Raw genomic sequence first — 340,996 nt, 5'->3', positions numbered from 1 at the left:
AATAGCTTGGCAGAAGGTGTAACCGCACTGACAGAAGAGAAATGGCTTGAGTCATTAAAAGGTACCAATGGTGCATCAGCTTATGACATTTATCTCAGCACATTAGCTGAAGGTGAAACACCGCTCAGTAAAGAAGATTGGTTGGCATCACTGCAAGGTGAAGCGGGTCAATCAGCCTATGAGCTTGCTGTTGAAGATGGCTTTGTAGGTGACGTGACTGCATGGTTGGCATCGCTACAAGGTAAAGACGGACTTTCAGGATTTGAGGTTGCGGTTGAAGAAGGCTTTGTCGGCACACCAGAAGAATGGCTTGCATCATTAACAGGTCAAGATGGTCAGTCTGCATACGATGTTGCTGTTGAGAATGGTTTTACAGGTTCAGTGACAGATTGGTTGGCATCACTGCAAGGTGAAGCGGGTCAATCAGCCTATGAGCTTGCTGTTGAAGATGGCTTTGTAGGTGACGTGACTGCATGGTTGGCATCGCTACAAGGTAAAGACGGACTTTCAGGATTTGAGGTTGCGGTTGAAGAAGGCTTTGTCGGCACACCAGAAGAATGGCTTGCATCATTAACAGGTCAAGATGGTCAGTCTGCATACGATGTTGCTGTTGAGAATGGTTTTACAGGTTCAGTGACAGATTGGTTGGCATCACTGCAAGGTGAAGACGGGCTTTCGGGTTCTGCTGATTTAGTTAAAGAAATCACAGTATTAAATGATACTAATGCGAATGGTGAAATCAGTTCGCGTGAACTTGGCGATCAAAATACGGTAGATCTTCGTATTCAATTGGGCACAGATGCGAAAGCAGGTGATCAGCTCATTGTGAATGGTAAAGAATACACGGTTACGGATGTAAGCCTTGGTTATATCGATGTTTTAGGTGTTGAGGTATCAACAGGTTTCAATGCAATTCAGGTAAATGCTCAAAATACTGATAAACAAACTGATTTTGCAGTGAATTTTGTTGAAGTGGTATCAGGTGAGTATTTAGGTCAATTCAAAGTTTTGGATGATGTGAATAACAACCAAAAACTTGAAAATAATGAATTGGATGCAAGTAACACGATTAGCGTTCAAATTGATTTGGGTGCAGATCTTCGAGAAGGTGATGTGATTTCGATCAATGGAATCGAAAAAACGTTGCAATCGAGCGATCTACAAAAAGGCTATATCCAATTCGATACGTTGCCTGTTGTTGCTGGTTCAAATCAGATCTTTGACATCCAAGTTAAATCTGCTGATGGTATTTTATTAGATACAGCCTCTCAACAGCTTGACGTACTGGGTCAGCCTCGTAACATTGTTGAATCAATTGAATTTACAAATGATTTAAATACAGATGGAACGTTAAATGCACAAGAAATGGCTGGAAAATATTACACATCTTTAAAAGTGACTTTGGGTGCAGATGCGAAAGCAGGTGATATTCTTTCTGTTAATGGTGATCGTTATGTATTAACGGCTGCTGAAGTACAAGCAAAGACATTAAATGTCTATATGCCTGTACGTGAAGGATTAAATCCTGTTCAAGTGACTGCAACAGATGAATGGGGCAATGTCGATTCTGTTTCTAGTTCAATTATTGTGGGTACATTAGCTCCAAGTGAGCCAACTACAGCACCAGAAGCATGGGATGATGTTGATGTCGGTGGTAAGCCATTAACAGTTCCTGAATTCATTAAGCAAGGTGGTTTGACTAACGATAGCCAACCAACCATTCAAGGTCAAAATCGCGTTGAAGGTGAGTTGATTACCCTCATTATTAATGGCAATGAAGTTGTTACAGATCAACCGATTGTTGTTGGCGCAGATGGAACATGGCGTTATACCCCTGAAACAGCGTTAGCTGATGGGCCGTATACCATTAGTTATACTGTAACCAATAGTAATGGTGAAAACCCAACACAATCTCCTGAGATTAAATTTACTATTGATACGGAATTGGATTCACACGCTGCAAAAAATGAAATTAATCAGATTGAAGGAAAATCATCTTTAGTCAATGATCAAATGACATTTGTTGTCAACCAAGCAGCACTTGCAGATGAATTTATTACCGTCAGTGGTCAGGTTTTAGGAGTGATCTCTGGTGATGTAGTGGGTCATGTCAATGTGACAATTACCCATAATGGGGTAACGCGTGTTGTGACTGTAGCTGAAGATCAGATCCAAAATGGTCAATGGACTGCGGATGTATCAACAGCAGGTTTAGGCCTTAAACACGGTGATCAAGCCACTTTTGTTGCGGATGCTCTGGTGCAGGATGCTGCGGGTAACCAGAAGAATGTCATTGATCAAAAGACATTTACAGTCGATACAGAAGTATGGTCTGCGGAGCTTAATCCACAACCAATGCAACGTATTACAGGCGTTGAAGGCGCTGACTTTAAGGTTGATGTATCAGAAGTTGAAGATGGTTATTTAACAGTAACAGGCATTATTTCTGCTTTACCAACAGATGTTGCGATTCAAGATTTGACGATCAATCTAAATGTCGGTAACTACGTTACACCACATCAGATTGTGTGGGCAGATTTAACTGTTCAAACAAATGAAAGCAATGCTAAAACTTGGGTCTATCAAGATACTCAAAATGGTTTTGATTTCACTTTAGTACAAGATGCAACTGGTGCATATTCATGGTCTTTGAATACGACAGTAAATAAACTTGGTTTAAGTGATGGTCAAGCTAAAGTGGAATCAACATTAGTCCTCAAAGACAGTGCAGATAACACGCAAAGCTTAACTGCTGAAAGCGACTTTGATATTGCTTTAGCACTCACGATACCTGATCTGCAAAAATTAGACAGCAGTGTGGGAACAGCGGCAAGTATTCAATACGTTCAAGAAAACACGGTGATTGAAATTGGTAATTTGGGTGCTACAAATATTGGTGCACAAGGTTTAATTTCAAATCAACCCGTGATGGGCATGATGGCACTTGCTGAGGGTGAAGCATCATCTGAAGTGATCAATGTGAAGAGTAATGCAATTGGTCAGATTCGAGCTGAGTTTACTAACCTGTCATTACTGACTGTGGCAAAAGCTTATGGTATTCAACTTCAAAAACAAGATCCAATCACCAAACAATGGGAATTGGTGATGTCTGCGCCATTAAATGGTAGCGGTGTGATTGCATCATTAGGCACGCAGCATGCATTGGGTGCTGTTGATAATGACAATTATGTGGTGACATTTAATGGGCTCAGTGAAGGACAATATCGCGTTGTGCCTTATAAGTCAGACAGTGAACTGACCAAAGCCATTGAAGACATTGGTTTAGGTGCTTTAGGTGATGGTGCGCTGCTAGGTAAAGACAATCAAAAGGTTGTTTTAGATTTGGTTTCAGAAGCACTTGGCGCAGATAGTCCATCGACTCAAGGTTTAATTGAGATCTTGGAAGGGGTATTGACGGGCGTTAATATTCTGACAACACCAGTATCATTGCTATTAAATACTTTGTTAAATCTACCACTGATTAAAGATGTTGTTGGTTTGGTTGATTTGATTGTAGATAAAGTGGTGGCTCAATTGGTGAGTAATACACTAAGTCTATTAAATCAAACCCAGTTAACTGCTGAATTTACATCGTATTTCTATGAAAATTCCGTAAGTGTGGGCAACGTTCTTGCCAATGATTTTGATCAAGATCTAACTAAATTAAGCTTGCTTGATGTGACCAACGCATTTGGTGATGTACAGACCTTTGCAGCGGATCAAACTGAGCAAAGCATCAGCTTGGTGGGCAAACATGGTGTCTTGATTATTTCCCAAGATGGTTCTTATGAGTACAAGTTAAATCCTTCGGTACATCAAAAAGATGCGGAAGGAAATATTATTCCGATTGGTAAAACTGATGTATTTAACTATACGGCAACCAATGGCACACTTTCACATGCAAATACATTAACCATTGAAATTAATGGTGGTGAAGTCACGCAACTCTTTGCACAAGATGATGCGATGAACTTAACCTTGGTGGTTGATCCGCATGTTGAAAGTCAAACCTTAGCAAGTAAGAGCGCATTTAACGTGGCTTATGTCGGTTTAGGCAGTGTTCTTGATTTAGGTTTAATTGATCCTCAAAACCGTTTTGAAATTAATGTGGCTGCTGAAACTGAACGTCATATTACATTTAAAGCAGAAACAGGTGGGGTGCAAATCCTGACTGACTTTGATCTTTATATCTACAAATATGATGCACTTGCGAAGCAATACAAATTGGTTGATCAAGAAGAGGCTTGGTTTGGTGCAGCATTGCTCGGAGGTGTCTCTGAAGAGCTGACGAAAGAGTTTGATGCAGGGCAATATATTGTTCTGTTGCAACCTTCTCGTGGTATCAATGCATTGTTTGGTTATACCTTAGAAACCACCCGTGATTTATTGTTGAATTATTCTAAGCCTTTAACCATTGAAGGTCAGGCACAGGGTAATGTGATTGCAGACATCAATCAGGAGAGCCAATTTGACAATGGTCCAAACATGGAAGCGACCTTTGTCATCTCAGCGAAAAGTTTGACGTTGAGCGGTGCATCATTGGTGGAGGTTCATGACGATCAAAATGTACTTGGCACACAAATTCAAGGTAAGTATGGCAACTTGACGCTCTTTGCTGATGGTTCTTATACGTATACAGCGAATAGCACGAAAAACTTTAACTATGGTGACATCGATCGTTTTGAATACACGATTTATGATGCCATCCTTGATCAAACCAGCACAGCACAGCTAGATATTCAGCTTAATCTTTATGATGTCGGATCAGATATTGAGACCGTGATCGCACACATGAATATCGTGACTGAAAATGTGAAACTGGATTTGAAAAAGCCACAAGATTTTGTCACTGTAGACAAAGTAGCTGCGACTTCATTTGGTGTAGCGGGTGTTGGTCTTGGTGCTGTACTCGATCTTAATCTGATTAAAGCTGAAAATGCGATTAGCCTTGATGTACAAGCCGGTAAAGTTGTAGAGACAACATTCTCAGCAACAGGCACATCTGCTGTGGGTATTGCGGCCATTTCAGACTTTGTGATTTATAAGTTAAATGAAAAAACCAAACAATGGGAACTTTACCATCAGCAAGATCAGTTCTTATTGGTGCCATTGTCAGTGCTTGGTATTCCACTGGGCGGTATCCACAATGATCCATTGACCTTGGCATTAACTGAAGGTGAATACAAAGCATTCTTAACAGATCGTGGTCTGAAAGTGATGGGTGGTGCAACACTGAAACTCGATACTGCTTATGGTCGTGACTACATCGAACCGAAGTCTTATGAAGCAACTGCGGAAGGTATGTTATTTGATCCAGCAGTTGATCAGCTTGAAGTGATTAAAGTGAATGGTGCTGATCTACCTGAAGACAACACAGTTGTTGGAGAGTTCGGTACGCTGACTGTGCATGCAAATGGCACATATACATATGCTGCGGACAACTCACTGAAACAGCCAAAGTATGGTGCAATTGATACGTTTACTTATGTGATGAAGGACAAAGTGACAGGTTTGACTTCTGTTTCTGTCATTAATATCAAAATTGGTAGTGTTGATGCACAAGCAGATACCACGGATATCAATGGTGATGTGTCGTTTACACAAGCAGGTATGATTCTTCGTGAAGATAAATTTGTTCAGAAGCTGGTGACATTTGAAGATGATGCAAAAGTACTGGGTGTCGCTGGTAAAGATCTCACTATTTATGAGGAATTTACCATTGCACCACACTCAGAACATTCAGAAAACGCTTTAGTATTCAGCTTTGATGCAAAAGCAAATACTGCATCAGTCGAAGCATCTTACCGCCTTGTACATTTAACTTATGATGAAAAAGGTGAGAAGGTTGAAAAAGTCATTTCCTCTGGTAGTGTTACTGCAAGTCAAAAGCAAAAACTAGCTCATTTTGAATTTGAGCTGAAAGATCTTGCAGCGGGTTACTATTTCTTAGAAATGAATATTCAGCCGATTGCTTTCGTCACTACTGATTATCAGTATTCATTAAACGGTGTGCAAAATTATCAAGACCGTTGGATGACAGATTCTGAATACGATTATGCAAGTGCAGACAACATCGTAAAAGGTAATTTACTTGACAATGATCTTTTCAGTGAAGGGTTAATGGCGCAAACCATTCTGCGTGTAGGTAATAAAGTGCTGTATCTTGATCCGAATGTTGGTGTGCAAACCATTGAAGTGGATGGTATGTACGGTCGTTTTGTGGTTGATAAGCAAGGTAACTACACCTATACGCCAAATGGTAATGGCGGTGGTCGAGAAATCATGACCTATGAATTGATGTCACCAACAGGTGAGACTGATAAATCGACCATCGAAATCAATGTTGCAAAAATTGTGAATGGTTCAGATCAGATTGAGTTTGTGAGCAGTGATGCAGCAAATGATGTCTATAACATGGGTCAAGGCAGTGACACCGTTATTTTTGATTTATTAAATCAACACGATGCTGTTGGTGGTAATGGTCATGATGTATGGAGTGATTTCACTGTTGGTCAGGTTAACACGGATGTAAATGCAGATCAGATTGATATTTCAGCATTGTTGATTGGCGATCCGATCCAAAGCCTCAATGATTTGGCGCAGTATCTATCTGTAGAAGTCAAAGATGGTAATACCGTGATCAGTATTGATCGTGATGGTACAGTCGACTTACAACCAGTCTTGGATGCAGATGGCAATGAAACACTACAAGATGTTTCACCATTCCAAAAGCAAGAGTTGTTAACACTAACCAATGTTCAAACAACATTGGAAGATTTGTTCAACAATAACCAAATCATTTACTAATCCCTATCACGAGAAAGCAGCTTCGGCTGCTTTCTGTATGGTTTTATCAGTTATTTTTGAGATTTATTTTTATGAAAAAAGCAGTATTGATGGGGGTGGGTGGAATCGTTATAAGTTTAAATGCTTATGCGAGTTCTGATTTAAACGGTCGCTACGCCCTAGATTGTAGTGAAGCAAAGGCACACAACCTATCTTATATTGTAGGTGAGAAAAGTATTATTCGCTTAATTTCTGCAAATCAAAAACAGGCGGAGCTTAAATCTGAAGGGATAGTTCCTAAGGAGTATCAGGACTATCAATATTTGAAGACTCGAAAGTATAAAGGATATACTATTGATTTTTATCAAAAAGATCTAATTAATTTTGCTCGTATAAAAAGTACGAGTTTAATCAACATGTTTGATTCAAAAGCAAAAGATTTACTTGTTCAATGTCTAGTTGAAATAAAAAGATAATTTAAAAAGACCAGCAAATGCTGGTCTTTTTATTTCTAGGTCAAAATATAGAATAAAACACTTCTGAAAACTTTATGAATAATAATGCTTAGGTTAAGATGAGCCATCTTATATTTGAAGTTTTTTGAATAGCTATGCAACCATTTGTTCTATATAACTCAGAGCAACGCAAGAAAGTAGAATTCGTACCGCGTAAAAAAGGTCATATTGATATGTATGTCTGTGGCATGACTGTTTACGACTACTGTCATATTGGGCATGCGCGTGTCATGGTTGCATTTGACTATATTATTCGCTTTCTGCGTAGTCAAGGCTGGAGCGTTAAATACGTTCGTAACATTACTGATATTGATGACAAGATCATTAAACGTGCCAATGAAAATGGCGAAAGCATCACTGAATTGACTGACCGCTTTATCGCTGCAATGAATGAAGATGCAGAAAGCTTGGGCTGTCTGGCACCAGATGAAGCACCGCGTGCTACAGACTATATTGATCAAATGCAAAACATGATTGGTACTCTGGTTGACAATGGCATAGCATATCCTGCCGACAATGGAGATGTATATTTCCAAGTGGAAAAGTTTGCCAAATATGGCCGCCTTTCTGGTCGTAAGCTCGATGAGATGCAGGCGGGTGCTTCTGAGCGTGTCGATGTTGAAGTAGAAAAGAAACATCCTTTTGACTTCGTGCTGTGGAAACACGCCAAAAAAAATGAACCTTCTTGGGCATCTCCTTGGGGCAATGGCCGTCCAGGCTGGCATATCGAATGTTCAGCGATGTCTACCTGCTGCCTAGGCAATCATTTCGATATTCATGGCGGTGGTTCGGACTTGACCTTCCCGCATCATGAAAATGAAATCGCACAATCTGAAGCATCGACAGGCGAGCAGTATGTTAATTACTGGATGCATGTGGGCTTTATCAATGTCGATGGCGAGAAAATGTCGAAGTCACTCGGCAACTTTTTTACCATCCGTGATGTGATGGATAAGTTTCATCCTGAAGTGATTCGTTACTTTATTGTGTCTTCGCATTATCGTAGCCCTGTAAACTTCTCTGATACTGCTTTAAAAGAAGCGAAAAATACGCTTTCCCGTTTCTATCATTCGTTTAAAACTTATCAGGCAGTGTATGGTGAAAAACTGGTAGATACTCTGGATGAAACCTTGGTCGAGCGTTTTAATGCAGCTATGCGCGATGACTTCAATACCTCTGAAGCCATTGCGGTTCTGTTTGAAATCAATAAAGCATTGAACAGTACTGTTAAAGAAGAACAGGCTGAGCAAGCAGCGGTTTATTATGCAACTTTACGTCATTTGACCAATATTCTTGGTTTGGTTCAATACAATGTCGACGAGTTCCTAAAGTCAGATATTGGTCAGGAAGCCTTGGACTTAACATCTGAACAAATTGAAGGTTTGATTCAACAGCGTCAAGATGCTAAAAAAGCTAAAGAATTTGCACGTGCCGATGAAATTCGCCAATCCTTGCTGGATCAAGGTGTAGTTCTGGAAGATACTCGTCAAGGTACAGTCTGGCGTCGTGCTGATTAATTAGGCAGTTGATATTATAGAGAGTTGACACTGCTGTGGAATTCTCTATAATTCACTTCATTGCGGGAATAGCTCAGTTGGTAGAGCATAACCTTGCCAAGGTTGGGGTCGGGAGTTCGAGTCTCCTTTCCCGCTCCAGAATACGAAAAACCCTTATCGAAAGATAAGGGTTTTTTTATTGTCTCTAAAAAATAAACATCGACTTACCTGATATCCTTACGATTTCAATACCGGCTGCATATAATTCAAAGCTTTGTGTTTGAGTTTTATAAAAACCTATACATTTAGAAAGCTTGCAATTGCATAGCTATGCTAAAATTGCGAAAATTGTGCCCATCAAATGAGAGTTTTTCTCTGTCCTTAACGTAGGTAAACAGGCTTTGAATTCACAAAAAACAGCGAATCAACTCGATTTTCAGAAAGTCGCACTTGAAACACTGCGCATCGAAGAAAATGCATTACAGATTTTAGCCACACAGATTGATGGCCGTTTTAGCCGGGCCTGTGAAGTTATTCTACAGTGTACTGGCCGTCTGGTAATTACCGGAATGGGCAAATCAGGTCATATTGGCCGTAAAATGGCGGCGACCTTTGCTTCGACCGGAACACCCTCATTCTTTATGCATCCGGGTGAAGCCGGTCATGGCGACTTGGGAATGCTGGTCGCGGGTGATGTGCTGATTGCGATTTCAAACTCAGGCAAGAGTGATGAGATCATGATGCTGATGCCACTCATCAAACATCTTGAAATTCCTTTAATTACCATTAGCGGCGATGAGCGTGGCCCAATGCCACAAAATGCCGATGTGGCTTTGACTCTGGGCAATATTCAGGAAGCCTGTCCGCTCGGGTTGGCACCCACCTCATCAACGACTGCCACCTTGGCCTTAGGCGATGCTTTGGCGGTGGCGTTACTGGATGCGCGTGGTTTTACTTCAGATGATTTCGCCCGCTCGCATCCCGCCGGAGCTTTGGGTAAGCGTCTGTTATTACATGTAAAACATCTGATGCGTACGGGTGATGATTTACCTAAAGTTTCACCAGATACCGCCATGAACAAAGTATTGTATGAAATTTCCAACAAACGTCTGGGATTGACCACGGTCGTAGATGCAAATGATGTCTTGCTGGGGATTTTTACCGATGGTGACTTGCGTCGTTTAATTGATAAACAGCAAGGTTTTGATGTCAATCTGGCGATTCAGGACGTGATGACCAAGAATCCGCTTACGATTTCTCAGGAAGCACGTGCAGTCGTGGCGCTGGAACGTATGAATGAACGTAAAATCAACCAGTTTGTAGTGGTTGATGAGGCCAATAAAGTGATTGGTGTGATTAGTATGCATGATCTGATTCAGGCTGGGGTAAATTAATAAATGGCATCTTATGTATTATTAGAGCAGGCACGTCATATTGCAGCATTAGTGCTTGATGTAGATGGTATTTTAAGTGATGGCTTTGTAACGCTGACCAATACTGGTGATGAAATCAAATCATTCGATATCCGCGATGGTCTGGGTATGAAACTGGTTCAGCAGGCTGGAATCAAGGTGATTATTATCACTGGCCGTAAAAGTAATATTGTCGAAAAACGGATGTCGGATCTGGGTGTGGATCTGGTCTATCAGGGCCGTGAAGATAAAGGCACAGCACTATGTGAAGCATGTGCACAGCTCAATATCGACCCTGAAGATTGCTTATATATGGGCGATGACTGGCCTGATTTATCAGCTTTTGCGATTGCTGGCATGAAAGTGACCGTACCGAATGGTCATGTCGAAGTTCGTCGCCGTGCAGACCTGGTGACTCAGGCGCTAGGTGGCCGTGGTGCAGTACGTGAAATCTGCGATATGCTGCTGATGTCCAAAGGCGTATACCAAGAGTTACTTGAAAAATATACTCGTGCGCCTTATTAATAAGTCATATCTTTTGGATTAAGTACACCGCTTATGGATACTAAAGTTTTATATATTACGGCTGTGATGATTGCCGCAATAAGTGGTGGTTATTATTATTACAGTGGCAAGGGCAATAAGCTGCAGACGGACTCCGCGCGCAGCATGACCTATTCCGCTCAAGATATTAACTTAACCCAGACAGATGAATCAGGTATGTTATCGGTTCGCGCCCAAGTGGATCGACTTGAGCAGAACCTACAGCAACAGACCTCCAAGCTGGAAAATCTGCAAGCTTCGACCTATGACAATGCTCAAGTCGATGCGACTTTCTCTGCCAAAATGGCGCATGGCTATGATGACAATACAAAAGTTGTACTCTCTCAAGAAGTGCTTGCCACCAAAATCATGCAAAATGGACAGTTAGAGTTCCGTACTGAGGAGCTGACGGCTTTTCCAAAAACACGTGAAATTGAAACTGATAAAACGGTGATCGTGGAGTCTCCACAGGCTGAATTTATCAGCCAGGGTCTTAAAGCCAATCTTAATGATGGTCAATACGAATTCTTTAATATTCGAGGAAAGTATGAACCAAATTCCTAAAGTCAAAATGATGCACACTTTCCTGAAGCGCACTGCGCTGGCGACTGTGATTGGACTTGCTTCAATCGCGGCCTTTGCCTTGCCATCTGACCGTAACCAGCCGATCACTTTACTGGCGGATCGCGCGACTTTTAATGAGCGTACTGGGGTGACGACCTATTCTGGCAATGTCATCATTGAACAGGGCACCATGAAGCTACAAGCCAATTCAATTGTGGCCAATCTGAACAATAAGCGCCAGATTAGCCTGATCACGGCTACCGGTAGCCCGACACAGTTCCAGCAAAAAGTAGATGCCTCCAAAGGTCTGACCAAAGGTCAGGCTCAGAAAATTGTCTACAATGCTGAAACCGGAATTATTACCCTGTCTGGTAATGCCTTATTGCAGCAGGATGGGGCCAGTATTCGTGGTGCGACTTTAAAATATAGTATGAATAAAGGTGATGTTGAAGCGATTGGTACACCGAATAAAACCGGTTCAGCTGAAGGTCGCGTAAAAATTGTGATTCCACCATCGGCTTCACAATCCTTTCCAGGAGCACGTGATTAATGGAACAATCGCAGCAGGTTCAAACCTTGACCATCAAACATCTGGCGAAAAATTATAATAAGCGCTGGGTGGTGAAAGATGTGTCTTTTAGTATGGAAAGTGGCCAGATTGTCGGATTGCTCGGACCTAATGGTGCAGGTAAAACCACCAGCTTCTATATGGTCGTCGGTCTGGTACGTATGGATAAAGGTGAAATCTATCTGGATGATCTGGATCTTTCTGATCTGGCCATGCATGAACGGGCACGCAAGGGAATTGGCTATTTGCCGCAAGAAGCATCGATTTTCCGCAAGCTGACAATTTCACAAAATATTATGGCGATTCTGGAAACCCGCAAGGATTTGACCAAGGCCCAACGTCAGCAACGTCTGGCGGAACTTTTGGCCGACTTTAAAATCACTCATATCAAAGATTCTTTAGGAATGAGTGTCTCCGGTGGTGAGCGACGCCGTGCCGAGATTGCACGTGCATTGGCGGCAGATCCAAAATTTATGCTACTCGATGAGCCTTTTGCTGGTGTCGACCCGATCTCGGTTGGTGATATTAAAGATATCATCACCACTTTGAAAGATCGTGGGATTGGGGTATTGATTACCGATCATAATGTGCGTGAAACGCTGGCGATTTGTGAACATGCTTATATTGTGAGTGAGGGAGCATTGCTTGCTGAAGGTACGCCAGCAGAAATTCTGGCCAATGAAACAGTAAGAAAAGTTTATTTAGGTGATGATTTTACCGTATAAACAGCTTTTATGTCTGTAAGATACCCACATCACGACACCAATTGTCGGATGAGGGTTTTTTTTCATCAAATCAACGTTAAAAAAGTATCTTTTACAACGATTTGATATATTGTTAGGCTAAAACACGAAACATTAATTATTATGCGATTTAGGGTACAGCACATAAAAAATGTTCAGGGGAAAACCGATAAAAAAAGGGGGATCTTCATGAGTCTTCTTTTGCCTTTATCTATTTCCTTGGCACATGCAGAAACTTCGCAAAACCATTTTGCAAATATTAAAAACGGTTTAAGTAAACTGATTGCACCAGAGCCAACAGGGTCAGCACATTCAGTTAATATTACGTCACTCAGTCGCTACTCATTAGATACTTCTCAGGTAGCTGAACTGCCACAGATTACCCAGCCACAACAGGGACAGTCTGCTACCGGCCCTATCGTGGCTCCTATTCCACAAAAGATGAATGTGGTGGAAGCGATCCATACCGCAGTTCAGCGACGTCCTGAAATTAGCCAGAGTATTTCTACCCTGTCTGCACAGGCGGCCAATATTGATGTGGCAAAAGCAGCCTATTATCCGCAGTTATCGGGCGGATTGGGGACCGGTGATCTGACCTCGGGTGAGCGTGGACGTCAAGTGGTTTCCTTAAATGCAACACAGATGCTGTATGACTTTGGCAAGATCAAAACCAATGTCAGTATCGAGGAAGCCAGATTGGCAGAAGAGCAGGCAAGGGTGCTGGTCAGTCTGGATCAGGTGGCTTTTGAAGTGGCAGATGCGATTGTTAATATCAAGCGTTATCAGGAAATTACCAAAATTGCCCAGCAACAGATTCAGGGCATTGGACGGATTGCAGAAATTGCCAATTTGCGTGCCCGTGCCGGTATCAGCAGTCAGGCCGATCCAATTCAGGCTCAGTCCAATCTGGAAGCGGCACAATCGAACCTGCTGGTGCAGCAGACCCAGCTCAGACAATATCAGCAACGTTTACGCACTTTGCTGGGGTTTGATGTGTCTGCGGTGGAATGGGAGATTCCAGAACGTATTGTGGCGCAGGCCGATCTGTATCAGGATCCGGAATTTACCCAGATTCCCAATATGATTCTGGCACAATCAGGTGTAGAGGTTGCACGCTTTCAAAAAGATCAGGCACGTTTAAGTCGTTATCCAAGCATTCATCTGAAAGGCAGTTTAAGTCAGGCTGTTAATGGGCGGAATCCGAATAATAATGAAGATGACGGCTTTTATAATTCAATCATGATTGAAGCCAGCAGTAATTTTTATCAGGGTGGCGCAGCACGCTCTCAGGCACGTTCTGCCAGTTATGCCGAAGAAGCTGCACGTGCACAGGTCAATACGGTTTATCTGGATGTACTGGATCAGGTTCGCTTGATTCGTGAGCAGATTGAGAATAAGCAAAAACAAATGGGAGTTTTATCCCAACGTCGTGCAACCACGGTACGAACCAAAGAGCTGTATCAAGAACAATATAAATTGGGTACCCGAACCGTGGTGGATTTGCTCAACGCAGAACAGGCTATTCATAGTGCAGCACAGGAAATTGAATCTGCGCGCTATGACATTTATTCGGCGATTGTGCAATATATTCAGGTCACCGGCCGTACACGGGATATTTACGCGCTTAACCGTATTTCTATTCAGGGGTTTGAAGTTCAGCCATGAGTACTACAATAAATTATCAACCGTGGCTTAAAGCGGTTTTGAATATTGCCAGACATTACCGGATTGAACCTTCTGAGGAGCGGATTCGTCTGCAACTGGACTGGAACCAGCATCATGACATCGACGAGATGCTCAAAATTGTTAGCCGGCAGATTGGTTTAAATGTCCGTAAAAATAAATTTGACAGCAGCTTGCTGAATCCGTGGCGTTTGCCTTTGCTGGTGGAGTTTGAGAGTGGGGATGTGGGTGTGATTGAACGCATCGACACCCAAGCTAACGTCAGTATACAGCTCAGTGGCGATGAAGGCTTGTCTCAAAGTTTCACGGTTGAACAGTTAGAGACGGGCGTAAAGCATCTGTATGTTCTGCGTCCCGAATCTTCTGTGCCGGATGCGCGGGTGGATGAATATATCAAGCCGTTCGAGAAAAACTGGTTCTGGTCAATTGTCTTGAATGACTGGAAACGTTATATCGATGTCATGTTCGCCTCTTTAATCGCGAATATTCTGGCACTGGCCACGATTGTTTTCTCGATGAACGTGTATGACCGCGTGATTCCATCACAATCGATTCCTACCTTATGGGTTTTGGCTGGCGGTGTGCTGATTGCGGCAATTTTCGAGTTTGTTTTACGCGTCTCCCGAATCTATCTGTCAGACATTATTGGTAAACGTGCTGATCTGAAAATTTCGGATCGGGTATTTGGCCATTCTTTGCGCATCAAAAATAGTGAACGTTCCAAATCGACCGGTACCTTTATCTCGCAGATTCGGGAACTGGAAGGGGTACGCGAACTGGTCACTTCAACCACAGTGACTGCGATTGCCGACCTGCCATTTTTCTTCCTGTTCTTAGGGATTTTCTGGGTGATTGGCGGCAACCTGTTCTGGGTGATGCTGCTGGTGGTGCCACTGATGATCCTGCCTGGCATTCTGGCGCAGAAAAAACTGGCAGAACTGGCTCAGCTGGGCATGCGTGAATCTGCCATCCGTAATGCCTTGCTGGTAGAAGCCGTGCAAGGGATTGAAGATATCAAGCTGCTCAGAGCTGAAACACGCTTCCAGAATCAGTGGAACCATATGAATGAAGTTTCAGCCGATGTCAGCATGCAGCAACGTAAGATTGTGGGTTTGATGACGGCCTGGACGCAAAAAATCCAAGGCTTGACCTTTGCCATTGTGGTATTGGTCGGTGCTTTTGCGGTGATGGACGGCGAGATGACCACAGGTGCATTGGTGGCCTGTTCGATTCTGTCTTCACGAATGCTGGCACCCATTTCACAAATTACTGGCGTGTTGGGTCGTCTGCAACAGGCCAAAGTGGCCAAAGCCGGTCTGGATGAGTTGATGAAAAAATCGGTCGATCAGCCGGATTATTCTCATCTGATTCATCGCCCAGCTCTGGATGGTCATTATGAACTCAGTGGTGTGGTATTCAAGTACGGCGAAGATGATCCAAAACCAAGCCTGATGATTCCAAAGCTTGAAATCAAACCGGGTGAAAAGATTGCGATTCTGGGCCGTAACGGTGCCGGGAAATCAACCTTGTTGCAGCTCTTGTCTGGTATGCAGACACCGTTACAGGGCAAGGTCAAGCTGGATGGTATTGACCTGACCCTGATTGATCCTTCAGATGTACGTCGTGATATGGGCTTGCTGAATCAGAACTCGCAGCTGTTTTATGGTTCGATTCGTGAAAATCTCAGCCTGGGTGCGCCCTTGGCCACCGATCAGCAAATTCTGGAAGCATTGCAAATCACCGGTGCATTCGCTTTTGTGCAGGAGAAAAAAGAAGGTCTGGATCATATCATTCTGGAAGGTGGTGTTGGTTTTTCTGGCGGTCAGCGTCAGGCGCTGTTGTTAACACGGTTATTGATCCGTCAACCGAAAATTCTACTGCTAGATGAACCTACTGCTGCGATTGATGATGTGTCAGAAAAGCAGTTGATTGATCATCTTAAAAGTTATTTGAGCCATCGTACCATGGTGGTTGCGACGCATCGCCGTGCGGTACTGGAGCTGGTGGATCGTATTATTGTGGTGAATGATGGGAAAATTGTCATGGATGGTCCACGAGATCAGATCCTGAATCAGTCACAGGGTAGCAATAAGCGGGTTGTTGGAGCAAGTGCATGAGTGAACTCAAAGAACTAAAACGTTCAAGCAAAGTCAGCTTTCAGGAACCACCTTTACCTAAATCGAGTGTCATTATCTGGATTGTCGGCATTGGTTTATTGGTATTGCTGATCTGGGCCTGGTTATTTAGCTTGGAAGAAGTCTCTACCGGTATGGGTAAAGTGATTCCATCTTCTAAAGAGCAGGTGGTTCAGTCTTTAGAAGGCGGTATTTTGACCACGCTCAATGTTAGAGAAGGTGAAATTGTAGAGCGCGGCCAAGTATTGGCTCAGCTCGACCCGACCCGTTTTGAATCCAATGTCGGTGAATCTGAATCCTTACTGATTTCATCACGTGCGACCTCAGCTCGCTTACGCGCGGAAGTGAGCGGTACGCCATTGGTATTTCCCGAAGAAGTCTTGAAATATCCAAAACTGGTGAAAGAAGAAACGGCACTGTATCAGTCACGTCGTGCCAATCTGGAGGAATCCGTGGCCGGTCTAGAACAGGCCTTGGTACTGGTACAGCAAGAGCTGGAAATGACAGCACCACTGGTGGCCAAAGGGGCAGCCAGTGAGGTTGAAGTACTGCGCTTAAAACGTGAAGCCAACGACCTGCGTAATCAAATGAATGATATTCGTAATCAATATTATGTGAGTGCGCGGGAAGAGCTGTCCAAAGCCAATACCGATGTGGAAACTCAGCAACAGGTGGTACGCGGCAAGTCAGATACGTTGAGCCGGACTATTTTTAAATCACCGGTACGCGGTATCGTAAAAGAAATTGATGTGATGACCTTGGGCGGCGTGATTCCACAAAATGGCAAGTTGATGACCATCGTGCCACTCGACGAAAAACTACTGGTTGAAGCGCGGATTTCACCACGTGATATTGCCTTTATTCGTCCAGATCAGGAGGCACTGGTTAAAATTACAGCCTATGATTATTCAATCTATGGTGGGTTAAATGGTAAAGTTGCGATGATTTCACCAGACACCATCCGTGATGAAGTCAAGCAGGATCAGTTCTATTACCGGGTCTATATCCGCACGGACAGTGACAAACTGAATAATAATGCGGGTCAGGAGTTTAATATCACCCCAGGTATGGTGGCCACGGTAGACATTCGCACCGGTTCAAAAACTGTCATGGATTATCTGATCAAGCCATTCAACAAGGCCAAAGAAGCGTTGCGGGAACGCTAATCCTTTCAGGCCATTGAGTCAAACAATCGAGTCAAATCAGGCCTCTCCATGGAGAGGCTTTTTATTTGTTGAAGTAAAGCAGGTATACTGCCAGGGTTCGATTTTAAAGCCCGAAGTTATGCCATATACGCTTGCCAGCCTGGTCAGTTTTGAGGAAGACATCAAAAAAAGCCGATTTCAGGCATTTGCGACCCCTGTAGAAAATGAACAGCAGGTCAAAGATTTTCTGGACGCTTATCGTGATCCAAGTACCACGCATCAATGCTGGGCCTGGAAAATTGGCCATCAGGTGCGCTTTAATGATGATGGTGAACCTTCAGGCACTGCGGGGCGCCCGATTCTCGCCACCATTGAAGGTAATGAATTGACTAATGTACTGGTGCTGGTCAATCGCTGGTATGGCGGGATTAAACTCGGCACCGGAGGTTTGGTTCGTGCCTATGGCGGCTGCGCTGGACAATGCTTGCTGCTGGCAGACAAAATTGAACTGATTGAAAAGAAAAAAGTGCAATTTTTCTGTCAGTTTAATGAATGGGCCATTTTTCAGTATGAACTGAATCAGCAGCAAATCGATTATCAGGAAGACTATAGTGCCGAAGGCGTTCAGGTTCAGGCGCAGTTGCAGAAGCATCAGATTGAAGCTTTTGCTTTAAAAATTCAGGATGTGACTCGTGGCCGTGAACAGCTCAAAATCATAGAAGAAGCAACAGATGACTGAAGCAGATCCATTACTGAAATATCGTGAGCAGCATAAACATCGCCTGAACTATATGCCTTGGCTATACTGGTCCTTAAAGGCGAAAAACCGTGGCTGGGCAGAAGCTTGGCAAAAAGAATATCAGGCTTATCTGATGGAAATGGAAACCGTCGAGATTGGTGAAAACTGTTTCATTTCGCCACTGGCACATATTTTTGCGGAACCGGGACGCAAGATCGTCATTGGCGATAATACCTTTATCGCCGCAGATTGCACCCTGCATGGCCCACTGGACATTGGCAATGAAGTGGCGATCAATCATCACTGTATTCTGGATGGTGGCCGGCTGGGGATTAAACTGCATGATCAGGTGCGTATCGCAGCGTATTGTCATCTGTATGCATTTGATCACGGTATGCAGCTAGAACAGCCAATTTATCAGCAAGCGGTACGCTCACAAGGCATCGAAATTGGCCGGGATGTCTGGCTCGGCGCACATGTCGGTATTAAAGATGGCGTTAAAATCGCAGATCAGGCCATTGTCGGAATGGACAGTATGGTCACCAAAGATGTCGAAGCACGGGCTATCGTTGCTGGGAATCCTGCAAGCTTTATTCGATACCGCAAATAAAGCTTTACACTCGGTAGATCTCTTTCATCAATCAGAAAATGATGGTTCTATTGATATTTAAATCCACGAGATATTAAAAGCCCTTTCTTCCTTTCGGATGAGAAGCAGTGCTTCGCAAGGGCATGAGCGGATTTTATAAAGACCTCTTCCTTATGCAACAGTATTGCTGACTTCCTAACAGCAAGAGGGAATTTCGCTGGTATAAATTAGAAAATGATTTTAAACGCATTTTAATGATCTGAATTTAAGTGTTTGGCCTAATGGCTGAATTATTCTTCTAATTATCGGTCAATCATATAAAAGTTAACATATTTCAATTCAAGCCTTACAGATTTTGCTGCACATTTTATAAAGCTTATGCTAAGTTAAAAATAACAAAGAAATTTTTATCATAAATAGAGAGGCTAAACATGAAACGTGTCATCGCCTGCATCGACTCTTCACCATGTATAAACGCGCTGGCAGACGCGGCTGCATGGATTGCCAAACAGACTGGACGTGAACTGGTTTTGTTACAGGTCTTGGATTATTACCCGGCCAGTTATCATCTGGGCGAAATCAGTGGGGTAATCGGGTTTGAAAGCAATGCCATGTTGCTGAAGGAATTGGCCGAGCTTGAACAAAAACAAAGCGAAATTGCCTTGGATTATAGCAATAATCTGCTGCAACATATTTCCGAGCGGATTTTAGCCGAACATGGTATTCAAACCACACATATTCAGGAAAAAGGGGATTTTCTGGAGCAAAGTTTCCAGATTCTGCAGCCTGATGATATCGCCGTCATCGGATTGCTCGGTGAGCGCTCAGCTGAAAAGAATAAACCGATCGGCACCAATGTCGAGAATTTTATTCGTGGTGCCAATTGTACGGTCATGACCGTTGGGGAGCAGTTTAAACCGCCAACACGATTTATTTTTGCCTATGAATATTCTCCAACCTGTATCAAAATGATGAGACGGATTGCGGAAAGTGATCTGCTGCGTTTATTACAATGTCACCTGTTATATATTGGCGATCATGCCGAAATTTTAACTGAGCCGCTGCAATATCTGACTCAAGCGGGTCTAGATGTAGTGCCGCAATATCGCTATGGCGATGTCGCCGAGAATATTTTGACCTATCAACAGGAGATGGGTATTCAACTGATTGTTCTGGGCGCATTTAGTCACAGCAAAATCCATCAGTTTTTCCTCGGTAGTATTGCCACCACAATTTTCCGTAATTCCAAGGTGCCTTTACTGGTTGCAAAGTGAGGATTGCCTAAAAAGCAAACAAAATGAAAATTTAAACGTAAATTGTTACAGCTTGATTTAAAAATGATCAGAGTTATCCTCATATATTGTGGATAACTCTGTGGTTAATGTTTTTAAGTTAATGTTATATATAATAAATATGGCGCTGGGTAATTTTTGTTCTTCTGATTTTATTTGACAATCGCAAGTGCAAAACCATCATGTCCTTTACTGCCTACAGTCTGTAAAGCGGTACAAGACAAGATACGTGGATGATTTTGCAGCGCTTTAAACATGGCACGGATGCCTTCAATACTTGGCTTGTGATTGTCCGGATTGATAATCTCGCCTGCACGGATTACATTGTCCAGAAAAATAAGTGTACCTGAATGTGACAGATTTAAACTGAGTTCCAGATATTCCGGATAACTCTGTTTGTCTGCATCAATGAAGATAAAATCAAAAGCCTCGGTCTCTGCGGGTAGAGCTTTGAGTACATCTGCTGCACGACCACATTTCAGTTCAACAGTTTGCTTGAGCTGGGCACGGTCAATATTTTCCTGACCCATTGCCGCGTGGGTATCACGTCCTTCAATTGTCAGGATATAGCCATCATCGGGCAAAGCACGTGCCAACCACATGGTGCTGTATGCGGCAAATGTTCCGAGTTCCAGTACACGTTTACATTGATTCATCTGGATCAGCATCTGCAACAACATGCCTTGATTTGCTGCTACAGCCAGATGGTCTGGCAGACCGTGCGCAGCAGTATTTTCCAGCGTCTGGTTCAGGATGGGATCTTCAGGAATTAAATGTGACTCAATGTAGTTGTCAATGTCTGTCCACATGTGTTGCATAGTTTTAGCACCATCAATTGCGATGGGTGCATTTTAAACTTTTCGCGGCATAGCGCAATTTATTGTGCTATAGCTGCTGTTTTTTTAGGCTACATAAAGTCCTAAATGAACTTTGTATAGCCGTTGTCATGACTTAGTAATTACACATTGAGGAGTTTCGCCCCAGACTTGGCCCCCAGGTACGGTAACCTTGGGTATCGATGTGGATCTGACCAGAAGCATACATGCCGAGTCCCATATTCAGACTTTGACCATGTTGCGCCCAGAACTGGCACAGTTTGAACTTGGTATTTTCAATATAACTATAGTCTTGCGCTTGTGGATATTCTGGGCCAATACGAAAATCGATGGCAGAATTATACAGATGGCGTGAAGAATTGGCGCCACCGGCACACTGGTTTAAAGGCAGGTCACGATAGACGGAAGTGACTTCAAAATCAGTCAGGACATTGGCGGCTACTAAATATTTAAATACACGCAAGGTTGGAACCTGATTGGCCCATAATTCACGGCTTGGAATCATGTACTGTGAACGACCACATTTGGCCCAGTCTCGCGCGGTGCGCATTAATTCAAAACTGGGAATAATATTACCTACGCCATTGCGTTCCAGAAACACTTCGTACTCACGTACACGTGATAAATTATCCAGCGCAGAGACCCAGTGGGTATACAGATAAGGTACAGTTTTGGGTTGGACTTTGCGGTCGTATTGAACACGTTCTTGGGGAATATAAATCCGCTTTCCATCGGGCACGGTCTGTCCCGGTGGTTTTGGGGTCGTGGTACAACCCACAAAAACGAGAGGGATTACACACAGACTCAATAATCCCTTTGCAAAATTCTTCATTTATAGAAATCAGATATTTATAAATAGCGCCATTTTAGACTAAATATACGGAGAAATTTGGAGAATATTGCAATAAAATGTGTGGATTGAGTATAAAAAAGATCAGCATGTGCTGATCTTTTTTAACTGAAATTAATTACTTTTCAAGATATTGTAATTTGTCAGCTTTACCATTCCATTCTTCACGATCTGCTGGCTGGTCACCAATTTGTGTGATATTTGGCCATTTTTGCGACAGGTCAGCATTCAGTTCAATGAATACTTCTTGGCCTTCTGGTAATTCATCTTCAGAGAAAATTGCATTCGCCGGACATTCAGGTTCGCATAAGGCACAATCGATGCACTCGTCCGGGTTAATCACCAGGAAGTTAGGACCTTCATAGAAACAGTCTACAGGGCAAACTTCAACACAGTCTTGATATTTACATTTAATACAATTTTCAGTGACAACGAAGGTCATGGCGACAGCTACCTAAAAAATATGGTTCTATTTACGAATACTGTATTTTAGGCAAAAACAGGGGGAACTAACAATTCCTTTTATTGATATTTGTTATATATAGGGCTGTTAAATTTGAAAAAAGCCAGAATAGGGCTAAATTCAAGTATAAATCAGTGCTAGACCCCATGCGGGATGAGGTCTATGGCTCAGAGAATTACCCCGGCTGTTTGAGTAAATCTTTTAGTGTATATAATTGTGCTAAGGCTTCGCGTGGACTCAGGTTGTCTACATCGATGTCCTCAAGTAATTCGAGAGCTGGAGATTCTTTCTCAATTTCGACAATACGTTCCACTGGCTCTACAATTTCCGGCAGGGCAAATAGATCATGTTGTAAACTCTTTGGTTTGGCCAGTTGCTGCTTTTCCAGAATCTTTAAGCGGTTTTGTGCTTCTTTAATGACTGACGCCGGAATACCGGCAAGTTTCGCCACCTGTAAGCCATGACTCTGGCTGGCAGGGCCATGTTGTACCTTATGTAACAAAATCAGACTGCCATTCAGTTCTTTAGCCGTGACATGATAGTTATCAATGCCGCTTTCTTTATCGAGTTCGGTCAGCTCAAAATAATGGGTTGCGAATAGACACAGGCATTGAATGCGTTTGCTCAGATCCAGCACACAGGCCCAGGCCAGAGACAGGCCATCATAGGTACTGGTGCCACGACCGACTTCATCCATCAGTACCAGCGACTGACTGGTGGCATGATGCAGAATTTGCGAAGTCTCGGTCATTTCCACCATAAAGGTCGATTTGCCAGTCGATAAATCATCGGCAGAACCAATACGGGTGAAAACCCGGTCAATAGGCCCTAAAGTCGCAGCTTGTGCAGGAACATAAGCCCCGCAATACGCCAGCAAGACGATCAATGCGGTCTGGCGCATAAAGGTCGATTTACCGCCCATATTGGGTCCGGTAATAATCGCCATGCGATGGGAAAAGTCCAGTCGCGTATCGTTCGGTGTAAAAGCAGTTTTGCTTAAAGCTTCCACCACCGGATGACGGCCAGCAGTGATACTTACACCGACTTCAGGGCTGAATTTTGGCCGTGACCAGTTGCGTAAACGTGCCTGATGGGCAAAGTTTGCCACCAGATCAATCTGGGCAATGGCACTGCTCATCATCTGTAAATTGCCGATATCCTGACGTAATTCATCCAGCAACATTTCAAACAGCATTTTTTCACGCGCCAGAGCACGGGATTCACTGGATAAAACCTTATCTTCAAAGGCTTTCAGTTCAGGTGTGATATAGCGTTCGGCATTTTTCAGAGTCTGACGGCGGATATAGTGCTCGGGTGCCTGTTCGGCCTGAGCACGTGAGAGTTCAATATAATAACCACTCACTCGGTTATAACCAATTTTCAGTCCCGGAATTCCGCTGGCTTCACGTTCTTTAATTTCCAGATCAATCAGGAACTGGCTGGCGTGATCACGAATCTGACGTAATTCATCCAGTTCACTATCAAAGCCTTCGGCAATCACATTCCCATCACGCAGCAATACCGGCGGATTTTCTACGATGGCAGACATCAAGCGTTGATGCAGGCCATGGAAATCTCCGAGTTCTTCATTTAGCTGGATTAATAGCTCAGACTGTTGTTGACTGACAATCGGCTGTAGGGCATGGCGTAAAAATGGAATTTGTGCACAGGCCTGACGTAGTTGTACCAGATCCCGCGGTCGGGCACTGCCCAAAGCAATTCGGCTCAGGACACGTTCAATATCACTAATTTCCTTAAGTACCAAACGTACAGGTGCTTCATGGAAACCTTGTAGCAGGGACTGGATGGCATCTAAACGTTCATCCAGCAAGGCAGTGTCACGCAAAGGCTGCATCAGGGTGCGACTCAGCAAGCGTCCACCCATAGCCGTCTGGCAATCATTAATTAACTGAAACAGTGAAGTACCATGCTCAAATAAAGGCTCAATCAGTTCCAGATTGCGACGTGTCACTGGATCTAGGGCGATAAAGTCGGAACTCTGTTCTAGCTGAATCGAACGAATATGTGGTAAAGCGGTTTTCTGGGTTTCTTTGGCATAGTGAATCAGTGCCGCAGCGGCAGCTTTTGCCAACGGCAAATGATCAATCCCGAAACCGGAAAGTGTGCTGACGGCAAACTGGTCGCACAAGGTCTTTTGCGCATTGTTCAGGTTAAAGTCCACATTGGGACGCTTCGTCACGGAAATATCAAGTTGCTGCTTGAGTTGCTCGGTCAGCATCGGATCAGCGGTATTTTCATCCAGCAAAATTTCGCTTGGCATTAGGCGCGCCAGTTCAATCATGAGCTGGTTGAGATCATAATCCTGCTGCTGTACTTTAAATAGGCCGGCGCTGAGATCGAGCAGTGCAATCCCGATCTGATTTTGCTGAATACATAAAGCCACCAGATTAGAGCTTTGATGTGCACCGAGCATGGCATCATCGGTCAGGGTGCCCGGGGTGATAATCCTTACCACGCCGCGCTCCATGGGGGCCTTACCGCGAGTGCTTGTGCTCTCGCCCTCACCAATCTGTTCACAGATCACCACTGTTTCGCCTTTTTTGACCAGACGGGCCAGATAGCCTTCGGCTGCATGGTAAGGCACACCTGCCATCGGGATCGGCTGACCATTGGCTTTACCGCGATGGGTCAGGGTAATGCCTAAAATTTTGGCTGCCTTGTGTGCATCTTCAAAGAACAGTTCATAAAAATCACCCATACGATAAAACATCAATGAGTGTGGATGCTGCACTTTCACCGACATGTATTGCTGCATCATGGGCGTTAAGGTAGAAAGATCAGCCATAATTTCCGAACTGGTCATTAAAAATAAATCCTTTCAACAAGAGAGAAATGCAAATACTGATAAGCAGCGTATGCACAAAAAATTAAAGCACATCTAAACAGATCTATAAAAATATTTTATCGAGGATCTGCTCAGGAGCATAGTGAATGAGGTCGCTTATCTTAGGGTGCTTTAAATCAAGATTGAAACAAGTCTATCAAATTTAATTTTTAGAAAGAAATGAAATTCCAGATGAATGTTTAAGTCATGCGACAGATCTGTCGGTCTGAGTTTTTATTCAGCATGATTTCCAATTTTAAAAAACAAACCACTGTATGTGAACATGCAGTGGTTGATTTAAATTAAGGGAATTGCTTATTCGGGATCATAAAGACCAAGGTCAGACAGGTGTAATCTGAGAATCCGGCGCAATTCCAGTACGGCCTCAGGGGTTTCCTGAATGGAATGACCACCCTTAATTACTTTGTTAGATACTGCACCTTGCAAATAAGCACTTTCGTAGGAAACAATGCCATCACTCATCAGCTGAGGTTCTGCAGTATCTACGGTATTACCGATGATGGAGTGAAATTTGAAGCCGGTATAGGGCTGAATGTTTTTAGTCAGCGCATTGAATTTCGAATTTTCACTCAAATCACTCGGGCCATTTTGAATCAGGTCATGTCCCAGTTCTTTGACAAATTCTTTTAATCCGATTTCGCCTTGTAAAGTATCAGCAAAGGCACCTAAAAATGCACCTGGAACCCGGATAATTTTACGCGCCAGTTTGGTATGCCAGCGATTGGCATATTCTGTGCCACGATGCGGTGTGGCCAAGAAAATCGCCCGACTAAAATTTGGAATCGGCTGCATTTGCAGGCGTGCTTGAAACAGCGGTTTATCCTTAAACTGTTCAATACGGGTATTTTGTACCAGTTTAAAAGCATCTTGGCTGATATCGGCATTGCTGACCATCAAACGGGCAATCACGCCGCCCATACTATGTCCGACCAGTACTGCATCTTTTTTAGCTGCGGCATTGTTCGCGACCTGGGCAAATCCTTGCTGAACCAGTGCATTGATTTGAAAACGGCTTTCCAGAATCGGCATGTTGGTAGAATAAAACACCTGCCAGACCTGAAAGTTTTCTCTTAGAACCGGATCCCCCATAATATCGTTGGTCATACGAATCCAGGCTTCGGGGCTGCTGGCCAGACCATGGACCAATACCAGGATCTTCTTGTTCGGATTATAAGGTTCCAGCATATACAGGTGGGGCATGCTCAGACTATCATCCCGATCAATCAGGGTCAGATAGGCCAGACGCCCCAGATTGTTCTCGGCCAGCCATAAACCATAAGGTGCTGAAAAATTGGCTGCCAGAGCATATTCCTTAGAAGCGACCTTAATTTTTTCATATTTATAGGGATCATAGAGTTTCAGATGAAATTCGGAGGTCGATAAAATCTGTTCAGTACTATTGGCTGATTTAGGTACAGCGGTGATCGTGGTGGCCAGATATCGTGCTGCATGGATATTGGGATTGATACCATTCGGATATTTGTGATTGAGTGGGTCAGTAATATATTTTTTATCCTTTTCGGATGGTTGCTGCTCCGGTAGAACCACTAAAAACTCTGAACCAAAACCGTCACGACGGGTAATTGAACGCAGTCCAGAGAAGTTCATGTTGTAGGTGGACAGTAGTTGCTCAATGGGCTGGTTTTTCAGCTGCGGAAAATTTTCCAGATCAATGCTATACACACTGTTACCCACCTGAATCCGTTGGCCGGAACGCTTGGTTTCATAACGTTCAGCATAGCGTTGAATCAGATGGGCAATCGCCAGGTTGTAAAAATCACGAATCTGAACCTGACGGTTGTCGAAAATACGGTCTTGCGGGGCACGCTCGGTTTTAAACAGGTAAGCATAACTATAGCGAATGCTTTTATCCAGCATGCTGAGCTGCTGATCCAGACATTTCTGGATATTCTGTTTTTGCAGCTGTTGCTTTTCCTGAGATTGGGTCTTGCTCAAAACACTGGTGTTGCACTCGGCTGACTTGGCATTCTGTAAAGAATTGGCGAGATACAACTCACTTGCTGTAGAAAGTAATTGTTCATCTAAAATCTGAGGGATATTTTTAAGATCCTTTACACATTCTTCGGGCTGGTCAATACAGATCTGGGCTTCACGCCCCGTCATGGACAACACATTCAGACTGGCTTCGCTCAGTTTGTCGCGCGTCAAAATACTGTCACGCTCATTGCTGAGTGTGACATTAAGCGCCTGTTCCTTAACACTGACCACCTGACAGCCGCTCAGCACACTGGTGATGACTAAAGTGCACAGTATTAATCTTTTATTTATTTTTTCGTGCATAAAACCTTTCACTGAATTTAAGTTGTAAGTTTGGATAATGGTTTGTATTTTACTAATTTTTTCTCATAAAAATAGACTGCCGTAGCAGTCTATTTGTAATCAGAGAAAGAAGATAAATTCTGATTATGGCGTTTTAGGGGTTGCAGCAACTGGAGCTTGATTTGCGGTTTGCAGAACTTGCCAAACATTCCAGCGACCTTGTTTCTCAATTTCCTGAATGAGACGGTCTGCCACTTCAGCTTCTTGCGGGTATTTCACTTTATAGTTTGCCAAGGTTTGAGCCGCATTTTTTTTCTGTTCCAGCGCAATATAATTATTGGCTGCAGCAAGATAGGCTTCCTGAACGCCAGCTTTCATGGCTTTGTCCAGATAAGGGATCGCTTCACGTTGACCGCCACCTTCGGACAGGCCAAAGCCGAACCAGAAGTTCACTTCAGGATCATCTTGGTTGATCTTAAGAATTCGTTGTGCATAGGTCAGGGATTTGGTGGTATAGACTGAACCCAGATCCAGATTACGTGCCATGACACTGGCTTTAAATGCACGTACCAGAACATCGAAAGAGGCATTTTCACGTGCAGCTAAAGTATCCAGTTGTTGAGTGACTTCACGCAGTTTGGCTTCAAAGCCACGACGTTCCTGACGATCGCTAAAACGTGGTGGATAATGACGTGCTTTACCTTCCACCATTTGCAGGAAATCATCAATCTCGGTGATGTCGATTTCATTGGTATTTGCCAGAGCCGCATAACGCATTGAACGTGTATTGCTGTCTACAATGGGAATAATCAGTTTATTGACATCCAAGGTTAATTGCTTGGATGGATCATTTGGATGAGTCACGACCATTTTGGTCACGGGTTGAGCCGCAGCTTTTTGCAAATGCACCTCAAACGGAGGTGGTTCATTATAATTGAATGGATTTAATGCATAAAATGGCGGACTTAATTCAGGTTCTACAAAAACCACTTGATCCACAGGTTTCTCAGCAGACTTCTGAGAGACGGTCGAACATGCAGTCATTGTGAATGCTAAACAAGCAAGTGCCAAGGGCTTAAAGGTCATAATATTCATCCATTCGTGTTATTTTTTAAAACAGCTAGTACAAAAATCACATGACCGTCAGTCTATGAAAACTCTAACGATCATGCAAGTAAATGCATGTTACAGAATTGAACGCTCTATTCAGGCTTTAGACTGACTGGTTTGAGCTTCACATTCACGGCGCGCTTCTTCCAGAATCTGTAATTCTTTTTTGCTTAAAGGCTGACCATCTTGTTGCTGTTTATTAAAGGTCGGATCCAGCAAAGAAAGACGGTTGCACAAGTTGTTCATGCGTTTTTCATTTTGCTGAATACGGTCCAGCAGAATGCGCATACCCTCCAGAATTGGATCAGACTGGTCTTCAGTTGCAGCATAGGGCTGGAAGCCGATACTTTCTGCATAATCACGACGACGGGTTTCTGCATCATCCTTCGGTTTATTTTTGGTAATAAAGCGTGCAGGGTTACCCACAGCCGTCGTGTTTTCAGGAACTGCTTTAGTCACGACCGCATTAGAACCGACCTTGGCATTTTTACCGACAGTAAATGGCCCTAAAATCTTGGCACCAGCGCCAACCACCACGCCATCTTCTAAAGTTGGATGGCGTTTGCCTTTATTCCAGGTCGTTCCACCCAAAGTCACCCCATGATAGAGGGTAACATCATCGCCAATTTCTGCAGTTTCCCCAATTACGACACCCATACCGTGATCAATAAAGAAACGACGGCCTATCTTGGCGCCCGGATGTATTTCAATACCAGTCGCAAAACGGCTAAATGAAGACAATGCACGTGCAGTTCCCTTACAGTCTTTGTTCCATAGCTCATGTGCCATGCGATGCATGATCAGCGCATGGATGCCAGGGTAAGTGGTTAAGACTTCTAAGGTATTGCGTGCTGCAGGATCGCGCGCAAAGACAGCTTGTATATCTTCTTTGAGCTGTTTTAGCATTAGATTTGATCCTCGTCCTGTGATGATGTATTTGAAGATTTTTTCCAGGTGCCATTATTTAAGGCCTGAACGCGGCTGAAAATACCACGAAGTAAATGATATTCCATACGATCTAATTGTATACGTCCAAAAAGACGACGCAAGCGTAAAGGCAATAATCTTGGATTTTTTGGGTCCATAAATTCAATTTCGGCCAGCATTTTTTCCAAATGCGGATAGAACTGTTCCATCTGCGCATGATTCACCAAAGGCTCATCCCATTCCATTTCAATGCCATCAATGACTTGCATGGTTGCTTTAGCATCACGTGGTTGTTCAATCTGGCTCATGGCTGCCATGCGCATTTCATAGCAGATCACCTGAATGGCTTGAGCCACATTCAGTACGCCGTAATCGGTATTGACTGGAATGGTCAGGTGATAGTTGGCCATTGCCAGTTCTTCATTGGTCAGACCGCGGTCTTCACGGCCAAATAGAATTGCAACTTCTTGCTGCTCTTGTACCACGGCGCTCATAGCTTTTGTCGCAGCAGGGCGCACATCTAACAGCGGCCAGGGAATAGTACGGCTACGTGCGCTGGTACCGAATACAATCTGACAGTCTTTAATGGCATCTTCGAGCGTTTCTACAATCTCGATCTGCTCGATCAGGTCGGTTGCGCCTGCGGCCAGCGCATCAATATCCGGATGCGGATAGGTTTTTGGCGCCACCAGAACCAGCTTGGACAAGCCCATGGTTTTCATGGCGCGTAAAGCACTGCCGATGTTGGCAGGTAAAGTGGTATTGACCATGACAATACGCACATGGGAGAGATGTGCTGAAACAGCAGCATTGTCAATTTGACTCATGAGGATTCCAATTTAAAGGTTTTTTAAAGATCAGGATTTATGAATATTGTGGCTGGGATTCAGCCTGATACAGTTCCAGCGCATCGTCCATGCTCATGCCAGCAGGTGGTGGTGGAACATTGACCGGTTTGGCCTGTTCATAAGAAACAGCTTTGGCGGCTTTGGACTTGACCTGATATTCAATATGCAATGCTTCTTTACCAAAATAATCACGCAATTTAGCCAATAGTTCGTCCAGTGGTGCCACTTTCCAGTTGAGACCCAGATGAAGTTCAGTCGTAGCATAAGGATAGTCTAAATACAGAATTACCGGAATATGCGCTGACATGTCGATATTGGTATATGGTGTCAAAATCTGCTGCAAGTCACGACTCAGACTTTTACTGAAATGCTCGGCAGTTAGGGTGATTTTAATGCTGTTGGCACGCTTCTGGCGAATTTCATTCAGGCTAAAGGCTTTAGTAAGACGTCCCATTGGGCGGTCAAAGCCTTCACGCTCATAGATTTCACCTTCAATCACCACAACTTTATCCAGCTGGATAATCTCTTTAAAGCGGTTAAAACGTTCATGATTGGCTGAAATTTCAATACGCGCCGTACCATCATCCAGAGTCATCATCATCCGGTTCGGGAAATTGGCAATATCCACCACCAGTCCTGCAAATACGGTGGTCACGCCACGGCGGGTCGGCGTCAGCTCATTGATCTGACTAGGTACAAAGGATTTCAGTTCATTACGATAGACATCAATCGGGTGGCCGGTGAGGTACAGGCCGAGGGTGTCTTTTTCACCTTTCAGGCGAACTTCATCCGCCCATGGCTTGACCGGTTTAGAGGGTTTGCGCTGAACTTCTTCCACTTCACCAAACAGATCCATGATGCCGGTTTCACGGTTGGAGCGCGCCTGTTCCGCAGCTTGCACCGCTTCAGGCAGTTGTGCCATCAGGTCGGCACGATCAATGCCTAAACAATCCAGCGCACCGGAGCGAATCAATGCTTCCAGGGTACGTTTATTGATTTTTTTCAGGTCAATACGATGACAGAAATCAAACAGGTCACGGAAAGGACCTTCTTGTGTACGCGCGTCAATCACTGATTGCATCGCAGCTTCACCGACACCTTTAATCGCACCCAGACCATAGACAATGGTTTGTTCATCCGTGGCATGGAACTGATACAGCGACATATTCACGGAAGGTGGTAAAACTTCCAGGTTATTCTTGCGACAGTCATCAATCAGGAATACCACGTTGTCGGTGTTCTGCATCTCCGAGGTCAACACCGCAGACAGGAATTCCGCCGGATAATGCGCTTTTAGCCATGCAGTCTGATAGGCAACCAAAGCATAGGCCGCAGCATGTGATTTGTTAAAGCCATAGCCGGCAAACTTTTCCATATAGTCGAAAATATGGTTGGCAGTGGCTTCATCAATGTCTTTTTTCGATGCACCTTCAATAAAGATCTGGCGCTGTTTGACCATCTCTTCCGGTTTTTTCTTACCCATGGCACGACGTAACAAGTCCGCGCCACCGAGGGTATAGCCGGCACAGTACTGTGCAGCCTGCATGACCTGTTCCTGATAGACCATAATCCCGTAGGTGGGTTCTAGTACGCCTTCAAGCAAGGGATGCAGATATTCAAAATCGCCTCCATGCATCCGGTGGATAAAGTCAGGAATCAGATCCATCGGGCCCGGACGGTACAGCGACACGAAGGCAATAATTTCTTCAAATTTGCTTGGGCGTGCCTCTTTCAGCATCTTCTTCATGCCCACGGATTCAAACTGGAATACCGCGGTGGTGTTGGCATTGGCAAAAACCAGATACGCGTCTTTATCTTCAAGCGGGATATAGGCAATGTCTAAAGGCTTGTCAGATTTGATGCGTTTATTAATATTTTTAACTGCATCTTCAATTACGGTCAGGTTACGCAGACCCAAGAAGTCAAACTTGACCAGACCAGCAGATTCAACATCGTCTTTATCGAACTGTGCCACGCGTGAAGTACCATCAGCCTCACACATAACGGCAGAGAAATCGGTAATTTTGGTTGGCGAGATGACCACACCACCGGCATGTTTACCGGTATTTCGGGTAATGCCTTCCAGTTTTAGCGCCATTTCCCAGATTTCAGCCGCATCATCATTATCTGGGTTGGATGGATTGGTGACGATATCTTTAAGCTGTGGTTCGGCTTCTAAGGATTCCAGCAGACTCAGGCCTAAAGGCTTGGTCGGGATCATTTTCGAGATACGATCGGCCAGACCATAAGATTTACCCAAGACACGCGCCACATCACGAATCGCACCTTTGGCCGCCATGGTACCGAAGGTGGCAATTTGCGAAACTGCATCACGGCCATAAGTACGCGCCACATAGTCAATCACGCGGTCACGACCTGCGATACAGAAATCGACGTCGAAATCGGGCATCGACACACGTTCCGGGTTCAAGAAACGTTCGAAGAGTAATTCATAACGTAGCGGATCAAGATCGGTGATTTTTAAGCTATAAGCCACCAGTGAGCCTGCACCTGAACCACGCCCCGGGCCTACTGGAACGCCGTTACTTTTCGACCACTGAATGAAGTCCATCACGATCAGGAAGTAGCCCGGGAATCCCATCGAGTTAATGATGTTAATCTCGTATTCGATACGCTCATCATAAGGCTTGCGGATTTCTGGCCAGTCTTCATCACGTTGTTCAGGCGGATACAGGAAATTCAGGCGTTCTTCCAGACCTTCTTTGGACAAGTGTGCAAAGAAGGTATCAATGGTATGACCTTCAGGAATCGGATAATCAGGCAGGAAGTATTTGCCCAGTTGCAGCGTCACATTACAGCGTTTGGCAATGTGATAGGTGTTCTCAATCGCAGATGGAATATCCGAGAACAGCGCCGTCATTTCTTCAGCAGATTTGAAATATTGTTCAGGTGAATAGGTTTTAGGGCGGCGGTTATCCCCCAGTACATAACCATCGGCAATACACACCCGCGCTTCATGCGCTTCGTAATCTTCAAGGGTCATGAAATGCACATCATTATGTGCGACCACACCGATATTGTATTTTTTTGCCAGCTTAACGGCTTCCAGAATGAAGTTGTCTTCATCCGGACGGTTGGTGCGGGTCAGGGCGATATAAACGCGATTGCCGAATTTTTCGACCCATTCTTCCAGCAAGGGTTCAGCTTTTTGCGGATTTGAACTCATCAGCATCTTGCCGACATCGGAATGCATGCCGAGCAGGGCAATCATGTCCTCGGACTGGTTTAAAATCCATTGTTTTTGTACGCAGGGAATGTCTAATTGCTGACCACTGATAAAGCCTTCAGACACCAGTTCAGTCAGGTTACGCCAGCCTTTATTGGTCATCGCCAATAAGGTCATACGATGTTCGGCATCATTCAGGCGAATTTCAGAACCGAGGATCGGCTTGATGCCTTTGCCTAAGCATTTGCCATAGAACTTGACTGCGGCATGCAGGTTAGACAGATCCGTCAGCGCGAGGGCAGGCATCTGTTCTTTTTCGGCAGCTTTGACCAAGTCAGGTATCCGTACGATGGATTCAGTAATCGAAAATTCTGTATGAATACCAAGATGAACAAAGTGCATAGATGAGTCCCTGCTAAAACCATTGAATAGTTTAACATGGGATTTATTGTTTCAGTTTGAAAATGAGGGGAAATGGCTAACTTTTAGATTTTAATTAAATGTTGATTTGGGGCTTTGTCCATATCTATAACGAGATGGGATTGTTAACCGAAATTGAATTTCTGACTAGCGACATGGATGTCGCCAGTTGATCTGTGGCACAAGGAAGTATCATCAAGCCAACAGAAGATTTTTGTTACCTTGCATAGCAGTGCTTTCAAAAGTAAAAGAAGAATTTTAAATATTAGTAAGTTTATTCATGACATTATTTGAAAAATAGAATTTCGTTATTTTTACTTCAATTTTAACTTTGTAATATTTGTGCCTTACTTTTGACGGGGCAAAAGTAACAAAACCCCTTTGTTGATCTGATGGTACATCCCAGTACCACAGATCAACGGGCGACTTCCTGTCGCCATGGCACGTATCAAATAGTTGCAGGACTTTACTTTGAAATAATGAGAAAGGGTTCGTAAGTATTAAAAACAATAAAAACTAGATTAACGAAGTCGGGACAACCAGTCCCCCAGACTTTGTACAATCTGTACCAAAATCAATAACACAATCACCGTCATGATCACCACAGAGGTATCGAAACGCTGATAACCGTAAGAAATGGCCAGATCACCGATACCGCCGGCACCGACAGCACCCGCCATTGCTGTTGCACCAATCAAGCTGATGGTGGCAGTGGTCAGGTTCAGAATCAGTGAACTACGTGCTTCAGGTAAGACAAACTTGAAGATAATCTGCATTGGGGTTGCACCCATCGCTTGCGCAGATTCAATAATGCCTTCATTCACTTCCAGTAATGAGGTTTCAACCAAGCGACCAATATAAGGGCCGACATAAATAGTCAGTGGTACAATTGCGGCCCAAGTACCAATTGAAGTGCCGACCAAAAACTTGGTCAGCGGAATAACGGCAATCAGTAGAATAATAAATGGTAGTGAACGTAGCGCATTGACAATCGGATTGAGACCGTGATAAATCACACGATTTTGCAAGATGCCGTTAGGACGCGTCACCACTAAAGTAATTGCCTGAATAAAACCCCAGATACAGCCAAACAGCATTGCGAAGAACACCATATGAAAGGTTTCTTGCAGCGCTGTCACAAATTGATCCATCGACAGCGAGCTTTTCCAGAACGGCGCAGTAATTGTCGTCAGCCACTGTACAATTAAATCTCTCATGCCTGTACTCCTGCTTGATCTACCTGTACGCCGTTATCTTTCAGATATTGCACTGCAGCGCTAATCTCTGCGGAATCACCCAGGAGCTGAATAAACATCTGACCAATCACCGAACCATTAATTTCGGTCATGTTGGCAAACAGGATATTTAAACTGATATCAAACTGTTTAATCACGGCCTGAATCACCGTTTCCTGTGCCGAGCTACCAAGGAATTTTAAACAATAAATACTGTGATGATTCTGGTTTTCCAGATTATTCAGAATATTGACCGGCAAATGTTGCTGAAGCACGGTTTGAATAAAATTTTTGGTGGTCGGGTGTTGCGGCTGACTGAAGATCTGTAGCGTGCTGCCGGTTTCAATCACATCACCTTTTTCCATCACAGCGACATAATCACAGACGGTTTCAATTACATCCATTTCATGAGTGACCATGACAATGGTAATACCTTGCTCTTGATTGATTTTTTTGAGTAATTGCAGAACTGATTTGGTGGTTTGTGGATCGAGTGCCGAAGTCGCTTCATCACAAAGTAAAATCTTGGGATGGTTGGCAAGGGCACGGGCAATCCCGACGCGCTGTTTTTGACCACCAGACAATTCATCCGGAAAAGCCTGCCGTTTATGTTTCAGGTCAATAAAATCTAATAATTCTTCGAGGCGTTTTTCCCGTTCAGCCTTGCTCCAGCCCAGAAGCTTCATAGGCATTTCGATATTGGCCGCCACGGTTTTGGTTTGCATTAAATTAAAATGCTGGAAAATCATGCCGATATTGGCACGTTCTTGACGCAATGTTTTGGCATCGAGTGCGGTAAAATCTGTTCCATTAATGATAATCTGACCTGAGCTTGGACGCTCAAGTAAATTAATCAGACGGATGAGGGTACTTTTACCGGCACCACTATAACCGATGATGCCAAAAATACTGCCGGTTGGAATCGATAGATTAATCTGATTCAAGGCATGCAAGGTTTGACCCTTAAGCTCATACTGTTTTGAAATATCTTTAAATTCAATCATAGTGTCAAAAACTGCATCACGGATAAAAAAACAGGCAAGAAATCGTCCTTGCCTGTTCTAAAAGACTATTATAGTACTATTTTGATTCAGTTAAATACGTCACCGGCTTGTTTACTGCAACTTTAGTGCCACCAAAATTTTCATCGACATACGCTTGAACTGCTGGCGTATGATACAAGGCACCTACTTTTTGCAGTACAGGATCCGTTTGACGATCTGCTGCAACCGCTAATACGTTTACATTCATTTTTGTGCTTTGATCAATTGGCTCATAGTAAACCGCATCTTTTAATACGTTTAAACCGCCTTCCATTGCCAGCGTATTGCCTAGCACAATTGCATCAACTTCATCTTTTACACGTACTGCAGTTGCCATTTGAATAGGCTTAATCACGATTTGTTTTGCATTTTCAGCCACATCAGCTGTTGTGCCTTTTACATTGTCAAAGCCAGCTTTTAATTTGACCAGACCTGCCGATTGTAAAAGTAATAACGCGCGTGATTCATTTGCACCGTCGTTTGGAATGGCAATGGTTGCACCTGTTTTAAACTCATTCAAAGATTTTACTTTGCTTGAGTAAATTCCCATTGGTTCTAAATAGGTGGTAGACAATGGTGCAATTTTTGCTGTATTGGCATCGTTATACGCAACCATATAGGCATATGACTGGAATGCATTGACATCGATTTCTTTATTGGCAACGGCTGTGTTCATTGACACATAGTCAGTGAAATTTTTCACATCAAGTTTAATGCCGGCTGCTTTGGTTTCAGGTAATGTGGCGATATAGCGCCATACATCTGCATCTGAACCGGTCGATGCCATGGTTACGGTTTGAAGGCCATTCGCATCTTTGGCTTGTGCTGCATCATTGGCAGGCGCTTCTTGTTTGCCACACCCAGTCAAAGTTAATACAGAGGCACTCAATAAAACGCCAAGTAATTTTTTCATGAAATTTTCCTAATTTTAATCTTGCCTAGAGTATAAGCATTTTTAAATCGTGTTAAATAAGATTTTTATACGATCTAAGTATGTGTCCTGATCGTTGTTGGTGCTGGCCTTAAACTAAAAGATCCAAGCCTACAGCAATTGTTCTGGTGAACGCGATCAAGTCAGAAATGCCACAAACCTGATTGTAAATGATCTATTTTGGAGAGAAAAATAGATAGTTTATAAGCACATGAAGTAGTTTGAGCATTCTGGGATTGTCGATATCATAGCAATAAATCTATATTCGATATACTGGATAGCAAAGCCTTGTTTAGCTCTTTAATTGAATAAAAAACCAAGTTGTTTTATAAAAATATTAATTAAAACAATATTTTATTTATATTGGGGGTATGGTTTTTAGGGGGTTGTTTAAATAGTGAGCTTTATAAGATTTTATCCAATCTAAATCATAAAAATGGATATATATGATTTATTGATGGAATCAAAGTAGCGTTGCGCTGTTCTAGACATCAGAGTGTTATCTCGATTCAGCTTCTTTGGGAAATAGCACATAACTTCATCGTCTGTGCACATTTGGATAAATGGGTCGGTGTCGGAGTCTTTCCATTGGCGGAGGATCAGGCTAGGGGGCTGAATGCTTATGGATGGCATCGTGGTATTACACTATTATTGACGAATTAATTATAACAGAGATGTATTTGTGAAGAATTATCAGGATAAGGAAACAGGTCAGATTTATGCTTTTGAAGATGATTATGATCCCTTTCTTTCTGATAATCGTAATACTCCTAAGACACTAACTAAAAATATTAAAACAAGACCAACAGAAACATCAGTTTGGTATGATGGTGGTTGGATTGAGAGAACAGATGCGCCAATTGATTATATAGAGCCTACTTCTAGCGTACCATCATACAATCCTGCTTGGATGGTACATTTAAAACCCTATTCAGCAATAGTGAGTGATAAACAACCACAGTTTCAGTTCTCATTAGATCAAATCAATAACAATTCTTATGATGGAATGCAATTATCTAAAGTAATAGGAATACTTTCTTTAGAGGATAATTTAGATGTATTGATCAGCTATGATGGTGGAATAGCAATACCTCAAAGTGAAAAATTTTCAAAGAGAGTTGATGGTATTACTAAGTTAAATGAAATTCTCTGTCGTTTTTTATTAGGTGGAATTCATACAGAAGTATTGCATCCACATGAGTTAACAGTAGGGACTTTACATGAAAAAACGCACTTATTTTGTTATGCACCATCGCTTTATAATCAATTGAGATTCAATTGGGCATCTATTGCAGATAGGTTTCAGCCATTGATGGTTCCAAGAGTTTTACATTTAAATGATTTGCAAAAAGCTTATATGGATGGGCGAGAAATTCTTGAATCTATACCTACTTTCACGCCATTTTTTCTTTTAAATGGTTATACATCGTTAATCAATCAAAATATTAATGATGCTTTAAATAATCTTTGGATTGTTGTTGAACAACTTACAGAAATTTTATGGAAGCAAATTTATATTAGGCATAAAGATAATTATCCAAGACGAGTGCAAAAGTGTCATGCAAATTACAAAGAAAGTAATTATTTAAAGCATATTGCTACAAAACATAAGCTTTTGAGGTTGGCTAAAGTTATCACAAGGCAAAATTATAAAATACTAGAATGCGCTCGAAAATCTCGTAATAATTTAGCACATAGAGGAAGACAGCCAAATCGTGAAGTAGTTATTACGTTATGGGAACAATTGCCCGAACTTCTAGAGTCTGCTACGGATTATAAAAATATAGGTATGAGAGAAATAAAAATTGGACAAGAAATCAATTGGAATAATTCACATAATAATAATTTTGATGAATGGAAAGAATTAGTATCTCTGATGAAATAAATGTATTAAAAAACCCCGCACTCAGCGGGGTTTTTACTTAATCAAAATTAAGATTAAGTATTTTCACGTGCAATGGCACGGTAACCGATATCTTTACGATATTGAACGCCGTCGAATGTCACTTTTTTGCAAAGTTCCAAAGCTTTGGCTTGTGCTTCACCAATCGTATTACCAAGCGCAGTTACGCAAAGTACACGACCACCCGCAGTCACAATCTCGCCATTTTCATTGGCTTTCGTACCGGCATGGAAAACTTTTGCATCAGTCATTTCAGTGTCTAAACCAGAAATCACATCACCATTGCTTGATGTTTCTGGGTAGCCTTTTGATGCCAGTACGATACCGACAGTCTTGCGCTCATCCCATTCAGCTTCTTTCGGTAAATTACCGTCTAAGCCTGCTTGAACCAAATCCACTAAAGATGATTTTAAACGCATCATGATGGGTTGAGTTTCAGGGTCGCCAAAACGACAGTTGAACTCGATCACTTTCGGTTGACCTTGTTCATCAATCATCAAGCCAGCGTACAAGAAACCTGTATAAACGTGACCGTCTTTTTTCATACCTTCAACGGTAGGACGCATCACTTCATTCATGGTTTTTTCAAATACATCTGCAGTCACAACAGGTGCAGGAGAATAAGCACCCATACCGCCAGTGTTTGGACCTTGGTCGCCTTCAAAGATACGTTTGTGATCTTGTGAAGTCGCCATAGGCAAAATGTTGTCGCCATCAATCATACAAATGAAAGATGCTTCTTCGCCTGCAAGGAATTCTTCAATTACAACGCGAGAACCTGCATCACCAAATTTGTTGCCTGCAAGCATGTCATCGATCGCATCAAATGCTTCTTGATTAGTCATGGCAACGATCACGCCTTTACCTGCAGCAAGCCCGTCGGCCTTGATTACGATCGGCGCACCATTTTTTTCAACAAACGCTTTCGCAGCATCTACTTCTGTAAATACATCGTAGAACGCAGTTGGAATGTTGTGGCGTTTTAAGAAATGTTTCGCGAAAGCTTTAGAGCCTTCAAGCTGCGCAGCAAATTGAGTTGGACCCCAAATTTTTACACCCGCCTCACGGCAAGCATCAACGACACCGTTTACCAATGGAGCTTCTGGGCCGACAATGACAAGCTCAACTGCATTGTTTTTTGCGAAATCGATAATCGCAGCATTGTCTAAAATGCTTAAATTTACGTTTTCACATTTATTTTCAGTGGCTGTACCTGCGTTGCCCGGAGCAACAAAGACTTTTGCAACTTTGTCATCTTGTGCGATTTTCCATGCCAATGCATGTTCACGACCGCCATTACCCAAAACTAAAATATTCATCTAAAAATCCCTCAAAAGAATAGAATCCCACCTTGCGAAGCCATGCTTCTCACCCTGTAAAAAAGAAGGGCTTCACGAATAAAAATGTCCCTTTATTTGTGAAAAGTCCCCCTTTTGACAAAGGGGGATTTAGGGGGATTAATAAATACGACTTTGAATCAATTAGTGACGGAAGTGACGCATGCCAGTGAAGACCATTGCAATACCAGCTTCATCAGCCGCCGCAATGGTTTCTTCATCACGCATAGAACCGCCCGGCTGGATAATGCACTTGATACCTGCTTTTGCAGCGTTATCAATACCATCACGGAATGGGAAGAATGCATCAGATGCCATTACTGCACCTTCAACCACTAAACCTGCATGCTCAGCTTTGATCGCAGCAATACGTGCAGAGTTAACACGGCTCATTTGACCTGCGCCGACACCAATGGTTTGACGGTTTTTCGCATAAACAATCGCATTAGATTTCACGTATTTTGCGACTTTCCAAGCAAAGATCATGTCATCGATTTCTTGTTCAGTCGGAGCGCGCTTGGTCACCACTTTAAGATCAGCTTTAGTAATCATGCCCAAGTCTTGATCTTGTACTAACAAGCCGCCATTCACGCGTTTGTAATCAAGTTGCGATTGACGTGCATCGATTGCTGGAAGTTCACCGCAAACTAAAACACGTACGTTTTTCTTCGCACCAGTCACTTCAAGTACGCCATCAGCAATACTTGGTGCAATGATCACTTCAACGAATTGACGCTCCACAATCGCTTGTGCAGTTGCAACGTCTAATTCACGGTTGAATGCAATGATGCCGCCAAATGCAGATTCGGGATCTGTTGCATACGCAAGGTCATAAGCCGCTTGAATGCCGTCTAAAGACACTGCAACGCCACATGGGTTTGCGTGCTTAACGATTACACAAGCAGGTTTCGCAAAAGATTTAACACATTCAAGTGCAGCGTCTGTGTCTGCAATGTTGTTATAAGAGAGTTCTTTACCTTGTAGCTGTTTCGCAGTTGAAACTGAGGCTTCTGTCGCTGTGTCTTCAACGTAGAACGCAGCAGACTGGTGCGGGTTTTCACCGTAACGAAGATCTTGAACTTTGTTCAATTGTGTATTGAAGGTACGTGCAAACTTGTCCGCTTCACCTTCTTGTTTGCCTACGCGAGCGCCAAGGTAAGATGCGATCATGCCGTCATATTGTGCAGTATGTTCAAATGCTTTTACTGCAAGGTCGAAACGAGTTGCATGGCTCAATGAACCTTCAGCTTTAAGCTCAGCAACAACATTAGCATAGTCAGAAGCATTGACCACGATGCCTACAGATGCATGGTTTTTTGCCGCAGCGCGAACCATGGTAGGGCCACCGATGTCGATGTTTTCAATCGCATCAGCCAGTGAACAGTTTGGTTTTGCTACAGTTGCAGCAAATGGATAAAGGTTTACAACGACTAAATCAATAGCATCAATGTTGTGTTCAGCCATCACAGCTTCGTCTAGACCACGACGAGCCAGAATACCACCATGAATTTTAGGATGTAGCGTTTTTACACGGCCGTCCATCATCTCTGGGAAACCAGTATGCTCTGAAACTTCTACTACAGCGACACTATTGTCTTTCAACAATTTGTAGGTACCACCTGTAGATAAAATTTCTACCCCTAGAGCAGCAAGTTCTTGTGCAAATTCAACAATACCAGTCTTGTCAGACACAGAGATTAAAGCGCGTTTAATAGTCATGATCTTCGTCACAGTTTTCAAGGAACAGAATAAAACAAAATCAGCAATTTACAGGTTAAAAAAAATGCCTGCGGAAGCCGCAAGCATTTTATCATTTATTCACTCATTAAACCGTGAGCTTTTAACTTTTTACGTAAAGTACCACGGTTGAGTCCGAGAATCTCGGCAGCACGTGTTTGGTTACCACGTGTATATTCTAGAACTACAGATAGAAGAGGTTTCTCCATTTCTGCTAGCACCATGTCGTATACCTGAGATGGTTGCTCGCCCTGTAGTTGCGCAAAATAATGGCGAACTGCGCGATCTACGTGGATACGTAAAGCAACATCAGATTGTGCAGTAAAAATAGGAGATTTGCTATTCATGCGAATTAATCCGAAAAACAAATATCGCTTGGGTAAAGCGATATAAAAAGTGGTCTAAAATTGAAATGAACTCCGCTTTAGATCCTAAAACTGGAGTTCTAAAACTTAATCATTGCATTGAGCCAATAGCTTGACACATCTCAACGTTTTGGTCGAAAAATAAGCGTAACAATAGTTAAAGTTTTGTTACTGACCAAAATCAAAACAAAAAAATCTGCACGATACGCAATAAATTTTATAGCGCATTAGGCAAGACTGTATTTGTTGTGAAAAAGTAGCGAGGAGTTGCAGCACATAGCTTTCGTGGCGCGTATCATACCATTGTCTAAGCAAAAGTGAGCAAGAAAACTGCATTTTTTTTAACTTTTTTTAATTTTTTAATGCTTTCTATTCAGATTAAGGGCGAATTATTTCCAAACTATAGCGATCAAAGCTTTTACGATCGACAGGAAGCTCAAATTTGAATTTGAATGGACTGTTTTTCGGGATACGTTCAATATTGACCAGACTTTCAATCAGATACTCTTTGGCAGACAGGTTATAAGTCGCAACAACTTCACCGCGCTGTTCCAGATTGATTTTTAAAATCGGTAAAGCCAGGCTGCGGTCATGGAAGTTGATCAGCTCACCGCTAAATTCAGTTTTCTTGTGACTGGTTGCCTTGATCTTGACTTTATTGACCTGAATCAGCGTGTAGTATTTTTCCAGATTGGAACAATTAAACACCTCGCATACATTGTTAAAGGCTAGGCTCATGATATGACTATTTTTGATGTATTGCGGATTAAACCAGAAAAACTGGAACAGCAATATACCAAATAGCATCAGGTTTAAGATGCTCCAGCCAATATAGTACATTGGCCCGCGGTATATCTGTTTTTCTGTCTGATCTTCCCAATTCATGCTCGGCAGTACCGAGATAGGTTCGGTACTGAAATAGTTCAGATTGTTTAAATAGGTTTCCAGATCGATATTTGAATGTTCAACTTTCTGATCGAAAATATATAAAAGACTGTGCGTATTTTGCTGTTGATCGCGACCATATACAGGTGGGTTATATCGAGAATAGGTTTGATCCTGAGACGCTGAGGTAGTGACCGAGTTTTGGGCTTCGGCCACCAGATGCGATAAGGCATTAAATGAAGTGGTACATTTGGGACAGCAAACCATACCCTGCGCAATGGTGAGTTGAGCAACTGTGACCTTGTAGGTGGTGGAACAGGTAGGGCAATGGGTTCGTTTGTCACTCATAAACTATTTGTAGACTCATTCATTCTTATGGCGTTTACCCGAGATACGGCACCAGTGCTCGTCTCGTTTTTCTACGTCTAATATATCAAAATAATTTGAGTAAATGCTAGTAACATCAGCAACTTGCTCTTCGATAACTCCGGCAAGTGCGAACTGTCCCTCAGATTTAATTAAAGTTGCGAACTCAGGAGCCAACATCATTAGTGGCGCAGCCAAAATATTGGCAACAAATACGTCAGCCTTGGTAGTGCCGAGTTCATCTCTAAATTCTTCTGGCAGGCCGACATAAAGTTTGTCCAGTACACCATTCAGTTCAGCATTTTGCTGGGTGGCCAGAACTGCTTGTGGGTCAATATCAGTGGCATATGCTTTTTTAGCACCTAAGAGCAGGGCAGCTACCGCGAGAATGCCTGAACCACAGCCATAATCGATGACGATTTTGTCTTTAACGTCAATTTTGCCGAGCCATTGTAAGCACAAGAATGTAGAGGCGTGGTTCCCTGTACCGAATGCCAGACCCGGATCAAGCTTGATATTGACTGCATCGGCTTCAGGTGCTTGCATCCATTCCGGTACAATCCAGTATTTTTCAGCAATCTGGATTGGCTCATACGCATCCATCCAGGTGCGTTCCCAAGCCTGATCTTCAATGAATTCGTACTTGATCGGCGCTTCTGGCATTTGCGCACCAATAAAGGTTTCTAGTGCAGCAACGTCAATTTCTTCGCCTTCTTCCTGTGCATAAATACCAGTCACAATCACTTTATTCCAGAGTGGTGTTTCGCCTGGAAGTGGTTCCAGCAAATCCTGGTTTTCAGCATCATCCAGGGTCACACTCACTGCGCCTAGTGAGCTGAGTAATGTCTCAGTATAATCGACCTGAGCTTGTTCAACCGTAATATGAATTTGTAACCACTTCACAGAAATAACCTTTATACATTTTTCAAAAAGCTATTGTAACGGAAGTTCAGACACAACGCTGCTATCTTCTTGATGCATACCTAAAATAAAAAGGATGCCGAAGCACCCTATATAAAGCTCTATAAAGACTTATGAAGCCTTAGAGAGAAGAGGTGTTCTGTCTAATGGTGCAAAGCGGTTAAGCAGCAGACCAAAAATGGCAGCAAAAATATACATGAAGATTGAATAAACCGCGGCAGGCATGGCCACAGCAGTGCTGGACATCACGGTCAGGGCAATAGTCATGGCTAATGTGCTGTTGTGAATACCGATTTCAAAGGCACTGGCCCGTGCCTGAGCGGTATCTATATTCATTAAGCGGGGGACAAAATAGCCGATGGTCAGGCTGAAAATGCAGAACAATGCCGTGGCGACACCAACCTGAGTCAGATATTCGGCAATATTGGTGCGTTCACTATAGATGGCCCCGACAATAATCAGAATCAAGAATATGACTGCAAAAATACGCAGCGGTCTATTCAGTTTTTCAGTCAGGCGTGGTGCATGATGTCGAATCAGCATACCAATCGCGACAGGAATAATAATGATGCCAAACACCTGAAGAATTTTACCAAGCTGGAGTGTGATCTGCTGGCTGTCCTGCATGAAATGCATAATCGAAAAATTAACGATCAACGGTAAAGTTAAGGCTGCAATCACTGAATTAATCGCAGTCAGGGTGATGTTGAGTGCCAGATCACCTTTGAAAAGATAGCTAAACAGATTGGCCGTACTGCCGCCAGGTGAGGCAGCTAACAGCATCAGACCCACGGCAAGAAGTGGAGGCAGGGCCAAAACTTTACACAGGATAAATGCAATACCGACCAATAAGACCAGTTGGCAAAATAATGCGACTAAAACAGCTTTAGGATGTTGGGTGACCCGGGCGAAATCTTTGAGGGTAAGTTCGAGACCTAAACCCACCATAATAATCGCGAGCGCAAGCGGCAGTAAAATCGTAATAATGCCAGAATCCATCTGTCATGCTCCTTGTTAAAAATTATTTTAATACTTTTGCTTTTCTTGGGAAAAGCATACAGCTTTATCGCAGACTCAGCCAAATAAATTACAAATCTGATAAACGATTTTTATGGCGATAAGCGATATATTGGCGACTCATCATCACCCCGAAAATAGTCGCAAAACTATACATGACAATGGTGTAAATGCCGGCCGGAATCGCCATGGTGACATTGCCTAAGACCGAAATCGCAATGGTGATCGCAATCGCCGTATTATGAATGCCGATTTCAAAGGTACAGGCCCGTGCCATTTTTTCTGGAATACCCATCAGTAGCGGAATGCAATAACCAATAAACAGGCTGGAAAAACATAAAATCACAGTAGCTAAACCAATACTGGAAAAATATTCAAAGAGATTAAAACGATCTCTAAAAACGGCAAATATCAAGAGTATGCTTAAAAAACTAATTGAAACGAAGCGCATCGATTTGCTGACGGTAATGGATAAATGTGGAAATTTGGCTCGAAGCAGCATCCCGATGATCACGGGGATCAGGGTAATTAAAAACACCTGTATCATTTTTTCAACTGGAAATGTCACAGTCGAGTCGTGACTCATAAAGTATTGTAATGAGAGATTGATAATAAAGGGCAGGGTGAAAATAGAAATGATGGTATTGATGGCAGTCAGGGTGATATTCAGTGCGACATCGCCTTTATACAGATAGCTAAACAGGTTGGCGGTTGGGCCTCCTGGTGAAGCGGCCAGAAGCATTAAACCTACTGCGAGTAAAGGAGCTAAGTCCAGAATCAGGCAAATAAAGAAAGCAATACTGGTCAACAGCACGAGCTGTGTAAATAGGGCAATAAAAATGACTTTAGGATAGCGGCTTAAGCGCAGGAAATCCTTGATTTTTAATTCGAGTCCCAGCCCCATCATCATGATTGCCAATGTAATAGGCAAAAAAAAGTTAAAAAACCCCGAATCCATGAAAAATCCTTTTTATTATTGATTTTTAGATAGATTTTAAGTGTAGCGGAGCTGAATAAATAAGCAATATAAAACGGGCAAAATGTATTCACTTTGCCCGTCAAAGCTTTTACTTGAAATGTAAGCTATTTAGAGCTATGACAGCTTACATGCCTGGCTGAGTTTGCATTTGCGCATCAGGCGGAGTCTGTTGGTCATTCATTGGTTGCTGCATTTGCGGCTGGCTCATTTGTGGTTGCATTGGCTGACTGTGCATTTGGGATTGTCCCTGAGGGCGTGGCGGCATAAAGCCTAAAGCACATTTACCTTTGACTTCGGTTCCATTAATGGTGGCGGTGGTCGCGCTACTATTGCCACTACAGGTACTCATGAGTTCAGCTTCATCACCTTTGATTGAAGCATTTTTTGATGAAGCGAAAAACTGTGGCTCACAGGTTCCATTCCAGATAATGCCTCGATGGGCAAAACTGACTTGTGCACCTTGGGTTTTGCCTTTACAAACCTGTTGATACTTTTGCGCATTATAAGTGGTTTCGACCTTATCATTTGCTGAGGCTGCAAATGGCGCAAAACATAAACCACACAGAACAGTTGAGAGAAAAATATTCTTATTCATCAGTTATACCTTTGTTTGTAATGTAAGCAGTATATAGCTTAAAAAATACTCAAAATTAAACAGTGTAAATCGAGTAATTTTCTGAACTTATATGTTTAATTTATATAGTCCCTCTGCAAAGTTAAATTACAGTGCTTGATTCTTGTACAGGATGATTCATTTTTTATCTCAGGATAAATTCGACTGAATCTGTCTACTTTAGAATGAAATTTGCTATAATACTCAGCTATCCTTTTTTATCTCTCAATTACCACTATGCATTATCCTAAAGTATACGATGTCATTGTTATCGGTGGCGGTCACGCCGGTACAGAAGCAGCTCTGGCTGCAGCGCGTATGGGTCGACAGACTTTACTCTTAACTCATAACATTGAGACTTTAGGGCAGATGAGCTGTAACCCGGCCATCGGTGGTATTGGTAAATCGCACTTGGTGCGTGAAATTGATGCCTTGGGCGGTGCAATGGCACTGGCTGCCGACAAAGGCGGTATTCAGTTCCGTATTTTGAACTCGCGTAAAGGTGCAGCAGTTCGTGCAACACGTGCGCAGGCAGACCGTGTCCGTTTTAAAGCGGCAATTCGTGAAACCTTAGAGAATCAGGCGAACTTGGATATTTTCCAGCAAGCGGCTGATGACCTGATTGTTGAAGGCGATACCGTCAAAGGTGTGGTTACCCAAATGGGCATTCGTTTTGATGCCAAAACTGTGGTGTTGACTGCGGGTACATTCTTGGGCGGCGTAATTCACGTTGGTCTGGAAAAATCCAGTGGTGGTCGTGCCGGTGATCCGCCGTCGATTTCATTGGCAGCACGTTTGCGCGAATTGAATTTACCTGTGGGGCGTTTAAAAACCGGTACACCACCGCGTATCGATGCACGTTCGGTCGACTTTTCTGTAATGACACCGCAGCCGGGTGATTTCCCATCTCCAACCATGTCGTTTATGGGCGATGCGTCTATGCATCCGGAACAGGTGAACTGCTATATCACCCATACCAATGAACGTACGCATGAGATTATTCGCGGTGGTCTAGATCGCTCACCGATGTATACCGGTAAAATTGAAGGTGTAGGGCCGCGTTATTGCCCATCAATTGAAGACAAGATTCACCGTTTTGCCGATAAAGACTCGCATCAAGTATTCTTGGAACCGGAAGGTCTGGATACGCACGAGCTTTATCCAAATGGTATTTCAACTTCATTGCCATTTGATGTGCAGTTTGAGTTGGTTCGCTCAATCCGTGGTATGGAAAATGCGCATATTTTGCGTCCGGGCTACGCCATTGAATACGACTATTTCAACCCGCAAGCGTTGAAATTTACCCTTGAAACCAAAGCGATTAATAACCTGTATTTCGCTGGTCAAATTAATGGAACCACTGGTTATGAAGAAGCAGGTGCACAAGGTTTGCTGGCAGGTTTAAATGCTGCACGTCGTGCCTGGGATCAAGAGCAGTGGACACCAAAACGCGATGAAGCCTATATGGGTGTATTGGTAGATGACCTGATTACGTTAGGCACCAAAGAACCGTACCGTATGTTTACCTCACGTGCTGAATATCGTTTGATGTTACGTGAAGACAATGCCGACCAGCGTTTAACTGCGATCGGTCGTGAATTGGGTCTGGTCGATGATGCACGTTGGGCGGTTTACTGCGAAAAAATGGAAGCAGTTGAAAAAGAAACCGGTCGTTTGCAGCATCTTTGGGCGGCTCCAAACAATCCGATGGGCAAGAAATTCGTTGAGATGACTGGCGCAGATTTGTCTAAAGAATGTTCAGCGATCGATCTTTTGAAACGTCCAAATATTTCATTTGCACAAATTGCCGAGTTAACCGGTTCTGATGTGTCTGCGCAGGTCGGTGATCAGATTGAAATCGCAGTGAAATATGCGGGTTATATCAACCGTCAGCATGAAGATGTGGCACAAATGAAACGTCTTGAAGAAACCCGTATTCCAGGCGACTTCGATTATGACATCGTGTCAGGTCTGTCGCGTGAAATCACGTTGAAACTGAAGGATGTACGTCCTGAAACATTGGCGCAAGCCAGCCGTATTCCGGGTGTGACGCCTGCGGCTGTTCAATTGGTGATGATTACGATTCGTAAGAATGCACAAACGAAAAAATCTGCTTAAGAATACAGTGTGAAAAAGCCCGCGCAATGCGGGCTTTTTATCGGCTGATATTTTTGTATAAGTCTCGGCTATCATTCAATTATAAATAACTACTATTTAACTAAATGCCTTATTTATAAAGATAATAAAAATTATTAAGATGTAAAAAGTCTATAAATTTTAACTTTTAGGTCTAATGGAAAGGGTGTTGAGCCAAGTTGATGAACTTAAATCCGACTATTGTCGTGGTATTTCTCTGACCAGATTAGGATAAGAATAGGGGGAATAGGATCGTCAGGCTATCAAACGATTTATAGGTTATTGATGGAGATCAATCATGATACAGCCTTATAGTGAAAAATTACGAAAAATATTGACGATTTTCTTGTGCTTTTGGGTGGCATTTTTTGAGGGTTTCGATCTTCAGGCTCCTGGAATTGCAGCAAAAGGAATTGCGGCAAGCTTTGCTTTAGATCAGGTTCAGATGGGCTATGTGTTTAGTCTGGGCGTCTTTGGAATGCTCTTTGGTGCATTCTTTGGCGGACGTATCGCGGATTATTTGGGACAAAAGAAAGTCCTGATGTTGTCTGTGGCTATTTTTGGTGTGTTCATGTCGCTGACTGCAATTGCACCGAGCATCGAGGTTTTATATGCTGCGCGTTTCTTGACCGGTTTGGGTCTGGGTGCTGCAATGCCGACCATGATTTCCGTGGTTGGAGATGAAGCAACTGAAGCCAATCGCGGTAAGCTCAATAGCTTGATGTATTGTGGCCTGCCTGTCGGTGCTATTTTTGTCGCCGGTTTGGCTATGCTGCTTCCAGATATTCAATGGCAGACTTTATTTTTAATTGGTGGTTTAACGCCTTTAGCGCTTCTCCCTTTTATGACCTTTATTCTTAAAGATCAGTCTAAAGCAGCGGTAGCGCAAAAAAGATCTGGCGAAGCTGTACCGGGCATGGTCGAGGTTTTGTTCAAGCAGCAACAGTATAAAAATACAGTGCCGCTTTGGGTAGGTTTCTTTTTTACCTTGATGATCAACTATATTCTGATTAGCTGGTTGCCTAATTTGCTGATGGAACAAGGCTTGCAAAAACAGCAGGCATTTCTGGTGATGCTGGTGTTTCAGGTGGGTGCGGTGATAGGAACCTTGGGTTTGGGTTATTTGCTAGATCGTTTAAAATTGTGGCAAATGGCAGCCCTTATTTACAGCGGCTTATTTGTTGCCTTGGTTTTGTTGTTCACCAGTACCTCGATTCCGCTATTAATTTTAGCCGGGGTGATGGGTGGGATCTTTTCTACAGGTGGTCAATCTATTCTGTATGGCATCTCACCGATTTTTTATTCAGGTGCAGGTAAAGTTACAGGCGTAGGCAGCGCCATTTCTTTAGGTCGTTTAGGTGCCATGACCGGTCCGTTATTAACCGGGAAAATTTTGGCATTAGGTTTGGGAACTACAGGTATCCTTATGGCAAGTTTACCTGCGGTGGTTGTATCAGCGGTAGCAGTCACGGCACTGTCACGTTATAAGGCAGCTCATAAATAAGCCAGTTTTCTATTTTTATTGCTATTAAAAAGGAATCTACGGATTCCTTTGTTATGGCTCATATTTTAATTGAGTAAAATCGGCAGATAAAATTTGCTAAAATAGATGGATAGCAAACAGACTGGTTTTTATATGCCTTACCAATTGATCGAACTCGATATTCAGGCCACCGATAATATTGCCTGTCCACATTGCCAGCAGAACATTATTGACTGGACTGAAGAACAATATGTACAGCCATGTGAACATACTTTATTTATTGCCATGGATATTGGCTTTGAATATATGACCGATGAATTTGAGCACAGTATGCCGCGTTCGGTAGATGATCTGCATGCCAATGACGATCAGGTGAATATGTTTGATGAAATTACCGCCAGTACTTATTCAGACTATCTGATCTTAAAGTCAGACTTGGGCGCAGCAGGTTATTCGCGTTATATCGGCTTAACTGTTTAACTCATCTCAGTATAAAAAAGCACCCGAAGGTGCTTTTATAGATTAGCTTGGACTTTCGATTTCTTCTTCTACCTCATCATCGGCCGTATCCATACCGAGTTCTTTGAGCTTGCGGGTCAGCGTGTTACGGCCCCAGCCCAAAAGTTCAGCTGCATGACGTTTGCGACCACGGGTTTGTTGTAGCGCAGCATTAATCAGGGTGCGTTCAAACATCGGCGTCGCAACATCCAGAAGTTTCATCTCGCCATTTTTGAGTTTTTGCATGGCCCATTGACCCAGCAATTCATCCCAGTGCTGTGGACCCACTTGGTTTAAGTTTGGAATTGGTGAGCCTAAATCTAAATCTTGAATTGGGATTTGTTTCAGCTCAGGTGGTAGGTCTTCTGGATAGACTTCACGACCTGTGATCATCACGGTCAGCCAGCGACAGGTATTTTCAAGTTGACGCACATTACCTTGCCACGGCAGTTTTTGCATATATTCCTGGGTTTCAGGACGCAAAATTTTGGGATTAACGCCGAGTTCTTTACCAGCACGTGCCAGGAAGTGCTGCGCCAGCATCGGAATGTCTTCACTGCGATGTGCCAGTTTTGGAATGTGAATCCGAATCACATTCAGGCGGTGATACAAGTCTTCACGGAAACGGCCGTCATGTACCAGTTTTTCTAGATCCTGATGTGTCGCTGCCACGATACGCACATCGACCTTAACTGGAATATGACCGCCAACACGGTAGAACTCGCCATCGGCCAAAACACGCAATAAACGGGTTTGGGTTTCAAAAGGCATGTCGCCAATTTCATCCAGAAACAGCGTGCCGCCGTTGGCCTGTTCAAAACGACCTTGACGCTGGGTATTGGCACCGGTAAATGCACCTTTTTCGTGACCAAAAAGTTCGGTTTCGATCAGGTCTTTGGGAATGGCTGCCATATTCAGGGCAATAAAGGGCTTTGCACTACGCGGTGAATGGCGGTGCAAGGCATGTGCCACCAATTCTTTCCCTGTACCGGACTCACCATTAATGAGTACAGTAATATGCGATTGCGCTAAACGGCCGATGGCGCGAAACACTTCCTGCATGGCGGGAGATTCACCGATAATTTCAGTCGATTGAATCGGCGGGGCAACTTTTGCTGATTCTTGTTGTTGCAGCTTGGTAATATGCAAAATCGCACGATTGACCAGTGCCAGCGCTTCATCAATATCAAAAGGCTTTGGCAGATATTCAAAAGCACCAGTTTGATAACTTGATACAGCAGACTCTAGGTCTGAATGCGCCGTCATAATAATCACAGGCAGGTCAGGATAATTGTGTTTGACCTTACCCAAGAAGGTGAGTCCATCAATCCCCGGCATACGGATATCGGTCAGAATCACATCTGGTGCATCAACACTGAGTTGATCTAGTGCGGATTGTGCTTCTTCAAAGCTGGTCACGTCCAAGCCTTCTTCTTTAAAGGTTTTTTCCAGTACCCAGCGCATGGCACGATCGTCATCAATCACCCATATTTTATTTCGCGACATGATTCGACTCCCAAGGTAAATATAAGCTAAACACGGTTTTTCCAGCCACGGACTGACATTCAATCATGCCGTTATGCTGATGAATAATATTTTGAGCAATACTGAGACCCAGTCCGGTACCTTTGGCGCGACTGGTGACCAGTGGATAAAACACAGATTCGATAATGTCTTCGGGGACCCCAGGGCCATTGTCTTCAATATCAATGCGTACCACAGAGCGATGAATTGCCCCGTTAATGGTAAATAGGCGCTGAATCCGGGTTCTTAAAACCAGTTCAGGCTGGTGATCGACAAAAAACTCTTTGTTCTCGGTCATGGCCTGTACTGCATTGGCGCAAATATTCAAGATCACCTGAATCAGTTGATCACGGTCTGCCAGCACTTCAGGTAAGGACAGGTCATAATCCCGAATAATCTTGATTTTCTTTTTGCTTTGATTGGCGATGAGTGAGCGCACCCGCTCAAGTGGCTCATGTACATTTACCAGCTCATAGCTTGGCAGTTGGCGTGAACCGAGCATGGTGTCGGCCAGATTTCGGAGTCGATCGACTTCACTAATAATAATATCGGTAAATTCTTTGTATTGTGGATCATTCAGACTGCGAGCCAGAAGTTGTGTTGCCCCCCGAATTCCGCCGAGTGGGTTCTTGATTTCGTGCGCGACACCGCGAATCAGCTGGCGAGCCACTTGATGTTGCTGAATCAGGTTTTCTTCACGCGAAATTTTAAGCATACGGTCACGAGGATTGAGCTCGATTAACAACAGTGGGTGATAGGGCTTACCCAGATTTAGTTGAGAAACCGTGTAATCGACATGAATGTCCTTAAAGTTGACAATCAGTGTGGCTTCACGGCGCGTATAAGGTTGGCCTGTAGTTAAAGTGTTGTTCAGCGCTTCTTCAGTATTAAACTCATCGGTCGGATGTTGCAGAAGACCCAGTGCCGGACTTCCACTGGCGCGAAATAAGCTCACATCAAATAAGGCTTCGCAGGCAGAGTTGAGATAATAAATATTAAGATCGCGGTCTACCAATAAGATACACGTGGTCATATTGTCCACTAAAACACGATAGTCGATCGGAATAAGCTGATCCATTCGCGGTTTTTTTCCTGTATTAAAATGGCGCAATGGCATCTTCATAAAGCAATTTAATCAATTTTAAGTTCTGATTTGATGCAAGATGCACGCCAACTTTTATGACTAAAGCTTATTTATTGCGATGAAATGCAGAAATGTGCCACAGCGACACAATTCATCTTAGGTATAGCGGATTAAATTGAGGCTGTAAATCTAAAATGTTCTATTTTGGTGCGCGCGCAAATATGTTGTATATTTTATGGCGTTATTTTAGTGCATGATGCAAAGAGTCAGGTTTTCAACTATTTTTATGATGCGAAAAGACATACAATACGCGCATTCTAGTAGAGCGAAAATTCATGAAGTCCCCCAAAGTCGGTTTTGTATCTTTAGGTTGTCCTAAGGCATTGGTAGATTCTGAACGTATTTTAACCCAGTTAAAGACTGAAGGTTATGACGTCGCTTCGGATTATGACGGTGCTGATTTAGTTGTAGTAAATACCTGTGGTTTCATTGAATCCGCAGTGCAAGAATCGCTAGACGCGATTGGTGAGGCGATGAGCGCGAATGGTCGCGTCATCGTAACAGGCTGTCTAGGTAAAGACGAAGACAAGATTCGCCAGATGCATCCGAATGTCCTGAAAGTGACAGGTGCAGCGGCATATAAAGATGTTATGGATGCGGTTCATCAATACGTGCCTGAACCGCCAAAACACAATCCATTTATTGATTTAGTTCCAGAGCAAGGTATCCGCCTAACACCTAAACATTATGCCTATTTGAAAATATCGGAAGGCTGCAACCATCGTTGTACTTTCTGTATTATTCCAAGCATGCGTGGTGATTTGGTCTCCCGTCCAGTTGGTTCTGTGCTTGAAGAAGCCGCAGCGCTGAAACGTGCCGGTGTTAAAGAAGTACTCGTTATCTCCCAGGATACTTCTGCTTACGGTCTGGACACCAAATACAAGCTGGATTTCTGGAACGGCCAGCCGGTGAAAACCAAATTCTATGACATGTGTGAAGCACTCGGTCAGTTGGGAATCTGGGTGCGTTTGCACTATGTTTATCCATATCCGCATGTCGATGCCGTGATTGACCTGATGGCTCAAGGCAAAATCCTGCCTTATCTGGATATTCCATTTCAGCATGCGAGTCCAAAAATTCTCAAGCTGATGAAACGTCCTGCGCACAGTGAAAACACACTGGAGCGATTGAATATCTGGCGTGAAAAATGTCCTGATCTGGTTATCCGTTCAACATTTGTGGTGGGCTTCCCGGGTGAAACCGAAGAAGACTTCCAGATGCTGCTCGATTGGCTGAAACAAGCTCAATTGGATCGTGTAGGTTGCTTTACCTATTCACCAGTTGAAGGTGCGACAGCAAACGATTTGCCAGACCACGTTCCTGAAGAAATTAAACAAGAGCGTTATGAGCGTTTCATGCAGGTTCAGCAAGAAATTTCGGCAGCCAAACTCCAAAAACGTATTGGTCAGACCATGACCGTGCTGGTAGATGATCTGGAAGAAGAATTCCCGGTGGCAGTTGCGCGTTCTTATGCAGATGCACCTGAAATTGATGGCAATGTTTTTGTGGAAGATATTGATAAAAGCGTCATTAAGGCAGGGGATTTGCTTGAAGTCGAGATTACCGATGCAGACGAATATGATCTGTATGCAAAACTCATTTCAGTCAAATCTGCTTAAGATTTTGAATTAAAAAAATTTAAATTGAATACTTTGGAGTTTGATGATGTTGGATTCTAAAAAGCCACGCTTTGGTCGCATCCTGTTAAAGCTTTCTGGTGAAGCACTGGCAGGCAATAAAGACATGGGAATCGATGCACAAGTGCTCGACCAGATGTCGCTTTCTATTGCGCACCTTGTGGGTTTAGGCGTACAAGTAGGTATCGTGGTTGGTGGTGGTAACCTGTACCGCGGTAGCCAGCTGCAAAAAGACGGTCTGGTTGGCCGGGTCACTGGCGACCAGATGGGTATGCTGGCAACCGTGATGAACGGTCTGGCACTACGCGACGCTTTGGTGCGCCGTAATATTAAAACCCGTTTGATGTCTGCACTGCCAATTGGTGCAGTGGTTGAGTCTTACTCGAGCCGTGATGCGATCCGTCACCTGACTCAGGGTGAAGTGTGTGTATTCGTGGCAGGTACAGGTAATCCATTCTTTACCACAGATACCGCAGCATGTTTGCGTGGTATTGAAATCGAATCAGATTTGATTTTGAAAGCCACTAAAGTCGATGGCGTATATAACAAAGATCCAAGCAAATATGACGATGCGGTTAAATATGACACTTTAACCTTTGATCAGGTGCTGGATGAAAAACTGGGTGTCATGGACTTAACTGCGATCTGTTTATGTCGTGACCATAATGTGCCGCTACAAGTATTCGATATGAATAAATCTGGCGCATTACTTTCAGTGGTGATGGGCGAAAAAGAAGGGACTCACGTTACCAATTAATGACGTGAGCACCAAAGCACTTTATACTACGCGCTAATTTAGCAATTAACTTTTTTAGAATTAAGTAAGGAAGATCATATGATTAACGATCTTAAAAAAGACAGCGAAGACCGTATGAACAAAACTCTAGAATCTCTAGAGCATGGTTTTGCAAAAGTTCGTACCGGTCGCGCGCATCCATCTATTTTAAATAATGTGATGGTTTCTTACTATGGTTCAGACGTTCCATTGAACCAGGTGGCAAACGTTGGTGTTGAAGATTCACGCACCCTGTTGGTTCAACCATTTGAACGTTCAATGGTGGCTGCAATTGATAAAGCGATTCGTGAATCTGACTTGGGTCTTAACCCGATTTCAGCAGATGCGATCCGTGTACCTATGGCAGCACTCACTGAAGAAACACGTCGTGACATGCAGAAAGTTGCCCGTACTGAAGCAGAAAATGCGAAAGTGGCAATTCGTAACATTCGCCGTGATGTATTGGGTGATATCAAAGCTTTATTGAAAGAAAAAGAAATTTCTGAAGATGAAGAACGTCGTGCTGCTGATGAAATCCAGAAAATTACCGACAAATTTGTTGCTGAAGTTGACAAACGCTTGGCTGCGAAAGAAGCTGAATTGATGAAGGTCTAATTCATCGATGACCGCTGCTGAAGAAAACCCCTGTCTTCCGAAACATGTTGCCATCATTATGGATGGCAACAATCGTTTCGCCAAAAAAAATCAGATGCAGAAAGGTGATGGACACCGTGAAGGAAAAACGGTTCTGGATCCGATTGTAGAACACTGTAGAAAAAGAAATATCCAGGCTTTAACTGTTTTTGCCTTTTCTAGTGAAAACTGGAATCGTCCACAGTTTGAAGTCGAATTGCTCATGAAACTCCTGCTTGACACGATTCATGAGCAACTCCCCCGCATGGAAAAATTCAATATTGCCTTACGTTTTATCGGTGATCGCAGCCGTTTGTCCGCTGAATTGCAGGGACTCATGTTGCAAGCCGAACAAAGGACTGCTAATTTCAATAGTATGACACTCACTATTGCAATCAGTTATGGCGGTATGTGGGATATGGCACAAGCTGCAAAGCAAATTGCCAGTGATGTTTTAACAAATAAATTAGATCTTGATGCAATTGATACTGATGTATTTGGTCAATATGTCAGCCTCGGTGACTTACCAGCAGTTGATCTGCTGATTCGTACTGGCGGAGATTTCCGTCTGTCGAATTTTCTGTTATGGCAGGCAGCCTATGCAGAGCTTTATTTCACTGAGACGCTGTGGCCAGAATTTACCGTTGAAGAACTTGATGATGCACTTGCCGTATTTGGTGGGCGTGAACGTCGTTTCGGTAAAACATCAGAGCAGGTTCATCAGGAAAAACTTGAGAATTAATACATGTTTGAGCGGATTATAACCGCATTGGTGTTGGTAGCAGTTGTACTGAGCTGTATGTTTGCTACTGAATCACATTATCCAATGTTTGTATTGATGGTTCTTGCTGCCGGGGTTGCCGGTTATGAGTGGTTTAAACTCATGCCGCGAAAATTTAAGCAGGTCATCAAGCCCGTTGCATGGGGATATGGGGTGCTGACCGCGGCTCTATCAGCATTGGCATTGTATTTTGCTGAAGTCGCTTTGTTGTTATGGGTGGCTTCTATTATTACCTGGTTACTCAGTATTTACTGGGTCAAGTCTTATCCTGAGTATGACGGCTGGTACAATACAAGCCTAAATGGCATTGGTGTAGTGCTGATTTCTGCTGCTGTCACCGCAATTTTCTCGGTTTGGCAAAGTTCACCGTGGTGGTTGATGTACCTGTTTTTACTGGTATGGGGCGCAGACAGCGGTGCGTATTTTGTTGGCCGTAAATTCGGTAGGAAAAAACTTGCACCAAATGTCAGCCCAAACAAATCTGTAGAAGGGCTGTATGGTGGTGTGGTCACCTCAATGCTGATTGTGATTGCAGTTGCTTTGCTTTATCTGGAGATGACCTGGCCAGAACTTATTTTATTCCTGATCTTATCGGTGATCACGGTCTTCAGTTCAGTACTGGGAGATCTGTTTGAATCCATGATCAAACGACGTGCCGGTATTAAAGACTCGGGCCGTATTTTACCGGGTCATGGTGGGGTGCTGGATCGTATTGATTCTTTGCTTGCTGCAGCTCCAATCTTTGCGGCAGGTATTGCTGTTCTAAAACTTATTGGTGTAGATTTATAAATGTCACAAGCGGTTTGTATACTGGGTGCTACAGGTTCTATTGGTCAAAGTACTTTAAAAATCTTGCAGCGACATCCTGAAGCGTACTCGGTTTTTGCTGTAACCGCGCAAAGTCGTATTGATGAGCTGGTCAAGATTTGCCAGCAATACCGCCCTAAAGTGGCGGTGGTGCCTGCGGCAAAAGTGAAGGAGTTTTCAAAACTCCTTCAGCAACATGGTCTGGCTGATATTGAAATTCTGCAAGATGAAGCCGGTTTAATTGCTGTGGCTGAACATGCGGATGTCGATATTGTCATGGCTGCCATTGTCGGCGCTGCTGGATTGTTGCCGACACTGGCTGCAGTAAAAGCAGGCAAGCGCGTACTGCTGGCCAATAAAGAAGCTTTGGTGATGTCCGGTGACCTCATGATGCAGGCTGCACGCGATCATGGTGCATTGTTGCTTCCGGTGGATTCCGAACACAATGCGATTTTCCAGTGTTTACCACAGCACTATTTTGAGGCAGAGCGTCATGGCAAGCCCAAGCTGGGTGTCTCGCAAATTTTGTTAACTGCATCTGGTGGGCCGTTTCTCAATCATAGTCTACAACAGCTTGAAGATGTGACGCCTGCACAGGCCTGCAAGCATCCCAACTGGTCAATGGGCCAAAAAATTTCGGTCGATTCAGCGACTTTAATGAATAAAGGTCTGGAATTGATCGAAGCCTGTCATTTGTTTGCAGTTCAAGAACAATTTGTTACAGTCGTGGTGCATCCACAGAGTATTATTCACTCCATGGTTCAATATGTAGATGGTTCAACTTTGGCACAAATGGGTAATCCGGATATGGGCACACCTATTGCACATGCATTGGCATGGCCTGAGCGAATCAGTACGCATGTACCACCCTTAGATCTGTTTATGCACTCGCAGCTTAACTTTCAGGAACCGGATGTGATTCGGTTTCCTGCATTAAAGTTGGCGCGTCAGGCGATGCAGAGCGGCGGGATTGCACCCACGATTTTAAATGCGGCCAATGAAATTGCAGTTGACGCATTTTTACATCAGCAAATTAGGTTTACCCAAATCCCTCAAGTGGTTGAGCATGTCCTGAATCAGATGGATAATCAGCCGGCAAATGATCTGGAGGCTATCTTGCAGGCAGATCAAATGGCACGAGGTTTATCACAGCAGTATGTTGTGAATAAAGGAAGTTAAGACATGAACGCCTTGTTTATTATTGCAGCCGCAATCCTGTTACTCGGTCCCTTAATTGCGATTCATGAGTTTGGTCACTATATTGTGGCGCGTAAACTGGGCGTTAAAGTGTTGGTGTATTCGATTGGTTTTGGACCAACGCTGTTAAAGTGGACCTCAAAAAAATCCGGCATTCAATATCAGCTATCCGCCTTACCTTTAGGCGGTTATGTGAAAATGCTGGATGAACGTGAAGGCAATGTTGCTGAAGAAGACTTGCCCAAAGCATTTAACCGTCAGCATCCCTGGAAACGGATTGCCATTGTGGCAGCGGGACCATTGATCAACCTCATTCTTGCGGTGCTGTTATTCTGGGTGCTGTTTTTACCGGCACAAGAGCAGCTGAATACCCGCGTTGGTAAAGTTTTACCAGATACGCCGGCTGCAACAGTACAAATGCAGCCGGGTGACAAAATTGTTGCTGTGGACGGGACTCCAGTCGAAACCTGGGAAAAACTGAGTTATGCGCTGGTGGATCGTGTGGGTGAAACCGGTGTAGTGTCTATTCAGGCAGAACGTGCCGGGGAAAACAAGCTGTTCCAGTTACCGATTCGGGACTATTTAAAAGACCAGAGTCAATCTCCGTTAGACAGTCTGGGCTTCTTGCCTTATCGACCGGAAATTCCGGCTGTGATTAGCAAGCTGACTGAAGATGGTGCAGCAATTCGCCAAGGCCTGAAGCAAGGTGACAAAATTCTGGCCATTGATGGTGTCCAGATGAAAGACTGGTTTGATGTGGTACAAATTGTACAGGCATCACCAGAAAAATTACTGAAGATGGATGTATTGCGCGAAAACCAGGTGGTGCAACTTGAAGTGATGCCACAGGGCAAGCGTGACAATATGGGCAATGTCACGGGTATGCTCGGTGTACAAAGTGATCCGGGTAAAATCTCGATTCCCACAGAATATAAGCAGACCATTCACTACAATCCAGCTGAAGCACTGGTGATGGCATTTGATAAAACGGTGCACTTATCTTCGATGATTCTGAACTCGATTGTCAAAATGGTACGTGGCATGATTGGACTGGATAACTTATCTGGACCGATCACCATTGCCAAAGTCGCAGGACAAAGCGCAGAAATGGGTTGGGAAACTTTTATTTCCTTTATGGCGCTAATGAGTGTAAGTTTAGGAATATTAAATCTACTGCCGATTCCAATGCTTGATGGCGGACATCTGGTTTACTATTTTGTTGAATTAATTCGTGGTAAACCTGTTTCCGAACAAATACAATTGGTTGGACTAAAAATTGGTATGGTACTGCTCGGCAGTATGATGCTTCTGGCATTATTTAATGATTTTATGCGTTTATAACAACGTAGATGGAATAAATTAACAGCGGAAAAGACTGGCATGCAGCACACACATTTATTTATGCCTCTGGCACTCGTTAGTGCAATGGCAGTAGCACAACAAGTATATGCAGCAGATGAATTCATTGTACAAGATATAAAATTTGATGGATTAGTGCGTTTAACTCCTGAGAATGTATATGGCCTCGTGCCAATTAACAGTGGTGATCGGGTCAATGATCCGGTCATTGCCAATGCAATTCGCAGTTTATATGCATCAGGCTTATTTGATGACATCAAAGCTGTTCAGCAAGGCAATACTCTAGTTTTTCAGGTGGTAGAGCGCCCAGTCATTTCGAAAATCGAACTGAAAGGCAATAAGCTGATTCCAAAGGAAGCACTTGAAGATGGCCTGAAAAAAATGGGTCTGGCTGAAGGTGAAGTGCTGAAAAAATCTGCTTTACAGACAGTCGAAACCGAGCTTGAACAGCAATACATGCAGCAAGGTCGCTATGATGCGGATGTTACCGTCACGACGACAGCAAGACCGAATAACCGAGTTGAATTGCTGATTGATTTTATTGAAGGTAAAGCCGCAAAAGTTTTTGATATCAATATCATTGGCAATACTGTTTTCAAAGAATCAGATATTAAACAGGCATTTGCTGTTAAAGAAAGTAGCTGGAACTCGGTGATTTCACGTAATGACCGTTATGCACGTGAAAAAATGGCTGCAAGCCTTGAAGCACTGCGTGCTATGTATCTGAACCAGGGTTATATTAACTTTAATATTACCAATTCCAGTTTGAACTTGAGTGAAGATAAAAAGAATGTCTTTATTGAAGTGTCTGTAGATGAAGGCGAGCAATTTAAATTTGGTCAAACCAAATATTTAGGTGATGCACTTTATCAGACTGAAGAATTGCAAGCCTTACAGCTGTTTAAAGAAGGTGAAACTTATTCGCAAGAAAAAGTAAATGTGGTTAAGCAGCTATTACAGCGTAAATATGGTAATGCTGGTTATTATTATGCAGAAGTGAATATTGTTCCTCAAATTAATAATGAAACCAAACAGGTTGATTTAAATTACTATATCAATCCGGGTCAGCAAGTTACAGTACGACGTATTAATTTTACCGGTAATACCAAAACTGCAGATGAAGTGTTGCGTCGTGAAATGCGCCAGATGGAAGGTGCTTTAGCCAGTAATGAAAAAATTGACTTGTCTAAAGTCCGTCTGGAACGTACCGGGTTCTTTAAAACAGTCGATATCAAGCCTGCACGTATTCCGGGTTCACCGGATCAGGTCGATCTAAATGTCGCAGTAGAAGAACAGCATTCAGGTACCAGTACCTTGGCAGTGGGTTTCTCGCAAAGTGGCGGTGTGACGTTCCAGGCAGGTTTAAGTCAGACCAACTTCCTGGGCACTGGTAATAGTGTATCGATCGACTTGTCGCGTTCTGAAACCCAAGATTATTATAATCTGAGTGTGATGGACCCGTACTTTACCATTGATGGTGTACGTCGCGGTTATAACCTTTACTACCGTAAGACCAAACTCGATGATGACTATAACGTCAACAACTATGTGACAGACAGTCTAGGTGGCGGAATCAACTTCGGTTATCCAATTGATGAAAACCAGAGTGTTAGCTTAGGTCTAACGGTTGACCAGACTGATGTAACGACCGGACCTTATGTCTCTACTTATGTTGCGGATTATCTAGAACGAAATGGCGGTAGAGAGACACGAAGTGGTGAATATTGTCCAGCTCAAATTGAGACACAAACAGGTAATTGTGTAGATGCTGAGGGTAATCCAGTTAGTACAACTACGTATGGTCAAGAGTTTAAAGGTGAGTTCTTTACCTATAACCTGAATTTAGGCTGGTCATATAACACTTTAAACCGTCCAATGTTCCCGACACGGGGTATGTCACATCGAGTGAATGGTGAAATTGCATTACCGGGCAGTGATGTGGAATACCAGAAGCTAACTTATGATGCTCAGGCCTTCTTCCCGTTAGGCAAAGACTTTGTGCTGCGCGGTTATGGTAAGTTAGGCTATGGTAATGACCTGCCATTCTATAAGAACTTCTATGCCGGTGGTTTTGGTTCGGTACGTGGTTTTGAAAATAGTACCTTAGGACCTAAATATCCGGGCGTGTATTTCTCTGATATTGGTCAAAACGATCCGTCTCCGGAAGAAGTGGGTGGTAATGCATTGGTTCAGTTTGGTACTGAACTGGTACTGCCTGTACCATTTAAAGGCGATTGGGCACGTCAGGTTCGTCCGGTCATCTTTGCCGAAGGTGCTCAAGTTTTTGATACTCAGTGTGATGTGTCAAGTGAAAACATTTTCGTAAATGGTGCTTCAGTAAATGGAAAACAATACTGTAAAGACAACTTCGGTTTCGATGCAGACAATATGCGTTATAGCGTCGGTGCGGGTTTCACCTGGATTACCATGATTGGCCCATTGTCACTGAGCTATGCTTATCCGTTGAATAAGAAAGACGGTGATGAAACTAAAAATATCCAGTTCGAAATCGGCCGTACTTTCTAAGATTATTAGCTAATCCTGAATATAGATTTTGCTCATGAGGTTGCGAGGCTTTATGAGCAAATTTTTTTGAATGAGTAAGAATATGAAAAAAATGATCATGGCGATGAGCCTGGCTTTGGCAAGTGTTGCACCTTTGACTCAAGCAGCTGGTATTGGTGTGATTGACTTGGAGCGTGTAGTCGAAGGTAGTACTTATCTGAAACAGCAAAACACGGCATTTCAGCAAAAAATTCAGCCACAAACCAGCAAGATTGAACAACTCAGTAAAGAGCTGGAAGCTTTGCAGCAGCGTGCTCAGTCTAATACCAAACTGAGCGATGCTGAAAAGCAGAAGATGTCTACGCAATATCAGGCCAAATTTCAGGAATTGAATCAGTTGCAACAATCTGTGCAGAATAATGTTCAAAGTTCGATTCAGCAGATTCGGACGGTATTTGATGCACGTGTAAAGCAAATTGCTGAACAATTGCGTAAAGAAAATAACCTGGATGTGGTTTTAAATAAAAATTCAGCACTTGCTTATGATGCTAAATATGATTTAACTGATAAAATGATTCAAAAGGTTAATGCAATTAAGTAATCAATGAATCATCAACAGCTTCAGTTAGCTGACCTTGCTCGCCTGGTTCAAGGCGAGTGCGTAGGTCAGGCAGATTTGCGTTTGAGCGCTTTGGCCAGTCTTGAACAGGCGACCTCACAAGATCTTGCATTTGTGAATGCCGATAAATATGTAGAGCAGGCCAATCAAAGTCAGGCAGGTGCTTTAATTGTCACGGCTGAACTAAAACAACAGATAACGTCACATCAAAACTTTATTGTTGTGGCGAATCCCTATCTGGCTTTTGCGATTCTGACCCATGTATTTGAGAAAAAAAATACCCAGCGTGGTATCGAAAGTACTGCTCAAATTCATCCTTCAGCGATCATCGCCGATGATGCGTATATTGGACACTATGTGGTGATTGGCGAGCATTGTGTTGTGGGTGCCAATACCGTTATTCAGCCTCATGTATATGTCGATAATGATGTGGAAATCGGTCAGGACTGTTTTATTGATGCGCATGTGACGCTGACGGGTGGCGCCAAAATTGGCAATCGCGTTCGTATTCATGCCAATACCGTGATTGGCAGCGAAGGTTTTGGTTTTGCACCTTATCAAGGTAAATGGCATCGTATTGCCCAGCTTGGTTCTGTGCGTATTGCTGATGATGTGCGTATCGGGTCAAACTGTAGTATAGACCGCGGTGCATTGGATGATACGATTTTGCAACAGGGTGTGATTATTGATAATCTTGTGCAAATCGCGCATAACGTCAAGATTGGTGCCAATACCGCACTCGCAGCAAAATGCGGAATCGCCGGAAGCACTACAATTGGCAAAAACTGTGTATTTGCAGGTGCGGTGGGGGTAGTAGGCCACATTAATATCGCAGATAATGTCACAATTACTGGCATGTCAATGGTGACAAAAAATATTTCTGAGGCGGGCAGTTATTCTTCTGGCACACCTATGTTGGAAAGTTTGCACTGGAAACGTGCTGCTGTGCGTTTTAAACAATTAGCAGATGTGCCATTGACCCAGGTGATGAAACGACTAGATCATATGCAATCTCAAATTGAGTCCATTGAATCAACATTTAAGTTGCGTAAATAATTATGATGACAGAGTCGAATTTGCCTACATTCACGAAACCTGAATTGCCAATGAATATTCAAAAGATTCGTGAATATTTGCCCCATCGTTATCCATTTTTATTGGTTGATCGCGTGGTCGAGATTACCGAAAATGGCATTGTTGGTTATAAAAACGTCTCAATTAATGAAGAGTTTTTGCAAGGCCATTTTCCGAATTATCCAATTATGCCGGGTGTGCTGATTGTTGAAGCACTGGCACAAATCTCGGGAATCTTGGGTTTTGTGATGAACAATGAAACACCAAGTGCGGGTTCATTGTTCCTTTTTGCCGGTGCGGAGAAGGTTAGGTTTAAAAAACAGGTGGTTGCAGGCGATCAATTGGTATTAAAAGCTGAATTGGTGATGCAAAAGCGCGGCATTTACAAATATAATTGTATTGCCACTGTAGATGGCGTCGTCGCAACAACCGCGGAAATTATGGTTTCGCATCAAAAAGTCGAGCAGGCATGAGCAATAATCCCCTTATTCATCCAACTGCCATTATTGACGCATCAGCAGTCATCGCTGCTGATGTAGAAATTGGCCCATACTGTATTATTGGGCCAAACGTCACTATTGGTGCGGGTAGCAAACTTCATTCACATGTAGTGGTGGGTGGCTATACGCGTATAGGTGAATATAATGAAATTTTCCAGTTCGCCAGTGTAGGCGAGGTTTGTCAGGATCTTAAGTATGCCGGTGAAGAAACCTGGCTTGAGATTGGCGATCACAACAAGATCCGTGAGCATTGTAGTTTGCATCGTGGTACCGTTCAGGATCAGGGTTTAACCAAGATTGGCAGTCATAATCTTCTAATGGTCAACACGCATATTGCCCATGACTGCATGGTCGGTGATCACAATATCTTTGCCAATAATGTCGGTGTGGCTGGACATGTTCATGTCGGGGATTATGTGGTCATTGGTGGAAACTCAGGGATTCATCAATTCTGCAAGATTGACTCTTATAGCATGATTGGCGGAGCATCACTGATTTTGAAAGATGTGCCGGCCTATGTGATGGTGTCAGGTAATCCTGCGCACGCTTTTGCTATGAATATTGAGGGAATGCGTCGTAAGGGCTGGTCTAAGGCCATAATTGACGGTTTGCGTACTGCCTTTAAACTGATTTATAAATCAGGTTTAACCACTCAGGAAGCAATCGAGCAGATTCGTAAAGATATCTTGCCGGAAGTTGCCGAAGCACAACGTTTGATTGATTCTCTTGAACAATCCAAGCGTGGTATTGTGCGCTAAAATATTTCAAGTAAAAAAAGACACCTTTAAGGTGTCTTTTTTATTGCTGAATTAAGGGTTATCTAGAAGATTATTACTTAAAAAATTTAGCTTCTTCAGATTGCGGGTAATTACTGAGTAATTTGTTCTTGTACTGGGTGGCAATGGCCGGTTTTTGCTCGACGTCCTTGCTAATGTTATGCAGTTGATAAAGCGCACGCGAAGCACGGGTCGACTTTGGATAGCGGTCTGCCACAATGGTGTAATTGCGTTTTGCTTCTTCAAAATTTGGCGGATCGATGGCCAGATTGAATTCTGCTAACCAGAAATAGGCATTGCTGATATACACACTATTCGGATTGTTTTTAATAAAGTTCTGCATGGGTGCAATGGCTTTGGCTGCACCGCCATTTTTATAGGCATCTAAGGCTACTGTATAGGCTGCTTTGTCCAGCTCGGTGGGCTGTTGTCCGCTGCTCGCTGTATTGATCTCATTCGCATTTAAACTGGGAGAACTATCCTGTGGGTTGTCCTCCGTTGGGTTTTCTTCAGCCGGTTCAATTTTTTGCTGTAACAGTTCCAGGCGCTGATCGAGATCGGCATAGCGATTGGTCAGTTCGCTTTTCAGTTGGGCAATTTCATTTTCCTGTTCTTCCATTTTGCCGCGCAAGATCCGCAGATCACTTTCCAGTTGCTGGTTTTTTTGCATAATCTGCCAGCTGGTATTGGTTTGCACAGGTGTCGATACGCCGGCAGAACTCGCAGACTGGGTATTCATTGACGCTTGATTGGCAGTCTGGCTCAAGCCACGCGATTCAATTGGAATATTGGCAAATAGCGGTGTGGTAAAGAGTGCTGTCACTGCACACAATACGGTCTTTTTAAACATCATAAAATTTCCATAATTCTTTGTGAGATACGTATCCGCTGCTCATCTTTTAAAGAAGATCATTCATATACATTGCACACATTAAAAACGGCATTTTTAGAAATTGCAACAAGGTTTTACAAAGATCATGCGAATCTGGGTGTTGATGGATTGATTGTGAAGATCGCTTGAAAATCAGCAGAAATATCAATATTGTTTTTAAAATAATCAAACGGATAGCTTGATGGATTATTTTAAGGAACAAAGCTTGCAACTTGATTAAAAATCTCTATACTCTGTTTTTGTAATGGTAGCCCTGCTGGTTACTTCGCAATTGTACTCTATGAACCCCGCCAGGACCGGAAGGTAGCAACGGTAATAGAACTATGATGTGCCGGAGCTTTGCTGGTAGGGTTGCCACCATATTTTTCAATAATAAAAACATTTTATCCCAGCCTATTAATCTCAAAGCTAACTTCTAATATCAGCTAATTTTTAACATTTTATTATCCCAATAATTCGTTCTGCTAGCGAACTGATTTTCTCATTTTAAGATCAATATGCAAACACTTTTGTAGTGGGTCTATTAATGAATCTGAATACAAATTAATCTTCCACTTTACGGCTAATCGCCTTAATAATCGTATCCATTTCAAAACCACGGTACATCAGAAAACGGATCTGTTTGGCCTTGAGCTTCGGATCTTTAGTAACTTCCGCCCCATATTTTTTGACTTTCAGCGCATAGGCTTGCTGCACCCAGTCAGTTTCTTTCAGTTCTTCTGCGATTAAAGCCGTATCAACTTTCTTGTTTTTTAATTTCATTTTAATCTGATTGGGGCCTTTGCCTTTACGCTTTTGGCTCGACAGCATGGTTTCTGCGACACGCTGATCACTCTGATAATTCTCTCGTGATAATTCTTCAACTAATTCCAGCACTTCATCGCGATCCTCTGCATATAGGCATAGCTTCTCGATCAGTTCGGCTTTGGCATATTCCTTGCGGGTCAGTACGGCAAAGGCATGCGAACGCAAACGCGAGCCAGTTAAGCCCGGTTTTTTCTTTTCATCATCAGGGGTATCAAACAGGCGCTCTTCTGAGTCGAAAGTGGGTTTTTGTTTCAATGTGTTTTGCTGGGTCGCTTGATCATCAGCATCGCCAAATTGCTGTTTTAAAGTTTCATAATCGAGCAGTTTGCTGAATTTTGCCTCTGACATCTTTCTCTCGCATTTTATCATCTACCCATAATAACAAAACGCCCCGTAGGGCGCTGTGTCGTGATGTTTAAAGACTAGGCAAATAATAGATTAGGCATCTAAAAGATCTGCTTCTTCTTTATTATCTTCTTCAGTGATCACGGCTTTGGTCAGCAGTTGCTCGCGAATCAGCTTTTCAATGGTTTGTGCCATTTCTTTATGCTCTTCCAGATAACGGATGGTATTGTTCTTACCTTGGCCAATTTTGTCGCCTTGATAAGAATACCACGCACCGGCTTTCTGCACGATTTCTTGCTGTACAGCAAGATCGATCAATTCACCTAGATGGTTCACGCCTTTGCCGTACAGAATCTGGAACAGCGCTTCTCTAAATGGAGGTGCCATTTTGTTTTTCACGACTTTGACTTTGGTTTCAGAACCAACGATCTCGTCACCTTCTTTCACCTGACCAATACGACGGATGTCTAGACGTACAGATGCATAGAACTTCAATGCGTTACCGCCAGTCGTGGTTTCCGGGCTACCGAACATGACACCAATCTTCATACGAATCTGGTTAATGAAGATCACCATACAGTTGGAACGCTTGGCATTACCGGTGATTTTACGCAGTGCCTGGCTCATCAAACGGGCTTGCAGACCCATATGCGAGTCACCCATTTCGCCTTCAATTTCCGCACGTGGCGTTAGAGCAGCTACAGAATCGACCACGATCATGTCAATTGCACCAGAGCGTACCAGCATATCTGCGATTTCAAGCGCCTGTTCACCGTGATCGGGTTGCGATACCAGCAGGTTGTCGATATCTACGCCAAGCTTACGCGCATATTGCGGATCAAGTGCATGTTCGGCATCGATAAATGCGCACGTACCACCGGCTTTTTGACATTCTGCAATTGCTTGCAGGGTCATCGTGGTTTTACCTGATGATTCAGGACCATAAATCTCGACGATACGGCCCTTCGGTAGGCCACCAATACCGAGTGCGATATCCAGGGTTAAAGAACCTGTAGATACAGCTTCAACAGCCTGAACGGTATTGTCACCAAGACGCATGACTGTATTTTTACCAAACTGTTTTTCAATCTGGCTTAAGGCAGCATTAAGCGCCTTGTTTTTATTCTCATCCATCTTACAACCTCAATACGATGTCACTCAGTTAGTACTCAAGTGGATGTCTTAAATTAGAGCTTTGTTCCACAGGCGTATAGTGACAGAATTTTCCCTAGTGTTCTATCAATGTCAGCGCATGTACGACACATTCTGACGCTTGAATTTAATCGTCATTATACGACCATGACTGATCAAAACTCTGACTATTTTCATTTTTAAATTTACTGATATCCCGGCGATCTTTCTTGCTTGGACGATGATCGGGACGAGCTAGATTATGCAACTTTCTTTGTGAGGTAATCAATTCCCGTCGAGCAATACTGACTTCGGTTTCTTCATACAGTTTTTGTGCCACAGGTGCAGGGCCGCGAACATCAGAAAGTTCTTTAACCAGGACAGTTTTCTTGTCGATGCCTTGCTGAATCGTCAGTTCCATGCCAACACGGACTTCGCGTGATACTTTGACACGTTCACCATTGTGGTGGACTTTACCACCTTCAATTGCATGTTTGGCAATGGAACGGGTCTTGAAAAACCGTGCTGCCCAAAGCCATTTGTCTATACGCATGCCTACCGCATCTTCGGGTAAAGACGATTTACGCATATTTTTTCTCTACCTCAGCCTGATTTAAATAAGTGATTAAATCTGTTAATTGGTGCAGCATCGGATAATTGCAAGTCTCGCGTGCGACTTTGGCCGAGGAGGGGTGCTGGATACTGAGCAGGTTTTCAATCCCGTAGGCTTTGGCACCATTCAGGACTTTTTCGGTATCATCAATAAAATAAGCATGTTGCGGATCGAAGGGATGCATGGCATTCAAGCCTTGCCAGAATTCAACAAATTCTTTGGCATGCCCAATCGTTTCTGAACTGACAATCACATCAAAATAATGGCTTAAATTTAAGTGATCCAATTTAAAGGCCAGGCCGGCACAATCGGCATTGGTGGCCAGCCAGATCGGGTAGCCATTCGTTTTCAGATAATCCAGTAATTCGAGACAATACGGGCGTAAGGCGACTTTGTCTTTATGTTCAATCTGCATCGCCAGAACATCAACTTCGACTTTAGCCGTCCAGAAGCGTGAGGAGTACCAGTTTAGGGTATGATTATGTTCCTGATAGAATGCGGAGAGGGTCGCCTGACTGTGTTCCATGCTACAGCCATGTGTGGCAGCATAACGCACAGGCAGCAACTCATTCCAGATGAAATCATCGTAGGCAAGATCAAGTAAAGTTCCATCCATATCGAAAATTATAGTCGGCTTTTGCATTCAAGATTCTCCAAAGTTTTTCAAAGTTCAACAAAGCATATAGAAAAGCTTTAGATTCAATAGAATTAATCAATTTTCGCGTTTATTAACGGCAATCAAATAAATTCAAAGTTCAACAAAGTCATTTACCTTTCAAGAAAAAATATGTACATATGTGTGTACATAATTTCGCTCTGCCTAAATATGTACAGAGTATAGAACATTTGGACTGGAAAATTTAAATGGCTTTAAGTGATAGTTGGCTCAAATCCAACAATGGGAAACCGCGTGAAAAAGTTGAGGTGGTGACGGATCGGGATGGCCTGTCAGTTCGAATTACACCTAAAGGCAAGATTGTCTTTCAATATCGCTATCGTTTTAGCGGCAAGGCGAAAAGACTGGACTTGGGTACTTACCCTTTACTTAGCCTAAAAGATGCCCGGGTACAGGTACATAAATATAAAGCTGAACTCGACCAGGGCAAGGATCCAATGCAGCTTAAACTGAAAGGGGAAAGCGACTATCTGAAACAGCTCACAGTCAAAGACATTTGCGATCTTTGGTTTAATACCGTTGCCATTCATAAAGTCTCATACAAGGATGATTATCGAGCCTTTGAATTGCATGTTTACCCGCGTATAGGTAGACGGATCTGTGATGATGTGTCGCTGCAGGAGTGGTCGCAATTGCTCTTTGATATTGCTGCGGATGCTAAAACCGTATCGATCAAGGTGCTGGGAAATTTAAGAATGATCATGCGCTGGGGATGCATTCACGGAAAATTACAGCATCAGCCTATTCAGCACTTAAGAGCAGTGGATCTAAACGTGAAGAAAGTGAAGCGGTCACGCTATCTTTCAGAACAGGAAATATTCTGGGTAGTGCATGCTTCACTGAGATCCAACGCCATATCACCGAAAAACAAAGCCATTATCATCATGCTGCTGTTTTTCGGATGTCGTGTATCAGAATTAAGGCTGGCCAAGAAGTCTGACTTTGATTTTCAGGAAATGATCTGGCACGTACCACCAGAGAATCACAAAATGGGGGATCGTACCCATAAGCCGATTATCCGGCCCATCATTCCGCAAATTGTGCCATTCATTAAGTATGTGTTTTCACTCTCACCTGATAGCTGTGAATACGCTTTCCCGAACTTAAAAGGCAAAGCCTATACCATGCTGGCCAAAAGCTTTCAGACGACTATACCTCTATATGTGAATGAGAATGTGCGTAAACGTTTTGGGGTGGATATCCAGCACTGGACCACACATGATTTACGCAGGACCATGAGAACGCATATATCAGAACTGGCACCACCGCATATTTGTGAAATTATGCTTGGCCATGGTTTACCTGCAGTGTGGGGAACTTATGATTTACACGAATATTTAGATGATCAGGCGCAGGCATATGAAAAGTGGTTCTTCAAGCTCTGCGCCATATTGGACAATTACGAGCGCTTTGATATCAAAGGCTGTATTTCAAGTGATTCAAGCAATCCGTTGTCTCTTTCCCAAGCATCCACGGCCTTAATACCATAACGGCTGCTTGAGCGCCCATGTGCTTTGATCACTGGTTCAGGAAAATCCTTTTTATTGCGCCAGTTGATCAAAGTGCCTTTTGTTACCCCATAACGCTTCAGTAACTCAGGCGTTGAGATATATAAAACCATTAAGACACCTCCTTTGAAACCTTCAAATATTCCGCTTTAGCAGCTGCCCAATTCGCTGCATCGTATGGGCTTAAACCTTGTGCTTTGCACCAGTTGGTGCACCAGAGGAATTGAGCATCATCAAAGTTCATTGGCTGGCTCTCCACGAATAATTTTCACAGTAGCCGATCTACCATCAACGCAATTAAGGGTGATGTTTAGATCATTTTTTCCGTCATCCTCCCAGGTGAAAGTTTTAATTTCAGCACCCGTTGGCTCTACGCCCAAGGCTTCCAGTCCGGCCTTAAATTCAGCCATGTGATCAGCCATTTCCTGCAAGCAAACATGGATGCGATCAGATGGGATTTTCAAGAAGTCGCCAATCGACTCAATTTTGTAGATGTTAGTCATTGGCTGGCTCCTGTGGCGCATCCGGTAAAGGCATCCAGTGTGTTACGCCTTTTAAAATTGTGAAATTGTCATCCAAGATAAAACAAGGCTCGTCATCTGGCTCAACTGAATAAAAGCCTATACAACTAAATGGCTTACCACGTCTTCGAGCAACTACATTTAAGAGGACGTTTGCATTTTTCTTAGGAAGACTATCCTCAACAGAAATCCATTCCGGCACCGCTTGGGCTTTTGCTGCTTGCCATTGCTCTCTAACTTCTGTACCAGCTTCAAACATGCTGTACATATGCTGAATATCAGAATCCGAATAAGAGCCTTCTTCATCTTTCTCCAAAAGGCTTTCATCAAAGTCAGGGTTTGCTAAAAGTAAATCTTCAAATTTTTCTTGAATTTCCCGAATATCCATCACGCCAATTCCTCTAAAAATTCTTTTAAGCGCCACACCCGAAGGTGTGGCCATATCTGGTTTAGTTGTTGTTGAACATATCGTTTTGATCTTCAAGAATGGCCTTGCGTGCAGCATAGGCATGCAATAATTCTTGATGATGCTCATTGGTCAGCTTTGGCTTGGCTTCTGTGATCTGCGGTGCTAATACCTCAAGACGCTCTAAGTCTCTTGAATCTTCAATCGAACGGAGCATGCCATTTTTGAATGCATTACTCTTGGTTGGATCTACAGCTGGCACTCGTGACGTTTCAAACTTGGCGCGCACTTCTTCAATGTTGCCTACTAAATACTGAGCATCACCTTGATTTAAAGCACCGTCATTTTCGATCTGCTCTTCGATATCGAGTACATCGGCCAAGGATTTAGCTGTATTCAGAGCCTTGGCATAAGCACGTCTAAGATCACTAGATCCCGGTTGTTTCTTTTGCTGTACCAATGCTTCAGCTTCTTGCTGTAGGCGCTTTAATTCATCTACGCTTAGTTCGCCTTCGGCCGCCTCATTTGATGTTTGATTTTGGACATTCTCAGCCTGTTCAACTGGTGCTTCTTCTACAGCCTTAGGCTGACGTGAGCGCTTTGGCTTTTCTTCTGCAGGTGCATCGGTAACAACTTCTTTCACAACATTCTGCTTAATGCTGTCCAAAGTTTGTGGTGCTGTATTCACTGGCTCAGGCGTTACATCAATGATTGATTCAAGTTCTTCTTCCTGTGTACGGATACCCATCAACACTTCTGGTGCATAGATCCGGCCAAAGAATGATGCAGCACGATAGCGAAGCATCTGCTCAGGCATGGTTTGCCATTTAGATCCGTTCTTCTGGTACCAGCCTTCTTTAACTGCCATTTCCATCGATATTTCTGCAGATTCAAGACGCTCACCTGTACCGGCTTCAATTGCCCAGGCTTTACATACGATGTTGCGCAGTTTAATCGTGTGAACTTTTTCCTCTGGCAAGCTCTTGCGAGCACGCTCATTCCATTTCCAGTCTTTAGTGGTATAGGTCACTTCAATTTCACCACGATCTTCCATTTCAAAGCGAAGCGGTGAATATTTGCCAGAAGTATTAATAGCACCAATAACAAACTGAGATGACCAGGCTGGACGACCTTCAACAATGTAAAGGTTTTGCATAATCATCAGCGGATCTGCACCCATGCGATTAGCCATGTTCAGTGCAATTACACAGTTGGCCAAGCCGTTTGGATTTGGTTCTGAACGATATAACCAGTTGCCGTTCTGGTCTTTACCATCTTTGATTTTCAATGTATCGCGGTAAACTTCCGGCACCATGGTTGAGGCTGCAAGCATCTTGGCAATACGCTGTGCCAGTTCAAAGCCTTCAAGTGAAGTAAGGCCCACTTCAACCGGTTTAGGTGCAGCATGAGCAGCTTGGCGAGAAGTACGAAGTTGTTCAGTTGTCATTACTTGAGAAGTCATTGTGTTATTCCTTATATTTTAAAAATTAATTACTTACGAAATTTGCAGGTAGCGTACGCAGGGCAGAACTTTTCATTGCAGAGCATTGATTTAGAGTTGCCGTAAAACGTACCGTGTTTAATAATTTTGGCCGCATGGTGCAGTAGTCCTGGATCTTCTTCAGTACCCAGCAGTACTTCTGCAGGTGATTCAATTTCACCGATACCCACGTGCTGACCTTTATCTGTTTTGCCAGTCGTCAGGCCATAAATACGGGCAGGGGCTGTTACTGGTTCCTGTAGAGCATGTGCAGCAAGTACGGTATAAATTCCCATCTGTGGAGCATGGCCAACGGTTTTCACTACGCCGTCACTGGCTACAGCAGCCTTACCGGTTTTGATATCAGAGATACCCAATTCACCATCTTCATTTTCATAAATGCGGTCGATGGTTCCAGTAAGTTCAATGCCTAGATCTGCAAGGATTAATGATTCACAACGCACTTCCACACCGATAAATTTCTGAGTAGGTGCAATGTGGGTGATGTACTTGTGCATTAATGACTGGCCAATTGATTCAGCATCGTTCTGGTTCAGATCCGACCAATCCACTTCTTCATTTGGTTGCCAGATCTGGTGATGCAAAATTTCTTCACATTCTTCCAGGCTAACTTCTTCACCGATTAAGTTTAGGTGATCCCACTGGGTTACGGCTTCATGAATTGCGGTACCCAAGCGAGTGCGTGCACCAGCTGGATTGCGTTTGTTTAAAAGATTCTTTGCTTCCCAGCGTGCAGGGCAATCAAACAGATCGCCTAGCGATGAAGCGCGGATCGGGATAATCCGGGTAGGATTAACATAGGCATTCATAAGCTTTCACCTTTAATCACGACATGAACAGGTGCTTCACGAAAGGTCTCAATGCACGTAATTGTTCCGTCCAGCTGCTGACGCTCTTTTGGAGAAAGGTTGCGCCATTTAGCAATTATCCAGTCGCCTTTAAGCAGCCCAATTGGCGCTCTAGCTTGCATAGATCCATGGCTATAACCATTCTCTTTGCACCATGCGCATGCTGCGTAGTAGGCTTGAAATTCACCTTCTTGGGTGAATGTAATCACTTGATCAGCCATTACTTCGCACCCCCAACAGCATTCGCAATCGCTTCCGCCTGGTAAGCAGACTGCTTTTCCGCTGCATGCAGAATCATGACTGACAGACCAAAGAAGATTGAAAATAGGAGCATCCAAGCAGCGACATTTGAAGCAACTTCTTTCGCTACTGATTTCGGTTCTGGGTGCTGGTACAAACGCTCAGAAGTCATGCTTGATGCATCAAACTCTGGCAGGTTGCTTTGAATAGGATTTTGTTTCATACTTATCTCGCATATTTGCAAGCCCGCTAGATTTCCAGTCCATCGCGGGCTTTTTATTGGGTACGAAATAAGGATATTACAAAAATGTATTTATTTGCAATACATAAATGTAATATTTTCTATGATTATTTTTATATTTAGGATTTAATAGACAAAAGAAAACCCATCACAGGGATGGGTTGTTTGGAGTTTGTTATGGATAAAAATCAATTGAAATTTTTAGAAGAACTAACCGATTTATCGCATAAACATGGAATTTATTTAACTAATATCTTAGATGAAGCCAGTAACACAGAAGATGATATCTATATGGCCGAGATAGAAGGTCATATGAATTCAGCTGGCTATGAGCTGCAAGAAAATGGATCTTTAGTATTTACTTGGTATTAAACTAATTTAACACTTAATCCTGAATTAACCCCGCCAGGAAGCCCTAGAAAAGTATCAATTCCAATGTTTTTTCTTAGATCGGCTAGTAGGTCGTTTGGATTAACTGTGATTCCAATTTTTTGGATTGATTCACTTCGCGCATTAGACACTTCTTTTGCGCGATATACTTCTAATTCTTTATTTTCGTTAATAGCAATACGTGCTAATGCACGAATATAAAAACGATTAAATTCACCTTCTGCAAGTGTTTCATGTGCATTACTTGGTGTTCTAGATGCTCTACCATTTTTATCTACTGAAGAGGCATTAAACATATCGTCTTTACGAATTGCATTAGCAAGAGTTTGTTCATTACCCCCCTTAATGCTCTCAATTAAAATGTTTGGATAACTATCAATCCCATGTTGATTAAATCTTTTACTGTAATACAGGGTGTTGCTGGAGATGTCTAAATTCACCTCTTCAAGCATTGCATTCCGTACATTGTCATTTAAGTCTAAAAAATTAAAACCCATGTTCTTCTCCACCCGATCCAAGAGCCGCTCGGGTATGCGGCTTATTTTTATAGTTGACTAACAGCATGCTTAAGCATGATATTTTTTACTTTTTCAACTTCTGGGGTCATTTCAAATTCGTATTTAAGTTCACCCTTTATTAATTTTTTCATTGTAATAGCATTAAAATCTGTAAGGAGCTGTAAATCATATAATTGCTTAAATACACTAGGTTTTCTTCCATAAAACCTTTGGCCCTTAATGATATCTTTTGAAATTTCTTGAGTAAGTGCGTCTGGTATAACTGCTAGATTTACACCATATTTTTTTAGTGTTCCACGTAAAGCGTGATTGGCTAATTTGTAGGGGAAAAACCAATAAGCAAATGGCAACCACAGCATGTGAAGTATTCTCATTAATTTTCCCCTAAGGCTTTAATCCAAAATTCTAAGATGCGTTTTCTTTTTGGTTGGGCTTGATCCTTCTCGCAACCATTTCATTAATAGTCCTAATAGCATTATCAAACACAATATTAATGTCATCTAAATCACTATCAGATAATAATTTATTCTCTTGCAAAGTATCTAAAGACTGGCATAGATCGATAAGCCTATCGTATCTCTTGCTTAATATACTTTGCGTCTTGGACTCACTAACAACGACATCCTTTCCATCTAAATACATAGCAGGAATATCGGTTTGCTCTTCTAGCTTTCTAGCCTTCCTCTCCCCAAGAACTCTTTTCTTTTGAATTAGGTTGGATATTTCACCCTGATTTAACCCAAATTTTTCGACAAATTCTCTCTGGTTCTTGTAGTGAGTCTTCACCCAAGAATCCAATTTATCTGCGCGAGCATCAGAAGACGCTTTATTTAAATCATGATCTTTAGACATGTTTTCGATTCTATCAATGTATTACAAAAATGTATAAACACAAAAATGTATTTATCCTTGCTAATAAAAATACAAAAATGTAATATTCTCGTATTAATAAGGAGTTTCTTTAATGAGTAGTAAATTCGTGACCTATTTTAGAGGTCTAAATTCAGATCAAAAAAAAGAGCTGGCTGAATCTTGCAAAACATCTGTCGAATATCTTTCCAAGCAGGCAGCACTTATGAATAAAGATAAAACCACCAGTCTTTTTAAGCCTGCGACTTGTGCTGCCATTGAGATTTTTTCGAATAAAGAAGTAACGAGAAAGGATCTTAGACCAGATGACTGGATGGATATCTGGATCGAACTGCGCGATAAGGCTGTGTGAGGTAGAAGGCATGTCTGAAAAATTAACTGAAAGTATCACGTTCAAATGCACGTATGACGAAAAGCGCGACTTGGAAGCAATTGCTAGATCTGAAAACAAAACTCTGTCTGAGCATATAAGAAGCTTGGGCATATCAAATATTTCTGAAGTTCGGGAACGTTTAAATAATCTCGCATCTCTTATGCGTCTGACCACAGATACCGTAGACACGCCTATTTTTGAATTAACACCTGAACCATTGATAAAACCTACCGGCACAAAAAATGCCCATCTGCGCGAACAGATGAGCATCTTTGCCATTCACTCAGAAAGTAAATGAGGCATGCAACAAATGTTGAATTTAACACGTATCGGGGAGGTTGTGAAGAAATGAATACTGCACAAGTAATTCCGTTTAAGAAGCCTTCACAACCAGCACAAGGGGCTGGAAAAAGCATGTATAGCGATAAGTTCGATCAGGGCTATGTTATGTCTAGTCGCTTGTATCGAAAAGAAGTGTGGCCATTCATTAGTGATGCTGCACGTAACGTTTATGCGGAGCTGGAAAACCGTATTAACGGACATAACAAGGAGTCTGATTTTGTTAGCTACTCGCAGTTACAGGGTGGCGACTTACTAGGTGCACGTAAATTAAGCCGTGAAACTGTCAGAAATGGCATAGATGAGCTATTAAAACTCAAGGTTGTTTCAATTGCTGGTACTGGTTCAAGGGGCGTAAAAAAATACGTTTTAAATGAGATATCCCTAAAAGATCAGTTCACTAACAAGACTAGTTCGACTACCGAACCAGTTCGGAAAGTGAACCGTACTAGTTCGACTACCGAACCAGTAACTAGTTCGGAAACCGAACACACAATAGATACACCTATAGAATCTTTAGAAAATAATAAGAATAAAGCGCCGGCTGAATTTGTTCCTCAGGATCGTGGTGCTTTGAATTTTATTGACTACCACTCTGACGATCCAAAGCTGTACACGCTGAAAGATTTATCCGGAACCTACCCAATCAAAAAAGATTTCATGGCTCAAGCAGCTGTGAGTTTTCCAAAGCTGTCACAAGACATCGTACTTGAACAACTCAAAGAGCTGGCGCAATGGTCAGTTGGTCAACCTGAACGTATTTCTCAAAAGTGGATGACCACCTGGTTGAACTGGTTACGCAATTACCAACCTGCAAAACCGAAGACTGAAAAACCAAAAGCCAGCAAGAAACCTAACGCAAATCTGAACGTGAATGATGCATGGAAAGATCAGGCAACTTATCACGCACCTGTTGAAAACTTCCAAGTGGATATCCCGGAGGACTTCGTATGAACGCAATGTCATCGTTTTCATTTGAACTCAAAAAAGTTCAAGAGATCTGCAATAAGCATCAAGTCGCTATGGTTCAAGCCGGGCCATATCACAAGTGCCCAAAATGCGCCGTAGAGTTCCATGAAGAACAACTCGCACAAGCACAGGCCGAAGTGGATCGCCAGGTACGTGAAAAGCACTTTGCAGGTGCTCAACTTCCAGAGCGTCATGCTCAGTCAGGTTTTAAAAATTACCTGGTGAAACATGCAGGACACCAGAACGCTTTAAATCAGGTTGTTTCCTTCGCCAAGAACATGATCAACGGCGACAAGAATAACTTTGTGATGGTTGGGCCGACTGGTACAGGAAAAACCCATCTGAGCTGTGCTACGGCACGAACACTACTCAACAAGGGTAAGCATGCACGCTACATCACCAGTGAAGATCTGGCACAACGAATCATGCACGCATGGGATGCACCAGACGCTACAGAGAAATCTGTAATCCATGATTTCACTCAATACGATTTATTAATTCTGGATGAATACGGATTGCATGACCGTGATAAGCGCCGGGAGCTGGTCCACAAAGTTTTATATGCACGCTATGACCGCATGAAGCCGACCATGCTGATTTCAAATTTAACCCTGGAGGAACTGCAAAAAGACTTAGGTGATCGTCTTTGGTCTCGATTCCAGCAAGGTGGTTTAAGCGTAGTCGAATGCAATTGGAATGATCAGCGTACAGGTGGTGCAGCATGATTAGTAAATCTCATAGCCATATGTTTGAGCAAACCCTTGAAATCATGCTGTTCATCACGTTCCGGACAAATAAAACCTATGTGATAGATGTTCTGGAGCAAGTGGTTTCAGGTGTAAGCGAAAGAACTGTGTGTAGGTATTTATCCTCGCTTGAGGATCTTGGCTATGTCACAGGCGATAAAAAGAGTCCGCAAGGCTTCCTGCCAACTGAAAAATCAAAACAACTGTTTGGGGCTTGTACATGACTGGAGCCCGTTGGAGCGAAAAACAGTTAGAAGTTCACTTGAATAAGCACAATTTGCGCAAGGAATGCGCGACAGTGCAATTTAAAAACAAAATTGAAGCAAAGACACATGAAGCAGAACAAAACGCCGTAGACGCGAAACTAGAGCGAAATAGCGCAGGGGGTGAAAAAGTCATTTTAGATTTTAATTTGCCGGCCATTCCTCCATCGGTAAACCACTACTGGAAGAAATCTGGACGCGGTTTCAAGTTAAGTGATGAGGCAAGAGATTTTCACGATCTGGTCAGCATGTTGGTACCGCCAACCAGAACAGCAGCACGGTTAAAACTGGAGGTGACGTTTCATTTTCCAAATCGGTTAAGACGGGATATCGATAATTACTTGAAAGCAACGATTGATAGCCTGGTGAAGTGTGAATTTTGCGTAGATGACGAACAGTTTGATGAGCTGATAGTACGCCGGGGCAATGTGGTTAAAGGCGGATTACTCAAAATAAAAGTGATGGAAATTTAAAGTGAATATAGGGGTTGCTATGGGAAGTTCTATGGGGCTGCAACTAGTCGGTGGTGAGTGTGGAGAGGGGGTATATACGAACTCTCCTCGCGCGCGCGCGCGTTTTATCAATCTGCATACCAAAAAGAAGGTCAAAGAGTTCAAGTTAAAACTTCGAAATTACAAGCGTCCGGACTTCAATCGCATGATTCTGGACTTGGGCAAATGTGGCTGGACACACGAAAAGATTGCGGACGTTCTGCCTGTATCTGGTGCTTCAACTGTGAGTGAATGGGCGCGTGGTGGCGTTCCTAATTACGACAACGGCCATGCGTTCATTATGCTTTGGCAAACGGAGACGGGCATTGTGCGCTACCCACTGGAAGGTGAATGGATGACATACAAGTACAAGATTGGCCAGATGGATATTTTTGAAGACGGCGGCCTGTGCGATCAGGTCATTGAGGAACTGGATCGGGAGTTAGGGTTGTGAGTGAATTTAAAGAGTTCTGCTTGATTGAAAATTTAAGCCCAGTGCAAATCATTGGTGCTCGTAAAGCATGGCAACACCAGGAAGCTGGCCAGCATTCAATGAAGGCGCATATTGATGAATTGCAAGAAACAAACCTAAACCTTGAGGGGGAGTGTGTGCAGTTGCAGAAACGTCTTGATGCTGTAAAAGCAATCATGAATGAATATTACACTGGGAGTTATGAAGAATCGGCAGAAATGGCAGGATTAATCAGTGCTGCGCTGGAAGGTGACCATGCCACCTGACTACACCCACATAGAGAATGACGGCACGCCGTGGAAGGAATCCAACGGCGATTGGTTTTACTGGCGTGATGTATGGAGATGGATTCAGTATGTCGGGCCGAAGAATAGTAATTTTTTTAATAAGTTTAGGTAGAATGAGGGCAATTTATAATAAGGATTTATTTTATGTGGGAATGTATTGTCAATGCATGGGCTTGGTTGGGGAGCAATTCGGGACAAGTGCAAATTATCATTGCATTGATAGCTGTCTATTATGTCTATTATCAAATTAAGCTTTTCAAGAAACAAAGATATTTTGAATTAAGACTTCAACTTATTGAGTTTATTTATCAACAGCTGAATGTCGTTAATGCAATAAAATTAAAAACACTAAAAATAAAAATATTTTCTAAGCATGCATGTGATTTAACCAAGGTAGAAAGAGAGTTAATTGATGGGTTTTTGGAAATTTCAGACTCAACAGAAGATACTCTGGTTGAGATGAAAGAGTGTTTAGAAATTATGCTGGATTCAGTGAATGATGATTGTGATGTATTTACCATAAAGGAGCTAGAAGTAGAGCTAAAAGAGGCAATGGAGCGTATTAAAGATATAAGAGATTTTCATGATAGGTATGACAAGTTGATAGTAATGCTTGATAAAGATAATCCTCTTAAATAACACACAACAAACCCCAACACCCATACCCCCACAGTAACCCTATCAACCAACGATAGGGTTTTTTTATGGCAGCTCGCAAAGTAAATACACCAGGTGCAACAGAGAAGGCACCGACCACAGCAGAACAGGCCGATGCAGCGTTAGAGCGCATCACTGGCCAAGATGCTGAATCACAAGACCAGTCTACTAATGAAACCAGTTCACTAGGTACACCAGTTGAACCAACTGCAGAAGAACAGGCAGCCAAAAAGGAATATGAAGAATTCCTTCAATGGCGCAAAAACAAAGGTGAATCAGTACAACCACCTACACAACATGCACCTACATCCAATGCATCTACCGACCCAACAGCAAAGCGCACGCGCCAAGTTGTAGGCCCTAACGGTTGGATCACCGAGGAGTACTAACCATGTGTGGTGGATTCGTAGGCAAGGCCATTAGCACTGTGACTGATGCCATTGGTCTGACTGATACCAAGGCAGCATCTAAGGGCTATGACGCTCAGGCAGCGGAAGCCAAAGCCCGAGCAGAGGCACAGACAGCGGAAAACGAACAGGTGGCACAGCGTAAAAAGCGTAAGGCATCTGAAGTTCTTTCTTCTGGATCTTCTCAGGACGAGAAGAAAAATACATTAGGAGGTTGATATGTGCGGAGGATCAATCGGCAAGTTGTTTCAAAACAGTGGGAAGCTTTTTGGACTCGACATCGTTGGTACGAAAGAGCGTGCAGCGAATAAAGCAGCTGAAAACTCACCAGAAGCCCAGCAATCTAAACAGGACAATGCACAGGCTGCGATGAAAAAGCGTCGAGCATCGGAAGTCCTGAGTGCTGGTGATAGCAATAAGAAATCAACACTAGGTGGATAAGGCATGAGTGATCGAGCAAGTCAAATCTGCAAACGGTTGGGTGAACTTCGGGCAGAACGTGCCAAATACGAAGCGCACTGGACTGAATGCTATAAGTACGGAGCACCTGAGCGCCAACAGTGTTTTAACGGTGGTTCAGGTTCCGAAGGCACCAGAGAGAAACAGCGTGCTGATTTGCTGGATTCTACTGCTGCCGAATCAATCCTGATCTTTGTATCTAACCTGATAGCAGGTACCACACCTGCAAACGCGATCTGGTTTAAGGCTGTACCGGATGGTATGGACGATCAAGCCGAACTCACACCAGGTGAACACTGGCTTGAACAGGTCGCACAGTTCTTATTTCGCAATATCCACGGCGCTAACTTTGACAGTGAAATCTACGACATGATCATTGATTTCGCCGTTGCTGGTTGGGGTGTGATCTATCAAGACATTGACCGTGAAAAAGGTGGTGGCTTCACATACCAGTGTTGGCCAATCGGTGAGTGCTTTATTGCTTCTACACGTCCAGACGGGCAAGTAGATACGATTTACCGCGAGTACACCAAAACCGCTGCACAGTTGGTCAGTGAATTTGGTGAACACAAAGTAAGTGATGCCGTGCGTAACACTTATCAGACTCGACCAGATGACCGTTTCAAGATTGTGCATGTGATTGAGCCGCGTAAGGTCAAAGCATCAATGACCAGCCGTGTATTGCTGCCAAAGAACATGCCGTTCGCTTCATATCATGTGGAAGTGGATGGCAAAAATATTCTAAAGGAGTCTGGCTATAACGAGTTTCCTTGTGCGGTACCGCGCTTTAGAAAGATCCCGGGCAGTGTGTACGGCATCGGCATTATGTCTACGGCGTTACCAGATGCTAAATCAGCCAATGCTTTGATGCGTGACACCTTGCGCAGTGCTGAGATTGATGTACTCGGTTTCTGGATTGCTGAAGATGACGGCATTTTAAACCCACGTACTGTACGTATCGGTGGCGGCAAGATCGTTACTGCAGGAAAGGTAGATTCAATGAAGCGCCTGGATAGTGGAAAAGGCTTTCAGGTCGCAGATCCGCTGTTAGATCGGATTCAGTCCAGCATCCGCCGTAAGTTGATGGCGGACAGCCTGCAGCAGCATTACAACACACCACCGACAGCAGCAGAGATTTATGCACGTGTCGATATGATCCGGCAGCAGCTTGGTCCCCTATATGGCCGTGCACAGGCTGAGTTACTGGTTCCTATCCTTGATCGTGCTTTTGGTCTGGCATACCGGGCAGAAGCATTAGGCGAAGCACCAGAGGATCTACAGGGCCGTAATCTTTCATTCAAGTTTATTTCACCACTGGCACGTGCTCAGAAGCTTGAGGAAGTGGCCAGTATTGAACGTCTAATGGCTTCACTTGGGGCAATTATCGAAGTCGCTCCGGATTCATTGGACAACATCAATCTTGATGCAGTACCGCAAGTGCTGGCAGCTGGTCTAGGTGCACCAACTTCAATCATGCGTACCACTGATGAACTTCAGGCGTACCGTGAACAGAAAGCACAGGCACAACAGCAGGCAGCAGCACAGGAACAAGAAGCAGCTATGGCACAACAGATGACAGGTGCCATTACTCAAGGCATGGGTAAAGGCTTGGAAGCACAAATGGTCAGTGAGGTAATGCAATGATTTTAGGTTTTGCAGTAATGGCCATTCTTGCGCTGATTGCCTGCGCTTTGCTTTATGCAGCTGAAAACAAGGCAAAAGCATTAGGCAATGAGTTGTTTAAGGAAAGAACCATATCCAGCACTTTACGCAATGAAAAGCACCATGAATGGGAACGTGCAGAAGTACTGCAAGGGCAAGTTTTCGCACTGAAGCAGGATATTGCCGATCTTAAGGCCCAGCCTGATCAGGAATTTAAAGAACTGATTCAGGAGCAAGAGGACGAATTAGGCTTTGGCCACCACGTTAAATGGCGTTCACATCGAAAGCCAACGGCGCTGACCTATCAGATGCATTTCGATATGGACGTTAATGGCCAACGAATTTTAGAAGAACTCACCGTGCGATTTAAGCGCAATGCTTTCACTGAAAACGAACGTGAGACATGCCGCCGTTTAGGTCGTGCCGAAGTCGTGGACTTCATTATCAACCGAATTAACACAGCAAACGACCCTCGCTATGACGAGAGCCTAGAACTAGCACACATGGAGCAAGACAATGGATGAACAACAGAACCCAAACCCAGAGAACGTACCAGCAGTTGAACCAGTTCCAACTCCAGCACCAACTCCGGGAGCAGAACCACAACCGACTCCGGGCACTCCGCCAGCAGATCCAGCACCAGGTGAACCAAACGCGGCACCAGTTGAAACAGATCCAGCAAAAGCGGTACCAGAATCTGCCGATGCCTATAGCGTTTCAATTGATGGCTTCGATTTTGATGCTTTTAAAGCGGATAACACTGAAGTGTTGGAATCATTCCATGCTGAAGGCATGACCAATAAGCAAGTTGAAGCAGTCGTTAAAGCCTATGAACAGCATCAATCCGTTCAAATGGAAGCCTTACAGGAAGAATGGGGCAATGACTTTGGCGCAAATGTGAACTTGGCCAAACAAGCCATTGAAGCATTAGGTTTTCAGGCTTCGGATCTAGACTCGCCAATCGGTGCGTTAAAGCTAGCGGCCGCTATTGGTAAGCATATTCAGGAAGATTTACCACCCTCTAACACACAGCAAAACGTTGGTGAATCAGTTCAACAATTAATGATGTCGGAAGCCTACTTGAACGACAAGCATCCAGACCATAAACGCGTCTATGCACAGGTTGAACAGGCTTATGCGAAGCAATATCAATAAGGGGGATTTAGCCAATGGCTAACCAAAACAAAATCACAGCGGCGTTTGTTCAACAGTTCCATGACACATACGACGTTGCGGCACAGCAAAACGAATCACGACTGCTTAAAACCGTTGTGAACCGTGGAAAAATTGAAGGTGAGTCATTCACCATCAATGACATGGGATCTGTAGAAATGCAGGCTTCTGGTGCTCGCTATGGTGACACTCAGTGGACTCATCCAGATGTGGGTGTACGTACTGCGTTAATGTCTGATTGGGATCTATTTATTCCAATTGAACCGCGTGACCTGCCTAAGCTAAAAGCAATGCCACAAGACAAATATATGAAGTTATTGATCAGCGCACGTGAGCGCAAGATTGACGACATTATTTATACAGCGCTTGTTGGTCCAGTGACTCGCAAAGTAGTAGACGATGCCGGTACAGCAACTGTTTCCACGGTGAACCTACCAGCAGGTCAAATCATCGCACCGGCTTTCGGTACGCTGAAGCAGCAAATCACCAAAGCAAAATCACTATTCCGTGCGAACGAATGTGATGAGCAGAACGGTGAAGAAATCTTTATCACGTACACATCGGATGTTCTTAACGCATTCCTGAATGACACCATCTTGACCAACTCGGATCATGTCAACGTTCAGATGTTGCAGAACGGTGCAGTAGGTCACAAGTGGTTAGGTGTGACTTGGGTTGCTTATGAAAAAGTAGGTCAAGGCGCTACAGCCGGAACCAAGCGTCTAGCAATGTACTGTAAGTCTGCCGTTCACTTCGGTGATGCAGATATTACTAGCTTCGATATCTCGACTCGTCCGGATAAGAAGAACGTAAAACAGGTTGGTGGTGTTCATTCATTTGGTGCTGGTCGTGCCAATGAGAAGAAAGTTGTAGCGATTGACTACACACCGGCTTAATTAAAGGGGCTTTGGCTCGACATCTTGGGCATGGGGTGTCGGGTCTTTTTTATACCCAACAAACCCACTTTTAAAAGCCTTCAAGATCATAAAAACTTGAGGGCTTTTTTATGTCTATTTCGACCAGAACATCTATCGTTAATCATGCTTTAAGCTTGATCGGTGACAGCAACATTGCTTCATTTGACGAGAACACTGCACGTGCTGAACGTTGCCGTAGTATCTATGACCAGGTGCGTAAATCCATCCTGCGTGATCATCCTTGGTCATGTGCAAAGAAACGTACCATTCTTGCACCGGTGACAACTTATCCGGCCTTTGGTTATAGCAATTCTTTCCCATTGCCGCGTGACTTCATCCGGATCATCAGCGCCAATACAGAAAAATACGAAGTCGAGAATCACTACATTCTGGCCAATACCAATCGGATCAATCTTGAATATATCTTTGACAACGATAACGAAGATTCTTGGGATTCAATGCTGGTGGAAGCCATGTCACTCAAGATGGCCGCAAAGCTATGTAAACCGAATACTGGTAGTGATGCAGCAGGGCAATCGGCAGAAGCGCAATATCGTGATCTGATCAAGCGTGCACGTTCAATCAATGCGCAAGAACGACCATCAGAAGACATCGTGTATGAGGAATCACGCTATATCGGGAGTCGCTACTAATGAAGCAATGGCTACTTAAAAACAACCTGTCCAGTGGTGAGCTATCACCATTACTGCACACCCGAACTGATGTACAGCAGTATGCCAACGGCGCTAAAAAACTGCTTAATGCAATCCCACTGGTAGAGGGGGGAGCAAAGAAACGTCCGGGTACTAAATATCGGGGCATCTTCGCTGGTGCATTGCGCCTGATTCCTTTTGTTCCGAACTCAGATAATCCATTTCTATTGATCTTGGGGATTAATACTCTGCAGGTGTATGACCCTTTAACGCAATCCGTGGTTCATACAGGAAGTACGCCGTATAACACAGTGGCCAAAGTTGCACAGATCCAAGTGGCACACTCACGCTATCGCATGTTCTTTGTTCAGGGTGATCATCCGGTGCATCGTCTGGTCTGTAGTAAGGACTTTGATAACTGGAACTTTGATCAATTCACTTTTGTCACCGCACCGGTGGATGAAATCAATACCACACCGAACGTGGCATTAACGCCGACTGGCGTGGAAGTGGGCAAAACCATTTCACTGAATGCAGCTGCTTTTCCGAACTGGAGTTCAACAGAAAACTACATCATTGGTGAGCGTGTTATTTATCTTGGCCAGACATGGCGTGCAATAGCAGATAGCACTGGTAAGGTGCCAGCAGTCGATAGTACCGATTGGGAATCTGTGACTGCAGGTGATGCGTCTGTATTCATTCCTGCGCATGTGGGGGCAATCATTTCGATTAATGGTGGCCAAGTCAAAATTACTTCTTATGTTTCTCCAACGGGTGTGCTGGGAGAAGTCATTGTTAAGCTGAATGCTCAAGTACAGGCAATTGCCAAATCATGGACCTTGAATACTGCAGCGTTTACAGCAGCGACTGGCTACCCATCCACGGTGACATTCTTCAAACAGCGCCTGGTCTTTGCCAACACAAAGAACAACCCGAACCAGTTATGGGTTAGTGCAATCGGGAATGATGGTGATTTCCTAGAAGCAACGGACGATGCCAGCGCATTTAGTATGGCTTCATCTTCTGCACAGGCTGATAACATTTTGCACCTGGCACAACGTGGCGGTGTGGTGGCGCTTACTGGTGGTTCTGAGTTTCTGATCAGTTCAACCGGTGCATTTACGCCTGCATCTGCCCAGATCGAACAGCATACAACCTACGGCGCGCAATCCAATGTTCGTCCGTGTCTGGTCGGCAATGAGCTGCTATTTGTTCAGCGTGGCGGTAACCGTTTGCGTGCTTTGTCTTATCGCTACGAGGTAGACGGTCTGGTCAGTCCTGAGCTGTCAGCCATTGCACCACACATTGCTGAAGACCATGGCGGTATCAAGGAACTAACCTATCAGCAAACGCCGTATAGCTTGGTCTGGATGGTGCTGAATGATGGCATGGTGGCCAGTATCACTTTAAACCGCGATCAGGAAATGAATGCCTGGGCACAGCATGACTTTGGTGGATCTGTACGCTCAATCTGTGCATTGCCACAAGCCGCCGGCAATGATCTGTGTTTCATGCTGATTCAGCGTAAAACCTCGGTTGTGCTTGAGCAGCTGGACGAAACATCATTCATGGATTGTGAGATTGCACATAACGGCGCATTGGCAAATAGAAACTTGCATAACACTACCCTGTATCGATTCCAGAATGCAGATGGCTATTTCTACGATGACAATCAGCCAACCTCGGGCACATGGTTTGCCGGTCAGCCGTTCAATATGGAAGTTGAGTTTTTGCCACCGGATCACAGCCAAGTTCCCAATACAGCAATGTTTCATAAGATCCAGGCGCATGAAACGGTTTTGTATGTCCGCAATTCAATTGGTGGCCAGTGCAATCAGTATGACCTTGAGCATAAGTCATTTAACCAGTCTGCATTTCAGAACCTGACCTATACAGGGCCAGTCAGTGTCAGCATGAATGGCTGGTCGACCTTGCACGAAATGGAATTAAAAATAACACACAACAAACCGCTGCCTTTCCACGTCCAAAGTGTAGCTATGTTGGTATCAATGAATGAGAGATAAAGATGCTTGTACGTGCAGCAACACTAGAAGATTTAGACACGCTTGTTGACTGGGGCAAGCGTCTGACCAATGAATCACCACGGTTTAAAAAGCAGGGCTTTGATGAGAAGCGCGCTAGAAATGTATTTACGCATTTGATTAATGAGCTTGAGTCCATCTTGATCGTGATAGACGAGTACTCGAATCCGGTAGGTACATTGATCGGTGCGATTGATATTGATTGGCGAACAGGCCAGAAACTTGCTTATGAGCAGGGGCTTTATGTCCTGCCTGAATATCGTAAATCAGGTGCAGCCAGTGATCTGATTGAAACATTTAAAGTATGGGCAGAGATGAATAAAGCAGATCGTATTCAAGTCGGTACCATCACCGGCATTTATGCTGAACGTACTGTGAAGCTGTATGAATCTCTAGGCTTTGAACTGGTCGGCTATGTTCTGGAAATGGAGGTCTAATCATGTGCAATCCAGGCGGAATCATGCAAGGCGTTCAAAACATGGCAAATGCTCAAATGGCGGATGCTGTGTCCAAAGGTAATGCTAAAACTATCAACTCAGTCGCACGTGCAGAAGCCGAAAAAATGAAGCGGCAAGGCAAAAGTAATGCTTCAACGGCGCGTGCACAGGCTGCGGAAAATGGTGTGAACGTTGACTTGGGTGCAGCAGCAATGCTTCAGGACGAGCATATTTCTGATGCAGCCTATAACGCATCACTCAATATTTCGGATGCAGGTTATCAGGCTAAACAGGTTCGCATGCAGGGCAAAATGCAACGTAACAATTATGCGATGCAAGCCGCCTCTGACTTTATGGGTGCAGCATCAACAGGAGGGTGGAAATAATGGCGTTAATTCCAAAATCTCAAGGTCGGGATGTGTCTCGACCAGTGATGCAGCAGCATACGCCGATGACCGGACTCGGAAGTATTGGTAAGACAATTGACGGCATCATTGATGAACGCAGACGAAAATCTGATGAAGCCGATGTATCTGCCAAACGTGCAGAGCTTTATCATAATGATCTGGCAGAGAAAGAAGCCAAAGTTAAGCTAGATGATGTACTGACCACCGAGCTATCAGAGCAGGTTACATTGCTTAAAAACGATGTGGCCAACGGCGCAATGAATGCAGATGTAGCCAATAAAACATTACAGCAATGGTCTGAAAAGCGTTTCAAAGATATGGAAGGTGAGCTGCCCGGACATGCTCACCAGGCATTAAGTCAGCACTGGTCCAGTAATGTTAGCCGCAATGCTACTGCATTCCTGCCTTTGCAATTAAGCGCAGATTCTAAGAAAGACACTGTACTGGCTGACCGTGTGACTGAGATCGGCACACGTATGGATCGCAAAGCTGGCCGTGAGTATCTTGAATCAAATCTGGCCACATTGAATCTGTCCGAAGCAGAAAAACAGGCACGTATTTATGGCTATGAATCCACACGTGATGTGCTGGATATCGAAGGGCGTATTACTGCAGCAATTGAGAGTAAGAATACTGCAGATCTGCAAGCACTAATCACAGATATGGATAGCGGTAAATACGGCTATATCGACGGTCCACAAGTACAGCAGAAGAAAGCACAGGCACAGAGTCGCATTGAATCAATTGAGAAATACCATGAAGTCAAAAATAAAGAGCGTGAGCAACTATCAGGTAAGCTGATGAGCGAACTTGAGGCTCAAGTAATGACTGGTCGTGCGTTAGACAGCGACTACCTCAATGAGATGGAAAACTCTTTCAAGGGAACAACACAAGAGGACAAATTTAATTTCTATAAATCGCAGTCAAATAGGTTTCAACGCTTCGCAAACTTATCAACGCCCGAGCAGCTCAAGGGGATTAATGAGCAAAAGGCATTGATGGCGAATAGCAAAACATCTAATGCTGTGCTTGAGGGAAAGATTCTTTCTGTATATGAATCCATTTATAACAAAAAGAAAGCTACCCTAACTGAAAATCCAAATCAGGCCGTCCGAGAAGCTGGCTTGGAAGCGCATAGCCTGAATGCGGTTGAGCTGAAATCCAACCCTCAATCATTTGCTGTAAAGGTCTTTGAAAATGGGGTGAGACAGTTTGCACTAGATGATGACAATCTCAAGGTCAAACCTATTTCAATGGAGGATCTGCCTGCCGCAAAGCAAGCCTTCTACGATATGGGAGTGAATCAAAAATTAGACTTCATTGGCAGTCTTATTTCTGAATCCAAAGGTGTGCCAAAGGGTAATCAAATTTGGGCTGCCACGATTAAGCAATTAGGCGGTGATGATAATTCCTATCTTATGGCTGGTGTGGCGCGTGCTAATAATTACCGCTCTGAAAACGGCGAAGATGTTGCAGCCTCAATCATATCAGGCACACAGGCGCTGAAAAATAAACAGATGATCATGCCTGGCGATGATTTGCTCCGATCTGAATTTGCCAAGTATGTTGGAAATACAGTGTCAGGGGGTACAGCAAATATGACATTTGATGCATTTAAATCGATCTACGCGCATTTAACTGAGCGTAATAATTACCAGCACAAAGACAATAAAGACATTGACACCTCCTTAGCTAACACAGCTCTAAGCATGGCTACCGGTGGTGTATATGAGCAAGACTTGAAATACGGAAGTAAGAGTGGTGGAACTCAGGTCAAATGGAAAGTATCTAAACCATACGGCATGAAAGATGAACGCTTTGAAGCCATCTTGGATACACGCTTTGCTGCGATTGCTCAGAAGTACAAGATGTCGGAAAGCGAAGTGCGTGATCTGCGCTTGCGTCGTGAAGCTGCAAGAGGGCCGAATGGTGTAATTCGCTATTCCCTAATTGATGAACGTGGTAAGCCAATGTTCTATCTCAACATGCCGGACGGAGTCACCAAGTAATGAGTAACTGGTTATCTGAATACTCACCTGAAGACCAGAAGCAGGTCGATGAACTGAATGCCGGAGGCATCCAGCATAAATCTCAGGTGAAAAAGGAAGTTGGTCTGTTTGATGGTGCACCTAGCGCTATTCCTCGCGGTATTGTAGCTGGTGGTGTAAAGCTAGCAGACACAGCCGTAAAGCCGTTTGAGCGAGTTAAAGACCATCTGGAATACAGTATTAAAGATACTTTGGATGGTGGGCTTGAAGGCTCCTTAGATGTACGTGAACCATCATTCACAGAGGTGCATGAGGCTAAAAACAAGGATCGCCGCAGTCAATTAGTCATGGAGATTGAGCAGCTAGAAGATGCAGAGAACTCCGGCGCCGTTGGTAATTTCCTGTTTAGTGCATCTGATATGTTGACTCGTGCTATTGGTGGCGGCCTTGTTGCAGGTCCACTTGGTGCGGCAGCGACTACTGGTGCATCAGAGGGTGTTTACAGTTATGAGGAGTTGGTACACAAAGGTGTTGATTCTGAAACAGCAATGAAAGTAGCTGGTGTGGATGCTGCCGTTGCTAGTGTGTCTACTGCTATCCCGGCATCATTTGGTTGGAAGGGGTATAGCGGCCTTATTCGAGATGGCATAGTATCCACAGGCTTGGCTTCAGGTATATCTATTGGTGGACAGGCAGCATCAGGTGGCATCCTTAAATCGGAAGGCTACGACAAGCAGGCAAAAAAGTACGAAATCACAGGCGAAAGTGTGGCGACTGATGTGCTAATTAATATGGCTTTCTTCGGTGCTGCACGTGGTGCTTCACGTTTTCTCAATGTGTCAGATGCCACCCCAGAACATTTAGAGACATTAAACGACTTGCGACGGGCAACCCTATTGCTTAATGAAATGGAGTTTGAGGAAACTCTCGCTCCAGTAAACCCAGCCGATCCGATCCAACACAACAACCATTTAAAAAACTTGGATTCTTCAGTTGAAGCAATCCGTATGGGTCGACCGGTAAACGTGGTGCATCCAGTAAAGGGTGAGGAAAAGCAGAAGCCTGTACGTATTGCACCAAGTGAATACAGTAAGATTCGTTATGATGATCCGCGCCTGGATTCCATGTTGCATTCAAAAGCCAAAGAAATGGATATGGATTGGGCGGTACCGCTATTGCTTTCAATTCGTCGTGCTGGTGAGAAATCGCATAACTGGCAAGTATCACCGGTGGGTGCGCAGTCGATCATGCAAATCATGCCTGACACCAAAGCAGGGCTTGAGCGTAACTATAAAAAGAAATGGGATGTTAATAATCCTGAACACGCTACTGAAATGGCGCTGTATCTTGTCCGGGAAATGTCACAGCAGTATAAAACCAAAGACCCTTTGGTATTGGCTGCTCACTACAATGGTGGCTTTGTAAATGGTAAGGCCATGCAGAAAAATGGTAAACCCAAAGCGCAAGAAACCATTAATTACGTCAATCGTGTAAAGGATTTTATCGGTACTGGTAAATATAAAAATTACACTGGTAATAATATTTCCACTGCAACCGGCATGGATGGTAGTACTTATCAGTTTGCTGATGAAATTAAATCACTGGATGAATTAATCGCATCTAATGATCTGGCCTATGGGGTAAATCCACTTTATCCATCTGAACTACAACCGCGTGACCGTACCCGGGAAGCGTCACGCCAGCAGATTGAACGTATGGCTGAGAACTTGAAGCCTGAATGGTTAGGTGAGTCAAACATGTTATCTAATGGCGCTCCCATTATCAGCATGGATAATGTGGTTGAGTCTGGCAACGGACGTACGCTGGCTATTGCAAAGGCTTATGAATCGGGCCGTGCTGAAGAATATCGGGCATTCCTCGATCAGTATGCAGCAGAGCGCGGCATTGATATAGCGGGTATCAATAATCCTGTTTTAGTCCGGACACGTTTAACTGATACTGACCGTGTGCAATTTACTCAACTTGCCAATCAAGCCGATGTGGCGCAGTACTCCGCAACCGAACGTGCTGTGAGCGACTCAGATCGTCTGCCTGATGCTTCTTTGCTGAAGATCAACAATGATGGCTCAATTAATTTAGATGGCTCTATGGACTTTGTACGCGGTTTTGTGGGGTCATTGCCAAAGTCAGAACAGGGCACAGTGATTACCGGTGACGGACGTTTAAGCCAGGAAGGGAAACGCCGTATTGAATCCGCCATCATGCAGCGTGCTTATGATGATTCGTCACTGATTGGCCGTATGGCTGAGAATCTGGATGATGACAGCAAGACTGTATTGAATGCCTTGTTACGTGCTGCACCACAATTGGCACAAATGGATAGCCTGGTGAAACAGGGTGGCCGCCATCAAAACACTTTGGCCAAGGATCTGGCACAGGCAGCGCAAAAGCTCAGTGATCTGAAAGCCAATGGCCAGACCGTACCGGATTATCTCAATCAAGGTCAGCTTATTGATGATGGGCTTTCACCTGGTGCGCGTGACTTCCTGAATGTCTTTGATCAAAACAAGCGTAGTACAAAAGCCATTGGTGAGAACATCCAAAGCAGGATTGATGAAATTGATTCCATGGGCGATCCGCGTCAGGGTTCATTGTTTGGTGATTCGCCCGATGAGCAAGAGGCACTTAAGCTGGCATTTGAAAACCCAGATCAATCTATTTCTGTAAGTCGGGAAGGTGCTAATGGAGAGCCTGAAGCAATTACGATGACTTTGAAGGATTACATTGATGAATTAAACAATGATGCAAAAGCAGCACAAGAGCAAGGCGTAGCCGCTGAAGCTGCTGCACGTTGCTTCTTGAGTCATGGGGCTTAAATCCTTACCCAACAAACCCTATTCTTATTAATGCTCAGATGATGGAAATTATCTGGGCATTTTTATTATGAAACCACAATGCATACAGGCTGTGGAAACAGCAATTGGACGTAAATTAAAAGCAAATGAATCAGCTGATATTGATGCAAATATTAAAAAAGCCATGGTTGATCTGGCTCGTCAGGATATAGATCGATGGCGTAATCTCAGCGAATATGAAAAGACCTTAGAAGCCAGTCAGCATGTAGGAAAGATGCTTGAAGCTGAAGTTAAGCGTAAAAACAAAATCGCTGCTATGGATATTATTAAGCAGAGTAAAAACCTAGAAACCATTCTAAACCATAATAAATTGTCTTCTATGGAATCGCTGGATCGGATGATTGCTTTTCATGGGGATATGTCTGGCATTCAATCAGTTAGTGCTAAATCGAAAGCCATATCAGCCTTGTATAAAGGACGGCTGCATGATTTATATTCCAAGGTGGATGGTTCACTAGGTTTAATCCAAGATAAAAAATATGTTAAAGATTTTGTCAAAGAGGCATTTGGTGAGGATTCTGGAAATCCATCGGCTAAAAAAAATGCTGCCGACTTTGCTGATGTGGCAGCAGACCTAAAGGATCGCTTTAATCGTAATGGCGGAAATATTGGAACTTTAGAAAATTGGGGTTTATGGACTTCATGGAGTCCAGGTAAAGCATTAGAGAAAGGCTTAGATAAGTGGCTGGAACTAGGTTTAAAAAACTTTGACCGCAGCAAGGCGGTTCATGAGGATGGTCGAGCATTTACTGAAGATGAGCTTGTAGAGTTATTAACCGCATCCTACAAAACCATTAAAAGCGATGGTGCAAATAAAATAGAAGTTGGCAAGGCTAACTATTCAGGCAACTCAAAAGTTACTAATCGACATGCTGAAAGCCGTGTTTTGCATTGGAAGGATGCGGATGCATGGATAGAAATGCAGAGTGAGTTTGGTGACATGCCACTGATAGATATCCTTGATAGCAATATTGAACGCATGTCTAAAGAAATTGCTCTAGTTGAAACCTTTGGCAGTAATCCACGCGAGGCATTAAAAATATTAAAAGATGCTGCAACCAGTAAGGATAAGGATGAGAGAAATATCCCAAGCGGTAAAGTTGATGAAACAGCAAGCCGTATAGATGACATGTTCGACGATTTCACGGGTAGCAATATCGGCAGTGAATTTTGGGCGAATGTTGGGCTGGCGTATAGATCAATAAATACCGCTGCAATGCTAGGGGGTACAACACTTTCATCTGTTACTGATCAGGCGATGATTGCCAAAACAGCACATGTGCATGGACTGTCTTACTGGAAAACCTTTGGAGAGATGGTGAGTCAGTTAAATCCCAAAAACAAGGAGGATCGAGAGTTTGGGTATTATCTAGGCATTGGAGTGGAGGAGCTTACAGGCTCAATTTCTCGCTGGACGGATGATGGTTTAAGTAGTGTGCATGGTCGAGCTGCAAAGATTGCAAACGGTGCAAATAATATCGCGAATCAAGTATTACGTTTATCGGGGCTGCAAGCACTGACCCGAGCCAGTAAGGTAGCCTTTGACACCATGCTCATGGCCAAATATGGGGATATGACGCGCAATAAGGCATGGAATGATTTGCATGCGAATGACAAGGAGTTGCTTGAAGGTACAGGCTTAAACGAGCGTGCTTGGCAGGTGATGCAATTGGCTGAGCCTCATGTGGATCGTAAGGGGCGAAAGCTTATGTCTGCACGTGCAATTTATGCGATTCCAGATGAGAAATTAAAAGGTTTCGGTGACCCACAACGTATCCGTGATGAAGTAGCTACCCAATTCCAAACTCATCTACTCGATGAGCAAGGTATGGCCGTCATTGAAGCAGGCTTACGAGAGAAAACAAAAGTTACAGGTGGTACTAAGCGAGGAACTTTGGGAGGGGAAGTTTTGCGTCTTACCACTCAGTTCAAGTCCTTCCCTTTATCCTTCCTAATGCGTCACGGTAGTCGCACATTGTCTAAAGGGGGGTGGAAAGGAAAGGCAGGGTATGCACTTCCATTGGTGGCTATGACAACCGTGCTGGGTGGACTGGTGGTGCAGCTCAAAGAGTTAGCCAATGGTAACGATCCATTAGAAATGTGGGATGGCGAAAAGTGGTACACGGCAGGGATTGATTCCGACTTCTTAAAGCGTTCTTTTGTGGCAGGTGGTGGCTTACCAATTTTGGGTGATATTTTAATTGCCGGTACTGATACCAGTGGGCGTGATGCAGGTGATTTTTTAAGTGGTCCATTTGGTTCAGACTTTTCTGCAATATTATCCTTAACAGTTGGCAATCCTACACAGGCATTAAATGGCGTAGAAACTAATTGGGAGAGCGAAGCTTTCCGATTTGCTAAAAATAAAATACCTGGTCAAAACCTTTGGTACACCAAAGCTGCAACCAATCGAATGATATTTGATGAGATGCAAGATATTATCTCCCCGGGGTACAGAGAAAAACTTTTACGTAAAGCTGAGCGTGATCATGATCGTACGCGCTGGCTAGGTGATGACTGGGGAGATATCCAAATGCCAGATTTTGAGAAGGTGATAGAGTGATAAAAAAACTATGGGAAAAGGTAGTAAACTTTTATATTTATTCGTTATTTGCCGGACCTATTGCCCTAGTTTTATTAATGAGTGGTGATCAGGACTATATAGTAAATAAGATTTTAACTGTTTATTTTATGGGTGCTCTGGCTTTAGCAATTGTTCTTTGGCCAATCTTAGCCTTTATAGGTAGAAAGAAACGATCATAAAAATAAGGCTGCAATTGCAGCCTTTGTCTTATTACAATAATTTACTTTCACCTATTGCATGAACGTTTTAATTATTCAATAATACCGTCAGAAACTGACGGTGCGCATATGGAACAACCCGACAATATAATAATGTTTTCAGATCTCTCTGAAGCTGCTGCCAGGTCAAAGCTTAGAGAGTTAGCAAAAGATTCAAGTAAGGTGTTTTACACTGATCATGCTCGTAAGCGCATGAAGCAGAGAAAGATTACACCTTCTCAAATACTTTGCTGTATGGAGCATGGTCAGTTTGAAGAAGGTCCTTATAGAGAAACTAATGGATCTTGGAAAATGAAATTATCTGTTATTTCAGCAGGTGATGTCATTAGTGTAGTTGTAGTGCTGGACTACGATGATATAACCAAGGATCACAGTATTGTGATCACGGTAATTAGAGGTTAATTATGTACCATTACACCGAAAGCGGTTTACGCGATGTTTGGTTGGTAAATGGTTACATCGCAAAAGACACACCCTATGGAAAGGTTGTTTCTTTTGAAGATGTAGAAGGCTTACATCGTGTGATTGGAATTAACTTAGTAACTCATAAGCCTCGTCTATCAGGTGCAGAGGTTCGTTTTTTACGCAAAGAAATGAATCTTTCCCAAAATGGTTTAGCTGAAATTTTAGGTGTTTCTGAATCAAGTGTTCGAGCTTGGGAAACTCACCGCTCTAAAATCCCTAAACCTAGTGACCGCCTTTTGCGAGTTATGTATAAGGGTAGTGTTGAGAAAGGTAGTGATATTAGAAACATGCTTGACAAGATTGCGCATCTTGATCGGCAAATGGGCGAAAAGAAAGCTAGCTTTTCCCACCAGAAACAAGGCGGATGGTCTGAACAGGCTATTGCATAATATAAAGTTTGTAAGAAAAGGGCTGCATTAGGCAGCCCTTTTCTTTGATAGAAAGAATTATTTACCACCTGGGCGACGGTCAGCAGCACGGTCGCCACAAGATGAACCATCTTTTGCAGATTGCCAGCTATGGTCACATGAACCAGCAAAAGTCATAGTTGTAGGCAGTGCTAAGATTGCAGCAAGAATTAAAGTTTTCATTTGAATTACCCCTTATTGTAGTTTGCAAATTTGCTCGGGCAGCATACCTTCTAAACCATTAAGATTCTATGACTACCAAAGTAGAACACCCAACAAAGCTGCTTTAGATCCTCTGTATATATGGCTTATATACGGGGGATTTTTTTATGCGTGATGACCAGATAGAGCGAATCAAATTACTTTCTGAGGAAATTGCAGACGACATGGTAAGCACTGCGGAAGCTGCGATTGACACCAACATTGCAACAAAAGTAGGGCGTGGCGATAAAGCCTTTTTGTATGGCATCGTAAAAAACCAAGCTGGCGTTATGGCGACCCTGCAACGTGTTTTAGATGTTAAATCCGGCAAGATCCCACCAATTAGCGCAACAGCAGCAACACAGGAGAAATACGAGCAGCAACTGATTAAAAAAGCCGAAGAAGCAGCCGCAAAACTTAAACAACGTCTTAGCTAATGACCAAACCAAAGATTTCATTCTTAGCGTTCTTTCTGCTTTGGGCTGAGCTGCAAGGCTGGAAGGTTCCGCTATTCCATGTTCAGGTCTGTATTTTCCTTGAAGAATTCTATCTTAAAGGTCGTACAGGCTTGCTTATGCTTCCGCGTGGGCATTCCAAGTCAAGTATTCTGGATGTGTTTAACGCCTGGGTGATTTATTGCTGGCCACATACACAGATTCTGCACCAGGGAACAACTGATTCAGATGCATATAAGTGTTCAAAAGGCACACGTGATGTATTAGAAAAACATCCGCTGTGTATTGATAATCATAATGTCAGCATCCGTCAGGGCGAGATTGAGCGCTGGTTTGTAAATGGCACGTTAGATGTTCGATACGGTACCATGTTGGCCAAAGGCATTCTTTCAGGTGTCACAGGCCACCGTGCGCACTTCATTCAAAATGATGACGTTGAGACACCACAGACCACAGCCAATCCGGAGCAACGTGAAAAGCTACCGAAAAAACTATCTGAGCAGACACACATTGCCATACCAGGTGCAAAAAAGCTTTGGATCGGCACACCACATACCCACGATTCACTTTATGAAAAAATCAAAAAACAAAGAAAGGTAGATAAATTAATTCTCAAAATGTTTGAGCATGAAAAACGTTTTGAGGATACCCAAAAGGGTCAGAAGGTCTTACTTGATTTTGAGCCTGTTCATGGCTTCTCGGGTATTGGTGTTGGTGCAAAGTACCTGCATAAAGGTGAGCACTATGAATACCGAAAGCTAAAAAATGTCTGGGAAATTACATTCCTTGAATCAAACTATGTGGTGGATTTCTATTCTGAAGGGCTTTGGGAGGAACGATTCACACCTGAAGAAATGGAATTCCGTCGCGAAGAATGTAAAACCCTGAATGAATGGGATTCACAGTATCAGATGCATGCTAAGCCAATTGGTGATGTGCGTCTTGATCCAGATAAGATTCTGGCCTATGACTGTGAGCCGGTGCTAAAACGTGCCAATGGCGAATATTTCATGATGCTAGGTGAACGCCGTATTGTGGGAATGTCTGCTAAGTGGGATCCATCCAGCGGTAAGCTTAAATCAGATATCTCATCTACAGCATTGGTTCTGCATGACGACCTGGGGAACAAGTATTGGCATAGATCGATTGCCTTGACTGGCCCCGATATTATTACCAATGAAAATGGTGAAATTATTGGCGGTCAGGTATGGCAATTATGTGACCTGATTGAAGAATTTCATATTCCGAAGATTGTGATTGAGACCAATGGTATTGGTGGTTTTGCTGGTTCATCACTTAAAGCAGCTTTGAAGAAGCGAAAACTTCGCTGTGGTGTGGAAGAACGACATGCATCACAGAATAAGAATAAGCGCATTCTTGAAAGTTTTGAAGGGCCGCTTATGTCCGGTCTGCTTTGGGCGCATATCTCTGTCCTTGTGGTTGCCAATCCAGATGGTAGTGAAGAAGATGCACCAGCAGCTAAACAGATGCGTGAATGGAATCCAGCCGTGGCCAATCAACCAGATGATTACATGGACTCAGCAGCAGGTGCAATCGTAGACCAGCCGGAACGCGTAGGTAAAATACACAGAAATAACGAGGTCAATGAAGGCCCTAATTGGAGAACAAACGGTGGTGTTGTTGAAGCCACCTTAGATTTTGAAAATTAGGGGGCATTATGTCTGTACCTGAACAAGTTCCATACAAGGAATACCGGGCAACTGGATCAAGCAATACATTTGAAATTACATTCTATTTGCCAGACCCAAAAGATCTGGTTGTGATGGTGAATAAAGAAATTCCACTGGTGGGTGCATATAGCATCCAAGGTAATACCGTGGTCTTTAGTACGCCACCAAACGAGGGGGATCTGGTCGAGATTACCCGTGATACTCAGATGGATCGTGAGACTAACTTTAAAAGTTACGACAATTCATTCCGACCAGAAACTATTAACTTTGACCTAGATAAAATCTGGCTGGTACTACAAGAATCTAATCTTATAGATGCAAAAATTCTTGCTCGATTAAAACAGGAAATCGAATGGCGCCGTACTCATGATTTTAATTATGATGAATTGGCGCAAGTGCGTGAAAAGCAGTTATTTGATGCCTTAAAAGGCTATACAGACACACTCTTAGCATCAACAAATCCGGGGGTGTTTCAGGGTGTGATTGCAGGCGTTGTCTTTGCGCGTGATGGTAAGAGCATTCAAACCCATCTTGAAGAAATTCTGGACAATCTGGCACTAAGCCGAAGTTACGTCGATGAGCAACTTAGTTTGAAAGCACCGCAGGCTACCACTTACAACAAGATTGAAGTAGATACAAAGATTGGCGCAGAAACCACACGCGCCAAGGCTGCTGAGCTAGTGCTGCAGAATCAAGTCAATGCTGTAGGCGTGGGCAATAAAGCGTATTTAACATACGCTGAAATGGATGCCGATAAAGCCAATAATCCAATCAACTCTAAGTTAGAAGTAACCAATGATGGCGAAAACAACGGCACATACCAGTGGAATGGAACAGCTTTAACAAAGAGTGCTTATGATCCGCTGACACAAGCAAAAGCATATAGCGATTCACTTGCACAAATTGAGCCACAAATTAATTTATATACTGGTGTAAACACCTCAGGTTTCTATGTGCGACCAGCTGACGGCTTTATTTCAGGAGCCATTGGTAACGAAATAAGTGTTTTTGCTGTTGAGGCAGGTAAAACCTACGCAATGTACGCTACAGATGTTCGCCCTGCGTATTTAATTTTGAGCTACAGCACAACAAGTACAGTATCTGGGGGTAAGCAAAACACACTTGCTACCATAAATAGCACCGCCGACCCTAATATAAAAACATTCACCGTGCCCACCGGCATGAAGTATGCATTTGTGAATACAGTGTGGCCGAATTTTAATTTTGATATTCGAAACTCCCTAGTTGTTCAAGAGGGAGTGTCTCTAATTAAAGTTGTAAAAAAGATCCGTGGCGTCGATGTTTATGACGAGTCAGCACATATAGAAATTGAATTATTATCAAAAGAAGCATTTAAAAAATCAGAAGTTATACCAGATGATGATGTTGGTACAGTATTATCGACAACTTCTCATGACAACTTGAATGTAGCGCCGAGCACAGGGGCAATTCGATCAACAGCGGGTTGTGAAATAGCACGATTCGACATTGTCGCAGGCAAGCGATATAAAATTAAAGCACCGGACTTACGTGCTGCTTATGTTACTGTATCTGTAAGCGCAACAAGTGACGTTTTTGGTGGAAAAGCTCAAACACTCGTAACACTTGCTGAGATTGATTCAATCACGAAAGTGTTCACAGCACCGTCTGGCATGATATCAGCGTGTATTAATACTGTTTGGCCGAACTTTTCTCTTGATATTTCAGCAACTTTGATTATTGAAGAATATCCAGAGCTTGTCATTGACAACCTTGCCTCTATTCCAATTCGAGATAATTTAGCTCATCAAAAAATTGAAGAATTAGAAAATGGAGGTGGTGGTTCAAGTGGCTATGTGTCTGTTTTAAAAAACAAGAAATGGGTGTTTATTGGTGACTCGATCACTGCTTCAAACAACGCGTGGGCTACAAAACGCTATCACGACTATGTAGTTGAAGCAGTTGGCGGTATGACAACTCAAAATCTCGGCATCAGTTCAACAGGTTACGGAGATCGAACTTTAACAGCGAACACAATCACGCTCGAAAATCCTGATTACATTACTATTTTTATGGGGACGAATGATTTTGGCGTGATTAATGATAATCGAAATGCTGCAAATAAACCTTACCCAATGGGCGAGTTTTTAAGTCTGACGAATTTAACTGTTAGTGGCGCAATCAATACCACATTGACTAATATTTTTAATGCGTTCCCGAATGCCAAAGTTGCAATTATTACACCTTTGCCGCGCGGGACTTTAGCTGTAAATCGCCCCAATTATGGTGAAAATCCAACTCCGAATGTAGATGATGTGAGCTTAGAAGACATTGCAAACGAGTTGATTCGTTATGCAAAGCATTACAGCTTACCAGTGCTTGATTTGTATCATCATTCTAATTTCAAAGCGTTTAGCACAGCATTTCAGAATACTTACATGACCGACGGTGTACATCCGAATGATGCTGGTCATGCAATTATTGGGCAGAAAGTACTTAAATTCATGGAATCGCTCTAACACCCAACAAACCACCACCGACCCTGATCTTTAATTAGATCAGGGTTTTTTAATGTCAAAAATTGGGGGCGGCATGTCCGATCAGAAAACAGCAGTAATGGAAATGGCAGCGACCGTTTCTTCCGCTGCATCAAAAACAACGTATGCAGGGGCCGCTTCTGGTTTTGTGGCATGGCTTGCTTCAGTCGATGTCCTGGCGTGGATGGGTATCGCACTTGCTTTGGCTGGTTTCGTTGTGAACTGGTATTACAAGCGACTTGAGAACAAACGAGCCGATGAGATCCACAAGCTAAAAGTAGAGCAATGGGAGAAATATTACGATGTCAAACAAGACTAAATACTATGTGATTGGTTCTTCTCTGGTACTTGCTGCAGGAATGTGGATTACAGGCCCAAGTGAAGAACAGGTGCAAGCCACAGCAATAAAAGAGGGCTATACATCCAAGCCAGTGATTCCGGTTAAAGGAGATGTACCGACCATTGGTCACGGCACCACGGTCTATCCAAACGGTGTGCGCGTCAAAATGACCGATCCAGCGATTGACCGTAAACAGGCGCTTGAATATCTCAAATTACACATGGATAAAGATGCACAGCGATTCAATAAAACCGTTTTGAACATTCCAATCTCTCAGCCTGAATATGATTTGTATTTAGATTTTACTTATCAGTACGGCACTGGTGCGTGGTCTGGATCGTCAATGCTTCGTCATTTAAAGGCGCGTGAATATGTCCAGGCGTGTAAATCACTTTTGAAATGGAAGTATGTCGCCAAACGTGACTGCAGTATTCGTTCTAACAATTGCTATGGCGTGTGGACTCGACAAGTTGAACGCTACAACAAATGCATGGGAGTGAACTAAATGCCACTCCTAATGCTGATCTGGAACAACAAACGCTGGTCCCTGATTGTTGTGCTTTGCATCGTAATCCTTTGCCAGCTCTTTCAGGCCAATCGTTTAGCCGGGGATTTACGCAAAGCTGAAACGACATGCCAGGACAAAATCAATAAAAAGTTAAAACCATATCTTGATGCTGAAAAAAAAGCACAGGAGCTGGCCAACAAAGCAGGTGAACAATATGAAGAATCAAAAGAAGTTGAGCGCGTCAAAACCGAAGTTATTACACGTGAAGTGCAAAAGATCGTGGAACGTCCTGTTTATATCAACACTTGTATTGACGATGACGGGGTGCGTCTCATCAACGAAGCTGGTAATACCGGCTAATTTGAAAACTGAATGTCCGGATCTGATGAAATTGGAATCTGGTCAAGGAAAAGAAATTATCCAGGTGATGATTGATGACCGACGAAAGTATGTAGATTGTAAGCAGCGCCATGCGGCTATAATTGAAATTGTAGCAAAGTCCTCCAAATGAGGGCTTTTTGCTTATAATGAATCAGGTATGTTTTTGAATGTGTACAGTAATGTGTACATAAATATTTATAAAATTAAATATTAAATAAAAAATATATCTAAATTAAAGGCTTATGTTCTTAACCATCCATATCGAAAATTATGGTAGGTTTTTCAGAGCATTTTGACATATTTAGGTTTTCTATGTTTAAAGCAATAGCAGCACCACAAGATCCGATGATTTTGCAGTTTGTGCCCATTTTGACACAAGCCTGTGAAATTTTGCGAGAAGAATATCAGCGTTATTGTTCTGGTGCGGCTTTTGATGTCATCCAAAAAAATGATAATTCTCCGGTAACTCAGGCAGACTTGAGGGTCAATACTTTTCTAACTCAGGCTTTGGCAGATATTTCAGACTTGCCTTTATTGTCAGAAGAAGGAAAAGAACATGAGCGTCGTTCATGGCCAGAATTCTGGTTATTAGATCCGCTAGACGGCACCAAGGAGTTTTTGCATCAGCGGCCTGAATTCACCATCAATTTGAGTTTGGTTCGTGGAAGTTTGACGACTTTTGCCATATTGGCAGTACCAGAACAGCAAATGATTTATTTCTGTGCAGAGCAGGGGCTACCTTATAAATATGACCTTCAGCGAGATACGTGGTTTGGCTATGAAGCAGCGCCAACAGACCAAAGAATTGCGATTGGTCTGAGTCAAAGTAGCCAGCAGAAACCGAAATATGTCGACTATTTACAGCATCTGGCCAAACTTACCGAATATACAGAGTTCAAAGCGGGCAGCGCCTACAAGTTTTGTATGATGCTGGAAGATCAGGTGGATATCTATCCACGTTTTCATCCGACTTCGGAATGGGACACCAGTGCTGGTCAATGTATGCTCGAACGGATTGGTGGTGGCTTGGTCGATTTAAAAGGGCGGCCATTTATTTATAATCATCGCGATACCTTGCTCAATGGCGGATTTATTGCTTATAAAAATAATAATATGAAAAATATTGCATTACAGGCGGTGGCTGACATGCAGGCTGAGCATTGAGCAAAATCCTGAGCATGGTATAGTGATGATTAACTCATTACCAATCCAGTTGGCTGTCACGTGTCCCTGAAACTGCTTCCACCGAGTATGTTAAGTGCAATTGATTTATTGCCTGATGTACAGACGCCTGTCACCTTATTCACACGCCATTCGGTTCGTGAAGATGTTCCGGGTCAAGGTCTGGCAGGTTATGACCTGCAATTGACTGGTCAGGGGCGGGATCTGGCACAGGAATGGGGCGCTTATCTGGCTGATCAGACAGATCGTGTAATTCATCACTGTATTTCGAGCCCGATCCAGCGCTGTATTGATACTGCTGCGCTCATGATTGAAGGTGCGGATGCGGTTACCCCTGAGCAGAATACCCATCGTATTGAAATTATCGAACAGGGATTGCTGGTCGAGCCGGGCAGTTTTGTGCTGGATATTCAAAAAGCCGGTCCTTATTTTGCCAAGCAGGGCGCTCTCGGTTTTGTGAACAGTTTTGTGAATAATGCCTTGCCGGGGATGAAACAGCCGATTCATGGTGTGGTGGATGTGCTGGAACTGATTTATAACACCCATCCGCAAAATAAGTATGGGCTGAGTCTGGCGGTCAGTCATGACACGATTCTGGCAGCGATGATTGCCGTAATGTCCGGGCGTCAGGACATCAGCCGAGAAGACTGGCCCAAAATGATGGAAGGTCTGTTTGTCTGGTTCGAGGGCGATGTTTTTCTGGAATCAAAACTGAAATGGATCTGGCGTGGTCAGGTACATGAGCTAGATATTGCTGATTTTAAGCGTTCCCAGTAATTTTAATTTAATAGGTCATTCATTTATCATATAAAAAGCCCAATCGCAGATATGATTGGGCTTTTTACATATAGGTCTGTTTTTTCTAAATGTTGGCTTTTAAGCGCTGAGGATAGGCATTGAGATTAAGCAGGTCACCTGTATCATTCAGCGGCCAAAGAGGACTATTGACTGGAACCTGTTGCTGATGAATGCGACTATATTTGTCGGCGGCGATCAGTGTTGCGATGTCATGTTCCGGAAGGCTGTAAGCTGCAACGACTTGTTGGGGATAGCGGGTGCGTATATAAAAATCTACTTCATTTTCACCCTTATATCGGGCAAAGATATATTCTACTGCGGGCAAATACACACCATAGCCTAACCAGGCATCTACGCCTTGAGATGCCTGAAGTTCAGCAGTGCCTTTCATATTGGAAATCACCCGGCCTAAAATGTCTTTTTCACCTTGGGTCTTAAAGTATTCAATATATTGCTGTTCGATTGCTAGAAACTTCTCTAAAGATGGTAAATATTTTGTAATCATGGTTTTTATTCCCTTCACAGCCAGCAAAATAGTGACAAGCTTAAAATTATAGTGATGTAAGCAATATGATTTAGAATACCATAATTTTTATATGGGATTGTATCAGAGTAAAAAATTGAAAATAAAAATGAGAAAAATACAGAATCAGTTTTTAGCAGACACAAAAAAAGCCCTAAAAAGGGCTTTTTTCATTGCAACAAATTAGTTAGCTAATGCTTTAACTTGTGCGTTCAAGCGGCTCTTGTGACGAGCTGCTTTGTTTTTATGGATGATGCCTTTGTCAGCCATGCGGTCGATTACTGGAACAAGCGTTTTGTACGCTTCAGTAGCAACAGCATAGTCATTAGTGCCGATAGCAGCTAATGTACGTTTAAGATAGGTACGAACCATAGAACGCAAGCTTGCGTTGTGTTTGCGTGCTTTAACGTTTTGACGAGCACGTTTTTTAGCTTGAGCAGAGTTTGCCACTCGTGCACTCCTTGAAATAGATTGGTCTGGGCGGGCTGAAACTCAACTGAAAACCATCATCAGAGGAATTATCACCAGCCCGTAAACAAGTGCCATATTTTGATTAAACTGAGCACCGAAGTCAAGTCTTGACATGCTTTGACAACATTTTAGATGCAGAAAAATTCTAAAGAAAACGTTAGATTAGTATTCTACCTAGGAGATCGTATAAAAAATGACTAAATCGCTGATTCATCCCATCGTCATAGGTGCCACCGGTTTGGTGGGAAAACAACTCTTAAAACGTCTGCAAGACGAGCCAACTTGCCAGCATATTACTGCAGTGGTCAGAAAATATCAAAATGATCTGGATAGTTTGGATAAAGTCCAGCAATTGGTACTTGAAGATTTTCTGATGCTGAATGATCAGGATGTCAGCGAGCACAGTCACGGTTTTAGCTGTTTGGGCAGTACCATGAAACAAGCCGGATCCAAGCAGGCCTTTTATAATATTGATTATACTATTAATGCCCATTTTGCTGAATTGCTGCAACAGACTTCAGCGCATTACTTGCTGTTGAGTGCGATGGGCGCCAACTCCCAGTCTCATTTTTATTATAATCAGGTTAAAGGCCAGCTAGAAGAATATGTACAGACCTTGAGTCTGGATAAAATCAGCCTGATTCGGCCTTCATTATTAATTGGCGAACGTCCCGAGCAGCGTTTTTTGGAGGATGCCGCACAGCAGGTTTATCATAAAATATCGCGTTTTATTCCGGATGGTTTTGCTTATAAGCCAGTGACAGCCGAGCAGGTAGCTCATACTATGGTCGAGGCCGCGCTGACTCAGACGGTAAAATTTGAAATTTATGATAATTTACGCATACAAAAAATGAAATGAGGGGAAACACCGTGTCTACAGCAGCATTTGTCACCTGTGACTTACTAGATGATCATCCGGAATTAGAGCTTCAAGTGGTGACGCCTTGTCTGGACGGTAAATTTTTTAAGAGTTATGGCGCCCGTAAAACCTTTGGCGGTCAGATTGTGACGGTGAAATGTTTTGAAGATAACTCCCGGGTGAAAGAGTTACTGGCCACAGATGGAACAGGCAAGGTACTGGTGGTCGATGGCGGTGCATCGATGCGCTGTGCCTTGATGGGTGACCTGATTGCGGAATCTGCGGTCAAAAATCACTGGAATGGTGTGATTATTTATGGTTGTGTGCGTGATGTCGATGCGATTGCTGAATTAGACCTTGGTGTACATGCATTGGCGGCTATTCCACAGAAGAGCAATCGCAAGGGCGTGGGTGAGGTGGATATCACCCTCTGTTTTGGTGGAGTCACGTTTAATGCTGGCGATTATGTCTATGCAGACAATAATGGCATTGTGGTCTCTAAAACAGCCTTAGTGGCTTAATTGGCCAAGTGCTACATTAAAGAATAACAACAAAACTGATCTATACCGCGAAAGACAGGATGCTTAGATTCTGTCTTTCAGTTGAATAAAACAAAAACAGGAAAATATTATGTTGGGTCATCAAATTAAAGTTGCACAAGCTTTGGCCTCTGCAGTCGCTCAAGGTGGACGTGGCATGGTCGGTACACCATTTCCGAATCAGCCTGAAAAAGCCTTAAAGCTCTATGAATATGAGGGTTCGCCATTTTGTCGCCGGGTGCGTGAAGTCATGACTTTGCTGAATCTGGATTATGAAGTCTATCCATGTCCACGGGGTGGTACTCATTTTCGTCCCGAAGTTCAGCAATTAGGCGGAAAACTCCAGTTTCCATTTCTGGTAGATGAAAATACGGGCGATCGACTTTATGAATCGCAAGATATTATTCATCATCTGTTCAAGCACTATGGCAAAACAGGCAAGACACCCAAAAAATATGCTCACTATCCCAAAATTCCGGTGGCTGCAATTGCTGGCACAGTCATCAACGGTTTACGCGGAGGAATGGTGAATCCCAAGATTAAGGATCGGCCAACACCTGAACAGTTACTAGAATTATGGGGTTTTGAGGCCAGTCCTTATACCCGGATCGTACGCGCCGTGTTGAGTGAGCTGGAAGTTCCCTTTATTTTTCACAATGTCGCCAAAGAACGCTGGCAGGATTATGGGCCAGCCAAGTTGCGCTTAAGACCGGGGAAATATGAACCACTACCAGGCGGGAAGCGTGAACATTTATTTGAAATGATGGGAAATAATATTCAGGTTCCTTATCTGGTCGATCCAAATACAGGCGTGAATATGTTTGAATCAGCTGAGATTGTAAAATATTTAAAACAGCAATACGGCGCCGCTTAAAATATTCAGCCTATTAAAACTCTAAAATTGTGCTTAAGAAATGCCATTCACTGCGTAGATGGCATTTTTTTATGCTGGTTTTAAGCAGACGGTATTTGGAATATCCCTATGAGGCTAGAAAGAAATAGCATAAAAATGAAATAAATCATGATTTTTAGAGTTTTTTTGGTTATATTTTACTCTTCAAGGTGACATAACAATAAATATAAGGGGCGTGCTTATGACAGCACTAGAGGCAGTCTTGCCAGTACCTGTATTAATCGTTGAAGATGAGTGTGTCATTCAACGACGTTTAAAAATTATATTAACCAATTTGGGCTATAGCGAAGATGTTCTGCTCTTTGCCAATAATCTTAAAGAAGCATATTTCATTTTAAAACAACAGCCGATTTCACTGGCATTGGTCGATTTGGGGCTGCCGGATGGAAGTGGGATTTCGATTATTGAAAAAATTCGCGAAAATGACGCACAAACTCTGATTTTGGTGGTTTCGGCCTGGAGTACGCAGAACAGTTTATTTACCGCAATTCAGGCGGGTGCCACCGGTTATGTATTAAAAGAACGCGATGATGTGGAGGTCACTTTGGCGATCCGCAGTATTTTACGGGGTGGCGCGCCAATTGATCCTTTTATTGCGCGGGAAATTCTCAAGCAGATTTCTATACCTGCCTCATCACCACCAGTCGAACGCAACCACTCGGATGCCGAGCAGGAAGTGCTGACCCATCGGGAAAAAGAAATTCTGTCACTGGTCGCACAAGGCCTGAGTAATCGAGAGATTGCCGAGCAACTTTGTGTGTCACGTTATACCGTGGAAAGTCATATCAAGCATATTTACCGGAAACTGTCCGTTAGTCGGCGTACCAAGGCAGTCAGTACCGCACGGCATTTAGGAATTCTGTGATGCATCCAGCTCGTTCTGGAAGCAGGCAGCGACAGAGATTGCAATGGATCGGTATTTTGCTCTTTTGCTGCTGGCTGTGTCTGTTAAGTGGTATGAGTCAGGCGCAAGACCATTTTCAGGTCAATGATCTCTGTGACGTGAAGATTGACTACATTCAAAAGGTTCAGGTGCAGAATCCTAGCCAGATGCCTGCATCCGGCTGGCAAAGTGTCAGTTTGCCGGATAACTGGCAGCGTAACTGGAAAGATTATCATGGTGGGGCCTGGTATAAAATTGTTTGGAACTGGTCATGCCAAGACAATATTCGTCTTGCAGAACCGATTGCCTTTTCCATTGATTATATTAATTCGGCCGGCGCCGTGTTCCTGAATGGTGATTTACTCTGGTCAGATCAACACCTGCAAGAGCCATTGTCAAAAAGTTGGAATATGCCGCGTTACTGGATTTTGCCCATCAGTGGCTTAAACAAGGGCAGTAATGAAATTCTGGTTTATGTACAGGGTTACAGTTTTCAGAACGCCGGACTGGGTAAAATTGAATTTAATAATGTGCTGGTCAATAGCCAGAAGCATTTAGGCGAAATCTGGGATCGTCGCACGCTGTTTCAGATGAATATGATTTTCTCTGCAATGATTGGGATCATCTGCTTCATTGTCTGGCAATTTCGACGTTCAGAAACCACCTTTGGCTGGCTGGCACTCAGTTCATTCCTATGGATTCTGTTTATTTCCAATGTGCTGACCACAGAAAGCTTTCCATTTCGCTCCAGCATCGCGGCCAGCAAAGCCAATATGCTTTGTTTTATTGCCTATATCCACTGTTTTAGTCTGTATTTGATCCGCTTTTTAAAACAGAGATTTAAGTATGTGGAGCGGGGATTTATCCTGATCACGCTTTTATTTGCTCTGCTGATTGTGATGAGTTCCTTGGATTATCTGGGGCAGATACTGGGTACAGCATTTATTTTCTATGTAGGATTATTTATAAGCTGTATTATTTATGTGAGCTATCAGGCACTGAAAACCCGCAATGGGGAATATCTTTTCCTGATGCTGTGTCTGTGGGGGATTTTGTTATGTGTAATCGTAGATCTGATCATTTTAAGTCAAACGGCAATTAGTGATTTTTCACCTTTATCACCCTATACCTCACCAATTATTACCCTGTTTGTGGTACTGATTATGGCCACGCGGTTGAATCGTAATGTCAGGAAAATCGAAAAATTTAATAGCCAGCTAGAACGTAAAGTCCAGCAGGTCGGCGCTGATCTGAATAAAAGCCTGAACGATAAACATCAACTGGAGCTGGATAATGTCCGCTTACAGGAGCGGATTAACTTATCGCATGAACTGCATGACGGGCTAGGAGGCTCGATTGTGCGCTCTATGATTCTGGTCGATCAGAGTACTGACAGCATTCCCAACCGACAGTTTCTTTCCATGCTGAAATTGCTCAGAGATGATCTCAGACAAATCATTGATAGTGGTTCGTCTATCGAAAATAAAGTACCGGAAACCCCACTACTCTGGATTGCCCCGGTACGTTATCGTTTTACCCAGTTGCTGGAAGAGATAAATATTGAGGTTGAATGGTTATTTCCAAAAGTCTGGCAGCGTGAACCGACCGCATTGCAATGTTTGACCCTGATTCGGGTGGTCGAAGAAAGTCTGACCAATATCATTAAGCACAGTCAGGCCAGTCAGGCGAAAGTCAGTCTGGAATATTTTCTGCCACATCAACTCACCTTAAGTATTCAGGACAATGGCGTTGGGTTTGATGCTGAAATAGTGCAAAAAAATGGTCTGAGTATTGGGATGCGCAGCATGAAAATGCGGGTCGAACGTATGGGAGGCGTGTTTCAGATTGAGTCTGAGAAAGGGCATACAGTGATTCAGGTCGTATTGGAGCTCTATCAACCCTAATCTTTGCAAATAAAAAGAGGATTATTTAATCCTCTTTTTATTTGGCTTTAGCTTAGAATTAGTCTTGTTCTGCTGGCGGAACCAGCATCAGTACCGCATCATTTAATAATGCCGCGACATCTTCCAGAATATCTTCATCAGCGAAGTTTTCATCCAGCAATATGATTTCACCGTCTGCAAGCTGCTTGAGTTTTGTGGTAAATGCCTCAGAGATCTCAATCCCTTCAGCATTGGCCCAGAACAGAACATCGCCGTCTGCTTCAGTGTAGAGCAAGCGTGAAGCCGGTTCGAGCATCAGGCTATAACCCTGATCCAGTGCTTCTTCCAGATCACCTGTGCCGATTTCTTCCGCTTCCGGAAGGTTCTCTGGATATTTGGGTTCTGACATTAAAGTCATAATGGCATCTTCTAAAACATTCGAATTATGCAGTTGCTGCATGATCTGTTCTTTTAGATATTCCAGCTCATTGCCGCTGACTTCACCAATGGCTCCGACTTGGTCACGAATAATATCAACCAGCGGATTGCGTAAACTTTCATTCTCAGAAAATTTATCACCGACACGATCCATCATATCGCTCACATTTGGCATACGGAAGCCAAAGGAAAAGGTTAGACAATCATCTTCTGCAACGCCGTAATGCGCCAAACCAGGTGGCACATACAGCAAGTCGCCAGGTGCCAGAACTTCGTCAAAATTCACCTCAATTTCAGGCAATAATTTCAGTGGCTGACCCGGAACCAATGCAGTTTCGGCATCACACATTTGTCCGAGCTGCCAGCGACGATGCCCGTAGCCTTGTACCAGAAAGACATCGTAAAAATCAAAGTGCTTTCCTACAGAGCCGCCTTGAGGTGCATAAGACACCATGATGTCATCGCGGCGCCACTGTGGAATAAACGGGAACTTTTTCCACATTTCCGACAGGTCAAATGAATAATGATCTACCGCCTGAACCAAAAGTGTCCAGAGCTTGGGCATTTTCTGAAAATCAGCTTTAAGTAAAGGCGAAGATTTCACGCTCCACTGATTCGGATCACGGTCTTTTTGCTTGATTAAACGCGCAGTGACGTGTTCTTCAAGCGCAAGTTCCATCACGTCGTCAGGTTCAAGCAGATTGGCAATTTCAGGCATCGCATTACGCACCAGTAACGGTTTTTTTTGCCAGTATTCACTCAAAAATTGTTCAGCGGTGATTCCGCCTAAAACGTCTAAAGATTGAGACATAGATTACAGCCTGAATTAAGGGGAGATTAAGGAACTAAAATTTTCAATTCACGAAGAATGTGACACAGCTTGATCATCGGCATGCCCATCAAAGTGGTCTGGTCTTGCCCGATCATTTCTTCAAACAGGCTGATGCCGAGGCTTTCACATTTGAAACTGCCGGCACAATGCAGTGGCTGTTCAATCGTGACATAGCGTTCAATTTCGGCTTTGGACAGTTTACGGAACTTGACTTTATAGTGCTCGACCAGCGTTCGTTCATAACCAGTAGCCTGCTGTTGCACACTGAGTGCAGTACTGAAATAGACAATCTTGTCCGAATTGGCCTGTAACTGGCGAATGGCTTTTTCAGGGGTTAAAGGTTTGCCAATAAAAATATCTGGTGCGCCTTCACGCCATGCCACCTGATCCGAACCAATCACAATCGCTTCAGGATTTTTCTCAGCAATATATTTGGCTTTCTCAAAAGCCAGACGCTTGGCCAAATCATCTGCGTGATTTTCACCGCGAGGAGATTCATCGATATCCGGTACTAGAGAAATATAATCAATATGCAGGCGATCCATCAACTCTTTACGGGTTTGGCTGGAGGATGCCAAAATAATCTGTACAGCATTCATTAGACAGCATATTCCTCAAGAATATTTAAAGGTACATAAGACAGCACCGCTTTATGGCAGGCTTGCAGCTTGATCGGGGGCGCTTGACCTGCTTCATAGGCTTCGACCCAGCGTGTCACGCAGAGGCACCAGAAATCACCGGGTTGCAGGCCAGGGAAGTCCAGCTCTGGCAAAGGTGTGATCAGGTCATTGCCCACTTTTTGCGAGAAATTGAGAAATTCCGACGTCATCTGCGCGCATACCGTATGCTGCCCCAGATCAGTGGTCGCAGTATGGCAAAAGCCATTGCGGAAATAACCGGTAATCGGATCGAAGCAGCAGCTTGATAAAGGCTCACCTAACACATTCAAACGGTTAAGATTTGGATCAGGATGTATCGACATAGGCACTGAATCTAAAAGAAGCTTTTTTCTATCATAACAAAACTTTGGCATTCAGAATGTTTTCTGCAAAAGATGCTAACCTTTTTCTGCATAATCATTTAAAATCGGCTGGTTTTAATATCTATAAAGTGAGCTCTACATGAACTTTCAGCGTATGACTGACCTCGATTTAGCAGGTAAACGTGTTCTGATCCGTGAAGATTTAAACGTTCCTGTTAAAAATGGTGTGATCACCAGCGATGCGCGTCTTCGTGCAGCATTGCCAACCATTCAAGCAGCAGTTGAAAAAGGCGCTGCAGTGATGGTGTATTCTCACCTTGGTCGTCCGGTTGAAGGTGAGCCTAAAGCTGAACAATCGCTTGCACCTGTAGCGGCTTACTTGACTGAAGCTTTGGGTCAAGACGTAAAATTATTTACCGACTACCTAGATGGCGTTGAGGTTCAGCCGGGTCAAGTTGTGTTACTTGAGAACTGCCGTTTTAACGTTGGTGAGAAGAAAAACAATCCTGAACTTGCTGCAAAATATGCAGCGCTGTGTGATGTATTCGTGATGGATGCATTCGGTACAGCGCACCGTGCAGAAGCATCGACTGAAGGCGTAGCGCGTCTTGCTAAAGTTGCATCAGCAGGTCCTTTATTGGCAGCTGAACTTGATGCACTAGGCCGTGCACTTAAGACACCTGAAAAGCCAATGGTGGCAATTGTTGCGGGTTCTAAAGTATCGACTAAACTTGATGTGTTGACTTCACTGTCTGACATCTGCGATCAATTGATCGTGGGTGGTGGTATTGCCAATACTTTCCTTGCTGCGGCAGGCTATAACGTTGGTAAGTCACTGTGTGAAAAAGATCTGATCGATACTGCAAAAGCCATTGCTGCAAAAGTATCAGTGCCACTTCCAACTGACGTTGTGGTTGCCGATGCTTCTGAAATCAACTTTGAAGATTTCCTGGGTTCATTGGCTGCTGCGAAAGCAACTGTGAAAAATGTTGCCGATGTTGCTGATAACGACATGATTCTGGATGTGGGTCCAGAAACTGCAAAAGCATTTGCAGAAATCCTGAAAACCTCTAAAACCATTCTCTGGAATGGCCCGGTGGGTGTGTTTGAAGTCGATCAATTCGGTGAAGGTACCAAAACTTTATCTTTAGCGATTGCTGAATCTGCCGGTTTCTCGATCGCGGGTGGTGGTGACACATTGGCTGCAATCGACAAGTACGAAGTAGCAGATAAAATTGGCTATATTTCTACGGGTGGTGGTGCATTCCTCGAATTCGTTGAAGGTAAAACCCTTCCTGCAGTTGCGGTACTCTTAGAACGTGCTTGATTGCATGTCCTAAGCTAAAAAGCTGGCCAAGTGCCAGCTTTTTTATGTCATTTTTTTGACAATGAAAACTTACCCTTCATGGCTTCGTCATGAAAATGCAATAAATCTGTCATAAGATGCAGTCATTAAATCACCAAATGATGAGATCACGTGATGAAAAAACAGTTAACTTTGGCAGCTTTATTCGCTGCATCATTGGCATTGACTGCATGTGCGAAACAGGAAAATGCACCGGTCGCTGAAACAGAAAGCTCGGCAGCAGTGGCCAATGAGACTATAACGCCAGAACAGCAAGCAGCGATTGATGCCATTGACCAGCCAGTTTTAGATGAAAAAAATACCGATATTCCAGCTGAAATTGCCAATGCGCCAGCAGATGAAGCAACTGCAGACCAGTCAGTTACAGCGACTTCTGAGCCTGTAGCACCTTAATCCAGTGCATGTGAGACAAAATCCCTGCAAAAGCAGGGATTTTTTTTAAATAGTGTTATTTGTTGCTGAATTGAAACCTTTGAACATGTAGAATATGTGGCATTCACTGGGAGGATATTATGGCTCTTATTTCATTGCGCCAGCTCTTGGATCACGCCGGCGAACATGCTTACGGCGTACCAGCATTTAACGTAAACAACTTAGAACAAATGCGTGCAATTATGCTTGCAGCAGATGCAACCAATTCACCTGTTATCGTACAAGCATCTGCGGGTGCGCGTAAATATGCAGGCGCTCCGTTCTTGCGTCACCTGATTTTGGCTGCAATTGAAGAATGGCCACATATTCCAGTGGTAATGCACCAAGACCACGGAACCAGCCCTGACATTTGCCAACGTTCAATCCAGCTCGGCTTTTCATCAGTGATGATGGACGGCTCGCTTGGTGAAGATGGCAAAACCCCAACTTCATACGAATACAACGTTGATGTGACTCGTCGTACGGTTCAAATGGCACATGCATGTGGCGTTTCTGTAGAAGGTGAGATCGGTTGTTTGGGTAGCCTTGAAACAGGTATGGCGGGTGAAGAAGATGGCGTGGGCGCAGAAGGCGTACTCGATCATTCTCAACTTCTGACTTCAGTTGAAGAAGCACGTAGTTTCGTTGCAGATACCAATGTGGATGCGCTGGCGATTGCTGTAGGTACTTCACACGGTGCGTACAAATTTACGCGTCCACCTACAGGCGATATTCTGGCGATTGACCGCATTAAAGAAATTCATGCGGCACTTCCAAATACGCATTTGGTTATGCACGGTTCAAGCTCTGTGCCACAAGAGTGGTTGGCAGTAATTAACCAGTATGGCGGCGACATCAAGGAAACTTATGGCGTTCCGGTTGAGCAGCTGGTTGAAGCGATCAAACACGGTGTACGCAAAATCAACATCGATACTGACTTGCGTTTAGCGTCTACTGGTGCAATGCGTCGTATGATGGCTGAAAAGCCAAGCGAATTCGATCCACGTAAATTCTTCAGCGCAACAGTTGATGCCATGAAGCAAATCTGTGTAGACCGTTATGAAGCATTTGGTACTGCGGGTAATGCAGACAAGATTCGCCCAATTTCTTTAGAGAAAATGGTGTCGTACTATAATAAATAATTCCCAGTGAATCATTTATAGAAAAAGCCCACAGCGAATGTGGGCTTTTTTGTAGACTGATAAAGAGCAAGAATAAGAGCAGCATATGGAACTGATTTTCGCAGCAGCGCTGTGTAGCGTTGTGGTCTCAATATTATTAAAAGTCGCCAAAAACAGAGGGCTGAGTCCGATCTACATGATTAGCTGGAATTATGCCACCGCCAGCTTGTTGTGCTTTTTCTGGTTCAAGCCGGATATCCAGCATATTTCACCAAGCCAGACACCATGGTTCCTCATTCTGGCATTAGGTATTTTACTTCCAAGTGTATTCCTGTTTCTGGCTAAAGCCTTGGAAACCGCTGGAATTTTAAAAACAGAAATCGCCCAGCGACTTTCTGTAGTCTTGTCACTGGCTGCGGCCTATTTTATTTTTCAGGAACAGTTTAATCAGCTGAAAATACTCGGGATCGCTTTAGGTATTGGCGCAGTGCTGTGCATCCTGTTTTCACATCGACAGAGTACAGGACAGGGCAGTCAGGGCATGTTGTATCTGGGCTTGGTCTGGGTCGGTTATGCATTGATTGATGTATTGTTGAAATATACGACCAGTCTAGGTTTGCAATTCGCCGTGGCGCTGAATCTGATGTTTGTTTGTGCCCTGATCATTTCGATGGGCTATCTGTTAATCAAATATAAAAGCTTGGGCTCGATGCAGAATATCGGCGCTGGTCTGTTATTGGGTTTCCTGAATTTTGCCAATATTGCTTTCTATGTCAAAGCCCATATGCTGCTTAAGGATTCACCTGCGATCGTCTTTGCTGGCATGAATATTCTGGTGGTGGTATTTGGTGTGATAGCAGGTCTGGTATTCTTTAAAGAACGGCTCAAACCTGCAAGTACTCTAGGATTACTGCTAGGCTTGACTAGTGTGATTTGCCTAGCTTATGCAATGTCTGCTTGACATAAGAGGATGCAAATTCAATCGGATGTCGGAGCAGGTCACCTGCTTCGGCCAGTCCAAGCAATAAACCGGCCTGTTGGCAGTCTGGACAGTGCGGATAACGATGCTGTTGCTCTTTATAGTGCTGGAGATAAATTTTATCGCAATGATGGCATTCAAATTTCAGGGATTTGGATGTAAGGAGCGACATAGATGACCTCTATTGTTATTCTATTAGATGTAAATTAAATAAAGCAAAAAATAGGCCCGAATTGATATGGAAAGGGGCACTTGGCCCCTTTTATAACATAATTTAATTACAGTTTGGTGAAAATATCTTCGGCAGGTAGGCGTGATTTAGGTAGCTTGGCATTGAAGTCATTTTCACTGCGATAACCCAAAGTCAGCAAGACAGAGGGAATTAAACCCTGTTCTGCGAGTTGTAATTCTTCACTAATTATCTCTTCATCAAAGCCGCCAATTGGTGTGGCATCGACACCTTCAATTCCGGCAGCCAACAGCATCTGACCGAGCGCAATAAAGGTCTGATTTTCAGCCCAGCGCTGAATATCACCTTTTTCATTACGATAATAATGAATATAGCCTGCACGGGTGTTTTTCTGGCCTTCTTTGGCCGACTCATCTTTAAAACGCCCGCTGAGATCATCGCGATTCAGTAAGTTTTCCAGATGCAGCTCATTAATATCGGCTTTGGTGCAAAATAAAATAGTATGTGAAGAATCCAGAACTTTGGGTGCATTGTAGGCATAAGTACCGATCAAAGCTTTGGCAATGCGCTGTTTGGCTGCCTCATGATCGGCAATAAAAAAATGCCAAGGCTGAATATTGATCGAAGAAGGTGCAAAACGCAAAACTTCTAATAAACGTTCAAACTGGGCTGCCGGGATTTTCTTGCTAGGATCATAGGCTTTGGTGGCATAGCGGGTCTGTGTGATCTTGAGTAAATCCATCAATGGACTCCAATTTTTTAAATAAAATGAGGGTAGATGCTCTGGATCTATAAAATTTTCAGATCTGGAGATTATTACAATAAAACAGCATCAGGCAAAGTCTGTTGTTTAATGATCTTGATATAGATTCAAGCAAAACTTAGTGTTGAATCAGATGAAAACCCGGTTTTTGTCTATTGGCATTTTTTAGCAAGAAGCGTGGAAGAGTAAGTATCGCCAGTAACATGCAAATAGGTCCGTAAATGCAATTTACCAATTATTTTAAACACAAACTTAAAACCCAGCAGCAAATCGGGTTGTGGATTGGGCTGGCAGATGCCTATGGTACCGAGATTGCAGCAAATGCCGGCTATGACTGGTTACTGATTGATGGTGAGCATGCTCCCAGCGATTTGAGAATCACATTGTCGCAACTGCAAAGTATTGCCGCTTATCCGTCGCAAGCGGTGGTACGACCTCCGGTTGGCAGTGTACAGCTGATCAAGCAGCTGCTCGATATCGGTGCGCAGACTTTATTGATTCCGATGGTCGAAACAGTGGAACAGGCGGAACTGATGGTTAAGGCAGTGCGTTATCCACCGGAAGGGATTCGTGGCGTTGGTGCTGCGCTGGCACGTGCCACGCGCTGGAACAGCATTCCGAATTATTATCAGACTGCGCATGAAGAAATCTGTTTGCTGATCCAGATTGAGTCGGTTACCGGATTGGAAAATCTGGATGCTATTCTTCAGATTGATGGAATTGACGGGGTATTTATTGGCGCCGTAGACCTGTCTGCTACCATGGGCTATCAGGGTGATCCAAATCATCCAGAGGTGCAAGCCGCGGTTGTGGATGCAATTCAGCGGATTCGTGTTGCAGGTAAAGCCGCTGGTATTCTGTCAACTCAGCATGAAGTCACACAAAAGTATCTGGAACTTGGCACTGAATTTGTTGCAGTAGGCGTTGATACCAGCGTTCTGATGAATTCATTGCGGGATTTGTTGGGAAAATATAAAACAGATATAAATGTAATTAAAACAAATACGGGATATTAATCATTTATCAGGTCTGAATGAATGGATTAGATAAGATTCTGAATGATTTTTAATCAGAACTTGTCTGCAATGATCTATTCATTCAAATCTAACAAGATGATTGTCTGTTTTTTGGCCTAACATAAGGCGTAATATGCTTCTTTCCTGAATGATGAGAAGAGCAGAACTGGACTTTTGATGTCTGCTATCTGTTTTAATGGCCTTGTAGCAGCTGTGAATCATTTATAAAAGTGATATCTATCAAAGACAATTACCTTCATAAAATTTCTGCACAATCATTGTTTTAAAAATCAGGCAGGCATTATTTGTAATGACAATGTATGTTTGCTTTCTATTAAATAAGCATGTATACTTATAGATACTTCGAGCGGGTATAGTTCCCGCTTTTATTATTTCTAGCTAATTGTGATTCACTTTTGGTTCAAGCTTGAGCTTGAATAACATCTAGTAACTACAGAATTATTATACAAATTTGGTTTTCTTAATCTCTTTGTACAGTCACAAAAAGCTCATTTTATGAGTAAATATTTTGAATATATTAAATGAATGGCATACCGCTACAGCCGTAAATGGTGGCGAAATTAATGTTAAACTGGTTCCTTTAAAGCGTAAGCAAAATACTCAGGATGGTTTTATCTGGGTAGAAGTTGGAAAAATGATCCAGCTACAAACAGGTGAAGAAATTCTGTTTAACCTTGATGGTAAAAGTTTCTATACCGGTGTGAATAAGCTTTATCGTCTGTGCTAAGCAAACACATATCTTAAAAAAAGTGGCCGATTAATATCGCCACTTTTTTAGTTTTAGGGTCTCGAAATCTTGGTTTTCCTGAATTTCCAGTATCTCGGCACTGTCTTCCTTCCAGTCACCCAGTACGATTCTTTTTTTCTGACCTAGCGGATGAATGGCTGCGCGATGCGTATGGCCATGGATCAATACGTCAACGTCTTGTAATGCCAGCTCAACGGCCTGATCATTAACATCCATCACTTCATAGCTTTTAAACTGCTGCGCCTGATGACTTTGCTGACGAAAGCCATTGGCTAATTTTTTACGGAAAGACAGCGGTGTACGCTTTAATAAGCCTAGCAGAAGTGGATGCCGGATAATCTTTTTAAAGCGCTGATAAGCGATGTCATCGGTACACAGTGCATCACCATGTTCCAGGCGAAAACGTGTTCTTGCAATGTTCAGTTGGTCTATCTCAGGAAGCAGCTTTCCGCCAAATTGAGCTAAAAACTTGCTGCCGAGAACAAAATCCCGGTTGCCTGCCTGAAAATATACCTGATTGCCAGCCTGAATAAACTGTTTTAAGGCAGTGATAATTTCGTCCAGCCATGGGGCTGTATAGTCATCACCGATCCAGGCATTGAACCAGTCACCCAAAATATACAATCGGGTATTTTGATCTTGATATTCGGTCAATAAATCTAAAAACCCCCGAACAAGTCGAGGGTGATCAGGTGACAAATGTAAATCTGAGATAAACAGATAGGTCACGAATCTTTTCCTTTTATTCCTCTCTAGATCCCTCATTTATATGAGGGATTTTCCATTACACTGTTTTAAAGCATCGCTTTAAAACTCATAAAGAACGGAGAGGACGTTTTTTATTCAGAAATGATTTTTGCAGACTCAATAACTACATTTTCTAGTGGAACATCAGCGTGGTAGCCACGGTTGCCAGTACGAACGCCTTTAATTTCGTTGACAATGTCCATGCCGTCAGTCACTTTACCAAATACTGCATAACCCCAACCTTGTGCTGTTTTACCAGAATGGTTAAGGAATGCGTTGTTGCCAACGTTAATGAAGAATTGAGCAGATGCAGAATGTGGAGCTTGCGTACGCGCCATGGCAATTGTGCCCAAATCGTTAGTTAAGCCATTGTCTGCTTCATTTTCGATTGCATCACGGGTCGCTTTTTCTTTGAAGTTTTCATCCATACCACCACCCTGGATCATGAAACCATCAATCACACGGTGGAAAATTACGCCGTCATAAAAACCGTCACGCACATATTCTAAAAAGTTAGCTACTGTTTTAGGTGCTTTTTCAGCATTGAGTTCAAGAACAATACGACCTTTATTGGTGTTTAATTCGACTTGAGGAAAACTCATTGTGTAATCTCCTAATCATGGACGAGTGCCATGGTTTTTTCTGAATGAGTGAAGCATAAGCAAACTACAATCGACTAGGCAAGTAAAAACATTATTTTCTTTGTTAAAAGCATAAAAATAGTACCTTATTTATACGTTGATTTATCAAGGCATTTCAGATATTGCCCTATCAGGCACCCTATTTTGAATTGGCGTAAATTAATGATTTTACTGCTTGTACAGGCACTGATATTTTAGTTTCAGGCAACTCGCCGTATTTTCATTTTTTAAAATGGGTGAATTGAAATCAAATACCATAGTTAGCGGTTGAGAGATTATTCACCTCTAGTTAAACTAAGGAACTTTGATAATGAATATGCGTACAACCTGTGCGATTAAATATTCGTTAATCCCTTTTTAACTTTAGAAGTGAATGATTGATCATGAAGCCAAATGATGTTGTGACATCTCTGCCCGAGAACCCGACCCAAAAGAACAATGCAGTCGATTCAGTGCAGCAGCAAGAACAACAACCGGGCTTGGACTTTGTACGTCAGGTCATTACGGATGATTTAGCCGCTGGTCGTACCCAACAGATCGTCACGCGTTTTCCGCCTGAGCCAAATGGCTACTTACATATTGGCCATGTGAAAGCAATTTGCTTGAACTTTGGGATTGCTGAAGAATTCCAGGGGGTGTGTAATCTTCGTTTTGATGATACCAATCCGGATGCTGAAGAACAGGAATATGTTGATGGTATTGCCAATGATGTGAAATGGTTGGGCTTCCAGTGGGAGGGCGAGCCGCGCTATGCATCGAGCTATTTTGATCAACTTTATACATGGGCGGTTCAGCTGATTGAACAGGGTGATGCCTATGTGGATTTACAAAGCCCCGAAGACATCCGTTTAAACCGCGGTAATTTTGTCGAGCCGGGTAAGAACTCGCCACAACGTGATGCAACTGTTGCAGAGAATCTGGAACGTTTTGAGAAGATGCGTAGCGGCGAATATGCTGAAGGTCAGGCTGTTTTACGCGCTAAAATCGATATGACCTCACCGAACGTACATATGCGTGATCCGATCTTGTATCGTATTTTGCATTCAGCGCACCATCAGACGGGCGATACATGGAAAATTTATCCAATGTACGACTATGCGCATCCATTGTCTGATGCGATTGAAGGCATTACCCACTCGCTTTGTACATTAGAGTTCCAGGATCACCGTCCGTTCTATGACTGGGTGGTGGCAAAGGTTAAATCACCATCTGTGCCACGTCAGTACGAATCTAGCCGTTTGAATGTGGATTACACTATCACCTCGAAACGTAAATTACGTAAACTGGTTGAAGGTGCTCATGTGAATGGTTGGGACGATCCACGTATGCCAACTGTAGTCGGTATGCGTCGCCGTGGTTTTACACCTGAAGGTCTGCGTGATTTCTGCCAGCGTGTCGGTGTATCGAAAGTGGATGGTAGTATTGTCGATGTCGCGATGCTGGAATATTGCATCCGCCAGTCTCTGGAAAATACCGCAGCGCGTGGTATGGCCGTGTTAAATCCACTGAAAGTGACCTTAAGCAACTTGCCAGCCGATATGGATCTGACCCATTCACGTCATCCGAACGTGGACATGGGCGAACGCGTGATTCCTTTAACCACTGAGCTGTTTATTGACCGTAAAGACTTTGAGGAAGAACCACCAAAAGGCTTTAAACGTCTGATTCCAGGTGGTGAAGTACGTTTACGTCATGCCTATGTGATCAAATGTGATGAAGTCATTAAAGATGAAAATGGTGAAGTGGTTGAGCTGAAATGTTCGATTGATCCTGAAACTTTGGGTAAGAACCCTGAAGGCCGCAAGGTGAAAGGCGTGGTTCACTGGGTATCTGCGACTAAAGGTGTGCCTGCCGAAGTCCGTATTTATGAACGTCTGTTCACTGAGTCGGATCCTGAAGTGGGTGATGACTTCCTGGCCAACCTGAACCCTGAATCATTAAAGGTGGTTCAAGCCGTGATTGAGCCGGCATTGGCGCAAGCTCAACCGGAAGATCGCTTCCAGTTTGAGCGTGAAGGTTACTTCGTTGCCGATCAATACGATCATAATAGCAAGAAACCAGTATTTAACCGTATTCTTGACTTGAAAGACAGTTTCAAGCCAGGCAAATAATCAGGTTTAAATCAGATATTAAAAGCCCAACTTCGGTTGGGCTTTTTCAATACAGCAGGGAAAATGCCATGATTGTGCGTGATAAAAACAATAGTATCGGTTTACTGTTTGCCTGGCAGGGCACAATTTTGCCTAAGGTATTGCCGGCTTTAGTCTTGGTGGTCTTTATTTCCGGCCTACTGGTCTATTTGAGTCAGGCACATTTTGTGAATCTTCCTGCCGTACCCGCAATCGGCTTTACCATTTTTGGTGTGATTCTTTCGATCTTTCTCAGCTTTAGAAATACGGCATGTTATGAGCGCTGGTGGGAAGGGCGCAAGCTCTGGGGAGCGCTAATCGCCACCACACGTCATTTATGCCGGGACAGCCATGTGCTGGATGATCAGACCCGCGAGGTCTTGTTATATCGCATGATGCTGTTTAGCCATCTGTTGCGTGACCGGCTCAGACAGCAAGTACAAAGTATTCAGCATTACCAAACAACCACGCATTTTGAAAATATGGCATTCGATCAGTTGCTCGTGCAAATCAATCCTTCACAATGGGTGCTGGAACAGATGCAAAAGGAGTTGGTTCAGCAATATAAGCAGGGCAACATCAGCGATATTATTTATAACAATTTGAATCAGCATACTGTGGCCTTGGGCAATATTCAGGCCGGTTGTGACCGGATACTGTCGACGCCATTGCCATTTTCTTATTCGGTACTGTTACATCGTGCAGTGTATTCGTTCTGTTTTATTTTGCCTTTTAGTTTGCAGGCCAATCTGGGCCTGTGGACGCCGATTCTGGTCGGGTTGATTGCTTATATGCTCTTAGGCCTAGATGAGCTCAGTGCTGAGCTAGAAGAGCCTTTTGGGCTACAGGATAATGATCTGCCACTCGATTCAATGGTACGACTGGTAGAACGGGAAACCTTAAGCTCTTTGGGTAAAGGTTTACCTGAAGCGATTCAGGCCAAAAAAGGTTATTTAACCTGATCTGTTCCTTTTAATATCAAAGTTTAAACCCGAACTCAAAATTTCTTACTAACAAAAAATCATCGGCAGGCTGAGCTTTAAATTAACGATGTTTAAGATTAGTCAGGTCTGACACTTTCGTTTTAGCCTGATCTTGCAATTCACGGTATTGTTGCAAACGCAGATTGGCTTTATCTCTAAGCTTCTTCTTGATGTACAAGGCCAAGGCAAAACTCGTCGTGGTCAGGGTCAGGAACATGCTGTTCATGAAGCTCATCATCGAGCTGATATAACCAATCGTGGTCAGGCGATTCATCATATAGATCACTTGCGGGCTGCTTTCTACGCCAGTAATCGCCCAAGTACACAGATGTTCGCAATTATTGATAATCAGATGATAATTATTTTCATGCATTCTGGAACGCATGCGACGCACAACTTTACGGCCTTTATATTTCGCCGAGTCATAATGTTGCACATGAATCGCTTTGCCATGACTGAATTTTTCAATAGAGGTTATTTCAATGGGGCGTTTCTTAAATAAATGTGCAAAGCCCGAATAATGAATAACACGACCACGTCCAGCGTATATCCCATGATGGGTATAACCGAAATGTTTAACCATAAGATGTGCTCCTATGGGAAACCGTTTAGTCTGTTGCATATCAGAATTAAGCCATTTAAAAAAGCATTGTAGTTTAATAGCAAGTGTACTGCCTTTTGCTAAATTAATCGACGCTTTGCTTGAGTTTAGGCAGACAAGCAATAGGCGTATGCAGCAAGTGACTTGATCACCTGTATGGCAGAATTCAGATGAACATCTGTTCAGCAACACCCATAAATAGCCTAAGCTAACTTTTACATTTCAATAAAATCAGAAAAAGTGAGAGGAAGAAGTGTTCAGATTTATTACCAATTACTCAATAGAAGGCAGAAGGTTGTGTAGTCGGATTTATACAATTGAACTCTCTAAGTTTGGTTCTTCTTCAATGTAATTAAAGCGACAGATATAAAAAAAAGCACCTGATTAGACAAGTGCTTTTTTTGATCAGGCTAGAGCCTTTGCCGATTACTGCAAGGGCAAGTGTTGAAGTTCATTCAGTTCCTTACGACTATAGCCGCGTGATACAAGAACCTTTTTGATTCCGATGATGATCTCTTCATCAGTTGCTTTAGACAAAGCTTCAAGAAGCTGTTCATTTGTCTTGAAAGAGCAATCATTTTCTACACAAGCAATCTGATTCTTGTGTTCATTGTGTTGTTCCACAGAAAACAACTTTTGCCAAAAACTCATAGAGCCTTCATACAACAACCTAACATAGAGTGAAATATAGCCAATTAAATAAATAAAGCAATAGGACCTATGTGATAAAAGCAGCAGTTGGTCTTTAAAATTTCCGATTGAAGCTCAAAGAGCTAACGATATTTTTAGCTGTACAAATGATAATTTGTTATTAAGTTAATGATTTAAGATATAAAAAAAGGAATTTCGAAAAACTCCTTTTTTGTAACAAGAAAATAAATTGAAACAAATTCTTTATATTCTTTCTAACAATACGCCCGTTTCTACATGGTGCGTATATGGAAATTGGTCAAACATGGCGAATTTGCTGATTTTATGGGTTTGAGACAACTGTTTCAGATTGTCATGCAATGTGTCTGGATTGCAAGAAATGTAAATAATGCGTTGGAAGCGCTGTAATAGTTTAAGCGTTTCATCATCAATACCGGCACGCGGTGGATCGACAAAGACTGTATCAAAATCATAAGTCGCAAGATCAATATTGGCTTCTTGCAGGCGGCGGAAAACACGCTCGCCGTTGTAAGCTTGGGTGAACTCTTCTGCAGAAAGACGCGCGACCTGAATATTCCCAATCTGGTTTTGCTCAATATTCCACTCAGCCGCATAGACTGAAGATTTGGCTAACTCGGTTGCCAGAACACGGCGGAACTTGGTCGAGAGTGGCAGGGTAAAGTTACCATTACCACAATATAATTCCAGCAAATCTTGATCAGATTGCTCTGCTGCATCACATGCCCATTCCAGCATGTTTTGGCAGACTTGGGCATTCGGCTGGGTAAAGCTGCTCTCGATCTGTTTGTATTGATAGGTACGATCAAAAACAGAAAGTTCTTCCACCACATATTCATCAGACAGGACAAACTTCTGTCCACGGCTGCGGCCAATTAACTTGATATTTAACTGTTCTGCCAGTGCTTTGGCTGCCGGTTCCCAGCTTTCATCCAATTTACGATGATAAATCAGAGAAACCAGAACCTGACCACTTAAGGTCGCCAGAAAATGTACTTCAAACAGACGTGTCGATAATACTGGATCTGCTTTGAGCGCTTGCAGTAATTTAGGCATCAACTGATTGATACTGAGGTCTGCAACCGGAAATTCATCAATGCGGATGACTTTTTTCTGTTGATCTTCATTGCGCTCGAACATGGCATAGAACATGTCATCCTCAGTATGCCAGATCCGAAATTCAGCACGCATGCGGAAATATTTTTCAGGAGACTGGAATACTTCGAGGGCAGGTGGTTGATATTCGGCAAACTGAGCGCTGATGCGTTCAATTTTGGCATCGAGTTGTTGCTGATAAGATGAAGTCATATGCAGTAAGAAGTCGCAAATATTTTAAAGCGCAAATGGTAGCAAATAATTGCTGATCTGCCTAAGCCTATTGTGGCTGAGCGGCTTTAAAAACTGCATAAAAAAGACCAAACCCTCTGAGGAGAAAAATTTGGCCGTAAAGAGGAAATCATGAACAGAAAAATGACAAGATGATTCGATTAATTTAGAGATGACTCATCGTCATCAAACTGGCATTGCCACCGGCTGCTGCCGTATTGATGCTAATGGCCCGTTCAAGCACCAATCGCTCCACCGGAATGTCATGATTGCCTGAGTTTAAATGCGTGATTCCTACAATGGGGCCTTTTCGAGCCGCAATACGCTTCTGTAAATCAATCAATTCCGCAGCATCACCATGATGTAATACAGCATCAAATTCCCCACTTTCAATGTCTTGAATCACTTTGAATCGGGCAGCAACTGCTTTTGGCATTGTTTGTAGATATTTCAGCACAAAAGTATTTTCAGCCAATACTGCAGGGCGACTGCCGACCGATAAAATCGCCAAAATTTGCTGAATCTGGTCTTGCTCGGTGTGCGCCAAAGATAGAACACTTTCACGTGGCAAGATCATGTACTGGTTTTCTTCGCCGGTTGGACCTTGCAAACTAAAGCTTTGTCCGGTCGCAATCTGGCTGGGTGCTTTTAAGGAGATTGTGGGTAAAGTTTTAGAGGCCCAAGCCTTAAATTCCTGGACTGGTTTGTGTTCAATAGGGGCTTGATCAGATCGCATGGCATAAGGCTGCGCCAGTTTCTTCTCGGAAAGCTGCTGCATTAAACGGTAGATGTAAAGCGGCCCACCAGCTTTAGGGCCAGTACCGGACAAGCCTTCACCACCGAAAGGCTGAACACCCACAACTGCACCGACGATATTACGGTTGATATACAAGTTACCGACTTCTGCTCGCGCAATCACGGTTTGTATGGTTTCATCAATACGTGTGTGTAAGCCCATGGTCAGACCATAGCCTTTGCTGTTGATCTGTTCCAATAACTGTTCCAGTTCACCATATTTATAGCTGATCAGATGCAGCACCGGACCAAAGACTTCACGCTCCAGATCGTTCAGGTTTGGAAGTTCAATCAATGTTGGCGGAATAAAGGTGCCTTGGGTTAATTCAGTCTCATCTTGGTCAAACATCAGTTGATGGACTTTGTGACCTTTGCTGCGCATCTGCTGAATATGCGTCTGAATATTTTGCTGGGCTTCCGCGTCAATCACCGGACCAATATCGGTTTTTAATAAAATCGGATTGCCGACTCTTAACTGCTGCATGGCACCTTTGAGCATCGTGCGCACAGCATCCAGGTTATCTTCTTGCACACAGAGCACACGCAAAGCAGAACAACGCTGGCCGGCACTGTCATAGGCAGAATTAACCACATCAAGCACCACTTGCTCAGTTAATGCAGATGAATCGACAATCATGGCATTTTGACCGCCGGTTTCAGCAATCAGGGTCACAATTTCGCCAAACTGGTTCAGACGTTCCGCTACAGTTTTTTGCAGAATATGGGCGACCTCGGTTGAGCCGGTAAACATGATACCCTGAATGCGTGAATCTGCACTGAGCTGCGCACCAATGCTTTCACCTTGACCCGGCAAGAGCTGTAAGACGTCTTGCGGAATGCCAGCTTCCCATAAAATCTGCACCGCTTGTGCAGCAATCAGCGGGGTCTGTTCTGCCGGTTTGGCAATAACGGTATTGCCCGCGACCAGCGCTGCTGAAATCTGGCCGGTAAAAATTGCCAACGGGAAGTTCCATGGACTGATACACAGCACGGTACCCAAAGGTTGAATCTGTGTATTTTCAGCTAAATCCAACATCTGACCGGCATAGTAGCGCAAGAAATCTACCGCCTCCCGGACCTCGGCAATGGCATTGGCATAGGTTTTGCCAGCTTCACGGGACAGAATCACCATCAGTGTCAGCAAACGCTGTTCCATCAGATCCGCGGCTTTATTCAGGCAGGCTGCTCGCTCATTTTTTGGCAAATTGGCCCAGAAACCTTGTGCATTGACAGCTTGCGTTAAGGCAATTTCAGCCTGTTCCTGAGTCGCTTCATAGACTGTACCGACTACATCCTGATGTTGTGCCGGATTGATGATTTGCACTGCGTTACTTGTGTCGGTCCCTGTAAATGCCGTTCCCATGGCTGCTGCCTGAAATTGTGTGTTTTTCAGGCTGGCAGCGACTTCATTTAAGGCGCTCAGCTCTGCATCATTGGCGAGATCCAGACCCGATGAGTTAATACGTGTGCCATACAGATCTTGCGGATAAGGAATATGCGGATGCTTGGCACCGATCATGACTTCCTGCTGTGCAGCTTTTAAAATCGTTTGTTGTGGATTCTCAATCAAATCTTCGATATTTAGGGTTTTGTCGGCAATCCGGTTGACAAAAGACGTATTTGCGCCATTTTCCAGCAAACGACGCACCAGATAAGCCAATAAGGTTTCATGATTGCCGACTGGCGCATAAATACGACAAGGTACACCGAGCTTATTCGCTGACTTGTCGCCCACCACATTTTCATACAAGGGTTCGCCCATGCCATGCAGACACTGGAATTCATATTGACCCGCATAATACTGCTCAGGTTGCGCCAGTTGGTAAATCGTGGCCACGGTTTGTGCATTATGCGTGGCAAATTGCGGATAGATATAATCCGGTTCAGCCAATAATTTACGCGCACAGGCGATATAAGACAGATCGGTATGCACCTTACGAGTGAATACCGGATAGTCCGACATGCCTTCAATCTGTGCTTTCTTGATCTCGCTGTCCCAATAGGCACCTTTGACCAGACGAATCATCAGGCGTTTCTGACTACGTTTGGCCAGATCAACAATATAATCTACCACATAGAAACAGCGTTTTTGATAGGCTTGAATCACAAAGCCAATGCCTTTCCAGTCTTGTAATTGCGGCTCAAAACACAGGCGTTCAAGCAGTTGCAAGGAAATTTCCAGACGATCAGTTTCTTCGGCATCAATGTTTAAACCGATATTGTACTGTTTCGCCAAGACCGCGAGTTTAAGCATTTTTCCATACAGTTCATCATGTACCCGATCGACCTGCGCGCGCTGATAACGCGGATGCAGGGCAGAGAGTTTGATGGAAATGCCCGGGCCATCATAAACGTCTTTATCCTGCGAGGCTTGCCCGATGGCATGAATCGCTTGCTGATAATCCTGATAATAGCGTTCCGCATCCGGATCGGTCAGTGCTGCTTCACCAAGCATGTCATAGGAATAACGAAAGCCTTTTTCTTCCAGACGTTCTGCATTTTTCAGCGCCTCATCAATGGTTTCACCCGTCACAAACTGTTCGCCCATCATGCGCATGGCAACATCGACGGCTTTGCGAATAATCCCACGACCACTGCGCGCCAAAATGCCGGTTAACAGACTGGACAGGCTTTTTTGCTGTGGGGTTTCCATCAGTTTGCCGGTCAGCATCAAGCCCCAGGCTGCAGCATTGACAAACATCAGCTGGCTTTGGCCGAGATGTTCTTTCCAGTTGCCCTGATTGATCTTGTCGCGGATCAACAGGTCACGCGTGGCTTTGTCCGGAATCCGCAATAAGGCTTCTGCCAGACACATCAGGGCAATGCCTTCTTGGGAAGATAAAGAAAATTCCTGCAATAATCCCTGTACGATGCCGGCCTTGCCGCCTGAGCTTTTACGTTCACGCAGTGAATGTGCCAGATCAAAGGCGAGTGCCTGAATCTTGTCGCTGAGTTCGGAGGAAATTTCACTATGCGCCAATAGCTCTTCGACGCATTCGGTCTCTGCACGACGCCATGCAGTATTGATGCGTTGTTCGTATTTATTTTTGTCTTCAAATTCAGTGACGTAATTTGGCTGCTTCATGGCATCTGAACCATAGGTTGGGCTTAGTGTGGTCGGCATAGTGACATCCTGTACTGCTGCAATCAGATCTAGCGGGGCTAACGAGTTTTAATCTATAATCACAGAATATTTGACGAATATCTCACTATAGTTTTTATATTTTTTAGAGAATAATTCTAATGCAGCGTCCTTCTTTGAGCCTAGACCGTATAGATATCCGTATCCTGAGTTTATTACAATCCGATGCCAAATTATCCAATATTAAACTGGCTGAACTGGTGAATTTGTCACCGACCGCGGCACTTGCGCGGGTGCAGAAACTGACCAAGGAAGGTTATATTCTGGGTTATGAAGCCCGCCTGAATCCAGGCCTGCTCAATAACGCCTTTGTGGTTTTTGTAGAGATTTTACTTGATAAAACTACGCCGAATGTTTTAGAAGAATTTTCCCATGCAGTACGACAAATTCCGGAAATTATCGAATGCCATATGATCAGTGGCGGTTTCGATTTTGTGGTAAAAATCCGCTGTGCCAATATGGATGAGTTTCGCAAAATTTCCGGTCAGATCTTGTGGCAATTGCCTGGAATCAAGGAGACGCGCAGTTATCCGGTGATGGAGGTGATTAAAGAAAGTCAGCAGATCCATCTAAAAATACCGGGAAAATCTAAATAATTTGTAGCGTATTAACGACTAATCTAAAAAACACAAAAGGGACTCGAAAGTCCCTTTTATTGTATTGAATATCCAGACTATTTTTTCATTTCAGCCATTTCTTTTTGATATTCAGCTTTGGCCATTTCAAAACGATGTACCACATCATCACTCGGTGCCTTATCCAGTAAGCTGACAATCACGATACTCAGGGTAGCCAGAATAAAACCGGGAATAATCTCGTACAGGCCGGTATCACCCATATAGTTTTTCCAGACGATTACCGTCACCGCACCGACCAGCATGCCGACAATCGCGCCGTTGAGGGTCATACGCTTCCAGAACAGAGACAAGATAATCAAGGGGCCAAATGCTGCACCAAAGCCTGCCCAGGCATAAGCCACCAGACCTAAAACCTTGCTGTTCGGATTAATCGCCAAGGCAATCGCAATTAACGCAATTACTAAAACCATAGCACGACCGACCCAGATCAGTTCTTTTTGCGAGGCATTTTTGCGCAGGAAGCTCTTGTATAAATCTTCAGTCAGGGTGGTTGAACAGACCAGAAGCTGACAGCTCAAGGTGCTCATAATCGCCGCCAAGATAGCTGCAAGTACGATGCCAGCGATCCATGGATTAAACAGGATTTTAGTCAATTCCATAAACACGGTTTCAGGGTTCTGGTTCACCACCGAGGCGAATGTTGGATTAACGGTGAAATAGGCAATCCCGATATAACCAGCTGCCACTGCGCCGCCTAGACACAGAATCATCCAGGTCATGCCAATACGGCGTGCAGCAGGAATGGTCTTCACTGAATCTGCTGCCATGAAGCGCACTAAAATATGTGGTTGACCAAAATAACCCAAACCCCAGGCCAGACTGGAAATAATCGCCACCAGGCTTAAGCCTTCAAGCATACTGGACGCATGTGGACGGGCAGATTCAAGGATGACACTCACTTGCTGGCTATTGTCACCCAAGGCCAGGAAGGTAATGATCGGGGTCAGCAACAGTGCGAAGATCATCAAACCGGCCTGAAAAGTATCCGTCCAGCTGATTGCCAGAAAACCACCAATACACACATATAAAATTGTCGCCATCGCACCGATGATAAGCGCTGTGGTGTAATTCCAGCCGAACAGGCTTTCAAACAGGCGTGCACCTGCGACCATGCCCGAGGCACAATAAATTGCAAAGAACACCAGAATCACCAAGGCAGACAAGACCCGTAAAATGCGTTTGCGGTCGGAAAAACGGCTGGTGAAATAATCTGGCAGGGTCAGGGCGTTATTCTGGTATTCGGTATGCGCCCGTAGACGACCTGCCACCAGTAACCAGTTTAGCCACGCTCCGATAATCAGGCCGATGGCAATCCAGGCTTCTGACAGGCCAGACAGGTAAATTGCGCCCGGAAGACCCATCAGCAGCCAGCCACTCATATCTGATGCACCTGCGGAAAGAGCTGTAACGACACTGCCCAGACTACGTCCACCTAAAATATATTCATCAAAATTGGAGGTTGAACGGTAAGCATATAAACCGATTGCAATCATGGCCATAATATAAAACATGAAGGTAATCAGGGTCGGATTTAAATAAGTCATAGGCAGGGCATCCTGTAAATATGGAAACCATCGTTCCAGATGATTTTTTGTACGGAGATCACAAGGCAGTGATTCAAGCACGGTTTAAAAATTACACTCTGTAACATTTACACGGCTTTTATGTATGTTTATTGTAAATACCAATTTAACTAGATGGAACTTAAGGAAAGTTAAGCCACTTAACAGCGAGAGATAAAGTATTGGATTGAGGAAAAACAAGCTAATTCAGGATAAGCGATTAAAAGATTTAAATTTTAGCTTTTTATTTACATGATCTTACAAAACTCACAGCTTTACTGTATTGGTAATAAATCGTAGCAAATTTAGGTTAAAGTCCTCCTATTCGCTCTGTATTTGTTTGCTCATATTGAGACCACACCAAATACGGTGCATCGCCAAGGTATTTTTTAGTGGACAATATGCTGCAAATCGAACCGACCCGCATTGAACGTGACTTATTGGGGGAAAAACAGATCCCGTTGCATAGCTATTATGGGATTCACACTTTACGTGCCATCGAAAATTTCCAGATTTCAGGATTGGCGATAGGGCAACAATCACATTTTATTTGTGCATTGGCCCAGGTCAAAAAAGCTTCGGCACAGACCAACCTGCATTTTCAAAAAATATCCGAGCAAACCAGTACTGCGATTCAAAAAGCATGTAATGAATTGATTCAGCATCCTGAAAACTGGCAAGCAGCCTTTCCACTTGATCCTTATCAGGGCGGTGCTGGTACGTCAATTAATATGAATGCCAATGAAGTCATTGCCAATATCGCCTTAGAGCTCTTGGGGCATCATAAAGGTGAGTATCACATCCTGCATCCGAATGATCATGTGAATACTTCGCAATCGACTAATGATGTCTATCCAACTGCTTTGCGTTTGGCAACTTATAGCAGCCTGAATGAATTATTGGCAGTGTTAAAAGCACTGATTGACTGTTTATATATGAAGGCAGCCGAATTTCAGTATGTGATCAAGATGGGACGTACCCAGTTGCAAGATGCAGTCCCGATGACCATGGAGCAGGAATTCCGGGCTTTTGCGACTTTATTAAAGGAAGATTTAAAACTGATTGAGCAGATGCGCCAGTTATTGCTGGAAGTGAATTTAGGTGCAACGGCGATCGGGACTGGGGTAAACACACCGCCAGGTTATGCGACGCGAGTCGTCGAAACTTTGGCGCACCTGACGGGGCTGCCTTTAAAAGGTGCAGAAGATTATGTGGAGGCCACCAGTGATTGTGGTGTCTTTATTATCTTGTCGAGCAGTTTAAAACGCCTGGCAGTGAAACTGTCCAAAATCTGTAATGACTTGCGCTTGCTTAGCTCGGGACCACGTACAGGTCTGGCTGAAATTCGCTTACCGGAATTGCAAGCAGGCTCATCAATTATGCCGGCAAAAATCAATCCTGTGATTCCGGAAGTGGTCAATCAGATTGCCTTCCGGGTCATCGGTAATGATTTGACCATTACTATGGCAGCGGAAGCTGGGCAGTTACAACTGAATGTGATGGAACCTGTGATTGCCCTGACCATGAATGAGTCGATTCAATTGTTGACTCAAGGCATGCAAACCCTGAATCAGAAATGTATTGCTGGCATTCAGGCCAATGAAGAAATCTGTTTAAGTTCGGTCATGCGCAGTGTCGGGATTGTGACCTTACTTGAGCCGATTCTGGGGCATGCCAAATGTGATGAAATTGGTAAACAATGTATGCGTGAAAATAAAACCGTGCCGCAAGTGGTATTGGAACTCGGTTTATTAAGCGAAACACAATTAGAAGAAATCTTTGCATTTGAAAATCTGGTGTCTGAAATACCTGTAGCAGAGAGTCAGCTCGAACAGGTTTCTTGATAGCATAAATTGTCTTGAAACAGCTCAACTCAACTGATTGTTGTGATTTTGACAATTTGCCTCAAGTTCGATATGTGGATTTGAGGCATTTTCATCTAGACTAGGGTCTGAACTTTATTTGGCTGGGTAAATGGCGATGTTTGATAAAATCAGTGCATTATTTAAAACTAATAAACCGACTGCTGTACAGTTATATTTAGACGAGCAGAATATCCAGTATACAGAAGATACAGGGTATATCGTGGATGGTATTGATTTAAATCAGGAACTGGCCGCACGCTTAGAATATTTGTCCAATCGCCGTTTAAAACAGTTTGATGATTTAAAAGCGTTATACGACACCGCGATGCTGATCAATGAAAAGATTGATCTGGAAATTGCCCATCAGCGTTTTAATGTGACTTTGGGAAATACCGAAGAAAACCTGCTGCAATTTAAAATGATCCTCAAGAAGTTAAATGATTATTATCGTAACTTTCTGCGAGAGAAAAAATAAGTGTTAAAAGTGGCTTGAAATCGAAGCGTATGGATGTGGCAAGACTGCATAAAAATAACAAAATATCCTGAGATCATCGTGCTAGTATAAGCCTCAGGTTATTTAGACTTTAAAGCTATATCCATGTTCCAACAAGAAATTTCTCAACTCAATTTACCACAACTCAAAGCAGGCGAGAAACGCTGGTTAGGCAATCTGCAAGGTTCCTCGACGGCATTGTTGCTCAAAGAAATCGTGCAGCAGCAATCGCGTTTATTTATTGTGATTGCACGCAATAACCAGCATTTGGGTCAACTGGAAAGTGAACTGGAATTTTATGGGATTAAACCCACGATTTTTCCAGATTGGGAAATTTTGCCTTATGACCGCCTGTCTCCGCACCAGGATATTGTCTCGGAACGTCTGGCGATTTTATCCAATATGCCAAAAACTGGCGTGCTGTTACTTTCTGCCTCAACCTTGGCACAGCGTGTCGCACCGACTTCATGGATTTTGGGTGAACATTTTGATATTCACGTCGGACAGAAATTCGATCTGGAACAACAGAAGAAAAAGCTGATTCAGGCCGGTTATCATCTGGTCGATACGGTTTATGATCCGGGTGAGTTTGCGGTACGCGGCAGTATCATGGATATTTATGCCTCGGGGCAGGAAGCACCGATTCGGATTGACCTGTTTGATGATGAAATTGAAAGCCTGAAATTTTTTGATTCCGAAACTCAGCGCACCACACAAAGTTTGCAACAGTTTACCGTATTGCCGGCACAGGAATTTCCGCTCAAGGAAGGCCGTGCGACGTTCCGTGACCGCTATGCCGAATTTTTCCCGACTGCCAATCCGAAGAAAAACCCGATCTATCTAGATGTGATCGAGGGCATTGTTTCACCGGGAATCGAGTTTTATTTGCCCTTGTTTTTCAGTGCTGAGGCCATGCAAGACCAAAGCTCACTTATTTCGTACTTACCAAAGAATGGCATTGTCATTACAGATCGGGCTTTAGACGAGAGTTTGACCCAATTCTGGCAAGATGTGGTGCGCCGTTATGAAGATCGCCGTCACAATGTTGATCAGCCGATCCTACCCCCAGACAGCCTGTTCTTTCAAACCAATCAGGTTCTGGAGCAGCTGAATCAATTTGCACGTATTATTGCCGCCCAAACGCCTTTTGACCAAAAAGCCGGCGTGTTGAACCTCGATACCCAGTTGCCACCACGTCTGCCTGTCGATCCAAAACGTGAAAAACCATTTATTGAAGTCAAAAAATATATCGATCAGGCCAATCATCCGGTGCTGCTGGTGGCCGAGAGTGCCGGACGCCGTGAAAGCTTAAAAGATGCGTTACGACCAAGTCTGGGTGATATTCCGACGGTTGATAACTTTGAGAGCTTTATCACCTCCCTGTATGCGATTGCGATTACCAATGCGCCTTTAGAGCGTGGTCTGGTGCTGACCGATCGTGTCAGCATTATTTCTGAAAACCAGCTCTATGAACATCGCGTGGTACAACGCCGCCGTAAACGTCAGCAGGAAGTTTCAGAAGAATTTCTGATCCGCAGTCTGACTGAACTGACCATGGGCGCGCCTGTGGTGCATATCGATTATGGAGTGGGGCGTTATGCCGGTCTGGTCACCTTAAGTATTGATGATCAGGATCATGAATTCTTGCAGCTGGATTATGCCGATGCGGCCAAAGTCTATGTGCCGGTGACCAATCTGCATTTAATCAGCCGATATAGCGGTGGTGATCCGGATCTGGCACCATTGCATAAGCTCGGGACAGATGCATGGAATAAAGCCAAACATAAAGCGCTGGAACAGATTCATGATGTTGCGGCCGAGTTGCTGCATATTCAGGCACGCCGTGTCTCTAAACCCGGCATCAGTTTTGAAATTGATCAAAGTCTGTATATGCAGTTTGCCAGTGGCTTTGCCTATGAAGAAACGCTGGATCAGGCCAATGCGATTGAAGCCACGCTGCATGACATGCAACAAGCCAAGCCGATGGATCGTCTGGTCTGTGGTGATGTCGGCTTTGGTAAAACGGAAGTGGCGATGCGTGCTGCATTTGTTGCGGTACAGAATAACCGGCAGGTGGCGATTCTGGTGCCGACCACCTTGCTGGCACAACAGCACTATGATTCATTCAAAGACCGCTTTGCCGACTGGCCGGTCCGGATTGAAGTGCTGTCACGTTTCGGTTCTTCCAAAGCACATACCAAGACCATTGACGACCTGATTGAAGGCAAAGTGGATATCGTGATTGGTACGCATAAAATTTTACAGGAAAATGTCCAGTTTAAAAATCTTGGCCTGATGATTGTCGATGAAGAACATCGCTTCGGAGTACGTGACAAGGAGCGGATCAAGGCGATGCGTGCCGATGTCGATATGTTGACCCTGACAGCCACTCCAATTCCGCGTACACTAAATATGGCCTTTAGTGGCATGCGTGATCTATCGATTATTGCCACACCGCCGGCACGCCGTCTTGCGGTGAAAACCTTTGTGCAAGAACATACCGATGACACCATTAAAGAAGCGATTCTGCGTGAACTGTTGCGTGGTGGTCAGGTCTATTTCCTGCACAATGAAGTCGATACGATTGACCGTGCCGCAGCGCATATTCGTACATTGGTGCCGGAAGCCCGGGTGATTGTGGCACATGGCCAGATGCGTGAACGTGAACTGGAGCAGGTGATGCAGCAGTTCTATCACAAGGAATACAATGTTCTGGTCTGTTCGACCATTATTGAAACCGGGATTGATGTCCCAAATGCCAATACCATTTTGATTGAACGTGCTGACAAACTGGGCCTGGCACAATTACATCAGCTCCGTGGCCGAGTCGGGCGCTCGCATCATCAGGCCTATGCCTATTTAATGGTGCCGTCTTTAAAAGCCTTAAAAGGCGATGCCGAAAAACGTCTGGATGCGATCCAGCGTGCTTCGACCTTGGGGGCCGGATTTATGCTGGCCACCGAAGATCTGGAAATTCGCGGGGCAGGTGAATTACTCGGTGAACAGCAGAGCGGTTCAATGCAGGCGATTGGTTATAGCCTATATATGGAAATGCTGGAAAAAGCCACCAAAGCCATTCAAAAAGGTAAAACCCCAAACTTCGATGCACCCTTGTCATTGACCGCAGAAATTACCCTGCATATGCCAGCGCTCATTCCGGATGATTATCTCGGAGATGTGCATCAGCGTCTGTTGTTCTATAAGCGTATCAGTAATACTGATACTCAGGAAAAACTGGACAATATCCGGATGGAATTGATCGACCGTTTTGGCATACCGCCACAACCGGTCAAACAGCTCTTTGCCGTACATCAGATTCGTCTCAAAGCCGAGCAGCTTGGCATCACCAAAATTGATATTAGTACTCAAGGTGGGCATGTGGAATTCGCGCCAGATACCCCGGTTCAGGCCATGACCATTATCCAGATGATGCAGAAACATCCAACCTATTTCCGTATGAATGGCGGGCAACGTCTTAAGGTCATGGTCATGCTGGAAGATTACCAAAAGCGGATTCAGTTTATTCAGGATTTGCTGGACAGTCTATTGAAAGAAGTGGGCTAATTTGATTTAGACTAAATCAGTTTGAAAGTTCATGATACATTTCATTTTCATTGAAATTTTCAGGAACGATAAACCAGCTTTTCTTAATGAAATGTTCGAACAAATTCTCGTGATGCGCCTTGCAACAAATCATGAGAATTTGTCTTTAAACCCATTGCTTTCAATATTCAGCTTCGGTTGGATATGTTAGTATTAGCCATCATTCTAATTTTGCATCATTTATAAAGATATGTTTAGTTTGCATCCACAACTTGCTCAAGATACTTTTTTTGTAGGCGACTTTCCTTTGTCAACATGTCGTTTGATGAATGATATGCAATTTCCCTGGCTGATCCTGATTCCACGTGTGCCGGGTGTCTCTGAATTATATGAATTGAGCCAAGCTGACCAAGAGCAGTTTTTACGTGAATCAAGCTGGTTATCAAGCCAGCTGGCACGTGTTTTCCGTGCGGATAAAATGAATGTCGCGGCATTGGGCAATATGGTTCCGCAATTGCATTTTCATCATGTGGTTCGTTATCAGAACGATGTAGCATGGCCGAAGCCTGTTTGGGGTACACCAGCTGTTCCTTATAGCAGTGAAGTATTGGCACATATGCGTCAAACACTCATGCTGGCGCTACGTGGTCAAGGCGATATGCCATTTGACTGGCGTATGGACTGATTAGCCCCAAGTATTCCGAGATCTATGAACAATTGCGGATTTCAGGGAGTGACTGAATGCAATTAGGCGACTGGATTCAAAAAGAACCACAACAGTTTGAATATTTTCATCGCTTGATGGGCTATATCATGCTGTCTCTGGTTCTGGTCGTCTTTCATTACACTGAACCGGATACCCAGTATCAGCTCTTTGTTCCTGTATTTTTATTCCTGATTTTATTGATTAGCTCGAAACTGTCGCGCTGGTTAATCTATCGCCATGATTATCGTATTCGGCGCAATGTTCTTTTTCTGATTGATGTTATTGTCATTGTAGTGGTTTTGGCCGCAGTACAGCTGGATCTGGTATTGTCCTTGCTGGGTTTGGTGGCAATACTCTATACCGCAATCAGTAATAAAATTTCATTGATGATGGCTTCTCTGGCCAGTCTGGTCGGGATCACCGTTTTTTATCTGGCCAATATTCTGGTCTTTGGTTTTGGGACTTATTTTGAACCGACCAGCAGTGAACTGACGGTTTTAGGCTTCATCTGCCTGATTACCTATTTTGGTGTCGGAAGTTTTTATCAAAGTGGTCGTGTGCAATATATGACCCAGAAGAAAAATCATTATTTTGAACAGATGAACCGTTATATGGAATTTGCCAATCAGCTGAGTCGTTATGCGCCTGTGCAGTTGTGGCAATCCATCATGAAAGGTGAATCTGAAGCGAAAATTGAATATAAACGTAAAAAGTTAACAATTTTCTTCTCGGATATTCAAGGCTTTACAGAACTGTCTGAAACGCTTATTCCAGATGATTTAGCATTCTTGCTCAATGATTATTTGCGGCATATGACCGAAATCGCCAAAAATTATGAAGCGACTGTCGATAAATTTATGGGTGATGCCATCCTGATTTTCTTTGGTGATCCAAACTCTGAAGGCGTAGAGCAGGATGCCAAGAACTGTATGGAAATGGCGATTGCCATGCGTCAGCAAATGAAACTGCTGCGTGAGCGCTGGATTAAAATGGGTTATCCGCCACTGCATATCCGTATGGGTATTTCGACCGGTTATTGCCACGTCGGGAATTATGGTGCGACGCATCGGATGGCCTATACCATTGTAGGACGGGATGCCAACTTGGCAGCGCGCTTACAGAGCGCAGCTGAAGTGGATGAAATCCTGATTTCAGAAGATACTCATAATCTGATCAAAAATGATTATTTATGTGCGCCGAAGAAACCAATTTTCTTGAAAGGCATTAAAGCACCAGTAAGAACCTGGCAGCTAATGGAAAAATATGCATCGCAGAAAGTTGAGTATCAACGTTGGTTCGACTATGAATATAAAGGCTTTCATTTACTGCTCAATCTGGACGAAGTACAAAACTTTGAATATCCAGAATTGATTCATGTACTGGAAAAAATGATTAAACGCATTGAAACTCAGCAGAAATTGACCAACTCTCAGGGCATCGTCAAGCTTAAACTTGAAGATGAAGTGATTGAGCATCTCCAGCCACAAGACGAATTTGAATCACTCAAAGACTCCAAAATAATTTAATCATTCTCATAAATATAAAAAACCACGTCTAAGCGTGGTTTTTTATATGATCTTTTAAGAAAAATCTTAATGATTTTCCGAAGCGTGATTGATGGTGTATTTTGGAATTTCAATTTCCAGATCTTCATCGACCAGTGTGACCTGACAAGAAAGACGCGAATCAGGTTCCAGACCCCAAGCGCGATCCAGTAAATCTGCTTCTACATCATCCATTTCTTCGAGGCTATCGAAGCCTTGACGTACCACAACATGGCACGTTGTACATGCAGCTGACATATCGCAGGCATGTTCGATTTTAATGCCATTTTTGAGCAGGCTTTCGCACAGGTTGGCATTGTGTTCGACTTCAAACTCAGCACCTTCGGGGCAAATCTGCGCATGTGGAAGAACTTTAATACGTGGCATAGTCGTTACCTTAAATTAGTTTGAGTTTGACCAGTCGTCGAGTTTAGTGCCCTTAAGAGCGGCATCAATATGTTGGTTCATACGTGCTGCTGCAAAAGCATCACTATGTATTTTAAGCTGTTCAACTGCAGATTCAATCGCTTTGATGTCTGAACCTTGAAGCTCGGTTTCAAGTTGTGCCTGTGCAGTTTGCAGTGCTGCCAGTTGCTCTTCAGTCAACAGAGCGGCATCTACTTTTAGTGCCTGAACCAGTGCTTCCAGCTCACGCTGGGCTTCAACTTTGGTTTCATTCAAATGACGCAGATTTTTATCTTCCTCGGCAAATTTATAACCGTCAAGCAACAGGCGCTCGGTATCTTCACCAGATAAGCCATAAGATGGCTTAATATCAATTTGCGCATGCACGCCAGATGTTGTTTCTTTGGCAGATACCGTCAACAAACCATCAGCATCGACCTGGAAAGTTACTTCGATACGTGCCTGACCGGCTGTCATTGGTGGAATGCCATGCAAGACAAAACGACCCAGACTACGACAATGTTCAACCAGATCACGTTCACCTTGAACCACATGGATCAACATGGCAGTCTGGCCATCTTGATAGGTAGTAAATTCCTGACGACGTGCTACAGGAATGGCAGTATTACGTGAAATCAGACGTTCCACCAGTCCGCCCATGGTTTCTAAACCTAAAGACAGTGGGGTAACATCCAGTAATAAGGAACCATCAGTCGAGTTGCCTATCAGTTGGTTTGCTGTAATCGATGCGCCAATGGCAACCACTTCATCCGGGTTAATGGTGCACAGCGGTTCTTGGCTAAATACGTCACCAACTGCTTTTTGTACGGCATAAGAACGGGTTGAGCCACCCACCAGAACCACATTTTGAATGTCATCCAGTTCAAGCTTGGCATCACGCATCACACGTTTACATACGCTGATGGTTTTGTCCAAAGCAACTTTAATGATTTCTTCAAAGGTTGGACGGTCAAGGTTTAAAACTTGATCGAGTAATTTGAGTTGAACTGAATCTGCATCAGACAAAGCTTCTTTGGCCTTACGTGCTGCCACAATAAAATGTGCATATTCAGCATCATCTAAAGTTTCGATGTTTAGCTGTTTCTTGGCCCATTTCAAAATTAAACGGTCCAGGTCATCACCACCGAGGGCAGTGTGGCCACCAGTCGCAAGCACTTCAAACACGCCTTGCGAAAAACGCAAAATCGAAACGTCGAAAGTACCGCCACCCAAGTCATAAATCACATAGTTGCGATCTGTACTCAAGTTGCTTTCCTGATCGAGGCCATAAGCCACAGCAGCAGCGGTTGGCTCATTCAATAAACGTAAAACATTCAAACCGGCAAGCTGGGCAGCATCTCGGGTTGCCTGACGCTGTGCTTCATCAAAATACGCTGGAACGGTAATCACTGCACCATTCACCGGATTTTTCAGACTTGCTTCAGCACGATCTTTGAGCTGCTTTAAAATTTCTGCAGAAATTTCAACCGGAGTTTTACGACCTTGTGCGGTTTCAAAAGCCGGCATTTCATTCGCTTCGCCGACCAAGGCATAAGGATGCTGGAATTTGATATCCGCTTGAGAGCGACCCATGAAACGCTTGACTGAAACGATGGTATTTTTAGGATCGCTGGTAATAAAAGGCGCGGCTTCATTACCATATTGAGTCTGCTGTTCTGCATAATGCACGATAGAAGGAAGTAGCACACGACCTTGTTCGTCATTCAGCACTTTGGCTTTACCTGAAAGAACCGTGGCAACCAAAGAGTGGGTGGTGCCTAAATCGATACCAATCGCAATGCGGTGTTCATGTGGTGCACTTGATTGACCTGGTTCTGCAATTTGCAAGAGAGCCATAGTGTTACATCCTTTGCACGTTAAATATTAAAAATTAGAAATCATCATCAAGGTCAAAGCTGTCATCGTCCAGGAAGCGGTCTTCCGCCTTGTCGATATCTGCCATGACTTTAACAAAGAAGCGTAGTTTACGCACTGTATCGCGTGCTTCAGCCCAGTCTTCATCGGTATAGTCAATTTTAAACTCACGAACCAGACCGTCAATCCATTGCTGTACTTCAACTTTCAGTGAAGTTAAATCTTCAGCAGAGGTGGCATCGTCGAGTTGTTCACGAATTTCCAGAGCGTCCTGCAAGAATTCAAAATCACTGATCGATTGATCTAAGTGATAATCCTGTTTCTTGAGGGACAATAAATACGCTGCACGGCTATCGACCGCTGACAAAACTTTAAAAGCCTGATTGATATCACTTGATTTAATCAGGGCCTGATCTTTGTCTTCAGCTTTATCGGGATGATATTGTTGCTGTAACTTTAAAAATTCAGTTTTTAAAGTTGCCAAATCAATATCGAGTGCTACTGGAAGATTGAACAGCTCAAAATGATTCATGGGAGATGGGGTCCGCGATTAATGTGCAAAAATAACTGTATAAATGCAATTAAAACAGTGTGAAACACACTGTTTTAATGTCAAAAGAGAATAACTGCCGGGTTTATACAGTGAAGGATTCACCACAACCGCATTCGCCTTTTTTGTTGGGGTTGTTAAATTCAAAGCCTTCGTTCAAGCCGTTTTTAACATAGTCCATCTCCATACCTTCAAGATAAACCAGACTTTTCGGATCAATGAATACTTTAACCCCAAACTGCTCAAATGCTTGGTCATGTGTATCGACTTCGTCAACGAACTCGAGTACATAAGCCAGACCAGAACAGCCTGAAGTTTTCACACCAACGCGAATGCCTTCACCCTTACCGCGATTTTTTAAATAATTGCTGATATGAGTTGCAGCATTTTCAGTTAAATGGATCATGAAAACTCCGTTAAAATTTAAAAACGTGGAACAATTAAGCTTTAACTTTCTTGTTACGGTAGTCTTCTACAGCTGCTTTGATTGCATCTTCTGCAAGAACAGAGCAGTGTACTTTTACTGGTGGAAGTGCCAGTTCAGTTGCAATATCGATATTCTTGATTGCTTGAGCTTGATCCAAAGTTTTACCTTTAAGCCATTCAGTCACCAAAGAACTTGATGCGATTGCTGAACCACAACCATAAGTTTTAAAACGTGCTTCTTCAATTACGCCTGCATCGTTGACTTGAATCTGTAAACGCATCACGTCACCACATGCGGGTGCACCAACCATACCCGTACCAACGTTTTCAGCATTTTTATCTAAAACGCCAACATTACGAGGGTTTTCGTAATGATCAATTACTTTTTCGCTATAAGCCATGTTGCTTCTCCAAACCTCGGGGTCAGCCTTAGTATTATTAAATATGGGGGTTAAAAAACTTTTCTCAATGAGATAGCAACCGATTGGTCACTATCTCAGAATGAAGATTAGTGCTCAGCCCATTCAACTTTAGAAAGGTCGATACCTTCTTTAAACATATCCCAAAGCGGAGAAAGTTCACGTAACTTCTCAACAGCAGCTTTAGTGATACTCAATACATGGTCGATATCTTCTTCAGTGGTGTATTTACCAAAGCTGAAGCGGATCGAACTGTGTGCAAGCTCGTCTGAAAGACCCAATGCACGAAGTACATAAGAGGGTTCCAGTGTTGCAGAGGTACATGCTGAACCTGAAGATACCGCAGCATCTTTCAAGGCCATCATCAGTGATTCACCTTCAACAAAGTTGAAGCTGATATTCAAGTAGTTCGCTACGTTTTGTGTAGGATGACCATTCAAGAACACCTGTTCAAGGTCTTGTACGCCATTCCAAAGCTTGTCGCGAAGTACACGTAAGCGGGTTTGTTCAGCTTCCAGATTCTTGCCTGCAAGTTCGAATGCTTCACCCATCCCCACGATTTGATGCGTTGCCAGCGTACCTGAACGCATACCACGTTCATGACCGCCACCATGCATTTCAGCTTTAAGGCGTACACGTGGGCTACGACGTACAAACAGGGCACCAATACCTTTGGGGCCGTAGATCTTGTGCGCAGAGAAGCTCATCAGGTCTACTTTTAAAGTTGAAAGATCAATTTCAACTTTACCTGCCGCTTGTGCTGCATCGACATGGAAGAAAATTTTGTTGGCCCGAGTGATTTCACCAATCGCTGCAACATCAGTAACCGTACCGATTTCGTTGTTCACCATCATCAGTGAAACCAGAATCGTATCTGGACGAATTTCTGCTTGAACCATTTCCGGAGTAATTAAACCGGTTTGAGGTTGTGGTTCAATATAGGTAATCTCAAAACCTTCAGACTCTAACTCACGGCACGTATCTAAAATTGCCTTGTGTTCGATTTTAGAGGTAATGATATGTTTACCTTTCGATGCATAGAAATGAGCCACACCTTTAAGCGCAAGGTTGTCTGATTCGGTTGCACCTGAAGTCCATACGATTTCACGTGGATCAGCTTTAATTAAATTAGCGACCTGTTCACGTGCATATTCAACTTTTTCTTCTGCTTGCCAGCCATAAGCATGTGAACGAGATGCAGCATTACCGAAGGTACCTTCGAATGTTAAACATTCCATCATACGTTCAGCAACCTGAGGATCTACCGGAGTCGTAGCTGCATAATCAAGATAAATCGGACGTTTCATGTCAAATACCTGTAACCGATAAAAGGGCTGAATCAAAGGGTGCTGAATTTTGGCGTAATGACACTGTTTGTACATTGTCACGTGCAACCAGATCAGCAAGCGAGATTTTTGCTAAATAATCGGCAATGTGGTGGGAGAGTTCCTGCCATAAATCATGAGTCAAGCACATCGCACCATTCTGGCAGTTGCCTTTATGGTCACAGCGAGTCGCATCAACTGTTTCGTTTACAGCTTCGATAATTGCTAACACAGTAATTTCATCTGCATTACGTGCTAAATGGTATCCACCATTTGCTCCACGAACACTTGAAACTAAGCCATGGCGCTTGAGTTTCGCAAATAACTGCTCAAGATAGGCAACAGAAATAGTTTGACGTGCCGCAATTTCGGCGAGCGTAATCGTTTTTTCAGAAGGCTGCAAAGCTAGATCAAGTAGAGCAGTCACAGCGTAGCGACCGCGAGTGGTTAGGCGCATGATTCGATACACATGGTTAGACTAGATGTGTCGATTTTAAGAATCCCGACTAAATTAGTCAAGTTATTTTTAGTAGACCTTAGTGGGATTTAATTTTTTCATAATGAAAGATTTAGATACTGAGCCAATTATACACTAATAACGTAATCAAAAGTATGCTACTCAGGCCAAAAACAATATTAATGCGCTTTTGACGGCGTTCGATCCGTTTCAGGCGGTTTTTATACTGTTTGACTTCTACCTGCAAGGTATTGATCTTGGAACGCTGCTCTTCAATTTTCTTTAAGAGTGGTGCTATACGCTTTTTGGACGCAATAATTTCCGTTTCATCAGTGGGTGTTTCAGACAGCCAGTGTTTCCAGTCGGCTAATACTTTTGGCAAGCTGAATACTGTTAATAAATCACGAAATTCGTCTTTCAAAACCTGATGACCATCAATGCGCATACTACGAATGCTACGACGATTGCCAAAAATAAAAATTTTGATCAGATCGGGAAGTGTGGTACGCACATCCAGATCTACAATGCGACCCGGTGCTTTATGGTCAAATAAAAGACCATTTGTGGTGAATTGCACATAAAAGTCGAAATATGGAATATAGCTATTGATTTTAATCGAGATATTTTCATCTACAAACTTCTTGGCTTGTAATGCAACGACACGATCATGCTTGAGAATGAAGGTAAATATTGTTTCTAAAACAATTAACGTCATCGTAAGCAACAAATGCGGTTGATTTTGACTTTGTTGCGATTCGCTCATATACAACCAATCCTTACCTGAAATATAAAGTGAAAAAGCTTCCTGCCTGTGAAGAGATTTCAGGGTTAAATCAAATTAGACTTGAAATAAATTGCTTTGTAGAACAGTTTAGCAAATCTATCAAGTACTAAATTTGCTATTATGCAGTGATTTTGTAGAATAATTTATAATAATTGCGCAGAAAACAAACAGGAGCCGTGCACATGGACAAGTCAAAAACAGCACAAGACTCAGCTGAAGCTTTAAACCAGAAAACAATGAAAGCCAAGTCCAAATCTGCCTCGGAGCGCAAATCGGCTCTTGATTTTCGTAAATATACCAAACAGATCTGGCTGGCTGGACTGGGAGCATTTTCACGTGCCGAAGAAGAAGGCAATAAACTGTTTGACTCACTGGTCAAGGTTGGAGAAGAACTGGAGTCTAAAACTGCAGATATTGCAGATCAAACTGTAGAAAAGGTCTCAGAAAAGGCCAAAGAGTCGGTCACAGAGACCAAAGATAAAGTAGAAAAGCTGATCGACAACTCTGTTCATCACTCATTGAATCGTATAGGATTAGTCACACTCAAGGATGTACAACATTTGGAACGTTTAATCCTTCAGTTACATGCCAAGGTTGATCAGTTGACTGCGGAACAAGAAAAAATGCAGGAAGAATTGTCGAAAAAAACACAAATAAAATGACTTTATTTATTATTCAATGTTTTTTTCGCATATTTTTTGAAAAAAAAGAGGTTCTTAAGTATTGCGTTTATACCTAAAGCATTGCTATAAAGGCGTTATGGCATGTTAAACAAATTCTTGAACCTTAAATAAACGATATTAAGAGGACGTAATCTTCATGAATAAATCAGAATTAATTGATGCAATTGCAGAGAAAGGGGGATTATCTAAGGCTGACGCAGGTAAAGCTTTAGATGCTACAATTGCTTCTGTTACTGAAGCTTTAAAAGCGGGTGATACAGTTACTTTGGTCGGTTTTGGTACTTTCGGTGTAAAAGAACGTGCTGCACGTACTGGCCGTAACCCACAGACTGGCGCTACTCTTGAGATCAAAGCAAGCAAAGTGCCTAGCTTCAAAGCGGGTAAAGGCTTAAAAGACGCTGTAGCTTAAGCTTACCCAGCGATGAAACGCGCCTTCTTTGGCGCGTTTTTTATTGATAAAATAAATTGTGATGATTAACACATTCATTCAATGGGTATTTTCGGTTAAAATCCTTTGCAAATAAAATATTGGAATACTTATGGAAGCTTTTCGTAAAGTTATTAAGGGTTGGTTGGGTAAAGTTTTACTCGTTCTGTTTTTGACCCCGTTAGCGCTTGTAGGTATTGAAGGATATTTTAGCGGCGGGAGCTCTGATGCGGCAAAATCCGTGAACGGAACTGAAATATCTCAAAAAGAATTAGAGTCACTGACGAAATCATTTAAAGAACAATATCTCAGTTATGCCAATGGCGATGAAACCTTGCTGAATCAAAGCTTCATTGACCAGAAAGCCATGGATACTTTGGTTTCACGTACCTTATTGCTACAACAGGCAGAAGAATTAGGCATCAGCCTGAGTGACCAGCAAATTGTACAGATGATTGCCCAGCAGCCGACTTTCCAGCAAGATGGTAAGTTCTCTGATGCTTTATATGAGAACTATCTTAAATCAATTGGCATGACCAATCGTGCTTTAGTCGAAAGTTTGCGTAAAGATCATGCGCTGAAAATGCTGTCTTCGACATTCCTGGACTATCCACTGGTGAGTCCGGTCGAAATGCAGCAAATTGCCGATTTACAGACTGAACAACGTCATATTCATATTTCCAGTATTAATCTGGACAGTTATAAACAAGATGTCAAAGTCAGCGATGCTGAAGTCGCTGCCTATTATGAACAGCACAAGGCATCGTTTACACAGCCGACCAGTGTAGATGTGGACTATGTGGTGTTGAAGCCAAGTGATATTCAAGCACAGGGTTTGGCAGTGACAGATGCTGAGCTTCAGGAAGCGTATACAGCCTTTGTTGCGACACAAAAACAGGCAGTTAAACCAGAGGTGAAGCATATTTTGATTACGGCGGACAGTCGTAGTGATGCTGAAGCACAAAAACTGGCTGCAGAAGTGGCAGCGAAAATTAAAGCCGGTAACACTTTTGCACAGGCTGCAGCACAATATTCTGAAGATCCTGAATCCAAGTCTAAAGGCGGAGCAATTGCAGTCTATGAAACTGGCGTATTTGGTAGCACATTTGACCAGACTGTTAGCTCTTTAAAATCAGGTCAGGTCTCTGCTCCTGTGAAAACAGATTATGGCTATCATATTATTTCTGTGCAATCACCTGATGTGGCTGTGCCATCTTTTGAGTCACAAAAAGCACGTTTATCTGAAGAGGTTTTGGCTGCTAAAAAATCCAATGCATTCTCCGATACGGTGAATAGCTTGAATGATATGGTGGTGGGAAGTGATTCTCTGGAGGTTGTTACACAAGAAGTGAAAGGCGTGCAGGTTCAGAAAGCCCAAGGAGTAAAACTTTCAACCCGTGACCCAGTGTTGAGCGATGCCAACCTTAAAGTCAAACTGTTTAATGATGATGTCAAAAATGGTGATCGTAATGCTTCATCAAGCATTCAGTTGGCCAATGGTGATGTGGCCTGGATCAAGGTGCGTGACTATCATGCAGCTGGTGAACAAACACTGGCAGAAGCGAAACCGCGTGTTCAGGCTCAATTGATTGAAGACAAAGCCGCTGCTTTGGCAAAAGCAAAAATTCAGAAAGCTCTGGATGAGTTCAAAACCAAACCTGCTGCATCAGTCGCCAAAGGTGCTTTGATTTTTGAAGATGCTGGCGTGTATACCCGTGCTGAAGGTTTGCTAAAACGTGATGTACAACGTGCCGCTTTTAGTCTTCCGACACCAAAAGCAGGCCATTGGTCAGTGACCACAGCGAAAATGCCAAATGAGCTGGTCGTGGTTGCGGTATCAGAAGTAAAGAAAAACCCGGTGGATGTATTGAGTGCAGAGCAACGTAGTGAGTTGGTGAAGTTGTATCAGCAACTTCGTGGTCAGCAAGAATTTGATGACTATACGCGCTACCTGAAATCTCAGGCAAAAATCAAATAAGACGATCTTGAATAAAAAAACCAGCCTGCGGGCTGGTTTTTTATGCTCTAGCCAAATGAGGGTTTAAGCACGAATAATCAGTTCATAACCGGTATATTTACGCATATTGATTACACCGGTATCCAGAATTAAATACTGACCTTTAATACCCTGTAATTTGCCACGAATCACCGGAGTTTTATCCAGATTATGTGATTTAATCTTTTCTGGATATTGCTCGACCGGATAAATAAACTCGCGTGCCAATTCCTGCTCAAGCACTTCAATATTTTCATTAAACTCAAGATTCTGATTAAATTCTTCACGAATGCTTTGAATTTTAGGTGCAAATTCTTCTAACAGCTGTTCACGGACTTCAATCAGATTCAGTGGTTCTGCTTCACCTTTGAGCAGCTTGCGCCAGTCTGTTTTGTCTGCGACCTGCGTACCAAACATGACTTCCAATTTGCCAGAGAGGCGACGTGAGCCAACTTTCATAATCGGCAGGGCTTGGGTTGCGCCCTGATCCAGCCAGCGGGTCGGCATTTGGCTGGTACGGGTAATCCCGACCTTTAATGCACTGGAATTGGCTAGATAGACAATATGCGGTTGAAAGCAGACATTCTGGGCAAATTCATCTTCGCGGCAAGTGCCTAAATGATAATGACAGGTTTCTGGCTTCATGATGCACATATCACATGAAGCATTGGTCTTAAAACATTTAAAACAGTGACCTTGCGAGAAAGATTTTGAGGTTTTATTGCCACAAGATACGCAATAAATTTTCCCTGTCCATTCAATCTCGATGTCTTGGCCCAAATTAAATGGAAGATCGATTTCTGCACGATCCAGAATTAATTTATACTCAACATTTGCCCGCTGTATCTGTTGATCAGTTACACTAAGGTCTTTGAGGCCGACATGCATTTTATGGCAAATGCCCTGAAGTTCCATAAAGATTACTCACTTAAATCATAAGGATGCAGTTATGGCTGAGCAGAATGTCATTACTTCAATGCTAGACGATTTCGCACAGGAACAGCCAATTCATACTGCTATTTGTATTGGGCAGGACTTAAGGCAAGTCCAGTTTCAGCCATCTATTCAATGGCACTATTTTAGCGTATCTGGCTTTTTAAATCTGCCTTTTCAGCAGCGTTATGACCTGGCTGTGGTAATGCTGGATACGATAGAAACAGAAAACTTGTCTGAACAGATCATGAGTCAAATCTTGGTGAAATTGCGTGATTTATTTGCTAAACGTCTGGTGGTGATCAGTCGGCTGCAAGATGAAAAACTATTGAGAGCTTTGGGATTTACCCAGCTGATTGACAAGACCACGCACGGGGCGGATTTTGCGCTGTGGCAGTTTAATATTTTAACCTATAAGCATGTGCCCGACTGGTTTAATTCCAAGTTCTGGGCCAATCCGGAAAACTGGGATAAATTTCGCTGGTAAGCCTATGCCTGCTTAATTGCAAATATTAACACAATCCTGCCTAGACAATATGAGGACAGACCGTATTCTGTAACTATGATGCATACAGGATATAGAGCATGACGAATCTGAGTAATATCGTGGAAATATTGGCTAAGCAGGCATTGGGTGGCGGGCAGTCTCAAAAGCAATCTTCACAGCAGGGTGGTCTGGCAGATATCCTGGGATCGGTACTAGGTCATTTGAATAAATCTCAGACTCAACAAGATCAGAGTCAACACAATCAGAATCAGCAGAATCAAGCCGGCCAGCAGACCCGACAAAATGGTTTGGGTGCAATTTTAGGTTCAGTTCTCAGTCAGTTAGGTGGGGTAAATCGTCAAAGTACTGCTCAACCCCGTTCAGGATTGGGAGGAGGTTCGACTGGCAAAACCTTATTGATTGCGGTGCTACCTCTGGTACTGGCCTGGATTCAAAAACAGGGTGGTTTACAGGGTGCATTGGATAAGCTTAAAGGACAGGGGTTGAATAGTCAGGTTGATGACTGGGTGTCGACTGGCCCGGGTGAAAATGCCAATGTCGATCCGCAGCAGGTACAAAATCTGTTTGATGATCAGGAAATTGAAGAAGTTGCACAGCAAACTCATGCGCCTAAACAGGATGTGTATAGTGCAATTTCACAAGTTTTGCCGCAGATTATTGACTCACTTACGCCACAGGGTGAACAGACCAGTAAGCAGGAAGCCAATAATGATATTCAAAATGTCTTGAATATGGTCTCAGGGCTTCTCAAAAAATAAATTCCATCATTAAAAAATCCCGATTTGAGTCGGGATTTTTTAATGCTATGCAGACTTTAAAATCGCTAATCTAGGTTCAGGCTAAACAGCTGGTTAGAGTCGCAGATTTTTTTGGCAATATAATGAGATTTTCGGGTACGAATTAAAATAATTTGCGATTGAAAACCCAGTTCACCAAATTCCGGTTCTACCTGTACATAATGCAGTTGCCCATATTCATCTCGAACCCGCGCTTGAGCAGAAAATCCAGGGCGGGCATTGCCACTTGAAATCGTTGCCAGACGGCCGAGCAAATTGACATTATTCTTTTTATATTTGGGTGGAATGACCTGATCCAGGCAATGAATCATGAAAATCGTAAAAAAAGTGGCAATAATTAAAGCTGGAATAATCAGATAATAAGCGGGCAGAAACTCAAACTCCTGAGAATAGATCAGGAATTGTAAAACATAGCCAGCAAAGCTGAAATTCATCAGAAAGAAAAATACAATTAGGGTTTTGGAGAATTTGACATTCAACAGGTCTAATTGTTGAAAATTATAAGGTGAAATTTTTTGCAAAAATTTGCTGGATCTGAGTCCAAAATAGAAACCAATGGTTTTCACCACGCCGAATAAAATAATCGCCAATAAACTGAGATGAAAAGGCATCAGATTATAGTCTAGAAAAAATGCAGGCATGGTGAAGTCCGTTTTAGGTCTTATTCTGTGAGGTAAATTCCACCATCAGAATGCACGGTAATTTCTACTTTTTCAAGTGACTGACCTTGGCAAGGCCCGGAAATACATTCACCGCTTTCTACCAAAAATAGTGCACCATGCGTTGAACATTCAATAAATTCCTGATCACGATCCAAAAACTGGTTTTCCAGAAATTCCAGCTCGACTTGCAAATGCGGACACAGGTTTTGATAGGCATAAAAAGCTCCATCGCGCTGGGTAATAAAAATAATATCCCCATTGTCCAGTTCAAAAGAGCGTGCTTCACGCTCTGGAACATCTTCGGTCATACAAATTTTAAACATTAAGCACATTCCTTCTGAAAGTCTTGTAATAATGCCGCATAGTCTTCAATCGCTAAACGTGGGCCAAATTGCGAAACCACCTGACTGGAAATTAAAATCGCCAGTTCAGCCGCAGTTTTAAGACCTAGGTTGGCATTCAAGGCATACAGGAAAGCCCCGGCAAATGCATCACCGGCACCATTCGCATCTACTGCAGTAACTTTGCGGCCAGGCACTTTAAATGTATTGTCGTGATCCGAAATAAGTGCACCCTCGGCTGACAATGTAATGACAACGTGTTGACTGAGTGTTTTTAATTTAACTAGAGCCGCGTCAATATTATCGGTCTCTGTATACATCAGGGCTTCTTGCTGGTTACACAGCAACAGGTCGACACCTTCTGCAATCATTTCATCCAGACCGGCACGCGCATATTGCACCATGGCAGGATCCGATAAAGTTAAAGCAATTTTAACTCCGTTAGCGCGGGCAATTGCACGTGCCTGTTTGACGGCATGGCGTGCTGTTTCAGAAGTCGATAAATAACCTTCGATATATAGCCATTTCGCAGTATTTAGCGCACTAAAATCAATTTGTTGATCCGTGAGTTCAGCAGTAATACCTAGATAAGTATGCATGGTACGTTCAGAATCAGGACTCACCAGAACCATACAAGTTCCCGTTACACCTTCGCTGATCGACTGGATTGTGGTCTGAATGCCTGCATCATTTAAACCTTTCAGATAGATTTGCCCCAGTTCATCATTACCAACACGGCAACCATAAAATGCAGAACCGCCAAGTGCAGAAAATGCCACGGTAGTGTTGGCTGCTGAACCGCCTGAAGCCTGACCCTTATAAACTTGAGTCGCTTGAAGATTTTGATAAAGTCTGGCCTGAGTATCACCATCTGTCAGCTGCATGGTGCCTTTTTGCAAGTGATGTGCAGTTAAAAAGTCGTCAGACACTTTAAATTCTTGGTCAATCAGCGCATTACCAATTGCAAAAAGATCAACATTTGCCATGTTCAAATATCACATTAAAAATGAAAGTGCCAAGTTTACACGATTGCTTGGGATTGCTGTAGTTTGCTGAATCATTTTCAAATATTTTCCAAAAATGCTGTATTTTATTCAGTGACTATCTTTGGTCTAAGATTTGACTTATTTTTATGCACTACGTTGCTGTAGCATTGATTTAAGCATCAAATTTTATTTATAAGGATATATCGCGTTCGACATGATACTTTAAAGTCGTTCTGCGAAGATCATTCTTCACAATCATTTCAAATAGTGTGCGTATATGGATATTAAAATTGTAAAAGTTGAACAACTTCCTGACCAAGTCGAAACGCTAGCGACCCTTGCGCGTAAAGAAGGCTTAGATGTGTTGGATAAGTTAATTGAAGAATATCGCACCGGTAAAAACTGCTTTGCTCAAGCCAATGAACATTTACTGGTCGCGCATGATGGCAAAAAACTGATTGCCTGTGGTGGCCTAAACCAGCAATGGGGCGATAATGGCATTGAAGAGCGGATTGGTCGTGTGCGCCGTTTTTATGTCCATCCAAAATACCGGCTGCATGGGGTCGGTAAACAGCTTCTGGCTTATCTGGAACAGTTGGCAGCTCCGCATTATTCGGCCTTATGTCTGCAAACAGATACCCGACTGGCTGCCAGCTTCTATCAAAAACAGAATTATGTATTTGTGGAAAATAATCCAAGTTATAACTACTTCAAATATTTGATTTCGTGATCTTGCGGCTGTTGAGCCAGACTTAGCCAGTAAATTTGATGATTTAATTTTCAAATGATCAAGTTTACTTAATTCGATCAAAATCCTCGGTTTTCAACGTGAATAATTCAGATAACTAAAGCTATAATGTCCTTAGTTATTTTAATTAAAGCATTAGGAGATCGCATGACTGTAGATGTCACTGAAACCATTTCTCAAACTGTACATCCTGCGTTTCAGTTGTTACGTCAACAACATGTTGAAGCTTTAGACATTTTTGTGTCTGAATATAAACATAAAGTGACTGGTGCCACACATTATCACCTGGCGACCAATCACGATGAAAATGTCTTTCTGGTGGCGTTTCGTACCCAGCCGATGGATTCTAAAGGCGAAGCACATATTCTGGAACATACGGCACTTTGTGGTTCAGAAAAGTTCCCGGTGCGCGATCCATTCTTCCTGATGATCCGCCGTTCATTGAACACCTTCATGAATGCCTTTACTGCGGCAGACTGGACGGCTTATCCATTTGCAACGCAAAACAGCAAAGATTTTCAAAACCTGCTTGAAGTGTATATGGACGCGGCATTTGCTGCAAACCTGAATCCACTGGATTTTGCTCAGGAAGGCATTCGCATTGAGCTGGAAAATGGCGAGCCAGTCTATAAAGGCGTGGTCTTTAATGAAATGAAAGGGGCGATGAGTTCGCCTTCAGACCAGCTTTATCATACGCTGGCGCATCATTTATATCCGCATACCACTTATCATTATAATTCTGGCGGTGATCCTAAAGATATTCCTGACTTAACTTACCAAGAGTTAGTCGATTTCTATAAGTCACATTATCATCCAAGTAATGCAGTCTTCATGACTTTTGGTAATCAATCTGCATTTGAACTGCAAGAACAGTTTGAAAAACTGGCATTGTCCAAATTCGAGCAGGGTCAGACCTTATATCCAACGCCTGAAACCCGTTTGACTGCACCATTGACTGTGACAGACAGCTATGCGGTCGATGCTGAAGATTTGCAGGACAAAACCTATCATGTGCTGTCATGGTTATTGCCAGAAGCCAGCAATATTAAACTGCGTTTGGGTATGCGTTTAGTCGAAGGGATTCTGCTGGAAGATTCAGCATCACCACTGCGTCATTATCTGGAAACCTGTGATTATGCACAGTCTAGTGGTCCATTTATGGGCGTGGATGATTCTAATTTTGAAATGACTTTTTACTGTGCGGTGCAGGGTTCAAATCCTGAACATGCGGAAGAATTTAAAAATGGCGTGTTTAAAGTTTTAGAAAATGTCGCCTCTAAACCGGTCGATCAGAACATGGTCGATGCAATTTTACATCAAATTGAATTGCATCAGCGTGAAATCAATGGGGATGGCACGCCTTATGGTCTGAGCCTGATTCTGAGCGGTTTGGGCAGTGCGATTCATCACCGTGATCCGGTCGAAGTCTGGGATGTGGATTCCGCGATTGCTGCGGTGAAAGAAGAACTGCAAGATCCAATGTGGTTATCCAACCTGATTCAAGAGCATCTGCTGGATAATCCGCATCGTGTACAACTGACCCTGGTTCCTGATGCGACCAAATCTGCCAAAGAAGCGGCCGATGAAAAAGCCCGTCTGGCTGAAATTGGCAAGAATCTGACCGAAGAGCAGAAAGCAGACATTATTGCCCAGACTGAAGCATTGAATGTGCGTCAGGATACTCCGGATGACTTGAATTTATTGCCAAAAGTCGGTCTGGAAGATGTACCTGCGGAATTACAGATTGTTCAGGGCCAGTTACGCGAGATTATCTGTAATCAGGTCGATACGCCGTTGAACCTGTATCATGCCGGTACCAATGGTATTTATTATCAACAGGTTTTAGTGAATATTCCAGATGACGTGGTGCAGTCGCCATACTTCAATCTGCTTTCGATTTTGATGGGTGAAGTCGGTGCGGGTGAATATGATTATCTGGAATTCCAGCAACTGCAAACTGCAGTAAGTGGCGGTCTGGGTATGGGCGCATCGCTGCGCTCTAAAGTCGATGACAAAAACAAGATCACGGCTTGGCTGACACTGACCACCAAATCGCTGGTGAATCATTTAGATGCCATTCGTCTGTTAAAGATCGGTTTTGAACAGCTGCGTTTTGATGAAAAAGACCGTATTATTGAACTGTTACAACAGCGTAAAACACGTTGGCAGTCACGTGTTTCCGGTTCGGGGCATAGCTATGCGATGCAATCTGCATCTCGTCAGCACAGTGCCTTGGCATTGCGTGATTATCACAATACTGGTTTGGGTGCATTAAACTGGCTGATCGAGCTGGTCTCTAAAATTGAAAAAGATCCGGCTGAATATGATCTGCTGATTGACGAGTTAAAACGAATTCATCGTGTCTTGTTGCAAGCCCCGAAGCAGTTCCTGCTGGTGTGTGAAGAGCCGCAATCTGATAGCTTGATTGAAGAAATCCAGAATGTCTGGGACAAACTGGCGGTTGATCCTGCACCGGTTGCACTGACTCAAATCGAAAAAGTGACGCATGATCAGCATGAAGCCTGGTTAATTCAGGCCAATGTCCAGTTCTGCGCGGCTGCTTATCCGGCGGTCGAAGTGGCGCATCCTGATGCTGCTGCCTTGATGGTGCTGGCGGGTTATTTACGTAATGGCTTCCTGCACAGTGCAATCCGTGAAAAAGGTGGTGCTTATGGCGGTGGTGCCAGCTATGACGGCAATGCCTGTTCATTCCGTTTCTACAGCTACCGTGACCCGCGTCTGGCAGAAACCTTTCAGGACTTTGATGCCAGTATTCAGTGGTTACTCAATGCGCCGCAACAGCCGCATCAACTGGAAGAAGCGATTCTGGGTCTGATTGCCAGTATGGATAAACCGGGTTCACCAGCGGGCGAGGCAATCACTGCATGTTATGCCTATCTGCATCAGCGTACACCAGTATTCCGTAAGAAATTACGTGAACGTCTGTTAAATGTCACACTGGATGATTTAAAGCGTGTTGCACAAACTTATCTGCTTGAGCAGCAGGCCACTAAGGCAGTCGTGGCGCCAGTGGCAAAACGTGAAACGCTGGAGCAGCTTGGTTTTGTAATTCAACAAGTTCTATAAATAAAAAAATGAGGATAAGGGATGGCGCTTAATTCGTTTAGGCGCTCAACTCTGCAGCTGAGCGTTGTGCTGGGCTGTACAGTTGGGACGCAAGTGAATGCGGAAGAAAAAATAGTGGTGAATAGTCCCATGCCGGCAACGGCTGAAGCCTGTGCAGCACTGGAAATCAGTGCAGAACGTCTGGCCTGTTATGATAGCTTGTTTAAAATAGCGGTTACCGATAAGCCGGTGATCGTTTCTGAACGTCGTGCAGCAGCAGAAATTGCGCCTGAACCGAATAATTTTAAAGCCAGAATTGGACAAACCGTTTCTAATATTTATGCTTCTGAAGGATCAAAGCTGACACCAAATCTGTCTTTGCTGGATAGTCGCTGGGAATTGTCTCCGGAAAGTAAACTGGGTACCTGGAACATCCGTTCTTATCAGCCAATTTACCTGATGCCCGGTTTTTGGACTTCAAAGAAAAACGAATTTCCACAGAGTGAAAACCCACAAAATACGGTAGAAGAGGATCAAAATCTCACCTCAATCGAAGCAAAGTTTCAACTGTCTCTAAAAACCAAGGCCGTTGAAAATATTCTGGGGAATAATGGGGATCTCTGGCTCGGTTATACTCAGTCTTCACGTTGGCAGGTCTATAACTCGGAAGAGTCACGTCCGTTTCGTGAAACCAATTATGAACCCGAAGCAAGTTTTGTTTTGCGTACCAATTATGACCTTTTTGGTCTTAACTGGCGTATGTTGGGACTAACCATTAATCATCAGTCTAATGGCCGTTCTGACCCGTTGTCGCGTAGCTGGAACCGCGTCATGCTGAATCTGGGCTTTGAAAAAGACAATTTTGCCCTGATGGTTCGCCCTTGGTATCGCTTTGAAGAGAATCGTGACGACGATAACAATCCCGAGATCAAGAACTATATTGGACGCGGCGACATGACGGCTTTTTATCGTCATAACGAGCATGATTTTTCCTTGATGCTGCGTCATACCTTAAAAGGCGGAGATGACAATCGTGGTGCAGTCCAGTTCGACTGGTCATTCCCAATCAGTGGGCGCTTACGTGGTCAATTCCAGCTTTTTGATGGCTATGGCGAAAGTCTGATTGATTATAACCATCGTGCCACTTATGTGGGCTTGGGTGTTTCCTTAATGAACTGGTTCTAAGTTTCCAGGTTTCATCATTTTAGAATTAATATAAAAAAACCATGCTGTGGCATGGTTTTTTATTGGGTGGTTTAACCAATCTGGATTTCTGAAGGCGGATGTTTGATTCGGCTCTTTTTCGGGGTAGCAATGAAATAAGCTAAAGTCAGTGGCCCTAAACGCCCTGCAAACATTAACAGCATCAAAATAATCAAACTGGCAGGTTGCAGCTCTTCGGTTATTCCTCGGGTCAAGCCGACCGTGCAGGCTGCTGACACGGCTTCAAACAACAGATCGAGAAAGTCATGTTCAGGTTCCAGAATTAATAAACTCATAAAGCCCATCACAATTAAGGCCGCTGTAATACAGACCACGGCCAGTGCCTTAAACGTGGTTTTTTCGGGAATAGAATGATTAAACAGACGGATTTCATCTTCGCGTCTTAAAAAACTGATCACGCTAATCAATACAATAATAAACGTGCCGACTTTAATTCCGCCCGCCGTACTTAAGGAGCCGCCGCCAATAAACATCAGAAACATGGTGACGAGGGTCGATGCATCACTCATTTGCTCCATCGGTAAGCTATTAAAGCCTGAAGAGCGGGGAACAGTGGCATGGAACCAGGCATTTACGGCTTGATCGCTTAGACTCATCAGGCCCAGAGTTTGCGGATTAGAGGCTTCGAGTAGCCATAGTACAATAAACGCACTCAGATTGAGCCCCAGAATCGTCGAAAGAATGAGCTTGCTATTGGTACTTAACTTGCGCCAGCGTTTATGTTGCTTGACATCCATCAGCACCAGAAAGCCGATACCACCAATGATATACAGCATACTGATAGTAAAGGTGATCAGATACTGCCCTGAAAAGCTCATCAAGCTATTGGGAAAAAGTGAAAATCCACCATTATTGAACGCTGACACACTATAAAAGGCAGCATAAAAGAGCGCTTCACTGAACGGATATTCCCTGAGCCAGGACAAGGTCAGAATCAGCGTACCGATAGCTTCAAAAAACAGGGAATATAAAAATACCGCTTTAATGGTAAAACTGACTTTTTTCAGGCTGGTCTGGCCAATCGATTCCTGTGCCATGACTTGCTGTTTGAGCCCCATCTTGGGTGCCAGACTCATCACTGCCAGAATGGCAAAAGTCATAAAACCCAATCCACCGCATTGCAGCAGAAACATAATGACAACCTGGCCAAATACCGTATAGGCTTCACCGACATTCACTACGGACAGTCCGGTAATGGTCACCGCAGAAGTAGCCGTGAAAATGGCTTGCAACCAGCTGATATCACCCTGATGGGCAATAGGTAACATCAGTAGCAGTGAACCGATCAGGATTAATCCGAGAAAACCCAAGGCCAATAAACTCGGCGGGCTGAGATTAATGGTTCTATGTTGCTTTAAGTCAGAACTTCTCATAGCGCTTTAAAATATCTGGCGAGATGGCGTAAAGGCTCCAGTAATCCTTCAACCACAAGAATATCGCCTTCCTGCAGAATCAGGTCGGATGCGACCTGGTATTGCACCACTGATCCGCGCTTATGTAATAAGGTGGTGATTTCAGGGGCGTGCTTCATCAGCTGGTTGAGCGGCGTAGCATGATGATCGGCATGAATCTGAATTTTGACAATATAATGATCATCTTCCAGTGCCATATAACGACTGACCATTGGGTAGCTTAAAGACTGAGCCACACGCACGCCCATATCTTCTTCAGGATGAATGATTTTCTCGACATTGAGATGGGTCAGAATCATGTGATGAGATTTGGATTTGGCTTTTACCCAGATTTTTTTGACGCCCATATTTTTCAGGTGCAATACACACAAAATACTGGCTTCAATATCTTCTCCGATCGCCACGACTACGGCATCACAACGCTGTACATTCAGTTCATCCAGCACATGCTCATCGGTTGCATCGGCAATTACAGCATGGGTCAGTTGATCAGAAATATTTTCTACATATTTTTTATTCAGATCGATTCCGATCACTTCATGATTCAGACTGATCAGTTGCGTGGCCACAGTCGCACCAAAACTACCCAGCCCAATCACTGCAAATAATGCCATGAATATTGTCCTAACTACTTTTATTACATCTCAATTTTAGTGTAAGAGAATTTCGTAAAAATTGCGCTGCTATTCAGCAAGCTATGCCGAGATAAATAGTATGATCATGATTTTGAGTTGCACATAAAAAACCGCCTCGAAAGGCGGTCTATATTTTAACAATTACTTCAGGAAGCGCTGATAGCCCAGATTATTGGTAATTTCCTGATATGGATAGGTAATGGTTTCAAGGGTTTCAATCAAGCCATCCGGATTCTGCTGCGCATCGGTCGCCTCCAGACCCACCAGAACACGCCCTTCCGCAGCGCCGTGGTTACGGTAATGGAACAGGGTAATGTTATGCGTTGGGCCAAGACGTTCCAGGAACATTAATAAAGCACCAGGACGTTCTGGAAATTCCACCCGGAACAGGCGTTCATTTTCAATATCGGCATGACCACCAATCAGGTAACGAATATGCAGTTTTGCCACTTCATCATCAGACAGGTCATCGACGTCATACTGGAATTTTAGCGTTTCATAAATTTCCTGACGTTCTTTTTCACCATTTTTTAAGCTGATCCCAACAAATACTTGAGCAGCAGAGACATCACTGGCACGGTAATTAAATTCGGTAATATTGCGACCTTGCAAAGCGCGACAGAAGTTGAGGAATGAACCTTTCTGTTCCGGAATCGTCACGGCAAAAATCGCTTCTTTACGTTCACCGAGTTCGGTACGTTCGGCGATATAACGCAAACGGTCGAAGTTCATATTGGCACCGCATACAATCGACACCATATTTTTGCCTTCGATTTTATGTTCTTCGACATATTTTTTAATGCCGGCCAATGCCATAGCACCTGAGGGTTCGACAATGCTGCGGCATTCGTCATAAGTATCTTTAATGGCTGCACAAATTTCGTCGGTATTGACCAGTACCACATGTGGTTCTACGATCGGGCCAGAATTATCTGACTTTTGCAGGCGAATCACTTCAAATGGTTTTTCACCAATTTGTGCAACGGCTGTACCGTCAGCGAATAAACCCACAGAAGGTAAAATGACACGTTCATTGGCCTCTAAAGCTGCTTTTAAGCATGCCGATTCGTCATATTCCACCGGAATGACTTTGACATGCGGGGCAACATCACCCAGGTAGGCTGCCACACCTGCGATCAGGCCACCGCCACCTACCGCTACAAATACATAATCGACATCACGCCATTGACGCAGAATTTCATTGGCAATGGTACCTTGACCCGCCATCACCAGCTCATCATCATAAGGCGGAATAAAAGTCATGCCATCTTCTTGAGCACGTTGAATTGCATATTTGTTGGCAACGTCGAATGAGTCACCATGTAAAACAACTTCACCCCCAAGGCGTTTTACCGCTTGGACTTTAATATCTGGTGTTGTTTTTGGCATTACAATAATGGCGCGAATACCCAATTTTTTACCCGATAATGCCACGCCTTGCGCATGGTTGCCTGCTGAAGCTGTGATGACACCACGTTCCAGTTGAGATTTCGGCAATTGACTAATGCGGTTATAAGCACCACGTAATTTGAATGAAAAAACCGGTTGTAAATCTTCACGTTTAAAGCGGATGTTATTATTGAGTCGTTCGCTAATTCGTGGTGCTGCTTCGAGTGGAGTTTCGATTGCAACATCGTAGACCGTTGCTTGTAATATTTGTCGAACCAAACGAGACAGCATGTTAATTTTCCATCTAACAGTTTAAAATAGGCGCTTATTGTAACAAACCATACGGCTTTGCGGTTCGAAAATACTGCAAAAGTCCAAAATAGTTGAGTGAAGCCATGAGTCTATATGCAACCCAAGATGAGAAAAAACAAGCAGCGGCCCGTGCTGCTCTGAAACACTTACCAAAAGGCGGCATTTTAGGCGTAGGTACCGGAAGTACGGTTAACTTTTTAATCGATTTATTGCCAGAACTTCAGTTAGAAGCGGCTGTGGCAAGTTCTGAAGCAACGGCGCAACGTCTTAAGAAGTTAGGCATTGAAGTGGTCGATATGAACTCTGTCGGCGGACTAGATGCTTATGTCGACGGCGCAGATGAAATTGATCGTCATTTGCATATGATCAAAGGTGGTGGTGCAGCACTGACACGTGAAAAAATTGTGGCATCGATTGCGAAAAAATTTGTGTGTATTGTCGATGATTCAAAATGGGTCGGACAATTGGGACACGATTTCCCGCTGCCAGTTGAAGTGATTCCTATGGCACGTTCTGCGGTTGCACGTAAAATTGTCTCTTTGGGCGGTGATCCTGCATATCGTGAAGGTGTCGTGACTGACAATGGTAATGTGATTTTAGATGTGCATAATCTGAATATCTTAAATGCACTTGAGCTTGAAAAAACGCTCAACAACATTCCTGGCGTGGTCTGTAACGGAATTTTTGCGATTAATAAAGCGGACATCGCAATTGTGGCAACCAATGACGGTATTGAAGAACGTACTGCGGTTTAATCCTTTAATTTTATAAATTAAATTCCCCTAAATCTCCCTGAGCGAAGTTTTAAAGCACTGCTTTAAAACAAGTGCAAGAAGGGAGACTTTTAAAAGCCCCTCTTTGAAAAAGGAGGGTTAGGGAGGATTAAAAATAAAATCAATAAAATATGACCCCAAACCTCCCTGAAATCCAAATTACTCGAAAATTACGCGCAACACGCTTGAGACTGCGTGTAGAGCCGACGCAAATTAAATTAACTGTGCCGCAGTTTTGCACACAGCGCCAAGTTCAAGAATTTTTAAAACAATCAGAACAATGGCTGATTAAAACCTGGCAATCGCAGCAGGAAAAATTCCAAAAAATAGACCGAACGCTACCAACTGAGCTGCAGCTGTTTAATTTAAACGTACCAGTTCAGATTCATTATCAAAGCCAGAAACATAACTTTGTTTTCGATTCTGAGAAGTTACAGCTCTGTGTCAGTGATCGACATCCTGAAGAATATTTAAAAGCCTTTGTCATCAGCTATGCCAAAGAACAGCTTCCCCTATATTTAAATCTTGTCTCACAGCAATGCAATCTGCCTTTTAAAAAGTGCAATATTCGACAGCCCAAAACCCGCTGGGGCAGTTGTTCTGCTCAGCATGACATTATGCTGAATAGTGCTTTGGTGCTATTTCCCGAAGAAATTACCCGTTATGTCGCGGTACATGAACTGGCACATACCCAATATTTTGATCATAGTTCACTTTTTTGGGCGGAAGTTCAGAAACATGATGCAAATTTTCAACAGCATCGGAAAATGCTAAAAAATACGCCGTTGCCATATTGGTGGGAAGCTTAAAATTGAACTGAATAGAGAATGAGAGGGAGATAAGGGCTTAAAATAGCCTAAGCAATATAGATATTACTTTTCCATCTCTCTTTAATTTTGAAATTGTGTTCAGTACTTATAAAAAACCAGTAATCCCCGCTGAAACAGTTTAGAAAACCTCAACTTCCTGTCATACTACGCAGTTACGAAATGGAAACTTTGATTTGAGGTAGTGATCGTGATTACTGTTGGTATTGTCGGTGGTACAGGTTATACAGGCGTTGAATTGTTGCGTCTTTTACTACGACACCCAAATGTACAGGTGAATGTACTAACATCACGTACCGAAAATGGTCGCCGTGTAGATGACATGTTCCCAAGTTTACGCGGACATACCGATCTTCAATATTCAGATTTAAATATCGATGAACTTAAAAAATGTGATGTCGTGTTTTTTGCAACGCCGCATGGTGTTGCCATGAAACATGCCGAAGCGCTTGTGGCTGCAAAGACCAAAGTCATTGACCTGGCTGCAGATTTCCGTTTACAAGATCTGCAACAGTTTGAAAAATGGTATGGCATGCAACATGCTTGTCCAGAACTGTTAAAAGACTCTGTTTACGGTTTATCTGAATTGAATCGTGAACAAATTAAACAGGCCAATGTAGTTGGAAACCCGGGTTGTTATCCAACCACGGTTCAGTTGGGTCTGGCGCCAGTATTAACATCAAGTGACGCATTAGTGAAACCTGAAAGCATTATTATTGATGCGAAATCAGGTGTGTCGGGTGCAGGTCGTAAAGCAAGCTTGGGCGGCATCTATACTGAAAATGCCGATAACTTTAAAGCCTATGGCGTAGCAGGTCACCGCCATCATCCTGAAATTGTCGAAGCTCTGGAAAATATCTCAGGTCAAAAAGATGTGTTTGATCACATTTTATTTGTTCCGCATTTGGTGCCAATGATCCGTGGTATGTTGTCGACCATCTACATCGATCTCACTGAAGCAGGACAAGCAGCAGATTTACAGGCATTGTATGAACAGTTCTATGCCAATGAAACTTTTGTCGATGTCATGCCAGCAGGCAGCTCACCAGAAACCCGTTCAGTGCGTGGCGCCAATCAGTTGCGTATAGCCTTGTACAAGCCGCAACCGACCAAGCTGGTAGTCCTGGTTGTACAGGATAACTTGGTGAAAGGTGCAGCAGGTCAGGCCGTACAAAACATGAACCTGATGTTCGGATTTGCCGAAGATGCTGGCTTAAATAATATTGGTTTATTACCATAAGAAACGTATTAGAACTTCACACACATTTAGATTTGGATTTAAATGTGTGTCTTGAATAAAGCAAACAAGAGATCAAAATGCCGAATAACGAGTCAAATACGACCATTCCTCAGGAACCAGCTGCAAAAAAATCTTTGATGAAAGGCAATACGCCCTTGGTCATTGGTGCGGCTGTATTGATCTTGAGCAGTGGTGTGCTCGGATATACCGTAGGACACCGTCAGGGTTTGACTGCGGCGGGTTATGATGCAGATGCAGAGCAACTGGTCGATGTGGTACAGACACAAAAAGCCAGTCTGGAAACATTAAATAAGAATCTGAATACTGCGGTTCAGGAGCGTGATCTGGCGGTGAGTAATGCCAATGATCTCTATCTGGCCATGACCAAGGCGCGTGATGAACAGGTGCAGGCTGAAAGTGTCGGAACCATTTATCGCGAGGTCTTACGTCAGCGTGGCGGTTTGGCTTTGGCCGTGCAAAACCTGTCGATTAAGCCTTTGCCTGAAAATGCCTTTGAATATCAGATTGATCTGGTTCAAGTTAGTCCGGGCAAAAGTCGTGCCTCCGGGAGTATTGAATTACGCTTGATTAAAGGGACTGAAATTCTGGTGGTGCCACTGGAAGACAAAAACTTTAATTTTGAAAATTATGAGCGTTTAACAGGTCGCTGGAGCATGCCAAAAGGCTTTAAGCCAGAATTTATTGAGATACGTCTCAGCGGTGCCAAACCGGTGATCCGTCGTTTTAGCTGGGAACAGGGCAAAGCAGTTGAAAATCAGTCTGCCGCCTTGTCAGAAATTCCGAAAACCGAAGCAAATGCAAATTAAGTGTGAAATATAAATCTTATGCCAAGCAATAAACGTCAAATGTGTTTAAGTGATATCAAAAATTCTTTTTATGAATCTGGAATTGTTGATTGGCATATCAGCCCGCGTTTAGCAAATGAACCTCTGGAAGGTGATGATTCTGACCTTGCTGTGCAGACTGCACCGCCAGAACTGAAACGTCCGCCCTTATATGCTGTCGTTTTAATGAACGACGACTATACCCCGATGGAATTTGTAATTGAAATTTTACAACAATACTTTGCAATGAATCTTGACCAAGCTACACAAGTAATGCTAACTGTACATTATGAAGGAAAGGGTGTAGCTGGGGTCTATCCTCGAGACATTGCGGAAACCAAAGCGAACCAAGTCAATAATTATGCTCGATCACAAGGTCATCCATTACTTTGCCAAATAGAGCCTAAAGATTAAGGGGGTTACATGCTCAGTCGTCAATTAGAAGTATCACTACGTTTGGCTGTCAGCATGGCTCGTCAAAAGAGACATGAGTTCCTGACCGTAGAACATTTATTATTAGCCTTGCTTGACAATGACTCTGCCGTAAATGCGCTTAAAGCATGTGGCGCAGACATTATCGTGTTGCGCAAGGAATTAGAAGAATACGTAGAACAGCATACCCCTAAGCTTGGTGAAAATAGTGATCAGGCACCACACCCAACAGAAAGTTTTGACCGGATCTTGCAGCGCGCGATTTTTCACGTGCAATCTAGCGGTGGTGATCGGACTGTAGAAGGTGCTGATATTCTGGTTGCGATGTATTCTGAGCGTGACTCATTTGCCGTCTATCTATTGAAACGTCATCAAATTAATCGCCTTACGCTAACTCAGTACCTGTCTCATGGTACGCGTAAAGAAGAAGTACAGGGTGAAGAAGAAATTGAAGACCTCGATGGTGAGTCTGCATCTTCAGCCAGTTCAGGTCCGCTTGAACTGTATACGACTAATCTCAATATCGAAGCGCAAAAGGGCAAGACCGATCCACTGATTGGTCGTGAAAAAGAAATTGAACGTGCCGCTCAAATTCTGTGCCGCCGCCGTAAAAATAACCCACTTCTTGTCGGTGATCCGGGGGTCGGTAAAACCTCGATTGCAGAAGGTTTGGCATGGTTGATCGTTAATGGTAAAGCGCCAAAACCACTCGAAAATGCTGAAATTTTCAGTCTGGATATTGGAGCATTAGTTGCCGGAACAAAATACCGTGGTGACTTTGAAAAACGCTTGAAACAGCTTTTAAATGCGCTGAAAAAGAAACCTGAAGCTGTGCTGTTTATTGATGAAATTCACATGATTATTGGTGCAGGCTCCAGTATGGGCAGCACCATGGATGCATCGAATCTGATCAAGCCTGCATTGGCCAATGGCACTTTACGTTGCATTGGTTCAACCACTTTTCAGGAATACCGTCAGGTCTTTGAGAAAGATCATGCTTTGTCACGCCGTTTCCAGAAAATCGATGTGAATGAGCCATCTATTTCTGAAACCATTGATATCCTACGTGGCCTGAAATCCAAGTTTGAAGATTTCCATCATGTGCAATATGACGATCAGGCATTGGTATCTGCGGTTGAACTTTCTGCGAAGTTCATCAATGACCGTTTCTTGCCAGATAAAGCCATTGACGTGATTGATGAAGCAGGTGCGCAGCGCCGTTTAAAAGCTGAACAAGATGACAGTTTGATCACGGTAGAAAATATCGAAGATATCGTGTCGAAAATTGCGCGTATACCACCAAAAACGGTCTCTAAAGATGACAAGAGCGTACTGGAAAATCTTGAGCGCGATCTGAAACGGGTGGTCTTTGGTCAGGATGAAGCGATCGAAGCTTTAGCGTCTGCCATTAAACTGTCTCGTGCCGGTTTGAAATCTCCAGATAAACCTGTGGGCAGCTTTGTTTTTGCTGGCCCAACCGGTGTCGGTAAAACCGAAGTGACCAAGCAGCTGGCTAAGCAGATGGGCGTAGAGCTGGTTCGCTTTGATATGTCCGAGTACATGGAACGCCACGCAGTGTCGCGTTTAATCGGTGCACCTCCGGGCTATGTCGGTTTTGATCAGGGTGGTTTGTTGACTGATGCGATTCATAAAAATCCACATTGTGTGCTATTGCTTGATGAGATCGAAAAAGCGCATCCAGATGTCTTTAACCTGTTATTGCAGATTATGGATCATGGTTCCTTGACCGACAATAACGGACGTAAATCGGATTTCCGTAACGTGGTCTTGGTACTCACCACCAATATTGGTGCTGAAAGTATTTCACGTATTAGCATTGGCTTTATGGAACAGGACAATAGCAACGATAACCAGGAAGCGATGAAGAAAGCCTTCTCTCCGGAATTCCGTAACCGTCTTGACGGCGTGATTCAGTTCAAGGCATTGCCAAGCAGCATCATTGAAAATGTCGTGGATAAATTCCTGACCGAACTTCAAGCGCAACTGGATGATAAGAAAGTCATGCTGGAAGTGGATCAGAGTGCGCGTGAATGGATGTCAGAGCAAGGCTATGACCGTTTAATGGGCGCACGCCCAATGCAGCGTCTGATTCAGGAACACCTGAAAAAACCATTGGCAGAAATGATCCTGTTTGGTGAACTGGCTGAAAATGGCGGTAATGTTGCAGTGTCGGTGAAGAAAGAAAATGGTAAAGCTGTTGGCTTAAAACTTGAAGTCTTTGAAGACCAGACTGCTGAACCTGCTTAATCAATATGAAAAAAATAAAACCCGTGCAAGCACGGGTTTTTTCATGCACTCATATTTTAAATCATCACATTCATTCATACAGTTCAAAAGATAAATCATGGATATTCAAATTACCAAGCTGCTCACCACTTTTTGCCTGTTTCTGGTCACGGCATTGATGGAAATTTTAGGCTGTTATTTTCCCTACCTGATTTTAAATCAGGGAAGAAGTCACTGGTTGTGGATTCCGACAGCTCTGGCTTTGGCGGCTTTCGTCTGGCTACTCACCTTGCATCCGGCTGCTTCTGGACGGATTTATGCCGCTTATGGTGGGATCTATATTTTTTCGGCGCTAATGTGGTTGCGCTTCGTTGATCAAGTAACGCTGTCACGTTGGGATTTACTTGGCGGGATGGTGGTAATACTGGGGGCACTGATTATAATTCTACAGCCGCAAGGTTTGGTGCGTTAGCAGGATATAACAGCAAACCTCATCAAAAAGAGGTAGCTATAGCGACCTCTTTGTTTTCTTGATGTTTTAATCCTGAATAAAAGCCAATATCTTATTTCTTTAGACTATTTCAATTTGCAATCTTTCTGGGAAATGTCAGTTTTATAGGTTTGTGTTTGCGAGCTCAGGCTGAGCTCGACCTTGTATGGGTTTTCAATCTGATAGCGATGCTCAAAGAAAATCTCGCAATTATTGAGCAGATTATTACGGATCATTTTCATCACTTCTTTGCGGCCCAGATCTTTTTCAAATTGGCTAAAATCCGGTGTGGTGATTAAACCTTTTAATGTGGTTTTATTGGCACTTAACTGTAATTGTTCAATAATTGTATTCTGGTCGATCTGTAAAGGTAAAGTTCTGGAATCTTCTGCACTGAGTACCGCGAGTAATTCATTCAGTTCAGCTTTTTTCTGAATTTTAAATTTGCTGTCAATAATATTTTTTTCCTGAAGATATTGATCAAATTCAGAAGCATGAACAGAGAAGGTGGCACTGCTAAAACCTGCCAATAGTGCCAGGGCCCAATATTTATTTTGCATTGTATAACATCACTTTTTATTCCATTTCAATCATGATTATAAGAGCTGAGACAAAAAAAGCACCAGAGATTGGTGCTTAATTTGTGAAGATTCAGCTTTTAATTTAGTCTTTTTTCAGATTTTCATTAATCAGGAATTCAACCAGAGCTTTTTGCGCGTGCAAGCGATTTTCAGCTTCATCCCAAACCACGGCATTTTTATGGTCAAGCAAGTTTTCTGAAATTTCTTCGCCGCGGTGCGCAGGTAAGCAGTGCATAAACAAACAATCCGGATGCGCAAGATCCATCAGGCGTTCATTCACTTGATAGTCTGCAAAGGCTTTCTCACGGATTTTTTGTTCTTCTTCCTGGCCCATGCTTGCCCAAACGTCAGTCACAATCAGGTCAGCATTCACGGCTGCATCTTCCGCGGTATCGACCAGTTCAACACAATGCGCAAATTCAGACAGGAATTTTTCTTGTGGTTCATAACCTTTTGGCGCTGCAATTTTCAGATTAAAGCCCCACATGTGTGCTGCTTCAATATATGAATTACACATGTTGTTGCCATCACCGATCCAGGCAACAGTTTTACCTTCGATTGAGCCGCGTTGCTCTACATAGGTCTGCATGTCAGCAAGTAACTGGCAAGGATGGTGATCATCTGTTAAAGCATTAATCACAGGAACTTTTGAATAAGATGCAAAACGTTCCACGATATCATGACCGAAAGTACGGATCATCACGATATCTAGCATGCTTGAAATCACGCGTGCAGAATCTTCAATCGGTTCACCGCGGCCTAACTGGGTATCGCGAGAAGACAGGAAAATTGCGCTACCACCAAATTGGCTCATGCCAGCTTCAAACGAAACACGCGTACGGGTACTCGATTTCTCAAAAATCATGCCCATCACTTTACCAACAAATGGTTGGAACACTTCATTGTTATGCTGTTTGCGCTTAAGCTCAATTGCGCGTTGCAAAATCTGGTTAAGTTCTAAAGTTGATAAATCGCGTAAGGTGAGAAAGTGACGGAGAGCCATTCGTTACTCCACAATAATTGCCGAAAAACTCGATCAACAATCAGTTGTTGGTTAGTTTAAGAAAAAATACGGAATCGGCTAATATACTATAAGCAATGAAAAATGCAAAAAAACTAGACTTTTTGATGACCGTCTAAAAAGCGATCCACACAATAACTGATGTATTTGTCGATTTCCTGATCATCTTCTTGTATGGAAATTCCCATCAGGATGCGCCATTCCAGATTACGCAAAATACCAAAATATAGCTGAGCCGAATATTGCGGATTTTCACAATGCAATAAGCCTTGTGCATCTGCCTGTTCTAATGCAGTGGCAATCGCACTCTGGACATGTACAGGACCGTGTTCATGAATATGCTGAGCCAGTTCTGGATTACGCTGACTCTGTTCCAGAACCAGACGCATGAAGGCCGAGTTTTCAGGTTGCATGATCTGATGATAAAAATTCAGCAAGGTGTGAACCAGATAACTACGAAAATCCAGTGCCATCAGTTCGATCGGAATGCTGATATCTTCAAAAAACTTGATACGACGATAATCACAGATGGCTTTAAACAAGCCTTCTTTATTGCCAAAGTACTTATAAATGGAGGCTTTGGAGCCACCTGCATGCTGAACAATATCATCGAGAGACACAGCATCATAACCCCGTTCCAGAAACAGCTCGGTTGCACTGTTCAGCAGCGCAATACAGCGCTCATGACCACGTTTGGTCTGCGGCAGGTCTTTGGCGAGCGGTTCTAGGACGAGGTCTTGCATAGGAGATAATACATCAACATGTCAATAAAGATTGAAATGCCATCATAGCAAATATATGTACATATTTCATAATTGCACCGCATAAGCGCAGTATTTGCCGGATTAGGTAAAGTAAAACTTAAAAATTTGACTAAAGTTTTAGAGTATTTGTTCTATCAGATTGTGGAATGAGCAAGCCAAATGAGTATACTCGAGTTTCAATAATTATAGCCAAGACTGTGGAAAAGGAAGATGACAGAACAAATGTCTGCAGGTCTAAGATTTAGACAAGCACTTGAAGTCGAGAAACCATTGCAAATTATGGGTACGGTAAATGCCTATGCTGCCATGATGGCCAAACAAGTCGGTTATAAAGCCATTTATTTATCAGGTGCGGGTGTCGCGAATTATTCTTATGGTTTGCCTGACCTGGGCATGACCAGTCTGGATAATGTTCTGGAAGATGTACGCAGGATTACAGAACGTGTTGATACACCTTTATTGGTCGATATCGATACCGGTTGGGGCGGCGCATTAAATATTGCCCGCACGATCAAACAGATGATTGCAGCTGGTGCAGCCGCAGTGCATATTGAAGATCAGGTGGCACAAAAGCGTTGTGGTCATCGTCCAAATAAAGAAATTGTGTCACAGCAGGAAATGGTCGATCGTATTAAAGCGGCGGTCGATGCGAAAACCGATGCAAACTTTGTGATCATGGCGCGTACCGATGCGCTACAAAAAGAAGGCCTGCAAGCGGTGATTGATCGTGCTTGTGCCTGTGTTGAAGCGGGTGCAGATGCAATTTTTGCCGAAGCGATGACCGATATCACCATGTATCGCACCGTATGCGATGCAGTTGGTGTGCCAGTCTTGGCAAATATTACCGAATTTGGTGATACACCGTATTATACGGTAAATGAGTTGGCAGAGCAGGGTATTGGCATGGTGCTGTATCCATTATCAGCGACACGTGCCATGCAAAAGGCAGCCCTTGAAGTGATGCGTTCGGTGCGTGAACACGGCACTCAGGTGAATGTGCTGGATATTATGCAGCAACGCAAAGAACTCTACGAATTTTTAGATTATCACAGCTTCGAAGACACATTAGATAAACTGTTTAAACAGGAGAATTAAAAAAATGGCTGAAGGAAAAGTACTCACCGGCGCAGGATTGCGTGGACAAGTGGCAGGGAAAACTTCACTCTCAACTGTAGGCAAAAGTGGCGCAGGTCTGACCTATCGCGGTTATGACGTACAGGATCTGGCTGAACATTGCCAGTTTGAAGAAGTGGCTTATCTGATTTTCTTTGGCGAACTGCCAACTTCAGAGCAGTTAGTTGCCTATAAAGCCAAATTAAAATCTTTGCGCACGCTACCTCAAGCCTTAAAAGAAGTGCTAGAGCGTATTCCTGCCGATTCTCATCCGATGGATGTGATGCGTACTGGCGTATCGATGCTGGGCAATCTTGAAACTGAACTGTCTTTTGAACAGCAACAGGATATTGCAGACCGTATTCTTGCCACTTTACCGGCAATTATCTGTTACTGGTATCGTTATAGTCATGACGGTGTACGTATTGAAGAAAATACGGATGATGATTCAATCGGTGCACAGTTCCTGCATTTATTACGTGGCGAAAAGCCAAATCAACTGCATGAACAGGTGATGAATGTTTCTCTGATTCTATATGCAGAGCATGAATTTAATGCTTCGACCTTTACGGCGCGTGTATGTGCATCGACTTTATCTGACATGCATTCTTGTATTACCGGTGCAATCGGTTCCTTGCGTGGCCCTCTACATGGCGGTGCTAACGAAGCTGCAATGGATATGATCGAAAACTGGACTTCGCCTGAAGAAGCTGAACGTGAAATGCTGGGCATGCTGGAACGTAAAGAAAAAATTATGGGCTTCGGTCATGCGATTTATAAAGACAATGATCCGCGTAATGGCATCATCAAAATCTGGTCTGAGCGTTTAGCCAAAGATGTCGGTGATACGGTACTGTATCCGGTCTCAGTGCGCTGCGAAGAAGTGATGTGGCGTGAGAAGAAATTATTCTGTAATGCCGATTTCTTCCATGCTTCGGCTTATCACTTTATGGGCATTCCAACCAAGCTGTTTACCCCGATTTTTGTCATGTCACGTGTCACAGGTTGGGCAGCACATGTGATGGAACAGCGTGCAGACAACCGTATTATCCGTCCAAGCGCGGATTATACTGGGCCTGAACTGCGTAAAGTAGTACCGATCGCCGAGCGTTCTACAGCGGCTTAATATTTATTAATATCTTGAATAAAAAATAAGGTCTCAATCGAGACCTTATTTTTTATCGACTTAACAGGACTGGATCTTCAATGCTATAGCCTGTTTCAAAAGGAATCCCCAAATACTTGACTGTCACCAGCGTTTTATTCTGTTTAGGAACTTTATAGGCCTGGCTAATTTTTAGACCTTGCTGATAACTGATCGCTTGATGAGTCGGACTTTTTTGTGAGCCAGATTTGACTTGATATTGATAAGTCCATTTTGGCACTTTTTCTTGTGGATCGTACCAGGCAGCTGCCGTCCCTGTTGTGGTTTTTAACATTTTAAGTTGTGGCTTTGAACTTTGAATCGGACTCAGCGGAACTAAACGCTTTTTGATTTTGGCAATGTCCTGATCAAACTTGCGACTGTCTTGGTCATAATCAATACGTTTGGTTTTTGGATTGATATATAAGGAGTTGACCTGAATCAACTGATTCGGTTTTGCGGATTTAAAATTATAATAATACAGCTGTGGTAAGCGCCCACGACCATCAAGGTAATGACGCATGACATAGAGCTTTTGCTCTTTGACTTCATAGCCTAGAATTTCAATATTTTGTGGGCCACCGACCGTAGCAAAAGCCAGACTGGGCAAGCCAAGAGGGAGCAGAAACAGCGCAGTTTTAATATTCATGGTTATTCTACCCGCAAAAAATAGATTAGCATTTGATCATGCTAATCTATCTTAAAATACAGTAGAAATAATGAAGCTTGTTGCGGCGTAATTATAAAACTAGATTAATGATTGAGTAGATTAATCATATCGTGTGCAACCACGGCAGACAGTTTATTCAGACGTTCGAGTGGAGTACCTTTCAAATAATACTGGAATTGATGCACTTGAGTACCATCATTAATTGCTACAAAAAAAGTCCCTTCCGGTTTCTCTGGTGTCGCACTACCACCGGGTTTAAGCAAACCTGTACAGGCAATAATCCAGTCTGCATCCCGGAACATCTTTTTACCCGCGTCTGCCAGGGCAACAGTAACTGGCATGGATTCGGCAGTGTAACTATTGATCAAAGCCTGGGGAATGTTTAATACCGAAGTTTTCACACCAACATCGTAGCAGACCAATCCACCGGCCAGAATTTCGGCGCCGTCAGCTTTACAGATGGAAAACTGGCTACATAGATATCCAGAGCTTGCACTTTCGATAAAGGCAATTTTTATATTTTTCTCTTCGAGTAAGTTACAACAGGTCTTTATCATAGTCTCTATATTTTCTTTATGATCCGAGTGGTTTTAGCTTAATTTAGACAGATTTTTTCTGTCGTTCAACTCCGAGTATATTTATATTTTTATGAAAGTTAAAATTTTTCATGGATTAGTACAATTTGATACTGATTTGATCACAAAACCTGAGTGGTTAAAGCTTAGACTATTTTTTCAAATAGAGGTTTCTTCTCAAGCTGAACAGTGGTAAAAATAAAAATAAAGTGCTTAGTGAAAGTAGGGCGTTAGAATGAAAACCACAGTAAAATATGTAGTCTTAAAAAGTCTTGACTACCAATTGGGTACACCATTATTTCAGGAAGAAATTGATGCTGATGGTCAATATTTTGATCAGATTCCAAGCACGATTTCTTATCAGAATTTACAGTTCAAAGTAAAAAGCAAAGAGCTTAAACGTTTACATCTGGCTGAAGAGCAGGAAGATACCCAAACGATTATTGTTAAAGTTGTGAATATCTAAGATAAACCTTAAAGTGAATAAGCCTCTTTTTTTAAGAGGCTTATTATTTGGCTAACATTAAGTTAATAAAAGCTTTTTAAAAATAAAAAATTACCAAAATTAATGTCAGTCTGATTGATAAATATCTTTTATTAAAGTCAAGATAAATTGGAAACAACTTAGTCGTTATACGTGATTCAATGTTACGTATCGTATATTCGTTTATTAAAAAACTGTTTAGAAAAATTACCTTTTGCATGTTTTATTCCATTTTTAAAAATATTAATACTTAGGCTGAGTTATTGAATTTAATCATAAATATCATGAGCATAGATTTTTAATATATTTTACTTGATAATATATTGTTATTTTTTAAAATATTTTAAATGTCTTTTTTATATATTTTACTCAGGTTAAGTTATTCCTTTTATTGAATAATAAAAATTTCGAAACATATTATCTTTCATCATGTGTCTATTTTATTGGATAAAGTAATTTATGTTGCTTATTAATCTTGATTTCAACTACTTGGCTTACCATTTTTTACATTGAATTAATCTGTAACAGGTTATAGGTTGGAGAATTCTGAAAAATGCATAGAGTAGATATTAAGTCGAAACTCTATCGGCTTTTAATTAATTTAAAGCAAATAGTAAGGAGTTACACCATGGCTAATAATCAACAGCAAGACCAACAGAAACAGCAACAACAGCAAAACCAACAAGGCACGCAAGATCAACAGCGTCAGCAAAACAACCAGCAAAACCCAAACCAGCAACAAAATAACCAGCAGCAACAACAGCCGCAGGGACAGAATAACCAACAACAGCGCGATCAGCAGCAACAACAGCAGCCACAGCGTAATCAGCAAAAAAACCAGCAATCTCAACAAGATCTGGAATAATCAACAGAACTAGCAGCCATAATAGAATTAACCAGCAGCGTGGGTATGATTCATAAGATCTGCCAAAACTGTAGCGTTAATTCTGTTTAAGCTGTACGTTCATAAAAAAACCGCCTGAATCAGGCGGTTTTTTTAGGGTAAAAATTTGGTTATAGACGTTAATCAGTATGAATTAACACTGGATATTGGCTTTCTGCTTATAAAAGCTTAACGCATTGTCTAAATCTGTAAGCAGTCCTTTTTCTGTATATTCCTGAGGCATAAGTTTTAATAAAGCCGGCATATAACGAGTTTTATATTCTTTAGGATATTGTTCACAGAGTATGTGTGTTCTTTCTTCTGGACTAATACTGGAAGAATCTAGTTTGTCCAGATAAGCACTGAGTTGATTATCTGATTGTTCAAATTGGGCTTTGAGGGCTTGATCAGGTTCCGCTGAACTGTCGGCTTGCTGCTTTTGGCAGCCACTTATTGTCAGACTTATCAATAAAGTAATCAGTATACGATTTATCATGATGTCAAAATCTTGTTATTTGTCATATCAAAAATTATAGAGAGAAATAGCCAAAAAGAAAGCAGTCATCGACCAACTTTAGAAGAAGTCAAAAATTCCTGATATTCACATACAGTACAGCAACAGGGAATTTTATCCTAAAAAATGAACAAATTTATTGTTATGCATATTGATCTAAAGTGTCCATCTGTTTTCTCTTAAGCATAAAATTTAACGAATAAAATATATTTTGCCTAAATTAAAGCCATTCAATTAAGAAAAGTAACGCTTATTGCACATTTAGAAACATAGCCTCTATATATCACACACAGATTGACTGCTGGGCCAGTGATATCTTGGCTTCATTCCAAGAACTTAATGAAAATAATTAGAAAATCAGCACATTATAAAGCCTGCTTAATTTAGGAGAGTTAAGCAGGCTTTTTCTTGTTTATAAACACGGATTGCTCAATGAGAGCTTTTTACTTTAATTATTCTCTTTCACATAAGTTTTCATATACAACATAAAGCCTGAAAATTCTCTCAAGAGTGAAACATGAATAGATGGTATTTATATATCTCTTTTTATAAAAAGACAGGGCAAAGCTATGATGAGATGTATATGTGCATTTGGCATGGGCGTGATGGTAGGTTGTTGTTTTAAATCTTGCAAAGAAAAAATGTGTCATATGATGGGCAATGATCATTGTAAGAAGGATCAAAAGACTAAAAGTGAAGAGCCTGCACGAACTTAAATGCCAAAAACTTAACTTTGCTTGAATTGTGAAATGTATTCAGGCGGTTAAGTTATTACTCAGGTCGTGATCCGATTATTCCGTATCGAGTTATTGAGTCTTAAAATCAATACAAGCTTAATCACTGATTAAGCTTGTTACATTCAGGAGAAAAGCATGATCCAGTTTATATTTTGTTTATTTGGCCTTCATGGTGCGACTGAAATCAATTACACCTGTGATCATGAAGAGGTGAAAGAGTGTCGTGATTGCTTGAAAGATATTGAATAATGTTCCAATTCACCGGATGTATTAATGAAGCTCAATCCCCGTTCAATCATCAGTTGGCGGGGGTTTTGTTTGTGGGTGAAATTTTTATAATAAAAATCCAAGATAACGATTGAACTCAACTGGATTTAAATGATACGGGTCACAATCTATACTTTATAAGATTATGATTTAAATAGGATTACATGACGATAAATGATTAAAATTGAGAACTAAAATAGTCGGATAAGAATATATTGCAAAATGCGATAATTTATATATACTAGAAATATAGCAAAATGCGATAAAATATATGCATGTGATCACCCACGCTCGAATTCTTGAAGCAACGCAAAAGTGGCCACAGGCTGGAACGGCATTAGATGGTTGGTATCGACTGATGAAGGCCAATCATCCTAAGGATTTTGCTGAAATGAAGAGACTCTTTCCAGCAGTAGATAAGGTTGGAAAGTTTCATGTATTCGATATCGGTGGAAACAAGATTCGGCTGATTGCTGTGGTGATGTATCAGGCAAAACGCGTTTATATTCGCCATGTCTTGTCTCACCATGAATATGATAAAGGTCATTGGAAGGAAGGTTAGAATGAATGCAATGATTAAACAGGCCGTTGATCACTGGCGTTATGTTGCACCATTGCTCAGCAAGCCGGAAAATGAGGATGACTTTCATACACTAACTGAAGCCCTAGATGAGCTTTTGGATATTGTCGGTGATGATGAATCACATCCTTTAATGGGGCTTATTCATCAACTGGGTGATCTGGTTTCGGCGTATGAGCATGAACATCTACCCATGCCAGAAGGTGATGGACGAACGGCCTTGGCCTTGTTGATGGAGCAACACGGGCTTAGTCAAGCAGACTTGTCTGATGTCGCGACACAATCAGTAATTTCAGAAATATTGAATGGCAAACGTCAGCTGAATATCCGTCATATCAAGGCCTTGTCTGAGCGCTTTGATGTATCGGCAGATACTTTCTTTTAATCGATGCCCGCCTAAGCTGATATTTCCATGCTGTGCTGTCTAATCAGGTAGCGCTGCTCATTTGATTATTTAAATTTCAAGTGTCGTGAAAGGTGAGAGCGCCTCCAGAAAAGTTTGCTTTTCTAAAAAGTGAATGTGAAACATAAATAATATTGATGTTTAGGATCAGATGTCATATTTATTTCTTAATGGATCGATAAAGGAGATACACATGACCAATAAATCAGAGCAAGAATCAAATCCGCAAAAAGAATCTAATGATGATAAAGGCAATCAGGATTCGTATAAGGGCGTGAAGCCAGAGAAAAAACCCAATGCAGAACCGGAAAATCCATTGAGAGAACAAAAATAGCTCTTTCACATTTTAAAAGCCCTAACTTGCTTTAGGGCTTTTAGTTTTTCGACAACCGGTGATCTCTGGGTTTCGCTCTAAACTCATCTCTCATTTCAAAGAAAAACTCATGAGCTTGTTCATGATCGCAGCATAACCAATCATGGCGTGATTCTTCAGGAATCACAATAATCGAGCGCTTCTCGTCATCTGGATGGTGGAACTGTTTCATCAATAGGTATTGATCGGAATTTATAGTCAGCATCGAAAATGATCTGATTTTTTCACCCTCAATGAGCACATCATCATAAATGGCTGCAACGGTAAAAGGGTTGCCATCTTCACGTGAAATACCAAACCAGTGCGGTTTTCCATCGATATATTTAGGTTCATAGAAAGTATCCACGGGCACTAAAGCAAACTGGTTATTTTTCCAGGCATGTCGAAAACTTGGCTTGGACGCTATTGTTTCAGTTCGGGCATTGTAAGTATGTCGACCATATTTTAATTCTTTCGCCCAAAAGGGAATCAGTCCGAAACGTGCAATATCTAACTCAAACCCCTCAGCACCTCGCATCATGATAGGAGCAGGTGCTAAGGGGTAAACATGTGATTTCATGTTCAATTCAAGTTGTTCTGCATGAAGATCTAATAAAGAGAGCTGACTTTTTGAGGGGAATTCATAGTTTGAACACATGACCGACCTCTTTGCTTAGCATTCTGATCTGCGATAACAATTAAACTATAAGAATGATGACCTCAAAACAATTCGAAATCGTAAATGTAGTTGGGTCTGGAAACGGAATTTTTATGGTGAATATGAATGTAATTATTTCGCCAATGGATGAAAAATAATCTTCGATAAAATGAGCGCCCAGATTCCATTGCTATAGTTTTATTTCCAGTTTTGCCTCCTTTGCCTGAAGGAGCTATCTTTTGCGGAGAAAGATCATGCTGCATTTTATCTTTTGTTTATTCGGTCTTCATGGTGTCACAGAAATCGAATGCCAAGCGGATGGTAAAGAAGTGAAAGTATGTCGTGACTGCTTGAAAGAAGAAAGGGTTACATAAACGGTAAGAAAAGCTTAAACATTCTTATCACTATTAATTCAGAATAGGCATTCACAATAAAACTCATAATTTTAGAGAATACAGAATGCCTAGAAATAATTATTTACCCGCTCTAGAACAAGTTTATGAGTTTTTAAAAGAACGTCCTAGCTTTAAAGAGAAAAGTGAGTTTGATAAGTCAGTAGAGTATTTTAGAACGCTGCACGAAGGAGAGCCTCAGGAATTTAGAGTCCAAGCATTCCATAACATTAGTGGTAAATTTGGAAATAAAGAAATACTGAGCATAAGTTCTGCACCTAAATTTACGGATAAAAACAGCTTCCTTAATTGGGTTGATATGCACATCAACAATTAGACTTTGACGTTCAAACAGCTTATCTAATGGTCAGCTTTGTTATTTTCTACCCATACATTAATTAACATGGAGTACAAAAAACACTCTAAATTGGGTTGGAAAACTACACATTTGAATGCTAATTTTTGTATTCAAATCTGACAGTTAATGAGGTGAGCAATGAAGTTGTTGACTTTGTTTGGTGTAGGCGTAGCCGCAAGCTATTGTTATAAATCTATGAAAAATGGCAAGCTCGCTCTTTCCAGACCAAATTTTGATGAAAGTGTAAAACGATTTGTACTGCAAGAATTCGCAGCTTCGTAAGAATTAGATCTATTGGATTAAAGAGCTCATCATAGGATGGGCTTTTTTATTTCTCAGGCTTTTATGGAAAATGGTTATCTTTTGAATGCAAAAAGCCTATCAGGGAGATTAATGCCAGTCAGTTAAGAAATTGACTGGCATTTTCTTGGATATTTTTGTGCTTTAATTTTCACTACTCGCGGACATTGCCTTTGCCTTTTTTCAGGTAATACAAATATTTTAGATTGTTCAAATAATTGCGCTAAATGTTTGGGTAGGTTTCCTGCTGATTCTAAAGGTGTGTGCCTTAAGATATTGATAATACTCATGGATGCAATATGGAAACTGATCCTTAAAGGACTCACCTTTGCATGTTCAGCGATAAACCTCATCTGTCTTCTTAAGATATTATAAGCAATAAATACTCCCCACAATTCTTGATAGACCAAATCAGGTTGTTTGCTTCTTAAAATCCTTGCATCCTGTAAATCACTTTTAATTTCCCGATAACACATTTCTATTTCCCAACGCTGGATATAAAGCATTGCAAGGTCTTTGAATGGATAAACTTTAGAATCTGTTAATGATGTAATGTAACGTCTTATTTTCCCTGCATATTCAACTTCAATTAAACGTGCTTCCCAATAGTCACCCAATGACGGATTTATCTTTTTTGCTCTTACTGAAACAGGCATTTTGATCTGAAAGTCATGGGCCGCATTATGATGAATCACTTCATAACGCAGGTTGTCCTTTGCTCGCATCAACCAATGACTCTCTTCTGCCTGAGATTGCCAGCTCACTAAAAAATCAGCAGCAATCATTTCATGAGTATTGGTATTCACCAGGCAAGTCGCTCTGACTTGTGGGTAAGGTGCAGTTGCTGTTTTGCCTTTGGATGAACCAAAGTGCTTAAAGTTTTCTTCTGTATGAGGCATAGACCAAACCACACCATCTACAGCACAAACGCATAGACCGTGAAAGCTGCTATATTGTTGTTGTGAGTCTTTAAACCATGCCTGACTTAATGTCGAAAATAAAGCACTCATGGGTTCTAAGCCTAAGCGCTATCTTGCTTGTACGGATGCACTCGGTACACAGTATTCTGCCGTACCGAAAACAAGTTGCAATTATTGAACCACATACCAAATCGGTTGATTTCGAAATAGAGCAAGTCCGATTACCAGCCAAACAACATGTTCAGCAGGCAGTTTTCTTTTTCGAATTGATGCTTTACCTGTTTGGTTTAAGCAATCTTCAATCCAGTTTAAATCAATCAATTCACTGAATTGTGAAAGTGAAGGTAGGGTTTGTTTTAATGTTAAATCTAGATTCTGAGATAAATTCATAAAAAAAGAGCGTATGTAAATACGCTCTTTTTACAGCATTTTAACTTTTTTTGCTTAACTGACTGGCATTATATCAGGGAGATAGGCTTCTTTTATTAATTCAACATAATATTATGAGTTTTTCTTATCCGCCTGATTTTTTTGATCATTTTGCTCTTTGGTTATAGGAGCTGGCTCTCCTTGATTCGGTTTTTGCTCTTGCTCATTTGGCTTGGGTTTGTTCTCAGTCGCATTATTAGAAAATTGATTGAAAGACGCTTTTTGAGCAGTATTTGTATTAACTAACATAAGTTTCTCAATTTTAATTGTCGAAGATTCGACCTGCCTAGAGTGGCATATTAAAAGCACTTACAATGAGATGATTTAGAGATGCGAGTGTAGCGATATGTAGGATTTCGAGATTTATATCTTATTTATATTTCGGCATATTTTTGAATTATGGTGCAGGTAGATGATTTGTCTACTAAAGTGCGAAGTCAGTGGAATTATCGGATATTGCTTCGATACCTAAACTCCACAATGAGTATTTTAGTTCTAAAAATAGGCCTCTTAAATAGAGGATTGAAGATTTTAAATCAGTGGCTTAGCTATTTGGAGAGAAGATTTAAAGCGTGTTTTTATTTCAAAAGTATTCAATATTCCCGTAACTTTGCTTTATTAAGTATCAAAGGTGAATTGAAATAACTTCTTCTTAAAAATATTCCCATTTTTATCCGAGGTTGCTCTATAAAATTAGATTCATGTTTTTATGATTGTAAATGCCTTTCAATATTGATTTTTTACTTTAGCCACATTTAGCCATAAACTTACGAAAATTTCGTGCCTTAGGGTGCAGTCTACAAATTTTTTTAAAATATATTTTCTGTGGATTTGTAGACCTTTGAACTGCAATGAAGGCAAAACAAATGCAATATGACGCAACTATTAGTATTTATAAGCCATTGAAGATGCAAAGGAATACAATCTAATGCAAGCACTTGCAATCAGTACCAGACTGGGAGGATTCTATTTTTTCTACTATGCGATTGTGGGCGCATTCATGCCGTTCTGGAGTCTGTATCTGGAAGACCAAGGCTTTAACTATCAGGAAATCGGTGTTTTATCTTCTATTGCGATTCTCACTCGGTTTTTTGCGCCTTTTATTTGGGGCTGGATTGCAGATAAATCTGGTAAGCGCATGTTGCTGGTACGGATTGCCACCTGGATGGAAGCCTGTATCTGGTTGATGATGTTTATCATTCCTAACAGCTTTCAGTCAGTGGCTTTACTGATGCTGATTTTCAGCTTTTTTCAAAATGCGATTTTGGCACAATTTGAAGGCGTGACTCTATTCTGGCTCGGGGAAAAAAGAGCAGAACTTTATGGCAAAGTCCGGAAATGGGGTTCGGTTGGATTTATTATCGGTGTATTCGGCTTGGGCGCCATCTTTGAAATTATCAGCATTAGCATGCTTCCAGTTTTATTGCTGTGTATTTCATTTCTGGCTTTTCTCTGGTCTTTTAGCATTAAAGAACCTACGGCGGCGCCTACTGCACAGAAAAAGCTGGAAGCCCTCTGGCCGATTTTCAAGCGCCCGGTTGTATACAGCTTTTTTCTGATTGAACTGATCATGCTGTTTTCACATTCGCCGTTTTATAGTTTTTATAGTAATTATCTTAGTCAGGCGGGATTTAGTAGCAGTCAGATCGGATTGCTTTGGTCCATTGGGGTTATTGCCGAAATTATTATGTTTGCTTATGCTACCTTCTTTCTGACACGCTGGTCATGGCGTCATCTGGTGATACTTTGCCTGTTGATGACTGGCTTCAGATGGCTGATTGTAGGCGTATTTCCATCTGCATTTGTGGCACAATTTTTTGCCCAAACGATTCATGCCTTGAGTTTTGGTTTATTTCACATGATCGCCATGCGGGTTATTTTTCAGAACTTCTCTGCTGCACAGCAAGGCCGTGGACAGGCTTTATATAGCACCATGTGGGGCTTAGGCGTAGCAAGTGGCAGCATTCTGGCGGGCTATTATTGGGATAAAATTGGCGGAGAAACCATCTTTATGTTTGCCGCCGCATCGACTTTGTTTGGTTTGTTATTGATTTTTGGGTTGCCCAATACAGTTGAGCAATCAAAGATATCTTCATGATGTCTCTGATGCTTAAAATTTAGATCCGAATTTTGGCGTACTGATGAACCCAAGGCTGTGCCTGTTCCAGTTGAGCAGCTAATTGCAATAGCAGGTCTTCACGGGCAAAGGGTGCAATAAACTGCGAACCGAGCGGCAGGTTTTGTTCATTCCAGTACAACGGCACTGACATGGCTGGAAGCCCGGTAATATTGGCAAGTTGAGTAAAAGGTACCCATTTCAGGTTTTCTTTGACAATCTGATCGACCAGTTTACCTTGTGCCAGCAGATGGGCCTTACCTACACCCAATAAAGCCTTTAAAATTGGCTTCTGCCATGCAGGTGTTTTGACTTCGCCATTTTTCGGTGCGACGGTTGCGGTTGCAGGCGTCAGATACAGATCATAATCATCAAAGAAATGATTCATCTGGGTCACGTACTGGCCCCAGTTATTCAGGTTCTGGATATAATCAAGTGCGCTGGTTTTAGCTCCAAAAGCCGCCAATGCTAAAGAGTCCAGTTCAAAATCCTTCGCTTTAGACGGGTAGCCTTTCTGGATTTCATCCAGCATAAATGAAAACTGGCTAAACCAGGTGGTAATAAAATCCTTGGCCAGTTGCATGCCATCGATGGCCGGACGGTCTTCAACCACCTCATGTCCCAAAGATTCCAGCAGTTTGGCCGTCTGTTCGATGGCTTTCACAGCATCCGGAGAGACAGGCGTGCCAATGGTAGAATGGGGATTAAAGGCAATTTTCAGTTTTTTAGGTGGTTGCTGAATTACATCCAGATAATGATGCTGTGGACGCTGAATCTTAAATAGCGAGCTGTGATCTTCACCATGCGTGGCATCCAGCATTGCAGCACTGTCTCGCACTGTTTTGGTCAGGACATGCTGAATCGCTGCACCATGCATGGCCTCACTCATTTGCGGCCCCCAGGGGGTACGGCCACGACTTGGTTTTAGACCAAACAGCCCGCAATATGAAGCGGGGATACGTATCGAACCGCCGCCATCGCCTGCACCCGCAATTGGCACAATGCCGGCAGCCACAGCAGAAGCCGAGCCACCCGATGAGCCGCCGCTATTATGTTGTAAATTCCATGGATTTTTACAGCTACCCCAGGCATCTGGTTCGGTAATCCCTTTAATGCCAAATTCAGGCGTATTGGTACGGCCAAAAGTGACAATTCCAGCTTTTTCCCAACGATTGACAATCTCGGCATTGGTTTCGGCAATATAACCGATCCGTTTTAAGCCCTGACAGCCATAAGAGGTTGGATAACCTGCATATTCCTGAAACAGGTCTTTGACCAGAAAAGGCACACCGGCAAAAGGTCCGGATAAATTCTGCTGGGTCCGTTTTAATGCATGCTCATGCATGGGAATAATAATAGCATTCAGTTCGGGATTGGCAATTGAGCTACGCTCTAAGGCAGCGGATAAAAGTTCACTGGAATGTACCTGTTTATTGGCGACCAGTTCAGCCAGTCCTAAACCGTCATATTGTAGATATTCTTCTAATTTCATTGCCATTCCCTAGCGTTAATGCTGTTCAAGGTTGTAGATGATTTTAGTTTAAGATGCAAGTACCACCTGATTACGTCCACGATGTTTGGCCTGATATAAGGCCTGATCTGCAATATTGATCAGGTTGTGCAGGTCTTGTGATTGTGGTTCATTTTGATGGGTAATCCCTACACTCACGGTAATGTAGAGGTCTGAACCATCTGATTGATGCATCGGGGTTTTTTCTACACGTTTACGTATGCGTTCTGCAATATTCTAAGCTTCAAAAGGCTCGGTGTTCCAGAGTAACAGCACAAATTCTTCCCCACCAATTCGTGCAAACAGATCTTCAGCACGTAAATTGCAGCGAATGATTTCCGCAAAATGTTGCAGCACCTTGTCACCGACATGATGGCCAAAATCATCGTTCAGACGTTTGAAATGATCAATATCCAGCATGATGACCGAAAATTCCATTCTGTTGGCATATTGCAGTAAATATTCACCTTTCTGAAAGAAAAAATGACGGTTCATGGTGTGGGTCAGACTGTCATGATTGGCCAGATAGAGAACCCGTTTAAACAGCTCATTGCGGTTTTGACTAATAATACAAAGAATAAGCGGCGATAAGGCCAGCATAAACAGCCCGATCCGGAGCGAAATATAAATCGTAGAATCTGCCAAGGTGTCATGCGTTGTGGCATAAAACTGCGTCAGGCTGTAATAGGTTAAAATAGTCACAAACGCATTAATCAGTGTCATGCTAAACAGGCGATAGGTTAATGCGGCCCAGATCAGCGCAGCCAAAGGATAGAGCAGGGCGCCCGGACCTGAAAAAATATTGGTGATGATGACACAGAGTACGACTGTAGCTGCGGGCAGAAAATAACTGAAATGATGACGCTTTTGACGGCGGTTTTTAAACAGATACTGCATATCCTTGATTCTGGGAAAGGCCAGAACCAAAGGTATAACCGGTATTGTAGTATTTATAATTAATCTTGAAATAACGAATAAAAAATATCGAGACAATGGTACTAATCAGATTGGAAAGTGTAAGAAACAGGCTTTGCAGCAGACTGTTGCCTGTGACCAGATCTGCAAACATAAAAGCACTGAATGCACCCAGCCAGCCGCCCAGATGATTTAAATGTGGAAAACGCAGGAATATGGCCAGTAAGGCAGCATTGGCTGGCCAGGTCAGGGCGAGATAGCCGAGTGGCCTGGTTGCGATCCCAATAAAACAACATACTAAAACAGCGAACACAATGACAAAATAAGCATAGGTTTCATGATTTAATTGTTGTTCTGTTATTCGAGCCAATTGCAAATTTAAAATCCTATATTTAAATTTTTAAGTGTGAATGATCACTTTGTTTAGCAAGTAAGTCTGATTTTATATATACAGTTATTTTTTGATTAATCTGTTATTAATACATGACGTTAAGATTGTTATATACGAAATATATACAAAATAAACTGGAAAAGAAATCCATGTTTTTAAACAATATGATAAAAACTTTATGGACTCAGATTTAAACTGCTCCAGAGTGGGATACGATTCTGAAAAAATATGCTAACTTAGAATCAATTGTTAAAACGATGCCGGTAAATATGAAAAAAATATGTCTTAGCCTTATCTTACTCATGAGCTCACCTTGGCTAATGGCGACAGAAAATAAAAAACCAGCGGAAGTTTCTGCTAAAGCTGCTGAAATCCCAAATACATTTACCGTGAAAACCCGGCCTGAAATTGTGGGGTTGTGGGGGATGGAAATTCCGGATAATAAAAAATGTATCGAATATTATAATTTTAAAAGCAATAATAATGTCGTAATTAAAAGTGGTGAAGAGTGGACTTCAGGATTATATGATTATCAGCCTGCACAGGATCCGACCGTTCAGATTCCCGCACTGATTCTTCAGGTTAAATATGATAATAATGAAAAAGACTGCTCAGGCAATCAGGTTGATCAATCCGGTGAAATTTCCCAGTATTTTGTGAAATGGCAAAATCCGTACACGATTAATTTCTGTGCCAATGACAAGGCCGAGCAATGCTTTGCCGTGCTCAGACGTGTATTACCATAAATGAATCATCAACATAAAAAAACCGCTGAATTTCAGCGGTTTTTTATAAGCTTTAAGCTTATTGAGTTTTGTCTTCAGCACCTTCTAGCTGTTTCAACAAATGTTTTTCCAGATAATGAATGTCCATCGCCTGTTTGCAGAAGTTTTTATCCTGAAGGATTAAATCTTTGTGCAAAGGAATGTTGGTTTTAACACCAGTCAAAATCATTTCTTCCAAGGCATTTCTCATGCGAGAAATAGACGTCTCACGGTCCTTGCCATGCGAAATCAGTTTGGCGATCATCGAGTCATAATACGGCGGAATGCTATAGCCTGGGTAGATGTGCGAGTCTAAGCGGATACCTGCGCCGCCTGGTGCATAGAAGCTCTCAATCTTGCCGGGTGAAGGCAAGAAGGTTGATGGATCTTCTGCGTTAATACGGCATTCAATCGCATGTCCTAAAACCTTGACATCTTCTTGCTGAATATCGAGACCTAAGCCACCAGCAATACGCAATTGCTGTTCGATAATATCAATACCGGTTACCATTTCAGTTACCGGATGTTCAACCTGAACACGCGTATTCATTTCAATGAAGAAGAATCCATCATCTTCAAACAGGAATTCGAATGTACCTGCACCACGATATTGCATCAGTTTACAGGCATTGACACAGGCTTCTAGAATATCGGCACGTGCTTGCTCTGGTAAGTTCGGTGCTGGCGCTTCTTCCAGTACTTTTTGATGGCGACGCTGTAGCGAGCAGTCACGATCATAGAGATGAATCGCATGGCCATTACCATCAGCCAGTACCTGTACTTCAACATGACGTGGCTTTTGCAGGAAACGTTCCATATAGACCGTATCATCACCAAACCACATTTCTGCATCACGCTGTGCAGCCTGAACAGATTCCAGCAGGGTGTCGACATTTTCGACGATACGCATACCACGACCACCACCACCAGAAGCAGCTTTGACAATCAGCGGGAAACCGATCTCTTTCGCTTCAGCGAGTGCATTGTGAATGGTTACGGCATGGTCGCAGCCCGGTACAGTTGGTACACCCGCTTTTTTCATGGCAATAATGGCAGAAACCTTGTTCCCCATTAAGCGAATATGTTCTGGACGTGGACCGATAAAGATAAAACCAGAATTTTCTACGATTTCAGCAAATTCAGCATTTTCAGCGAGAAAACCATAACCAGGATGGATGGCATCTGCGCCAGTAATTTCAGCAGCTGTAATAATCGCAGGAATATTCAGGTAGCTGTCACTGCTCGCACCCGGACCGATACAAACCGCTTCATCACAGAAACGCAAATGCATCAGGTCTTTGTCTGCGTCAGAATAGACACCTACGGTTTTGATCCCTAAAGTTCTGCAAGCCCGGGTGATGCGTAAAGCAATTTCACCACGGTTTGCAATTAAAACTTTTTGCAACATTATAAATCCCCGGGGTGATTAAGCGCGGTAGCGGAAAAGTGGTTGGCCGAATTGAATCACTTCACCATTTTTCACTAGAATTTCTTCGATCACACCACTTTGAGTTGCTTCAATCGGGTTCATGATTTTCATTGCTTCGATAATACCTAAGGTATCACCAGCAGAAACGGTTTGACCCACTTTGACAAATGTCGCTTCGCCTGGGCTTGGTGCAGAGTAAAACACCCCAACCATTGGAGATGTTTCAACAGCACCGCGCGGAGACTTCGCCGCAGGTACTTCAGCTGCAGGTGCAGGCATTGCAGGAACAGCCGCTGCAACCACTGGATTACGACGAGTTAATGCAATCGATTGATCGCCTTCTTTAACTTCGATCGCCTGTAAGTCAGATTCAATCATCAAGTCGATGAGTTTCTTGATTTTACGGATATCCATGAGACAGTATTCCTAATTAAGATTTTGTAGAAGATTGTATTTTTTCAATGACATAGTCGAGCGCAGCAGCATAGCCTTTTGCACCCAGACCACAGATCACGCCGATGGCTTTATCGGACAAGTACGAATGATGTCGAAATGCCTCGCGTGCATGGACGTTTGACAAATGGACTTCAATAAAAGGAATGGCGACACCAAGCAGGGCATCGCGAACCGCAACAGAACTATGTGTCAATGCTGCCGGATTGATAATGATATATTGTACGCCGTCGAGTTGGGCTTGATGAATTCGGTCAACGATTGCGCCTTCCCAGTTGCTTTGGAAGGTATCGAGTTGTAATGTGGCCTGTTGAGCCTGAGCAGTCAGTTGCTGATTAATATCGCCAAGCGTAAGATGACCATAAACTTCTGGTTCGCGCTTTCCAAGCAAATTTAAATTCGGTCCATGAATAACCAAAATGGTCGAACTCATCCAGCATGCTCCAATTAAAAAGTATCGAGGTTTGTTTGCAAGATAGCTGCAAACTCTGCTTATTATTGCATGATTTTCTACATGACTATTTATAATTTCTTTGAATTGACGTAGAAAGCATATCCTAAACAGTGGCGCTATAATGAAAACTTTGCAGAGATTTGGCAATGTTAAAAAATTACAATTCGCAGGGTATTCAGATTGTTTTCATTGTAAACCCAATTGGCAAAAACAGTTAATATCCTTTATGTAACTGTATCTTCATGTTAAGGATCAGCTCTGCTGTTTGATCATATTTTAATCTTGCAAAAATTCATGTCTGGCCAAAACGATTAGGACATTCAATCGAGAGATCCTTGACTTGCGTGAGAGGATGACTAGCCTAACTTTGCCTTTAACCGTGCTTCCCTTAATGTCAAAATCTCATCTTGAAAAGATGGAGAAATACTTAAAAAGGCAAGATAAGACAATATGTTAATAAGCTTATTTTAATATTTTAGTCTGTGTTTTTATATGCATTTTATTACAAAATACCAGATAAAAATGAGTTACTTCAATTTAGAGATCAGTTTTATGTTCTGTTTCTAAATTTATAAAGCTGACTAAGAAACAGACATCGAATTTAAAGAGATTTATAGCGAAGGGTTTGGAAAAATTTAGATTGTCGCTATCTTGATGAAATGACGAATATGTTCATTTCAAAGCATTCTAAATCGCTAGGCACAGGCGCATCTGATATCTAGATAGTGGCAAAAACACATATCTTTGTTGGTATTTTGCACGCCACTTTCTTTGCAAAAAATCTCAGAAACAGCTTGTAGTCATGCATATGGAGCAGAGGTATGGGGCAAAAACATTAACTTCTTGAGCGAATATTTATATACTAAGGCGATCAGACTTGAGCCAGAAGTATTATGACACCTGCATGTAAACTCTTAAAAACTCAAAAAATTGAATATAGTATTCATGAATATGAACATGATGCCAATGCGAAAAGCTTTGGTTTAGAGGCTGCAGAAAAATTAGGATTACAAGTCGAAGAAGTCTTTAAAACGCTATTGGTAACGGATGAAAAACAGTATTTCGTTGCCGTGTTACCAGTCAATCATCAGCTTAATCTAAAAAAAGTAGCGGCAGCTTGTGGTTGCAAGAAACTGCAAATGGCAGATCCGAAACATGCCGAACGTTTAACCGGTTATCTGGTCGGTGGAATCAGTCCAATCGGACAAAAGAAACGTTTAAAAACAGTCATTGATGTATCGGCAGAAAAGCTCAATAAAATATATGTGAGTGGCGGTAAAAGAGGCTTGGATATCGGACTGAAACCGGCTGATCTTGCCAAAGTGCTGAATGCACAGTTTGTCGATGTGCTGGATGTATAAGGTCAAATTCCCCTGAAGATTTATATGAATAGCGTTTGAAGTGATCTTTTTTTGGTCGGAAAAATCAGCAAATCATTTTATACCTTTGTATATTAGGTCACGAATAAGCACAGCGGAAATGTGCGCAATAAAGAATTAAAAATAATAAAAATGATTATGCGGAGCATAAAGGATGAAAGTTCAAAATAAAAAATGGCCACGATTCTGTCTGACCTTATCTGCAATGGCGATGCTGTCTGCGTTTCCGAGTGTACAGGCCGCTTCTGCGCCTTCAGCTGCACCTGCCAATTCACAGCAGGTTTTCTTTGTCGGAAACAACTGGGATGGCACAGTGACTGTGATTCGTCCATCGGGTGATTTTGGCAAAATTGGCGTCATTAACATGATTCCTGACCGTAAAGAGCGTCTCAAAGAAATTCATCTCAATCCAATCAAGCTGATTGCCTATACCTATATTCAGGCCACAGCGGGTGAAGGTAATGATCAGTTGGTAGATGATATGTACTCGACGCCAGATGGTCAGTCCATCGTGGCATCGCGTCCAAGTTTCGCCGATGTGGTCTCTATTAATATCAAAACAGGCAAGATGAACTGGCGTACACCGGTTGAAGGTTTTCGTGCCGATCACATGGCGGTTTCGCCAGATGGTCAACGCGTGGCGGTGTCAGCATCTTCAGGCAATGTGGTACATGTCCTGGATATTCACACTGGCAAAGAGTTAGGGCGTTTTGCTACGGGTGATAAACCACATGAAAATATCTACTTCGATGATGGTAACAAGATCCTGAACTCCGCGATTGGCAATGTTGAAACGTCAATGGATGCACAGTGGCAGGATTTCACCAAAGGAAAACGCTACATTAGCATCGCGGATGCCAATACCCATCAAGTGCTGAGAAAAATTGATTTCAGACCTGCACTCGATGCATTTGGTCGCAAGGATTTATCCAATTCAGTTCGCCCAATGGTATTTAGCAAGGATGAAACGAAACTTTATGCCCAGGTTTCATTTTTTAATGGTCTGATTGAGTACGATCTGAATCAGAACAAGATTAGCCGGATCGGACAGCTCCCTGGCAGTGATAGTATCCCGAAAGACCGGACAAAATGGGTCAATGATTCGCGTCATCATGGTTTGTCAATCAGTGCTGATGGTGAAAAGCTCTGTGTTGCAGGAACCATGGATGATTATGCCACGATTGTAAATCGTAAGACGCTGACTGCCGGCAAACTGATTCCTGCCGGCAAACCCTATTGGGCAACGCGTAGTCCAGATGGTAAAAGCTGTGTGATTTCCGAAAGTGAAACCGATGTGGTGACCGTGATTGATTTTGCCACAGGGGATAAAGTGCTCAGTGTACCAGTTGGGAATCATCCACAACGTGTCCGGATCGGCTATGCACCAATAGACTGGTCAACGCCGTAGTCGAGCAACGATATAGGCAGCGTTTTGATAAGAGCTGTCTTTATTGGGTTGAGGAGATCAAGATGAAAGATAAGACCGTTCTTTTATATCTCATCATCGGATTACTCTTGTTCGGCATTTTGGTGGCTATTGCTTACCAGATACGACAAGACATCTATCGGACTGATTTTGCCAATCAAGTCCAAGCCCATCGTGATCAGGTTGCCCGACTTGAAAAATCATTCAGCTATATGTCTCTGAGTTTTAAGAGCAATAGCCAAAATACACAGGCTGAACCAAATAATGTAGCTACAAAGCAAAGCCTATTGTTAAAGCAACAACAACAGTTATATCTAGACTTTGCTCAAATCATCAGTGCTTTAGGTCAGGGGCAACAACCAGATCCTAGACAGGTCAGTTTGCTGGTTAGTCTACAGCAGACGCTGGTAGAAGCTAAACTGGTGACTCGAGACGAGGCGAAAGCACAAATTGAGTTTCTGCTGAAAGTTCTGCCAGAAATGGATCATGAATTGCATCGGGCTTTGCGAACCTTAGAACAAATCCGAAGTTGAGGAATTCAAGCCACGAATATCTTTTATTATTTTAGATGTGAAAATTGCTTTCATAAAAAAGCCCAAATGAGAATTCAGGCGTTTAGATATAAGTAGTGAAGACAGCGTACTTTTATAAACAATTCGCAGGCTTAGGTACGCCGGCCAAACGGCTTAAATGCCGCGCGACCAGACCCGTATTAAACTTTTCCTGAAGCATGGCATTGTTAATGTCAGCACTAACCGTTTTCATTAGGAATTTAATTAAGGGACGTGTGGCCGGTGAATGGCCAAACTGCTGATAGAACTGACGCACTGCTTGCAGAATTTCAAAATGCCACGGGGTTAAGTTTAGTTCCAGGTTATTGGCCAGGACTTGCGCGACGTCTTCATTCCAAATGGTGTAATCGATCAGATGACCATCTTGATCCAGTTCTAAATTCATATTTAACTCATTGATTATTTCATTGAAATACAGCGATTAAACCCGAGGCAAAGATCTGCAAAATCGGCAAAATCGAGAAGCTTGACCTGAACCGACAAAGGCTGTGTCAAAAGCTCTGCATCATTTTCCAGCATGTAAATTTGCGGCAAATTTTGTAGAAATGAATGCTCCAGCTGTAATACGGCTTCACCCATCAGTACGATCTGATCAACTGGGGTATAAATTTGAGCGAGTTGTTCCAGAGTCTGCGCCGTTGCCGCATAGTTCGATTGGATCAGATAAAGTGTGTGATTTGACATTTTATATATCCTTTATTCCTTACCAATACAGCACATGATCAAAGCCTTGAATAAACGCTGGGCTTAGCTCAATAAATTCAATCTCTTGTTCGCTCTGAGCCACAAAGGGCGAGTTCTGGTTTTTCTGTTCAATCAGAATTGGAGTCAGGTCATAAAACTCAAAACTGTCGACCATATTCGATGCCAGTTTAAAGGCATGTTGTAACTGATCAAATTGCAGTTCTGAGCGTAGAAGACTAAGGCCTGCACCTTGTAGCAGAACTTTCACTTCCGCACCAAATGTCGCCAAAACCATGGTCGCAGACAGGCTTTCATGCACTTGCAGGCTGGTCAGATTGGCTTGGGTTAATATAACAAGTACAGATTTCACACAAGATTCCTTGGAAAAGCAACACATTCTAAAAAATGGAACATCTAGAATTGAATCAGACGTTGTGAGGATTGAACAGCATCGGCAAGTTCACCTAAACCGACCAATTCAAAGGCATCCGCCAGATTATGCTGCTGAATATTGTGACGTTGAGCATTGTCCTGATCTGTAATCCCTCGCGCCAGTGCTGCACTTACACAGACCGGTAGGCGAATATTGAGTGCTTGCCAGGCATGTGTAAGATGACGTTGATCGTCGGGCACCCATTGCAGTGCATTTGCGACCGACACGCCGTCCTGATAAAAGAATACGCGGAATTCTTGGTTTTTGTTGTGTAATGCCTGCGCCAAACCAAGGGCATGCCAGGCATAAATAGAAGTTGGTGCGGAGGTAACAAGAATTAAGGTGCTCATCGAAATTCACTACAGGCTTGATCAATAGCAACAGCTTGATCTGGGCTTCATCAGAAAGTAGGTAGTATACAATGATTTTAGTGACGGGTGGATTAGGCTTTTTAGGCTCACATATTGCTTTAAGTCTGTTAGCACAAGGATTAGAGGTCATTGTGGTCGATAATTTGGCCAATGCCAATTTGCAGACGCTGGAGCGACTTGAATATATTTCCGGGATGTATGTGCCTTTTATCAAAATTGATATTCGCAATACGCCTGCATTAAACAAAGTATTTGAACAGCATTCGATTCAGGCTGTAGTACATGCTGCCAGTTTTAAGTCGCTAGAAGAATCAGTATTAAAACCCCTTGAATATTATAATGATAATGTCAGCTGTATTATGAGCTTAATGCGCGCCATGCAACGTACCGGCGTACGGCATCTGGTGCATTTATCCAGTCTGGCAGTCTATGGACAATCCGGTACGGATCTCAATGAAGATCTACCTTTTAACTATACTTATCCCAATCCCTATATTAAATCGCAACAGATGGTTGAGGAAATTATTCGGGATACTGTCAAAACAGATAACGAGTGGCGCATTGCTATCTTAAGACTATCTAATATTAGCGGCGCCTTCGAGCATGGTGTCCTAGGCGAGGCGGTGCCACCTTTACCGAAAAATATTGTGCCTTTGGCAATGCAGGTCGCTGCGCAGCAGCGCGAATATCTGGAATTACGCCGTCAGGCTTATACTGCGGATGGAACAGTAGAGCGGAGTTTTCTGCATGTGGCAGACAGTTGTGATGCGGTGATTAAATCCTTGCAGTGGCTATGGCAACAACAGGAATTAAAATGTGAAGCCTTCAATATTGCTGGAACGCTCATTTCGATACAGGATTTGTTGGATCAACTGGCAGAAGTGACCCAATCTGCAATTAGAACAGTCGATGCCTTGCCTTATCCTCATGCAGAGCTTGACCAGCTAGGCGCGAATATTGAAAAGGCACAGCAGATTTTGCATTGGCAACCGCAACGTTCACTGAAAAAGATGCTTGAGGATGAATGGCTATTTTATCAAAATATACTGAGAGGACAGTAAATGAGATAAGTAAAAAATATTTGATAATAATTATCATTTATATATTTAATATAATCGATTACTTTTAATTAATCTAGCAAAGTATCGTGATAGATGCTTTTAAAATCAGCGATATGTAAAAAATTGAGGTTGAACATGCAAACACGTATTGAACATGACACCATGGGCGAAGTGGCCGTACCGAGTGAGGCTTTATGGGGCGCTCAGACCCAGCGTAGCTTGCAAAACTTCAAGATCGGCAATGAACGCTTGCCACGGGCAATGATTGGTGCAATGGGACTGGTAAAAAAAGCTGCAGCCTTGACCAATGCTAAACTGGATCAGATTCCTCAAGAGCTGTCGGGCTATATTGTGGATGCAGCAGATGAGGTGATTAGCGGGCAGTGGGATAGCCAGTTTCCACTGGTGGTCTGGCAAACCGGTTCAGGCACGCAAAGTAATATGAACTGTAATGAGGTGATAGCTAATATTGCCAATCAAAAATTGGGCAATCATTTAGGTGCGCAAAAACCGGTTCATCCAAATGATCATGTCAACCGTGCCCAATCGACCAATGACTCTTTCCCGACTGCGATTCATGTCGCAGCGAGTTTGCAGATTAATCAACTTCTTATTCCAGCGCTTACCCGTCTACGTGATACCTTGCATGCAAAATCTTTAGCCTTTGCCGATATTGTCAAAATTGGCCGGACGCATTTACAGGATGCGACACCTTTAACCCTAGGTCAGGAATTTAGTGGTTATGTATCCCAACTTGATCATGGCTTGATTCGCTTACAGCAAGCTTTACTGGGTTTGTATGAATTGCCATTGGGCGGGACGGCTGTTGGTACAGGTCTAAATGCCCATCCTGATTATGCAGTTCAGGCCGCAGAAACACTGGAGAAGCTGACAGGTCTACCATTTGTCACTGCTCCGAATAAATTTGAAGCTTTGGCCGGCCGTGATGCTGCGGTATTTGCTTCAGGCGCATTAAAAACCCTTGCAGTCAGCCTAAATAAAATTGCCAACGATATTCGTTGGTTAGCCAGTGGGCCTCGTTGTGGATTTGGTGAACTGCGTATTCCTGAAAATGAGCCAGGTTCAAGCATTATGCCGGGTAAGGTCAATCCGACGCAAAGTGAAGCCATGACCATGGTGGTGGCGCAAGTGCTTGGAAATGACACCACGATTAATGTGGCAGGTGCATCGGGTAACTTTGAGCTGAATGTGTTTATGCCTGTGATTGCCTATAACTTACTGCAATCCATCCAGCTCTTGGGTGATGCCTGTAATAGTTTCAATGATCACTGCGCCGTAGGTATTGAGCCGAACCGTGACAAGATTGATCATTTCTTGCATGACTCATTAATGCTGGTCACTGCATTAAACCCGGTGATTGGTTACGAGAATGCAGCCAAGGTTGCCAAAACTGCCTATAAAGAAGCTAAAACCTTAAAGCAGGTGGCTGTTGAACTTGGTTTAGTCACGGCTGAACAGTTTGATGAGGTGGTACGTCCTGAACAGATGGTCTCACCAAATGTAAAATAAAGCGTTTAAGGCTTTTATTTTCAATCTTTCAGCCTGTTTTATCATGGAATCGTCAGCAGTGGTTTTTATCTCAGGCAGAGTTGCGTACAATAGATCTCGATGAGATTAACCACTGATGATTGTTTTATGCTTGATATTTATTTAACAGATGTTCAAAGAAAGGTGCAATTCAAGGATTATCCAGGTGAGCATCCTGTTAAATTTATTCTGAATTTTAAAAAGATTTTTCCAAGTGTCATGGAACTTCTTTTGCCGGTGCTTCCAGATGATGAAAATCTGGAAGAAATGTCTTGGGAGTCGACCAGCGGTGACTTTGAGACTTTCCAAATGTTGTTAACCGGTTGGGGCATTATTGAACTGCGTTTAAAGGCGATTAGCCAGTTTAAAGATAAAGCATTTGCGGATCGTTTGGTTAAACAAGCCCAGCAAAAGCGTAAGGACTATCAAAAGCAGCAGTCAAAACTAAGTACAGTTGAACTGGACTATCTGTTTATGCACGAAATGCATGCACTGATCGATGCAGAACTGGTTGAACTAGGTGAGAAATTCTATTTACCGACACTACGTGAGCTGTGGAAAAGTAAAGTATCAGCTCAAGTTTTGAATGCAAAATTTTAATTTAAGTTTATAGTTTTCATTGCTAAAAATTAGTCCTCCATTCTTGGGGGATTAATTTTATCTGTAGCCTAAGCTTTCCTTCATGATCGGAGATGCTTGGAAATAGCCTAAGCTATATTATTAGATTCTCTTTAACAGGGATCTTCAAAAAATAAACCTTATAAAAATAATGATTCCTAGAATTTCGCCCGAGAACAGAGCAAGATAGCCCACTATTTATCCTAAAGTATTTTCATTGGGCAGTAATTTTAACCTTTGTTTAAAAAATAGGTGAAAAGAATCAGTTTTAGCTAAAAAATATATAAAAATATCAAGCAAATAGCCTAGTAATTCTGTCTATTATTTTTTAAGGTATATAAGCTTTATTTTTAGATAAGCTAAAAGTTTAATTGATTAGCTATGCTTCACAAAAATAACTAAAGGTTCCAATTTTCCCGAAGATATATCCCAGGATTTTTAAAAATGTCGAATCAGTTTTTAGATTTAATTACTAAACGCCGTACTATTTATGCCATTGGCAAGAATATTGAACAATCTCCTGAACGTTTAACTGATTTAATTCAAACTGCAATTAAACAAAGTCCATCTGCTTTTAATTCTCAGTCTTCACGCGCCGTCATTTTATTCAACACAGAACATGAAAAGTTTTGGGGCATCGTTGCAGATAAATTAAAAAGTTATGCAAAAGATGAAGCAAGTGCAGCAAAAACCACTGCTAAAATGGCCAGCTTTGCTGCTGGTGTAGGTACGGTATTATTCTTTGAAGATCAAACAGTGGTACAAGCGTTGCAGGAGCAATTCCCGTCTTATGCGGATAACTTCCCTGTCTGGGCAGAGCATTCTACTGCGATTGCGCAATTTGCCACATGGACAGCATTACATACTGAAGGCCTAGGTGCATCTTTACAGCATTATAATCCGATAGTAGATGAGCAGGTGCATGCTGAGTGGGACATTCCAGCCAACTGGAAGCTTCGCGCACAGCTGGTCTTTGGTTCAATCGAAGGCGAAACACATGCCAAAGATTATCTTGCGGACGAAGAGCGTTTTAAAATTTTCAAATAAGCCTGAAATTCATATCTGCGCTTAAACAATTTTAAGCGCAGATATTTTAACATCTCGATGAAATCCCAATCAGCTTCATTAAAATTAAGTTAAAATAGCGCGCTAATGAAAATTGATGAGTAAGACCGAATGTCGAAAAACACGCAAAACCTGTCACCTTTACAAGAACTGATCGCAGAGCAAAAGTTACTTTGTGAAGAAGTAGGCTCGGCTTATGTTGAAGTTACAGGTGATGATGTTGTTGCTGTGGCTGTACATACCTTGAAACAGGATCCGATTGTCGGCATCCGTAAAAAGCCTGAGACAGCGGAAAATATCAGCTGGTATATTTATGGTGGAGAGCCTTCAAGTGAAGAGGCTTTTGAAACCATGACAGTACGTGAATTACAGGATATCGCACCAGAAGTATTACCATATCTGGCTCTGGAAACAGGTTTTCGTTTCATGATTGATGCCGATGATTATGAAGATGTCTGGAAAGAAGAAATCTAAATGCTAAAAAAATCATCTTTCATTTGTGCAGGATTGTTATTCTTACTGAATAGCATGGTCTTTGCAGAACCACTTTCACAAAGTGCGTATGACCAGTTTATTTCAGAACAGACTAAAATCGTCAATGAAACCAAGCACATTTTAGATGAAGATGATCCAAAGGCCGATGCCAAAACCCAACGTCAGGCTTTTTGTAATCGACTGAAAGCCTATCAGGACATTCAAAAAGTTTCTGAAGAAAATAACAGTCTGGATATGGCGCCCATGATGGCTATGGTCGCCAAAAGTTTTCTTGATCGACAGGATCAGAGCCTGAGTAAATCAGGAATGACCACCACCTTATTCTGTAAAAATAGGGATGTTGAATAGGGCGAGTGGTACTTCTTCTCATCACGCATTAATGAAAATAAAGAGAATATTATTATTTTAATCTTGGCTGGATTTTGACCAAAAAATATCATCTTAAATAAGATGCATCTATCTGTAGGGTTTTTTGTAAAGTTAAACTAAAGTATAAGCATGATTGTTACTCATTATCCCGGGGATATATCCGGGAAATAAGAAAATTGATAACTATAATTTAACAATTAAACTTTAATATTTTTCTAAGCTTTGTCGAGAGATCTTTTAATACTGCATAATATTGTTGCTTGATCATGTCACACATAAGCATTATAGAAATGACTTCATAACGAATAGCGTGAATTTTGTCTTCATACATAAATGAATGGTACTCCAAGCAGGGTAGTGAAGTTATATCTTATATTTATGCTACAAAACTAATCCTGTTATATTTATAAAATAGCCTAAGCAAAATTGATCAACCTGCTACAAATAGCCTAAGCAAATTTTTATTTTAAAAATTTGGCAATTGATTAATTTTCAATATCAACCCACTATTAACAATTAAATCAAGAAATCACGGAATTCTCAAATGATCCTTAACTATCAATTACACCATCATGAAACTTCAACAGTATCTCCAATGATCTTTATTCATGGTTTATTTGGTAGTTTGAGTAATTTAGGAGTATTGGCTCGACATTTTTCTGAACAGAGAACCGTGATCCAAATTGATGTGCGTAATCATGGTCTTTCTGGTCATAGCTCTGATATTAACTATCAGCTCATGGCAGAAGATGTATTGGAAACTTTATCCAGTTTAAATGTTCATAAGTTTGTCGTTGTTGGACATTCTATGGGTGGGAAAATTGCTATGAAACTGGCAGATTTAGCTCGTGAACAGACTGAAAAACTCGTCGTCCTTGATATTACACCGATCCAATATCATGAAAATCATCATGCTGAAATTTTTCAAGCCTTATTTGCAGTACAGCAAGAAAATGTTGCTTCACGACTGGAAGCAGCAAAAATTATGCGTAAATATATTCATGAAGAAATGGTGATTCAATTTTTATTAAAATCCTTTAATAAAGGGCAGTGGCTGTTTAATGTTCAGGCTTTATTTGATCATTATCCAGATATTATGGCTTGGGAAAAGGTCGAAAAAATTAATCAGCCAGCCTTATTTCTGCGTGGTGGTAATTCTTTTTATATCTCAAAACCAGAACATTTTGCAGCAATTAATGAACAGTTTTCTCAGGCAAAAATCGAAGTTATTGAAAATACCGGTCATTGGCTACATGGTGAAAAACCAGATGAAGTCATTAAACACATGCAAGCCTTTCTTAATTAAGTAATATTTAAGGCTGTAATGTATATACCTGTAATTGACCTTCATGGATCAGTTGATGTGCCATCTCAGCAGTTTTCTTTAAACCGGGCATACGATATTCAGTATGTCCGAAATCTTTAATGGATTTCCAGCGGCCGCCCCAGGTCAAACCTACCGATTCAGCGACCTGACCATATAACTCATAACCGCGCATGGCCCAGGGATCACGTTCTGTAATGACTACTTTGCCATGCCGTTTAAAGGCAATATCTGCAGCCAATCCAAATTGATGATAACTCTGAAAGCCTTTGGCCTTGGTAATATTACTATCGGTTGCCAACGAATTTTGCCGTTCCGGACTCCGATAGCCTTCAAGTAAAACCAGCTCATAATCATGCTGTTCTTTCATGATTTTAAATACCATCAGTAAACGTTGCTTAAATCGTGGATTCATCTTATGCCATTTACGGTCTGCTGTACTGATATCTGAATGTGTATGCATTGCTGGTCTATAAATATCTTCAAGATTTGAATTAAAGCTTTGTGCTGAAATAGCCGGATGATCTGGAAAATGCTCTTGTTGAAGGGCTTCTATAATGAGGTGGTCAGCAACTTCAGGCGGAGCCGTCAACATTTGCCCATCCAAAAGAGCATAAATTTGTGGATCAACTTTCCTTAAATATTCAGATTCAAATTTTCTGGCAGTTAAGGGCTGGGTAAAAGCGAGTAGCAAAATACTGCCAAATAATATTAATCCGGTAATCAAAATCCACCACTGCTGCACATACCAATGAGAATGCAGATGTTCAGGCGAGGCCGCCCGATAAAATTTACGTGAAAAATGTATTGCTTGAGTCAATTGCTGTTTGCTTTGCGGAATAAATCTGAGAAAAACACCCTGTATCCTTCGTCTAAATTCATAGGACAGCAGGGCGAACATTACCAAACTCATTAGGGTGAAGCTACTCAATATGATAAAAATCATAAGTGAAATACTTGATCTAGTTCAGATTCCAACCCAGTCTTTTCTTAAGCGATATAAATTGTACAACGGCGCAATTCTTTGCAAAGATTGCATTCAATTTTTCTGAAGTAAATACTTTTAAGTTTTTATTTTTATGAGCTTTCATGGTATTGATCTGAAAAATTTAATTAGGGTAAATGAATCGTAATATAAGCTTGCTCAGCAGGAGCGCTAATCAGATTCTGATATTGAGTAAAAATAGTTATTTGTTCTGTCGATAAAACATATTTAAAAGCGACAAAGCTGAATACTGCAAATAAAAACAGGAAAATTAGAATCCAGAAAAATGGTAATTCTCGATGAATTATATGTCTGATTTGATCGGGAAGCGCGGAAAAAGGAGAAAAGGTCGTTTTCTTGACTTTGAGATAATCAATCTGATCTCCGACTCGAGCCACCAAACTATTCAAATGTTCAATCGATTCAATCCGGTATTTTCCCTGAAAGCCTAATAATAGACAGTAATGATAAACCTCTAATACTGCCAGTCGATCCTTGTCTTTATGACGGATGTTTTCCAGATATTCAAAGAACTGATAGCCAGCCAGTTGTGAACCAAACAGACTTAATTGCAACGGGCTCAACAGCCAGAAATTCTGCAAATCAAAAAACCGCTCATCCTGTTGTGTGACAATCGTTTCGTCCAGTAAAGCACAATAGGCATATTTGGCATCTTGAATATCTTCAGCTAAAAATTGTACCTTACGTGCCTGGCTTTCAAATTGGCTGAGCATTTGCAAAACTTTCTCACGGAATAATTCTATATCAGCAGGTATGTAGTTATTTTTTACAAGAAAAACGATATAAAAACCATCATGCAATAAATCTAGCAAACTTGCCCCGTATGAGATATTGGTTTCGATAGATTGTCTTGCTATATCGCCGATTCCGTTCTGATCCTCTTCAAACAGTGAAGAAGGATTATTTGTGATTGTATTCATTTGAATATTCATCCATTCATAACCGCAATGAGTTCAATCGCAATATCCTGAAACCCATTCGGGATATAAACACAAATTGCTTCTGAATCCAGCATGCGCTGATACAGTTCATTATTTGGTTCGATCTCAAAATAATGAACACCGGATCGCACCGGAATTGCCGTAGGAACCTGCATAAGATGCTGCAATGGCACAGCAGGCAAAGCTGCAATTACGCGTTGTTCAACATCGATGGTACTGCCGACCTTGAAACGGACCGGAACATGCGCAATCAGATTATGCGCTGGCATTACGCTACTCGATACAGCCAGATATAACCTGGTATTTCGGCTGATTTTGTCTGTTTCCAGACTCCCAATCCAATAGGATGGACGTGTTTCTTTTAAACTGATACTGATATAGCGATTCGAGATAATCGTATCGAGTAAATCTCTGAGAATAATATCCAGCTGATTAAAGCTGTCGTAAAGTTGATGGTGTTGATACTGTGGCAGTTGATCAATCTCATAAGCAGTCGAGAAGGTGAGTAAAGATCCAGTAAGTCGTAGCAGTTCCGCATATAGTCGTTCCGGATGAATTTGCGGATACTGCAAAATATGGTTCAAGCTTGCATGGGCTGTATTTAAGGCATTTACCAGCCAGAAAGAGACAATATCTCCCGAGCGAAATTCAATCAATTTCTGTTCATTTTCACGGTTATTGGATTGAATCGTCTTAATTTTGGCTCGAATGATATTTAAGCTTCGCTTTAAATTGTCTAGCAGATACTCACATGCCTGGATATGTAGAATGGGAGGAATAAACTTATGATTGAGAATAAAATTTCCTGAACTTTGTCTTTTGATTTGAGCAACCGGGATATATAAATAGCCATCCAGATGCTGTTGAGGTATTTGCCCGAGTTCAAATAGCTTAAATTCAGCACGACGGCGTAACAGGGTGATTTCTGCAGTCGTTGCATCGGTAAATAAGTCGTGGGTTGAAATTAACTGCGAGTGATAACGGCCAGCCTGAGTACTTTCGGCATGACTTACATTTTTTTTATTCGGTTGTAGCATCGGTAAAGCCAAATAAACCTGCATCTCTCCATGCAGGTTTAAAGCATCCAGTTGCACGGGTTCCGGTAATAAATCCTGTGCTGGTGCCTGATAAATTTCACCATCCTGCCAAATCATTTCAATTTTACTTAATGCCAGTATGTGCATACTGAACTGTGCTTCATCAAATTGGATGGACTGAATTCCATGAGCAAAAGGAAATGTCGCACGAATCATATGACTCAAACGTTGCTCATGATAAGCATCTTGTAATTGAAAATGTTGCGGTCTTAAAAATAGACCTTCGCCCCAAAGTACTTTTTCTGCTCTGAACATTTTAATATTTACCATTCATTATTTGATTCATTATTGGTATGTACACCCAGTAATTCATGGACATGCTCTACAGGATTCTCATTTTTGATGACTTGAGCCAGCCATTCATGTAAGGGCAGCTGACTCCATTTAATTGTTTTTTGTAGCATATAGCTCACTGGGCTATGTGGTTCATTGATCTGAAAATACTGAGCAATCTCTTGTAATAACTGCATTGCCTGTTGACGATTGACCAAATGGTTTTGGGCGTGGGGCTGAAATTTTTGCAGATTTGAATTTGCATGCGAGATATTCATCACAACTGCTTCTGAAGTATGAGGTTGTGGTGAGTTCACCTGATCTAATATTATTTCGGAAGGTTGCTCAAAATTTTCGATTTTATAGATTCGCTTGATACTAGTGAATATTGCTTCGAGCTGAGAGTCTGTGGCTGCAAAACTTGGTGCATCCAGACCCAACAGTTGATCCAAAGTGGTTTTAAGTTTTTGCCACTCTGTCTGAATCTCCAAAAGATATTGATTATTTCGGCTCAGTATAGATTTGTCAGTATTTAGCAATAGTTGCTCAAAATATTCCAAGTCCTGAACAGGATCATTTTCAGAAGAATAATCCTGTTGTTTTAGCTGCATATTGCGCTGATGTAAAAGTGCTTCATATGTACTTAAACTATAAAAAGGTGCGGAGCTGACCAAAGGAATCTGTTTCATTAGCCTAGGGAATTGCGCAATCAAACCTTGCAACAAACCCAAACGCTGATCAAGATTATCCTCTTCAATAACAGGATGTATCTCTAACCAGTAGCGCCTCAGACTTTTTTGGCTTAGTTCTAATCCTCGAGCAATACCTTCAAAACCATATAGATGACTCCATGCCTGAATGAGCCAAGTATATAATCGAATATCCTTGGTTTTTTCGCACAATAATTCAATTATTTTGTCATTCACAAATTGCCAATCCGCTTGTTTGGGTTCAGCGATCCAGTCACCTTGATCCAATAGGGGATCATCCCAAGTTTTGGCTTTTTTAATCGCATGAAAATCATTTGAAAATGAACAATCCACGCCACAGGACTGTTCAATAGAAATTCCTTGCAATAAATATTCAAATTTCAGTGTCATTTCTATACCCATTCTTATATTTATTTGTTTTTATTATTTATTTATTTATTTAATCCGATTATGCAACATCAGCTTTATTGCTTTTAGAACGAGATTTTTTAACTGTTTTAATTTTTGGATCTACGCTGTAAAGGATTTCATCTTGCTGGACATCAATATGAATTAATTTAGGCAGCTTTTCTTCACTCATGGCCATGAGTATTTCTGTAGCCAAAGCAGGCAATATGGAAGCATTTAAAATATGATCAATATTACGTGCACCGCTATCAACTTCAGTACAGCGGCTGAGTAGTAGTTCAAGCACGTCTTCATTATAAGTAACTTGCATGGCATATTGCTGCTGGATGCGTTGGATAATCTTTGCCAGTTTATGCTGAATAATCTGGATTAACAGTTCATCGTGCAAAGGATAATAAGGCACGATCTGCATACGTCCTAGAAAGGCCGGTTTAAATTGCTGATATAAGCTTGGTTTTAATTGATCTATCAAAGTATTGGCATCCGGCCAGTTTTCCCTAGGTTGATTTAAACAAGCCTGCATCATGGCACTGGAACCCACATTCGACGTCAGCAGAATCGTAGTGTTTTTAAAATCGATTAGTCGGCCTTCGCCATCTTCCAGCATTCCTTTGTCAAAGACCTGATAAAATAACTCCTGCACATCAGTATGCGCTTTTTCGATTTCATCCAGTAAAACTACGCTATATGGATTACGGCGCACAGCTTCCGTCAATACGCCTCCTTGACCGTAGCCGACATAACCTGGAGGCGCACCCTTTAAGGAAGATACAGTATGAGCTTCCTGATATTCCGACATATTCACCGTAATCAGATGTGACTCACCACCATATAATTCCTGCGCCAAGGCGAGGGCAGTTTCAGTTTTTCCTACACCACTTGGGCCAACTAACAAAAACACAGCTTGCGGTTTGTTCGGATCATCCAGTTGAGCTTTAGACGTTTTAATGCCTTGTACCAGCTGTTGTAATGCATCATCCTGGCCCATGACACGTTGTGATAATTTATCTTGGAGCATTAATACTTGCTGGATCTCATTATTCATTATTTTTCCTACCGGAATTCCAGTCCAGTCTGAAATGATTTGATTAATGATAAGCGTGTTCACACCTTCAAAGACCAATGGATCTTGATCCTGAATCTGGGCTAAATGCCGGCGTAATGTTTTTATTTGATTCTGCTTCTCACTCTGTTCAGATTGAGCCTGTAAGGATTTGATTTGCTGAATTAGTTCCAGTTCTTGCTGCCATTGGCATCTCAGCTGTGAAATTTCCTGTTCTAAGTTGGAAATTTTTTCTGATAATTTAATTAAACGCTCTTGATGCATCAGGGGATCTTGATGCTCTTTGTGTAAAAGGCCATATTCCAGTTGAGAATTATGTAACTGTGCCTGTAACTGGTCTAACTTGACCGGTTGCGAATTTTGGCTCAAAGCCACCCGTGCTGCTGCCGTATCCAAAACACTAATAGCTTTATCTGGTAATTGCCGCCCACTGATATAACGATGCGAATTACGTACCGCAGCAATAATGGCTTCATCATCAATGTGCAGCTGAAAATGTTGAGTCATGACCGGAATCATGGCCCGTAACATATTGATAGCCACTTCTTCAGTCGGTTCTTCTACTTTCACGACCTGGAAACGCCGACTAAGCGCAGCATCTTTTTCAAAATATTGTTTGTACTCAGCCCAAGTCGTCGCTGCAATGGTGCGTAGTTCACCACGTGCCAAAGCCGGTTTTAACAGATTGGCTGCATCATTCTGACCCGCTTGACCTCCAGCACCAATCAGGGTGTGAGCTTCATCAATAAATAAGATAATAGGATAACGACAAGACTGAACTTCCTGAATGATTTGTTTGAGTCGATTTTCAAATTCACCTTTGACACTGGCACCCGCTTGTAATAATCCAAGATCCAACATATGCAGCTCTACATTTTTAAGTGGATCAGGTACTTGATGGGTAGCAATTTTAAGTGCCAGTCCTTCTACAACGGCAGTCTTTCCTACTCCTGGCTCGCCAGTAAGAATAGGATTGTTTTGACGACGGCGCGTCAGTATATCTAGCATCAAGCGGATTTCGAATTCACGACCAATCACTGGATCAATCTGGCCTAGGCGCGCTTTTTCAGTTAAATTTATTGTGTATTGATCGAGTGCTGGAGTTTTATTAAATTCTGGCTGTTGAACGGGTGAATTTTCTTGTATGTTGCTGCAATGAATATGATCTGGGCTTTCAATACTTTGCTTACAGTGCTCTAAAAATTGGTGCTTCATGCTATCAATTGGAAATAGCTCAAATAATGCAGAGGCACGAATCGCAACTTGATATAGATCCGGTGCAGTAAGCAAAGCAACCAGTAAATGTCCACTCCGGATCATCGGATTTTTTTCTGCTGAAGCCAAAAGCCAGGCTTGTTCTAATACACGAATAATTGATTTAGCAAAGATAGGAGTGCGAGAATTCCCTTTATTCAGTTGTTGAATACTCAGACGAAGCTCATTAATCAGATTATCTTCATCAATTTTATATTTTTTCAGCAAGAACTTTATATCATTTAATTCATTTTGTTGTAGCAATTCTAAGAAAAAATGCTCAATTTCGATTTCATAATTTTGATTTTTAATGCAGGAGTTCGCCGATTTTTCAAGGTAGAGGCGCGCATGTTCGGATAATTTTGTAATCAAAATTTTTAAATTACTCATATTTTTCTCTTTTCAATATATAGCCTGATATTTTGGGAATTTATAGCTATATGATTCTTATTATTAAGTTTAATTTTTATTTATTTAAGTTTATCTATAAGCTATCAAAATATTTTGATGCACTATTTTTGGCATATTCTACTCAAATCCAATAAAAAGTCTGCATTCATTGATCGGAATTTAGCAATTTTAGCAAATTACATAAATTTTTTAACTAAAACTCATTTTCGTATTGACTTTTTGTGATCATTTTTTGTTAAATCTACATCACGATTTTAAAATTATAAGAATAGAAAAATCATTTTTTAATATTCAAAAATAAAAAACAACAAAAAATGAGGCTCACTTTGAAAAACAATTTAAGTTTTATCGTATTGCTCATCTCAGGAATGGCACAGCTATGTTTTGCTCAAACTCACGCTGCAGAATTAAATCGATCATGTATCAAGGCCTATCCACAGGCAAAAGATGCTACTGATTTAGCACTGATCGGTTTATATCAGCAGCTGTGCGACAAATCGGCGAAGAAAAATATTCCGCTACAGCATCAACTCAATACCCAAATCGCCAAGCGCTATGTCGAACTAGGATATAACCTGAAGGCATTGAATTTAATCGAGCAATTACATCAGCAGAATTACCATCATCAGGATTTGACTGATCTTGGTTTTTTGGCCGGTATTGGAATCTCTGCCGGAAGTTTAGAGCAGATGCGTAGTACAGAAGTTCGTGCTTTAAACGAATTTACCTATCCGCAAGCCAAATCACTGACTGAACATATTTATCTGGCACAACCCGCACCGAAATTTTCTGAATCTTCATCCCATATAGCGTTGAATTCGAAATCAAAACAGATAAAAACTAAGGCAAATACTACGCTAAAACAAAATGTTAATCTAAAGAAAAATAAAACATCGAGTAATAATACGAAAGTGAATACAGCAGCCATGAACAATAAGAAACCAGAAAATATAAGCACTCAAACCCATGGCCTCACTACCAATCCATTTGGATCATTAAAAAATAATTAACAAGGAAAATCATGATGGCTAAGCGTGAAAGTGTACAAAAAAAATTACAACGCATTCGGCCGCCGCGTGTGCAATTGACCTACGATGTTGAAGTCGGGGATGGCCGTGAAGTCAAAGAGTTGCCATTTGTGGTCGGAGTATTGGGAGACTTTTCAGCAGCCTCTGAACTGAAAAGCAGCAAGCTTAAAGATAAAAAATTTATCAATGTAGACCTCGAAAATATTGATGAGGTAATGCAGTCCTTAGCACCCCGTGCCAGTTTTCAGGTGGACAATAGTTTGACCGAAGAGGGCGGAAAAATTTCGGTAGATCTGATGTTCCATGCTATGGATGATTTCCTGCCGGAACAGGTAGTACAACAGGTTGAACCTTTGCGAAAACTGGTTGAAGCAAGAGAACGTTTAACTGATTTGCGCAATAAGATTTCCAATAATGAACGCCTGGAAGATTTGCTGGATGAAGTTTTAAAAAATACTGACCAAATTCAGAAAATGAGTGTGGAGGCAGACAGTGAATCATTCTAATGCTGCAATTGTCCCAGATGTATCTATTCAGGAATACTCGGTTCTGGATTCTATCGTTGAACGTAGTCGAATTGCCCGTACCGAAGAGGAACATGAACGTGCTAAAAGCCTGATTGGTGAATTGGCCAAGGAGGTTATGGCCGGTACGATTATAGTCTCTGAAAATATGACACTGGCTTTAGATAAACGTATTGCAGAAATTGATGCCTTAATTTCGACTCAGCTCAGTAAGGTTATGCATCACGAACAGTTTCAAAAAATCGAATCTACTTGGCGTGGACTATACTATTTTTGTCAGGAAACGCCATCACATTCTTTAATCAAGATTCGCATGCTGAATACCACTAAAAAAGAACTGGTTAAAGATTTTCAGAGTGCAACTGACTTTGATCAAAGTACATTATTTAAAAAAATATATGAAGAAGAATATGGTTCTTTTGGTGGAGCGCCTTATGCCACTTTAATTGGCGATTTTGAATTTGATCGCACACCGTCAGACCTGTATCTGCTAGAGCAGATTTCACATGTGGCAGCCGCCGCACATGCACCATTTATCTCTGCGGCAAGTCCTTCAATGTTTGGACTGGAAGCTTTTACCGACATCGATCGTCCACGCGATGTGTCCAAAATCTTTGAAACAGCTGAATATGTACAATGGCGTTCATTCAGAGAAAGTGACGATGCCCGTTATATGGCATTGACCATTCCGCGAGTATTAGGCCGTTTACCTTATCATCCGAAAGAAGGTACTGCGACAGCAGGCTTTAACTACGTGGAAGATGTTTCCGGTAAAAATCACAATGAATACCTCTGGATGAATGCTGCTTATGCCCTGGGTACACGGTTAACCAATGCCTTTGACATGCATGGCTGGTGTGCGGCAATTCGTGGTGTTGAAGGTGGCGGTCTGGTCGAAGGTCTACCAGTACATACATTTAAAACCAATGATGGGGAAGTCATTTTTAAATGTCCGACGGAAATTGCCATTACAGATCGTCGTGAAAAAGAACTCAGTGATCTTGGATTTATTTCGTTGGTACATTGTAAAAATACGGATTATGCTGCCTTTTTCGGCGCTCAATCTACACAAAAACCAAAGAAATATGCAAATGACCTGGCCAATGCCAATTCTGCATTATCAAGTCAAATTCAATATATTATGGCAGTTTCACGTATCGCCCATTATTTAAAAGCCATGATGCGTGACAAGGTGGGAAGCTTTGCATCAGCAGGAAATGTCGAAGCATTTCTAAATGATTGGCTGTCTCAATATGTACTCTTGGATGACGGCGCTTCACAGGAAGCCAAAGCACAGTATCCACTACGTGAGGCTTCTATCAAAGTTGTAGAAAATCCGGCAAAACCTGGACACTACAAGTCTGTGGTCTTTTTGAGACCACACTTTCAGCTAGACGAGTTGTCTGTCTCTTTGCGACTGGTCACTGAGCTGCCGCAGTCAAGCAATTAAAGCTGTTGGCAAAATTATAATAACGTTTATAACAATAGGAAAATTATTAAAAATGAAAGATATTTACGTCCAATTTCGAGGCAAATATAAAGTCGATGGTGAATCTCGTGATTCAGAACATAAAAGCTGGTTAGAAGTGAACTCTTGGTCTCACAATATTCGCCAGCCAAAATCGGCAACCTCTTCCAGTGTAGGTGGTCATACTGCAGAACGGGTTGAACATTCTGACATGATTTTTATGAAAGATCTGGATGCAACCAGCCCAAAACTTTGGGAAGCATGTTCAGCAGGTTATACCTTTGATGAAGTACAAATCGATTTTTATCGAGCGAATGGCGATAAACGCATTAAATATCTACAAATTAAATTAAAACATGTGTTGGTTTCACAAGTGACTCCAGTAGTGAATCAAGAAGGTGTTCCAACAGAAGCTTTTGGTCTGAAATATGCAGCAGTTGAATGGACTTATAATCAACAGGATATTAATGGCACGCAAAAAGGTGCAGTGACCAAGAAATGGTCATTGGCAAATAACACTGCATCTTATGCAGCATAATTTGCTCCTTTAGAGGCTGATCCTGATCAGCCTCTCTCAGAATATTTAAAATAATAAATAAAATTAGAAAATAACAATATGAATTTGGATCAGCTCCATCCTTACGGATTTAGAACAACATTATTTGACCGTCTCTTGCCTCAGAACCTAATGAGTGTACAAGGGCTTTCTTTGCAGGCCTTAAGAGAATCAGTCGCTACTGATCTGGAAGATCTATTAAATAGCCGCATGGCTAATCTGGAGGGCAGGGTTGATCGCTATGATCAGGTCAAAGGTTCCATTCTTCAATTTGGCATTATAGATTTTGTCGGTCTTTCAACGGCGAATCCACTGGATCGGGACAAAATCTGCCGTTCTATTGAGCAGTCTATTCATGTTCATGAACTACGTTTAAAACAAGTTAATGTAGAGATGCTGGTCGATGAGCAGAATATGGGGAGCTTGTGTTTGAGTATCCAAGCTTATTTAAATATTTATCCACTCTATGAGCCGGTGATTTTTGATGCTTTTCTCAACCCCACAACACAACAATACGTGATTTTGCCTAGAACATCAGCAGGTGTGCTGTGATTGAAGAATTATTACCGTATTATGAAAAACAATTACAGGAATTTGGACAACAATCAAGAGAATTTGCCAAAAAATATCCGAAAATTGCTCAACGTCTTGCTCTCAATCAGGAGCAAATTGATGACCCGCATATTGAACGATTGATTCAGGCATTTTCACTCATTTCCGCCCGCATTGATAAAAAGTTACATGACAGCTACGAGGTATTCACTCGCTCTATTTTTGAGGTGATGTTTCCGCAGTATCTGAAACCTTTTCCAGCATGTTCAGTGGTCAGTTTTGAGGATTGCAATAAAATCCGACAGCTTAAAAGTAGCCAGCAGATTCCTAAAAAAACTGTACTAAAATCAAAAAGTACCCGTGGAGTACAATGCGAATATCGTACGGTAAAACAGGTTGAACTATTACCCATCGGATTAAAATCGCTCAGTTTTAAAACACATGCTTCGGCACATATTCATTTAAATCAGAACGCAACTCTAATCTTTGGTTTCGAGATTTTTAACCAGCAGCAACGACTGCTAGACCAACAAAAACTGCCGATTTATCTTGATGCAATTTCCAATCTCCCCTTGCAAGTACTGGATTGTATTTTTAAACCCGAGACCCGTTTTTCTATAAACACACAGACCCAAAAGATTGATATTGAAAATCCATTTGAGTTGCAGGGTTTTACTGAGACAGAAAGTGTATTACCAATCGATCAGCATACTCACCATGCTTATCGTTTATTAATTGAGTATTTTTGCTTTCCAGAGAAATTTAATTTTCTTGATTTGAATCTGAATTTTCTAAAAAACCTGAATATAGAAACTACAGAATTTGAATTAAAGATTCACTTTAAAATGAATCTGAATGATCAGGCAATGATCCGAAACTATTCAGAATTAAATAGCGCCAATTTCAAATTATTTGCAACTCCCATAGTGAATTTGTTCCCTAAACAGGCTGAACCACAGAAAATTGATCATCAACGCCTTGAATATTCACTCATAAGTGATATCCATCATCCTGAATATTTTCAGGTCTATGCAATCACTGAGATGAATATATTACGAGAAAAAAATGAAAAAAATCAGATGATTTTTTCAGTCTTACCTTTTTTTGCTATGAGTCATTATCATCAGGCAGATGGGCAGTTTTATTATCATCTACTCCCTGAGAACAATAATAACCGTACAGGACTAAAATATTCCATTATTTCAAAATCTTTAGAACCGCATCAAATTTCATCAGACTTTGTCAGTATCCAGTTACTATGCTGTAATCGGGATCTGCCTTATGAAAGTTACCATAAAGATCAAAACACCTTATCTTTAAATGACAGTAGCTTGATGCGGAAGGCGACCTTAGTCAAAAGACCTAATTTACCCTATTATTTTGATCAAAAACTGCAGGAACAGTGGCGGATTATTTCGCACTTATCATTAAATAATCTATCTTTAATGCAAGGGGATGCGGTCAGCTATATTAAAGAATTACTTGAACTTTATAACTTGCCACAATCCAAAGAAAATCGCCTCATTATTAACTCAATTCAGACTGTACAATTTTCCCTGACGCAGAAACTGCGTGAGCATAAACCGTTTCCACTATTTGTACGTGGTGTCAAAGTTGAAATTCAAGTTGATACCGAAATATTTCGGGGAGCTAGTCTCTATATATTTGTGCAGGTTTTAAATCATCTCTTTAATTTAAAGGTTCAGATGAATAGTTATGTAGACATGCACGTTATTGATTCAAAATCAAAACAGGAGTTATACCAATGCGTACAGCAGATTGGTGGCAAAAGGCTTCTGTAGTTGACCGGCTTTATCAGCAACCGACCAGCTTTGAATTTATTCAAGCCACGCGATTATTAAGGCATGCGCCTGAACAGAAAAACGAGCAGGAATGGAGTAAAGCCTTTCAATTTATCAGTTCACTGAATCTTAATTTTCCAGTCTCTGAAATTGAATCCCTACAAACTCAAGATAAGAAAGTGCAGATGACCAATTTAATTGTTGGGCTAACTGGTATTCTGGGAGAATTGCCTTATATCTATACGGATAAAATTAAACAGGGCACACGGGCACAACGAGAAGAAAGCTTGCATTTTCTGGGATTATTCAATCATAAGCTTACTGCACAATATGTCGATGCCTGTCTGAATTATCACTTAGCCTTACGCTATGAAATTGAGCAGGAAAATCATTATCTGAACCTGCTACATGCTTTGAGTGGCTATATGAGTCAGCAGCATGAACAGCAGAATATAGATGATTATTTTGCTGAATTTTCAGGTTTGATGCAGGGTCAAAATAATACACATTATGCCTTAAACAGCGTCCTGTCCTGTATCTTTAAGTTTAACTTTCAGATCAATGAGTTCATTCCAGAAACCTTTCAGCTTAATGAACAGCAAAGAAGCTGTTTGGGAGAATCACGACCGGTTCGGCTGGGAATCAATAGTTTTTGTGGCGAAAGACTTGAGCAAATTGATGAAAAAATTGAAATTGAAATCGGCCCATTAAAACGTGAAGACTATCTGAATTTTTTATCTGAAGGGATCCATAGTGTCAAATTAAAAAAGATTCTTCAAATCTGGTGTAGCCCAACCTTATTGGTAGATCTCCGGCTGATTCTAGAAAAAGATGAATTATGTTCAGTCCAGCTCGGACAAGCGAATCCTATGGGTTTGGCAAAAGGGGCGGTATTGCTGGCCAATCAGGCGACACATAATACGCAAACTTGTTATAGCCTGATAGGAAGCCTGTCATGATCAAGCCTGTCATTCAGACTTTTGTAGGCTTATTTGTGCTTACGAGTGGTCTTGTCATTTATTACTGGAGAGACATTCAGTACGATCCATCCAATATAGAGTTGACATTGTATTTCGGTATTTTACCTTTACTACTTTGCCTGCTGTTATTTACACCTTATTTGATCTATAAAGCGCTAAAAAAGTATCAGCAAAGAAAACAAAAGCAGCAGGATCAAGCAAATTCATTGGCTCAAATACGGCAGCAAGATTCTGAAAATACAAAAGAAACCTTAAAGCCGATTGAAGATTACCCCCTTAATATTTTTTCAGCTGCGGCTTGGCACAGTTTTGGTAAAAATGCAGAAATTTTAGAGAAAATGATGCAGTTTAGTAGTCCAGAATTAGACCCCAAATTGCTGAATTATTTTGGTCTGCCGCTATTGGCATATCGTATTCATGCCATAGATTCATTGCTCGAAAAAGACCAGACTGAGCAAGGAATAATGACAAGCTTAGGTGGACGGCGGATTCAACACCTCATTCAAAATCAACTGGAGCAGCATCAGGAAAGCCTGAGCTTAATATCCAGACAGTTAAAACATTCTGCATTATTTTATGATCAGGAGCTGGCTTATCAATATCGAATGCATCCGGGATGGACACACGAAAATTACCAAGAAGATGAGAGTCATATTACACCTCTTATTACCGTACCAGTCGTTCGCTTAAATCGACTGAATCTTCATATTTTGTTAGCCGATCATTTGATTGATGATTGGAATGAAATATATCAGGAACAACTCTTAAGCCAGATTGAGCAGCAATATTCAATAATTCCTGCTCAGATTCATCTCCAGTTGCATTTCTTGCCAGCTGATCGTGCTTATTCCAACTGGTTGAATTTAATACAAGAAAGCGCAGGGCAATCCCATGAGGCCAGTCTTATTATCGTGGCAGATTCTGAAATTGATCAGGACTATCTCAATGATCAACTTTGGCAAAATGAACACTATATTGCGTCAGAATATGCTGCCAGCTGGTGTCTAGCTGCGCCTGAGTTAGAAATTGAAGGAATGATCCCGTTGCAAAGCCTGCAAGTAGCTAAGCATGTCACGCATTTGCAGGAATATCTGGCTCAGCATCAAGTTGATCTCTCTACTCAGCTAGAATGGCCTCAACCTTTTTTAGTCGTATTGGATGAAGTCACGCATTCCAAAAAAATGAAGAAAATACAAAAAAGTTTCGAAAATATTGACTTCGAACCAGATCATGTTGTTTATCCTAAAATTTATTTGGGGCATACGCAGCATTTAGCCACCGTTTTTGCTGCGATGTTGTCAGCACATCTAGTAGACAATGTCATTACAATAACCTATGGCCTACAACAAGAATCTACCTATTTATATTTTACCAATACAAAAAATGATCAACTCAATCAAAGCACATTAGTCGCTTAATTATTTATAAAAATTAAAATAAGAGATAACCGTGAATACACTATTTTATACCGTCTTGGGCTATGTCTGGCAGTACATTGGTAATCCTAAAGCGATGATGGCCTTATCTTTTTTAGTGGTCATTATTTCCATGAAGAATACGGTCGCTGATCGAGTCTTCTGGATTTTACTGTTGGTCTATGCTGCTATTTTAATAGGTTGGGGGATTTATGCATTTATCCAGCGTTATCGGTCTGCTAAACAGGACGAAAAAATTGCAACGGCCTTAGCTCAAAATACCGAGGCTGAAAGCAAGAATAATAAAGCAGAACTTCAGTTAATCAGTCAACAGGTCAAAGAGTCCATCCAGCTGATTCGTAAATCTAAACTGGGCGATTGCAAGGCTAATGCTGCACTCTATGAACTGCCTTGGTATATGGTGATTGGTCATCCTGAAGCAGGGAAAAGTTCTGCCATTTATCATTCAGGTCTACGCTTTCCATTTGAAGCAACCCATCAGAAAATGCGATCTGCCGGGCTCAATGGAACTCGAAACTGTAACTGGTTTTTTTCAACACAGGGTGTGTTGCTGGATACCGCTGGGCGGTATTCAGTCTATCCTGAAGACCATCCGGAATGGCTGGGATTTTTGAATATTCTCAAGAAAAATCGTGCTAAAGCACCAGTGAATGGATTGATTGTGATGGTCAGTGTGGCCGAACTGGTCAACCAAAGTCCGGAGAAGTCTATGCAACTGGCCAAAAGTCTGCGGGCGCGTATACAGGATCTGACCGAACGTCTAGAGGTATTTGCTCCGGTTTATCTGGTATTTTCCAAGATGGATCTGATTGCCGGATTCACGGGGTTTTTTGATTGTTATCATGAGCAGGAATTTGATCAGGTTTGGGGTGCCACCTTGGCCTATGAACCAGCTTCCAGTGAAAATGCTGTTCAGTTGTTTGAAAAGCATTTCAGTATTTTATATGACGGACTCAAAAATGTAAGTACGACCCACTTAACCCGTCGTCATTCGCAGCAGATATCACCCAGCGTGATGACCTTTCCTTTGGAATTTAAGAGTCTTAAACCAGTATTCAAGACCTTTATTGCAACCTTGTTTCAGGAAAATCCTTACCAATTTAAACCGGTTTTTCGTGGCTTTTATTTTACCAGTGCCTTACAGGAAGGCCAGATTGAAAGTCCAATGACAAAACAGATTGCTAAGGATTTTCATCTGATTCGCAGTGATGATGAAATTGCGCTATCCACTCCATCAACATCCCAGCATCAAGGTTATTTCCTGAAAAGCCTATTTTCTGAGGTCATCCTTAAAGATAAGCATCTGGTAAAGCAGCATATTAATCCGGCACGAAAACGTCAGCGCTTTATGGCTTTTACCGGGGCTTTACTCACAGTATCAATTGTACTGAGTATGTGGATATGGTCTTATCGGAATAACCAGCAGTTAATGGCTGAGGTTCAGGCTGACCTGAATAAGGTGGTGCTGATGCAGCAACAGTCAGGAACTGAACTGGCCACACAAACGGATGCATTATTAATCCTGCAAGCGCATTTACAACAGTTGGATCAATTTGATCAAAGGCTTCCATTCAAGTATCGTTTTGGTCTGTATCAAGGGCATCAGATCCGGGAAAAACTGCAAGCTGAATATTTGAAAGGAATTGAGCAATTAATCTTGCAGCCTACCCAGCAGAGTATTGCGGAATATCTACAACGGGTAAAACAGCATTCGGCGACTTTAAAAGAAAATCATATCAATATACAAGTTCAGCCGGTTGCACAAGTTCAACAACTGGCCTTAGCGCCATCAGACCAAAATCCACAAGATGCCTATAATGCGCTTAAGACTTATTTGATGTTGAGCAACCGCCAATATATAGATTCAAGTCATTTGAGTGACCAGCTGACACGGTTCTGGCGAAACTGGCTTGATCAGCATCAGGGGCAACAGCCACGTACCGAAATGTTGCAAAAGGCCGAACAATTACTCAGCTATGCCATGACTTTGACAGGTTCAAGTTCATTTCCTCTGCTTAATCCTGATACTGTTCTGGTGGAACAGACCCGTCAGGTTTTGTCAGCACTGACGACAGGCGTATCCGCACGTGACCGTGTGTATAACGAAATTAAAATGCGGGCTTCGGTACGTTTTCCAGCCTTAACCATCAAGCAGATGGTAGGGGAAAGTGCTCAAACAATAATATTGGGAAGTTATGCCTTACCCGGTTTTTATAGCTATCAAGCCTGGAATGATTATGTACAACATGCCATAGATACGGCAGCTCAAAGCTCAACCGAAAGCAAAGACTGGGTATTGAATACCATCCAATCAGATGACCTGAGTTTCAGTGGGAGTCCGGAACAAATTCGACGCCAGCTGACTGAAATGTATAAAAAAGAATATATCAGTGAATGGCGTAAATTTTTAAATGCAATTCATTATGCCAAGACAACCGATTTTAATCAGCATACCCGTCAGATTGATATTCTGGGTGAGCCAGAAAACTCACCCATCCGCAAGGTCATTCAACGTGTAGCACAAGAAACCAGCTGGGATAATCCTGTGGTGCAAGCTGAATTGGCAGTTCCACAAAAAGGTTTTATTGCCTGGTTTAAACGTAAAGTATTGCAACGTGATGATGTGAAACTGGCACAGAATTCTGCATCACATTTATCTCATGGCGTGATTTCTAAAGATTTTCAGTTGTTTTATCAGATTGTACGCTCGCGAGACGATCTGCAGAACCGGTCGCTGCTAGATGAGTATATGCAGTCCATGGCCAAGGTTCGAAGCCGTTTCAATGATTTAAAAAGTTCTGGCGATATTGGTCCTGCCAGCATGATCTTAGTCAAACAAACCATTGATGAGCAGAACTCTATCTTTAATATCACACAGAAATTTGTCGATGAAAAAATGTCGGTGGGAAGCAATGAGCTGGATCAACAGCTGATTAAAAAATTATTGAGTGTGCCGCTGACACGTTCCTTTGAAAGCCTGATGATTCCGGCCCAGGCTGAAATGAATAAATTATGGCAGATACAGGCCTATCAACCATTTAGTGGAAATTTGGCACAAAAATATCCGTTTAGCAGTCAGGCCAGTTTGCAGGCAAGCTCTCAGGAAATTAATCAGATTTTTGGTGAAAATGGCAGTATTGCACGTTTTGTCAAAGAGCATCTGGATCCTCTGGTGATCCGTCGCGGCTATAGTCTGACTTCAAAAACCTGGCAAGATTTAGGCATTAGTCTAAATCCTGCCTTTATTGCAAGTTTTCAGAATTATGTCGCACCGGTACATGGTCTGGCGACTGGAGAGTTAAACCATACCAATTCAAAAACCGTGAACCTCAATCAATCTAATTTTCAGTTTTATCCCTTAGAACAGTCTCACTTACTAGCGTATACCATTGATATTGATGGACAAAGAATGCTATTTGAAAATGGTGTTCAACAATGGGTGAATTTTATCTGGCCAAATCCTGGCACCATTCCGGGCGCGCGAATCACAGTAATCGATCTGGAAGGGAAGACCCATACCATATTTGATGAACCAGGTGAATATGGCATCAACCGCATGATTGATAATGCACAACGTACTCAAAAAGGCAATATTTTTGAAATGGTGTGGCGCAGCAAAGATTATCCTGAACTATTTGTGAAGACCCATTTCCGGCTGGTGAGTGGTAATAATTCAAGTTCTATCGGAGGTCAGCCAAATTATAGCAATTTGCAACTGGTAGATCAGATCGTCTCGAATAAATCGGTACGTGTGGTCGCTGCACAGCGTACTGCGGTGTCTGGACAAATAAATCAAACATCTATGCTTCCGGTAGGAAAAACAGGAGCGACGACGCCATGATCTTTTTAATCCAAAATAAATAAATAAATAAATAAATGTCAGATGAGCTTAACTCACGATATTAAACTATAAAAAACACATGGGGTAGAAACCTGAAATGAAAATAAAAAAAACCTGCTTAAAATTGAATTATATAAATAAAATCATAATTTTATTATCTATATGTTTAGGCGGCGGCGTACAGGCCCAATCCATTATTGTTGAAGGTGTTGTACCGAATGACAGCACACAACAGGAAATTTTGAATAAACTCTATGCAACTTATGGCCAGAAAAATGTGATAAATCGCATTCAGATCCGTCAAGTGACAGCACCAATTGGATGGTCGAATGCGGTAAATAAGGTGATTAATGATGATCTTAAAAAGGTAAAACAAGGTAAATTAACGGTCAAAGGGTCTAATATTCAGTTGATTGGTAAGGTTTTGAATCTTCATGAAATGGATATCACTACTAAAAAGTTTCAAGGTTTAATACCAGCAAATTATCATTTAAATGCACAGCTCACTGTAAATCAGGCAGAACAGCAGATTATTGATGCGGTATTAAAGAATCGCATTGTTGAGTTTGAATCTGGTAGTGCGGTACTGGCAGTGTCCGGTGCAAAGATTCTGGATGAAATGGTCATAGCTTTAAATAAGGTGAGCGGAAAGAAGGTACGGATTATTGGACATACTGATAGTTCCGGTGATGCCAACAAAAATATAGTACTGAGTCAACAGCGCGCAGAAGCCGTAAAGAATTATTTAATCAGTAAAAATATAGCAGCTGAAAATTTAAGTGTTGATGGTTTAGGATCAACTCAACCTATAGCTAATAATTTAACAGCTGAAGGTCGTAAGAAAAATCGCAGGATTGAATTTGAAGTGCTTTAAAGCCTAGGTTGCTTGAGCATCATATCTATTTGTGGCTTACAGACTGATTTCGTATAATGTATATTATGTTAAATTGAGTGCATGATACTTTAAGTTCATCTATCTTCTACTGTTCATAAAAGTTAATTTTGAAATTTTCAGCTTCATTACTTTTTAATGTCAACAGCTCATTTCTTTATAGAGATATGCCTCAAAATTTTAATGAGGTAAATCTCATATTTCCTTTTTTTCAAATGAAATTCTCATGCACTATTACGTCAGCTATTACATTTAGTGTGACCATGTTAGTTTGGCTGCTTCAACACCTTCATGTAATTTTACTGGTGTATCTTCTTGCTAATATATTTATTGACCCTGCCAAACCTGGTAAAGGCCTATCCTTATCTGAAGCATGATCTGCTAGAGATTCTAGCCCATATACATCTGGTAAATCATGAATAGTGTCTCTTTCAATGGGGTTTTCTGCTTTATCTTTATTATTTTCATAAGTTTGCAATATTGCTGCTTTTTAAGCTTTGCAATATCTAAAGCATTTTTCTGCTATTTATTAATCAGATAAATTTTAATGAATATAATAATTACTAATTTATTCAATAATTTCAGATGTTTGATTAAATATAAAGCTATATCCTAAAAGGACATAAAAGCTATGATAGAAATGGTTGCTCAAAATGTGAGAGATAGAATGCTGTAAACCATAGGCGGTATTCTGTTCTATTAAGATTTAGACAATGGCGGTATCTAGTTTTACTTAAAATCATGTCAATCACAGCTCTATGAATAATTGATAAATCTCGAATGCATTCTGTTATTAAATGTTGAGACCGAATGCATAAAGCTAGAAAGCCTCTAAGATATTTCTAAACTTTGTACAGAAAAAGGGAAAACATGAATAACTATCCTGAAACCCCTGCTTCAACTGAAACTCAAGATCATCAACCTGGTGTGCAAACCAAAATGGATCCTGCACCGGAAGTCATCAAACCGAATTATAAAGGTAGCGATAAACTTAAAAGTAAAATCGCCCTGATCACAGGTGGCGATAGCGGTATAGGTCGGTCAGTCTCGGTCTTGTTTGCCCGTGAAGGTGCTGATATTGTGATTTGTTATCTGGATGAAGATCAGGATGCTCAAGATACCAGAAAGATGGTAGAGGATGCAGGACGGCGTTGTTTACTGATCAAGTGTGATTTACAAGATCAAGATGAAATCAAGAAAATGGTTGAGCAGACGCTTCAGGAATTTAAAACCATTAATATTCTGGTCAATAATGCCGGGGTTCAATATCCGCAAAAAAGTATTAGCGATATTTCTCCTGAGCAACTTTTTAAGACCTTTAATGTGAATATTCTGTCGATGTTTCACTTGACTCAGGCTGTGATTCCGCACATGCAAGAAGGTGACAGCATTATTAATACCACCAGTATTACCAGTTATCATGGACATGATGAACTGATTGATTACTCAAGTACCAAAGGTGCCATCACCACATTTACCCGCAGTCTTTCCACCAGTTTGTTAAAAAATAAAACCGGGATCCGGGTCAACGGCGTAGCACCCGGCCCCATCTGGACTCCCCTCATTCCAAGCAGTTTTGATGAAGAACAGCTCAAAGAGTTCGGTAAACAGACACCCATGGGTCGGATGGGCCAGCCTAGTGAAGTCGCACCAGCGTATTTATTTCTAGCGAGTGAAGAAGCCAGTTATATTTCCGGTCAAGTCATTCATGTTAATGGAGGCAGTATCATTAACGGTTAATTAGAATTTGAAGATAACAGTCAGTGAGAACCGTTATCTTCATTCATTTATTCTTCAGGTTTTCTATCACTTAAAAGATGCTGGTTTTATAAAATAATTTCAACAAATACATGACAGATATTTACCGCCATAGAAACAGGTCATTGTTATAGTAATTTCAGCCAACCTTGATGAGGACAGCAATATGCCTAGAGGTGACAAATCAGCCTATACCGATAAACAAAAACGGCAGGCCGAACATATTGAAGAAAGCGAAAAAGAACGCGGTCATTCTGAGGAGGAAGCCGAACGTATTGCCTGGTCTACTGTCAACAAGCAAGATGGCGGTGGCAAGAAAAGGAAAAAATCCCATTAATAATAGGAGGTTAGGGTAAAATCCTATGTTGAAAGCTCGGCGAAAAACCCTCTCATTACTGCGTATGAGAGGGTTTTTAATCTGAATCTTTAATATGTATTTTCTACGCGCTGTTGAGTCCAAACCGGCCAGAGTTTTTCCAGCGTTTTTTCAAATTTCGAATTATCGGTTTGCCATTGTGGATTTTTATCTTTATCAATAATCAGTGCACGTACACCTTCAATAAAGTCGCCTTGCTCCAACCAGACATCCTGTAGATCTCGCTCCAGTTGCATACATTTTTCCAGCGATAAGTTTTGTCCGGCCTGCTGTAACTTCAGACTCGTTTGCTTGGCCATGACTGGACGTTGCTGCAAGATGACCAGCATTTTATTGGCCCACTCCTGATCGGTGGCGCTACTTGCATGTGCCAAACTCTGTTCGATCTCATCGAGGTTTGGATGGCCAAAATGCTGACTAATCAGATCTGCACGTTTTTGCAACTCGCTTTCTACCGGATGGGTAATGTACGCACTGATGATTTTCTGGATTTCAATCTGATTTAATACCGGTGCAGCAATCAATGCGGTTTCCAGTTCAGCAAAATTTTCACTCGGTACATGATAATCGACCAGATCCAGATATAGCGCATCACTGCTGCTGATCTGCTCCCCTGTCAACGCCATATAAATGCCTACATCATCCAGTCGGGAGAGAAAGTGGGTGGCTCCCACATCCGGGAAAAATCCAATCGCGGTTTCTGGCATGGCAAAGCGTGATTTTTCACTGCTCACTTTAATATGACAGGCTTGAGCCAGACCAAAGCCGCCGCCCAGAACATAACCATCCATCATCACGATGACAGCCTTTGGAAAATTGCGCAGTGTGCTCAGCATGCTATATTCAGTGGCAAAAAAATCCTGATATTGGGTATTGCCTGCCTGATAGCTGTCATACAGATAACGGATGTCTCCTCCGACACAGAATGCCTTGGGACTGTTAGAATTGATCAGAATCGCTTGCACCGCTGGATCATGGCGCCACTGATCTAGTTGTGACTGAATCCCTTGAATCATCCGCAGGGTTAAGGCATTTAAATGACTGGTGCGGTCCAGGCTGATAATGCCTAAACGTCCTTGTACCCGAATCGCTAAATTATTTTCATCACTCATTTTATTTTCCTATTTTTGTTTTATTGATGGGTGAATTTGGCTGGGCGTTTTTCGACAAAAGCCTGCATGCCTTCCTTTTGATCAGCACCGGCAAAAATGGAATGGAATATCCGTCGTTCAAAGCGTAGACCTTCGGCCAGACTGACTTCAAAAGCCCGATTAATTGATTCTTTAATCATCATCACGGCCGTAAGCGACTTTTCAGCAATTTTTTCGGCAGCTTGCAGAGTTTGTTCTAGTAACTCTTCTTTGGCAAAGATACGTGCCACTAACCCACTTTGCTCGGCTTCTTGCGCGCCCATGTGACGTGCAGTCAGACACATTTCCATGGCTTTGGCTTTACCAATCGCCAAGGTTAAACGTTGCGTTCCGCCAATGCCGGGCAATACCCCTAAAGTGACTTCAGGCAAACCAAATTTTGCATTATCAGCGCAGTAAATAAAATCGCACATTAAGGCCAATTCACAACCACCGCCCAAGGCATAGCCACTCACCGCAGCAATTAAGGGCTTACGGCGCTGGGCAATCCGGTCGGCCAGACTGAAAAAATCATCCAGATAAATTTGCGGAAAGTTTAAATCTGCCATTTCTTTGATATCTGCACCTGCAGCAAAGGCTTTTTCCGAACCAGTGATGACAATACAGCCAATCTGCGGGTCTTTTTCCAGCTGATCCAGCGCCTGATTCACTTCAACGATCAATTGATTATTCAAGGCATTTAAGGCTTGTGGACGATTTAAAGTAATCAGCCCGACCCCGTTACGCTGTTCGAGTAAAATAGTTTGCCATTGCATGATAAAAATCCCTTTAAAATTATAAACTACGTGCAATTACCAGACGCTGAATATCGCTGGTGCCTTCATAAATCTGACAAATACGCGCATCGCGATAAATGCGTTCAATCGGAAAGTCTTTCAGATAACCGTAACCGCCAAAAATCTGCAGCGCTTTGGAACAGACACGTTCTGCCATTTCCGAAGCAAAGAGTTTGGCCATAGAGGCTTCGGTTAAACAGTTTTCACCTGCTTCCTTTTTACGTGCAGCAAAATGGACCAGTTGTCGCGCCGCTTCAATTTCGGTGGCCATGCTGGCCAGCCTGAACGAAATCGCCTGCTGTTCAAAAATCGGTTTGCCAAAGGCCACGCGATCATGTGCATAAACAGTCGCTTCTTCCAATGCAGCGCGGGCCAGACCCACTGCTTGTGCGGCAATGCCGATCCGTCCACCTTCCAGATTGGCCAAGGCAATTTTTAAGCCTTCACCTTCTGCACCGAGTCTTAAACTTTCATGAACGCGGACATCGGTTAAAGCAATCTGACAGGTATCCGAAGCATGCAGACCGAGTTTTTCTTCGACCCGAATCACTTCATAACCGGGCGTGTCGCGCGGCACTAAAAATGCACTCATGCCTTTTTTTCCCGCAGTTGGATCGGTCACGGCAAAGACAATAATCATCCCGGCATTATGACCCGAGGTAATAAACTGTTTAGCGCCATTGATAATGTAGTGATCGCCATCTTTCACGGCCCGGGTTTTAATCGCTGCAGCATCCGATCCGGTATGCGGTTCGGTCAGGGCGAAGGCACCAATCATTTGCCCTTGAGCCAAAGGTTTTAGAAACTGCTGCTTTTGCTGTTCCGTTCCAAACTTGAGAATCGGCACACAACCCACCGAGTTGTGTACGCTCATGATGGCGGACGTTGCACCATCTGCCGCTGCCACTTCTTCGAGGGCCAGTACATAAGCCAGCGTGCCTGTACCTGAACCGCCCCATTCTTCTGGAATCAGCATGCCTAAAAAACCTAGCTCACCCATTTGAGACAAGGTCTGTTTAGGAAATATGCCTTTTTGATCCCACTCGCCGGCAAAAGGTTTAATCTGTTCCTGAGCGAAGCTTTTGGCCATATCCTGAATCAGTTGTTGCTCTTCCGTAAATTGCATGGATGCTTCCTTCAATCTCTTTATTTAATATTTTTATTCAATCTGCTGGCTTTGGCTAGTTATGCGGTCTTTACCTGCTGCTTGTTGATTTCCTGATTACGCAGTAAGAAACGCTGAATCTTGCCACTCGGGGTTTTTGGCAATTCTGTGACGAATTCAATCAGGCGCGGATAGGCATGCGCAGACAAACGCTTTTTCACAAACTGGCCTAGTTCTTCTTCCAGATGAGATGAAGCTGCAAAGTTATTCGCCAGAATCACAAAGGCTTTAATCACTTCGGTACGTTCAGGATCAGGCACGCCAATGACGGCGGCTTCGATCACCGCATCATGTTCTAGCAAGGCACTTTCCACATCAAATGGGCCAACCCGATAGCCTGAGGTGGTAATGACATCATCACTACGTCCAACAAAGCTCATACTGCCATCAGCATGAATTTCCGCGGTATCACCGGTTAAATAGTAATGTCCAACAAAGGGCGATTTACGGCTTTCTTCATAACCCGAGAACCACATCATGGGTGATTGACTGATATCCACTGCCAGGACGCCCGGAACGTCAGCCGTTAATTCATGACCTTGTTCATCGACGACTGCAATCCGGTAACCCGGGCTGGCAAAGCCTGCCGAACCTGAACGGACCGGATGTTGTAGCGCATGATGATTACACACCACCATCCCGACTTCAGTCTGGCCATAATGGTCATAAATTGGCACATCCAGCACCTCTTTAAACCAGCGGATCACTTCCGGGTTTAAAGGTTCTCCAGCACTGCTGACCACGCGCAACTTGCCCCGTAGCTGTGCCATCTGTTCAGCATCTGCTGCCATCATCATGCGGTAAGCGGTCGGCGCACCGGCCAGATTGGTAATGCCATATTGCTTGACAATGTCGCAGACACTTTCGGCATTGAAACCACCCTCATAAAACAGGGTCGAGTGTCCGAGCAATAACGGGCCGGTAATCCCATAGTACAAACCATAAGCCCAGCCCGGATCAGCAATATTCCAGAAAGCATCATCTTCGGTTAGACCGATGGCATTGTGCATATAGCCGGCAAAAGCAATCAGGGCTTTAAGTGGAACTTTTAAGGGCTTGGCCGGTCCAGTGGTTCCAGAGGTAAACATCAATAAAAATGGCTCATCGATACTGAGCATTTCCAGTTCACAACCTTCAGCCTGGCGGTTTAACACCGTCCAAAAACTGAGGTCTTGTGGATAACGCTCTGCCTCGGTTTCGACATGTACAGTGACGATCGTGGGACAAGCGCTAAGATCGGATAGTTTCTCCCGATTCGCCAGATCAGTCACTACCAGCTTGCTTTGCGCCAGCTGAATGCGATGTTCAATGGCTTTGGGACCAAAGGCAGTAAATAAAGGTTGATACACTGCACCAATCCGCCAGGTCGCTAAAATGGTAATGATCAGCTCTGGAGTCCGCGGTAATAATCCGGAAACGCGGTCGCCTTTGCCAATGCCTTGAGATTTTAAAAAGTTGGCAAACTGGCTGGAATATTTCTTGAGTTCGCGAAAACTATACTGTTCTTTGCGGCCATCTTTACCGTACCAGTGTAAAGCAATTGCATCGGAGTCAGCATGGCGGTCGCAACATTCATAACAGGCGTTCAGCGCCTGCATCGAACCGGACAGATACTGCTTTGCCACTGCATCTAAATCAAAATTTTCAATTGTTTTTTGATAATCTAACATGTTAAACCTCAGCCTGAATTTATCGTTATTACTGACAAGGTATTGTTGATGAAGCGAATCCTTGCTCCATCTGGATATTTTAAGTATTAAGCATTTGGCGTGGTGTATTGATGCATAATACTGGAGAAGTCCAGATGCGCATCGCCTTCCTGACACAGTTGTTGATAGAGTTTCTGCACCATGCTACCCAGAACCACCGGTTGGTCCACCTGTTGCGCTGCATCGACAGCCAGGCCCAAATCTTTAAGCATCAGCTGTGCTGCAAAACCATCGGTATAACCCCGTGATGACGGTGCATTGGCACAGATATCCGGCCAGGGATTATAGATTTCAGAACTCCAGCAACGTCCGGTGGAACTATTGATTACCCCGGCTAGTGCTTGCGGATCAATTCCCAGTTTGGCCCCAAGTGCCATGCCTTCTGCAACAGCAGTCATGGAAATCCCCAGAATCAGGTTATTACAGATTTTTGCAACCTGTCCTGTTCCCACCGCACCACAATGCACCAGATTTTTGCCCATACAGCCAAGGACCGGTTTTACGGCCTCAAAGGTGGCATCGTCTGCACCCACCATAAAGGTCAAGGTACCGTCTTTGGCGCCCAAAGTCCCGCCAGAGACTGGCGCATCGCAGACGCGAATCTGTCTGGCCTGCGCTGCTGCAGCAACTTCCTGAATGGTTTGCGGGTCAATGGTACTGCTGTCGACACACAAACTGCCCGCCTGAAGCACGTTCAGAATACCGTGCTCACCGAGATAAACTTCACGTACATGCTTGGCTGCAGGTAACATGCTGACCACAAAATCTGCCTGTTTTGCGGCCGCTTGTGGACTGTCACAAACGATACCACCCGCTTCGGCAAAATGCTGTAAAGCGACTTCACTCAAGTCATAACCAAAAACCTGATGCCCAGCCTTGAGCAGGTTATGCGCCATCGAGCCACCCATGTTGCCCAAACCAATAAATGCAATCTTCATGCTGATGCTCCTTAGCGCAGGCTAATCGTGGTATTGACACCTGTGGTTTCCTGATCATCTTCAAACCAGCGGCTGGTAATGGTTTTGGTCTGGGTATAGAACTGCACTGCCTGCTTGCCATAAGGACCTAAATCCCCCAGTTTTGAACCACGCGAACCGGTAAAGCTGAAGAACGGCACAGGTACAGGAATTGGAATGTTAATACCGACCTGACCGATATCAATCTGGTGCTGGAATGTGCGTGCAGTATTGCCATTTTGGGTAAAGAGTCCAACGCCGTTACCGAATGGATTGGCATTAATCAGCTCAATCGCTTGTTCTAAAGTATCAACATGTATGATCGCCAGTACCGGACCGAAGACTTCTTCTTGATAAATGCGCATATCGGTCGTGACCTGATTAAAAATCGTTGGCCCGACAAAATTGCCTTTTTCATAACCCGGAACATTTACATCACGGCCATCCAGCAGCAGTTCAGCGTCCTGTTCAACGCCACTGTTAATTAAGTCTATGACACGGGCTTTGGCACGGGTCGAAATCACCGGTCCCACATCGGTATTCGGTTCATGTCCGGCATTCACCTTTAAGGTTTTGGTTTTATTGACCAGTTCATCGACCCAGTGCTTGGTCTCACCGACCATTATGGCCACGGAAAGTGCCATACAACGCTGACCCGCTGCGCCAAAAGCTGCACCGACCAAGGCATTCAAGGTTTGTTCCTTGTTAGCATCCGGCATCACCACGACATGGTTTTTCGCGCCCATCATCGACTGTACACGTTTACCGTGCTGGCCGGCCAGATTGTAGACATGCGTACCCACAGCGGTTGAACCGACAAAGGAAATGGCTTTGATGTCACGATGGGTACACAGCAGATCCACCACTTCTTTACCGCCATGCACTACATTCAGCACACCAGCAGGTACGCCTGCCTCAATTGCCAGTTCCACCAGCATCATGGTCGATAGCGGATCCTGTTCCGAGGGCTTTAAGACAAAGGTATTACCACAGACAATCGCCATCGGGAACATCCACAGTGGAATCATCGCCGGAAAGTTAAACGGCGTAATTCCCGCACAAACACCGAGTGGTTGCTGCAAGGTATAGGTATCGACCCCACGTGCCACACCTTCAACATATTCACCCATTTGTAGTGAACCAATAGAACAGGCATGCTCCACCACTTCTAAGCCACGCTGAATGTCACCTTCGGCATCAGCCAGGGTTTTGCCCTGTTCCGCCGTTAATACTTGGGCAATACTTTTTAAGTTAGTACGAATCAGATCCTGCAGCTTCAACATAATCCGCATACGTGCCTGAATCGGGGTTTGGCGCCAGCTGGCAAAGGCATTTTGTGCGGCAGCAATCGCGGCATTGACTTCTTCTGCAGTTGCAAATGGTACCTGACCCAAAACTTCTTGAGTGGCAGGGTTGATAATATCTTGCCAATGACTGGTTTTTGATTCGACAAATTCACCATTAATGAGGAGTTTTGCGGTGGTGAATCCGGTACTTTGCTGTGGATGATGAATGGCGTTCATGGTCGCTCCGTGCTGGTTTGTTATTGTCGTTGTGTCTGCCTTTACTGGCTGTTTTAAACGTATTATTTTTACGCTGTTTCAGCAGACTAACAAAGAACACTTTGACCACCAATAGAAATTGATGCACGATAGATGTGCAAATATGCACAGGGATTTAACAGGATGTTAAATAGAAGATGAAAGTAGATTGGGATCATTTACGTTTCTTTTTGGTTTTGGCACGTGCTAAAACACTCACCAATGCAGCACGCTTGATTGGGGTGGAACACAGTACCGTGGCACGGCGGATTCAGGCGCTGGAAAATACCCTCGGCACGCAACTGTTTAAACGCGAAGCGACAGGGTATGAGCTGACCTCGGAAGGTCTGGCATTGGTGCCGCGTGTGGAACTGATGGAACAATCCTTTATCCAGATTGACAAACGCAACGATCCCTTGCAAGGCCGGGTGCGGATTGGTGCACCAGAAGGTTTTGGTACGGCATTTTTAGCGCGCTTACTGGCCGAGTTCTCCCAGCACTACCCTTTGCTGACCATTGACCTGATTCCGGTGCCGAAAGCGATCAAACTTTCGCATCGTGAAGCCGATATTGTAATTGCGATTGACCGGCCCAAATCGGGCCCCTATATCATTACCCGTCTGTCGAATTACTGTCTAAAACTGTATGGCAGTCAGCATTATTTACAGAAAAATCCGCAAATTAAAAAACTGGAAGACCTCAAGCAGCACCGTTTTGTCGATTATATTGATGATCTGGTCTATAGCTCGGCCCTGTATTCGCTGGAACGTTTACCGCTGCAATTGACTGCCTGTTTTCGCAGTAACAGTATTCTGGCCCAGCAAATTGCGGTCAGTGCCGGTGCCGGGCTAGCTATTTTACCGAAATTTTTGGCCCATGATAAAAGCGAACTGCAACAGGTTCTGGGCGATCAGGTCAGTTTTACCCACACTTTCTGGATGCTGACGCTGGTTGATCTGCAACACGAACCGAAAATTAAACTGGTCTGGGATTTTCTGCGTAAACAGGCGGACCTTCAGCAAGACCTGTTAATGGGCAGATAATTGCGCTTAAAAAACTGTTCGCTTCATAAATACAGCCTTAAGTTAATTCAACTCAAACACAAACGTATCGATACAGCAAATGAACGTATCACAACATTCCTGATGCCCGCGACTTGTTAAATTAACAAGCAGCCATTCGCAATATTTAATGAGATACAGGAAAATAACATGAAAATTCTGATCGTTCTGACTTCACATGACACGCTTGGCGATACCGGAAAGAAAACCGGATTCTGGCTGGAAGAACTGGCTGCACCTTACTATAGCTTTGTTGATGCAGGTGCAGAGCTAATTCTGGCTTCTCCTGCGGGTGGCCAGCCGCCCTTAGACCCAAAAAGTAATGAACCGGATGCACAGACTGAAACCACCCAGCGTTTTGAAGCAGATGAAGTGGCCATGCAGCAGCTTGCCAATACATATAAATTAAGTGAAGTCTTAAATCAGGATTTTGATGCAGTGTTCTATCCCGGTGGTCATGGTCCATTATGGGATCTAGCCGAAGACCAGAACTCTATTTCCTTGATTGAGCAGACTTTGCAGGCCAATAAACCTGTGGCATTGGTTTGTCATGCGCCGGGCGTACTTCGTGATGTTCAAGATGCTGAAGGTCGCTCGATTGTCGAAGGTAAATCGGTCACCGGTTTCAGTAATAGCGAAGAAGACGGCGTGGGCCTGACCGATATTGTGCCATTTTTAGTTGAAGACATGCTCAAAGAAAAAGCTGGCCAATATTCCAAAGCTGAGGATTGGCAGGTTTATGTCCAAGAAGATGGTCTGCTCATTACCGGACAAAATCCTGCCTCTTCGGCTGCGACAGCTGAAGCTTTATTGAAGTTATTAAAATAACGCGATAAATCAATTTAAGGTTTGGCTTCCCATTTCAATCTATAGCAAAAACTCCTGAATATATTTCAGGAGTTTATCTTTAAAGATCAATTGGCTGAGGCAAGATGACTGGCCAGCAGTTCACGAAGTTTAAACTTCTGGATTTTTCCAGACGGCGTCATTGGAATATCTTCCCAAATCTCCAGGCGTTCTGGAATATATTGCATCGCGAGATTATGGGTTTTTAAAAAGTTGACGATATCATTCAGTTCTAATGGCTGACTTAGATCTTTAAGCTTGATAATCGCACAGGCTCTTTCACCGAGTCGTTCATCGGCATAGGCGACCAGCGCCACGACGGCGATATTCGGATGCTTATACAGCAGAGATTCAATTTCTGCGACCGGAATATTTTCTCCACCGCGAATGATTACATCTTTTTTACGTCCCCATATCCGGATATAGCCTTGCTCATCCTGATAGGCAATATCTCCGGTATCAAACCAGTCATCTGCATCGGTATCATTTAAATGTGCACGTTTTAAATAACCGCCAAAACTTGAACAGGCACGAATCATTAAGCGTCCCGGCTCATTCAGCGGTTTAATTTCTCCCGCTTTATTGACGATTTTGATCTCTACACCGGGCAAAGCAATCCCATCCGTATTAAAGGAACGTTCATCCTCATCTTCAGGTCGTGTGGTGGTAATTGCGCCGCACTCGGTCATGCCCCAAGCAGAAATCACTTTGACACCTAAGGTTTCCCGTGCTTTTTGTACCAATGAGCCTGGAATCGGTGCACCTGCACACAAGAAGGTTTTCAGGCTGCTGACCTGATTCTGCTGCTCCGCAACGGTGGTAGACAGGTCATTCAGGAATGGTGTGGACGCCATGGTGAAACTGACCTGATGCTGGTGAATTAAATCCACTGCCTGTGACACATCCCAGACATCTTGCAACACCACTTTGGCATTCAGTTCAATCGGCATCATCAGGCCATACATAAAGCCGGTTTGATGCGCCATTGGTGAGGCCATGAGTACCACATCATTTTGATTTAAATGTAGCCGTTCTGCATAGGGAACAATATTGGAAAATAAAGTGTTGGCGGTATGCATCACCCCTTTCGGCTCACCGGTAGTGCCTGAGGTAAAAATCAGCTGGGTAATATCATCAGGACGAGCTTCAAGCTGATCTAGGTTTGTAACGGCGGAAGAATCTTGCTCAAGACCATGATTGACCAAAACGCGATCAAAATTATTCTCTTCAAGACCATTGACCACCACCACATGTTGCAAGGTCTCAATTTTAGTCTTTAAGCGATTTGCCAGCTGTTCATGATCAAAATTACGGAAGCTTTTTGGTACGATAAATACTTTGGCTTCACCATGTTTCAGCATGAATTCCAGTTCCCTTTCTCGGAAAATCGGCATCAATGGATTCAGTACGGCGCCGATGCGGCTACAGGCCAGATACAGCAAGGTAAATTCCCACCAGTTCGGCAACTGACACGAGACCACATCATTTTTAGCCACACCCAATTGCTTTAAACCTAAAGCAATTTTATTGGTCATGTTCCAGAGATCCTGATAGCTAAACACTTGCTCCGTTTGATCTTCCACTTTAAAACTGACCAGTGCGGTTTTATCTGGATTCTTGTCGATGGTCTGACGCAGAGAATCAATAATGGTTTTATTTAACCAGTAGCCTTCTTTCAGCATTTTTTCTTTTCTGGAAGCTATAAGAACTGCATCGAATTCCATTCGGTTACTCCTGATTTTAATTATATCGGCCAGGGCTGAGCTCAATATGAGCTAAGCCGGTACCGCTTTGCGTCCTGCTTTTTTACGCGCAATAATGGTTTTCATGATCTGCGCTGTTCCGTCACCAATCTGGAAGCCGAGTACATCACGCATGCGCTGTTCCATCACACCACGGTCATATCCGGCATGACCAAAGGTCAATAAGCATTGATGAATCACGTCATAGGCCAGTTTTGGCCCCCACCATTTACACATTCCAGCTTCGGAAGTATGTGGCAGATGATTGTCTTTGAGCCATAAGGTTTGCAGACAGAGTAAACGCGCGGCTTCTACCTGGGTTTCATACTCGGCCAATGGATGCGATACGCCTTGAAATGCTGTTAAGGGCTGACCAAAGGCTTCACGTTGCGCCGCATATTCCCAGGCTTCATCCAGACTGACACGTGCAACAGCCAGAACCTGTAAACCAATCAAGGCACGTGAAAAGTCAAAGCCTTGCATGACCTGCACAAAACCTTTGTTTTCATCACCTAAGCGATGATTGACCGGAACGCGAACATTATCAAAGAAGATTGAACCGCGACCAATGGCACGTTGCCCATGACAGTCAAAACGCGTGGTGCTAATGCCAGATAAATTCATGGGAACCAGGAGTGCTGTCACGCCATGCGCACCATCTTCATTGGCGCCAGTACGACCAAACACCACCGAAGCATCGGCCTGATCGGCAGCCGAAATCGAAGTCTTTTCGCCATTAATGATATATTCATCGCCGTCACGTTCGATTTTTAAACGCAGGTTGGCAGCATCTGAACCACCACGCGGCTCGGTCAAGGCAATCGAAAAAATTGCTTCACCGGCGGTCAGTTTCTTCAGCCACGGTTCAACCACTTCGGGTTGACCATGTTCCGCCAAAATCTGGCCATTTAGCGAAGCGAGCAGATTGATATAGGAAAAACTTAAATCCGCTTTGGCTACCGCTTCATGAATAATACCTGCTGCCAGGCGTCCCATGCCTTGGCCGCCATATTGTTCCGGAAGTTCCGGTGCAATAAAGCCCATCTCTCCCATTTTTTTGACCAGATCACGATCAAACACCCGACTTTGATCGCGTTCTAAAAAACCGGGGGCAATATATTTTTGCGCAAACTTTTCAGCAGTTTCTGCTAAAAACTCTAAGTCTTCCGTAATATAAGGATTTTTAGTCATACTGTATCTTCCTTATTTATGAAATTTACGAAATTCAGGCTGGCGCTTTTCTTTGAGTGCATTGACGCCTTCACGCGATTCTTCCGTGTCGTAATACAGTTTTAGTGCATACATGCCCATGCCGGCAATCCCCGCCTGATGTGCGGTATCCATATTGAAGCTACGTTTGGCAATGGCGATGGCTGTCGGACTACGCCGACAGATTTCTTCGGCCCAAGCCTGTACTTCAGCATCAAGTTGATCGGCGGGTACACATTTATTGGCAAGACCCATTGCAACCGCTTCTTGGCCCGTATAGCGACGGCACATATACCAGATTTCACGGGCTTTTTTCTCACCGACTACACGTGCTAAATATGCTGTGCCATAACCCGGATCGACTGAACCCATTTTCGGGCCCACCTGACCAAAAATGGCATTCTCTGAACAAATGGTCAGATCGCAAATGGTGGCTAATACGTTTCCACCACCTATCGCATAACCTTGTACACGAGCGATCACCGGTTTAGGCACATCACGCATTGCCGTATGTAATTCTTCCATTGGCAAACCAATGGTGCCACGGCCATCATAGTTTCCATCATGCGCGGATTGATCCCCGCCGGTACAGAAAGCACGATCACCGGCGCCAGTCAGTACAATCGCACCGACTTCACGGTCATAGCCGGCCTTGTTTAAGGCTTTGATTAATTCATCACAGGTCGTACCACGAAAGGCATTCATTTTTTCTGGACGGTTAATCGTAATCCATGCCACACCGTTTTTTACTTCGTATAAGATATCTTCAAAAATCATTGTTATTACTTCCTGTATTTCTCTGTCTGACTTTATTTTCCATATTTTCTAGCAGTTTTTGCTTAACCACTCATGGTTAAACCACCCGAAACACTGAGTACTTGTCCAGTAATAAAACTGGCATCATCACTTAAAAAGAAGGCAATCGAAGAGGCTAAATCTTCAGGTTGACCTAAACGACCGAGTGGAATAGCACGAGTGAAAGCCTCACGTAATTTTTCTGGATTCGATGCACCTTCGGTGACACCTGCCAGTAAGGCTGTATCAGTTGGTCCCGGACAAATCACATTAATTTTAATGTTATGACGAGAATGTTCACGGGCCAGTGTTTTTGAGAATGAAAGCAGTCCGCCCTTACATGCAGCATAAACCGCTTCACCTGAAGAACCGACTCGGGCAGCATCAGAGGCAATGTTGACAATACTGCCAGAATTGCGCTCGACCATACCTTTCAGAACGGCAAAGTGCATATTCAGCATACCGACCAGATTGATCTGAATCAGTTTTTCCCATTCTTGCGGATTCGTTTTGATAAAAGGTTTGAAAATATCCCAACCGGCATTATTGACCAGTCCATCAATCGGCCCAAGCTCGGCTTCTACTTGCTGTACAGCCTGCTCCACAACAGTATTTTGAGTAATGTCACACTGCACAGCCAGGGCCTGGCCATTCTGCTGGTTAATTTCTGCGGCCAGTTTTTCTGCTGCTGCAATATTCATGTCAAAGATCGCAACTTTCGCACCTTCTTCCGCCAGACGGCGGCAGGTTGCTGAACCGATGCCACCTGCGCCACCGGTCACAATTACGACTTTATCCTTCAACCCTTTCATTTAACTCTCCCTGGTATATTTTTATCTGATTCTGATTAACTATTGTTCATATATCGCCTGTTATCACTAAAATAGAATTAGAATATTTTTATGTCAATATATTTACATAAAATAAGTTTATATATTTATTTTATAACTTATTATCAATAACTTATAATTTTAGCAAATTAAAGACATTGACACATATCAGCTTTACTCTTAGATTTGCACTATCAATCACAGGCTCATTTTCAGAATAATGCAACCTGAATCGAAAAAACTTTTTATGTTGCTTCATTCAATCAAGCTGACTGAATAAAGAGAAAAAAATCATGATTTCTCAAGTTAATATGGTGCCAGTGTACTTGGGTTCTACATGCGCGCTGCAATCTGGAATTCGATTTATGCGAGTGAGCTCTAAGCTATACTCTTTTTTATTTAAACGTGTTGAGCTGGGTGGCTTATCAAATGAGTGATACTGTGTCAAAAAAATATGATCAATCCTTATACTCTGCCCACAATAGACTTTTTTTCAGGCTGTTTCAGGTGGGGAATACGCTGGATCGCAAATGCTCGAATGAACTGGGAATTTCTCCAGTGCATTGGGCTGTACTGGGAGCCTTGTCTCGGCCGCGGGTAAAATCAGGGATGTCATTTTCTGATTTGACCGAATACCTCGGTGTAAGCCGGCAAAATCTGGACGCAGTTTTAAAACGTCTGGAACGTGATGGTCTGGTTGAACGGATTATCAGTGAGCAAGACAGACGTGCTAAAAATGTCGCGCTGACCAGCGAAGGCTTTAAAACCTGGGATAGTTTGCAGAATGATTTTTTTGATTTTTATGGACAGGCTTTGAACAAGCTGACTTTTGATGATGCCATTACTCTGATTCACCTTCTTAATAAAGTCAATGACGGCCTGAAAAATATTCATTTGCCAAAAGAAATGAATGCAGAATAAAAAATGAGAAGCACGATGCTTCACTTTGATTCATATAAAAATGAGCCCGAGCAGGCTCATTTTTACAGACTTTATGAATAGTTATGCTTTTTGCGGATCATATTGACGGTCCTTGATAAAGATCCCGGATACAGCACCACATAAGAAATATGCACCGCCCATAATCAGGAAGCCCAAACCGATAGAGCCACCACTTGCAGCCGCCCCGATAATTGCAGGTGCAAACATGGCGCCAATACGCCCGGCATTATAAGCACCACCAACCGCAGTACCACGAATCGAGGTTGCAAAGCTTTCGGTCATGTAGGTGGCATTAATCGCATAAGGAATACCGTACAGGAAACCAAAGAAAATCAGCAGATAGGCAATATTGTCAGGGCTATTAAACAGTACAATCACCGGCAGGAAGATCGCTGTGCCAATAGCACCAAAGGCAAAGACAAAACGGCGTCCTAAACGGTCTGCTGCAAAGCCAGCCAGAACCTTGCCGAAAATCATGGCGACATAAGTCCCAATCATATAACCTGCCATCGATTTAAAATCCATATGTAATTCAGATTCTAGATAGGCCGGCATCCAGTTGTTGACGCCGTAATAACCAAACTGTAAAAAGCCAGCGGTTAAAATCCACAGGATAAACATTCTGCGGTTTCTAGGATCGGCAAAAATTTCCTTGGTGGTACTTTTTTTAACAGGTCGATTTGCCGTTACATCTGCAGGCGCATATAAACGTTGCAGTCTGGCCCGCTGCCAAGACTCTGGTTCTGGCACCAGTTTCTGGATAAAAAATGCCATGGCGGCTGGAATAATCGCGACAAAGAACAGCATCCGCCAGCCGTAGTCTGGAATAATCCAGCCAGCAAGCAAGGTCGCCACAATATAACCGACTGTCCAGCCTGCCTGTAAGGTTCCCAAGACTGTTGTCCGATATTCAGTAGGTACATATTCTGCCATCAATGTATTGGCTGCAATATATAAAGCGCCAATTCCGAATGCAGACAGAAAGCGTAATAGCGCGAACTGTTCAAAATTCTGGGTAAAACCCAGTGCCGCAGTCAATGTAGAAAAAATCAGGATGGAAATGACCACGGTGCGTACCCGGCCTAAATGGTCACAGGCCCAACCGCCCATAAATCCGCCAATGGCCATCCCGGCCAAAGTGAAACTTCCCAGTGCTCCTGCCTGTAAATTGCTTAAGCCAAACTCAGCTTTGAGACTGTTCAAGCTAAATGACAGCAATAACATGTCTGCGCCATCGACCAGTAAGGCCAGAAAAGCAAATATAAAGGCAATTTGCTGGGTTCTTTTGGTCGTGGGCTTGATTTTTCCTAATTCTGTTGCGAGATCCGTCATTGTAAATATCCTTGTTATTGCTTATTTCGTATTGATGTTTTAATTGCCATCTTGCACATAGACGGGTTGCTACAAATGCAATCCTGACAATTTTTAGCTCCTGTTTTTCTTGGTTTCTCTGAGAGATTTTCAGATCTCCTTTTATTTTTGCTGTTCCTGTCGAGCCCAATCAAGGTAATTAAGATAAGTTGAATTTTCAACAATATTTGATATTAAGTTTTGTTATACGAAATTAGTTATCGCTAATTTGATTATTAAATCATTTTAAGATATTTTGATATGAGGATTAGAAATTAGATGATATTGAATACAATAAAACAGGGAGTGTAAGGATGGGTGCTTTAACAGGCTTTCGCGTACTGGATTTAAGCCGTATTTTAGCCGGCCCGTGGTGCAGTCAAATTTTGGCCGATTTAGGCGCCGAAGTGATTAAAATTGAAAAACCTAATCACGGGGATGACACGCGAATCTGGGGCCCGCCCTGGCTAAAAAATGACAAGCAGGAAGATACGCATGAATCGGCATATTATCTTTCTGCCAACCGCGGTAAACATTCAGTTGCCGTGGATCTGTCTACGCCTGAAGGTCAAGAGATCATTAAAAAAATTGCCCAGCAAAGTGATGTGGTCATCGAGAATTATAAAGCGGGTTCTCTAAAAAAATATGGTCTGGATTATGAAAGTCTGAGTCAGTTAAATCCGCGTCTGGTGTACTGTTCAATTACCGGCTTTGGTCAGAACGGCCCACGTGCACACGAACCAGGTTATGATTTTATTATTCAGGGCATGGGTGGCATGATGAGCGTCACCGGTGAACGCGATGACTTGCCGGGAGGCGGCCCGCAAAAAGCCGGTCTGGCTTTTGCTGACCTGACCACCGGTTTATATTCTGCAATTGCCATTCAGGCGGCATTATTGTCGCGGGAAAAAACCGGTGAAGGCCAGCATATCGATATGGCACTGCTGGATACCCAGGTGGCTTCCCTCTCCGTTCTGGCAATGAATTATCTGACTTCAGACAAAGTGCCGGGCCGCTTTGGAAATGCGCATGCCAATATTGTGCCTTATCAGGTGTTTAAGGCACAGCAAGGTGAGTTTATTATCGCCTGTGGCAATGACCTGCAATTCAAGGCCTTGTGTCAGGCAGTGGGCTTGGCTGAGGTCGCCGAAGATCCTCGTTTCCTAAAAAATTCAGGACGGGTGATGCATCGTGAAGAGCTGACCACAGTGCTACAGGCACATTTCTATAAGCAACCCGCACAAACCTGGGTGGATCTGATTCATGCAGTCAAAGTTCCGGTTGGTATGATTAATAACCTGAAGCAGACTCTGAAAGAAGAACAGGTATTGGCACGTGAGATGGTCATCCAGATGCCACACACTTTACGTGAAGATTACACCTCGATTGGCTCACCGATTAAACTTTCCAAGACCCCGGTAGAGTATAAAAAAGCGCCACCCTGTTTAGGTGAAGATACCGATGTAGTCTTAAGCCAGTTTTTAAGCCCGGATGAAATAGATGAGCTGAAAAGCAAAAAAGTCATCCAGCAGCGATAAGCTAGCAAGCAATAAAAAAGGAATCTTTAGATTCCTTTTTTACTTTAAATCTAATGAATTAGATTATTCTTTAGCAGACTTTGGCACTCGACTGAACAGTACGAGGCAGTTCACGACGCAGAATTTTGCCTACTGTAGACTTTGGCAATCCAGCCACAAACTCAATGTATTTTGGCAGTTTATAACTGGTCAGTTGCTGTTTCAGGAAAGCCATGACCTCATCTTGAGTCAGGTTGGCATCCTGTTTCACAATAAATGCCTTGGGTACCTGCCCGGATTTTTCATCCTCAATCCCGATCACGGCACATTCCAGTATTTTGGGATGCTTGGACAGTACGCCTTCCAGCTCATTCGGATAGACATTAAAACCAGACACCAGAATCATGTCCTTTTTACGATCGAGAATGGTGATATAACCCTGCTCATCCATACAGCCGATATCGCCTGTCAGAAAGAAGCCGTCTTTCGTAAATGCCTGAGCCGTTGCTTCCGGTTGCTGCCAGTAACCTTTCATCACCTGAGGTCCGCGAATGGCAATTTCTCCAGCCTGATGAAACTCAACCGGCTTGGCCTCATCGTTTAAAATCAGGATTTCAGTCCCTGCCAGTGGCAAACCAATGGTTCCGCTAAAACGTCGGCTCAGCGGTGGATTAAAGGTCGCGGTGGGTGATGTTTCAGAAAGTCCATAACCTTCATAAATCTGGCAGCCTGTGACTTCATACCATAACTCAGCAGTGCTTTTTAAAATAGACGATCCACCACCTGTGGTAGTTTTAAGATGTGAATGATCCAGCTCACGAAATCGAGGATGATGTCCCAGCGCGTTAAACATGGTATTCACGCCCGGAAAAACAGTCGGTGGATGTTTCTGATATTGGTCTAGCAAAGCATCCAGATCTCTCGGATTTGGAATCAGGACATTGGCGAAACCGCGACTCAGACCATAACTGAACAGGCAGATGGTAAATCCATAAATGTGATACAGCGGCAAGGCACAGAATACATATTCATTTTCAGCGGCATAGCGGTCAGTAAAATGACTGATAAATACGGTACTGTTCTGGGCGATATTAAATAAAATATTGCGATGGCTCAGTTCTGCGCCTTTAGAAACACCTGTGGTTCCTCCCGTGTATTGCAGAATGACCGTATCTTCCTGATGCTGTACAGGCGGTGCAAAATCAATAATCTCTACCTGATTTATTGCCTGTCTAAAGTCAGAAAATTGTTTATCCGGATATTGTGCTGCCTGACTATAAATAGCACTTGGCTGCTCTTGAATAAAATCCAGCGGATGCGTTGAAATGACATACTTGAGTTCAGGGCATTTATCTAATGTTATTAATTGCTCCAAAGTCTGCCCCAGGATAATCAAGGCTTCTGCACCTGAATCCTGTAGCTGATGATAGAGCTCGCGCTGGGTGTACATGGGATTGACATTGACCAGCACATAACCGGCACGAATAATGGCAAAGGTCGCAATTGGATACTGAATAATATTGGGTAACATCACGGCAATACGGCTGCCAGCAGTCAGCCCAAGACTCTGTAAATAGCTTGCCAGTTTCTGGCTATACATATCGATATCGTGATAGCTGAATTTACGATCCAGATAAATAAATGCGGTTTTATCCTGAAATTTCACCAAATTCTCAGCAATTGTCGTGCTCAGCGTTTTCTCAGGATCTGGCCGGGTAAACTCCGGATTGATATTCCACTTTTTATATTCTTCCATCCATGGCTGACTGCTCATGACTATACTCCTGTCCTGGATTTACAATTATTTTGTATTATTTAAACCATAAGATTTTGATTTTAATTAAATATTTTTAAACCACTTTCTGCTGTCTCGATTCAACATACTTGTAGTGATAACCGCTACGAATAAAATGCTGATTTTTATTTCTGAATGAATGCGCATAATCTGGCCAGACCAGAGTCAACTTGCGGCTGACCGGATCCAGATACCAGCTTTTACAGCTTTCCGATAGCCAGACACTGCCTTGAGACAGTTGCTGCAGCTCCTGCATATAACTATTTTCAGCATGCTGATCAGCCTCGAAAACCTGAATCTGATTCAGCTCAAAAAATTGCAAGGCATCCAGCACCAGATCAAATTGGGTTTCCAGAAAATAAAGCGCTGAATTATGACCACTGCCGGTATTGGGTCCATTCAGGATGAACAGGTTTGGAAAATTATGTACGGTCGTTGACTGATAGCCCTGCATGCCGCTAGACCATTGTTGTTCCAGACTTAGGCCATGTTTACCGACGACCTTTGCCGCATAAGGTGGACGTGCTGCTTCAAACCCAGTGGCAAATACAATGATATCTGCAGGAAATTCATGGCCGGATTTGCTTATTACGCCATCTTGGCTTACTTCTGCCAAGGCCGAGTCTTCAAGCGTGACATGCGCTTTTAAAAAGGTTGGATAATAATCATTAGAGAGCAATAAGCGCTTGCAACCCGGCTCATAATGCGGAGTGAGTTTATGCTGTAACTCAGGGTCTGAAATCTGATGTTTTAAAAATTGCAGACAATTTTTCTTGACCCGCTCGATCTGGCTTTTCAGATTACGACGCTGGGCAAAATTGTATTCATTGCCCCAGAACAACGTGTGTCTGAGTGCTGACATACTGTCCGGATCTTTGCGGAAAAGCTGTTTTTCTGACTCAGAATAAGCCCGGTCTGGCCGCGGTAATATATATGGCGCACTACGTTGCAAGACGGTCAGGCTTTTGGCCATTTTGGCAATTTCCGGCACAAGCTGAACTGCTGAAGCTCCAGAACCGACCACAACCACGCGCTGATTATCCAGATTCAGCTGATGATTCCAGCGCGCGGAATGCATGACCTGGCCCTGAAATTCTGCCAGACCCGGAATTTGCGGGAGATGTTCATCCGCAAGATGTCCGGTTGCTGTGATTAAAATTTCTGCCTGATACAGACCTTGAGAAGTCTGAATTTCCCAGATACGTGCTTTGGCATTCCAGCTAGCTTTTTCCAGTTGAGTTTGAAAGTCGATATGTGGCCGGATATTTTCCTGATCACAGCACTGGATTAAATAACGCTGAATTTCTGCTCCTTGCGGAAAGACACGCGACCAGTCCGGATTTTTAATAAAAGAAAAAGAATATAAATGAGATGGCACATCACAGGCGACACCGGGATAGGTATTATCACGCCATGTTCCACCGACTTCTGCGGCACGTTCAATGATTTTAAAGTCGTGAATGCCCTGCTGTTTCAGACGGATTGCCATGCCCAAACCACCGAAACCGCTGCCTACGATTAAAATCTTGCTGCGCTGTACTGGAGCTTGCATTATTTTTCTCCTGTTTTAAGGCATCGACGGCTGGATTTTTTGATTTGCCGGATACTGCTGTGGATGCTGGCTAAACTGGTTCACCAGTTGCAGCACTTCTGCAGGCGCTTCGATATACAGTGCGTGTCCCGACGCAATTTCGATATAACGACTGTCCTGTATTGAGGCAAACAGCAGCTTTGCTTGAGCCAGAGGTATCATGCGGTCTTCATGGCAAGCGACGATTAAGGTCTCCGCACAAATGTCCGGCAAGATCGAGGTAATATCAATGCGATAATTCAGTTCACGTTGTTTGGCTGCATCTTGGGAAGGTTTAACAAAGCGTGCCAGATCAAGCACCTGTTGTTCGCTACGGGCACATAGATAATCATCGCTATACAGGCAATAATTGACAAAATGCGGCAAGGCAGCGGATTGTTCATTAAATAACTGTTGCCAGATGCTTGTCCGCAGTTGCTGCACCGAGCTGGTCTTTGCCCAACCGGCTAACAGAATCAAGCGCGCTACGCGCTGTTTGAGACTCGCGGCGACTTGTGCAGCAATCACGGCACCGAGTGAATAACCTACGACTGTAATAGTTTCATCTTCTGCAACTGCATGCTGAATCAGTGCTTCGACCTGCTGGCTGAAATCGCTAATCGCCAGATCAGCTTTATCAGGTGTGTGCAAATCAATTGATAACACCCGCTGATGCATGCCCAGCATCGGAAAAATATAACTAAAATGCTTGTCGGTATTTCCACCTGTGCCATGAATCAGAATAATGCTGGGAAATGCAGAACGCTGTCCGACTTCGTGATAGTTAAGTTGCAAATCAGCATAAGGAAACTGTCGAGTAATCACGTCTAAATCCATATAGACTCCTGATCTTGTTGTTTTATAGTCTGTTCAACCGCAGAGAAAAAAACTGATATTGAATACAGTTGAGATGCAAAACGGGTTATTAAAAAAAGACCCACGATCAAGAGAGGCGATCGTGGGTCAAAAGGTTTAATCGAATTTGAACTCTTCAGCTTCAAGCAGGAACAGGCTTTCACCACCCGCTAGAATATTGGCAGTATGCGTTGCAGTTCTTGGTAAAATCCGTGCAAAGAAGAATTGTGCAGTTTTGATTTTTGCTGCATAGAACGGATCGGTATGACCTTGTTCAATTTTCTGCTGTGCCGTAATCGCCATTTTTAGCCATAAATAAGCCGACACCACATAACCGGAGAAATATAAATAATCGACTGAGGCCGCACCAATTTCATTGACAGACTGTTGTGCCTGAGTCTGAATGGTTTTGGTGAGCTCCAGCCACTGTTCGGTTAGCTGGCTGACTTGTGCAACTTGCTGGCTTAATTGGGCATGTTGCTGATGATCTTTCACATAAGCCTGAATCTCATCGGTCAATGCAGTCAGCAAGCCAAGCTTTGAACCCAGAACTTTACGCGCCAATAAATCAATCGACTGAATTTCAGTGGTGCCTTCATAAAGGCTGGCAATACGTGCATCACGGGCAATCTGCTCCATGCCATGCTCGGTAATATAACCGTGACCACCGAAGACCTGCATACCATGCTTCGCCGCTTCCACGCCTGTTTCAGTCATGAGTGCTTTGGCAATTGGGGTGAGTAATGCCAGACGGTCTTCAGCTGCTTTTTTCTCATCGGGATTATCGGTTGCTTCAGCAATATCGGCATAGGTCGCCAGATAATAGGCCAGCGCACGTGAACCTTCTGCAAATACCTTTTGAGTCAGCAGCATGTTACGTACAGCCGGATGCACAATAATTGGATCTGCTGGCTGGTTGGGCGCCTTGGCACCTTCCAAAGAACGCATGGCCAGACGGTCTTTGGCATAAGCCAATGCGCCCTGATAAGAAGATTCTGCTGCTGCCAGACCCTGAATCGCTGTACCAATACGCGCCGAGTTCATAAAGGTAAACATGCAGTTCAGGCCGCGGTTTTCAGGCCCGATCAGAAAACCTTTGGCATTGTCAAAATTCAGTACACAAGTCGCATTCCCGTGAATCCCCATTTTGTGTTCAAGCGCGCTGCAGACCACGCCATTACGCGAAGCCACATTGCCCGCTTCATCCAAATTGTATTTCGGCACGATAAACAGCGAAATACCTTTGGTACCGGCAGGCGCATCGGGTAAACGTGCCAGTACGATATGCACAATATTTTCAGCCAGGTCATGTTCACCGGCAGATATAAAGATTTTCTCACCGCTGATGCTATAACTGCCATCTTCATTTGGCACTGCTTTGGTACGGATTAATCCCAGATCTGAACCAGCATGCGATTCGGTTAAACACATGGTTCCAGTCCAGCGGCCGGCAATTAAAGGCACCAGAAATTTCTGTTTTTGCTCATCGCTTCCGTGGTGTTCCAGAGTGCGCATAGCACCGTGTGATAGGCCCGGATACATGCCCCAAGACCAGTTGGTCGCGGTAATAATTTCTGAAATCGCGATACGGTATAAAGTCGGGAAGCCTTGGCCGCCATATTTTTCATCACCGGTTAATGAGGTAAAGCCAAGTTCCACATATTTATCATAAGCCGCTTTAAAACCATCTGGTGTGGTTACCACGCCATCTTGTAAACGGCAACCCTGCTGATCGCCTGTGGCATTAATCGGTAGCAGTTCGTTTTGGCAAAAATCGGCAGCGACTTCCAGATATTGCTCCATAATATCCATCGATACTTTGTCTGCGAACCTGGTATAGCCCTGATATTTCTGTTCCACATTGAGCAGGTCTTTCAGCACAAACGTCATGTCTTTTAATGGCGCAATATAATTTCTCATCGTAATTCCCTTGCATGAGTTTTTAATTTGTATATTTATGACTTAAAATTTCATAATACGAAATTATGTTTTAAATCCAATATAATATAAGTCCCAGTATAAAATCTAGTCATTCTGTGAAATTTCCTATTTAAAAAATAAAAATATTCAACATGAAAAAAAGCCATTCATGCTTGAATGGCTTTTTATTGAGTGATAACGCTTAGATGATCTAGCGCGGGAAAAATTGAGCCAAACGTTGATAAATAATCTGCTCGGCATCCTGCATGATATTGTCAATCAGCGCCTGACAGGTCGGAATATCATGAATCAATCCCATCACCTGTCCAGCGGTCAGTACGCCCGCATCTACATCGCCATTTTCCAGCGCAAGCTTGCCTTTTAAACCACTGACATAGGGACGAATCTGTTCAAACTCCAGACCTGGATCTTCACTCATTTTCACCACCAGCTCAGATACTGCATTTTTGGCAACACGCGCAGTATTTCTAAACTGCCGATACAGTAGATGTGTCGCCCTTTCATCATTGTCGACATAAAACTGTTTGATGTTCGGATGGATTGGCGCTTCCTGAGTCGCACAAAAGCGTGTGCCCATATTGATGCCTTCTGCACCCAAAGCCAATGCTGCGACCAGACCACGACCATCAGCAAAACCGCCACTGGCCACAATCGGCACAGTAAGCTGATCCGCAGCGGCAGGAATTAAAATCAGGCCAGGAATATCGTCTTCACCCGGATGGCCCGCACATTCAAAACCATCAATCGAAATGATATCCGCACCGATTCTTTGTGCTGAAAGCGCATGACGGACGGAAGTACATTTATGAATGACAATAATGCCGTGTTGCTTAAACGCCTCAATATGTTCATGTGGCTTGTTGCCTGCTGTTTCTACGATTTTGATACCGCTTTCAATGATCGCCTGTCGGTATTCTGCATATGGCGGCGGATTCACAGCGGGCAATAAAGTCAGATTGACCGCAAAAGGCTGATCGGTCATTTCTCGGCAGCGTGCAATTTCCTTGACCAAGGCTTCAGGCGTCGGTTGAGTCAATGCCGTTAATGTTCCCAAGCCACCTGCATTAGATACGGCACTGGCCATTTCTGCGGTACCGACCCACATCATGCCGCCCTGAATAATTGGATAGCGAATGCCTAAAAGCTCGGTAATACGGGTCTGAATTTTCATAAATGCTCTCCTTAGCATCCGGTAAATTGTGCAGGGCGTTTTTCGACAAAAGCCTGGACACCTTCTTTATAGTCCTGACTGCTCAGAGCCAGATATTGCAGGTTTTGTTCCAGCTCCAGTTGCTGGTCTATGTTATTTTCAGCACTGCGTTGCAAGGCCTGTTTGGTTAAAGCCAGCGCATAAGTCGGCTGTTGAGATAATCGGTGTGCAATGTCGTCGATATAAGCATCAAATTCTGTATCTGGAAGCATTTTCCAGATCATGCCCATTTCAGCGGCCTCTTTGGCATGCACCGGTTCCCCCAGAAAAGTAAGTGCCATGGCACGTGCATAACCGATTAAACGTGGCAACATCCAGGTGCCACCGGCATCAGGAATCAAGCCAATTTTAGAAAAGGCCTGAATAAATCGGGCACTTTCCTTGGCAATGACCAGATCACAGGCCAGTGCGATATTGGCACCTGCACCGGCAGCCACACCATTCACTGCTGCGATCACCGGTTTGGGACTCTGGCGGATCAGGTTAATCAATGGATTATAGTATTTGGCCAGCGAGCCTTGCGGTGGCAAAGGCACATTGCCGAGCTGTCCAGCACGTTCTTTTAAATCCTGTCCTGCTGAAAATGCCCGGCCATTACCGCGAATCACAATCACCCGAATATCCGGATCTGTATTCCAGTTTTTCAGCACCTGCTGCACTTCCTCATGCATTTGCCGGTTAAAACTGTTGAGTGAATCCGGGCGGTTAAAGCTTAAGGTTGCGACGCCTTGCTGAACCTGAGTTTGAATCGTTTCCCACATCATCAATTTCCTTATTTTTTTGCCTGTATCCCTACAATTAATAGCCCTTATTGACATCTACCTGATGACACAAATCCAGCCCGAGATTTAAGCGTCGGTCATTTTCTAGAATCTGTTCCACCACCACAGACATTGGTGCATGTGAGGCAACGTGAGGCGTAACTACGATCTTTTCATGCTGCCAGAATGGATGTTCAGCAGCTAATGGCTCCTGTTCAAATACGTCGACAATTGCACCACGTAACTGGCCGGACTCCAGTGCATTGAGTAGATCCTGCTCGATTAAATGCTGCCCACGCCCCACCTGAATAAGAGCAGCCTGATCGGGTAATTTTTTAAATAGCTGTTCAGATAAGATGCCAGTATTGTCTGCAGTTAAAGGCATTAAATTAATCAAAATCTGGCTGTGGGCAAGGAACTCGGAAAGCTGTTCTTGGCCTACATAGCTTTTGACCTGAGCAATCTCTTTTGGGGAATTGGACCACCCAGACACCTGATAGCCCATGTCGGCAAAACGTTTTGCTACATAACCGCCCATATGGCCAAGGCCCATAATCCCGATCTGGATATGATGGCTATAACTTTGGCGATACTGCTTCCATAGCTGCTGCTTTTGCTGCTGGATCATGCGGTCAAAATAACGCTGGAAATACAGCACGCCCCAGAGCAGATAATCAAACATGCCTTTTTGATGATGTGGATCCAGCACCCGGCAGACTGACTGGTCAGATCTAATCTTGTTTAAATTTAAATGTTCGACCCCTGCAGCAATCGAATGAATCAGGCCAAGTTCTGGAAGCTGCCGGAGTTTTTCCATATCTGGAAACCACGAAGCTGCTGTGGTCGCATGTTCAGCTTCCGGGCTGTCCAGTGTACAAAAACTGCCCTCAGGCGCATATTTCTGAAAAGACTTCACCAGAATCACTTCAATATTCGGCACAGTACTGGAAATCACAATCATGATGCATACTCCGTATATTGATGCTCAATCAGGGATAATGCAGCCTGCCAGGCACGCTGTAAAATCGGTTCTACTAAAGGACTGGCGAACTGCTTGGCGGTTTTAATTCGGACTTCTTCTGCTGGATAATGCAGTTCGGCACCGCCACTTAAGGCCTTCACCTGTGCCTGACAGGCACGCTCCAGAAAATAGATTTCATGAAAGGCCCGAGCAATAGTTTCGCCAGCCGTTAAAAGTCCGTGATTGCGTAAAATCATGGCGCGATGGCCGCCTAGGTCCTGAATCAGGCGCTCCTGCTCATCTGTTGAGAGTGCCACGCCTTCATATTCGTGATAGGCCACCTGCTGATAAAATTTCAGCGCATGCTGGGAAATGGGAAGAAGTCCGTGTTTCTGTGCAGACACTGCTATGCCGTCTGCGGTATGCGTATGAATGACACAGTTCAGATGAGCATGTGCTTCATGAATTGCGGAGTGGATGACGAAGCCAGCCATATTCACCGGCTTGTCCTGTTCATAGCTTTCTACGACCTGCCCTTCATGATTAATCTTGACCAGCGTTGAAGCGCACATTTTTTCAAAAGCGACGCCATACTGATTAATCAGAAAGCAGTCTGGCTGATCGGGCACTCTTAAACTGATATGGGTATCAATCAGGTCGGTCATCCGGTAATGCGCAATAATGCGATAAAGCGCTGCAAGCTCACAACGTGCCTGCCATTCAGCATCTGTAACCAGAGTTTTTATTGTCATGATTCCATCCTGGAAAAATATAGCATTTTGATCACTATCTGTTATATCATAATTTTAGAAAAACAGAATATTATTTCATAAGGCGAAATAAATCATTACAAGGAGTTGCTATGCCAACATCACAATTAAACGGACTTGAATATCTCACTGCCATCAAGAATGGGGAAATTTCCAGTTCAGCCATGAGTGAAATTATTCCCATGCGTCTAACGTTGGTGCGTGAGAACTATGTGGAATATGAAGTACGCCCCGATCAGCGCCATTACAATTTACAAGGTGGGATTCATGGCGGTTTTTGTGCAACGGTTTTAGACAGTGCGACCGGTGCTGCCGTGCATACGACGGTTGATGCCGGGGTAAGTTTTTCGACCATCGATCTGAATGTGAAAATGCTGAAAGCCATGAAAAGTGGTGAAACCTATACTGCCATTGGTGAAGTCATCCGGATCGGACGTAATGTACTCACTTCAGAAGGCCGGATTGTCGATAAAGAAGGTAAAGTTTATGCCTTTGGTTCAGCGACTTTATTGGTGACTGGACGCAAATAGTCTTTGAACTGATTTAAACATTCCCTGCATGTGCAGGGATTTTTATTTCTCTATCTATATAAATAGCGCAATAAAAAATGCCATGCATATCATCTATACATGGCATGAAGGTGATAACTCAAGCGGTTAAGCTGCTTCAGGGTTTTCAATCACCATTGCCAAGCCTTGACCCAGACCAATACACAGGCTGATCACGGCATATTTTTTACCGGTACGCTGTAACTGACGCGCAACGGTTAAAGCCAAACGCGCACCCGAACAGCCCAGTGGATGGCCAATCGCAATTCCGCCACCATTTGGGTTGACACGCGGATCATCAAAAGCAACATCCAGACCTTTCAGGCAAGACAATACCTGACTGGCAAATGCTTCATTGATCTCGATAATGTCCATATCGTCCAGCGTTAAGCCTGCACGTTTTACGGCTTTTTTGATTGCTTCAATTGGACCTGCACCCATGATGCGTGGCTCAATCCCAGCCGCGGCTGAAGACAGGATCCGCGCCAGAGGTTTTAAGCCGTACTGTTCCTGAACTTTTTCACTGCCGATCATCAGTGCTGCAGCGCCGTCATTGATACCTGATGCATTCCCCGCAGTCACCACCCCACCTTCAAATAGCGGTTTTAACTTGGATAATGCTTCAAATGTTGAAGAAGCACGTGGATGCTCATCTTCAGTGACCTGTTTAGGCGGCAATTTTCGTCCTTGAGAAACTTCAATTGGAGTAATTTCACCTGCAAAGAAACCTGCTTCTTTTGCTGCCTGATATTTTGCCTGTGATGCAGCGGCGAAAGTATCTGCCTGTTCACGTGAAATACCAAATTCTTCAGCCACATTATCACCAGTTTCCGGCATGCTGTGTGCGCCAAACTGTTCAGTGAATTTACGGTTCGGAAAACGGGTACCAATGGTCGTATCATAAATTTTGGCCTCACGTGAATACGCGCTTTCTGCTTTACCCATCACAAAAGGCGCACGTGACATGCTTTCTACACCACCGGCAATATACAGCTCACCTTCGCCTGCGGTAATCGCGCGCGCCGAATCAATCACCGCCCCTAGGCCTGAAGCACATAGACGGTTAATGGTCTGCCCAGGCACAGTGACCGGCATACCGGCTAACAATGCTGCAAAACGTGCCACATTCCGGCTATCTTCACCGGCCTGATTGGTGCTACCAAAGATGACATCTTCTACATCTGCTGCCGGAATACCGGTTTTTTCCAGCAGATTTTTAATCACGGTTGCAGCCAGATCATCTGGACGGACACTTGCCAGACTTCCTGCATGGCGACCAATTGGTGAACGTAAACCATCATAGATATATGCATTTAACATGAATGTTATTCCTTTAACTTTTTAATTAATGTGTGCTATGGACAAGTGCTAAACCGAGCTGAACACGGCGACGCAGCCAAGGACTTGGACGGTAACGCTGGTCACGGGTAATTGCAGTCATGCGATCCAGAATTTTCAGGATTTTTTCAGCACCCAATACATCACCCCATTCAATTGGACCATGCGGATAACCGAGGCCTAATTTCACGGCAATGTTAATGTCTTCTACCGTTGCCACGCCTTGCTGGGCAATATCACAACCAAGATTCACAATCATTGCCAAAGCACGCTGCGCCACAAAGCCGACACTTTCCTGAATTGTGCTCGCAGTCACGCCATCCAGATTAAAAATCGATTGTGCGGCCTGAGTCAGTTCAGGCTTGGTCACAAAAGTTGGCATTAAAGTGCGATGTTTATTCAGACCATAGAGCAGGTCGATGCAGACCACTTGCTGAGGTGCCACCTGATAACGGACAGCGGCTGAAGTTGCATCTTCACCATAAGTGGCAATTAAGATTAAGGCATCTGCCGAAGGTGTTTCAGTCTGCTCGATCTGAATATTGGACTGTTGCAGATACTGCTCAAGCGCCTGACGATCTTCACTATATTCTGTGCCCAGCCAGACTGCTGGATATTGATCGAGTTTTTCAACCAGTGTTGGAGCCACATCACCTACTTTGCTACCGGAAGTGTAATCATAGAAGCCTTTACCGGTTTTACGGCCGAGCTGTTTGGCAATAAAGCGCTGACGGGTAATCACACTTGGGCGGTAACGTGCTTCTTCATAATACTGATGATAAATCGACTCGCTTACCGGATGCGATACATCCATACCGGTCAGATCGCCTAATTCAAACGGCCCCATCTTGAAACCGATTCCTTCACGGTAGATCCTGTCAATATCATAAAATGGTGTGACATTTTCATTCAGAATTGCATAGGCTTCGCTACCAAAGGCACGGCCGGCATGGTTAATGATAAACCCTGGGGTATCTTTAGCTTTGACCGGACGATGGCCCATTTTTGTCGAGAGCTGGGTTAGTGCTTCAATAATGTCAGCACGGGTATTAAAACCTTCAATCACTTCGACCACTTTCATGAGTGGTACCGGATTAAAGAAGTGATAACCGGCAACACGTTCTGGCTGCTCACAGTTGGCAGCGATTGCACTGATCGACAATGAAGAGGTATTGGATGCCAGAATCGCTTCTGGTTTTATGATTCCTTCCAGTTGCTGCATCAGTTTTTGCTTGATTTCTAGATTTTCAATAATCGCTTCAACAATCAAGTCGCAATCTTTCAGGTCTTCTAGCTGCTGCGCAGTCGACAAATGAGCAATATCTTCAGCGGCTTTTTCATGGCTGAATTTACCTTTATCTGCCAAGGTATTTAATGTTTTGGCCAGTTTGTCCTGTGCCTGTTCGGCTGCCCCTTCTTTGGCATCAAACAGAACCACATCATGACCAGACTGAATCGCGATCTGGGCAATACCTGCACCCATCGTGCCTACACCAATAATACCGATTTTCTGAATTTGAATGCTCATGCTTATCGTCCCTGATAATTCGGTTTACGTTTTTCAATAAAGGCCTGCATGCCTTCTTTCTGGTCTTCTGAAGAAAACAGCATCTGGAAAGACTTACGTTCCAGGCTAAGTCCGGCATTGAGCGGCACATCTTCGGCCAGTAATGCCACTTCCTTGATTTGCTCCAAGGCAATTGGCGGTAATTTTGCCAGACCTTCGGCCATCTTGATGGCAGTGGCAAGGGTTTCATTGTCCTCGGTCACTTGAGAGACCAGGCCAATTTGATAAGCTTCCGGCGCAGGTACCAGACAACCGGTCATGATGATGCGCATGGCATGAAATTTACCCACTGCACGGAATAAACGTTGAGTGCCACCTGCACCCGGCATCACGCCAACTTTCACTTCCGGTTGACCGAACTGGGCACTTTTTCCGGCAATAATAATGTCAGCATGCATTGCCAGTTCACAGCCACCCCCCAGTGCATATCCGTTTACAGCGGCAATCACCGGTTTTGAACACTGGGCAATAGCCTGCCAGTAACGTTCAGTACGGCGCTGCATCATCTGGATAGTTTCAGCAGTCGCTAATTCTTTCAGGTCGGCCCCTGCGGCAAAGTCTGTTTCGCCCCCAGTGAGAATAATGGCACGGATATTTTCATCATCATTGAGCTGTAGAAAAGCAGCAGCAAGTTTCTGACGTACTTCTGTATTCAAGGCATTTTTTGCTTCAGGCCGATGAATTTTAACCATCGCCACATGCGTCGAGATTTGCTCTATTTGAACGACCTGTTCCATTATAATCTCCATTTATTTTGTATAGCGAAACTTTATTTTGTATAAAACATATGATTTTTAGGTCATTAAATCAAGTTTTTTTAGTCCATAAACTCTAATAAGTTATTTTTTACTAAAAATAGAGTAAAAACTCTTGTTTGGCTAGTAATTTTATGATTAATTGATTTCGCAATACGGAATTAAATATTTTAAATGTAATTTGGTTGTTTATTTAAGTAAAAAATAACCACAGAGCAAAACTAAATATTGATTTGTGAAACATAAATCCTCAGTAAATGCTGATTTTTTAGCCTGGAAATTGAAAAAATCACTGCAGCCGGATGGTGGATACGGCTCAGGCAAACAGAAGCAATCTCCTTAGATCAAGGAAAATGCTTTTCCGTGAGGAAGAAAATGGATTTAGCGGTAGCAGAGGAAATGCTACTTTTAATTTATAGAGGATATAAGAATGACAAGCGATACCATCGTAGCTGAGGAAACCAAAACGGGAGTCTCCTCTGACGGCACCGTTAAACAGGCACCTAAACGCCTGTGGATGACGGCCTTTGCCTTTGCTTTTTTGATTTTACTATGTGACGGTGCAGACATTGGTATTCTGGCTTTCAGCTTGACCAGTCTGAAAGCGGAATGGGGACTGACTTCTGTACAGGCCGGCGCCTTGGGAAGTTATTCTCTTTTGGGTATGGGAATTGGTGGCTTTGTCGGTGGATGGGCTTGTGACAAGTTTGGACGCGTACGTGTCATCGTATTAGCAACCATCGCCTTCTCAATTTTATCTGCCTATTCAGGTTTTGCCCAATCTTATACTGAGTTTGCAATTCTACGTACGCTTTCCTGCTTGGGTTTAGGCTGTTTATATATTGCCTGTAATACCCTGATGTCAGAATACGTACCGACCAAATACCGTACCACCGTACTGGCAACATTAATGACCGGTTTCACTTTAGGTTCTCTGGTCATCACCATGCTTTCAGGCTGGATCATTCCTGAATTCGGTTGGCGTATGCTGTACTGGATCACAATTGCTCCATTAGCTTTGGGTATCCTGATGCACTTTATGGTGCCAGAGCCAGAATCATGGAAACGTGTCCGTGAAATGAAAAGAACTGGTCAGATTGTGGATAACGATACCAAAAAAGGTAATCCATACATCACTATTCTTAAAGATAAAACCCATGGCAAGATGTTTATTTTGTGGTCTTTCAGCTCCGGTTTCTTGCTATTTGGTTACTTCGGTGTAAGTAACTGGTTGCCAAGTTATCTTGAAGCTGAATTAGGCATCAAGTTTAAAGAAATGGCACTGTATATGGTGGGTACATTCATCACCATGATTTTTGCCAAAATCATTGCAGGTTATGTTGCTGATAAAATTGGTCGCCGTATTGTGTTTGCTTTCGGCACCATGGGAACAGCGCTATTTATCCCTGTCGTGGTGTATATGCATAACGCAGACAATATTGGTGTACTGATGCTGATCTTCGGCTTCCTGTACGGTATTCCATATGCCATCAATGCAACCTATCTAACCGAAAGTTTCCCGACTGGTGTTCGTGGTACAGCGGTGGGCGGTGCATTCAATATTGGTCGTATCGGTGCAATCTTCGCTCCAATTACGATTGGCTATCTTGCGATGCATGGTTCGATTGGTACAGGTCTGTTGGTAATGGGTGCAGCATACTTCCTATGCGGTTTGATTCCTGCCCTGTTTATTAAAGACCGTTTATACGATCCGCAAAAAGCAGAATAAATGCTCTCTGGAAGGCAGTATAACTTGCTGTCTTCCTCTTTCTCCAAATATTGACCATACGTATAGAAAGGTTTCCTTTCATTCAGGATTAAAAGTTTCTTCAGGGATTAAGAAATGAAAAAATTAGTTTTAGCGACATTATGTGGTATTGCTTCAGCACAGGCATTTTCAGCAGAAGCTTCTGAAGACCGTATGCAATTTCTTGAGTCACAGTTAAAGCAAATCCAGGCAGAACTAGAACAACAAAAAGCCGCGCAACTTGCATTAAAGAACCAGCAGGAACAAGCCAAAGCGCAAGACTCTAAAACGCTGAGTTCAATGGTAGATAATGTCGATGTTTATGGCTTGATCCGCTTTGATGGTGCAGTCGATTTCAAAAGTACTACTGAAGCCCGTGGCCGTACCATTAACCAGATTAATAAAGTACCTTTTACTGAACCGGATTCTGTACGTTCCGATTTTACTGCGGCTGCCAGCCGGATTGGTTTCCTGGCCAAAGATCTAGGAGGCAATCCGAATGTTTCTGCTCGTTTAGAAGCCGACTTCTGGACCAACAATGGTAAAGGCGATGGTGGATTACGTATCCGTCATGCACACTTAAAATACTATAACTGGACATTTGGTCAGGCCTGGTCATTGATGTCTACACCAGAAATTAGCACTGAAGCTGTCGATTACAGCTTGTTCCTGGGTGGATCAGTCCTACGTACGCCTCAGGTGAGCTATGCTTTCAAATTTGATCCAGAAAACACCTGGAATGTCGGTCTGGAATATATGGCCGGTGGCGATCGTTCTTCTGCTTTGCCTGCCTTAACCACTAAATATGTTCATCAATCAGGACCGCTGCATTTATTAGCTCAAGGCTTTGTCAATCAAAAGCAAGCGCAAACAGATACAGGTGATATCGAGAAAGTTGGCTGGGGTGTGGGCGTTGGTGGACGTTACCGTTTAGATGATCAAAACTCGATTCAAGGCAACTATTTCCATATGGTCGGTGACCAGCGCATTGCAGCCTTTTTAACACAAGGGACACTAACGGATGGTACCGCCTGGGGTGGTGATTATTCAGTCGATCCAATCAATAACGAACTATTGCTGAATGAGTTTAATAGTTTAAGTATCGGCTTTACGCATAAATTCACACCAAAACTACGTAGTAGCATTAATGCCAGCGTTGTTGATTTTGATGATTCCAGCGACTATGCACGCGCGAATCCTAAGACCAATAAGCGCTTAACCGACTATGTAGCCAACGTGATCTACTCTCCTGTTCCAAAGATTAACCTGGGTGCAGAATATCATCATGGCAAGCGTGAAACCTTTGACAACAAGGAAGCAGATATTTCGCGTATCAACCTCTCTGCCAACTATAGTTTTTAAAGCCTCAGGAGACAAGGATGTCAGCCCAAGGGCAAATTTCACGCCGTTTCATGTTCATGATGGCAATGACCTGCGCACTCTGCGCAGGTTGTAACTATTTTAACCAGCCCTTAATTTATTCGATTGCCCAGGACTTAAATATAAGTGTGGCGCAGTCTGGCTGGACAGTGGTCCTGACTCAGATTGGCTATGCAGCCGGTCTGTTTTTGTTTGTGCCTCTGGGTGATTTATTTGAAAAGCGTTTATATATCTGTAGCCTGATGTGCTGTACCGGCCTGGCACTGATCGGACTGTCTGCCAGCAGTAATTTGCAGATGCTGTATGGCTTTACCCTGCTTGCCTCATTTTGTTCTATTAGCACCCAGATTCTGATTCCTTTTGCCGCCAATTTATCGCAGCGTGAAAAAAGTGCCGAAGTGGTGGGTCTGCTGATGAGTGGTGTTCTGGTCGGTATCCTGTTTGCCCGAACTGTATCAGGAATGATTTCTACCTTATGGTCCTGGCATGCCGTGTACTTATTAAGTGGTTGCGCCATTTTACTTTTAAGTATTGCGATGTGGTATCAGTTACCCAAAGCGAAAAGCCAGTTACAGATGAGCATTTTACAGATCTATTATTCCTTATTTACCTTTGCCAAGACCGAACCGATGTTGATGCGACGGAGTCTTATCGGCGGTCTGGGTTTTGGAATGCTGAGCATCATTTTTACCACCATGACTTTTATTCTGGCAGAAGCACCCTACCATTTTAATGACTTCCAGATTGGTCTGATGGGCGTCGTGGGGGTAATCGGGATCTGGTCTTCACAATGGACGGGGAAAATGATTGGCCGCCATCGGGAGAAGTGGCTGGCACAGCTCGCGACAGCTGGACTGATTTTGGCCTGGATTCCTCTGGCTTTTGCACAGCGCAGTTTATGGTTATATATTCTGGGCCTGATGATTGCCTATTTTGGCATTTCATCTTTACATGTACTCAACCAGAATCTGGTCTATCGGCTTTCAGTCCAAGCCCGCTCGCGTATTAATGCCATCTACATGACCTGTTATTTTTCTGGTGCCGGGCTTGGTGCATTTCTGTCTTTAAGTTTATGGAAAATCTATGGCTGGCCGGCCTGTGTAGCACTCGGTTTTCTATTTGCCTTGCTGATGTTTGTAATTAATTATTATGACCTGAATCAAAAACACAATTTGGTGAATATCCAGCCCAGACCTTAATCACTGTACTTTCACCTTGAATTTTTAATTTCTTTGCGGATGATCAGATTCCATGGATAAATAAAGAGGCTTTAATTCAGTTAAAGGCGCAGGTTTCGCATAAAAAAAGCCTTGTAGTAAATCACAGCCTTGTTGATAAAGTAATTGGGCTTGATTCAAGGTTTCCACACCTTCAGCCACAACATCTAAATCAAGCTGATGGGCCAGATGAATGATGGATTGAACAATTGCAGCATTCTGATCATCCAGTGTCAGTTCCTCGATAAAACTCCGATCTAGCTTGATCTGGTTGATCGGCAGGCGCCGTAGATAACTCAGGCTTGAATAGCCGGTCCCAAAGTCATCAATCGCGACTTGAACACCTAAAGCACGTACCGTTTTCAAAATTTCAATGGTGCGATCTGCGCCATTAATAATCACCCCTTCGGTAATCTCAATTTTGAGCAGTTCCGGAGGCAATTGACTGCTTGCAAGGACATGTTTAAGTATTTGCAGGAAACCTGCCCTGCGGAATTGGAGCGGAGAAATATTGACCGATACGGTGATCTGACGATTGTGCTGCTTGTTCCATGCAGCAATATCTACGCAGGCTTTTTCCAGAACCCACTGGCCTACACCGATAATTTGCCCTGTTCGTTCTGCAAGCGGAATGAAAACCGCAGGAGAAATATAACCCTGCTGCGGGTGCTGCCAGCGAATCAGAGCTTCTACGCCAGTCACCTGACCATTTGCAGGATTAATAATCGGTTGATAGAAAAGATTAAACTGTTTCTGGTTGATCGCTTGCATCAGTCCCATACGCAGATTTGCATAATCTATTTCTGGTGCAGGTTTCATATTGGTTTTTTCATACCATTGCCAGATATTTCGGCCTTGTCTTTTGGCTTCCTGCATCGCCAGAACAGACTGATAAATCAGCTCAGAAGAATGCTGAATCGAACTGTCATCTGCAACAATACCAATACTGGCACTTAAATGAATCTTGTATTCATCCACGATAAAAAGCTGGGACAGCAGCTCCAGCATTTTTTCAGCAATAGCCTCGACTTCACTTTGCGCATACTCACCTGACATGAGTAAAATAAATTCATCTTCGGCAAAGCGGCATAGCACATTGTTTTCCTGAGCGAAACCCTGCAAGCGCTCACCCACACTTTTCAGAATCTGGTCACCGACCAGATGTCCCAGACTATCATTAATATTTTTAAAGTCATCCAGATCTATATACAGTAGGATTAAAGGCTGTGCGCTATCGTGCCGCTGTGCAAAAACCTGCTCTAGAATCTGCTTGAAAGCATGCTGATTCGGCAAGCCGGTTAAATGGTCATGGGTGTGCTGATGCTTGATATATTCTTCATGAATACGCTGCTGGGTAATGTCTTCCTGAATCCCCAGAAAATGGGTGCAGTTTCCGTTTTGATCAAAAATCGGGCCAAGGGTCAAACGGTTCCAGAACCAGCTGCCATCCTTACAATAATTTTTGATGGTTACCTGCGCTTCTTGTTGTTGTTTTACTGCTTGCTGGAGTAACAAAATCTGATCTGCTGCCGTATCCGCTCCATATAGGAAAAAGCAACTTCGTCCCAGAACTTCCTGTTCGGTATAACCGGTGAGTTTCAGAAAAGCCGGGTTGACATATACCATCGACATTTTTTCCGAAACATCGGTGATAAAAATCCCATTTGGACTTGCCTCGACCCCACGCTTTAATAGTCGTAGAGCTTCCTTATTTTTACGGCGTAAAGTAATGTCTCGTGCAATACCAATCACACCGGTAACTTTCTGGTTCTGGATAATCGGCAAATTGGTTAAATCCAGCCAGATAATATCTCCCTGAACGTTATAAATCGGAAGTTCATAATGTTGTGCTTTACCTTGCAGCGTTTCTGAAAATGAAACATTGGCAAGTTCCTGGAATTCGGTAGGTATAAATGCACAATAATGCTGGTTTTGAATTTGCTCCTCGGAAAAACCTGTAATTTCCTGGCAGGCAATGTTGGTATTAAGCACATAGCCCTGTAAATCCAGTTCAAAAATGATATCGGGATGATAGGTATAGAAAGAACAGTACTTTTCATTAATTGCCTGTCCTTTCTGCCGTTCATGATCAAGCTCGATCGCGAGTGCAACCAAATTCGCAGCTTGCTGTAACAGCCGGATATGAGACTCTGTCGGTATTTTAGGCGTTCGATAGTAAGTTGCAAAAGTGCCGTATAAAACATCCGATGCGCTAATGATCGGTGTTGACCAGCAGCTCGACAGTTTTTCTGCATTGATCAAAGCACGGTAAGACCTCCAGTTGGGATCTTTCATCAAGTGTGGACTAATGACGAGCTGACGCAAAAAGGCAGCCGTACCGCAAGTGCCTTGATCTGGCCCGATTTTTAAATCCTGGATTGCGCTGCAATATTCTTTTGAAAAGTGCTGTTTACCACTGATAAAGTTTAAGGTTTGCGTGTCTTCTTTATAGAGCATGATGGTGACAAACGCATCTGGAATACGCGATTCAAGCCACTGACTGATGATATCGAGAATAGGTTTAAGCTCGGTATGGCGGCCAATCAGGTTGAAAATATGAAAAATATCTTGTTCATCACAGTTACTATCCATGCAGAATATCACCTTCCTTAGCTTGCTAATATTCTAGACTTATTTTTAAAACAATCATTAGGGCGTGTCATCAATTAGCTTGAGGAAAACCGCCTTGTCCCCATTATACTTTTATGACTAAACGCTATGCATTAAAAGATGAGCAGTGGGAACAGATTAAAGATCTGTTACCTGGACGAATGGGTACTGTTGGAGTAACGGCCAAAGATAACCGACTATTTGTTGAAGCGGTATTGTATCGGTATCGTTCAGGTATCCCGTGGCGAGACTTACCCCAACGCTTTGGTGATTTTAGAGTCGTGCATACTCGTTTTAGTCGTTGGGCTAAAACAGGTGTGTGGCAGAGAGTCTTTGAAGTACTGTCACATGACAGTGATAATGAATATGCCATGTTAGACTCCACCATTGTACGTGCTCATCAACACAGCGCTGGGGGGGAAAAAATCAGGCGATTGGACGCAGTAAAGGGGGCTTAAGCACCAAAATTCATGCCCGTACTGATGCTTTAGGCAACCCAACAGGATTTTATCTCACTGATGGGCAGGTCCATGACTTAAACGGTTCAGATGTGTTGCTGGACTTATCGTTGAGCCAGACCTGGCTTATGGATAAAGCCTACAACTCCAGGGATCGAGTCATTGATCCAATTTTAGAGGCGAAGGGTCAAGTTGTGATGCCAGCGAAAAGTAATTCTATTGATCAGCGTGATTATAATCGAAATCTCTACAAGGCAAGACATCTGATCGAGAACTTTTTTGCCAAGCTCAAGCAGTATCGTGCTATTGCCACACGCTATGATAAATTGGCTCAAAACTTCTTATCAGCGATCTACCTGGCTTCAACAATCATTTGGCTTAATTGATGACACGCCCTAGCAAAAATTTGTATTTATATCTTCAAATTGCGTAAAGATCGGCCTTATTCCAGATATTCAAAATCTATATGTAATACTCAGCATTTAAACATGCGTAAATCGCAGCCTAAGCTACGATTTACAAGTTACAGGCATACTGTAATTTATACAAGGTGAAGCTCTGCGCTGTCTACTGCTGCCGATGATCCAGCAATTTACATCCGGTCTGCTGTTGCAGTTCCTCAAAGCTTAACCCCTCCACCATCTCAATGACCCGGGCCTGCTGGTCTTTGAGCTCAATCACACACAAATCGGTATAAATACGGTTTACACAGTGCTTGCCGGTAATCGGATAAGTCAGCTCTTCAACAATTTTGGCTGCACCGTTTTTGGTGACATGTTCCATACAGACATAAACACAACGGGCACCGACGGCCAGATCCATGGCGCCGCCTACGGCAGGTACAGCAGCGGCATTACCGGTATGCCAGTTGGCCAGATCACCATTAATCGCCACTTGAAAGGCCCCCATGACGCAAATATCCAGATGCCCACCGCGCATGATATCGAAGGAATCTGCAGAGTTCATAAAACTGCCGCCTTCCAGCATGCTCACCAGTTCCTTGCCGGCATTAATCAGGTCATCATCTGCCTGTTCAGGATCATTCAAGGCCGCAAAACCCAAAACACCATTTTCAGAGTGCAGGATCACGTTCTGTTCCGGTTTTAAATGACCTGCCACACGGGTCGGTAAACCGATGCCCAGATTGACAAAAGAACCGCTTGGAATATCTTGCGCGACTTTTGCCACAATCTGTTCACGAGTACGTTTTTGAATAGTCATTATTTGATATCTCCGACCTGAACCACATGCTGTACAAAAATGCCCGGCGTTACGATAATCTCTGGATCAAGATCTCCCAGCTCCACAATCTGATGTACCTGAGCGATAGTGGTTGTCGCCGCTTTGGCCATGATCGGACCAAAATTACGCGCTGCCTTGCGGTAGGTCAAATTGCCCCAGCGGTCTGCCTGATTGGCATAGATCAAGGCATAATCGGCATGAATCGGATATTCCAGCACATAATCCTTGCCATTAATGTGGCGCGTTTCTTTGCCTTCTGCAATTTTGGTGCCGAAGCCAGTCGGCGTGAAAACTGCCCCTAAGCCGGCACCTGCTGCCTGAATACGGCAGGCCAGATTGCCCTGCGGAACCAGTTCCAGTTCAATTTTTCCAGCCTTGTACAGGTCTTCAAATACAGTAGAGTTATTGGCGCGTGGAAAGGAACAGATCATTTTTTTGACCAGTCCCGATAACAGTAAATTGGTAAGTCCACGATCTCCAGAGGCTGCATTATTATTGATAATGGTTAAATCTTTCGGGCCCAGATCAATCAGTGCTTCGATCAGTTCCACCGGTTGGCCTGCCAGACCGAAACCACTGGTCATAATGTGTGCACCATCAGGAATCTGTTTGAGAACTGTTTCGATATCCTGCGTGATTTTATTCATCATATTGCTTCCTAGCATCTTTTCTATATATTTTGATTGGTAGATCAATCGGCTTTTTGCGGATCAAATAAGCGGTCTTTAATAAAGAAAGCCGGAATCAAGCCACAAAGAAAATAGGCAATTCCCATGATCAATAAACCGGTTCCAATAGATCCACCCTGAGCAAAATAACCAATCGTCAGTGGGGCAAAAACAGCACCTAAACGGCCCACGTTATATGCACCACCAACCGCAGTTCCACGTACTTTGGTCGAGAAACTTTCCGTCATGTAGGTGGCATTAATGCCATAGGGAATACCGTAAAGAAATCCGAAAAACAGCATCAGCCAGAGAATATTGTCCGGGGTATTACCAAACACAATCACCGGAATAAAAATTGCGGTGCCCATGGTGCCAAATGCGAACACTGCACGACGGCCAATACGGTCGGCAATAAAACCGGCAATGACTTTGGTACACATCATGATCAGGAAAGTGCCAATCATATACATGGTCATTTCTTTAAACTTGATGCCCAGATCCGACTCTAGATAGGCAGGTAACCAGTTACTGACGCCGTAATATCCAAACTGTAAAAATGCGGTACTGAATGACCAGAGAATGAACATGCGACGGCTAAGTGCATCTTCAAAAACCATTTTAAAAGTGTTTTTAGGTTTTTCCTGAACAATCCCGCTGGCTTTGGCATCGAGGCGCGCTTGACGTGCATCTAACCAGGCTTTGGGTTCAGGCACTAAAAAGTACATTGCGACAGAAAGTACAATAGGAATAATCGCAATATAATACAGATATCGCCAGCCAAATTCGGGCAATAACCAGCCTGCCAAAACAGTGGCGACGACCGAGCCCAGGGTCCAACCGGTCATCAGTGTGGCCAATACTGTCGAGCGATACTTGGTTGGCACATATTCCGCCATCAGGGTATTACAGGCAATATACAAGGCGCCTAGACCAATCGCAGAAGTAAAACGCAGCCACTTAAACTGATCATAGCTTTCGGCAAATCCTAGCCAGAAAGTCAATGAAGAAAACAGTGCAATGGCGATCACGATGACTCGAACCCGCCCGAACCGGTCACAGGCCCAGCCACCAAAAAATCCACCAATCGCCATACCTGCCAATGTCCAGCTGCCCAGCGCCCCTGCCTGCATACTGCTTAATGAAAATTCCTGTTTCAGACTGGTCAGACTGTAGGCCAATAACGCAATATCTGCTCCATCGACCAGTAATGCCAAAAATGAGAACACAAAGGCCAGAATCCAGACTTTTTTCTTGGGTTGGTTATCATTTTCCAAATGAGGGTGTTGCGCACTGATCGTATTCATGGCGTCCTTAAAATATTTTTGAGCATTCCGGTGCTTTTATAACTTTTATCTTTCACGTAATTATTTATATGAAAGATATAGTGAACCAGGGTGATAATCCTATCATCTGCCTATCGGGTATTTAATTTATGTGCATGTTTCCACTTGATTTTTAATTGGGTATCTTATTGAAAACCTGGTATTTGTAAACAAACGGCAACAAATAGTCGGCGCTCTAGCCAGCATGTGCTGGCTAGATGTTATAGCTAGACTTAGTTACAAAATGCAGCGATGCCGGTTTGTGCACGTCCTAAAATCAGGGCATGTACATCATGAGTACCTTCATAGGTATTCACGACTTCCAGATTAACCAGATGACGGGCTACACCAAATTCATCAGAAATCCCGTTACCGCCCATCATGTCACGTGCTAGACGTGCAATATCCAGGGCCTTACCACAGTTATTGCGCTTGATCAGTGAAGTCCCTTCAACTGACGCGATACCTTCATCTTTCATGCGACCAAAACGTAATGCTACCTGTAAACCAAGGGCAATTTCAGTTTGCATATCGGCCAGTTTCTTCTGAATCAGCTGGTTTGCTGCCAATGGACGGCCAAACTGTTTACGGTCCATGGTGTATTGATGTGCGGTATGCCAGCAAAATTCTGCTGCGCCCATGGCACCCCAGGCAATCCCGTAACGGGCACTGTTCAGGCAGGTAAATGGACCTTTCAAGCCACGCACTTCTGGAAATGCATTTTCTTCCGGTACAAAGACGTTATCCATCACAATTTCACCGGTGATCGAGGCACGTAAACCGACTTTGCCATGGATCGCAGGTGCAGACAGCCCTTCCCAGCCTTTTTCCAGAATAAATCCGCGAATGTCACCGACATTACCCTCAGCAGAGACTTCTTTAGCCCAGACCACAAATACATCGGCTATTGGACTATTGGTAATCCACATTTTTGCGCCAGTTAAACGGTAACCACCATCGACTTTTTTGGCACGGCTAATCATGCTGCCTGGATCAGAACCATGATCTGGCTCAGTCAGACCGAAACAGCCAATATATTCACCGGTGGCTAATTTTGGTAAATACTTTTGTTTTTGCTCTTCAGAACCGAATTCATTAATCGGCACCATCACCAAGGAGCTTTGTACGCTGGCCATCGAACGGTAACCTGAATCGACACGCTCGACTTCACGCGCAATCAGACCATAGCTAACATAATTTAAACCGGCACCGCCGTACTGTTCAGGAATGGTTGGGCCCAGCAAACCGAGTTCACCCATTTCACGGAAAATAGCCGGATCGGTTTTTTCATGACGGAACTGTTCCAATACACGCGGCATCAGCTTATCCTGACAATAAGCAGCTGCAGCATCACGAATCATGCGCTCTTCTGAGGTCAATTGCTGTTCGATTAAAAACGGGTCTTGCCAATCAAATCTAATTTTTGTCGTCATTTTAATATTTCCCTATTTTAAAATTATGTGTTTAGGCTGTTGCCTGTTTAATCATTTCACGCGCAATAATAATTTGCTGGATTTGTGTCGTTCCTTCATATAAACGGAACAAACGCACATCACGGTAAAAACGTTCAATTGAATATTCACTGATATAGCCTGCTCCACCATGAATCTGTAAACAGCGGTCAGCGACACGACCACACATTTCAGTGGCAAACATTTTGGCGCAAGAGGCTTCCGTCGTCACATTCTGACCGGCATCACGCAGTCGGGCTGCATCCAGTACCATACATTTGGCTGCATAAATTTCAGCTTTAGAGTCAGCCAACATGCCCTGAATCAGCTGAAAATTTGCAATAGCCTGACCAAACTGCTTGCGTTCTACCGCATAGTTTAAGGCATCTTCCAGCATACGCTCTGCCATACCCACGCTATAGCCGGCAATATGTAAACGGCCTTTGTCCAGAACGCGCATGGCCGTCTTGAAACCAACGCCTTCAACACCACCAATCAGCTGGTCTTTATGCACCCGGCAATTATCGAAAATAACATCGCAGGTATAAGAACCATGTTGACCCATTTTTTTATCAATTTTGCCTAGGCTCAAGCCTGGTGTGCCCGCTTCTACCAGAAATGCTGAAATGCCACTGGCGCCTTTGATTTCTGGATTGGTGCGTGCCATGACTGTAAATGTCGTTGCACGTGGCGCATTGGTAATAAAACGTTTGGTGCCATTTAAAACATAATAATCGCCATCTTTTACCGCATTGGTTTTTAAAGATGCAGCATCTGAACCGGAATCTGGCTCAGTCAAACAGAAAGAACCAATGATTTCGCCGGTTGCATAACGCGGTAAATATTTCTGTTTTTGCTCTTCTGTACCATCAATGACGATGCCACTTGAACCAATACCGTTGTTGGTCCCGATTAGAGAACGGAATGCAGCCGATGTCCGGCCCAATTCCATCGCAACCAGAATTTCCTCTTCCATGGTAATGCCTAAACCGCCGTATTCTTCTGGAATCGTCAGACCAAACAAACCCAGCTCTTTCATCTGTTCCACAATATGTTCAGGAATGGCATTGTTCTCTTCTACTTCATGTTCGAGAGGAACCAGTTCATTTTTTACAAAATCTCGAATCGTAGACAGAAGTTGATCGAGCATTTCCGGATCGCGAATCATATGAATCTCCATGTATATGGTCTGGGTAAATTCCTTTACCGTTTTATTTTTAGTTTCGTATTACGAAATAAATAACCATAAAAATAAAAATTCAGCAAGCAAATTCGTCAAAAAATTTATTTTTTATAAAAAAACGAAATTTATCTGGCTTTAAAATGGATTTAATATAGAATAATATTTCACAATACGAAATTATTGCTTTTTAAATTTCGCTTTACTAACGCTGCTTTCTATAAGGAGCTGACCAGAGATGAAAGCTTAAAAAGTGATAAAGTTTATTGTTTATTTAAAGGCTTTATTTTAAAAATAGCTCCACTATTTTTTGCAGTTATTTATTATGTATAGCAGCATTTAGACATGAGATAGAATAATATTTAGTCGTTACTCATATAATTCATCTACAATTTAAATGTTTTATTTTGTATCGTGAAACTAAGTTGCTATGATATTCATTAATTTACTTCTCTATTTATGTAGACCATGACTAAAAATAAAACAGGTGAAATACCTAATTTTGATGAAATTCGCTTAGATCCAATCTCGCATATTCATCGCGAAAACAATCCCCAATTTATTGCGTCTATTGCGCGTGGCCTTGAGATTCTAAGATGCTTTTCTGCGACCAATCAGTTGTTGGGCAATCAAGAAATTGCACAAATGACCAATTTACCAAAGCCAACCGTGGCGCGTATTACCAGTACGCTGGTATCTTTAGGCTATCTGAAACAACTTCCAAATACGACTAAATATTTACTCGATGTCGGTGTACTGGCTCTGGGCTATTCTGCCTTAAGTAATATTTCTGCGCGAACCCAGGCCTATCCATTTATGGAAGAAATGTCACGTTATGCCCAGGCGCCAGTGGCAATGGCAACACGTGACCGTCTCAATATGATCTATCTGGAAGTGGTACATACAGATACGACTTTAACCATGCGCCGTTCAGTGGGTTCAACTTTACCAATTCATTCGAGTGCCATGGGGCGTGCATGTCTGGCGGCGATGGACGTGAAAGAACGTGAATATTTATTTGATGCCATTAAAAAAAGAAATGAAGATCAATGGACAACAATTAAACGAAATCTAGAACGCGCCATTCGCGATTATCAGGATTATGGTTATTGTTTATCTCTCGGAGACTGGGCCAAAGATGTGAACTCTGTGGCCGTTCCTTTGATTCATCCCAAACATGGTATTTTAACTTTTAACTGTGGTGCACCAAGTTATTTGCTAAATCAGGAAAAACTGGAAAATGAAATTGGCCCGCGTCTGATTCACATGGTGAATAGTATTGCCATGAACCTGAATAATATGTAAGTAAAACCTCTCATTCGGGCGGCTTAGGTCGCTCTTTTTATTTGTTGCAGCCAATAATAATTAAACCGTTTTCTAATATTGAACCGGATCTTTTCAATTCTATTCATTCTACAGCAATCCAAGACTCTCAAAATCTATCCCTATAAAAAACAAAAATTAGACTTCATAAGCCATCTGGATAATGCTATAAATATCGTATAGCGAAACTGGATTTTATATTATGGAAGATATAACAAGAGAATCGATGGAGTTTGACGTCGTCATCGTCGGCGCAGGCCCTGCAGGTCTATCTGCTGCGATCAAGATCCGTCAACTTGCAATTGAAAACAACTTAAATGATTTGTCCGTTTGTGTCGTAGAAAAAGGCTCCGAAGTCGGTGCACATATCCTGTCAGGTGCGGTACTTGAACCACGTGCCATCAATGAATTATTCCCGGACTGGAAAGATCAAGGCGCACCGCTCAATGTGCCGGTGACCGAAGATAAAACTTTCTTCCTGCTTTCAGATGAAAAATCACAAGAAGCCCCACACTGGATGGTGCCAAAAACCATGCATAACGATGGCAACTATGTCATCTCGCTGGGCAATGTGGTGCGCTGGTTAGGCCAGAAAGCGGAAGAACTGGAAGTCTCGATCTTTCCGGGCTTTGCCGCATCGGACATTCTGTATCATGCTGACGGTACCGTGAAAGGCATCCAGACCGGTGACATGGGCATTGGTAAAGATGGCGAACCAACGCATAACTTTACCCCGGGTTATGAACTGCATGCCAAATACACCATTTTTGCTGAAGGTTGTCGTGGCCACCTCGGTAAACGTCTGATCGAACAGTTCAACCTGGCCAAAGATGCAGATCCACAGCATTACGGTATCGGGATCAAAGAACTGTGGGAAATTGATCCGGCCAAGCACAAAGCGGGTCTGGTGATGCATGGTGCCGGCTGGCCACTCAATGAAACCGGCTCGAGTGGCGGCTGGTGGTTATACCATGCTGAAAATAATCAGGTGACTTTGGGCATGATCGTGGATCTGTCCTACACCAATCCGCATATGTATCCATTTATGGAAATGCAGCGCTGGAAAACCCATCCTCTGATTAAACAATATCTGGAAGGCGGCAAGCGTATTTCTTATGGCGCACGTGCCGTGACCAAAGGTGGCTTTAACTCACTGCCTAAATTTACCTTCCCGGGTGGCTCTTTAATTGGTGATGATGCAGGTTTCCTGAACTTTGCCAAAATCAAAGGTTCACATACGGCAATGAAGTCCGGCATGCTCTGCGGCGAAGCGGTATTTGAAGCGATTGCGGCTGGTGTGGAAAAAGGCGGTGATCTGGCGGTTGCGCGTGTAGTTGAAGGCGAAGATTTCTTTGTCAAAGAACTGACTGCCTATAAAGACAAGTTTGATGCAAGCTGGCTGAAAGAAGAGTTATATAACTCACGTAACTTTGGCCCGGCAATGCATAAATTCGGTCAATGGATCGGTGGTGCATTTAACTTCATTGATCAGAACGTGTTTAAAGTACCGTTTACCCTACATGATCTGGTACAAGACCATGCGGCACTGAAAACTCAGGTGGCTGAAACGTTTAAACCGAACTATCCTAAACCGGATGGCAAGCTGACCTTTGACCGTCTGTCTTCAGTATTTGTATCCAATACCGTACATGAAGAAAACCAGCCTGCGCATTTAAAGCTGACTGATGCTTCGATTCCGGTGGAAGTGAACTTACCGAAATGGGATGAGCCGGCACAGCGTTACTGCCCGGCAGGTGTATACGAAATCATGGAAAATAATGACGGTTCCAAGCGTTTCCAGATCAATGCAGCCAACTGTGTGCACTGCAAGACCTGTGACATTAAAGATCCGTCTCAGAACATCACCTGGGTAACACCGGAAGGTGGCGGTGGTCCAAACTATCCAAATATGTAATTTGGATAGTTCTTGTGAATTAAAAAAATATATCTATTTCTCTGATTCACTTACCCAATCTTGAAGCAGTTCGTACTAACTCTTCACTTTAATTTTTTAGGTAATCCCAGTTCTCTCGAGAGCTGGGATTAATAAATTTTAAAGTAAATCAAAATAAGCCTGTATCACTCTATCTATTGAAATGAGATAGGAAAATAATCTGGTTTATGTCGTGCTGAAAAAATGGCTGACCCGAAGCCGGATCAGCCATTTTAAAATCAGACCTGAACGACTAAAATTTGAGTCATTCAGGGAATTGATTTATTTTGCGACAAACTTGGCACGCGCAGCATGCAGTTTTTTATAGCTATCAATCAGGCGTAAATGACGATCCAGACCTTCAAGCTTCATACTGGTTTCAGTCAGGCCATGGAAACGAAGCGTGCCTTCAACTGAAGCCATAACCGCATCCATACGTTCATCACCAAACATACGGCGGAAGTTGTGTGCATAATCTTCCAGCTCCATATCATCATCGAGCAATACTTCAAGCACGACATTCATGCATTGGTAGAACAGGCCACGTTCAACGGTATTGGTATTGAACTGCAAGAACTGCTCAACCAGATCCTTGGCTTCTTCAAATTGCTGTAAAGCGATATAAATCAAGAGTTTTAGCTCAAGAATAGTGAGCTGTCCCCATTCAGTATTTTCATCGAATTCAACCCCGATCAGGGTTTTGATTTCGGTATAATCATCCAGTTCGCATTCTTCCAGACGCTCTACCAGCGCCTCAAGCTGTTCTTCATCCAGACGATGCAAGTTCAGGATATCTTCACGGAATGCCAAAGCCTTGTTGGTATTGTCCCAGATCAGATCTTCGACCAGATAGATTTCAGAATAGCCTGGCACCAGGATACGACAAGCCGTTGCACCTAAATGTTGATAAACCGCCATATAGGCTTCATGACCGAGCTCTTCCAGAATGCCGAATAAAGCTGCAGCTTCATCTGCATTGGAGTTTTGGCCATGGTTGGTGAAATCCCATTCCACAAATTCATGATCTGCTTTGGCACTAAAGAAACGCCAAGACACCACACCGCTTGAATCGATAAAGTGTTCAACATAATTGTTCGGTTCAGTCACGGCATTTGAACTAAAGGTTGGTTTTGGCAGGTCATTCAGACCTTCAAAGCTACGACCTTGCAACAATTCAGTCAGGCTGCGTTCAAGTGCCACTTCAAAGTTTGGATGCGCACCAAAAGAGGCAAACACACCGCCGGTACGCGGGTTCATCAAGGTCACACACATTACCGGGAATTGACCGCCTAATGAGGCATCTTTGACCAGCACCGGGAAGCCCTGTTCCTCTAAACCTTTAATACCTTCAACGATTTTTGGATATTTCGCCAGCACCTGTTCAGGTACATCTGGTAAAGCCAGTTCACCTTCAATAATTTCACGCTTGACTGCACGTTCAAAGATTTCAGACAGACATTGCACCTGAGCTTCAGGCAAGGTATTCCCTGCACTCATCCCGTTACTCAAGTATAGATTTTCAATCAGATTCGATGGGAAATAAACCGTTTCACCATCGGAGTGACGTACAAATGGCAGTGAACAGATACCACGTTCAGTATTGCCCGAGTTGGTGTCATAAAGATGCGTACCCAATAACTCATCTTCAGGATCATAAATTTCAAGCGTATATTCGTCTAAGACTTCCTGCGGAAGTTCGCCATTTGGACCCGGCTTAAACCATTTTTCATCCGGATAATGTACAAATTCTGCATTGGCAATGTCTTCACCCCAGAACTGGTCATTATAGAAAAAGTTACAGTTCAAGCGCTCGATGAACTCGCCCAGTGCAGATGCCAGCGCACTTTCCTTGGTTGAACCTTTACCATTGGTAAAGCACATTGGCGACTGTGCATCACGAATATGCAATGACCATACGTTTGGTACGATATTGCGCCATGATGCGATTTCAATCTTCATGCCCAGACCGGCCAGAATGGCAGACATATTGGCAATGGTTTCTTCCAAAGGCAGATCTTTGCCCGGAATAAAAGTGCTGTTTTCAGAGGCCAGACTTGGCATTAACAAGGCTTGCGCATCGGCATCAATGCTTTCGACTTCTTCAATTACAAATTCAGGGCCAGTCTGAATAACTTTCTTGACGGTACAGCGATCAATCGAGCGCAAAATGCCTTGACGGTCTTTTTCTGAAATATCAGCTGGCAGTTCAACCTGAATTTTAAAAATCTGTTTATAACGGTTTTCAGGATCGACAATATTGTTTTGTGACAGGCGAATATTTTCGGTCGGAATATCACGTGCTGCACAATACACTTTGACAAAGTAGGCCGCACAAAGCGCCGATGAGGCCAGAAAATAATCGAATGGGCCGGGTGCAGAACCATCGCCTTTGTAGCGAATCGGTTGATCGGCAATCACCGTGAAGTCATCAAATTTGGCTTCTTGGCGCAGATTGTCGAGATAATTGACCTTGATTTCCATGTGGACACCTAAATGTTCTTATGTGCCGCCATGGACAAATAAGATGCTGAATCTGAATGTACAAGCCGAATCACGCAGGAGAACTTGACTTAAAAATAAATCAGGGTAATAACGTAGTCATGAGACTACGGCGAACCCTTTAAGAATGGGCGCTATTATAGAGTCATTTGATGAAATTGATAACGTTTGTGACTTTTTCCGCGATATTTTCTATAAAGCTAAGAAATAGGAACAACATGAATCAACACATTTAAAATTTGTGACGATCCATGTGTTGCTTTTAATATCGAATGAGCGCTTCTGATGTAGCTTTAAGATATTTAAGACAGATAAAAATAATTTCATCTTCTAAGCTTTAAGGCCTTAAAAATCATAACTTAAACCGAATAAAGCCAGATTTCGCTGCTTGTCACCGTAGCGGTCATAGCCCCCCACCAGATATTCGCCTGACACACTTAATTGAGGCAAGATTGCATAACTCAGTCCGGCAGACGCATAACGAAAGGCATGCTGTTTTTGGGTATCGCCCAGTTCTCCACCTTCATATTTGCCTTCATCATTAAAATAGCTACCTGCAGCAGTCAGACTGGCATTCACACGATCATTCAATTGATGGTTCAGATTCAGCGTATAAAAGGTATCGCCCTGATTGGCATAGGCCACATCATAAAGATAGGTCGATACGCTCGCGCCAATACTGGTTTTTTCATCCAGCATACGGCTGACATTTAAACCCAACTCATTACCGGTGGTGTTTTCGCCCCCTGGATAATAGTAGGTAGCATTCCAGAAATCCCAATCATAATGTTCCGAGCTGTGCGTATAGCCGACCAGAAAGTCATGCTCGAATTTATCGGTGCTATGCCCTCTGCGTCCTTGCACCTCAGCATAGGAATAACCCAATGTAGAACCCCAATAGCCCACATAAAAGTTGCCATAGGCCAAATTCAACCCTGCTTGTAGTGCAATATTATCGTCTTCCGGTGCATTGCTTAAACCGCGTGATACATATTTAGACACCACGCTCAGGTTGCCACTTGCTTGTATTTGATTGTTTTGAACGTCATTTGCAAAACTACAAATACTGGAAAATGTGACACAGCCGAAGAGCAAGGTTTGATTTAAGATTCTCATAAAATATAAAATTCTTTTTGGGTAAATAAAAGGGCTGAAAACATGATGCAGCCCTACTTAAAGATCGATTAATATCAAAATATACAGCTTATTTTAACGCATAATTAATATAAGTTTATGCCTATTTCCACCTGTAAAATAGAAATTTCAAGCTTGGCTTGAGACTCGAGCTGCCCGATAAAACGGCGCAGTCGATGCAGCTAAAGCCGGATTTCCCCGAATATGATCTGCCAGTTTCTCGGCCATCATGATGGTAGTGGCATTCAAATTTCCGGTAATAATTAAGGGCATGATGGAAGCGTCAATGACTCTGAGACCCTGCATTTCATGTACCCGGCCATAACCGTCCACAACTGCCATATCATCCTCGCCCATTTTACAGCTAGAAGATGGGTGATATGCGGTTTCAGCATGATTACGCACAAACTCGTCAATCTGGGCATCTGTCTGTACAGCTTGACCCGGACTGATTTCTTCACCCCGATAAGGATCAAGTGCTGGCTGGTGCATAATTTCCCGGGTAATCCGGATGGCATCCCGGAATTCGCGCCAATCCTGCTCGGTACTCATATAGTTAAATAAAATACTTGGATGCTCAAACGGATCTTTGGATTTGAGTTGTATACGCCCGCGGGAGGGTGAACGCATCGAACCGACATGCGCCTGAAAACCATGCTCATGAATGGCATTGGTTCCATTATAGTTGATTGCAATCGGCAGGAAATGATACTGGATATTGGGCCACTCGAACTCGTCGGAAGAACGGATAAAGCCGCCTGCTTCAAACTGATTACTGGCGCCAATACCTGTGCCTAGAAATAACCATTCAGCACCAATCATCGGCTGGTTATACCACTTTAAGGCGGGATAGAGACTGACCGGTTTTTTACACTGGTATTGCAGGTACATTTCCAGATGATCCTGCAAGTTTTCGCCCACACCCGGCAAGTCCTGAACGACTGTAATGTCCAGACTTTTTAATAATGCGGCAGGACCCACACCTGAACGCTGCAAAATTTGCGGGGAAGCAATCGTCCCAGCACACAGCAGAACTTCTTTATCGGCAAAGACCTGAATGGGTTGTAAGGCATTTTGCCCTTCAAAATATTCCACGCCAATCGCCTGCTTCTGGCTAAACAAAATTCTATTGGTCATGGCATGGGTAATAATGGTGAGATTATCGCGCCCTTTGGCCATATCCAGATAACCGCGCGCAGTACTGGAACGACGACCTTTTGGCGTCACGGTACGATCCATCGGGCCAAAGCCTTCCTGCTGATAGCCATTTAAATCATCTGTTCGTGGATAACCTGCCTGTACACCGGCCTCGATCATGGCATGAAACAGTTCATTATTATCATTTTTTGGTGTTGCGACTGAAACCGGCCCGGCATCGCCATGGTAGTCATTGCCACCAATATCGCGTGTTTCCGCCTTTTTATAATAGGGCAGACATTCTGCATAGCTCCAGTGTTCCAGACCTTTCAAGCTGGCCCACTGTTCCAGATCCATGGCATTGCCGCGGATATAACACATGCCATTAATCAGCGATGAGCCACCAAGGCCTTTACCACGTCCGCATTCCATGCGGCGATTATTCATATGTGGTTCAGGATCGGTCAGATAGGCCCAGTTATAACGGCGTCCCTGTAAAGGATAAGCCAAGGCTGCCGGCATCTGGGTTCTAAAATCCAGACGATAATCCGGCCCGCCCGCCTCTAATAGCAAGACTTTGGTATCCGGATCCTCAGTCAATCGAGCAGCCAGCACATTTCCGGCCGAGCCTGCCCCGATAATAATATAATCGTAATTCATCAAGCGGAGACCTCCTTATGCGCTAAACACGGACTGGAATGGGCTCAATTCCACCTGAACCGATTTGGTCTGGGTATATTGCTGCAAAGTCACAATACCATTTTCACGTCCAACTCCTGAGTGTTTATAACCACCGACTGGCATTTCTGCTGGAGATTCGCCCCAGGTATTTATCCAGCAAATTCCGGCTTCAATCTGATGAATGATACGATGCGCACGGGCAAGGTCAGGCGTGACAACACCCGCAGCCAGTCCGTACTCGGTCGCATTGGCACGGCGAATGACTTCCTCTTCAGAGTCATAGCTTAAAATGCTCATGACAGGCCCAAAGATCTCATGCTGGACGATACTCATATCATCCCGGCAGTCACTAAATACCGTGGGCAAGACGTAGGCACCTTTGGCCAAATCACCTTGTGTGGCACGGCCACCACCACAAAGTAATCGTGCCCCTTCGATTTTGCCCTGCTCGATAAATTTCAGTACTTTCTGCATATGCGCAAAACTAGAGACTGGCCCAAAATTGGTTTCCGGATCGAGCGGATCGCCTATACGGATATGAGGAATACGCTGCAAGATTTTTTCTTCAAAAGCCGCTTTTAAGGTATAGGGAATGAATACCCGGGTGCCGTTGGTACAGACCTGACCTGAGCTGTAAAAATTGGCCATCATGGCAATGTCAGCGGCAAGATCAAGATCGGCATCTTCACAGATAATCAGGGGAGATTTCCCACCGAGTTCCATGGTGACTTCTTTCAGGCTGGAATCTGCGGCTTGCGCCATGACTTTTTTACCCGTGGCAACACCACCGGTAAACGAGACTTTAGCAATATCCCGATGTGCAGTTAAATAAGCGCCAATCTCGCCACTGCCAGTCACGACATTAAATACCCCGTGCGGCACACCGGCTTCGGTATAGATTTCAGCCAGTTTCAGTGCGGTCAAAGGCGTGGTTTCACTGGCCTTAAAAATCATGGCATTGCCTGCCGCCAGTGCTGGTGCAGATTTCCATAATGCAATCTGGATTGGATAATTCCAGGCCCCGATGCCGGCCACAACACCCAAAGGCTCACGACGGGTATAAATAAATGAAGTCTTTCGCAGTGGAATCTGCTGTCCTTCGAGGGCTGGCAAGATGCCGGCATAATATTCGAGGACATCTGCACCAGTCGCAATATCTACCGTAGAGGTTTCACTCCAGGCTTTACCGCTGTCGAGACTTTCAATACGCGCCAGTTCATCACTACGTTCGCGTAAAATAGCGACTGCTTTATTTAAAATCCGGGAGCGCTCGATCGCCGTCATTGCAGCCCAGACCTTCTGCCCTTTTTGTGCAGATTCGACGGCACGATCAATGTCTTCTTTGCTGCAGATCTGGATTTCCGCCAGGATCTCACCAGTTGCAGGGTTGATGCTTTCAAAGCTGCGATGCGATGTTGCATCGACATATTGGCCGTGAATATAAGGACGCTGTAAATGATAGGTAGTCACTGTAATTCCCTCGCCTATTTGTGTGATTTCAATTGCTGCTGGATAAACTGGCTACACAGTTCGATCGGCATTTCTGGATCAATCTCGCCACTGATCAGTGCGCCGCGTAACCAGAATCCGTCGATCAGTGCAGCTAGCCCTTGTGCCGCTTTTTCTGCTTCTGATTTGGACAGCACTTTCATAAATTCGTGCTTGAGATTGGAGTGTAAGCGGTAATGGTTAACCTGTTGCAACCGATGCAAGTCCGGTTGATGCAAGCTGCTCGCCCAAAATGCCAGCCAGACTTTCATAGCGGCCTTATTGGTTTGAGGTGCAGCAAAATTACCCCGTACAATGGCAAGCAAACGTTGCTCAGGTGTGGCATTCACCTGGGTCTGCATCTCTGCCACGGTTTTACCTAACTGCTGCAATAAATAACGCATTGTTGCTTCAATGAGGCCATTTTTCCCGCCAAAATAATGGCTTATGATGCCGGTCGAAACACCGGCACGTTGTGCAATCTGGCTGATTGAGGTTTCTGCAAAACCTAGTTCATTTACAGCAGCTAGGGTCGCGTCAATAAGCTGTTGACGGCGGATCGGTTGCATACCAACTTTTGGCATAAGACTAACCTGAATAACGAATCTATAAATCGGACTCATGCTGCAATAGCAGAATGAGGTAACATTAAAAAACGTTTTTTTAATTGAACGATCAATTAATAAAAATTATAGTGCCTAGCAACCTCAGATGTACAGCGCAGTTTGTTTTGGATTTGCAAATGTTTGTAATTGATTCGACTTTGACTCTTTAAGTGTCGAACCCTGTGTCAAATCGAACTGCGCTGTAAATCACATGACAATAAAACTACGGTCACAGATTTATGCAAAAGAAAACTGAACAAGTGCAGGATAGTCTGAATAAAGTGGTGTTTTATGTTTCAGCAACACTTATTCTGCTTTTTTCTCTCGTCACGATTTTATTCAATCAACAGGCCAATCTGGTCATCACCAATATTCTGAACTGGGTCAGTCGTACATTTAGCTGGTATTACCTGCTGGCTGCCACTTTGTATCTGGTGTTTATTATTTTTATTGCCTGTTCACGTTATGGGGAAATTAAATTAGGGCCTAAACATTCCAAGCCTGAATTTAGTTTATTAAGCTGGTCAGCCATGTTGTTTTCTGCCGGAATCGGGATTGACCTGATGTTCTTCTCGGTGGCGGAACCTCTCTCGCATTATATGAATCCACCCGTCGGTGAAGGCCAGACTTTCGAGGCGGCTCGCCAGTCCATGGTCTGGACCCTGTTCCACTATGGTTTAACTGGCTGGAGCATGTATGCACTGATAGGTGTGGCCCTGGGCTATTTCAGTTATCGTTATAACCTGCCACTGACCATCCGTTCAGCACTCTATCCGATTTTTGGTAAAAAGATTCATGGTCCGATTGGGCATACGGTCGATACTGCGGCAGTACTCGGCACGATTTTCGGTATTGCGACCACCTGCGGTATTGGTGTGGTCCAGCTCAATTACGGCCTGCATGTGCTGTTTGATTTACCGGAAAACCTGTGGGTACAGACCGGATTAATCGCAGTCGCGGTGATTATTACCATTATTTCTGTTGCATCCGGTGTCAATAAAGGCATCCGCGTCCTTTCAGAAATTAATATTTATGTCTCGATTGGCCTGTTACTGTTTATTTTAATGATGGGCAATACCGAATTCTTGCTGGCCGCCCTGATTCAGAACTTTGGTGACTATATCAGTCAGTTTCCAAAGCTGTCCTTAACCAGTTTTCCATTTGAGCAACCTAAAGAATGGATGAATAGCTGGACTTTGTTCTTCTGGGCCTGGTGGATTGCCTGGTCTCCTTTTGTCGGGCTGTTTCTGGCGCGTATTTCACGTGGACGAACCATCCGTGAGTTTGTCGCCGGCACCTTGATTATTCCCCTATTATTTACCCTGACCTGGTTATCTATTTTTGGTAATAGTGCACTCCATAGCGTCATGTTTGATGGCAATACTCAACTGGCGACCACAGTCCTGGAAAATCCGGCACATGGTTTCTATGACTTGCTGGCGCAATATCCTGGCTTTAGCTTTATCGCAGGGATCGCGACCATTACCGGTTTGTTGTTCTATGTCACTTCTGCGGATTCTGGCGCTTTGGTACTGGGGAATTTCACCACTAAATTTACCAATATCGAGCATGATTCACCGCGCTGGCTGAGTATTTTCTGGGCCATTGCGATTGGCTTGCTGACTTTGGCGATGCTGATGGCCAACGGTGTTACAGCCTTGCAAAACACCACCATTATTATGGGACTGCCTTTTAGCTTTGTGATTTTCTTTGTCATGGCGGGCCTGTATAAATCCCTGCGTCTGGAAGATTTCCGTCAGGCCAGTACCAGTATGAATGCGGCACCTGTGGTCGGAAACGTGGACATCTTTAACTGGAAAAAACGGCTGAGTCGGGTGATGTTACATCCAAGCCTGTCCCAGACCCGAAGCATGCTAAATGAGGTGTGCAAACCGGCTATCGAGGCTGTTGCAGCCGAACTCATCACTAAAGGTGTGCATGTTGATGTACAGGAAAAACCGGTAGAGGATGAACCGGAACTCTATCATCTGGATCTGATTATTCAGCTCGATGAAGAAGAAAATTTTGTTTATGAAATCTGGCCGGTGCGTTATGACACCCCAAACTTCAGTTCGCGCGGGAAACGTGCCAAACGTTATTACTATCGTCTGGAAAGCTATCTGTTTGAAGGTTCGCAAGGCAATGATCTGGTCGGTTATAGCAAGGAACAGGTCATTAACGACATTCTGGATAAATATGAACGTCATATGATGTATCTGCATATTAACCGTATCAGTCCGGGTACACGCCCGCTGTTTCCAGACCGTGAAAATTAATACCGTCCAAGGCCCTAGAAGGAATCGATAATGTCAGAAAGCTTACATGCCTTTGCCCTGTTCTTCTCTTTACTCAATCCATTTTTGATGAGTATTTATATGCTCGGAATTATCCGTAATTCCGAAGCCAAAGTCTTTAACATGGCATTGATTCAGGGCAGCCTGATCAGCTTTATCGTCTTTATTATTTTTGCCAAGACCGGTGAAGCCTTTTTTCAGGAAGTACTGCATGTCCGTTTTGAATCCTTCCAGATTTTTGGCGGAATCATTTTTCTGGTGATTGGTTATCGCTATGTCTTTGAAGGTGCCGATACCATTGGCGTGATGCGCGGCGCACCTCATCATCTGGCAGGCACCATTGCCATGCCGTTTATGATTGGGCCGGGCACCATTTCAGCGGCGGTGATTACTGGAATTCAGCTTAGCTTATGGCAAACCATGCTGGTGATTTTTCTTACCCTGTTTTTGACCTGTAGCCTGCTGATTCTGATGAAATATCTGCATGATCATTTGCAGCATAAATATTCCAACTACATAGATTTATATGTGGATATTGTCGGGCGTGTTGCTGCGCTGCTGATCGGTACCATTGCGATAGACATGATCGTCACGGGCGTCAATGGAATTATCCAAAGTTAATGGTTGAATTAATCATATATAAAAAAGAGCGGGCTAATCTCCGCTCTTTTTTTTACGCTTGTAACAGTTTCAAGTTTAAAACTTGAAAGACACACCAGCATAGGTCGAGAATCCCTCTCCTGGTGAAGATCGCGCCACATCCTTCCCTTGATCATTTAGGCCCGGGATGACCACAGCAGCATATTTTTCATCGGTGATATTCTTGAAATTGATCCAGGTTTTCCATGATTGGTGTTCTGGTGCATAACCGAGGTCAATGCCCCAAATCTGGTAATCATCACTAAAGCGGCTATTGGCATAATCATGCGGCATTTTGGACGCATATTCGGTATTCACGCCGATATAAAAACCATTATGCAGGGCATAACTGAGCTGTGCCTGATACAAATGTTTTGGAATCCCGGGCAACTGGTTTTCGCCAAACAGCGGATCATTTTTGTATTGGAAATCACTCAGTGTATAGGCCTGTTGCAAGCGTAACTCGCCGTGTTTAAATTCATGCAATGGTATATCCAAACTGAGTTCGACGCCTTGATGAATGGTTGGTGTGGCATTTGCTTCTACACTGATTCTTTCATTTTTGCTTGAACCCTCTCCATAATCCTTAATCATTTCAGACGTTAAAAGTTCATTTTTAACTTTAGAATAATAATAGCTAAGCGCCCAATCGCCAAAGCCTGATTGGCCACGTCCACCCAATTCCAATGTATTTGCAGTCTGGGTTTTTAATTGAATCGGAGCACGTACCCGACCTGAGGCAATTCCTTCATCAAAATAATAGGGAGATGACCATGCCATCGCCCAAGGATGAGCCGGTTCGATGCTGCGGCTTAAATTGGCAAACCACTGCACAGACTCATTCGGCTGATAAGTCATCCCGAGACGTGGGGCAAAATCCCACTCATACTGATTGATCTTAGGACTGGCAACTGGATAAGTCACTTCACTTTCACGATGGGCATAGACTGCTGCAAGACCCAGATCTAGGGAGAGCTGGTCATTGAGCGCCGTCTGCTGATCAAATTGCAATACATTGTCTGAACCACGATAGGTATAACGGCGCGTGACCGTATCTGCCGGATATGTTTGATTACCAATTTCTGTATTAAATCTTAAAGTTTCCGTTACACCACTGTTTGGACGATGGGTGGTACTGCGTAAGGCAATACGCCCCTGATGTTCCAGACCCAACAATTGATAGGGCTTTTCATACTGAATACGTGCAGTAATATCTTCATAATCGACATTGGTACGATAGCGACTTTCACGTAAGTCTAACGGATAATGATGATATGCCAGACTAGCAGTCAATTTTGCATCATCCTGTAAATTCCAGGTGGTGGTGTTGGCGAGCCAGGTACTGCCCGGCTGGATACGTTTGGCATCAATTCCTACAAAATTAGGATCAGCTACTTCAGGATTGTTTTTTAATTGTTCTTGCCTAATACGCCCCGGTGTCAGATGTTTGCTTTCGCGGTAACGGGCATAAAAACGGGTTTCAATGTCCGGGCTAATCTGGTAGCCGAGATTAAAAGCCAGGCCTTTGCCATCACCTTTGGCATGATCCTGAATTCCGTCAAACTGGTTACCTGTTAGCGCCAGATAATAATCCAGCTGATCCAGTTTACGGCCGGTACTGAACTGATATTTTTGATAACCATGACTGCCTGCCTCATACTTCAGTTCAGAACCATTCTGCTCGGCACCAGTCTTGCTTTTATAGTTAATCGCTCCGCCTAGCGCCAGCGCCCCCTGTTTAAAACCGTTTGCACCGCGATAGACGCCAACATGATCAATCCACCAAGGCTCTAGTAATTCATAAGCGGTGCCGCCCGGCCCGGTAAATGGAATGTCATCAATCAGCACAAAGGTACCAGAGGCATGCGCACCTGAGGTCCGGTTAATACCCGAGCCACGGATAGACACTTTGGCGCCTTCATTGCCCGGGGATTGAGCATAGATACCGGGTTGCAGACGAAATACATCGGCATTATTTGCAATATGTTGATGTTCAAGCTGCTGGGCTGAAATAAAATTGGTTCCACCTGAGGTTTGCGCAAGCTCGGTCTGGTATTGCTGCTGTGGATCTGTCTGTTCAGCACTGACCACGATGGTGTTGAGTTGTTGCACAGGATGCTGACTGCGAGATGTTTCAGCATAGACAGCACTTGAAAGAACTGAAAGGATCATCAAGCTTAGCGGTTTTTTGTTCAGCGGAATTGTTATCGTGCTCATATCGGGTTTATACAATCCTGTATACATGATCCTAATCCTAGAGGGATTCTGGTTTTAAAAATTATGCTGTAGCATAAATGAACAATACCGAATCAAGGCATTATTTTCTGCCAAAAAACTGACTAATCAGCGTATATTTTTTGATGTAATTTTGGTCTTTTTTTATTATACAACTTGCAAGATAGCCACCACATCCTCACAAGTTCCAAGAACTTAATAATTAAGTATTTGATATTAAATAATATGCTATTTAATTCTGCACACATGTATTTCCAGTTGGCATAATGTAATACTGCGTTAAATTTATAGTGGACTAAACCAGTTACTTCATATTCAAAGCTCACTGAAATTGAGTAGCATATCGATTTGAATTAGCTCATAGCATCATCTTGGATCGAGATCGAGCCCACAGTCGTTTATATATTTTGAGAAAATTACTGAGCACTGGATCTTGGATCTGGGCTAAAGGATAAATTTTGGATCAGACTCAACCTGACTCATATTCAAAAATTATTCACTCATTGAGCAGAAAAAGGGTGAAAACAGCGTGAACATAAAGTGATGCAAACAGCAACTGTTTCATTAAAACCTGCACATAGAATAAGCAGATATTTGGACTGAATAATATGCCAAACATTTCCGAACTTGTTGCTAACAATCCAAAAAATATAATTCAAATCCTGTTAAAGAGCTTTATTTCATAAAATATAAGGAAAATACCAAGAGCAATAAGATAAACAGAATCGCGGTGCAGCATTTCCAGAATGTCAGGGGATGACGCTCAATCACAGGACGTGAAACAGATTTTTTTAATTCAAGATCAGGCTGTTTCAAGTCATAGATAAATGCTGAAAGTGCCTCATAACGTTGCTCTGGACGAATTGACAGTGCTTTTTTAAAAATCGCATCCAAACCCTTGGGCAAATCCGGACGATATTCAGACAGTGAATGATAGCGTACCTTTTTTAATTTTTTTTCGGTCTTGCAGCGCGCCAGCTCTGTCCCATAAGGCAATTGCCGGGTCAATAAATAATAGCTCATCACTGCCAGTGAAAACTGATCTGATTTTACCGAGGGTGAGCGCCCTATAAAATACTCTGGTGCCATAAATGCCAACGTTCCCAAAGGCACATCTGCATGTTTAGGATTCAGTTCGACCAGCCCTCTAACTGCCGTCGATCCATAATCAATCAGTTTTACTTTCAAAGCATCAATCGGTTCAAGCAGCATGACATTTTCTGGCCGTACATCCTGATGCAGCATTTCAAGTCGATGCATGGCATTCAGTGCTTTGGCCACCTGTTCAATAATCGGAATCAGTTGTTTTAAACTTAAAGCAGTTTTTTGACGATGTAGCCATCGGTTTAAGCTTTCCCCTTGCAAGTATTCATAACTTTGAAATAAAAACTTTTTACTGCCTGTATGCGGATAGTAGTGCATCAGGTTTTCATGTTTTAAACGCTTGGATACCCAGTCTTCCAGCTGGAATTGTTCCACTGCTTTCAGGTCATCCTGCAAATCGACAGACAAGGTTTTAATGACCAGCTGAGCTTGTGTGGCTGCATCCTGCGCCAAATAAAGGCTACTGCGATGATTTTGGTGCAGGATTTTATGAATGCGATAACCTTCAAACAAATCACCATGACTGAGTTGCTGTGGAAATAAAATATTTTCCTGAATCTGAAAGCTTTTCTCTTGAGCTAATGCATCAATTCGGATGATTTGAATGGTGAGATTGTCATCGCTGCCGCGCTTTAAGGCCAGTTCGACGATAGATTGGGCAATAGTATCCAGATTTTGTTTTTGCTGCAGCATATCCGAGATCTGCTGTATATTGATAAATTCATAGACACCATCGGTCATCAAGAGAAACAAATCATCTTCACATAATTCAAGTTGTTGATAATCGACTTCAATCCGATGATCTACACCTAAAGCACGACTTAAATAATGCTCGGTTGAAGATAAACGAACCCGATGATCAATGGTCAGCTGTTCAATGCTTTGGGCTTGAATGCGATAAACACGGCCATCACCTGCATGAAAAATATGTGCCCTGTTTTGTTTCAAAATCAGTGCACTCAAGGTGCAGACATAACCATGATCTTTATCAAAACGTCCCTGACTCTGTTGGGTTTGCGCATACAGCCAAGAGTTGGTGGCACGAATCACCCGAGCAGCTGAAGTTTGGGTACTCCATGCATCCGAAGTTGAATAATAATCGGATAAAAAACTACTGACCGCCGTTTCTGCCGCAATATGGCTGACATTGCTGCTGCTAATCCCGTCTGCAATGGCACAGGCAATACCTTTGCTGCTCAGCGCATGGCCTTCAGGAATATAAATGCCATAAAAATCCTGATTTTGTGCTTTGATTCCGGCGGAAGAATATTGTCCGATACTGATTTTTAATTTTTTATTCATTGTAGACACTCGAAAAGGGATCGAATCGATCCCTTCAATTTCAAGACATAAATATCATGCTCAAATTAAAATTCTTTTTTATCACCTGTACGGACATGCGTGGTATACAGCGCCAGACCAGTTAAAGCTAAACCACCGACCAGGTTACCCAGCACTACCGGTAATTCATTCCACAAGAAATAGTCTGTAATCGAGAAATCACCGCCCATCATCATGGCAAATGGGAACAGGAACATATTCACGACAGAATGCTCAAATCCCATGGCAAAGAACAGCATGATCGGCATCCACATGGCAATGAATTTTCCACTTACAGTTGTTGACATCATGGCGCCAATCACACCAAGTGACACCATCCAGTTACACAGCATGCCGCGTATAAAGATGGTCATCCAGCCAGCAAAGCCATATTCGGCATAACCCAAAGTCCGGTCTTCACCAATATGAGCAATTTTCACGCCGACTTCGTTTGGTTCAGCTGCGAAACCCATGGTATAGACCGCAGCCATCAAGATTGCAACGGTTAAACATCCAATAAAATTGCCTAAAAACACCAGACCCCAGTTTTTTAAAATACGCGCCCATGTCACCCCTGGACGTTTGTCTAGCCAAGCCAAAGGAGTCAATACAAATACCCCGGTCAGCAGGTCATAGCCCAATAGATATAACATGCAAAACCCGACTGGAAATAACAGTGCACCGATCAGCGGCACCCCTGTCTGTACGGCAATAGTCACCGCAAATACTGCTGCCAGCGCCAGAATCGCACCGGCCATAAATGCACGAATTACAACATCACGTGTGGCCATATGCAGTTTTGCTTCACCAGCATCGACTACTTTTTTTGCAAACTCTGCAGGAGCAAGATAAGCCATAGTTTTATCCCCTTTATATAAAAATTTCTTGCCTGTTATTAAATAAAAAGACGCCTAAGGTCTATTTCAACCCTAGGCGTCTTTGCCTTGCATTATTTAAGCAGATCAATCGTGTCATGGCGCCGTTGCCATATTTACTAAATAGATCAGCAAATAACGTGCCATATTTTTAAATGTAATTGGCTTTGTTGCACCAACCTACAATTGAAGGCTTATCCAGCAATATAATTTCTGAATGAGCAAGCCTAAAATTTAATCCTCCCCAACCCTCCTTTGCTAAAGAATGGCTGGAGAGATTTATCCGATTAGCCTACTTTCCTTAATGCAAAATCCCGACCAAAAAGCAGTTTGCTGCGGATATTACTAATTGGTGTCTGATCTGCAATCAGTTCGGCATACCATGCCCCATCTTCAGTATCGCCAAACAACACCGCACCGATGACTTTGTCCTGTTGAATGATGATCCGTTTATAAATCTGACGCTTCTCATCATTCAGCACGATATCTTCGAAATCATTAGTCGGTTCAAAATTACCTGCCGAGAATACGTCACATCCGCTGACCTTCAGTTGGGTCGGAACAGTCGGTGCCTTAAAGGTCAGTCGGCCATGTTCAGCCAGATGAGTCGCACAGATAAAGGCCTGTCCCCATAATGGCTCAACCAGTCCAAAGGTCTGACCACGATGCTCAATACATTCACCCACTGCATAGATACTCGGATCATAGGTTTGCATGGTGTCATTCACCAGCACACCGTGGTTACAGCGCAGGCCAGACTGTTCGGCCAGACTTTTATTTGGTCGAATCCCGACGGCGAATACCACCAAATCAGTATCCAGCATTGTCCCGTCTTTTAAGCACAGTTGAGTCACGTGGCCATCACTACCGAGTAGTTCTTCGGTATTGGCTTCGGTGATAATCCTAATACCTTTTTCTTCAATTGATTTCTTCAGCATTTGACTGGCTTTCATGTCCAGCTGACGATCCATAATACGGTCTATCAGATGTAGCACCGTTACATTCATCCCTCGCTGTTTCAAGCCATATGCGGCTTCCAGTCCTAACAGACCACCGCCAATGACGACGGCATTTTGCTTGGTTTTGCAGTAATCCAACATGCGGTTAACATCCTGAATATCCCGGAAGCTCATCACGCCTTCAAGTTCAGCACCTGGAATTGGCGGTATAAAGGGTTTGGAACCAGTGGCGAGGATCAGACGATCATAAGCAACCATTTCGCCTTTTCCGGTATGCACCTGTTTGCGTGAGCGGTCGATAGAGAGTGCTGCATCTCCGCCAATAAAACGGATACCTTTTTCAGTATACCAGTCGACTGAATGCAACATAATTTCGGCAAAACTTTTCTCACCAGATAATACCGGTGACAACATGATGCGGTTGTAATTGCCCCATGGCTCTTCCCCAATCACGGTAATGTCATAACGATCTGGCGCCATATCCAGCAAGTCTTCCAGACAGCGCATACCCGCCAGCCCATTCCCGACCAATACCAGTTTTAAACGCTCTGTGTTTTGACCATTACTGGAAATATAGGTCTTTTGTGCAGTTGGGCTGATAAAGACTGTGCCATTTTCAATTCGGGTTGGAAATACCAGTAATTTCTGATCTTGCTCTTCCAGACAACGGCCGGTCACCAGACTGAAATGCTGCTTGTAAATTGGGGATGCGACTACACGCTCACCTTGCAGATCGCCCAGAATGCCACGTGCCATGACATTGGCCAGACTAAACGGATCCTGATTGCTGAGCGCATACACCCGCTGTTCCTGACCCACGCGAAAAATTGCAATCTGTTGATCTTCAATCAAAGCTGCAACACCAGTATTCGGGGTGATCTCATCCAGATGACAGACTTCGTACCAGTTCAGTTCGTTCATATCTTTTAAAATTGTCATTTTCATTCTCCCTGACTGTGGTGTTTAGGCTTCAACCACTGGAATACGGTTGAGATCACGTTCAGCGTCAGTCTTTGGCCGGATCTGACCACGTACAGGTGCAAACTGAATATGCGGGTCATTCTGCTCGGCTGCTTTGGCGTTGATAAAGGTTTTAAAGCGTTTGCGTACTTCTGGATCTTCAATCGCGGTGCGCCATTCATCCTGATAAGTGCCAATCACATGCTGCATACGGCTTTCCAGTTCAGCCGCAATGCCAAGCGAATCGTGCACAATGACATCTTTCAGATAATCCAGCCCACCTTCCATATTGTCACGCCATACACTGGTGCGCTGTAGACGATCCGCCGTCTGGATATAGAACATAAAGAAGCGGTCGATATATTTGATGAGTGTGGAAGTATCCAGATCTGAAGCCAGCAGTTCTGCATGGCGCGGCTTCATACCGCCATTGCCGCAGACATATAAATTCCAGCCTTTTTCCGTGGCAATGACACCGACATCCTTGCTCTGTGCTTCGGCACATTCACGGGTACAGCCGGATACGGCCATTTTGGTTTTATGCGGTGAACGCAGGCCCTTGTAACGGTTTTCCAGAAAAATCGCCAAGCCGACAGAATCATCGACGCCAAAACGGCACCAGGTACTGCCCACACAAGATTTCACCGTACGTAAAGACTTACCGTAAGCATGACCCGATTCAAAACCGGCATTGATCAGTTTTTCCCAGATTTCCGGTAATTGATGTACCTGCGCACCAAACATGTCGACACGCTGACCACCCGTGATTTTCGTATATAAGCCATAATCTTTGGCAATCTGACCGATGCTAATCAGGCCATCCGGGGTGATCTCGCCGCCTGCCACACGTGGCACAATCGAATAGGAACCATCTTTCTGGATATTGCCCAGATAATAGTCATTGCTGTCCTGCAAACCGGCATGACTTGGTTTCAGAACAAAATCATTCCAGCAGGATGCCAGAATATTGGCCACAGTCGGTTTGCAGATATCACAGCCCATCCCATGACCATGTTGCTGAATCAGGTCAGAGAAAGTCTTGATTTCATGCACGCGTACCAGGTGATACAGTTCCTGACGCGAATAGGCAAAATGTTCGCACAGGTGATTGTTCACCGTGACACCCTGACGCTGTAATTCGGATTTGAGAACCTGCGTCACCAGTGGCGCACAGCCACCGCACGCCGTTGCAGCCTGCGTGCATTTTTTCAGCGCACCCAATGAAGTTGCACCACCTTCAATCGCAGAACAGATATCTGCTTTAGAAACGTTATTACAAGAACAGATGGTTGCACTGTCAGGTAACAGATCAACGCCACTACCGCCTGATTTAGAAGTGGCCTGATCAAAGCCCGGCATAATCAGGCTTTCCGGTTGTTCTGGTACGGCCAGACCATTCAGCATCATTTGTAGCAAATCGTTATATTCTTTGGCACAGCCTACCAGCACCGCACCGAGTAATTTGCTCTTATCTGCTGATACCACAATTTTCTTGTAAATCTGTGCAGCTTCATCGGCATAGAAATAGCTTAATGCACCCGGTGTCATGGCATGTGCATCACCAATAGAAGCCACATCCACGCCCATGAGTTTGAGTTTGGTACTCATATCCGCACCAGCGAATGCATGGCTCTCTTGGTCCAGTACATGTTTTGCCGCGATCCGCGCCATGTCATAGCCCGGTGCAACCAGACCATAAATTTTATTGTCCCAAAGTGCACATTCACCAATGGCATAAATGTCCGGATGTGAGGTCTGGCAATAATCATTAATGATGATGCCGCCACGCTCACCGATGAGCAGACCGCTCTGGCGTGCCAGTTCATCACGTGGACGAATCCCTGCTGAGAACAGGATGATATCGGTTTCAAGGACTGAGCCATCTCCGAACTTCATTACATGCTGTGCAGTCTCGCCATCCTCAATATTTGAAGTCGCTTTCTGGGTATGGACTTTTACGCCCAGATCTTCGATTTTGGAACGCAGCACACGACCACCCAGATCATCAATCTGTACCGCCATCAAACGTGGCGCAAATTCCACCACATGGGTTTCCAGATTCAGGTCGCGCAGCGCCTTCGCTGCTTCCAGTCCAAGTAAACCACCGCCAATCACCACACCTGTTTTTGCATTCAGGCTGGCCGCACGAATGGCATCCAGGTCTTCAATGGTGCGATAAACAAAACAGTTCTGACGGTCGTTGCCCGGGATTGGCGGTATAAAGGCATAAGAGCCGGTGGCAAAAATCAACTTGTCAAAACTCAGCACATCACCGTGATTAGTCGTTACCGTTTTATTCAGCTGATCCATTTCAACTGCTTTGGTATTCAGTCGTAAATCAATGCCATAGGCATCGGCGAAATCACTACGGCATAGACTCAGATCCTTGACCGACTTGCCGCTGAAATATTCGGTCAAATGTACCCGGTCATAAGCCAAATGTGGCTCTTCTGCCAAAATGGTCAGCTCAATGTCATCACCGGCCTGTTCCAGTACAGATTCGATGAATTTATGCCCCACCATGCCATGCCCAATCATGAGAATTTTCATATCTGCGCTCCGACTATTGTTTTTTTAAAGACGATAAAAAGCCACATATCAGATCTAGTGGTTGATATGTCGACTGTTTGAATGGGTGGTAAATACCGTGCCCAGCTGTTTGAAATGCTGGATCAAAGGTTGAAATGCCCGTACGGTTTGTATTGCTGAACAACTGACCATGTCATTTATCCTGTGCTGAACGAAATATCAGTTGCACCCTTTTAAAGTGCAACTACGATCAGAACGGGCATCGTTGGCCGTTATTCGTATTGAAAGTCATCTTTGACAATTTGATAAATGCAGGAAGCATGCCAACTTTTTTAGCAACACAATGACTGATATCAGCCAGAAAATTGCAGGAAATGCTTTATTTTGATGATGGATGCCAAACTCCTGCACCAAATTGAACTCAAAATAACTCTTTGATGCACCAATATCATGGCATGTTTTTTGCATTATTCGTACTTGAATATTCCTTAGGCCTTACTTGAAAATATTCCATGTCTAAATTACGAATTGCTCTTATTGATGATGATCTGGAGCGCGCCCAATTCATCCAGGAATCCTTACTTTCACATGATTTTCAGGTGGTGGCCTGTTTAATCCTGAATGACCTGAATATGGTACATGTTAAGGGTATTCATGCAGATGTGATTCTGCTAAATATGGATCATCCACATCGGGATATTATTGAAAGCTGTGTCAGCCAATATGAACTTCCTACCGTACTGTTTACCCAAAACTCCAATAAAGACACCATCAAAAGTGCGATTGATGCCGGGATCACGGCTTATATTGTCGATGGTATTGATCCCAGCAAATTAGAAAGCATTCTGGAAATATCAATTGAACAGTTCCGCAAGCATAAAAAGCTGCTGAACGATTTAAAAGAAACCCAAGACAAGCTGATTGACCGTAAAGATATCGATAAAGCCAAAGCATTGCTGATCCAGCTGCATGCATTATCTGAAGAACAGGCCTTTGCCTTATTACGTAAAAATGCCATGAGTCACCGGATTACCATTGGTGAAATGGCCAGACGCCTGCTCGATGCACAGAAGCTGTTATTGGGCCAATAAGGAAAAGCATATGTCCACATTAGAAAAAACTGAACTCAATATTGGCTATATTCCTTTGCTTGATTGTGTGGCCATTCTCTGGGCCGAAAAACAGGGTTATTTTGCCGAGCAAGGATTAACCATCAATTTAATCCGCGAGGCCTCCTGGTCCAGTTTAAGAGACCGTCTGGCCTATGGCTTTCTGGACGCTGCGCATTGTTTGTCCGCCATGCTACCTGCTGCTGCTCTGGGTACAGACCAGTTACAGGTGGCTTTGCAAACCCCGTTGGTACTGAGCATGAATCAGGCTTTTATCAGCCTGCGTCAAGATCTGTGTCATGAATTGGGAATTGATGCAGAAGATGATGAAAAAAGCAGTTCTCAAAAACTGGTGCAGGCCTTGCAACAACAGCAGAAAATGAATCTGGCCTATGTCTATAAGCACTCAATTCATCATTATTGTATAAAAGAATGGTTAGCCCTGACAGATGTCAATATTGCCCACAAGATTCAGCTCATGACCTCACCACCAGCTTCGATGGTAAAAGGAATCTCGGAACAGGTCTTTGATGGCTTTTGTGTGGGAGAACCCTGGAATATTCAGGCCAAGCTTGAAGGCTATAGTTTAATTGTCGCTGCAAGCCAGAATGTCATTCCTAAAGTTGCCGACAAGGTTCTGGCCATGACTCAGGAATGGGCAGAATTACATCCATGCACGGTGAAGGCTTTGGTCAATGCTGTCCAAAAAGCCCAAACGGATTTAAAACAGCGTGCTGATCTGTCCCAAGTTTGGGACATGCTGGTTGATTATCAGATTATCCAGTTTGAATGCTCTGCACAGCGTCATGTCTGTGACTATCATAAAATTCAAAACATCATCCGCAATCTTGTTGGTGCAAGTGCGAAACCGCAGCTTGCCGATTTTATCTGGTTAATCGAGCAGATTGAAAAATGGGATGGTGTCGAAATCTCTGAGATAGAGAAAAAGCAGATTGCAGCACAATGCATGTATGCTGAAATGCTATTTGCTTAAGATTTCATGCAACATATTGCGTAGCCATTGATGACTGGTTTTATGATGACAGGACATATGCCAATACTGCTTTACAGAATAGGTCGGGAAAGCAATCGGTGCCCCAAAAATCTTGAGATTGCCACGTGATAATAAAACTTCACTCAAATAATAAGGCACGGTCGCAATCGCATCGGTTTCCTGTACCACCAGTCCCACGCCTAAATAGCTAGGCAGACGCATAAGGATGTCGCGCTTGAGTTCCAGATTCAGCAATTCATTTTCAATATGGTAATGCCCCATCCCGGCATCAATATCGATATGGGTTTCACGTAAATACTCTTCGGTCGTGATGCTGTCACCCGTTAGTCGCGGATGGTCTTTCGCTGCGATCACCACATAATACTGTTCAAACAGTTTCTGCTGATAAAAGCCATTCTCCAGATTTGGCAAGAAGCCCAAAGCCAGATCAATCTCGCCATTGGCCATCTGGTAACTGGTTTCCGAGGTAATCGGACGCACATTCAGGCGGATATATGATGCATGCTGCTTGAGATACTGTGAAATTTTTGGCAATAACACCAGATGCGATACATCGGTCATCGCCAGTGTAAAACGTTGCTGTGAAGTGACCTGATCAAAATTGATGGTGAAATTATTAATCGCTTCAACTTTACTGAGTGCTTCACTGACCAATGGAAACAACTGCTTAGATAAATCTGTCGGCAGCATTTCATTGCCAATACGTAAAAATAAAGGATCACCATAATGCTGACGAATTTTATTCAGCAGATTGCTCACCGCTGGCTGGCTCATGTCTAAATGATCAGCTGCCTGAGATACGTTTTTAAATTTATAGACATAATAAAAAATACTGAGCAATTTACAGTCAAGTTCAAACACAGAAACACATTTCCTTTAACTTTCTAATAATTTTGACGAAGATATCATCGACATCATTTTATCAATTGCCAATGTTCAAATATAACACTTTGCAACGATTTCTAGGATCAGTCAATTTCCATGTGGTGTTAAAAATTACTTTTCTCTGATGTGGAACCTCGTTACAAGTACTTCTGTTGTAAATATGCACTTCTGTTTTTCCTTGGTCAACTTAAACACGCAAGCTTCATGCTATATACTCAAGCCCACAGAATTAACGATGCAAATTAAGAGAAATATCTTATGTTCCAAGGCAAAAAGTTGGTGTGTTTTGATTTGGATGGCACCTTGATTGATTCCGTGGGAGTCTGGAATCAGGTCGATGCTGCACTGATTCAGGAGTTGGCAAATATTGAAGTCGACTTAAGGCAGATCCAGCAACAGCGCGATCTTCAGCTCAAAAAATTTAAACATCGGCCGGATCCCTATCTGGAATATTGTGCTTATTTAAAAGCGCTTTATGGATTTGCGCCGAATAAAGAAGAAGTAAAAAACCGCCGTTATGCAATTTCACGGCATTTTCTCGATCATGTGGTCGAGCTAAAACCACATGCTGAACGGTTCATTCAAGCCCTGAAACAACAAGGGATTCAGATCGCCCTGACCACAACGACCAGTTTGTTCAATGTGCAGCGTTATCAGGACAATAATCAAAACATTAACAAAAAAATCAGCTTTAATGATGACTTTGCCCTGCTATTGACCCGTGAAAATGTGCAGAACATCAAGCCACATCCTGAAGTCTATTTCAATGTCCTTCAGCATTTTCAGGTGCAAGCCGCAGATTGCCTGATTATTGAGGATTCATTAATTGGCGTTGAAGCGGCCAACAATGCAGGAGTCGATGTGATTGCAGTTTATGATCAATACTCTGTTCATGAAATAGATTTGATCAAGGCCAAAGTAAATTATTTCGCAGAAGATTTTGCTGAGTTATTAAGTTTAGCCCAATAAAAAAATGCCATGAATATTGTGTTTCATGACATTTTTCTGCAGATCTCTGACCTGAGAAGAAAACGTTATTTGGCTTTCTCATAGACTGAGCCTGAACCGACCAGATTTCCTGTTTTTTCATCGATTGCAAAATCAACCATACCTGCACCTGCATTTAACTGAAGTAAGCCATTTTTGCTCACTGCTGCCGGCATCGGATTTTTCTCTTCGATTTTACCAGTTTCTTTGTCTTTTATGGTGTTGGTAATGAAGTAATTTTCACCATTTTTCGAAATGACCAATACATTTTCAAGTTTTGGATTTTCCAGCGTATTTTTCCAGTTTCCTTGATAATCTGGAGCTGGTGCTTCTGTGAGGTTACAAGCAGTTAAAAGCAGTAATAATGAGATGCCTGAAAAAAATTGAAGATATTTCAAAACTGAGACCTTGATTGTGACAACGCGGCCATTATAGGGACAACCCTCTAGAGCTTAAGCAGGTTGTTGTAGGCAAAGCGTTTCAGCAGTACCGTATCTGTTTTTCTTTGGTGATTTTTTTGAAATATCTCTCCATACTTCATTCATAAAAATGGATGATTCAATTTCTACTAAAACGACAAAAAAGCAAAAAAGGCCTCAATAGACCATGTAAATCTATTGAGGCGTAGCAAACGGGTGAATACCACACATTAAAAATTAGGGCATGATTTTGGATTTAAAGTGGCTCAATACAGATTTAGCAGAGTGGGTTTTTTCAATAATCTGTGCAGTCCAGTGATTCGGCAATGAACATTTGGCCAGACGCACCCAAACAGTAGAAAACTGTTTTATAAAGCTCGCTTCATTATAATGAATGCCATATTCAGCACACAGCGCTTTTACTTTCGGCGCCACCTGCGCATAGCGATTGGCTGGCATGTCCGGAAATAGATGATGTTCAATCTGATGGCTCAAATTACCACTCAAAATATGCAGCCAGTCCGTCCCGGTAAAATTACTCGAACCACGAACCTGGCGTAAATACCACTCAGCACGGGTTTCATTGTCGGTATTGTCCATCTCAAAAGTTTCAGCATCTTCCGTAAAATGACCATTAAAAATCACCGCAGACGCCCACAGACTACGAATTACATTGGCTACAGCATTTCCGGCAAACACAGGAATGGCATTCGGGCCAGCAATCACTGGAAAAAATACATAATCTTTTAACACCTGACGGCGCATTTTTTGACGCAGTGGAGCCGCTTCTTTCCAAACTTCTTTCCAGGTTTTGGTTTTATAGGCAATCACATCTTCCAGATGCAAGCGTTGCAGGCCGACATACCATTCAAAAAACACCATTAACTGCATGCCCAGTGGAATATTCAACAGGAAACGTGGTTCCCATTTTTGGGATTCACTGACCCGAATCAGGCCATAACCGACATCATGATCCATCCCGACAATATTGGTATAGGTATGATGAATATAGTTATGGGTATATTTCCAGTCATCTCCTGTGGAAATCGTATCCCAGTCATAGGTGGTTCCGTTTAGGGTCGGATCATTCATCCAGTCGAACTGACCGTGCATGACATTATGTCCCAGCTCCATATTTTCCACAATTTTGGAGATGCCAAGCAGCCCTGTCCCTGCCAGCCAAACCGGTGGCAACCAGCCAGCAAACATCAACATGCCTCGGGATGCAATTTCGCTATAACGGACAAAATTACGGATTTTATAAATATAATTGGCGTCTTTTTCACCCAGATCGTCCATGACCTCGCGGCGGATCGCATCGACTTTAGCACCAAACTCCTCAATCTGTTCAGGACTGAGAAATTGCGACTTACTGTGTCGTTTAAAATCAATTTGCATATTCATGGGAGCACCTTTTTATTCGTTTAATACTGGCTTATAAATTAATAACGACTGGACTCATCGCCTGGGAAATACAAAGTTTAATCTGGGTGTTATTGCCATGATCAACCTCACCGGTCAGGACATTACGCACCGAGCCACTGACTTTGGTACAGGAACAGGTATTACAGATTCCCATCCGGCAACCATGAGCAGGACGCAGGCCTGAATTTTCAGCGCTTTCCAGCAAGTTGGACTGAGCCTGAAACACTTGCTGCGATCTTAAAAACTGTACTGGCTGCGCCTTAATTTTTTCATCGACCACAATCTGGAAATATTCCGAATGAAAATTGGATTTCAAATCCAGTTTTTCTACAATTCTAAGTGCAGCCTTCATCATCCCAGCAGAGCCACAGGCATATATTTTTCGTTCTGCAACATCTGGCACCAGTTTTTGCAATAATCTTTGATTCAGATGCTGTTGCTGTTCCCGTGTATTAAAATGATGATATTTCAAGTTTGGATGCATTAAAGCCAGGGTTTTCAATTCAGCATGAAAGGCATCATCGCGAGTAAAATAAATCAGGTCGATCTGTTCCAGGGACTGGATCACTGCTTTTTGCAGCAAGGAATATATTGCAGTAATACCACTGCCGGATGCCAGAAATAAGGTTGGCTGGCTAGAGTTTTGCAGTATAAAGTCACCTTGCGGCTGCGAAATTTCAATGACAGCCCCGATTTGCATCTGACTCAAGGCGCGTGACACTTTGCCTTGCTGTTTCACCGCAATAATCAGATCACCATTTTTTAATACCGTCACCACAGAATAATATCGCTGATGACGTACACCATCGAGTCTTATTGTTACTGCAATATGCTGGCCAGCCTGAAATGACCTGGCTTTAAAATTATGATTCGGGCGCAAGTGAATCTTGAAAAAGTCAGGACTGATGGCCTGAATGCCCATAATGGCCGCTTTAACTTTTTTAAATGCCCAGGTTGGATGGATTTTTTCACCAATAAAATCAATGAAATCTTCACGCACCCAATGCGGCTGATAGGTCGGCATACTTGTCATTTTTATCCCCTTATCCGCAGACAGTAATATTAATGTACAACTGTCTATTTATTATGTTGTCAGCATAAAGTGTTTTATAATTCAGACCATATCAATACAGGTCAAATTATGTGCTTATCAAACATAATAGAGCTTTTTGTCGGACAATATGAAGCAAAAGCATCTGCTGAAACTGTAGTTTTTTAGAAAAAGGGATTTTTATATCTGTTAATTCTGCTAACTCTATATAAAAAACTGACTCCTGTATAGAAGTCAGTTTCAATCATTCACTTTGATTATCAGATTCAATGTAAAACTCTAGCCTGCTGCTTGTTCCATGAGAATAGCGCCATAGAGTTCCCGCAAATCTTTTTTCAGCATCTTTCCAGTTCCACTTAGTGGAATTGAGTCTACAAAAACCACTCTGTCTGGAACCTGCCATTTAGCGACTTTATCAGCATAATAATCGAGTAGCTCTGTCTCACTCAGCTGACTGTCCGATTTTTTAATTGCAATCAATACCGGACGTTCATCCCACTTTGGATGCTGGGCGGCAATCACCGCCGCCATCGCAATTTCCGGATGTCCCATGGCAATATTTTCCAGATCCACCGATGAAATCCATTCGCCGCCAGACTTGATTAAATCTTTGGAACGGTCACTGAGTTTCATAAAACCATCTTGATTCAAGGTGGCAATATCACCGGTATCAAACCAGCTATCAGCAGTCAGCGCTGATTCCTCCTTGCCAAAATAATGATTGATGACCCAATGCCCTTTCACCTGTAAATTTCCTGTGGTATGTCCATCACGTTCAATTTCATGTGTCCCTTTTTCTGCATCGGTCAAACGCAGATCTACTCCGAATGGCGGACGGCCTTGGGTCAACCGAATCTGCTGTTTTTCTTCATCTGATAGCTGCAAATGTTTGGTCTTGAGCTGATTGGCAGTCCCCAGCGGACTGGTCTCGGTCATGCCCCAAGCGTGAATCGTTTCACAATTAAACTGTTCCTTGAAAGTTCGTAACATTGCCGGTGGACAGGCCGAACCGCCGACTACATTACGTTTTAAACTGTCTAGTTTAGATCCTGACTGTGTTGCTGCGGCAATCAAACCCTGCCAGATGGTTGGCACGCCAAGCGCCACTGAAACTTTATAAGTATCAATCAGATTCACCAGACTGGCACCATCCAGACCTGGCCCCGGCAGTACCAGTGTGCATCCCACCATGGCCGCCGCGTATGGCGTACCCCATGCATTCACATGGAACATCGGCACCACTGGCAACATAATATCGGCAGCCGAGACATTTAGTGAGTCCGGTAAAATGATGGCATAGCTATGTAATACAGTAGAGCGGTGGCTATATAGCACGCCTTTAGGGTTGCCCGTGGTTCCTGATGTATAGCACAGTGAACTGGCTGAGTTTTCATCAATGACTGGCCATTCAAATTCTGTGTTTTGACTGGCAATCAGATCATCATAAAATTGCACTTCTGGAATGGCTTCAGTGACGCTCGGATCGGCAGCATCCAGACAGATAAAATGCTCGACTGAGGTCAGCAGCGGTTTTACCGCCTTGATTAAAGGTACAAATGTTTTATCAAAGATGACCACACGATCTGCAGCATCATTCATAATAAAAATCAGCTGCTCCGGAAACAGGCGCGGATTAATGGTATGACAGACCAGACCGCTGCCAGAAATAGCATACCAGGACTCTAAATGGCGATGATTATTCCAGGCAATGGTGGCAACCCGATCTCCCTGTTCCAAGCCGAGTTGTTGCAATACCTTGGCAAAACGTTTCGAGTTTTGATGAATTTTGCCCCAGTTGGTTACCTTAATGCTGGTGTCGGTATTTTTGGAAATTACCTCGGTATCGGCATGATAGCGCCCTGCATGTTCAATCATGCTGCTGATCAGTAAAGGCTGAAACATCATATTTCCGAGCATTGTCCACTCCTTTGTGCTTGTTATTGGTCCGTGTATTCGTATCGTTGTTATATATACATGATGGTTCGGTCTAAGACCGTGACATAGTTTTTATCATCATGTGGACTGAATTTAGCAAGTAAATCTGAATTTGTAAGTATCGAATTGTGACAAATTAAGAGAAGTGACTCAGGCGTATAAAAATTAGAATACGATTGATGGAGAGGTAGAGAATTTCCCTAGAAAGGTTGAGACCTGATATTCAATTTAATGATCATGTATTGAGTTCATGTCGACCCGATTAATACAACCATCCCATTTGAATGGAAATATTTACTTGGATACTGATCTTAGAAGAACAGTACAGCAGATCGATAGAACGCCAGCTTGAAAATAGACTGACAACCACATTAACCTTAATTTGTTATATTGAGCATCTTGAAATATGCTATAAATCAAAATAATTAGAACAGTCTTAGTTCAAGCAAGTGTATGTATAAGTCTGAAAAACTGGCGCAGAATATCCGTCAGATGATTGAAAACGGCGTATGGAGGGTACATGAAAAATTACCTTCACTCCGCGAACAGACCCAATTGTCTGGCTATAGCCTGATGACGGTACTCAATGCTTATCAGGAACTTGAAGCGCAAGGTCTGGTTTATGCCAGAGATAAATCCGGCTATTACGTTGCAGAGCGTTCTACAGATCTGGTCAACAGCAAACAACCAATCCAGATTAGTTTAAGCCCAAAAGTTCAAATCAACTCTGTGGTATTTAATTATTTAAAATCGATCCAAGCAGCAGAAATTGTGCCTTTTGGTTCCGCATTTCCCAATGCAGAGCTGTTATATAACGCCAAATTTATGCAGATTCTGGCGCAGCAGGCCAAAAGAAAAAGCAGTTATAACAACCAGAATCATATGCCGCCTGGCAATCAGGATTTACGCCAACTGATTGCCAATCGTTACCAGTTGCAAGGCATTGCTTGCCATGCAGATGACATTGTCATTACATCCGGTGCACTAGAAGCACTGAATCTGTCTTTACAGGCATTGACCCAACCCGGTGATTTTATCCTGCTGCAACAAACCATATTTTATGGGGCCTGGCAGGCAGCCGAGCGTTTGGGGCTACAGGTGATTACTATCCCTGAGCATCCGCAATTCGGTTTTGATCTGGCATCATTTGAACAGGCTTTGAAACAGTATCCGATCAAGGTGTGCTGGCTAATGCTGAACGCGCATAATCCGATTGGCTTTACTGTTAGTTCGGAAATTAAACAGAGAATTGCTGAACTTTTGTATGAATATCAGGTCTATTTAATCGAAGATGATGTTTATCAGGAATTGAATTATGGTTCATCCAAACCGCTACCGGTTAAATATTTTGACCAGCATCAGATGGTGCTGCACTGTGCTTCATTTTCCAAAACACTAGGCATGGGCGCACGCGTCGGTTGGGTCTATGCCGGTCCATTTTCCGATGCCATTCAGCATTTGCAGCTCATGAGCACTTTAACGGTCAGTCCCTTACTCCAGAACACGCTGGTAGAATTTATTTCGCATCATCATTATGAAAAACATTTACGACATTTAAGGCAGCATCTGGAAAAATATAAAAAGAAATTTTATCAGGAACTTAAAGCACGTTTAGGCGCCGTCTGTGAAATTTATTATTATTCCAGTGGTTATTTCCTCTGGATTGAGTTGCCTAAAGAAGTCGATGCCCAGCAGCTCTATGAACAATTGCTTCAGCAGCATATTTCAATTGCCCCTGCACTGCTGTTTAAGCCTGAGCCTGCCAGCCAACATTATATTCGGCTGAACTGTTCGTTTGAATGGACAGCCAAGATTGAAGATGCAGTCAATCTGCTGGCAGAAACCATGCTTCAAAAGAGCAAAAGCGCGGATTAATTCATCCACGCTTCTGTTACAGATCAGACTCTCTCATTGAAAGAAGTCTTAGAAGTTGTAAATCGCAACCGCATTGATTCGGTTGTCTTCACCTGTACGACCACTAATTACGTCACCATCAGTATTTAATGCAGGCCCATATGCTTCGCGTTCACCATAAATATATTCCAGACCGAAACTTAAAGGTTTGGTTGGGCTATAGAAAACGTTTGCCCAAGCCTGCCACAGATCTTTGTTAACTGTACTTGTATTCACGGCAGTAAGATAGCCATTATCTTGGTCAAAATTCATATAACCATAACCTAATGTACCGCGCAATTTGTCATTAAACTGCTGGGTAATACCTACTGTAATCGAGTCAAATTCACTTTGGTAAAGATTTCCACCTGCTGCAACAACACCTGTATTGGCAAAAGAAACAAAGCTGCTATCGCCTTTAACATGATAATAATCCGCTTTTAAAGTGGTACCCGGTACAACTTCATATTTTGTTCCCAGACCCACACCCCACGCCATTTCTTCATCTTCATTGATACGTTTTTCATGGCCCATGGCACGCGCACTAACGGTAAGATTATCAGCAAATTTATGATTTAACCGTGCTGTTAAAGCAGGTAGACGCTGCTTAATAGAACCATCTTTTGGATCTTCTACCGCCAGTACCAGATTGGTAGCCGGGCTGAAGGTGCTGGTATGACGAACTTGTGGAGTCCGTTTAATTGAACCGCCAGCATAAACCAGTGCATCTACAGTTTCTGGAATATAATCTGGTACCGCAAAGTTTGACCAGGTTTGACCAATTAACCAGTTGGCATAGCTGATATAAGCATGGCGGATACGTAAATTATCAAAGCTTGCACCGCCCAGAAAGTCTACTTCAACTTTACCACTCAGGGCTTTGTCCCCAGCGCCGACAGGTGCTTTGAAGTCCATTCCTAAGCGGGTAGCAGAAAGTGTTGATCTTAAACGATCACTATTTTCATTATTTCCTTCTAATGCCACAGCATTAATATGGTTGTATGGCAAATCTCGACTGGTTCCCTCTACCTGATAAGAGGCATCGGCTCGGACATTTCCGTAAAGATTAAATTCGGCACCACTGGCAATTTTCATGACAGGTTTGCTTGCTGGAGCGGGTGTTGCTGCAACATGTGCAGTGACCACAGCCGTCTGTCTTTGCTGTTGTTCAACCAGTGCGCGTAAGGCCTGAACTTCCTGGCGCAGTTGTTCAATTTCCTGCTGATTCGACTGAGTGGAGGTTTGTGCTTGAGTCGATAAGCTGATGCCCCCTAAACTCATTGCCATCATGCTCATCAGAACTGTGCGCTTGAATGTGATTGTTGGTTGATTAAATAATTGTGTCGTGTTCATCCTAAACTCGCTTTTTATTATGCGTTTCGATTCTAGCAACAGATCACCACCCGTTACGATGGCGATCTATATCATTGACGATATTATATTGATTAATTGAAGTTTAACTTATTGGGTCGCGTTCTCAGCCACAGGATTTGGCTTCATGCTAGATCTTGCAAGGGCTTGCGCATCTACTGATGTCTTTAAGTTGACCAGGAAAATCGCAAGTGCAGCAATCACACCAGGAATCGCAATAGCAAAGAAGTTCATTTGATGCGGTAAATTCATGGTTAATAAAGCACCAGTCAATACCGGACCAACAATCGCACCAATACGTCCAATACCTGATGCCCAGCCCATGCCTGTAGAACGTACAGTCGATGGATAATATTGTGCAACAAAGGTATAGAGTAGAATTTGCGAGCCAATCGTTGCAGCACCTGCTACAGCAATCAGGGTATAGAGCACAAACTGCGGACTGTTAAAGCCAAGCAAGATCAGGGCGATTGCTCCGCATAAGAACATGATCGTGAGGACTTTTTTGATGTGGAAACGATCTGCCAGATAACCACCGCCAATTGCACCGACCATCCCCCCAATATTTAATGCGAACAGGAAGATCATACTGGCACCTAGCGAGTAACCGGCCTGAATCATCAGTTTAGGTAACCAGCTTCCCAAGGCATAGACCATTAATAGGCACATAAAGAACGCCAGCCAGAACATGAAGGTACTGAAGCTGCGACCTTGTTGAAATAGTGCTTTTAATGGGGCTTCATCGCCTTTTTGTACTTCATTCAGTACAAACTGGGTGTCACTGGTAATAACCTGTGTCGGAGATATTTTTTGAATAATATCATTTGCTTGTGCAGTCTGTTGCTTGTTGGTCAAGTACATCAGCGATTCTGGCAAGTATTTCCAAAGAATTGGCAAAAGTAACAGTGGAATACCGGCTAACAAGAACATGATTTTCCAGCCATATTGTGGCACCAGCCATGCACCTAACAGCGCAGAGGTCATACCGCCAATTGCATAGCCACTAAACATTAAGGCCACCAAAGTACTGCGGATACGCTTAGGCGCATATTCGGTCATCAAGGCCACCACGTTCGGCATAACCCCGCCAATCCCTAAGCCGGCAAGGAAACGTAAGATTCCGAATTCGACCGGTGATGTCGCAAAAGCACCGATGAATGTGAATCCACTAAAAATAGCCACGCACATCATGATGGTTTTTTTACGACCTAACTTATCGGACAAGGTTCCAAAAGTCATGGCACCAAACATCATGCCAAATAATGCGGTACTGGCCAGCATCCCGGCTTGCACTGTAGTTAATGACCATTCTTGCATCAACAGAGGCAAGGCGACCCCATAGATCACCAGATCATAGCCATCAAAAATAATGATCAGCAAACACCAGATCAGCACGCCCCAGTGAAAGGGCGTGAACTTTGCTTCATCAATCAGCGTATTTATATTCACTTTATTTGTAGACATCTCCACCTCCAGATTGTGAAGTTCAATTTATGAAAGCCACAATGAAGAAGATGCAGAATAATGTCCAAAACTGAATAGGCATGTCTTTATACCTATAAAGTCTGATTCAGGCTAAGCATTTAAATTAATTAAAAAATATATTATTGAATCGTGGAATATTTTTTAACATAGGCCGATAAACTTGCCAAGAGCTGCTGATTGCTGTGCCTCTTGAGATAATTGATTGGACTTAAAACACCGAACGATCATACTTTAATGCTTCAAGATCATAGACTTGATAGACAGCATCAAATAGGTAGCGGATATATTCACTTTCATCCATATTACGCATGGCCATAAATACAGGACTCACAGCAAATGCATCTGCTAAAGGTATAAAGTTGAGATGGGCCAATTTAATATTTTGTGCACTTTCCGGCGCGATACAAACACCCTCTCCCGCCGCTACAAAACCGAGTGCCAGCTGCAATTCGCGTACAATCCGCAGATTTTTAGGCTCTAATCCATACTCAGAAAATATGCCGCGCACCTGGGTGGCAAAATTAGCCTTTCCCGTATTCGGATATAAAAACAACTGCTGATCGACCAGTTCAGATAAATGCAGGCTCTCGCGTTGAGCAAGGACATGACTGGCATGTGCTGCCACCACCAAGCGCTCTTCACGCAACAACACTCGTTTTATGGCCGGATCCGAGATTCTTAAGCGGCCAAAACCGACATCTATACGGCCTTCTTTGAGGGCCTGAATCTGTTCATAAGTATTCATTTCCATCATCTCGATTTTGAGATAAGGATGCTGCTGTTTAAACAAAAACAGAATACGCGACAGCAAACCGAACAATAAAGAACCAACAAAACCGATGGTAATGGTGCGATCTGCAATGCCGATGCGCTTGGTCATCGACTTAATTTCTTCCGCATTAGACAAAAGTTTAACAGCGTGCTGATAGAAGAACTGACCTGCTTCTGTGGTCTTCAATGGACGGCTACCACGCTCAAATAACTGAATATCCAGCTCTGCTTCAAGGTTTTGGATCTGTCTGCTTAAAGGAGGCTGAGCAATAAATAGTTTTTCTGCCGCTTTAGTAAAACTTTGCTCTTCTACCACTGCAACAAAATAGCGTAAATGTCTAAGTTCCATGATCTAGAATACCTTTAAAGTATAAAAAAATGCTAAATCGATCTTAGACCAATCAACATTATTCTTTTAAGGTATATCAAATCGAAGCATTAAAGCAAGAATGTGAATCCGTATTATGTATAAGTCAGTTGAAACCTTGCTGGTAGAAATCCCGACCATTCGCCCTCACAAGATGGCTGTGGCGACGATGCAAACCCAGACCCTGGTCTTAGTTAAAATCACCACTGAAGATGGTTATATCGGTTGGGGTGAGGCAACGACGATCGGCGGCTTAGGTTATGGTGATGAAAGCCCGGAAAGCGTTAAAGTCAATATTGAAACTTATTTCGCCCCCCTTTTAAAGACATTATCCGGTTTAAATGTTGCACAAACATTACAAGCGATCAAAAAGAATATTAATGGTAACCGTTTTGCCAAATGCGCGATTCAGACTGCCCTGCTAGATATTCAGGCACAGCGCATGCAGCAGCCGCTCAGTGAAGTCTTAGGTGGCCGCTTACGTGACAGTATTCCAGTGCTTTGGGTCTTGGCTTCAGGCAATACAGAAAAAGATATTGCTGAAGCAGAAAAAATGATTGCAGCAAAACGCCATAACATTTTCAAACTCAAAATTGGTTCCCGTCCAGTTGAAGAAGATGTTGAGCATGTGCTGGCGATTAAAAAAGCCCTGGGCAAAGACATTTCGATTCGTGTCGATGTCAACCGTGCCTGGTCAGAATTAGACGCCATTAAAGGAATTCAGTTGCTGCAAGACGGCGGTGTTGATCTGATTGAGCAGCCATGTGCGATTGATAACCTCGATGCAATGCGCCGTCTCACCCGACGTTTTGATATTGCCATCATGGCAGACGAATCTTTAATGGGCCCACATTCAGCCTATGAAATTGCAAAACAAAACGGTTCATCTGTTTTTGCAGTGAAAGTTGCCCAGTCAGGTGGTCTGATCGAAGGTTGTGAAGTCGGAAATATTGCCAAACTTGCAGGAATCGATCTGTACGGCGGCACCATGCTGGAAGGTCCGGTCGGCACGATTGCTTCGGCACATGTATTTTCAACCTTTGAAACATTAGCTTTTGGTACTGAACTGTTTGGTCCTTTGCTACTGACTGAAGATATTTTGAAAACCCCACTCAACTATCAAAACTTTGAACTTGAGATTCCGAAAGGATCTGGTCTGGGGATTGAGTTGGATGAAAACAAGATTGACAACTTGCGTCGTCAATAATTCGAGGAGATACCCATGCTTTTCCATGTACGGATGGACGTGAACATTCCACAGGATATGCCAGTGGAACAGGCCAATGAAATCAAGGCCATTGAAAAAGCCTATTCCCACGACTTGCAACGTCAGGGTAAATGGCGCCATATCTGGCGAATCACTGGCCAGTATTCAAACATCAGTATTTTTGATGTTGAAAGCAATGAAGAATTGCACAGCCTGCTTCAGGGCCTGCCACTCTATCCCTATATGAAGATCGAAGTGATGGCATTGAATCGTCACCCTTCTTCTATTCGTGATGACGACAGCTAATTAAGAATATGGGAATTGGGGAATAACGTTATTCCCCCTCTCACAGCAAGACCAGAGGGTAACCAAACAAGGATTGTGGCCAGCAAGATTTAGCCAGCCAGAGCAAGCTAAACAGCGCGCCACATAAAAGAATGTAGATATACTGAGGAGTAATAGTATGAATCGCCAAGAAATTGATGCATTAGTAAAACAAATGAATGTCGACACTGCGACAGGTCCTGTAGATGAGCGTGTACAGCAAATTACTGTACGTTTACTCGGTGATCTTTTCCAGGCGATCGAAGATCTTGATATTTCACAAACTGAATTGTGGAAAGGTCTTGAATACTTTACTGATGCAGGCCAAGCAAACGAGCTAGGTCTATTGGCTGCAGGTTTGGGTCTAGAGCATTACTTGGACCTACGTGCTGATGAAGCAGATGCAAAAGCAGGAATTAGCGGTGGTACACCACGTACCATTGAAGGCCCACTTTATGTCTCAGGTGCACCAGAGTCAGTTGGCTTTGCACGTATGGATGATGGTTCTGAATCAGACAAAATCCCAACGTTGATCATTGAAGGGACAGTGACGGATACTGAAGGCAATATCATCGAAGGCGCTAAAGTTGAAATTTGGCATGCCAACAGCCTAGGGAACTATTCATTCTTTGATAAGTCACAGTCTGATTTCAACTTACGTCGCTCTATCTTCAGTGACCAAGACGGCAAATACGTTGCACTCACAACAATGCCGGTCGGTTATGGCTGCCCTCCAGAAGGTACAACTCAGTTTGTACTGGACAAATTAGGCCGTCACGGTAACCGTCCATCGCATGTGCATTACTTCGTATCTGCACCGGGCTACCGCAAGCTGACCACTCAATTCAACATCGAAGGCGACCAGTACCTGTGGGATGACTTTGCATTCGCAACCCGTGAAGGCCTGGTGGCAACTGCGGTGGATGTGACTGATGAAGCTGAAATTGCAAAACGTGGCTTAAAAGGTCCTTTCAAACACATCCAGTTCGATATTGAACTTGTCAAAGAACAAGCTGCTGCACCAACGACTGAAGTTGATCGTCGCCGCGCTAGCGCTTAATACAACTATAGAAGCGGGGTATGTTTCAAAGATATATCCCGCTGACTTCCCCCCAGGAAAGTCGGAGAAAGGACATGCCTCGTATTCCCGTAATTAACACCAGCCATTTAGATCGCATTGACGAATTGCTGGTGGATGATTTTGAATCTGGTGAATTTAAACTGCACCGTTCAGTATTCACAGATCAAGCCCTGTTTGACCTAGAGATGAAATACATCTTTGAAAGCAACTGGGTTTATCTGGCACATGAAAGCCAGATTCCAAACAACAACGATTTCTATACCACTTATATGGGTCGTCAACCCATTATCATTGCACGTAACCGTCAAGGTGAACTGAATGCAATGATTAATGCCTGTTCGCATCGCGGTGCACAGTTGTGCCGTAACAAGAAAGGCAATAAAGCGACCTATACTTGCCCATTCCATGGCTGGACTTTCAATAACTCCGGTAAGTTATTAAAGGTTAAAGACCCGGCTGAGGCAGGTTATTCAGACTGTTTTAATAAAGACGGTTCACATGACCTGAAAAAAGTAGCGCGCTTTGAAAACTATAAAGGCTTCCTGTTTGGTAGTTTGAATCCGGATGTTCCTTCTCTGGAAGAATACCTGGGTGAAGCAACCAAAATCATTGACATGATCGTGGGTCAGTCTGAGCAAGGTCTGGAAGTATTACGTGGTTCTTCAACTTATACCTATGAAGGCAACTGGAAGTTAACTGCTGAAAACGGTGCCGATGGTTATCACGTGTCTGCTGTACACTGGAACTATGCTGCAACGACTCAGCAACGTAAAGAAAAAGAAGCTGGCGACAACATCCGTGCCATGAGCGCAGGCGCATGGGGCAAACAAGGCGGTGGTTCTTACGGCTTTGAACATGGTCACATGCTGCTTTGGACTCAATGGGCTAACCCGGAAGACCGTCCTAACTTTGCCAAGAAAGATGAATACACTGCGCAATATGGCGAAGCCATGGCGAAGTGGATGATCGAACGTTCACGTAACCTGTGTATCTATCCAAACGTTTACTTCATGGATCAGTTCGGTTCACAAATCCGTGTCCTGCGCCCGATTTCTGTCGATAAAACTGAAGTGACGATCTACTGTATCGCACCTGTAGGCGAAGAGCCTGAAGCACGTACCCGTCGTATCCGTCAGTATGAAGATTTCTTTAACGCTTCAGGTATGGCGACACCAGACGATCTTGAAGAATTCCGTGCTTGTCAGGCAGGTTATGCCGGTATCGCGCTGGAATGGAACGATATGTGCCGTGGTTCTAAACACTGGATTCAAGGTCCTGATGATGCTGCCAATGAAATCGGTTTAAAACCAAAACTGTCTGGTATTAAAACTGAAGATGAAGGTCTATACCTGTCTCAGCACCAGTACTGGTTAGAATTGATCAAAAAAGGTATTGCGACTGAGAAAGAAATTGCAGCATCAACTGAAGGAGAAAACGCATGAGCGACATCACTTTAGAAAATATTGCTCAGTTCCTGTATCAAGAAGCCCGCTTTTTAGATGATGAACAATGGGATGACTGGTTAACTTGTTATGCCCCTACTGCGTCTTTCTGGATGCCAGCTTGGGATGATGATGACAAACTGACCACAGATCCGCAGTCTGAAATCTCGTTGATTTACTATCCAGATCGTCAAGGTTTAGAAGACCGCGTGTTCCGGATCAAGACTGAACGTTCATCTGCAACCATGCCGGACACACGTACCTGCCATAACCTCAGCAATATTGAAATTGTTGAACGTGATGGCGACAAAGTGACTGTACGTTTTAACTGGAATACTTTGAGCTTCCGTTACAAAACAAGTTACAGCTATTTCGGTATGTCTCGTTATGAAATCGATTTCTCAGGCGATAAACCACAAATTTTAAGCAAATACGTGGTACTGAAAAACGATTACATCAACCAGGTTATCGACATTTATCACCTCTAAGACTGTTTTTACAGCTAGGTTATGCCTTTCGGTCAGATGGAAAATTGGCTGAAAGGCTCAGTTACAAAGATTTATATAGGATATTCAGCCATGTCAAACCACAATGTTGCACTTCAATTTGAAGATGGCGTTACACGTTTTATTTCTGTTTCAGATGGTGAAACACTGTCGGATGCAGCTTACCGTCAAAAGATCAATATTCCTTTGGACTGCCGTGATGGTGCTTGTGGAACGTGTCGTGCGTTTTGTGAATCAGGTTCATTTGACATGCCTGAAGAAACTTATATTGAAGATGCATTAACGCCTGAAGAAGCCGCTGAAGGCTTTATTCTGGCTTGTCAATGTAAACCAACTTCAGATGCAGTATTCCAGATCCAGGCATCTTCTGAGGTCTGCAAAACTGAAATTCATGCCTTCCAGGGTACTTTGGCACGCGTAGAGAACTTATCTGACTCGACTATTACTTTTGATATTCAGTTAGACGAAGGTCAGGCAGACATTCACTTCCTTGCAGGTCAATATGTCAATGTCGGTATCCCGGGAACGACTGAAACCCGTTCTTATTCATTCAGTTCAAAACCAGGTAACCGTTTAACCGGGTTTGTGGTACGTAACGTGCCAAACGGTAAAATGAGTGAATTTTTAAGCGTCAATGCCAAAGCTGGCGACAAAATGACTTTCACGGGTCCATTTGGTAGCTTCTACCTGCGTAATGTGACCCGTCCAGTGCTGATGCTGGCGGGTGGTACAGGGATCGCGCCGTTTATGTCGATGCTGCAAGTCTTAGAAGAAAAAGGTTCAGAACATCCAGTGCGTCTGGTGTTTGGTGTGACCAATGATTTTGACCTGGTGGCGATTGAAAAACTAAATGAGCTGCAAGATAAATTCCCTTGGTTCGAATACCGTACTGTGATTGCAAATCCAGAATCTAATCATGAGCGTAAAGGCTATGTGACCGGTCATATCGAAAAAGAATGGCTCAATGCGGGTGATGTGGATATTTATCTGTGTGGTCCTGTGCCAATGGTTGAAGCAGTTCGCGGCTGGTTAGATGCTGAAGGCGTTAAACCTGCAAACTTCCTGTTTGAAAAATTCTCTGCAAACTAAGTTCAGACTGAACCGGAGAATAGAATGAACCGTGCAAAAAGATTTGAAAATAAAGTCGTGATCGTGACCGGTGCTGCCCAAGGCATCGGGCGCGGTGTAGCGCTGCAAGTGGCAAGCGAAGGCGCACAAGTCGTCATGGCGGATCTTTCCCCTTTTGTAGAGGAAGTTCTGGCTGAAATTGAAGCCACTGGCGGTGATGCGATTACTGTCAAAGCCAATCTGGAAACCTTTGCCGGCGCAGAATCTGTTGTCGCCAAAGCGCTGCAAACTTATGGCCGTGTCGATGTCCTGATCAACAATGTTGGCGGCGCGATTTGGATGAAACCTTTTGAAGAATTTTCTGAAGAGGAAATTATCAAGGAAGTGAACCGTTCACTGTTCCCAACGCTGTGGTGCTGCCGTGCAGTTCTTCCAGAAATGATTAAAAATCAGAAAGGTACAATTGTAAACGTATCTTCTATTGCCACACGTGGTATTAACCGTGTTCCATATTCAGCATCTAAAGGTGGTGTGAACGGTTTGACCGCTTCCCTCGCCTTTGAACATGCCAAAGATGGAATTCGTGTCAATGCGATCGCAACTGGCGGTACCGAAGCACCACCGCGTAAAGTGCCACGCAATGCCAATCCGCTGACTGAATCAGAAAAAGACTGGATGCAGCAAGTGGTTGATCAGACCATTGACCGTACTTTTATGGGTCGCTACGGTACGATTCAGGAACAGGTGAATGCCATTGTATTCCTGGCTTCGGATGAATCATCGTATATGACTGGTACCGTCGTACCGGTCGGTGGTGGTGATCAGGGCTAAATCCTGATCATGACTTTTTTTTAACAGGATCATGGTTTGACGCAAGGAGGCACATCACCAATGAATAACCTGTTTCACAGTTTAAAAAATGATTGGTCAATTTCAGCAACTGTTGCAGGATTTTTAGCAGTACTGATTTCCTATTCAGGCCCACTAATCATTTTTTTCCAGGCTGCTCAACAAGCCCAAGTTTCCCCAGACATGATGATTTCATGGATTTGGGGAATTTCTATTGGTGCTGCACTTGCCGGTATTTTCTTATCGATTAAATACAAAATACCGGTGGTGACTGCCTGGTCTGCACCCGGAACGGCTTTATTAGTCACGCTTTTTCCTGATATTTCGCTCAATGAAGCGGTTGCTGCCTATATCACCTCTGCCGTGGTGATTTTTTTCATTGGGATCACCGGTTATTTCGACAAATTGCTGTCCTGGATTCCTCAGGAAGTGGCTGCCGGAATGATGGCCGGGATTTTATTGCAGTTTGGTTTAGGTCTGTTTACGGCAACCGATACCATGCCCTACATTGTGTTTGGCATGCTGGCAGTATTTTTACTGGCCAAGCGTTTCAGCCCACGCTATGCCATGGTTTGGGTATTGGTGGCAGGTGTGGTTTTAAGTCTGTTACTGGGTAAAATTAACCCGGTGAACGCTGATTTTAGCTTGGCGATTCCACAATTTATTGCCCCGGAATGGACCTGGAACTCTACCTTGAATCTGGCACTACCGTTGATTTTAGTCAGTCTTTCTGGCCAGTTTTTACCAGGCATGAGCATTATCAAGCTCAGCGGTTATGACATGCCGGCCAAACCTATTATTAGTGTGACCAGTATTGCTTCGCTTGCGGTGGCCTGTGTAGGCGGTATTACCATTGTACTGGCCTCAATCACGGCTGCTTTATGTTTGGGTAAAGACGCACATGAGCTGAAAGAAAAACGTTATATCGCCGGTATCGCGAATGGGATTTTCTATATTTTAGGCGGTTTATTTGCCGGCAGCATCGTCATGCTCTTTAGCCTGATGCCTAAAGAATTAATTGCGGCTCTGGCCGGACTGGCATTGCTCGGTGCAATTGCCACCAATATTTCCGTTGCAATGGGCAAAGAATCACAACGTGATGCTGCCCTGATCACATTTTTGGCGACTGCATCTGGTATGCAGTTCCTTGGACTGAGCTCAGTCTTTTGGGGGATTTGTATTGGTTTGGTGGCGCACTTTGTATTGTCACAAAAAGACCGTAACGCTGTTTCGCTTGCAGCATCAGATTCAAAATGAGTTTAAAGACATCCATAAGTTTAGGATATGAAAGGACCAGATTATGATAGATAAAAGTTCATTATCATTGAAAGAAGCACTCTCCCAGATCAAAGATGGTTCAACCATCATGATTGGTGGTTTCGGTACAGCGGGTCAGCCTGCTGAACTGATTGATGGTCTGATCGAATTGGGTATCAAAGACTTAATTATCGTCAATAATAATGCCGGCAATGGCGACTACGGTTTGGCGAAACTGCTGAAAGCCGGGGCTGTACGTAAAATCATTTGCTCTTTCCCGCGTCAGTCGGATTCCTGGGTATTCGATGAACTTTACCGTGCAGGTAAGATCGAACTGGAACTGGTGCCGCAAGGTAATCTGGCTTGCCGTATTCAGGCCGCAGGTATGGGCTTAGGTCCAATCTACACGCCTACCGGTTTTGGTACCTTGCTGGCTGAAGGCAAACCGACTTTAAATTACGAAGGCAAAGACTTCGTTTTAGAAAATCCAATTAAAGCAGATTTTGCTTTGATCAAAGCCTCTAAAGGCGACCGTTGGGGCAATCTGGTATATCGCAAATCTGCCCGTAACTTTGGCCCGATCATGGCGATGGCCGCAGATATCACCATTGCTCAGGTGTCTGAAGTCGTGGAACTCGGTGCACTGGATCCAGAGCACATCATTACCCCTGGAATTTTTGTTCAACACGTTGTTCAAGTTAAACCTGCACAATAATTGGCATCGGAGATAAATAATGAGCTATAGCAAACTGACCCGTGACCAGATCGCTGAACGTGTGGCACAAGACATTCCTGATGGTGCTTATGTCAACCTGGGCATCGGCTTGCCAACCAAAATTTCCAGCTACCTGCCTTCAGATAAAGATGTATTCCTGCATTCTGAAAATGGCCTGTTGGCTTTTGGTCCTCCTCCTGCTGAAGAAGACCGTGATCCAGAGCTGATCAATGCTGGTAAAGAATTCGTAACCTTACTGGAAGGGGGTTCATTCTTCCATCATGGTGATTCCTTCGCGATGATGCGTGGCGGTCATTTAGACATCGCGGTATTGGGTGCCTTCCAGATTGCTGAAAATGGTGATCTGGCCAACTGGCATACTGGCGCACCGGATGCGATTCCGGCTGTGGGCGGTGCAATGGATTTGGCTGTGGGTGCCAAGAAAGTTTTCATCACCACCGATCACGTCACGAAGAAAGGCGAGCCAAAAATTGTGGCTGAACTGTCTTATCCGGCGACTGGTTTGAAATGTGTGGATCGTATCTATACCGACCTGTGTGTGATTGATATCACCAGCGAAGGCATGAAAGTGATTGAGAAAGTCGAAGGTCTGTCATTCGAAGAATTGCAGTCATTGACTGGCGCCAAGCTGATTGATGCGACTCAAAACTAATTCATAAATCCTCCCTAAATCCCTCCTTTATTAAAGGAGGGACTTTCACCCTTTAAATTCCGGGAAAAACGCCTCCCTTTAGTAAAGGGAGGTTGGGAGGGATTCAAAGATTTGGAAAGTAAAAACATGAAAAACGCCTATATTATCGATGCCATCCGTACCCCATTCGGCCGTTATGCCGGTGGCCTCGCTCCTGTTCGTACTGATGATCTCGGTGCACTTCCAATCAAAGCCTTAATAGAACGTAATCCATCGGTGAACTGGGAACAGGTCGATGATGTGATCTATGGCTGTGCCAACCAGGCCGGTGAAGATAACCGTAACGTTGGCCGTATGTCAGCGCTGCTTGCAGGTGTGCCTTATCAGGTGCCTGCAACCACAGTCAACCGCCTATGTGGTTCATCGCTAGATACTATCTCCATGGCTGCGCGTGCGATTAAAGTGGGTGAAGCCCATCTGATTATTGCCGGTGGTGTCGAGTCAATGTCTCGTGCACCCTTTGTCATGGGTAAATCAGAAACCGCCTATGGCCGTAGTCAGAAAATCGAAGATACCACCATGGGCTGGCGTTTCATTAACCCGAAACTCAAAGACATGTACGGCGTAGAAACCATGCCGCAAACGGCTGAAAATGTTGCTGAACAGTTCGGGATTAACCGTGAAGATCAGGACAAATTTGCCCTGAGCAGCCAGCAACGTACAGCAGCAGCACAAGCCAAAGGTTTCTTTGATAAAGAAATCATTCCGGTGGTGATTCCACAACGTAAAGGCGATCCGGTGGTCGTAGATAAAGATGAACATCCACGTGCCTCTACAACAGCAGAAGCTCTGGCAAAACTAAAACCTGTGGTAAAAGCAGATGGTACAGTTACAGCCGGTAATGCTTCAGGCATTAACGATGGTGCTGCCGCCCTACTGATCGCGTCTGATGAAGCGATTGCGCAATACGGTTTAAAACCACGTGCCAAAATTATTGGCTCAACTGTTGTGGGTGTTGAGCCGCGCATCATGGGCTTTGGTCCGGCACCTGCCATCAAAAAGCTACTTGCTCAAACCGGCTTAACGCTAGAGCAGATGGATGTGATCGAACTGAATGAAGCTTTTGCGGCCCAAGCACTGGCATGTACCCGTGATCTAGGCATTGAAGACGGCTCAGAAAAAGTCAATCCGAACGGTGGCGCAATTGCATTGGGTCATCCACTCGGCGCCTCTGGTGCACGTCTGGTGACCACTGCCTTGAACCAGCTGGAACAAACTGGCGGTCAATATGCACTATGTTCAATGTGTATTGGTGTCGGTCAAGGTATTGCTTTGATTATCGAACGCGTCTAAAAGCAATATCACTTAATGAAAATTTCCCCTCCCTTTTTTAAAGGGAGGTCGGGAGGGATTTTAATGCCAACATTTACATCTAACGATGCACAAATTAATTACCAGACTTTTGGGGATACCTCTAAGCCTGCAATTGTGTTCTCCAATTCATTGGGCACCAAATTCAGCATGTGGCAGCCACAAATTGAATTTTTCCAGAAAGATTATTTCGTGGTGTGTTATGACACCCGTGGTCACGGTGGCTCGAGCGCACCACAAGGGCCATATACCCTGGATCAACTGGGTCAAGATGTAGTGAATCTACTGGATCATTTAAATATCCAGAAAGCTGCTTTCTGTGGCATTTCCATGGGGGGTCTGACTGGTCAATGGCTGGCAATTAACCGCCCAGAACGCTTTAACCAAGTGATTGTGTGTAATACGGCAGCCAAAATTGGTCAGGAACAGGCCTGGCTGGAACGTGCTGCACTGGTGCGTGAGCAAGGCTTGGCACCGATTGCATCGACCGCAGCATCACGCTGGTTTACCGAACCCTTTATTCAAAGCAACGCAGCAATTGTTGCAGAACTTTCAAACGACCTTGGAGCTGGCAGCCCGGAAGGTTATGCGAGTTGCTGTGAAGCTTTGGCTAAAGCGGATTTACGTGAACAGTTAAAGACAATTTCAGTTCCTGTATTGATTGTGGCAGGTCAGCAAGATCCTGTAACGACTGTTGCTGATGGTCAGTCGATGCAAGCCAGCATTGCCAATAGCCAACTGTTTGAAATCAATGCATCGCATATTTCCAATGTCGAGCAACCTGAAGCGTTCAATCAGGCAGTTCAGGCATTTATTGCAGCTTAAACTGCTCAAAAAAGGAAAAAGCCACTGATCATCATCAGTGGCTTTTTTTTATCAAGATGGAGTCAGCATTAAGCCCAAATGACCAAAATCGCAGCGATCACCACCAAGCCCAGCCCCCAATGCTCGGCACGTGCCAGTTTCTCCTTAAAGAAATATGCAGAAATCAGCATACTAAATAAAATCTCGATTTGACCTAGTGTTTTGACAATGGGCACACTCATCATGCTCATGGCAGTAAACCAGCCCAGCGATGCCATAAAGCTGCACACGCTGACTTTAAAGGTTAATCTCAAGCGTTGCCACATGGCCACTAAAGTCTGGCGGCTAAATAGACTCAGATAGATCAGCATACTGATGCATTGAAAACTGATGACCATCAGCAGTACCCATGCAGCACGATGGACAGTTGGCAATGTGCTTAGCTCCAGACTCGCCTCCCTGACCAAGAGTGAGGTAATCGCAAAACTTAAGCCGCTGCCGATTCCAATCGCTAAGGTCTGGGCAGAAAATCCGCTGATCTGCTGGCCTTTACTCAGCAGGAATACAGCATAAGCACCGAGTACCACACCGATCCAGGCCAGTACCGATAAATGATCGGCTAAAAACACGACACCAATGACGGCGGCAAGAATGGCTTCACTTTTAGCCAAACCGACCCCAATCGCATAATTTTTTTGTTGAAACAGCTTCACCATCAAGGCAGTCGCTAAAATCTGGCTTGAACCAGCAATCACAATATAGACCCAAAACCTGGGAGTAAAATGGATAATATTTTCAACGGGCTTGAAGTGATAAAGACTGGACAGATAGATTATTGCAAAGGGCAAGGCAAAGATAAACCGTGCCAGCGTGACCCCCCAAACATCGACCGTAGTGCTCAGCTGTTTTTGAAATGCATTACGCCATGCCTGCATAAATGCAGCCATTAAGGTGAAAAAGATCCAGCTGATTGCCATAAAATGATTTGCATATATAACAAAAGTGAACCAATTCTATGCCTAAGTAAAAGGCATGACTAATTAAAAATGGAGTGAAGGTGAATAGCGGAAAGTTTGGATTGTTTTTAGATGGGCGGATTCAAGCGGCAAGTGCAACAGTATAAAAACCAGCCATAACTTCACTAGGCGTATACCAACCTAGTGTTTTTCTAGGACGATGGTTGAGTGCAAATTCTATCTGCTCTATTTGTTCGTTTGACACGTCATCAAACGATGATGATTTTGGCAGATATTGCCGGATTAAACCATTCGTATTTTCATTCCTTGCTCGTTGAATAGACTTGTAAGGATCAGCAAAATACGTATCTATGCCGGCATCAGTGATTCTTTTGTGTTCGGCAAATTCCTTACCATTATCAAAAGTAACACTATAAGCATGGCTCATCCGTAAACGATCTAATGCACAAGTAATCGTTTGAGAGGATGCTCTCGTTGGCCCTAAATGAACAATATGTACGTACAGGCTCTTTCGATCAACGAGAGTTAATAAAGCACCTTTATGATGTTTACCAATTACAGTGTCACCTTCGAAATCTCCTAAACGTTGTCGTTGATCAATGACCTGGTCTCGGCAATGAATACTTGTTTTATCAATGATTTGCCCCCTACGATCCGTGTTTTTGTAACCTCGTTTTCGATATTTCTTCTGATGCCTTAAATGTAGGTGGAGTTTACCGCCTTTTGATTTATCTTCATAAATGTACTGGTAAATCCACTCATGTGAAGGTACATCCAGCCAACCGCGTTGTGTTAAAGCGCCTAAAATTTGTTCTGGTGACCAGTCCAAGCCAATCAAGTAATCAATATAAGCGAAGGCAAATGCTGTCATGGGTGATGAAGGACGGTACCGTCTTTGACTTGCAAATTTCGCTGCCTGTTGAGCTCTATATCCACGTTGCCCAGTATTTCTTTTTAATTCACGGTAGATGGTTGATCGTGAACACCCTAACTCCCGAGCAAGGCTAGCGATTGAACTTTTACTTTTCAAAGTAGCATAAATTTCGTATCTTTCATCTTGAGAAAGTTGGGTGTATTTCTTCATTGTGTGCTTTCCAATTGCGAGTTGAAAAAGTCCAATGATTCTACGAATACACCTAACTTTTTCAACTAACTACAAATGTGTCGCACTTGAGATTTGAATCTGCGATGGTTTAAATTTCAGCTAAGTAGTCTTTTCGCATGGGAATAAAACGAATGCCATTTTCCTCAGTGTATTCGCCCATTTCAACAAAACCGAAGCGTTTATAAATATCCAAAGCATATAAACTGGATTTTACAGTAATAGATTGATGACCTTGGCTACGAATATGTTTTTCTAAAAAGCGCCACATTTGGCGACCGTAACCTTGACCTTGATAAGCCTTATTCAAGAAAAAATGCATGAAATGTGCAGGTGCTATATAAGCCACCACACCGACTATTCTGCGGTCAATTTCAGCCACATAATAATAAATTATCTGGCCGTTCAAAAATGGTTTGAATTACTTCAGCTTTAAAACGTAAGCGTCCCTCTTCTGCCGTAGTGACAGCCTCTACAAATGGTGCAATGACTTCTACGATAGCAGATGTATCCTGAACAGTAGCTTTTCTAATGTTCATATTATTTTAAATTTCACCTTAACCTGGCTTTGTTGCAAAAACAGATCATCTGTCAATTTGTATTTCTCTAAGCAATCTTTTTCTATTTAAAAATAACGAGTTATTTAGCTCACAATATAATGCCAAGCATCCTCCATTTACAATTCAGCCATATAGAGTTTTTATTAAAATTTTTATGATGTTATTACAATAGGATGAAATTTAGGTAGGCATTCTAGACAGTTTGCTTCCCTACAGGGAGTTTAGATGAAACATTTTGAATGCGCCGTCTGCCAGCAACAGCTATTTTTTTACAAATCAGTCTGTGATCATTGTATGTCACCAATCGGCTATGTCGCTTCGGAAAAAGAATTGTGCGCATTTAAAAAGCAGAGTGCTGATCAATGGATTCCAGTCTCCAAAAGTTATCAGCATGCCAGTTATAAACCCTGTCATAACTATACGCACTATCAGGTATGTAACTGGATGATTCCCAGTAATGAAGATGAAGATTTTTGTGAGTCCTGTCAACTCACTCATGTGATTCCTGATCTGGAAAATTCAGAGAACCTGATTTACTGGTTTCGACTGGAAGAGGCCAAACGCCGCTTCCTTTATTTGGCGCAGCGTATGAACATGATGCCACGCCCCAAAAAATCTGAAGATGATCCATTTGGCCTGCGTTTTGATTTTTTACTGCCTGAAGATGATCAGCCGGTTTTGATTGGTCATGCCAATGGTGTGATTACTTTAAATGCGATTGAAGCGGATGTGGTGTATCGTGAAACAACACGCGTGAATATGGGAGAAAATTACCGGACTTTATTGGGCCATTTTCGCCATGAAAGCGGACATTACTATTTTGCACTGATGCAACACTTACATCCGGAACTGATTGAAGAGTTTCGTCATTATTTTGGCGATGAGCGGCAAAATTACAGTGAGGCGCTGCAAACTTATTATAATGACGGCGCCCCGATCAACTGGCAGGAAAACTATATTAGTGCTTATGCCACCGCACATCCCTGGGAAGACTGGGCAGAAACCTGGGCGCATTATCTGCATATGATGGAAACACTGGAAACTGCTTACTATGCTGGAATCCGCGTTATTGGCAATGGTGGCTATCTGGCCAGCATGGATTTTAAAGAATGTCCAATTGGCGGACAGGACGTTGAACATATTCTTGCAAACTGGGTTACCTTAACCTTTAATTTAAATGCCTTGAACCGTTGTATGGGTCTGGAAGATGCCTACCCATTCAAGCTGACCGAAGCGGTAAAAGACAAGCTTCGATTTATACATCGGCATGTACTGGAAAAAGTTTTTAAATCATCCAAATGATCTTTAAACGACAAAAAAATGGATGTAATCAAATGAATAAAGCCCGTATACAACGGGCTCTATTTGATGATCAATGCGATTAAACGTATTAAGCGGTTTTCATTGAACCGGTTTCTTCAAATTGGGCATGCCAAGACAAAGCTTCATTCAATAAATGCGGTGTCTGACCACCACGCGCACAGGCACGCTCAAAATAATGATTTAAACTTTCGCGGTAATCTGGATGAGCACAGATATCGATAATCTTGCGGGCACGTTCACGCGGTGCCAAACCACGCAGATCTGCTAAACCTTGCTCAGTCACCAGAATATCAACGTCATGATCGGTATGGTCGGTATGGCTGACTAGGGGAACGACTGAAGAAATCGCACCACCTTTGGCATAGGATTTGGTCACAAAGATGGCAATATGCGCATGACGGGTAAAATCTCCCGAGCCTCCAATACCGTTCATCATCTTGGTTCCAGTAACATGGGTTGAATTCACATTTCCGTAAATATCAAACTCAAGTGCTGTATTAATCGCAATAATCCCGAGACGGCGAATCAGTTCAGGATTATTGGAAAGTTCCTGTGGACGCAAGACAATTTTATCTTTGTATCGATCAAAATTGTTCATCACTCGTGCGGCACAGTCATCGGTCAGGGTCATGGAGCAACCTGAAGCAAAGGTCATCTTGCCTGAATCGATAAGCTGGAAAGTGCAATCCTGCAAGACTTCAGAATACATTTCCAGATTATTGAAATTGGAATGTTCGAAGCCGGCAAAGACCGCATTGGCCACGGAGCCCACACCGGATTGCAGCGGCCCCAGATTTTCAGGTAAACGCCCTGCTGCCACTTCCTGTTCAAAGAAATGAATCAGGTGACTGGCAATCGCCAGCGTTTCTTGATCCGGTTCGTCCATGCCAAAGGAAGTGTCTGGAATCTCATTGATGACAATCGCAGAAATTTTTTCAGGTGCAACATGAATCCCGATTGTTCCAATTTTGTCACTGGCTTGAGTCAGAGGAATTGGCTCGCGGTTTGGGCGCGCTTGAGGTACATAGATATCGTGAACACCTTCTAGTACGGGATTAATCGTCATATCAATTTCAATAATGACCCGATCTGCCATTTCGATGAAATTTGCAGAATTTCCGCAAGAGCCTGTCGGAATAATCTGACCGTCTTCAGTAATCGCAGTTGCAGCAATTACAGCCACATTAATCGCTGGCAAGTTTTTATGACGGATATTATCGGCCAGTTCAGAGAGATGCTGATCGACATACATCACTTCACCGGCATTAATCGCTTTACGTAAAGAAGGATCTGCCTGATAAGGATAACGGCGGGTTATGACATGTGCTTCATTGAGTTTTCCATCAATCCGGTTCCCCAGACTTGCACCTGTCGCCAAGGTAATATGAATTGGATACTTCTGTGCATATTCAGCCAAGGCCAAAGGCACAGTTTTCGCTTCACCTGCCCCCCCAAAACCACTTAAACCAACTACATCGCCATCTTGAATCAGTTGTAGTGCTTTTTCGACAGATACGACTTTATCTTGTAATGGGAGCAAACGAATGCGCTCTAAACCGTTCATAAAAAATCTCAAAAATATAAAATAAAGAGGCATCTGCTCCTGATGAACCAAGAGCATTAGCGTCTAAATCAATCAATAATTAATTTTGCTAATTCGAGCATTGAATTTTGGCTGGACTTAAACCAGTTCCACTGCAATCGCAGTTGCTTCACCGCCACCGATACACAGTGCGGCAATACCTTTCTTGCCACCAGTACGTTTTAAGGCATGAATCAAGGTCACAATAATACGGGAACCAGAAGACCCCAGTGGATGACCGAGCGCACATGCGCCACCGTTGATGTTGACTTTTGCAGTATCCAGTTTAAAGCCATCAATGGCTAGCATCGTCACCATGGCAAAAGCCTCATTAATTTCCCAGAGGTCCACATCAGCGGCATCCCAACCGGTTTTTTTCAGGACTTTTTCAATCGCACCGACAGGTGCAATGGTGAATTCCGAAGGATGCTGCGAATGGCTGGCATAGGCCAAAATATTAGCCAGCGGTTTTAAGTTACGCTGTGCAGCAATTTCACTAGAGGTGACCACCAGTGCTGAAGCACCGTCTGAAATTGAACTGGCATTTGCTGCGGTAATGGTTCCGTCTTTTTTGAAGGCTGGACGCAAGCTTGGAATTTTGTCTGCTTTGGCATTTAAAGGTTGTTCATCCTGCTCAACCACTACATCGCCTTTACGGTTACTGACAGTGACTGCTACGATTTCATCTTTAAAGAAGCCTTGCTGAACAGCCGTCACCGCTTTGTTTAATGAGCCAATGGCATAATCGTCCTGCTGTTCGCGTGTATAGCCTTTTTTATCTGCCATTTCCTGTGCCAGAATTCCCATCGACAGACCTGTTTCTGCATCTTCCAGACCTTCCTGGAACATGTGATCCGTGACTTTGCCATGTCCCATACGGAAACCGGCACGTGCCTTGTCCATCAAATATGGCGCATTAGACATAGATTCCATGCCACCTGCGACCACAATTTCAGCCGAACCCGCTTTGATTGCATCTGCTGCCTGCATCACCGCTTTCATGCCTGAGCCACAGATTTTATTGATCGTGGTGGCACCTGTTGAATCCGGTAAGCCGGCTTGACGCATGGCCTGACGTGCCGGGCCCTGTTTTAAACCCGCCGGCAGTACACAGCCCATAATGACTTCATCAATATCGTTTGCAGTTAAACCAGCACGAGCTACAGCTTCCTTGATCGCCACAGCACCCAAATCAGGCGCCGTACAGCTTGAAAGTGAGCCTTGAAAACCGCCCATTGCGGTACGTACAGCTTCTACAATTACAATCATTCTAATCTCATCCTTTTTCATCATTGTTATTTAACACCGCACAGCAGAAGCTCTGCAGTGTTTGTCCTTCGCAATACTTGCCGGTTTAAGCCTGTGCAGTGAAATAGTCTTCAGGTAATTGCATGACCAGTTCTGCACCTGCCTGAATACGTTGAATTCGGGCACTCAAATCCGGGAGAACTTTGGCGACATAATAATTCGCCAGTACCAATTTGTTCTGGAAATAGCTATCGTCTTTCGTTGCTGCAGCTTTGCTGATACGCGCATACATATACACAAAACTGAGCAGACCCACCGCATGCAGATAATCGACCGCAATCGAGTTAGCAAAGTCCGGATTCAGTTGAGACTGCTCGACGATAAAGCTGGTGATGTCTTCCAGTTGCTGACAGGTCTCTAATGTCGCCGTTTTAATCGTCAATGAATCATCCAGACCTTGGGCGAACTCGCGGATTTCAGCGATATACTCTGCAATATAAGCACCTTTACATTTGGTAGTTTTACGGCCAATCAGGTCAATTGCCTGCACACCATTGGTGCCTTCATAAATTTGTGAAATGCGCAGATCGCGAATACATTGTTCCATACCCCATTCACGGATATAACCATGACCACCGAAGCACATTTGCGCTTCCAGTGCAGAATCTAATGCTTTATCAGTCAGATATGCTTTGGCAATTGGGGTTAACAGAGCCACACGGTCGGTCGCTTTACGCACCGCTTCAGCATCGGTCGAATATTTGGTGATATCCAGCTGCTGACCGACATAGACAGCAAAGGCACGAGATGCTTCATTGTTGGCGCGCACATTCAGCAACATCCGGCGCACATCACCATGTACCAGAATCGAATCGGCTGGTTTTTCCGGTGATTTCGCACCGGTCGAGGCGCGTCCCTGTAAACGGTCTGTCGCATATTGTGCCGCATTCTGATAAGCAAATTCTGCCGCGCCAATGCCCTGAATTCCCATCGACAGACGTTCGTAGTTCATCATCACGAACATGCCGGCCAGTCCTTCATTTTCGTTACCGACCATATAAGCTTTGGCACCATCAAAGTTCATGACGCAGGTCGCTGAGCCTTTAATTCCCATCTTATGTTCGATTGAACCCGCAGATACTGCATTACGTTCACCGAGTGAACCATCTGCATTCACCAGAAATTTCGGCACAATAAACAGGGAAATGCCACGTGAACCGGCGGGTGCATTTGGTGTTTTTGCCAACACTAGATGAATGATATTTTCACTCAGGTCATGTTCACCGCTGGTAATAAAGATTTTGGTACCGCTGATGTTATAGCTGCCATCTTCATTGGGTTCAGCCTTGGTTTTGATTATGCCAAGATCAGTACCTGAATGTGGCTCAGTCAGACACATGGTGCCCGACCATTCGCCTGTATAGAATTTTGGTAAATAAGTTTCTTTCTGTTCTTGTGAAGCGCGATCATTGATCGCCATGCCTGCACCTACGGTTAACAGCGGGTAAAGCATAAATGATGGATTAGTACTCCAGATCATTTCATCGGCCAGCACGGTCAGCATTTTTGGCATATTCTGCCCGCCCCATTCTTCACTGGCACCTAAACCTACCCAGCCACCTTCAGCAAACTGCTTAAAGGCATCTTTAAAGCCTGTAGGTGTGGTCACTTCACCATGTTTAAACTGAGCACCACCTTCTTCATCCGCAGGACGATTCAGGTCAAGAATGACATTCTTGGAAAATTTGGCCATCTCTTCCAGAATTGCATTTGCAGTTGCCATATCTAAATGTGCAAGATTTTCATTACCTTGCCAAAATTGTTCAGCTTGAAACACATCATTTAAAATAAATTCCATGTCTTTTAGCGGCGCATTATAAATAGGCATTCTTACATTCCTTAACTGGTGATACTCAATTCTGTTGCTGAGCGTTTTATAATCATTGATTAATGAAAATCTTTTTTATGATTTTACTTCAATCAATGCATATCAATCGAAAATCATCATCTCGAATTAATCCAGCAGTAAATCTCATTCAACTAAATAAGCGACATAAAATTTAAAAACCCAAGCTTTATGTCACCGTTATTTACTGAACCAAGCAGGCTTAAAATGATTCTTTATTCACCACTATAATCCTTTGCCAGGACGGTCTTAAACCGAATAATGATTTCACTTGATGTGCTGAAACAATAAAATAATTATGCTGAAAATGGAATTTTATTTAGCAAAGTTGATCTCTAGGGTTCAGTTTTCTTGACAATATTTCCAGACTGACACCATATATATTTTTCATTGTTAGCAGTTGCTGCATAAATATACAAAATTAGATAAATATCACGACCTTAGTTTTATAGCTATCTTGGGTAAAATTGAATATTCTTGAAAGGTTCTTTTTCGAAAAATATGGACCAAGAAGATGACGACTGTAAGACAGCAGAACTTCCTTCTTCGTAAAGAGAAGATCCTGAGCATGGCTGAAAGCCTGCTACTGGACAATAATCAGGACATTACCCTGAGTGAACTTGCCAGTGAACTGGACATCGCGAAAGGAACGATCTACAAGCATTTCAAAAGCAAGAACCAGTTATATTTAGAACTAATTATTCTGAATGAAAAAAGAATCCTGGAAATATCAAAAAAATATAATAACGATATTAAAAATTATGTTTCGCAATATATGCTCTATCACATGCTCAATTCCAATCGCACCATCCTGTTGCATGTGATTGAAGAGCGTTTAACCAATAATGAAAAAAACCTGAAAGATTTATTTCAGGAGCTTTATCGGATTCGCGAAGAACGGATTATCCGGATTAAAGACATGACCCATGATTATCTGGTGGCTTTAGAAAGTGCCATGTCGATTCGGGATTATTTGTCTTATATCTGGACCGTGACTTATGGAGCTTCACTATTATTAAATTCAACCAATTATCAAAAAGCGATTGGTTCGCGTGAACGTCTGATTAAACTGTATATTAATCAGGCGCTGATGACCCCGGATAAAATCTCGTCAGTCTAAGCCCTATAATAAAAAATGCCGGATTGAATCCGGCATTTTATTTCAATTGAATGACTAAACAAATATCAAGCAGCAATTGGCGGAAATCCGTCTTCGGTTAAAGCCGCGACAATCTCGGACTCAGTGACTGTCGATTCAACTTCGACCAGCTTAGTCGCCACATCTATATGAACGGTGGCATTTTCATCCAGATCTTTAATCGTAGCAGTCACACTGCGTGCACAGCCACCACAGGTCATATTTTCAATACGGAATTTCATATTTAGCTCCATAGGATCGCTTTAAAAATTAATGTGATTGGGCAGATTATATTTAACCTGAGCTGCAGATCAGCTCAGTGCTGCTCAGGGACGACACCCTGTTCAATCTGTTTTAAAATCTGGCAATCGGCCTGTTCATTGCCGGCACACTGCTCCACCGATTGCTGTAATATCAACAGCATATGCTGCATATCGGCAATTTTCTGTTGTAAAAACTGGATATGTTTTTCGGCCAGCTGTTTCACCTCGCTACTCTGACGTGAGCTGTTCAGCCACAGGCCGAGTAATTCTTTCATCTGCTCTGAAGAAAAGCCGAGTTCGCGTGCATGTTGAATAAAACTTAAGGTTTTAATGTCCGCATCAGTATAAACCCGATAACCTGCATCGCTTCGTTTCGCAGCAGGCAACAACCCGATGTCTTCATAATAACGAATCATTTTTGCAGAGATGCCGGAACGTTTTGCCGCCTGACCAATATTCATCCTGCTTGCTCCTTGAACTGTACCGCTTTGTAGGCTTTTAATCTCAAAGCATTAGTGACAACAAACACGGAAGACAATGCCATCGCACCTGCGGCAAACATCGGCGATAACAAGATGCCCCAGAATGGATAGAGCACCCCGGCAGCGATCGGGATTAAAGCAATATTATAGACAAAGGCCCAGAACAGGTTCTGCCGGATATTGCGCATGGTGGCCTGACTCAGACCAATTCCGGTGGCCACATGCTGTAAATTACCTGACATCAACACCACATCGGCTGCCTCAATCGCGACATCGGTGCCTGTACCAATCGCCATGCCAACATCAGCCTGTGCCAGTGCCGGGGCATCATTGATTCCGTCTCCGACAAAAGTGAGTACGCCATATTGCTGCTGGAGTTGACGTACCGCATCCACTTTCTCATGCGGTAAAACTTCCGCAATTACCTGATCAATTTTCAGCTGTTTGGCAATGGCCTGCGCGGTATGCTGATTGTCACCGGTGATCATCGCCACTTTCAGACCCTGCTCATGCAAGGCCTGAATCGCACTATAGGTAGTTGCTTTAATCGGATCCGCGACGGCAATAATAGCCGCCAGCTTTTGATTGATCGCCACATATAAGGGACTACGGCCCTGATCACCGAGTTTTTGTGCAGTAGACCGAAACAGATCGACATTTAGACCCAAGTCCTGCATCAGACGTTCAGCCCCAATATGCAGCTGCTGACCAGCTACCTGTGCCTTGACCCCTGCGCCGGTGATCGAATCAAAATCTGTGACTTCACTCAGTTCCAGTTGTTGCTCATGAGCTGCCTGAACAATGGCATGGGCAATCGGATGTTCTGACTTGGCTTCAACCGAAGCCACCAGTTGCAATACAGTCTGCTGATTAAAATCTGCTGTGACTTCAAAGTCCGTCAGCAACGGTTTTCCTTCAGTCAAGGTTCCGGTTTTATCAAGTGCGACGACTTGGGTTTGTTGTAATAACTGTAAAGCTTCACCCTTACGAAACAGCACGCCCAGTTCAGCGGCACGCCCAGTTCCGACCATAATTGAGGTCGGCGTTGCCAGCCCCATGGCACATGGACAGGCAATAATCAGCACCGCCACGGCGTTGACCAATGCATAGGTCAGATTGGGTTCAGGCCCAAACAGGAACCAGACCATGAAGGTCAAGGCCGCCAGTGCCATGACGGCAGGTACAAACCATAAAGTCACTTTATCCACCACCGCCTGAATCGGTAGTTTCGAGCCTTGTGCCTGTTCCACCATCTCAATAATCTGCGCCAGTACAGAATCCTGTCCGACCGCAGTGGCCCTGATTTGCAAGGTTCCATTCTGGTTCACTGTACCACCCACCACCTGATCCCCGGCCTGTTTGGCCACGGGTAAAGGCTCACCACTCATCATTGCTTCATCGATATAACTTTGCCCGGCAACCACTTCACCATCGACGGCGACTTTTTCACCCGGGCGGATTTCAATCAGCATGCCCTGTTGTACATCGGCAATCGCCAGATCAACCCAGTTGCCATGCTGTTGTACCCGTGCGGTTTTCGGTTGCAAGCCGACCAGATACTGAATCGCTTCTGAGGTTTTACCTTTGGCTTTGGCTTCTAGATACCGCCCCAGTAAAATCAGCGCAACAATGACAGCTGCCGCTTCAAAATATACATGGACGGTGGACTGGGGTAACAGCTGCGGAAAAAAGGTCGCAATGCAGGAAAATCCATAAGCTGCGATTGTTCCGACTGCGACCAGAGAATTCATATCCGGCGCCAAACGCAATAAAGCCGGAATACCATGCTGATAAAAACGCCGTCCCGGAATAATCAGCACCAAACTGGTCAGCACAAACTGCAGATACCAGCTGTTCTGGGTTCCCAACGTCTGCGCAATAAAATGATGAAAAGCCGGGATCAGATGTGAACCCATTTCTAGAATAAATACAGGCGCTGTCAGAATGACTGCAAGCCAAAGATCCCGTTTCAGTTGCGCGGTTTCAGTGGCTTTCTTTTCCTGAAAAGCCACATGGCGATCTGCCGAGAGATGTGTATTGGTTTTTTCTGTGGCTTTAAAACCGGCTTTTTCTACAGCAGCAATCAAAGCTGGGATGTGCTGACGGGATGCCTGAATCGAAGCAGTTTCAGTCGCCAGATTGACTTGTGCTGTACTGACGCCGTCTACTTTTAATAAAGCTTTTTCAACACGCGCGACGCAGGAGGCGCAGGTCATGCCTTCAATCGCCAGTTCAATCCGGTCAGCCTGAAGATCAAAACCGGCTTTTTGCACCGCCTGAGTCAACTTGGACAATGGCACAGAATTGATTAGACTCACATGCGCCTTTTCAGTGGCCAGATTCACGTGTGCATCCAGTACACCTTCTACTTTTTTTAGGGCTTTTTCTACGCGAGCCACACAAGATGCACAGGTCATGCCTTCAATATTCAAAGCAAACTGTTGCGTCGGTACATCAAAGCCAGTTTTTTCAATTGCTTGAACTAGCACAGCGGCAGCAATCGGCTGCTGGCTTTTAATAAAAGCTTTTTCAGTCGACAGGTTGACAGATGCCTCAACCACGCCCTCAATTTTTTTCAAGGCTTTTTCGACCCGAGCCACGCAGGATGCACAGGTCATACCGCCAATCTGCACCTGCTGTTCATATAACCGGATGCTGTCTTGTTCTGCCATGCCCATCTCCATGCATCAACTTGCTGCCGATGCTATAGCTTAAACATTCCCAGCATGGCAAGGTCAAGTCTTTCATTTAAATATTTTAGGAAAGATAAAGCGGTATTGCGATTGGATGCTCATCCAAGAACCAAATAAAAGCCCGAAGATGACTTCGGGCTTTTATAGCAGTGTTTAAAATATTGAATGCATCAATTTTATTCGGCAGAAATATCTTCAAACAGAACCGAAGACAGGTAGCGTTCACCGCCATCTGGCAAAATCACCACAATATTTTTACCGGCATTTTCAGGGCGTGCAGCCAGTTGTGCCGCTGCCGCCATGGCCGCACCACTTGAAATGCCGACCAAAATACCTTCCTGAGCTGCAGTTTTGCGTGCCCACTCGATTGCCTCTGCGCTATTAATGGCAATCACTTCATCGACCAGATCTAAATCCAGGTTGCCCGGAATAAAGTTGGCTCCGATACCTTGAATTTTGTGTGGTCCCGGTGTCAGCGTTTCGCCGCGTTTGGCCTGACCAATAATTGCAGATTCAGCAGGTTCCACCGCCACCGAATATAGAGGCTTATTTTTAACTTTCTCAAAGTAACGCGAAATACCGGTAATGGTTCCGCCTGTTCCGACACCTGCGACCAGAATATCGATGTTACCCGCCGTAGCTTCCCAGATTTCTGGGCCGGTGGTTTCTTCATGAATTTTAGGATTGGCTGGGTTTTCAAACTGTTGTGGCAGGAAATACTGCTCCGGGTTCTCATTCAACAGACTCTCGGCTGCTTCAATCGCCCCTTTCATGCCTTTGGCCGGATCGGTCAAGACCAGATTGGCTCCTAAAGCTTTGACTACTTTACGGCGTTCAATACTCATGCTTGAAGGCATGGTGAGCGTCAGTTCATAACCTTTAGCGGCTGCCACAAAGGCCAATGCAATGCCGGTATTGCCACTGGTGGGTTCAACGATGTGCATACCGGGTTTGAGTTTTCCAGATTTTTCTGCATCGTTAATTAATGCTGCACCAATACGACATTTGACTGAAAAGGCCGGATTACGGCTTTCAATTTTAGCAAGTACAGTTACCGGAGCTGAAATTACACGATTAATACGAACTAGCGGTGTATTTCCAATTGCGTCTGCATTATTACTATAAACCGCTATCCCTAAATTATTTGGTGTTGGAAAAGCTGAATCTGTACTCATGATGATATCCCTGATGTTATTGGTTCAAGTCATTTAAACATCATACAAGCATTTTTTTCGTTTGTAGATGTTTGATGGAATTTGCACTTGATCGCAGTAATTTAAACCAAAATATTTTTTAAATAATTCGATGATTTTATATTATTTATCAACGTTTAAAATATAACTTTAACTAATGTTTAACCTGATTAAAACCCGATAATATTTAAATATTATATCAATGTATTAATCATCGAGCCCCTTATAATGTGCGGGCTGTAATTTTATAATGGACATATGAGATGAAAACCGATTTTGAAATCACGACTATGCGCGATTCAGCAGAACAGGTCGTCGGCATTTTAAAATCTCTGGCCAATACTGACCGTCTCCTTATTTTATGCCATCTCTCTCAAGCGGAACTGAATGTTTCACAAATTGAAGATATTACCGACATTAAACAACCGACGCTTTCCCAGCAACTGATGATGCTGCGCAAAAGTGATGTAGTGAATACCCGTCGGGATGGTAAACAGATCTATTATTCAATTAAAGATCAAAATTTGATTGTGGTATTGACTACGCTTTATCAGCTGTATTGTGCGAATCAAATTAAATAGTTTATTTTTAAACACTATTTAACGCCAAAACACACTTCTCTACCCCATTGATCTGGCAGAAATAACGACTTTGTAGAAAATCGCTATAGCTGCTTCAAGAAAATGGAGGCCAGACCTAGCTGATTTATTTTAAAAACATAAATCATCACAAATTCGACCCCTTAAGATTTCTTAGCAGAATTTGTGCATAATATATCTATATTTATGATTTAGACCTTTTTATGCCAAATTCCAAGTCTAAACTTCTGCATAGACTGCCTGCCTGGGCATGGTTAAGCGACTATACGCCGGTCAAATTTAAATCCGATGTGCTGGCCGCACTGATTGTCGTGGCGATGCTGGTTCCTCAGGGGATGGCTTATGCCATGCTGGCCGGTTTACCGCCGATCATGGGCTTATATGCCAGCATCCTGCCAATGATCATTTATGCGTTGCTCGGTGGCAGTTCGACTTTATCGATTGGCCCGGTGGCGATCATTTCAATGATGACTTTTGCCACGCTCAATCCACTGTTTGAAGTCGGCTCACCGGTCTATATCGAAGCTGCGACCTTATTAGCACTCATGGTCGGTATTATTTCCCTGCTCTTGGGATTATTCCGTTTCGGTTTCTTAATTCAGCTGATCAGTCATCCGGTCATTAAGAGCTTTATTATTGCCTCGGCATTATTAATTGCTTTTGGACAATTGAAGTTCTTGGTCGACCTACCCTTAAAAGCCAATAACATTCCAGAATTTACAACAAGTCTTCTGGAGTATCTGCCGCTCCTGCATTTACCAAGCCTGTTATTTGGCCTGTTGTCGATGGCTTTACTGATCTATCTGCCCAAGTTGCTAAAATCTCAGGCAGTACAAAGCCGGATCGGCTCTACAGATTTTCTGGTACGGGCTGTGCCTCTCATTCTGGTATGTCTCGGGATTGCAGCGATTGTATTTCTGAATTTAAAGGGGCAAGGCATTAAAACAGTGGGTGCAATCCCGTCCGGTTTTCCGCCCTTGTCTTTTCCGCACTGGAACTGGGAACTGGTCATGACCTTGTTACCGGGTGCTAGCATGATCGCCATGATCAGCTTTGTGGAATCACTGTCAATTGCTCAAGCCACAGCCTTGCAACAACGCAGTCATTTAAACAGTAATCAGGAATTGATTGCCTTGGGGATTGCCAATATCAGTGCAGGCGTCAGTTCAGCCTTTCCGGTTACTGGCAGTCTGTCGCGTACCGTGGTCAATGCCGATGCCGGTGCCAAATCCCCCATGGCAGGAGTTTTTTCCTCCATTCTGATTATTTTCGTCAGCCTATTCTTTACCAGATTTTTTGAAGATCTGCCCCTGACCATTCTGGCCGCCACGATTATTGTTTCCATCTGGAAACTGGTCGATTTTCGGCCTTTCTTTGATGCCTGGCGTTATTCTAAAGCCGATGGTATTGCCATGTGGATTACCTTTCTGGGTGTGGTGCTGATTGATATTTCCACTGGCCTGATTATTGGGATCATATCGACGTTTATCCTGATGTTATGGCGAATCAGTCGTCCGCATATTGCAGTGCTCGGACTGGTCGAAGGTACACAGCATTTTCGTAATATTCAGCGTCATCAAGTCAGTACCTCCGATCGGGTGCTGTCACTGCGGATTGATGAAAATCTGACTTTTCTGAATGCCAATAGCTTCAAAGGTTATCTGATCAATCAGATGAGCCTGAATGACAAGTTGCAACATGTGATTTTAAATTGCTCCAGTATCAGTGCCATTGATTTAAGCGCTTTGGAAATGCTGGAGGATTTAAATGCGGAATTGGCCAAACTGAACATTCGACTGCATTTTGCCGAAGTGAAAGGCCCGGTGATGGACAAGCTACAAGCCTCGAAGCTGATGATTCATCTGAGCGGCCACATTTATCTGACTCATTTTCAGGCAATTCGGGACTTGGCTCCAGAAATCTTTGAGCAGCATAAAGACTATACGATTTAGGACAGCAGATAATTAAACTTATGGCCGGAGATTCAAACCGGTCATGACACCAAACTTTTTTAAATTTTCAAATATAATTTGAATTTATCGATTTAACTTTGATATTTATTTCATGAATATAATTTTAAAAGAGATGATTTATTCATCACATTTAGATTATTTTCTTAAATAAAAGTATTCTTTTATATTGATTAATTTTAGAATAAATCAATTATATCAATAACTTGTTTTTTATATAAAAATATATTTCAAGCCTTGTTTAAATTAAGTATAAAATAGCGCAACTTTTTCCCAAATTTAGCCCTCGTAATTTTCACAAGGCAATCTTATGTTTTCTGCCCTTATGCGTATGAGCCTAGTCTCTCGAATCATCATCGCCATTATTTTAGGTGTAGGTGTGGCTGTGGTATTTCCCGAAGCTACTCCCTCATTAAGCCTATTGGGCGACCTGTTTATTAAAGCCTTGAAATCTGTTGCACCGATCCTGGTTTTCATTTTAGTTTTAGCTTCTATCGCAAATTTTAAGGTGGGGCAATCCAACACCGCCATTAAACCGATTATGATGATGTATGCGGTAGGTATGTTCCTTGCTGCACTCAGTGCTGTCGTTTCGAGTATGTTATTTCCAAGTACGCTGTTTCTGGATATTGCTGCGCAAGCGGACTTACAGCCACCTGGCAGTCTGGTAGAAATCCTGAAGAATCTGCTGCTTAGCTTTGTCGCCAACCCGGTCGTTGCCATTGCTGAAGCAAATTTCATTGGCGTTCTGGCATGGTCTGTGGCATTGGGCATTGCCTTCCGTCATGCATCGGATACCACCAAGACTCTTTTGAATGATGCCGCCTTTGCGGTTAATTATGTGATTCGTTTAGTGATCAGTTTTGCGCCTGTGGGTATTTTTGGTCTGGTTGCGGTGACTTTTGCTGAATCCGGTCTGGATACGCTGACCAGTTATGCACATTTACTTGCGGTACTATTAGGTACGATGGCTTTTGTTGCACTGGTAATTAACCCGATGTTGGTGGCTTTAGTGACGCGTCACAACCCCTATCCACTCGTCTTTACCTGCTTGCGTGAAAGTGGCATTACCGCCTTCTTTACCCGTAGTTCGGCCGCCAACATTCCCGTCAATCTGGATCTGGCAAAACGTCTAGGCGTCAAAGAATCGACCGCAAGTATCGCAATTCCTCTCGGTGCTGCGATCAATATGGCTGGGGCATCGGTCACCATTACCGTATTGTCACTGGCAACGGTAA

At 43.2% G+C, this 340,996-nt stretch carries 309 protein-coding genes, 1 tRNA gene, 1 other RNA gene and 5 pseudogenes (1 of these 316 running past the window's edge); 168 read left to right on the top strand and 148 right to left on the bottom strand.

Annotation, left to right across the window (positions count from 1 at the left end; genetic code table 11):
* Positions 1-6: 6 nt before the first annotated feature.
* From GVV58_RS01840 to GVV58_RS01770, 15 genes are all read left to right on the top strand, one after another.
* Positions 7-6,807 (top strand): BapA/Bap/LapF family large adhesin, encoded by a 6,801-nt coding sequence (locus GVV58_RS01840; protein WP_216070542.1) that lies wholly within the window; start codon positions 7-9, stop codon positions 6,805-6,807.
* A 71-nt stretch (positions 6,808-6,878) separates the two neighbouring features.
* The gene (locus tag GVV58_RS01835; RefSeq protein WP_159515877.1) at positions 6,879-7,262 is read left to right on the top strand and encodes a hypothetical protein; all 384 of its coding nucleotides are present in this window, start codon (positions 6,879-6,881) and stop codon (positions 7,260-7,262) included.
* A 134-nt stretch (positions 7,263-7,396) separates the two neighbouring features.
* Positions 7,397-8,818: a cysteine--tRNA ligase gene (cysS, locus tag GVV58_RS01830; RefSeq protein ID WP_159515876.1), complete on the top strand. Its 1,422-nt coding sequence runs from the start codon at positions 7,397-7,399 to the stop codon at positions 8,816-8,818.
* 62 nt (positions 8,819-8,880) lie between these two features.
* A tRNA-Gly gene (locus tag GVV58_RS01825) sits at positions 8,881-8,956 on the top strand.
* 242 nt (positions 8,957-9,198) lie between these two features.
* Positions 9,199-10,191 carry a KpsF/GutQ family sugar-phosphate isomerase gene (locus GVV58_RS01820; RefSeq protein WP_074382880.1) on the top strand — a complete coding sequence of 331 codons (993 nt, stop codon included), beginning with the start codon at positions 9,199-9,201 and terminating at the stop codon, positions 10,189-10,191.
* Between the two features lie 3 nt (positions 10,192-10,194).
* Positions 10,195-10,734: an HAD-IIIA family hydrolase gene (locus GVV58_RS01815; RefSeq protein ID WP_159515875.1), complete on the top strand. Its 540-nt coding sequence runs from the start codon at positions 10,195-10,197 to the stop codon at positions 10,732-10,734.
* A 33-nt stretch (positions 10,735-10,767) separates the two neighbouring features.
* A complete protein-coding gene (gene lptC / locus GVV58_RS01810) occupies positions 10,768-11,316 on the top strand; it encodes an LPS export ABC transporter periplasmic protein LptC (protein WP_005096668.1) in 549 nt (182 codons plus the stop codon).
* Positions 11,300-11,866, top strand: coding sequence for a lipopolysaccharide transport periplasmic protein LptA (lptA, locus tag GVV58_RS01805; RefSeq protein ID WP_005171293.1), 567 nt, complete (start codon positions 11,300-11,302; stop codon positions 11,864-11,866). The genes lptC and lptA overlap by 17 nt, the downstream gene beginning before the upstream one ends.
* Positions 11,866-12,609: an LPS export ABC transporter ATP-binding protein gene (gene lptB / locus GVV58_RS01800; protein WP_005096670.1), complete on the top strand. Its 744-nt coding sequence runs from the start codon at positions 11,866-11,868 to the stop codon at positions 12,607-12,609. Before lptA ends, lptB begins: the two co-directional genes overlap by 1 nt.
* 141 nt (positions 12,610-12,750) lie before the next feature.
* Complete coding sequence (locus GVV58_RS01795; protein ID WP_100534978.1) at positions 12,751-14,292, top strand: TolC family protein; 1,542 nt, start codon at positions 12,751-12,753, stop codon at positions 14,290-14,292.
* Complete coding sequence (locus GVV58_RS01790; RefSeq protein ID WP_159515874.1) at positions 14,289-16,427, top strand: type I secretion system permease/ATPase; 2,139 nt, start codon at positions 14,289-14,291, stop codon at positions 16,425-16,427. Before GVV58_RS01795 ends, GVV58_RS01790 begins: the two co-directional genes overlap by 4 nt.
* Complete coding sequence (locus tag GVV58_RS01785; RefSeq protein WP_159515873.1) at positions 16,424-17,611, top strand: HlyD family efflux transporter periplasmic adaptor subunit; 1,188 nt, start codon at positions 16,424-16,426, stop codon at positions 17,609-17,611. The genes GVV58_RS01790 and GVV58_RS01785 overlap by 4 nt, the downstream gene beginning before the upstream one ends.
* A 118-nt stretch (positions 17,612-17,729) precedes the next feature.
* Positions 17,730-18,329 (top strand): YigZ family protein, encoded by a 600-nt coding sequence (locus GVV58_RS01780; RefSeq protein ID WP_159515872.1) that lies wholly within the window; start codon positions 17,730-17,732, stop codon positions 18,327-18,329.
* A complete protein-coding gene (locus tag GVV58_RS01775) occupies positions 18,322-18,939 on the top strand; it encodes an acyltransferase (protein WP_100355049.1) in 618 nt (205 codons plus the stop codon). The genes GVV58_RS01780 and GVV58_RS01775 overlap by 8 nt, the downstream gene beginning before the upstream one ends.
* A 410-nt stretch (positions 18,940-19,349) precedes the next feature.
* Positions 19,350-20,192, top strand: coding sequence for a universal stress protein (locus tag GVV58_RS01770; RefSeq protein WP_159515871.1), 843 nt, complete (start codon positions 19,350-19,352; stop codon positions 20,190-20,192).
* A 170-nt stretch (positions 20,193-20,362) separates the two neighbouring features.
* Here the strand turns inward: GVV58_RS01770 and GVV58_RS01765 are convergent, their stop codons facing one another.
* The 13 genes and pseudogenes from GVV58_RS01765 to GVV58_RS15580 form a co-directional block, all read right to left on the bottom strand.
* Entirely contained in the window at positions 20,363-21,028 is a 666-nt protein-coding gene (locus GVV58_RS01765) for an O-methyltransferase (RefSeq protein ID WP_005096677.1), read from the bottom strand.
* Between the two features lie 133 nt (positions 21,029-21,161).
* Entirely contained in the window at positions 21,162-21,878 is a 717-nt protein-coding gene (locus tag GVV58_RS01760) for a D-Ala-D-Ala carboxypeptidase family metallohydrolase (RefSeq protein ID WP_005096679.1), read from the bottom strand.
* 136 nt (positions 21,879-22,014) lie between these two features.
* Positions 22,015-22,338 carry a ferredoxin FdxA gene (gene fdxA / locus GVV58_RS01755; RefSeq protein ID WP_004279936.1) on the bottom strand — a complete coding sequence of 108 codons (324 nt, stop codon included), beginning with the start codon at positions 22,336-22,338 and terminating at the stop codon, positions 22,015-22,017.
* A 196-nt stretch (positions 22,339-22,534) separates the two neighbouring features.
* A complete protein-coding gene (gene mutS, locus GVV58_RS01750; protein WP_159515870.1) occupies positions 22,535-25,183 on the bottom strand; it encodes a DNA mismatch repair protein MutS in 2,649 nt (882 codons plus the stop codon).
* 336 nt (positions 25,184-25,519) lie between these two features.
* On the bottom strand, positions 25,520-27,526 hold the full coding sequence (locus GVV58_RS01745) for an alpha/beta fold hydrolase (RefSeq protein WP_159515869.1): 2,007 nt from the start codon (positions 27,524-27,526) through the stop codon (positions 25,520-25,522).
* 123 nt (positions 27,527-27,649) lie between these two features.
* Positions 27,650-28,591 carry an ABUW_2363 family tetratricopeptide repeat lipoprotein gene (locus GVV58_RS01740; protein WP_159515868.1) on the bottom strand — a complete coding sequence of 314 codons (942 nt, stop codon included), beginning with the start codon at positions 28,589-28,591 and terminating at the stop codon, positions 27,650-27,652.
* 120 nt (positions 28,592-28,711) lie between these two features.
* Entirely contained in the window at positions 28,712-29,521 is an 810-nt protein-coding gene (gene cysE / locus GVV58_RS01735) for a serine O-acetyltransferase (protein ID WP_005096684.1), read from the bottom strand.
* Positions 29,521-30,369 (bottom strand): RNA methyltransferase, encoded by an 849-nt coding sequence (locus GVV58_RS01730; RefSeq protein WP_074382874.1) that lies wholly within the window; start codon positions 30,367-30,369, stop codon positions 29,521-29,523. Before GVV58_RS01730 ends, cysE begins: the two co-directional genes overlap by 1 nt.
* A gap of 37 nt (positions 30,370-30,406) precedes the next feature.
* Complete coding sequence (gene dnaE / locus GVV58_RS01725; protein WP_159515867.1) at positions 30,407-33,979, bottom strand: DNA polymerase III subunit alpha; 3,573 nt, start codon at positions 33,977-33,979, stop codon at positions 30,407-30,409.
* 539 nt (positions 33,980-34,518) lie between these two features.
* Complete coding sequence (locus GVV58_RS01720; protein ID WP_005096687.1) at positions 34,519-35,214, bottom strand: methionine ABC transporter permease; 696 nt, start codon at positions 35,212-35,214, stop codon at positions 34,519-34,521.
* Positions 35,211-36,236 carry an ATP-binding cassette domain-containing protein gene (locus GVV58_RS01715; RefSeq protein ID WP_005171261.1) on the bottom strand — a complete coding sequence of 342 codons (1,026 nt, stop codon included), beginning with the start codon at positions 36,234-36,236 and terminating at the stop codon, positions 35,211-35,213. Before GVV58_RS01715 ends, GVV58_RS01720 begins: the two co-directional genes overlap by 4 nt.
* 76 nt (positions 36,237-36,312) lie before the next feature.
* On the bottom strand, positions 36,313-37,188 hold the full coding sequence (locus tag GVV58_RS01710) for a MetQ/NlpA family ABC transporter substrate-binding protein (RefSeq protein WP_159515866.1): 876 nt from the start codon (positions 37,186-37,188) through the stop codon (positions 36,313-36,315).
* Positions 37,189-37,713: 525 nt separating this feature from the next.
* Positions 37,714-37,839, bottom strand: a pseudogene (locus tag GVV58_RS15580) (GNAT family N-acetyltransferase); the annotation flags it as partial.
* 49 nt (positions 37,840-37,888) lie between these two features.
* Between GVV58_RS15580 and GVV58_RS01705 the strand changes: the two are divergent.
* Positions 37,889-39,091, top strand: a complete 1,203-nt coding sequence (locus GVV58_RS01705) for a hypothetical protein (RefSeq protein ID WP_159515865.1) — start codon at positions 37,889-37,891, stop codon at positions 39,089-39,091.
* Positions 39,092-39,144: 53 nt separating this feature from the next.
* Here the strand turns inward: GVV58_RS01705 and purD are convergent, their stop codons facing one another.
* The 8 genes from purD to GVV58_RS01665 form a co-directional block, all read right to left on the bottom strand.
* Positions 39,145-40,428 carry a phosphoribosylamine--glycine ligase gene (gene purD, locus GVV58_RS01700; protein ID WP_159515864.1) on the bottom strand — a complete coding sequence of 428 codons (1,284 nt, stop codon included), beginning with the start codon at positions 40,426-40,428 and terminating at the stop codon, positions 39,145-39,147.
* A gap of 162 nt (positions 40,429-40,590) precedes the next feature.
* A complete protein-coding gene (purH, locus tag GVV58_RS01695) occupies positions 40,591-42,165 on the bottom strand; it encodes a bifunctional phosphoribosylaminoimidazolecarboxamide formyltransferase/IMP cyclohydrolase (RefSeq protein ID WP_100357116.1) in 1,575 nt (524 codons plus the stop codon).
* 95 nt (positions 42,166-42,260) lie between these two features.
* Positions 42,261-42,530: a DNA-binding transcriptional regulator Fis gene (gene fis, locus GVV58_RS01690; protein ID WP_001086304.1), complete on the bottom strand. Its 270-nt coding sequence runs from the start codon at positions 42,528-42,530 to the stop codon at positions 42,261-42,263.
* A 396-nt stretch (positions 42,531-42,926) separates the two neighbouring features.
* Positions 42,927-43,781 (bottom strand): DUF3426 domain-containing protein, encoded by an 855-nt coding sequence (locus GVV58_RS01685; protein ID WP_159515863.1) that lies wholly within the window; start codon positions 43,779-43,781, stop codon positions 42,927-42,929.
* Between the two features lie 15 nt (positions 43,782-43,796).
* Positions 43,797-44,702 carry a 50S ribosomal protein L11 methyltransferase gene (gene prmA / locus GVV58_RS01680; protein ID WP_005171256.1) on the bottom strand — a complete coding sequence of 302 codons (906 nt, stop codon included), beginning with the start codon at positions 44,700-44,702 and terminating at the stop codon, positions 43,797-43,799.
* Between the two features lie 129 nt (positions 44,703-44,831).
* Positions 44,832-45,719 (bottom strand): bile acid:sodium symporter family protein, encoded by an 888-nt coding sequence (locus tag GVV58_RS01675; protein ID WP_159515862.1) that lies wholly within the window; start codon positions 45,717-45,719, stop codon positions 44,832-44,834.
* A gap of 88 nt (positions 45,720-45,807) precedes the next feature.
* Positions 45,808-46,695, bottom strand: a complete 888-nt coding sequence (locus tag GVV58_RS01670; protein WP_159515861.1) for a bile acid:sodium symporter family protein — start codon at positions 46,693-46,695, stop codon at positions 45,808-45,810.
* A 145-nt stretch (positions 46,696-46,840) separates the two neighbouring features.
* Positions 46,841-47,311, bottom strand: a complete 471-nt coding sequence (locus GVV58_RS01665; protein WP_005171252.1) for a hypothetical protein — start codon at positions 47,309-47,311, stop codon at positions 46,841-46,843.
* Between the two features lie 255 nt (positions 47,312-47,566).
* On the opposite strand from GVV58_RS01665, the gene mnmG reads away from it, so the two are divergent.
* The 3 genes from mnmG to GVV58_RS01650 all read left to right on the top strand — a co-directional run bounded on the left by mnmG (position 47,567) and on the right by GVV58_RS01650 (position 51,428).
* The gene (gene mnmG / locus GVV58_RS01660; RefSeq protein WP_100328704.1) at positions 47,567-49,447 is read left to right on the top strand and encodes a tRNA uridine-5-carboxymethylaminomethyl(34) synthesis enzyme MnmG; all 1,881 of its coding nucleotides are present in this window, start codon (positions 47,567-47,569) and stop codon (positions 49,445-49,447) included.
* 316 nt (positions 49,448-49,763) lie between these two features.
* The gene (mhpT, locus tag GVV58_RS01655; protein ID WP_159515860.1) at positions 49,764-50,969 is read left to right on the top strand and encodes a 3-(3-hydroxy-phenyl)propionate transporter MhpT; all 1,206 of its coding nucleotides are present in this window, start codon (positions 49,764-49,766) and stop codon (positions 50,967-50,969) included.
* A gap of 132 nt (positions 50,970-51,101) precedes the next feature.
* Positions 51,102-51,428: a hypothetical protein gene (locus GVV58_RS01650; protein ID WP_035337926.1), complete on the top strand. Its 327-nt coding sequence runs from the start codon at positions 51,102-51,104 to the stop codon at positions 51,426-51,428.
* Between the two features lie 42 nt (positions 51,429-51,470).
* On the opposite strand, the gene glnG is transcribed toward GVV58_RS01650, so the two are convergent.
* The gene (gene glnG / locus GVV58_RS01645; RefSeq protein WP_005096701.1) at positions 51,471-52,952 is read right to left on the bottom strand and encodes a nitrogen regulation protein NR(I); all 1,482 of its coding nucleotides are present in this window, start codon (positions 52,950-52,952) and stop codon (positions 51,471-51,473) included.
* Complete coding sequence (gene glnL, locus GVV58_RS01640) at positions 52,939-54,048, bottom strand: nitrogen regulation protein NR(II) (RefSeq protein ID WP_005096702.1); 1,110 nt, start codon at positions 54,046-54,048, stop codon at positions 52,939-52,941. Before glnL ends, glnG begins: the two co-directional genes overlap by 14 nt.
* Positions 54,049-54,389: 341 nt before the next feature.
* Between glnL and rimO the strand changes: the two genes are divergently transcribed.
* From rimO to lpxA, 12 genes are all read left to right on the top strand, one after another.
* Positions 54,390-55,733, top strand: coding sequence for a 30S ribosomal protein S12 methylthiotransferase RimO (gene rimO, locus GVV58_RS01635; protein WP_005096703.1), 1,344 nt, complete (start codon positions 54,390-54,392; stop codon positions 55,731-55,733).
* A gap of 46 nt (positions 55,734-55,779) precedes the next feature.
* A complete protein-coding gene (gene pyrH / locus GVV58_RS01630) occupies positions 55,780-56,508 on the top strand; it encodes a UMP kinase (protein ID WP_004279886.1) in 729 nt (242 codons plus the stop codon).
* A gap of 78 nt (positions 56,509-56,586) precedes the next feature.
* Positions 56,587-57,141, top strand: a complete 555-nt coding sequence (gene frr / locus GVV58_RS01625; protein ID WP_005096705.1) for a ribosome recycling factor — start codon at positions 56,587-56,589, stop codon at positions 57,139-57,141.
* A gap of 7 nt (positions 57,142-57,148) precedes the next feature.
* Positions 57,149-57,901, top strand: a complete 753-nt coding sequence (gene uppS / locus GVV58_RS01620; RefSeq protein ID WP_005096706.1) for a polyprenyl diphosphate synthase — start codon at positions 57,149-57,151, stop codon at positions 57,899-57,901.
* 3 nt (positions 57,902-57,904) lie between these two features.
* On the top strand, positions 57,905-58,729 hold the full coding sequence (locus GVV58_RS01615) for a phosphatidate cytidylyltransferase (protein ID WP_159515859.1): 825 nt from the start codon (positions 57,905-57,907) through the stop codon (positions 58,727-58,729).
* Positions 58,730-59,926, top strand: a complete 1,197-nt coding sequence (gene ispC, locus GVV58_RS01610; RefSeq protein WP_159515858.1) for a 1-deoxy-D-xylulose-5-phosphate reductoisomerase — start codon at positions 58,730-58,732, stop codon at positions 59,924-59,926.
* 3 nt (positions 59,927-59,929) lie between these two features.
* On the top strand, positions 59,930-61,285 hold the full coding sequence (gene rseP, locus GVV58_RS01605) for an RIP metalloprotease RseP (protein WP_159515857.1): 1,356 nt from the start codon (positions 59,930-59,932) through the stop codon (positions 61,283-61,285).
* Positions 61,286-61,324: 39 nt separating this feature from the next.
* Complete coding sequence (bamA, locus tag GVV58_RS01600) at positions 61,325-63,829, top strand: outer membrane protein assembly factor BamA (protein WP_100328700.1); 2,505 nt, start codon at positions 61,325-61,327, stop codon at positions 63,827-63,829.
* 82 nt (positions 63,830-63,911) lie between these two features.
* On the top strand, positions 63,912-64,409 hold the full coding sequence (locus GVV58_RS01595) for an OmpH family outer membrane protein (RefSeq protein ID WP_005096711.1): 498 nt from the start codon (positions 63,912-63,914) through the stop codon (positions 64,407-64,409).
* Between the two features lie 3 nt (positions 64,410-64,412).
* Positions 64,413-65,483 (top strand): UDP-3-O-(3-hydroxymyristoyl)glucosamine N-acyltransferase, encoded by a 1,071-nt coding sequence (gene lpxD / locus GVV58_RS01590; RefSeq protein ID WP_159515856.1) that lies wholly within the window; start codon positions 64,413-64,415, stop codon positions 65,481-65,483.
* Between the two features lie 5 nt (positions 65,484-65,488).
* Positions 65,489-65,974: a 3-hydroxyacyl-ACP dehydratase FabZ gene (gene fabZ, locus GVV58_RS01585; RefSeq protein WP_171063349.1), complete on the top strand. Its 486-nt coding sequence runs from the start codon at positions 65,489-65,491 to the stop codon at positions 65,972-65,974.
* The gene (gene lpxA / locus GVV58_RS01580) at positions 65,971-66,759 is read left to right on the top strand and encodes an acyl-ACP--UDP-N-acetylglucosamine O-acyltransferase (RefSeq protein WP_074382858.1); all 789 of its coding nucleotides are present in this window, start codon (positions 65,971-65,973) and stop codon (positions 66,757-66,759) included. The genes fabZ and lpxA overlap by 4 nt, the downstream gene beginning before the upstream one ends.
* Positions 66,760-66,832: 73 nt before the next feature.
* On the opposite strand, the gene GVV58_RS01575 is transcribed toward lpxA, so the two are convergent.
* On the bottom strand, positions 66,833-67,630 hold the full coding sequence (locus GVV58_RS01575; RefSeq protein ID WP_074382857.1) for a YbgF trimerization domain-containing protein: 798 nt from the start codon (positions 67,628-67,630) through the stop codon (positions 66,833-66,835).
* Between the two features lie 293 nt (positions 67,631-67,923).
* Between GVV58_RS01575 and ffs the strand changes: the two genes are divergently transcribed.
* Positions 67,924-68,020: signal recognition particle sRNA small type (ffs, locus tag GVV58_RS01570), an RNA gene on the top strand.
* A gap of 192 nt (positions 68,021-68,212) precedes the next feature.
* On the opposite strand, the gene GVV58_RS01565 is transcribed toward ffs, so the two are convergent.
* From GVV58_RS01565 to GVV58_RS01550, 4 genes are all read right to left on the bottom strand, one after another.
* Positions 68,213-68,824: a regulatory protein RecX gene (locus GVV58_RS01565; RefSeq protein ID WP_159515855.1), complete on the bottom strand. Its 612-nt coding sequence runs from the start codon at positions 68,822-68,824 to the stop codon at positions 68,213-68,215.
* A gap of 90 nt (positions 68,825-68,914) precedes the next feature.
* On the bottom strand, positions 68,915-69,955 hold the full coding sequence (recA, locus tag GVV58_RS01560) for a recombinase RecA (RefSeq protein WP_005096717.1): 1,041 nt from the start codon (positions 69,953-69,955) through the stop codon (positions 68,915-68,917).
* Positions 69,956-70,100: 145 nt separating this feature from the next.
* Positions 70,101-70,541 (bottom strand): S4 domain-containing protein, encoded by a 441-nt coding sequence (locus GVV58_RS01555; RefSeq protein WP_005096718.1) that lies wholly within the window; start codon positions 70,539-70,541, stop codon positions 70,101-70,103.
* Positions 70,534-71,208 carry an HAD-IA family hydrolase gene (locus tag GVV58_RS01550; protein WP_159515854.1) on the bottom strand — a complete coding sequence of 225 codons (675 nt, stop codon included), beginning with the start codon at positions 71,206-71,208 and terminating at the stop codon, positions 70,534-70,536. Before GVV58_RS01550 ends, GVV58_RS01555 begins: the two co-directional genes overlap by 8 nt.
* Before the next feature lie 221 nt (positions 71,209-71,429).
* Here GVV58_RS01550 and GVV58_RS01545 point away from each other — a divergent pair, with 221 nt between their 5' ends.
* Complete coding sequence (locus tag GVV58_RS01545) at positions 71,430-72,731, top strand: integrase family protein (RefSeq protein ID WP_159515853.1); 1,302 nt, start codon at positions 71,430-71,432, stop codon at positions 72,729-72,731.
* Here the strand turns inward: GVV58_RS01545 and GVV58_RS15575 are convergent.
* The 7 genes from GVV58_RS15575 to GVV58_RS01510 form a co-directional block, all read right to left on the bottom strand.
* Positions 72,641-72,862 carry a hypothetical protein gene (locus GVV58_RS15575; protein WP_005251506.1) on the bottom strand — a complete coding sequence of 74 codons (222 nt, stop codon included), beginning with the start codon at positions 72,860-72,862 and terminating at the stop codon, positions 72,641-72,643. The genes GVV58_RS01545 and GVV58_RS15575 overlap by 91 nt on opposite strands.
* A 120-nt stretch (positions 72,863-72,982) precedes the next feature.
* Positions 72,983-73,252, bottom strand: coding sequence for a hypothetical protein (locus GVV58_RS01535; protein ID WP_159515852.1), 270 nt, complete (start codon positions 73,250-73,252; stop codon positions 72,983-72,985).
* Positions 73,245-73,712 (bottom strand): DUF551 domain-containing protein, encoded by a 468-nt coding sequence (locus GVV58_RS01530; RefSeq protein ID WP_159515851.1) that lies wholly within the window; start codon positions 73,710-73,712, stop codon positions 73,245-73,247. The genes GVV58_RS01535 and GVV58_RS01530 overlap by 8 nt, the downstream gene beginning before the upstream one ends.
* 7 nt (positions 73,713-73,719) lie before the next feature.
* The gene (locus GVV58_RS01525; RefSeq protein ID WP_159515850.1) at positions 73,720-75,138 is read right to left on the bottom strand and encodes a recombinase RecT; all 1,419 of its coding nucleotides are present in this window, start codon (positions 75,136-75,138) and stop codon (positions 73,720-73,722) included.
* A gap of 29 nt (positions 75,139-75,167) precedes the next feature.
* Positions 75,168-75,986, bottom strand: coding sequence for a PD-(D/E)XK nuclease family protein (locus tag GVV58_RS01520; protein WP_159515849.1), 819 nt, complete (start codon positions 75,984-75,986; stop codon positions 75,168-75,170).
* On the bottom strand, positions 75,983-76,246 hold the full coding sequence (locus GVV58_RS01515; protein WP_159515848.1) for a hypothetical protein: 264 nt from the start codon (positions 76,244-76,246) through the stop codon (positions 75,983-75,985). Before GVV58_RS01515 ends, GVV58_RS01520 begins: the two co-directional genes overlap by 4 nt.
* Positions 76,246-76,488: a hypothetical protein gene (locus GVV58_RS01510; protein ID WP_159515847.1), complete on the bottom strand. Its 243-nt coding sequence runs from the start codon at positions 76,486-76,488 to the stop codon at positions 76,246-76,248. Before GVV58_RS01510 ends, GVV58_RS01515 begins: the two co-directional genes overlap by 1 nt.
* Before the next feature lie 195 nt (positions 76,489-76,683).
* Between GVV58_RS01510 and GVV58_RS01505 the strand changes: the two genes are divergently transcribed.
* A complete protein-coding gene (locus tag GVV58_RS01505) occupies positions 76,684-76,878 on the top strand; it encodes a hypothetical protein (RefSeq protein ID WP_159515846.1) in 195 nt (64 codons plus the stop codon).
* Here GVV58_RS01505 and GVV58_RS01500 read toward each other — a convergent pair.
* From GVV58_RS01500 to GVV58_RS01490, 3 genes are read right to left on the bottom strand one after another with little or no spacing between them, the layout of a single operon-like run.
* Positions 76,875-77,393, bottom strand: coding sequence for a hypothetical protein (locus tag GVV58_RS01500; protein ID WP_159515845.1), 519 nt, complete (start codon positions 77,391-77,393; stop codon positions 76,875-76,877). The two genes, GVV58_RS01505 and GVV58_RS01500, sit on opposite strands and share 4 nt — an antisense overlap.
* 47 nt (positions 77,394-77,440) lie before the next feature.
* Positions 77,441-77,773: a hypothetical protein gene (locus tag GVV58_RS01495; protein ID WP_252721246.1), complete on the bottom strand. Its 333-nt coding sequence runs from the start codon at positions 77,771-77,773 to the stop codon at positions 77,441-77,443.
* Positions 77,774-77,819: 46 nt separating this feature from the next.
* Positions 77,820-78,266, bottom strand: coding sequence for a hypothetical protein (locus tag GVV58_RS01490; protein ID WP_159515843.1), 447 nt, complete (start codon positions 78,264-78,266; stop codon positions 77,820-77,822).
* Positions 78,267-78,378: 112 nt separating this feature from the next.
* Between GVV58_RS01490 and GVV58_RS01485 the strand changes: the two genes are divergently transcribed.
* The 26 genes from GVV58_RS01485 (at position 78,379) to GVV58_RS01360 (ending at position 99,558) form a co-directional block, all read left to right on the top strand.
* Positions 78,379-78,636 (top strand): Cro/Cl family transcriptional regulator, encoded by a 258-nt coding sequence (locus GVV58_RS01485; RefSeq protein WP_159515842.1) that lies wholly within the window; start codon positions 78,379-78,381, stop codon positions 78,634-78,636.
* A gap of 10 nt (positions 78,637-78,646) precedes the next feature.
* Complete coding sequence (locus tag GVV58_RS01480) at positions 78,647-78,955, top strand: hypothetical protein (protein ID WP_159515841.1); 309 nt, start codon at positions 78,647-78,649, stop codon at positions 78,953-78,955.
* Positions 78,956-79,104: 149 nt separating this feature from the next.
* Entirely contained in the window at positions 79,105-79,950 is an 846-nt protein-coding gene (locus GVV58_RS01475) for a hypothetical protein (RefSeq protein WP_252721245.1), read from the top strand.
* Complete coding sequence (locus GVV58_RS01470; RefSeq protein ID WP_159515839.1) at positions 79,947-80,690, top strand: ATP-binding protein; 744 nt, start codon at positions 79,947-79,949, stop codon at positions 80,688-80,690. The genes GVV58_RS01475 and GVV58_RS01470 overlap by 4 nt, the downstream gene beginning before the upstream one ends.
* Positions 80,687-80,935 carry a hypothetical protein gene (locus GVV58_RS01465; protein WP_159515838.1) on the top strand — a complete coding sequence of 83 codons (249 nt, stop codon included), beginning with the start codon at positions 80,687-80,689 and terminating at the stop codon, positions 80,933-80,935. Before GVV58_RS01470 ends, GVV58_RS01465 begins: the two co-directional genes overlap by 4 nt.
* Positions 80,932-81,447: a RusA family crossover junction endodeoxyribonuclease gene (locus tag GVV58_RS01460; RefSeq protein WP_159515837.1), complete on the top strand. Its 516-nt coding sequence runs from the start codon at positions 80,932-80,934 to the stop codon at positions 81,445-81,447. Before GVV58_RS01465 ends, GVV58_RS01460 begins: the two co-directional genes overlap by 4 nt.
* Positions 81,448-81,466: 19 nt before the next feature.
* Entirely contained in the window at positions 81,467-81,919 is a 453-nt protein-coding gene (locus GVV58_RS01455; RefSeq protein WP_171502617.1) for a hypothetical protein, read from the top strand.
* Positions 81,916-82,203 (top strand): hypothetical protein, encoded by a 288-nt coding sequence (locus tag GVV58_RS01450; RefSeq protein ID WP_159515836.1) that lies wholly within the window; start codon positions 81,916-81,918, stop codon positions 82,201-82,203. The genes GVV58_RS01455 and GVV58_RS01450 overlap by 4 nt, the downstream gene beginning before the upstream one ends.
* Positions 82,204-82,368: 165 nt before the next feature.
* Positions 82,369-82,863: a hypothetical protein gene (locus tag GVV58_RS01445; RefSeq protein WP_159515835.1), complete on the top strand. Its 495-nt coding sequence runs from the start codon at positions 82,369-82,371 to the stop codon at positions 82,861-82,863.
* A gap of 65 nt (positions 82,864-82,928) precedes the next feature.
* On the top strand, positions 82,929-83,270 hold the full coding sequence (locus tag GVV58_RS01440) for a hypothetical protein (protein WP_159515834.1): 342 nt from the start codon (positions 82,929-82,931) through the stop codon (positions 83,268-83,270).
* Positions 83,271-83,272: 2 nt separating this feature from the next.
* Positions 83,273-83,506 (top strand): hypothetical protein, encoded by a 234-nt coding sequence (locus tag GVV58_RS01435; protein ID WP_159515833.1) that lies wholly within the window; start codon positions 83,273-83,275, stop codon positions 83,504-83,506.
* Position 83,507: 1 nt separating this feature from the next.
* A complete protein-coding gene (locus GVV58_RS01430; protein ID WP_159515832.1) occupies positions 83,508-83,729 on the top strand; it encodes a hypothetical protein in 222 nt (73 codons plus the stop codon).
* 3 nt (positions 83,730-83,732) lie between these two features.
* Positions 83,733-85,391 (top strand): portal protein, encoded by a 1,659-nt coding sequence (locus tag GVV58_RS01425; protein ID WP_159515831.1) that lies wholly within the window; start codon positions 83,733-83,735, stop codon positions 85,389-85,391.
* Positions 85,388-85,933, top strand: a complete 546-nt coding sequence (locus GVV58_RS01420; RefSeq protein ID WP_159515830.1) for a hypothetical protein — start codon at positions 85,388-85,390, stop codon at positions 85,931-85,933. Before GVV58_RS01425 ends, GVV58_RS01420 begins: the two co-directional genes overlap by 4 nt.
* The gene (locus GVV58_RS01415; RefSeq protein ID WP_159515829.1) at positions 85,926-86,564 is read left to right on the top strand and encodes a hypothetical protein; all 639 of its coding nucleotides are present in this window, start codon (positions 85,926-85,928) and stop codon (positions 86,562-86,564) included. Before GVV58_RS01420 ends, GVV58_RS01415 begins: the two co-directional genes overlap by 8 nt.
* Positions 86,565-86,578: 14 nt before the next feature.
* Entirely contained in the window at positions 86,579-87,478 is a 900-nt protein-coding gene (locus GVV58_RS01410; protein WP_005251558.1) for a phage capsid protein, read from the top strand.
* Between the two features lie 110 nt (positions 87,479-87,588).
* Positions 87,589-88,152, top strand: coding sequence for a hypothetical protein (locus GVV58_RS01405; RefSeq protein WP_159515828.1), 564 nt, complete (start codon positions 87,589-87,591; stop codon positions 88,150-88,152).
* Positions 88,152-90,176 (top strand): carbohydrate-binding protein, encoded by a 2,025-nt coding sequence (locus GVV58_RS01400; protein ID WP_159515827.1) that lies wholly within the window; start codon positions 88,152-88,154, stop codon positions 90,174-90,176. The genes GVV58_RS01405 and GVV58_RS01400 overlap by 1 nt, the downstream gene beginning before the upstream one ends.
* 2 nt (positions 90,177-90,178) lie before the next feature.
* Entirely contained in the window at positions 90,179-90,631 is a 453-nt protein-coding gene (locus GVV58_RS01395; protein WP_159515826.1) for a GNAT family N-acetyltransferase, read from the top strand.
* Between the two features lie 2 nt (positions 90,632-90,633).
* On the top strand, positions 90,634-91,017 hold the full coding sequence (locus tag GVV58_RS01390) for a hypothetical protein (protein WP_159515825.1): 384 nt from the start codon (positions 90,634-90,636) through the stop codon (positions 91,015-91,017).
* Positions 91,017-93,047 carry a methyl-coenzyme M reductase gene (locus GVV58_RS01385; protein WP_159515824.1) on the top strand — a complete coding sequence of 677 codons (2,031 nt, stop codon included), beginning with the start codon at positions 91,017-91,019 and terminating at the stop codon, positions 93,045-93,047. The genes GVV58_RS01390 and GVV58_RS01385 overlap by 1 nt, the downstream gene beginning before the upstream one ends.
* Positions 93,047-95,863, top strand: coding sequence for a transglycosylase SLT domain-containing protein (locus GVV58_RS01380; RefSeq protein WP_159515823.1), 2,817 nt, complete (start codon positions 93,047-93,049; stop codon positions 95,861-95,863). The genes GVV58_RS01385 and GVV58_RS01380 overlap by 1 nt, the downstream gene beginning before the upstream one ends.
* Positions 95,864-95,930: 67 nt before the next feature.
* Positions 95,931-98,465, top strand: coding sequence for a hypothetical protein (locus tag GVV58_RS01375; RefSeq protein WP_159515822.1), 2,535 nt, complete (start codon positions 95,931-95,933; stop codon positions 98,463-98,465).
* Positions 98,462-98,665: a hypothetical protein gene (locus tag GVV58_RS01370; RefSeq protein ID WP_171502616.1), complete on the top strand. Its 204-nt coding sequence runs from the start codon at positions 98,462-98,464 to the stop codon at positions 98,663-98,665. Before GVV58_RS01375 ends, GVV58_RS01370 begins: the two co-directional genes overlap by 4 nt.
* Before the next feature lie 108 nt (positions 98,666-98,773).
* Complete coding sequence (locus GVV58_RS01365; RefSeq protein WP_159515821.1) at positions 98,774-99,106, top strand: DUF4258 domain-containing protein; 333 nt, start codon at positions 98,774-98,776, stop codon at positions 99,104-99,106.
* A gap of 2 nt (positions 99,107-99,108) precedes the next feature.
* Positions 99,109-99,558: a helix-turn-helix domain-containing protein gene (locus GVV58_RS01360; protein WP_159515820.1), complete on the top strand. Its 450-nt coding sequence runs from the start codon at positions 99,109-99,111 to the stop codon at positions 99,556-99,558.
* Positions 99,559-99,615: 57 nt separating this feature from the next.
* Here GVV58_RS01360 and GVV58_RS15415 read toward each other — a convergent pair whose 3' ends face one another.
* Positions 99,616-99,759: a hypothetical protein gene (locus GVV58_RS15415; RefSeq protein WP_171066772.1), complete on the bottom strand. Its 144-nt coding sequence runs from the start codon at positions 99,757-99,759 to the stop codon at positions 99,616-99,618.
* Positions 99,760-99,905: 146 nt separating this feature from the next.
* Here GVV58_RS15415 and GVV58_RS01355 point away from each other — a divergent pair, with 146 nt between their 5' ends.
* From GVV58_RS01355 to GVV58_RS01320, 8 genes are all read left to right on the top strand, one after another.
* Positions 99,906-100,214, top strand: a complete 309-nt coding sequence (locus GVV58_RS01355) for a hypothetical protein (protein ID WP_159515819.1) — start codon at positions 99,906-99,908, stop codon at positions 100,212-100,214.
* On the top strand, positions 100,214-101,902 hold the full coding sequence (terL, locus tag GVV58_RS01350; protein ID WP_159515818.1) for a phage terminase large subunit: 1,689 nt from the start codon (positions 100,214-100,216) through the stop codon (positions 101,900-101,902). The genes GVV58_RS01355 and terL overlap by 1 nt, the downstream gene beginning before the upstream one ends.
* 8 nt (positions 101,903-101,910) lie before the next feature.
* Positions 101,911-104,421: an SGNH/GDSL hydrolase family protein gene (locus GVV58_RS01345; RefSeq protein ID WP_159515817.1), complete on the top strand. Its 2,511-nt coding sequence runs from the start codon at positions 101,911-101,913 to the stop codon at positions 104,419-104,421.
* A 52-nt stretch (positions 104,422-104,473) separates the two neighbouring features.
* A complete protein-coding gene (locus GVV58_RS01340; protein ID WP_252721244.1) occupies positions 104,474-104,758 on the top strand; it encodes a holin in 285 nt (94 codons plus the stop codon).
* The gene (locus tag GVV58_RS01335; RefSeq protein ID WP_159515816.1) at positions 104,742-105,284 is read left to right on the top strand and encodes a glycoside hydrolase family protein; all 543 of its coding nucleotides are present in this window, start codon (positions 104,742-104,744) and stop codon (positions 105,282-105,284) included. The genes GVV58_RS01340 and GVV58_RS01335 overlap by 17 nt, the downstream gene beginning before the upstream one ends.
* Positions 105,285-105,647, top strand: a complete 363-nt coding sequence (locus GVV58_RS01330) for a hypothetical protein (RefSeq protein WP_159515815.1) — start codon at positions 105,285-105,287, stop codon at positions 105,645-105,647.
* A gap of 333 nt (positions 105,648-105,980) precedes the next feature.
* On the top strand, positions 105,981-106,832 hold the full coding sequence (locus tag GVV58_RS01325) for a 3'(2'),5'-bisphosphate nucleotidase CysQ (protein WP_100355033.1): 852 nt from the start codon (positions 105,981-105,983) through the stop codon (positions 106,830-106,832).
* 60 nt (positions 106,833-106,892) lie between these two features.
* Positions 106,893-107,627, top strand: a complete 735-nt coding sequence (locus GVV58_RS01320) for a phosphoglycerate mutase family protein (protein ID WP_034608526.1) — start codon at positions 106,893-106,895, stop codon at positions 107,625-107,627.
* A gap of 85 nt (positions 107,628-107,712) precedes the next feature.
* Here the strand turns inward: GVV58_RS01320 and GVV58_RS01315 are convergent, their stop codons facing one another.
* Together GVV58_RS01315 and rpsT are read right to left on the bottom strand one after the other, a co-directional pair.
* Positions 107,713-108,153, bottom strand: a complete 441-nt coding sequence (locus tag GVV58_RS01315) for a hypothetical protein (RefSeq protein ID WP_159515814.1) — start codon at positions 108,151-108,153, stop codon at positions 107,713-107,715.
* Positions 108,154-108,354: 201 nt separating this feature from the next.
* A complete protein-coding gene (rpsT, locus tag GVV58_RS01310; RefSeq protein ID WP_005171172.1) occupies positions 108,355-108,621 on the bottom strand; it encodes a 30S ribosomal protein S20 in 267 nt (88 codons plus the stop codon).
* Positions 108,622-108,835: 214 nt separating this feature from the next.
* Between rpsT and GVV58_RS01305 the strand changes: the two genes are divergently transcribed.
* From GVV58_RS01305 to GVV58_RS01285, 5 genes are all read left to right on the top strand, one after another.
* Positions 108,836-109,501: an NAD(P)H-binding protein gene (locus tag GVV58_RS01305; protein ID WP_005171169.1), complete on the top strand. Its 666-nt coding sequence runs from the start codon at positions 108,836-108,838 to the stop codon at positions 109,499-109,501.
* Positions 109,502-109,512: 11 nt separating this feature from the next.
* Positions 109,513-110,022, top strand: a complete 510-nt coding sequence (gene rraA, locus GVV58_RS01300) for a ribonuclease E activity regulator RraA (RefSeq protein WP_005171166.1) — start codon at positions 109,513-109,515, stop codon at positions 110,020-110,022.
* Between the two features lie 109 nt (positions 110,023-110,131).
* Positions 110,132-110,914, top strand: coding sequence for a glutathione S-transferase N-terminal domain-containing protein (locus GVV58_RS01295; RefSeq protein WP_074382852.1), 783 nt, complete (start codon positions 110,132-110,134; stop codon positions 110,912-110,914).
* A 220-nt stretch (positions 110,915-111,134) separates the two neighbouring features.
* Positions 111,135-111,818 (top strand): response regulator transcription factor, encoded by a 684-nt coding sequence (locus GVV58_RS01290; RefSeq protein ID WP_159515813.1) that lies wholly within the window; start codon positions 111,135-111,137, stop codon positions 111,816-111,818.
* Complete coding sequence (locus tag GVV58_RS01285) at positions 111,818-113,740, top strand: ATP-binding protein (RefSeq protein WP_159515812.1); 1,923 nt, start codon at positions 111,818-111,820, stop codon at positions 113,738-113,740. Before GVV58_RS01290 ends, GVV58_RS01285 begins: the two co-directional genes overlap by 1 nt.
* A gap of 58 nt (positions 113,741-113,798) precedes the next feature.
* On the opposite strand, the gene GVV58_RS01280 is transcribed toward GVV58_RS01285, so the two are convergent.
* From GVV58_RS01280 to GVV58_RS01270, 3 genes are read right to left on the bottom strand one after another with little or no spacing between them, the layout of a single operon-like run.
* Complete coding sequence (locus GVV58_RS01280) at positions 113,799-114,968, bottom strand: cupin domain-containing protein (protein ID WP_159515811.1); 1,170 nt, start codon at positions 114,966-114,968, stop codon at positions 113,799-113,801.
* 26 nt (positions 114,969-114,994) lie between these two features.
* Positions 114,995-115,588, bottom strand: coding sequence for a Maf family protein (locus tag GVV58_RS01275; RefSeq protein ID WP_005171155.1), 594 nt, complete (start codon positions 115,586-115,588; stop codon positions 114,995-114,997).
* Positions 115,588-115,971: a DUF2237 domain-containing protein gene (locus tag GVV58_RS01270; protein ID WP_005096732.1), complete on the bottom strand. Its 384-nt coding sequence runs from the start codon at positions 115,969-115,971 to the stop codon at positions 115,588-115,590. The genes GVV58_RS01275 and GVV58_RS01270 overlap by 1 nt, the downstream gene beginning before the upstream one ends.
* A gap of 139 nt (positions 115,972-116,110) precedes the next feature.
* On the opposite strand from GVV58_RS01270, the gene GVV58_RS01265 reads away from it, so the two are divergent.
* The 4 genes from GVV58_RS01265 to GVV58_RS01250 all read left to right on the top strand — a co-directional run bounded on the left by GVV58_RS01265 (position 116,111) and on the right by GVV58_RS01250 (position 119,830).
* The gene (locus GVV58_RS01265; RefSeq protein ID WP_159515810.1) at positions 116,111-117,298 is read left to right on the top strand and encodes a phosphoglycerate kinase; all 1,188 of its coding nucleotides are present in this window, start codon (positions 116,111-116,113) and stop codon (positions 117,296-117,298) included.
* A 153-nt stretch (positions 117,299-117,451) separates the two neighbouring features.
* Positions 117,452-117,730 carry a hypothetical protein gene (locus GVV58_RS01260; RefSeq protein ID WP_005171152.1) on the top strand — a complete coding sequence of 93 codons (279 nt, stop codon included), beginning with the start codon at positions 117,452-117,454 and terminating at the stop codon, positions 117,728-117,730.
* A 119-nt stretch (positions 117,731-117,849) separates the two neighbouring features.
* Entirely contained in the window at positions 117,850-118,890 is a 1,041-nt protein-coding gene (fba, locus tag GVV58_RS01255; protein ID WP_100535006.1) for a class II fructose-bisphosphate aldolase, read from the top strand.
* Between the two features lie 85 nt (positions 118,891-118,975).
* A complete protein-coding gene (locus tag GVV58_RS01250; protein WP_159515809.1) occupies positions 118,976-119,830 on the top strand; it encodes a DMT family transporter in 855 nt (284 codons plus the stop codon).
* Here the strand turns inward: GVV58_RS01250 and GVV58_RS01245 are convergent.
* The gene (locus GVV58_RS01245) at positions 119,793-120,020 is read right to left on the bottom strand and encodes a hypothetical protein (RefSeq protein WP_159515808.1); all 228 of its coding nucleotides are present in this window, start codon (positions 120,018-120,020) and stop codon (positions 119,793-119,795) included. The genes GVV58_RS01250 and GVV58_RS01245 overlap by 38 nt on opposite strands.
* 106 nt (positions 120,021-120,126) lie before the next feature.
* Complete coding sequence (gene nfsB, locus GVV58_RS01240) at positions 120,127-120,780, bottom strand: oxygen-insensitive NAD(P)H nitroreductase (protein ID WP_159515807.1); 654 nt, start codon at positions 120,778-120,780, stop codon at positions 120,127-120,129.
* Between the two features lie 242 nt (positions 120,781-121,022).
* Between nfsB and hpaI the strand changes: the two genes are divergently transcribed.
* Both hpaI and GVV58_RS01230 read left to right on the top strand, forming a co-directional pair.
* A complete protein-coding gene (gene hpaI, locus GVV58_RS01235; RefSeq protein WP_159515806.1) occupies positions 121,023-121,817 on the top strand; it encodes a 4-hydroxy-2-oxoheptanedioate aldolase in 795 nt (264 codons plus the stop codon).
* Positions 121,818-122,346: 529 nt separating this feature from the next.
* Positions 122,347-122,565 carry a hypothetical protein gene (locus tag GVV58_RS01230; protein ID WP_005096740.1) on the top strand — a complete coding sequence of 73 codons (219 nt, stop codon included), beginning with the start codon at positions 122,347-122,349 and terminating at the stop codon, positions 122,563-122,565.
* Between the two features lie 30 nt (positions 122,566-122,595).
* Here the strand turns inward: GVV58_RS01230 and GVV58_RS01225 are convergent, their stop codons facing one another.
* Entirely contained in the window at positions 122,596-123,315 is a 720-nt protein-coding gene (locus tag GVV58_RS01225) for a UDP-2,3-diacylglucosamine diphosphatase (protein WP_074382842.1), read from the bottom strand.
* 110 nt (positions 123,316-123,425) lie between these two features.
* A complete protein-coding gene (locus GVV58_RS01220) occupies positions 123,426-123,935 on the bottom strand; it encodes a peptidylprolyl isomerase (RefSeq protein WP_005171140.1) in 510 nt (169 codons plus the stop codon).
* A 422-nt stretch (positions 123,936-124,357) separates the two neighbouring features.
* Here GVV58_RS01220 and GVV58_RS01215 point away from each other — a divergent pair, with 422 nt between their 5' ends.
* Positions 124,358-126,085: a glutamine--tRNA ligase/YqeY domain fusion protein gene (locus tag GVV58_RS01215; RefSeq protein WP_005171137.1), complete on the top strand. Its 1,728-nt coding sequence runs from the start codon at positions 124,358-124,360 to the stop codon at positions 126,083-126,085.
* Between the two features lie 68 nt (positions 126,086-126,153).
* Complete coding sequence (locus tag GVV58_RS01210; RefSeq protein WP_005096746.1) at positions 126,154-127,065, top strand: bestrophin family protein; 912 nt, start codon at positions 126,154-126,156, stop codon at positions 127,063-127,065.
* 82 nt (positions 127,066-127,147) lie between these two features.
* Here the strand turns inward: GVV58_RS01210 and GVV58_RS01205 are convergent, their stop codons facing one another.
* The 4 genes from GVV58_RS01205 to putA all read right to left on the bottom strand — a co-directional run bounded on the left by GVV58_RS01205 (position 127,148) and on the right by putA (position 133,601).
* Positions 127,148-127,708 (bottom strand): lecithin retinol acyltransferase family protein, encoded by a 561-nt coding sequence (locus tag GVV58_RS01205; RefSeq protein ID WP_034608524.1) that lies wholly within the window; start codon positions 127,706-127,708, stop codon positions 127,148-127,150.
* A gap of 405 nt (positions 127,709-128,113) precedes the next feature.
* On the bottom strand, positions 128,114-128,338 hold the full coding sequence (locus tag GVV58_RS01200; RefSeq protein WP_005096749.1) for a hypothetical protein: 225 nt from the start codon (positions 128,336-128,338) through the stop codon (positions 128,114-128,116).
* A gap of 243 nt (positions 128,339-128,581) precedes the next feature.
* Positions 128,582-129,664, bottom strand: a complete 1,083-nt coding sequence (gene trmA, locus GVV58_RS01195) for a tRNA (uridine(54)-C5)-methyltransferase TrmA (RefSeq protein WP_159515805.1) — start codon at positions 129,662-129,664, stop codon at positions 128,582-128,584.
* A gap of 184 nt (positions 129,665-129,848) precedes the next feature.
* Complete coding sequence (gene putA, locus GVV58_RS01190; protein ID WP_159515804.1) at positions 129,849-133,601, bottom strand: trifunctional transcriptional regulator/proline dehydrogenase/L-glutamate gamma-semialdehyde dehydrogenase; 3,753 nt, start codon at positions 133,599-133,601, stop codon at positions 129,849-129,851.
* A 119-nt stretch (positions 133,602-133,720) separates the two neighbouring features.
* Here putA and GVV58_RS01185 point away from each other — a divergent pair, with 119 nt between their 5' ends.
* Positions 133,721-134,215 (top strand): Lrp/AsnC ligand binding domain-containing protein, encoded by a 495-nt coding sequence (locus tag GVV58_RS01185; protein WP_159515803.1) that lies wholly within the window; start codon positions 133,721-133,723, stop codon positions 134,213-134,215.
* Positions 134,216-134,292: 77 nt separating this feature from the next.
* Here the strand turns inward: GVV58_RS01185 and putP are convergent, their stop codons facing one another.
* Positions 134,293-135,801, bottom strand: coding sequence for a sodium/proline symporter PutP (putP, locus tag GVV58_RS01180; protein WP_159515802.1), 1,509 nt, complete (start codon positions 135,799-135,801; stop codon positions 134,293-134,295).
* A gap of 419 nt (positions 135,802-136,220) precedes the next feature.
* Between putP and GVV58_RS01175 the strand changes: the two genes are divergently transcribed.
* From GVV58_RS01175 to GVV58_RS01155, 5 genes are all read left to right on the top strand, one after another.
* A complete protein-coding gene (locus GVV58_RS01175; RefSeq protein ID WP_171304268.1) occupies positions 136,221-137,663 on the top strand; it encodes an aspartate ammonia-lyase in 1,443 nt (480 codons plus the stop codon).
* A gap of 130 nt (positions 137,664-137,793) precedes the next feature.
* Complete coding sequence (locus tag GVV58_RS01170) at positions 137,794-138,159, top strand: hypothetical protein (RefSeq protein ID WP_171502615.1); 366 nt, start codon at positions 137,794-137,796, stop codon at positions 138,157-138,159.
* Between the two features lie 123 nt (positions 138,160-138,282).
* Positions 138,283-141,741, top strand: coding sequence for a transcription-repair coupling factor (gene mfd, locus GVV58_RS01165; protein ID WP_159515801.1), 3,459 nt, complete (start codon positions 138,283-138,285; stop codon positions 141,739-141,741).
* Positions 141,742-141,970: 229 nt separating this feature from the next.
* On the top strand, positions 141,971-142,405 hold the full coding sequence (locus GVV58_RS01160; protein ID WP_004646760.1) for an HIT family protein: 435 nt from the start codon (positions 141,971-141,973) through the stop codon (positions 142,403-142,405).
* A gap of 56 nt (positions 142,406-142,461) precedes the next feature.
* The gene (locus GVV58_RS01155; protein ID WP_159515800.1) at positions 142,462-143,952 is read left to right on the top strand and encodes an adenylate/guanylate cyclase domain-containing protein; all 1,491 of its coding nucleotides are present in this window, start codon (positions 142,462-142,464) and stop codon (positions 143,950-143,952) included.
* Between the two features lie 66 nt (positions 143,953-144,018).
* On the opposite strand, the gene fdx is transcribed toward GVV58_RS01155, so the two are convergent.
* From fdx to GVV58_RS01115, 8 genes are all read right to left on the bottom strand, one after another.
* Positions 144,019-144,357 (bottom strand): ISC system 2Fe-2S type ferredoxin, encoded by a 339-nt coding sequence (fdx, locus tag GVV58_RS01150; protein WP_005171126.1) that lies wholly within the window; start codon positions 144,355-144,357, stop codon positions 144,019-144,021.
* 15 nt (positions 144,358-144,372) lie between these two features.
* Complete coding sequence (hscA, locus tag GVV58_RS01145) at positions 144,373-146,232, bottom strand: Fe-S protein assembly chaperone HscA (protein ID WP_100328684.1); 1,860 nt, start codon at positions 146,230-146,232, stop codon at positions 144,373-144,375.
* 34 nt (positions 146,233-146,266) lie between these two features.
* The gene (gene hscB / locus GVV58_RS01140) at positions 146,267-146,782 is read right to left on the bottom strand and encodes a Fe-S protein assembly co-chaperone HscB (RefSeq protein ID WP_005096765.1); all 516 of its coding nucleotides are present in this window, start codon (positions 146,780-146,782) and stop codon (positions 146,267-146,269) included.
* A 103-nt stretch (positions 146,783-146,885) separates the two neighbouring features.
* Complete coding sequence (gene iscA, locus GVV58_RS01135; RefSeq protein WP_005096766.1) at positions 146,886-147,206, bottom strand: iron-sulfur cluster assembly protein IscA; 321 nt, start codon at positions 147,204-147,206, stop codon at positions 146,886-146,888.
* A 34-nt stretch (positions 147,207-147,240) separates the two neighbouring features.
* Positions 147,241-147,627: a Fe-S cluster assembly scaffold IscU gene (gene iscU / locus GVV58_RS01130; protein WP_005171124.1), complete on the bottom strand. Its 387-nt coding sequence runs from the start codon at positions 147,625-147,627 to the stop codon at positions 147,241-147,243.
* 107 nt (positions 147,628-147,734) lie between these two features.
* Positions 147,735-148,952, bottom strand: coding sequence for an IscS subfamily cysteine desulfurase (locus GVV58_RS01125; RefSeq protein ID WP_005171123.1), 1,218 nt, complete (start codon positions 148,950-148,952; stop codon positions 147,735-147,737).
* Between the two features lies 1 nt (position 148,953).
* Complete coding sequence (locus tag GVV58_RS01120) at positions 148,954-149,427, bottom strand: Rrf2 family transcriptional regulator (protein ID WP_005096769.1); 474 nt, start codon at positions 149,425-149,427, stop codon at positions 148,954-148,956.
* A gap of 112 nt (positions 149,428-149,539) precedes the next feature.
* Positions 149,540-150,190 (bottom strand): hypothetical protein, encoded by a 651-nt coding sequence (locus GVV58_RS01115; protein WP_005171121.1) that lies wholly within the window; start codon positions 150,188-150,190, stop codon positions 149,540-149,542.
* Positions 150,191-150,393: 203 nt separating this feature from the next.
* On the opposite strand from GVV58_RS01115, the gene GVV58_RS01110 reads away from it, so the two are divergent.
* The 3 genes from GVV58_RS01110 (at position 150,394) to GVV58_RS01100 (ending at position 153,299) form a co-directional block, all read left to right on the top strand.
* Positions 150,394-150,873 (top strand): phasin family protein, encoded by a 480-nt coding sequence (locus GVV58_RS01110; protein ID WP_005096772.1) that lies wholly within the window; start codon positions 150,394-150,396, stop codon positions 150,871-150,873.
* 157 nt (positions 150,874-151,030) lie between these two features.
* Positions 151,031-151,303 (top strand): HU family DNA-binding protein, encoded by a 273-nt coding sequence (locus tag GVV58_RS01105; protein WP_004786051.1) that lies wholly within the window; start codon positions 151,031-151,033, stop codon positions 151,301-151,303.
* Positions 151,304-151,433: 130 nt separating this feature from the next.
* Positions 151,434-153,299 carry a SurA N-terminal domain-containing protein gene (locus tag GVV58_RS01100; protein WP_074382837.1) on the top strand — a complete coding sequence of 622 codons (1,866 nt, stop codon included), beginning with the start codon at positions 151,434-151,436 and terminating at the stop codon, positions 153,297-153,299.
* Between the two features lie 63 nt (positions 153,300-153,362).
* Here GVV58_RS01100 and GVV58_RS01095 read toward each other — a convergent pair whose 3' ends face one another.
* Positions 153,363-154,232, bottom strand: a complete 870-nt coding sequence (locus GVV58_RS01095) for a DUF2797 domain-containing protein (RefSeq protein ID WP_005096774.1) — start codon at positions 154,230-154,232, stop codon at positions 153,363-153,365.
* Positions 154,233-154,266: 34 nt separating this feature from the next.
* On the opposite strand from GVV58_RS01095, the gene GVV58_RS01090 reads away from it, so the two are divergent.
* The gene (locus GVV58_RS01090; protein ID WP_074382836.1) at positions 154,267-154,737 is read left to right on the top strand and encodes a DUF6231 family protein; all 471 of its coding nucleotides are present in this window, start codon (positions 154,267-154,269) and stop codon (positions 154,735-154,737) included.
* 98 nt (positions 154,738-154,835) lie between these two features.
* A complete protein-coding gene (locus GVV58_RS01085; RefSeq protein WP_100535020.1) occupies positions 154,836-155,516 on the top strand; it encodes a YidB family protein in 681 nt (226 codons plus the stop codon).
* A 65-nt stretch (positions 155,517-155,581) separates the two neighbouring features.
* Here GVV58_RS01085 and GVV58_RS01080 read toward each other — a convergent pair whose 3' ends face one another.
* Genes GVV58_RS01080 through GVV58_RS01070 form a run of 3 tightly spaced genes read right to left on the bottom strand, consistent with a single transcriptional unit; the run spans position 155,582 to position 157,544 of the window.
* Positions 155,582-156,196, bottom strand: coding sequence for an OB-fold-containig protein (locus GVV58_RS01080; RefSeq protein ID WP_005096777.1), 615 nt, complete (start codon positions 156,194-156,196; stop codon positions 155,582-155,584).
* A gap of 20 nt (positions 156,197-156,216) precedes the next feature.
* Positions 156,217-156,525 carry a Rieske (2Fe-2S) protein gene (locus GVV58_RS01075; protein ID WP_171063348.1) on the bottom strand — a complete coding sequence of 103 codons (309 nt, stop codon included), beginning with the start codon at positions 156,523-156,525 and terminating at the stop codon, positions 156,217-156,219.
* Positions 156,526-156,539: 14 nt separating this feature from the next.
* A complete protein-coding gene (locus tag GVV58_RS01070; RefSeq protein ID WP_005171110.1) occupies positions 156,540-157,544 on the bottom strand; it encodes an adenosine kinase in 1,005 nt (334 codons plus the stop codon).
* A gap of 277 nt (positions 157,545-157,821) precedes the next feature.
* Here GVV58_RS01070 and GVV58_RS01065 point away from each other — a divergent pair, with 277 nt between their 5' ends.
* The 3 genes from GVV58_RS01065 (at position 157,822) to GVV58_RS01055 (ending at position 162,543) form a co-directional block, all read left to right on the top strand.
* The gene (locus GVV58_RS01065) at positions 157,822-158,274 is read left to right on the top strand and encodes a GNAT family N-acetyltransferase (protein WP_005096782.1); all 453 of its coding nucleotides are present in this window, start codon (positions 157,822-157,824) and stop codon (positions 158,272-158,274) included.
* A gap of 165 nt (positions 158,275-158,439) precedes the next feature.
* A complete protein-coding gene (locus GVV58_RS01060) occupies positions 158,440-161,379 on the top strand; it encodes an insulinase family protein (protein ID WP_159515799.1) in 2,940 nt (979 codons plus the stop codon).
* 21 nt (positions 161,380-161,400) lie between these two features.
* Complete coding sequence (locus tag GVV58_RS01055; RefSeq protein WP_159515798.1) at positions 161,401-162,543, top strand: phospholipase A; 1,143 nt, start codon at positions 161,401-161,403, stop codon at positions 162,541-162,543.
* Positions 162,544-162,614: 71 nt separating this feature from the next.
* Here the strand turns inward: GVV58_RS01055 and GVV58_RS01050 are convergent, their stop codons facing one another.
* From GVV58_RS01050 to ilvA, 3 genes are all read right to left on the bottom strand, one after another.
* Positions 162,615-163,955, bottom strand: a complete 1,341-nt coding sequence (locus tag GVV58_RS01050) for a TrkH family potassium uptake protein (RefSeq protein ID WP_159515797.1) — start codon at positions 163,953-163,955, stop codon at positions 162,615-162,617.
* The gene (locus GVV58_RS01045) at positions 163,952-164,608 is read right to left on the bottom strand and encodes a TrkA family potassium uptake protein (RefSeq protein ID WP_159515796.1); all 657 of its coding nucleotides are present in this window, start codon (positions 164,606-164,608) and stop codon (positions 163,952-163,954) included. The genes GVV58_RS01050 and GVV58_RS01045 overlap by 4 nt, the downstream gene beginning before the upstream one ends.
* A gap of 162 nt (positions 164,609-164,770) precedes the next feature.
* Positions 164,771-166,309, bottom strand: a complete 1,539-nt coding sequence (gene ilvA / locus GVV58_RS01040) for a threonine ammonia-lyase, biosynthetic (protein ID WP_005171103.1) — start codon at positions 166,307-166,309, stop codon at positions 164,771-164,773.
* 104 nt (positions 166,310-166,413) lie between these two features.
* Here ilvA and rpiA point away from each other — a divergent pair, with 104 nt between their 5' ends.
* The 7 genes from rpiA to GVV58_RS01005 all read left to right on the top strand — a co-directional run bounded on the left by rpiA (position 166,414) and on the right by GVV58_RS01005 (position 173,166).
* Entirely contained in the window at positions 166,414-167,085 is a 672-nt protein-coding gene (gene rpiA / locus GVV58_RS01035; RefSeq protein ID WP_005096791.1) for a ribose-5-phosphate isomerase RpiA, read from the top strand.
* A 149-nt stretch (positions 167,086-167,234) separates the two neighbouring features.
* On the top strand, positions 167,235-167,912 hold the full coding sequence (locus GVV58_RS01030) for a SprT family zinc-dependent metalloprotease (RefSeq protein ID WP_074382831.1): 678 nt from the start codon (positions 167,235-167,237) through the stop codon (positions 167,910-167,912).
* Positions 167,913-168,114: 202 nt separating this feature from the next.
* Positions 168,115-169,170: an N-acetyl-gamma-glutamyl-phosphate reductase gene (gene argC / locus GVV58_RS01025; RefSeq protein ID WP_171063327.1), complete on the top strand. Its 1,056-nt coding sequence runs from the start codon at positions 168,115-168,117 to the stop codon at positions 169,168-169,170.
* Positions 169,171-169,247: 77 nt separating this feature from the next.
* The gene (locus tag GVV58_RS01020; protein WP_074382830.1) at positions 169,248-169,997 is read left to right on the top strand and encodes a DUF6776 family protein; all 750 of its coding nucleotides are present in this window, start codon (positions 169,248-169,250) and stop codon (positions 169,995-169,997) included.
* An 18-nt stretch (positions 169,998-170,015) separates the two neighbouring features.
* Complete coding sequence (clpS, locus tag GVV58_RS01015) at positions 170,016-170,429, top strand: ATP-dependent Clp protease adapter ClpS (RefSeq protein ID WP_005171093.1); 414 nt, start codon at positions 170,016-170,018, stop codon at positions 170,427-170,429.
* A 9-nt stretch (positions 170,430-170,438) separates the two neighbouring features.
* Complete coding sequence (gene clpA / locus GVV58_RS01010) at positions 170,439-172,715, top strand: ATP-dependent Clp protease ATP-binding subunit ClpA (protein ID WP_005171089.1); 2,277 nt, start codon at positions 170,439-170,441, stop codon at positions 172,713-172,715.
* A 97-nt stretch (positions 172,716-172,812) separates the two neighbouring features.
* Complete coding sequence (locus GVV58_RS01005; RefSeq protein WP_005096798.1) at positions 172,813-173,166, top strand: YnfA family protein; 354 nt, start codon at positions 172,813-172,815, stop codon at positions 173,164-173,166.
* Positions 173,167-173,270: 104 nt separating this feature from the next.
* On the opposite strand, the gene GVV58_RS01000 is transcribed toward GVV58_RS01005, so the two are convergent.
* The 3 genes from GVV58_RS01000 to GVV58_RS00990 all read right to left on the bottom strand — a co-directional run bounded on the left by GVV58_RS01000 (position 173,271) and on the right by GVV58_RS00990 (position 175,529).
* Complete coding sequence (locus tag GVV58_RS01000; protein WP_005171087.1) at positions 173,271-173,744, bottom strand: hypothetical protein; 474 nt, start codon at positions 173,742-173,744, stop codon at positions 173,271-173,273.
* 103 nt (positions 173,745-173,847) lie between these two features.
* Positions 173,848-174,768 carry an ornithine carbamoyltransferase gene (gene argF / locus GVV58_RS00995; protein WP_005171086.1) on the bottom strand — a complete coding sequence of 307 codons (921 nt, stop codon included), beginning with the start codon at positions 174,766-174,768 and terminating at the stop codon, positions 173,848-173,850.
* Between the two features lie 113 nt (positions 174,769-174,881).
* Positions 174,882-175,529, bottom strand: a complete 648-nt coding sequence (locus GVV58_RS00990) for a TetR/AcrR family transcriptional regulator (RefSeq protein ID WP_005171084.1) — start codon at positions 175,527-175,529, stop codon at positions 174,882-174,884.
* Positions 175,530-175,760: 231 nt separating this feature from the next.
* Between GVV58_RS00990 and prpB the strand changes: the two genes are divergently transcribed.
* Entirely contained in the window at positions 175,761-176,645 is an 885-nt protein-coding gene (gene prpB, locus GVV58_RS00985; RefSeq protein WP_100328672.1) for a methylisocitrate lyase, read from the top strand.
* A 4-nt stretch (positions 176,646-176,649) separates the two neighbouring features.
* Positions 176,650-177,789, top strand: a complete 1,140-nt coding sequence (gene prpC / locus GVV58_RS00980) for a 2-methylcitrate synthase (RefSeq protein WP_159138138.1) — start codon at positions 176,650-176,652, stop codon at positions 177,787-177,789.
* A gap of 52 nt (positions 177,790-177,841) precedes the next feature.
* Here the strand turns inward: prpC and GVV58_RS00975 are convergent, their stop codons facing one another.
* The gene (locus GVV58_RS00975; RefSeq protein WP_205668327.1) at positions 177,842-178,462 is read right to left on the bottom strand and encodes an aminotransferase; all 621 of its coding nucleotides are present in this window, start codon (positions 178,460-178,462) and stop codon (positions 177,842-177,844) included.
* A gap of 98 nt (positions 178,463-178,560) precedes the next feature.
* Positions 178,561-179,034 carry a CinA family protein gene (locus tag GVV58_RS00970; RefSeq protein WP_100328670.1) on the bottom strand — a complete coding sequence of 158 codons (474 nt, stop codon included), beginning with the start codon at positions 179,032-179,034 and terminating at the stop codon, positions 178,561-178,563.
* 253 nt (positions 179,035-179,287) lie between these two features.
* On the opposite strand from GVV58_RS00970, the gene GVV58_RS00965 reads away from it, so the two are divergent.
* Both GVV58_RS00965 and GVV58_RS00960 read left to right on the top strand, forming a co-directional pair.
* On the top strand, positions 179,288-179,518 hold the full coding sequence (locus GVV58_RS00965; RefSeq protein ID WP_004280185.1) for a hypothetical protein: 231 nt from the start codon (positions 179,288-179,290) through the stop codon (positions 179,516-179,518).
* A gap of 646 nt (positions 179,519-180,164) precedes the next feature.
* Positions 180,165-180,401, top strand: coding sequence for a hypothetical protein (locus tag GVV58_RS00960; RefSeq protein WP_005096808.1), 237 nt, complete (start codon positions 180,165-180,167; stop codon positions 180,399-180,401).
* A gap of 172 nt (positions 180,402-180,573) precedes the next feature.
* Here GVV58_RS00960 and GVV58_RS00955 read toward each other — a convergent pair whose 3' ends face one another.
* A complete protein-coding gene (locus GVV58_RS00955; protein WP_159515795.1) occupies positions 180,574-180,915 on the bottom strand; it encodes a hypothetical protein in 342 nt (113 codons plus the stop codon).
* 1,293 nt (positions 180,916-182,208) lie between these two features.
* Here GVV58_RS00955 and GVV58_RS00950 point away from each other — a divergent pair.
* From GVV58_RS00950 to GVV58_RS15410, 3 genes are all read left to right on the top strand, one after another.
* Complete coding sequence (locus tag GVV58_RS00950) at positions 182,209-182,499, top strand: type II toxin-antitoxin system HigB family toxin (protein ID WP_005096812.1); 291 nt, start codon at positions 182,209-182,211, stop codon at positions 182,497-182,499.
* Position 182,500: 1 nt separating this feature from the next.
* Entirely contained in the window at positions 182,501-182,902 is a 402-nt protein-coding gene (locus tag GVV58_RS00945; RefSeq protein ID WP_005096813.1) for a helix-turn-helix domain-containing protein, read from the top strand.
* A gap of 211 nt (positions 182,903-183,113) precedes the next feature.
* Positions 183,114-183,254 carry a hypothetical protein gene (locus GVV58_RS15410; RefSeq protein WP_005096816.1) on the top strand — a complete coding sequence of 47 codons (141 nt, stop codon included), beginning with the start codon at positions 183,114-183,116 and terminating at the stop codon, positions 183,252-183,254.
* Positions 183,255-183,294: 40 nt separating this feature from the next.
* On the opposite strand, the gene GVV58_RS00940 is transcribed toward GVV58_RS15410, so the two are convergent.
* Complete coding sequence (locus tag GVV58_RS00940) at positions 183,295-183,930, bottom strand: SOS response-associated peptidase family protein (protein WP_100357157.1); 636 nt, start codon at positions 183,928-183,930, stop codon at positions 183,295-183,297.
* A gap of 459 nt (positions 183,931-184,389) precedes the next feature.
* On the opposite strand from GVV58_RS00940, the gene GVV58_RS00935 reads away from it, so the two are divergent.
* Complete coding sequence (locus tag GVV58_RS00935; protein ID WP_100328666.1) at positions 184,390-184,659, top strand: hypothetical protein; 270 nt, start codon at positions 184,390-184,392, stop codon at positions 184,657-184,659.
* Positions 184,660-185,084: 425 nt separating this feature from the next.
* On the opposite strand, the pseudogene GVV58_RS00930 reads toward GVV58_RS00935, so the two are convergent.
* Both GVV58_RS00930 and GVV58_RS15405 read right to left on the bottom strand, forming a co-directional pair.
* Positions 185,085-186,290: pseudogene (locus GVV58_RS00930) on the bottom strand (IS4 family transposase).
* A 111-nt stretch (positions 186,291-186,401) separates the two neighbouring features.
* A complete protein-coding gene (locus GVV58_RS15405; RefSeq protein WP_005096822.1) occupies positions 186,402-186,578 on the bottom strand; it encodes a hypothetical protein in 177 nt (58 codons plus the stop codon).
* 679 nt (positions 186,579-187,257) lie between these two features.
* On the opposite strand from GVV58_RS15405, the gene GVV58_RS00925 reads away from it, so the two are divergent.
* Complete coding sequence (locus GVV58_RS00925) at positions 187,258-188,427, top strand: MFS transporter (protein ID WP_159515794.1); 1,170 nt, start codon at positions 187,258-187,260, stop codon at positions 188,425-188,427.
* A gap of 19 nt (positions 188,428-188,446) precedes the next feature.
* On the opposite strand, the gene GVV58_RS00920 is transcribed toward GVV58_RS00925, so the two are convergent.
* Together GVV58_RS00920 and GVV58_RS00915 are read right to left on the bottom strand one after the other, a co-directional pair.
* On the bottom strand, positions 188,447-189,937 hold the full coding sequence (locus tag GVV58_RS00920) for an amidase family protein (RefSeq protein ID WP_159515793.1): 1,491 nt from the start codon (positions 189,935-189,937) through the stop codon (positions 188,447-188,449).
* A 48-nt stretch (positions 189,938-189,985) separates the two neighbouring features.
* Positions 189,986-191,246 (bottom strand): annotated as a pseudogene (locus tag GVV58_RS00915) (GGDEF domain-containing protein).
* Positions 191,247-191,563: 317 nt separating this feature from the next.
* Here GVV58_RS00915 and GVV58_RS00910 point away from each other — a divergent pair.
* The gene (locus GVV58_RS00910; RefSeq protein WP_005096827.1) at positions 191,564-192,007 is read left to right on the top strand and encodes a hypothetical protein; all 444 of its coding nucleotides are present in this window, start codon (positions 191,564-191,566) and stop codon (positions 192,005-192,007) included.
* A 58-nt stretch (positions 192,008-192,065) separates the two neighbouring features.
* Here the strand turns inward: GVV58_RS00910 and accC are convergent, their stop codons facing one another.
* Genes accC through aroQ form a run of 3 tightly spaced genes read right to left on the bottom strand, consistent with a single transcriptional unit; the run spans position 192,066 to position 194,340 of the window.
* Entirely contained in the window at positions 192,066-193,433 is a 1,368-nt protein-coding gene (accC, locus tag GVV58_RS00905) for an acetyl-CoA carboxylase biotin carboxylase subunit (protein WP_005096829.1), read from the bottom strand.
* 18 nt (positions 193,434-193,451) lie between these two features.
* On the bottom strand, positions 193,452-193,868 hold the full coding sequence (gene accB / locus GVV58_RS00900; protein ID WP_005096830.1) for an acetyl-CoA carboxylase biotin carboxyl carrier protein: 417 nt from the start codon (positions 193,866-193,868) through the stop codon (positions 193,452-193,454).
* 16 nt (positions 193,869-193,884) lie between these two features.
* Positions 193,885-194,340 carry a type II 3-dehydroquinate dehydratase gene (gene aroQ / locus GVV58_RS00895; RefSeq protein ID WP_005096831.1) on the bottom strand — a complete coding sequence of 152 codons (456 nt, stop codon included), beginning with the start codon at positions 194,338-194,340 and terminating at the stop codon, positions 193,885-193,887.
* 914 nt (positions 194,341-195,254) lie between these two features.
* Here aroQ and ybaK point away from each other — a divergent pair.
* The 3 genes from ybaK (at position 195,255) to GVV58_RS00880 (ending at position 197,699) form a co-directional block, all read left to right on the top strand.
* The gene (gene ybaK, locus GVV58_RS00890; protein WP_074382819.1) at positions 195,255-195,722 is read left to right on the top strand and encodes a Cys-tRNA(Pro) deacylase; all 468 of its coding nucleotides are present in this window, start codon (positions 195,255-195,257) and stop codon (positions 195,720-195,722) included.
* Positions 195,723-195,894: 172 nt separating this feature from the next.
* A complete protein-coding gene (locus tag GVV58_RS00885; RefSeq protein ID WP_159515792.1) occupies positions 195,895-197,148 on the top strand; it encodes a YncE family protein in 1,254 nt (417 codons plus the stop codon).
* Between the two features lie 62 nt (positions 197,149-197,210).
* Complete coding sequence (locus GVV58_RS00880; RefSeq protein WP_159515791.1) at positions 197,211-197,699, top strand: hypothetical protein; 489 nt, start codon at positions 197,211-197,213, stop codon at positions 197,697-197,699.
* A gap of 112 nt (positions 197,700-197,811) precedes the next feature.
* On the opposite strand, the gene GVV58_RS00875 is transcribed toward GVV58_RS00880, so the two are convergent.
* The 4 genes from GVV58_RS00875 to tusD are packed head-to-tail and all read right to left on the bottom strand — an operon-like array spanning position 197,812 to position 199,205.
* Entirely contained in the window at positions 197,812-198,123 is a 312-nt protein-coding gene (locus GVV58_RS00875; RefSeq protein ID WP_074382817.1) for a TusE/DsrC/DsvC family sulfur relay protein, read from the bottom strand.
* Between the two features lie 14 nt (positions 198,124-198,137).
* Complete coding sequence (locus tag GVV58_RS00870; RefSeq protein ID WP_100328661.1) at positions 198,138-198,422, bottom strand: hypothetical protein; 285 nt, start codon at positions 198,420-198,422, stop codon at positions 198,138-198,140.
* 19 nt (positions 198,423-198,441) lie between these two features.
* The gene (locus tag GVV58_RS00865) at positions 198,442-198,792 is read right to left on the bottom strand and encodes a hypothetical protein (RefSeq protein WP_005096837.1); all 351 of its coding nucleotides are present in this window, start codon (positions 198,790-198,792) and stop codon (positions 198,442-198,444) included.
* Positions 198,793-198,836: 44 nt separating this feature from the next.
* The gene (tusD, locus tag GVV58_RS00860; RefSeq protein WP_005096839.1) at positions 198,837-199,205 is read right to left on the bottom strand and encodes a sulfurtransferase complex subunit TusD; all 369 of its coding nucleotides are present in this window, start codon (positions 199,203-199,205) and stop codon (positions 198,837-198,839) included.
* Positions 199,206-199,276: 71 nt separating this feature from the next.
* Between tusD and GVV58_RS00855 the strand changes: the two genes are divergently transcribed.
* The 7 genes from GVV58_RS00855 to GVV58_RS00825 all read left to right on the top strand — a co-directional run bounded on the left by GVV58_RS00855 (position 199,277) and on the right by GVV58_RS00825 (position 205,688).
* Positions 199,277-200,287: an NAD-dependent epimerase/dehydratase family protein gene (locus GVV58_RS00855; RefSeq protein ID WP_074382815.1), complete on the top strand. Its 1,011-nt coding sequence runs from the start codon at positions 199,277-199,279 to the stop codon at positions 200,285-200,287.
* A 135-nt stretch (positions 200,288-200,422) separates the two neighbouring features.
* Positions 200,423-201,817, top strand: a complete 1,395-nt coding sequence (fumC, locus tag GVV58_RS00850; RefSeq protein WP_005171036.1) for a class II fumarate hydratase — start codon at positions 200,423-200,425, stop codon at positions 201,815-201,817.
* 126 nt (positions 201,818-201,943) lie between these two features.
* Entirely contained in the window at positions 201,944-202,435 is a 492-nt protein-coding gene (locus GVV58_RS00845) for a hypothetical protein (protein ID WP_100355114.1), read from the top strand.
* 462 nt (positions 202,436-202,897) lie between these two features.
* Positions 202,898-203,500, top strand: a complete 603-nt coding sequence (locus GVV58_RS00840; protein WP_005171034.1) for a nitroreductase family protein — start codon at positions 202,898-202,900, stop codon at positions 203,498-203,500.
* A gap of 129 nt (positions 203,501-203,629) precedes the next feature.
* The gene (locus GVV58_RS00835) at positions 203,630-203,992 is read left to right on the top strand and encodes a hypothetical protein (RefSeq protein WP_071851342.1); all 363 of its coding nucleotides are present in this window, start codon (positions 203,630-203,632) and stop codon (positions 203,990-203,992) included.
* Positions 203,993-204,361 carry a hypothetical protein gene (locus GVV58_RS00830; RefSeq protein WP_005096846.1) on the top strand — a complete coding sequence of 123 codons (369 nt, stop codon included), beginning with the start codon at positions 203,993-203,995 and terminating at the stop codon, positions 204,359-204,361.
* A 565-nt stretch (positions 204,362-204,926) separates the two neighbouring features.
* The gene (locus GVV58_RS00825) at positions 204,927-205,688 is read left to right on the top strand and encodes an alpha/beta fold hydrolase (protein WP_159515790.1); all 762 of its coding nucleotides are present in this window, start codon (positions 204,927-204,929) and stop codon (positions 205,686-205,688) included.
* 7 nt (positions 205,689-205,695) lie between these two features.
* Here the strand turns inward: GVV58_RS00825 and GVV58_RS00820 are convergent, their stop codons facing one another.
* From GVV58_RS00820 to tssH, 5 genes are all read right to left on the bottom strand, one after another.
* Positions 205,696-206,652 (bottom strand): M15 family metallopeptidase, encoded by a 957-nt coding sequence (locus tag GVV58_RS00820; protein ID WP_171502614.1) that lies wholly within the window; start codon positions 206,650-206,652, stop codon positions 205,696-205,698.
* 167 nt (positions 206,653-206,819) lie between these two features.
* Positions 206,820-207,632 carry a type IVB secretion system protein IcmH/DotU gene (icmH, locus tag GVV58_RS00815; RefSeq protein ID WP_159515965.1) on the bottom strand — a complete coding sequence of 271 codons (813 nt, stop codon included), beginning with the start codon at positions 207,630-207,632 and terminating at the stop codon, positions 206,820-206,822.
* Positions 207,633-207,640: 8 nt separating this feature from the next.
* Positions 207,641-209,005 carry a type VI secretion system baseplate subunit TssK gene (gene tssK / locus GVV58_RS00810; RefSeq protein WP_005096852.1) on the bottom strand — a complete coding sequence of 455 codons (1,365 nt, stop codon included), beginning with the start codon at positions 209,003-209,005 and terminating at the stop codon, positions 207,641-207,643.
* Between the two features lie 8 nt (positions 209,006-209,013).
* Entirely contained in the window at positions 209,014-210,123 is a 1,110-nt protein-coding gene (tssA, locus tag GVV58_RS00805; protein ID WP_159515788.1) for a type VI secretion system protein TssA, read from the bottom strand.
* Between the two features lie 58 nt (positions 210,124-210,181).
* The gene (gene tssH, locus GVV58_RS00800) at positions 210,182-212,848 is read right to left on the bottom strand and encodes a type VI secretion system ATPase TssH (protein WP_159515787.1); all 2,667 of its coding nucleotides are present in this window, start codon (positions 212,846-212,848) and stop codon (positions 210,182-210,184) included.
* Positions 212,849-213,195: 347 nt separating this feature from the next.
* Between tssH and GVV58_RS00795 the strand changes: the two genes are divergently transcribed.
* The 10 genes from GVV58_RS00795 (at position 213,196) to GVV58_RS00750 (ending at position 225,930) form a co-directional block, all read left to right on the top strand.
* Positions 213,196-213,879: a hypothetical protein gene (locus tag GVV58_RS00795; RefSeq protein ID WP_074382808.1), complete on the top strand. Its 684-nt coding sequence runs from the start codon at positions 213,196-213,198 to the stop codon at positions 213,877-213,879.
* A gap of 14 nt (positions 213,880-213,893) precedes the next feature.
* Positions 213,894-214,403 (top strand): type VI secretion system contractile sheath small subunit, encoded by a 510-nt coding sequence (gene tssB / locus GVV58_RS00790; RefSeq protein ID WP_034608519.1) that lies wholly within the window; start codon positions 213,894-213,896, stop codon positions 214,401-214,403.
* On the top strand, positions 214,390-215,871 hold the full coding sequence (gene tssC / locus GVV58_RS00785) for a type VI secretion system contractile sheath large subunit (RefSeq protein WP_100328651.1): 1,482 nt from the start codon (positions 214,390-214,392) through the stop codon (positions 215,869-215,871). The genes tssB and tssC overlap by 14 nt, the downstream gene beginning before the upstream one ends.
* A gap of 52 nt (positions 215,872-215,923) precedes the next feature.
* Complete coding sequence (locus GVV58_RS00780) at positions 215,924-216,427, top strand: type VI secretion system tube protein Hcp (protein ID WP_005096861.1); 504 nt, start codon at positions 215,924-215,926, stop codon at positions 216,425-216,427.
* 78 nt (positions 216,428-216,505) lie between these two features.
* Positions 216,506-216,997, top strand: coding sequence for a type VI secretion system baseplate subunit TssE (tssE, locus tag GVV58_RS00775; RefSeq protein ID WP_005096862.1), 492 nt, complete (start codon positions 216,506-216,508; stop codon positions 216,995-216,997).
* Positions 216,994-218,799, top strand: a complete 1,806-nt coding sequence (tssF, locus tag GVV58_RS00770) for a type VI secretion system baseplate subunit TssF (protein WP_159515786.1) — start codon at positions 216,994-216,996, stop codon at positions 218,797-218,799. Before tssE ends, tssF begins: the two co-directional genes overlap by 4 nt.
* Positions 218,763-219,758, top strand: coding sequence for a type VI secretion system baseplate subunit TssG (tssG, locus tag GVV58_RS00765; protein ID WP_100354989.1), 996 nt, complete (start codon positions 218,763-218,765; stop codon positions 219,756-219,758). Before tssF ends, tssG begins: the two co-directional genes overlap by 37 nt.
* Positions 219,755-221,197: a hypothetical protein gene (locus GVV58_RS00760; protein ID WP_074382804.1), complete on the top strand. Its 1,443-nt coding sequence runs from the start codon at positions 219,755-219,757 to the stop codon at positions 221,195-221,197. The genes tssG and GVV58_RS00760 overlap by 4 nt, the downstream gene beginning before the upstream one ends.
* Before the next feature lie 31 nt (positions 221,198-221,228).
* Entirely contained in the window at positions 221,229-225,056 is a 3,828-nt protein-coding gene (tssM, locus tag GVV58_RS00755) for a type VI secretion system membrane subunit TssM (protein ID WP_159515785.1), read from the top strand.
* A gap of 97 nt (positions 225,057-225,153) precedes the next feature.
* Positions 225,154-225,930, top strand: coding sequence for an OmpA family protein (locus GVV58_RS00750; RefSeq protein ID WP_100354986.1), 777 nt, complete (start codon positions 225,154-225,156; stop codon positions 225,928-225,930).
* A 307-nt stretch (positions 225,931-226,237) separates the two neighbouring features.
* Here the strand turns inward: GVV58_RS00750 and GVV58_RS00745 are convergent, their stop codons facing one another.
* The gene (locus tag GVV58_RS00745) at positions 226,238-226,426 is read right to left on the bottom strand and encodes a hypothetical protein (RefSeq protein WP_159515784.1); all 189 of its coding nucleotides are present in this window, start codon (positions 226,424-226,426) and stop codon (positions 226,238-226,240) included.
* A gap of 392 nt (positions 226,427-226,818) precedes the next feature.
* Between GVV58_RS00745 and GVV58_RS00740 the strand changes: the two genes are divergently transcribed.
* Positions 226,819-227,688, top strand: a complete 870-nt coding sequence (locus tag GVV58_RS00740; RefSeq protein WP_074382801.1) for an SDR family oxidoreductase — start codon at positions 226,819-226,821, stop codon at positions 227,686-227,688.
* A 184-nt stretch (positions 227,689-227,872) separates the two neighbouring features.
* Positions 227,873-228,043, top strand: a complete 171-nt coding sequence (locus GVV58_RS15400; protein WP_005096870.1) for a hypothetical protein — start codon at positions 227,873-227,875, stop codon at positions 228,041-228,043.
* Between the two features lie 89 nt (positions 228,044-228,132).
* Here GVV58_RS15400 and GVV58_RS00735 read toward each other — a convergent pair whose 3' ends face one another.
* The 6 genes from GVV58_RS00735 to GVV58_RS00710 all read right to left on the bottom strand — a co-directional run bounded on the left by GVV58_RS00735 (position 228,133) and on the right by GVV58_RS00710 (position 235,362).
* A complete protein-coding gene (locus GVV58_RS00735; protein ID WP_159515783.1) occupies positions 228,133-229,194 on the bottom strand; it encodes an enoyl-CoA hydratase/isomerase family protein in 1,062 nt (353 codons plus the stop codon).
* Positions 229,195-229,214: 20 nt separating this feature from the next.
* A complete protein-coding gene (locus tag GVV58_RS00730) occupies positions 229,215-229,988 on the bottom strand; it encodes an enoyl-CoA hydratase (protein WP_005170993.1) in 774 nt (257 codons plus the stop codon).
* 19 nt (positions 229,989-230,007) lie between these two features.
* Positions 230,008-231,135: an acyl-CoA dehydrogenase family protein gene (locus GVV58_RS00725; protein ID WP_100354840.1), complete on the bottom strand. Its 1,128-nt coding sequence runs from the start codon at positions 231,133-231,135 to the stop codon at positions 230,008-230,010.
* Positions 231,136-231,194: 59 nt separating this feature from the next.
* The gene (locus GVV58_RS00720) at positions 231,195-232,844 is read right to left on the bottom strand and encodes an AMP-binding protein (protein ID WP_159515782.1); all 1,650 of its coding nucleotides are present in this window, start codon (positions 232,842-232,844) and stop codon (positions 231,195-231,197) included.
* Between the two features lie 86 nt (positions 232,845-232,930).
* Positions 232,931-233,821 carry a 3-hydroxyisobutyrate dehydrogenase gene (mmsB, locus tag GVV58_RS00715; RefSeq protein ID WP_159515781.1) on the bottom strand — a complete coding sequence of 297 codons (891 nt, stop codon included), beginning with the start codon at positions 233,819-233,821 and terminating at the stop codon, positions 232,931-232,933.
* Between the two features lie 11 nt (positions 233,822-233,832).
* A complete protein-coding gene (locus GVV58_RS00710) occupies positions 233,833-235,362 on the bottom strand; it encodes a CoA-acylating methylmalonate-semialdehyde dehydrogenase (protein ID WP_159515780.1) in 1,530 nt (509 codons plus the stop codon).
* Between the two features lie 176 nt (positions 235,363-235,538).
* Between GVV58_RS00710 and GVV58_RS00705 the strand changes: the two genes are divergently transcribed.
* Positions 235,539-236,423 carry a LysR family transcriptional regulator gene (locus GVV58_RS00705; RefSeq protein WP_005096883.1) on the top strand — a complete coding sequence of 295 codons (885 nt, stop codon included), beginning with the start codon at positions 235,539-235,541 and terminating at the stop codon, positions 236,421-236,423.
* 168 nt (positions 236,424-236,591) lie between these two features.
* A complete protein-coding gene (locus GVV58_RS00700) occupies positions 236,592-237,269 on the top strand; it encodes a type 1 glutamine amidotransferase domain-containing protein (RefSeq protein ID WP_159515779.1) in 678 nt (225 codons plus the stop codon).
* 86 nt (positions 237,270-237,355) lie between these two features.
* On the opposite strand, the gene aliA is transcribed toward GVV58_RS00700, so the two are convergent.
* From aliA to badH, 4 genes are all read right to left on the bottom strand, one after another.
* Positions 237,356-239,011 (bottom strand): cyclohexanecarboxylate-CoA ligase, encoded by a 1,656-nt coding sequence (gene aliA / locus GVV58_RS00695; RefSeq protein ID WP_159515778.1) that lies wholly within the window; start codon positions 239,009-239,011, stop codon positions 237,356-237,358.
* A gap of 51 nt (positions 239,012-239,062) precedes the next feature.
* Positions 239,063-240,220: a cyclohexanecarboxyl-CoA dehydrogenase gene (aliB, locus tag GVV58_RS00690; RefSeq protein ID WP_100328637.1), complete on the bottom strand. Its 1,158-nt coding sequence runs from the start codon at positions 240,218-240,220 to the stop codon at positions 239,063-239,065.
* Positions 240,221-240,232: 12 nt separating this feature from the next.
* A complete protein-coding gene (gene badI / locus GVV58_RS00685) occupies positions 240,233-241,015 on the bottom strand; it encodes a 2-ketocyclohexanecarboxyl-CoA hydrolase (RefSeq protein ID WP_159515777.1) in 783 nt (260 codons plus the stop codon).
* A gap of 62 nt (positions 241,016-241,077) precedes the next feature.
* Positions 241,078-241,845, bottom strand: coding sequence for a 2-hydroxycyclohexanecarboxyl-CoA dehydrogenase (gene badH, locus GVV58_RS00680; protein ID WP_005096889.1), 768 nt, complete (start codon positions 241,843-241,845; stop codon positions 241,078-241,080).
* A 447-nt stretch (positions 241,846-242,292) separates the two neighbouring features.
* Between badH and GVV58_RS00675 the strand changes: the two genes are divergently transcribed.
* Entirely contained in the window at positions 242,293-242,784 is a 492-nt protein-coding gene (locus tag GVV58_RS00675) for a MarR family transcriptional regulator (RefSeq protein ID WP_005170960.1), read from the top strand.
* 81 nt (positions 242,785-242,865) lie between these two features.
* Here the strand turns inward: GVV58_RS00675 and GVV58_RS00670 are convergent, their stop codons facing one another.
* Complete coding sequence (locus GVV58_RS00670; protein ID WP_074382789.1) at positions 242,866-244,137, bottom strand: MFS transporter; 1,272 nt, start codon at positions 244,135-244,137, stop codon at positions 242,866-242,868.
* Positions 244,138-244,469: 332 nt separating this feature from the next.
* Here GVV58_RS00670 and GVV58_RS00665 point away from each other — a divergent pair, with 332 nt between their 5' ends.
* Positions 244,470-245,693 carry a CaiB/BaiF CoA-transferase family protein gene (locus GVV58_RS00665; protein WP_005096893.1) on the top strand — a complete coding sequence of 408 codons (1,224 nt, stop codon included), beginning with the start codon at positions 244,470-244,472 and terminating at the stop codon, positions 245,691-245,693.
* Between the two features lie 70 nt (positions 245,694-245,763).
* On the opposite strand, the gene GVV58_RS00660 is transcribed toward GVV58_RS00665, so the two are convergent.
* From GVV58_RS00660 to GVV58_RS00625, 8 genes are all read right to left on the bottom strand, one after another.
* Complete coding sequence (locus GVV58_RS00660; RefSeq protein WP_100535102.1) at positions 245,764-247,446, bottom strand: AMP-binding protein; 1,683 nt, start codon at positions 247,444-247,446, stop codon at positions 245,764-245,766.
* A gap of 76 nt (positions 247,447-247,522) precedes the next feature.
* Entirely contained in the window at positions 247,523-249,019 is a 1,497-nt protein-coding gene (locus GVV58_RS00655) for an NAD(P)/FAD-dependent oxidoreductase (protein WP_159515776.1), read from the bottom strand.
* A gap of 15 nt (positions 249,020-249,034) precedes the next feature.
* On the bottom strand, positions 249,035-249,874 hold the full coding sequence (locus GVV58_RS00650) for an alpha/beta hydrolase (RefSeq protein WP_005170949.1): 840 nt from the start codon (positions 249,872-249,874) through the stop codon (positions 249,035-249,037).
* Positions 249,875-250,009: 135 nt separating this feature from the next.
* Positions 250,010-251,812, bottom strand: coding sequence for an acyl-CoA dehydrogenase C-terminal domain-containing protein (locus GVV58_RS00645; RefSeq protein WP_159515775.1), 1,803 nt, complete (start codon positions 251,810-251,812; stop codon positions 250,010-250,012).
* A gap of 211 nt (positions 251,813-252,023) precedes the next feature.
* Positions 252,024-253,004 carry a nitronate monooxygenase family protein gene (locus GVV58_RS00640; protein WP_159515774.1) on the bottom strand — a complete coding sequence of 327 codons (981 nt, stop codon included), beginning with the start codon at positions 253,002-253,004 and terminating at the stop codon, positions 252,024-252,026.
* 11 nt (positions 253,005-253,015) lie between these two features.
* Complete coding sequence (locus GVV58_RS00635; RefSeq protein ID WP_159515964.1) at positions 253,016-253,804, bottom strand: enoyl-CoA hydratase-related protein; 789 nt, start codon at positions 253,802-253,804, stop codon at positions 253,016-253,018.
* Positions 253,805-253,841: 37 nt separating this feature from the next.
* Positions 253,842-254,765 (bottom strand): glyoxylate/hydroxypyruvate reductase A, encoded by a 924-nt coding sequence (locus tag GVV58_RS00630; RefSeq protein WP_159515773.1) that lies wholly within the window; start codon positions 254,763-254,765, stop codon positions 253,842-253,844.
* Complete coding sequence (locus GVV58_RS00625; RefSeq protein ID WP_159515772.1) at positions 254,762-255,517, bottom strand: class II aldolase/adducin family protein; 756 nt, start codon at positions 255,515-255,517, stop codon at positions 254,762-254,764. Before GVV58_RS00625 ends, GVV58_RS00630 begins: the two co-directional genes overlap by 4 nt.
* A 110-nt stretch (positions 255,518-255,627) precedes the next feature.
* Here GVV58_RS00625 and GVV58_RS00620 point away from each other — a divergent pair, with 110 nt between their 5' ends.
* A complete protein-coding gene (locus GVV58_RS00620) occupies positions 255,628-256,065 on the top strand; it encodes a PaaI family thioesterase (RefSeq protein ID WP_005170934.1) in 438 nt (145 codons plus the stop codon).
* A 126-nt stretch (positions 256,066-256,191) separates the two neighbouring features.
* On the opposite strand, the gene GVV58_RS00615 is transcribed toward GVV58_RS00620, so the two are convergent.
* The 3 genes from GVV58_RS00615 to GVV58_RS00605 are packed head-to-tail and all read right to left on the bottom strand — an operon-like array spanning position 256,192 to position 259,725.
* Entirely contained in the window at positions 256,192-257,403 is a 1,212-nt protein-coding gene (locus GVV58_RS00615; RefSeq protein ID WP_159515771.1) for a 3-oxoadipyl-CoA thiolase, read from the bottom strand.
* A 25-nt stretch (positions 257,404-257,428) separates the two neighbouring features.
* Positions 257,429-258,949: a 3-hydroxyacyl-CoA dehydrogenase gene (locus GVV58_RS00610; RefSeq protein ID WP_159515770.1), complete on the bottom strand. Its 1,521-nt coding sequence runs from the start codon at positions 258,947-258,949 to the stop codon at positions 257,429-257,431.
* A gap of 2 nt (positions 258,950-258,951) precedes the next feature.
* Positions 258,952-259,725, bottom strand: a complete 774-nt coding sequence (locus GVV58_RS00605; protein ID WP_005170924.1) for an enoyl-CoA hydratase — start codon at positions 259,723-259,725, stop codon at positions 258,952-258,954.
* 448 nt (positions 259,726-260,173) lie between these two features.
* Here GVV58_RS00605 and GVV58_RS00600 point away from each other — a divergent pair, with 448 nt between their 5' ends.
* The 3 genes from GVV58_RS00600 (at position 260,174) to GVV58_RS00590 (ending at position 264,069) form a co-directional block, all read left to right on the top strand.
* Positions 260,174-261,472, top strand: coding sequence for an MFS transporter (locus GVV58_RS00600; protein WP_159515769.1), 1,299 nt, complete (start codon positions 260,174-260,176; stop codon positions 261,470-261,472).
* A 114-nt stretch (positions 261,473-261,586) separates the two neighbouring features.
* On the top strand, positions 261,587-262,852 hold the full coding sequence (locus GVV58_RS00595) for a DcaP family trimeric outer membrane transporter (protein WP_159515768.1): 1,266 nt from the start codon (positions 261,587-261,589) through the stop codon (positions 262,850-262,852).
* 17 nt (positions 262,853-262,869) lie between these two features.
* Entirely contained in the window at positions 262,870-264,069 is a 1,200-nt protein-coding gene (locus tag GVV58_RS00590) for an MFS transporter (protein WP_159515767.1), read from the top strand.
* Between the two features lie 24 nt (positions 264,070-264,093).
* On the opposite strand, the gene GVV58_RS00585 is transcribed toward GVV58_RS00590, so the two are convergent.
* Complete coding sequence (locus GVV58_RS00585) at positions 264,094-266,679, bottom strand: EAL domain-containing protein (protein ID WP_159515766.1); 2,586 nt, start codon at positions 266,677-266,679, stop codon at positions 264,094-264,096.
* Between the two features lie 113 nt (positions 266,680-266,792).
* On the opposite strand from GVV58_RS00585, the pseudogene GVV58_RS00580 reads away from it, so the two are divergent.
* A pseudogene (locus GVV58_RS00580) lies at positions 266,793-267,541 on the top strand (IS5 family transposase).
* Between the two features lie 181 nt (positions 267,542-267,722).
* On the opposite strand, the gene GVV58_RS00575 reads toward GVV58_RS00580, so the two are convergent.
* From GVV58_RS00575 to GVV58_RS00555, 5 genes are all read right to left on the bottom strand, one after another.
* On the bottom strand, positions 267,723-268,376 hold the full coding sequence (locus GVV58_RS00575; protein ID WP_005170908.1) for a 3-oxoacid CoA-transferase subunit B: 654 nt from the start codon (positions 268,374-268,376) through the stop codon (positions 267,723-267,725).
* Complete coding sequence (locus GVV58_RS00570; RefSeq protein WP_005170906.1) at positions 268,376-269,047, bottom strand: 3-oxoacid CoA-transferase subunit A; 672 nt, start codon at positions 269,045-269,047, stop codon at positions 268,376-268,378. The genes GVV58_RS00575 and GVV58_RS00570 overlap by 1 nt, the downstream gene beginning before the upstream one ends.
* A 41-nt stretch (positions 269,048-269,088) precedes the next feature.
* Positions 269,089-270,369: an MFS transporter gene (locus GVV58_RS00565; protein ID WP_005170902.1), complete on the bottom strand. Its 1,281-nt coding sequence runs from the start codon at positions 270,367-270,369 to the stop codon at positions 269,089-269,091.
* Positions 270,370-270,620: 251 nt separating this feature from the next.
* Complete coding sequence (locus tag GVV58_RS00560) at positions 270,621-271,820, bottom strand: acyl-CoA dehydrogenase (RefSeq protein WP_159515765.1); 1,200 nt, start codon at positions 271,818-271,820, stop codon at positions 270,621-270,623.
* Between the two features lie 31 nt (positions 271,821-271,851).
* Positions 271,852-273,006 (bottom strand): acyl-CoA dehydrogenase family protein, encoded by a 1,155-nt coding sequence (locus tag GVV58_RS00555; RefSeq protein WP_074383164.1) that lies wholly within the window; start codon positions 273,004-273,006, stop codon positions 271,852-271,854.
* A gap of 480 nt (positions 273,007-273,486) precedes the next feature.
* On the opposite strand from GVV58_RS00555, the gene GVV58_RS00550 reads away from it, so the two are divergent.
* Complete coding sequence (locus tag GVV58_RS00550) at positions 273,487-274,323, top strand: IclR family transcriptional regulator (RefSeq protein ID WP_005170895.1); 837 nt, start codon at positions 273,487-273,489, stop codon at positions 274,321-274,323.
* Between the two features lie 220 nt (positions 274,324-274,543).
* A complete protein-coding gene (locus GVV58_RS00545) occupies positions 274,544-276,256 on the top strand; it encodes an electron transfer flavoprotein-ubiquinone oxidoreductase (protein ID WP_159515764.1) in 1,713 nt (570 codons plus the stop codon).
* A gap of 300 nt (positions 276,257-276,556) precedes the next feature.
* Here GVV58_RS00545 and GVV58_RS00540 read toward each other — a convergent pair whose 3' ends face one another.
* The 5 genes from GVV58_RS00540 to betI all read right to left on the bottom strand — a co-directional run bounded on the left by GVV58_RS00540 (position 276,557) and on the right by betI (position 283,797).
* Entirely contained in the window at positions 276,557-278,755 is a 2,199-nt protein-coding gene (locus tag GVV58_RS00540) for an OsmC domain/YcaO domain-containing protein (RefSeq protein ID WP_005170892.1), read from the bottom strand.
* Between the two features lie 363 nt (positions 278,756-279,118).
* On the bottom strand, positions 279,119-279,889 hold the full coding sequence (locus tag GVV58_RS00535; protein ID WP_159515763.1) for a hypothetical protein: 771 nt from the start codon (positions 279,887-279,889) through the stop codon (positions 279,119-279,121).
* A gap of 147 nt (positions 279,890-280,036) precedes the next feature.
* Positions 280,037-281,704 carry a choline dehydrogenase gene (gene betA, locus GVV58_RS00530; RefSeq protein ID WP_159515762.1) on the bottom strand — a complete coding sequence of 556 codons (1,668 nt, stop codon included), beginning with the start codon at positions 281,702-281,704 and terminating at the stop codon, positions 280,037-280,039.
* 15 nt (positions 281,705-281,719) lie between these two features.
* Complete coding sequence (betB, locus tag GVV58_RS00525; RefSeq protein WP_159515761.1) at positions 281,720-283,195, bottom strand: betaine-aldehyde dehydrogenase; 1,476 nt, start codon at positions 283,193-283,195, stop codon at positions 281,720-281,722.
* 14 nt (positions 283,196-283,209) lie between these two features.
* Entirely contained in the window at positions 283,210-283,797 is a 588-nt protein-coding gene (betI, locus tag GVV58_RS00520) for a transcriptional regulator BetI (RefSeq protein WP_074382768.1), read from the bottom strand.
* Positions 283,798-284,057: 260 nt separating this feature from the next.
* Here betI and GVV58_RS00515 point away from each other — a divergent pair, with 260 nt between their 5' ends.
* Together GVV58_RS00515 and GVV58_RS00510 are read left to right on the top strand one after the other, a co-directional pair.
* On the top strand, positions 284,058-286,094 hold the full coding sequence (locus tag GVV58_RS00515; RefSeq protein WP_005170883.1) for a choline transporter: 2,037 nt from the start codon (positions 284,058-284,060) through the stop codon (positions 286,092-286,094).
* A 30-nt stretch (positions 286,095-286,124) separates the two neighbouring features.
* Positions 286,125-286,733, top strand: coding sequence for a MarC family protein (locus tag GVV58_RS00510; RefSeq protein ID WP_100328614.1), 609 nt, complete (start codon positions 286,125-286,127; stop codon positions 286,731-286,733).
* A gap of 75 nt (positions 286,734-286,808) precedes the next feature.
* On the opposite strand, the gene GVV58_RS00505 is transcribed toward GVV58_RS00510, so the two are convergent.
* From GVV58_RS00505 to nirB, 5 genes are all read right to left on the bottom strand, one after another.
* The gene (locus tag GVV58_RS00505) at positions 286,809-288,968 is read right to left on the bottom strand and encodes a TonB-dependent receptor (protein WP_159515760.1); all 2,160 of its coding nucleotides are present in this window, start codon (positions 288,966-288,968) and stop codon (positions 286,809-286,811) included.
* Between the two features lie 693 nt (positions 288,969-289,661).
* Positions 289,662-291,392 (bottom strand): bifunctional protein-serine/threonine kinase/phosphatase, encoded by a 1,731-nt coding sequence (locus GVV58_RS00500; RefSeq protein WP_159515759.1) that lies wholly within the window; start codon positions 291,390-291,392, stop codon positions 289,662-289,664.
* Between the two features lie 65 nt (positions 291,393-291,457).
* On the bottom strand, positions 291,458-292,267 hold the full coding sequence (locus tag GVV58_RS00495) for a formate/nitrite transporter family protein (RefSeq protein ID WP_005170868.1): 810 nt from the start codon (positions 292,265-292,267) through the stop codon (positions 291,458-291,460).
* A gap of 305 nt (positions 292,268-292,572) precedes the next feature.
* A complete protein-coding gene (gene nirD, locus GVV58_RS00490) occupies positions 292,573-294,183 on the bottom strand; it encodes a nitrite reductase small subunit NirD (RefSeq protein WP_159515758.1) in 1,611 nt (536 codons plus the stop codon).
* Positions 294,184-294,207: 24 nt separating this feature from the next.
* Positions 294,208-296,754 (bottom strand): nitrite reductase large subunit NirB, encoded by a 2,547-nt coding sequence (gene nirB, locus GVV58_RS00485; protein ID WP_159515757.1) that lies wholly within the window; start codon positions 296,752-296,754, stop codon positions 294,208-294,210.
* A 491-nt stretch (positions 296,755-297,245) separates the two neighbouring features.
* On the opposite strand from nirB, the gene GVV58_RS00480 reads away from it, so the two are divergent.
* Together GVV58_RS00480 and GVV58_RS00475 are read left to right on the top strand one after the other, a co-directional pair.
* Entirely contained in the window at positions 297,246-297,824 is a 579-nt protein-coding gene (locus GVV58_RS00480; RefSeq protein WP_159515756.1) for an ANTAR domain-containing protein, read from the top strand.
* Between the two features lie 10 nt (positions 297,825-297,834).
* Entirely contained in the window at positions 297,835-298,836 is a 1,002-nt protein-coding gene (locus GVV58_RS00475) for a CmpA/NrtA family ABC transporter substrate-binding protein (RefSeq protein ID WP_005096939.1), read from the top strand.
* Here GVV58_RS00475 and GVV58_RS00470 read toward each other — a convergent pair.
* A complete protein-coding gene (locus tag GVV58_RS00470) occupies positions 298,825-299,718 on the bottom strand; it encodes a LysR family transcriptional regulator (protein WP_159515755.1) in 894 nt (297 codons plus the stop codon). The genes GVV58_RS00475 and GVV58_RS00470 overlap by 12 nt on opposite strands.
* Positions 299,719-300,000: 282 nt before the next feature.
* Here GVV58_RS00470 and GVV58_RS00465 point away from each other — a divergent pair, with 282 nt between their 5' ends.
* Positions 300,001-300,711: an HAD family phosphatase gene (locus GVV58_RS00465; RefSeq protein WP_100328603.1), complete on the top strand. Its 711-nt coding sequence runs from the start codon at positions 300,001-300,003 to the stop codon at positions 300,709-300,711.
* Between the two features lie 65 nt (positions 300,712-300,776).
* Here GVV58_RS00465 and GVV58_RS00460 read toward each other — a convergent pair whose 3' ends face one another.
* From GVV58_RS00460 to GVV58_RS00440, 4 genes are all read right to left on the bottom strand, one after another.
* A complete protein-coding gene (locus GVV58_RS00460) occupies positions 300,777-301,127 on the bottom strand; it encodes a hypothetical protein (protein WP_159515754.1) in 351 nt (116 codons plus the stop codon).
* Positions 301,128-301,385: 258 nt separating this feature from the next.
* Positions 301,386-302,552: an acyl-CoA desaturase gene (locus GVV58_RS00455; protein WP_159515753.1), complete on the bottom strand. Its 1,167-nt coding sequence runs from the start codon at positions 302,550-302,552 to the stop codon at positions 301,386-301,388.
* A 31-nt stretch (positions 302,553-302,583) separates the two neighbouring features.
* Entirely contained in the window at positions 302,584-303,606 is a 1,023-nt protein-coding gene (locus GVV58_RS15520) for an FAD-binding oxidoreductase (protein WP_005096945.1), read from the bottom strand.
* A gap of 297 nt (positions 303,607-303,903) precedes the next feature.
* Positions 303,904-305,541, bottom strand: coding sequence for a long-chain-fatty-acid--CoA ligase (locus GVV58_RS00440; RefSeq protein ID WP_159515752.1), 1,638 nt, complete (start codon positions 305,539-305,541; stop codon positions 303,904-303,906).
* 471 nt (positions 305,542-306,012) lie between these two features.
* Here GVV58_RS00440 and GVV58_RS00435 point away from each other — a divergent pair, with 471 nt between their 5' ends.
* The gene (locus GVV58_RS00435; protein WP_159515751.1) at positions 306,013-307,434 is read left to right on the top strand and encodes a PLP-dependent aminotransferase family protein; all 1,422 of its coding nucleotides are present in this window, start codon (positions 306,013-306,015) and stop codon (positions 307,432-307,434) included.
* A gap of 48 nt (positions 307,435-307,482) precedes the next feature.
* Here the strand turns inward: GVV58_RS00435 and GVV58_RS00430 are convergent, their stop codons facing one another.
* The 3 genes from GVV58_RS00430 to GVV58_RS00420 form a co-directional block, all read right to left on the bottom strand.
* Positions 307,483-308,805 carry a DcaP family trimeric outer membrane transporter gene (locus tag GVV58_RS00430; protein WP_159515750.1) on the bottom strand — a complete coding sequence of 441 codons (1,323 nt, stop codon included), beginning with the start codon at positions 308,803-308,805 and terminating at the stop codon, positions 307,483-307,485.
* Between the two features lie 108 nt (positions 308,806-308,913).
* Positions 308,914-310,287 carry an aromatic acid/H+ symport family MFS transporter gene (locus GVV58_RS00425; protein ID WP_159515749.1) on the bottom strand — a complete coding sequence of 458 codons (1,374 nt, stop codon included), beginning with the start codon at positions 310,285-310,287 and terminating at the stop codon, positions 308,914-308,916.
* Positions 310,288-310,516: 229 nt separating this feature from the next.
* The gene (locus GVV58_RS00420) at positions 310,517-311,428 is read right to left on the bottom strand and encodes a LysR family transcriptional regulator (RefSeq protein WP_005096953.1); all 912 of its coding nucleotides are present in this window, start codon (positions 311,426-311,428) and stop codon (positions 310,517-310,519) included.
* Between the two features lie 115 nt (positions 311,429-311,543).
* Here GVV58_RS00420 and GVV58_RS00415 point away from each other — a divergent pair, with 115 nt between their 5' ends.
* The 12 genes from GVV58_RS00415 (at position 311,544) to pcaD (ending at position 322,743) form a co-directional block, all read left to right on the top strand.
* A complete protein-coding gene (locus GVV58_RS00415) occupies positions 311,544-312,653 on the top strand; it encodes a muconate/chloromuconate family cycloisomerase (RefSeq protein WP_005170827.1) in 1,110 nt (369 codons plus the stop codon).
* Positions 312,654-312,668: 15 nt separating this feature from the next.
* Positions 312,669-312,959 (top strand): muconolactone Delta-isomerase, encoded by a 291-nt coding sequence (catC, locus tag GVV58_RS00410; RefSeq protein WP_005170825.1) that lies wholly within the window; start codon positions 312,669-312,671, stop codon positions 312,957-312,959.
* Positions 312,960-313,116: 157 nt separating this feature from the next.
* Positions 313,117-314,037 carry a catechol 1,2-dioxygenase gene (catA, locus tag GVV58_RS00405; protein WP_005170822.1) on the top strand — a complete coding sequence of 307 codons (921 nt, stop codon included), beginning with the start codon at positions 313,117-313,119 and terminating at the stop codon, positions 314,035-314,037.
* A 74-nt stretch (positions 314,038-314,111) separates the two neighbouring features.
* The gene (gene benA / locus GVV58_RS00400) at positions 314,112-315,500 is read left to right on the top strand and encodes a benzoate 1,2-dioxygenase large subunit (RefSeq protein WP_159515748.1); all 1,389 of its coding nucleotides are present in this window, start codon (positions 314,112-314,114) and stop codon (positions 315,498-315,500) included.
* The gene (benB, locus tag GVV58_RS00395; protein ID WP_005096959.1) at positions 315,497-315,988 is read left to right on the top strand and encodes a benzoate 1,2-dioxygenase small subunit; all 492 of its coding nucleotides are present in this window, start codon (positions 315,497-315,499) and stop codon (positions 315,986-315,988) included. Before benA ends, benB begins: the two co-directional genes overlap by 4 nt.
* Positions 315,989-316,078: 90 nt before the next feature.
* A complete protein-coding gene (gene benC / locus GVV58_RS00390; RefSeq protein ID WP_100357616.1) occupies positions 316,079-317,095 on the top strand; it encodes a benzoate 1,2-dioxygenase electron transfer component BenC in 1,017 nt (338 codons plus the stop codon).
* A 24-nt stretch (positions 317,096-317,119) separates the two neighbouring features.
* A complete protein-coding gene (benD, locus tag GVV58_RS00385; protein ID WP_100357617.1) occupies positions 317,120-317,905 on the top strand; it encodes a benzoate diol dehydrogenase BenD in 786 nt (261 codons plus the stop codon).
* A 60-nt stretch (positions 317,906-317,965) separates the two neighbouring features.
* Positions 317,966-319,180 carry a benzoate/H(+) symporter BenE gene (benE, locus tag GVV58_RS00380; RefSeq protein WP_159515747.1) on the top strand — a complete coding sequence of 405 codons (1,215 nt, stop codon included), beginning with the start codon at positions 317,966-317,968 and terminating at the stop codon, positions 319,178-319,180.
* A 43-nt stretch (positions 319,181-319,223) separates the two neighbouring features.
* On the top strand, positions 319,224-319,895 hold the full coding sequence (locus GVV58_RS00375) for a 3-oxoacid CoA-transferase subunit A (protein WP_005096964.1): 672 nt from the start codon (positions 319,224-319,226) through the stop codon (positions 319,893-319,895).
* Between the two features lie 19 nt (positions 319,896-319,914).
* Positions 319,915-320,568, top strand: coding sequence for a 3-oxoacid CoA-transferase subunit B (locus GVV58_RS00370; RefSeq protein ID WP_159515746.1), 654 nt, complete (start codon positions 319,915-319,917; stop codon positions 320,566-320,568).
* A gap of 126 nt (positions 320,569-320,694) precedes the next feature.
* Positions 320,695-321,900: a 3-oxoadipyl-CoA thiolase gene (gene pcaF, locus GVV58_RS00365; protein ID WP_159515745.1), complete on the top strand. Its 1,206-nt coding sequence runs from the start codon at positions 320,695-320,697 to the stop codon at positions 321,898-321,900.
* A gap of 63 nt (positions 321,901-321,963) precedes the next feature.
* Positions 321,964-322,743 carry a 3-oxoadipate enol-lactonase gene (gene pcaD, locus GVV58_RS00360; RefSeq protein WP_005096968.1) on the top strand — a complete coding sequence of 260 codons (780 nt, stop codon included), beginning with the start codon at positions 321,964-321,966 and terminating at the stop codon, positions 322,741-322,743.
* A gap of 68 nt (positions 322,744-322,811) precedes the next feature.
* Here pcaD and GVV58_RS00355 read toward each other — a convergent pair whose 3' ends face one another.
* From GVV58_RS00355 to GVV58_RS15570, 3 genes and pseudogenes are all read right to left on the bottom strand, one after another.
* Positions 322,812-323,699, bottom strand: a complete 888-nt coding sequence (locus GVV58_RS00355) for a DMT family transporter (protein WP_005096969.1) — start codon at positions 323,697-323,699, stop codon at positions 322,812-322,814.
* Positions 323,700-323,820: 121 nt separating this feature from the next.
* Entirely contained in the window at positions 323,821-324,783 is a 963-nt protein-coding gene (locus GVV58_RS00350; protein WP_159515744.1) for an IS30 family transposase, read from the bottom strand.
* A gap of 109 nt (positions 324,784-324,892) precedes the next feature.
* Positions 324,893-325,340 (bottom strand): annotated as a pseudogene (locus tag GVV58_RS15570) (GNAT family N-acetyltransferase).
* A gap of 246 nt (positions 325,341-325,586) precedes the next feature.
* Here GVV58_RS15570 and GVV58_RS00340 point away from each other — a divergent pair.
* Positions 325,587-326,663 carry a putative zinc-binding metallopeptidase gene (locus tag GVV58_RS00340; protein WP_005096974.1) on the top strand — a complete coding sequence of 359 codons (1,077 nt, stop codon included), beginning with the start codon at positions 325,587-325,589 and terminating at the stop codon, positions 326,661-326,663.
* A gap of 88 nt (positions 326,664-326,751) precedes the next feature.
* Here the strand turns inward: GVV58_RS00340 and GVV58_RS00335 are convergent, their stop codons facing one another.
* The 3 genes from GVV58_RS00335 to GVV58_RS00325 form a co-directional block, all read right to left on the bottom strand.
* Positions 326,752-328,248, bottom strand: a complete 1,497-nt coding sequence (locus tag GVV58_RS00335) for a succinate CoA transferase (protein WP_005096976.1) — start codon at positions 328,246-328,248, stop codon at positions 326,752-326,754.
* Positions 328,249-328,365: 117 nt separating this feature from the next.
* Complete coding sequence (locus tag GVV58_RS00330; protein WP_171062587.1) at positions 328,366-329,541, bottom strand: thiolase family protein; 1,176 nt, start codon at positions 329,539-329,541, stop codon at positions 328,366-328,368.
* A 79-nt stretch (positions 329,542-329,620) separates the two neighbouring features.
* Positions 329,621-331,402 carry an acyl-CoA dehydrogenase C-terminal domain-containing protein gene (locus tag GVV58_RS00325; RefSeq protein ID WP_005096978.1) on the bottom strand — a complete coding sequence of 594 codons (1,782 nt, stop codon included), beginning with the start codon at positions 331,400-331,402 and terminating at the stop codon, positions 329,621-329,623.
* A 532-nt stretch (positions 331,403-331,934) separates the two neighbouring features.
* Here GVV58_RS00325 and GVV58_RS00320 point away from each other — a divergent pair.
* On the top strand, positions 331,935-332,540 hold the full coding sequence (locus tag GVV58_RS00320; RefSeq protein ID WP_005096979.1) for a TetR/AcrR family transcriptional regulator: 606 nt from the start codon (positions 331,935-331,937) through the stop codon (positions 332,538-332,540).
* Positions 332,541-332,605: 65 nt separating this feature from the next.
* Here the strand turns inward: GVV58_RS00320 and GVV58_RS00315 are convergent, their stop codons facing one another.
* The 4 genes from GVV58_RS00315 to cysK all read right to left on the bottom strand — a co-directional run bounded on the left by GVV58_RS00315 (position 332,606) and on the right by cysK (position 337,171).
* Positions 332,606-332,800, bottom strand: a complete 195-nt coding sequence (locus GVV58_RS00315) for a heavy-metal-associated domain-containing protein (protein WP_005096981.1) — start codon at positions 332,798-332,800, stop codon at positions 332,606-332,608.
* A gap of 74 nt (positions 332,801-332,874) precedes the next feature.
* On the bottom strand, positions 332,875-333,282 hold the full coding sequence (gene cueR, locus GVV58_RS00310; RefSeq protein ID WP_159515742.1) for a Cu(I)-responsive transcriptional regulator: 408 nt from the start codon (positions 333,280-333,282) through the stop codon (positions 332,875-332,877).
* On the bottom strand, positions 333,279-335,981 hold the full coding sequence (locus GVV58_RS00305) for a heavy metal translocating P-type ATPase (RefSeq protein ID WP_159515741.1): 2,703 nt from the start codon (positions 335,979-335,981) through the stop codon (positions 333,279-333,281). The genes cueR and GVV58_RS00305 overlap by 4 nt, the downstream gene beginning before the upstream one ends.
* A gap of 191 nt (positions 335,982-336,172) precedes the next feature.
* Positions 336,173-337,171: a cysteine synthase A gene (gene cysK, locus GVV58_RS00300; RefSeq protein ID WP_159515740.1), complete on the bottom strand. Its 999-nt coding sequence runs from the start codon at positions 337,169-337,171 to the stop codon at positions 336,173-336,175.
* A gap of 281 nt (positions 337,172-337,452) precedes the next feature.
* Between cysK and GVV58_RS00295 the strand changes: the two genes are divergently transcribed.
* The 3 genes from GVV58_RS00295 to sstT form a co-directional block, all read left to right on the top strand.
* Complete coding sequence (locus GVV58_RS00295; RefSeq protein WP_005170781.1) at positions 337,453-337,770, top strand: metalloregulator ArsR/SmtB family transcription factor; 318 nt, start codon at positions 337,453-337,455, stop codon at positions 337,768-337,770.
* 221 nt (positions 337,771-337,991) lie between these two features.
* Positions 337,992-339,740: a SulP family inorganic anion transporter gene (locus GVV58_RS00290; RefSeq protein ID WP_159515739.1), complete on the top strand. Its 1,749-nt coding sequence runs from the start codon at positions 337,992-337,994 to the stop codon at positions 339,738-339,740.
* Positions 339,741-340,068: 328 nt separating this feature from the next.
* A protein-coding gene (gene sstT / locus GVV58_RS00285) for a serine/threonine transporter SstT (RefSeq protein WP_159515738.1) crosses the window boundary here: on the top strand, positions 340,069-340,996 show its 5' portion. It continues 269 nt past the right edge of the window; the window shows 928 of its 1,197 coding nt (coding positions 1-928); its start codon is at positions 340,069-340,071; its stop codon lies beyond the right edge, outside the window.

It is taken from the genome of Acinetobacter sp. 18QD2AZ41W, assembly GCF_009829025.1.
Lineage (GTDB): Bacteria > Pseudomonadota > Gammaproteobacteria > Pseudomonadales > Moraxellaceae > Acinetobacter > Acinetobacter pseudolwoffii.
Note: the sequence above shows the minus strand (reverse complement) of the source record. Positions and strands in the feature narration are given on the sequence as shown.

Coding starts and splice junctions, on each gene's coding strand:
- GVV58_RS01430 (WP_159515832.1), top strand. CDS start 83,508: ATGTGCGGAGGATCAATCGGCAAGTTGTTTCAAAACAGTGGGAAGCTT.
- GVV58_RS00935 (WP_100328666.1), top strand. CDS start 184,390: ATGCCTAGAAATAATTATTTACCCGCTCTAGAACAAGTTTATGAGTTT.
- GVV58_RS01095 (WP_005096774.1), bottom strand. CDS start 154,232: ATGGAACTTCAGGGCATTTGCCATAAAATGCATGTCGGCCTCAAAGAC.
- GVV58_RS01530 (WP_159515851.1), bottom strand. CDS start 73,712: ATGGCCACACCTTCGGGTGTGGCGCTTAAAAGAATTTTTAGAGGAATT.
- pcaD (WP_005096968.1), top strand. CDS start 321,964: ATGCCAACATTTACATCTAACGATGCACAAATTAATTACCAGACTTTT.
- cysS (WP_159515876.1), top strand. CDS start 7,397: ATGCAACCATTTGTTCTATATAACTCAGAGCAACGCAAGAAAGTAGAA.
- GVV58_RS00635 (WP_159515964.1), bottom strand. CDS start 253,804: ATGTGGGAAACGATTCAAACTCAGGTTCAGCAAGGCGTCGCAACCTTA.
- GVV58_RS01775 (WP_100355049.1), top strand. CDS start 18,322: ATGACTGAAGCAGATCCATTACTGAAATATCGTGAGCAGCATAAACAT.
- badI (WP_159515777.1), bottom strand. CDS start 241,015: ATGATTTTTGAAGATATCTTATACGAAGTAAAAAACGGTGTGGCATGG.
- GVV58_RS00505 (WP_159515760.1), bottom strand. CDS start 288,968: ATGAGCACGATAACAATTCCGCTGAACAAAAAACCGCTAAGCTTGATG.
- GVV58_RS01200 (WP_005096749.1), bottom strand. CDS start 128,338: ATGAGTTTTTGGCAAAAGTTGTTTTCTGTGGAACAACACAATGAACAC.
- GVV58_RS00465 (WP_100328603.1), top strand. CDS start 300,001: ATGTTCCAAGGCAAAAAGTTGGTGTGTTTTGATTTGGATGGCACCTTG.
- GVV58_RS00660 (WP_100535102.1), bottom strand. CDS start 247,446: ATGAGCAGTCAGCCATGGATGGAAGAATATAAAAAGTGGAATATCAAT.
- GVV58_RS00425 (WP_159515749.1), bottom strand. CDS start 310,287: ATGTCTACAAATAAAGTGAATATAAATACGCTGATTGATGAAGCAAAG.
- lpxD (WP_159515856.1), top strand. CDS start 64,413: ATGAATCATCAACAGCTTCAGTTAGCTGACCTTGCTCGCCTGGTTCAA.
- pcaF (WP_159515745.1), top strand. CDS start 320,695: ATGAAAAACGCCTATATTATCGATGCCATCCGTACCCCATTCGGCCGT.
- GVV58_RS00305 (WP_159515741.1), bottom strand. CDS start 335,981: ATGGGCATGGCAGAACAAGACAGCATCCGGTTATATGAACAGCAGGTG.
- fumC (WP_005171036.1), top strand. CDS start 200,423: ATGCAAACACGTATTGAACATGACACCATGGGCGAAGTGGCCGTACCG.
- GVV58_RS01490 (WP_159515843.1), bottom strand. CDS start 78,266: ATGTCTAAAGATCATGATTTAAATAAAGCGTCTTCTGATGCTCGCGCA.
- GVV58_RS00760 (WP_074382804.1), top strand. CDS start 219,755: ATGATCAAGCCTGTCATTCAGACTTTTGTAGGCTTATTTGTGCTTACG.
- GVV58_RS01175 (WP_171304268.1), top strand. CDS start 136,221: ATGCTGCAAATCGAACCGACCCGCATTGAACGTGACTTATTGGGGGAA.
- frr (WP_005096705.1), top strand. CDS start 56,587: ATGATTAACGATCTTAAAAAAGACAGCGAAGACCGTATGAACAAAACT.
- GVV58_RS00835 (WP_071851342.1), top strand. CDS start 203,630: ATGTCGAAAAACACGCAAAACCTGTCACCTTTACAAGAACTGATCGCA.
- cysK (WP_159515740.1), bottom strand. CDS start 337,171: ATGAGTACAGATTCAGCTTTTCCAACACCAAATAATTTAGGGATAGCG.
- fabZ (WP_171063349.1), top strand. CDS start 65,489: ATGACAGAGTCGAATTTGCCTACATTCACGAAACCTGAATTGCCAATG.
- GVV58_RS01670 (WP_159515861.1), bottom strand. CDS start 46,695: ATGGATTCGGGGTTTTTTAACTTTTTTTTGCCTATTACATTGGCAATC.
- GVV58_RS01160 (WP_004646760.1), top strand. CDS start 141,971: ATGTTTAGTTTGCATCCACAACTTGCTCAAGATACTTTTTTTGTAGGC.
- GVV58_RS01220 (WP_005171140.1), bottom strand. CDS start 123,935: ATGAGTTTTCCTCAAGTCGAATTAAACACCAATAAAGGTCGTATTGTT.
- GVV58_RS01515 (WP_159515848.1), bottom strand. CDS start 76,246: ATGGCTGATCAAGTGATTACATTCACCCAAGAAGGTGAATTTCAAGCC.
- benD (WP_100357617.1), top strand. CDS start 317,120: ATGAACCGTGCAAAAAGATTTGAAAATAAAGTCGTGATCGTGACCGGT.
- GVV58_RS00725 (WP_100354840.1), bottom strand. CDS start 231,135: ATGCAATTTACGGAAGAGCAACAACTGATTCAGGATATGGCCAAAAGC.
- GVV58_RS01440 (WP_159515834.1), top strand. CDS start 82,929: ATGGCAGCTCGCAAAGTAAATACACCAGGTGCAACAGAGAAGGCACCG.
- GVV58_RS00555 (WP_074383164.1), bottom strand. CDS start 273,006: ATGATTCGCGATCCGGAAATGCTCGATCAACTTCTGTCTACGATTCGA.
- GVV58_RS01385 (WP_159515824.1), top strand. CDS start 91,017: ATGGCGTTAATTCCAAAATCTCAAGGTCGGGATGTGTCTCGACCAGTG.
- GVV58_RS01790 (WP_159515874.1), top strand. CDS start 14,289: ATGAGTACTACAATAAATTATCAACCGTGGCTTAAAGCGGTTTTGAAT.
- tusD (WP_005096839.1), bottom strand. CDS start 199,205: ATGAGCACCTTAATTCTTGTTACCTCCGCACCAACTTCTATTTATGCC.
- lptB (WP_005096670.1), top strand. CDS start 11,866: ATGGAACAATCGCAGCAGGTTCAAACCTTGACCATCAAACATCTGGCG.
- GVV58_RS01745 (WP_159515869.1), bottom strand. CDS start 27,526: ATGCACGAAAAAATAAATAAAAGATTAATACTGTGCACTTTAGTCATC.
- GVV58_RS01125 (WP_005171123.1), bottom strand. CDS start 148,952: ATGAAACGTCCGATTTATCTTGATTATGCAGCTACGACTCCGGTAGAT.
- GVV58_RS01475 (WP_252721245.1), top strand. CDS start 79,105: ATGTCTAGTCGCTTGTATCGAAAAGAAGTGTGGCCATTCATTAGTGAT.
- GVV58_RS00295 (WP_005170781.1), top strand. CDS start 337,453: ATGAAAACCGATTTTGAAATCACGACTATGCGCGATTCAGCAGAACAG.
- clpA (WP_005171089.1), top strand. CDS start 170,439: ATGCTCAGTCGTCAATTAGAAGTATCACTACGTTTGGCTGTCAGCATG.
- GVV58_RS01080 (WP_005096777.1), bottom strand. CDS start 156,196: ATGCCTGCATTTTTTCTAGACTATAATCTGATGCCTTTTCATCTCAGT.
- GVV58_RS01650 (WP_035337926.1), top strand. CDS start 51,102: ATGCCTTACCAATTGATCGAACTCGATATTCAGGCCACCGATAATATT.
- betI (WP_074382768.1), bottom strand. CDS start 283,797: ATGCCAAAAGTTGGTATGCAACCGATCCGCCGTCAACAGCTTATTGAC.
- GVV58_RS01050 (WP_159515797.1), bottom strand. CDS start 163,955: ATGAGAAGTTCTGACTTAAAGCAACATAGAACCATTAATCTCAGCCCG.
- GVV58_RS01780 (WP_159515872.1), top strand. CDS start 17,730: ATGCCATATACGCTTGCCAGCCTGGTCAGTTTTGAGGAAGACATCAAA.
- GVV58_RS00945 (WP_005096813.1), top strand. CDS start 182,501: ATGAATGCAATGATTAAACAGGCCGTTGATCACTGGCGTTATGTTGCA.
- GVV58_RS01305 (WP_005171169.1), top strand. CDS start 108,836: ATGACTAAATCGCTGATTCATCCCATCGTCATAGGTGCCACCGGTTTG.
- GVV58_RS01720 (WP_005096687.1), bottom strand. CDS start 35,214: ATGAGAGATTTAATTGTACAGTGGCTGACGACAATTACTGCGCCGTTC.
- bamA (WP_100328700.1), top strand. CDS start 61,325: ATGCAGCACACACATTTATTTATGCCTCTGGCACTCGTTAGTGCAATG.
- aliB (WP_100328637.1), bottom strand. CDS start 240,220: ATGACTAAAAATCCTTATATTACGGAAGACTTAGAGTTTTTAGCAGAA.
- GVV58_RS01545 (WP_159515853.1), top strand. CDS start 71,430: ATGGCTTTAAGTGATAGTTGGCTCAAATCCAACAATGGGAAACCGCGT.
- GVV58_RS01030 (WP_074382831.1), top strand. CDS start 167,235: ATGACCCCAAACCTCCCTGAAATCCAAATTACTCGAAAATTACGCGCA.
- GVV58_RS01270 (WP_005096732.1), bottom strand. CDS start 115,971: ATGTCGATACATCCTGATCCAAATCTTAACCGTTTGAATGTGTTAGGT.
- GVV58_RS00740 (WP_074382801.1), top strand. CDS start 226,819: ATGAATAACTATCCTGAAACCCCTGCTTCAACTGAAACTCAAGATCAT.
- GVV58_RS00830 (WP_005096846.1), top strand. CDS start 203,993: ATGCTAAAAAAATCATCTTTCATTTGTGCAGGATTGTTATTCTTACTG.
- clpS (WP_005171093.1), top strand. CDS start 170,016: ATGCCAAGCAATAAACGTCAAATGTGTTTAAGTGATATCAAAAATTCT.
- GVV58_RS01250 (WP_159515809.1), top strand. CDS start 118,976: ATGGAACTGATTTTCGCAGCAGCGCTGTGTAGCGTTGTGGTCTCAATA.
- GVV58_RS00335 (WP_005096976.1), bottom strand. CDS start 328,248: ATGAACGGTTTAGAGCGCATTCGTTTGCTCCCATTACAAGATAAAGTC.
- GVV58_RS01330 (WP_159515815.1), top strand. CDS start 105,285: ATGCCACTCCTAATGCTGATCTGGAACAACAAACGCTGGTCCCTGATT.
- GVV58_RS01120 (WP_005096769.1), bottom strand. CDS start 149,427: ATGCGCCTAACCACTCGCGGTCGCTACGCTGTGACTGCTCTACTTGAT.
- GVV58_RS00420 (WP_005096953.1), bottom strand. CDS start 311,428: ATGGAACTTAGACATTTACGCTATTTTGTTGCAGTGGTAGAAGAGCAA.
- GVV58_RS00570 (WP_005170906.1), bottom strand. CDS start 269,047: ATGATGAATAAAATCACGCAGGATATCGAAACAGTTCTCAAACAGATT.
- GVV58_RS01355 (WP_159515819.1), top strand. CDS start 99,906: ATGCGTGATGACCAGATAGAGCGAATCAAATTACTTTCTGAGGAAATT.
- putA (WP_159515804.1), bottom strand. CDS start 133,601: ATGCCGACCACACTAAGCCCAACCTATGGTTCAGATGCCATGAAGCAG.
- fba (WP_100535006.1), top strand. CDS start 117,850: ATGGCTCTTATTTCATTGCGCCAGCTCTTGGATCACGCCGGCGAACAT.
- GVV58_RS01595 (WP_005096711.1), top strand. CDS start 63,912: ATGAAAAAAATGATCATGGCGATGAGCCTGGCTTTGGCAAGTGTTGCA.
- GVV58_RS01090 (WP_074382836.1), top strand. CDS start 154,267: ATGGCTGAGCAGAATGTCATTACTTCAATGCTAGACGATTTCGCACAG.
- GVV58_RS00340 (WP_005096974.1), top strand. CDS start 325,587: ATGAAACATTTTGAATGCGCCGTCTGCCAGCAACAGCTATTTTTTTAC.
- GVV58_RS01100 (WP_074382837.1), top strand. CDS start 151,434: ATGGAAGCTTTTCGTAAAGTTATTAAGGGTTGGTTGGGTAAAGTTTTA.
- benA (WP_159515748.1), top strand. CDS start 314,112: ATGCCTCGTATTCCCGTAATTAACACCAGCCATTTAGATCGCATTGAC.
- fis (WP_001086304.1), bottom strand. CDS start 42,530: ATGAATAGCAAATCTCCTATTTTTACTGCACAATCTGATGTTGCTTTA.
- GVV58_RS01115 (WP_005171121.1), bottom strand. CDS start 150,190: ATGAGCGAATCGCAACAAAGTCAAAATCAACCGCATTTGTTGCTTACG.
- mnmG (WP_100328704.1), top strand. CDS start 47,567: ATGCATTATCCTAAAGTATACGATGTCATTGTTATCGGTGGCGGTCAC.
- GVV58_RS00940 (WP_100357157.1), bottom strand. CDS start 183,930: ATGTGTTCAAACTATGAATTCCCCTCAAAAAGTCAGCTCTCTTTATTA.
- GVV58_RS01000 (WP_005171087.1), bottom strand. CDS start 173,744: ATGCAAAATAAATATTGGGCCCTGGCACTATTGGCAGGTTTTAGCAGT.
- GVV58_RS00845 (WP_100355114.1), top strand. CDS start 201,944: ATGCTTGATATTTATTTAACAGATGTTCAAAGAAAGGTGCAATTCAAG.
- pyrH (WP_004279886.1), top strand. CDS start 55,780: ATGTTGGATTCTAAAAAGCCACGCTTTGGTCGCATCCTGTTAAAGCTT.
- GVV58_RS01020 (WP_074382830.1), top strand. CDS start 169,248: ATGCCGAATAACGAGTCAAATACGACCATTCCTCAGGAACCAGCTGCA.
- accC (WP_005096829.1), bottom strand. CDS start 193,433: ATGTTGCAAAAAGTTTTAATTGCAAACCGTGGTGAAATTGCTTTACGC.
- rseP (WP_159515857.1), top strand. CDS start 59,930: ATGAACGCCTTGTTTATTATTGCAGCCGCAATCCTGTTACTCGGTCCC.
- GVV58_RS00875 (WP_074382817.1), bottom strand. CDS start 198,123: ATGAATTTAGAACTGGATCAAGATGGTCATCTGATCGATTACACCATT.
- GVV58_RS01215 (WP_005171137.1), top strand. CDS start 124,358: ATGAAGCCAAATGATGTTGTGACATCTCTGCCCGAGAACCCGACCCAA.
- GVV58_RS01110 (WP_005096772.1), top strand. CDS start 150,394: ATGGACAAGTCAAAAACAGCACAAGACTCAGCTGAAGCTTTAAACCAG.
- GVV58_RS01495 (WP_252721246.1), bottom strand. CDS start 77,773: ATGCTGTGGTTGCCATTTGCTTATTGGTTTTTCCCCTACAAATTAGCC.
- GVV58_RS00730 (WP_005170993.1), bottom strand. CDS start 229,988: ATGCAATGGCAAACTATTTTACTCGAACAGCGTAACGGGGTCGGGCTG.
- GVV58_RS15415 (WP_171066772.1), bottom strand. CDS start 99,759: ATGAAAACTTTAATTCTTGCTGCAATCTTAGCACTGCCTACAACTATG.
- GVV58_RS00315 (WP_005096981.1), bottom strand. CDS start 332,800: ATGAAATTCCGTATTGAAAATATGACCTGTGGTGGCTGTGCACGCAGT.
- GVV58_RS00370 (WP_159515746.1), top strand. CDS start 319,915: ATGAGCTATAGCAAACTGACCCGTGACCAGATCGCTGAACGTGTGGCA.
- GVV58_RS00645 (WP_159515775.1), bottom strand. CDS start 251,812: ATGAGAAATTATATTGCGCCATTAAAAGACATGACGTTTGTGCTGAAA.
- GVV58_RS01315 (WP_159515814.1), bottom strand. CDS start 108,153: ATGATTACAAAATATTTACCATCTTTAGAGAAGTTTCTAGCAATCGAA.
- benC (WP_100357616.1), top strand. CDS start 316,079: ATGTCAAACCACAATGTTGCACTTCAATTTGAAGATGGCGTTACACGT.
- GVV58_RS00565 (WP_005170902.1), bottom strand. CDS start 270,369: ATGAATACGATCAGTGCGCAACACCCTCATTTGGAAAATGATAACCAA.
- GVV58_RS00735 (WP_159515783.1), bottom strand. CDS start 229,194: ATGAGTGATGAAAATAATTTAGCGATTCGGGTACAAGGACGTTTAGGC.
- GVV58_RS00605 (WP_005170924.1), bottom strand. CDS start 259,725: ATGGAACAGGTCGTTCAAATAGAGCAAATCTCGACGCATGTGGCGATG.
- GVV58_RS01500 (WP_159515845.1), bottom strand. CDS start 77,393: ATGGGTTTTAATTTTTTAGACTTAAATGACAATGTACGGAATGCAATG.
- GVV58_RS00325 (WP_005096978.1), bottom strand. CDS start 331,402: ATGCCTATTTATAATGCGCCGCTAAAAGACATGGAATTTATTTTAAAT.
- purH (WP_100357116.1), bottom strand. CDS start 42,165: ATGACTATTAAACGCGCTTTAATCTCTGTGTCTGACAAGACTGGTATT.
- terL (WP_159515818.1), top strand. CDS start 100,214: ATGACCAAACCAAAGATTTCATTCTTAGCGTTCTTTCTGCTTTGGGCT.
- GVV58_RS01770 (WP_159515871.1), top strand. CDS start 19,350: ATGAAACGTGTCATCGCCTGCATCGACTCTTCACCATGTATAAACGCG.
- cysE (WP_005096684.1), bottom strand. CDS start 29,521: ATGCTAAAACAGCTCAAAGAAGATATACAAGCTGTCTTTGCGCGCGAT.
- GVV58_RS00595 (WP_159515768.1), top strand. CDS start 261,587: ATGAAAAAATTAGTTTTAGCGACATTATGTGGTATTGCTTCAGCACAG.
- GVV58_RS01365 (WP_159515821.1), top strand. CDS start 98,774: ATGGAACAACCCGACAATATAATAATGTTTTCAGATCTCTCTGAAGCT.
- glnL (WP_005096702.1), bottom strand. CDS start 54,048: ATGGATCAGCTTATTCCGATCGACTATCGTGTTTTAGTGGACAATATG.
- GVV58_RS00510 (WP_100328614.1), top strand. CDS start 286,125: ATGTCAGAAAGCTTACATGCCTTTGCCCTGTTCTTCTCTTTACTCAAT.
- GVV58_RS01675 (WP_159515862.1), bottom strand. CDS start 45,719: ATGGATTCTGGCATTATTACGATTTTACTGCCGCTTGCGCTCGCGATT.
- GVV58_RS00475 (WP_005096939.1), top strand. CDS start 297,835: ATGTCCACATTAGAAAAAACTGAACTCAATATTGGCTATATTCCTTTG.
- putP (WP_159515802.1), bottom strand. CDS start 135,801: ATGACTTATTTAAATCCGACCCTGATTACCTTCATGTTTTATATTATG.
- GVV58_RS01785 (WP_159515873.1), top strand. CDS start 16,424: ATGAGTGAACTCAAAGAACTAAAACGTTCAAGCAAAGTCAGCTTTCAG.
- GVV58_RS01455 (WP_171502617.1), top strand. CDS start 81,467: ATGGGAAGTTCTATGGGGCTGCAACTAGTCGGTGGTGAGTGTGGAGAG.
- GVV58_RS01380 (WP_159515823.1), top strand. CDS start 93,047: ATGAGTAACTGGTTATCTGAATACTCACCTGAAGACCAGAAGCAGGTC.
- tssB (WP_034608519.1), top strand. CDS start 213,894: ATGGCTAAGCGTGAAAGTGTACAAAAAAAATTACAACGCATTCGGCCG.
- GVV58_RS00455 (WP_159515753.1), bottom strand. CDS start 302,552: ATGAATATGCAAATTGATTTTAAACGACACAGTAAGTCGCAATTTCTC.
- GVV58_RS01210 (WP_005096746.1), top strand. CDS start 126,154: ATGATTGTGCGTGATAAAAACAATAGTATCGGTTTACTGTTTGCCTGG.
- purD (WP_159515864.1), bottom strand. CDS start 40,428: ATGAATATTTTAGTTTTGGGTAATGGCGGTCGTGAACATGCATTGGCA.
- GVV58_RS00535 (WP_159515763.1), bottom strand. CDS start 279,889: ATGAGAATCTTAAATCAAACCTTGCTCTTCGGCTGTGTCACATTTTCC.
- GVV58_RS00990 (WP_005171084.1), bottom strand. CDS start 175,529: ATGCAAGACCTCGTCCTAGAACCGCTCGCCAAAGACCTGCCGCAGACC.
- GVV58_RS01060 (WP_159515799.1), top strand. CDS start 158,440: ATGACTGTAGATGTCACTGAAACCATTTCTCAAACTGTACATCCTGCG.
- GVV58_RS00350 (WP_159515744.1), bottom strand. CDS start 324,783: ATGAAGAAATACACCCAACTTTCTCAAGATGAAAGATACGAAATTTAT.
- GVV58_RS01445 (WP_159515835.1), top strand. CDS start 82,369: ATGTGGGAATGTATTGTCAATGCATGGGCTTGGTTGGGGAGCAATTCG.
- GVV58_RS01480 (WP_159515841.1), top strand. CDS start 78,647: ATGTCTGAAAAATTAACTGAAAGTATCACGTTCAAATGCACGTATGAC.
- GVV58_RS00675 (WP_005170960.1), top strand. CDS start 242,293: ATGAGTGATACTGTGTCAAAAAAATATGATCAATCCTTATACTCTGCC.
- tssH (WP_159515787.1), bottom strand. CDS start 212,848: ATGAGTAATTTAAAAATTTTGATTACAAAATTATCCGAACATGCGCGC.
- argF (WP_005171086.1), bottom strand. CDS start 174,768: ATGGCTCTCCGTCACTTTCTCACCTTACGCGATTTATCAACTTTAGAA.
- ilvA (WP_005171103.1), bottom strand. CDS start 166,309: ATGCTGTCTCGTTTGGTTCGACAAATATTACAAGCAACGGTCTACGAT.
- nirB (WP_159515757.1), bottom strand. CDS start 296,754: ATGAAAATTCTCATGATTGGGCATGGCATGGTGGGGCATAAATTCATC.
- benB (WP_005096959.1), top strand. CDS start 315,497: ATGAGCGACATCACTTTAGAAAATATTGCTCAGTTCCTGTATCAAGAA.
- uppS (WP_005096706.1), top strand. CDS start 57,149: ATGACCGCTGCTGAAGAAAACCCCTGTCTTCCGAAACATGTTGCCATC.
- nfsB (WP_159515807.1), bottom strand. CDS start 120,780: ATGGATTTACTCAAGATCACACAGACCCGCTATGCCACCAAAGCCTAT.
- GVV58_RS00670 (WP_074382789.1), bottom strand. CDS start 244,137: ATGACGGATCTCGCAACAGAATTAGGAAAAATCAAGCCCACGACCAAA.
- GVV58_RS01425 (WP_159515831.1), top strand. CDS start 83,733: ATGAGTGATCGAGCAAGTCAAATCTGCAAACGGTTGGGTGAACTTCGG.
- GVV58_RS00820 (WP_171502614.1), bottom strand. CDS start 206,652: ATGATTTTTATCATATTGAGTAGCTTCACCCTAATGAGTTTGGTAATG.
- GVV58_RS00500 (WP_159515759.1), bottom strand. CDS start 291,392: ATGAATAAAAAATTAAAAATCAGTATCGGACAATATTCTTCCGCCGGA.
- GVV58_RS00750 (WP_100354986.1), top strand. CDS start 225,154: ATGAAAATAAAAAAAACCTGCTTAAAATTGAATTATATAAATAAAATC.
- benE (WP_159515747.1), top strand. CDS start 317,966: ATGAATAACCTGTTTCACAGTTTAAAAAATGATTGGTCAATTTCAGCA.
- GVV58_RS01710 (WP_159515866.1), bottom strand. CDS start 37,188: ATGAAAAAATTACTTGGCGTTTTATTGAGTGCCTCTGTATTAACTTTG.
- betA (WP_159515762.1), bottom strand. CDS start 281,704: ATGAATTACGATTATATTATTATCGGGGCAGGCTCGGCCGGAAATGTG.
- GVV58_RS01835 (WP_159515877.1), top strand. CDS start 6,879: ATGAAAAAAGCAGTATTGATGGGGGTGGGTGGAATCGTTATAAGTTTA.
- mfd (WP_159515801.1), top strand. CDS start 138,283: ATGTTCCAACAAGAAATTTCTCAACTCAATTTACCACAACTCAAAGCA.
- GVV58_RS00590 (WP_159515767.1), top strand. CDS start 262,870: ATGTCAGCCCAAGGGCAAATTTCACGCCGTTTCATGTTCATGATGGCA.
- dnaE (WP_159515867.1), bottom strand. CDS start 33,979: ATGCACTTTGTTCATCTTGGTATTCATACAGAATTTTCGATTACTGAA.
- icmH (WP_159515965.1), bottom strand. CDS start 207,632: ATGAATACAATCACAAATAATCCTTCTTCACTGTTTGAAGAGGATCAG.
- GVV58_RS01265 (WP_159515810.1), top strand. CDS start 116,111: ATGAACTTTCAGCGTATGACTGACCTCGATTTAGCAGGTAAACGTGTT.
- iscA (WP_005096766.1), bottom strand. CDS start 147,206: ATGATCCATTTAACTGAAAATGCTGCAACTCATATCAGCAATTATTTA.
- trmA (WP_159515805.1), bottom strand. CDS start 129,664: ATGACTTCATCTTATCAGCAACAACTCGATGCCAAAATTGAACGCATC.
- fdxA (WP_004279936.1), bottom strand. CDS start 22,338: ATGACCTTCGTTGTCACTGAAAATTGTATTAAATGTAAATATCAAGAC.
- cueR (WP_159515742.1), bottom strand. CDS start 333,282: ATGAATATTGGTCAGGCGGCAAAACGTTCCGGCATCTCTGCAAAAATG.
- GVV58_RS00550 (WP_005170895.1), top strand. CDS start 273,487: ATGACTAAAAATAAAACAGGTGAAATACCTAATTTTGATGAAATTCGC.
- rimO (WP_005096703.1), top strand. CDS start 54,390: ATGAAGTCCCCCAAAGTCGGTTTTGTATCTTTAGGTTGTCCTAAGGCA.
- GVV58_RS01470 (WP_159515839.1), top strand. CDS start 79,947: ATGAACGCAATGTCATCGTTTTCATTTGAACTCAAAAAAGTTCAAGAG.
- GVV58_RS01065 (WP_005096782.1), top strand. CDS start 157,822: ATGGATATTAAAATTGTAAAAGTTGAACAACTTCCTGACCAAGTCGAA.
- accB (WP_005096830.1), bottom strand. CDS start 193,868: ATGGATATCCGTAAAATCAAGAAACTCATCGACTTGATGATTGAATCT.
- GVV58_RS00840 (WP_005171034.1), top strand. CDS start 202,898: ATGTCGAATCAGTTTTTAGATTTAATTACTAAACGCCGTACTATTTAT.
- GVV58_RS01325 (WP_100355033.1), top strand. CDS start 105,981: ATGTTTAAAGCAATAGCAGCACCACAAGATCCGATGATTTTGCAGTTT.
- GVV58_RS00430 (WP_159515750.1), bottom strand. CDS start 308,805: ATGAACACGACACAATTATTTAATCAACCAACAATCACATTCAAGCGC.
- GVV58_RS01555 (WP_005096718.1), bottom strand. CDS start 70,541: ATGCGTAAATCGTCTTTACCCGAAGATGCGGTAGGCATGCGTATAGAC.
- recA (WP_005096717.1), bottom strand. CDS start 69,955: ATGGATGAGAATAAAAACAAGGCGCTTAATGCTGCCTTAAGCCAGATT.
- GVV58_RS01575 (WP_074382857.1), bottom strand. CDS start 67,630: ATGATGTTTAAAAAGACCGTATTGTGTGCAGTGACAGCACTCTTTACC.
- GVV58_RS00870 (WP_100328661.1), bottom strand. CDS start 198,422: ATGTCAAATCACACACTTTATCTGATCCAATCGAACTATGCGGCAACG.
- GVV58_RS01205 (WP_034608524.1), bottom strand. CDS start 127,708: ATGCAACAGACTAAACGGTTTCCCATAGGAGCACATCTTATGGTTAAA.
- GVV58_RS00480 (WP_159515756.1), top strand. CDS start 297,246: ATGTCTAAATTACGAATTGCTCTTATTGATGATGATCTGGAGCGCGCC.
- GVV58_RS01260 (WP_005171152.1), top strand. CDS start 117,452: ATGAAAAAACAGTTAACTTTGGCAGCTTTATTCGCTGCATCATTGGCA.
- GVV58_RS01485 (WP_159515842.1), top strand. CDS start 78,379: ATGAGTAGTAAATTCGTGACCTATTTTAGAGGTCTAAATTCAGATCAA.
- prpB (WP_100328672.1), top strand. CDS start 175,761: ATGACAGAACAAATGTCTGCAGGTCTAAGATTTAGACAAGCACTTGAA.
- GVV58_RS01520 (WP_159515849.1), bottom strand. CDS start 75,986: ATGAATGCCTATGTTAATCCTACCCGGATTATCCCGATCCGCGCTTCA.
- GVV58_RS01505 (WP_159515846.1), top strand. CDS start 76,684: ATGGATAAAAATCAATTGAAATTTTTAGAAGAACTAACCGATTTATCG.
- GVV58_RS01535 (WP_159515852.1), bottom strand. CDS start 73,252: ATGACTAACATCTACAAAATTGAGTCGATTGGCGACTTCTTGAAAATC.
- GVV58_RS00920 (WP_159515793.1), bottom strand. CDS start 189,937: ATGAAATTAGAAGAATATCTACAATATGACGGTTTAGGACTGGCTGAA.
- GVV58_RS01285 (WP_159515812.1), top strand. CDS start 111,818: ATGCATCCAGCTCGTTCTGGAAGCAGGCAGCGACAGAGATTGCAATGG.
- tssK (WP_005096852.1), bottom strand. CDS start 209,005: ATGTTCAGAGCAGAAAAAGTACTTTGGGGCGAAGGTCTATTTTTAAGA.
- GVV58_RS00650 (WP_005170949.1), bottom strand. CDS start 249,874: ATGGATTTAGACGTGATTACTCGACAGTTTCCTTATGCTGATTTGCAA.
- GVV58_RS01740 (WP_159515868.1), bottom strand. CDS start 28,591: ATGACCTTTAAGCCCTTGGCACTTGCTTGTTTAGCATTCACAATGACT.
- GVV58_RS01170 (WP_171502615.1), top strand. CDS start 137,794: ATGGCGATGTTTGATAAAATCAGTGCATTATTTAAAACTAATAAACCG.
- GVV58_RS00910 (WP_005096827.1), top strand. CDS start 191,564: ATGAGCTCACCTTGGCTAATGGCGACAGAAAATAAAAAACCAGCGGAA.
- lpxA (WP_074382858.1), top strand. CDS start 65,971: ATGAGCAATAATCCCCTTATTCATCCAACTGCCATTATTGACGCATCA.
- GVV58_RS01415 (WP_159515829.1), top strand. CDS start 85,926: ATGGATGAACAACAGAACCCAAACCCAGAGAACGTACCAGCAGTTGAA.
- GVV58_RS01405 (WP_159515828.1), top strand. CDS start 87,589: ATGTCTATTTCGACCAGAACATCTATCGTTAATCATGCTTTAAGCTTG.
- GVV58_RS00435 (WP_159515751.1), top strand. CDS start 306,013: ATGTATAAGTCTGAAAAACTGGCGCAGAATATCCGTCAGATGATTGAA.
- GVV58_RS01765 (WP_005096677.1), bottom strand. CDS start 21,028: ATGCAACACATGTGGACAGACATTGACAACTACATTGAGTCACATTTA.
- GVV58_RS01395 (WP_159515826.1), top strand. CDS start 90,179: ATGCTTGTACGTGCAGCAACACTAGAAGATTTAGACACGCTTGTTGAC.
- GVV58_RS00320 (WP_005096979.1), top strand. CDS start 331,935: ATGACGACTGTAAGACAGCAGAACTTCCTTCTTCGTAAAGAGAAGATC.
- GVV58_RS00545 (WP_159515764.1), top strand. CDS start 274,544: ATGGAAGATATAACAAGAGAATCGATGGAGTTTGACGTCGTCATCGTC.
- GVV58_RS01510 (WP_159515847.1), bottom strand. CDS start 76,488: ATGAAACAAAATCCTATTCAAAGCAACCTGCCAGAGTTTGATGCATCA.
- GVV58_RS01525 (WP_159515850.1), bottom strand. CDS start 75,138: ATGACTTCTCAAGTAATGACAACTGAACAACTTCGTACTTCTCGCCAA.
- hscB (WP_005096765.1), bottom strand. CDS start 146,782: ATGAATCATTTTGAGCTGTTCAATCTTCCAGTAGCACTCGATATTGAT.
- GVV58_RS01435 (WP_159515833.1), top strand. CDS start 83,273: ATGTGTGGTGGATTCGTAGGCAAGGCCATTAGCACTGTGACTGATGCC.
- GVV58_RS01795 (WP_100534978.1), top strand. CDS start 12,751: ATGCGATTTAGGGTACAGCACATAAAAAATGTTCAGGGGAAAACCGAT.
- GVV58_RS01185 (WP_159515803.1), top strand. CDS start 133,721: ATGCAGCGTCCTTCTTTGAGCCTAGACCGTATAGATATCCGTATCCTG.
- GVV58_RS01460 (WP_159515837.1), top strand. CDS start 80,932: ATGACTGGAGCCCGTTGGAGCGAAAAACAGTTAGAAGTTCACTTGAAT.
- GVV58_RS01295 (WP_074382852.1), top strand. CDS start 110,132: ATGTTGGGTCATCAAATTAAAGTTGCACAAGCTTTGGCCTCTGCAGTC.
- GVV58_RS01085 (WP_100535020.1), top strand. CDS start 154,836: ATGACGAATCTGAGTAATATCGTGGAAATATTGGCTAAGCAGGCATTG.
- GVV58_RS01045 (WP_159515796.1), bottom strand. CDS start 164,608: ATGGCATTATTTGCAGTGATTGGGCTGGGTAGTTTTGGTGCGACTGTG.
- GVV58_RS00585 (WP_159515766.1), bottom strand. CDS start 266,679: ATGGATAGTAACTGTGATGAACAAGATATTTTTCATATTTTCAACCTG.
- GVV58_RS01565 (WP_159515855.1), bottom strand. CDS start 68,824: ATGTCAGAGGCAAAATTCAGCAAACTGCTCGATTATGAAACTTTAAAA.
- GVV58_RS00655 (WP_159515776.1), bottom strand. CDS start 249,019: ATGCAAGCTCCAGTACAGCGCAGCAAGATTTTAATCGTAGGCAGCGGT.
- tssG (WP_100354989.1), top strand. CDS start 218,763: ATGCGTACAGCAGATTGGTGGCAAAAGGCTTCTGTAGTTGACCGGCTT.
- tssE (WP_005096862.1), top strand. CDS start 216,506: ATGAATTTGGATCAGCTCCATCCTTACGGATTTAGAACAACATTATTT.
- GVV58_RS15520 (WP_005096945.1), bottom strand. CDS start 303,606: ATGACAAGTATGCCGACCTATCAGCCGCATTGGGTGCGTGAAGATTTC.
- fdx (WP_005171126.1), bottom strand. CDS start 144,357: ATGCCACGTATTAAAGTTCTTCCACATGCGCAGATTTGCCCCGAAGGT.
- lptC (WP_005096668.1), top strand. CDS start 10,768: ATGGATACTAAAGTTTTATATATTACGGCTGTGATGATTGCCGCAATA.
- GVV58_RS00710 (WP_159515780.1), bottom strand. CDS start 235,362: ATGAACGCCATTCATCATCCACAGCAAAGTACCGGATTCACCACCGCA.
- aliA (WP_159515778.1), bottom strand. CDS start 239,011: ATGGAATTCGATGCAGTTCTTATAGCTTCCAGAAAAGAAAAAATGCTG.
- mmsB (WP_159515781.1), bottom strand. CDS start 233,821: ATGAAGATTGCATTTATTGGTTTGGGCAACATGGGTGGCTCGATGGCG.
- GVV58_RS00575 (WP_005170908.1), bottom strand. CDS start 268,376: ATGACTATTCAAAAACGTACTCGTGAACAGATTGTGGCAAAAGTCGCG.
- GVV58_RS01400 (WP_159515827.1), top strand. CDS start 88,152: ATGAAGCAATGGCTACTTAAAAACAACCTGTCCAGTGGTGAGCTATCA.
- GVV58_RS15400 (WP_005096870.1), top strand. CDS start 227,873: ATGCCTAGAGGTGACAAATCAGCCTATACCGATAAACAAAAACGGCAG.
- nirD (WP_159515758.1), bottom strand. CDS start 294,183: ATGACAATTTTAAAAGATATGAACGAACTGAACTGGTACGAAGTCTGT.
- GVV58_RS00925 (WP_159515794.1), top strand. CDS start 187,258: ATGCAAGCACTTGCAATCAGTACCAGACTGGGAGGATTCTATTTTTTC.
- GVV58_RS00965 (WP_004280185.1), top strand. CDS start 179,288: ATGAAAACCACAGTAAAATATGTAGTCTTAAAAAGTCTTGACTACCAA.
- prpC (WP_159138138.1), top strand. CDS start 176,650: ATGGCTGAAGGAAAAGTACTCACCGGCGCAGGATTGCGTGGACAAGTG.
- GVV58_RS00625 (WP_159515772.1), bottom strand. CDS start 255,517: ATGACAATAAAAACTCTGGTTACAGATGCTGAATGGCAGGCACGTTGT.
- GVV58_RS00440 (WP_159515752.1), bottom strand. CDS start 305,541: ATGCTCGGAAATATGATGTTTCAGCCTTTACTGATCAGCAGCATGATT.
- lptA (WP_005171293.1), top strand. CDS start 11,300: ATGAACCAAATTCCTAAAGTCAAAATGATGCACACTTTCCTGAAGCGC.
- GVV58_RS00615 (WP_159515771.1), bottom strand. CDS start 257,403: ATGTTAAATGCATATATCTATGATGGTTTACGTTCACCAATTGGTCGC.
- GVV58_RS01760 (WP_005096679.1), bottom strand. CDS start 21,878: ATGAAGAATTTTGCAAAGGGATTATTGAGTCTGTGTGTAATCCCTCTC.
- rpiA (WP_005096791.1), top strand. CDS start 166,414: ATGAGTCTATATGCAACCCAAGATGAGAAAAAACAAGCAGCGGCCCGT.
- GVV58_RS15405 (WP_005096822.1), bottom strand. CDS start 186,578: ATGTTAGTTAATACAAATACTGCTCAAAAAGCGTCTTTCAATCAATTT.
- GVV58_RS00705 (WP_005096883.1), top strand. CDS start 235,539: ATGAAAGTAGATTGGGATCATTTACGTTTCTTTTTGGTTTTGGCACGT.
- GVV58_RS00495 (WP_005170868.1), bottom strand. CDS start 292,267: ATGGCTTATCTTGCTCCTGCAGAGTTTGCAAAAAAAGTAGTCGATGCT.
- GVV58_RS00665 (WP_005096893.1), top strand. CDS start 244,470: ATGGGTGCTTTAACAGGCTTTCGCGTACTGGATTTAAGCCGTATTTTA.
- GVV58_RS01335 (WP_159515816.1), top strand. CDS start 104,742: ATGTCAAACAAGACTAAATACTATGTGATTGGTTCTTCTCTGGTACTT.
- GVV58_RS00880 (WP_159515791.1), top strand. CDS start 197,211: ATGAAAGATAAGACCGTTCTTTTATATCTCATCATCGGATTACTCTTG.
- GVV58_RS01340 (WP_252721244.1), top strand. CDS start 104,474: ATGTCAAAAATTGGGGGCGGCATGTCCGATCAGAAAACAGCAGTAATG.
- GVV58_RS01665 (WP_005171252.1), bottom strand. CDS start 47,311: ATGAATAAGAATATTTTTCTCTCAACTGTTCTGTGTGGTTTATGTTTT.
- GVV58_RS01070 (WP_005171110.1), bottom strand. CDS start 157,544: ATGGCAAATGTTGATCTTTTTGCAATTGGTAATGCGCTGATTGACCAA.
- GVV58_RS00600 (WP_159515769.1), top strand. CDS start 260,174: ATGACAAGCGATACCATCGTAGCTGAGGAAACCAAAACGGGAGTCTCC.
- catC (WP_005170825.1), top strand. CDS start 312,669: ATGCTTTTCCATGTACGGATGGACGTGAACATTCCACAGGATATGCCA.
- GVV58_RS01290 (WP_159515813.1), top strand. CDS start 111,135: ATGACAGCACTAGAGGCAGTCTTGCCAGTACCTGTATTAATCGTTGAA.
- GVV58_RS00355 (WP_005096969.1), bottom strand. CDS start 323,699: ATGGCAATCAGCTGGATCTTTTTCACCTTAATGGCTGCATTTATGCAG.
- iscU (WP_005171124.1), bottom strand. CDS start 147,627: ATGGCTTATAGCGAAAAAGTAATTGATCATTACGAAAACCCTCGTAAT.
- GVV58_RS01005 (WP_005096798.1), top strand. CDS start 172,813: ATGGATATTCAAATTACCAAGCTGCTCACCACTTTTTGCCTGTTTCTG.
- GVV58_RS01245 (WP_159515808.1), bottom strand. CDS start 120,020: ATGTCGCTCCTTACATCCAAATCCCTGAAATTTGAATGCCATCATTGC.
- GVV58_RS00640 (WP_159515774.1), bottom strand. CDS start 253,004: ATGAAAATTCAGACCCGTATTACCGAGCTTTTAGGCATTCGCTATCCA.
- GVV58_RS01615 (WP_159515859.1), top strand. CDS start 57,905: ATGTTTGAGCGGATTATAACCGCATTGGTGTTGGTAGCAGTTGTACTG.
- GVV58_RS00955 (WP_159515795.1), bottom strand. CDS start 180,915: ATGATAAATCGTATACTGATTACTTTATTGATAAGTCTGACAATAAGT.
- hscA (WP_100328684.1), bottom strand. CDS start 146,232: ATGGCTCTCTTGCAAATTGCAGAACCAGGTCAATCAAGTGCACCACAT.
- GVV58_RS01550 (WP_159515854.1), bottom strand. CDS start 71,208: ATGCAAAAGCCGACTATAATTTTCGATATGGATGGAACTTTACTTGAT.
- GVV58_RS00825 (WP_159515790.1), top strand. CDS start 204,927: ATGATCCTTAACTATCAATTACACCATCATGAAACTTCAACAGTATCT.
- GVV58_RS00970 (WP_100328670.1), bottom strand. CDS start 179,034: ATGATAAAGACCTGTTGTAACTTACTCGAAGAGAAAAATATAAAAATT.
- mhpT (WP_159515860.1), top strand. CDS start 49,764: ATGATACAGCCTTATAGTGAAAAATTACGAAAAATATTGACGATTTTC.
- GVV58_RS01390 (WP_159515825.1), top strand. CDS start 90,634: ATGTGCAATCCAGGCGGAATCATGCAAGGCGTTCAAAACATGGCAAAT.
- GVV58_RS01360 (WP_159515820.1), top strand. CDS start 99,109: ATGTACCATTACACCGAAAGCGGTTTACGCGATGTTTGGTTGGTAAAT.
- GVV58_RS01075 (WP_171063348.1), bottom strand. CDS start 156,525: ATGACCGAAGATGTTCCAGAGCGTGAAGCACGCTCTTTTGAACTGGAC.
- GVV58_RS00885 (WP_159515792.1), top strand. CDS start 195,895: ATGAAAGTTCAAAATAAAAAATGGCCACGATTCTGTCTGACCTTATCT.
- GVV58_RS01685 (WP_159515863.1), bottom strand. CDS start 43,781: ATGAGTGACAAACGAACCCATTGCCCTACCTGTTCCACCACCTACAAG.
- ispC (WP_159515858.1), top strand. CDS start 58,730: ATGTCACAAGCGGTTTGTATACTGGGTGCTACAGGTTCTATTGGTCAA.
- GVV58_RS00415 (WP_005170827.1), top strand. CDS start 311,544: ATGTATAAGTCAGTTGAAACCTTGCTGGTAGAAATCCCGACCATTCGC.
- GVV58_RS00720 (WP_159515782.1), bottom strand. CDS start 232,844: ATGTTAGATTATCAAAAAACAATTGAAAATTTTGATTTAGATGCAGTG.
- GVV58_RS00560 (WP_159515765.1), bottom strand. CDS start 271,820: ATGACGACAAAAATTAGATTTGATTGGCAAGACCCGTTTTTAATCGAA.
- aroQ (WP_005096831.1), bottom strand. CDS start 194,340: ATGAGTTCGACCATTTTGGTTATTCATGGACCGAATTTAAATTTGCTT.
- GVV58_RS00855 (WP_074382815.1), top strand. CDS start 199,277: ATGATTTTAGTGACGGGTGGATTAGGCTTTTTAGGCTCACATATTGCT.
- GVV58_RS01410 (WP_005251558.1), top strand. CDS start 86,579: ATGGCTAACCAAAACAAAATCACAGCGGCGTTTGTTCAACAGTTCCAT.
- hpaI (WP_159515806.1), top strand. CDS start 121,023: ATGCAATTTACCAATTATTTTAAACACAAACTTAAAACCCAGCAGCAA.
- mutS (WP_159515870.1), bottom strand. CDS start 25,183: ATGACCAGTTCGGAAATTATGGCTGATCTTTCTACCTTAACGCCCATG.
- ybaK (WP_074382819.1), top strand. CDS start 195,255: ATGACACCTGCATGTAAACTCTTAAAAACTCAAAAAATTGAATATAGT.
- GVV58_RS01730 (WP_074382874.1), bottom strand. CDS start 30,369: ATGAGTCAAATTGACAATGCTGCTGTTTCAGCACATCTCTCCCATGTG.
- GVV58_RS00375 (WP_005096964.1), top strand. CDS start 319,224: ATGATAGATAAAAGTTCATTATCATTGAAAGAAGCACTCTCCCAGATC.
- GVV58_RS01155 (WP_159515800.1), top strand. CDS start 142,462: ATGCAATTAGGCGACTGGATTCAAAAAGAACCACAACAGTTTGAATAT.
- GVV58_RS01345 (WP_159515817.1), top strand. CDS start 101,911: ATGTCTGTACCTGAACAAGTTCCATACAAGGAATACCGGGCAACTGGA.
- GVV58_RS01815 (WP_159515875.1), top strand. CDS start 10,195: ATGGCATCTTATGTATTATTAGAGCAGGCACGTCATATTGCAGCATTA.
- GVV58_RS01715 (WP_005171261.1), bottom strand. CDS start 36,236: ATGATTGAATTTAAAGATATTTCAAAACAGTATGAGCTTAAGGGTCAA.
- tssA (WP_159515788.1), bottom strand. CDS start 210,123: ATGACACTGAAATTTGAATATTTATTGCAAGGAATTTCTATTGAACAG.
- catA (WP_005170822.1), top strand. CDS start 313,117: ATGAATCGCCAAGAAATTGATGCATTAGTAAAACAAATGAATGTCGAC.
- GVV58_RS00700 (WP_159515779.1), top strand. CDS start 236,592: ATGAAAATTCTGATCGTTCTGACTTCACATGACACGCTTGGCGATACC.
- GVV58_RS00950 (WP_005096812.1), top strand. CDS start 182,209: ATGCATGTGATCACCCACGCTCGAATTCTTGAAGCAACGCAAAAGTGG.
- GVV58_RS00290 (WP_159515739.1), top strand. CDS start 337,992: ATGCCAAATTCCAAGTCTAAACTTCTGCATAGACTGCCTGCCTGGGCA.
- GVV58_RS00630 (WP_159515773.1), bottom strand. CDS start 254,765: ATGATTGTGATTTCCAGTACTGTGCCGAATATTGAAGTGATTCTGGTG.
- GVV58_RS15410 (WP_005096816.1), top strand. CDS start 183,114: ATGACCAATAAATCAGAGCAAGAATCAAATCCGCAAAAAGAATCTAAT.
- GVV58_RS00515 (WP_005170883.1), top strand. CDS start 284,058: ATGCAAAAGAAAACTGAACAAGTGCAGGATAGTCTGAATAAAGTGGTG.
- badH (WP_005096889.1), bottom strand. CDS start 241,845: ATGAAAGGGTTGAAGGATAAAGTCGTAATTGTGACCGGTGGCGCAGGT.
- GVV58_RS01105 (WP_004786051.1), top strand. CDS start 151,031: ATGAATAAATCAGAATTAATTGATGCAATTGCAGAGAAAGGGGGATTA.
- GVV58_RS01280 (WP_159515811.1), bottom strand. CDS start 114,968: ATGTCTCAATCTTTAGACGTTTTAGGCGGAATCACCGCTGAACAATTT.
- GVV58_RS00620 (WP_005170934.1), top strand. CDS start 255,628: ATGCCAACATCACAATTAAACGGACTTGAATATCTCACTGCCATCAAG.
- GVV58_RS00960 (WP_005096808.1), top strand. CDS start 180,165: ATGGCTAATAATCAACAGCAAGACCAACAGAAACAGCAACAACAGCAA.
- GVV58_RS00540 (WP_005170892.1), bottom strand. CDS start 278,755: ATGGAAATCAAGGTCAATTATCTCGACAATCTGCGCCAAGAAGCCAAA.
- GVV58_RS01275 (WP_005171155.1), bottom strand. CDS start 115,588: ATGAATGCTGTACAGATTATTTTGGCATCCTCCAGCCAAACCCGTAAA.
- GVV58_RS01055 (WP_159515798.1), top strand. CDS start 161,401: ATGGCGCTTAATTCGTTTAGGCGCTCAACTCTGCAGCTGAGCGTTGTG.
- GVV58_RS01465 (WP_159515838.1), top strand. CDS start 80,687: ATGATTAGTAAATCTCATAGCCATATGTTTGAGCAAACCCTTGAAATC.
- GVV58_RS00780 (WP_005096861.1), top strand. CDS start 215,924: ATGAAAGATATTTACGTCCAATTTCGAGGCAAATATAAAGTCGATGGT.
- GVV58_RS15575 (WP_005251506.1), bottom strand. CDS start 72,862: ATGGTTTTATATATCTCAACGCCTGAGTTACTGAAGCGTTATGGGGTA.
- GVV58_RS00610 (WP_159515770.1), bottom strand. CDS start 258,949: ATGAGCATTCAAATTCAGAAAATCGGTATTATTGGTGTAGGCACGATG.
- GVV58_RS01420 (WP_159515830.1), top strand. CDS start 85,388: ATGATTTTAGGTTTTGCAGTAATGGCCATTCTTGCGCTGATTGCCTGC.
- glnG (WP_005096701.1), bottom strand. CDS start 52,952: ATGTCGCGAAATAAAATATGGGTGATTGATGACGATCGTGCCATGCGC.
- GVV58_RS01375 (WP_159515822.1), top strand. CDS start 95,931: ATGAAACCACAATGCATACAGGCTGTGGAAACAGCAATTGGACGTAAA.